This is a genomic window from Rhizobium atlanticum (genome assembly GCF_030182485.1).
In the GTDB taxonomy this organism is placed as follows: Bacteria; Pseudomonadota; Alphaproteobacteria; order Rhizobiales; family Rhizobiaceae; genus Rhizobium.
In genome coordinates, this window is sequence record NZ_JAQJCJ010000002.1 from 57,672 (window position 1) to 507,794 (window position 450,123).

General features: G+C 61.3%; 435 protein-coding genes, 5 tRNA genes, 1 other RNA gene, 16 pseudogenes and 1 riboswitch (1 of these 458 cut by a window edge). Of the genes and pseudogenes, 249 read left to right on the plus strand and 208 right to left on the minus strand.

Annotated features, from left to right (window positions below):
• Window positions 1-319: 319 nt before the first annotated feature.
• The 4 genes from PH551_RS02675 to PH551_RS02690 form a co-directional block, all read right to left on the minus strand.
• Window positions 320-607 (minus strand): IS66 family transposase, encoded by a 288-nt coding sequence (locus PH551_RS02675; RefSeq protein ID WP_350223844.1) that lies wholly within the window; start codon window positions 605-607, stop codon window positions 320-322.
• Window positions 608-804: 197 nt separating this feature from the next.
• On the minus strand, window positions 805-1,599 hold the full coding sequence (locus PH551_RS32865; RefSeq protein ID WP_350223845.1) for a YeeE/YedE thiosulfate transporter family protein: 795 nt from the start codon (window positions 1,597-1,599) through the stop codon (window positions 805-807).
• Between the two features lie 246 nt (window positions 1,600-1,845).
• Entirely contained in the window at window positions 1,846-3,069 is a 1,224-nt protein-coding gene (locus tag PH551_RS02685; RefSeq protein ID WP_285191761.1) for an NADH:flavin oxidoreductase/NADH oxidase family protein, read from the minus strand.
• A gap of 101 nt (window positions 3,070-3,170) precedes the next feature.
• A complete protein-coding gene (locus PH551_RS02690; protein WP_285191762.1) occupies window positions 3,171-3,611 on the minus strand; it encodes a VOC family protein in 441 nt (146 codons plus the stop codon).
• Window positions 3,612-3,763: 152 nt separating this feature from the next.
• On the opposite strand from PH551_RS02690, the gene PH551_RS02695 reads away from it, so the two are divergent.
• Window positions 3,764-4,228 (plus strand): MarR family winged helix-turn-helix transcriptional regulator, encoded by a 465-nt coding sequence (locus PH551_RS02695; RefSeq protein ID WP_285191763.1) that lies wholly within the window; start codon window positions 3,764-3,766, stop codon window positions 4,226-4,228.
• Window positions 4,229-4,243: 15 nt separating this feature from the next.
• Here the strand turns inward: PH551_RS02695 and PH551_RS02700 are convergent, their stop codons facing one another.
• Entirely contained in the window at window positions 4,244-5,188 is a 945-nt protein-coding gene (locus tag PH551_RS02700; protein ID WP_483315401.1) for an alpha/beta fold hydrolase, read from the minus strand.
• 238 nt (window positions 5,189-5,426) lie between these two features.
• On the opposite strand from PH551_RS02700, the pseudogene PH551_RS02705 reads away from it, so the two are divergent.
• Window positions 5,427-5,704 (plus strand): annotated as a pseudogene (locus PH551_RS02705) (cupin domain-containing protein); the annotation flags it as partial.
• Window positions 5,705-5,726: 22 nt separating this feature from the next.
• A complete protein-coding gene (locus PH551_RS02710; RefSeq protein ID WP_285191764.1) occupies window positions 5,727-7,043 on the plus strand; it encodes an epoxide hydrolase family protein in 1,317 nt (438 codons plus the stop codon).
• A gap of 341 nt (window positions 7,044-7,384) precedes the next feature.
• Here the strand turns inward: PH551_RS02710 and PH551_RS02715 are convergent, their stop codons facing one another.
• Window positions 7,385-7,894, minus strand: a complete 510-nt coding sequence (locus tag PH551_RS02715) for a DUF2867 domain-containing protein (protein ID WP_285191765.1) — start codon at window positions 7,892-7,894, stop codon at window positions 7,385-7,387.
• 395 nt (window positions 7,895-8,289) lie between these two features.
• Window positions 8,290-9,153: pseudogene (locus tag PH551_RS02720) on the minus strand (sugar phosphate isomerase/epimerase family protein); the annotation flags it as partial.
• A 367-nt stretch (window positions 9,154-9,520) separates the two neighbouring features.
• On the opposite strand from PH551_RS02720, the gene PH551_RS02725 reads away from it, so the two are divergent.
• From PH551_RS02725 to PH551_RS02735, 3 genes are all read left to right on the plus strand, one after another.
• Window positions 9,521-10,111: a DUF433 domain-containing protein gene (locus tag PH551_RS02725; RefSeq protein ID WP_285191766.1), complete on the plus strand. Its 591-nt coding sequence runs from the start codon at window positions 9,521-9,523 to the stop codon at window positions 10,109-10,111.
• Window positions 10,112-10,113: 2 nt separating this feature from the next.
• A complete protein-coding gene (locus PH551_RS02730) occupies window positions 10,114-10,551 on the plus strand; it encodes a type II toxin-antitoxin system VapC family toxin (protein WP_285191767.1) in 438 nt (145 codons plus the stop codon).
• A 387-nt stretch (window positions 10,552-10,938) separates the two neighbouring features.
• On the plus strand, window positions 10,939-11,136 hold the full coding sequence (locus tag PH551_RS02735; RefSeq protein WP_285191768.1) for a hypothetical protein: 198 nt from the start codon (window positions 10,939-10,941) through the stop codon (window positions 11,134-11,136).
• On the opposite strand, the pseudogene PH551_RS02740 reads toward PH551_RS02735, so the two are convergent.
• Both PH551_RS02740 and PH551_RS02745 read right to left on the minus strand, forming a co-directional pair.
• Window positions 11,113-11,247: pseudogene (locus PH551_RS02740) on the minus strand (IS1595 family transposase); the annotation flags it as partial. The gene PH551_RS02735 and the pseudogene PH551_RS02740 sit on opposite strands and share 24 nt — an antisense overlap.
• A gap of 57 nt (window positions 11,248-11,304) precedes the next feature.
• A pseudogene (locus PH551_RS02745) lies at window positions 11,305-11,469 on the minus strand (IS5/IS1182 family transposase); the annotation flags it as partial.
• 180 nt (window positions 11,470-11,649) lie between these two features.
• Here PH551_RS02745 and PH551_RS02750 point away from each other — a divergent pair.
• From PH551_RS02750 to PH551_RS02780, 7 genes and pseudogenes are all read left to right on the plus strand, one after another.
• Window positions 11,650-12,693 carry a porin gene (locus PH551_RS02750; protein ID WP_285191769.1) on the plus strand — a complete coding sequence of 348 codons (1,044 nt, stop codon included), beginning with the start codon at window positions 11,650-11,652 and terminating at the stop codon, window positions 12,691-12,693.
• Between the two features lie 1,226 nt (window positions 12,694-13,919).
• Window positions 13,920-15,023, plus strand: coding sequence for a nucleotidyltransferase family protein (locus PH551_RS02755; RefSeq protein WP_285191770.1), 1,104 nt, complete (start codon window positions 13,920-13,922; stop codon window positions 15,021-15,023).
• Window positions 15,024-15,083: 60 nt separating this feature from the next.
• Complete coding sequence (locus tag PH551_RS02760; RefSeq protein WP_285191771.1) at window positions 15,084-15,299, plus strand: putative quinol monooxygenase; 216 nt, start codon at window positions 15,084-15,086, stop codon at window positions 15,297-15,299.
• 273 nt (window positions 15,300-15,572) lie between these two features.
• The gene (locus PH551_RS02765; RefSeq protein WP_285191772.1) at window positions 15,573-16,742 is read left to right on the plus strand and encodes an SMP-30/gluconolactonase/LRE family protein; all 1,170 of its coding nucleotides are present in this window, start codon (window positions 15,573-15,575) and stop codon (window positions 16,740-16,742) included.
• A gap of 365 nt (window positions 16,743-17,107) precedes the next feature.
• Window positions 17,108-18,285 (plus strand): annotated as a pseudogene (locus tag PH551_RS02770) (zinc-dependent alcohol dehydrogenase).
• 12 nt (window positions 18,286-18,297) lie between these two features.
• Window positions 18,298-18,858 (plus strand): hypothetical protein, encoded by a 561-nt coding sequence (locus tag PH551_RS02775; RefSeq protein WP_285191773.1) that lies wholly within the window; start codon window positions 18,298-18,300, stop codon window positions 18,856-18,858.
• Window positions 18,859-19,037: 179 nt separating this feature from the next.
• Window positions 19,038-20,108 (plus strand): ion channel, encoded by a 1,071-nt coding sequence (locus PH551_RS02780; RefSeq protein WP_285191774.1) that lies wholly within the window; start codon window positions 19,038-19,040, stop codon window positions 20,106-20,108.
• 33 nt (window positions 20,109-20,141) lie between these two features.
• Here the strand turns inward: PH551_RS02780 and PH551_RS02785 are convergent, their stop codons facing one another.
• Window positions 20,142-20,363 (minus strand): hypothetical protein, encoded by a 222-nt coding sequence (locus PH551_RS02785; protein ID WP_285191775.1) that lies wholly within the window; start codon window positions 20,361-20,363, stop codon window positions 20,142-20,144.
• Between the two features lie 596 nt (window positions 20,364-20,959).
• Between PH551_RS02785 and PH551_RS02790 the strand changes: the two are divergent.
• From PH551_RS02790 to PH551_RS02815, 6 genes and pseudogenes are all read left to right on the plus strand, one after another.
• Window positions 20,960-21,130, plus strand: a pseudogene (locus PH551_RS02790) (PHB depolymerase family esterase); the annotation flags it as partial.
• A gap of 86 nt (window positions 21,131-21,216) precedes the next feature.
• Complete coding sequence (locus PH551_RS02795) at window positions 21,217-21,939, plus strand: TIM barrel protein (RefSeq protein WP_285191776.1); 723 nt, start codon at window positions 21,217-21,219, stop codon at window positions 21,937-21,939.
• A complete protein-coding gene (locus tag PH551_RS02800; RefSeq protein ID WP_285191777.1) occupies window positions 21,929-22,093 on the plus strand; it encodes a hypothetical protein in 165 nt (54 codons plus the stop codon). Before PH551_RS02795 ends, PH551_RS02800 begins: the two co-directional genes overlap by 11 nt.
• Window positions 22,094-22,618: 525 nt before the next feature.
• Window positions 22,619-23,050, plus strand: coding sequence for a SyrB2 regulator (locus tag PH551_RS02805; protein WP_285191778.1), 432 nt, complete (start codon window positions 22,619-22,621; stop codon window positions 23,048-23,050).
• Window positions 23,047-23,790 carry a hypothetical protein gene (locus PH551_RS02810; RefSeq protein WP_285191779.1) on the plus strand — a complete coding sequence of 248 codons (744 nt, stop codon included), beginning with the start codon at window positions 23,047-23,049 and terminating at the stop codon, window positions 23,788-23,790. The genes PH551_RS02805 and PH551_RS02810 overlap by 4 nt, the downstream gene beginning before the upstream one ends.
• 31 nt (window positions 23,791-23,821) lie before the next feature.
• The gene (locus tag PH551_RS02815) at window positions 23,822-24,403 is read left to right on the plus strand and encodes a hypothetical protein (RefSeq protein ID WP_285191780.1); all 582 of its coding nucleotides are present in this window, start codon (window positions 23,822-23,824) and stop codon (window positions 24,401-24,403) included.
• Window positions 24,404-24,708: 305 nt separating this feature from the next.
• Here PH551_RS02815 and PH551_RS02820 read toward each other — a convergent pair whose 3' ends face one another.
• A complete protein-coding gene (locus PH551_RS02820) occupies window positions 24,709-25,335 on the minus strand; it encodes a CGNR zinc finger domain-containing protein (protein ID WP_285191781.1) in 627 nt (208 codons plus the stop codon).
• A 65-nt stretch (window positions 25,336-25,400) separates the two neighbouring features.
• Here PH551_RS02820 and PH551_RS02825 point away from each other — a divergent pair, with 65 nt between their 5' ends.
• Entirely contained in the window at window positions 25,401-26,381 is a 981-nt protein-coding gene (locus PH551_RS02825; protein WP_285191782.1) for a DMT family transporter, read from the plus strand.
• A gap of 1,821 nt (window positions 26,382-28,202) precedes the next feature.
• Here PH551_RS02825 and PH551_RS02830 read toward each other — a convergent pair.
• The 3 genes from PH551_RS02830 to dinB are packed head-to-tail and all read right to left on the minus strand — an operon-like array spanning window position 28,203 to window position 30,641.
• Window positions 28,203-28,844: a 2'-5' RNA ligase family protein gene (locus tag PH551_RS02830; protein WP_350223841.1), complete on the minus strand. Its 642-nt coding sequence runs from the start codon at window positions 28,842-28,844 to the stop codon at window positions 28,203-28,205.
• Window positions 28,753-29,502 carry an exonuclease domain-containing protein gene (locus PH551_RS02835; RefSeq protein WP_285191784.1) on the minus strand — a complete coding sequence of 250 codons (750 nt, stop codon included), beginning with the start codon at window positions 29,500-29,502 and terminating at the stop codon, window positions 28,753-28,755. Before PH551_RS02835 ends, PH551_RS02830 begins: the two co-directional genes overlap by 92 nt.
• Window positions 29,503-29,540: 38 nt before the next feature.
• A complete protein-coding gene (gene dinB / locus PH551_RS02840) occupies window positions 29,541-30,641 on the minus strand; it encodes a DNA polymerase IV (protein ID WP_285191785.1) in 1,101 nt (366 codons plus the stop codon).
• 153 nt (window positions 30,642-30,794) lie between these two features.
• On the opposite strand from dinB, the gene PH551_RS02845 reads away from it, so the two are divergent.
• The 4 genes from PH551_RS02845 (at window position 30,795) to PH551_RS02860 (ending at window position 36,938) form a co-directional block, all read left to right on the plus strand.
• Window positions 30,795-31,103 (plus strand): hypothetical protein, encoded by a 309-nt coding sequence (locus tag PH551_RS02845; RefSeq protein WP_285191786.1) that lies wholly within the window; start codon window positions 30,795-30,797, stop codon window positions 31,101-31,103.
• Between the two features lie 375 nt (window positions 31,104-31,478).
• Window positions 31,479-32,240, plus strand: coding sequence for an ImuA family protein (locus PH551_RS02850; protein WP_285191787.1), 762 nt, complete (start codon window positions 31,479-31,481; stop codon window positions 32,238-32,240).
• Complete coding sequence (locus PH551_RS02855) at window positions 32,161-33,675, plus strand: Y-family DNA polymerase (RefSeq protein ID WP_285191788.1); 1,515 nt, start codon at window positions 32,161-32,163, stop codon at window positions 33,673-33,675. Before PH551_RS02850 ends, PH551_RS02855 begins: the two co-directional genes overlap by 80 nt.
• Window positions 33,675-36,938 carry an error-prone DNA polymerase gene (locus tag PH551_RS02860; RefSeq protein ID WP_285192121.1) on the plus strand — a complete coding sequence of 1,088 codons (3,264 nt, stop codon included), beginning with the start codon at window positions 33,675-33,677 and terminating at the stop codon, window positions 36,936-36,938. The genes PH551_RS02855 and PH551_RS02860 overlap by 1 nt, the downstream gene beginning before the upstream one ends.
• A 139-nt stretch (window positions 36,939-37,077) precedes the next feature.
• On the opposite strand, the gene PH551_RS33015 is transcribed toward PH551_RS02860, so the two are convergent.
• The 4 genes from PH551_RS33015 to PH551_RS02875 form a co-directional block, all read right to left on the minus strand.
• Complete coding sequence (locus PH551_RS33015) at window positions 37,078-38,385, minus strand: hypothetical protein (RefSeq protein WP_483315402.1); 1,308 nt, start codon at window positions 38,383-38,385, stop codon at window positions 37,078-37,080.
• A complete protein-coding gene (locus PH551_RS33020) occupies window positions 38,346-39,803 on the minus strand; it encodes an ATP-binding protein (protein ID WP_483315403.1) in 1,458 nt (485 codons plus the stop codon). Before PH551_RS33020 ends, PH551_RS33015 begins: the two co-directional genes overlap by 40 nt.
• A gap of 96 nt (window positions 39,804-39,899) precedes the next feature.
• The gene (locus PH551_RS02870) at window positions 39,900-40,307 is read right to left on the minus strand and encodes an Ohr family peroxiredoxin (RefSeq protein WP_285191789.1); all 408 of its coding nucleotides are present in this window, start codon (window positions 40,305-40,307) and stop codon (window positions 39,900-39,902) included.
• 53 nt (window positions 40,308-40,360) lie between these two features.
• Window positions 40,361-41,668 (minus strand): epoxide hydrolase family protein, encoded by a 1,308-nt coding sequence (locus PH551_RS02875; RefSeq protein WP_285191790.1) that lies wholly within the window; start codon window positions 41,666-41,668, stop codon window positions 40,361-40,363.
• A gap of 228 nt (window positions 41,669-41,896) precedes the next feature.
• Here PH551_RS02875 and PH551_RS02880 point away from each other — a divergent pair, with 228 nt between their 5' ends.
• From PH551_RS02880 to PH551_RS02890, 3 genes and pseudogenes are all read left to right on the plus strand, one after another.
• A complete protein-coding gene (locus PH551_RS02880) occupies window positions 41,897-42,292 on the plus strand; it encodes an Ohr family peroxiredoxin (RefSeq protein WP_285191791.1) in 396 nt (131 codons plus the stop codon).
• A 78-nt stretch (window positions 42,293-42,370) separates the two neighbouring features.
• Window positions 42,371-43,425: pseudogene (locus tag PH551_RS02885) on the plus strand (IS3 family transposase).
• The gene (locus tag PH551_RS02890) at window positions 43,418-43,990 is read left to right on the plus strand and encodes a recombinase family protein (RefSeq protein WP_285192122.1); all 573 of its coding nucleotides are present in this window, start codon (window positions 43,418-43,420) and stop codon (window positions 43,988-43,990) included. The pseudogene PH551_RS02885 and the gene PH551_RS02890 overlap by 8 nt, the downstream one beginning before the upstream one ends.
• Window positions 43,991-44,071: 81 nt before the next feature.
• On the opposite strand, the gene PH551_RS02895 is transcribed toward PH551_RS02890, so the two are convergent.
• From PH551_RS02895 to PH551_RS02925, 7 genes are all read right to left on the minus strand, one after another.
• Window positions 44,072-44,521 carry a hypothetical protein gene (locus PH551_RS02895; RefSeq protein WP_285191792.1) on the minus strand — a complete coding sequence of 150 codons (450 nt, stop codon included), beginning with the start codon at window positions 44,519-44,521 and terminating at the stop codon, window positions 44,072-44,074.
• A gap of 13 nt (window positions 44,522-44,534) precedes the next feature.
• A complete protein-coding gene (locus PH551_RS02900) occupies window positions 44,535-45,335 on the minus strand; it encodes a hypothetical protein (RefSeq protein WP_285191793.1) in 801 nt (266 codons plus the stop codon).
• A gap of 212 nt (window positions 45,336-45,547) precedes the next feature.
• Window positions 45,548-46,288, minus strand: a complete 741-nt coding sequence (locus tag PH551_RS02905; RefSeq protein ID WP_285191794.1) for a M48 family metallopeptidase — start codon at window positions 46,286-46,288, stop codon at window positions 45,548-45,550.
• The gene (locus PH551_RS02910; protein ID WP_285191795.1) at window positions 46,288-49,254 is read right to left on the minus strand and encodes a type I restriction endonuclease subunit R; all 2,967 of its coding nucleotides are present in this window, start codon (window positions 49,252-49,254) and stop codon (window positions 46,288-46,290) included. The genes PH551_RS02905 and PH551_RS02910 overlap by 1 nt, the downstream gene beginning before the upstream one ends.
• Window positions 49,251-50,558: a restriction endonuclease subunit S gene (locus PH551_RS02915; RefSeq protein ID WP_285191796.1), complete on the minus strand. Its 1,308-nt coding sequence runs from the start codon at window positions 50,556-50,558 to the stop codon at window positions 49,251-49,253. Before PH551_RS02915 ends, PH551_RS02910 begins: the two co-directional genes overlap by 4 nt.
• Complete coding sequence (locus PH551_RS02920) at window positions 50,548-52,074, minus strand: type I restriction-modification system subunit M (protein ID WP_285191797.1); 1,527 nt, start codon at window positions 52,072-52,074, stop codon at window positions 50,548-50,550. Before PH551_RS02920 ends, PH551_RS02915 begins: the two co-directional genes overlap by 11 nt.
• 11 nt (window positions 52,075-52,085) lie before the next feature.
• On the minus strand, window positions 52,086-52,694 hold the full coding sequence (locus PH551_RS02925; protein WP_285191798.1) for a restriction endonuclease subunit S: 609 nt from the start codon (window positions 52,692-52,694) through the stop codon (window positions 52,086-52,088).
• A 176-nt stretch (window positions 52,695-52,870) separates the two neighbouring features.
• On the opposite strand from PH551_RS02925, the gene PH551_RS02930 reads away from it, so the two are divergent.
• Complete coding sequence (locus tag PH551_RS02930; RefSeq protein ID WP_285192135.1) at window positions 52,871-53,125, plus strand: hypothetical protein; 255 nt, start codon at window positions 52,871-52,873, stop codon at window positions 53,123-53,125.
• Window positions 53,126-53,265: 140 nt separating this feature from the next.
• The gene (locus tag PH551_RS02935) at window positions 53,266-53,436 is read left to right on the plus strand and encodes a YegP family protein (RefSeq protein ID WP_285191799.1); all 171 of its coding nucleotides are present in this window, start codon (window positions 53,266-53,268) and stop codon (window positions 53,434-53,436) included.
• Window positions 53,437-53,509: 73 nt separating this feature from the next.
• Here the strand turns inward: PH551_RS02935 and PH551_RS02940 are convergent, their stop codons facing one another.
• From PH551_RS02940 to PH551_RS02950, 3 genes are all read right to left on the minus strand, one after another.
• On the minus strand, window positions 53,510-54,733 hold the full coding sequence (locus PH551_RS02940) for a tyrosine-type recombinase/integrase (RefSeq protein WP_285191800.1): 1,224 nt from the start codon (window positions 54,731-54,733) through the stop codon (window positions 53,510-53,512).
• Window positions 54,734-54,919: 186 nt separating this feature from the next.
• Window positions 54,920-54,993 (minus strand) — tRNA-Gly (locus PH551_RS02945).
• Between the two features lie 61 nt (window positions 54,994-55,054).
• Complete coding sequence (locus PH551_RS02950) at window positions 55,055-56,149, minus strand: 2'-deoxycytidine 5'-triphosphate deaminase (RefSeq protein ID WP_085776833.1); 1,095 nt, start codon at window positions 56,147-56,149, stop codon at window positions 55,055-55,057.
• 74 nt (window positions 56,150-56,223) lie between these two features.
• A riboswitch (SAM riboswitch) is annotated at window positions 56,224-56,302 on the plus strand.
• A 43-nt stretch (window positions 56,303-56,345) separates the two neighbouring features.
• Between PH551_RS02950 and PH551_RS02955 the strand changes: the two genes are divergently transcribed.
• The gene (locus PH551_RS02955) at window positions 56,346-57,530 is read left to right on the plus strand and encodes an O-succinylhomoserine sulfhydrylase (RefSeq protein WP_285191801.1); all 1,185 of its coding nucleotides are present in this window, start codon (window positions 56,346-56,348) and stop codon (window positions 57,528-57,530) included.
• A gap of 224 nt (window positions 57,531-57,754) precedes the next feature.
• Window positions 57,755-58,147, plus strand: coding sequence for a Co2+/Mg2+ efflux protein ApaG (apaG, locus tag PH551_RS02960; protein ID WP_010029240.1), 393 nt, complete (start codon window positions 57,755-57,757; stop codon window positions 58,145-58,147).
• Window positions 58,148-58,195: 48 nt separating this feature from the next.
• On the opposite strand, the gene PH551_RS02965 is transcribed toward apaG, so the two are convergent.
• The 4 genes from PH551_RS02965 to PH551_RS02980 all read right to left on the minus strand — a co-directional run bounded on the left by PH551_RS02965 (window position 58,196) and on the right by PH551_RS02980 (window position 62,135).
• On the minus strand, window positions 58,196-58,786 hold the full coding sequence (locus tag PH551_RS02965) for a hypothetical protein (protein ID WP_085776831.1): 591 nt from the start codon (window positions 58,784-58,786) through the stop codon (window positions 58,196-58,198).
• A gap of 111 nt (window positions 58,787-58,897) precedes the next feature.
• The gene (locus PH551_RS02970; RefSeq protein ID WP_183706001.1) at window positions 58,898-59,890 is read right to left on the minus strand and encodes an Hsp33 family molecular chaperone; all 993 of its coding nucleotides are present in this window, start codon (window positions 59,888-59,890) and stop codon (window positions 58,898-58,900) included.
• A gap of 93 nt (window positions 59,891-59,983) precedes the next feature.
• Window positions 59,984-60,898 carry an ornithine carbamoyltransferase gene (gene argF, locus PH551_RS02975; protein ID WP_085776829.1) on the minus strand — a complete coding sequence of 305 codons (915 nt, stop codon included), beginning with the start codon at window positions 60,896-60,898 and terminating at the stop codon, window positions 59,984-59,986.
• Window positions 60,899-60,935: 37 nt separating this feature from the next.
• Window positions 60,936-62,135, minus strand: coding sequence for an aspartate aminotransferase family protein (locus PH551_RS02980; protein WP_285191802.1), 1,200 nt, complete (start codon window positions 62,133-62,135; stop codon window positions 60,936-60,938).
• Between the two features lie 424 nt (window positions 62,136-62,559).
• Here PH551_RS02980 and PH551_RS02985 point away from each other — a divergent pair, with 424 nt between their 5' ends.
• Window positions 62,560-63,093, plus strand: coding sequence for a GcrA family cell cycle regulator (locus PH551_RS02985; RefSeq protein WP_097601772.1), 534 nt, complete (start codon window positions 62,560-62,562; stop codon window positions 63,091-63,093).
• Window positions 63,094-63,479: 386 nt separating this feature from the next.
• Here the strand turns inward: PH551_RS02985 and phoB are convergent, their stop codons facing one another.
• The 8 genes from phoB to phoR all read right to left on the minus strand — a co-directional run bounded on the left by phoB (window position 63,480) and on the right by phoR (window position 72,190).
• Window positions 63,480-64,163: a phosphate regulon transcriptional regulator PhoB gene (gene phoB / locus PH551_RS02990; RefSeq protein WP_004672768.1), complete on the minus strand. Its 684-nt coding sequence runs from the start codon at window positions 64,161-64,163 to the stop codon at window positions 63,480-63,482.
• Between the two features lie 125 nt (window positions 64,164-64,288).
• A complete protein-coding gene (phoU, locus tag PH551_RS02995) occupies window positions 64,289-65,002 on the minus strand; it encodes a phosphate signaling complex protein PhoU (RefSeq protein WP_004672769.1) in 714 nt (237 codons plus the stop codon).
• A gap of 44 nt (window positions 65,003-65,046) precedes the next feature.
• Entirely contained in the window at window positions 65,047-65,862 is an 816-nt protein-coding gene (gene pstB / locus PH551_RS03000) for a phosphate ABC transporter ATP-binding protein PstB (RefSeq protein WP_085776826.1), read from the minus strand.
• A 15-nt stretch (window positions 65,863-65,877) separates the two neighbouring features.
• Complete coding sequence (gene pstA, locus PH551_RS03005; RefSeq protein ID WP_285191803.1) at window positions 65,878-67,200, minus strand: phosphate ABC transporter permease PstA; 1,323 nt, start codon at window positions 67,198-67,200, stop codon at window positions 65,878-65,880.
• Window positions 67,197-68,678, minus strand: a complete 1,482-nt coding sequence (pstC, locus tag PH551_RS03010; RefSeq protein WP_285191804.1) for a phosphate ABC transporter permease subunit PstC — start codon at window positions 68,676-68,678, stop codon at window positions 67,197-67,199. Before pstC ends, pstA begins: the two co-directional genes overlap by 4 nt.
• 167 nt (window positions 68,679-68,845) lie before the next feature.
• The gene (locus PH551_RS03015) at window positions 68,846-69,880 is read right to left on the minus strand and encodes a substrate-binding domain-containing protein (RefSeq protein ID WP_183706011.1); all 1,035 of its coding nucleotides are present in this window, start codon (window positions 69,878-69,880) and stop codon (window positions 68,846-68,848) included.
• Window positions 69,881-70,362: 482 nt separating this feature from the next.
• Complete coding sequence (locus PH551_RS03020; protein WP_285192123.1) at window positions 70,363-70,764, minus strand: endonuclease domain-containing protein; 402 nt, start codon at window positions 70,762-70,764, stop codon at window positions 70,363-70,365.
• A gap of 205 nt (window positions 70,765-70,969) precedes the next feature.
• Window positions 70,970-72,190 carry a phosphate regulon sensor histidine kinase PhoR gene (gene phoR / locus PH551_RS03025; protein ID WP_285192124.1) on the minus strand — a complete coding sequence of 407 codons (1,221 nt, stop codon included), beginning with the start codon at window positions 72,188-72,190 and terminating at the stop codon, window positions 70,970-70,972.
• A gap of 240 nt (window positions 72,191-72,430) precedes the next feature.
• On the opposite strand from phoR, the gene ppk2 reads away from it, so the two are divergent.
• Entirely contained in the window at window positions 72,431-73,312 is an 882-nt protein-coding gene (ppk2, locus tag PH551_RS03030; protein ID WP_285191805.1) for a polyphosphate kinase 2, read from the plus strand.
• 24 nt (window positions 73,313-73,336) lie between these two features.
• Here ppk2 and PH551_RS03035 read toward each other — a convergent pair whose 3' ends face one another.
• Entirely contained in the window at window positions 73,337-74,533 is a 1,197-nt protein-coding gene (locus PH551_RS03035; protein WP_285191806.1) for a regulator, read from the minus strand.
• Between the two features lie 286 nt (window positions 74,534-74,819).
• On the opposite strand from PH551_RS03035, the gene PH551_RS03040 reads away from it, so the two are divergent.
• The 4 genes and pseudogenes from PH551_RS03040 (at window position 74,820) to PH551_RS03055 (ending at window position 77,820) form a co-directional block, all read left to right on the plus strand.
• A complete protein-coding gene (locus tag PH551_RS03040; RefSeq protein ID WP_285191807.1) occupies window positions 74,820-75,779 on the plus strand; it encodes an NAD(P)H-dependent flavin oxidoreductase in 960 nt (319 codons plus the stop codon).
• Window positions 75,780-75,897: 118 nt separating this feature from the next.
• Window positions 75,898-75,973, plus strand: a tRNA-Thr gene (locus PH551_RS03045).
• 128 nt (window positions 75,974-76,101) lie between these two features.
• A pseudogene (locus PH551_RS03050) lies at window positions 76,102-76,623 on the plus strand (hypothetical protein).
• Window positions 76,624-76,878: 255 nt separating this feature from the next.
• On the plus strand, window positions 76,879-77,820 hold the full coding sequence (locus PH551_RS03055) for a DUF4238 domain-containing protein (RefSeq protein ID WP_285191808.1): 942 nt from the start codon (window positions 76,879-76,881) through the stop codon (window positions 77,818-77,820).
• A 114-nt stretch (window positions 77,821-77,934) separates the two neighbouring features.
• On the opposite strand, the gene PH551_RS03060 is transcribed toward PH551_RS03055, so the two are convergent.
• Window positions 77,935-78,501, minus strand: a complete 567-nt coding sequence (locus PH551_RS03060; protein WP_285191809.1) for a hypothetical protein — start codon at window positions 78,499-78,501, stop codon at window positions 77,935-77,937.
• 173 nt (window positions 78,502-78,674) lie between these two features.
• Here PH551_RS03060 and PH551_RS03065 point away from each other — a divergent pair, with 173 nt between their 5' ends.
• Window positions 78,675-78,830, plus strand: coding sequence for a hypothetical protein (locus PH551_RS03065; protein WP_285191810.1), 156 nt, complete (start codon window positions 78,675-78,677; stop codon window positions 78,828-78,830).
• 50 nt (window positions 78,831-78,880) lie between these two features.
• Here PH551_RS03065 and PH551_RS03070 read toward each other — a convergent pair whose 3' ends face one another.
• The 3 genes from PH551_RS03070 to PH551_RS03080 all read right to left on the minus strand — a co-directional run bounded on the left by PH551_RS03070 (window position 78,881) and on the right by PH551_RS03080 (window position 82,503).
• Window positions 78,881-79,669, minus strand: a complete 789-nt coding sequence (locus PH551_RS03070; protein ID WP_285191811.1) for a hypothetical protein — start codon at window positions 79,667-79,669, stop codon at window positions 78,881-78,883.
• Window positions 79,670-79,943: 274 nt separating this feature from the next.
• Window positions 79,944-81,437, minus strand: coding sequence for an ArnT family glycosyltransferase (locus tag PH551_RS03075; RefSeq protein WP_285191812.1), 1,494 nt, complete (start codon window positions 81,435-81,437; stop codon window positions 79,944-79,946).
• Window positions 81,438-81,531: 94 nt separating this feature from the next.
• Window positions 81,532-82,503, minus strand: a complete 972-nt coding sequence (locus PH551_RS03080) for a 2OG-Fe(II) oxygenase (RefSeq protein WP_350223842.1) — start codon at window positions 82,501-82,503, stop codon at window positions 81,532-81,534.
• Window positions 82,504-83,035: 532 nt separating this feature from the next.
• On the opposite strand from PH551_RS03080, the gene PH551_RS03085 reads away from it, so the two are divergent.
• The gene (locus PH551_RS03085; RefSeq protein ID WP_285191814.1) at window positions 83,036-83,776 is read left to right on the plus strand and encodes a membrane-anchored protein; all 741 of its coding nucleotides are present in this window, start codon (window positions 83,036-83,038) and stop codon (window positions 83,774-83,776) included.
• Window positions 83,777-83,860: 84 nt separating this feature from the next.
• Here PH551_RS03085 and PH551_RS03090 read toward each other — a convergent pair whose 3' ends face one another.
• The 8 genes from PH551_RS03090 to PH551_RS03130 form a co-directional block, all read right to left on the minus strand.
• Window positions 83,861-84,550 carry a glycosyltransferase family protein gene (locus tag PH551_RS03090; protein ID WP_285191815.1) on the minus strand — a complete coding sequence of 230 codons (690 nt, stop codon included), beginning with the start codon at window positions 84,548-84,550 and terminating at the stop codon, window positions 83,861-83,863.
• Window positions 84,551-84,635: 85 nt separating this feature from the next.
• On the minus strand, window positions 84,636-85,463 hold the full coding sequence (locus tag PH551_RS03095) for a 3-deoxy-manno-octulosonate cytidylyltransferase (protein WP_285191816.1): 828 nt from the start codon (window positions 85,461-85,463) through the stop codon (window positions 84,636-84,638).
• A gap of 165 nt (window positions 85,464-85,628) precedes the next feature.
• The gene (locus tag PH551_RS03100) at window positions 85,629-85,793 is read right to left on the minus strand and encodes a hypothetical protein (protein WP_285191817.1); all 165 of its coding nucleotides are present in this window, start codon (window positions 85,791-85,793) and stop codon (window positions 85,629-85,631) included.
• A 644-nt stretch (window positions 85,794-86,437) separates the two neighbouring features.
• Entirely contained in the window at window positions 86,438-86,647 is a 210-nt protein-coding gene (locus tag PH551_RS03110; protein ID WP_285191818.1) for a hypothetical protein, read from the minus strand.
• 318 nt (window positions 86,648-86,965) lie between these two features.
• A complete protein-coding gene (locus PH551_RS03115) occupies window positions 86,966-87,475 on the minus strand; it encodes a hypothetical protein (protein WP_285191819.1) in 510 nt (169 codons plus the stop codon).
• Between the two features lie 153 nt (window positions 87,476-87,628).
• Window positions 87,629-87,802 (minus strand): hypothetical protein, encoded by a 174-nt coding sequence (locus tag PH551_RS03120; protein WP_285191820.1) that lies wholly within the window; start codon window positions 87,800-87,802, stop codon window positions 87,629-87,631.
• Window positions 87,799-88,191 carry a transposase gene (locus PH551_RS03125; protein WP_285191821.1) on the minus strand — a complete coding sequence of 131 codons (393 nt, stop codon included), beginning with the start codon at window positions 88,189-88,191 and terminating at the stop codon, window positions 87,799-87,801. The genes PH551_RS03120 and PH551_RS03125 overlap by 4 nt, the downstream gene beginning before the upstream one ends.
• Window positions 88,188-88,532 (minus strand): hypothetical protein, encoded by a 345-nt coding sequence (locus tag PH551_RS03130; protein WP_285191822.1) that lies wholly within the window; start codon window positions 88,530-88,532, stop codon window positions 88,188-88,190. Before PH551_RS03130 ends, PH551_RS03125 begins: the two co-directional genes overlap by 4 nt.
• Window positions 88,533-88,535: 3 nt before the next feature.
• Between PH551_RS03130 and PH551_RS03135 the strand changes: the two genes are divergently transcribed.
• A complete protein-coding gene (locus PH551_RS03135; RefSeq protein ID WP_285191823.1) occupies window positions 88,536-88,637 on the plus strand; it encodes a DUF2293 domain-containing protein in 102 nt (33 codons plus the stop codon).
• A 210-nt stretch (window positions 88,638-88,847) separates the two neighbouring features.
• On the opposite strand, the gene PH551_RS03140 is transcribed toward PH551_RS03135, so the two are convergent.
• Entirely contained in the window at window positions 88,848-89,078 is a 231-nt protein-coding gene (locus tag PH551_RS03140) for a hypothetical protein (protein ID WP_285191824.1), read from the minus strand.
• A 238-nt stretch (window positions 89,079-89,316) separates the two neighbouring features.
• The gene (locus PH551_RS03145) at window positions 89,317-89,670 is read right to left on the minus strand and encodes a DUF6894 family protein (RefSeq protein WP_285191825.1); all 354 of its coding nucleotides are present in this window, start codon (window positions 89,668-89,670) and stop codon (window positions 89,317-89,319) included.
• 777 nt (window positions 89,671-90,447) lie between these two features.
• Between PH551_RS03145 and PH551_RS03150 the strand changes: the two genes are divergently transcribed.
• Window positions 90,448-91,470: a PAS domain S-box protein gene (locus PH551_RS03150; RefSeq protein WP_285191826.1), complete on the plus strand. Its 1,023-nt coding sequence runs from the start codon at window positions 90,448-90,450 to the stop codon at window positions 91,468-91,470.
• A 359-nt stretch (window positions 91,471-91,829) separates the two neighbouring features.
• Here the strand turns inward: PH551_RS03150 and PH551_RS03155 are convergent, their stop codons facing one another.
• A complete protein-coding gene (locus PH551_RS03155; RefSeq protein ID WP_285191827.1) occupies window positions 91,830-92,966 on the minus strand; it encodes an acyltransferase family protein in 1,137 nt (378 codons plus the stop codon).
• Between the two features lie 230 nt (window positions 92,967-93,196).
• On the opposite strand from PH551_RS03155, the gene PH551_RS03160 reads away from it, so the two are divergent.
• Both PH551_RS03160 and PH551_RS03165 read left to right on the plus strand, forming a co-directional pair.
• Window positions 93,197-93,553, plus strand: coding sequence for a hypothetical protein (locus tag PH551_RS03160; protein WP_285191828.1), 357 nt, complete (start codon window positions 93,197-93,199; stop codon window positions 93,551-93,553).
• Between the two features lie 228 nt (window positions 93,554-93,781).
• Window positions 93,782-95,272, plus strand: coding sequence for an MDR family MFS transporter (locus PH551_RS03165; protein ID WP_285191829.1), 1,491 nt, complete (start codon window positions 93,782-93,784; stop codon window positions 95,270-95,272).
• A gap of 224 nt (window positions 95,273-95,496) precedes the next feature.
• On the opposite strand, the gene PH551_RS03170 is transcribed toward PH551_RS03165, so the two are convergent.
• Window positions 95,497-97,443 carry an ABC transporter ATP-binding protein/permease gene (locus tag PH551_RS03170; RefSeq protein WP_285191830.1) on the minus strand — a complete coding sequence of 649 codons (1,947 nt, stop codon included), beginning with the start codon at window positions 97,441-97,443 and terminating at the stop codon, window positions 95,497-95,499.
• Between the two features lie 91 nt (window positions 97,444-97,534).
• Complete coding sequence (locus tag PH551_RS03175; RefSeq protein WP_285191831.1) at window positions 97,535-98,434, minus strand: GntR family transcriptional regulator; 900 nt, start codon at window positions 98,432-98,434, stop codon at window positions 97,535-97,537.
• A 236-nt stretch (window positions 98,435-98,670) separates the two neighbouring features.
• On the opposite strand from PH551_RS03175, the gene PH551_RS03180 reads away from it, so the two are divergent.
• The 7 genes from PH551_RS03180 to PH551_RS03210 all read left to right on the plus strand — a co-directional run bounded on the left by PH551_RS03180 (window position 98,671) and on the right by PH551_RS03210 (window position 106,943).
• Window positions 98,671-100,173, plus strand: coding sequence for a UxaA family hydrolase (locus PH551_RS03180; protein WP_085776814.1), 1,503 nt, complete (start codon window positions 98,671-98,673; stop codon window positions 100,171-100,173).
• 46 nt (window positions 100,174-100,219) lie between these two features.
• Window positions 100,220-101,239: an aldo/keto reductase gene (locus PH551_RS03185; protein ID WP_285191832.1), complete on the plus strand. Its 1,020-nt coding sequence runs from the start codon at window positions 100,220-100,222 to the stop codon at window positions 101,237-101,239.
• 9 nt (window positions 101,240-101,248) lie between these two features.
• Complete coding sequence (locus PH551_RS03190) at window positions 101,249-101,695, plus strand: RbsD/FucU family protein (RefSeq protein ID WP_285191833.1); 447 nt, start codon at window positions 101,249-101,251, stop codon at window positions 101,693-101,695.
• 209 nt (window positions 101,696-101,904) lie between these two features.
• Window positions 101,905-102,894: an ABC transporter substrate-binding protein gene (locus tag PH551_RS03195; RefSeq protein ID WP_085776812.1), complete on the plus strand. Its 990-nt coding sequence runs from the start codon at window positions 101,905-101,907 to the stop codon at window positions 102,892-102,894.
• A gap of 104 nt (window positions 102,895-102,998) precedes the next feature.
• On the plus strand, window positions 102,999-104,552 hold the full coding sequence (locus tag PH551_RS03200) for a sugar ABC transporter ATP-binding protein (RefSeq protein WP_085776811.1): 1,554 nt from the start codon (window positions 102,999-103,001) through the stop codon (window positions 104,550-104,552).
• 129 nt (window positions 104,553-104,681) lie between these two features.
• Complete coding sequence (locus PH551_RS03205; RefSeq protein WP_085776810.1) at window positions 104,682-105,656, plus strand: ABC transporter permease; 975 nt, start codon at window positions 104,682-104,684, stop codon at window positions 105,654-105,656.
• A gap of 267 nt (window positions 105,657-105,923) precedes the next feature.
• Window positions 105,924-106,943: a zinc-binding alcohol dehydrogenase family protein gene (locus PH551_RS03210; RefSeq protein ID WP_285191834.1), complete on the plus strand. Its 1,020-nt coding sequence runs from the start codon at window positions 105,924-105,926 to the stop codon at window positions 106,941-106,943.
• A gap of 372 nt (window positions 106,944-107,315) precedes the next feature.
• Here PH551_RS03210 and PH551_RS03215 read toward each other — a convergent pair whose 3' ends face one another.
• Window positions 107,316-108,041: a copper homeostasis protein CutC gene (locus PH551_RS03215; RefSeq protein ID WP_285191835.1), complete on the minus strand. Its 726-nt coding sequence runs from the start codon at window positions 108,039-108,041 to the stop codon at window positions 107,316-107,318.
• On the minus strand, window positions 108,038-109,276 hold the full coding sequence (locus PH551_RS03220; protein WP_285191836.1) for a LysR family transcriptional regulator: 1,239 nt from the start codon (window positions 109,274-109,276) through the stop codon (window positions 108,038-108,040). Before PH551_RS03220 ends, PH551_RS03215 begins: the two co-directional genes overlap by 4 nt.
• Window positions 109,277-109,688: 412 nt before the next feature.
• Between PH551_RS03220 and osmF the strand changes: the two genes are divergently transcribed.
• From osmF to PH551_RS03250, 6 genes are all read left to right on the plus strand, one after another.
• Entirely contained in the window at window positions 109,689-110,597 is a 909-nt protein-coding gene (gene osmF / locus PH551_RS03225) for a glycine betaine ABC transporter substrate-binding protein OsmF (RefSeq protein WP_285191837.1), read from the plus strand.
• 67 nt (window positions 110,598-110,664) lie between these two features.
• Entirely contained in the window at window positions 110,665-111,831 is a 1,167-nt protein-coding gene (locus PH551_RS03230; protein ID WP_285191838.1) for an ABC transporter permease, read from the plus strand.
• Window positions 111,828-112,772, plus strand: coding sequence for an ABC transporter ATP-binding protein (locus tag PH551_RS03235; RefSeq protein ID WP_285191839.1), 945 nt, complete (start codon window positions 111,828-111,830; stop codon window positions 112,770-112,772). Before PH551_RS03230 ends, PH551_RS03235 begins: the two co-directional genes overlap by 4 nt.
• Complete coding sequence (locus tag PH551_RS03240) at window positions 112,769-113,518, plus strand: ABC transporter permease (protein WP_285191840.1); 750 nt, start codon at window positions 112,769-112,771, stop codon at window positions 113,516-113,518. Before PH551_RS03235 ends, PH551_RS03240 begins: the two co-directional genes overlap by 4 nt.
• Window positions 113,519-113,565: 47 nt before the next feature.
• Window positions 113,566-113,961, plus strand: coding sequence for a VOC family protein (locus PH551_RS03245; protein ID WP_285191841.1), 396 nt, complete (start codon window positions 113,566-113,568; stop codon window positions 113,959-113,961).
• A gap of 8 nt (window positions 113,962-113,969) precedes the next feature.
• Complete coding sequence (locus PH551_RS03250) at window positions 113,970-116,429, plus strand: glycoside hydrolase family 2 protein (RefSeq protein ID WP_285191842.1); 2,460 nt, start codon at window positions 113,970-113,972, stop codon at window positions 116,427-116,429.
• Between the two features lie 218 nt (window positions 116,430-116,647).
• On the opposite strand, the gene PH551_RS03255 is transcribed toward PH551_RS03250, so the two are convergent.
• Window positions 116,648-117,040, minus strand: coding sequence for a PRC-barrel domain-containing protein (locus PH551_RS03255; protein WP_085776800.1), 393 nt, complete (start codon window positions 117,038-117,040; stop codon window positions 116,648-116,650).
• Between the two features lie 259 nt (window positions 117,041-117,299).
• Between PH551_RS03255 and PH551_RS03260 the strand changes: the two genes are divergently transcribed.
• The 3 genes from PH551_RS03260 (at window position 117,300) to otsA (ending at window position 122,706) form a co-directional block, all read left to right on the plus strand.
• A complete protein-coding gene (locus PH551_RS03260; RefSeq protein ID WP_285191843.1) occupies window positions 117,300-119,000 on the plus strand; it encodes a long-chain fatty acid--CoA ligase in 1,701 nt (566 codons plus the stop codon).
• Between the two features lie 138 nt (window positions 119,001-119,138).
• Window positions 119,139-120,764 (plus strand): glucose-6-phosphate isomerase, encoded by a 1,626-nt coding sequence (gene pgi, locus PH551_RS03265; protein WP_285191844.1) that lies wholly within the window; start codon window positions 119,139-119,141, stop codon window positions 120,762-120,764.
• A 526-nt stretch (window positions 120,765-121,290) separates the two neighbouring features.
• On the plus strand, window positions 121,291-122,706 hold the full coding sequence (otsA, locus tag PH551_RS03270; protein WP_085776796.1) for an alpha,alpha-trehalose-phosphate synthase (UDP-forming): 1,416 nt from the start codon (window positions 121,291-121,293) through the stop codon (window positions 122,704-122,706).
• A 258-nt stretch (window positions 122,707-122,964) separates the two neighbouring features.
• Here the strand turns inward: otsA and PH551_RS03275 are convergent, their stop codons facing one another.
• The 3 genes from PH551_RS03275 to PH551_RS03285 all read right to left on the minus strand — a co-directional run bounded on the left by PH551_RS03275 (window position 122,965) and on the right by PH551_RS03285 (window position 125,369).
• Complete coding sequence (locus PH551_RS03275) at window positions 122,965-123,891, minus strand: carbohydrate kinase family protein (protein ID WP_221157674.1); 927 nt, start codon at window positions 123,889-123,891, stop codon at window positions 122,965-122,967.
• Between the two features lie 62 nt (window positions 123,892-123,953).
• A complete protein-coding gene (locus PH551_RS03280) occupies window positions 123,954-124,643 on the minus strand; it encodes an orotate phosphoribosyltransferase (RefSeq protein WP_221127720.1) in 690 nt (229 codons plus the stop codon).
• A 69-nt stretch (window positions 124,644-124,712) separates the two neighbouring features.
• Window positions 124,713-125,369, minus strand: coding sequence for a TetR/AcrR family transcriptional regulator (locus PH551_RS03285; RefSeq protein WP_285191845.1), 657 nt, complete (start codon window positions 125,367-125,369; stop codon window positions 124,713-124,715).
• 94 nt (window positions 125,370-125,463) lie between these two features.
• Here PH551_RS03285 and PH551_RS03290 point away from each other — a divergent pair, with 94 nt between their 5' ends.
• Window positions 125,464-125,946, plus strand: coding sequence for an anthrone oxygenase family protein (locus tag PH551_RS03290; protein WP_285191846.1), 483 nt, complete (start codon window positions 125,464-125,466; stop codon window positions 125,944-125,946).
• 240 nt (window positions 125,947-126,186) lie between these two features.
• Here PH551_RS03290 and PH551_RS03295 read toward each other — a convergent pair whose 3' ends face one another.
• The 6 genes from PH551_RS03295 to PH551_RS03320 all read right to left on the minus strand — a co-directional run bounded on the left by PH551_RS03295 (window position 126,187) and on the right by PH551_RS03320 (window position 132,408).
• Complete coding sequence (locus PH551_RS03295; RefSeq protein WP_285191847.1) at window positions 126,187-127,365, minus strand: GGDEF domain-containing protein; 1,179 nt, start codon at window positions 127,363-127,365, stop codon at window positions 126,187-126,189.
• Between the two features lie 185 nt (window positions 127,366-127,550).
• Window positions 127,551-128,591: a dihydroorotase gene (pyrC, locus tag PH551_RS03300; protein ID WP_097599387.1), complete on the minus strand. Its 1,041-nt coding sequence runs from the start codon at window positions 128,589-128,591 to the stop codon at window positions 127,551-127,553.
• A 167-nt stretch (window positions 128,592-128,758) separates the two neighbouring features.
• The gene (locus PH551_RS03305) at window positions 128,759-129,391 is read right to left on the minus strand and encodes a nucleoside triphosphate hydrolase (protein ID WP_285191848.1); all 633 of its coding nucleotides are present in this window, start codon (window positions 129,389-129,391) and stop codon (window positions 128,759-128,761) included.
• The gene (locus tag PH551_RS03310) at window positions 129,388-130,170 is read right to left on the minus strand and encodes an ATP-binding cassette domain-containing protein (RefSeq protein WP_064707825.1); all 783 of its coding nucleotides are present in this window, start codon (window positions 130,168-130,170) and stop codon (window positions 129,388-129,390) included. Before PH551_RS03310 ends, PH551_RS03305 begins: the two co-directional genes overlap by 4 nt.
• Window positions 130,171-130,172: 2 nt before the next feature.
• On the minus strand, window positions 130,173-131,237 hold the full coding sequence (locus tag PH551_RS03315) for an ABC transporter permease (protein WP_285191849.1): 1,065 nt from the start codon (window positions 131,235-131,237) through the stop codon (window positions 130,173-130,175).
• A gap of 151 nt (window positions 131,238-131,388) precedes the next feature.
• The gene (locus PH551_RS03320; RefSeq protein ID WP_085776787.1) at window positions 131,389-132,408 is read right to left on the minus strand and encodes a sugar ABC transporter substrate-binding protein; all 1,020 of its coding nucleotides are present in this window, start codon (window positions 132,406-132,408) and stop codon (window positions 131,389-131,391) included.
• Between the two features lie 313 nt (window positions 132,409-132,721).
• Here PH551_RS03320 and PH551_RS03325 point away from each other — a divergent pair, with 313 nt between their 5' ends.
• Complete coding sequence (locus tag PH551_RS03325; RefSeq protein WP_221127714.1) at window positions 132,722-133,969, plus strand: ROK family transcriptional regulator; 1,248 nt, start codon at window positions 132,722-132,724, stop codon at window positions 133,967-133,969.
• Entirely contained in the window at window positions 133,953-134,426 is a 474-nt protein-coding gene (locus tag PH551_RS03330; RefSeq protein WP_285191850.1) for an RbsD/FucU family protein, read from the plus strand. The genes PH551_RS03325 and PH551_RS03330 overlap by 17 nt, the downstream gene beginning before the upstream one ends.
• 16 nt (window positions 134,427-134,442) lie before the next feature.
• Here PH551_RS03330 and PH551_RS03335 read toward each other — a convergent pair whose 3' ends face one another.
• Together PH551_RS03335 and PH551_RS03340 are read right to left on the minus strand one after the other, a co-directional pair.
• Window positions 134,443-134,925, minus strand: coding sequence for a RidA family protein (locus PH551_RS03335; protein WP_285191851.1), 483 nt, complete (start codon window positions 134,923-134,925; stop codon window positions 134,443-134,445).
• A 92-nt stretch (window positions 134,926-135,017) separates the two neighbouring features.
• On the minus strand, window positions 135,018-135,452 hold the full coding sequence (locus PH551_RS03340; protein ID WP_285191852.1) for a cupin domain-containing protein: 435 nt from the start codon (window positions 135,450-135,452) through the stop codon (window positions 135,018-135,020).
• A gap of 116 nt (window positions 135,453-135,568) precedes the next feature.
• On the opposite strand from PH551_RS03340, the gene PH551_RS03345 reads away from it, so the two are divergent.
• From PH551_RS03345 to PH551_RS03355, 3 genes are all read left to right on the plus strand, one after another.
• A complete protein-coding gene (locus tag PH551_RS03345) occupies window positions 135,569-137,101 on the plus strand; it encodes a winged helix-turn-helix domain-containing protein (protein ID WP_285191853.1) in 1,533 nt (510 codons plus the stop codon).
• Window positions 137,102-137,189: 88 nt separating this feature from the next.
• Window positions 137,190-137,546, plus strand: a complete 357-nt coding sequence (locus tag PH551_RS03350) for a nuclear transport factor 2 family protein (protein WP_183706621.1) — start codon at window positions 137,190-137,192, stop codon at window positions 137,544-137,546.
• Between the two features lie 382 nt (window positions 137,547-137,928).
• Window positions 137,929-139,476, plus strand: a complete 1,548-nt coding sequence (locus PH551_RS03355) for a putative bifunctional diguanylate cyclase/phosphodiesterase (protein WP_285191854.1) — start codon at window positions 137,929-137,931, stop codon at window positions 139,474-139,476.
• Between the two features lie 191 nt (window positions 139,477-139,667).
• Here the strand turns inward: PH551_RS03355 and PH551_RS03360 are convergent, their stop codons facing one another.
• The 9 genes and pseudogenes from PH551_RS03360 to PH551_RS03400 all read right to left on the minus strand — a co-directional run bounded on the left by PH551_RS03360 (window position 139,668) and on the right by PH551_RS03400 (window position 148,301).
• Entirely contained in the window at window positions 139,668-140,705 is a 1,038-nt protein-coding gene (locus PH551_RS03360; RefSeq protein ID WP_285191855.1) for a 4-hydroxyproline epimerase, read from the minus strand.
• Between the two features lie 137 nt (window positions 140,706-140,842).
• Complete coding sequence (locus PH551_RS03365; protein ID WP_285191856.1) at window positions 140,843-142,093, minus strand: NAD(P)/FAD-dependent oxidoreductase; 1,251 nt, start codon at window positions 142,091-142,093, stop codon at window positions 140,843-140,845.
• Between the two features lie 186 nt (window positions 142,094-142,279).
• Complete coding sequence (locus PH551_RS03370) at window positions 142,280-143,557, minus strand: alpha/beta hydrolase (RefSeq protein ID WP_285191857.1); 1,278 nt, start codon at window positions 143,555-143,557, stop codon at window positions 142,280-142,282.
• Window positions 143,558-144,074: 517 nt separating this feature from the next.
• On the minus strand, window positions 144,075-144,956 hold the full coding sequence (locus tag PH551_RS03375) for an aldo/keto reductase (RefSeq protein ID WP_285191858.1): 882 nt from the start codon (window positions 144,954-144,956) through the stop codon (window positions 144,075-144,077).
• A 321-nt stretch (window positions 144,957-145,277) separates the two neighbouring features.
• Window positions 145,278-145,940, minus strand: coding sequence for a class I SAM-dependent methyltransferase (locus PH551_RS03380; RefSeq protein ID WP_285191859.1), 663 nt, complete (start codon window positions 145,938-145,940; stop codon window positions 145,278-145,280).
• Window positions 145,941-146,178: 238 nt separating this feature from the next.
• Window positions 146,179-146,478 carry a hypothetical protein gene (locus PH551_RS03385; protein WP_285191860.1) on the minus strand — a complete coding sequence of 100 codons (300 nt, stop codon included), beginning with the start codon at window positions 146,476-146,478 and terminating at the stop codon, window positions 146,179-146,181.
• Between the two features lie 154 nt (window positions 146,479-146,632).
• Window positions 146,633-147,003: pseudogene (locus PH551_RS03390) on the minus strand (cell surface protein).
• Between the two features lie 187 nt (window positions 147,004-147,190).
• Entirely contained in the window at window positions 147,191-147,511 is a 321-nt protein-coding gene (locus tag PH551_RS03395; protein WP_285191861.1) for a hypothetical protein, read from the minus strand.
• Window positions 147,512-147,713: 202 nt separating this feature from the next.
• Window positions 147,714-148,301: a hypothetical protein gene (locus PH551_RS03400; protein ID WP_085776772.1), complete on the minus strand. Its 588-nt coding sequence runs from the start codon at window positions 148,299-148,301 to the stop codon at window positions 147,714-147,716.
• Between the two features lie 261 nt (window positions 148,302-148,562).
• On the opposite strand from PH551_RS03400, the gene PH551_RS03405 reads away from it, so the two are divergent.
• Together PH551_RS03405 and PH551_RS03410 are read left to right on the plus strand one after the other, a co-directional pair.
• Window positions 148,563-148,988 carry a hypothetical protein gene (locus PH551_RS03405; RefSeq protein ID WP_285191862.1) on the plus strand — a complete coding sequence of 142 codons (426 nt, stop codon included), beginning with the start codon at window positions 148,563-148,565 and terminating at the stop codon, window positions 148,986-148,988.
• Between the two features lie 188 nt (window positions 148,989-149,176).
• The gene (locus PH551_RS03410) at window positions 149,177-149,422 is read left to right on the plus strand and encodes a DUF982 domain-containing protein (protein ID WP_285191863.1); all 246 of its coding nucleotides are present in this window, start codon (window positions 149,177-149,179) and stop codon (window positions 149,420-149,422) included.
• Between the two features lie 288 nt (window positions 149,423-149,710).
• Here the strand turns inward: PH551_RS03410 and PH551_RS03415 are convergent.
• From PH551_RS03415 to PH551_RS03425, 3 genes are all read right to left on the minus strand, one after another.
• A tRNA-Arg gene (locus PH551_RS03415) sits at window positions 149,711-149,787 on the minus strand.
• A gap of 122 nt (window positions 149,788-149,909) precedes the next feature.
• Window positions 149,910-151,427, minus strand: a complete 1,518-nt coding sequence (locus tag PH551_RS03420) for an ATP-binding protein (RefSeq protein ID WP_097599409.1) — start codon at window positions 151,425-151,427, stop codon at window positions 149,910-149,912.
• Between the two features lie 282 nt (window positions 151,428-151,709).
• Complete coding sequence (locus PH551_RS03425; RefSeq protein ID WP_285191864.1) at window positions 151,710-153,707, minus strand: methyl-accepting chemotaxis protein; 1,998 nt, start codon at window positions 153,705-153,707, stop codon at window positions 151,710-151,712.
• 417 nt (window positions 153,708-154,124) lie between these two features.
• Between PH551_RS03425 and rpmH the strand changes: the two genes are divergently transcribed.
• From rpmH to yihA, 4 genes are all read left to right on the plus strand, one after another.
• Window positions 154,125-154,259: a 50S ribosomal protein L34 gene (gene rpmH / locus PH551_RS03430; RefSeq protein WP_008524438.1), complete on the plus strand. Its 135-nt coding sequence runs from the start codon at window positions 154,125-154,127 to the stop codon at window positions 154,257-154,259.
• Window positions 154,260-154,280: 21 nt separating this feature from the next.
• Entirely contained in the window at window positions 154,281-154,682 is a 402-nt protein-coding gene (gene rnpA, locus PH551_RS03435) for a ribonuclease P protein component (RefSeq protein WP_285191866.1), read from the plus strand.
• Entirely contained in the window at window positions 154,682-156,475 is a 1,794-nt protein-coding gene (gene yidC, locus PH551_RS03440; RefSeq protein WP_285191867.1) for a membrane protein insertase YidC, read from the plus strand. The genes rnpA and yidC overlap by 1 nt, the downstream gene beginning before the upstream one ends.
• A gap of 140 nt (window positions 156,476-156,615) precedes the next feature.
• Entirely contained in the window at window positions 156,616-157,269 is a 654-nt protein-coding gene (yihA, locus tag PH551_RS03445; protein WP_183700472.1) for a ribosome biogenesis GTP-binding protein YihA/YsxC, read from the plus strand.
• 163 nt (window positions 157,270-157,432) lie between these two features.
• Here the strand turns inward: yihA and PH551_RS03450 are convergent, their stop codons facing one another.
• Window positions 157,433-158,152 carry an anti-sigma factor gene (locus PH551_RS03450; RefSeq protein WP_285192125.1) on the minus strand — a complete coding sequence of 240 codons (720 nt, stop codon included), beginning with the start codon at window positions 158,150-158,152 and terminating at the stop codon, window positions 157,433-157,435.
• A 324-nt stretch (window positions 158,153-158,476) separates the two neighbouring features.
• Window positions 158,477-158,887: pseudogene (locus PH551_RS32870) on the minus strand (hypothetical protein); the annotation flags it as partial.
• Between PH551_RS32870 and argB the strand changes: the two are divergent.
• Window positions 158,829-159,716 (plus strand): acetylglutamate kinase, encoded by an 888-nt coding sequence (argB, locus tag PH551_RS03465; protein WP_011423809.1) that lies wholly within the window; start codon window positions 158,829-158,831, stop codon window positions 159,714-159,716. The pseudogene PH551_RS32870 and the gene argB overlap by 59 nt on opposite strands.
• A 30-nt stretch (window positions 159,717-159,746) precedes the next feature.
• Here the strand turns inward: argB and PH551_RS03470 are convergent, their stop codons facing one another.
• Window positions 159,747-160,592 carry an oxidoreductase gene (locus PH551_RS03470; protein ID WP_285191868.1) on the minus strand — a complete coding sequence of 282 codons (846 nt, stop codon included), beginning with the start codon at window positions 160,590-160,592 and terminating at the stop codon, window positions 159,747-159,749.
• A gap of 123 nt (window positions 160,593-160,715) precedes the next feature.
• Between PH551_RS03470 and PH551_RS03475 the strand changes: the two genes are divergently transcribed.
• Together PH551_RS03475 and PH551_RS03480 are read left to right on the plus strand one after the other, a co-directional pair.
• Window positions 160,716-161,612, plus strand: coding sequence for a LysR family transcriptional regulator (locus PH551_RS03475; protein WP_097599415.1), 897 nt, complete (start codon window positions 160,716-160,718; stop codon window positions 161,610-161,612).
• Window positions 161,613-161,680: 68 nt separating this feature from the next.
• Window positions 161,681-161,784 (plus strand): annotated as a pseudogene (locus tag PH551_RS03480) (acetylglutamate kinase); the annotation flags it as partial.
• Window positions 161,785-161,906: 122 nt separating this feature from the next.
• On the opposite strand, the gene PH551_RS03485 reads toward PH551_RS03480, so the two are convergent.
• Both PH551_RS03485 and PH551_RS03490 read right to left on the minus strand, forming a co-directional pair.
• Window positions 161,907-162,272 (minus strand): metalloregulator ArsR/SmtB family transcription factor, encoded by a 366-nt coding sequence (locus PH551_RS03485; RefSeq protein WP_097599416.1) that lies wholly within the window; start codon window positions 162,270-162,272, stop codon window positions 161,907-161,909.
• A 129-nt stretch (window positions 162,273-162,401) separates the two neighbouring features.
• On the minus strand, window positions 162,402-162,539 hold the full coding sequence (locus PH551_RS03490; protein WP_285192136.1) for a hypothetical protein: 138 nt from the start codon (window positions 162,537-162,539) through the stop codon (window positions 162,402-162,404).
• Here PH551_RS03490 and PH551_RS03495 point away from each other — a divergent pair.
• The 3 genes from PH551_RS03495 (at window position 162,538) to PH551_RS03505 (ending at window position 165,435) form a co-directional block, all read left to right on the plus strand.
• Complete coding sequence (locus PH551_RS03495) at window positions 162,538-163,518, plus strand: acyl-CoA desaturase (RefSeq protein WP_350223843.1); 981 nt, start codon at window positions 162,538-162,540, stop codon at window positions 163,516-163,518. The two genes, PH551_RS03490 and PH551_RS03495, sit on opposite strands and share 2 nt — an antisense overlap.
• Before the next feature lie 288 nt (window positions 163,519-163,806).
• Complete coding sequence (locus tag PH551_RS03500; RefSeq protein ID WP_285191869.1) at window positions 163,807-164,178, plus strand: VOC family protein; 372 nt, start codon at window positions 163,807-163,809, stop codon at window positions 164,176-164,178.
• Between the two features lie 108 nt (window positions 164,179-164,286).
• Window positions 164,287-165,435 (plus strand): alpha-hydroxy acid oxidase, encoded by a 1,149-nt coding sequence (locus PH551_RS03505; RefSeq protein WP_285191870.1) that lies wholly within the window; start codon window positions 164,287-164,289, stop codon window positions 165,433-165,435.
• A gap of 64 nt (window positions 165,436-165,499) precedes the next feature.
• Here the strand turns inward: PH551_RS03505 and PH551_RS03510 are convergent, their stop codons facing one another.
• The gene (locus PH551_RS03510) at window positions 165,500-166,270 is read right to left on the minus strand and encodes an isocitrate lyase/PEP mutase family protein (protein ID WP_285191871.1); all 771 of its coding nucleotides are present in this window, start codon (window positions 166,268-166,270) and stop codon (window positions 165,500-165,502) included.
• A complete protein-coding gene (locus tag PH551_RS03515; protein ID WP_285191872.1) occupies window positions 166,267-167,340 on the minus strand; it encodes a bifunctional transcriptional activator/DNA repair enzyme AdaA in 1,074 nt (357 codons plus the stop codon). Before PH551_RS03515 ends, PH551_RS03510 begins: the two co-directional genes overlap by 4 nt.
• Window positions 167,341-167,444: 104 nt before the next feature.
• Between PH551_RS03515 and PH551_RS03520 the strand changes: the two genes are divergently transcribed.
• Window positions 167,445-168,161, plus strand: coding sequence for a pyrimidine 5'-nucleotidase (locus tag PH551_RS03520; protein ID WP_285191873.1), 717 nt, complete (start codon window positions 167,445-167,447; stop codon window positions 168,159-168,161).
• Window positions 168,162-168,268: 107 nt separating this feature from the next.
• A complete protein-coding gene (locus tag PH551_RS03525) occupies window positions 168,269-168,886 on the plus strand; it encodes an EF-hand domain-containing protein (protein ID WP_085776757.1) in 618 nt (205 codons plus the stop codon).
• A 56-nt stretch (window positions 168,887-168,942) separates the two neighbouring features.
• On the opposite strand, the gene PH551_RS03530 is transcribed toward PH551_RS03525, so the two are convergent.
• Window positions 168,943-169,824: an LOG family protein gene (locus PH551_RS03530; RefSeq protein WP_285191874.1), complete on the minus strand. Its 882-nt coding sequence runs from the start codon at window positions 169,822-169,824 to the stop codon at window positions 168,943-168,945.
• 194 nt (window positions 169,825-170,018) lie between these two features.
• Between PH551_RS03530 and dapD the strand changes: the two genes are divergently transcribed.
• From dapD to PH551_RS03545, 3 genes are all read left to right on the plus strand, one after another.
• Window positions 170,019-170,879, plus strand: a complete 861-nt coding sequence (gene dapD / locus PH551_RS03535; protein WP_285191876.1) for a 2,3,4,5-tetrahydropyridine-2,6-dicarboxylate N-succinyltransferase — start codon at window positions 170,019-170,021, stop codon at window positions 170,877-170,879.
• Window positions 170,880-170,980: 101 nt separating this feature from the next.
• Entirely contained in the window at window positions 170,981-172,174 is a 1,194-nt protein-coding gene (gene dapE / locus PH551_RS03540; RefSeq protein ID WP_285192127.1) for a succinyl-diaminopimelate desuccinylase, read from the plus strand.
• Window positions 172,161-172,757, plus strand: coding sequence for a hypothetical protein (locus tag PH551_RS03545; protein WP_285191877.1), 597 nt, complete (start codon window positions 172,161-172,163; stop codon window positions 172,755-172,757). Before dapE ends, PH551_RS03545 begins: the two co-directional genes overlap by 14 nt.
• A 21-nt stretch (window positions 172,758-172,778) precedes the next feature.
• On the opposite strand, the gene truA is transcribed toward PH551_RS03545, so the two are convergent.
• The 6 genes from truA to PH551_RS03575 all read right to left on the minus strand — a co-directional run bounded on the left by truA (window position 172,779) and on the right by PH551_RS03575 (window position 177,412).
• On the minus strand, window positions 172,779-173,579 hold the full coding sequence (gene truA, locus PH551_RS03550; RefSeq protein WP_285191878.1) for a tRNA pseudouridine(38-40) synthase TruA: 801 nt from the start codon (window positions 173,577-173,579) through the stop codon (window positions 172,779-172,781).
• Window positions 173,579-174,514 (minus strand): methionyl-tRNA formyltransferase, encoded by a 936-nt coding sequence (gene fmt / locus PH551_RS03555; RefSeq protein WP_285191879.1) that lies wholly within the window; start codon window positions 174,512-174,514, stop codon window positions 173,579-173,581. Before fmt ends, truA begins: the two co-directional genes overlap by 1 nt.
• A gap of 20 nt (window positions 174,515-174,534) precedes the next feature.
• Window positions 174,535-174,957 carry a type II toxin-antitoxin system VapC family toxin gene (locus PH551_RS03560; RefSeq protein ID WP_285191880.1) on the minus strand — a complete coding sequence of 141 codons (423 nt, stop codon included), beginning with the start codon at window positions 174,955-174,957 and terminating at the stop codon, window positions 174,535-174,537.
• Window positions 174,954-175,238, minus strand: coding sequence for a FitA-like ribbon-helix-helix domain-containing protein (locus tag PH551_RS03565; protein ID WP_285191881.1), 285 nt, complete (start codon window positions 175,236-175,238; stop codon window positions 174,954-174,956). The genes PH551_RS03560 and PH551_RS03565 overlap by 4 nt, the downstream gene beginning before the upstream one ends.
• Window positions 175,239-175,301: 63 nt before the next feature.
• Complete coding sequence (gene def, locus PH551_RS03570; RefSeq protein ID WP_285191883.1) at window positions 175,302-175,817, minus strand: peptide deformylase; 516 nt, start codon at window positions 175,815-175,817, stop codon at window positions 175,302-175,304.
• A 98-nt stretch (window positions 175,818-175,915) separates the two neighbouring features.
• Window positions 175,916-177,412: a globin-coupled sensor protein gene (locus PH551_RS03575; protein WP_285191884.1), complete on the minus strand. Its 1,497-nt coding sequence runs from the start codon at window positions 177,410-177,412 to the stop codon at window positions 175,916-175,918.
• Window positions 177,413-177,593: 181 nt separating this feature from the next.
• Between PH551_RS03575 and PH551_RS03580 the strand changes: the two genes are divergently transcribed.
• The 3 genes from PH551_RS03580 (at window position 177,594) to PH551_RS03590 (ending at window position 182,391) form a co-directional block, all read left to right on the plus strand.
• Window positions 177,594-178,817 (plus strand): DNA recombination protein RmuC, encoded by a 1,224-nt coding sequence (locus PH551_RS03580; RefSeq protein ID WP_285191886.1) that lies wholly within the window; start codon window positions 177,594-177,596, stop codon window positions 178,815-178,817.
• A 79-nt stretch (window positions 178,818-178,896) separates the two neighbouring features.
• Window positions 178,897-179,796: a ribokinase gene (locus PH551_RS03585; RefSeq protein ID WP_285191888.1), complete on the plus strand. Its 900-nt coding sequence runs from the start codon at window positions 178,897-178,899 to the stop codon at window positions 179,794-179,796.
• 240 nt (window positions 179,797-180,036) lie between these two features.
• The gene (locus PH551_RS03590; protein WP_285191890.1) at window positions 180,037-182,391 is read left to right on the plus strand and encodes a methyl-accepting chemotaxis protein; all 2,355 of its coding nucleotides are present in this window, start codon (window positions 180,037-180,039) and stop codon (window positions 182,389-182,391) included.
• 73 nt (window positions 182,392-182,464) lie between these two features.
• Here the strand turns inward: PH551_RS03590 and ptsN are convergent, their stop codons facing one another.
• From ptsN to lptC, 7 genes and pseudogenes are all read right to left on the minus strand, one after another.
• Entirely contained in the window at window positions 182,465-182,929 is a 465-nt protein-coding gene (gene ptsN, locus PH551_RS03595; RefSeq protein ID WP_011423788.1) for a PTS IIA-like nitrogen regulatory protein PtsN, read from the minus strand.
• Window positions 182,930-183,002: 73 nt separating this feature from the next.
• A complete protein-coding gene (gene hpf / locus PH551_RS03600) occupies window positions 183,003-183,578 on the minus strand; it encodes a ribosome hibernation-promoting factor, HPF/YfiA family (RefSeq protein ID WP_085776747.1) in 576 nt (191 codons plus the stop codon).
• Window positions 183,579-183,828: 250 nt separating this feature from the next.
• A pseudogene (locus PH551_RS03605) lies at window positions 183,829-184,772 on the minus strand (DMT family transporter).
• 88 nt (window positions 184,773-184,860) lie between these two features.
• Window positions 184,861-186,422, minus strand: a pseudogene (gene rpoN, locus PH551_RS03610) (RNA polymerase factor sigma-54).
• Between the two features lie 144 nt (window positions 186,423-186,566).
• Window positions 186,567-187,343 (minus strand): LPS export ABC transporter ATP-binding protein, encoded by a 777-nt coding sequence (gene lptB, locus PH551_RS03615; RefSeq protein ID WP_085776744.1) that lies wholly within the window; start codon window positions 187,341-187,343, stop codon window positions 186,567-186,569.
• Window positions 187,344-187,380: 37 nt separating this feature from the next.
• Window positions 187,381-188,013 carry an LptA/OstA family protein gene (locus PH551_RS03620; RefSeq protein WP_085776743.1) on the minus strand — a complete coding sequence of 211 codons (633 nt, stop codon included), beginning with the start codon at window positions 188,011-188,013 and terminating at the stop codon, window positions 187,381-187,383.
• Between the two features lie 15 nt (window positions 188,014-188,028).
• On the minus strand, window positions 188,029-188,694 hold the full coding sequence (gene lptC, locus PH551_RS03625) for an LPS export ABC transporter periplasmic protein LptC (protein ID WP_097599436.1): 666 nt from the start codon (window positions 188,692-188,694) through the stop codon (window positions 188,029-188,031).
• Between the two features lie 223 nt (window positions 188,695-188,917).
• Between lptC and sppA the strand changes: the two genes are divergently transcribed.
• The 3 genes from sppA to PH551_RS03640 all read left to right on the plus strand — a co-directional run bounded on the left by sppA (window position 188,918) and on the right by PH551_RS03640 (window position 190,659).
• Window positions 188,918-189,868 carry a signal peptide peptidase SppA gene (gene sppA / locus PH551_RS03630; protein ID WP_097599437.1) on the plus strand — a complete coding sequence of 317 codons (951 nt, stop codon included), beginning with the start codon at window positions 188,918-188,920 and terminating at the stop codon, window positions 189,866-189,868.
• Between the two features lie 29 nt (window positions 189,869-189,897).
• Window positions 189,898-190,197 (plus strand): integration host factor subunit beta, encoded by a 300-nt coding sequence (locus tag PH551_RS03635; RefSeq protein ID WP_003544934.1) that lies wholly within the window; start codon window positions 189,898-189,900, stop codon window positions 190,195-190,197.
• Between the two features lie 129 nt (window positions 190,198-190,326).
• Window positions 190,327-190,659 (plus strand): LapA family protein, encoded by a 333-nt coding sequence (locus tag PH551_RS03640; protein ID WP_085776740.1) that lies wholly within the window; start codon window positions 190,327-190,329, stop codon window positions 190,657-190,659.
• Window positions 190,660-190,678: 19 nt separating this feature from the next.
• Here PH551_RS03640 and PH551_RS03645 read toward each other — a convergent pair whose 3' ends face one another.
• Together PH551_RS03645 and PH551_RS03650 are read right to left on the minus strand one after the other, a co-directional pair.
• Window positions 190,679-191,113, minus strand: coding sequence for a GNAT family N-acetyltransferase (locus PH551_RS03645; protein ID WP_085779938.1), 435 nt, complete (start codon window positions 191,111-191,113; stop codon window positions 190,679-190,681).
• Between the two features lie 57 nt (window positions 191,114-191,170).
• Window positions 191,171-191,626 (minus strand): SRPBCC family protein, encoded by a 456-nt coding sequence (locus PH551_RS03650; RefSeq protein WP_285191895.1) that lies wholly within the window; start codon window positions 191,624-191,626, stop codon window positions 191,171-191,173.
• A 104-nt stretch (window positions 191,627-191,730) separates the two neighbouring features.
• On the opposite strand from PH551_RS03650, the gene PH551_RS03655 reads away from it, so the two are divergent.
• From PH551_RS03655 to olsB, 6 genes are all read left to right on the plus strand, one after another.
• Window positions 191,731-192,321: an NUDIX hydrolase gene (locus tag PH551_RS03655; protein ID WP_085776738.1), complete on the plus strand. Its 591-nt coding sequence runs from the start codon at window positions 191,731-191,733 to the stop codon at window positions 192,319-192,321.
• Window positions 192,322-192,426: 105 nt separating this feature from the next.
• Window positions 192,427-193,524, plus strand: coding sequence for a class I SAM-dependent methyltransferase (locus PH551_RS03660; RefSeq protein WP_085776737.1), 1,098 nt, complete (start codon window positions 192,427-192,429; stop codon window positions 193,522-193,524).
• Complete coding sequence (locus PH551_RS03665) at window positions 193,521-194,381, plus strand: TrmH family RNA methyltransferase (RefSeq protein ID WP_285191896.1); 861 nt, start codon at window positions 193,521-193,523, stop codon at window positions 194,379-194,381. Before PH551_RS03660 ends, PH551_RS03665 begins: the two co-directional genes overlap by 4 nt.
• A complete protein-coding gene (lspA, locus tag PH551_RS03670; protein ID WP_085776735.1) occupies window positions 194,378-194,881 on the plus strand; it encodes a signal peptidase II in 504 nt (167 codons plus the stop codon). Before PH551_RS03665 ends, lspA begins: the two co-directional genes overlap by 4 nt.
• Before the next feature lie 55 nt (window positions 194,882-194,936).
• Complete coding sequence (locus tag PH551_RS03675; protein WP_285191897.1) at window positions 194,937-197,219, plus strand: hybrid sensor histidine kinase/response regulator; 2,283 nt, start codon at window positions 194,937-194,939, stop codon at window positions 197,217-197,219.
• 110 nt (window positions 197,220-197,329) lie between these two features.
• Entirely contained in the window at window positions 197,330-198,205 is an 876-nt protein-coding gene (gene olsB, locus PH551_RS03680) for a l-ornithine N(alpha)-acyltransferase (RefSeq protein ID WP_285191898.1), read from the plus strand.
• A 225-nt stretch (window positions 198,206-198,430) separates the two neighbouring features.
• Here the strand turns inward: olsB and PH551_RS03685 are convergent, their stop codons facing one another.
• Complete coding sequence (locus PH551_RS03685; RefSeq protein WP_285191899.1) at window positions 198,431-200,713, minus strand: NADP-dependent malic enzyme; 2,283 nt, start codon at window positions 200,711-200,713, stop codon at window positions 198,431-198,433.
• A gap of 113 nt (window positions 200,714-200,826) precedes the next feature.
• Here PH551_RS03685 and mutS point away from each other — a divergent pair, with 113 nt between their 5' ends.
• The 4 genes from mutS to murJ all read left to right on the plus strand — a co-directional run bounded on the left by mutS (window position 200,827) and on the right by murJ (window position 208,466).
• Window positions 200,827-203,553, plus strand: a complete 2,727-nt coding sequence (mutS, locus tag PH551_RS03690; RefSeq protein WP_285191900.1) for a DNA mismatch repair protein MutS — start codon at window positions 200,827-200,829, stop codon at window positions 203,551-203,553.
• 11 nt (window positions 203,554-203,564) lie between these two features.
• A complete protein-coding gene (locus tag PH551_RS03695; RefSeq protein ID WP_085776730.1) occupies window positions 203,565-203,840 on the plus strand; it encodes a hypothetical protein in 276 nt (91 codons plus the stop codon).
• A 125-nt stretch (window positions 203,841-203,965) separates the two neighbouring features.
• Window positions 203,966-206,869, plus strand: a complete 2,904-nt coding sequence (locus tag PH551_RS03700) for a [protein-PII] uridylyltransferase (RefSeq protein ID WP_285191901.1) — start codon at window positions 203,966-203,968, stop codon at window positions 206,867-206,869.
• A gap of 10 nt (window positions 206,870-206,879) precedes the next feature.
• Window positions 206,880-208,466: a murein biosynthesis integral membrane protein MurJ gene (murJ, locus tag PH551_RS03705; RefSeq protein ID WP_285191902.1), complete on the plus strand. Its 1,587-nt coding sequence runs from the start codon at window positions 206,880-206,882 to the stop codon at window positions 208,464-208,466.
• A 213-nt stretch (window positions 208,467-208,679) separates the two neighbouring features.
• On the opposite strand, the gene PH551_RS03710 is transcribed toward murJ, so the two are convergent.
• Window positions 208,680-209,108 carry a YcbK family protein gene (locus PH551_RS03710; RefSeq protein ID WP_285191903.1) on the minus strand — a complete coding sequence of 143 codons (429 nt, stop codon included), beginning with the start codon at window positions 209,106-209,108 and terminating at the stop codon, window positions 208,680-208,682.
• Window positions 209,109-209,295: 187 nt separating this feature from the next.
• Here PH551_RS03710 and PH551_RS03715 point away from each other — a divergent pair, with 187 nt between their 5' ends.
• The 16 genes from PH551_RS03715 to trmB all read left to right on the plus strand — a co-directional run bounded on the left by PH551_RS03715 (window position 209,296) and on the right by trmB (window position 223,306).
• A complete protein-coding gene (locus PH551_RS03715) occupies window positions 209,296-209,703 on the plus strand; it encodes a VOC family protein (RefSeq protein ID WP_285191904.1) in 408 nt (135 codons plus the stop codon).
• Between the two features lie 87 nt (window positions 209,704-209,790).
• Complete coding sequence (gene trpS, locus PH551_RS03720) at window positions 209,791-210,855, plus strand: tryptophan--tRNA ligase (RefSeq protein WP_285191905.1); 1,065 nt, start codon at window positions 209,791-209,793, stop codon at window positions 210,853-210,855.
• Between the two features lie 101 nt (window positions 210,856-210,956).
• Complete coding sequence (locus tag PH551_RS03725) at window positions 210,957-211,448, plus strand: universal stress protein (protein WP_011423764.1); 492 nt, start codon at window positions 210,957-210,959, stop codon at window positions 211,446-211,448.
• Between the two features lie 109 nt (window positions 211,449-211,557).
• Complete coding sequence (locus tag PH551_RS03730) at window positions 211,558-212,124, plus strand: NifU family protein (protein WP_064693562.1); 567 nt, start codon at window positions 211,558-211,560, stop codon at window positions 212,122-212,124.
• An 88-nt stretch (window positions 212,125-212,212) separates the two neighbouring features.
• Window positions 212,213-212,875 carry a tRNA (adenosine(37)-N6)-threonylcarbamoyltransferase complex dimerization subunit type 1 TsaB gene (gene tsaB, locus PH551_RS03735; RefSeq protein ID WP_285191906.1) on the plus strand — a complete coding sequence of 221 codons (663 nt, stop codon included), beginning with the start codon at window positions 212,213-212,215 and terminating at the stop codon, window positions 212,873-212,875.
• Between the two features lies 1 nt (window position 212,876).
• Window positions 212,877-213,371 (plus strand): GNAT family N-acetyltransferase, encoded by a 495-nt coding sequence (locus tag PH551_RS03740; RefSeq protein WP_085776723.1) that lies wholly within the window; start codon window positions 212,877-212,879, stop codon window positions 213,369-213,371.
• Window positions 213,372-213,453: 82 nt separating this feature from the next.
• Window positions 213,454-213,882: a Fur family transcriptional regulator gene (locus PH551_RS03745; RefSeq protein ID WP_085776722.1), complete on the plus strand. Its 429-nt coding sequence runs from the start codon at window positions 213,454-213,456 to the stop codon at window positions 213,880-213,882.
• 27 nt (window positions 213,883-213,909) lie between these two features.
• The gene (gene olsA / locus PH551_RS03750; protein ID WP_221157650.1) at window positions 213,910-214,707 is read left to right on the plus strand and encodes a lyso-ornithine lipid O-acyltransferase; all 798 of its coding nucleotides are present in this window, start codon (window positions 213,910-213,912) and stop codon (window positions 214,705-214,707) included.
• Window positions 214,708-214,755: 48 nt separating this feature from the next.
• Window positions 214,756-216,165 (plus strand): tRNA (N6-isopentenyl adenosine(37)-C2)-methylthiotransferase MiaB, encoded by a 1,410-nt coding sequence (miaB, locus tag PH551_RS03755; RefSeq protein ID WP_285191907.1) that lies wholly within the window; start codon window positions 214,756-214,758, stop codon window positions 216,163-216,165.
• An 18-nt stretch (window positions 216,166-216,183) separates the two neighbouring features.
• Window positions 216,184-217,236 (plus strand): PhoH family protein, encoded by a 1,053-nt coding sequence (locus PH551_RS03760; protein ID WP_085776720.1) that lies wholly within the window; start codon window positions 216,184-216,186, stop codon window positions 217,234-217,236.
• Window positions 217,236-217,751: an rRNA maturation RNase YbeY gene (gene ybeY / locus PH551_RS03765; protein ID WP_097599452.1), complete on the plus strand. Its 516-nt coding sequence runs from the start codon at window positions 217,236-217,238 to the stop codon at window positions 217,749-217,751. The genes PH551_RS03760 and ybeY overlap by 1 nt, the downstream gene beginning before the upstream one ends.
• Window positions 217,748-218,893, plus strand: a complete 1,146-nt coding sequence (locus PH551_RS03770; RefSeq protein ID WP_285191908.1) for a hemolysin family protein — start codon at window positions 217,748-217,750, stop codon at window positions 218,891-218,893. Before ybeY ends, PH551_RS03770 begins: the two co-directional genes overlap by 4 nt.
• 111 nt (window positions 218,894-219,004) lie before the next feature.
• Window positions 219,005-220,609 (plus strand): apolipoprotein N-acyltransferase, encoded by a 1,605-nt coding sequence (gene lnt, locus PH551_RS03775; RefSeq protein ID WP_285191909.1) that lies wholly within the window; start codon window positions 219,005-219,007, stop codon window positions 220,607-220,609.
• Between the two features lie 147 nt (window positions 220,610-220,756).
• Window positions 220,757-221,176, plus strand: a complete 420-nt coding sequence (locus tag PH551_RS03780) for a helix-turn-helix domain-containing protein (RefSeq protein ID WP_064707753.1) — start codon at window positions 220,757-220,759, stop codon at window positions 221,174-221,176.
• A gap of 178 nt (window positions 221,177-221,354) precedes the next feature.
• Window positions 221,355-222,608 carry a methionine adenosyltransferase gene (gene metK / locus PH551_RS03785; RefSeq protein WP_285191910.1) on the plus strand — a complete coding sequence of 418 codons (1,254 nt, stop codon included), beginning with the start codon at window positions 221,355-221,357 and terminating at the stop codon, window positions 222,606-222,608.
• On the plus strand, window positions 222,605-223,306 hold the full coding sequence (gene trmB / locus PH551_RS03790) for a tRNA (guanine(46)-N(7))-methyltransferase TrmB (protein ID WP_085776716.1): 702 nt from the start codon (window positions 222,605-222,607) through the stop codon (window positions 223,304-223,306). The genes metK and trmB overlap by 4 nt, the downstream gene beginning before the upstream one ends.
• Window positions 223,307-223,515: 209 nt before the next feature.
• Here the strand turns inward: trmB and PH551_RS03795 are convergent, their stop codons facing one another.
• Window positions 223,516-224,394, minus strand: coding sequence for an alpha/beta fold hydrolase (locus tag PH551_RS03795; protein WP_285191911.1), 879 nt, complete (start codon window positions 224,392-224,394; stop codon window positions 223,516-223,518).
• Window positions 224,395-224,606: 212 nt separating this feature from the next.
• Between PH551_RS03795 and PH551_RS03800 the strand changes: the two genes are divergently transcribed.
• Entirely contained in the window at window positions 224,607-225,161 is a 555-nt protein-coding gene (locus PH551_RS03800) for a methyltransferase family protein (RefSeq protein WP_285191912.1), read from the plus strand.
• Window positions 225,162-225,248: 87 nt separating this feature from the next.
• Here PH551_RS03800 and PH551_RS03805 read toward each other — a convergent pair whose 3' ends face one another.
• Together PH551_RS03805 and PH551_RS03810 are read right to left on the minus strand one after the other, a co-directional pair.
• Complete coding sequence (locus tag PH551_RS03805; RefSeq protein ID WP_008524631.1) at window positions 225,249-225,506, minus strand: BQ00720 family protein; 258 nt, start codon at window positions 225,504-225,506, stop codon at window positions 225,249-225,251.
• Between the two features lie 47 nt (window positions 225,507-225,553).
• On the minus strand, window positions 225,554-225,979 hold the full coding sequence (locus PH551_RS03810; protein ID WP_010032703.1) for an Hsp20 family protein: 426 nt from the start codon (window positions 225,977-225,979) through the stop codon (window positions 225,554-225,556).
• A gap of 281 nt (window positions 225,980-226,260) precedes the next feature.
• Between PH551_RS03810 and PH551_RS03815 the strand changes: the two genes are divergently transcribed.
• Entirely contained in the window at window positions 226,261-227,205 is a 945-nt protein-coding gene (locus PH551_RS03815; protein ID WP_285191913.1) for a nucleoside hydrolase, read from the plus strand.
• A 25-nt stretch (window positions 227,206-227,230) separates the two neighbouring features.
• On the opposite strand, the gene grpE is transcribed toward PH551_RS03815, so the two are convergent.
• Both grpE and hrcA read right to left on the minus strand, forming a co-directional pair.
• Window positions 227,231-227,866, minus strand: coding sequence for a nucleotide exchange factor GrpE (gene grpE, locus PH551_RS03820; protein ID WP_085776712.1), 636 nt, complete (start codon window positions 227,864-227,866; stop codon window positions 227,231-227,233).
• 110 nt (window positions 227,867-227,976) lie between these two features.
• Window positions 227,977-229,065: a heat-inducible transcriptional repressor HrcA gene (gene hrcA / locus PH551_RS03825; protein WP_085776711.1), complete on the minus strand. Its 1,089-nt coding sequence runs from the start codon at window positions 229,063-229,065 to the stop codon at window positions 227,977-227,979.
• Window positions 229,066-229,190: 125 nt separating this feature from the next.
• Between hrcA and rph the strand changes: the two genes are divergently transcribed.
• Genes rph through hemW form a run of 4 tightly spaced genes read left to right on the plus strand, consistent with a single transcriptional unit; the run spans window position 229,191 to window position 232,189 of the window.
• Window positions 229,191-229,910, plus strand: a complete 720-nt coding sequence (rph, locus tag PH551_RS03830) for a ribonuclease PH (protein WP_085776710.1) — start codon at window positions 229,191-229,193, stop codon at window positions 229,908-229,910.
• Window positions 229,907-230,332, plus strand: coding sequence for a VOC family protein (locus PH551_RS03835; RefSeq protein ID WP_285191914.1), 426 nt, complete (start codon window positions 229,907-229,909; stop codon window positions 230,330-230,332). The genes rph and PH551_RS03835 overlap by 4 nt, the downstream gene beginning before the upstream one ends.
• Window positions 230,333-230,977, plus strand: a complete 645-nt coding sequence (rdgB, locus tag PH551_RS03840) for an RdgB/HAM1 family non-canonical purine NTP pyrophosphatase (RefSeq protein WP_085776708.1) — start codon at window positions 230,333-230,335, stop codon at window positions 230,975-230,977. It begins immediately after the preceding gene.
• 9 nt (window positions 230,978-230,986) lie between these two features.
• Complete coding sequence (gene hemW, locus PH551_RS03845) at window positions 230,987-232,189, plus strand: radical SAM family heme chaperone HemW (RefSeq protein ID WP_285191915.1); 1,203 nt, start codon at window positions 230,987-230,989, stop codon at window positions 232,187-232,189.
• A 56-nt stretch (window positions 232,190-232,245) separates the two neighbouring features.
• On the opposite strand, the gene PH551_RS03850 is transcribed toward hemW, so the two are convergent.
• The 5 genes from PH551_RS03850 to mutM all read right to left on the minus strand — a co-directional run bounded on the left by PH551_RS03850 (window position 232,246) and on the right by mutM (window position 237,998).
• Window positions 232,246-233,328, minus strand: coding sequence for a saccharopine dehydrogenase family protein (locus PH551_RS03850; protein ID WP_285191916.1), 1,083 nt, complete (start codon window positions 233,326-233,328; stop codon window positions 232,246-232,248).
• Between the two features lie 123 nt (window positions 233,329-233,451).
• On the minus strand, window positions 233,452-235,002 hold the full coding sequence (gene dnaA, locus PH551_RS03855; RefSeq protein WP_285192128.1) for a chromosomal replication initiator protein DnaA: 1,551 nt from the start codon (window positions 235,000-235,002) through the stop codon (window positions 233,452-233,454).
• 838 nt (window positions 235,003-235,840) lie between these two features.
• Window positions 235,841-236,119 carry a 30S ribosomal protein S20 gene (rpsT, locus tag PH551_RS03860; protein ID WP_064800423.1) on the minus strand — a complete coding sequence of 93 codons (279 nt, stop codon included), beginning with the start codon at window positions 236,117-236,119 and terminating at the stop codon, window positions 235,841-235,843.
• 191 nt (window positions 236,120-236,310) lie between these two features.
• A complete protein-coding gene (locus PH551_RS03865) occupies window positions 236,311-237,084 on the minus strand; it encodes an enoyl-CoA hydratase (protein WP_285191917.1) in 774 nt (257 codons plus the stop codon).
• A 23-nt stretch (window positions 237,085-237,107) separates the two neighbouring features.
• On the minus strand, window positions 237,108-237,998 hold the full coding sequence (gene mutM / locus PH551_RS03870; protein ID WP_285191918.1) for a bifunctional DNA-formamidopyrimidine glycosylase/DNA-(apurinic or apyrimidinic site) lyase: 891 nt from the start codon (window positions 237,996-237,998) through the stop codon (window positions 237,108-237,110).
• Between the two features lie 147 nt (window positions 237,999-238,145).
• Between mutM and ubiE the strand changes: the two genes are divergently transcribed.
• The 8 genes from ubiE to PH551_RS03910 all read left to right on the plus strand — a co-directional run bounded on the left by ubiE (window position 238,146) and on the right by PH551_RS03910 (window position 248,142).
• Window positions 238,146-238,922: a bifunctional demethylmenaquinone methyltransferase/2-methoxy-6-polyprenyl-1,4-benzoquinol methylase UbiE gene (gene ubiE / locus PH551_RS03875; RefSeq protein ID WP_285191919.1), complete on the plus strand. Its 777-nt coding sequence runs from the start codon at window positions 238,146-238,148 to the stop codon at window positions 238,920-238,922.
• A gap of 48 nt (window positions 238,923-238,970) precedes the next feature.
• The gene (gene ubiB, locus PH551_RS03880; RefSeq protein WP_285191920.1) at window positions 238,971-240,545 is read left to right on the plus strand and encodes a 2-polyprenylphenol 6-hydroxylase; all 1,575 of its coding nucleotides are present in this window, start codon (window positions 238,971-238,973) and stop codon (window positions 240,543-240,545) included.
• 88 nt (window positions 240,546-240,633) lie between these two features.
• Entirely contained in the window at window positions 240,634-242,208 is a 1,575-nt protein-coding gene (locus tag PH551_RS03885; RefSeq protein ID WP_285191921.1) for an aromatic amino acid lyase, read from the plus strand.
• 137 nt (window positions 242,209-242,345) lie between these two features.
• Window positions 242,346-243,725 (plus strand): dihydroorotase, encoded by a 1,380-nt coding sequence (locus PH551_RS03890; RefSeq protein WP_285191922.1) that lies wholly within the window; start codon window positions 242,346-242,348, stop codon window positions 243,723-243,725.
• Window positions 243,722-245,002, plus strand: coding sequence for a Zn-dependent hydrolase (locus PH551_RS03895; protein WP_285191923.1), 1,281 nt, complete (start codon window positions 243,722-243,724; stop codon window positions 245,000-245,002). The genes PH551_RS03890 and PH551_RS03895 overlap by 4 nt, the downstream gene beginning before the upstream one ends.
• Window positions 244,983-246,080 (plus strand): thiohydantoin desulfurase, encoded by a 1,098-nt coding sequence (locus PH551_RS03900; RefSeq protein ID WP_285191924.1) that lies wholly within the window; start codon window positions 244,983-244,985, stop codon window positions 246,078-246,080. The genes PH551_RS03895 and PH551_RS03900 overlap by 20 nt, the downstream gene beginning before the upstream one ends.
• A 3-nt stretch (window positions 246,081-246,083) precedes the next feature.
• Entirely contained in the window at window positions 246,084-246,413 is a 330-nt protein-coding gene (locus tag PH551_RS03905) for a TfoX/Sxy family protein (protein ID WP_285191925.1), read from the plus strand.
• A 67-nt stretch (window positions 246,414-246,480) separates the two neighbouring features.
• The gene (locus PH551_RS03910; RefSeq protein ID WP_285191926.1) at window positions 246,481-248,142 is read left to right on the plus strand and encodes a thiourocanate hydratase; all 1,662 of its coding nucleotides are present in this window, start codon (window positions 246,481-246,483) and stop codon (window positions 248,140-248,142) included.
• A gap of 32 nt (window positions 248,143-248,174) precedes the next feature.
• Here PH551_RS03910 and PH551_RS03915 read toward each other — a convergent pair.
• The 3 genes and pseudogenes from PH551_RS03915 to PH551_RS03925 form a co-directional block, all read right to left on the minus strand.
• Window positions 248,175-248,240: pseudogene (locus tag PH551_RS03915) on the minus strand (VOC family protein); the annotation flags it as partial.
• Window positions 248,237-249,475 (minus strand): annotated as a pseudogene (locus PH551_RS03920) (MFS transporter). The pseudogenes PH551_RS03915 and PH551_RS03920, both read right to left, overlap by 4 nt.
• A gap of 33 nt (window positions 249,476-249,508) precedes the next feature.
• The gene (locus PH551_RS03925; protein WP_285191927.1) at window positions 249,509-250,414 is read right to left on the minus strand and encodes a LysR family transcriptional regulator; all 906 of its coding nucleotides are present in this window, start codon (window positions 250,412-250,414) and stop codon (window positions 249,509-249,511) included.
• A gap of 126 nt (window positions 250,415-250,540) precedes the next feature.
• Here PH551_RS03925 and PH551_RS03930 point away from each other — a divergent pair, with 126 nt between their 5' ends.
• A complete protein-coding gene (locus PH551_RS03930) occupies window positions 250,541-251,305 on the plus strand; it encodes an SDR family oxidoreductase (RefSeq protein WP_221127659.1) in 765 nt (254 codons plus the stop codon).
• Between the two features lie 247 nt (window positions 251,306-251,552).
• Entirely contained in the window at window positions 251,553-252,761 is a 1,209-nt protein-coding gene (gene coaBC / locus PH551_RS03935) for a bifunctional phosphopantothenoylcysteine decarboxylase/phosphopantothenate--cysteine ligase CoaBC (protein WP_285191928.1), read from the plus strand.
• A gap of 35 nt (window positions 252,762-252,796) precedes the next feature.
• Here coaBC and PH551_RS03940 read toward each other — a convergent pair whose 3' ends face one another.
• A complete protein-coding gene (locus PH551_RS03940) occupies window positions 252,797-253,609 on the minus strand; it encodes a class II glutamine amidotransferase (protein ID WP_285191929.1) in 813 nt (270 codons plus the stop codon).
• A gap of 505 nt (window positions 253,610-254,114) precedes the next feature.
• On the opposite strand from PH551_RS03940, the gene PH551_RS03945 reads away from it, so the two are divergent.
• From PH551_RS03945 to PH551_RS03960, 4 genes are all read left to right on the plus strand, one after another.
• On the plus strand, window positions 254,115-254,792 hold the full coding sequence (locus tag PH551_RS03945; protein ID WP_285191930.1) for a FadR/GntR family transcriptional regulator: 678 nt from the start codon (window positions 254,115-254,117) through the stop codon (window positions 254,790-254,792).
• The gene (locus PH551_RS03950) at window positions 254,789-256,078 is read left to right on the plus strand and encodes a CynX/NimT family MFS transporter (RefSeq protein ID WP_285191931.1); all 1,290 of its coding nucleotides are present in this window, start codon (window positions 254,789-254,791) and stop codon (window positions 256,076-256,078) included. The genes PH551_RS03945 and PH551_RS03950 overlap by 4 nt, the downstream gene beginning before the upstream one ends.
• A gap of 98 nt (window positions 256,079-256,176) precedes the next feature.
• Entirely contained in the window at window positions 256,177-257,703 is a 1,527-nt protein-coding gene (locus PH551_RS03955) for a S10 family peptidase (RefSeq protein ID WP_285191932.1), read from the plus strand.
• A gap of 10 nt (window positions 257,704-257,713) precedes the next feature.
• On the plus strand, window positions 257,714-258,115 hold the full coding sequence (locus tag PH551_RS03960; RefSeq protein ID WP_285191933.1) for a GFA family protein: 402 nt from the start codon (window positions 257,714-257,716) through the stop codon (window positions 258,113-258,115).
• Window positions 258,116-258,370: 255 nt separating this feature from the next.
• Here PH551_RS03960 and PH551_RS03965 read toward each other — a convergent pair whose 3' ends face one another.
• From PH551_RS03965 to PH551_RS03975, 3 genes are all read right to left on the minus strand, one after another.
• On the minus strand, window positions 258,371-258,643 hold the full coding sequence (locus PH551_RS03965) for a BON domain-containing protein (protein WP_285192129.1): 273 nt from the start codon (window positions 258,641-258,643) through the stop codon (window positions 258,371-258,373).
• A gap of 636 nt (window positions 258,644-259,279) precedes the next feature.
• Window positions 259,280-259,567: a DUF1236 domain-containing protein gene (locus PH551_RS03970; protein WP_183700581.1), complete on the minus strand. Its 288-nt coding sequence runs from the start codon at window positions 259,565-259,567 to the stop codon at window positions 259,280-259,282.
• Window positions 259,568-259,791: 224 nt separating this feature from the next.
• Entirely contained in the window at window positions 259,792-261,375 is a 1,584-nt protein-coding gene (locus PH551_RS03975; protein WP_285191934.1) for a peptide chain release factor 3, read from the minus strand.
• A gap of 90 nt (window positions 261,376-261,465) precedes the next feature.
• Between PH551_RS03975 and dut the strand changes: the two genes are divergently transcribed.
• Window positions 261,466-261,936 carry a dUTP diphosphatase gene (gene dut / locus PH551_RS03980; protein ID WP_285191935.1) on the plus strand — a complete coding sequence of 157 codons (471 nt, stop codon included), beginning with the start codon at window positions 261,466-261,468 and terminating at the stop codon, window positions 261,934-261,936.
• Window positions 261,936-262,815 (plus strand): annotated as a pseudogene (locus PH551_RS03985) (GNAT family N-acetyltransferase). Before dut ends, PH551_RS03985 begins: the two are co-directional and overlap by 1 nt.
• Before the next feature lie 5 nt (window positions 262,816-262,820).
• Here the strand turns inward: PH551_RS03985 and PH551_RS03990 are convergent.
• On the minus strand, window positions 262,821-263,294 hold the full coding sequence (locus PH551_RS03990) for an Lrp/AsnC family transcriptional regulator (protein WP_285191936.1): 474 nt from the start codon (window positions 263,292-263,294) through the stop codon (window positions 262,821-262,823).
• Between the two features lie 112 nt (window positions 263,295-263,406).
• On the opposite strand from PH551_RS03990, the gene PH551_RS03995 reads away from it, so the two are divergent.
• From PH551_RS03995 to cysK, 3 genes are all read left to right on the plus strand, one after another.
• Window positions 263,407-264,306, plus strand: coding sequence for a DMT family transporter (locus PH551_RS03995; RefSeq protein WP_285191937.1), 900 nt, complete (start codon window positions 263,407-263,409; stop codon window positions 264,304-264,306).
• 113 nt (window positions 264,307-264,419) lie between these two features.
• A complete protein-coding gene (locus PH551_RS04000) occupies window positions 264,420-265,037 on the plus strand; it encodes a LysE family translocator (protein WP_285191938.1) in 618 nt (205 codons plus the stop codon).
• 144 nt (window positions 265,038-265,181) lie between these two features.
• Window positions 265,182-266,144: a cysteine synthase A gene (gene cysK / locus PH551_RS04005; RefSeq protein WP_285191939.1), complete on the plus strand. Its 963-nt coding sequence runs from the start codon at window positions 265,182-265,184 to the stop codon at window positions 266,142-266,144.
• 142 nt (window positions 266,145-266,286) lie between these two features.
• On the opposite strand, the gene PH551_RS04010 is transcribed toward cysK, so the two are convergent.
• The 5 genes from PH551_RS04010 to rsmI all read right to left on the minus strand — a co-directional run bounded on the left by PH551_RS04010 (window position 266,287) and on the right by rsmI (window position 270,907).
• Window positions 266,287-267,819, minus strand: coding sequence for a YifB family Mg chelatase-like AAA ATPase (locus PH551_RS04010; RefSeq protein WP_285191940.1), 1,533 nt, complete (start codon window positions 267,817-267,819; stop codon window positions 266,287-266,289).
• A 154-nt stretch (window positions 267,820-267,973) separates the two neighbouring features.
• Window positions 267,974-268,921, minus strand: coding sequence for a glutathione synthase (gshB, locus tag PH551_RS04015; protein ID WP_285191941.1), 948 nt, complete (start codon window positions 268,919-268,921; stop codon window positions 267,974-267,976).
• Between the two features lie 87 nt (window positions 268,922-269,008).
• On the minus strand, window positions 269,009-269,512 hold the full coding sequence (locus PH551_RS04020; RefSeq protein WP_285191942.1) for a cupin domain-containing protein: 504 nt from the start codon (window positions 269,510-269,512) through the stop codon (window positions 269,009-269,011).
• A 119-nt stretch (window positions 269,513-269,631) separates the two neighbouring features.
• Complete coding sequence (locus tag PH551_RS04025; protein ID WP_285191943.1) at window positions 269,632-270,000, minus strand: YraN family protein; 369 nt, start codon at window positions 269,998-270,000, stop codon at window positions 269,632-269,634.
• Window positions 269,990-270,907 (minus strand): 16S rRNA (cytidine(1402)-2'-O)-methyltransferase, encoded by a 918-nt coding sequence (gene rsmI / locus PH551_RS04030; protein WP_285191944.1) that lies wholly within the window; start codon window positions 270,905-270,907, stop codon window positions 269,990-269,992. Before rsmI ends, PH551_RS04025 begins: the two co-directional genes overlap by 11 nt.
• Window positions 270,908-271,167: 260 nt before the next feature.
• On the opposite strand from rsmI, the gene dnaN reads away from it, so the two are divergent.
• From dnaN to PH551_RS04070, 8 genes are all read left to right on the plus strand, one after another.
• The gene (gene dnaN / locus PH551_RS04035) at window positions 271,168-272,286 is read left to right on the plus strand and encodes a DNA polymerase III subunit beta (RefSeq protein WP_285191945.1); all 1,119 of its coding nucleotides are present in this window, start codon (window positions 271,168-271,170) and stop codon (window positions 272,284-272,286) included.
• 54 nt (window positions 272,287-272,340) lie between these two features.
• Entirely contained in the window at window positions 272,341-273,246 is a 906-nt protein-coding gene (locus PH551_RS04040; RefSeq protein ID WP_285191946.1) for a DUF72 domain-containing protein, read from the plus strand.
• 95 nt (window positions 273,247-273,341) lie between these two features.
• Complete coding sequence (gene pmtA / locus PH551_RS04045) at window positions 273,342-273,941, plus strand: phospholipid N-methyltransferase PmtA (protein WP_183700606.1); 600 nt, start codon at window positions 273,342-273,344, stop codon at window positions 273,939-273,941.
• A 1-nt stretch (window position 273,942) separates the two neighbouring features.
• Window positions 273,943-274,551, plus strand: a complete 609-nt coding sequence (locus PH551_RS04050; RefSeq protein ID WP_285191947.1) for a histidine phosphatase family protein — start codon at window positions 273,943-273,945, stop codon at window positions 274,549-274,551.
• Complete coding sequence (gene pyrF / locus PH551_RS04055) at window positions 274,530-275,237, plus strand: orotidine-5'-phosphate decarboxylase (RefSeq protein WP_285191948.1); 708 nt, start codon at window positions 274,530-274,532, stop codon at window positions 275,235-275,237. The genes PH551_RS04050 and pyrF overlap by 22 nt, the downstream gene beginning before the upstream one ends.
• Window positions 275,238-275,265: 28 nt before the next feature.
• Window positions 275,266-275,553 carry a DUF1330 domain-containing protein gene (locus PH551_RS04060; protein ID WP_064800384.1) on the plus strand — a complete coding sequence of 96 codons (288 nt, stop codon included), beginning with the start codon at window positions 275,266-275,268 and terminating at the stop codon, window positions 275,551-275,553.
• 108 nt (window positions 275,554-275,661) lie between these two features.
• Window positions 275,662-276,642: a complex I NDUFA9 subunit family protein gene (locus PH551_RS04065; protein WP_285191949.1), complete on the plus strand. Its 981-nt coding sequence runs from the start codon at window positions 275,662-275,664 to the stop codon at window positions 276,640-276,642.
• 314 nt (window positions 276,643-276,956) lie between these two features.
• On the plus strand, window positions 276,957-277,109 hold the full coding sequence (locus tag PH551_RS04070) for a hypothetical protein (RefSeq protein WP_041678526.1): 153 nt from the start codon (window positions 276,957-276,959) through the stop codon (window positions 277,107-277,109).
• A gap of 231 nt (window positions 277,110-277,340) precedes the next feature.
• Here the strand turns inward: PH551_RS04070 and PH551_RS04075 are convergent, their stop codons facing one another.
• Window positions 277,341-278,138 (minus strand): undecaprenyl-diphosphate phosphatase, encoded by a 798-nt coding sequence (locus PH551_RS04075; RefSeq protein ID WP_285191950.1) that lies wholly within the window; start codon window positions 278,136-278,138, stop codon window positions 277,341-277,343.
• Between the two features lie 258 nt (window positions 278,139-278,396).
• On the opposite strand from PH551_RS04075, the gene PH551_RS04080 reads away from it, so the two are divergent.
• From PH551_RS04080 to PH551_RS04120, 9 genes are all read left to right on the plus strand, one after another.
• A complete protein-coding gene (locus PH551_RS04080) occupies window positions 278,397-279,089 on the plus strand; it encodes a glutathione S-transferase family protein (protein WP_285191951.1) in 693 nt (230 codons plus the stop codon).
• A gap of 12 nt (window positions 279,090-279,101) precedes the next feature.
• Window positions 279,102-280,259: a tRNA epoxyqueuosine(34) reductase QueG gene (gene queG / locus PH551_RS04085; protein WP_285191952.1), complete on the plus strand. Its 1,158-nt coding sequence runs from the start codon at window positions 279,102-279,104 to the stop codon at window positions 280,257-280,259.
• Window positions 280,259-281,128, plus strand: a complete 870-nt coding sequence (locus tag PH551_RS04090; RefSeq protein ID WP_285191953.1) for an SDR family oxidoreductase — start codon at window positions 280,259-280,261, stop codon at window positions 281,126-281,128. Before queG ends, PH551_RS04090 begins: the two co-directional genes overlap by 1 nt.
• Window positions 281,129-281,538: 410 nt before the next feature.
• Entirely contained in the window at window positions 281,539-281,901 is a 363-nt protein-coding gene (locus tag PH551_RS04095; protein WP_085776661.1) for a septal ring lytic transglycosylase RlpA family protein, read from the plus strand.
• Window positions 281,902-282,045: 144 nt separating this feature from the next.
• Window positions 282,046-283,335: an RsmB/NOP family class I SAM-dependent RNA methyltransferase gene (locus PH551_RS04100; RefSeq protein WP_285191954.1), complete on the plus strand. Its 1,290-nt coding sequence runs from the start codon at window positions 282,046-282,048 to the stop codon at window positions 283,333-283,335.
• 195 nt (window positions 283,336-283,530) lie between these two features.
• Window positions 283,531-284,808: an imelysin family protein gene (locus PH551_RS04105; protein WP_285191955.1), complete on the plus strand. Its 1,278-nt coding sequence runs from the start codon at window positions 283,531-283,533 to the stop codon at window positions 284,806-284,808.
• A gap of 48 nt (window positions 284,809-284,856) precedes the next feature.
• Window positions 284,857-286,395, plus strand: a complete 1,539-nt coding sequence (locus tag PH551_RS04110) for a di-heme oxidoreductase family protein (protein ID WP_221127910.1) — start codon at window positions 284,857-284,859, stop codon at window positions 286,393-286,395.
• A complete protein-coding gene (locus tag PH551_RS04115; RefSeq protein WP_285191956.1) occupies window positions 286,395-287,495 on the plus strand; it encodes an imelysin family protein in 1,101 nt (366 codons plus the stop codon). The genes PH551_RS04110 and PH551_RS04115 overlap by 1 nt, the downstream gene beginning before the upstream one ends.
• Before the next feature lie 4 nt (window positions 287,496-287,499).
• Entirely contained in the window at window positions 287,500-288,597 is a 1,098-nt protein-coding gene (locus PH551_RS04120) for a DUF1513 domain-containing protein (protein WP_285191957.1), read from the plus strand.
• Here the strand turns inward: PH551_RS04120 and PH551_RS04125 are convergent.
• Window positions 288,579-289,655 carry a DUF2252 family protein gene (locus PH551_RS04125; protein WP_285191958.1) on the minus strand — a complete coding sequence of 359 codons (1,077 nt, stop codon included), beginning with the start codon at window positions 289,653-289,655 and terminating at the stop codon, window positions 288,579-288,581. The genes PH551_RS04120 and PH551_RS04125 overlap by 19 nt on opposite strands.
• A gap of 242 nt (window positions 289,656-289,897) precedes the next feature.
• On the opposite strand from PH551_RS04125, the gene PH551_RS04130 reads away from it, so the two are divergent.
• From PH551_RS04130 to PH551_RS04145, 4 genes are all read left to right on the plus strand, one after another.
• A complete protein-coding gene (locus tag PH551_RS04130) occupies window positions 289,898-290,347 on the plus strand; it encodes a PaaI family thioesterase (protein WP_085776653.1) in 450 nt (149 codons plus the stop codon).
• On the plus strand, window positions 290,344-290,982 hold the full coding sequence (locus PH551_RS04135; protein WP_285191959.1) for a 5'-methylthioadenosine/S-adenosylhomocysteine nucleosidase: 639 nt from the start codon (window positions 290,344-290,346) through the stop codon (window positions 290,980-290,982). Before PH551_RS04130 ends, PH551_RS04135 begins: the two co-directional genes overlap by 4 nt.
• Before the next feature lie 114 nt (window positions 290,983-291,096).
• A complete protein-coding gene (gene guaA, locus PH551_RS04140; RefSeq protein ID WP_285191960.1) occupies window positions 291,097-292,659 on the plus strand; it encodes a glutamine-hydrolyzing GMP synthase in 1,563 nt (520 codons plus the stop codon).
• Window positions 292,660-293,065: 406 nt separating this feature from the next.
• Window positions 293,066-293,596 carry a dihydrofolate reductase family protein gene (locus PH551_RS04145; RefSeq protein ID WP_285191961.1) on the plus strand — a complete coding sequence of 177 codons (531 nt, stop codon included), beginning with the start codon at window positions 293,066-293,068 and terminating at the stop codon, window positions 293,594-293,596.
• Between the two features lie 256 nt (window positions 293,597-293,852).
• Here the strand turns inward: PH551_RS04145 and PH551_RS04150 are convergent, their stop codons facing one another.
• The 3 genes from PH551_RS04150 to PH551_RS04160 form a co-directional block, all read right to left on the minus strand.
• Complete coding sequence (locus PH551_RS04150) at window positions 293,853-294,398, minus strand: YbhB/YbcL family Raf kinase inhibitor-like protein (RefSeq protein WP_285191962.1); 546 nt, start codon at window positions 294,396-294,398, stop codon at window positions 293,853-293,855.
• A gap of 39 nt (window positions 294,399-294,437) precedes the next feature.
• Window positions 294,438-295,292: a helix-turn-helix transcriptional regulator gene (locus tag PH551_RS04155; protein WP_285191963.1), complete on the minus strand. Its 855-nt coding sequence runs from the start codon at window positions 295,290-295,292 to the stop codon at window positions 294,438-294,440.
• Between the two features lie 143 nt (window positions 295,293-295,435).
• On the minus strand, window positions 295,436-296,332 hold the full coding sequence (locus PH551_RS04160) for a LysR family transcriptional regulator (RefSeq protein WP_285191964.1): 897 nt from the start codon (window positions 296,330-296,332) through the stop codon (window positions 295,436-295,438).
• A gap of 126 nt (window positions 296,333-296,458) precedes the next feature.
• Between PH551_RS04160 and PH551_RS04165 the strand changes: the two genes are divergently transcribed.
• From PH551_RS04165 to PH551_RS04175, 3 genes are read left to right on the plus strand one after another with little or no spacing between them, the layout of a single operon-like run.
• Window positions 296,459-296,833: an Atu4866 domain-containing protein gene (locus tag PH551_RS04165; protein WP_285191965.1), complete on the plus strand. Its 375-nt coding sequence runs from the start codon at window positions 296,459-296,461 to the stop codon at window positions 296,831-296,833.
• A gap of 49 nt (window positions 296,834-296,882) precedes the next feature.
• Entirely contained in the window at window positions 296,883-297,725 is an 843-nt protein-coding gene (locus PH551_RS04170) for an oxidoreductase (RefSeq protein WP_285191966.1), read from the plus strand.
• Window positions 297,726-297,763: 38 nt separating this feature from the next.
• Window positions 297,764-298,498 carry an SDR family oxidoreductase gene (locus tag PH551_RS04175; RefSeq protein ID WP_285191967.1) on the plus strand — a complete coding sequence of 245 codons (735 nt, stop codon included), beginning with the start codon at window positions 297,764-297,766 and terminating at the stop codon, window positions 298,496-298,498.
• Between the two features lie 16 nt (window positions 298,499-298,514).
• On the opposite strand, the gene PH551_RS04180 is transcribed toward PH551_RS04175, so the two are convergent.
• Window positions 298,515-299,078: a methylated-DNA--[protein]-cysteine S-methyltransferase gene (locus PH551_RS04180; protein WP_285191968.1), complete on the minus strand. Its 564-nt coding sequence runs from the start codon at window positions 299,076-299,078 to the stop codon at window positions 298,515-298,517.
• Between the two features lie 287 nt (window positions 299,079-299,365).
• On the opposite strand from PH551_RS04180, the gene PH551_RS04185 reads away from it, so the two are divergent.
• The 3 genes from PH551_RS04185 to ybaK all read left to right on the plus strand — a co-directional run bounded on the left by PH551_RS04185 (window position 299,366) and on the right by ybaK (window position 301,346).
• Complete coding sequence (locus PH551_RS04185; RefSeq protein WP_285191969.1) at window positions 299,366-300,427, plus strand: M14 family metallopeptidase; 1,062 nt, start codon at window positions 299,366-299,368, stop codon at window positions 300,425-300,427.
• Window positions 300,428-300,518: 91 nt separating this feature from the next.
• On the plus strand, window positions 300,519-300,869 hold the full coding sequence (locus tag PH551_RS04190; RefSeq protein ID WP_285191970.1) for an ArsC family reductase: 351 nt from the start codon (window positions 300,519-300,521) through the stop codon (window positions 300,867-300,869).
• Window positions 300,870-300,872: 3 nt separating this feature from the next.
• Window positions 300,873-301,346 (plus strand): Cys-tRNA(Pro) deacylase, encoded by a 474-nt coding sequence (gene ybaK / locus PH551_RS04195; protein ID WP_285191971.1) that lies wholly within the window; start codon window positions 300,873-300,875, stop codon window positions 301,344-301,346.
• Here ybaK and PH551_RS04200 read toward each other — a convergent pair whose 3' ends face one another.
• Window positions 301,347-301,787 carry a MarR family winged helix-turn-helix transcriptional regulator gene (locus PH551_RS04200; RefSeq protein WP_285191972.1) on the minus strand — a complete coding sequence of 147 codons (441 nt, stop codon included), beginning with the start codon at window positions 301,785-301,787 and terminating at the stop codon, window positions 301,347-301,349.
• An 85-nt stretch (window positions 301,788-301,872) separates the two neighbouring features.
• Here PH551_RS04200 and PH551_RS04205 point away from each other — a divergent pair, with 85 nt between their 5' ends.
• Together PH551_RS04205 and PH551_RS04210 are read left to right on the plus strand one after the other, a co-directional pair.
• Window positions 301,873-302,556: a glutathione S-transferase family protein gene (locus PH551_RS04205; RefSeq protein WP_285191973.1), complete on the plus strand. Its 684-nt coding sequence runs from the start codon at window positions 301,873-301,875 to the stop codon at window positions 302,554-302,556.
• A 233-nt stretch (window positions 302,557-302,789) separates the two neighbouring features.
• A complete protein-coding gene (locus PH551_RS04210) occupies window positions 302,790-304,043 on the plus strand; it encodes an aminopeptidase (protein ID WP_285191974.1) in 1,254 nt (417 codons plus the stop codon).
• Here the strand turns inward: PH551_RS04210 and PH551_RS04215 are convergent.
• Window positions 303,991-304,902: an EamA family transporter gene (locus PH551_RS04215; RefSeq protein WP_285191975.1), complete on the minus strand. Its 912-nt coding sequence runs from the start codon at window positions 304,900-304,902 to the stop codon at window positions 303,991-303,993. The two genes, PH551_RS04210 and PH551_RS04215, sit on opposite strands and share 53 nt — an antisense overlap.
• Before the next feature lie 81 nt (window positions 304,903-304,983).
• On the opposite strand from PH551_RS04215, the gene PH551_RS04220 reads away from it, so the two are divergent.
• Window positions 304,984-305,481: a MarR family winged helix-turn-helix transcriptional regulator gene (locus tag PH551_RS04220; RefSeq protein WP_285191976.1), complete on the plus strand. Its 498-nt coding sequence runs from the start codon at window positions 304,984-304,986 to the stop codon at window positions 305,479-305,481.
• Here PH551_RS04220 and PH551_RS04225 read toward each other — a convergent pair whose 3' ends face one another.
• Window positions 305,482-306,072, minus strand: coding sequence for an NAD(P)H-dependent oxidoreductase (locus tag PH551_RS04225; RefSeq protein ID WP_285191978.1), 591 nt, complete (start codon window positions 306,070-306,072; stop codon window positions 305,482-305,484). It abuts the gene before it with no gap.
• Between the two features lie 2 nt (window positions 306,073-306,074).
• Complete coding sequence (xseA, locus tag PH551_RS04230) at window positions 306,075-307,655, minus strand: exodeoxyribonuclease VII large subunit (RefSeq protein WP_285191979.1); 1,581 nt, start codon at window positions 307,653-307,655, stop codon at window positions 306,075-306,077.
• 340 nt (window positions 307,656-307,995) lie between these two features.
• Here xseA and PH551_RS04235 point away from each other — a divergent pair, with 340 nt between their 5' ends.
• Window positions 307,996-308,238 carry a hypothetical protein gene (locus PH551_RS04235; protein WP_020920162.1) on the plus strand — a complete coding sequence of 81 codons (243 nt, stop codon included), beginning with the start codon at window positions 307,996-307,998 and terminating at the stop codon, window positions 308,236-308,238.
• 28 nt (window positions 308,239-308,266) lie between these two features.
• Here the strand turns inward: PH551_RS04235 and PH551_RS04240 are convergent, their stop codons facing one another.
• Entirely contained in the window at window positions 308,267-310,114 is a 1,848-nt protein-coding gene (locus PH551_RS04240; protein ID WP_285192130.1) for a hypothetical protein, read from the minus strand.
• A 162-nt stretch (window positions 310,115-310,276) separates the two neighbouring features.
• Between PH551_RS04240 and PH551_RS04245 the strand changes: the two genes are divergently transcribed.
• Together PH551_RS04245 and PH551_RS04250 are read left to right on the plus strand one after the other, a co-directional pair.
• Complete coding sequence (locus tag PH551_RS04245) at window positions 310,277-311,284, plus strand: glycosyltransferase (RefSeq protein WP_285191980.1); 1,008 nt, start codon at window positions 310,277-310,279, stop codon at window positions 311,282-311,284.
• A complete protein-coding gene (locus PH551_RS04250; RefSeq protein ID WP_097599529.1) occupies window positions 311,281-311,658 on the plus strand; it encodes a GtrA family protein in 378 nt (125 codons plus the stop codon). The genes PH551_RS04245 and PH551_RS04250 overlap by 4 nt, the downstream gene beginning before the upstream one ends.
• Window positions 311,659-311,667: 9 nt before the next feature.
• Here the strand turns inward: PH551_RS04250 and PH551_RS04255 are convergent, their stop codons facing one another.
• Window positions 311,668-312,654, minus strand: a complete 987-nt coding sequence (locus PH551_RS04255) for a Gfo/Idh/MocA family protein (RefSeq protein ID WP_221127898.1) — start codon at window positions 312,652-312,654, stop codon at window positions 311,668-311,670.
• Between the two features lie 236 nt (window positions 312,655-312,890).
• Here PH551_RS04255 and PH551_RS04260 point away from each other — a divergent pair, with 236 nt between their 5' ends.
• Window positions 312,891-313,838 (plus strand): aldo/keto reductase, encoded by a 948-nt coding sequence (locus tag PH551_RS04260; protein WP_285191981.1) that lies wholly within the window; start codon window positions 312,891-312,893, stop codon window positions 313,836-313,838.
• Window positions 313,839-313,851: 13 nt separating this feature from the next.
• Window positions 313,852-314,295, plus strand: coding sequence for a GNAT family N-acetyltransferase (locus PH551_RS04265; protein WP_285191982.1), 444 nt, complete (start codon window positions 313,852-313,854; stop codon window positions 314,293-314,295).
• Here the strand turns inward: PH551_RS04265 and PH551_RS04270 are convergent.
• Window positions 314,285-314,902 (minus strand): hypothetical protein, encoded by a 618-nt coding sequence (locus PH551_RS04270; RefSeq protein WP_085779928.1) that lies wholly within the window; start codon window positions 314,900-314,902, stop codon window positions 314,285-314,287. The genes PH551_RS04265 and PH551_RS04270 overlap by 11 nt on opposite strands.
• Before the next feature lie 148 nt (window positions 314,903-315,050).
• Between PH551_RS04270 and PH551_RS04275 the strand changes: the two genes are divergently transcribed.
• Window positions 315,051-315,548, plus strand: a complete 498-nt coding sequence (locus PH551_RS04275) for a YciE/YciF ferroxidase family protein (RefSeq protein WP_085776628.1) — start codon at window positions 315,051-315,053, stop codon at window positions 315,546-315,548.
• A 28-nt stretch (window positions 315,549-315,576) separates the two neighbouring features.
• Here PH551_RS04275 and PH551_RS04280 read toward each other — a convergent pair whose 3' ends face one another.
• Entirely contained in the window at window positions 315,577-316,485 is a 909-nt protein-coding gene (locus PH551_RS04280) for a LysR family transcriptional regulator (RefSeq protein ID WP_183700665.1), read from the minus strand.
• Window positions 316,486-316,614: 129 nt separating this feature from the next.
• Here PH551_RS04280 and PH551_RS04285 point away from each other — a divergent pair, with 129 nt between their 5' ends.
• Both PH551_RS04285 and PH551_RS04290 read left to right on the plus strand, forming a co-directional pair.
• Complete coding sequence (locus tag PH551_RS04285; protein ID WP_285191983.1) at window positions 316,615-317,610, plus strand: aldo/keto reductase; 996 nt, start codon at window positions 316,615-316,617, stop codon at window positions 317,608-317,610.
• 91 nt (window positions 317,611-317,701) lie between these two features.
• Window positions 317,702-318,061: a nuclear transport factor 2 family protein gene (locus PH551_RS04290; protein WP_011423650.1), complete on the plus strand. Its 360-nt coding sequence runs from the start codon at window positions 317,702-317,704 to the stop codon at window positions 318,059-318,061.
• A 51-nt stretch (window positions 318,062-318,112) separates the two neighbouring features.
• Here PH551_RS04290 and pheT read toward each other — a convergent pair whose 3' ends face one another.
• The 5 genes from pheT to infC form a co-directional block, all read right to left on the minus strand.
• Window positions 318,113-320,536, minus strand: a complete 2,424-nt coding sequence (gene pheT, locus PH551_RS04295) for a phenylalanine--tRNA ligase subunit beta (RefSeq protein WP_285191984.1) — start codon at window positions 320,534-320,536, stop codon at window positions 318,113-318,115.
• Window positions 320,537-320,552: 16 nt separating this feature from the next.
• A complete protein-coding gene (gene pheS / locus PH551_RS04300) occupies window positions 320,553-321,635 on the minus strand; it encodes a phenylalanine--tRNA ligase subunit alpha (RefSeq protein WP_285191985.1) in 1,083 nt (360 codons plus the stop codon).
• Between the two features lie 153 nt (window positions 321,636-321,788).
• A complete protein-coding gene (rplT, locus tag PH551_RS04305) occupies window positions 321,789-322,193 on the minus strand; it encodes a 50S ribosomal protein L20 (protein WP_064693455.1) in 405 nt (134 codons plus the stop codon).
• 39 nt (window positions 322,194-322,232) lie between these two features.
• Window positions 322,233-322,436, minus strand: a complete 204-nt coding sequence (rpmI, locus tag PH551_RS04310) for a 50S ribosomal protein L35 (RefSeq protein ID WP_011423646.1) — start codon at window positions 322,434-322,436, stop codon at window positions 322,233-322,235.
• A 368-nt stretch (window positions 322,437-322,804) separates the two neighbouring features.
• A complete protein-coding gene (gene infC, locus PH551_RS04315; RefSeq protein WP_073990355.1) occupies window positions 322,805-323,341 on the minus strand; it encodes a translation initiation factor IF-3 in 537 nt (178 codons plus the stop codon).
• Window positions 323,342-323,520: 179 nt separating this feature from the next.
• Between infC and PH551_RS04320 the strand changes: the two genes are divergently transcribed.
• Window positions 323,521-324,345: an alpha/beta hydrolase gene (locus PH551_RS04320; protein ID WP_285191986.1), complete on the plus strand. Its 825-nt coding sequence runs from the start codon at window positions 323,521-323,523 to the stop codon at window positions 324,343-324,345.
• Between the two features lie 165 nt (window positions 324,346-324,510).
• Complete coding sequence (locus tag PH551_RS04325; protein ID WP_097599539.1) at window positions 324,511-325,110, plus strand: transglutaminase-like cysteine peptidase; 600 nt, start codon at window positions 324,511-324,513, stop codon at window positions 325,108-325,110.
• Window positions 325,111-325,374: 264 nt separating this feature from the next.
• Here the strand turns inward: PH551_RS04325 and mbfA are convergent, their stop codons facing one another.
• Window positions 325,375-326,358 (minus strand): iron exporter MbfA, encoded by a 984-nt coding sequence (gene mbfA, locus PH551_RS04330; protein WP_285191987.1) that lies wholly within the window; start codon window positions 326,356-326,358, stop codon window positions 325,375-325,377.
• Window positions 326,359-326,530: 172 nt separating this feature from the next.
• On the opposite strand from mbfA, the gene PH551_RS04335 reads away from it, so the two are divergent.
• Window positions 326,531-326,998, plus strand: coding sequence for a group III truncated hemoglobin (locus PH551_RS04335; protein ID WP_285191988.1), 468 nt, complete (start codon window positions 326,531-326,533; stop codon window positions 326,996-326,998).
• Here the strand turns inward: PH551_RS04335 and PH551_RS04340 are convergent, their stop codons facing one another.
• The 3 genes from PH551_RS04340 to PH551_RS04350 form a co-directional block, all read right to left on the minus strand.
• The gene (locus PH551_RS04340) at window positions 326,999-327,892 is read right to left on the minus strand and encodes an EamA family transporter (protein WP_285191989.1); all 894 of its coding nucleotides are present in this window, start codon (window positions 327,890-327,892) and stop codon (window positions 326,999-327,001) included.
• Between the two features lie 98 nt (window positions 327,893-327,990).
• Complete coding sequence (gene recX / locus PH551_RS04345; RefSeq protein ID WP_285192131.1) at window positions 327,991-328,542, minus strand: recombination regulator RecX; 552 nt, start codon at window positions 328,540-328,542, stop codon at window positions 327,991-327,993.
• A 9-nt stretch (window positions 328,543-328,551) separates the two neighbouring features.
• On the minus strand, window positions 328,552-329,577 hold the full coding sequence (locus PH551_RS04350; protein WP_285191990.1) for a histone deacetylase family protein: 1,026 nt from the start codon (window positions 329,575-329,577) through the stop codon (window positions 328,552-328,554).
• Between the two features lie 134 nt (window positions 329,578-329,711).
• On the opposite strand from PH551_RS04350, the gene PH551_RS04355 reads away from it, so the two are divergent.
• Window positions 329,712-330,323 carry an HAD-IA family hydrolase gene (locus tag PH551_RS04355; protein ID WP_285191991.1) on the plus strand — a complete coding sequence of 204 codons (612 nt, stop codon included), beginning with the start codon at window positions 329,712-329,714 and terminating at the stop codon, window positions 330,321-330,323.
• Between the two features lie 15 nt (window positions 330,324-330,338).
• On the opposite strand, the gene PH551_RS04360 is transcribed toward PH551_RS04355, so the two are convergent.
• Together PH551_RS04360 and PH551_RS04365 are read right to left on the minus strand one after the other, a co-directional pair.
• Window positions 330,339-330,857 carry a GNAT family N-acetyltransferase gene (locus PH551_RS04360; protein WP_285191992.1) on the minus strand — a complete coding sequence of 173 codons (519 nt, stop codon included), beginning with the start codon at window positions 330,855-330,857 and terminating at the stop codon, window positions 330,339-330,341.
• A gap of 24 nt (window positions 330,858-330,881) precedes the next feature.
• Window positions 330,882-331,451 carry a helix-turn-helix domain-containing protein gene (locus PH551_RS04365; RefSeq protein WP_285191993.1) on the minus strand — a complete coding sequence of 190 codons (570 nt, stop codon included), beginning with the start codon at window positions 331,449-331,451 and terminating at the stop codon, window positions 330,882-330,884.
• A gap of 138 nt (window positions 331,452-331,589) precedes the next feature.
• On the opposite strand from PH551_RS04365, the gene tenA reads away from it, so the two are divergent.
• From tenA to PH551_RS04385, 4 genes are all read left to right on the plus strand, one after another.
• Window positions 331,590-332,288 (plus strand): thiaminase II, encoded by a 699-nt coding sequence (gene tenA / locus PH551_RS04370; protein ID WP_285191994.1) that lies wholly within the window; start codon window positions 331,590-331,592, stop codon window positions 332,286-332,288.
• A gap of 77 nt (window positions 332,289-332,365) precedes the next feature.
• Window positions 332,366-334,198 (plus strand): translation elongation factor 4, encoded by a 1,833-nt coding sequence (gene lepA / locus PH551_RS04375; RefSeq protein ID WP_085776615.1) that lies wholly within the window; start codon window positions 332,366-332,368, stop codon window positions 334,196-334,198.
• Between the two features lie 57 nt (window positions 334,199-334,255).
• Window positions 334,256-334,486 carry a type II toxin-antitoxin system CcdA family antitoxin gene (locus tag PH551_RS04380; RefSeq protein ID WP_285191995.1) on the plus strand — a complete coding sequence of 77 codons (231 nt, stop codon included), beginning with the start codon at window positions 334,256-334,258 and terminating at the stop codon, window positions 334,484-334,486.
• The gene (locus PH551_RS04385) at window positions 334,486-334,785 is read left to right on the plus strand and encodes a CcdB family protein (RefSeq protein WP_285191996.1); all 300 of its coding nucleotides are present in this window, start codon (window positions 334,486-334,488) and stop codon (window positions 334,783-334,785) included. Before PH551_RS04380 ends, PH551_RS04385 begins: the two co-directional genes overlap by 1 nt.
• A 4-nt stretch (window positions 334,786-334,789) precedes the next feature.
• On the opposite strand, the gene PH551_RS04390 is transcribed toward PH551_RS04385, so the two are convergent.
• The 3 genes from PH551_RS04390 to PH551_RS04400 all read right to left on the minus strand — a co-directional run bounded on the left by PH551_RS04390 (window position 334,790) and on the right by PH551_RS04400 (window position 336,622).
• Entirely contained in the window at window positions 334,790-335,242 is a 453-nt protein-coding gene (locus PH551_RS04390) for a GFA family protein (RefSeq protein ID WP_285191997.1), read from the minus strand.
• Between the two features lie 73 nt (window positions 335,243-335,315).
• Window positions 335,316-335,873: a sugar O-acetyltransferase gene (locus tag PH551_RS04395; RefSeq protein ID WP_285191998.1), complete on the minus strand. Its 558-nt coding sequence runs from the start codon at window positions 335,871-335,873 to the stop codon at window positions 335,316-335,318.
• Between the two features lie 11 nt (window positions 335,874-335,884).
• A complete protein-coding gene (locus PH551_RS04400; protein ID WP_285191999.1) occupies window positions 335,885-336,622 on the minus strand; it encodes a type 1 glutamine amidotransferase in 738 nt (245 codons plus the stop codon).
• A gap of 125 nt (window positions 336,623-336,747) precedes the next feature.
• Here PH551_RS04400 and PH551_RS04405 point away from each other — a divergent pair, with 125 nt between their 5' ends.
• On the plus strand, window positions 336,748-337,041 hold the full coding sequence (locus tag PH551_RS04405; protein ID WP_285192000.1) for an Rdx family protein: 294 nt from the start codon (window positions 336,748-336,750) through the stop codon (window positions 337,039-337,041).
• Between the two features lie 10 nt (window positions 337,042-337,051).
• Here the strand turns inward: PH551_RS04405 and PH551_RS04410 are convergent, their stop codons facing one another.
• Window positions 337,052-337,468 (minus strand): BA14K family protein, encoded by a 417-nt coding sequence (locus tag PH551_RS04410; RefSeq protein WP_285192001.1) that lies wholly within the window; start codon window positions 337,466-337,468, stop codon window positions 337,052-337,054.
• 168 nt (window positions 337,469-337,636) lie between these two features.
• Between PH551_RS04410 and PH551_RS04415 the strand changes: the two genes are divergently transcribed.
• Window positions 337,637-337,721, plus strand: a tRNA-Leu gene (locus PH551_RS04415).
• Between the two features lie 131 nt (window positions 337,722-337,852).
• Here the strand turns inward: PH551_RS04415 and PH551_RS04420 are convergent.
• The 3 genes from PH551_RS04420 to PH551_RS04430 form a co-directional block, all read right to left on the minus strand.
• The gene (locus PH551_RS04420; protein ID WP_097599552.1) at window positions 337,853-338,143 is read right to left on the minus strand and encodes a DUF982 domain-containing protein; all 291 of its coding nucleotides are present in this window, start codon (window positions 338,141-338,143) and stop codon (window positions 337,853-337,855) included.
• 181 nt (window positions 338,144-338,324) lie between these two features.
• Window positions 338,325-338,657: a hypothetical protein gene (locus PH551_RS04425; RefSeq protein WP_221114642.1), complete on the minus strand. Its 333-nt coding sequence runs from the start codon at window positions 338,655-338,657 to the stop codon at window positions 338,325-338,327.
• Between the two features lie 61 nt (window positions 338,658-338,718).
• Entirely contained in the window at window positions 338,719-340,362 is a 1,644-nt protein-coding gene (locus tag PH551_RS04430) for a GumC family protein (protein ID WP_285192002.1), read from the minus strand.
• A 135-nt stretch (window positions 340,363-340,497) separates the two neighbouring features.
• Between PH551_RS04430 and PH551_RS04435 the strand changes: the two genes are divergently transcribed.
• The 11 genes from PH551_RS04435 to PH551_RS04485 all read left to right on the plus strand — a co-directional run bounded on the left by PH551_RS04435 (window position 340,498) and on the right by PH551_RS04485 (window position 355,223).
• Window positions 340,498-341,544 carry a glycoside hydrolase family 5 protein gene (locus PH551_RS04435; protein WP_285192003.1) on the plus strand — a complete coding sequence of 349 codons (1,047 nt, stop codon included), beginning with the start codon at window positions 340,498-340,500 and terminating at the stop codon, window positions 341,542-341,544.
• 2 nt (window positions 341,545-341,546) lie between these two features.
• Window positions 341,547-342,827 (plus strand): hypothetical protein, encoded by a 1,281-nt coding sequence (locus tag PH551_RS04440; protein ID WP_285192004.1) that lies wholly within the window; start codon window positions 341,547-341,549, stop codon window positions 342,825-342,827.
• Window positions 342,828-342,882: 55 nt separating this feature from the next.
• Window positions 342,883-343,899 (plus strand): acyltransferase family protein, encoded by a 1,017-nt coding sequence (locus tag PH551_RS04445; RefSeq protein WP_285192005.1) that lies wholly within the window; start codon window positions 342,883-342,885, stop codon window positions 343,897-343,899.
• Between the two features lie 308 nt (window positions 343,900-344,207).
• Window positions 344,208-345,092, plus strand: coding sequence for a formyltetrahydrofolate deformylase (purU, locus tag PH551_RS04450; protein ID WP_183700708.1), 885 nt, complete (start codon window positions 344,208-344,210; stop codon window positions 345,090-345,092).
• A 119-nt stretch (window positions 345,093-345,211) separates the two neighbouring features.
• On the plus strand, window positions 345,212-348,151 hold the full coding sequence (locus PH551_RS04455) for an aminotransferase (protein ID WP_285192006.1): 2,940 nt from the start codon (window positions 345,212-345,214) through the stop codon (window positions 348,149-348,151).
• A gap of 522 nt (window positions 348,152-348,673) precedes the next feature.
• Entirely contained in the window at window positions 348,674-348,868 is a 195-nt protein-coding gene (locus tag PH551_RS04460) for a hypothetical protein (protein WP_003544544.1), read from the plus strand.
• Window positions 348,869-348,994: 126 nt separating this feature from the next.
• A complete protein-coding gene (locus PH551_RS04465; RefSeq protein ID WP_285192010.1) occupies window positions 348,995-349,990 on the plus strand; it encodes a P1 family peptidase in 996 nt (331 codons plus the stop codon).
• 110 nt (window positions 349,991-350,100) lie between these two features.
• The gene (locus PH551_RS04470; protein WP_285192011.1) at window positions 350,101-351,630 is read left to right on the plus strand and encodes an ABC transporter substrate-binding protein; all 1,530 of its coding nucleotides are present in this window, start codon (window positions 350,101-350,103) and stop codon (window positions 351,628-351,630) included.
• Window positions 351,631-352,020: 390 nt separating this feature from the next.
• The gene (locus PH551_RS04475; RefSeq protein ID WP_285192012.1) at window positions 352,021-352,965 is read left to right on the plus strand and encodes an ABC transporter permease; all 945 of its coding nucleotides are present in this window, start codon (window positions 352,021-352,023) and stop codon (window positions 352,963-352,965) included.
• 3 nt (window positions 352,966-352,968) lie between these two features.
• Window positions 352,969-353,832 (plus strand): ABC transporter permease, encoded by an 864-nt coding sequence (locus PH551_RS04480; RefSeq protein WP_285192013.1) that lies wholly within the window; start codon window positions 352,969-352,971, stop codon window positions 353,830-353,832.
• Entirely contained in the window at window positions 353,832-355,223 is a 1,392-nt protein-coding gene (locus PH551_RS04485; protein ID WP_285192015.1) for an amidase, read from the plus strand. The genes PH551_RS04480 and PH551_RS04485 overlap by 1 nt, the downstream gene beginning before the upstream one ends.
• Here PH551_RS04485 and PH551_RS04490 read toward each other — a convergent pair.
• From PH551_RS04490 to PH551_RS04500, 3 genes are all read right to left on the minus strand, one after another.
• Complete coding sequence (locus PH551_RS04490) at window positions 355,220-356,077, minus strand: C40 family peptidase (protein ID WP_285192016.1); 858 nt, start codon at window positions 356,075-356,077, stop codon at window positions 355,220-355,222. The two genes, PH551_RS04485 and PH551_RS04490, sit on opposite strands and share 4 nt — an antisense overlap.
• 24 nt (window positions 356,078-356,101) lie before the next feature.
• Window positions 356,102-356,452, minus strand: coding sequence for a MarR family transcriptional regulator (locus PH551_RS04495; protein WP_011423607.1), 351 nt, complete (start codon window positions 356,450-356,452; stop codon window positions 356,102-356,104).
• 172 nt (window positions 356,453-356,624) lie between these two features.
• Window positions 356,625-358,016 (minus strand): leucyl aminopeptidase family protein, encoded by a 1,392-nt coding sequence (locus tag PH551_RS04500; protein ID WP_285192017.1) that lies wholly within the window; start codon window positions 358,014-358,016, stop codon window positions 356,625-356,627.
• 142 nt (window positions 358,017-358,158) lie between these two features.
• On the opposite strand from PH551_RS04500, the gene PH551_RS04505 reads away from it, so the two are divergent.
• A complete protein-coding gene (locus PH551_RS04505) occupies window positions 358,159-358,998 on the plus strand; it encodes a tetratricopeptide repeat protein (protein WP_285192018.1) in 840 nt (279 codons plus the stop codon).
• 41 nt (window positions 358,999-359,039) lie between these two features.
• On the opposite strand, the gene PH551_RS04510 is transcribed toward PH551_RS04505, so the two are convergent.
• From PH551_RS04510 to PH551_RS04555, 10 genes are all read right to left on the minus strand, one after another.
• Window positions 359,040-359,672, minus strand: a complete 633-nt coding sequence (locus PH551_RS04510; RefSeq protein WP_285192019.1) for a LysE family translocator — start codon at window positions 359,670-359,672, stop codon at window positions 359,040-359,042.
• A gap of 127 nt (window positions 359,673-359,799) precedes the next feature.
• Window positions 359,800-360,786 carry a type II secretion system F family protein gene (locus tag PH551_RS04515; protein WP_285192020.1) on the minus strand — a complete coding sequence of 329 codons (987 nt, stop codon included), beginning with the start codon at window positions 360,784-360,786 and terminating at the stop codon, window positions 359,800-359,802.
• A 14-nt stretch (window positions 360,787-360,800) separates the two neighbouring features.
• The gene (locus PH551_RS04520) at window positions 360,801-361,808 is read right to left on the minus strand and encodes a type II secretion system F family protein (RefSeq protein WP_285192021.1); all 1,008 of its coding nucleotides are present in this window, start codon (window positions 361,806-361,808) and stop codon (window positions 360,801-360,803) included.
• A gap of 4 nt (window positions 361,809-361,812) precedes the next feature.
• Window positions 361,813-363,291 carry a TadA family conjugal transfer-associated ATPase gene (locus PH551_RS04525; protein ID WP_285192022.1) on the minus strand — a complete coding sequence of 493 codons (1,479 nt, stop codon included), beginning with the start codon at window positions 363,289-363,291 and terminating at the stop codon, window positions 361,813-361,815.
• Window positions 363,292-363,321: 30 nt separating this feature from the next.
• A complete protein-coding gene (locus PH551_RS04530; RefSeq protein ID WP_285192023.1) occupies window positions 363,322-364,599 on the minus strand; it encodes a CpaE/TadZ family protein in 1,278 nt (425 codons plus the stop codon).
• Between the two features lie 14 nt (window positions 364,600-364,613).
• On the minus strand, window positions 364,614-365,366 hold the full coding sequence (locus PH551_RS04535) for a CpaD family pilus assembly protein (RefSeq protein ID WP_285192024.1): 753 nt from the start codon (window positions 365,364-365,366) through the stop codon (window positions 364,614-364,616).
• A complete protein-coding gene (locus tag PH551_RS04540; protein ID WP_285192025.1) occupies window positions 365,363-366,859 on the minus strand; it encodes a type II and III secretion system protein family protein in 1,497 nt (498 codons plus the stop codon). The genes PH551_RS04535 and PH551_RS04540 overlap by 4 nt, the downstream gene beginning before the upstream one ends.
• Window positions 366,860-366,870: 11 nt before the next feature.
• Window positions 366,871-367,686 carry a Flp pilus assembly protein CpaB gene (gene cpaB, locus PH551_RS04545; protein ID WP_285192026.1) on the minus strand — a complete coding sequence of 272 codons (816 nt, stop codon included), beginning with the start codon at window positions 367,684-367,686 and terminating at the stop codon, window positions 366,871-366,873.
• A gap of 110 nt (window positions 367,687-367,796) precedes the next feature.
• Window positions 367,797-368,309: an A24 family peptidase gene (locus PH551_RS04550; RefSeq protein ID WP_285192027.1), complete on the minus strand. Its 513-nt coding sequence runs from the start codon at window positions 368,307-368,309 to the stop codon at window positions 367,797-367,799.
• Window positions 368,310-368,431: 122 nt separating this feature from the next.
• Window positions 368,432-368,620 carry a Flp family type IVb pilin gene (locus tag PH551_RS04555; RefSeq protein WP_088390615.1) on the minus strand — a complete coding sequence of 63 codons (189 nt, stop codon included), beginning with the start codon at window positions 368,618-368,620 and terminating at the stop codon, window positions 368,432-368,434.
• 378 nt (window positions 368,621-368,998) lie between these two features.
• Between PH551_RS04555 and PH551_RS04560 the strand changes: the two genes are divergently transcribed.
• The 7 genes from PH551_RS04560 to PH551_RS04590 all read left to right on the plus strand — a co-directional run bounded on the left by PH551_RS04560 (window position 368,999) and on the right by PH551_RS04590 (window position 374,457).
• Window positions 368,999-369,409 (plus strand): pilus assembly protein N-terminal domain-containing protein, encoded by a 411-nt coding sequence (locus tag PH551_RS04560; protein WP_020920118.1) that lies wholly within the window; start codon window positions 368,999-369,001, stop codon window positions 369,407-369,409.
• Between the two features lie 113 nt (window positions 369,410-369,522).
• Complete coding sequence (locus PH551_RS04565) at window positions 369,523-370,158, plus strand: TadE/TadG family type IV pilus assembly protein (protein ID WP_285192028.1); 636 nt, start codon at window positions 369,523-369,525, stop codon at window positions 370,156-370,158.
• Window positions 370,158-370,739, plus strand: coding sequence for a TadE/TadG family type IV pilus assembly protein (locus PH551_RS04570; protein ID WP_097600395.1), 582 nt, complete (start codon window positions 370,158-370,160; stop codon window positions 370,737-370,739). Before PH551_RS04565 ends, PH551_RS04570 begins: the two co-directional genes overlap by 1 nt.
• 103 nt (window positions 370,740-370,842) lie before the next feature.
• Entirely contained in the window at window positions 370,843-372,063 is a 1,221-nt protein-coding gene (locus tag PH551_RS04575) for a phosphopentomutase (protein ID WP_285192029.1), read from the plus strand.
• Window positions 372,060-373,028, plus strand: coding sequence for an adenosine deaminase (locus tag PH551_RS04580; RefSeq protein WP_285192030.1), 969 nt, complete (start codon window positions 372,060-372,062; stop codon window positions 373,026-373,028). Before PH551_RS04575 ends, PH551_RS04580 begins: the two co-directional genes overlap by 4 nt.
• A gap of 102 nt (window positions 373,029-373,130) precedes the next feature.
• Entirely contained in the window at window positions 373,131-373,760 is a 630-nt protein-coding gene (gene upp / locus PH551_RS04585; protein ID WP_020920114.1) for a uracil phosphoribosyltransferase, read from the plus strand.
• 127 nt (window positions 373,761-373,887) lie between these two features.
• Complete coding sequence (locus tag PH551_RS04590; RefSeq protein WP_285192031.1) at window positions 373,888-374,457, plus strand: TIGR02281 family clan AA aspartic protease; 570 nt, start codon at window positions 373,888-373,890, stop codon at window positions 374,455-374,457.
• A 6-nt stretch (window positions 374,458-374,463) separates the two neighbouring features.
• On the opposite strand, the gene deoA is transcribed toward PH551_RS04590, so the two are convergent.
• The 9 genes from deoA to PH551_RS04635 form a co-directional block, all read right to left on the minus strand.
• Entirely contained in the window at window positions 374,464-375,771 is a 1,308-nt protein-coding gene (gene deoA, locus PH551_RS04595; protein ID WP_285192032.1) for a thymidine phosphorylase, read from the minus strand.
• Window position 375,772: 1 nt separating this feature from the next.
• Window positions 375,773-376,549, minus strand: a complete 777-nt coding sequence (gene deoC, locus PH551_RS04600) for a deoxyribose-phosphate aldolase (protein WP_285192033.1) — start codon at window positions 376,547-376,549, stop codon at window positions 375,773-375,775.
• Window positions 376,542-377,348: a purine-nucleoside phosphorylase gene (locus PH551_RS04605; RefSeq protein WP_221114620.1), complete on the minus strand. Its 807-nt coding sequence runs from the start codon at window positions 377,346-377,348 to the stop codon at window positions 376,542-376,544. Before PH551_RS04605 ends, deoC begins: the two co-directional genes overlap by 8 nt.
• A complete protein-coding gene (locus PH551_RS04610) occupies window positions 377,345-377,734 on the minus strand; it encodes a cytidine deaminase (RefSeq protein ID WP_064800281.1) in 390 nt (129 codons plus the stop codon). Before PH551_RS04610 ends, PH551_RS04605 begins: the two co-directional genes overlap by 4 nt.
• Before the next feature lie 2 nt (window positions 377,735-377,736).
• Complete coding sequence (locus PH551_RS04615; RefSeq protein ID WP_285192036.1) at window positions 377,737-378,708, minus strand: ABC transporter permease; 972 nt, start codon at window positions 378,706-378,708, stop codon at window positions 377,737-377,739.
• A 10-nt stretch (window positions 378,709-378,718) separates the two neighbouring features.
• A complete protein-coding gene (locus PH551_RS04620) occupies window positions 378,719-379,822 on the minus strand; it encodes an ABC transporter permease (protein WP_285192037.1) in 1,104 nt (367 codons plus the stop codon).
• 7 nt (window positions 379,823-379,829) lie between these two features.
• The gene (locus tag PH551_RS04625) at window positions 379,830-381,341 is read right to left on the minus strand and encodes an ABC transporter ATP-binding protein (protein WP_285192038.1); all 1,512 of its coding nucleotides are present in this window, start codon (window positions 381,339-381,341) and stop codon (window positions 379,830-379,832) included.
• Between the two features lie 83 nt (window positions 381,342-381,424).
• Window positions 381,425-382,417, minus strand: coding sequence for a BMP family lipoprotein (locus tag PH551_RS04630; RefSeq protein WP_085776574.1), 993 nt, complete (start codon window positions 382,415-382,417; stop codon window positions 381,425-381,427).
• Window positions 382,418-382,732: 315 nt separating this feature from the next.
• Window positions 382,733-383,050: a hypothetical protein gene (locus PH551_RS04635; protein WP_085776573.1), complete on the minus strand. Its 318-nt coding sequence runs from the start codon at window positions 383,048-383,050 to the stop codon at window positions 382,733-382,735.
• A gap of 227 nt (window positions 383,051-383,277) precedes the next feature.
• Here PH551_RS04635 and PH551_RS04640 point away from each other — a divergent pair.
• Window positions 383,278-383,367: transfer RNA gene (locus tag PH551_RS04640), tRNA-Ser, on the plus strand.
• Between the two features lie 218 nt (window positions 383,368-383,585).
• Here PH551_RS04640 and PH551_RS04645 read toward each other — a convergent pair.
• A complete protein-coding gene (locus tag PH551_RS04645; RefSeq protein ID WP_285192039.1) occupies window positions 383,586-384,347 on the minus strand; it encodes a hypothetical protein in 762 nt (253 codons plus the stop codon).
• 236 nt (window positions 384,348-384,583) lie between these two features.
• On the opposite strand from PH551_RS04645, the gene PH551_RS04650 reads away from it, so the two are divergent.
• Entirely contained in the window at window positions 384,584-384,793 is a 210-nt protein-coding gene (locus PH551_RS04650) for a KTSC domain-containing protein (RefSeq protein WP_285192040.1), read from the plus strand.
• A 357-nt stretch (window positions 384,794-385,150) separates the two neighbouring features.
• Window positions 385,151-385,390, plus strand: coding sequence for a CrpP-related protein (locus PH551_RS04655; protein WP_085779920.1), 240 nt, complete (start codon window positions 385,151-385,153; stop codon window positions 385,388-385,390).
• Here PH551_RS04655 and pncB read toward each other — a convergent pair.
• The 7 genes from pncB to PH551_RS04690 all read right to left on the minus strand — a co-directional run bounded on the left by pncB (window position 385,372) and on the right by PH551_RS04690 (window position 394,172).
• A complete protein-coding gene (gene pncB, locus PH551_RS04660) occupies window positions 385,372-386,676 on the minus strand; it encodes a nicotinate phosphoribosyltransferase (protein WP_085776571.1) in 1,305 nt (434 codons plus the stop codon). The genes PH551_RS04655 and pncB overlap by 19 nt on opposite strands.
• 168 nt (window positions 386,677-386,844) lie before the next feature.
• Complete coding sequence (locus PH551_RS04665) at window positions 386,845-387,207, minus strand: hypothetical protein (RefSeq protein ID WP_285192041.1); 363 nt, start codon at window positions 387,205-387,207, stop codon at window positions 386,845-386,847.
• Window positions 387,208-387,349: 142 nt separating this feature from the next.
• The gene (locus PH551_RS04670; protein ID WP_285192042.1) at window positions 387,350-388,309 is read right to left on the minus strand and encodes a 2-hydroxyacid dehydrogenase; all 960 of its coding nucleotides are present in this window, start codon (window positions 388,307-388,309) and stop codon (window positions 387,350-387,352) included.
• Between the two features lie 8 nt (window positions 388,310-388,317).
• Window positions 388,318-389,955 (minus strand): ABC transporter ATP-binding protein, encoded by a 1,638-nt coding sequence (locus tag PH551_RS04675; RefSeq protein ID WP_285192043.1) that lies wholly within the window; start codon window positions 389,953-389,955, stop codon window positions 388,318-388,320.
• Window positions 389,952-391,100: an ABC transporter permease gene (locus PH551_RS04680; RefSeq protein WP_285192044.1), complete on the minus strand. Its 1,149-nt coding sequence runs from the start codon at window positions 391,098-391,100 to the stop codon at window positions 389,952-389,954. Before PH551_RS04680 ends, PH551_RS04675 begins: the two co-directional genes overlap by 4 nt.
• Window positions 391,100-392,188, minus strand: a complete 1,089-nt coding sequence (locus PH551_RS04685) for a microcin C ABC transporter permease YejB (RefSeq protein WP_097600409.1) — start codon at window positions 392,186-392,188, stop codon at window positions 391,100-391,102. Before PH551_RS04685 ends, PH551_RS04680 begins: the two co-directional genes overlap by 1 nt.
• Window positions 392,189-392,339: 151 nt before the next feature.
• Window positions 392,340-394,172 carry an extracellular solute-binding protein gene (locus tag PH551_RS04690; protein WP_285192045.1) on the minus strand — a complete coding sequence of 611 codons (1,833 nt, stop codon included), beginning with the start codon at window positions 394,170-394,172 and terminating at the stop codon, window positions 392,340-392,342.
• 254 nt (window positions 394,173-394,426) lie between these two features.
• Here PH551_RS04690 and mepA point away from each other — a divergent pair, with 254 nt between their 5' ends.
• From mepA to PH551_RS04720, 6 genes are all read left to right on the plus strand, one after another.
• A complete protein-coding gene (gene mepA / locus PH551_RS04695; RefSeq protein ID WP_285192046.1) occupies window positions 394,427-395,500 on the plus strand; it encodes a penicillin-insensitive murein endopeptidase in 1,074 nt (357 codons plus the stop codon).
• Between the two features lie 86 nt (window positions 395,501-395,586).
• The gene (locus tag PH551_RS04700; protein ID WP_085776563.1) at window positions 395,587-395,967 is read left to right on the plus strand and encodes a methylglyoxal synthase; all 381 of its coding nucleotides are present in this window, start codon (window positions 395,587-395,589) and stop codon (window positions 395,965-395,967) included.
• A 17-nt stretch (window positions 395,968-395,984) separates the two neighbouring features.
• Window positions 395,985-397,010, plus strand: a complete 1,026-nt coding sequence (locus PH551_RS04705; protein ID WP_183705433.1) for a glucokinase — start codon at window positions 395,985-395,987, stop codon at window positions 397,008-397,010.
• Between the two features lie 123 nt (window positions 397,011-397,133).
• Complete coding sequence (locus PH551_RS04710) at window positions 397,134-398,921, plus strand: ABC transporter ATP-binding protein (RefSeq protein WP_183705435.1); 1,788 nt, start codon at window positions 397,134-397,136, stop codon at window positions 398,919-398,921.
• A 15-nt stretch (window positions 398,922-398,936) separates the two neighbouring features.
• Window positions 398,937-399,761: a 4-hydroxy-tetrahydrodipicolinate reductase gene (gene dapB, locus PH551_RS04715; protein WP_183705436.1), complete on the plus strand. Its 825-nt coding sequence runs from the start codon at window positions 398,937-398,939 to the stop codon at window positions 399,759-399,761.
• A 21-nt stretch (window positions 399,762-399,782) separates the two neighbouring features.
• Window positions 399,783-400,418, plus strand: a complete 636-nt coding sequence (locus PH551_RS04720) for a 2,3-bisphosphoglycerate-dependent phosphoglycerate mutase (protein ID WP_183705438.1) — start codon at window positions 399,783-399,785, stop codon at window positions 400,416-400,418.
• A 55-nt stretch (window positions 400,419-400,473) separates the two neighbouring features.
• On the opposite strand, the gene phnF is transcribed toward PH551_RS04720, so the two are convergent.
• Complete coding sequence (gene phnF, locus PH551_RS04725) at window positions 400,474-401,211, minus strand: phosphonate metabolism transcriptional regulator PhnF (protein WP_285192047.1); 738 nt, start codon at window positions 401,209-401,211, stop codon at window positions 400,474-400,476.
• A gap of 108 nt (window positions 401,212-401,319) precedes the next feature.
• Between phnF and phnG the strand changes: the two genes are divergently transcribed.
• From phnG to PH551_RS04800, 15 genes are all read left to right on the plus strand, one after another.
• Window positions 401,320-401,796 carry a phosphonate C-P lyase system protein PhnG gene (gene phnG / locus PH551_RS04730; protein WP_285192048.1) on the plus strand — a complete coding sequence of 159 codons (477 nt, stop codon included), beginning with the start codon at window positions 401,320-401,322 and terminating at the stop codon, window positions 401,794-401,796.
• Window positions 401,796-402,404 (plus strand): phosphonate C-P lyase system protein PhnH, encoded by a 609-nt coding sequence (gene phnH, locus PH551_RS04735; protein ID WP_285192049.1) that lies wholly within the window; start codon window positions 401,796-401,798, stop codon window positions 402,402-402,404. Before phnG ends, phnH begins: the two co-directional genes overlap by 1 nt.
• 4 nt (window positions 402,405-402,408) lie before the next feature.
• Window positions 402,409-403,515, plus strand: a complete 1,107-nt coding sequence (locus tag PH551_RS04740) for a carbon-phosphorus lyase complex subunit (RefSeq protein ID WP_285192050.1) — start codon at window positions 402,409-402,411, stop codon at window positions 403,513-403,515.
• Window positions 403,512-404,387 (plus strand): alpha-D-ribose 1-methylphosphonate 5-phosphate C-P-lyase PhnJ, encoded by an 876-nt coding sequence (locus PH551_RS04745; RefSeq protein WP_285192051.1) that lies wholly within the window; start codon window positions 403,512-403,514, stop codon window positions 404,385-404,387. Before PH551_RS04740 ends, PH551_RS04745 begins: the two co-directional genes overlap by 4 nt.
• Window positions 404,384-405,160, plus strand: a complete 777-nt coding sequence (gene phnK, locus PH551_RS04750) for a phosphonate C-P lyase system protein PhnK (protein WP_285192052.1) — start codon at window positions 404,384-404,386, stop codon at window positions 405,158-405,160. Before PH551_RS04745 ends, phnK begins: the two co-directional genes overlap by 4 nt.
• A gap of 24 nt (window positions 405,161-405,184) precedes the next feature.
• Window positions 405,185-405,892 carry a phosphonate C-P lyase system protein PhnL gene (gene phnL / locus PH551_RS04755; protein WP_285192132.1) on the plus strand — a complete coding sequence of 236 codons (708 nt, stop codon included), beginning with the start codon at window positions 405,185-405,187 and terminating at the stop codon, window positions 405,890-405,892.
• Window positions 405,889-406,506, plus strand: coding sequence for a DapH/DapD/GlmU-related protein (locus tag PH551_RS04760; RefSeq protein WP_285192053.1), 618 nt, complete (start codon window positions 405,889-405,891; stop codon window positions 406,504-406,506). Before phnL ends, PH551_RS04760 begins: the two co-directional genes overlap by 4 nt.
• A 118-nt stretch (window positions 406,507-406,624) precedes the next feature.
• Entirely contained in the window at window positions 406,625-407,470 is an 846-nt protein-coding gene (gene phnC / locus PH551_RS04765) for a phosphonate ABC transporter ATP-binding protein (protein ID WP_285192133.1), read from the plus strand.
• A gap of 88 nt (window positions 407,471-407,558) precedes the next feature.
• Entirely contained in the window at window positions 407,559-408,464 is a 906-nt protein-coding gene (gene phnD, locus PH551_RS04770) for a phosphonate ABC transporter substrate-binding protein (RefSeq protein ID WP_285192054.1), read from the plus strand.
• A gap of 66 nt (window positions 408,465-408,530) precedes the next feature.
• Complete coding sequence (gene phnE, locus PH551_RS04775; RefSeq protein WP_285192055.1) at window positions 408,531-409,490, plus strand: phosphonate ABC transporter, permease protein PhnE; 960 nt, start codon at window positions 408,531-408,533, stop codon at window positions 409,488-409,490.
• Between the two features lie 7 nt (window positions 409,491-409,497).
• A complete protein-coding gene (gene phnE / locus PH551_RS04780; protein ID WP_285192056.1) occupies window positions 409,498-410,841 on the plus strand; it encodes a phosphonate ABC transporter, permease protein PhnE in 1,344 nt (447 codons plus the stop codon).
• Window positions 410,842-410,981: 140 nt separating this feature from the next.
• Window positions 410,982-411,677: a DUF1045 domain-containing protein gene (locus PH551_RS04785; RefSeq protein WP_285192057.1), complete on the plus strand. Its 696-nt coding sequence runs from the start codon at window positions 410,982-410,984 to the stop codon at window positions 411,675-411,677.
• A gap of 13 nt (window positions 411,678-411,690) precedes the next feature.
• Entirely contained in the window at window positions 411,691-412,830 is a 1,140-nt protein-coding gene (locus tag PH551_RS04790; RefSeq protein WP_183705460.1) for an alpha-D-ribose 1-methylphosphonate 5-triphosphate diphosphatase, read from the plus strand.
• On the plus strand, window positions 412,827-413,432 hold the full coding sequence (gene phnN / locus PH551_RS04795) for a phosphonate metabolism protein/1,5-bisphosphokinase (PRPP-forming) PhnN (protein ID WP_285192058.1): 606 nt from the start codon (window positions 412,827-412,829) through the stop codon (window positions 413,430-413,432). Before PH551_RS04790 ends, phnN begins: the two co-directional genes overlap by 4 nt.
• A 9-nt stretch (window positions 413,433-413,441) precedes the next feature.
• Entirely contained in the window at window positions 413,442-413,948 is a 507-nt protein-coding gene (locus PH551_RS04800; RefSeq protein WP_285192059.1) for a GrpB family protein, read from the plus strand.
• Window positions 413,949-413,983: 35 nt separating this feature from the next.
• Here the strand turns inward: PH551_RS04800 and PH551_RS04805 are convergent, their stop codons facing one another.
• A complete protein-coding gene (locus PH551_RS04805) occupies window positions 413,984-416,314 on the minus strand; it encodes a DNA translocase FtsK (protein ID WP_285192060.1) in 2,331 nt (776 codons plus the stop codon).
• 168 nt (window positions 416,315-416,482) lie between these two features.
• A complete protein-coding gene (gene polA / locus PH551_RS04810; RefSeq protein WP_285192061.1) occupies window positions 416,483-419,482 on the minus strand; it encodes a DNA polymerase I in 3,000 nt (999 codons plus the stop codon).
• 410 nt (window positions 419,483-419,892) lie between these two features.
• Here polA and PH551_RS04815 point away from each other — a divergent pair, with 410 nt between their 5' ends.
• A complete protein-coding gene (locus tag PH551_RS04815; protein WP_097600434.1) occupies window positions 419,893-420,309 on the plus strand; it encodes a MarR family winged helix-turn-helix transcriptional regulator in 417 nt (138 codons plus the stop codon).
• A gap of 6 nt (window positions 420,310-420,315) precedes the next feature.
• Here PH551_RS04815 and PH551_RS04820 read toward each other — a convergent pair whose 3' ends face one another.
• A complete protein-coding gene (locus PH551_RS04820; protein WP_285192062.1) occupies window positions 420,316-422,700 on the minus strand; it encodes a bifunctional diguanylate cyclase/phosphodiesterase in 2,385 nt (794 codons plus the stop codon).
• 210 nt (window positions 422,701-422,910) lie between these two features.
• On the opposite strand from PH551_RS04820, the gene PH551_RS04825 reads away from it, so the two are divergent.
• From PH551_RS04825 to PH551_RS04850, 6 genes are all read left to right on the plus strand, one after another.
• Window positions 422,911-424,299, plus strand: a complete 1,389-nt coding sequence (locus PH551_RS04825) for a dipeptidase (protein ID WP_085776539.1) — start codon at window positions 422,911-422,913, stop codon at window positions 424,297-424,299.
• A gap of 443 nt (window positions 424,300-424,742) precedes the next feature.
• The gene (locus PH551_RS04830; protein WP_285192063.1) at window positions 424,743-425,432 is read left to right on the plus strand and encodes an SH3 domain-containing protein; all 690 of its coding nucleotides are present in this window, start codon (window positions 424,743-424,745) and stop codon (window positions 425,430-425,432) included.
• A gap of 531 nt (window positions 425,433-425,963) precedes the next feature.
• The gene (locus PH551_RS04835) at window positions 425,964-428,291 is read left to right on the plus strand and encodes a transglycosylase domain-containing protein (RefSeq protein ID WP_285192064.1); all 2,328 of its coding nucleotides are present in this window, start codon (window positions 425,964-425,966) and stop codon (window positions 428,289-428,291) included.
• 282 nt (window positions 428,292-428,573) lie between these two features.
• Window positions 428,574-430,490, plus strand: a complete 1,917-nt coding sequence (gene dnaK / locus PH551_RS04840) for a molecular chaperone DnaK (protein ID WP_085776536.1) — start codon at window positions 428,574-428,576, stop codon at window positions 430,488-430,490.
• A gap of 85 nt (window positions 430,491-430,575) precedes the next feature.
• Window positions 430,576-431,703 carry a molecular chaperone DnaJ gene (gene dnaJ / locus PH551_RS04845; protein WP_085776535.1) on the plus strand — a complete coding sequence of 376 codons (1,128 nt, stop codon included), beginning with the start codon at window positions 430,576-430,578 and terminating at the stop codon, window positions 431,701-431,703.
• Between the two features lie 340 nt (window positions 431,704-432,043).
• The gene (locus tag PH551_RS04850; RefSeq protein WP_085776534.1) at window positions 432,044-432,244 is read left to right on the plus strand and encodes a hypothetical protein; all 201 of its coding nucleotides are present in this window, start codon (window positions 432,044-432,046) and stop codon (window positions 432,242-432,244) included.
• A gap of 117 nt (window positions 432,245-432,361) precedes the next feature.
• Here the strand turns inward: PH551_RS04850 and PH551_RS04855 are convergent, their stop codons facing one another.
• The gene (locus PH551_RS04855; protein ID WP_085776533.1) at window positions 432,362-432,727 is read right to left on the minus strand and encodes a helix-turn-helix domain-containing protein; all 366 of its coding nucleotides are present in this window, start codon (window positions 432,725-432,727) and stop codon (window positions 432,362-432,364) included.
• Window positions 432,728-433,110: 383 nt separating this feature from the next.
• Here PH551_RS04855 and recF point away from each other — a divergent pair, with 383 nt between their 5' ends.
• The 3 genes from recF to PH551_RS04870 are packed head-to-tail and all read left to right on the plus strand — an operon-like array spanning window position 433,111 to window position 435,535.
• On the plus strand, window positions 433,111-434,235 hold the full coding sequence (gene recF / locus PH551_RS04860) for a DNA replication/repair protein RecF (RefSeq protein WP_285192065.1): 1,125 nt from the start codon (window positions 433,111-433,113) through the stop codon (window positions 434,233-434,235).
• Window positions 434,232-435,065: a molybdopterin-synthase adenylyltransferase MoeB gene (locus tag PH551_RS04865; RefSeq protein WP_483315404.1), complete on the plus strand. Its 834-nt coding sequence runs from the start codon at window positions 434,232-434,234 to the stop codon at window positions 435,063-435,065. Before recF ends, PH551_RS04865 begins: the two co-directional genes overlap by 4 nt.
• Complete coding sequence (locus PH551_RS04870) at window positions 435,062-435,535, plus strand: GNAT family N-acetyltransferase (protein ID WP_285192066.1); 474 nt, start codon at window positions 435,062-435,064, stop codon at window positions 435,533-435,535. Before PH551_RS04865 ends, PH551_RS04870 begins: the two co-directional genes overlap by 4 nt.
• A 30-nt stretch (window positions 435,536-435,565) precedes the next feature.
• On the opposite strand, the gene PH551_RS04875 is transcribed toward PH551_RS04870, so the two are convergent.
• Window positions 435,566-436,567 (minus strand): 2-hydroxyacid dehydrogenase, encoded by a 1,002-nt coding sequence (locus tag PH551_RS04875; RefSeq protein ID WP_285192067.1) that lies wholly within the window; start codon window positions 436,565-436,567, stop codon window positions 435,566-435,568.
• A gap of 184 nt (window positions 436,568-436,751) precedes the next feature.
• On the opposite strand from PH551_RS04875, the gene PH551_RS04880 reads away from it, so the two are divergent.
• On the plus strand, window positions 436,752-437,291 hold the full coding sequence (locus PH551_RS04880; RefSeq protein WP_011423530.1) for an SH3 domain-containing protein: 540 nt from the start codon (window positions 436,752-436,754) through the stop codon (window positions 437,289-437,291).
• Here the strand turns inward: PH551_RS04880 and PH551_RS04885 are convergent.
• Window positions 437,284-438,276: an adenosine kinase gene (locus tag PH551_RS04885; RefSeq protein ID WP_285192068.1), complete on the minus strand. Its 993-nt coding sequence runs from the start codon at window positions 438,274-438,276 to the stop codon at window positions 437,284-437,286. The two genes, PH551_RS04880 and PH551_RS04885, sit on opposite strands and share 8 nt — an antisense overlap.
• A gap of 506 nt (window positions 438,277-438,782) precedes the next feature.
• Here PH551_RS04885 and PH551_RS04890 point away from each other — a divergent pair.
• On the plus strand, window positions 438,783-439,730 hold the full coding sequence (locus tag PH551_RS04890; RefSeq protein ID WP_285192069.1) for an AEC family transporter: 948 nt from the start codon (window positions 438,783-438,785) through the stop codon (window positions 439,728-439,730).
• Window positions 439,731-439,801: 71 nt separating this feature from the next.
• Here the strand turns inward: PH551_RS04890 and PH551_RS04895 are convergent, their stop codons facing one another.
• Complete coding sequence (locus PH551_RS04895) at window positions 439,802-440,365, minus strand: c-type cytochrome (RefSeq protein WP_085776528.1); 564 nt, start codon at window positions 440,363-440,365, stop codon at window positions 439,802-439,804.
• Between the two features lie 153 nt (window positions 440,366-440,518).
• On the opposite strand from PH551_RS04895, the gene PH551_RS04900 reads away from it, so the two are divergent.
• On the plus strand, window positions 440,519-441,274 hold the full coding sequence (locus tag PH551_RS04900; protein ID WP_064800235.1) for a 3-deoxy-manno-octulosonate cytidylyltransferase: 756 nt from the start codon (window positions 440,519-440,521) through the stop codon (window positions 441,272-441,274).
• Between the two features lie 10 nt (window positions 441,275-441,284).
• On the plus strand, window positions 441,285-442,139 hold the full coding sequence (locus PH551_RS04905; RefSeq protein ID WP_097600445.1) for a prephenate dehydratase: 855 nt from the start codon (window positions 441,285-441,287) through the stop codon (window positions 442,137-442,139).
• 19 nt (window positions 442,140-442,158) lie between these two features.
• Here the strand turns inward: PH551_RS04905 and PH551_RS04910 are convergent, their stop codons facing one another.
• From PH551_RS04910 to PH551_RS04930, 5 genes are all read right to left on the minus strand, one after another.
• Window positions 442,159-442,527, minus strand: a complete 369-nt coding sequence (locus PH551_RS04910) for a VOC family protein (RefSeq protein ID WP_085776525.1) — start codon at window positions 442,525-442,527, stop codon at window positions 442,159-442,161.
• A 130-nt stretch (window positions 442,528-442,657) separates the two neighbouring features.
• Window positions 442,658-442,918: a hypothetical protein gene (locus PH551_RS04915; RefSeq protein ID WP_285192071.1), complete on the minus strand. Its 261-nt coding sequence runs from the start codon at window positions 442,916-442,918 to the stop codon at window positions 442,658-442,660.
• Between the two features lie 143 nt (window positions 442,919-443,061).
• The gene (locus tag PH551_RS04920) at window positions 443,062-443,757 is read right to left on the minus strand and encodes a helix-turn-helix transcriptional regulator (RefSeq protein WP_085776523.1); all 696 of its coding nucleotides are present in this window, start codon (window positions 443,755-443,757) and stop codon (window positions 443,062-443,064) included.
• 4 nt (window positions 443,758-443,761) lie between these two features.
• Window positions 443,762-444,721 (minus strand): NAD(+) diphosphatase, encoded by a 960-nt coding sequence (gene nudC / locus PH551_RS04925; RefSeq protein ID WP_285192072.1) that lies wholly within the window; start codon window positions 444,719-444,721, stop codon window positions 443,762-443,764.
• Complete coding sequence (locus PH551_RS04930) at window positions 444,718-445,128, minus strand: HIT domain-containing protein (RefSeq protein WP_285192073.1); 411 nt, start codon at window positions 445,126-445,128, stop codon at window positions 444,718-444,720. The genes nudC and PH551_RS04930 overlap by 4 nt, the downstream gene beginning before the upstream one ends.
• Window positions 445,129-445,217: 89 nt before the next feature.
• On the opposite strand from PH551_RS04930, the gene ffs reads away from it, so the two are divergent.
• From ffs to PH551_RS04945, 3 genes are all read left to right on the plus strand, one after another.
• Window positions 445,218-445,314, plus strand: an RNA gene (gene ffs, locus PH551_RS04935) — signal recognition particle sRNA small type.
• Window positions 445,315-445,359: 45 nt separating this feature from the next.
• Complete coding sequence (locus PH551_RS04940) at window positions 445,360-447,225, plus strand: DNA polymerase III subunit gamma/tau (RefSeq protein ID WP_285192074.1); 1,866 nt, start codon at window positions 445,360-445,362, stop codon at window positions 447,223-447,225.
• Between the two features lie 22 nt (window positions 447,226-447,247).
• Window positions 447,248-447,571: a YbaB/EbfC family nucleoid-associated protein gene (locus PH551_RS04945; RefSeq protein ID WP_004676719.1), complete on the plus strand. Its 324-nt coding sequence runs from the start codon at window positions 447,248-447,250 to the stop codon at window positions 447,569-447,571.
• 89 nt (window positions 447,572-447,660) lie between these two features.
• Here PH551_RS04945 and PH551_RS04950 read toward each other — a convergent pair whose 3' ends face one another.
• Window positions 447,661-448,311, minus strand: a complete 651-nt coding sequence (locus tag PH551_RS04950) for an MOSC domain-containing protein (RefSeq protein WP_285192075.1) — start codon at window positions 448,309-448,311, stop codon at window positions 447,661-447,663.
• 18 nt (window positions 448,312-448,329) lie between these two features.
• Between PH551_RS04950 and recR the strand changes: the two genes are divergently transcribed.
• Entirely contained in the window at window positions 448,330-448,935 is a 606-nt protein-coding gene (recR, locus tag PH551_RS04955) for a recombination mediator RecR (protein ID WP_285192076.1), read from the plus strand.
• Window positions 448,936-448,946: 11 nt separating this feature from the next.
• A protein-coding gene (locus PH551_RS04960) for a lytic murein transglycosylase (RefSeq protein ID WP_285192077.1) crosses the window boundary here: on the plus strand, window positions 448,947-450,123 show its 5' portion. 62 nt of this gene lie beyond the right edge of the window; the window shows 1,177 of its 1,239 coding nt (coding positions 1-1,177); its start codon is at window positions 448,947-448,949; its stop codon lies off the right edge, out of view.

Here is a 450,123-nt window from a genome sequence, read left to right on the forward strand (position 1 = left end):
CTTGAATACTACTTTTCCTGTTCACGACAATAGCCCGTTTATGCGGCTGCTGCGCGATAGCGCTCAAGTCCCGCTTGTAGTTCTCCATCTCGACTTGCGGGACCACACGTGATGCGAAAGGTCGCCAACCGACCGACGCTTACTGCGCCCACGATAGGCGGCATAGCCGAAACACAGGAAACGCTTGTCGTGGCGGCCGTGGCCGTCGGTCAGCAGGTGTTCGACCACGGGCGAGAACATTTTCGGTCGGCTGCGACCACAGCCGCCATGATGACTCCCAGGAAGGGCTTTGGATGAGAAGCTTGCCGCAGTGGCACCGCTAGCCGTTTGCATGCGAGACACCGGAGAAGGTCGCCAAATGCTGACTGGGATGTTGCCCCTCACGATCCGGGCTGAAGAAGTAGCAGACGGCCGGAGGTGTCGTATCACCATGGGGACGGCCGTCGCGAACGTAAGTCCACAGCCTCCCGTCCTGGTCTTTTCCTTTCCACGTTCGAGCACCAGAACAGGTGGCCATCACCGTGAACTCGGTGACCCGTGAACACATGCTCCCGAAGCTTCTCCAACAAGCGTTGGCGTTACGCTTCCTTCCGCGCGCGCGGCCCATCTCATGCTTGAAGGGCAACGTCCTAAATCAAAGGCAAGATCATGCTTCCCCGTTCAACTTATATCAGTGCGTCTGAGTATACTCGATCGTTCAAGACCATGGCCGGGCCTCCGAACCAAGCCTGCCGGTCAGCGCCGCAAGCGTCGCGACCATCATAAAATAGGCAGTGAATGCCTGCCATGCTCCCATTGGAAGACCTACGAGCAGAAGGGTGTCATTCCCCCGGGGATTAAGAGCGCTCCGAACCCCATAAGCAAGCCCCCGACTGTTCTTCGCAGCAAGCTCCTCCATGTAGGCCAGCTCAGGGAGAACCGATGGCGGCGGCTTCGGGCAGAGATGAAACTGCCGCTACTCATGAAGACGAAAATGAGTGAACTCGTCACCGGGATCCAGAGCAGCGATCCGATTGAGGTTGTGATCGAGAAATTGGATGCAAAGGAAGACAAGCTCGCCGAGGTTACACCGACGGTGGCCATCGCCACTGTCAAGCGTGGATAATTTGTCTCCGCCCTCAACGAGAACCCTAGTCTCAGGACAAGAAATGCCGCAAGGCCTAACAGCAAGCTCCCCAGAGCAAGCGGGGGTGTTCCGCTGATTGGCAAAGGATCGCTGCGTACGCTGAACAGGGTGTCGAGCGAAAGGATCGCGATCATCCCGAGGAAGGTGAGCCCGAACTCTAATTCCCCGTTTCCGAAGTGACCGACTGAACCAAATATGCATGCACCATTCACGTATACGCCCACGCCAAGTAAGATGGCTGCCATTATCATGTGCGCCAATGGAGCCCATCCGTCGTGCATGGTGGGTTGTCTTTCGAGAATGACATATGCGATCGCGGCCCATAACGCGCATTCCGCCAATGCGAGAAATCGAGCCGGCCTACGCTTCAACACCAATTCTGTCGTGGCAACGAAGGTGCAGATCGATCCATGGTTCATCGCGAACCCGAGAATGAAACTCAGGGCTCCAATGAATCCGAAATTCACCCACATCTCAAAGCGTAAGTCAGTGCCGGACAATGCGCTCACGGCACCAGTCCTCCATGCCGACAATGAAGAAGATCGCAGTGACACAATGCCATGTGTTGCCTGTCCATGAAATGGCGAACACCCCGACGGGAGTGTTCGCTTCGAACGGCCGCAGCTCAGATTAATCCTTCGGTGGAGCCTGCCCTCCAAGCGAAGCGGATGGCAAGATCGCTCATCGGGATGGAGCGGCGTGACTGCAATGTTGGTGGTTTAGCAGCTGAACCCGGCGGCATTCCGCCCAAAGTGGGCCACCCAGGTTTTGGTTCGAGCGGCGTCGCGGTCGTGGTAATCCTTGATCGCCTGTTCGAGGTCGCCGAATTCAAGTGCCTCGCTATCCGCGGCAAGACCAGTCAGACGCATCGTGTACCAGGCTGTAATCCCACCCTCCGGGCTTTCTGCAAATCGTGGGAAGATTGGCTCGGACCTCGCTCTATCCTGCCACAGGTTGGGCAGCGAGGGTTCGAGGACTAGAGCGCGCGCTAGACCTACAACGTCAATTGCACCGCTTGCCACCGCGTCTTCGGCCTGTGCGCGCGTCTTGAAACCTCCTGTAAGCATGAGAGGCTTCGTTGTCACGGCGCGGGCACGTTTTGCGAAATCGAGGAAGTAAGGTCCGCCTCCAGACCTGTCGGAGGCGGACTTCGCGCCCGGAAAGTAGGTCCCGCCACTGATGTCGACCAGGTCGATCGAGCTACGGTCCAACGCCGCCACGACCTCGAGCGCTTCCTCGTCGTCAAACCCGCCTTCAAGCTCGTCAGTGGAGTTCAGTTTCACGGCGATCGGGAAGTTGGGTCCGACAGCGTCGCGGGTTGCATCGACTACTTCCAGCAAGAGGCGCATGCGGTTGGCGATCTCGCCGCCGTATCCGTCTGTGCGCTTGTTGAACAGAGGGGAAAGAAATTGGCCGAGAAGAAAGCCATGGGCAGCATGGATTTGCACGCCACCGAAACCGGCCTCCCGGGCCAATTGGGCTGTTGCCGCATAACCGGAGGGTAGCTGATCGATCTCCTGAGATGTAAATTCCGAGCAACGCAAGCCCGGAAGGTCAAATGCACTAGGTCCTTTGGGGCTGCTGGTCGGTCCGTAGGCGAGGGCTCCCGCGTGGCCGAGTTGGAGCCACAAGCTCGTATCGTTTCCGGCGCCATGAAGGGCGAGCTGTCGAAACCGGCCGAGGTCAGACGCTTCGTTGAGCACTAGGTTCCCAGGGTTCTCCGCATAGCCTGAAGTCAGCTGCACCTCGCCGATTATGGAGACGGCAGACCCGCCGTCCGCCCAACGCTCGTACAGCCTCATTTGAGCAGCGGTCGGATGCCCGGTCCCGTCACCCAAGGAATCCGACATCGCCGACTTCGCGATGCGGTTTTTCAACTTCAAACCGCACGGCAGAAGAAGCGGCTCGAACAGTGGGCTACGAGCTAGAGATAGAGTTTCCATGATCGATTCTCCGGAATCCTACGTTCATCGACAAAAGCGGGTGGCGCTACAACGTCCAGGCTTGCTGGGACTCAGCCGTGCGCCTCCCGCCCTGTCGGCAATCAAGTTTCGTCGGGTCCTGCGCGGTAGACGAGAAACTTGTTGCCTTCAGGGTCACGGAAATAGGCGCAGTACGGGTCCGCACCATTCTCGCCTCGTGGACCCGGAGCTCCCTCATCCCGGCCACCCAATGTCACGGCCACCGCGTGAGCTTCCTTGACCTGAGCGCGGGAGCGAGCCTCGAATGCCACCATTCCGCCGTTTCCGACGGTAGCCAGTTCTCCGTCAAACGGCTTGATGACGCCGAACTCCAAAGTCTTGTGTCCATAATAGACCGCCCGACCGGGTTGAACCAGGACACGCCCGATGCCAAACATGGAAAGCAACTTGTCATAGAAGTCAGTGGCGGCTTCCAAGTTATTGGTGCCAACGGTAGTGTGACCGGGCAAACCGCGGACTTTCTCCGTTTCAGCAGATGATTTTCTGATTGCGGTGTCGTTCATTTCAGTTCTTCCTGTTTACTCTTCGTTTAAGCCGCTTCTTGTCGCGGCCGGTGGCTCCAAGGCACCGAGTTTCGTCCGAACGCCGTGCAGAGGGTTGACCGTTTGTTGCATATGCACTATGTGGGCTGCTTTTCGATTGTCGCGAGGCTTGCATGGTGTATGAGCGATTTGGCCCCGAGTTAGATATTGTCGCCGAAGTCGTATCTGGCTGCCTGATGACCAGAGCAAGACGCGTTTCCCGTGTCATCACGAACATCTATGATCAGGAAATGCGCAAGCATGGTTTGACCGCTTCCCAGTTCTCCATGCTAATCATCATTGCGAAGCTGGGGGGTGCCAGCCGATCAGAAATCGGTCGCGCCAACTTTCAGGATCGAACGACGTTGACACGGAACCTCGCGCCGCTGCTCAATGAGGGCTGGATCGAGGAGCTTCCGACGGAGGGCGGCCGCAGTCGCCCGGTTGTCATCTCGCAGGCCGGGAAAGAGTTGCTCGATACCGCTGGTCCCGCTTGGCGCGACGCCCAGCGAAAAGCGTCGCGACTTGTGGGCAAAAACGGTGCGAAAGCAATCCTGGACATAGCAATGAGCCTTCCGAGAGAAGGGGAGCCGATCTAGACAGTTCGGCGGCCCCTAGTTCGCCCCGCGAATTTCGGCGACCGTACCATGCGGTGTTTGAAGGTGTGGGTAATGGCCGACGCCAGGCAAAACGGTCAGAGGTGCCCGGATTCGTTCGGCAAGCTCCTCACCCATGGCTTTCTTGATGTAGAAGTCGTTCTCGCCCCAGACGACTTTCACAGGCGTCTTGAGGTCGGCGAGGTGTGCCTCAAGATAATCCTGGTCTCGTGTAAAGTGCGAATAGTAGTAATAGAATGCATCGGCGGACGTGATCTCGCCGTGGCTCCATCCCTCGGTCATATCCTTTAGGACATCCGCAGGAAGGTCGAACTGTTTCTCGACAGGAAGGCCGCGACGATATGTATTCGCCAGAATCTCCGTGCTGGTCTCATTCATGTACGCACGGGTCTTCGTTGCGGCGGGTTCGCTCTTCAAGTTTTGAAGAGTTTCGTACATGTACGAAGGCCGATTGAAGGGAGCGAAGTCTCCAACGATTATTTTACCTGCGATATCTGGGTCGTCGAGAGCGGCCAGAAGCGCCGGAAGCGAGCCGATATCTGTCGCGTATATCGTCAGCTTCGAACGATCGATGCGAGCAGCCTTGATATAAGCTGTGAGGATATCGGCGTAGTCCCGGGGAGAATAGGAGAATTTTGACGACGTGGGACGCGATGACAGGCCGTAGCCGGGCCAGTCTATCGCGTGAACTTCATAGTCGGCGGCCAACTCGGTGGCGATTCTTTTCCAGACAAGCACTGTCTCCGGGAATCCGTGCAGAAAGAGTATCGTGCCCTGCGGGTTCCCGCTACCGGCGACCATTCGCCTAAGCGTTATATCGGGTGTGACGTCAATGTAGCTGATTTCTGTGCGATTGGCTGCCAATGCCGCGCCGGCTCCCATGGTAGCCGGGGCGCTCAGCGCGATCGAGAAAAAGAGCGGCATGTAGTATTTCGACAACATTTCAGGTCTCCTTGTTCCTTTAAACCGAGCGGATGCTGAACCATTCGGCCGGGGTTTCATATGATGCATATGCAACATACGGTCAATCGTCGGAGAGCTTGGTTTTCCGGTCTTTTTGTATCGTATTGTATCGGGCGTGGTGGCGCTGACGATCTGTTACACTTTAGCCGGTTTGGGAAACATAAGCGATACCAAAGGCCGCGATCTTGAAGGTTAGGCATGGTGCTGGCGCACCTGCGTCCCGAACAAGGAGGTTGTTCAAGTCCGCGTCGATTTTGAGCTTGGTGCGCTCGCGGCAAATCACAAGCATCCGGGCGAGGAGGTTGCATACGTCCTCGAAGGTGCGCTTGAATACAAGCTTGAAGGCCGGGAGGCTGTTATTCTCAAGGCGGGCCAATCCCTCTTCATACCGGGTGGCGTTATTCACTCGGCGCGAAATGTCGGGAACGGCAAGGCGTCTGAGCTCGCGACTTACGTCGTCACCTCAATGAGAAAATCGTGGAACCGGTAAAGTAGTGAGCAAGAAGGAGTCCTTGTCATGACAGGACGTACGAAATCCGATGCTATCGATCTGTCTCGCCGCGCCTTGTTAACGGGAGGGGCGGCCGTCGCACTTTACGGTGTTGTTGCGCCCCCAATTACAAATGCGGCAGAGCCTGTGGGGCCGAGAGCTTCGAAAAGCGAAATTCGTCCGTTTAGAGCAGAGGTCCCGGAAGCGGCATTGACCGACTTGCGACGACGTCTTGATGCCACTCGCTGGCCGGATGGCGAAACGGTGAGCGATCGCTCCCAGGGGGTACAGCCCGCGAAACTGCGAGACCTGGTGGAACATTGGCGGTCCGAATATGATTGGCGCAGTGCCGAAAGGCGACTGAACGCCCATCCGCAGTTTCTGACCAACATCGACGGGCTCGATATCCATTTCATTCACGTCCAATCAAAGCACCCGGAAGCGTTGCCGCTGATTATGACCCATGGTTGGCCGGGTTCGGTTTTCGAGCTTCTCGAAGTGGTCGGCCCACTTACCGATCCGACCGCTCACGGGGGCAAAGCGGAGGACGCCTTCCATCTTGTGCTACCTTCCATCCCCGGTTTCGGCTTCTCAGAGAAACCAAGGACGACCGGATGGAATCCCCAGCGGATTGCCGGCGCATGGGACACGCTCATGAAGCGCCTCGGCTACGAGACCTACGTGTCTCAGGGCGGGGACTGGGGTGCCATCATCTCCGATGCTCTGGGACGGCAGGCACCTGATGGACTACTCGGCATTCATGTCAATCGAATAGAGCGAGCCACGACGTTTCCTCCCGACGCTGCCCAGGCATTGAAGAGCGGCGCTCCGGCACCTGCGAGCCTGTCTCGTGATGAGGCGAAAATTTTTGAAGAAGCCCGAGATTTCCTGACCAACGGCTTCGGCTACGCTGCAATCATGAATACTCGTCCAGAGACGATCGGTTACGGGATCGCGGACTCACCGGTAGGATTGGCGGCATGGTTGTACGACAAGATTGCCGACTGGACGTTCACCCGTGGGGAGCCTGAAAATGCTCTATCGAGGGAAACGATACTGGACAACATTACCTTTTACTGGCTGACCAATACCGGACCATCGAGCGGACGCATCTATTGGGAAAATACTGTTGCGGGCGCGAAGCTGTCCCCGATCGGAGTCCCGGTCGGCGTCACCGTGTTTCCCGGTGAGGTGTACCGCCCTCCGAGGCAGTGGCTGGCTCGAGCATATCCACAACTCGTCTACTACAATGTCGCTCACAAGGGAGGTCACTTCGCTGCGTGGGAAGAGCCGGAACTCTTCACGCAGGAGATTCGAGCGGCGTTCCAGAGCATGCGAACCTAAGACCGGGTTCTGATAAGGCGGGCGCACGGGAGAGATCGCTGGCTGACGCTCTAACGAAACGGTGGCAGCAGTTGATGGGATGACGGCGAAGAATATCTGACTGCGGTGAAGTCATGCGTCGATGCGATCAGCTGTAAGATCATCGAGTTGGCCGATTGCCCGAAGTCCGGAAGTAATTGTAAATTGATGCCACATTGGGTGGCCATGGATGCGGATTTCGGCCCGCTACGAACTTGGGAGGGAGCCACGAACATCAGGAGACGCCTCGGCGGCTCTCCGAATCCGTCAGACTGATGGAGGTGACGTATGGTTTTGGTTTCTTCAGCTGAACTACAGCTGTGTTACGCGGAGCGTGCCAGGTTGGCCCTGACCACGAGGTAGTGAAAAGGCCTGATCGCGTTGAGATAGACGAAACCCAACAGATTGTGGCTATGCACGACGGTCGTCGCGATGAGCAATGTGCCTGTTGGAGAACGGCGTCGTAGAAGAGATAGCCGGAAGTCCAAGTGTCGGTCATCCGTGCCGAGCACGATTTCGTCCTTGCCCTCCCAGTGCACCGGGAAGAAATCAACCCGTTCATGGCCGTCTGGGATCGTCCTCACCGTATCGGAGGTTTTGATGCCGAAGGGGGTAACCATGGCGTCGCGCAGCGCGATCAACGCCTTCTGCCACGCGGGCGGATTGACAAGCGTCCGAGTCGCCAACTCGCGCATGCTCGACTGTTCTGATCCACTCAAGTCAATGCTGTAGCTATCAAGTAAATTGGCGTTCTCGTACCAGTTTGCAACGACACTTTCCGACGGCGGCGTCGTTCGGCATACCTGCAGTTTGCGGTGTGAACCCATACTCATGATGACGTCACCTATTCAGGAGGGGCAACCGGGGCGCGTTGCCGTGGAAACCCATGCTCATGCAAATGTCACCTGCCCACGGGGGCCGTCAACTATGGGCGCGAAGACAAATCGCCTCAGGGAGCCGGCCTGTCCGCTTCTTTATGAAGAATTTTTTTGAAAATAGGTTTCGACTGGAGAAAATTGTCGCGATATGTTTGAGGCAAAGGACCGAGCAGATTTGAAGGATTTATCGATCGTTCTTTGTGTGCAGGCTGACGCCACGGACGTGGAGGACAGCCACCAGTCAATTCAACGACTAAATACTATCGGGATTATCAACACCGTGGACACGCAATCACAGCCCTCGCTCATCGCGACAATTCGATCGCACGCACCTAACATGACGCGAGCACTACGGCCGCACGGTCGGGCATGGCCTTGACCGATAGCTGCTCGGAGCCGGCTTCACGTCGAACCCGGTCGCCGAGATAGAGCAGCGAGCGATGCCCATCGGCGGCGATCGCACGAGGCAGCCCGCCGCGAAACTGGTCGTTGAAGATCTCCAGTGAGAAGTAGCCGTTATATCCGGTCTCGGCGATCGCCGTTGCGAAAGCCGTTACCGGAAGGTCGCCTTCGCCCGGCATGTTGCGGTAATGCCGGCTCCAATGGAGAAGATCCATGTCGATGAGCGGTGCGTCCGCCAACTGGACGATGAAGATCTTGTCCTTCGGAATCGAGCGGATCGAATTGATGTCGATCTTGCGTGAAAGACTGTGGAAGCTGTCGAGGATCAGGCCGACATTTGTGTGATCGGCCCTGCGCACGATTTCCCAGGCGTCGCGATGGTCATTGATGTGCCGCGCCCACGCGAGCGCTTCATAGCCGACCCTCAGGCCTCGCCTTGCGGCGCGCTCGCCGAGCTCGTGAAAATCCGCCGCCGCCCGATCGATACCGCCGAGCGAGGCGGACGAGACGTTCGAGCAAACCAGAATGAGGTCGGCGCCAAGTTCCTGCATGACATCGAACTTTCGTTCGGCACGGTCGAAGGTACGGCTGCGCAAGGGCTCGGGCATGCCCTCGAAATCGCGGAACGGCTGAAACAGGGTGATTTCAATCCCGCAGTCTCGCACCATCCTGCCGACATCCGCCGGCCTGCCGTCAAAGGCCAGAAAGTCGCTTTCAAAGATTTCCACGCCATCGAAGCCGGCTTTGGCAATTGCATCCAGCTTCTCGGGAAGCTCTCCGCTGATCGATACCGTCGCAATCGGAGTTCTCATCGGTCGGCTCCTGCAGTTTCTCCCAGGCGATCCATAGGAAGGCCACGGCGGGTAAGAGCAGGATGAACGCTATGGCCATACCGATACGCGCACGGTTGCGGGCCGGCCAGGACATCGCGAAGAAAATAAGCAGGTTGACAGAAGCGTCCTCGAAAAAGTCGGCGCTAGCCGAAGTCTCCGATCCGACCGGACTGGATGGGAAATTTTTTAGATCGGCAAAGGTAGGCGTGAGCCACATTGGCAAATTTATGAAAGCGCCGACAGGCACGAGTTGGCGTGTTTTGTCTCAAGAGCTCCCTAGCCTTCCGAGGCTTGCCTCTCCTCCAATTCGACCCTATATCTAGGGCTGTTTTAAGGAGACGATGTGATGGAGAACCTAACAACTGCTCAGGCTGCCTTTGTCGTTGGCGAACCGCTGGACAGTTTCAAAAAAGTTGTAGAGCGATCCCCAGTCAAGCCACTCCTTGTGAAGCGAGGTGGCCGCAAGATACGTCACTTCGGTTACGCGGAACTCGTATTCCTTCACGCGTACGATGAATTGAAACAGGCGCTGACGCCAAAAAGCCAGTCGGAACTCTATGACGCGCTCCGCGCGTCTATCAAGCGCGGCCAAGGGAAGGAGGTCGCGTTTGGCAAACAACGATATGATATCGGACCGCATTGGATTTTTGTCGAACACAGGCTGAAGGAGCTCAGCAAACTCACCGATCAGATCGATACGACCGGGAAGGAACCGGTTATCCGCAACACGAGTATCGAGGTGCACCGCCTCGCGGCTCTTCTCGACTCGGGAATGTCGGTAAAGGACATCCTTAGAGACTACCCGTCCCTCAGGGAAGAGCAGGTCATTGCAGCCAAGGCTTATGCGGAAGCTCATCCGAAAGCAGGGCGCCCCTATCCAAAACAGACCGCGAAAGCAGCTATGCGCGCGGCTGATCTCAGCTCACTGGACGACTGAGTTTGAGGTACCTGCTCGACACAAATGTTCTGAAGGAATTAAGCCGCCCAAAACCGCACCAGAACGTGGAAGTCTGGTTCGATACGGTCGATGATAACGATCTCGCTATCAGCGTGATTTCGGTCCGTGAGATTTCGAAAGGTATTGAGAAGAAGCGTCAGAGCGATGAACTGACAGCAAATACACTTGCAAAAGCGGCAGACGGTATTTTCTCCGCCTTTGCGGGCCGTATCCTCCCGGTCGATGAAACAGTCGCGCGCTGCTGGGGACGTGCACTTGGACAATCGGACAAACATGTTGATGATGCCGGATTGGCGGCAACTGCGGAGGTCCATAATCTCATTATGGTGACTCGCAATGTCTCCGATTTTGACGGCCGCGGAGTGGCGGTGCTAGACCCCTTCAAGAAATCACCAAGGCCTGTACCTCCAAAAACCTAACAGGGCGACCCGAGAAGGCTCAAAAGCGCAAATCTCCGGAAGTCATCGCCTACTTCCAGGGGAGAGAGGCTCTATAATCACAGGCATCGAGTGCGACCCGATGTCTGGAGCGGAACAAGCAAAGGCTCGAACGTTTCAGCGGCAGTGACGGGTTCCGCATTAGCATGATCGTTAGTGTTGGAGGCAGGTCCATGGAGGCGTCCCAATCCCGCTCTTGATGGATGGCTTCCTGGTCCAGCCCCGGATCTCCGTCGATCAACCCGCTGACGGGGTCGGCTAGGCTAGCTGCGGCCGCTTCGGCTGTGCCTTCGCGGTGATCGCGACCGGTTTCGGACACTGACGGGAGCCATCGAGCGGGAATGGCCCGCTCCAAAGATGGAGCCTCAGATGAACACCGATCTATCGCTTGCGCAGAGCCATGCCTTCCAGCTTTCTCGCACCCTGATGGTTTCAGTCACGCTGTTCAGGTCCGACGAAGAGTTCGGCGTTCTGCCGAGCGACGAACTCGATGACGAAGACGGAGTCAGAACAAGAGCAGTCCGAAATCGTACGCGGCCTTTATCAACCAAAGACAAGGACTACTGATTTGACGATGATCCCACCATCCGGACTTCTGCGCATTTGACGGTCGATAGCAGCGCGAAAGACTCGCAGCAATTGCTGCGCCGGCGGCACCCGTGACCAACGGGTTTTCACGCCTTGCGTTAGATCACCGAAGAGCTCTTGTCGAAACGTCGTCACTTTTATCTTGAGCCCCGTGTTTGCGCCGGAGGCGTGCTGATGAGCGCGAATGATGGTGCTGTCGACGGTCAGGTATTCGCAGTCACGATCCTTAGACACTGCTTCGACGACACGCCACCAGACACCTCTGTGGCTTCAGCGGCTGAAGCGGCGGGCGGAGGAATGGAGGGAACCAAAGCCTGTCGAGGTGATGAACGACATTCTCCAAATCGCGTGAAAATACGCAATAAATTACCTTAATAGTCTATCAAATTTGTCGATTATATGACCTGCAACATCCGTTGCTTCATTCATCGAGCAGCTGCTGAGGGTTGGCGCCGTAGGCGCTATGGCAGTGCTTCACAATTGGGGTCAATTATGCATTTAAAGACACTTCTTCTTGGCTCTGCGGCCGCTATGGCAGTCGTTTCCTGCGCTCAGGCAGCGGACGCTATCGTCGCCGCCGAGCCGGAACCGGTTGAATATGTCCGCGTCTGCGACGCTTACGGCACCGGCTATTTCTACATCCCCGGCACCGAAACCTGCCTGAAGATCAACGGCTATATCCGTTTCCAGGTTGACGTTGCTCCGAACGCAAGCTCGATCGGCGCCGGTGGCGGAGGTTCTGTTCCGAACGACTCGGACTGGGACGCTCGTACGCGCGGCCAGGTTCAGTTCACCGCCAAGAGCGATACCGAATACGGCCCGCTCACCGGCGTGATCGTTATCCAGGCCAATGCTGACAACGCTTCGAACCAGCAGACCAAGCTTGACTCCGCTTACCTCGACATCGCTGGTTTCCGCGCGGGTCTCTTCTACTCCTGGTGGGACGACGGTCTCTCCGGCGAAACGGACGATATCGGTTCGCCGGTTACCCTGCATAACTCGATCCGTTATCAATATGAAACCAGCGACTTCTACGCGGGGATCAGCGTCGACGAGCTGGAAGACAGCCCGTTCTACAACGGCGAAACCGCCAACAACTGGGGCGTTGCTGTTGGCCTCGGCGGCAAGGCTGGTATCTTCACCTACCAGATCACCGCCGGTTACGACACCGACAACGAAGAAGGCGCCGTTCGCGCTCTGGGTACCGTTGCCATCGGCCCGGGCACCCTCGGCCTCGCAGCTGTCTACGCATCCAACCCGAACGCCTACTACAACAAGGCCGAATGGGCGATCGCTGCTGAATACGCCATCAAGGCGACGGACAAGCTAAAGATCACTCCGGCTGTTCAGTACTACGATAACTACGGCATCACTGCCGGCGAGTTCAACGACGACGTCAACGCCTGGAAGGCCGGTGTGACGATCGACTACCAGATCGTTGACAACTTCTCGGCAAAGGTTTCGGTTCAGTACCTCGATCCGGACAATGCCGAGGACGTAACCTCGGGCTATTTCCGACTGCAGCGCGCGTTCTGATGCAAGCATGTCGGTGATGATAATCTTGCTGATGGATTGATCGCCTCCCCGCAGAGAGCGGGCTTGAGATACACTCCCGAGCCCGTTTCTTTTTCTGAACTTGATGCGCGCCTCCTTCTGCGGCACATCAAGCCTCTACGGTAAAGCAGCTCCGATCGGGGGAAACAGCGATCTCAAGGTCTTTGTCCGGCAGGCCGAGACGGAAGCACCGCACCTGTTTTGCCCAGGCTGGAACTGGACGCTATCGGCGAAGGCGGCGAAGCGGTGCTGGATCAGAAGCCAGGAAATCAGCTCGATCAGAGCGATGACGCCAGCAACCAGAGACCCAGTTCGCCGGTTCTTTGCCGAATCGGTACATCCCGGTCCAAACAGTTTCCTCTCGCGTCGACTTCCAGCTCTCGGCCCCGCTGCGCGGGCCATGTGATCGCTTGCTTTATCTATTTCTGGGCAACGGGTGTGATGCATGGCGCACGTTCTTGCCATGCTTCCGCCTCGTCTAGTTTGATTCGATGAAAGGTCCGAGAACGGTCGAAGCGTGACAAGCTCGGCAGGAGCGCACAATGACTGTTTTCAGCAGCCACGGCCGGCAGTGTGATCGCCGGCAAGGTTCTGCTTTCAGTAATCCACGAAGGCAATCTCCACGAGTATTACGAGGGCGCAAAGCGGCCACCACGACTTTGCTCTGAGAGTCTGCTTCGATGCAGGGTTTCGGATGCCGGCCATCCACGTCGTGGCTGGCGACGAGGCCGGCGTCCGAAGTGGGCCGTTGTTCACGGAGCCTCGTGGACGCCGTGTAGCAAGGATGTTCACGTTCTGGGCTAAAATGATCGCATAATGTATCGACAGGAACTAGCCCCGCAGGCAAACAAGAAGATAAGGGTTAGCAGGCACATAGCTGTTTGCGCAGGTGGTTTGCGGTTCGATTCCGTTCAACTGCTGGCACTGCGCTCTGTCCGTCCCCCTACCCATATCGAACGTGCTCTAGACAACGGTGCGCAGCCGGAAGAGGTTGGCGAACTTATCACGGGTCTCGAATTTCTATTCCGGCTGGCCGAACGCCATCTCCGCCGTAGAGGAGACGAAAAAGGGCGCCTCCGTCGATGAGCGCAATTTATGAGGCCTCGGCGGGGGAGAGGATGCGAGTGCCCTGGCCGCATCTCCGTTGTCCAGCTTGCGCAAATTTACTGACTATACTAGATTTGAGGAAATGTTATAGGACGCCTCAAGTGAAGCAGATTGATCTCATGTTCAGGACGATGGTCGCGGAGCTGCAGCAACGGACTTTTGATGCGCAGTGGTCGGCGGATTTTCCGCCCACCGGTCGCTTTGTCTCGGTCAAGGTCGATAACCGCTCATACTGGTATTTTGACCACCCGGACGGCAAAGGCGGGCAAAAGCGGCGCTATGTCGGTCCCGCCGATGATGACGAAATCACAACCCGGGTTGAAACCTTCAGGGGTGAAAAGGACGATTACCAGAATCGGCGAAAGATGGTGGCGGCATTGACACGCGAAGCTGGTCTTATTGCTCCGGATCGCTTCACGGGCACAGTCGTCGAGGCGTTGGCATCGGCCGGTTTGTTCCGGCTCCGTGGCGTCCTCGTCGGCACAGTCGCGTTCCAATGTTATGCGGCCCACCTCGGGACTCGGCTGCCTATGGCAGCGATCCTTACAGGTGACGCGGACCTGGCTCAAGATTACGCGATCTCAAGCGAGGTCGAGGACTCTATTCCGCCGATTGTCGCTCTCCTTCAGTCCATCGATCCGTCCTTCCGCGCCGTGCCCCATGTCTCCGGTTCTCCCCGCTCTAATGCCTTCCGCAACTCCAAAGGTTACCGGGTAGAGTTCCTGACGACAAACCGCGGATCGGAAGATTACGCGGATCAACCGGCGCAAATGCCCGCTCTTGGCGGCGCGGCTGCCGAACCTCTCCGATACATGGATTTCCTGATCCGTGATCCGGTGCGAACGATCTTGCTGCATGGCGCCGGTGTCTCGGTCGTGGTACCCGATCCAACACGGTTTGCTGTCCACAAACTGATCGTGGCTGGCCAGCGTCAAGATGATGCCGGTGGAAGGGCAAAGAAGGAAAAGGACTTGCGTCAGGCCGGAATGCTATTCGAGGCATTGCAAGAAACTGGAGCTAGCCGCGATCTGGCAGATGCTCTTGGCGAAGCATGGGGCAGAGGCCCATCTTGGAGAACCGCGATCACAGCGGGCGTTGATGCCGTCCAGAGGCAATATCAACCGGCCGTCCATCGTACGTTCGGCATTCTACCGGCCGATGAAATAGAAAAGTCCCGAGTCCAGTTACGGGACAACGATGATTAGCAAGAAGATCGATATCCTATTTAATGAAGGGAATTAATCGGATCTGGAGCATTCTACCGGGTGAATGAGCCCGGCTGTATCAATTACGATTTCCACGTCGATGCGCAAGACGACTGCACCTTCGTCTTCTACGAGAACTGGACAAGACAGGCCGATCTCGATGCCCATATGGATATGCCGCATCTGGTCCCGCTGCAGGGCCAAATTGACAGATTGCTGGCAGAGCCAATAGCGATCCGGCACTTGCGAATGATAAGTTCGCATAAGGCAGCGTGAGACAAGCATCGGTGGGGAACACGGATTGAGGACCAGACCCCAGAAGACGAGCGGTCGCGATGCTTCGGATTTGCCTGGGGTTGCCGCTATTTTTCAAGGCATTATCGTCTGGCGCTCCGGACGCGGGCGTTGTCGCTAACCAGCGCGCAACAAGCCTCTCGGCCAAGCACCGATTGCCGACCTCCACGACAGCAGCAGCGTAGAGTTTCGATTATGCGGGGAACTTTCGAATGCGGGCAAGGTTCAAGAGCGGCAACAACCCGGAGCCGAGCTATGTCCAGGATATCTCTTCGAACGGTCGCACTGTTGACCGCAGCCACTGCTGTCGTTCTGTCACCGCCGCTCTTCGCCCACGCCCAGACGTTGGAAAGGCTGACGAACGAAGCCAAGGAACTGGTGGCACCGGTCGCCGGGAGGACGGATGACCGTCTGGAGAAAGTCGCGACATTCGAGCATCAGGTCACCGGCGTTACCGTCTCCGAGGATGGCAGGATCTTCGTCAACTTTCCTCGCTGGTCGGAAGACGTTCCGATCTCCGTCGCCGAATTGATGAAGGATGGATCGATCAGGCCCTATCCCAACGATGAGTGGAATTCCTGGCGCAACGCGAAGATGTCGGAGATTTCTCCAAAGGATCACTTCGTGACGGTACAAAGCGTAGTTGCCGATGGTAGGGGCTCGCTTTGGGCTGTCGACCCGGCTGCGCCCAACAGCGAAAAGACGGTCAAGGACGGCCCGAAACTGGTTCAGGTCGACCTGAAGACCAATACCATCAAGCGCATTTACCCATTCGAAGCTGGGGTCGCCGGCCCGGCTAGCTACCTCAACGATGTCCGCATCGCTCCTGAAGGCACCTTTGCCTACTTAACAGACGCTGGATCGCCAGGAGGTCTGGTCGTTCTCAACCTGAACTCCGGCAAGGCATGGCGCGTGCTGAGTGACGACCCCTCCACCCAGTTCGAAAAAGGAGTTGTCGTTCATGTTGACGGGAAGCCGCTTCGCAGACCCGATGGCCGCCCACCACAATTCAATGCCGACAGCATCGCGCTATCCGAGGACGGTGAGACACTCTACTGGAAGGCCCTGACCGGAAATACGATGTACCGGATTTCAGCTGAAGCCTTGCAGAAAGCCTCCCAGGACCCATCTGCGGCTAGACCAGAAAAGTACGCCGACACGGAACCGACCGACGGATTGTGGATAGACGACCAGAACCGTATCTATCTCAGCACGATGCAGAACAACGGCGTCAAGATCTTGGGTCTCGATGGCAAGGTGACGCCTTTTCTGGAAGACAGTCGACTCCGTTGGCCAGATACCTTCGCACAAGGACCAGACGGAGCGATATACGTCACGGCATCGCATATCCAGGATTCGCCTTGGTTTAATCAAGGTTGGACCGACGATTCCTTCACGCTATTCAAGTTCATGCCGCCAAAGTGAGCCGTGATCACCATCAGGCGATCAAACAGAGGCGCTATGCAACTGCGCGGGAGTGTACTTAGGCGTCTTAACGAGGCGCTGACGCCTCAGTCCGCGTTGAAGAATCGTATCTTGTACGCTTTTCCGAACGGGCTGCGTCGCCCCACTCAACGCAGATGCTAATCCCGGGTTCAAAGGTAACTACCCTTTCGCCTTGGTCGCTGCACCTCCACTGATCACTCCTTCGAAAATCTCTGATCGCTCCAGGAACTATTCAAGCGGGTGGAGGTTCGCGGGGCTTATCGGTGGGCCGTCAGTTGCTCGATCTTCCGAGGTCTCGCGTACTGTTCACCCCTGCAATCGACCAGACAGATAAGGAGAGAGGCATGCGCGCGCTCGTTTGGCACGGCAAGGAAGATATCCGGTGCGACACCGTGTCGGACCCCGAGATCGAGCATCCACGTGATGCGATCATTAAAGTCACGAGCTGCGCTATCTGCGGCTCCGATCTTCATCTGTTTCATAATTTCATCCCGGCGATGATGCCCGGCGATATTATGGGGCACGAAATGATGGGCGAGGTGATCGAGACCGGTTCCGAGGTGAACGGCAGCCTCAAGAAAGGCGACCGGATCGTTGTCCCCTTCACCATCACATGCGGCGAATGCGATCAGTGCAAACGCGGCAATTTCTCCGTCTGTGAGCGGACAAACCGCAAGAAGGAGATGGCCGACAAGGCGTTTGGCCATACCACGGCAGGCCTCTTCGGCTACACACACCTAACCGGTGGCTATCCCGGCGGTCAGGCCGAATACCTTCGGGTCCCTTTCGCGGACAAGACACATATCAAGGTGCCCGACAGCTTGACGGACGAGCAGGTTCTTTTCCTTGGTGACATCTTCCCGACAGGGTGGCAGGCCGCCGCCCAGTGCGACATCGAGGCCACCGACACACCGTGGTCGTCTGGGGCTGCGGCCCCGTCGGCCAGATGACGATCCGCAGTGCCGTGCTGCTCGGAGCCAAGCAGGCGGTTGCCATCGACTGCATTCCGGAACGTCTCTCGATGGCTGAAGCAGCCGGCGCAATCACCATCAACTTCAAGGACGAGAGCGTGATAGAGCGTCTTAACGATCTGACGGACGGTAAAGGCCCCGAAAAATGCATCGACGCCGTAGGGCTGGAAAGTCACGTCTCGATCGGCCAGCCGGATACACTGTTGGATCGCGCCAAGCAGGTGGTGATGTTGGAGAACGACCGTCCGCATGTTCTGCGCGAAATGATCTATGTCTGCAGACCGGGCGGGATCATCTCCATCCCCGGCGTCTATAGCGGGCTCGTCGATAAAATCCCGATGGGCATGGCGATGAACAAGGGCCTTTCCTTCCGCATGGGACAGACGCATGTGCGTCGGTGGACCGATGATCTGTTGCGGCGCATCGAGGAGGGACAGATCGACCCCTCCTTCGTGATCACCCACACTGTCGGCCTCGAACAGGGACCGGAAATGTACAAGGTGTTTCGCGACAAGCAGGACAGCTGCATCAAGGTTGTTCTGAAACCCTAAGGAGGTTCCGAAATGGCATTCCTCACCAACATGACGCGTTCCGAAGGCGATCCGAGAATCATCAACTCGGGGCCTAGTTCGCTCAGTTCCTCTGACAGGCTGGCGCGCAATCTCGGATGGTTCAGCATCGGACTGAGGGTCATCGAGCTGTTGGCAGCCGAGAAGATTACGAGGGCGCTCGGCATGCGCGGCAGGGAAAATCTGATACGCGCCTTTGGGGTGCGGGAGATAACGTCCGGATTTATGACGCTCTCGGTCGAAAAACAGGCGGGGCTTGCCAGCCGGATCGCAGGCGACGCTCTTGATATTGCCACTTTGGCGACGGCCATGAGACCTGACAATCGCAAGCGGGACAATGCGGCACTGGCATTGTTGATGGTTGCCGGCGTTACGCTTCTCGACGTCATTGCCACGGGAACCAACACAATCCGGCATGCGCGCCACACAGGTCAGCGACGTGACTACGCTGACCGGAGCGGCTTTCCCAAAGGCGTGGAGGCATCGCGCCGTGCTGCCCGGCAACAGATCGAGCATTTGCGGGCGAGCTCAGGCAACGAAAGCCGCAGCGCCTAAAAGCCGGCCAGTGGCGGTGAGGATTGAGAGCTGGTTGCAGTAGCGCCTGTCGCGCCTATGCATCTAACCTCTGGAGCGTTGGCGCAAACCGCCTTCGGCAGAGAGGTAATGCAACATTCGCCAGCGCCGCGACCTGACCAGCTAACTCCGGCGTTGACGCGCAATAAGGAGCGGCAAACATGGGTCTCGAGCAACTTATGGGCGCTGCGCTGATGTTGATCTTCCTCGCCGACATCTTCTTCACCGTCCTTTACGCTCGCGCTGGCACAGGGCTGCTTGCACCCCTCTGGAACCGCCTCGTATGGGCTTGCATCAAGGGACCAGCGGGACTGTCCGGCCCCGCCCGTACACAAATCCTGTGCTTCGCTGGGCCGGTCATCGTCGTCACATTGATCGCATTCTGGGCTCTTGGGCTGACGATCGGCGCCGCTCTCGTCATCCATCCTGAGCTCGGGTCCGCGATCCGACCGAGCAGCGATGGCAGCCAAACCGATTTTGTGACCGCCTTACTTGTGGCCGGCAACAGCCTCTCGATCGTGGGAGGCGGAGAGTACGCGCCGCATACGTCAGGCACCCGCGTCATCTTCCTCCTTAATTCTCTCATCGGCGCGTCAGTGCTGTCGCTGGTGTTGAGCTATCTTGTGCAGGTCTATTCAGCCCTGCGTGAGCGGAACGCTCTGGCGCTAACAGTCGATCTGATGACGGGCGGCACTGGTGACGCGGCCGAGATGCTGGCTCGGCTAGGCCCTGGTGACGATTTCGCCACGGCCACCAGCGAACTCGGCAACCTCGTGCGTTCGCTCGCTGCGACGAAAGAAGCGCACCACTTTTATCCGCTGCTGTTTTATTTCCGTTTCAAAGAGCCCTATTACTCCGTGTCGCGCATGAGTTTCATATTGCTCGATCTCACCACGTTGATCGATACAGCGCTGGATCGCGAGAAGCACAAGGCTGTCATAAGCGCGGCGGCAGTCGACGCGCTTCGGCAATGTGCTCGCCTTTTGCTCGCGACGTTGGACAGGCATTTTCCGACAACCGGTGAATCCAACAAGGTTGCGCAGCAAGAGTATTTCAGGCGGAGTTATTCGCTGGCCTTGGGAGTTTTGCAGAAGGCCGGTATCGCAACGGAAGCGGACGCGGAGCGCTATGGTGATCAACGTCGTCAGTGGGAAACGCTTGTGCGCCGGGTGGGCCCGACCTTGGGCTACGAAATGGATGAGATTGATTGCCGCCGCTCGCTGGACTCGTGAGAGGGGGTGGCCGAAGGGGTGTTGCACCGGTCATCATTCGGCTGCTTCTTGATGCGCTTGCGGCATCTCCAGAGGGCCAATTATTTCGAAATCACTCGGCATGGCATGCTGATCCGTCCCCATAAGTGCAAGTGTCCAATAGTCGGGATGTGTTCCGAAAACGGTTGAGAGCTGAACTACGGTGAGGTTCCCGTCGAAAAACTTCGAAGACTTTGCCCAGTAGAAGCAGCCCGGCATCAAACTCGCTGCACTCATACGCCCACTCCCGACCACAGCAGATCTCCCTTAAATGAACATGATTCGGTTTTTCGCGGAGCCCCCACGAAGGCGTTGGTACGCTCGCGGACCCAAGCCATCCCTTCCCATGAAGCAGGTTGGGACGACGAAAGTCAGAAGTGGCCTTTTCAAAGGTCAGTCCGGCGGCGCAGCGCGATTGAGCTGGCTGTCATAATTCGTTGCTGCAGCGTTTTTGACGGAACAAAAAGAAATCAAAACCGGTTTCGGTCGGGCGCGAGTAACGGTGAGGGCGAAAGCCGACATTGCCTTGCGCCTGCAACCGGGAGCAGGTTGAGTGTTCTCCAGGATCACATCAGTGACGATCACACGGACGCAGAAGGGCGCCACTATGGGGTTGCGATTTGCGCGACGGCTGAGACAGCCTTGCGAACTGCGCTAGTTGGACTCGAGGCACTTTGAAGTTCGGCTTCACGAGAGCTACCGTCGAGGGCGTTTAAGGCGCAGAGAAAATATGCCAAGCTTTTCGGATTGCCGTCATCCGCTCGATCGCGTGCGGGCAAGGTCTTGCCAAAGCTCGAAGTGACTGCTTCGGGAGCAATCCAGGACGGCTCGTCATGAAATCTTTCGCGCCTGCCGGATTGCAGAAAAACCCGCCGCTCGTCGTCCTGCTCCACGGATGCGATCAAACTCCTGAGACGCTCGAGGCAGCGAGCGGTTTTTCAAGGCTTGCAAAGGGGAGGGGATTCGTTCTCCTCTATCCCGAGCAGACGAGGAGCAACAATGCCCCCGGTGGTCCTCCAAAAAGCTGAGCGCCGCCGACATTGGAGAGTGTCCGAGAGTTATGGATCGGTATGCCAATCGGAGATTGATCATGACCTTCAGACTGGGTGGCTATGGGATCGATTACAACAATGATCCCGAAGCGTACGCGCGAGCGCACGTCGAGTTTGGCTACAATGCTGCGTATATGCCAAATATCAGACTCGAGAACCGCGAAGAAATCGCTGCACTGGTAAAGGCATTTGCCGCAGCAAATCTTGTGGTTGCAGAAGGCGGCGCATGGAAGAACCTCATTGCTCACGACGAGGCGGTGCGAAAAGCCAATCTGGAGTACGCTGTACATCAGCTAGCCCTCGGCGACGAAATTGGGGCAGGTGCCATCGTCGCATTTCACGGTACTGCCGGACATCCGGGGGATCCCTGGCAGTTAAGCGACAACTATGATTACGGTCCGCATCCGGATAATCAAAGCGAGGCCGGATTCCAGCGCGCCGTCGACACTGCACGCTATGTCATCGACATGGTGAAGCCGAAGCGTACCAAGTTCTCCCTGGAGATGGTTCCGTGGCTGGTGACGGACACACCTGAGAACTATCTCAAACTCCTAAAGGCGATTGAACGGCCTCAATTCGGCACATATCGATGCTGCAAACATGGTCATCACACCCAGATTGTATTTCAACACGGGCAAGATGATCCGGCATTGCTTCACCCTTCTCGGTCCTTGGGTCGTCTCATGCCACGCCAAGGACCTGGTCATGAAGGGAGGACCGGGGACGATTTCCTTTCACCTGGACGAAGTGGTGCCTGGTGAAGGTAATCTGGATTACACCGCCTATGTAACGGAAATCGCCAAGCTGAAACGTGAGGTTCCCCTGATGCTGGAGCACTTTGATGTCGACGGCTACCGCCGCGGTCTTGCACATATCAAGGCGGTGGCGCGTGATGCCGGGCTTTTTGTGGGATAGGACGCATCTTTCATCCGGATGAAGAAACGTCGTCAATGCGGAATGGCCAAGCAGCCATTGCAAAATTATCAAAGCCTGCGACCGTGGTGTCCTCGGCAACACGAGAGACGACTTGCTCCTTCAGCGCGTCAAGTCCCCCGGGTGCTAGCCGGTCACGTTGTGGGACGCGGTGCGGTGGCCCAACCATTCCGGCTAAAGCGCGACGATGATATTGCAGAATGAAAGAACCTTGCTCTGCTTCTCTTCTCGTGGCTCAAGTTCGGCAGCAACTACTCACGTGTGCAGTCCACGACGCTGTCAAGCAGTTAGTGGAGCGGACGTATCCCTGATACCACACATACTGAATGCTCATTGGGGCTGCGCGGGGGACTCGGAGTGCGTCTTGGATCCTCCGCAATAGGGAAACGGGCAGCGGAGTCAGAGGCTGTCGGATTTGAAATCTGAGGCTGGCGATAGCCGCAGCGCCTTTGTTGACTCAATCTGTCACTCAGTCGAAAAGAGACTTGGCTATAGAGGAGATGTCTGATGGCTGATGAGAATAATACGAGCCCTGCTACCGGGGTCTCGGAAACGAATGCGCCGACAAAAGCGGGCGTTAAGAAGAAGCGTGCGCCGCGGCGTCAAAAGCAAGCTGCCGAACCGGCTTCTGCCGCGACAGAGGCCGTCGCCGAACCGTTGCCGGCGCCAGGTGCGGCAAAACCTGCTGGACGTGGCAGGGGAAGAAAACCGAGGTCGATCGAGACGAAACCTTCCGATGCCAAGGGCACTCTCAAGAGGAGAGGAAGAAATAAGATCGCCAAGCCAGCCGAGCAAACGGCAACGGCATTCGCACCCGTGATTGACGAGCTGGAAGATCTGATCCAGCTTGAAGAAGAGAACAAGCGCTTGCGCAAATTGCTCGCGGAAAAGCTGCGCCAGGAAAATACCGAGCTGCGCAAACGGCTCGGGCTTGATTGATCAGCAGTCCTGCAGGTAAGTCGGCCGTCAACGCGGCAGCCATCGCATCTTCAGCAGAAAAATGGTCGCCGGGCGCCTTCATCGTGCCCGGTCGACCTGCGAGAGGGGATAGGGCGCTGCGCAGCATCGCAGCCGTGCTTGAGCAAGGTGAAACGCCCATGAAAACACCGTGGAAATACCTCGTCGATTTGACGTCGCGGCGTCGGGCGGCAAAGGGGTCGGAAAGTTCCATCAGGCGTGATATCGATCCCGCGGCTCTCGATCATCAGGCGGAGCAGGCGCTGGTACCTCCTTCGACTGAAAACTCCGCCTCTGCGGATTACAATAAGGCTGTTCCGGCCGAGAGAGTTGCATCGGCATCGGACGAGAGTGAAGACAATCGTGGAACCGTGCAGGCGGCACTTCCGGTCGATGGTGGCCAGGCTTTGACACCCTCACCAAGCGAGGCGCGTCGTTCAAGCGCGGATGGGGCAGTCGAGACGAATTCGAAGTCTCTGACAAGGTCTCGGCCCAGCCGTCAACGGAGGAAGGGGGCCCCGGCAAACATAGTCGTCGCGCGGGCCGGTGTCGTCACACGAGCAGGTCAAAGCGCGCCTCGGTCGTCTGCGCGCGATGCGTTCTTCGACGATGTCGCAAGCCTTGATGAGGACATCAAAAAACTGAGAAGTGAGCTCGCCCGGAAGCTCCAGCTGCAGAACGCCCAGCTGAAGACGATGCTGAAACGGTTCGACGTTTCTTGAGCTTGGCATTAAATTTAGAGGTCTAGCATATATGAAAACACCGCAGCGAAAGTTTGTCGTCGAATTCAAGTCAGGTCGCCGGCGATTGACGACCCAGCCGCCTTCGATATGGGGAAACACCGATCTCAAGGCTCTCGTCCGTCAGGCCGAAACGGAAGCGCCGCACCTGTTCGAACCCAAGCAGGAACTGGACGCTATCGGCGAAACCGGTGAAATTGCGCGGGATCAGGGGCCAGCAAATCAGCTCGATAAGAGCGATGACGCCAGCAACCAAACCCTGCTCGTCGGTTCTTTGATTCAACCGGCGCCGATCGATCCATTCCAAAGCGATCACGATCATGTCGGCCCCGTCTCGCGATCAAGCGAACAATCAACCAAATGGCCGGCTCGAAACAGGCCGACGCCAATTGGCGAAGGGCGCTCGGGAAAACCTACCGGTCGCACAAGCGGCGAGCGCCGCAAAGGATCGTTTGCCGCTTTCGTCGAAGCACCAGCTGATGAACTGGCTACGCTCGACGCGGAAAACCGACGCCTTAAGATACTGCTGGTAAAGCATCTCCGCCAGGAGAACCTGCAGCTTCGAAAGATGCTCGATCGATTTGGCGTCGTCTGAGAGTTGACCCACCGCTAGTCTGCGAGTTCGGCAATGCGCTTCTGCCCTCATGTCGCAAAGCAGGTAGGCTCGTGCGAGTTGCGCTCGCCAGAAGTCAGATAGGAGCCTCGATGGTTCAGCTTCATCACAATCATGCCACGACGATCGTTGTTCGCGCAATGAAGCCGGCAACTGGCTTTTGATGAACTCCCAAGAGCGATCTACTCGCGAGAGGGGCTGGATACTCTGCATCGCTGACGACAAAACCAAGCAGCGGGCATCTCCGGCAAGGCGCTCAAGACCGTCTACCGAAGAACGCACTGCGATCATCCACGGTCGTCGCCGCGCGCGCGAAAACGCTTCACTCGGCTGTGTACCCCGCAACTTGCCTCCGAGCACCACTGCCGTCGGCCGTTCTTTGAACGGTCAAGGAAGAGCCAGCCGCAATTGTCGCCCTTGCACTCACGCACGCGACGGCGATCGCTCCGGCTGGTCAACAGATCAGTAGCAGCGATAGCGAATAGGTGAAAAATATCGGCCGGATCGTCAAAGGGGAATGTCCAGACGAAGTTCTGATTCGACTTTAGGAGGGTCTGTCTTGCGCGGCCAACTCTGGCGATTTCTGCCACTGTGCTCAATGCTCGGTGGGGATAAGGTGTATCGGTATCCTCGGCAAGGAACAGGGAGTATATGGCTTCTCGCAGCTCTATCAAACGCGCCAGGGCGTCTTCTGCCTTGCCGGGATCGACCGCCGCGCGTTCCCTCAAACTTGCCAATCCGCTTGCATCGATGAGCTGAAGCCTTTCAGCGAACGCCAAGACGTCATCGAACGATCGCAGGAGATCGGGCCCCCAACGGCCACGGCGGCTGTCGAGGGTGTTTACCAGGTCAAGAGCCGGATGCCCGCCGCTTAGACGCATGTCGAAGATCGATGAGGCCATGGTGCGGAACAAAAAGCAGGTCGCCAGGTTGTAACGGGGTAAATAATGTTTACTCGTTACAGAGCAAGGGCCCTTCTATGTCTCCTCGCAAGAACGTGATCAAGTTCCTCATTCTTTGCCTCGTTTGGGGTCTGACGTGGATTGCCGTCAAGACCGGGATCGAAACCGTGCCGCCGATGATGTTCGCGGCGACCAGGTTTCTTTGCGCCGGCCTGCTGCTCTTAGGGTGGTCGCTGCGCTCCCGCCGAATTTCATTTGCGGCCAATAGAGATTTCGGCCGGCTTGTGATCGCGAGCCTGCTGATGATCACACTCTGCTACGGTCCGCTGTTTTGGGGTATGCAGTTCGTTGCATCCGGGACAGCCGCCGTGATCGAAATGTCGCTGACGCCCCTGGCTCTTCTCGGTTTCGGAATATTGCTCGGCGAGGAACGCTGGAGTGGCGCCCGCGCTCTTGCCATGATCATCGGTATGATCGGCCTCTCATTCCTGTTTTCGCCGTCAATCGAAATGACCAGCCTCTCAGGCTCCGCCGCGATCGTCGGACTTCTTGCGATTAGCTGGAGTGCAGTATCGTCGGCATGGGGATCGGTCCTGGCCAAGCCGCTTATCACCCGCTACGGCAGCACCCTCGTGTCCGGCTGCACGACACTCATCGGAGGTGCAGGCCTGTTTTTGAGTTCACTGGCCTTCGAGCCGGAAGCAGCCGCAAGTCTGGTGACACCGTGGAATTGGCAGGCAGTCGCGGGTTGGCTGTTCCTCGTCCTCTTTGGATCGCTGATCGGTTACAGCATCTATCTGCAGCTTATTCGCGATATCGGGCCTGCCCGGGCGGGCAGCTTTGCATTCGTCTCACCCATCGTTGCTGTCGCCGTCGGCGTTATGATGGCTGGCGAGGCTTTGACCGCGGCGGGGATGTTCGGGATGATCCTGATGCTGCTGGCCGCTGCAATGTGTCTCTACGGGCATCAAGGTTCCTCGAAGGGCTCCCGATCCGACGATGTAGCGGCGGCCGACGGGTTCGCCCTTAGAAATCGCTGTCGAACTTCGATGCGATAGGCGGCAAAAAGAAGCGGGCCGCCCCACTAATAGCAAAGCGTGCGCAGCATTCCTTCATAATTCGGTTTGTTCCTGCAGTTTGGTTCGGCGGATGAATGCTGTCTCGGCTGATGGCTTGTCGGCATTGGGGCTTTCGAGCCCTCGGGCTCCTGGTTCGCGCACGCAGAAGAGATGACCGCGACAACTAGCGCAATAAAACGAAGCGGCTTCATCCTCGGTTCCTTCCCATTGGCCGGCGCCAAATCTCTCAAGCGACGCGTTCGCGCGGCAAGCCAAAAGCGAACGTGCCTTCAACTCTCGTTCAAATGTGCGCTTGCACAACGCCAATGTCGATAAGGCTAGGCTCGGCACAGTTCGTCCGCAAGCGTAACGCATCTTCTGTCTTCCGACGACGTTGATCGGCGAATAGCGAAGATGAAAATCATGCCTGACCAAACAGGGTCGAACCCCGAACTAGAAGGGGGCGTCCGTTCAGAGCGTTTACAGTGCCTGCAGCAAATCGACGACACGCGCCGATGGACGAGCTGCGCTTGAGCAACCGTCATCAATCCGACGTGTCGGCTAGCGTCAAACGCCCAAGTCGCAATTCGGCATGAACTCACAATTCAAATACTTAGAGGTAGTCAAAGCAGTGGCCCGCGCGGCTGGGCCTGATGACATTCATCGTGGAAACGCTGCGCAATTCCGACCGGCAAAAATACCGGCAAAATGATTGCTTAATTCGCTACCTAACGCTATGTTCCGAAAGACAAATCTAACGGCATTAAAAGCGGCAATCTATGGTCACCTTGGCGAGCATGGGACCAATGCTTCCTGAAAGCAGCAGAGAGCTGGAAGACGTCGCGATCGAACTGACCTCGGCGGCTAATCGCTTCGCCTCGCGGCTGCATCCCCTCATGCGGGCCTCAGTTGGTGATCTCGTCCGCTCGATGAACTTAGCCTTGCCGAGCTGGCCTCTGAGGTCTCGCGGCAGTCAGGCGAGACCGTCGTTTACAACGATCGTTCCGAGGCCGCTTATCGCGATTTGCTGACGGGCGCCGGGCTACCACTCGATCTAGCGGGCCTTCTCGCGGACGCCGACGTTGCGGCGTCACGCGGTGGACTTTTTGACGCGGAGGCGCGCTCGGCCGGCTGATTGGACGTCCGACCACGCTCTTGCATTGCATGGTCGGCGCAGCCTTGCGAGGCTGAGCCAGCGCCGGGACGACGTTAGCTTGCTGCGAGGCGCAGATAAAAAGGACTCGGTCGACTTCGCCGGATTGATCGCGCGGTCCGAGACGCGTAGACGGGCGGCGCCGAGCGGAACGTTCGTAAGGTGACGTCGCGGCCGAGTGAAGCGATCAGCCGCATGGCGCCTTCTTAGTCACCTCATTCACAAGTAGAGGATTATTCCGGAAAAATCGCGTGCCTATGCCGATTAGCATAAGAAGTGCCTCAGGAGACCAAGGCATTATGTCCTCGTGTGAAGCCACGGGTATGCACTCGCCGCATTGCTGTTCTGCACTGCAGGATCTGGCGCTCCTCCAAAGCGGCCGATACTGATGCTGTCAACGAAGCGATGCACCTCCTCCCGCTGAGCTTCGGGTTTCAGATGCTCCATTCCTCCTCCCAAGGGGCATCTGAGGGAACAGCGGCACTCCTCCTCCCAGTCGCTGTTCGGTTATTTTCGAAAAAGCCTGTCGCACCTCCTCCCGCGGCAGGCTTTTTCGTTTTGGCCTTTGGAGGAGTGACGGAAGGCAAAGCAAATCCGGACTTGTTACCAGCCGAAGATCTTGTCGGTTCGGTCCGAGGCGCCTCAAGCGTCCCGACAGTCATAATGAGCTAATCGACAAGCGGCACGGTGGCTTCGCTTGCCCAAGGGCCGTCGAGATATCTCCACAAATCGAGCCCCACGATGGTGATGTCATGGGCATGGAAAGTGCCAGAGAGTTCGCGATGAAGCCTGTTCGCTTCGGTGACGGAGGCTTTGTTTTGAATTGTGATGTGCGGCCGCCACGTCTGCATGTCCTGCGAGCCCAACCAGTGGACGAAATTGCCGCGCAGGATATGGCGGATCGCGTTCAGGTCGGGACTGCCAATCACGAAAGCAACGCCGGCTCCCAAATGGCGGATGCCGCTGACGCGGGCTGAGATCGCACGCGTCTCCTTCGCAACGGATTGAAGGCTTTCGACGATCCTATCAACATATTCGCCCGGCAGCCGGTGAAACATTGTCAGATGCGCCCGTAGGAAATTCCGCTCTGGCGGAAAATGTTTCTGGCGAAGCAGATCGAATGGAACGAGGTCATGCTCCGCAATTCGGGCCGTGAGTATCATCGGATGGCGTGTCTTCAAATTGGCGGTCCAGGCTGGCCAAGTAAAGTCAAATCGGTCACAGAAGTGTCTGCTGTGCAGGAGTGTCCGATCGGCGCGTTTCCGTTTCCCCTCGCCGCCGCAGCTCCGTCTCGGCGCTGAAGCGGACATCCGTATCGCGGTCGCTCAGGAAAGCAATGAGCGCCTCTGTGCTAAGACGATCCCAGCTCTTGCCCCGGTCCGGACCGGCCGGCACTCGTGGCAGCAGGCCGGGCTGAGAACTCCAAAGCAGAAGTTCATCCAGGGAAGCGGCATTTAGCTCGTCGCGCAGATGGTGGGCGGTGACATAGGCATCGGGCATGGCTCGATGGGCGGGAAGGCCGATCTCGTGGATCAAACCTTCCGGCCTTCGCAGATAACGGAGCATCTGGTTCGAAAACCTTGGCAGCTCCGGCCAGACACGCAATGCGCATTTCCAAGTACAGATCCATGGAGTACCAGCGGCCAGTCTCGGCGTGCAATAGCGTTGCTCGAACGCGGCGCGGTGGGCGGCAAGGGCGACGATTGGGTGCGGTGGCCGCAAGATGCTTGGCGCTGCTTCTTTCCAGAGTGGCGCCCCAGTAACCTCCCAATCCTGGATATGATGTATTGCCATCGTGTCGGGCGAAATCGGCTTTCCAGGATTGACCAGAAGCGCGCCGCGCTCCCCAGAAACTTCCCACCCGCCATCCTCGCCTTGAACGACGTCCTGCCACCCGATCTCGCAGACATCGCTCGGCCCGCTGCCAGCGGTTTCCAGGTCGATAACTCGAATACAGGATGGGAACATTGCGGCTTTGACCCTTGATCTGCTCCAGCTTCCTCTAATCAAAAACCCAAGCCGAGCTGCGGTTGTTCCTCGCTTTCGGCCGCCTTCTTGTCATTGGTGAGCGACGACAGTGTCACGCCAAGGAGCCGGACCGGGAGCTTGAACGGATAGACACCCGCCAGCAGGGCATTGGCGGCAGCGAGAATATCGCCGACACCTGCATAAGGGAGGGCAGTTCTCCTGCTCCGCGTCGCTTGGGTGAAATCGGAGTACTTTATCTTCACAGTCACCGTCTTGCCGCTGAAGCCCTTGGCCTGGCAGTAGGACCAGACCTTTTCCGCAAGTGGCCGGAGTTCGTTTGTCGCAAGGTCAAGGTCGCTGATATCGACCGCAAATGTGTCCTCGGCGCCGACCGACTTCCGCACTCGGTCCGGCTGGACCTGCCGCTCATCGATGCCCCGTGCAATGCCATAGAAGTACGGCCCAGACTTCCCGAAATGCTCGACGAGAAACTGTAGGGACTTTGCCCTCAGATCCGCACCGGTCTCGATACCCAGGCGGAGCATCTTCTCCGCTGTGGCCGGGCCGACGCCATGGAATTTCTTGACCGCCAGCTGCTCGACGAAAGCTGGCCCGTTCTTCGGCGTGATGACTGCTTGGCCATTGGGCTTGTTGAGGTCGGACGCCATCTTGGCGAGGAACTTGTTGTAAGAGATACCGGCGGAAGCATTCAGTCCGGTGACCGCCTTGATCTTGGCACGGATTTCCAGCGCGATCTCGGTGGCGATCGACATGCCCTTGAGGTTTTCGGTGACGTCGAGATAGGCCTCGTCGAGCGACAAAGGTTCGATCAGCGGCGTGTATTCCGCAAAGATATCGCGGATCTGCTGGGAGACGGCGCGATAGACCTCGAACCTCGGGTTCACGAAAATCAGGTCAGGACACTTTCGAGCTGCCGTGACCGAGGACATGGCTGAGCGCACACCAAACTCGCGGGCTTCGTAGCTTGCTGCTGCAACGACGCCCCGGGCGGCCGCTCCGCCAACAGCCAAGGGTTTGCCACGCAGTTCCGGATTGTCGCGCTGCTCGACAGACGCGTAGAAGGCATCCATGTCCACATGAATGATTTTTCTGACGGTTGAGACGGCGGTGAGATCCATGGCATTTGGTGTCACTGGCGAAAACGAAACAGGAACATAGCAGCTGCCGACGACGCATCCAAGTCCTCACCCGCATCTCCTGCATCTGCCGAGGGAAACTCCTCGCTTCTTCAGGCGTTTGATCGATAACCCTAGCGAAGTGGAGATTGACCTATGGCCGAAGACAGCACCACGACCATCACAGCAGTTTTCGAAACGCGTGTGACTGCCGACCTTGCGGTGGAACATCTCGTCCAGCAGCATGGCATTGCCCGACCGGACATCTTCGTCCAGTCGGCCTCCGCGAAGAATACCGCCGGCTCTGCTCCCTCCGGCGGGGACGCCTCTCATGATGGTAGTGCGCGCAGCGATGCTCCGCTTGAAGGAGAGATCGAAGTTTCCGTCGATATCAATTCCAGCATGATCCCCGCGGTTCAGCGGACGTTCGGTGACGTTGGCGCGATCCGGGTTTCCGGACGCTGATCTCTAGCGTTTTGAGCCGTCACCATCCGTTCCCCCCGGCCCTGCATCGGTCGCATTCTGTCGACGCCACGTTCGCGGTCGATCCAGCGCATGACGGGTGTGACCGCAATTCCATGGGCGACGACGGAGATGGCTTGTCATGAAGACCGGCGCCCACAGGCTTTCAACCTGGATCCAGCCGGCGAGCTCCTGTCGCGTCATGCGAAAAAATTCCCATTCCTGCCATCAAATTGAATCCCTTCGCGGATTTCTTCGATGGCCACTCTCGCGCAACTTCCACGCGCCACATGCGCATTGACTCATTTCCGCTTTGAGAACAAATAAAGAACGCAGTTCACCATCTCAAGCCGAAAACGGGTTGCCGTAAAGGAGATCATGACCATAGCCGTCGCCACTTCGAACGTCGTTCTCGACGAGTTGCGCGAGAAAATCGCCAGCCTGGAAGGGAGCGGTCTGCGCAATCGCACAGTCCTGCCGTTCGGCGTCGGCGAGATTGATGCGCAGCTGCCGGGCGGTGGCCTCACTTCTGGGGCATTGCATGAGGTGGCTGGCGGCGGCAATGGCGCGATTGACGGGGCTGCTGCTGCCCTCTTCATCGGCGGCATCGCTGCCCGCACCACCGGCAAGGTTGTCTGGTGCCTGACGCGCTTTGATCTCTTCTTTCCCGCACTCGCCCAGGTGGGGCTTCATCCGGACCGCGTTATATTCGTTGAGTGCGACAAGGAAGAGACGGTGCTCGCAAGCTTCGAGGAGGCGCTGCGCTATGGCGGGCTTGGCGCGGTCGTTGCCGAACTGGTGCGCCTGCCGATGACAGCCTCACGCCGGCTGCAGTTGGCGGCTGAAAAGTCTGGCACGCTGGGCCTGGTGATCCGGCGCTGGCGGCGCCAGACGGAAGCTTCTGACTTCGGCATGCCGACGGCGGCCGCAACGCGCTGGCGGATCTCGGTACTGCCCTCCGAGCCGCTGCCGGTTTCAGGCGTCGGTCGGGCCCGCTGGTTGGCGGAACTGATGCGGGTGAGAGCAGGAGAGGGAGGCGAATTCGTTATCGGAGCATGTGATGGCCAGGGTCGTATCTGTCTTTCTTCCGACACTGCCAACCGACCGGATCAGACGAGCCGATCCTTCGCTATCGGTTGAAACACCGCTGGTGATCGTCGCCAGAAGCGGTTCGAAGCGCTGGATTGCGGCGGCCGACCAGGCAGCAATCAAGCTCGGCCTTCGTGTCGGCATGCCGGCCGCCAAGGCGCGGGCCCTGATCCACGGACTGATGATGATCGATGCCGATCCGGCGGCGGATTTGGCCACCCTCGAACGGCTGGCGCTCTGGGCCTTGTCGCAATATTCTCCTGTGGTCGCCATGGATCCTCCTGACGGTATCGTCATGGATACGGAAGGCGCCGACCATCTGCAGGGTGGCGAGGAGCTGATGCTCTCCGGTCTCGTCAACCGCTTCCGCGGGAGGGGTCTTTCAGCGCGAGCGGCGATCGCCGACACCTGGGGTGCGGCGCATGCGCTCGCTCGGTCCACCGGTCGAGAGACTGTTATCGTCCCGCGCGGAGCGACCCCCAAGGCTGTGAATCGTTTGCCGCTGTCGTCGCTGCGGCTGCCGGCCGAAATCGTTGCAAGTCTCAGCACTCTCGGCTTTGCCACTGTCGGCGATCTCGCCGCCACGCCGAGGGCGCCGCTGACGCTACGCTTCGGCCCGGAGGTGGGACGGCGACTCGACCAGATGTTCGGCCGCCTCGCCGAGCCGATCGATCCAATCCGCCCGGCTGATATCGTTGAGGTCCAAAAATCCTTTGCCGAACCGATCGGCGCACCGGAGACGATTGAGAAATACATCAACCGCCTGGTGCGGCAGCTCTGTCAGGCGCTCGAGAAGCGGGGACTTGGTGTGCGGCGCGTCGACCTCATCGTCCAGCGCGTCGACAATACGCTTCAGTCGCTCCGGGCAGGTACGGCCAAACCTGTCCGCGATATCGCCTGGCTCACGAAACTCTTCCGCGATCGCATCGAGAGGATCGAGCCCGGCTTCGGCATCGAGAAGCTGAGCCTGGCGGCCGTCATCGCCGAGCCGCTCGTCGAAGTGCAGTCGGCCTCCTCGCTGATCGAAGAGCAGGTGACCGACGTGACGCCGCTGATCGATGTGCTTGGCAACCGCGGCGGCCAGCGGATTTTCCGAGTCGCACCGGTGGCAAGCGACGTCCCGGAGCGCAGTGTCCAGCGGATCGCGCCGACGGCTGACGAAATCGGCACCACCTGGCCGCTCCACTGGCCGCGGCCGGCGCGGCTTCTGGCCCATCCTGAATTGATCGAGGTGATCGCGCTTCTGCCCGATCATCCGCCGGTCTCCTTTACGTGGCGCGGCAAGCGGCGCCGGGTGAAGCGCGCAGACGGGCCGGAGCGGATTTTTGGCGAATGGTGGCAGCGCAGCTCCGAGTGGATCGCCGTTCGCGATTACTTCGTCATCGAGGATGATACCGGCGAACGCTTCTGGATCTTTCGTTCCGGCGATGGCGTCGACGAGGACACCGGATCGCACAAATGGTTCCTGCATGGGGTGTTTGCCTGATGCGCTACGCCGAACTCCAGGTGACAACGCATTTTTCCTTCCTCCGCGGCGCGAGCTCGGCAGACGAGCTGTTCGCCACCGCCAAGCTCATGGGCATTGAAGCGCTGGGCATTGTCGATCGTAACAGCCTGGCCGGCATCGTCCGGGCGCTGGAGGCGTCGCGCGCCACCGGCCTCCGGCTCGTTGTCGGCTGCCGGCTCGACCTGGCCGACGGCATGTCGATCCTGGTTTATCCCACCGATCGCGCCGCCTATTCGCGGCTGACGCGGTTGCTGACGTTGGGCAAGAGCCGCGGCGGGAAGGCCAATTGCATCCTGCATCTCGATGATGTCGCGCTCTATGCCGAAGGGCTGATCGGCATCCTCGTGCCTGGGATGCCGGACGACACCTCTGCCGTGCAGCTCAGGAGGATGGCCGAGGTTTTTGGCGACCGCGCCTATGTCTCCCTCTGTCTCCGTCGGCGCCCGAACGATCAGCTGCGGCTGCATGCGCTGTCGAACCTGGCCGTCAAGCACCGGGTGAAGACCGTCGTCACCAATGACGTGCTGTTTCATGAGCCCGGCCGGCGGCAGCTGCAGGATACAGTCACCTGCATTCGGAACGGCACCACCATCGATGACGTCGGTTTCGAGCGCGAGCGGCATGCCGACCGATATCTGAAGCCGCCGGAAGAAATGGCGCGTCTGTTTCCCCGATACCCGGAAGCCCTGGCGCGCACGATGGAAATCGTCGAGCGCTGCAGATTCTCGCTCGAGGAGCTGGTCTATCAATATCCGGAGGAAGCGCTGATCCCGGGCCTGACGGCCCAGCAGTCACTGGAGCATTATACCTGGGAAGGCGTCAGGACGCGCTATCCCGAAGGTCTGCCGACGCATGTCGAAAAGGCCATCCGCCACGAGCTCGCTCTCATCGAGACGATGGAATACGCCCCCTATTTTTTGACGGTGTTCTCGATCGTCCGTTATGCCCGGTCGCAGGGCATTCTCTGCCAGGGCAGGGGATCGGCCGCCAATTCCGCCGTCTGCTATGTGCTCGGCATCACCTCGATCGATCCCGAGACCAACGATCTCCTCTTCGAGCGCTTTGTCAGCCAAGAACGCGACGAGCCGCCCGATATCGATGTCGACTTCGAACACGAACGGCGGGAGGAGGTCATTCAGTGGATCTACAAGACCTACGGCCACGACAAGGCGGCGCTTTGCTCCACTGTCACGCGCTATCGCGCCAAGGGCGCTATCCGCGATGTCGGCAAGGCGCTGGGCCTGCCCGAGGACCTGATCAAAGCTCTCTCCTCCGGCATCTGGTCGTGGTCGGAGGCGGTCGGAGAGCGGCAGGTACGCGATCTCGGCCTCAATCCGGAGGACCGACGTCTCGCTCTGACCCTCAGGCTTGCCCAGCAGCTGATGGGCGCACCACGGCATCTCGGTCAGCATCCGGGCGGGTTCGTCCTCACCCATGACAGGCTCGATCATCTCGTACCGATCGAACCGGCGGCGATGGTCGACCGCCAGGTGATTGAGTGGGACAAGGATGACGTCGAAGCGCTCAAAATGATGAAGGTCGACGTGCTCGCACTCGGCATGCTGACATGCATGGCAAAGGCTTTCGCCCTGATCCATGAGCACAAGCACCAGGATCTCGACCTTGCCACCATTCCGCAGGAGGATTCGGGGACCTATGCGATGATCCGCAAGGCGGACACGCTTGGGACGTTTCAGATCGAATCCCGAGCTCAGATGTCCATGCTGCCGCGCATGAAGCCGCGGACCTTCTACGATCTCGTCATCCAGGTGGCAATCGTCCGCCCCGGGCCGATTCAGGGGGACATGGTGCACCCCTATCTCCGCCGGCGGGAAGGCAAGGAGAAGGTCGAATATCCGACACCTGAACTGGAGGCGGTCCTTCATAAAACCCTCGGCGTGCCGCTGTTTCAGGAGTCTGCGATGAAGGTAGCGATGGTCTGTGCTGGGTTCACCGGTGGCGAGGCCGACCAGCTCAGGAAATCCATGGCGACCTTCAAGTTCACGGGTGGTGTCTCACGCTTCAAGGACAAGCTGGTCACGGGGATGATCCGGAACGGCTACACGCCTGAATTCGCCGAGAAGACATTCAGCCAACTTGAAGGCTTCGGCTCCTACGGTTTCCCGGAAAGCCATGCCGCATCCTTCGCACTCATCGCTTATGCCTCCAATTATGTGAAATGCCATTTCCCTGATGTCTTCTGTGCGGCGCTTCTGAACTCGCAGCCGATGGGTTTCTATGCCCCGGCCCAGATCGTCCGCGATGCCCGCGAGCATGGGGTCGACGTCCGTCCCGTCTGCGTTAACCGCTCGCGCTGGGACTGCACGTTGGAGCCGATCAAGGGCAGCGACCGCCATGCGGTGCGGCTCGGCATGCGGCTGGTGCGCGGGTTGGCAACAGCCGATGCGGCGCGCATCGTCGCTGCCCGCGCCGATGAACCCTTCGCCTCGGTCGATGACGTGTGGCGGCGATCCGGCGTGCCGGTCGCCTCGCTGGTCGAGCTCGCCGAAGCCGATGCCCTTTTGCCGTCACTGTGCCTCGAGCGCCGTGATGCGCTTTGGGCGATCAAGGCACTGCGCGACCAACCGCTGCCGCTGTTCACCGCCGCGGCGGAACGGGACGCGCGGGCGGTTGCCGAGCAGCAGGAGCCGGAAGTCCAACTGCGGCAGATGACCGACGGCCACAACGTCGTCGAGGACTACAGCCATACCGGCCTGACGCTCCGGCCGCATCCGTTGAGATTCCTGCGGGCCGACCTGGCCAAACGCCGGATCGTCACCTGTGCGCAGGCGATGACGGCGCGCGACGGACAATGGCTGATGGCTGCCGGCCTGGTGCTGGTGCGCCAGCGGCCAGGTTCGGCCAAGGGCGTGATGTTCATCACCATCGAGGACGAAACCGGCATTGCCAATGTCGTCGTCTGGCCAAAGCTCTTCGAGCGGTCGCGACGGGTGGTGCTCGGCGCCAGCATGATGGCGATCAACGGCAAGATACAGCGGGAAGGGGAGGTGGTTCACCTCGTCGCCCAGCAGCTCTTCGATCTCTCGGCCGACCTGTCGGGGCTTGCCGGGCGTGACGGATCGTTTCATCCGCCGACCGGCCGCGGCGACGAGTTCGCTCATGGTTCGCCCGGCAGCCCGGATTCGCGTGAAAAGGCGCCGCCCGGCGTCCGGGCGAGGGATATGTTCGTGCCAGATCTTCATATCGATACGCTGAAGATCAAGAGCCGGAATTTTCAGTGATGCTGAGGCTGGACGACTAGTTCTGCGGTTGCAATCTGTTCAAGGCGAAGGATGGGAACGAGCGTCTTAATTGGGCCGAAAGCAGCCGTTAGCTGTTAGCTGCCACACCGGAGTTCCAACGGAAGAGGGTGATGGATGGCTATTGAAGCGAGGCTCGGGCCAGTAGCTCTTCGGCCACCTTTAGGTCGATGGTATTGCGGCCTTCGGTAAACTTGTTGATGACGGGCTGAAGGATCGCAACGGCTTCCACCTTATTTCCGTATTCCATCTCAAGTGCGGCGAGATCGCACGAAGCTCGCAATTCCCATCCGCGCGCACCCATCTTTCGACTTGCATGAATGGCTCCTGCGATGGAGGTGCGCGCCTCATCCGAAGAGGGATTATTTCGCAGAAGGGTACCCTTCATGCGCAGAAGCTCTGGGCTATAACAGAAGTCTCCATTGGTTTGGACCGATTGGATGGCCTTGTCGACGCGCTCCAAGCCTTCCTCGACCTTGCCCAACGCAGCTAATCCCTTGATCAGCGAGAGTTCTAACATAGTGGTAAAGACTTCATATGTTGACCCATGGAGCCTTTCGATACAGCGACGGATGATATCGACGCCACCGTCGGGATCGCCCCGGCGGATCGCGACTTCTCCTTCGAATCCTCTAGCGACCGACACGTACGGCGACAGGGAATGCAGCCCAGCCCGGGAAATTAGCCAATCTATGTACTCCTGCGCGCTCGCCAGGTCGCCCCGCCAGAGGAATACCGCGATACCCCCGAGTAGCGCGATACAGAGGGTTAGCGAATGGTCCGCGGCTGCAGCCTCCTTTATTGTCTGCCGCGCCATGGATTCGGCTCGGTCAGGAAGGCCCTGCAGCCAAAGGTTTCTCGCTAGGATGCCGCCTGCTAGCCCGCGACCCCGGAAGCCGACATAGCTCCCGGGTGCCCGGCTTGGGAGTGGATCGACCGACAACGAGGCCTCCAGCTCCAGCTTTGCTTTACCGATTTCACCGCTGAAATGCAGCGAGTTGCCGAGAAAGAAGTGCCCAAGTGAAATGGCCGAAGGCTCGTCGGTTGCCTCAGCGACAGATGAACAGCGATAGGCACACTGTAGCGCCGATTTAAAATCTCCCGTTCGGAGGTAAAACATGTTCAATGGTCCAAGAACCTTTAGCTGATCGACCGCATCTCCGCGTCTTTCGGCTATTTCGAGGCTCCTGGTGAGGGGAGGAAGCGTGTCACGACCGCCGCGAAGATACATGCGGGAGATGCCGCGGCCAGCCTGAAGATGCATCTCCTCACGGGTTTCCTCATGGTTGTCGCCCATTGCAGAAAGGGCGCGCTCGGACCAGCGCTCGCATTCGGGAAAGAGCGACATCGCCTGAAATACGGGAACTGCCGCAGCGGCGAGACTGATGCCTATGTCGGCGTTGCCGTTGTCGCCGAACGCCCATTCCAAGGCTGCCCGGACGTTGTTGATGCCGAGGAAATACGGCAGTCGCTCGGGCCCGTTCGAGAGCGTTGGCCAATCCGGACCGAACTGCTCCAACCAACGCCGGTAGTATGCCGCGTGACTCGCCGCCAGCTCGGCGCGATGAGTGCAGGTCGATCAAGGGAAGGTGTGGCGATCACCTCCCACGCGGCATCGAGCGTGAAATCGCCAACGAAGATTGACAGTCTTCGTAGAACGGTGCGTTCGAGTTCCGACAGCAGCCCGAAGCTCCAGTCGAGGGTTGCCTGCAACGTTTTCTGACGAGGCGGCGCGTTGCGTGAACCGACCCACGCTAAGGCAAGATGCTGATCAAGCAGGGCCGCCGTCTGGGAAAGTCCGTATGTCTCGACCCGCCTTGCGGCCAGCTCCAGCGCAAGTGCCATGCCGTCAAGCTTACGGCAGATTGCTGCAATGATAAGGGCGTCCTCGTTACTTGCTGCGAAGGCAGCCCCGCTCGCGGCGATGCGTTCGACGAACAGTTGGGAGGCGGGGTAGGAGAGGATGGCTTCGGCAGTGATGCCCGGCTCGTCTGGAGCGCAGGCCAATGTTTCAAGTTTGTAGATGCTTTCGCCTTCGATCCTAAGCGCTTCGCGGCTCGTGACGAGGATGCGTACCTGTGGCGCGGCGTCGATTATACTCGCCGCGAGGTCTGCCACGGTATCGACCACGTGTTCGCAGGTATCGAACACGAGAAGGATGCGCTTGTCACGAAGATAGGCCAGCAGGCTGGGACGCACGTCGTCGGAGCCGACCGGTATTCCGAGCATCGACGCGAGGGCCGGCGAAACGAGGTTTGGATCGCTTAACGTTCCAAAATCGGCAAGTACCGCGGCTCCATCGAACGCCGCCGCCAGATGATTGGCCAATGCAATCGCGACCGTGGTTTTGCCGACGCCTCCGCCTCCGACGATGGAAACCACCGGATACCTCGACAGCCGGTCCGAGAGGTCAAGAATATCACCGTCGCGCCCGACCATGCGTTCCAAACGGTGGGGAAGATTGGCATGCCTGAATTTTACGGCGTCATGACCGGGGGCCTGTGCAGGGGCCGAGCCTTTGATCGGTGCAACGAAGCAGTAGCCGCGGCCGGGGATCGTGGTGATGTAACGGGCCCCATCCTGCCCGTCGCCGAGCGCCTTGCGCAACCCGGTCATGTGGAAGCGCAGGTTGCCTTCCTCGACAACAACGTCCGGCCAAATCCGGGACATCAGCTCATGCTTGCTCAAAAGGGTGTTGGGAGCGCTCACAAGTGCGATCAAAAGGTCCAGCGCACGTGCACCAAGATCGACAGGAACTCCTTCTTTCGCAAGAAGGCGCTGATCCACATTCAGACAAAAGGGGCCGAAGGACAGCTCACCTGCCGCATCGCCTGTCGCCGGCGTCATTTCATCCCCTCTAATCACCCCACCGCGCCTCTTTATACTCCAACGCCTTCTTCGCTGCCATTGCGGCCCAACATTCGGTTTACCCACCCCGTGCACTCAGACGAGATTGTAAAAGGCATTGATGTTCCCGCGCGTCGCTCGGCAGTATGGACACTCAAGTCGAGCCGCTTCAATCAAACGCGATGCGATGTCGCGATCCAGTCCCGGGAGGTAGATATCGAGGCGGACACCGACGACATATCCCTGATCGTCCGACGATAAATCCACATCGGCATATATCCTGACGTCGGAATGGAGCATAACTCGCCTGAGGTCGGCGACATGTTTCAGCGAACTTGCGAAACTCGCGGACCAGGCAATCGCGACAAGCTGCTCCGGGTTCGTGCCCAGCCGATTGCCGGCAGGATTTGAAAGTCTAATGTCGAGAGCGCCGTCCGAGCTGCGCGCGAAGCCGTTCTCTCGGCTGCCAATTGTCTCTGTCCTGGCAGTATGCACATGTTGCATGATCGTACCCCGGTGAAGGAGGGAGGCGCGCGCATATGCACGCGCCGAACAGGTCAGCTAGCTTTGCGCAGGCTTCGCAACCCGGTCCGAACCTCGTCTGTGAAGAGCCTCGGCTGTTCCCAAGCTGCGAAATGCCCGCCCTTTGCCACCTTGTTGTAGTGGATGAGATTGGGGTAAGCGGCCTCAGCCCAGGTTCGGGGCGTTACGAACAACTCCTCCGGGAAGACACTCAACGCGACTGGTACTTTGATGCCCTTGGGCGAAAAGAAAGGAATCTTGTTCTCCCAATAGAGACGAGCGGCCGAAACACCCGTGTTCGTCAGCCAGAACAGCGTCACGTTGTCGAGCACGTCGTCGGGCGACAAACCCTCAGGTTGGCCATCAAAGGAGCGGGAGATCATCTCCAGGCTCCGTGCGTCGTGGTCGAGCATGAAGGTTGCAAGACCCATGGGCGAATCCGTCAATGCCACTAGGGTTTGTGGCCGTGTGCCCATTTCGAAGGCGTAGTAGACGTGCTTGTAGAAGAATGCGAGCTGTTCGTAGGTCGCCTTCTCCTCGTCAGACAGGCCTGCAGGAACTGGACGGCCGGCGAAAGCCGCCTGGTCGATCTCCGGAGGAACCGTCTCAGGGAAGTTCGTATGGATCCCGAGCAATTCCGGCGGAGCCTGCACGGCGATCTGATTGGTTACAATTCCACCCCAATCGCCTCCCTGTGCGGCAAACCGATCATAGCCGAGCCGCCGCATCAAGGTGATCCATGCGCTCGCAATACGCTCCGGACCCCAGCCGGTCGCTTCCGGCTTCCCGGAGAACCCGAAACCGGGCATCGACGGAATGACGACGTGGAAGGCGTCAGAGGCATCACCACCATAGGCAGTCGGGTCGGTCAGCGGCTCGATGATCTTCAGTTGCTCGACGATCGATCCAGGCCAGCCATGAGTGATGATGATCGGCATGGCATCCTGGTGCTTCGAGCGGACATGGATGAAATGAATATCCAGCCCATCGATTTCGGTGAGGAAGTTCGGATAGCTGTTGATCCGCGCCTCCACCTTCCGCCAGTCATACTTCGTCTGCCAATGCTGGAGGACCTGCTTGATCGTCTTGAGCGGCACGCCCTGCGAGAAGTCGTCGACCGTTTCCTTTTCAGGCAGCCGGGTGTGTACAAGCCGATAACGCAGATCATCAAGATCAGCTTCTGGAATGTCGACCCGGAACGGACGGATTGCTTCGGGATCGGTCGATGCAATTGAACGCTTAGGAAACGCGTTTGCGATAGCGAGTGCGGCGATGCCGGTCGCGGTGGCACCCAAAAGTCGGCGTCGATCCAGGTCGATAACTTCGGTTCTGGTGGTGGTCATGGTCTCTCTCCTCGAGAATTGCGGTTGAGAGTCTGCACCGTTGTGCTGCCCTAAAAACTACGCCGAGCCGCCCCGATGCTCACGTTAGGCGTTGTTAATCCTTGTTTGTTGGAGAGTGGCGGCAATCAACGTCTAACAACGACTAACGTGCGATTCTGGACGTGCGGCAGTACCTCTGTTGGCAGCACAACGGGTGCAGACACTCAACCAACACAGAGGAGTTTCGCCATGACACACAAGGTCCTTTTCACCGGTAAGACCCACAACACGAATGGTCACGAAGGCGGCGCGCGCAGTAGCGATGGTCACCTCGACATCAAGATGAAGCAGCCGCATCCAGCAGCAGAAAATCTGTTCGGTGCGGCTTGGTCGGCCTGCTACATGGGCGCTATCGAATATGCTGCATCGCAGAAGCACATCAAGCTTCCGGAAGGTCTCGCGGTTGACGCCGAGATCGACCTGAATCTCGAGGATGGTTCGTTCTTCCTCCGTGCCCGCCTCAACGTAAGTGTTCCCGGCGTCGATCCTGCGGTCGCAACGGCGCTGCTGGATGACGCCCACAACATCTGCCCGTACTCCAAAGCGACGCACGGCAACGTAGATGTTGTGACGACCCTCATCTGAACCGAAGCCCGGCTTGACCTTGCCCCGTTGAAATAATCCATTTTGAAGTAAGCTCTGGCCCATTGAGAGGACCAGGGAATGAAGCGCAAACGTTTCACAGACGAACAGATTATCGGCATTCTGAAGGAGCACGAGGCCGGCACGCCAGTCTCGGAGCTTTGCCGCAAGCACGGCGTCAGCGATGCCAGCATTTATAAATGGAAAGCCAAATTCGGTGGCATGGACGTATCCGAAGCCAAGCGTCTGAAGACGCTGGAGGACGAAAACACGAAGCTGAAACGGCTCCTGGCAGATGCGATGCTGGACAATGCGGTTACGAAACCAGGCGCAGTGATGACCATGACCTTCGCGAGCGAGTGAAGGCGCTGGCGCATGAACGCCGCCGCTTTGGATATCGACGCCTTCATGTGCTGCTCAGGCGTGAGGGTCACCTTGTGAACCACAAGCGGCTCTTCCGGCTCTATCGGGAAGAGAAGCTGACGGTGCGCAAGCGCGGCGGTCGGAAACGAGCGATAGGCACACGAGCACCGATGCTGATCCCGCTTGCCGCCAATGATCGCTGGTCACTGGACTTCGTATCGGATCAGCTCACCGATGGTCGCAGGTTCCGGGTGCTTACGGTCGTCGACGATTGCACCAGGGAATGCCTGGGCCTCGTCGCCGATACGTCCCTTTCCGGCCTGCGGGTTGCCCGTGAGCTGGACCGGATCATCGAGGGACGAGGCAAGCCGAAGATGATCGTCAGCGACAATGGCAGCGAGTTCACCAGCAACGCGATCCTGCAATGGACGGATCGGACCAAGGTGGAATGGCACTACATCGCACCGGGCAAACCGATTCAGAATGCCTTCATCGAAAGCTTCAATGGGCGGCTGCGAGATGAGTTCCTGAATGAAACTCTATTCTCGTCACTGTTCCATGCTCGATCAGCGCTTTCAAACTGGCGCAGCGATTACAACGATCATCGACCACACTCTGGACTCGGCTGGATGACACCTGCCGAGTTCGCTCAGACAATCAACCCGCGACGTGATGCGGTGCTGCGCAGCCGGAATGGCTCCGCACCGCAACCCGCCGCTACCGCCCCGAATACAGCAACCCAAAACCGCTGGAGCAACCTCAAAACTGGATAAAACTTGGGGGCAAGGTCAGAAGATCGGCTACGCGCGGGTCAGTACAACTGACCAGGATTTCGAAATTCAGCGGCAACGCCTGCATGCCGAGGGCTGCGTGATCGTGCGAGCAGAAAAGGTTTCGGGGGGCAGCCGGGAGGGACGAACAGAACTCGAAACAATTATCGAGTTCCTCCGCGAAGGTGACGAGCTGGTCGTGACGCGATTGGACCGTCTCGGTCGCGACACGCGGGATGTGCTCAACATCGTACATGAGTGCGAGCAACGCGGAGCTTTCGTAACGATACTCGATCCGCATGTCTCGACGCGTGGTGAGATGGGGCACGTCATTCTAACTGTGCTCGGCATGGTCGCTCAGATGGAGCGTCGTTTCATCAAGGAGCGACAACGGGAAGGAATCGAAAGGGCAAAGTCAGCAGGAAAATACAAGGGCGGTGCGGTTAGGGTTGACCACCAAAGGATCCGAGACCTATCTGCTTCCGGAGTCGGCGCGACGGCAATCGCCAAAGCGATTGGTTGTTCGCGAATGCAAGTATATCGCGTCTTGAATGCCAATGAGTCATGAGGCGGTCGTTTTATCGCCAGATGCTCGATGATAGTTCGAACGATCTTCCTAGGGCAGCGTCCATTGCCGCGAGGGCAAAACTCACTTCCAGCATTCGGAGCCTAGATGGCAATACATCTGGCCTGCCGGTTGGCCGTCTGCATCATAGGTCAGTTCACCTGCCTCATTGAATGTAAACATTGCACCCCAAACGTTCACTTTATTCTGTGCGGGATCTCCACCCGTGCGGTATTCGGTTTTGTCTCGTTTCGTATTCCGGACTTTACCCCAAGCGACCCAGCTTTGATTTCCTTGGTAGCCGGCGGTATAACATGTCCCTCCTTCGATATCCCCGATGTGTCTAGAAAAGTGAATCGAGAATGCGGCGTCTCGGTCGCCGTACTTCAGGCTAAGGTAATTCGCCCAAGTGTGCTCTAGATTGTACCATGGGCAATTTTTTCTGCCGTCAACGACATATGAATTAGTTATGGAGGGCGTGGCCAAGACCGACACGGCGCAAATCATCCACAGCGCACTCTTAGCAATCTTCATAATAGCCTCTGTTTCATAGCGGTTTATTCTCGACCTTGGGCTGGGGCGGCGGTGCCGGCTGTGCCGCGGGTGGTGGCTTCACTGGAACGCTCGGGAACTGCTCGATTGTTGTGTTTATCGTCTTCGCGGGCGGAGCCTGGATCTGTTGATCGCTCTCCGAGGGATCTGTGCGAAATAGCCCAGGGCTACGGTCGATATTTTTTAGGATCACTTCACTTTGGTGCCTGGCAGCCGCCTCTCCCGCTGCTCGGCTAGCCCCCATTTGCTGCCGTTTCAGCTTGATGCGCTCTGCTTCAGCCATTGCTCCGATGATCTGAAGAGGAACTGCTGCCGCAGCCTTCGCGCTCAGAACGGCGGCGCTAGCTTTCTTTACTTTCGCTTCCTGCTTTACAAGATCGTCGCCGATCGAGTCTTGCCGATCAGCCTCATCGATCACTTTCGTTTCGGCATCGATTGTTTTTTTGAATTGCTCAAACGGGCCCTTTGCGTCCTTCGACGCGTCAAGCGCTTTCTTTGGATCGCTTATAGGGCCATTGGATGCTCGCTTAGCAGCTACTTTCCCTGCGTCGACGGCCAGTTTTTTTGCCTCGACTCCGAGCTCATCGAACCGCTTATCAGGGTCGAGGACATCGCGCTCGCGATAAAGCTCCCTGAGTTTTGCAGTTTCTTCGGCAAGAACCTTCTCTCGCTGCGCAAGGTCATTCAGGATCGCGGCTTTGACATCGGCTGCAGTCTCCTGTGCGTGAACGTTTGGGCAGCCAGCGATCGCTAGCAAGAAGGCGAAGATCCGGGCTGGCCTGCAAAGCACCGTCATGTCGGCTCGCCTCCTACTGGTGAAATGATACGCGACCGCAACCGGTGTAGAAATTCATCAATTGGAATTAGTCCAGCGGCGCGCCAGCGCTTTGAGGTTCTCGACAATCTTAGGGCGCTCGATCAGTTCATCCAATGCCGGTCCTAACAAAAACAATGAGGTTGGGCACACTCGACTTTGACACTCTTCCTGCTGAAGGTGCGCCAAAACCATCACCAGACGTACAAATGCCCCAGTCGATCAAGTTGTCTTAGGCGATCTTCGTAGTCCGGCATGATCGTTTCCAAAGAGCGCCAAAATCGCCGCGAATGATTATGCTCAAGGACGTGGCAGGCCTCGTGCGCAACAACGTAGTCGATCAACGGCATAGGCGCCATGACCAAGCGCCAGTTCAAGCGAATCCGTCCCCGAGGATCGCAACTCCCCCAGCGTTTGGACTGGTCAACGACTTTGATGATCGGTGGCGATATGCCAAGCGTCTCTGCGATCATTCGCGCGCGGACAGGAAAGTGCTGAACCGCGTGCGCTCGGTACCAGTGCCTGATGCCGCTTCGGACAGCGGCACGCTGAACGGACGCATGGCCGTTTGGCAGTACCGGCGCGACAAGGGTTGAACCTCTCGCGGCAATCCGGGTCGTGACTGCTGTTTCGTCGGGGATGAGCTTTAAGCGATACTGGCGGCCGAGATAGTAAAAGGTCTCCCCGCTGACAAATTCCCTTGCAATCGGCTGCCCGCCAAGTTCGTTATACGCCGCCATTTTGCGAAGCAACCAAGCGCCTTTCTTGCGGACGATGCTAAGGACGCGATCATCATCCAGGTCTGAGGGCGCGAGGACGCGCACCCCGTCGAAGCCAACCGATATCGCCACGGTTTTCCGCCGCGCTGTCCTCTCAATGAGAAATTCGAACGTTTCACCGCCAAAGACGATGCAGTGACGAGTTGCATCCGTCATCAAACATACCTCGCGCGTGCGACATCCATGATCTTAGCCGTGGTCGCTTCGACCTTGTGCGCGTCTAGTCCCAAGCTGCGCAACTGCTCCTTGATGGATCGCCGCATCTGCCGCTGCACGTCCTCCTTGTGGTGCCAATCGACAACCTCTGCATACGCCTCAAGTGACGTGGTGATACTGGCAGCGCTCCGCGAGCGCTCGGCGTCGGGTAGATCAGCGTCAATGAAGGGCAGGATGGCGGCAGCGGTTCCGGTGAGGCCGTCGCTCCTGCGCATCACGCCCAAGCGAATATCTGCGGCTTGCCCCACCATTGCTTCAAGTTGCCTCAAAGCGCTGGCAGCAGACACGCGAGCCTCCCGCCTGTCGTTGACGATCCGCTCCAGCTGTTCCCAGAGAGAAGCGTAGGCCATGGGATTTTCGTCCCGGTGGACGTGGATCTCTTGGCGGATGGCGTGCTCGATCTCCGCCGCCTTCGCATCGTTCGACCGCAGGCTTTCCAAGTGGGGACGGAAGGCGGGGTCGAGAATGTCAAATTTCACCAGCAACTGCTCGACGCCAGTCACCGAGAGGTGGTTGGTGATGATTTCGCCAACCTTTGCACCGTAATCCTTAGGATCAAACGGCTCTTCGTGATAGGCGCGGCGGGCGAGAACGCGAATGCGTGACAGCCACTTCAGGTCGGATGGATAAGGTTCTTCCAATGCCTTGGGGTCAGGCAAGACCATATCCATGGCTTCCGCAAAACGTAGGAAGTCGAGTTCGAATTTGGCGCGGGTATCGTCCGGACGCAGGAGATCAACGCATGTAGCGTCATCCTGACGGCTCATTCCCTCGAAGAGCCGAATGGCTGCTCGATGCCGACTTTCCAGAAGCTGAATTTTCTCGGACAGCGGGCGGAGCGCACTCGCAATCCCGTCCTCGTCGGAGAACATATCCAGGGCAGCGGCAATGCGCCGGTTATCACCCCAGTAGTCAACAACCAGCCCATAGGTTTTGCCATCAGCGGTCCGATTCACGCGGGCAATCGCCTGCAACAGCGTGTGCTCCCGCAGAGGCGCATCGAGATACAAAACCTGCTCTACCGGCGCGTCAAAGCCGGTCAGCAGCATGTCGCATACGACCAAGATTTTCAGCGGATCATCGCGCCTTTTGAAGCGGCCAATCAAGATATCGCGGTCCCGCTTGGAAAAGTGGTGGGCTTGCAGCCGAGCACTATCATTGTTGGATGCGGACATGATCAGCGCGCACTCAGGCGCGCCAAGCTGCCGTAAGGTTTCGACATAGGTCACGGCGACGTCTCGACTGACCGCGACGATCTGCGCTTTGAAGCCATTTGGCTCAACTGTACTGCGGTAATGTTCCAGTATGTCTCTGGCAATGGCCTGAACACGAACCGGCGCTCCGGCCAACTTATCCTGAAGGCGCATGCTGCGCTTCAGCCTCTCAATCTCTTCGTCTGAAAGGTCTGGAAAGGAAGAGCGAATATCCCGCTCAAGATCGCGTCCGTCGATCCGGAGTTGGGCATCGCGCATCTCATAATAGATCGGCACGGTCGCCCCATCCTTCACGGCCTGATCAATCAGGTAGCGGTGGAGGTAGTCGCCGAACGCCTCGCGGGTGCTGCGATCCTTCTTGTCTATAGGCGTACCCGTAAAAGCGATCATGCAGGCGTTGGGCAGCCCTGCGCGCATGCGGGCGGCAAGCGCGCCATATTGCGTCCGGTGCGCTTCGTCGACCATGACGAAGACGTTCCGGGCCCCAGAAATGACAGAAGAACGTTTCGGCACGGCGCTGTGAAACTTATGAACGGTCGTCAGCACCGTGGTTCCAGCACCCCCGGACAGAGCCTTGCGGAGCGCTTCGCCACTTTCAGCCTGGACGGGGTTGGCAAAACCTGAGCGCTTGAATTGTCCGGTGATCTGGTCATCAAGGTCAGTTCGATCCGTGACGATCACGATGGTTGGGTTTTCAGCCTCGGGCAATCGTCTGAGCTTAGTCGCCAGAAAGACCATCGTGAGCGATTTACCAGAGCCTTGGGTATGGTGGATGACGCCACCACGGCGTTGAGGATTGAATGCGCTCCGGATGCGCTCTATTGCCTTGCCCACGGCAACGAACTGCTGATAACGTGCCAACTTCTTGATCCGCCGGCCGTCGATGATCTCAAACATCACGAAATTGCGGATGAGGTCGAGCAAATTGGCGGGCGCGAGGAGACCCGCGAGCAAGATGTCCTGCCCCGTTGGTGTTCGACCCAGTTGTGCCGAGAGCGCATCGAGCGTGAGCGGATAAGGGTCTTTCCATTCGGCCCATTGGCGAGCGGGGGTCAGCGTCGTGCCGTACTTGGCCACGTCGCGCGCAAGCGCGATGGAAATTTGCGCCGTCTCGAACAGGCGGGGAGCGCCAAGTCCAACGAATTCATCACGGCTTTCATAGCGTCTGAATTGGCGGATCGCCTCACCCATCGGATCGGCCAGAGAAGGCGATTTGCATTCGATAACCGCAAGCGGGAGGCCGTTCACGTAAACGACGATATCGGGGACAATGTCCTGACGCGGGCCCTTTATAGCGACTTGCCGGGCGAACTCAAAGGTGTTGGCGGATGGATCAACGAAATCGAAGAACTGCACATTGCGGTCTTGTCGTCTGCCACCTTCAGTGTGAGGGGCGGTCACGCCATAGGTAAGAGCCGTATAGGCGCTCTCGTTGGCTTCCATCAGATCGACGGCGGTAACGCGCGTAACAGCGGCAACAGCGCGGCGAACCCCGTCCTCGCCAAGCCAAGGGTTGAGGCGTTTGAGGCATTCTGCAAGGCGAACCGTCAAAATCGGCTCAGTTGCCAGCCCATCGCGTAACCGCCGCACGTCGTCTGGAGCCAACGGCTTATAATCGAACAGCACGCGCAACAAATCCGTCGCCGGCACCTCCACCCATTCGCGCTCAAGCTGCTCACTGGTTCCGCTCATGCAGCTTTCCCAGTTTTATGACGGTGCCGCGCGACGTTGCTGTCTGGAAGGCGAACGCGACCTGATAGGAGTTCTTGCGCGAGAGCGGTGCGATTCTCCCGGAGGACGGCTAAAGCGCGGCGCTCCTCTTCAATTCGCAGATCAAACGCCACGCCAATCTCACCGATCTTCTTCTGCTCCGCTAAGGGCGGGAGAAGAATTTGCAATCCCTTGAAGGTGCCCATGTAAATGTCCGGCAAGACGCTACCAGCAACGAGGCGCTGCCACTCGCGCGACATGTGCCGAAAAACCTGTTGAAGGTAGTAGGGATCGAGCCTGTCTCCGCAAATCCAATTCGCAAAATGCTGGCTAGTACACATCTCACGACCCATGATCGACGCAAGACCGACGTTCGCGGTTCGCTGCAAGACGACAGTTTCCGCGGGAAGCATGCGCGCGGACGAATTAGCCAAACCCAGAGGCCCAATGGTCTCAGCCGTTTCTGAAATGGTCACTTTGTCTAGCGCATCAGCGTCTTGGAGCGATATCCAAGGAATGTCCCCCTCCCAATAGGTTGGCTTCTTGCGATCAGGTGTGTGGCCACTTTCCAGTTTGGCGACCTTCGTCAGCCTCACGAGTTCCCAATCCGATGGGATATGGGTGACGCCCTCGGCCACTCGCCCGAGCACCCAGCGGGTGCGCATCTTCTTCATGGGTGCCTTCTCGCGCCGAATGCCGAGGGTCAACAGTTCGCGCATGGTTGCGTACTTGGCGCACGACAGTTTTTCGATTAGCGCGGTCGTCGCGGCGATAGTTTCTTCAACCGCATCCATCACTTCTGCGATTGCGTGCTGCTCGGGAAGCGGCGGGACGGCGATTTGGCAACGGAAGAAATCTTCGGCTGGCAAATTTAGGAGGCCGTCGTTTCGAACGCCGGAGTTAATGGCTCGTGCTAATTCTCTGTTCAAAACGCCATTCTGAAATGCATGGGCGGCATATCTGGGGTCGATCTCTTGAGCAAGAGAAAAGCAATAATACACGAAAGGAATTACAGCACTTTCATCTTCTAGTCTAAATATACAACCCTGTGGTGCCGCTTGAGAATTGCCCTTATTGTAGGCAAACTCTCCTCTTCTCAATAGAATGTACCGTTCGGCGCTTTGTCCAGCCATATCCCGACTATATTTGTCGGACTGAAGCATGAAGCCGCGCTTGGCGGAGATAGTCATCACAGGATGACCCGCGCCGTCATTCTTGCGTGTTATGCGTGTTGTGATATCCGAGAGACGCCGCACCTCCCAGTCAGAAGGGCGGTTATCCCACATAGCCCATCTCCTTGAGGAGATTGTTCATACGAGCTGCGGCCTCGTCCCGAGTTCTCTCGGCTTCCCAGAGCTTGGCTAGTTCAGCTTGCACATCGATCGGCTTTTCCGGCTCGAGCGTATCGATGTACCGGGAGATATTCAGGTTGAAATCGTTCTCTTCGATCTCCTTTAAATCGACGATGCGACTGAACCGCTCCTCATCCGACCAAGCGAGGAAGGAGCTAAGAATGCGCGTAATATTCTTTTCGCCTAGGACATTCTTCTTGGGCTGAGATCTAAATTCTTTCGCGCCGTTGATGAACAGAACCTTGCCTTTGCGGTCAGGCGCTTTCGCCTTATTGAGGATCAAAACGGTCGCCGGGATACCTGTGCCAGCGAACAGATTTTCGGGAAGGCCAATGATCGCCTCAAACAGGTCAGCTTTCAGCATCGCCTCGCGAATACGACCGTCGCCTGAACCGCGAAACAGCACGCCATGCGGCATCACTACGCCGCATACACCCGTGGCGTTGAGCGTTGCCACCATGTGCTGAACGAAAGCCAGATCGCCCATGTTTTTGGGTGGGATGCCGTAAATGAAGCGGTTGTGGCCCTTCGTCTCGGTATCTCCTGAAACGTCCTCCGCGCCCCAGCTATCCAGTGAGAAGGGGGGGTTGGCAATCACCCGATCATAAAGGAAGAGGTTGCCGTCTTGGTCGAGCAGGCGCGGATTGCGGATCGTATCGCCCTTTTCAATCCGCGCATCGCGAAGCCCGTGCAGCAGCAGGTTCATCTTGGCGATCGCCCACGTGCCTAGGTTCTTCTCCTGCCCATGAAGCGTAATGTTGAGCGCTTCGCCTAATCGCTTGCCTTCAAGTTTCGCCACATGCTCCGCAACCTGGACCAGCATGCCGCCCGAGCCGCAGGTAGGGTCGCTTATGCGCATACCCGGCTTCGGGTCCAACAGCTCGACGATCAACCGCACGACATGATACGGCGTGTAGAACTCGCCGCCCTTCTTGCCTGCGTCGTCCGCGAACTTGTCGATCAGATATTCATAGGCGCGACCAAGCATGTCCGGCTCGGACAGCGAGCCATTCGACAAATCAATGCGCGAGAAATGGTCGATGAGGCGCGACAGAACCCCTTCGCGGTTCTTTGCATCGCCAAGGCGTGATTCGGAGTTGAAGTCAATGTTTGCCAGCACGCCTTCGATTGAGGGGTTGGCATCCTCAATCGCGGCGCATGCTTTGTTGAGATGATCGCCAATGGCCGTTGTCAGCTTTTTGATCGACGACCAGCGTGCACGTTCAATTAGAAAGAATTCATGCTCGTCGGGATCGTTGTAGGCGACATCCTGCGGCAGGCCCTGACGAATAGCCTCCTTGGCCTCTTCCTCGAAACGATCCGAAAGGCGCTTCAGAAACAGAAAGCCGAAAATGTAGATCTTGTAATCGGAACTATCGATGGAGCCGCGCAAAATGTCGGCGGATTTCCAGAGATGGTTCTCTAGTTCGGCAAGTGTGAGTTTGGCCATATTCAATCTCTCTATTTAGTTCCAAAAAGACGTGAGTTTATAACGCCACGCGCCAATGCGCGACGAGCTGTCGCTGCATGAATCGCAGCTGAATATGTGGCGAGTGACGCACGTACGAATTCAGAGATCAGGTCCTGTTCCTCAATCGGCGGCAAACTGATTTCGAGTTTTGAAAGATCTCTTGGCGATAACGACAAGAGGGAGGTCGCCCCCCGTTGCAGGACCTCGATCTTCGGACGGAAACCCTCACTAGAGAGAATTGCAAACAATACCTCGCCACGAACGGGCGGCATGGGACGCACAATTATTATGTTGCCACTGGCGATCGCCCCAGCCGTCTCAAAGCCAACCAGACCAAATTTTAGCACGGTGCCGCGACCCGTGATCAAAACATCCCCCTCGCGGAGCTGATAAGGGAGGGCACGGGCGTCCGATGGGAAGAGCATTGAATCGAGTTCGGACGTAGCCGTTACGAGGCCATCATCCAAGTGGCGAACGCCTACCACCGGGAAGAGAACACCTTCCTCATGCTCACCCCGAGAGATGCTAGCGCCGGCAAATAGCTTAGCTACTTCACCAAGGCGAACGTTCTGATGTTGTCTATCTTTTTCACTGGCCATGGGTGCATCTATTTGCCGTATTCGGCTACGAAGTCAAGAAAATAAACCAAATCCGCTCAGCCGTATTCGAATACGACAAAAAAAATTATGAAAATCGGCTGTTGACATGCCGGGAATCTCTGGCATTCTGGCTCAGTCGGATCTAGAGTCCGAAGGTGGAAAAGACGGAGAAATATATGAAGACAAGAGCAGGGCCGAGCGGCCTCTCAATTTCAGAACGTGATGCATCCCTCATCAAGGGAATGATTGATCGTGGTGATCGCCACCACGATATTGCAGCTTTCTTTGGACTCAATCAGGGCAGGATTGCTGAGATTAAGGACGGCACAAGGTTTCCAAATGTCGCCGCTGCAAGCCCAGATGAATTGCCGCCTAAGGGGCCGTATCTGACTCCAAAGGCATCGTGGATGGAAAATCGACTGGCCTCGTAAACCAGCCGATCTCCGAATTCCCGGGGCCGAAGCCCGCTAGGACGTCCTAAGCAAACGAACCGTAGCGGTCCCCTCCTTAAAAATCAATAACCCGGACGCTTCGGCCGGGTTAGATTCTCGCCCCAAGGAGGGCAAACAGTATGTTCGAGATTCTCCGCGCAAGCTCCGGTGGCTACTTCTGGCGCTTGAAGGGAGGCAATGGCGAGACGCTTTGCCATTCGGAGGTTTATTCCTCCAAGCAGTCGGCGCAGAACGGCGTTGATGCGGCGAAGCGGCTAGCGCCTATCGCACAGGTTTTCGACAAGTCGTAAGGGTAACTCAAAGAGTGCCCCAAGTCAGCTTTGGGGCACTCACTCGCCAAGCTTTTCGACTTGATAGTGAATATTAAGGGCGGCGCGTCATAGAGACCTTATCAAACGACGGCCTCAGCCGCTCTTCGTCAAGCATATCCGCCCACCACTGCATCATCCGCGTACGCTCTTCCCAATAAGTAGCGCGGTTATAAATTCTGCGTACCTTCGAGGCGTCTAAATGAGCGAGCTGGGCTTCGATCACATCGGCTCCGAACCCTCCCGACTCGTTCAAAATGCTGCTTGCTGATGATCGAAAGCCATGCGCTGTGTGCTCCTCATCCCCTACTCCCATCCGGCGCAGAGCCGAGTTCATTGAGTTTTCCGAAAGCAACGCCTTGCCGGAGATCATCGACGGAAAAACATTTGGCTTATCTCCGAACAGATCCTGCATATGTCTGATGACCTCGATGGCTTGGCGAGAGAGTGGAACATGATGCTCCCGGCGCATTTTTGTCTTTGCGGCGGGTATCGTCCATATCGCGCTTTCGAGGTCGATTTCTGACCATTCCATCGAGCGGGTTTCCCCCGGCCGAGCAAAGCAGAGAGCTTGAATTTTCAATGCTGCGACAAGGGACGGCCAGCCATTATAGCCATAAATTGCCCTCATCAGACCGCCAAGCTCCTTGCGATTGGTGAGCGCCGGGTGACTTACCGGAACATGGCGCTGGAGGGCGCCTCGCAATGCCGAGGTGGGATCGTTCTCTGCTCTTGCTGTTGCGATTGCGAACCGGAAGACCCGCCCTATGGCTGAACGTGTGGCGAGGGCACTCTCGACGCGCCCGCTTTTTTCGATGACGGTCAGGACGTCCAAGACGTCTTTTGCTGAGATCTGCGTGATTGGATATGGAGATAGCTTTTTCGCGAGGACCTTTAACATCCACGTGTTCTTATCGATGGTCGGCTCAGCCCGCTTGTCGCGACGCAGCTTCTCGATGAATTCATCCGCGATCAGCCCGAAGGTGTTTCCGGCCGCCGCCTTGGCTGCCAATTGCTCGCGCTTCTTCGCCAGCGAGGGATCCAAGCCTTCTGACAGCTTTTTCTTTGCTTCATCTCGCCGGCTACGGGCTTCGGCCAGCCCAATCGCGGGATAGGCGCCTAGCGTCAGCGTCTTTCTCTTCCCAAAATACGCATAGTCAAGCCGCCAGGACTTACCGCCGGCCGTCGAAACATACAGATAGAGTCCCTTACCATCTGGCAGCTTGTAAGGTTTTTCGGATTTTTTGGCATTTCGAAGTTGAACGTCTGTGAGCGCCATTTACGGTATCGGCCTTGTATGCTGCAGCTTGTACCGTAGTTTTGTACCGAAAATTTTGCTGGATGTCACTGCACCCCGTTGTCCCTCGTTACGCGCGCGCGAGGCCGTAGCTTATCCTATGTAGCTGATTTTCATTGCAATATTGAACGTCGCTGGACGAACATTAGCGAAACGGTTGTGGGGCTGTGGAGCGGGTGAAGGGAATCGAACCCTCGTATTCAGCTTGGGAAGCTGCTGCTCTACCATTGAGCTACACCCGCGATGACCTGAGATTTCCAACAGATGGGGGCCGCTGTCAAGTCGCGGCCCGTCAGGCCGGCGTCAGATGCGGAAATGTTTGGAAAGCTTGAGGCCCTGGGCCTGATAGTTGGAGCCGAGGCCGGAGCCGTAGAGACTGGCCGGTTTTTCCTGCATGTGCTCGTAGACCAGGCGGCCGACGATCTGGCCGTCTTCGAGGATGAAGGGCACTTCGTGGCTGCGCACTTCGAGCACGGCGCGGCTGCCGCGCCCGCCGGCCGGCGCATGGCCGAAGCCGGGATCGAAGAAGCCGGCATAGTGGACGCGGAATTCGCCGACCAGCGGATCGAAGGGGGTCATCTCGGCGGCATAGTCCGGCGGCACATGCACGGCTTCACGCGAGACAAGGATATAGAACTCGTCGGGATCGAGGATCAGCTCGTTGCGGCCGCGGCTGTAGAGCGGCTCCCAGAAATCGAAAATATCGTGCTGGTCCTTTTCATCGACGTCGACGACGGCGGTATGGTGTTTGCCGCGATAGCCGATCAGGCCGTCCTTGTCGCCGGTGAGATCGATCGACAGCGCAATGCCGCCGCCCGAGACGTTCGGCTGCTTGCTGGCAACGAGCGTTTCGCTTTCATGCAGCCTCAGAAGTTCCGGCTCGCCGAGCACGGACTGGCCGACGCGGAAGCGGATCTGCGACAGGCGCGAGCCGCGGCGAACGACGATCGGGAAGGTGCGCGGGCTGATTTCGAGATAGAGCGGGCCGGAATAGCCCGGCGGGATCTTGTCGAATTCCTGGGCGTAGTCGGTGATGACGCGGGTGAAGATATCGAGCCTGCCGGTCGAGCTCTTCGGATTGGCCGAAGCCGACATGTCGGCAGGCAGCGCCAGGCTCTCCATCAGCGGCACGATATAGACGCAGCCGGTTTCGAGCACCGCGCCCTGGGACAGGTCGATCACGTGCAGGCTCAGCCGATCGAGCTTGTCGGAGACCAGATGCGAGGGGCCGGGCATGAAGGAAGCGCGCACACGAAAGGCCTTGCTTCCTAAGCGCAGATCGAGGCTCGCCGGCTGGATCTGATCGCGGTCGAGCTCCCGCTCGGAGTTCAGACGCCCCGTTTCGAACAGTGCCGCAATCGCGCGGTCCGCCAGAATTCCAGTTTCGCGAGCCATCATGCCCCATCCATCATTTTGCCGCCGACAAAACCAAAATCGGGGAATTGACGCAAGCAGCTAACAGCAGTATTGCAAAATTATCCCGTGGTGATTTGGCCGGTCGGCTTGCAGCCACGTTAAACAAGTGGCTAAAAAGACCGGGTTATGAAACCGGTCTGCTTTTGCGGCCGGTTTTTTGTTATGTGAAGGTGATGGCATGAGCAAGACCTGGCGCCCGGCAACCCAACTCGTCCATGGCGGCACGCTGCGTTCGCAATATGGCGAAACATCAGAGGCAATCTATCTCACCCAGGGTTTCGTCTATGACACGTCGGAAGCGGCCGAAGCCCGCTTCAAGGGCGAAACGGACGGCTTCATCTATGCCCGCTACGGCAGCCCGACCAACGACATGTTCGAAAAGCGCATGTGCGCATTGGAAGGCGCTGAAGATGCCCGCGCCACTGCCTCCGGCATGGCGGCCGTCGCCGCCGCCGTCCTCTGCCAGGTTAAGGCAGGCGACCACATCGTCGCCGCCCGCGCGCTGTTCGGCTCCTGCCGCTGGGTCGTGGAAACGCTGGCGCCGAAATACGGCATCGAGTGCACGCTGGTCGACGGCCGGGATCTCGCCAACTGGGAAAAGGCGGTCCGCCCGAATACCAAAGTATTCTTCCTGGAGAGCCCGACCAACCCGACGCTCGAAGTGATCGATATTGCAGGCGTCGCCAGCCTCGCCAACCAGGTCGGCGCCAAGCTGATCGTCGACAACGTCTTCGCGACGCCGCTCTTTCAGAAGCCGCTCGAACTCGGCGCCCATATCGTTGTCTATTCCGCCACCAAGCATATCGACGGCCAGGGCCGGTGCCTCGGCGGCGTGGTGCTCGCCGACAAGGCATGGATCGACGAGAACCTGCACGACTATTTCCGCCATACCGGCCCGGCCATGTCGCCGTTCAATGCCTGGACGCTTCTGAAGGGCATCGAAACGCTGCCGCTGCGCGTCAAGCAGCAGACTGAGAATGCGGCGAAGATCGCCGATTTCCTAGCAGAGCAGGGCAAGGTCGCCAAGGTGATCTATCCCGGCCGCAAGGATCACCCGCAGGCTGACATCATCGCCAAGCAGATGACCGGCGGCTCGACGCTCGTCTGCTTCGAGCTGAAGGGCGGCAAGGAGGCGGCCTTCGCGCTGCAGAACGCGCTTGAGATCATCAAGATCTCCAACAATCTCGGCGACAGCAAAAGCCTGATCACCCATCCGGCAACGACGACGCACAAGAACCTGACGGAAGAGGCGCGTGCCGAACTCGGCATTTCTCCGGGTACGGTGCGGCTTTCGGCCGGCATCGAGGATACGAACGACCTGATCGAGGATTTCGCGCAGGCGCTTTCCAAGGTTTCGGCCTGATCGACTGGAATAGCGGCCGGACTTCAATGAGGAGCCGGCCGCCGATCTGCGGGAACAAGTAACCCCGCGCCGGCGTTGCGAAGTAAAATTAACGCTGACGATTAGGCTTAACGATCGAAAACCATACGATGATCACCATTTGACCGCTGATCAACGTTCCGTTTCTTGACGGACGGGGCCTCTTTATAAGATACGGGTAACATATCTTGACTATGGTGCAAGGCATGTATCGCGCCCTCACAAGAGATATCGAAGTCGTGGTCGAACCGTTCTATCTGGAGGAGCAATCCGATCCGGAAGACGATCGCTATGTCTGGGGTTACCGGATCGTCATCAGCAACAATTCCGGCGTCGCCGTACGCCTCATCAATCGCTACTGGAACATCACCGACCAGAACGGGGTGGTGGACGAGGTGACCGGCCCCGGCGTCGTCGGCGAACAGCCGCGGCTCAGCCCCGGCGACACCTACGAATATTCCTCCGGCTGCCCACTCGACACGCCCTCAGGCCTGATGTTCGGCCATTACCAGATGGAAACGGATGAAGGCGAGCTATTCGACGTCGACATCCCCGCCTTCTCGCTGGATTCACCGGGGCTACTGCGCGTGCTGAACTGAGCGCAGGCCCCAAAGTCGATATGCTCGATTCACCCCAGATGACATGCATCAGAGATCAAAAGGATCCGAGGCCGTCCGGGTGTCCGGCTTTGCTTCGAACGGATCCTTTGATTGGGGCGTGGCTGGCCGCTGAGCGACTGCAGCGTTTACCGCCTTTTGGCAGGTGAGCATCTCATCCGTTGCCCTGACCGAATTTTTTAAACTCAGCGCAACAATCTGCTTTCCGTTGAAGGTGGCGCGAAAACCCAGTTTACGAGCGAACTCGGCAATGAGACTGGAATCCTTAAAATCGATCCATAATCCCTTGAAGCCATCAAGATCGAGAGCGCTCGCATTCGCCGTCCATTGAGAACGATCTAACGACAACTCGATGGGATATTGCTTTCCCACTTCCAAGGATTTCCAGTTCGGATTTGCGATCACAATGTAAAAAGGGCTCTCCTTTTTTGTAAAATTAAAGCCCAGACGAAAAACGGTGCCGTCATCAAATGAAGTGAGAACAAAACAGCCGTTGCCCAAGGTCGGGTCGACAGCCACGGTCCAGCCGCCAACCTCTTTCCATTTGATTGTTTCGTCATCAGCCAGGACAATCCGTGGCATCGCAGCAATGAATGCGAATACAAAATACAAAAGCCGCATTGACGTCCCGCCCCCAGAACCAGTTGGGATAATAGGTGCACAGTGACTACTAAAAGTCGAGTCACTGTGCCGCTGCAATGCGCATCTTTTTCGCGCCAAGCGCGACTAATGTTATTCCGCCGGCTGAAGCTCGGCTGCTTCGAAGCGGTAGGTGGTCGAGCAGAATTCACAGGTGACGGATATCTCGCCGTTTTCCTGGCTGGCCTCGATCTCCTCGGCGGTGAACCCCTTCAGCACGTTGCCTATTTTTTCCCGCGAGCAGCTGCAGCGGTCGAAGACGGCGCGGGGCTCGAAGACGCGCACGCCGCGCTCGTGGAACAGGCGGAACAAGAGACGTTCGGTGCCGACCTGCGGATCGGTCAGCTCGTCGGCATCGATGGTCTCGACCAGCGAGCGCGCTTCGGTCCAGGCGTCATCCTCGCCATGCGGACGGTCGCCGTTATCGCCGTCGCCGCCGTGGAGATCAGGCTGGCGCATGCGCTCCGGTGCCTCCGGCAGGAACTGGGCGACGAGGCCGCCTGCCCGCCAACGATGGCGCGGCTTGCCGGTATCGTCACGATCGAAGAGTTCCGCCGCAGCCAGGCGCACACGCGTCGGGATCTGCTCCGACTGGCGGAAATAGACGCCGGCGATCTCCTCGAGCGACGTGCCGTCGAGGGCGACAATGCCCTGATAGGGCTGGGCGAACTTGCCCTGATCGATGGTGAAGGCGAGCACGCCCTTGCCGAGCAGTTGCTCCGGCTCGGTCTCGCCTGAGGCAATCGCCTGGTCGAGCAGCGCCCGGTCGAAACGGGCATAGGCACGCACGTTCTCCGGCGTCGAGAAATCGGCGACGAGCAGATCGACCGGGCCGTCGCCCTTGGTCTGCACGGTGAACTTGCCGTCGAACTTCAGCGAGGTGCCGAGCAGCACCGTCAGTACGACGACTTCGGCGAGCAGCCGGGCGACGGGCGCGGGATAATGATGGCGCTCGAGGATCGCATCGAGCATGGGGCCGAGCTGGACGGCGCGGCCGCGCACATCCAGACCCTCCACCTGAAAGGGGACGACATGATCATCGCCGGCGAAATCGAACTGGCCGAGGGCGGCTGCAGCTTCTGCCATGGCTTTACTCCTAGTTTCTGGAGCGGCGGCCAAAGTGTCCGGCGCTCGCGCAGTCGGGCCGCAAGCTTATGACTCGCAACATCCGATTATGGTTCAGATCGCGCCCAGGCACCAAGCAAGAATCGACTTCTGCGCATGAAGACGGTTTTCCGCTTCATCGAAGACCACGGATTGCGGGCCGTCGATCACCTCGTCCGTCACTTCCTCACCGCGATGAGCAGGCAGGCAATGCATGAACAATGCATCGCTGCCGGCCTTGGCCATCAAGGCAGCATTGACCTGATAAGGCTGGAAGACGTTGTGACCCCGGGCCCGATGTTCCTGATTCATGGAGACCCAGGTATCGGTCACCACGCAATCGGCGCCTTCGACCGCACGGTCGGCATCATGGCAGAGCATGACTTCGGCGCCCTCATTGCGGGCCCAGTTCAGATAGTGATCTTTGGGCTCGGAACCAAGAGGCACGGCCATGTTCATGCGGTAGCCGAAGCGCGCAGCCCCTTCCACCAGCGAATGCAGCACATTGTTGCCGTCGCCGGTCCATGCGATCGTCTTGCCCTTAATCGGGCCGCGATGCTCCTCGAAGGTCATGATATCGGCCATGATCTGGCAGGGGTGGGTGTCGTCCGTCAGCGCATTGATCACAGGCACGGTCGCGTGCTCGGCGAGCTCCAAAAGCCTGGAATGCTCGGTGGTGCGGATCATGATCGCATCGACATAACGCGACAGCACCTTGGCGGTGTCGCCGATCGTCTCGGCGCGGCCGAGCTGCATTTCAGTGCCCGACAGGAACAGCGTTTCGCCGCCGAGCTGGCGCATGCCGACGTCGAAGGAAACGCGGGTGCGTGTCGACGGCTTTTCGAAGATCATCGCCAGCATCTTGCCAGCGAGCGGCTTGTCGCCCTTGCCTGATTTGAAGGCCTGCTTGCGGGCGAGCGCGTCGTTCATGATAGTTCTGAGGTCGGCCGAGGTGACGGCCGAAAGATCGAGGAAATGTTTAGGAGCCATGTTCTTACCTGTCGTGCGCCCGAAGGCGGCGATCCCTTCAAGCCGTCTTCTTGATCTTGGCGGCGCGGATGCTCTCGGCAGCGCGCTCGAGGCGCACGAGCCCCTCGCGGGCTTCTTCGGCAGTGACCACCAGCGGCGGAAGAAGGCGGATGACGTTGTCGCCGGCCGGCACGCCGAGCAGATGCGCGGCGCGGATCGCCTGCAGCAATTCGGCCGAGGGAACCGCAGCCTTGACGCCGAGCAGAAGCCCCTCGCCTCGGATATCCTCGATCACATCGGGATACCGATCCTTGAGCGAGGCCAGCCCCTGGCGGAAGACGAGCGCGACGTCGCGCACATGCTCAAGGAAGCCATCGGCGAGGATGACGTCGAGTACGGCACTGCCGACCGCCATGGCCAGCGGATTGCCGCCATAGGTCGAACCATGCGTGCCGGCCTTCATGCCGGAGGCAGCCTCGGCCGTGGCAAGGCAGGCGCCGAGCGGGAAACCGCCGCCGATGCCCTTGGCAACGGCCATGATATCGGGCGTGATGCCGGACCATTCATGGGCGAAGAGCTTGCCGGTGCGGCCGACGCCGGTCTGGACCTCGTCGAGGATCAGCAGCAGGCCGTTTTCGTCGCAGATCCGGCGAAGCGCCTTCATGAATTCGCCGGTGGCGGGACGCACGCCGCCCTCGCCTTGCACCGGCTCGATCAGGATTGCGGCCGTCGCATCGGTAATGGCGGCGCGGACGGCCTCGATGTCGCCGAACGGCACCTGATCGAAACCCGGCGCCTTGGGGCCGAAACCTTCGAGATATTTCTCCTGACCGCCGGCAGCAATCGTCGCGAGCGTGCGCCCATGGAAGGCACCCTCGAAGGTGATGATATGGAAGCGCTCGGGATGGCCCTTGGAAAACTGGTAGCGGCGCGCGGTCTTGATGGCGCATTCGAGCGCCTCGGCGCCCGAATTGGTGAAGAACACCTTATCGGCGAAGGTAGCGTCCGTCAGCCGCTTGGCGAGGCGCTCCTGGCCGGGGATCTCATAGATGTTTGAGAGGTGCCAGACCTTGTCGGCCTGCTCCTTCAGCGCCGCGACCACATGCGAGTTGCCATGGCCGACGGAGGTGACGGCGACGCCGGCGCCGAAATCGAGATAACGCTCGCCGCTCTCGGTGATCAGCCATACGCCCTCGCCTCGCTCGAACCGCAGCGGGGCGCGAGAATAGGTGTCATAAAGCGGCGCGGCTTCAGCCATGGCGCGGGTCTCCCGTTCAATGTTGTCTTGCACGGACTCCGGCTAACAAAACCAGGTCCAAAAAATCAAAAATGCCGCCTTTCGGCGGCGAGCGGTACTATTTCCTTTTCGCGCTGCAATGTCAACAAAACTGGCGCCTTAGCCTATGCAGCAAGGTTGTGCAGCGGCACTTTCGGCCTTCAACAGGCATTATTGCAGAAATGCCACGCAGAGGCAGCAAGTTGGGGAAAACTTGAAATTCGATTCATCCGGATTCCCGCGACTCTTGTCACGGAGTCAGCCTCACACTAGGTTAAAGTTCAATTACTAGACTGCATGCGGCGGAACTAGTCACCAAAATTGATCAAGCGTTTCTTGTTTCGGAGGCTTCCGGGACAACGGTGAGGGATTCTGCCATCACCAACGCAAAAGGTGGAGACAGGGCATGAACTGGACAGACGAGCGGGTCGAGAAACTCAAGAAGCTTTGGGCCGAAGGACTGAGCGCCAGCCAGATTGCTGCGCAGCTTGGCGGCGTCAGCCGAAACGCCGTTATCGGCAAGGTGCACAGGCTCAGCCTTCCCGGCCGCGCCAAGGCCGGCGGCACGGCCACCGCGGCGCGCACGCCGAAGCGCCAGACATCCGCGCCGCGCGCGCCGAACTACGCCTCCCGGATCACCACCCGCACCGTGACCCGTCAACAGGGCGCAACGATGCTGAAGGAAGAGATCGAGGTCGATGCCGTCGAGGAAATGGAGTATGTGCCGGCCGGCAATGTGGTCGTGCCGATTTCTCGCCGCCTCGGCCTGACGGAGCTCACCGAACGCACCTGCAAATGGCCGGTCGGCGACCCGCTCAAGGAAGATTTCCATTTCTGCGGCTGCGAGTCCCCCGACAATTCGCCCTATTGCAGCTATCATCAGAAGCTTGCCTATCAGCCGATCAACGAAAGGCGCCGGGCGGCGGCACGGGTCAGCTGAGCGGGGGCTGTATCGCTGAGCATGTGAAACGGGCCGAGTGGCCCGTTTTTTTATTCGATTGGGGAGGTGACCTTTGCGTATAGCAACCAAGCCAACCCCACACTCCGTCATCCCAGGGCTTGACCCTGGGAGCCACAGCCAAGCACTCGGCTTCAATTGTTTCCCAGCAGTTGGATGCCATCAGCTCTTCACGCCGTGCCAGCCGCATGGATCCCAGGGTCAAGCCCTGGGATGACGGAGGAGAGGTTGGTGCCGAGACGCATAAGCCTCGCCGGCGCAATGACGCTGGCGACGAAGCGGCTGCGATCGACGACGGCAAGGGGGGCCTCACAAGCCGTACTGCCGTGCGTTTGGCGGGAACGCCCACCCCACACACTCCCTCAGCCTCAGGCTTCCATCGAATAACCCGCGCCACGGACGGTGCGGATGACGTCCTGCATGTTGGAGAAGTTCAGCGCCTTGCGCAGGCGGCCGACATGGACGTCGACGGTTCGTTCGTCGACATAGATGTCGTGGCCCCAGACGCCGTCGAGCAGCTGCGAGCGGGAAAAGACCCGGCCCGGCGACGACATCAGGAATTCCAGCAGGCGGAATTCGGTCGGGCCGAGGCGGACTTCGCGGCTCTTGCGGTGGACGCGATGGGTTTCGCGGTCGAGCTCGATATCGCCGCATTTCAGCACCGAGGACAGCACCTCGGGGCGGGCACGGCGCAGCATCGCCTTGACGCGGGCGACGAGTTCGGGGGTCGAGAAGGGCTTGACGACATAATCGTCGGCGCCGGTGGACAGTCCGCGCACACGCTCGCTCTCCTCGCCGCGCGCCGTCAGCATGATGATCGGCAGTCGCTCGGTTTCCGGCCGCATGCGCAGGCGCCGGCAGAGTTCGATGCCGGAGACGCCGGGCAGCATCCAGTCGAGGATGAGCAGGTCGGGCGTGCGCTCCTGAAGCCTAATTTCGGCCTCGTCGCCGCGCAGGATGGTATCGACCTCGAAGCCTTCGGCTTCGAGATTATAGCGAAGGAGCACGCTGAGGGCTTCCTCGTCTTCAACAACTGCGACTCTCGGGATCATGCGTGTCCGTCTCCTCGCGCACAAGCCTTAAACTGGGGGTTTAAGCAGGCGTCCTGCGCAAATTCAGAAATTGGCTGCGACCTCTTTGCGCGCCCCGAACGGGCGCGCACGCAATCTTGGAAGGATTATTCCGTCGCGGCGCCGACGGTGTTGGCGCTGTCATCCTTTGGGCGATCGCCTTCCGGCTGGGCGCCTGTTGCCATGTAGTAGATCGTCTCGGCGATGTTGGTGGCATGGTCGCCGATGCGCTCGATGTTCTTGGCGCAGAAGAGCAGATGCGTGCAGCTCGTGATGTTGCGCGGATCTTCCATCATGTAGGTCAAGAGCTCGCGGAACAGCGAGGTGTACATGGCGTCGATCTCGTTGTCGCGTTCGCGGATGGCGGTCGCCTTGTCGGCAGCGCGTGTCGTATAGACGTCGAGCACTTCCTTGAGCTGGACAAGCGCCAGCTCGGAGAGATGCTCGAGACCGCGGGCGAGCTTGCGGGGCACGCCGGTGCTCTGCACGGCGATGACGCGCTTGGCGGTGTTCTTGCCAAGGTCGCCGACGCGTTCGAGATCGGCGGCGATGCGGATCGAACCCATGATTTCGCGCAGGTCCGCCGCCATCGGCTGACGGCGGGCGATGGTGACGATCGCCTTGTCGCCGATTTCGCGCTCGGTGTGATCGAGGATCACGTCGTCTGAGATGACCTTCTGCGCCAGCGCGGTATCGCCGTTGACCAGCGCCCGGACGGATTCGGCGACCATCTGTTCGGCCAGGCCGCCCATTTCGGAAATCCGCCTGGAAAGGAACTTCAGATCATCATCATAGGCAGAATAAATATGTGTCGATGCCATGGGGCTTTGTCCTCGAATAAGGGGAAGGCTTCGGATGGCCGTGATCAGCCGAAGCGACCCATGATGTAGTCCTGGGTACGGGGATCGTCCGGATTGGTGAACATCTTGTCGGTGTCGTTCTCCTCGACAAGATTGCCGAGGTGGAACATGGCGGTGCGCTGCGAGACGCGCGCGGCCTGCTGCATGGAGTGGGTGACGATGACGATCGTATAGTTTTCGCGCAGTTCGTGGATCAGCTCCTCGACCTTGGCGGTGGCGATCGGGTCAAGGGCCGAGCAGGGCTCGTCCATCAGGATGACTTCCGGGCTGACGGCAACGGCGCGGGCAATGCACAGGCGCTGCTGCTGACCGCCGGAGAGGCCCGTGCCGGATTCGTGCACGCGGTCCTTGACCTCGTTCCAGAGCCCGGCGCGCTGCAGGCTGCTCTCGACGATCTGGTCGAGATCGGCCTTCGACTTGGCGAGACCGTGGATGCGGGGGCCGTAGGAGACGTTTTCATAGATCGACTTCGGGAACGGGTTCGGCTTCTGGAAAACCATGCCGACGCGGGCGCGAAGTTCGACGACGTCGATATCCGGATCATAGATATCGTCGCTGTCGAGCGTGATCTTGCCGGTGACGCGGCACCCCTCGATCGTGTCGTTCATGCGGTTCAGGCTTCGCAGGAAGGTCGACTTGCCGCAGCCCGAGGGGCCGATCAGGGCGGTTACGGTGTTTTCACGGATGTTCAGGTTCACGTCGAAAAGCGCGCGCTTCTCGCCGTAGTATACGGAGACATCCTGTCCGATCATTTTATACGGGACGTTGCTCATCTTCTGATCCAGCGCCTTTTCAACTGCAGCTTCCGTCAGCATGTTCATGATGTTTGACTCCGTTTACCAGCGGCGCTCGAAGCGACGACGCAAGAGGATGGCGCCCATGTTCATGACGACCAGGAACAGGAGCAGGACGATGATGGCACCCGAAGTACGCTCCACGAAGGCACGTTCGGCCTCGTTCGCCCACATATAGACCTGCACGGGCAAGGCCGTCGAGGGCTCGAGCGGTGTCGCGGGCGCATTGGCGACGAAGGCGACCATGCCGATCAAGAGCAGCGGCGCGGTTTCGCCGAGCGCGTGCGCCAGGCCGATGATGGTGCCGGTGAGAATGCCGGGCATGGCAAGCGGCAGGACATGGTGGAACACCATCTGCATCTTCGAGGCGCCGAGGCCCAAGGCGGCGGCGCGGATCGAGGGCGGCACGGCGCGCAGGGCCGCGCGGGTCGCGATGATGATCGTCGGCAGCGTCATCAGCGTCAGCACCAGGCCGCCGACCAGCGACGCCGAGCGCGGCAGACCGATGAAGTTGATGAAGACGGAAAGGCCGAGCAGACCATAGACGATCGACGGGACGGCGGCGAGGTTGTTGATGTTGACCTCGATCAGGTCGGTCAGCCTGTTCTTCGGCGCGAACTCTTCGAGATAGATCGACGCCGCCACACCGATCGGCAGCGACAGCACGAGCACGATCAGCATCAGGTAGAGCGAGCCGATGAGGGCGACGCCGAGGCCGGCGGCTTCGGGACGGCTGGAATTGCCGTTGACGAAGAGGCCGCTGTTGAACTGCTTCTGAAGCGCGCCGTCCGCCTTTAGCTGGTTCATCCAGGCCACCTGCTTGTCGTTGACCTTGCGGTTCTTCTCATCGACGGAAAGATCGATCTGGCCCTTGTTGGCGCTATCGATATTGGCATCGGCGAGCAAGGTGACGTTGACGGTCTTGCCGATGATCGAGGGATCGGCGACGACCAGATCGCGCAGCTGGATCGGCGCGCTCTTGGAGAGCATCGCGGTTGCGTCGCGCACGTCGGGACGGCTTGAGGCGTTGATGTTCAGCTGCTTGACGATCGCTTCGCGCAGCAGAACCGGATAATTGGCCGCGACCAGCACGGAAGGATCGGTCGCGCGCTTGTTGTCCGGGTCGATCGTCTTCTCCGTGAATTCGATCGGCAGGGTGATCGTCGTCTGCTGGAAGGCGGTGTAGCCTTTGCCGATCACCGTCCACAGCAGGACGAAGAGGAAGATAAGGCCGAAGGCGATGGCGGCGATACCGTAGGCCTGGAACCGGCGCTCGGCGGCATAGCGGCGCTTGATGCCGATATCACGGCGGGCCGGCGCTTTGGAAACGGTGGCACCGATGGCGGGAGAAACAATATTCGTCATTCGTACTGCTCCCGGTATTTGCGCACGATGTAGAGCGCATAGATGTTGAGGCAAAGCGTGATGCAGAACAGCGTGATGCCAAGCGCGAAGGCAACCAGCGTCTGCGGCGAGGTGAACTCAAGGTCGCCCGTCAGCTGGTTGACGATCTTGACGGTCACCGTGGTCATCGGCTCGAAAGGGTTGATCTGAATGCGGGCGGCGACACCCGCGGCCAACACGACGATCATGGTCTCGCCGATGGCGCGCGACGCGGTCATCAGCAGCGCGCCGACGATGCCGGGAAGCGCGGCCGGCAGGACCACCTTCTTGATGGTTTCGGAGCGTGTGGCGCCGAGACCGAGCGATCCATCGCGCAGTGCCCGCGGCACGGCGGTGATGATGTCGTCCGACAGCGAGGAGACGTAGGGGATCAACATGATGCCCATGACGATACCAGCCGTCAGAACGCTCTGCGCCTGAATGAAATTGGTGTAGCTGCCGGAGAGCAGGCCGCTGATCTGGGCGGAGAAATCGCGCAGGAACGGACCGACGGTGACGAGCGCGAAGAAGCCGTAGACGATCGTCGGGATGCCGGCCAGGACTTCGAGAAGAGGCTTGGAGACGGAACGCAGCTTCGGCGAGGCGTATTCGGCCATATAGATGGCGGCGAAGAGGCCGACCGGAACCGCGACCAGCATGGCGACGAGGCCGATATAGAGCGTGCCGAGCAGGAGCGGGATCAGGCCGAACTGGCCGAAGGAGGAGCTGCCGGCGCCGGCAAAGCGCGGATCCCAGACGGTGCCGAAGAAGAATTCGCCGGCGGGAACGACGGCAAAGAAGCGGGCGGCTTCCGACAGCATGGACAACACGATGCCGACCGTCGTCAGGATGGCGATCGAGGAGGCGAGCAGCAGGCCCCAGAGCATGACGCGCTCGACGCGGTTGCGGGCGCGGAAGCGCGGCGCGATGGCGCGCAGCGCATAAAGGGCGCCGGCAACGGCCAGAATGAAGACGATCGCCGTCATGGCGAGGCGGCTCGTCATGCTCATGGAATTCAGCGTCTTGGCGGCCTCGACCATGTAAGGCTGCGGCTGGCCGGCGAGCGGCACGCCCTTTTCGCTGAGCTTGGCCTGCAGGGCGGCCGGATCGTTTGCCACCGCGGCGGCTTCGTCCGATGTCAGCATCGTCAGCCCGCGCGCGACCGTCGCCACCATCGAATAGCTCAGATCCTGTTCGACTGCGGCCTGAGCCTTGACGTCAGCAGGGAAAGCTCCCCGAACCCAGGACTGGATGATGCCGGGGCTGACGGAGAGCCAGACGCAGAGGACGATGAGGGCGGGAAGAACCGTCCAGATCGCGGCATAGGCGCCGTAATAGGCCGGCCGGGAATGCAGTGCGGAGGACCTGCCTCCGGCAAGGGCCGTGGCACGGTTGCGCGCGACCAGATAGGCGGCGGCACCGATCACCACAAGGCACAGAAGTATGACGGATGTGCTCATTCGTTACGTCCCCAGGCCCGTGGCCCCCAAAAAGCGCGGCGGCTTCATCAGCCTGCCTTCGGCTTCCAATCTTGGAGAAGGAATTCAACCCTGCAGCGGAAAGACCGCCACGCAGGGACATTAACGATGCCGGCGCGGGCTTTGAAGCACCGCGCCGGCAAAGTCATTTACATGGACTTACCGGCTTCGACGTCCTTGCGGATCGCATCACGCTCGGCATCCGGAGCGGCAACGAGGCCGTATTCAGCCAGCGGGCCGTCGGGGCCGATCATCTGGTCGGATACGAAGAAGTTGACATATTCCTTCAGGCCCGGAACGGCGCCGAGATGTGCCTTCTTGACATAGAAGAACAGCGGGCGGGAAACCGGATAGGTGCCGTTGGCGATCGTTTCGGTGGACGGAACGATACCGTTCACGCTGGCGACCTTGAGCTTGTCGGCGTTGTTTTCATAGAAGGAAAGGCCGAATACGCCGACGCCGGTCTTGTTGGCGGCGATGCGTGCGAGGGTTTCCGGATAGTCGCCGTCGATGTCGACTGCAGCGCCGTCCTTGCGGACTGCGACGCAGGCCTTGGTCTGGGCAGCCTTGTCGGTGATTTCCTTGGCGATAACGTCGAGAGCGCCCGAAGCCTTGCAGCCGGCGGCAAGAACGTTCTGTTCGAAGACTTCGCGCGTGCCGTGCTTTTCGCCCGGGATATAGGCGGCGATATCAACGGCCGGGAGCTTCGGGTTGACTTCCGACCACTTCTTGTAGGGGTTGGCGACGAGCTTGCCGTCGACGACGACCTGGGCAGCGAGGGCCTTGTAGATGTCGGCCGGAACATAAGCGACATCCGGGTTGGACGAGTCGGTTGCGAAGACGATGCCGTCATAACCGATCTTGACTTCCTGGATGTCGGTTACGCCGGCGGCCTTGCAGGCTTCGGCTTCATTCTTGTTGATCGGACGCGAAGCGTTGGCGATGTCGATGGTGTCTTCACCAACGCCCTTGCAGAATTCCTTCAGACCAGCGCCCGTGCCGCCGGATTCGACGACCGGCGTCTTGAAGTTGGTGAAGGTCTCGCCGAAGGACTCGGCAACGATCTTGGCGTAAGGCAGGACGGTGGACGAACCAGCGATCTGGATCTGGTCGCGAGCGACGGCTGCGCCAGCGAAAGCGGCAGTTGCAGCGAGCGCGGCAACGGTGAGCTTGAAGGTGTTCATTAGAAATCTCCCGCATTGGGCTTGTGTGAGTGCGGCCTATAGAGAGGCCCTCGCATGCCTTTTTTCATCGGCGGGACTCTCTTAACGCTGTAAGCACCGTCCTTTTATGTCAAATCCGTGAAACATTTGTGACGGGTTAAGCGTCTGTTTTATAACAACAAATTTTATGGATGCCGCCCGAAAGTGTCGACGGTCGGGAAAGTTTGGATCGGCGCTCGACCTTGCATTGCAAGTTTATCACACGTGTCCGGTGGTTGCGGAAAGGCCCCCTGGCCCTTCCCGCCTGCATTCTTTCATGCAGGTCCGCCCGTGGGATCTGCCCCTCATCCGCCTGCCGGCACCTTCTCCCCGTTTTGACGGGGAGAAGGGGATATGCCGCGACCTGTCCGTCCCACCCAAAAACTCTCGACAGGGCACGTCCCCTCTCCCCGTCAATACGGGGAGAGGGTTAGGGTGAGGGGCAATCGCACGGCACGCCATCGTTATTCACGCATGGCTGGAAAGAACCGCAAATCCATTGCCTCGACGCCTTCGACCAGCAGCCCGTCGCAGATCGCAACGATCGTCTCCAGCACGGATGGCAGCGCGCTCAGTACGTCTACATTCCAGAAACGAACCACCGACCAGCCATTGCCGGTCATGAAGGCATCTCGAATGCCGTCCCGTCGGCTTTCCGCATGCTGGCTGCCATCGACTTCGACCACGAGCCGCAGTTCCCGGCAGGCAAAATCTGCAAAATAGGGACCGATCGGAAATTGCCGCACGAACTTGTTTCCGTTGAGGCGGCGGTCGCGCAGTTCCTTCCACAATTTGTCCTCTGCGTCGTTATCCGACTGGCGCAGGGAACGTGCTCGGGCGATGGTTTTGGGTTTGGAACCTCTCATTGACGTTTTTCCTTGTGACTTGCCCCTCATCCGGCTGCCGCCACCTTCTCCCCGTAAACGGGGCGAAGGGGATATGCCGCAACCTCTCGGCTCCCCGCGAGCCTCTCGCATGGCACGTCCCCTCGCCCCCATTTACGGGGAGAGGGTTAGGGTCAGGGGCAGCGTCCGCGGTACGCATCGCTTATCGCTCGCGTCGCGTACCACGCTAGAACCGCACCGTAAAATCGGTGCCCTTGCCTACCTCGGACTTGACGATCAGCCGGGCGCGGTGGCGGGTGAGGATATGTTTGACGATGGCAAGGCCGAGGCCGGTGCCTTTCTTCGAGCGGCTGTCCTCGATGCTGACGCGGTAGAAGCGCTCCGTCAGACGCGGCACGTGCTCGGCCGGAATGCCCGGACCCTTGTCGATGATGCTGACCTCCACCGGGGCGCCGGCGCCGTTCTTCAGCCAGACGTCGACGATCCTGCCTTCCTGGCCATATTTGCAGGCATTCTCGATCAGGTTCTCGAAGACCTGGACAAGCTCGTCGCGATCCCCCAGCACCTCCACCTTGCCGTCGGGCAGATGCAGGTTGATGTCGACGCCGACGTCCCTGGCGAGCGGCACCAGCGAGTCGCGGACATGGCCGAGCAGCGGCACAAGGTCAACCTTCTCGTCCGGCGCGATGTGCGATTTCAACTCCAGGCGGGAGAGCGACAACAGATCATCGACCAGCCTGCTCATGCGCGTCGCTTGATCGAGCATGATGCCCAGAAACTGCGCCTGCGCCTTCTGATCGTTCTTCGCCGGCCCCTGGATGGTTTCGATGAAGCCGCGCAATGAAGCAAGCGGCGTGCGCAGCTCGTGGCTGGCATTGGCGACGAAATCCGAACGCATGCGGTCGATGCGGCGGACCTCCGATATATCGCGGAAGGACAGGATGAAAAACCGCTCCGGCTCTCCGTCCGCCGGGAATTCGACGGGCGCGCTGCGGACGATATAGACGCGCTCGGACGGCAGCCGCTCGGCATGCTCGATCTGGTTCGGCGCATTAGTGGCGATAGTTTCGCGTACCATGTCGAGCACGCCGGGCGAGCGCAGCCGGGCCGATATATGGGCGCCGAGCGCCACCTCGCCGAAGGCCTTTTCGGCGGCAGGGTTCTGGAACAGCACCGACGCGTCGTCCGACAGCACCATGGCGGGAATATCGAGCCCGGCAAGCGTGGCGGAAACGTCAGGCAGGCGGCTTGGCGGTGCTTGCGGCTCCGCTGCCGCCGGCTCGACCGGTTCCGCCTTGACGACAGGCGCCTCCTTGAACAGCGCGGTCAAGATCATGACGAGCAGGAGAACGAGCACCACCCACTTGTTCATCCCGGCGGCAAGGGCGGCAAGCGCGCTGAGGATGGCCGCAAGCAGCACCGGACGTTCGCGCCGGATGCGCGCCAGCAGGCTTTTTCTCCAGGGGATTTCGTCTTGCAAGTGGGCCTCGAGGCGTCGATTCGTTTTCTCTATATTGAACTCTGCCTGATAGCGGCAATTCATGACAGAAGTTTTCGGCTGGCGCCGGTCAAGCGAAAGACTTCAGCGCAGGCTCGGGAAAAATCACCGGCCAAAAGCGAAAGATTTGATTTTCAACGGCAAGTATGTTCGCCTACGGCAAGAGGACCACCAGCGCAGGAGGAGCATATGGGCGAGACTGTCGAAAGCAGGGCGGTGGAGCTCGACATCCGCGGCAAGAAACGCATCTTCGACGTCGATGATCCGGTCCTGCCGGACTGGGTGGAGGAAAACGCCCTCGAGTCCGGCGGGTTTCCCTACAAGAAGAAGCTCAATGAGGAGGACTATCTGGAGCAGCTGGAAAAACTGCAGGTGGAACTCGTCAAGGTGCAGTTCTGGCTGCAGGCTGCCGGCAAGCGGGTGATGGCGCTATTCGAGGGGCGCGACGCGGCCGGCAAGGGCGGCGCCATTTCGGCCTCGTCGGCTCACATGAACCCGCGCCTTGCGCGCGTCGTCGCGCTCGCCAAGCCGACCGAGCGCGAGCAGGGGCAATGGTATTTCCAGCGTTATGTCGCGCAATTCCCGACCGCAGGCGAATTCGTGCTGTTCGACCGCTCCTGGTACAACCGCGCTGGCGTCGAACCGGTCATGGGCTTCTGCACGCCGCAGCAATATGAAGGTTTCCTCAAGCAGGCGCCGCAGCTCGAAAAGATCATTGCCCATGAGGGTATCTTCTTCTTCAAGTTTTATCTCGATATCGGCCGGGAGATGCAGCTCAAGCGTTTCCATGATCGCAGGCACGATCCGCTGAAAGTCTGGAAGCTGTCATCGATGGATGTCGCGGCGCTGACGAAATGGGGCGATTACAGCGAAAAGCGCGACCGCATGCTCAAGGAAACCCATACTGATTTCGCGCCATGGACCGTCATCCGCGCCAATGACAAGCGGCGTGCGCGTCTGCAGCTCATTCGTCACATGCTCGACAGGATGGACTATGACGGCAAGGACAAAGCGGCACTCGGCGAGATCGACGAGGAGATCATCGGCTCCGGTCCCGGATTCCTGAAATAGGCCGCAGGCCGCTGGAAAGAGACGTCACTGCCCCGGCAGGATGCGGATCGCGAACAGGTTGATGCCGCGCGCCTTGCCGTCGAGATCGCTGTTGATGACAAGCGTACCGGGCGAATTCGGCGCCAGCGAGCGGTCGAAGCTCACCTGCAGCAGCGCATCCGACTTTTCGCGGGTGACGCTGAAGCGATGGCGGGCGCAATTGCCGAGCGACTGGAAATTGCATTCGACCGTCACCTGGGTCGGCTCATCGGTGGTCGATTGCAGCGTCAGCGCGATGGTTGAGGATTTGCCGGCGAGCTGCTGCAGTACAGAGGCGGGAACACTGACCGAAATATTGCCGTCAGCCGCACCGCTTTCGGAAATCAGGCGCACGGCCGGCCCGTCATTCTCAGTGATCTTTTCGGTGCGCGCCCGCGGGCCGCTTTTGATCTTGTCGACCTCGTCCGGCTTGAACACCGGGATCCAATCGGCCGAAAAACTATTCTGCGGATCGATGGTCACCGGCTGATCGGTGTGGGCGGCCGCATTATCGGCGCTGTCGTCATTGCCGGTGAAATCCTCCGGCTGGGTGCTGGCCGGCGGATTGGCGACGCTGGTGTCGCGCTCGGCCGCCGTCAGGAGCAGGCCCGACGTATAGGCCCACCAGGCGCCGATGCCGATGAAGGCGAGCAGGACGCACCAGACGAGAAGCCTCGAGAAGAACTTGCGCGGCTTGCGGCGGCCGGCCGCCCGCTCCGGACGGAAATCCATGTTGGCGGCGCGCTGGCCGCGCGCGAGCCGCTCGTCGCCGACCGGGGCGGCTGCGAGATGATCGGCATTGCTCGCATGCACGTCGTCGAGGCGCGACTCGTCGCTGCTGCGGTGCATGATGACTTCGGGCGCGCGGGTCTCGCCTGCCGCCACCGGGCTGTCGATCAGGCTGTCGATATCGGCCACATCGCCACGGCGAGCCGGCGGCATTTCGACGACGGGCGGCACCGGCACTTCAGGCGGTCTCTGGCGCGGGTGAAGCCGGTCGCGCTCCTCGCTTTCGATGGCGTGGATGGTGGTTTCCAGGCGATGGCGGTGATGGGCGACGGCATCGGCATCGGTGATATCCTGCTTGCGCAGGCCGGCTTCCAGCGCCTGGCGGGCCGATTGGTAGATCCTCGCTCGAACCTCCGGATTGTCGCGATCGGCATTTTCGAGCGCTGTTCTGATGGCCGTTTCTAATCCGCTCACGTCAAGTCCTTCACTTCGAACCCGGCATCGGACTGCCGTCCCCGCCGTTCTCCATCAAAATTCGGTAGCGGCAAGCGCGGCAAACCGCAAGCCTTGCAGTCCCGCCCGCCGCTGATCGGCGGCGATAATCGCCAGCTTTCGCGGCTCCCGGGGCATACCTTGCCCGCCATCTCCGCCTGATATATCGGCGTGAAACCGACGAAGACGTGGCGGCTGCTCTTTTATCGGCATTTCTTCTCTGTTATGAGTTTGACGTTTTCGTAAACGTCAATGCGAGCGGTAAACCATGGCCCTGCCCCCGATCCTCAAGGACAAACTCAGATTGCCGGTGATCGGCTCGCCGCTGTTCATCATCTCGCATCCGGCACTGACCCTGGCGCAATGCAAGGCGGGCGTCGTCGGCGCCTTTCCGGCACTGAACGCCCGGCCGGAAAGCCAGCTCGACGAATGGCTGGCGGAGATCACCGAGGAGCTCGCCCGCCACGATGCCGCCCATCCGCAACGGCCGGCCGCACCCTTTGCCGTCAACCAGATCGTCCACATGTCGAACAAGCGGCTGGAGCACGACCTCTCGCTCTGCGTCAAATACAAGGTGCCGATCGTCATCTCCTCGCTCGGCGCCGTGCCCGAGGTCAACGCCGCCGTGCATTCCTATGGCGGCATCGTGCTGCACGACATTATCAACAACCGCCACGCCCATTCGGCGATCCGCAAGGGCGCGGACGGGCTGATCGCGGTGGCTTCAGGCGCCGGCGGCCATGCCGGCACGCTGTCGCCCTTCGCGCTCGTCCAGGAAATCCGCGAATGGTTCGACGGGCCACTGCTGCTTGCCGGCGCAATCGCGACCGGCGGCGCGATTCTGGCGGCAGAAGCGATGGGCGCCGACATGGCCTATATCGGCTCGCCCTTCATCGCAACTGAAGAGGCGCGCGCCGCGCCCGCCTACAAGCAGGCGATCGTCGACGGCGCAGCCAGCGACATCGTCTACTCCAACTATTTCACCGGCGTGCACGGCAACTATCTCAAGCCCTCGATCATCGCCGCCGGCATGGACCCGGACAACCTGCCCGCCGCCGACCCCTCGAAGATGGATTTCGAGCAGGCCACCGGCGGCGCCAAGGCCTGGAAGGACATATGGGGCAGCGGCCAGGGCATCGGCGCCGTCAAGGCGGTGGAGCCTGTGGCCAATCTCGTCGACCGGCTGGAGGCCGAATACAGGGCCGCCCGCGCCCGCCTCTCGCTCTGAGGGCCTTCCACACCCCGCCCTCTTTTTTGCCAAAGGCGTGACAGGGTGCTTGAAATCTTCAGACAATGCTTGTATCAGCGCCATGCAAATCGCAGGCCGCACTCTTCGGCCGCCAAATGCCGCTTTAGCTCAGTCGGTAGAGCACATCATTCGTAATGATGGGGTCACGTGTTCGAGTCACGTAAGCGGCACCAAAAACCTCAACAAATTGAATGAGATATCGTTTCAGGTACGGAACGTTTCGCTTCCCGCGCTGCTTAGGGGAAAATCTGGGGGAAAATCGGCCTCCCGTTTTCCTCGGCCTCGTGGCATCCTTCCCCCCATGCCTGCTCCGTCGAAAAGAACGCCGTCATCCGATCCGCATCGCTCCCTGCGGGCAGTGACAGTCCCAAATCCGTACTACAGCCCGGCGCATAACGGGGAGCAACCCCCGAACTATTCCGGCGACGTCAACATCCGGGAAAGTGCCATTACGATGCTGGCCTCGCGCGGCCGGGATCGACGCCGCTCAGCTCGCCGCCGCGACGAGGTTCCGCGCTTTGTGGGAGGCGATGTGCCGGAGCACACGGCCATCGATTACAGTCGTGAGCCGGTAGATGGCGGCGGTCGTGCGGACCCGATCGGTCACCGGCAGATGCATGCGGCCGAGCAGCTACGGCGGATTCGGCCTCTGCTGGGCGAGAGGGGTTACTGGCTGGTGTCCCGCATTTGTGGCGAAGGGTATTCCCTTGGTGAGATCGTCGGCCCAGGCGCCAGCAAGCGGGCAAAGCTGAAGGCCGCCCGCGACCTCCGCGAATTCCTCGATCTGCTCTGTGAATACTGGAACCTGTCCACCCGGCGCTGATGCTCCGCCTTGCCTCTCACGGGGCCGCCAGCGCGCGCCGTCGATCCGGCCGGGGGATTTGCTCCGTACCGCTGACATCCGGACCCGCCCGCCGGCGCGTCGGCGGACGCCTTCGCCGGGAGATACATCAGGCGACCATTCTCCGAATATCCTGTGTAGCACTGCGTCAACATGGAGACTTATCCGACCCGTCCCCTTTGCGTTGGCTTAGCCGAATGGCAGTTTTGATTGAGAGATTCGACGTTATGAGCGGGCATGGCAAAAGGGCGACTGAAGAAAAAACAGCACTACGTACCTCGCGCCTACCTAAGCGCATGGGCTGACCCGGCAACGCCGCCCGGCCAAACGCCATACATATGGATTTTCGACAAAGAAGGCGGCGCCCGGAAACGCAAGAGTCCTCAGAAGACATTCACGGAAACCGATATCTACACGATCCCGATGCCCGATGGGTCGCGTGATCTTCGCTTGGAGGACGGACTGCAACATCTGGAGCAGGGCATCGGCACGCTTCGCCGAGACTTCCTGGAGGAAAGAAAGCAGCTACCGGCCGTACGGCACATCAAACTGATGGCCTTTCTCTCCGCAATGCAGGCACGCACGCCGGCCTTCCGCGAACATCATCGGGGTCAGTATCAGAAGCTTCTGAAGATGGGCGATGACCTGATGGCGCAGATGGCGGCCAAGACGCCAGAAGAGCGACGTCGTATAGGCGCTCTTTCGACCTTCTCGAATGGAGGACGACGTATGACGATGGACCAAGTCCGTGAGATTGCGGAGCGCCCGATCCAGGCACTGCTGCCCGGCTTTCTACGTGTTGAGGTGCCGATCCTTGCCCAGATGCAGTCCACGATTCTTTGTGCGACAGGCGACGCCGAGTTCATCACTTCCGATGCCCCTGTATCAAGATATGATCCAGAAGCGCATAAGCGACCCTTTCAGTTTCGGGGCGCCGGCCTGGCTTTCTCCACCGTCGAGATCGTCATGCCATTGAGTGCTGGAATGGCTCTCCTCGTACATCACCCTCAGCCGATGTCACGGGGTATCAAACCGATTGTCTATTGCGATGTTGAGGAAGAGTTTGTTGACGAGGTCAATCGGCGCACCCGTGCGTTTGCGCATGAGCATGTTGTCTCTTCACGCGATCGATTCAAATCCGAATGGCTCGGATGGGAGCGAGTAGATCATGAGGATTGATAACGGTGATCAGCCACGCGGCGGCGGTAGGTATGGCGACCACCCGGACCGTGCTCGGAGGAAGAAAGTGATCGCCTTCAACGCAACGGCGCCCTTACCGTTAGCAATGCAGAATTAGATGCGCCGCGACCGCTGCAGCACGCGCACGGCGCGTAGGCTACGGCGATCAACAAGATATTCATCCTCGCCGTAGCGTTTCGGCATTTTCATCAGGATTGCTTCGGGCGGGGCCAATGTTTCTAGAAGCACCGAGCCGTCTTCATACATGCGGGAGGTACCTTCCGCAAATCTCTCGGCGACAGACCGGTTTGCTGACCATGACAAGCCGTAGCAGCGCCGCCGCCGGTTATCTGCGCCTTCGCCGCGATAGAGCAACACCGCCGGACCGCGATAGGAAGGCAGAAGCACCCGATATGCGTCGACAAGAATGCGATCACCTAACTCCTGCCGGAGATGATCACCGTCGTGGTAATGAAGCTCGCGAAAGTATTTTTTTGTACTCCACGGCACGTCGGGCAATCGAGCGGCGGCACGCATGCAGGCCGGGCCAAGGCCGAAAACAAGATCGAATTGGCACACGATATCGGAAAGCGCTTTGATGTCTCCGGCTTGCGCCGCCATGACGAAGGTGCGGACACTTTCGCGGACTATGCGACTTTCGGCAGCATGGCGTTCACGCAAATCACTTATCGTCATTTGACCCCTTCCGCATATAGCCGGAGCATTGAACGTCAGAACTCAAAGAATTGTTAACGCGGCGGCGGGGCGTAGCGCGACCAGCCGAATCGGCTTCGAAGCAAGAAGATGATCGCCCGGAGCGCCACGTCGTCAGTACCGGCGGCAAGGCGGAGCAGATGGCCGACAAGAGCGGCTTGAAGCCTCGCGGCGCCGACGTCCAGCTCCCGGCGAAAGCGTGCCTCACGGTTTTTAGGATCGATCTCCCGCGCGGCCGAAGAAGCGACCCGACGCTCGACGCCATCATCGGGTCACCGGCTAAAAACAACGCCTGAGTGTCGGGCGGCGCATCGCTTTGGGCGGAGACGGGGAAACTTCAAGCGGGTCAATGGACCGTGATTGGACTCGGAGAGGTGAGATCAATGCAGATAGCTGGCGGATTCCCAAGATCAACGGTCCAGCAGGGTGGGACTATTGGCTTCATTGCATGGGCTCTGTCATAATCCATAATTTCGACAGCCATTGGAAATGGCAGATCTCCTGCACCCTGATCGTAGCGCCTGATTGTCTTGATGAATTTCCCAGAGGTCTTCGATATCCAGATTTCTATCGCCGCACTCCATTTGTCGCGGTGCCAGTACGCGGAATAGTGAAAATCAAGGGCCTCTTCGGTTTGCGAGTCGTCGAACTCTTTACAAGAGGTGAAGACTGGCAGTCCCGAATTTGCATCGAGTGGGGTAAGAATTGGCCGCCTACCTTCACCCCAACCGCCATTTTCGATTCTGTCATAGATGAGATTGTCTATCGCGCGCGCCTCCATGTAAGGCCTGAGATGACCATCTTCTTGCAACTCCGATAAGGTATAACTGTAGCGTCCGCTATTACGCGTATTTTCGTATGCGCGGTTGACGGCATAGCACGATTTATCCTCCCCATTGAACGCCAGATGAGAAGAGCGACTATCTTCCGCGCCGTAAACGGTTGCGACTTTGGTCAGAAATAAACAAAAAGCGGCTGCAGCAATAACACGCATGAAAACCTGCGAATGAAATGACCGGTAGAGTCTGAAGATTTCACTTATACGGCGCATTGATGTCCGCGCAATTTCTTGCTCGGCGATTTCCGCGACCGTCCGCGAAAGCCGCGAATCTTTCAGAAATGAACGCCGCTGCAAGGGCCTTTCGAGTTAGGCCATCTTCGCTCATTACCATTCAATTTCCGCCAACCTGCCCATAGCCACTGCGTATTCACTGGTATGGCGTAGCCGAAGTGCGATCGACCTTCCCTATATTGGGTCGCTCGATTCAGTTCTCGACCTGCTGCTCGGCGACGAGCGCTCGCCACCTCGTCAGCACCGTTCGGATAGGTCGGCAGGTCGAGGGTCACGAGTCCGCCCGTTGCCAGCGGGCAACGCCGGTTTCTCCGCAATCGGCTGACCTGCCGTAACGCTATTTCGCGCCGCCTTCGACCCAGGAGTAACCAATGGAGAAGCTGCGTTTGCCGCCGCTAAAGAGATAGGGCATGGTCAGCGTGTTCAACTCCTGCAGGTGAATGCCCGATCTCACGAGTCCGTTCGCGAAATCCGGGGAAATTGTTGGGTCATCGGCGGTCTCGCCGCGCCAGATTACGAGCACCGGCCCCTTGGCAGCCGCATATTCGGGAACTCCGGAACCTCGAAAGAAGGGGATCACGACGGGAACGTCAGGGAATTCCAGCCTCATGTTGCCGGCCACGAACTTGGTTTCTGCGACGATGAGAACCGGCTTGCGTGTCGCGGTGAGTTCGTCGACGTAGTTCGCGAACGGCACGTTCGTTCTCGTATAGGTGCCGATATATTGAATGGCGACGATCCGTAGCAGAAGGATCGCCAGGATGACGATCATGAAGACCGGCACCACGGGCCGGAAGCGCGCAAGGCCGGCGGAAAGATCGAAGCCTGCGGTTTCCAGTTTCAGGAACAGGTAGATCAGCAGCACGAGCAGGCATGGATCGAGCCAGCGTTCGTGGATGTCGCTCGCGCCTGCGAAGACAACAATAGCGGCGAAGGCGATCAGGCTGACGACCATCATCCGCTCGACCACCCGGATCATCGGACTGGTCGAGGCAAGTGCGCGAAAGAAATCCCGTCCGAAAGCTGCCGCGATAAGAACGATCGGCAATGAGACGAAGCCGAGCACGGCGATCACCAGCGACAACAGCCCCTGTCCGATACGGGGAAGGCCAGCGGCGGCCTCGTGCTCGGCGGTCATCCGCTTCAGGGTCGGCAGCGAAGCGCGGTCTAGGTTATCGGGCAGCCAGAGCGCATGCGGCAGCACGATCAGAATGGCAATTACGACCGCCGGCAGCAGACGCCAGTCGAACAGGCGGCTGCGCCACTTCCTGTCCGGCAGGACGGCGATGAAGGCGGCAAATGGCAGGATGGCGAAATTATACTTCGAGATCAGGCCGATGCCGGTGGCGATGCCAATGATGAGATAGCTTGCGATCGTCGGCTGGCGCAGCGTGCGGAAAAAACCGAAGAGAAAGAGCGAGGTCGCAAACAGCAGCGCGACAGTATGGGTCAGTTCGCGCTGCGCCATCAGCCCGACCTGTGGCAGGGTAATCAGGCTCAGCATTGCGATGGGTGGGAGCAGACGGTCCTTCAGCACCTCGCGCGCAGCCAGGCCATAGAAAAGATAGCAGCCGAAGAGAATGATGTTCTTGGGTACCGAAAGCGCCCACATCGATAAGCCGGTCACCGAAACGATGGCATATTGTATCCAGTTGTAGAAGGGCGGTTGCGGGCCGTAGCCGGCCAAAAGATATTGCGAGTAGAATGCTTGCTCCGCCTCGTCGAGATCGAGCGTATGGGGCAAGGCGATGCGAAGCGCGATATTCAGCAGGAAATAGACTGCCAGAAAAATGCTCGCGGTGGTAAGACTTTTGGTAATCCGTTCCAACATCGATCTCCAAGTCAGGCCAGCAAGGTGCCGTCATCTACCGGTCGCCGCGGGGATTGCCGGCTGTCGGCACCGACGTGAAGTCCCGGGCGAAGCATCACTTCGATCTCGGAGGTGCAGATGTCTGATTATCAGCAGTATAGCTAACAACGCCTTCAGCAAGGAAGGCGTTGTTGGCCTCACGTATCTTTGCGGCCGCATCATCGTACAGAAACGGTAGGAACGCATAGCGGCGTCCTCGCGTGACCATTGAAACGGCATGAAGCAAAGAGCACGAGAAGATCACTGCCCCTCCGGCCGGGGCCTTGAAGCTCCTACTGCCGTACTCGGGAAAACTTACTTCTCCGCCATCGAAATCATCGTTCAGGTTCACTGAGACGGCAAACCGGCGGTGTGCAGTCCCTTTAGTCGTGTTATCCCGATGGGGGCGGAAATGCGCTTTGTCCTCGGCCGCATAGCAGGCGACAATATATCGCTCCATCCGGGTGACCGTGAACTGATGGACCTTCTGGATTTCCGGCACGATTCTACGGATGAACCTGCCCTGCGTTTCGGCGATGATGTCCCTTTCCTGGATGTCGTAGTCCTTACGGCGTTTGTAGCCGTGATCTTTGACCTCGACGGTTTTGCCGTCCACCTCGCGCATAAAACCTGATTCCTCTCCGCCGTTCCGCTCGTAGAGACCTATCAGTCTCGTGCAAAGTTCGGGTTCAAATACGTTTGGAAGCATGATGATGGGGGCGTGGAGTTCGATACCGGAAATCCGGTTGATCGGAGGCAAAGCAGACACAAGCGACAATACTGCCTCGATATCGCTTCCGTCCTCCGCAAACGGAAGCACCTTCAGGACACGCATGGTCGGGTCGATCACTATCCAGATCTGGCGTACCGGCACCCCGCGGTCTCCGGGCTTGGCATCGATCGGAATCGCGCCATAGAGGCGGCTGATTGTGCCGTCGAAGTCCAGGAAGAATCGGTAGCCCGGATACCGGTCGCCAACGCGTTGCTCAGTTTCATCGGTCGAATCGATCGTGACACCGAAAAACGATGCCTTTACATCATCAAACACGTCCGATCTTCGAAATGCTGCCGCTATTGCGGCTTTGCTCCCTGCATGCGAGGCCGATCCGAAGAGGCAAAGGACGAGGTATCGTCCCCGCAGCGGTGTCGAACGCATAACGGGGCGTGGCCATTGATCGCTGGTGAAACCAGGGGGCCGGATCGCCAGGCAGGATGTTCGCGTAAGCGTCCATGAACTCTCCATGAATAGTCTGACGGCAACGCCAATGACAGCAAATCCCGTTTTTTATAGTGTTGCCCGCGGATAGGCCAATTTTGCGAACTAAACAAGATTTCGCGGGAAGCGATGCCAACATTCTGACCTTCCACGCCGCCGCATGAATGCCGGAAGCCGAGCGCTTTGAAAGACTCTGGCCAGCGCCATCTTGGAGAGCGTTGCCTGCAATATGCGCGCCTTTCGCATGTAAGGGCCGGTCACGGACAGGCCCCCTTCTGTGTCCGGTCTTGTTCGCAGGCGATCGCCTTGCGTCCCTACATGGCGTTATGTTACATCGCCCTAATCTCTAAAGTGGTATTGCCCGATGTTGATGACATTTGCGGCGGCGAAAAAATTCATCTCCCGCCGGATCAAATATCTGTTGCGGAACCCCACGCCGCCGACCACCATAGCGCCTTTTGCTGGGCCGGTCGTTGTTCTGGGGTCGGCGCCGACATCTCACAAACCGCTAGGTCTCGACTCAACTTATCGCATCATCTCGGTCAACGCCTCACAACTCGCGCTTCAATCCTGGGGCATCGATGCGCCGGACATCACGTTGATGGGGTATAACGAAATCGAAGGCACGAATAAAAGTGCCGTAGAAACAAGACGCGTTCTCGGCGGGAAGCGCACCGGCTCCCTTTATGTGCTGGCCTGGCGGCATGGCCGCGAGCGATTGCAAGCAGGTCTCGAAGAATTCGGCTACCGCTGCACAGAGGCCCACATCATCGATCGTTATCAGCGGATCGCTCTATTGCACCAGGTCAGCGGGCAACTAAATCTTGAGCTCGACGCCGATACCAAGTGTTCAAACGGCGTCATCGCAGTGCTTTTTGCGCTCTACAACGGCGCGACGGCGGTGATACTTTCAGGGATAAATCCGAACTCCACCGGACATGTCTACAATAGCGCCAACCTGGAGCGTAAACATGTCCGAATGGACAGCGAAATGTTGGCGAGGCTCGTCCGGCTCGGTTACCCCATCTACACCGCCGATCCTCAGGTCGCCGAGAACGTCAGCCTGCCGCTCTGGCAGGGCAATGGGCAAGTAAAGCTTGGTTGATGGAAGGATATCCGACCGCCGCTAGATTACCCGGAGAATTCTCTCGGGGTGGTGTAACAGCGGTTTGGCGGCCTTCAGGCGTCCCTATGAGCGCTGCTGTACAAATAGCATGCGTTCCCGAGCGGCGAACCACTCTTCAGCGTAATCGTCGTTCTTGTATTCCTCGAAATACGGCCCGCCATCGGTGAAATGGACGTTCTTCGCGTCTTCGCGGTAGTCGTATTCATTGACCAGGTAATTCCACGTCACCGGCAATTCGCCGATGAGATCTTCATTCTCCAGCCATTTGAACTGATGGAGTTGCAGCCCGGTCGCGGTATTGACGTAGTCGGGCGTCAGCGCGCGGCATTCGTCATTGTTGAAGAGGATGAGGCTCGACCAGTTCTTCTTTTCGTACTTGGTCTGTGCCTGGCCGAGGAACTTGGTGTCGATCTTCGGCTGGTAGTCGTGCTTGACGCACATCACGGCGTAACGCTCGTCGCGCAACGCCCAAAGCTCGGCGATATCGGCACGCATCAGCATGTCGCAATCCATGAAAATGCTCCAGCCCTGGTAGCCGCTGAGATAGGGCGTGAGGAAGCGCGAGAAAGAGAATTCAGTCGATTGCAGCGCATTGCGCTCACGAGTGAAAATCCCGCCAAGATTCGAAAGCGCGATGGGCGAGAACTCGACCGGGATAGACGACTTCTCGATGATGCTCTGCACGAGAACGTGGTAGGCGACCACTTCTTTGGAGTCGGAGCCCACGAAGATCCGGACCGACTGTTGTTTCATTTTCCACCTCGAGCATTGTAAACAGTGAATTGAACTTAGAAGCGGCTTTCTCGACAGCCCACGCCGTCAGCGAGGCTTGCGACATTCATTCCTTCGACTTTTCGAGAAAGCGCTGCTTGCGGGTTTTCGGTTTGAACCGACGGAAGAAATTGTCAATGGCGCGGATGAATTTGGTGACGGATATCAGCCTGTCGATCTGGCTGTTCGTATTGTCGAGCCGCTCCGACAAGACCTCAGCCGCAGTCATCGCGATCTCGATCGGCGGCACCTCACGAAACCGTTTAGCGAGTGCCGAATAGGGGCTGGCATCGACGCCGCCCATCATCGAGATCGACCCCCTGCGCGCAAAGAGACGCAGGAAGATCTGCTCGAATGTCCAATCGTGCACGTCGAACACCTTCCACTTCTCGCTCCGTTTCGCCGAAAAGCCGGCCAGCAGGATCTTGCCCGGCAGTTTCAGATCGGCGAGCCAGAGCGCCATCGCAAAGCCGCTCGTCGCGATCTTGCCGATCGGATAGAGATCGGCGAGCATTTGTGTCAGATCAAGGTGATGGGCTCGGGCACCGTTGAAGCGGCTCTCCTCGCTGAAGCTTTCCTCTGCGGAGACGCGAATGTTAACGACGCCGAGGAAGTCGTCACCGGCAAAGAAGCGCAAGACATCCGCCGCCTCGCGCCGGTGGACGATATTGGCGCCCATCACGCCGCTGCGGGCAACCAGCATGGAATGGCCGACGAAGGGTTCGTCGAGCACCTTATAGACCTTGTTGAAGAAGACGTAGAGCGCCGTCGCCGGCAATTCGCTCCGCAGCCGCTCGAAATCGACCGCCTCGCTGTTTGCTACCAGCACAATATGAGAATAGCCCGACAGCAGCGCCTTCCAGGCGTCCGGAGTCAAGACATTGAAAACCTTCATTCGCCTTCACCGCAGCTAGTTGCACTTTTCAAGTATGCGATCGGAGCAATCGGCCACCGCCCAATCCAGTATTTTCGAGGTCTTCCAACCTTCTTCTTCGTAAGCGGGTAGCCACTCGCCGCCCACTCGCTTCGCACTGCGGACGAGGACGTGGATAGAAGACAGTCAGCCGCCTGCATGTCCGCGCGCATCCATGTTGGCATTCGCAATCATCGAAAATTCGCGGATCATGTAGAGCCGAGTTGGCTTGCGGTTATTCCCCAGAAGCAGCAAGTCCTGCGGCGGAACCACAGGTTCGCGCATCGTATTGACATCAGAATAGAATCTCACGGCCCTCTGCTTCAAAAATTCCCACCTGCGAAGCAACACTATACTTCGTCAAGTTTCTAGTTGGTTTGAGAACGCGCTGCAATTGCAAATTACCAGGCAAATCAACCACCCAGCCAGTGGGCGTCCGAGGTGAAATGGAATGGCTATCGCCTGGCCGTTCATATCGAGCCGAAGGGCATCAGAATCATCCCCTTCCTGCCTTCAGTCGGACGGTCGTGGCACAAATTCCGACCATCCGAAGCGTGACTGCAATGCGAACCGAATTGCCTTGAAGGCTACGGCGCCCTTACCCTCGGCGAGGCGCAGCAGATGGCCGATAAGAGCGGCTTCGAGCCGAGCCGACGTCAAGCTCCCGCCGATAGCGAAGCCGCAGCGTTTTTGGGCTGATGCCGACGATGCGGCAAACTTCGGCCTGCGAAATCCCCTCGCTCGTGAGCATTGTGACGAGTCGGCAGACATAGAGGTGGGGACATGAGGCGGTCGGCCGGGAGCGCGTTTTTGGTTTTCCATCATAGGCGGGAAAAACCTCCCTGACGTTGTTTTGCCGGCGAGAAAAAAGTCCCTGCATGACGGGCGCGCGGGTCCGGTGGCGCTTTGCCTTTTGAGCTTCAACCCGCCCCCTGCAGTCAGCAACTTGGCGGAAGCTAAATTCCGCGCATGATCGGCTTCCAATATGCGCTGAGGAAATCAGCGCACGTCATATCTGCCAGCTCAACCGACTTCACCGCGTCCGGATCAGCGCCCATGGAATTAATGATGTCCCGCTCAATCACCTTCTTGTTAGGCGCTGAAATCCCGAGGCTCGTGCCGAAAATTGATCGCTCTCCCGCCTGGTCGACGGAGAGCAGTTCCATGTTCATGTCGCCGTACGAAAATCCGAGGTAGACAACAACCTCAGCCTCGCTAATTAGACTTCTCGTCCGGGTAAGCATATCTCCGTCTTCGATCCGTTCGGTAAAAGTTCTGATTTGTGTGGCAATCTCTGGAAGCGCGTGACTATGGAAGTCCTTGCCAAAGGCAGTTGAACCTCTAGGCTTCTGCCAAGGCAGGCAACCCACTTGTCAGTAAGGGTGCTCGATGCTTAATTGATGGACCAGAGCCTGCGCCTCTTGATGGTCAATGCGGAAGTAGTTCGCCAATGCGTGCATCAAATAATGCTCGATGCATCGGTCTTAGTTGAACGTGATGAAAGCCACGTTGTCGAAGATGTTTTCAAGATCAGTTCTCTGGATGCCTTCCGTCAGCATTTGGAAGAATGGTGTATACCAGCTGTTTGATACGGCGCTCAGATCGATGGTTTCGCGATCGCGATGCGGCGCCAGCTTACTCTGCTGCTCGGCCTCCAAAATGCTTGCAGCAATGCCTAGCTTGTCCACCCATGTGCTGATCTCATCCTCTGCGTGAGCGTGCAGATAATTGTCGATTGAAATTGCTTGGGCCATCCCTGACGCAATGTCTCTTCCTGCGAGGAAGTATGGGTTTCCATCGCGCTCACCCTTCTGATTCAAGTGGTGTCGGATGGCACCCTGGATCCGGTTGTCGCCTGATTTGGGCTCCCATCCGTTGCTAAAGGCGAGACTAACCTTATTGGCTATGATACCGGTGAGTTCAGCGCCCATCGGAAAGTTAATTTCGCGACTGGCACCCGCACCAACGATGAAAACTGTGCGTCGTTCGAACATCGATCCCCGACCTTTAACGTTGCCCGATTAAGTTCCAATTCGCTGTATATCCAATACAGAGAGCGGCTTGATCGAACATAGGTCAAGCGAGCGCCGTTTGATGGCGGCGTTGATTCTGCTTTGTTCATTCCTGCTGCGTGAGCATCTTCCATCCTAGCTCAACCCACGCCGGCAGCATGTCGTCAAAACGGCTTCCTCGATCCTCATCGGCAAGCGGACCGACCAGAAGAACGTCTCGTCGTCGTCCGATGTATGCCCATAAAAGCAAACCGAGCAGCCGTCCTCGCATAGCACCTCATCGACCTGCACGATGTCGGCGAACGTCATTGTCGTTGCTCCCTCGTCCCCTTCGGCCGGGCCGCCTTAGCCGAGAGTTGCCATGCATCACCGGGCCTTTCGCCTTCGCTGGTGTCTCGGAGCGCTACCCACATGGCGCCGTTGCTCGTGACGACCGCACCTCGCTGGTAGCCTATGGCCCTTTGCCAAATCCCAGCGTAGCGGATGCCGCCATTTTCGAGCTGTTCAACGCGGGCACCCAAGACCCTCAGCTTCGCCGCAGTGGTAGCGGTTGTGGCCGCGATGAGCGCGTGAACCATGCGCCTGCTCAATGGCCGTTGGTTCTGCTCGTCGCTAAAGTTGGTGTCGAGGCCGGTTCTGATCTCCTCGGCGCGCGCCGCGATCATGGCGAGTTCCTCGTCGTCTCCCTTGCCTATCATTGCCCAATGCTCCCCATGATTTCGGCCACCTCGGCGCCTAACAAGCTGCGGCGTTGATCCAGGACCACGGCCAGTTTTTCTATCTTTTCGCGATTATCGAGCACGAACTGCCCTGCGGCGGCAAAGAGTGCGCGGCTCATCTCTTGAAGTGGGTCGGCCCAGGAACCGAGGAAAAGCGCATGCCGGAACAGTAATAGATCTGACTCCGACAGATCGGTTTCCGGCGCCGCAGCTTGGCCCGCTAAAGCCACAATCCCGTATGCCGCAGCCACCGCACCAATGTCCGCGCTCCAGGCATCGGCAAAGCCGTTGGCATCACCATGCAGAACGTCCTTCGGCACTGGATGACTGACTATGATCAGTTACTGCTTGAAGGCGTAGAGCGCGAGGAAGCTCGCCGACGTGTACAGCCAAGGATCAATGCGATGATCGCGGCTTGGCGTTAGAGTCGCCGAGTCCCGTCGCTGTTGTAGCCGTCGTCCCACATCCGCTGTATGCGCGCGTTATGCTCCTCGTGTCGCTGCATCCAATGCCTGAATAGCGTCAGACCAAGCACCCCGCAAAAGGCACCGGCAAAGAAGGTTCCGAACATGCAAGCTTGCTCCCGCTTCGATGGGCCCCGTTCAAACCTGCTTCTCGACAATGTGGCTGCCGTTCTATCCGAGCACGCCATTGCAATGGCCGAAAACATCGCCGACATGGAAGATGACGCAGTGTGAGACCGACGGTGGTGCATCTTGCCGCCAAGGCGGGGAACTCAAAATGAGAAAAGGGGTTGCGCCAAGCGCCTTTGAGGACAGGAGTATTTCTGAGATTTCGCCAAAGGTGAATAAAGCAAAGACGGTAAGCAACAAAGCAACGACAATGAGGATTTCAGTTTTTGTCATTGTTAATCATGTAGCCATCTGGTGACCGGCGACAATCGGACTTAGGTCTGGAAACGCACCCCGTCGTCGACGATTGCTCAACCCAGTTCTGCATCATTCCAAGGCATAAACCGCCACCTCATCAGCAACATCCCTCAGCCCCTTATATGAGGGTGCCGCGGCAAGAAACTGCTCCGCGAGGGTTTGCCGGGACATGGACGCCAAAGCGATCGAACGATTGGTGCGATTAGTAAGATCATCAGTCCGGGATAACAGACGCGAAGGGAACCAACGCGACGGTCGCGCCGTCTTCCAATGCAATTTCGAAGCAGTCGGCGTCAATTGGTCGCTTTGCCAAGATGCCTTCGGGAAGCATCTCTCGAGCCGCCTCGACTGCGTGGTCGTAGGTTTCCGCAGCACTGGCGAACTCCAGGCCTTCTGTATCCAGATCCAGCTCCTCCCCTCGCCTTAAATGGAGTAGAACTTTTGCATGAGCCGCTCCTCGAAGCAGCCAAACGACGCTGTCTCTCCGCGGGTTCCCACCGGGGTTCACAATGCCGTCAAAGCCCGGCGCGCGATTTCGAATCGAATTGATGTCGTTCGGCGCTAACATTATCAGCGCTCCTGAGAGATGTAGCCAGCGCAAAGGAGATGCATTGCCGAGGGTTACTGGGACGCCGTCTGTGTTAAAGTGATCCGACGTGTTTTCGATTTCGATTTGATCGGAGGTCTAAACCCGGCGCATTGAGCGTAGCAGGCGTCGGACCGTACTTTGCACCCGTCGCCGCCATAGAGGCAGTTGTCTCGCAGTTTGGCGTCTTGAAGGATAACGCATTGGTTGACGCAAGATTGGTTCAGGTTTTGACAGCTGGTTAATTCGTCAAGCGTGCAGCCCAACGTGTAACTAGTCGAGCAAATGCTTAGAATTCCAAGTAGCAAGAGACGCATCATACTAAGCCAGTGGAATATTATATTCATCTAATTATACAAATTATTCACATGCCAACAATAACAACTTATTATTAGTGTTTTAGCTGATCTTATAGACAGAAGGTTATATTTGACGCGGGATGGAGAGCGGAGTTCCAAGCGGCGGTGAGCGATACGCCCAGACCTATGCTGACGGGCAGGCAATGCGGTTTGGTGTGACCCGGAATTCGCAACGATCGACTTGCAAACAAATTGGCAGAGATAGAATTGTCAGCTTCTTCTCCGGCTTCGATCGCTTCTTCGGTTCCGCACATTGCCTGTGTACGCTTCCGCTCTACATATTCGTCATGACGCCGCGAATGCTAGGCTCAGGCACCTGAGAGGCTGCTGTCTCCCGCCGGAACGGAGGAGACGTATTGCTCTCGTCAGTGGCTCTATTGAACATCAGACTGGGGCGTAGATGAGTTTGGGTGATCGAGAAAAACGGGCTACTGCCCAGCTGGTACCGCCCGCTTATGATGCCGCAGCCTTTCTCGCGGCCATTATTGAATCGTCAGACGATGCCATTGTCAGCAAGAGCTTGTCCGGCATTGTCATGACATGGAACAAAGGTGCCGAGAGAATTTTCGGATATGCCGCAGACGAGGCAATAGGAAAGCCCATCACCCTTGTTATACCGGAGAATCGCCTCGATGAAGAGCCCGCCATACTTAGCAGAATCCAAGCCGGTGAACGTGTCGATCACTTTGAAACGGTAAGACGCCGCAAAGACGGCAAACTCATCGACATTTCTTTGACAATCTCCCCGATCAGAGACGGCAGTGGCGAAATCATCGGAGCATCGAAGATTGCCCGCGACATCTCGGAGCGGAAACGGGCAGCCGAGCACCGAGAACTGCTCCTCCGGGAAATGCATCACCGCGTAAAAAACCTGTTCGCGATCATCAGCAGCATTATCACGCTGGGTGCCCGGACCGCAGCAACGCCCGGCGATCTCGCCGCCAGGACCAACGAGAGGGTAATGGCTTTGGCCCGAGCGCACGAGATAACGCTGCCAAGTTTAACAGAACAGCCCGTCGAGGTTCGGCCAGCCACGCTGTCTCAGCTTCTGTCGAATATCCTTGCACCTTACGACAACCGACAATGGGCGCTCCATGGCGAGGACGTCGAGGTAGGTCTAGAGAAGATCAGCACCCTGGCGCTGTTGTTTCACGAGCTCGCCACGAATGCGGCTAAGTACGGAGCGCTCTCTGTCAACGAAGGTACCCTCGAGATCGCAACTGCAATCTCGCCGGACACAATCGAATTGGTCTGGGTTGAAGCGAACGGACCGCCGACTACGGAGCCAAATCAAGCTCCTTCTGGCTTTGGAAGAATCCTGGAGCAAAGAATAGCACGGAGCCTTGGCATTGATATCCAGCGATCCTGGATGCCAGGGGGATTGTCCATTCGGCTTTTGCTTCCGCGCCTCGCGATCATGTAACGTCTGGCCGGACGGAAATTCATGTGGAATTAAGCTGGCCGCTCAGCGCACAGGAGACGCATTGCCGGGGTTTGGCAAATCGCCGAGCAGCCTATTCAAACAGGACCAAACATTTCCTTCGTGCTCTAAAAACAGGTCAGCTCATTGGATCGCGGGATGGTTATCGTGAAGTGCCCCTCCACCCCACAGTTGGGCCGTGCGGAGGCAGTTTCCAATTCTCTGCGCGCGGTCCGACGCTTGATAAGATCGACGGTCGATGCTGTCCGAAACAATGTCCCGAGATCCCGTCGGATCGAGCCATCCTATTCGCGCCCTTCCGCCGGAGGCGCAACACCATCCATCGAAGATTGCGGGCGCCTCTAGATCGCCACCTGCCTCTGCTGTGTCAGGCGTCTCCCGACCGTCTGACCGGGCAACTCGATGAACTTGTAGCCTACAAAGGACAAGACATAGACGATCGGAATGGTCACGATCAGCGTCAGCAGCCAGCGTGCGGAGTTGCTGAGATCGGTATTGCCGATCAGCCAGGCGATCACCGGCTGCATGATAAGCAGGTGAATCAGATAGGCTCCGAACGAAAGTTCGCCGAGATTTCGAAAGAACGTGTTGCCGAGAACCGAATTGACCGAGCGGGAATAGCTGCCGCCGGAACCCGGAACCCGATCGGCGTGCACCAGGACAAAGAATAGCGCCACGATCCCGAGGCGCACACTTTCGTGCAGCACGGTCACATCGCCACCGACGGGGATGAGAACCAACAGAGCCGAGATTGCAAAAGCCAGGTATGCCCTGCCGTGCGACATCCACAGTGCACCGGCGAGCAGCATGCCGGCGGCGAAGATGTGCATTTTCATCGGAAGAAACGACGGCATCGGGAAGCGAAAACCGAGGTGATGGACCACCCAGGCGGCAGTGACGGCCAAGCCCACGGTGACCAGCGTGCCCTTCAGCCAACCCAGCCGACCGAGGACGATCATGATGAAGGGCAAAGCTGCATAGAATTGCATTTCCAGGCCAATGCTCCAATCGGGGAGCGCCGTGCGGAAAGCATGAGCCGGGGACAAGCCGAACAGGAAGGAGAGATGCATCAGGTAGTTGGTCAGGCTATCGTCCAAATAGCGGGATGCGGCTTGCGGCGGATTGCCGTTGAAAGCGTCAATGATCATCCTTGCCTGATAGATCTCGGACCCGGCGATGAGAGCAATTACCAGCATGACGTAATAGAGCGGTGCGATGCGGAAGAAGCGACGAGCCCAGAACACCGCCCATGTTTGCGGGCTCTCCCATGGCTCTCTGGCCTTGCGTCGCTGATAGTGGAACACCATCAGGAAGCCAGAGAGCATGATGAACAGGTCGACCCCCAGCTCGGGATCTCCGATAACAGGCACCTTGAAGCCCGTCAGGATGTGCGCATGGCCGATCAGCACCCATAGCGCTGCCAAACCACGCAAGCCATCCAGACATTCAATGCGTCTCCCGCCCTTCATCGCGTCCATGAGATACTCCTGTCCATTCGTATCCGCGGGCAGGGTTAGCATCTTCGACGGCAACCGGATAGTGTTGAGTGAATTTTTATGGGCCTCGGCACAACTTGCGCGGGTTGACAGTCAATGAAGGGCTGGTGGCGTCAGGCTGCCCGCTGCGTCTATTCGACTGCGAAATATCAGAAGGAACATGCCGCTGCCGAACAGGTTCTCCCCTTGAGACAACAAGGATGGAGAACCTCATGTCCTGCAAACTCATCGCGATATCCCTCCTTTCGATCGGTCTTGCCGGCTCGGCTCTGGCCCAGACGGCGGGTGGGGCGAATTCTAGCGGGCGGCTTTCGGTGGCGCCTGTCATCGGCGGGTCGGGCAATACAGGCGCGGGTTCGGCCGGTACCGGCTCCGTCGGTGCGGGCTCGGCGGGCACGGGGTCCGTCGGCACCGATCCCGGCATGACCGGCAGCACCTCCGGCACTGGCGGCCTCGATCTCAACAGCGGCCCCAGCACGATCAATCCGGGCGGCGTCAATCCGGATCTCCGGCAGACGCCGGGCTGCACCGATGGCAGTGGCTCGCTCAACGAGGCATGTCAGCGGTGAGAATGGCGAGCGCCAGCCTGCCGCAGAATAAGGCCCCGCAATGGCGCCGGGCCGTCATTTCAACTGCCGCCGTTGACGTCGCGCAAAATGACGGCCGCCTAAGAGAATTGCTTTACCGGCCGCCATTCCGGTCGTACAAGAACAGCATCTCTCCGCAAATGGCGATCGCCACACCCAGCCAGCCTGCCGATATCTTCGGCGTCCGCGGAGCACCCGAAGAGGATCGTCATGTCGAATGCAGCGCATCGCTCGAACCGCGTGCTTGTCGTCGCGACCATCATGGTGGCGACATTCATGGTTGCCATCGAGGCGACGATCGTGGCGACGGCAATGCCGCGCATCGTCGGCCAGCTCGGCGGCTTTTCCTATTACAGCTGGGTATTTTCGGCCTTCCTGCTGGCGCAGTCGACGACGACGGTCATCTACGGCAAGCTTTCCGATATTTTCGGACGCAAGCCGGTTTTGATCGGCGGCATCCTGATCTTCCTCGCCGGCTCTCTGCTCTGCGGCTTTGCCTGGTCGATGATGTCGCTGGTGCTGTTCCGGCTGCTGCAGGGGCTCGGCGCCGGAGCGATCCAGCCGGTGACGATGACCATCATCGGCGACCTCTTCAAGCTTGAGGAACGCGGCCGCGTGCAGGGCGCGATGGCGACGGTCTGGGCGACGTCGGCCGTTGTCGGGCCGCTTGCCGGCGGCATCATCGTCGATACCTTCTCCTGGGCCTGGATCTTCTGGATCAACCTGCCGATCGGCATCGTCTCGATCATCGCCTTCATGATCTTCCTGAAGGAGGACGTCGCGCACAAGCAGGCGAGGATCGATTATCTCGGATCGGTGCTGTTTTCGATTTCGATCGTCGCCCTGCTCGTCATGCTGACGGAAACCGAAGCGAGCGCTTGGATCCTGCTGTCGCTCTTCGCCGTCTTCGTCGTCGCGGGGCTCTTCTTCGTCGCCCAGGAGAGGCGGGCGCCGGAGCCGATCATTTCGATCGCCCTCTGGAGCCGCCGGCTGATCGCGACCAGCAATGCTGCCACGCTGCTTGCCGGCATGGCGCTGATCGGCCTTTCCACCATCCTGCCGATCTATGTGCAGGGCGTACTCGGCCGTTCGCCTGTTGTCGCCGGCTTCACGCTCACCATGCTCATCGTCGGCTGGCCGCTGGCGGTAATGCTCTCCAGCCGCTTCTACAGGACCTTCGGCATTCGCCGCACACTGCGCGTCGGCAGCCTGCTGTTTCCGTTCGGCGCCTGCTTCCTGTTGTTCCTGACGCCCGAAAGCTCGCCGGTTCTTGCCGGCGCCGGCTCCTTCTTGATGGGCTTCGGCATGGGCCTGATCAGCCTGACGAGCATCGTGCTGGTGCAGGACAGCGTCGAATGGTCGATGCGCGGCAGCGCCACGGCTTCGATCATCTTCGCCCGCAGCCTCGGTAATACGCTCGGAGCCACGGTACTCGGCGCCATTCTCAATGCCGGCATCAGCCATTATGCGAGCGGCGAAACGGCTTCCGCCCTTCATAAAGCGCTGAACCAGCCGACCGGACTTTCGGCGCTCGCCGCCGATCCGGCGATCCGCAGCGTCTTCAACGCAGCCCTGCACTGGAGCTTCTGGGGCGTCGTCGTTGTCGCGGTGCTGACCTTCTTCACCACCTGGCTGATCCCCGTCGGCCACCGCCAGACGCGCGAAGAGCCGGCGGTGGCAGGCGAGGCAGCCTCGCATTGACACGGTTGCTCCTGACGGGGAGCGCCTGGCAAATTGCTGACAACGTTTCCTCCGTCATGCCCGGCCTTGTGCCGAACATCTAGCACCGCAGTTATCTAAGAGAAAACGATTTAATTTTCAGACACTTATTCGACGTGCGCAGATCCTCGATACAAGGCCGAACATGACGTCGCGCGTTTCCCCGCAAGTGCGGAAAACCGCTTCGCAGTTTTCCTGGAATTACCTTATCGGCGGTTCTCCAAAACGCGCAGGATCAAGTTTCGTCTTCCCTTGCGCTGGGCGAGATCGATATCGCTGACGAGCTTGGCGCCGCCCTCGCGCCGCTCCAAGGTGATCTTGCGGCTGTGGAAGGCTTCCAATTCGGCGCGATGCGCCACGCTGATGATGGTCGCTGTCGGCAATTCGTCGATTATCGTCTCCATCATCCTGTCCTGGCTCTTCTCATCGAGTGCCGAGGTCGCTTCGTCGAGAACGATGATATCGGGGGCGTGCAGCAGTAGCCGCGCGAAGGCGAGCCGTTGCTTTTCGCCGCCCGACAGGGTCTGATCCCATGGCGCGTCTTCCTCGAGCTTTTCGCTCAGATAATCCAGGCCCACTTTGGCAAGGGCGGTCTTGATTTCCTCCGGCGTCCAGCTGTCGGCGGCGCGGGGATAGGCCACTGCGCGGCGAAGCGTTCCGGACGGGATATAGGGCCGCTGGGGCAACATGAACAAGCGTCGGTCGCCGTGGAAATCGACGCTGCCGTGACCCCAGGGCCAAAGGCCGGAGATGGCGCGCACCAGCGTGCTTTTGCCGGAGCCCGATTCGCCTGCTACGAGCACCCGCTCGCCTGGTGCGATCTCCACCTGGGTTTCCTTGACCACCGCGGTACCGTCGTCGAGAGTCACCGAGAGATCGTTCAAATTCAGGATTGCATTGCCCTCTGTTTCACCGTGCTTGATGCGTCCCAAGGCATCGCTTTGTTCGGCCCGCTCAAGGCCGTCGAGCGACATCATCAGCGAGGCGACGCGTCGCGCACAGGCGTTCCAGTCGGCGAGACGCGGGTAGTTGTCGACCAGCCAACCGAAGGCCGTCTGAACGATGGCGAAGGCGGAGGCAGCCTGCATGACCTCGCCAAGCGTCATGCCGCCCGCGAGAAATTTCGGCGCGCAGAGCAGGAGCGGCACCACCGGGGCAATCAGCATCGATCCGTGCGAGACGAAGGTCGTGCGCATGTGCTGGCGGGCTAGCAGCGCCCATTGCCTGAGCACATTGGAAAATGTCTTGTCTAGGTCGCTACGCTCCTCTTCCTCGCCACCGAGCAAGGCGATGCTCTCGCCGTTTTCGCGCACACGGGTCAAGGTGTATCGAAGCTCGGCCTCCACCTGGTTCTTGACCTCCGAGACCTGGACGAAATGGCGGCCGATGACCGCTATCACGGTTGAGGTGATCACGGCGTAGAGCACCGCAGTGACGACGAGAAAACCGGGGATGGTGATGGTCGACCCGGCGAGCGGCAGCGTGAGCGCTCCACCGATCGTCCACAGCACGACGATGAAGGTCGAGGCCGATAGAAAGGCTGATATGACGCCGGCGATGAAATCGACCGGCGCTTCGGTGGCAATCCGCAAATCTTCCGAGATGCGCGCCTCAGGATTCTTGTGGTCGCCGCCGATGAGGTTCAGCTGATAATAACGACCGTTGGCCAGCCAGCGCGTGATCACCGTCTTCGTCAGCCAGGAGCGCCAGCGGCGCTGGATCATCATGCGAACATAGACTTGTGCCGTCACGAGAGCGACGCTTCCGAGCACGAGCGGCACGAAGACGGCACTGAGATAATAGACGGTGCCGGCGTCGTGCCGCTCTATCGCGTCGAAGATTCCGCGGTTCCAGCGGTTGATCCCATATTGGAAGCCGACATTGATGCAGATCATCGTCAACAGACCGATCGAGCATGGCCAGGCGAGCCTGTCGCCACCGCGGCCCCAGTAACGGCGGGCGCTGATCCAGAAACGCCTGAGCAAATATCGCTTGCGCGCCTGCTCTGCCTCCTCGGGCGTGAGCTGCGGACTGGGTTCGATGACATCCGGCGGCGCGATCTCGACAGTCGATGCCTTCTGCTGGCGCGACTTCTCGGCACCGTCCTGCTCGGTGCCGTCGACCGATTTCGGGTTGAGTGTAACGTCGGTCATAAGCACGATAACGGCTTACAAATCAGAAGGTTTCATGGCGCCGCGCCGACGTGGCGCTCGCATCAAGCTGACGTCTGCCGGGAGAGGCCCCTCAGGCGTGGTCGCTCATAGTCTGCGGCAGAGATTGCAGCAGGGTCTGACGGGCGGAGCGCAGGTGGACGCGGCAGGCTTTTCCGATCGCTGCCTGGTCGCCGGATTCCAGTGCGGCGATATAGTCCAGATGTTCGTGGATGGCGCGCTCGTTGCGCTCGCGGGCGGCGGTCTTGTTCCACTGGTAGTGATAGTGGAAGATGATGGCGATCGCATCGTAGAAATCGGCGATGAAGCGGTTCTTCGAGGCGCGGTGGATCAACAAGTGGAAGCGCTCGTCGAGGACGGAGAAATCCTTGAAACGCTGGTTGATGTCGGCAAGCATGGCGAGATGCTCCTCGCGCATGGCGGCAAGATCGATCCACGCTTGATTGTCTTTGGGAAGTCGGCCGAACTCGGCAGCCGAATGCAACTCGAACATTTCGCGGACATCGGCAAGTTCGAGCGCGAATTCGCGGGTGAAGCCCTTCAGCGTCCAATGACTGTTCGGCCGCTTTTCGATCAGGCCGAAGCGGGAGAAGCGGATCAGGAATTCGCGCACGCTCGTCGTGCCGGTGCCGATCTCGCGGGCAAGCTCCAGTTCGTTGATCTGCATTCCGGGCGCGGCATCGTCGGCAAGGATGCGCCGCATGAAACTACGCTCGATGATGTCATGCAGCGAATCCGTCTCTTCGGAGGGAAAAAGGTCACGGTCGGTGGGCTCGCGCAGCACGATCTTCTGGCGCTTGTTCCAGCGGATGATGCCTTCATCGCTGAGGCGGGTGAGGATGGCACGCGCGGTGGAGCGGCTGACGCCGAGCTGGGCGGCGATCTCCGGCTCCGACGGCAGCGCCGTATCCGTGCGCAGAGCCGCGGCATACCTGTTGTATGCTTCCTTGAAGACCGTGTTCTGCCTTGCCATCAGATCCCCCGCTTTCCGCCCGCGTGCCGGGATTTCCTTCCCGCTTCAAAAAGCGAAAAGGCGACCGACCGGAGCTTGTTCAAAATCCATTAGCGTATTTCCGATCGTCTGCGGCGCATTGCCTCCCTCGTCCACAGGATCAATATTCCCGTTGACTTGAAAATGTTTATTGTAGATAAAAAACAAAATCAATCGCATTCGCCGATGCAGCGAGCGTTTCCTTCAGGGAGAAGAGATTGGACAAACAGCCTTGGATCATCCTGTCGGCCGGCGACAATGTCGCGGTCGCAACGTCCGCCATCGCTGAGGGCTCGACGGTTGCCGGCGTCGAGGCCCGCCAGAAGATCGAGCCGGGCCACAAGGTGGCGATTGCCGATATTCCGCTCGGTTCGGCCGTGGTGAAATACGGACAGGCGATCGGCCGCACCACCGCCGAGGTCAAGGCCGGCGACCATGTGCACAGCCATAATCTGCATTTCGAAAACGACCGGCTCGCCGTCACCGCCAATTCGGCACCGGAAGAAGCAACCGCCGAGGACAAGGCGCGCACCTTCATGGGCTACCGCCGCGCCGATGGACGGGCGGCGACGCGCAATTATATCGGCATCATCGCCAGCGTGAACTGTTCCACCACCGTCTGCCGGGCGATCGCGGACGAGGCGAACCGGACGATCCTGCCGCATTATGACGGCATCGACGGTTTCGTGCCGATCGTGCATGACCAGGGCTGCGGCATGAGCTCGACCGGCGACGGCATGAATGTGCTGCACCGGACGCTTGCCGGCTATACCAGGCATGTCAATTTCGGCGGCGTGCTGATGATCGGCCTCGGCTGCGAGGTCAACCAGCTGACGCTTTACGGACAGAGCGGCGCTGGCGCCTCCAAGCGCCATTTCAACATTCAGGATGCCGGCGGTTCTCGCCGTGCGGTCGAACGCGCCATGGGCGTGCTCCGCGAGATCGCCGCCGATGTCGGCAAGGAGAAGCGGGTTCCGATCTCGATCGGCGAGATCATCATTGGCCTGCAATGCGGCGGCTCGGACGGCTTTTCCGGCATCACCGCCAATCCGGCGCTCGGCGTCGCCGCCGATCTGCTGGCGGCGGCCGGCGGCACGGCGATCCTGTCGGAGACCTCGGAGATTTACGGCGCCGAACATCTGCTGCGCAGCCGCGCCGTCAGCGACGAGGTGGCGAGAAAGCTCGACGAGAAAATCGCCTGGTGGGAAGACTATGTCGCTCTGCATGGCGCCTCGCTCGACAACAACCCGTCGCCCGGCAACAAGCGCGGCGGTCTCACAACCATCCTGGAAAAGTCGCTCGGTGCGGTAGCCAAGGGTGGCCGCTCGCCGCTGACGGCGGTCTATGGTTATGCCGAGCGAGTGACAGCCCCCGGCCTCGTCTTCATGGACACGCCCGGCTACGACCCGGTTTCGGCAACCGGCCAGGTGGCCGGCGGGGCGAACATGATTGCGTTCACCACAGGCCGCGGCAGCTGCTTCGGCTGTCGGCCGGCGCCGTCGTTGAAGCTGTCGAGCAATTCGGCGCTCTATGCCTCCATGGAAGAGGACATGGACATCGATTGCGGCACCATCGCAACCGGTGACGCGACGATCAGCGGCAAGGGGCGCGAGATCTTCGACCTGATCGTCGATACGGCCTCCGGCAAGAAGACCAAGAGCGAGATCTTCGGTTACGGCGATAACGAATTCGTGCCTTGGCATCTCGGCGCAACGCTCTAGATGCGATGCTAAGCTTTTGTTTTTATAGAATTCCCGAGGGGGCGTGATGAAGACGAGACGGATCGGCAAGACCGGCCTTGAGGTGACGGAGATCAGCTACGGCGCAGCGCCGCTCGGCGGTCTCTACCGCGCCTGCCCGCGTGAGCAGGCGATGGAAACGCTACAAGCGGCCTGGGACAGCGGCATCCGCTATTTCGACGTCGCCCCCTGGTATGGCCTCGGCCTTGCAGAACGGCGCGTCGGCGATTTCCTGCGTGACCATGCGGACGGTGCCTACGTGCTTTCCACCAAGGTCGGGCGACTGCTTCGGCCGGTGGCGACGGGAACGGTGCCGGATTACAGCTATGTCGATCCGCTGTCCTTCGATGCCGATTACGACTATTCCTATGACGGAATCATGCGCTCGGTCGAGTTCAGCTATGCGCGTCTCGGCCTCAATCGCATCGACATTCTCTACGTGCACGATATCGGCGTCTATACGCATGGCGCGGCGAAGAACGCGGTCTATCAGAAGCAGCTGCTCGATTCCGGCGTGAAGGCGCTGGAAGAGCTGAAGTCTTCCGGCGCGATTTCCGCCTTCGGCCTCGGCGTCAACGAAGTGCCCGTCTGCCTCGACGTCATGCGCCATGCCGATCTCGACTGCATCCTGCTGGCCGGCCGCTATACGCTGCTCGACCGTTCGGCGGTTGACGAACTCCTGCCACTCTGCCGGGAGAAGGGCACGTCGCTCGTCGTCGGCGGCGTCTTCAACTCCGGCATTCTCGCCACCGGCCCGGTGCCCGGCTCGCATTTCGATTATATGCCGGCAGACGAGGAGGTGCTCGCCAAGGTCGGCGCGATGGAGGCGATCGCCAAGAGCCACGGCGTGCCGCTCGCGGCCGCCGCCATGCAGTTTCCGCTGCGCGATCCGATCGTCGCCTCGGTGCTGATCGGCACGGCCAAGCCCTCGAGCCTGACGCGTAACATGGAAACGGTCGCGACGCCGCTTGCCGACGGCATCTTTGCCGAATTCGAACCCTATACGCTCACTGCGCCGCCGCTCGGCACCGAAGCCGTCCGAGTCTGAGGAGATATTATGCTTAGAGGTATTCATCCGCTGCTCGGGCCCGACCTGCTCCATGCGCTGAAGACGATGGGACATGGCGACGACATCGTCATCGCAGACGCCAATTTTCCCGCCGGCTCGATGGGCCCGCCGGTCATCCGCGCCGATGGCGTCAGCGCCACCGACATGGCCGCAGCAATCCTGGCGCATATGCCGCTCGACACTTTCGTGCCGGAAACCGCATGGAGGATGGAGGTCGTCGGCGACCCCAGCGCCGTGCCCGAAGTGTGCGCGGAGTTCCAGCAGATCGTCTCGAAGCGCGCCGGCGATTTTGCCATCGTGCCGGTGGAGCGCTTCGCCTTCTACGCGATGGCCCGCAAGGCCGCCTATATCGTCGCGACAACGGAGTTCCGGCTATACGGCAACTTGATTTTGAAAAAGGGCGTCGTGCACCCGCACGAGATCGATCTGACCTGATAGCTATTTTAGGCTATCGTAGTAATGAAATAAAATCAGGTGCTTGGAGGGAGTCTTCCGGAGTAAAAAAGCGCATTCGACGCCCTTGCAATTTGAATGCGCCTCGGCTAGCTTCTGCCTGCAAATGTTTTTTATCGATAAAAACCTTCCGCCAGCGTTCAGCGGTCCGGTTTATTTGGAGGAGAACGCATCCTGAGAGGAGAACCTTTATGAGCATCGTGAAATCCCTTCTGTCCCGCCGCGCCTTTACCGCGCTGGCAGGTGCAGCCGTCATCGCCACGGCAATGCCGGTCACGTCCTTTGCCGCCGATGTGACGATCCCGATCATCGTCAAGGACACGACGTCTTTCTACTGGCAGATCGTTCTGGCCGGCGCCCGCAAGGCCGGCAAGGATCTCGGCGTCAACGTGCCGGAACTCGGCGCACAGGCCGAATCCGACATCAACGGCCAGATCAGCATTCTGGAAAACGCCGTCGCCGGCAAACCGGCCGCTATTGTCATCTCGCCGACCGAGTTCAAGGCGCTCGGTAAGCCGATCGACGAAGCCGCCAAGTCGGTTCCGATCATCGGCATCGACTCCGGTGCCGACTCCAAGGCATTCAAGTCGTTCCTGACGACCGACAACGTCCAGGGCGGCCGCATCGCCGCCGACGGTCTTGCCGCCGCGATCAAGGAGATGACAGGCAAGGAAGAAGGCGACATCGTCATCCTCACCAATCTTCCCGGCGTCGGCTCGCTCGAACAGCGCCGCGAAGGCTTCCTCGATCAGATCAAGACCAAGCATCCCGGTCTCAAGGTCATTGCCGACAAGTACGGCGACGGCCAGGCAACCACCGGCCTCAACATGATGACCGACCTGATCACGGCAAACCCGAAACTCGTCGGCGTCTTCGCCTCGAACCTGATCCTGGCGCAGGGCGTCGGCCAGGCGATCGCCGAAAACAAGCTCGGCGACAAAATCAAGGTCATCGGCTTCGACAGCGACGACAAGACGGTCGGCTTCCTCAAGGACGGCGCCATTGCCGGCCTCGTCGTTCAGGACCCCTATCGCATGGGTTATGACGGCATCAAGACCGCGCTTGCCGTCTCCAAGGGCGAGAAGGTTCCGGAAAATGTCGACACCGGCGCCAACCTCGTCACCAAGGCGAATATGTCCGACCCGAAGATCGACGCGCTCTTGAACCCGAAGATCAAGTAAGACGACAGACGGCCGCGCCGGCTTCCAAAAACCGGCGCGGCCTTTTCCATCCATGGTATGGTTCACCAGGGTTGGAGCAGACGCGACAAGAGGAGGAGAGGTCCATGATCGGACTGGAAGAGGTCAGTCATCGCCACGATGACAGCGCCACGCTGAAAGAAGCCAATCGCATCGCCGCCGGATCGCCCATCCTCGAACTCAAAGGCCTGCAGAAGAATTACGGTCACGTGCAGGCGCTGAAGCCCGCGACGCTGACCTTCCTGGCCGGCGAAATCCACGCCATCGTCGGCGAAAACGGCGCCGGCAAATCAACCCTGATCAAATTGCTCACCGGCGTCATCACCCGCACGGCCGGCGAGGTGCTGTGGTGCGGCCATCCGGTGGGATTATCGACGCCGAACGAGGCGATCGCCCGCGGCATCAACGCCGTCCACCAGGAAGTGGTGCTCTGCCGGCACCTGACGGTCGCCGCCAATCTCTTCCTCGGCGACGAGGTCAACCGCTACGGCCTGATGCGCAAGAAGCAGATGGAGAAGATGGCGCAGGCCGTGCTCGACGATCTCGGCTTCGGCCTGCCGGCCGGCGCGCTTTTGAGTTCGCTGACGATCGGTCAGCAGCAACTGGTGGCGACGGCACGCGCGGCGATGCGCGGCACGCAGTTCCTGATCTTCGACGAACCGACCGCCTATCTCACCCGGCAGGAATCGGCGCAGCTGTTCAAGCTGATCCGCCGCCTGCAGGGCGAAGGCGTCACCATCGTCTATATCAGCCACCGCATGGAGGAAGTCTTTGAGCTCGCCGACCGTGTCTCGGTGTTGCGCGACGGCACGCATGTCGGCACCCGCCTGATCGGCGAGACCAACGATGCCGAGCTGATCGCGTTGATGATCAATCGCTCGATCGAACAGATCTACCACAAGGAAGAGATTGCCATCGGCGAGACGATCGTCGAGGTCCGCGGCCTCTCCGGTCCCGGATTCGAGGACGTGTCGCTCAGCGTCAAAGCCGGGCAGATCGTCGGACTCTACGGTCTGATCGGTGCCGGACGCAGCGAATTTGCGCTCGGCCTCTACGGGCGCCAGCCGATCAGCGCCGGTGACATCCAGTGGATGGGCAAGCCTGTTGATATCCGCAATGAACGCACGGCGATGGAGCTCGGCATTGCGCTGGCGCCCGAAAGCCGGCGTGACCAGGGGCTCTGCCTCAACCTGCCGATCGGCCTCAACATCAACCTGCCGGTGTTCGGGCGGTTGAGCCACGGGCCTGTGATCAATCACGCACGCGAATCGGCCAATGCCGACAAGCAGATCCGCGATCTCAGCATCAAGACGCCGAGCCGGCGGGTTCCCGCTTCCAGCATGTCGGGCGGCAACCAGCAGAAGATCGTCATCGGCAAGTGGCTGAGCCATGGCGCGCGGCTGTTCATCTTTGACGAGCCGACCGTCGGCGTCGACGTCGGCACCAAGGCTGAGATCTACCGGCTGTTCGCCAAGCTTCTGAAGGAAGGAGCGGGCATCATCCTGATCTCCTCCTATCTGCCGGAGGTCTACGAGCTGGCCGACCGGCTGCACGTCTTCCGCGGCGGCAGGCTGGTCGCGAGCCATGATTTTCACGCGGCGACGCATGAACAAGTGCTCAGCGAAGCGATCGGCGTCTGAGCCAGCAGACTGGAGCAATTCCAGCAAAAGTGTGAAGCGGTTTTGCGTCCGGAATTGCGTAAAAACACATTTGATAGAGCATTTCTGCGGTTCGGAGAAAACGGAAATGCTCTAAGAGGGAGAAAATTCATGACTGTCACCCCCACCGAAATCGTCGCGCCGCCGCCGCGCCGGAAAATGAACATCCTGTTCGGCCTCACACTGATCGGCCTGCTTGTCTTCCTCTGGATCGTGCTCGGCTTCGTCACCGCCAGCTTCTGGACGCCGCTCAATATCTCCAACCTGCTGCGCCAAGGCGCAATGACGGCGATCCTGGCGCTCGGCCAAACCTTCGTCATCATCACCGCCGGCATCGACCTGTCGGTTGGCGCAATCGTCGGCTTCTGCACCGTCATCATCGCCTGGCTGCTGCAGGCGGGTGTGCCGCTCTGGGGAGCGATCGCTCTGACGCTCGCAATCGGTGTTGCGATCGGCGCCTTCCACGGCTTCGGCATCGTGCATATGGGCCTGCCGCCCTTCATCATCACGCTGGCGACGCTGACCTCGCTGCGCGGCATCGGCCTCCTGATCACCAACGGTTCGACGATCAGCATCACCGACGAGAGCTTCAGCAATTTCGCCCGCGCCGATTTCCTCGGCATCCCTAGCCTGTTCTGGATGGTCATCCTGGTGGCGGTGCCCTCCTTCGTCTTCCTGCATCTGAGCCGCTGGGGCCGCTATCTCTTCGCGGTCGGTTCGAATGCGGAAGCCGCGCGGCTTTCCGGCGTCAACGTCAAGGGCATGATCTATCTCGCCTATATCCTCTCGGCCGGCTTTGCCGCCTTCGTCGGCGTGCTGCTCGCCTCGCGCATCGCGATCGGCAATGCGACACAGGCCGACGGCTGGGAACTGCAGGCAATCGCCTCGTCGGTCATCGGCGGCACCAGCCTGTTCGGCGCCGTCGGTTCCGTGCACGGCCCGCTGATCGGCGCCTTCATTCTCGCCACCATCAACAACGGCGCGAACCTTCTGAACGTCAATTCCTTCTGGCAGCGCATCATCACCGGTCTGCTGATCATCGTGATCGTGTTCTTCGACCAGCTACGCCGCCGCAAGAGCAGTTGAGCGGCGGGCAGGAAATCGCCGCCTGCCGCCCCTCATCCGCCTGCCAGCACCTTCTCCCCGTAAACGGGGCGAAGGGGATAGCCGAAACCTCTCGGTCCCGGCAACGCCTCGTTTGGCACGTCCCCTCGCCCCGTTTACGGGGGTCCGCAGGACGGGTCGAGACGAGTGGCTCGACCCCGATAAGGTGGGGGTGAGGGGCAAGTTTTCCGCACGAACCGAACAGCAGTGGCCGACACAGAGTAAAGAACGAAGAATGCGAGACCTGTCATGAAAGCAGTTGTTTGCCGGGAACCCGGCGTGCTCGACATCATCGACCGCCCATCACCCGCCGCGCCGGCGCCCGGCTGGGTGCGGCTGGCCGTCAGCCATGTCGGCATCTGCGGCACCGATTATCATATCTTCGAGGGCAAGCACCCTTTCCTCGAATATCCCCGGGTCATGGGGCACGAGATCTCGGCAACGGTGATCGAGGCGGGCGACGGTGTCGCGCTTGCGGCCGGCACATCGGTCATCGTCAACCCCTATCTCTCCTGCGGCCAATGTGTCGCCTGCATCAAGGGCAAGCCGAATTGCTGCACCAACATCAAGGTGCTCGGCGTTCATACCGACGGCGCCTTCTGCGAGGAGATCTCCGTTCCCGCCGATAATCTCTATCCCGCCAAGGGCCTGAGCCTCGAGGCGGCGGCGACGACGGAGTTTCTGGCGATCGGCGCTCATGCGGTACGCCGATCGCTCGCCGGCGCCGGGGCGCGCTCGCTCGTCATCGGCGCCGGGCCGATCGGGCTCGGCGCTGCGATCTTCTCGCGCATCGCCGGCCATGAGGTAACGCTGCTCGATACCAGCGCCGAGCGGCTGCAGATGGCCGCCGAGCGCTTCGGCTTCACCTCCGGCATCGTCGCCGATGAAGGAACCGCGAATGCCGTGCGGGAAAAGACCAATGGCGACGGTTTCGATGTGGTCTTCGACGCGACGGGTTATGGTCCGTCGATGGAGAAAGCCTTCTCCTTCGTCGCCCATGGCGGCGCACTGGTGCTGGTCAGCGTCGTCAAGGACGATATCCGCTTCTCCGACCCCGAATTTCACAAGCGCGAAATGATGTTGATCGGCAGCCGCAACGCCACGCGTGCCGACTTCGAGCATGTGGCGGATTCGATTGCCAAGGGGCTTGTGCCGGTGGACAAGCTGATCACCCACCGCACGACGCTCGATAATGCGCCGCGCGATCTCGCCCGCTGGGCGCATGAGAAGAGCGGGCTGATCAAGGCGGTGATCCGGGTTGCGGGGTAGGTAGGCCTATATCATGCCCGCCGAGTGCTGCGCGTGGATACTCGGGTCAAGCCCGAGTATGACGGAGAGTGGGGAAGCCGGTGCGGCAAGAGGCGGGACGTTCGGGATTGCTCAAAGCAAAGCGGATCTGCGCTCCCGCAAAGAGCTCCAAGCTTTTGTTGTTAGGCAATTTCGGACGGAAAACCGTTTCACACTTTTCCTGGAATTGATGAATTCAACCGCGACAACTGCAAAAACCGCTGCGCTTGCGGTACTGCGTCACAGGCTCCCCCACTCTCCGTCGTCCACGGGCTTGACCCGAGGACCCATGGCCGCAAGCGCTCCATTCGAGTTCCAAAACCGCGACCGGCTTCCGGTAAGAGCACAGAACGCCTAACCCATCGCTTCGATCGCCCTGCGCATCTCCCTGACCACTTCAACGTCCGTCTTGTTCGCACTCTTCGCCTCGAAACCAAACGCCACCGCGCGCGGATCGGCGCTTTCGACCAGCGAGCTGCAGGATCCATGCACCTCCCGGGCGCCGGTCGCACGGAGAATTTCGCCGACATTGGCGGGGCGGATGCCGCTGCCGGGCATGATCGAGATGCGGCCGGCCGCTTTTTCTGAAAGACGCTTCAGCGTGTCGATCCCATCGGCCGCCTTCACCGCGCAGCCGGAGGTGAGGATGCGTTCGCAGCCGAGTTCGATTGCCTGTTCCAGCGCCTGATCGGCGTCCGGCACCAGGTCGAAAGCGCGGTGCAGCGTCGAACCGAGGCCGACGGCATGCGCTTTCAGCCGGCGGATCAGCGGCAGGTCGAGCGTGCCGTCCGGGCGGTTGGCGCCGATGACGACGCCGGCGAGGCCGGCGGCGCGCACCGCCTCGATGTCGAGCATCATCGCCTCCTCATCGACGCTGTCGAAAATGAAGGGGCCGGCATGCGGGCGGATCATGGCATAGATCGGAACGGGCGCCCGGGCAGCGATCCGCATCAGGCTCGGCAGTGGCGTCAGGCCGCCGAGCTCCAGCGCCGAGCAGAGCTCGATGCGGCCGGCGCCGCCTTCGATCGCGGCAGCGAGACCCGCGGCGCTGTCGACGCATATTTCGAGCAAAATCGTCATGCAGTCTCCCTGGCTCCGTCGACCTGTCTTGTGATGTGCGCGGCCGTTTCCGACGTCATCCTGGCAGCCGCAGCGATGATCATCTCGCAGGCATCGGCAGCGGCTTTTCGATGGTTGAAGGCGACGTGATAGGACATCGGCAGACGCTCGTCGAGATCGACGATGCGCACCTTGTCGGCGATCGGCATGGCGCTGACGCGGCCGAGGAAGGAGACGTAGCCGTGATTGGCGACGAGGTCGACGATGACAGGCAGCGAATCCGCCGCGGTGATATCCCGGCTGCGCAAGCGCCGGTCGGGTGCGCGCTCGTCGCTGAAGGCCGTGGCCGCGTGGCCGAGGCCGGTGCGCGGGCTCGGCGTGCAGATCGCATGCGCGGCGACGAGTTCGGCGACCGAGGTTTGCGTGCTTTGCGGCGGTGCGATCACCACCATGTCGGTCTGCAGCAGTTCGCGATGCCGGAAGTGCTCGAGGCCGAAGACCGAATCCAGGATGGCGACATCGATGCGGCCGCTCTTCAGCGCCTCGCGCAGGTCGTCGGCGGTCATCGAGACCAGCGAGATCGCATTATTGCTGCGGTGCGCATTCCACTCGGAAACGAGCAAGCCCAGGCAGCGCGCCACCCAGCTTTCCGATCCGGTCGGGATGATCGAGCCGATGCGCAGCGATCGGGCGGTGCGCCGGTAGCGCTCGTCTGCAGCCGATTTCAGATCGTTCCACGCCTGGCTGATCGCCATGAAGATCTGGTAGGCGTGCCGGCCCTCCTCCGTCAGCACCGAACCCTGCGCCTGCCGCTCGAACAGGCGGCTACCAAGGAACTTCTCGAGATTGGCAAGCTGCAGCGAAAGCTGCGGTTGCCCCAAGCGAAGGCGGCGGGCGGCGCGGTTGATGCTGCCCTGGTCAGCCACCTCGAGAAAACGCTCGATCGCGACGACCTTGACGGGAATACGCGACGCCCAGGCTTCGTAAGCCCCGGCGGTCGCGCTCTCGTGGCCCACGAGTTGACGAAGCTGCCCGATCGCAGCAGTGATCGGCTCCAGCCCTTCCTGCACCCTGTCGCCGAGCAGCGTCGCCAGCTCGCCCGACGAACGTTCCGTCAACTTCATCGCCAATTCGGTTTCAAGCTGGCGGATCGCAGTCGAGGCGGTGGAGGGCGACAGTTGGAAGCGGCGCGCGGTCTCGCGGACCGAGCCGGAACTCAGGACATGGCTGGCAATGAAAAGGGCACCCAGATGCAAAGAACTCGCTCCGAAAGCGCTGGAAAAACCGGACGATATGATGTGTTCGGCAAAAAAGATATCCCCGCCTGAGGATCGGCGTTCTATCGTCTGCGGCATAAAAATCCGGGCGGCGATGTTTTCGCAAGAAGAGCACCGGACCATCGCGGAAACACGCAAGGGGACAAAAACAAATCGCGCCGGCCCTGGAAAAGGGAATGCGTTTCCGCGCAGGGAGATGCGTTCGCCGCCATAATTGTCAGCGCGACCGCAAATACTGGAGGGGGCTTGCATCGATTTTTCGGGTGGGCACGCTATTTCCATGACGCACGCAATTCGGATGATGGCGGCCTCACCGCCCTCGCCGGCGGATTTCCTGCGCGCAAGCTCCCGGGCTTGAGCCTTATCAACGGTGTTTAAAAGGGGATATTCCATGCTGAAGAAACTCGCACTTGCCGTTTCACTCTCCGCCTTCGCGGCGGGTGCGGTTCAGGCCGCAGACGTCGTCGTCTCGTCGAAGATCGATACCGAGGGCACGCTGCTCGGCAATGTCATCGCGCTGGCACTCGAAGCGAACGGCATCAAGACGCAGGACCGTATCGCGCTTGGCGCCACACCCGTGGTGCGCAAGGCGATCACCGCAGGTGAAATCGATATCTATCCCGAATATACCGGCAATGCCGGCTTCTTCTTCAACAAAGCCGACGACGCCGCCTGGAAGAACAACGAGCAGGGTTACGAGCTGGCGAAGAAGCTCGATTACGAAGCCAACAAGATCGTCTGGCTGACGCCGTCGCCGGCCAATAACACCTGGGCGCTTGCCGTGCGCAACGACGTCGCCGAGCCGAACAAGCTGAAGACCATGTCGGACTTCGGCAAATGGGTCGCCGGCGGCGGCGCCGTCAAACTTGCGGCTTCGGCCGAGTTCGTCAATTCCGCCGGCGCGCTGCCCGCCTTCCAGACGACCTACGGCTTCCAGCTGAAGCCCGACCAGACGGTCGTGCTCTCGGGCGGCGATACCGCGGCGACGATCAAGGCGGCCGCAGACCAGACGAACGGCGTCAACACCGCCATGGTCTATGGCACCGACGGCGCGATCGAGGCGGCCGAGCTCACCGTTCTCGAAGACGACAAGGGCGTGCAGCAGGTCTATGCGCCGACTCCGATCATCCGCGAGGAGGTGCTGAAGGCCAATCCGAAGATCGAGGAAATCCTCTCGCCGATCTTCAAGAGCCTGAGCGCCGACGAATTGCGCAAGCTGAACGCCAAGATCCAGGTCGACGGCGAGCCGGCAAAATCAGTCGCTGAAGCCTATCTCAAGGAAAAAGGCTTCCTGAAGTAATTGCCCCTCGCTCCGCCCCTCGCGGGCGGAGCCTCCCTTTGCCGACAGGCCAGACAGGGTTGGATTGATGGAAGAAACCTCAGCGGTCCGCAGGCTGGACCGGCTTGGCGTGGTTCTGGTGGCCGGCGGCATTGCGGCGACGGCGCTGATGCCCTTCATCTATGTCAAGGCGAACCGCATCGCCGCCGGCAAGCCGATGCTGCTGACGCAGCTTTTTCCCCAGCCCTCCGTAATTGTCCTTATCGCCCTCCTCGTCCTGACCGCCTTCGCCACCTTGTTCCTCGCCAATGCAGTGGCGCGGCTTATGGTCGCCACATTTTGCCTGGCGGCGCTGGTCGCGGCGATCGGCCTCGTCTCGACCGCGGCGACGCCGCTCGGCAGCACGGTGGCGCGCATGACGCCCGGCGGCGGTTTCTGGCTGCTGTTTGCGGTGATCGGGCTGATCATCTCGGACGCGCTGGTCAAAATCCGGCTGGCGCCCTGGATGCGGGTGGCAGCGCTGGCAGCTTACACGGCGCTGCTCTTTACCTTCCTCGCCTCCGGCCTGCTCGACAGCCTGTCGATCATGAAGGAATTTTCCACGAGGGCGGCGCAGTTCCGGACGGAGGCATTTTCGCATCTGCTGCTGGCGCTGGGCTCGCTCGTTATCGCCATCGTTCTCGGCCTGCCGCTCGGGATCCTCTGCTTCTGGGTGCCGAAGCTCAGGGCCGTCGTGCTGCAGGGCCTGAGCCTCATCCAGACGATCCCCAGCCTCGCGCTCTTCGGCCTGCTGATGCTGCCGCTCGGCTATCTCGCCACCCATGTGCCGCTGGCGGCCGCTGTCGGCATCCGCGGCATCGGTACGGCGCCGGCGTTGATCGCGCTGGTGCTCTATTCGCTGCTGCCGATCGTCGCCAATACCGTCGTCGGCCTGCAGGGCGTCGATCCCTCCGTGCGCGATGCGGCGGCCGGCATGGGGCTGACCCGCCGGCAGATCCTTACCGGCATCGACATGCCGCTCGCCTTTCCGGTCATCCTCACCGGCATCCGCATCGTGCTGGTGCAGGCGATCGGCATGGTGACGATCGCCGCGCTGATCGGCGGCGGCGGCTTCGGCATCTTCATCTTCCAGGGGCTCGGCCAGACCGCGATGGACCTCGTCTTGCTTGGCGCCGTGCCGACCGTCTTCTTCGCCTTCTCATCGGCCGTCATCCTCGATGCGGTCATCGACAGCATCCGGGGGCCCTCCGCATGAGCATGATCGAGATCAGGAACGTTACCAAGCGCTACGGTGCGGCCACTGTCGTCGACAGGGTCTCGATGCGTGTCGAGAAGGGCGAGATCACCGTCATCGTCGGCACATCGGGCTCCGGCAAATCGACGCTGATGCGGATGATCAACCGGCTGGTGCCGATCAGCGAAGGCGAGATTTTCGTCGGCGGGCAGAATGTGATGGACGTCGAGGTCACCGAACTTCGCCGCAAAATCGGCTATGCCATCCAAGGCCACGGCCTGTTTCCGCATCGGACCGTGGCGCAGAATATCGCCACCGTGCCGCAGCTGCTCGAATGGGATTCCAAACGCATCGCCGCCCGCGTCGAGGAGCTGCTCGGGCTTTTCAACCTCGATCCGGCTGAGTTCGCCGACAAATATCCGCATCAGCTTTCCGGCGGCCAGCAGCAGCGCGTCGGCGTCGCGCGGGCGCTGGCCGCCGAACCGGAACTGCTGTTGATGGACGAGCCCTTCGGCGCGCTCGATCCCGTGATCCGCGGCAAGGCGCAGGACGACCTGCTGGCGATCCAGAAGCAGTTCGGCACAACCATCATCCTCGTCACCCACGATATGGACGAGGCCTTCCATCTCGGCAACCAGATCGCGGTGATGAGCAAGGGCCGATTGCTGCAATGCTCGACGCCGGAAAAGATCCTCACCGAACCCGCCGATCCCTTCGTGCAGCAGCTGACCGGCACCTCCGACCGGGCGCTGAAGCTGATGTCGCTGCTGCCGCTGAAGGAGAGCATGGCGCCGGCCAAGGGCGGTCTTTCCTATGCCTTGCCGCAGTCGCTCAGCCTGCGCGATGCGCTGGCCGAAATGATCTGGCAAGGAGTCGACGAGGCGGCCGTGCAGGACGGCGAAAAGGGGCCCGTGGGATCAATCTCGATGGCGCGGCTGCTCGAACTGGGCCGCAAGGCATGAAACTCGTCGCCGCCAATTTTTTCCGCGTGACCGCGCTTGCCCTGCTGCTCATCCTGCTGTTCAGGACGGATTGGCTCTCCTTCCTGTTTGTGCCGCTGACGAACAACAATGCACCCGCCGTCTATACGCAGAACAGCCTTGCCTCGCTCGCGCTCGGACATCTGCAGCTCGTCGTCGGCTCGATCGCCTGCAGTGCCGTGCTTGCCGTTCTCGGCGGCATCTTCGTGACGCGGCAAAGCGGCGCCGATTTCCTGCCGCTGTCGCGCGCCATCGCCAATGCCGGGCAGACCTTCCCCCCTGTCGCGGTGCTGGCGCTGGCCGTGCCCGCCACCGGCTTCGGCGCCATGCCGACGCTGATTGCGCTCTTCCTCTACGGCCTGCTGCCGATCTTCGAAAACACCGTTGCCGGCCTGAAACAGGTGTCGCCGCAGGTGCTCGACGCCGCCGACGGCATGGGCATGAACGGCACGCAACGTCTTTTCCGCGTCGAGCTGCCGCTTGCCCTGCCGCTGATCCTCGAAGGGCTGAAGGTGGCGACGGTGATCAATATCGGCACGGCAACGATCGGCTCGACGGTTGCGGCCAAGGGCCTCGGCGAGGTGATCATCGCCGGGCTGATATCGGACAATACCGCCTTCATCCTGCAGGGCGGGCTGATCGTCGGTCTGATGGCAGTGTTGATCTATGACGCCATGGGCCTCGTCGAAAGCGCGATCACGCGAAGAATCGGCTTGCGCGCGGCTTAAGATGACCGCTACCAAGGCTGCCGTGATCGACGCAATGGGAGGCAGAATTGGCGAAGATGATCCACTCCATGATCCGTGTTCTCGACGAGGCGCGCTCGGTCGAGTTCTACGTCAAGGCGTTCGGTCTTACGATCGCCGACCGCGTCGACTTCGACACCTTCACGCTGATCTATCTGAGCAATGCCGAGACCGGATTCGAGCTGGAGCTGACCGTCAACAAGGGCCGCACCGAACCCTATGATCTCGGCAAAGGCTATGGCCATCTCGCCGTCTCGGTCGAAGAAGTCGCCATTGAGCGCGAGCGCATGGTGAAACTGGGGCTCAAACCCGGCGAGCTGGTGGAGCTCAACCGCGACGGCAAGTTGTTCGGCCTGTTCTTCTTCGTCAGCGATCCCGACGGCTACAAGATCGAGGTGCTGCAGCGCCACGGGCGGTTTCTCTAGGAGATAAGATGATTGCGAAAACTGCGCTCGATTCCGGCTGGACGCTTCACTGCAACGATACAGGAAGGCCGGGACTGCCGGATGCGATACCGGCGACGGTGCCGGGCTGCGTCCATACCGACCTTCTCGCCAACCGGCTGATCGCCGATCCCTATATCGACGTCAACGAGATCACCAATGACTGGATCGGCAAGACCGACTGGACCTATCGCTGCCGGTTCGAGGCCGCGCCGGATGAGGGCAGAGTGCAGGAGCTCGTCTTCGACGGGCTTGATACGATCGCCGTCATCCGCCTCAACGGCGAAGAGATCGGCCGCACTTTCAACATGCACCGCACCTACCGTTTCGATGTTTCCGGGCTGCTGAAGGCCGGCGTCAACGAACTCTCCGTCACCTTCCGCTCCGCCTATGCCTATGGCGCAGAGATGGAGAAACATTACGGCTACCGCCCCAACAACTATCCAGGCCCGGGCAATCTGATGCGCAAGATGGCCTGCAATTTTGGCTGGGACTGGGGGCCAACGCTGGTGACGGCGGGCGTCTGGAAGCCGGTGCGTCTGGAAAGCTGGGATCGGGGGCGGCTTGCCGAGACGCGGGTGTCTGCAAGCCTTGTCGGCGGCGACGGACTGGTGATGGTACATGCGAGACTGGCGCGGCATGGCGATCACGGGCCGTGCAGGCTGGCCGCCGAAATCGGCGGCGTGACCAAGACAGTAGCAATTGGCCCCGGCGAAGACGCGGTTTCCTTCGAACTCCGCCTCCCCTCGCCGCAGCTCTGGTGGCCGCACCATCTCGGTGCGCAGCCGCTCTATCCGCTGATGCTCACGCTGATCGACGAGGCCAGCGGCGATCTGCTCGACAGCTTCGAGCGCGAGCTCGGCTTCCGTTCGCTCAGGCTCGATACCTCGGCCGACGAGCGCGGCTCGGCCTTTACCTTCGTCATCAACGACGTGCCGCTGTTCATCGCCGGTGCCAACTGGATTCCCGACGATTGTTTCCCCTCGCGGGTGACGGCCGACCGTTACGCCGACCGGATTGAGGAGGCGAAGGCCGCCAATATCCATATGCTACGCGTCTGGGGCGGCGGCATCTTCGAGCGTGATGCGTTCTACGCTGCCTGCGACCGGGCCGGCATGCTGGTCTGGCAGGATTTCCTCTTTGCCTGCGCCGCCTATCCGGAGGAGGAGCCGCTTCGAAGCGAGGTCGAGGCGGAGGTGCGCGACAATGTCGCGCGGCTGATGCCGCATGCCTCATTGATCCTCTGGAACGGCAACAACGAGAATATCTGGGGCTTCGACGAATGGGGCTGGCGGCCGGTCATCAAGGCCGGCGAGAGCTGGGGGCTCGGCTATTATCTCGACCTGCTGCCGAAGCTCTGCCGCGAGCTCGATCCCGACCGGCCCTATTATCCCGGCAGCCCCTATTCCGGCTCGATGGAGATCGAACCCAATGCCGACGGACATGGCTGCAAACATATCTGGGACGTGTGGAACGATGTCGGCTACGAGATCTACCGCAATTATATCCCGCGCTTCTGCTCCGAATTCGGCTGGCAGGCGCCAGCAAATTGGGCGACGATCGAACAGAGCGTGCACGATCAGCCGCTGACGCCGCAGTCGAACGGCGTCTTCCACCATCAGAAGGCGACGCAGGGCAATGACAAGCTGATCCGCGGCCTCGCCGGCCATCTGCCGGAGCCAAAGACGATGGAGGACTGGCACTTCGCCACCCAGCTCAACCAGGCGCGCGCCATCCGTTTCGGCATCGAGCACATGCGCTCGCATCGGGCTATCTGCAAGGGTGCGGTGGTCTGGCAGTTCAACGACTGCTGGCCGGTGACCTCCTGGGCCGCGCTTGACTCGGCCGGACGCCGCAAGCCGCTCTGGTATGCGCTGAAATCAGCCTATGATCCGCGCCTGCTGACGATCCAGCCACGCGAGGGCGGACTGGCTGCGGTCGCCGTCAACGAGAGAACGCTGTTCTGGCGGGCGAAGATTGCCGGCAAGCGTTTGACGCTCGATGGAACCGTGCTCGCCGAATTCGAATTCTGGCGGCTGCTCTGCGACCGTTTCGAAGCGAAAGAGTTTCCGCTGCCGAGCAATATCGTCACTCCGAACTTACCGAAGGACGAAGTCGTTGTCGTCGAGATGCTGGACCGGCGGGCGTTTCACTATTTCGTCGAGGATATCGACCTCGCCCTGCCAGCGCCGCGGCTGAGCGTCGATGCCACCGGGATCGACGGAGGCTTCGCCATCAGGGTGACGGCGGAGAATTTTCTCAAGGACCTCTGCCTGATGGCGGATCGGCTGGATCCGGAGGCGGTTGTGGATTCGATGCTGGTGACGTTGTTGCCGGGCGAGAGCCATGTGTTTGCGGTGAAGACGGTAAAGGCGATCAGGGCAGAAGATATCGCCGTCGGCACCGTGCTGCGATCGGCCAATGATCTTGTTGCCGGTTCGCGCCAGTGACTGCCCCTCACCCTATCCCTCTCCCCGCTTGCGGGGAGAGGGGACGTGCCCTGCGAGAGTTTGGTGGGAACGGAGAGCTTGCGGCATGTTCCCTTCGCCCCGTTTTACGGGGAGAAAGTGGCGGCAGCCGGTTGAGGGGCCGCCAAGCTCACGACATCACCAACACCAAAAGGCCCCGCTGCTAACGGGGCCCTTCCGGCTCGGTCCATCGGACGAGATTACATCCAGTAGGGCGGCACGCCGTAATAATCATACACCCGGCGGCCATTATCGTTGTACCAGGTGTCGTCATCGTCCGAATAGCTGGGTGCGCCTTCGATCTGCTCCTTGGTCAGGTCGATTCGATAACCGTCCAGCTGGGTGTCGTAGTTCAGCTTTTCCCAGGGCAGCGGATAGTGGTCGTGACCGATGCCCAGGAAGCCGCCGAAGCTCAGCACGGCATAGGCGACGCGTCCATCACGCTTGCCGATGATCAGGCGTTCGATCGAGCCGATATGCCGGCCATCAGGGCCATAGACTCGGGTGCCTTCGACGCGGTCGCTGGCGATCAGCGAATGCGTTTCCTTGGTGTTCGGGTCACGGCGGCTGGCGTCGGTGTCCTGATTCAACATTTGAACCTCCTTTGGGTGTTTCCTCATGGTTGGTATGAAGGGTCAACGCCATTGCGGACTCAAAGTTCCCACCCTTTCGACGACCGCGATGGGCTATTGTTGACGTTTACGTCAAGGTTAGTATAGCTTCATACGGCTTGAACCATACAGGCAATGGCATAAGCTGCGGGACTGGAAGATGGAGGATGCTTCCGGTCAATTGCGGACCGGTCGACCACGATTCGATCGGCGCGGCGGCCGCAAGGGAGAGAGAGACACGATGAGCAGCATTTCCGTCCATCCGAACGGAGCAAAAGCGGACAAGCCCTGGCTTGCCACCTATCCCGATATGGTTCCGGCCGAACTGCCGCCGCTGGAACATGCCTCGCTCGCCGAACTTCTGGAAAAATCCTGCGCCCGTTACGCCGACCGGACGGTTTTTTCCAGCATGGGCAAGGCGATGAGCTATCGCGAGCTCGAAAGCCAGACGCGCAAGGTCGCCGCCTGGCTGCAGAGCATCGGCCTCGAGAAAGGCGACCGCGTCGCGGTGATGATGCCGAATGTGCTGCAGAACCCCGTCGCCACCTATGCGATCCTGCGGGCCGGCCTGGTGGTCGTCAATGTCAATCCGCTCTATACCCCGCGCGAACTCGAACACCAGTTGCGGGATTCCGGCGCCAAGGCGATCTTCGTGCTGGAGAATTTCGCCCGCACCGTCGAGCAGGTCCTCAACAAGACCGACCTGCGCCATGTCGTCGTCACCTCGCTCGGCGAAATGCTGGGGCCGAAGGGGCTGATGGTCAATTTCGTCGTGCGCAAGGTCAAAAAGCTCGTTCCCTCCTGGTCGATCACGCAGCATAAGAGCTTCAGTCAGGTGCTCAGCGAAGGCGCAAGGAAAAGTCTCCAGCCGGTCGCGCTGACGGGTGGAGACATCGCCTTCCTGCAATATACCGGCGGCACAACGGGCGTTGCCAAGGGCGCGGTGCTGACACATCAGAACCTGCTCGCCAACAAGCTGCAACTGTCGCTGTGGCTGCGGTCGGCTTTCCAGCGCAAGAAGCAGCCGGAGGTGCTGAATTTCCTCTGCGCGCTGCCGCTCTACCACATCTTCGCGCTGACGGTGAATTCGCTTATGGGCATGTCGCTCGGCGCCCACAATATCCTGATCGCCAATCCGCGCGACATTCCCGGCCTCGTCAAGGAGTTCGGAAAGTCCAACATTCACATCTTCCCCGGCCTCAACACGCTGTTCAACGCGCTGATGAACAATGCCGAATTCGCCAAGCTCGATTTCTCATCGCTCGTCATGTCGCTTGGCGGCGGCATGGCTGTCCAGCGCCCGGTCGCCGAGCGCTGGCTTGCTATGACCGGCACTTCGATAACGGAAGGCTACGGCCTTTCCGAGACATCGCCTGTCGCCACCGCCAACCGCTTCGATTCGGTCGAGTTCACCGGCTCGATCGGCCTGCCGCTGCCCTCCACCGAACTCGACATTCGCGACGAGGACGGCCGTTCGCTGCCAGCAGGGGAAATCGGCGAGATCTGCATCCGCGGGCCGCAGGTGATGGCCGGCTACTGGCAGAAGCCGGAGGAAACGGCGCGGGTGATGACATCAGACGGCTATTTCCGCTCGGGAGACATGGGCTTCATGGACGAGCGCGGTTACACCAAGATCGTCGACCGCAAGAAGGACATGATCCTCGTCTCCGGCTTCAACGTCTATCCGAACGAGATCGAGGAAGTCGCCGCCATGCATGCCGGCATCCTCGAAGCCGCGGCGATCGGCGTGCCGGACGGGCACTCCGGCGAGGCGGTCAAGCTCTTCGTGGTCAGAAAGGATCCGAACCTGACGGAAGCGGAGGTAAAGGCCCATTGCATCGCCAACCTCACCAATTACAAGCGCCCGCGTTTCATCGAATTCCGCACCGAACTGCCGAAATCGCCTGTCGGCAAGATCCTGCGCAAGGACTTGCGCGGCTGAATTTGACAAGCGGGTGAAATTAGCAGCCATCCGCTTCCCGCGGGTGGCTTTTTTCATATTGAAGCGACGGCTGAACTTGATTTGCGCCTGAGAAAGCGAATAGTTTCCGCAACCTTTCCGCCTCAAAAGGAGCCTCCCATGAACGCCATCGTCGAACAGCTGAAGAGCACTGCTGATGCCACCAAGGCGACCGATCTCCGCGCCGCCTTCGCCGCCGATCCGCAGCGCTTTTCGCGCTTTTCCGTCTCGCTCGACGATCTGCTGATGGATTATTCCAAGACGGCGGTGAATGACGAGATCCTCAAGCTCTTGGTCAGGCTCGCCGAAGAGGGCGGCGTCGAAAAGAAGCGCGAGGAGATGTTCTCCGGCAAGGCCATCAACTTCACCGAGGACCGCGCCGTCCTGCATACCGCGCTGCGCAACCGGTCCAACACGCCTGTCCTCGTCGACGGCAAGGACGTCATGCCTGACGTCAATGCCGTGCTTGCCGCCATGGGCAAGTTTGCCGACGACATCCGCTCCGGCACGCTGAAGGGTGCCACCGGCAAGGCGATCACCGACGTCATCAATATCGGCATCGGCGGCTCGGATCTCGGCCCCGTTATGGCGACTCTGGCGCTTGCCCCCTTCCATGACGGCCCGCGCGCCCATTTCGTCTCCAATATCGACGGCGCTCATATCGCCGATATCCTGAAGCTGGTGCAGCCGGAGACGACGCTCTTCATCGTCGCCTCTAAGACATTCACGACAGTCGAGACGATGACCAATGCGCAGACGGCGCGCAATTTTATTGCCAAGGCGCTCGGCGAAGCAGCCGTGCAGCACCATTTCGCCGCCGTCTCGACGGCGCTCGACAAGGTCGCCGCCTTCGGCATCGACAGCGCCCGCGTCTTCGGTTTCTGGGACTGGGTCGGCGGCCGCTATTCGATCTGGTCGGCGATCGGTTTGCCGCTGATGATCGCCATCGGCCCGGAGAATTTCGGCAAGTTTCTCGACGGCGCGCACGCGGTCGACAATCATTTCCGTAAGGCGCCGGTTACCGAGAACCTGCCGATGCTGCTCGGCCTGATCGGATTCTACCACCGCAATGTGCTCGGCTACCCGACCCGCGCCATCCTGCCCTACGACCAGCGCCTGTCGCGTTTCCCGGCCTATCTGCAACAGCTCGACATGGAATCCAACGGCAAGGGCGTCACCGTCGACGGTACGCCGGTCGAGGGCAATTCCGGCCCGGTCGTCTGGGGCGAACCCGGTACCAATGGCCAGCACGCCTTCTATCAGCTCATTCACCAGGGCACGAGCATCATTCCGGCCGAGTTCATGATCGCCGCCAATGCCTTCGAGCCGGAACTGCGCCACCAGCACCAGCTCTTGATCTCCAACGTGCTTGCCCAGTCCGAGGCGCTGATGAAGGGTCGCACCTTCGCGGAAGCCAAGAAGCAGCTGACCGACAAAGGCATGGACGACAAGAAGGCCGATTTCATCGCACCGCACCGCGTCTTTGCCGGCAACCGGCCGTCGATCACCTTCGTCTACGACAAGCTGACCCCTTACGCCCTCGGCCGCCTGATCGCGCTCTACGAACATCGCGTCTTCGTGGAAGGCGTGCTCTTCCGCATCAACTCCTTCGACCAGTGGGGTGTCGAGCTCGGCAAGGAACTGGCGACCGGCCTGCTGCCCGTCGTCGAGGGCAAGCAGAGCGCGGCAAGCCATGATTCCTCCACCCAGGGCCTGGTCGCGGCGCTGGCGAAGCTTGCGAAGTAAACATGGAGAGGTTTTTGCCCTGTCGCCCCTCACCCTAACCCTCTCCCAACGGGGCGAGGGGACGTGCCCTGTGAAAACTGGGTGGGGGACGGAGAGGTCGCGGCATGTTCCCTTCTCCCCGCGGGCGGGGAGAAGGTGCCGGCAGGCGGATGAGGGGCGGCCGCCAGATCGTCATAATGGCCGCAAATGATTAGATTGATTTCGGCGGGCTTGGCGCCGCTGCCCTGCAAAAATCGGATTGATGTTCTACTAATAGAAAATTGTAGAAAGAATTCTTTCAATTCGCCGCCATCGCCCTAGATTCAAGCAAAATCTGTGCGCATGGTACTTCCGACGACATGACCTATCAAACCGGGGACGATACCCCGTTCCACTGTTTCCACTGGTCTATACCCCGGGCAATTCGCATCCGGATCTGCTCTTTTGATGGCGGCGCCTGCCCTGCATTACCCTTGCCCCGCCCCGGAGGCTCCCCGGAACCCTGGCACAGAGCGTTTTCCCGATCCATCTTCGCGAAAGGAAGCTCATGAGCCGTCTTATCGTCGTTTCCAATCGTGTTCCCATGCCGGCCAAGGATGGGAGTGCTGCGGCCGGTGGCCTCGCCGTCGCGCTGCAGGCAGCCCTGCAGGCGCGCGGCGGCATCTGGATGGGATGGTCGGGAGAGTCGAGCGGAGACAGGGAGCCCAGCGCGCTGTCGCTGCTGCAGAAGGGCAACATCACCTATGCGCTGACCGATCTCACCGACACCGATGTCGAGGAATATTATCGCGGCTTTGCAAACCGCGTTCTCTGGCCGATCTGTCATTACCGCCTCGATCTCGCCGAATACGGCCGAAAGGAAATGGCCGGCTATTTCCGCGTCAACCGCTTTTTCGCGCGTCGGCTGGCGCCGATGATCCAGCCGGACGACATCATCTGGGTTCATGATTACCACCTGATCCCGCTGGCGGCCGAACTGCGGCAAATGGGGCTGAAGAACCGGATCGGCTTCTTCCTGCACATTCCCTGGCCGCCCGCCGATATTCTCGTCACCATGCCGGTCCATGAAGAAATCATGCGCGGCCTTTCCCATTACGACCTCGTCGGCTTCCAGACCGACTACGACCTGCAGAACTTCGCCGGCTACCTGAGACGGGAGGGCATCGGCGACGACCTCGGAAACGGATTGTTCGATTCTCACGGGCGGATCTTCAAGGCCGGCGCCTATCCGATCGGCATCGAGACCGCAGCCTTCGCCGAATTCGCAGAGCGAGCCGCAGACAATGTCATGGTGCAGAAGACCCGGCGCAGCATCGAAGGCCGCGACATGATCATCGGGGTCGATCGCCTCGATTATTCGAAGGGCATCATTCAGCGTCTAGAAGCGTACGAACGCTTCCTCACCAGCAATCCGGCCTATCAGAACAAGGTCACCTATCTGCAGGTCACGCCGAAATCGCGATCGGAAGTCCCCGAATACGAGCATATGCAGAAGATGGTCGCCGAACAGGCGGGCCGCGTGAACGGCGCCATCGGAACGGTCGACTGGGTGCCGATCCGCTATGTCAACCGATCGATCAGCCGCACCGTGCTCGCCGGTCTCTACCGCCTGGCGACGATCGGGCTCGTCACGCCGTTGCGCGACGGCATGAACCTCGTCGCCAAGGAATATGTCGCCGCCCAGGATCCGGATCGCCCGGGCGTCCTGGTGTTATCGCGCTTTGCCGGCGCGGCACGGGAGCTGAAGGGGGCGCTGCTGGTCAATCCCTACGATGTCGAGGGCACAGCCAATGCGCTTGCCAGGGGCCTTGCCATGTCGCTCGAGGAGCGCCGCGACCGCTGGAGCATGATGATGGAACATCTGCTCTCTCACGACGTCTCTCTGTGGTGCGAAACCTTCCTGCGGGACCTGGTGACTGCTCCAGAGCTCGGCCGTAGCGTGGCTCCCCAGGCAGCCTCCTGATCGATCCGCATCCGCATGAAGGCCTCGACGCAAGGGCTGGCTGCGGCGCTGGTGAAGCGTTAAAAATGCCCCTCACCCTAACCCTCTCCCCGTAAACGGGGCGAGGGGACGTGCCACACGCAATGTCGGCGGCGGAACGGAGAGGTCGCGACTATCCCCCTTCGCCCCGCAAGCGGGGGTCCGAAGGACGGTCGAGACCCGTGGCTCGACCTCGGTCGGTGCCGGCAGGCGGATGAGGGGCTGATGCTCGCTTAAGCCTTAAAGCCCGATCTCGTGCGCCCAGGGCGGATTGGCGCCGGCGCGGGAAACGGTGACGGCGGCGGCCTTGGCGCCGAGCGTCAGGGCGTTGCGCACCGCCTGTTCATCGAGCGAGGCGACCTGCTCTTTGGTCAGCAGATTATCCCTCTTCAGCGAGGCAAGCACGCCGGCGTCGAAGGTATCACCGGCGCCGACCGTGTCGACAACGGCAACGCGCTCGCTCGGCACCGTCACCTTGCGATCCCTGGTGTAACCCGAGGCGCCTTCCGCGCCCTTGGTGATGACGACGAGCTTGGCGCCCTCAGCCAGCCAGTGGGCGGCGAGCGCGTCATGGTCGCCTGAAAGGCCGAACCAGTCGAGATCCTCGTCGGAGAACTTGACGATGTCGGATTTTGCCGCCATGCGCCGGATGCGGGCCATATGAGCCTGCTTGTCCTTGATGAAGCCCGGGCGGATGTTGGGATCGAGCGAAATGACGCGGCGGGCCGCTTCCCGGTCGAGCAGTGCTTCGTAGGTTTCGCCGCAGGGGCTCGGGATCAGGCTGATCGCGCCGAAATGCAAGGCTTCGCAATCATCGCCGAGAACAGGCAGGTCGGCCTCGGTGATCATCCGGCCGGCTGTGCCCTCATCGTAGAAGGCATAGGTCGCCTGGCCGCTGACGAGCTTGACGAATGCGATCGTCGAAGGGCGCGGGGTGATGGCGCATGGGCTGTAATCGACATTGCTCGCCTTCAGCGTCGCCAGCAGGATTTCTCCCATCATGTCGTCGGCAATGCCGGTGAAGAAGGCGGTGGGAATGCCGAGGCGGCCGAGCGCGATGGCGGTATTGAAGATCGCGCCGCCGGCATAGGGCGCAAAGCCCTTCTCACCAAGGGTGGTGTCCCTCGGCAGCATGTCGATCAGGGCTTCGCCGCAGCACAAAATCATCGGATTCCTCCCAACAGCACGGATATGTTCATCAACCGATTAAGCGAGCTTTTGTCAACTAGCTAGAGCGAAAGCTCACTGACTCCACCATTCCTCGCCGACCAAGCCAATGGCGCATCCAGGAAGGCCTCGACCTCTGCAAGCGTCTTGTCGTCGAAAAGCCTCTCCGCCCTGGCAACCGCAAGGACACTGCGCCAGGTGGCGATGTGATGCAGCCTGACCTTGCCATCTGCAAAACGCTGATCGCCGAAAATGCCGTAAAAGAACAGCGCGATGCCGTGATCGACAATGCCGCCGGCGGCGCGGATGGCGTCGATGAACTTGAACATGCTGCCGCCGGCCGTCGTCAGGTCCTCGATGACGAGCACGCGCGAACCTTCGGGCATATTGCCTTCGATCTGGGCGTTGCGGCCGTGGCCCTTCGGCTGCTTGCGGACGTAGATCATCGGCAGGCCGAGGCGATCTGCGAGCAGGGCAGCGAAGGGAATGCCGGCGGTCTCGCCTCCGGCGATGCAATCGAACTGCTCGAAACCGGCATCGCGCAGCAGAGTGCTGGCGGCAAAATCCATCACCGTCGAACGGATGCGCGGATAGGACAGGAGCTTACGGCAATCGATATAGACCGGGCTCGCCATGCCGGAGGAGAGCTTGTAAGGCTGAGCCGCATTGAAATGCACCGCTTTGATCTCCCAGAGCATCTTGGCCACCAATTCGGCCATCAGGGCGCGGTCGGGAAATGCGGTCTGGATCATCGGGCTCTCCTTCGGTTTTGCGTCTCCGGCAATAGCAGCAAGCGCCCACCGTTTCCAGACGCAGGCGATCTATTCCAGCAAGAGACGGCCGATATCGGGTCCCTGCATCTTCTTGAACAAGGCAATCGTCCGATCGCCCTCCTCTGCATCCAGCGAGACGGCATAACGCACGGCGGCGGCAAGCAGCTGCATCGTCAGCCGGGCGATCGCGTGAAGTTCGCTGCGGTCCCGATCCGGCCAGAGGCGCACAAGCGCGGCGAGAAATGCCTGGGTATGGAATTCCATGTCTTCGGCATCGACCTGCTGCAGCTGCTTGTCGGTGTGGGTCGCATGCCAGATATCGCGCATCACGGGCTCGCGGCGGAAGAACGCATAATATTCGTCGACGATGTTGGCGAGCGCCCCCGGCAGGGCGGCGGCGTCAACGACCTTCGCCAGTGCCGCCTCGACACAGCGCCTGCCCTCTTCGTTGAAGCGCTCGGCCAACGTCCGGATGATCGCGCTCTTGTCGGGGAAATACTGGTAGAGGGCGCCGAAGGAAAGGCCAGCCTTTTCAACGATCTCGCTCATCTTCAGGCCGTCGCTGCCATGGCTTTCGATCAGTTCGGCGGCGACGGCGAGGATTTTTTCGAAACGCTCGCGGCCGCGCTGCTGGCGCGGGATGCGGCGCGGCTGGCCGCCACGGTCCTGCTGGCGTCCGCGCGTTGCGCGTCTCTGCTCCGACATCGGCTCTCCTTCACGTTGACAATTAGAATAAGAGAGTTTATCTGGTTTTACAAATAAGAGAGTTTCTCTTATTTATCCCGCAAGGAGTTTCGGCATGCAGATCGTCCTCATGCTTTCCCTAGTCGCAGCCGCCATCGGCAGCGGCCTCGTCGCCGGCATCTTCTTCGCCTTCTCGACCTTCATCATGAGCGCCTTCTCACGCATCCCGGCCGAACAGGGCATTGCGGCGATGAACTCGATCAATGTGACGATCGTCCGCTCGCCCTTCATGGGCCTCTTCGTGCCGACGGCGATCCTCTGCCTCGTCATCGCCGTCCTCGCGGTGATCGACTGGCGCGGCGGCGCGTCCGCGCTGATGCTGGCGGGTGCAGCCATTTATGTGTTTGCCTCCTTCCTCTCGACGATCATCTTCAACGTGCCGATGAACGACGCGCTGGAAAAGGTCAGCGGCAGCGGGGCGGAGGCGGTGGCGCTCTGGACCTCCTATGTCAGGGATTGGACGTGGTGGAATCATGTGCGAACCGTGGCCTCGCTGCTCGCCTCGGCCGCTTTCGTGCGGGCGCTGATGATTGTTTGAGCAGCAGGCGCCCACACCAACGGCAACGTACAAGGATGAGGAGCGTTGGAGGATGCCGCGGCTTGGAATGAGGGCCGCGGGAGAGTGTTGTGGCTCGGGTTCCGTCTCCAACTTCCGCCTTGATCCGCGTCGTTCCGGCGCCTTGAGCGACAAGAGCAACGTCCAAGAGAGCCCCTGAGGTGCCCCGCAGGGGCCTCGAAGGACGAGGCGGCATGCCGGCGTCTGCTGAGCAGTCGAGAATCAAGACGCGGTGCGCGACACCTCGGCCGGAACTGCAGTGAGATAGCCGGCAAGCTCGACCCGGTTGCGGCCGCCGCGCTTCGCGGCGTAGAGCGCCTTGTCGGCGGCGCTCAGCATGGCGTCGAAATCGAGCGGCGTCGACCGGCCGGGCGCAACGCCGACGCTCACTGTGCATCTCAACACCTCACCGTCGATTGGAATCTCTCGCGCCTCGAAGGCCCTGCGGATCCGCTCAGCCGTCAGTTCTGCCCGGCCGGGCATGATCTCCTTCAGCACTAGCGCGAATTCCTCACCGCCGAGCCTCGCGGCGGTATCGCCTGGGCGGCAATGGGCGGTCAGTTCCTCGGCGAAGACGGTGATCACGCGGTCGCCGCTCGCATGGCCATAGCGGTCGTTGACCGATTTGAAATGATCGATATCGAAGACGATGACGGCGGCGGTGGTGCCCATCGGGCGCGTGCCATACTGATCGAAGACGGCGCGCCGGTTGAGCAGGCCCGTCAGCGGATCGGTGATCGCCTCGAGACGATGGCGGGCGGCGAGCCGCCATTGATGCAGCGCCAGCGACAGCGCGCCGATCCCGGTCATGCCGGCGATGCAGACGGCGAGGCTCAGATCCTCCGCCCAGTTGCTCGGCGCCTTGCCGAGCACCAGCTTTCCATCGGCAATCAACACCGCGGCGCAGAGAACGAAGGAGATTGCCGTCAGCGTATACAGTGCCGCAATTCCGAGGAGCGGCGCCGGCGCTTCGACGCGGGCGAGCCAATATTGCCGAGCAGTGGCAAACAGCAGCAGGGCGATGGCGAGATTGTCGGCGATGAAGGCGAGGCCGTCATAGCCGGCAACCATCGGGACGATCGAGAAGGCCATCGCCGCCAGCGCCCGGCTGGCGATGGCAAGGATCGACAGGCGACCTGACAGGAACTGTTTGCCCGCGCCCCAGATGGTGGCAAAGCCGGCATGGAACAGCACGAAACTGCCAATGGCGAAGCCTATATCAGGCCTGCTCACATAGGCGCTGTAGACAAAAATGCCGCTGACAACGAGGACGAGACCGATGGTGGCGGTGAGCAGCACGGTTTCGGCCCGGCGCACCAGCCAACTGCCCATCAGGGTTACGGCCAGGCAGGCCGCGGAGACGCCGAGCGCCAACAGAAGGGAGTTGTAGTCAAGCATCATGCTTCTTCAGTCTCCGCAGCGGTGTCGCGCCGAACGATCGGCAGCTATGGGGTCCGCGAAGAGGAATGTCTTATGCATCCATTAACAAATGATGCACCGCACAATGAAAATGTTACGCGCCTAACGTCACCGCAGCACTTAAAATGAATATTCTATTTAAAATAGAAAACGCAGCAGGCGAGTCCCTAGACCAACACCTGCCAATGAAGGGGAAACATAGGATCGAAAACCGTCACCGGACCGGCGCCGGTTTCTATCTTAGCGGGAAAGAGAACCGGCTCTGCCTGCTTGGAAAGCGTGATGCGTTCCTCGTTCGGCGACAGCCCATACCAGGCCGGTCCGTTCAGCGAGGCGAAAGCTTCAAGCCTGTCGAGAGCACCTTCCTCCTCGAAGACATGCGCAAGGCAGCTCATCGTATTGATCGAGGTGTAGATGCCGGCGCAGCCGCAGGCGCATTCCTTCAGCGGATCGACATGCGGGGCAGAATCGGTGCCGAGGAAGAAGCGGGCGTCGCCGCTTACGGCGGCTGCGCGCAGCGCCAGCCGATGGTTCTCGCGCTTGGCGACCGGCAGGCAGTAATAATGCGGGCGGATGCCGCCGACGAGGATGGCGTTGCGGTTGATGATCAGGTGGTGGGTGGTGATTGAGCCGGCGAGATTTGATTTGGCGGCCTTGATGTAATCGATGCCGTCTGACGTCGTCACATGCTCCATCGTCACCTTCAGCTCCGGCAGGCGCCGGCGCAGCGGATCGAGCACGGTGTCGATGAAGACGGCCTCGCGATCGAAAATATCGACGTCGGGCTTCGTCACCTCGCCATGGACGCAGAGCGGCAGACCGATCTCGGCCATGCGTTCGAGCACCGGCATCGCCTTTTCCATGTCACGCACACCGCCATGCGAATTGGTCGTGGCGCCGGCGGGATAAAGCTTGACGGCGGTGATGAGGCCGCTCTTTGCACCCTCCGCCACATCGTCGGGGCTGGTATGTTCGGTGAGATAAAGCGTCATCAGCGGCTGGAAGCGGTGGCCGTCCGGCAGCGCCTTGAGGATGCGCTCGCGATATGCCTTCGCATCCGCTGACGTGACGACCGGCGGCACCAGATTGGGCATGATGATGGCGCGGGCGAAGGTGCGGCTCGTATCGGCGATCACGCCTTCCAGCATGGCGCCGTCGCGCAGATGCAGGTGCCAGTCGTCGGGACGGCGGATGGTGATCGATTGCATGGCGGGCCTCCGAAGCGATGCGTCTGCCGCCTCGATAGCACTAAAGCGCGGCGGGTCAAACCGGCTTCATGCGACGCCGTTTCGCCCTTTATGCAAATCTGATCCCGGAGCCGTTCAATACGTCCGGGTGGCATGCATCATACATCAAATGAACAATCGCGTCGGCGTCACGCCAGCGCAATCTCCAGCGTCACGTCGGCTGGGCGACGGTTTTCGAGGATCAGCCGGCCGTTCGGCAGGTCGTTGCCGTAGACTTTGGCGCTGGCGGCTTCTTCGCTGAGATTGTAACCGCGCCAGCGCGCCCAGAGCCGCTCTTCGAGAACCTCGATCGGCGGCGCCAGCATTATCGAAAAATCGAAGATGCCGTCGAGTTCGGCCCATTTACCCTGTGTGAAGAGCAGATAATTGCCCTCGACGATGATGAAGCGGTCCTCGGGATCGATTGGTCTGGCGGAAGCGATGGCGAGTTCGCGGGAGCGGTCGAAGACCGGCGCCAGAACCTCCTGGTCGGCCCGGCGGACGGCGCGGATGATATCGAGGAAGCCTCTGACATCGAAAGTTTCCGGAATGCCCTTGCGCGCCAAAAGGCCGCGTTCGATGAGGATGGCATTGTCCATGTGGAAGCCGTCCATCGGCAGGACTGCGGCGCTTTCGCCTCTGGCTTTCAGCGCCGCCGCCAGATTGTCGGCCATGGTTGACTTGCCCGCCCCCGGCGGCCCGGCGACGGCAATCAGGAAACGTTTGGCATCGCCGGCGCGGGAAAGCACCTCGCCGGCGATGTCGTCGATGCGCAGGCTCATGCCGCAACGGGCTCCGTCGGCACCGCCTTGGCGCCGGTCATGAAGGCGACGGCGTCGGACATGGTGTATTCCTTCGGATTGATCACCGTCAGCCGCCGGCCGAGACGGTGGATATGGATCCGGTCGGCGACCTCGAAGACATGCGGCATGTTGTGCGAGATCAGCACGATCGGCAGGCCGCGGGCGCGCACGTCGAGGATCAGTTCCAGCACGCGCCGGCTTTCCTTGACGCCGAGGGCGGCCGTCGGTTCGTCCATGATGATGACCTTCGAGCCGAAGGCTGCGGCGCGGGCGACGGCGACACCCTGGCGCTGGCCGCCGGACAGCGTTTCCACCGCCTGGTTGATGTTCTGGATGGTCATCAGCCCGAGTTCCGACAGCTTGTTGCGCGCCAGCTTTTCCATGGCCGGACGGTCGAGCATGCGGAACAGCGAGCCGAGCGGGCCCTTTTTGCGGATCTCGCGGCCGAGGAACATGTTGTCGGCAATCGATAGCGCCGGCGACAGAGCAAGGTTCTGGTAGACGGTTTCGATGCCGGCTTCGCGCGCCTCCATCGGCGAGCGGAAGTGCACCTGCCGGCCTTCGAGCGTGATCACGCCCTCGTCAGGGGTGACCGCGCCTGAAATCGCCTTGATCAGCGACGACTTGCCGGCGCCGTTATCGCCGATGACGGCAAGGATTTCACCCGGGTAGAGGTCGAAATCGGCATTGTCGAGCGCGGTCACGCGTCCATAACGCTTGACGAGGCCGCGGGCGGTGAGAATGGGTTCGACAGCCATGGTCATACCGAAACCTTTCTGATCCACTGATCGATGGCGACGGCGGCAATGATCAGCACGCCGGTCAGGAGGACTTTCCATTGCGGATCGGCGCCGAGCATGTTCAGGCCCATCGATACGACGCCGACGATCATGGCCCCGAACAGCGTGCCGAGAATGGAACCGCGGCCGCCGAAGAGCGAGATGCCGCCGATCACGGTCGCGGTGATCGCCTGGAGGTTATAGTCGGTCACCGCCGAGGACGGAGAGATTGAGCCGTTGCGGCCGATCGACACCCAGGCGGCGAAGGCGGCGATGACGCCCGACAGCGTATAGACGGTGAGCAGCACCCTCTTCGTCTGGATACCGGAGAGCTTCGCCGCTTCCGGATCGTCGCCGACCGCATAGACATGCCGGCCCCAGGCGGTGTGATTGAGGATGTACCAGAACAGGAGGACGAGCAGCACCATGGCGATGACGCCGAGGGTGAGCACGGCGCTGCCGACCTTGAAGCTCGCGGCGAAAAGATGCAGCAGCGGCGCCCGTTCGTCGACATCGGTGTCGCGGATCGTCTCATTGGCGGAATAGATGAAATTCGTCGCCATGACGATATTCCAGGTGCCGAGCGTGACGATAAAGGGCGGCAGCTTCATGAAGGCGACGAGGAAGCCGTTCAGCAGTCCGCACAGGCCGCCGACCAGCAGGCCTCCAATCACCGCGATCGGCGTCGGGATGCCGTAGGTGATGGCCACATTGCCCATGATGACGGCCGAGATCACCATGATGACGCCGATCGACAGATCGATGCCGGCGGTCAGGATGACCAGCGTCTGGGCGGCGCCGAGAATGCCGACGATGGCGATCTGCTGCAGGATCAGCGTCAATGTGTATGACGAGAAGAAACGCCCGCCGAGCGCTATTCCGAAGATGATGATCGCCAGTACGAGTACGATCAGCGGCACGGCGGCCGGTGTCGAGTGCAGAAAGTGCTGGGCGCGCTTGATCAGCGGGACGCCCTGGTGCTCGAAGGAGGCGACGTTCTTGTCGCTGCCGTCGAGGACGCGTTCGAATTCCTGTGCTCCGGTCATGGTTCCTCCTCCGCATCCGCGCGCCGAACCCGCGCGGAGGCCGTCACCCCTGTTGATCCGTTCGTTGCTTAGCCGGTGGGCGACGGCACATCGTCCGTCTAAAACGGCCGGGGATCAAGCCCCGGCCGGTGCGCTTTCAAACAAGCGGGGCTCAGCCCCAGCACTTGTCCGTGCCTTCTTTGGTGTCGATCGACTTGAGGCCGGGAACCGGCTTGTCGGTGACGAGCGAGACGCCGGTATCGAAGAAGGACTTGCCTTCGGTCGGCTTCGGCTTTTCACCCGAGTCGGCGAACTTCTTGATCGCCTCGATGCCGAGCGACGCCATCAGCAGCGGATATTGCTGCGAGGTGGCGCCGATGACGCCTTCCTTGACCGACTTGACGCCCGGGCAGCCGCCGTCGACCGAGACGATCAGCACGTTCTTTTCCATGCCGACGGCCTTCAGCGCCTGATAAGCGCCGACAGCGGCCGGCTCGTTGATCGTGTGGATGACGTTGATGCTCGGATCCTTCTGCAGAAGGTTTTCCATGGCCTTGCGGCCGCCTTCTTCATTGCCGTTCGTCACGTCATGGCCGACAATGCGCTTGTCGTCTTCGTCGCCGATCTTGTCCGGGTTCTTCGGGTCGATGCCGAAGCCCATCATGAAGCCCTGGTCGCGTAGAACGTCGACCGTCGGCTGCGACGGCGTCAGGTCGAGGAAGCCGACCTTGGCGTCCTTGGCCTTATCGCCGAGGGTTTCCTTGGCCCACTGACCGATCAGTTTGCCGGCGAGCAGGTTGTCGGTGGCGAAGGTGGCGTCGGCGGCATCGGCTGGCTCGAGCGGCGTGTCGAGCGCGATCACCAGCAGGCCGGCGTCGCGGGCCTTCTTGACAGCCGGCACGATGCCCTTTGTGTCGGAGGCCGTCAGCAGAATACCCTTTGCGCCGTCGGCGATGCAGCTTTCAATCGCTGCGACCTGGCTTTCGCTGTCACCATCGATCTTGCCGGCATAGGACTTCAGCGAAACGCCGAGTTCCTTGGCCTTGGCCGTCGCACCTTCCTTCATCTTGACGAAGAAGGGATTGGTGTCGGTCTTGGTGATGAGGCAGGCGGAAACGTCAGCCGCCATCGCCGGAGCAGAAAAAGCGACACCGAGCGCGAGCGCGCCAAAAGCGAGAACTGATTTCTTCATGAACTCCTCCCAGAGTTTGCCGGCGCCGCCCCTGCGGGCCGGAATTTTCAAAATATGACACTTCGCTCAGTCGCTGTCGCTCCAAAGCCGTCGGTGTCCTTGACGATGGCAATTAAGAGCGAAAGAAATCCGCTTGTCAATAAATAAATCCAATTGAATTATTAATTCGATGTGGCATGCTCGATGGAATTAGGGTGTCCAGCGCCGTGTCTCCGGCGCGCAGGGGACGCCCTACCGCTTTGAGCCGCTGCAGGTTTCTTAAATCGTCTCTGATGGGGAAAATGCAGGAGGCGAACGCTCGGGAGGAGCGGCCATGTCGTCTTTGGAAGGACCGGAACACACGCCGGTCCCGCCGCCGATTCTAAATCCGGCCGGCGGTGCGAACCAGGTCAGGGTGCGAGCCTATAACGAGCGGCTCGTGCTGTCGCTGGTGCGCCTCTACGGCGCGCTGTCGAAGGCCGATATCGCGCGCCGCAGCGGGCTTTCGGCCCAGACCGTCTCGGTCATCATGCGGGTGCTGGAAAAGGAAGGGCTGCTGTCGCGCGGCGCGCCTGTGCGCGGCCGGGTGGGCCAGCCATCGATCCCGATGCATCTCAATCCCGACGCCGTCTATTCCTTCGGCCTGAAGATCGGCCGGCGCAGCGCCGATTTGGTGCTGATGGATTTCGTCGGCCGCATCCGGATGCAGCTGCACCGGACCTATGCCTATCCGCTGCCGCATGAAATCCTCGCCTTCGTCACCTCGGGCATCCGCGAGATCGAAGACAAGCTCGACGAAAAGCAGCGCGGCCGCGTCGCCGGCCTTGGCATCGCCGCGCCTTTCGAACTCTGGAACTGGGCCGATGAGGTGGGAGCGCCGCCGGGCGCCATGGAAGTCTGGCGCGATGTCGACCTGCAGGCCGATATCGCCGCGCGCGTCTCCCATCCCGTTTTCCTGCAGAACGATGCGACCAGCGCCTGCGGCGCGGAACTCGTCTTCGGCGTCGGCCCCTCTTATCCCGACTTCGTCTATTTCTTCATCGGCTCCTTCATCGGCGGCGGCATCGTCCTGAATTCGGCGATCTTTTCCGGCCGTACCGGCACGGCGGGCGCGATCGGGCCGCTGCCCGTGCGCGACAGGAACGGCGAAACCAAGCAGCTGCTCGAAATCGCCTCGATCTTCGTCTTGGAAAATATGCTGCGCGAGCGCGGTATCGATCCCGAACCGCTGTGGTATTCCGCCGACGACTGGGTGGATTTCGGCGAGCCGATGGAGGCGTGGATCCAGGACAGCGCCAAGGCGCTCGCCCAGGCGATCGTCGCCGCCGCCTCGATCGTCGATTTCAGCGCAGCCGTCATCGACGGCGGCTTTCCCCATTGGGTGCGCAGCCGCATCGTGCAGGCGACGATCGACGAAGCCGCCAAGCTCGACCTGCAGGGCGTTGTCATGCCCGAAATCATCGAGGGCGCGGTCGGCGCGCAGGCACGCGCCATCGGCGGCGCCAGCCTGCCGATCTTTGCGCGCTATCTCACCGACCAGAACGTACTCTTCAAGGAGGTAGACCATGCTGAAGGGACTTGATCCGCTCTTGAGCCCGGAATTGCTCGCAATACTTCGGGCCATGGGCCATGGCGACGAAATCGCCATCGTCGACGGCAATTATCCCGGCGTCGAACATGCGCGCCGGCTGATCCGGCTCGACGGCCACCATCTCATCCCTGTGCTCAATGCCGTGCTCAGCGTGCTGCCGATCGACGATTTCGTGCCGGAAGCGATCTTCCGCTCGACCGTCAAGGCCGAGCGCGACAAGCTCGATCCGGTGCATGAGGAGATGATCGACTGCTGCGCCCGTCACGAACCGCACCGTCAGGTGGTGCCGCTGGTCGGCCAGGATTTCTACGGTCGGGTGCGGGCCGCCCATGCGCTGATCCAGACCAGCGAGCCCAGGCTCTATGCCAACATCATCCTGCGCAAGGGCGTCATCTATCCGAAGGAGGCGGGTGCGCAGCCGGCCGACGTCGATCCGTTTGTCTACTGACGGGGGTACGCTTCGGTCACCCGTCGATTTCGACTTCCGCTTCGCAGTTTACCGGCGCATTCAAGGGGATGGCCATGCCGATGGACGAGCGGGCGTGGGCGCCGACGTCAGGCCCGTACAGCTCGAGGATCAGATCGGAATAGCCGTTGGTGACCAGCGGCGTCTCGTTGAAGCCAGGAGCGACGTTCACCATGGCGAAGACGCGAAGCCATGCCGTGACCCGATCGAGGTCCCCGACGGCCCGCTTGAGACTGGCGAGATGGGCGAGCGCAACGAGCCGCGCCGACGCGTAACCCTCCTCCGGCGAAACCTCGGCGCCAACCTTGCCAAGCGGATTTGCCAATGTTCCGTCGCGGTTGCATGCGACGTGGCCCGAGATATAAGCGCGGGTGCCGCGCAGGCGAACCCAGGTGAAGGGCAAGCGCAGTCCGTCGCGAACCTTCAAAGGCTCGGGCAACTCCAGCCCCACTCCGGCCAGCCGTTGTTCGATAATGGCCATAATGCACCTCCCGGTGTGATTGGAGCATGCCGCGCCAAAGCCTGAGGCGGCTTTGCGCCGGGAACCGCCGGACAGTTCCGAAGCGACATGCATCACGGTACGATCTCGTCGAGCTCCGGCATCAGAACGACGCTTTCATTCGCGGCTGCGTCGTTGCGGGCGCCGAGGAATTCGGCGTCTTCGCTGCAGCGATTGACGGCGACATGCGGAACGCCGGCCGGAATAAACAGGTAATCGCCGGGGCGGACCGTTTCGCACCGTTCAAGTGCTGCCCCCGACCAAATCTCGATCTCCAGACCTGCGATCATCAAGAGAGCCGTCTCGTGTCCCTCATGGCGATGGGCGCCGGTTCGCCGCCCCGCGGGCAGCGAAATAGTCCCGAGCCACAGCATGGTTGACCCAGCGCTTTCAGCTGAGACGCCGGAGCAATAGACCGATCCCTGCCTGGCGACATGACTGCCGCCGGCGCGGACGACCTTGGCGAGGAATGCTTCAGATTCTTTCGGTTGCGTTGCTTCCTTGATCATCGCTCTCACCACTTCGACCACTGCGATGGAGCCACTCTGCGCGCTCAGCCGCCGCAAGTCCTGAAGCGAGGCCGAAAAATTCCGAAAAGCTGCGAAATCGGCGTATCATTCCCGCCATGAAACCCCCGCACCTTGTATTCGGCCGCTTCGAATTCATTGCCGAGAACGGATGCCTGCTCCGCGACAACATGCCCGTCGCCATCGGCGCCCGCGGCGCCAACCTGCTTGGCGTTCTGCTGTCGGCAAAGGGGGATGTGGTCTCGAAGCCGGAATTGATGGATGCGGTCTGGCCGGGATTGGCCGTCGAGGAAAGCAATCTTTCCGTTCAGATTGCTGCCCTTCGCAAGCTCCTCGGACCTACATTGGACGGAAGCGAATGGATCGTCACGGTTCCACGGGTGGGGTACAGATTTTCGGGTCCGGTGGAGACGCGGAGCGAGACAGCCGAGAGCGGCTGGCACGCACAAACCGGGTCGGTGCCCGCGATCGCCGTCCTGCCGTTCGAAAATCTCGGCGGCGATGTGGAGAGACAGTATCTGGCCGAAGGCATTGCCGACGACCTGATCATGGCGCTCGCCCGGCTCAGATGGTTCCGCGTCGCCTCACGCGGGGCAAGCTTCGCCAGGAGGAATGGTTCCGGGGACTCGAGGTCTGTCGCGCTGGAACTCGGGGTCGATTTTCTGGTGGAGGGAGCCATCCGGCATACCGGCGATCGGATCCGGATATCGGTGCACCTCGCGGACGCCCCCAAGGGCGCCACCGTCTGGTCCGAGCATTACGATCTTCAACTGGCCGAGCTATTTGCCGTGCAGGACGCCATTGCCGAGCGGATCGCAGCAGCGATCGAGCCCGAACTGCTGTTGCGCCACGGGCTTCCGATCGCTCCGCACACCGGCAACATCACTGCCTGGGATCTCGTGCGGCAAGGCATGTTCCAGTTTCACAAGGTGACGCAACCCACCCACCTTCTCGCACGGCGCTTCTTCCGCGAGGCCGCCGAGCTCGATCCCATGCTTCCGGAGGCGCAGATCTGGCGGGCGCGGGTCAATGCCGGCCTCATCGCCTACGGCTGGACGGAAAACCCCGCCGCAGACGGGAAGGAAGGACTGGATGCGGCGCTGCGGGCGATCTATCTCGATGCGCGCAACCCCTATTCGCACTACGGGCTGGCGATCGTCTCGGCCTATACGGGCAAGGCCGAGCAGGCGATCCTGGCGGCGGAACGATCCATCGAACTCGGTTCGAGCTTCGCCCTGGGGCATCTCGTCCTCGGCATGGCTCGGCTTTTTTCGGGCGACGCTGCCGGGGCGCGCAAGCCATTGGCGCACGGCCTCGAGCTCAATCCGCACGATCCGCAGAACGGCGTCTGGTTCAGCCTGCTGATGCTGGCATTGCTCTTTTCCGGCGACGTCGAGGGCGCGCTCGATACCGGACGCCGGGCACTGAAAGCGCGGCCCGACTGGCCGGCGCTGCTGCGCATCCAGGCATGCTGCCACGCGGCCGCGGGACACCGCCAGCAGGCTCACCGCCTTGCTGCCGCGGCACGCGATCTTCGCGAAGCTGCCGGCGATGCACTTGCTCCGTTCAGAGACAGCAACACGGAATGGACGGCCCGCCTGAACGCGCTGCTGCGGCAGGCAGAGCTTTGAAACTCGTTGACCGCCCGGAGCAATGACCGAAATGGTTCGTCGCGAAGCGGGGCTCGATCGCAACCCGCACCTCAGCAAGGAGAAAGCAATGGACGACGATATCAAAATTCTCCAACACATCTACGAGCGCTTCAACGAACGCGACATAGATGCCGTGCTGGCAGCGCTGGCCGAGGATGTCGTCTGGGCCAATGGCATGGATGGCGGCCACGTCCATGGGCGCGAGGCGGTGCGGGAATATTGGACGCGTCAGTGGTCGATGATCGATCCCCACGTCCAGCCGGTCGGTTTTCACCGGACAGCGGACGGCGCAATCATTGCCGACGTCCGGCAGTCGGTCCGTGACCTGCAAGGCCAACCGCTCGAAGGAGAGAAGACGATCGGGCACGTGTTCCGATTTCGGGACGGCAAGGTGGTCCGCTTCGACATTCGGGATGCCGCCTGAATTCGGCGAGCCGGGTCACCTCTTCTTCCCGGCGGCCTTTGAGGGTCAAGATGCAGCACGTCGATCTCGGCGTCGAGCGCACTGAGGTGAATCCAATTTGCGACGAAGATATCCGCTGCGCGCAGCGAAACGCACAAACCTTCGCCGCGGAAACGCGCCATTAATCTTCGAAGACCACACTGAAATCCGGATTTACGAATGCCCGCAGTCTGGCCAGTGATCGAATTGCCGATGCCCTTGGCTCCACCCTATGAGTCGTGGCAGTCTTCGGCGCCGTCGATGCCGGCATTCGGCGACAGGTCGTCGATCGGAATAAGGTCGGGGACGATGCGGTCTTCCGAGCTGGCCATGATGGCTCTTCACACACCAGGAGCCTGTTCTTATGCCTCGCGTCCGACTCACCAGACCGCAGATGGAGATCCTGGCCTGGCTCTCGTGCTTCCTGCTTCTCTTCTGCCTGTCCTGGCGCTTCCAATGGCATGAGGGGCTGGATGAGTTCATCGAAAAGCATCATGACTTTCCACTGGACCACGCGCTGCTTGCCCTCAATATGTCCGGCTTTCTCGGGCTGATCTACTCGGCGCTGAGAATCCGGGATCTCTCGATAGAGGTTGACCGCAGGCTGCAGGCCGAAAAGAACGTGGACTGGATTGCCTGTCACGACACGCTAACCGAACTACCTAACCGCAGATTTCTGGAATCCGTCTGCGCGCAGTCGATGATCGATCAAAGGGCGCAGGAAAGCTATGCCGTGTTCAGCATCGATCTCGACGGCTTCAAGAAGATCAACGACCTCCTCGGGCACGATCACGGCGATGCGGTGTTGAAGGCCGTCGCTCAGCGGCTTTCTTCCCTCTTTCCGCGTGATCACATTTTCCGCCTTGGCGGCGACGAATTCGTCGTTCTGGCGCGGCGCACCAGAAATGCCGATCTCGTCGCTTTGGGAAACCGCATCGTGAGCGCGATCAGCAAGCCCTTCACATTCAATGGCGTCGCCGTCGATCTTGGCGCCAGTGTCGGCCTCGCGCTCCACCCTGAAAATGGCGACGATCTAAGCCAGGTCATTCGCCATTCGGACTGTGCGATGTATGTGGCGAAAAAGCAGGGGCGCAATCTGGTGAAGTCCTTTGTCCCTTCGATGCAGGAGGAGCTGGCGAAGCGGATCCGGGTGGAAGCGGATCTGCGAGCCGCCATCAAGAATGCTGAGATCGTCCCGTATTACCAACCTCTCGTCGACCTGAAGACGAAGGAGATTATCGGTTTCGAAGCGCTGGCGCGCTGGAAGACGGCATCCGGCGAATTCATCCCGCCGAACGAGTTCATCCCCGTGGCGGAAGAGGCCGGTCTGATCGTCGACCTGACGGACCAACTGCTGCGCCACGCCTGTGGCGATGCGCTTTCCTGGCCAAATCATCTGGTCCTGTCGTTCAACCTGTCTCCGATCCAGCTGAGCGACCGATTGCTGGGCCTCAGGATTCTGAAGATATTGGGCGATGTCGGTCTGCCTGCGCATAGGATCGAGCTGGAGGTGACGGAGAGCGCCATCATCCAGGATGCCGTCACCGCACGGATCGTCCTCGACGATCTGGTGAACGCCGGCGTCCGGATTGCTCTCGACGACTTCGGTACGGGCTATTCCAGCCTCTCGCAGCTCTCCAACTACCGGTTCGACAAGATCAAGATCGACAGGAGTTTCGTCGCTTCGTTCGAAACCAACGACAAGCAGGACAAGGTGATCAAGGCCATTATCGCGCTCGGCGCGGGCCTCGGGGTGACGATTACGGCCGAAGGCATCGAAGAGGAAAGCCAACTTCAACGGCTCCAGGATCTCGGCTGCGACATCGGCCAAGGCTACCTGCTTGGCAGGCCGGCGCCGGCCGAGAGTCTTGCCGCAGACCAGATCAGCGCCAGGATAGCCCAACGTCGCTGATGGGCGGCAAAGAGGGTTCTCTTCCGGAGGCAAGTTGAGACAAGAAGTTCTCGCTTGCCAACGGCTCCTTCGGGACGTGGGTGATGAAGGGTGGCATGCTGCTCCGCCAGACCCGCTCCGTATCGCTGGTACGGGCTAGACCCTGGCGCAAACCGTCTGGAGCCACCGCACATTCGGCACCGCTAGAACGGTCAAATCTCCCCTGCCGACGGCCCCCAGACGTCCGTCAAAGCGAAGCCACCGGGATGGGGGTCGAAGGGATCGAGCGCGACCTGGGTGAGACCGAAGGTGAAGCCGCGGCCGGTGATGGTGGGGATGACCGCCGGGCGGCCGGCGACTTCGGTGACTGCCTGCAGGCCGACCTCGAATTCCGAGCCGATGATCGACTTCGAGGTGAAGGTGTCGCCGACCTTGGCCTTGCCGCGGGCATGAAGGGTGGCGAGATTGGCGGAATTGCCGGTACCGCAGGGCGAGCGGTCGGCGCGGCCCGGCCACATGGTGGTGCAGGTGCGCACCGTGCCATCGGCCTCGGTGTCGCGGAACATCACATAGGCGACGCCCGAGATTGCCGGAATTTCGGGGTGGACGACCTTGATGTCGCGATTGATCAGCTCTTTCAGGATCATGCCGGCCTGAACGAGGCCGGCCGCATTGGCCTTCTCGATCGTAAGATTGATCTGGCCGACATCGACGAGGGCATAGAAGATGCCGCCATAGCAGAGATCAGCCTTGATCTTCCCCCAATGCGGCGTGTCGATCTCGACGTCGAGCTCATGCACGAAGGAGGGCACCATGGTGAGCCTGACCTTTTCGCAGCGCCCGTCATGGCAGGTCGCCACCGCCTTCACGAGGCCGGCAGCGGTTTCCAGCGTCACGATCGTCTCAGGCTCCTTCATCTCGACGATGCCGGATTCGAGAAGCGCCGTCGTCACGCAGATCGAATTCGAACCGGAGCTGGCATGTGCCTGATCGGGCTGCAGGATGATGAAGGCGGCGTCGGCGTCGGGGTGCCTTGCAGGCAGCAGCAGGTTGACCGAGCCGATCGGGGCACCGCGCGGCTCCAGGCAGAGAAAGCGGCGGAGCTCGTCGCCTTTCGGATCGGTGTTCAGCCAGTGCAGCTGCGCAGCGATGGTTTCGCCGGGAATCTTCGGAACGCCGCCGATCGCGACGCGGCCGATCTCGCCCTCGGCATGAACGTCCAGCAGCTGTATCGTGCGCTTCCATCTCATCTCGAAACTCCAGTTCGGACGTCACGGCTGACGCCGCCGACGCGGTTTCAACTTTTGTTTTAACGCAATTCCCGGCAAAATCGCGTCGCGCTTTGCCTGGGAAAACCGCTTCACACTTTTCCTGGAATTGCTCTCAATCAGTATCGGTCTATGCGGAACGGGGTCATATCGACCGACGGTTTTGCTCGGCTCACCATATCGCCGATCAACCGCGCTGTCGTTGCGGCATATGTCAAGCCGAGATGGCCATGACCGGTCGCATAGAAAACCCCCGGCATTTTCGAGGACGGCGAAATGATTGGGATCGTATCGGGCAAGGCCGGGCGATGGCCCATCCACTCCGTCGCCTCCTCGACCTTCAGACCCGGCAGCGCCCGCTGGGCGTGCCGCACCAGCACGCGCGGACGGCGGAAATCGGGCGCGGCGTCGAGGCCGGCGAGTTCGACATTGCCGCCGACGCGGATGCCGCCGGCCGTCGGGGTCACCATGAAGGCGCGATGAGGCCAGATCACTGAATAGCGCATTGAAATGCCCGGTTTCATGATCTGCGTGTGATAGCCGCGCTCGGTCTCGAGCGGAATCGGTTCGCCGAGTTTTGCGGCGAGGAAACGGGTGTGGACGCCGGCGGCGAGCACCACGAAAGCGGCCTCGATCCGACGTCCGTCATCGAGGACGACGACGACCGTGCCATCGCCCTTGCGCTCGATGTTGCTCACAGCGCCGGAGGCGAAGGCTGCGCCCGCGGCGATGGCTGCGTCAGTCAGCCTGACGACCAGCCTATAGGGATCGCGGATGGACTTGTTGTCCGGCAGCAGCACGGCCTTGGCGATGACAGGCGAAAGGGCCGGCTCATGATATTGGATGGCGCCATTGCTCAAGACCTCGAATTCGAGGCCGTAGCGCTGCATCATGACAAGGTGGCCACGGTCTGCGGCAAATTCCGCCTCGGTCTCGTAAATGGCGAGACAGCCCTCCTCCGTCATCAGCTCGGACGCGCCGATCGCCTGCAGCATTTCCCTGAAATCGCCGAGCGCCCGCAGCGACAGGCTCATGCCGGCATCCTCGATTTCCCGGAGCCGCGAAGGCCGGCCGGCCGCGAGGAAGCGCAGGAACCACGGCAGCATCCGCGCGGCATAGGACGGCCGCAGCCAGACCGGGCCTTCGGGATCGAGCAGCCAGCCAGGGATCTTCTTCCAGGTCGAAGGACCGGAGCCGGCGGCGAAATCGAGCGCGATGCTCGCCATATTGCCGAAAGAGGTGCCGCGCCCGGGCTCACCCTTGTCGATCAGCGTGACCTGAAATCCGCGCCGCTGCAAATCGAAAGCGATCGAGGCGCCGATCACGCCTGCGCCCACGACGACCACCTTCTTCTTCGTCTCATCCGTCATGCGATCAACCCACCTGCACGGCAGACAGCATTGCCGTTCGTCAACCTGATATATCAGATCGGCGGTGCTGCCTAGAGCGGTTCAGCTTTTCACGGAAAACGCGGAACCGCTCTAAGCTTTTGGATTTACGCAATTCCGAAACGCAAAACCGCCGTGCACTTTTGCTGGAATTGCTCCGCGGAATTTTTACTGGCTTTCGGGCAGGCCGGCGCCGACGCTGTCGCCGACCGAACCGACGGTATTGTCCATCGACTGGCCGAGCCGCTTCAACTGCGCATCGTAATTGCGCCGGGTGCGCGGATCGAAGATCGCGATCGGCGTGCTGACGGCGACGCTGACGGCACTTCCGGCGGTCTGGGCAGCCCCCATGGCCACCGCGCCGACCGCCTCGCCCAGACCGACATTGGAATCGGTGATCGTCTGGCCGGCGATCAGCCGGTCGCCGATCAGCTTCACCACCTCGGGGCTTTCGGCGAATTTGCCGTGGTTCAGCCTGTCGCCGCCCTTGAGCTTGGTGAGGTCGAGCACGGTGATACCGGCCGCCTCAAGCTTGCTACGATAGGGCTCGGCGGAGGGATCGATCTGGCCGAGGCGATCGACATTGCCGGAGATGCGCCGCGACAGCGCCAGCGCCCGATCATCCCTGGAGACGAAGATGGTGAAATGCGGCTTGTCCTTGCCGAGGCTCATGAACTGACGGCCGAAGACGTCGACATCGAGATCCGGCGAGGCAAGGATGACATTGTTGATCTTCGACGCGACCTGACCGTTGCGAATCGCCATCTGCCGGAGTGCTTCGACGGTCAGCCAGGTGCCCATCGAATGAGCCATGACGGTGACGTCGCCGACGGCCGGATTGGCGGCGGTACGGGTCAGCAGCTCCTCCAGCGCATCGCGGGAATAGTTGGTGCTTTCCTTGTCGTAATTGTAGTCGAAGATGCTGGCGCGGGACGGCCAGGTGAAGACGACGGGGGCGACGTCGGCACGCGAATCGTGGACGATCTGCGCGAAGCGATAGACCGCGTCTTCGTAACGGTTGTTGAAGCCGTGCACGAAGACGAGCACGCGGCGGCTCTTCGGCATATGGCTCTTCAGCCAGCTCTCGCCTGCCCGCTCGCCCTCGAACGGATCGACGGAAACGGTGACGAAGTCACGGAGCGGATCGGCCGGCAGCCGCTTCGGCCATTGCACCTGGCCGACCTTGCGATTGGCTTCCGGCGGGATCGAGACATCGACGGCGTTGACGGCAAGCCCCGTGCCGCGTTCGCCGGAGAAAAGCACGGCCGGATTGTCATCGGCAGCGCGCGTCGTCGCCACCAGGAGATCGACTTTCGACGTGCCCGGCGGCACGGTGCCGGCCGCCTGCATCACCCCGACCGGCCTGCCGCCGCAGCCGGCGAGCATTATCGTTGCAACCAGAAGCCCTGCCAGAGCCGCACGCGTGCCGCGCCATTTGCCGATCATGACCAAACTCCAACCGGTTCACGCGCCGGACGGAAGGCACATGTTCAAATAGTCCGGCGAAGCCTGTCGAGTCAAACTGCACGCGGAAAGCAGGCCCGTGCGAAATGGTATTGGGGAAAAAGAAAAGAGCCTGGCGCGGGAGGAGGTGCGCCAGGCTCTTGATCCTGACCGACAACTGGGAGGAGGAGTGCTGTCGGTCCGATGTAAGAGCGCTTGGGAGGAGGAGTGCGCTGCTTACGAAGATAGTGATACCCCATTCATTTGATCGGGGATAGCGAAATTACCGCAATGCAGCAATGCATTAAGTGCAATGCTTGCCCAGAAAATGACAGGTCGACGCCTCATTTTGCAGCATGTTTGACCGGCTGGTCAAAATTTGCTGAAAGATGTGGCAGCGGCGGTAGCCCCTCATCCGCCTGCCGGCCCGCTCCCTGCTGGGGAGAAGAGACTCGCGGCGACGTCTCGGTTTCCCCTTCTCCCCGAGGGGAGAAGGGACATGCGGCACCGTTCCCGCCCCTCAAGCGGCCTTGAAGACCTTCCTGCCTTCGGCGTCGAGCGCCGTGAACTCCTCATCCGACAGCGTGATCTCCACCGCCGCGACGTTTTCTTCCAGGTGTTTGACCTTTGACGTGCCGGGGATCGGCAGCATCACCGGGCTGCGCTTCAGCACCCAGGCGAGCGCGATTTGGCTGGGGGCGGCATTGTGCTTCCTGGCGATCGTATCGAGCAGCGAGCCTGATTGGGCGAGGTCGCCGGCGGCGAGCGGATACCACGGGATGAAGCCGATATTGTGCTTGGCGCAATAATTGAGCACGTCTTCGCTGGTGCGATCGACCAGGTTGTAGCGGTTCTGGACGGTGGCGACCTTGAAGTGCTTCGAGGCCGCCTCGATCTCGGCGACGGAGACTTCGCTCAGACCCGCATGGCGGATGAGGCCGGCATCGAGCAGCGATTTGATCGCGTCGAACTGCTCCTTGGCCGACACCTTCGGATCGATGCGGTGAAGCTGCCACAGATCGATCTGCTCGACGCCGAGATTGCGCAGGCTCTTATGCGCCTGCTGGATCAGATATTCCGGACGGCCGACCGGCAGCCAGATGTCGGGACCGTGGCGGGTCAGGCCGCCCTTGGTGGCGATGACGGATCCGGCGCCATAGGGATGCAGCGCCTCCTTGATCAGCCATTCGGAGACATCGGGGCCGTAGGAATCAGCCGTATCGATGAAATTGACCCCAAGCTCCGGCAGGCGCTTCAGCGTCCGGATGGACTCGGCATGGTCGTCGGGCTCACCCCAGATTCCCTTGCCGGTAACGCGCATGGCGCCGAAACCGAGACGATTGACCTCGATCTCGCCGCCGATCCTGAAGGTGCCTGACTTGGCTGCGTTGTGACTGGACATGATCTTTCCTCTCTTGGTCAATAAAATCATTGAATGTCGATGAAATGGCCGAAGCCCTTCGCTTCGCCAGCGCTGGGATGCCGGGCTGGCGAGGATGGCTCCGGTTCTGAATGTCTGCCGTGTCTGGTGATGCCCGGCATGGTGATGACCCGGCCGCCGCGGCGATATCGGACATGTGGCCGCTGCGACGCTTGCACATATAGGACGAGCCCGCGGGGATGACAGGGAGGGGCCGAAAACATCGTCATTCGACCGCCCACAGCGGTGCATCGGGTATACCTCGCGCTGAAGGCTGTCGCTTCCGCTCAGCCGTTGCCCGGTTCAGCCGGCCGATTCGCCGGAAAAGGCGGCGACTTCGATGTCCGCCTCACGGTATCTCAGGCGCTCGCGCGAGAGTTCCAGCGGCTTGCGGCGTGAGATCCGGTAGACGGAGGCCGGCGGCAGGTTGCGAACCGTGCCGCCGATGCGCACCGCTTTCAGGCCGAGGCGATCGAGGATCGGCCGCGGCACCGGGCAGCGCGGACCATAGGTAAATTGATAGACCGCCCCGCCCGGGCGCATATAGGTGAAGACGCCGGCAAGAATCGAGGCGATCTTGCGCGGCGACATCGACAGAAGCGGCAGGCCGCTGATGACGGCTCCGACCGGTTCGCCCTCGAAAATATCGGCCTGGGCGAGGTGGGCCGCGTCCATCTGCAATATGCGCGCCGCCGGGAACCGCGCCTGCAGCGCATCGATGAATTCCGGGCCGTATTCAATCAGCGTCAGATCCGCCTCGCTGATGCCGCGGGCAAGCAACGCCCGGGTGAAGACGCCCGTGCCCGGGCCGAGCTCGATGATCGGCCCATCGAGCTCGGCAATTTCGCTGGTCATGATCCTGGCAAGTGAATCGCCCGACGGCGCGATGGCGGCCACCCGAAGCGGATTGCTGATCCAGGAGCGGAAAAAATGCAGGAAATCCGAGCATGCAGCCTTTGCGGTCATGACTGTCCCACCTGTCTGAAATTCAATTGATTATGAATGCGACCATCGCGGCCAGCATGGCAATTCCAAGGCAGAGACGTCAATCTCCCTTGTGAGCCGGCATTTCCCACCGGCGTCCGGCATTTTTGCATCTATGGCGGCTCTGACATAGCGAGCGCCGTCATCTGCGGCGAAAAAGGGCGGCCGGGAAGCCGCCCCTCACCGCGGCGGCCTGGTCGCCACCGCCCAAAGCGCCCGGTTAATAGTTGCAGCCGGAGCTGCTCGTCGGGTTGAAGCCGAGCTTGCAATCCATGTTCAGCGGCTTCTTCGGGTTCATCATGTAGGGCGAGGCCATGCCCTTCGGGCTGCCTTCACCAATCGAACCGGTCGTGCTCCTGTCGTGCTGCACGCGGGTCTCATCCTGGACAACCTGCTGCTTGGCCGAGCCCTGCTGCGTCGCGCTCGACTGGAGAGGAGCCGCTTGCGCCGCCACGCAGGAAAGGCCGAGCATCGCACCGAGGGCTGCGGCCGCCAGGCCGCTCTTGAACGTCGTGATCATTGTCATCTCATTGGGAGGATCAGCTGAATTTGCGCCGAGGAGGTAGGAAGCGGATCTGTCACAATCTACCGCAACGCAATAGAGGTCACGAACATGTAAGCGGCGCCCGAAACAGGAAAAAGGCGGCTCGCGCTGCCCCTTTTCATTTGCCGGCTCAATAGCCGTTATCGCAAGGCATGCTGCCGGGACCGATCGATCCTGAAAACGTAGGGTTGCACATCGTCGGAGCCGCTAGTCTGTTCACCGGCTGGCGGATGATGGAGCCGGTGGCGCCGGCCTCGACACCGAAAGCGGCAAGCGGATACCAGTAGCCATCGGAGTGACGGCGGGTGCCGGGGCGCTCCGTTCGGAAGCCGCGATAGCCATGCCAAAGACCAGGATGCGGCTTATACTGCACGCTTTTTACGTAGAAATATCGGGCGGCCGCACCGTTTGAACGGGAGCGGCTTCAGCTTGGCCGATCGGCGCGAGGACGAGAGGCACGCTGAGCGCGACGGCGGAACGGACAAGATTGCACATCTTCATGATAAACCCTCCTTCGTGGATTTATCCCGGGAAAATGCCTGTCCGAAGTGCGCAGTTCCGCGCGCACGCAGTTTCCAAAACTCGTGATTGCAGGCGATCCCGCGTGAGTTTTTCGCGAGAAAACGTGAAAGTCGCGACAGCAAGAATGGCGCGAGGGGCGTTGGCTAAGAATGCGAATTCTCTGTTCTCAATTCGCGTACAAAGCCCTGTAACCCTGGGCGGACAGGCAGGCGACATATTGGCGATGGGCAGCGGCGCGCGCCGTCGTTTCCTCTTCCAGCGCATCGGCCTCGGCATAGCCGGTCAGTTGGGCGCGCAGATGATACTGCTTCTTCGCCTCGTCATACATCGCATTGCCGTCGGTCACGCAGATGCCTTGGGCGACGGCAGGCGGATTGACCGGCACGCCGATGGGCAAAAGCACCGGCGCGTTCGCTTGGTCGACGCAGCCGGCAAGGGCGGCCATCGTCGCGAGAACCGCCAGAGCCCGAAAAATTCCCACCGTCATGCGTTCCTCCGAGATCATCAGGCCTGCGGATACATCAGGAAGGTTGCGCGAAGCTAGGCATGCGGGAAAACCAATGCCGCTTCCGACCGAGGACGGTCATCACACACCATGCCGGGAACCCCACCAAAATCTATATAGCACTTCGGAATCCCGAAATAGGCTGCGGCATTGAAATCATTGCGTTTCCACTCAGCCGAAAAGCTCACGAAGCGCGGCGAATTTCGGAATCCCGAAGCGGGCGGATTTCGGGATCCCGAAGCGAGGTTTTTTTCTTCCGGCCGAGGCGACCGCGTTTTTCGGCAGCGATCTTGCGGTCGGTCTCGGACCATTTCCGACCTCGTTCCGCCGTGCACCGCTTCCACTCGTCGGTCGGCGGCGCACCCTCATGGTCGCCGACAAAGGTGAGCGTGAACAGGTTGGGATGCGCGACCCCGCTTCCCGCCCGACCGCGGCGGACCTTAACCAGCCCCTTATATTCCAGCTCGTCGAGCGCATCGGCCACATATTCACCGGTGACGCCGTAGGAGACGAACTGGGGATGCGTCACGACAAGCCTGCCATTTTGCAACCCGGCATGCGAGACGTGCTCGATGACGATGCGGAAGAAGGCGCGGCAGGCATTCGCACTCAAGGTGGTAAAGGCCGCCGATTCCAGGAGCTGGATCGTCAACCATTGCCACCGCAGGCTGCCGTCATCGCTGGCGCTCGGCGGCGCGGTGTGCTTGCGCACCAGCGCTCGCGTCTTGCCGGAACTGGTGCGGCTCTTGTCACGAGAGTTGAATTCCGCCATCAGCCCCTCGCCTCAGCTCCGAGCACGTCCTTCAGGCGACGAACAGAAGAACTCGTTTTTTCCCGCATGCAGAGGGAAACACTGGGCCAAGCGCCCACAGCGCCAATCGCTACAAAATTCTTTGGCATTCAACATTCCATGGTTGCAACGGAGTGCAATCTAGCGTAAGAACGTTTCGAGAACTAGGAAAATAATCTTAGGATTTGGATTAGACCTGATCCCCGTCACGGTGACAGGCAATTACTGGGCGTGGAGGACAGGATGCGAATGATCTGCATGGGGGAAAAGAGCATGGTGGGTTATAGCAAGCGATTGCTGGCATTGATTTCGCTCTCGCTGGGAAGCGCCGTCCAGGCTTTTCCCTGCGATCAACCAATCACGATATCGAATTGGTCGTTCTGTGCGACCGGCAATGTGAGCGCTGAAGGCGGCGCCGCTGATTGGAAAGTCGTTCCTGTATGGACTCGCGAGAAAGCCATAAGCGCGTATTTCGGAAACGATCCGCGGCTTCTGGCAAACCACGGGCTTTGCAATGCCAAATTCCATCGCGTCGTCCTCTGCCAGCCCGGATGGCAAACGGGCAACCCGGATGAGTGCTCATATCTGGTTTGCAGCGGCTTTTACTCCGCCGTGTTCGGGAAGGAAGAAAGGGAAGCCTATGAGAGAGAGCATCCGAACGCTCAATAGCTTTTGCCTTGCTGCCTTGCGGCAAAGACGGCAGCGGCCGACGAGAAGCGGCGGCCGGAAATAAATATGCCGGCGTTTCAGTAGCTCACTGCTCCAGAAAACGTCTCCTTCAGATGGCATCTCGACACGCCGGAACAATTGCCTTAGGCGAGCAGGTGGCTGAGAAGACGCAGCGGAGATCCTGCATTATGCAAACCCTATGGAAGAAGCCGGTGACGCTGGCCCTTGAAGGCCCGGATCAGTGGGTGGTCATCCAGACGACCCAAGCCGCCACATGGGCGCTGATCGAAGACTGGCCGACAGAAGAGGGCCCTGCGCTCGACAGAGCGTGTGCGGTTTGCGCCGATGTCATATCTGGGAAACGGAACCGGGAAGAGGCGCGGCAGGCGTTCATCGAAGCTGCGATCGAAGCCGGGATCCCTATCAAGGAATGAGGCGACGCGCCCCGGTCTAGTATCCCGCGGCCAACCCTTCCCGCCGCGTCGGCGCATTCCCGTAAAAGCCGCCGAAGCGCCCGCGCGACAGATGGTCAATATCCATTAGCTGCAGCGCGCCGATGAACTGCGACGGGATCAGGCCAGCAGAGCAATTCCTCGGCTTGGCCGAGTCGTGAAAAGCTCGCGGGTGCGATAGGCTGGAAATGATTTAGGCCTGCCTGAGGCGGGCCTTTGATATTCGGAACCGATTTTCCAAAACAGGAGGTATCAAATGAAGTGAAAGAATGGCGCACCCGAAGAGATTCGAACTCCTGACCCCCAGATTCGTAGTCTGGTGCTCTATCCAGCTGAGCTACGGGTGCGTGGCAGAAGCGGCGGCGCCGCTTGCGTGGGCGATCCTCTAAAGGGTCCTTTCGGACATTGCAAGAGCATTTCTGAAAAAATCGCTCTTTGTCTGCAACGGCCACGCTCCGGCGAAATGCCGTCACTTCTCACCCTGGGTCCGATTGCGGTAATCATCCAGTGAAACCGGGCGATCGGGGATCTCGATGCGGAACTGGGTGCCGACCGTCGGCTTTTCCACCAGCGCGATCGTGCCGCCATGGGCGAGCACCAATTCGCGGGCGATGGTCAGGCCGAGGCCGGTGCCGCCGGAACGGGCCGAGCCGCGAAAAGCGGCAAACAGGTTCTGGCGCGCCTTCAGCGGCATGCCGGGGCCGGTATCGTCCACCGTGATGCTGACGACGCTGCCGACACGCTGGGCGGAAACGGTGATGCGCCTGATGGCGCCGGGGCCGCCCTCGCCCGGCGAAGTCAGCGCCTGCAGGGCGTTGCGGCAGAGATTGTGAATGACCCGGAACAGTTGCTCGCCGTCGGCATCGACCTCGAGATCGGCAGCGAACTGTTCGACAAACTCGATGCCGCTTTGCGGATCGATCGCCAGCATATCCTTGACGTCCTGTGTCAGTCCCAGCAGCCGAACATGGCGGCGGCGCGGCGCCGATTCGCTCGCCTTGCCGTAGGACAGCACCTCCGTCGTATAACCGACCGCGCGGTCGATGGTGCGCAGCAGCTTGGGCGCGAAGCTCTTGACCATCGGATCATCGACATCGACGAGCCGGTCCGACATCAGCTGCGCGGAAGCCAGAATATTGCGCATATCGTGATTGATCTTTGAAACGGCGAGGCCAAGAGCGGCAAGGTTCTTCTGCTGCTTCAGCGTCTTCTGCAGCTCCATCTGCATCGAGGTGAGATTGCGGCCGGCCACCGCCAGCTCGTCCCGGCCGCCGTCGCCGATATAGATATGGGCCGGATTCTCGGGATCGGAGGAGAATTGCTGCATGCTGCCGGTCAGCCGGCGAATCGGGCCGATCAGAATGCGGTTGATCGCAAAGAAGATCAGCGTCGCGGTGAAAAGCGAGATCAGCACCGACAGCAGCAGCACGTTGCGAGAATAGGCGAACATCGCCGTGCGCAGCGGCCGATCCTTCATGACAACCTCGACGCCGATCTTGTTTTCACCAACCGGGCCATAGACGCGGATCATCCTGCTGCCGCCGAAAACCAGGGTGTCGAGCGCGTCGCGGATCGCCGTCAGCGGCGGCACGTCGGTGAGGTCGTAGGATTCGTCGACGGAGGTCGGCATGTCAGTCGTTGCCAGCAGCCGCGAAGTGCCTTCCTTGCGCAGTACGATCGCCTTGGTGCCGGTCGCCTCCAGCGTTTCCTTCTGCAGAGCGCGCGGCAGCTCGATCGGCTGCAGCCCATCGATGACGATGGCGGCGGCGGCGGCCGTGTTCAGCCTGTCCTGCAGCCAGCGCATCCGCATGCTGGCGACCGAAGGGAAGAAGATCAGGATCTCGGCGAGCATGATGAAGACGACGGTGAGCCAGAGCAGCTTGCCCGAAAGCCCGCCGAAGAAGCCGGACGGGCACCGCCCCTTGGCAGCCTCGGTGGCTGCTGGGGGTTCTGCCGAAGGATTGTCGCCCTGGTTTCGCACCGGCATTCTTGTCTCGCCCGATCGGCAGCGCTTTGGCCACCCTTACCGTTGGAGCTTTATATTAGACCAATAGGTTCCGCTTTCAAATCTTTGCGAGCAGCGTCACGTCGCCACAAAGAAATGCTGCCGGAGGCGGCGTCGTGATTCGTTATGTTGGTGCAATTGCTCTCTGGTTGGTGCGACGGGCGGCCCCTCATCCGCCTGCCGGCACCTTCTCCCCGTAAACGGGGCGAAGGGACATGCCGCGCCGGCCTCCTCCATCTCAACGTCGCACCTGTTGGAAAAGTCTCAGAACTCTTCCCAGCTCTGCTCGGCTGCAGCCGCACTGCCGCCGAAGGCGCGGGCGACTTTGGCGATCGCGCGGCGGGCGGGTGAGGCGACCGGCTGCCTGTGCGGCTCGTTGCGCACAAGCGCCACGGGCGCCACCGCATCCGAAAGCTTGAAGCGGGCAATGAGGTGCACCAGCCCGTTGGCTTCGGCTGAAAGCCGGTGCGTGGCGGCAGAGGTTTCTTCCACCATTGCAGCATTCTGCTGGGTCACCTGATCCATCTGGTTGACGGCGGTATTGACCTCCTTGAGACCGGTCGACTGTTCGACCGCGGCCGTGGCGATCGAATGGATATGGTCGTTGATGGCGATGACGCGGGCGCCGATTTCCGACAGTGCCTCACCGGTCGCCTGGACGAGTTTGACGCCGACCTGCACCTCATCACCCGATTTGGTGATCAGTGCCTTGATGTCCTTGGCAGCGGTCGCCGAACGCTGGGCGAGTTCACGCACTTCCTGCGCGACCACCGCGAAGCCCTTGCCGGCCTCGCCGGCGCGGGCGGCCTCGACCCCGGCGTTCAGCGCCAGGAGGTTGGTCTGGAAGGCGATCTCATCGATAACGTTGATAATCTGGCTGATTTCGCGCGAGGCCTGCTCGATGCGGCCCATGGCCTCGACGGCGTTGCGGACGACGACGCCGGAGCGGCCGGCATTTTCTTTGGCTTCTGAGACCATGACGGTCGCTTCATGCGCCCGCTCGGTGGAGTTCTGGACGACGGCTGTGATCTCGTCGAGCGCCGCGGAGGTCTGTTCGAGGGCCGCCGCCTGCTGCTCAGTGCGCTTCGACAGGTCGTCGCTGGCATTGCGCAGCTCGGATGTGTTGCCGTTCATCGCTTCGGTCGTCTCGCGCACTTCGCGCATCGTCGCCTGCAGCGTTACGAAGCTGTTGTTGACGTTCTGCTGCAGCTCGGCGAATGCTCCCTGGAAATTGCCGTTCATCGTCTGGGTCAGATCGCCTTCGGCAAGGCTTGCGATGACGCGGCGGGTCTCGCCGATCCCGGCATCGACGCTCGACAGCAGCGTGTTGATATTGCCGGCGAACCGGTTGAGGTTCTCGTCCTGATAGTCCTTGTCGATGCGATGGCTGAAATCGCCGGCCGCAGCCGCGGCCACGACGACCGACATGCTCGACTGCAGATCGTCGCTCTTGGCGCGCATCGCCGCCTCCTGAGCGTTCAGGCGCTTGACGGCAAGGCCGTTCTCCTTGAAGACCGCGACAGCGGCGGCCATCTCGCCGATTTCGTCCTTGCGGCCGGCAAAGGGAACCTCGGCGTCGAAGTTGCCGTTGGCGACCTCCTTGATCGCGTGGGTGACACGCTTGATCGGGCGGCTCAGATGGCTGGTGCCGATATAAAAGCCCATGCCGATGCCGACCGCGATGCCGATGCCGGTAATGCTGAGCACGAGCATCAGGACCCAGGAGCGGAAACTTTCGATATCGGCGTTGACGGCGTCGAGAGCTGCCTTGTCGGTAGCGACGACCGCGTCGATTTCAGCCTGGAAGGCCTTGCGATTGGCGCGATTGGCCTCGTTGTTGCCCTGCTGGCTGGCGGCCTCGGGCCCGACTTCGGTGCCGAGGCGGGCCGTTTCCGTGCGGAAGGTGCGGAATTCGGCGGCGCGAGAGACGAGCTTGGCGAAGTTGGCCTTCTCGCCTTCGGGAACGAGCGGCGCCCAGCCGGCGATGACCTTGTCGATCTCATCGAGAGCGGCCGTGATGCCCTTGGCGAAGTTCGGCGTATCCTTGATCGTCTTCGCCGCATAGATGCCGCGCGACTCCATGACGACAGCGGTGACGAAACGGTTGAGGCGCTCGCCGGCATAGGCGCGGGCGGCGGCCTGCTCGTAAGCAGTGAGGTTGCGGCTGTATTCGCGCATGGCGGACAATGCCGTTGCGCCGATCAGAAGGGCGACGGCGCCCATTACGCAAACCAGCAGATTAATCTTGCCGCGGATCTTCAATGCAATGCCTCCTAGCTCCCATCACTGCCTGGAAAGCCAGTTCCCGGCTGATGGTGCGAATATCCGCGAAATTCCTTAAAGTTACATTTCTAATGTTTACGATTATGGCCCCTGAATATTAGCCATGCCGGCGTCCGCCCCGGGCGCAAGTCGCTGAAAAGCATAACTTTCCGTCGCGGCGGCGATCAAGCACAACCTTCTGGAGCAGAGAAAACTTATTAACACTTACATGCGAAAACCACGCGCAGGCCAGCATTAGCGGTGAAATGATCTGTTATAATTGACTTTGGCAGGCTTCATCCGTATAAGCCGCCGCACGTCCGGTCACCTAGGCCTTCATGGCTCGCCCGTTCGAAAAACAACGCTCCTTGCATCATGCAAATTCAAGAAGGGCCGCACTCCGCGGTGTTTAAATAAATGAAGCGTACTTACCAACCATCCAAGCTTGTTCGCAAGCGTCGCCACGGCTTCCGTGCGCGCATGTCCACGAAGGGTGGCCGCAAGGTCATCGCTGCCCGCCGCGCGCAGGGCCGCAAGCGTCTCTCGGCCTAAGGCCGGGTTGCCCGATAAGAGATGGCGGGCGAATTGACGACCAGTGAGAAGAAACACGCTGTCGGGCGGCTGAAGAGCCGCCCGCAGTTTCTTGCCGTGCGCGAGGGCGAAAAACGCCGGGGAGGACTCTTCCTTCTCGAAGTGCTCGACCGGAAGGAACCCGACAGCCAGGCGCGTGTCGGTTTTACAGTCACCAAAAAACATGGCAATGCCGTAGAGCGAAACCGCATGCGCCGCCGCCTGAAAGAGGCGGTGCGGCTTCATGCGGGGTTTGCAATGAAGCCCGGACACGACTATGTGGTTGTCGCGCGCAGGGACGTGCTCAACGCGTCCTTCCAGGAATTGGCCGCGGAATTGAAATCCCGCGTGGAAACCAGGCCGAAACACCGGCGCCCCGGAGACGGACGCCCCAGGAACCTATGATGGAAAACAACCGCAATTATTTCATTGCGATCGCTCTCTCGGTGCTGATCGTCCTCGGCTGGCAGTTTCTCTATATGAATCCCCGCATCGAGGCCCAGCGCAAGGCGCAGGAAGCGCAGAAGGCGCAGCAGCAGACCGAGCAGACGCAGCAGCCTGCTGCTGCCGGCGGCGCACCGGCGCAGACGACCGGCGCGGCTCCGTCCGGCCAGGCGGCCGCGACGGCGACGCGCGAGCAGGCGCTCGAAAAGACCCCGCGCATCGCCATCGACACCCCTGCCCTTTCCGGCTCGATCAACCTTGCCGGCGCCCGGCTCGACGATCTGAAGCTCAAGGGCTATCACGAGACCGTCGACGACTCGAGCCCGACCATCACGCTGTTCAGCCCGGCCGAAACCAAGGATGGTTACTTCACTGAGCTCGGCTATATCGGCAGCGACGCAACGGGTGCGGTCCCCGGTCCCTCGACGCTGTGGACGGCGCCGGAGGGCGCCAAGCTCACCGAGAAGACACCGGTGACGCTCTCCTATACCAATGACAAGGGCCTGACCTTCACTCGCACGATTTCCGTCGACGACCGCTACATGTTCACCGTCGCCGACAAGGTTCAGAATTCGAGCCAGGCTCCTGCCTCGCTTTCCTCCTACGGACGCGTGACGCGTTACAACAAGCCGACGACCCCCTCCGTCTACGTGCTGCACGAAGGGTTTATCGGCGTCATCGGCGACGACGGCCTGATCGAAAGCAAATATAGCGCGGTGGAGAAGGAAGCCGTGGCCCCGGCGAAATCCACCGGCGGCTGGCTCGGCATTACCGACAAATACTGGGCGGCGACGATCGTACCGCCGCAGACGTCAGCCTATGAGGCACACTTCTCGTATTTTTCCGACGGTCAGCCGCGCTATCAGGCAGACTATAAGGACGATGCCTTCACCGTTGCGCCGGGCCAGTCGGTTGAGCTCAAGAACCTCGTCTTTGCCGGCGCCAAGGAAGTGCCCGTCATCGACGGCTACGAGGCCTCCTATTCGATCCCGAAGTTCGACCGGCTGATCGACTGGGGCTGGTTCTATTTCATCACCAAGCCGATGTTCAAGCTGATGGACTTCTTCTATCGCTTCTTCGGCAATTTCGGCGTGGCGATCCTCTGCACGACGATCGTCGTCAAGGCGCTGTTCTTTCCGCTCGCCAGCAAGCAGTACGCCTCCATGGCGAACATGAAGCGCATGCAGCCGAAGATGGAGGAGCTGAAGGCGAAATTCGGCGACGACCGCATGGCGCTGCAGCAGGCGACGATGCAGCTCTACAAGGACGAGAAGATCAACCCGATCGCCGGCTGCTGGCCGGTGGCGCTGCAGATCCCGATCTTCTTCTCGCTCTACAAGGTGATCTACATCACCATCGAGATGCGGCACGCGCCGTTCTTCGGCTGGATCAAGGACCTTTCGGCGCCCGATCCGACGACGATCGTCAACCTGTTCGGCCTGCTGCCCTTTGAAGCGCCGACCTTCCTGCATCTCGGCGTCTGGCCGCTGATCATGGGCGTCACCATGTTCCTGCAGATGCGCATGAACCCGACGCCACCCGATCCGACGCAGGCGATGATCTTCAACTGGATGCCGCTGGTGTTCATGTTCATGCTGGCAAGCTTCCCGGCCGGCCTCGTCATCTACTGGGCCTGGAACAACACGCTCTCGGTGATCCAGCAGTCGGTGATCATGAAGCGCCACGGCGTCAAGGTCGAACTCTTCGACAATCTGAAGGGCCTGTTCCGACGAAAGACGGCACCGTCGAAATGATGCTTTCAAGCCCCGCTTCGGCGGGGCTTTTCATTTCCGGCCAGCTTGTGAAGCAAGACGCTGGCCGCCTGAAAGCTTGACATCCGCCGCCAAAACCACGAAGCCGACAGAAGACTGAACCCGGAGATTGCCGAGCCCGCATGCCCGAAAACGAAAAGCCACTCTTCGGCCACCCATGGATTTTTATCCGCGGCGTCCCGTCGCTCAACTTCCTGCCGCCGGAAGGACCGCCGGAAGTGGCCTTCGCCGGGCGTTCGAACGTCGGAAAATCGTCCCTCATCAATGCGCTGGTCGGTCAGAAAGGTCTGGCGCGCACCTCGAACACACCGGGGCGCACGCAGGAACTCAACTACTTTGTACCGGACGGATATTCCGGCGAAGCGGGCGACCTGCCGCCGACGGCGATCGTCGACATGCCGGGTTATGGCTATGCGCAGGCGCCGAAGGAACAGGTCGACAAGTGGACGAAGCTCGTCTTCGATTACCTGCGCGGCCGCGCGACGCTGAAGCGCGTCTACGTGCTGATCGACAGCCGCCATGGCATCAAGAAGAACGACGAGGAGGTTCTGACCCTGCTCGACAAGGCGGCCGTCTCGTACCAGGTGGTGCTGACCAAGACCGACAAGATCAAGGCGCCGGCCGTGCCGAAGCTTCTGGCCGACACGGCGGAAAAGATCCGCAAGCGCCCGGCCGCCTATCCCTACGTGCTGTCCACCTCGTCCGAAAAAGGCGACGGGCTCGATGACCTGCGCCAGGCGATCGCCGAAACCGTCGGCATTGCAGGTTGGAAATAAAAGCGGCGCTGCGCAGAGCCCCCGATGCCTCTGCCATACGGATAGTTTTACATCGTCGGCAACAGCACCTTATCGACGACGTGGACGACGCCCTCGTCCTTGCCCTTCCTTGTCCTTGATTATCTTGGCGACGGTCCTGGCCATCGCATCGCGCGAGGCATCGTTATGGCCGGTGCACCTTGCCGCTCGCAATGACCGGACCGGTCACCTGTCCGCTCGGGGAGCCGCCGAAAGGCTCTAGGCTGACGGCAAGGGTTGCGCCATCGGCGACATTATTGCGCAGATCGGCGGGAATGACGAGTTCGCCGCTTTCGCCGGGCTGGAAGATGCCGAGCGATTTCGGCGCGCCGCTGCCCGGCACCAGCCAGAGTTCGAGCGATTTCTCCTCCGGCTTGCCGGCGGCGACAGGCACGATCTTCAGCCGGCCGCTCTGGATCTCATAGGAGGCGCGGAGATTGATCGCGTTGTTTTGGCCCGAAAGTTCGGCTGCCAGCGGTGCCGGCCCCTGCGGCTGCGGCACAAGGCCGGAGGCGAAGATGACGGCACTGACGGCAACGACGATGCAGGCGAACGCCAATGAGCGCCAGAAGATCGCCGAATTCCACAGCCCCTGCGAAAAGGATGCGGGTTTTCCGGCCTCGCCGAACAGCCGGGACTCGATCTGCTTGAAGGTTTCCCGGCTCGGCGCGACGCCGTCATATTCGTCGTTGAAGGCGGAAAGGTTGGTTTCCCAACGGCTGACGATCGCCGCAAATATCCGATCGCGGCGCATGCGCTCTTCCACCACCCGGCGATCCTGCTGCGATAGGACGCCCAAGACATATTCACCGGCGAGGACCTCGTCGCGGGAGCGGTTTCCCTTGCTTTTGTCGGGCGATGTCATCGTTCCATGCACTCTCTCAGTTTCAAGAGGCTGCGCCTGAGCCAGGTCCGCATCGTGTTCAGCGGAACGCCGAAGTGATCCGCCAGTTCCTGATAGCTCCAGCCCTTCGACATAAGCCCGTTTCATGGCGACCGCACGATCAGCTTCCAACTCTTCCATGCAGGTGTCAATCCGCCTTCCTCCATCCTTCGTCACCGTCTGTCTTTCCGGGTCGGGTTCGGAAGCGGCAAGGTCGTAAACGCTCTCGAGTTCGTCGGTGACGGGCTTGCGCGCACGCCGCAGATCGATCGACCGGTTGCGGGCAATTGCGGCCAGCCACGCCGAGGACGATCGCGGCTGCCTGGAAGCTTCGAGCGCGTTGCCAGATGCTGATATAGACTTCCTGCAGGCATCCTCGGCCTCCGTGCGGTCCTTCAAGATGCGCAGGCAGATTGCGAAAAGTTTCGGTGCAGTCTGGTTGTGGAGGGCAGCGAATGCCAGGCGATCGAGCGCGACGCGGCCGATCAGGTCCTCGATCTCATCGCCTTGCATGAGTTCCCCATATCGTGCCTCGCTCAGCCGGCGGGTCCAACTCCTTTGGCTCCGTGCCACATACGAAAAACTATTGCGGTCTGGATTATTCCCTCTGTCAGAAACTTGCGATAAAAGGCCCGCGATCAACTCCTGCGGGGTCCCCATGAACGAGTCCGAAAGCGAAATCCAGGCACGTCTTCTCGCCCAGGCGCTGCCTTTCATGCAGCGTTATGAAAACAAGACGATCGTGGTGAAGTACGGCGGCCATGCGATGGGCAATCCCGAGCTCGGCAAAGCCTTTGCCAGCGATATCGCGCTTCTGAAGCAGTCGGGCGTCAACCCGATCGTCGTCCACGGCGGCGGCCCGCAGATCGGCGCGATGCTGACCAAGATGGGCATCGAATCGAAATTCGAAGGCGGGCTTCGCGTCACCGACCAGAAGACGGTCGAGATCGTCGAGATGGTGCTCGCCGGCTCGATCAACAAGGAGATCGTCGCTCTGATCAATCAGACCGGCGAATGGGCGATCGGCCTTTGCGGCAAGGACGGCAACATGGTGTTCGCCGAAAAGGCGCGCAAGACCATCAAGGACCCGGATTCCAACATCGAGCGGGTGCTCGATCTCGGCTTCGTCGGCGAAGTGGTCGAAGTCGACCGCACGCTGCTCGATCTGCTCGCCCGCTCCGAGATGATCCCGGTCATCGCGCCGGTGGCGCCGGGCCGTGACGGCGCGACCTACAATATCAACGCCGACACTTTCGCCGGCGCCATAGCCGGCGCGCTCAACGCCACCCGCCTGCTGTTTTTGACCGACGTCCCCGGCGTGCTCGACAAGAAGGGTCAGCTCATCAAGGAACTTTCCGTCGCCGAAGCGCATGCGCTGATCGCCGACGGCACGATCTCGGGCGGCATGATCCCCAAGGTCGAGACTTGCATCGATGCGATCAAGGCCGGCGTGCAGGGCGTCGTCATCCTGAACGGCAAGACCGCCCACTCCGTCCTGCTCGAGATCTTCACCGAGCACGGCATCGGAACGCTGATCGTGCCCTAATCGAACAGGGCGCCTGCAGGCGCCCCTTTCTCATGCTTCGGCAAAATCCGTCGAAAGCGTGAGGTTTTCCCAGGCGTCGATTTCCGCGCTCAAGCTTTTCAGCTTGTCGCGGATGAGCGAAAGGGCATCGGCTCCAAGCACCAAATGGACAGGTGGTTTTTCTGCCTCGACCAGCGCCATCACGGCTGCGGCTGCCTTACGAGGATCGCCCGGCTGTTTGCCGTTCTTTTCCTCACGTGTCCTGCGGATCGGATCGAATAGCGCATCGTAATCGGCAATGTTCCTGCCGCTGCGCACCATGGAGCGGCCCGCCCAATCGGTTCGGAACGAGCCAGGAGCCACCGCTGTAACCGAGATGCCGAAGTCTTTCATTTCTTTTGCAAGAACCTCGCTCACGCCTTCCAGCGCAAATTTGCTGCCGCAATAATATGCGATGCCCGGCATGGTGATGAAACCGCCCATGGAGGTGATGTTGATGATATGGCCTGCCCGTCGCCGGCGCATAAACGGCAGGACGGCCTTCATCATTCCGACAGCCCCGAAGACATTGACTTCGAATTGCCGGCGCATTTCTTCGATCGGCGATTCCTCCAGTGTTCCCTCATGTCCGTAGCCGGCATTGTTGACGAGAACGTCCACGGGACCGACTGATTTCTCGATATTCGCAACAACCGGTTCAATCGCCCCGACATCGGCGACGTCGAGCTGAACGGCGATGGCGCGACCGGGCGCCAGATTCTCAAACCGGATTGCGGCTTCGTCGTTGCGCACCGTGCCAACGACTCTGTACCCCTTTGCGAGTGCGGCTTCCGCGAAGGCTCGGCCAAGGCCCGAGCTGACACCGGTAATCAGCAACTGCTTTCCAATTGCACGCATGTTGAACTCCTGAATCGCTATAATCGCGCACCGGCAGGGCGAGTGCGCTGCGGTTATGTGGACAGGCGAAAGGAGTATTTCCAATATATTGCACAGGCGATGTTGATATCTTAAAGGTATGACATGGAGCTGCGTCACCTTCGTTATTTCATTGCCGTCGCTGAAGAACTGAACTTTACGCGGGCGGCGCGCAGGGTTGGCATCGGACAGCCCCCACTGAGCAACCAGATTCGCGATCTTGAAAATGAGGTTGGCACGTCGCTTTTCCGGCGCCTTCCGAGCGGCGCCGAACTGACCGAGGCGGGTAAGGCTTTTCTGCCTGAAGTTCGAGCCATCCTGTTGCAGGCGGAACAAGCAAAGCAAAGCGCTCTGCGGGCAGCGCACGGCCAGCAGGGTCGGCTGCGGGTGGGGTTTACCAGTTCAGCGGTTTTCAATCCGATCGTGCCTGCCGCGATCAACGTCTTTCGCGAGAAATATGCAGCGGTCGGGTTCAGTCTGGAGGAAGCGCCCACTGCGCGATTGCTGGAACGGCTGAATGCGGCCGAACTCGACGCCGTCTTCATCCGTCCGGGCAGTGGCGACCCGGCGCAAGCCCGGTCTCAGCTTCTGGCCGAAGAGCCGATGGTCATCGCCCTGCCGTCCGGACATGCCAAGTCAAAAGCGCAGGCATTGCGGCTCGACGAACTTGCGGAAGAAAGCTTCGTCCTCTTTCCGCGCGAGGCAGGCGCCGGTTTTTTCGACGACATTCTCGCCGCCTGCCGACGAGCGGGATTTGAACCGGTTCTTGGCCAGCCGGCGCCGCAAATCACGGCGATTCCCAGCTTGATCGCCGTCGGCCTCGGCATCTCGATCGTACCGGCGGAGATGACCAAGATCAATGTCCCCGGCGTTCGTTACATTGCGATCGCCGGCGACGCGCCAAAGGCACGATTGGCCCTCTCGACCCGGCGTGACGAGCGCTCGCCCGTCGTTCGAAATTTCGTCGCACAAGCCATCAGCATGCAGCGGAGCTTCGCCTAGCAAAAGCCAGCTGCGGCGCAAGTTCGCCGCCGTCAACGACCTCAGGCCGCACGATCCGAAGGTCAGTCAAGGCCGGCGTGCAGGGCGTCTTCATCCTGAACGGCAGACCGCCCATTCCGTCCTGCTCGAGATCTTCACCGTTCACGGCTTCGGGACGCTGATGGTTCCCTGATCGAGGCTGCGCCCCTTGCCGCACGAGAGGCGCATCTTTCTACACGGGCGCAGCGCCTGCCCAGCTGGTCCCTCCTGTCGCGCTTTTATCCGGCGATCAGACCGGCATGGGATCCCCGCCTATCAAGGCGACTCTTTCGCGCGGGCGAGCGCCTGGCTTTCCTTTTTAATCGGCCGACCGACCGGGCAGACCTCCTGAACGAAGCCGTTGAGCGTATTGACCAGATTGGTCTCGATCAGGGAATAATGAACGAACTGGCCCTGTTTCTGCCGTCGGATCAGCCCCGCAGTTTCTAGAACGGAAAGATGCTGCGAAACGGCTGGCTTGGACATGCTGAAGCGGTCGGCGATCTCGCCAGCGGTCAGCCCGGAGGCCGAGAGATAGGCAAGAATCTTTCGCCGTGGCGCGCTGGAAAGCGCGTGAAATACCCGTTGCGCGGCGCCGAGAGAGCTGCCTTCTGTAATATCATCGCCAGTCTCGTCTTCCAAATCCGGTCTCCGTCGCAGCGGCATCATTGCATGAAACGTACAAATTAAGCGATTAAGGTATTGCTTAATTATCTTTCTTGACGCAAGGTAATTAGGTATTTCCTTAATTAATGAACGGGCGGGCGATGTTCAAGTGAAGAATGCGCCCGATCGGAAGGAGTTTGCCATGAGCAGTATTTCCACCGGTCGCATGATCGACAACAGCAGCGATCCGGCGAGGGGCAGAGTCGTCTGGGTGCCGGCAAAGTCGATCTGGATCACCGCCATGAGCCTGATCGCCATCATTAGCGGGCCGGCGACCTTCACCTGGAGCGCCTTTGCCGTCTTTATCCTTTCGACCGCCATCACGATCTGCCTCGGTCATTCAGTCGGGATGCACCGGCTGCTGATCCACCGCTCCTTCCGCACCCCTCTCTGGATCGAGTATTTTCTCGTCTATCTCGGTACGCTGGTCGGCATGGCCGGCCCCTTCGGCATGATTTACGCGCATGACATTCGCGACTGGGCGCAACGGCAACGAAACTGCCATGACCTCTATGCCCACCGGCGGTCTTTCCTGGTCGACTCCTTCTGGCAGATGCACTGCGTCGTGAGGCTCGCCCGACCGCCGTGTTTCGAGATTGAAGAGCGCGTGCGACACGACCGCTTCTATCGCTTCCTAGAGGCGACATGGATGGCGCAGCAGTTCCCTCTGGCGCTCGCTTTTTTCGCTCTCGGCGGGCTGCCGTGGCTGGTCTGGGGGATTGCGATGCGAATATCGGTATCGCTGACCGGGCACTGGCTGGTCGGCCATTTCGCCCATCGTGGCGGCCATCAAGGCTGGAGCGTCGATCATGTCGCAGCGCAGGGCTACAACCTGCCGCGATTCGGATTGGTGACCTTCGGCGAGAGCTTCCATGGCAATCACCACGCCTTTCCCGAATCGGCCCGGCTCGGCATCGAGCCGGGCCAGTTGGACCTCGGCTGGCATTTCATCCGGCTGCTGGAAAGGCTCGGCCTGGCATCGGCAATCAAGCTCCCGCACATGATCAAGCCGCGGGAAGGGGTGCGGCGTGTCGGATTGTCCGCAGATGCAGGTGCCCCGTTGTCCTGTGGGACAGCGTTGGGCGGCCTCGGGATGAGCACAGGGAGTAGCGCTGCGGCGTGTCCTTCGAGGCTTCGCCCTGTGGGCTGCGCGCCTCAGCAGGATGAGGGACGTCGGTGGATGCCGCGCCGAAGCATAGAGGAGCGCGGTGGCACAGCATGAGCCGCGTCAAAGGATAAGCGCAAAACCCCAAGAGAGCCTCACCCTCAGGTGCCCCGCAGGGGCCTCGAAGGGCGGGGCGGGTGCGCTGCCAATCGATGAATGCAGGAGCAGCGCTGGCGCATGTCCTTCGAGGGCTCCGGCCTTCGGCACTGCGCGCCTCAGAGGACCGTTGAAGGATGCCCGCGCCGAAGCAAAGAGGTGTTTAAGGATCGCATCCCATGCAATAACCGGAATTGAAGCGGCAAGGCTGAGCCAATGCGGGTGCGCCCTCAGCAGAGGATATGGATCATGCGCCTCAATCAGGTGACCGTTACGATGCCTGACCTCGATGCGGGCTGGCATTTCTACTGCGTCCTCGGTCTTCGCCCCGTTGTCGATGCGCGTCCCCGGTATGCGCGTTTCGTCTGCCCCGATGGGGACAGCACTTTTTCGCTTCACCAGGGCGAGAAAGGCGGCGGCGGGACGACGGTCTATTTCGAGTGCGAGGATCTGGACGAAACGGTCGCCAAGCTTAGCGCAGCCGGACTTCGGTTCGCAAGCGGGCCGGAGGACAAGAGCTGGCTGTGGCGTGAGGCGGAGCTGTTCGATCCCGGCGGCAACCGCGTCGTTCTCTATTTCGCCGGATCCAACCGCGTCGATCCGCCATGGCGGGTGGGATGAGCGGCCAATCTTCGCGCCGAGAGGTCGCAAATCGTACAATGAAGCCTTGGCAAGATTTCGAATCGTGCTTTAGGTTGCGCCCCGAAAATCAACGGCTCGAGCAAAAAGATGCGCCTTACAGACTGCTATAATTTCCACGATTTCCGGCGCATGGCCAAGCGGCGTCTTCCAGGGCCGATCTTCGACTATATCGACGGCGCCGCCGATGACGAGGTGACGTATCGGCGCAATACCGCAGCCTTCGACAATTGTGATCTGGTGCCCGATGTTCTCAAAGGGGTGGCCGAGGTCGATATGTCGGTGACGGTCATGGGGCAGAAGCTCGCCATGCCGGTCTATTGCTCGCCGACGGCGTTGCAGCGGCTGTTTCACCACCAGGGGGAACGGGCGGTCGCGGCGGCAGCGGCGAAATACGGCACGATGTTCGGCGTCTCCTCACTCGGCACGATCAGCCTGGAGGAGGCCAGGCTGATCAGCGACGGACCTCAGGTCTATCAGTTCTATTTCCATAAGGACCGCGGGCTGAACCACGAAATGATGGCGCGGGCGAAAACGGCGGGCGTGCAGGCGATGATGCTGACGGTCGACAGCATCACCGGCGGCAACCGCGAGCGCGACAAGCGCACCGGTTTTTCCATTCCCTTCAAGCTCAATCTCGCCGGCATGATGCAGTTTGCGATCAAGCCCTCCTGGGCGATCGGCTGGATGACGCATGAGGGTTTCCGGCTGCCGCAGCTCGAAAACCACGTCAAGATGGACGGCGGCGCGCTGTCGATCAGCCGATACTTCACCGAAATGCTCGATCCCTCCATGTCGTGGAACGACGTGGCCGACATGGTGCAGGCCTGGGGCGGGCAATTCTGCCTGAAGGGCATTATGTCAGTCGAAGACGCCAAACGCGCGGTCGAGATCGGCTGCACCGGCATCGTGCTGTCCAATCATGGCGGCCGCCAGCTCGATGGCTCGCGCAGCGCTTTCGACCAGCTGGCCGAGATCGTCGACGCGGTCGGCGACCGGATCGACGTCATGATGGATGGCGGCGTGCAGCGGGGAACCCACGTTCTGAAGGCGCTGTCGCTAGGGGCGAAAGCGGTCGGGCTCGGCCGTTACTACCTCTTCCCGCTTGCTGCCGCCGGCCAGCCGGGCGTGGAGCGGGCGCTGGAGACGATGCGCACCGAGCTCGAGCGTGACATGAAGCTGATGGGCTGCACCTCGGTCGACCAGCTGACGCGGCGCAATCTGCGCTTCCGTTCCTGAGCGGCGCAGCATGTGATTACGGGCCGCAGCCTTTCATGCGGATGCGGCCCCCGCAGCAGCCCGCTCAGAGTAGGCTGTAGATCGCCGCGGCCTCCTGCTTCAGCTTTTCCATCATCGACCGGTATGGTCCCGGGCCGTAGCTGATGCGGCCGACGCCGAGCTTTGCCAATGTTTTCACGTCAGGCGCGCCCGTCCGCATCATGATGTTGACCGGCAGCGACGAGGCTGCGCAGATCTTTTCGATCAAGGCGGAATCGATCAGGCCCGGAACGAAGAAGCCGCTGCCGCCGGCCGCGGCGTAGGCCCTGCCCCGCTCGATAGCCTCATCCACCAGGCCGGTATGTTTGGAGAGGTCGCTCTCGGCCAGGAAGAGGTCGGTACGGGCATTGATGAAGAAAGGCATGTCTTTGCTGTCGGCCATGGCGCGAATGGCGCGGATGCGGGCCGCCTGGTTTTCGACCGGATAGAGCCCCTCGCCCGCAACCACCCGATCCTCGAAATTGATGCCGATGACGCCGACCTCCATCAGCTTGGCGACATTGGCGGCCGCACCCTGAGGGTCTGCCGAATAAGCCCCTTCGAAATCGACCGAAAGCGGCAGATCGACGGCATCGGTGATGGATTTCGCCGTCTCTACAAGCACCGACATCGGCAGTTTCTCGCCGTCGGCAAAGCCATGAGCTGCGGCAACCGACCAGCTTCCGGTGGCAAGCGCCTTGGCGCCGGCATCGGCGACGGCCTTCGCCGTCCCCGCATCCCAGATATTGTAGAGGACGATCGGGTCGCCCTTCTTATGAAGCGCGCCGAATGCCTTGGCCTTTTCAGTCCAGTTCATGCTGTCTCCTCCATCCTTGTCTCCATGCTGATCTTCTCTTCGTGGCGCAGCAGCCATTGCTTGCGCCAGAGGCCGCCGCCATAACCGGTCAGAGAACCATCGGCGCCGAGGATGCGATGACAGGGCACGATGATGGCAAGCTGGTTGGCGCCATTGGCGCGGCCGACCGCACGCACGACCTCCGGCCTTTCCATCTCCCTGGCGAGATCGCCATAGGCGCGCGTCTGCCCGACCGGGATCTCCATCAGCTTTCCCCAGACATGCTTTTCGAAGGGCGTGCCACCGAGCGCCAGAGGGGTCCTGAAGACGGTCAGCCGGCCTTCGAAATAATCGCGGATTTCCGCCTCGATCTGATCTATCGCGGGGGTGCGGCCGATTGCGACGGAGGAGCGAACGCGCTTCTGCAGCGCTTCGAGTTCGCTCAGCAGCGCCTTGCGATCGTGAAATTCGAGAAGATGCAGATGCGTCTTGTCGGCGACCGCGATCATCGGCCCGAGCGGCGTATCGAACCAGTCGGCAAAAAGCAGTTCGCGATTCTGCGAGAGTGCCGGCGCCTTGCCGACGAGCCGCTGGAACGCCGCCCGGAAACCGCTCGGAGATTCGTAACCCGCGTCGAGCTGGGCATCGATGACGCGCGCCCCGTCGGCGAGCTGCCGGGCCGCTTCTCCGAGCCTGATATAACGGACGATGTCATGGAAGGTCATGCCGAGCGCCCGCTTGAAGGCGCGCCGCACGGTCGAGGGATCATGGCCGCGGCGCACGAGCTCATCCTCGCTCCAGCGAACCTCCGGCTCGTCGTCGAGCGCGGCAAGCAACAGATCGACGACCGGCTCCCTGCCCGGCTGCTCCAGCGGCCTGCAGCGCCGGCAGGGGCGGAAGCCGGAATGCATGCAGGCGGCGATCGTCTCGAAGAACAGCGTATTTTCCCGCTTCGGCTTGCGCGCCGGACAGGTCAGACGGCAGAAGATGCCTGTCGTCTTGACGCAGACATAGGCCTGGCCCTCATACTCGGCGCTGCGCGCGATCAGGGCATCATAGAGCGTGTCATCGTCGGGGCGTTCGAAAAGCATGACCGCTTTCTAACATCCCAGGCCTGCCGCGTCCGCCGAAAATCGGGCGTCTATTTTTTCTCTGTCGATTTCCTTGGGCGACCAGCCGTGCCATAAGGGCGGCCATGACCAAGATCGACCGTACGCCTGAAAAAGCCGATTTCGAACACGTGACAGACTGGGTGTTCGATCTCGACAACACGCTCTATCCCCATCACATCAATCTTTTCGCGCAGATCGACAAAAACATGACCGCCTATGTCGCGGCGCTGTTGCAGATGGAGCGGGAAGAAGCGCGCAAGCTGCAGAAGCAGTATTATCTCGACCACGGCACGACGCTGCAGGGCCTGATGATCCATCACGGCATCGATCCGAACGATTTCCTCGAAAAGGCGCATGCGATCGACTATTCGGCGCTGACGCCGCAGCCGGAACTCGGCGAAGCGATCAAGGCGCTGCCGGGGCGCAAGTTCATCTTCACCAACGGCAGCGTCAAACATGCCGAAATGACTGCCGGGGCGCTCGGCATCCTCGAACATTTCGACGATATTTTCGACATCGTCGCCGCCGAGTACGTGCCGAAGCCGGCGCAGGCGACCTATGACAAGTTTGCGGCGCTGAAGCGGGTCGAAACGAACAAGGCGGCGATGTTCGAGGATCTGCCGCGCAATCTGACGGTACCGAAGGCGCTCGGTATGCAAACCGTGCTGCTTGTGCCGCGCAACCTGGAAGAGACCGTCGTCGAATGGTGGGAAAAGACCAGCGGCGACGAGGATCACATCGATTTCGTCACCGACGACCTCGTCGCGTTTCTCGGCAAGGTGACCAGATCCGGCAGCTAAAGCCACGTTACCAAAGTTTCACCCAGCTTACCGATGTTTAACTGGGTCTTTCAGGCCCGCTGCCATAGCTTCTTTCGTGAGGGGACACCTTACGAAAGGGAAACACGATGTACCGCAACAAGCTGATACTGGCAGCGCTCTCCTCCGTCCTAATCTTCGGCGCTGCAGCCGGGGCAAGCTTTGCCGCGCCGGGCGACGGGCCGCGCCCGCATCATACCGGCATGGACCGCCCGGGCCGCGACGCCTTCCTCGAAATCACCTATGTCCGCATGCTCAAGCAGTTCGACGCAAACAAGGATGGAAAGGTCTCCAAGGAGGAGGCGACGAGCGGCCTCGACAAGATTTTCGCGGCGATCGACACCAACAATGACGGGTCGCTGACGCCCGGCGAAATCCGGCAGTACCGGCAGACGCAGCTGCAGGCGATGAGAGATCAGCACAAACAGGACGCCGGCGACGAGAAGGACGCGAATGCCGCGCCCGACATGCCGGACAGCGACTCCGGGCAGCCGCCGCGCGACGGCCATGACGGTCATCGCTGGATGCGCCATGGCGGCAACATCATGCGCGCTTCGATGATCATGCATCGGATCGACACCGACGAGAACGGGCAGATTTCCAAACAGGAGGCCGTGGCCGCGTTCGACAAGCTGTTCACGCGCATGGACCGCAACAAGGATGGCGTCATCTCGATCGACGACATGCCGGATCGGCCGCTGCTGTAAGCGCGGACTTACCGTTGCCCCTGCTCTTTCCCCGTCCGACGGGGAAAGAGCATATCTCAGAGACTCTGGCCCGGTTCGCGGTGTTCGTAGAAATCCTGGACGATCTTCCACGCGGCGTCGGCCGTGTCGACGAAGCTGATCAGCTTGACGTCATCCGGCGCGATCGTGCCGAATTCCGCCAGGGCGTCGAAATTGATGATGCGGCGCCAGAAGGCCTCGCCGAAAAGGATCAGCGGCAGACGCTCCATGCGGCCGGTCTGGATCAGCGTCAGACATTCGAAGAATTCATCGAGCGTTCCGAAGCCGCCGGGGAAGACCGCGATCGCCTTGGCGCGCACCATGAAATGCATCTTGCGAATGGCGAAATAGTGAAAATTGAAGCTGAGTTCGGGCGTGACATAGACGTTCGGAGCCTGCTCGTGCGGCAGCACGATGTTGAGACCGATTGACGGCGCGCCTTCGTCGGCCGCGCCGCGATTGCCGGCCTCCATGACGCCGGGGCCGCCGCCGGTCACGATGACATATTCCTGAAAGTCGAAGCCCGCCGAATATTTCGAGCAGAGACGGGCAAATTTGCGCGCCTCGTCATAATAGACGGAGGCCGCCTCCAGATTGGCGCGCTGGATCTCGTTGCGCGCCGCCCAGGCACTCTGGCCGGGGGCGGGAATGCGGGCGCCGCCGAACATGACGACGGTCGACCGGATGCCGCGCTCGGTCAGCATCATCTCCGTCTTCAGCAGTTCGAGTTGCAGCCGGATCGGCCGCAACTCCTCACGGCAGAGGAAATCCTCGTCGACATAGGCTAGGCGATAGGCCGGCGACAGCGTCTGCGGCGTCTTCGGCACGGCCTCGGCGCGCTGCCTGTCGGTCGAGCTGCTCTTCAACGGGTCCCATACGCCGTCCTTGCGCCTAGAACCGCCGTTTCGTCCCTTCGCCATGTCGAAATGCCTTTCAGTATTGCCGGCCGTGAAACCGGATATGTCGCTATAACGCCTTGAATCCAGGTATGATCTTGTTCGAAAAATCATTCCGTTCTACGCGTGCATGCTGTAGAGCAGGACAAACCCACGCCGATCGCATGTCCGGAGACTCCGCCGTCTCCACGATAAAGATCGAAGTTTAAGGAATTCTCATGAGCGCCACCGACCTCGCATCCCTGGAAAAGACCATCGAAGCCGCCTTCGACAATCGCGATAATGTGAACGTGTCGACGAAGGGCGAGGTCCGTGATGCGGTCGAAGCGGGGCTCGATCTGCTCGATTCCGGCAAGGCCCGCGTGGCGACCCGCGGCGCCGACGGCGCCTGGACGGTCAATCAGTGGCTGAAGAAGGCGGTGCTCTTGTCCTTCCGCCTCAACGACATGGAAGTGGTCAAGGGCGGCTCGGGCAATTCCACCTGGTGGGACAAGGTCCCCTCGAAGTTCGAGAACTGGGGCGAAAATCAGTTTCGCGCCGCGGGCTTCCGCGCCGTTCCGAACTGCGTCGTGCGCCGCTCGGCTTATATCGCCCCGAATGCGATCCTGATGCCCTCCTTCGTCAATCTCGGCGCCTATGTCGGCGAAGGCACGATGGTCGACACCTGGGCAACAGTCGGCTCCTGCGCGCAGATCGGCAAACATGTGCATCTGTCCGGCGGCGTCGGCATCGGCGGCGTGCTCGAACCGATGCAGGCCGGCCCGACCATCATCGAAGACAATTGCTTCATCGGCGCCCGTTCCGAAGTGGTCGAAGGCTGCATCATCCGCGAAGGCTCGGTGCTCGGCATGGGCGTCTATATCGGCAAGTCGACCAAAATTGTCGACCGCGCCACCGGCGAGGTGATGTACGGCGAAGTGCCGCCCTATTCCGTCGTCGTCGCCGGCTCGATGGCCTCGGCCAATGCGACGATGGCAAACGGCCAGCCGGCGCCGCATCTTTACTGCGCCGTCATCGTCAAGCGCGTCGACGAACAGACCCGCTCCAAGACTGGTATCAACGAGCTGCTTCGCGATTGATGACATTGGGAGATTGATCCGGTAAACAGACGGCGTCTTTTTGCGCGAGGCGGCCCCGCCTTGCCATGTCTTTGCCATTGCCGCTGGATAATTCGACCGCCATGACCGTTACCGATCCCGTCGCCAATCTGCAGACGCTGATTCGCTGCCCCTCCGTCACACCAGCCGAAGGCGGCGCGCTGACGGCCCTCGCGGCGATGCTTGCGCCGCTTGGCTTCAAAGTCGACAAAGTGAGAGCGAGCGAAGAGGGAACGCCCGATATCGAGAACCTTTATGCCCGCCTCGGCAGCAACGGCCCGCACTTGATGTTTGCCGGCCATACCGATGTCGTGCCCGTTGGCGATGAAGCCGCCTGGACGCACCCGCCTTTTGCCGCGGAGATATCAAAGGGCGAACTCTTCGGCCGCGGCGCCGTCGACATGAAGGGCGGCATCGCCTGTTTCGTCGCCGCCGTTGCCCGCCACATCGAAAAGAACGGGCCGCCTGCCGGCTCACTCTCTTTCCTGATTACCGGCGACGAAGAGGGCCCGGCGATCAACGGCACGATCAAACTGCTGCAATGGGCGGCGGAGCGCGGCGAACGCTGGGACGCCTGCCTTGTCGGAGAACCGACCAATCCGGACCGGCTCGGTGACATGATCAAGATCGGCCGGCGCGGCTCGCTATCGGGCAGGATCATCGTACATGGCGTTCAGGGCCATGCCGCTTACCCGCACCTCGCCGACAATCCGGTGCGCGGTATACTGCAGCTGACGCAGGCGCTGATGGATCCGCCTTTCGATGGCGGCACCGACGATTTCCAGCCGTCGAACCTCGAAGTGACGACGGTCGATGTCGGCAATCCTGCGACGAACGTCATTCCGGCAAAGGCATCGGCAAGCTTCAATATCCGCTTCAACGACAGCTGGACCGTCGAGACGCTGCGCGCCGAAATCCTGCGCCGGCTCGAAGCCGCCGCCGGCCATGGCCAGCTGCGTCCGGGCCGCGAGCCAGTCAAATACGATATCGTCTGGGCGGACCGGCCGAGCCATGTCTTCCTGACCCGCAACAACGCCCTGATTGCTTCGCTGTCGTCTGCCGTCGAAAGCGTGGCCGGCCGGTCACCGGCGCTTTCGACCACCGGCGGCACGTCGGATGCGCGCTTCATCAAGGATTATTGCCCGGTCGTCGAGTTCGGCCTGGTCGGCCAGACGATGCACATGGTCGACGAGCGCGTCACTGTTGCCGATCTGGAGACGCTGACGGCGATCTACGAGACCTTCATCGACCGCTGGTTCGCCCATGCCGGGTCTTAGAGAAGTTCAGTACTACCTGGCCGGCCTCTGGCTGCTGATCCGGATGGATCCGCGCGGCTTCCGCTTCCTCGATCTGTCGGAGCGCGGCGTCAACCGGTCGTTCTGGGCGATGGCCTGGTGCCTGCCGCCGACGGGTATTTCCTGGCTCTGGTGGCGACAGGCCTTCCTGCGGTCGATGCCGCCGGAGGCCGATGTCGATCTTGCCTTCTACATCAGGCTCGGCCTTGTCGAGGTCGCCAACTGGTTCGTGCCGCTGGTCTTTGCCGGGCTGCTGCTGCTTGCCTTCCGCATGGGCGAGCGCTTCGCCCCCGTCGTCGTCAGCGTCAACTGGCTCGGCGTGCCGCTCTCCTATATCAACGGTCTGCTGCTGGCGCTGGTGTTCTTCCTGCCCGGCACGGTCGGCCTCGTCTCGCTGCTGCTGCTCGCCTTCATGCTGGCGCAGGTCTTCGCTTTGGCGCGCATTCTCAGAATGATCTGCCACGATCACGCGCTGATGGTCGGGGCGCTGACGCTGGTGCTGCTGGTGCCGTCGATGATCCTTTCGGAATATCTGCAGCACTTTCTCGGCATTTACCCCGCCTGATCAGGCTCGGCGGCGGAGGCTTTAAGACAGATCCTCGTCATTTTCGTCGATCGGCTTTCGCCGGTCAGTGATCACCTCGGGATAATCCACCTGCATGAAATAGAGGCCTTCGGGCGGCGCCACCGGACCGCAGGCCTTGCGGTCCTTTGCCTCCAGCGCTGCCTGGACATCTTCAGGCGTCCATTTGCCTTCACCGGCGAGCTTCAGCGTGCCGGCGAAGGAACGGATCTGGTTGTGCAGGAAGCTCTGCGCCGTGGCGCGGATCTCGATCAATTCGCCGGTACGTGTCACGTCAAGCCGGTCGAGCGTGCGCACCGGGCTGTTTGCCTGGCAATGGGCGGAGCGGAAGGTGGAGAAATCGTGCCGGCCGACCAGCCGCTGGGCGGCGGCGTGCATGACCTCGTGATCGAGCGTCTTCGGCACCCACCAGGCCTTGCCAGCTTCGAGCGCCAGCGGCGCCCGGCGGCTGACGATGCGGTAGAGATAATGGCGCCGCAGTGCCGAAAAGCGGGCATCGAAGAAGTCGGGAACGGCCTCGACGTCGAGAATGGACACACGCTCGCCGGCAAGCCGCAGATGGGCGTTCAAGGCATTTTGCAGCTTGTAGGGCGACCAGCTCTTGGAAAGATCGGCATGGATCACCTGTCCCATGGCGTGGACGCCGGAATCGGTGCGGCCGGCGCCGCGGATCGACACGGTCTCGCCGGTCAGCGACAATACCGCCGCCTCGATCGCGCCCTGCACCGATGGTCCGTTCTCCTGCCGCTGCCAGCCGACATATGGGCCGCCGTCATATTCGACGGTCATGCGGAAGCGCGGCATCAGGAAAGCCTCGTGCCGGCACCGAGCGGCGTGCCTCGGAGGAAATCGGCCGCGGCCAGCGGCTTGCCGCCGGCCTTCTGCAGCCGTGTCAGCCGTAGCGCACCTGAAGCGCAGGCAATCACGAGATCATCCGTCAGCAGCTCTCCGGCATCGCCCTGCCCTGGTGCTAGCTCCGAGCCCAGCACCTTGACCCGTTCCTGCTTGCCGCCGATCTCAAGCTCGAACCAGGCGCCCGGGAATGGCGCCAGGCCACGGATATGATTGTGCACATCCCGGGCGTTTCTTGCAAAATCGATGCGCGTCTCAGCCTTGTCGATCTTGGCGGCGTACAGCACGCCCTCCTCCCGCTGCGGCGTCAGCGGCAGGTCGTTCATCTCCAGCTTCACCATGGCTTCCGCTATAGCCTTGGCGCCAACGAGCATCAGCCGGTCGTGCAATTCGCCCGCCGTCATGTCCGGACCAATCTCGACTTCGCGGGTCATTGCGACCGCGCCGGTGTCGAGCCCCTTGTCCATCTTCATCACCATCATGCCGGTCTTGTCGTCGCCGGCCATGATCGCCCGCTGGATCGGCGCAGCACCGCGCCAGCGCGGCAGCAGCGAAGCATGACCGTTGTAACAGCCCTCGCGGGTGCCGTTCAAAACGGCCTCCGGCAACAGCAGTCCGTAGGCGACGACGACGCCGACATCGGCCTTGAAGGCGGCAAACCGCTCGCGCTCCTCGGCATCTTTGAAATTGACCGGCGTGAAGACGGGAAGACCGAGCAGTTCGGCCGCCTGATGCACCGGCGATTTCTGCAGATCGAGCCCGCGGCGTCCGCCCGGCCGCGGCGGCTGTGTGTAGACGGCGACGATTTTGTGGCCGGCGTCGACGAGCAAGCGCAAGGTCGGAACCGAGAACTCAGGCGTTCCCATAAAGATGATGCGAAGAGACATTTTATCTCGCCAGTTGAGGATCAGCCGTCTTCAAACGGGTTTACGAGCTTGAGATCAAGCCCCTCGAAATCTCTGGTGTTACGGGTGGCAAGCGTCGCACCGTTTACAAGGCAAATGGCGGCAATCATGGCATCCTGAACCGAAATTGGCCGTCCCACGCTTTCGCGTCTTGCGCGCAGACGGCCCGTTGCCATTGCCGCTTCCAAATCCCAACCGACGATACGGTCACGAAATTGGCCCTTCACCAAATTCTCTATGGCACGGAAGAAGCGGTCCGATCCTGTCTTCAACAGAACCCTTTCAGCGCCATAAATCTGCTCCATCAACCCGACGGCGCAAAGCCAGATCCGCGAACCATCCTGCCGCTGCAACCAGGTCTTCGCTTTTTCATCTGGCAGTAACTTTGCGAATTCTGATACTACATTCGTATCCAGAACGATCATTCGATATCCTCGAACGGCCGACCGAAATCCTTTTTCCGCGCGGCCTCGATTTCTTTCATGACTGCGACAAATTCGTCGTCCACCGCGTTTTCGCTTACGAACGCGGCGCGTATCGCTTCATATGCCGACATAGGCTCAGGCTTGGCCTCGGCTTTTCTTTGAAGCGCTTCCCGCAAAAGCTCCTTCGCCTCATCAGAAAGGCTGTTCCCACTCCGTTGGGCCGCTTCCGCGATGTCTCGCTTCATTGCGTCGGAAATATTTCGGATCAGAAGGTCGCCCACTCAAAGCCTCCATTATGATATCAATGATATCATAATGCCGTTGAAGCCCATTTTCAATCGTCGTCAGAGGGCCTTGGACTTTGCCGCCTTGGTGAACTTCTTGATCACCATCTCCCGCTTCAGCCGCGAGATATGGTCGATGAAGAGCACGCCGTTCAAGTGATCGATCTCGTGCTGCAGGCAGGTGGCGAGCAACCCATCGGCTTCCACCATCTGTTCCCTGCCCTCGCGATCGAGATACTTGACCGAGACGACAGCCGGGCGCTCGACCTCGGCATAATAGTCCGGAATCGACAAGCAGCCTTCCTCGTAGACCGAGCGCTCGTCGGACGATTTGACGATCTCCGGATTGATGAAGACCTGCGGCTGCTTTTCCTCGCCCTCGCGGGAGACGTCAATGACCAGCATGCGGCGCGGCACGCCGATCTGGATTGCGGCGAGGCCGATGCCCGGCGCGTCGTACATGGTTTCCAGCATGTCGTCGGCAAGGCGCTGCAGGTCGGCATCCACACGCTCGATCGGCTTGGAGAGCTGACGGAGAATGGGGTCGGGAAGAATGATGAGTGGCTTGATGGTCATGGGCGTTCCCATAACCCATCTTTTCCCGCTATGGAATTATCCGGCGGGCGGGGAAGACGCTTTTTTGCATACCCGCCCGGAATTTCGCCATATTTGAATCAGGCCGCCCGGCGGGCACCGACGACGGCGTGGCCTTCCGAACGGACGCGGAAGCGGCGCAACAGCTCGATCAGCTGGTCCACCTCGTCCTTGAGGCGGCGGGTTTCCGCCGACGTGCGCTCGACCATGCCGGAATTCTGCTGGGTGATTTCGCCCATGCTGCGGATCGCCACGCTGACCTCGTTGACGCCGATCGCTTGATCGCGGGCGGCGGCGGCGATATCGGCGACGAAGCGGTTGATGATATCGATGCGGCTGATCATATCGTTCAGCGCCTCGCCGGTGCTCGAGACGATGCCGACACCCTCGTTAACCTGACTCGAACTCTGCGAGATCAGGTTCTTGATCTCCTTGGCAGCATCGGCCGTGCGCTGGGCGAGCTGACGGACTTCCTGCGCGACGACCGCAAAACCCTTGCCGGCATCACCGGCGCGCGCCGCCTCAACGCCGGCGTTCAGCGCCAGAAGATTGGTCTGGAAGGCGATTTCGTCGATGACGCCGATAATTTTGGAAATCTCCGTCGAGGATTTCTCGATACCGGCCATCGCCGACACGGCGCTGGTGACGAGTTCGCCCGAATTCTTCGCCTTCTGCTGCGTCTCGCGTACGGCGTCCGAAGCCTTCTCGGCATTGGCGGCGGTCTGGCCGACGCTGACGGAAAGCTGCTGCAGGGCAGCCGAACTCTCCTCGACGCCGGCCGCCTGCTGGGCAGTGCGCAATGCGAGATCGTTGGTCGCATTGGAGATGACGTCGGCGCCATTCATGATATGGCCCGACGTGTCGCGCACCGATGCGAAGGAATGGCGCAGCGCCTTGACGGCACGGTTGTAATCCTCGGCCATCTGCCGAAAATTACCGGGCAGGCCGGATGGCAGAGTGGCCTCGAGATCGCCGCTCGACAGCGCCTCCAGACCGCGGCGCAGCTGCTCCAGCGCCATCGCCTGATCGGCCTCGGCCTGGGCACGCTGCTCTTCCAGAGCCTGGCGCTTGGCTTCAAGCGTCTCGAGGTAGACCGAGATCGAATAATCCATGTCGAGCATGCCGGCCTTGATGACCGCCGACAGCCTTTCGGCGAGCAATTTGCCCTGCTGGCGCGCAAAGACCGACGGCCACTGCTTCTCCATGATGCCCTTGACGAGCTCGGACAGAACCAGGGCATAGCCGCCGACATACCAGCGCGGCTCCAGCCCGATGCGGGCGTGCGTGCGCCCGACCGCGGTCACGCCGTCGACGTAGGTTTCGTCGAAGGCGCCGCCTGCAAGCTTGCCCCAATGATCCTGCTGCCGCTTCTTGGCATGAGCGACATGGTTCTTGTCGGCGAAAAAGCCTGAGACGGCGGGGGTCTTGGCGATCTTGGCATAGAACTTGTCGAGGGCACCGCCGATTAGCTCTGATATGACGGGGCTGAGATCCCGTATCGACCGGCGCGCCGCCTCGTCCAGTTCGATGAAATCGAGGCGCTGCCTGAGTGCACTGTCGGTCTGCTGGGATGTCATGGAAATCTCTGTACTTGGCGCAACGGCGCTGGAGGGAATTCTGCGGCACAGATTTTGGCGAATATGGTTGAGCAATGGTTAAATCGGGGGCGATTTTCTGCATCGGTGAGGAAAAAGGCGACAGAGGATTTCGTTCACGTTTTGATCTATGTATTGCCGCAGCTTCTGTTATGGTTGCGGCATGACCGTTCATTCCGAATCGCTCGCCCTCTCCAACGCCTCGCTGAGTCCGGCCATGCTGGCGCTTGCCGGCGGCGTTTTTGTCGCCTTCGTGCTTCTGGTGATCATCCTTCTCTTGCGCAGCGCCAGCCTCCGCCGCGAGCAGGCGGAGGAGGCGAGCCTGCGGGCTGGCGAAAGCGAGGCGCGCATGGCCGAGCTTTTGAAGATCCAGGCGGAGATGCAGGGCCGCATCACGGCCATGGCCGAGGTTTTTGGCGCGCGTCAGAGCGAGCTCAACCAGGCAATCAGCCAGCGTCTCGACGGCATGTCGCAGCGCGTCAGCTCGACGATCACCGAGCAGACGAAATCGACGCATGAGAACCTGCAGCGCCTGCAGGAGCGGCTGGCGGTCATCGATGCCGCGCAGAACAATATCCAGACGCTCGCCAAGGACGTGGTCGGACTGCAGGCGATTCTCTCGAACAAGCAGACGCGCGGCGCCTTCGGCCAGTCACGGATGGAGACGATCGTCTCGGACGGCCTGCCGATGGGCGCCTATGCATTCCAGCAGACGCTCTCGAACGGTTCGCGGCCGGACTGCACGATCCGCATGCCAAACGGCGCGCCGCCGCTCGTCATCGATGCAAAGTTCCCGCTCGAAGCCTGGAACGCCATCCGCGACGCAGCCAGCCCCGAGGCCGGCAAGATCGCCAGCCAGCAGTTCCGCCGCGACATGGAGATTCATATCCGGGATATTTCAGAGAAATATCTGATTCAGGGGGAAACCCAGGAGACGGCTTTTCTCTTCGTGCCGTCGGAATCGATCTTCGCGGAGATCCATGAGAACTTCGAGGCCCTGGTGCAGAAGGCACACCGCGCGCGCATCGTTATCGTCTCGCCATCGCTGCTGATGCTGTCGATCCAGGTCATCCAGGCGGTGCTGAAAGACCAGCGCATGCGGGCGCAGGCGCATCTGATCCAGGGCGAGGTGGCGCTCCTGATGGACGATCTCGGCCGCCTCGACGAGCGGGTGCGCAAGCTGCAGGGCCATTTCGCTATGGCGCAGAAAGATATCGACATGGTGGTCACGTCAGCCGACAAGCTCACCAAACGCGGCGCCAAGATCGGGGCGCTGGAATTCGAGGCAGGCGGCGACGCAAAGCCTGCCCGCGACGGCGAGGTCCCGGCCAAATCCGTGGAAAGCCGTACCGGCCTTCTCAAGCTTCGGGTGGTTGACGAGGAGTGACCGCTTCGGGCAGTGTCTCGACCCATGAAATAGCAGGAGCATGATGTCATTGGCATGCTCCAAAAGACGGGACAGCCTGATGATCACAGTTTTCGGATCCATCAACATGGATCTCATCGCCACGACCGAGCGACTGCCGAAGCCCGGCGAAACGGTGGCCGGCAACGGTTTTGCCACGGCCGCCGGCGGCAAGGGCGCCAACCAGGCGCTGGCAGCCCGCCGCGCCGGCCGCTATGTGCATATGGCCGGCGCCGTCGGCAAGGACGGCTTCGCCGCCGATGCGCTCGCCCTGCTCGATGAAGCGGGAACCGATCTCTCCCTCGTCAAGCATATCGACGGTCCCACAGGAACGGCGCTGATCCTGGTCGGCGGCGACGGCGAGAACATGATTGCCGTGGTGCCGGGCGCCAACGGCCTGGTCGCGCCCGCCGATGCGGAAACCGCGATCGGCCGCATGCACGAAGGCGACATACTGATGTTGCAGCTTGAGGTGCCGGTCGCGGCCGTCGAACGCGCGCTCTCGGCCGCACGCGCCAAGGGCATCACCAGCATCCTCAACCTCGCCCCACTGATTCCCGATGCGCCGCGTCTCGGACGCCTCGCCGATATCGTCATTGCCAATGAGACTGAGTTCGAGCGACTTGCCGGACAGGACGGCATGGACGCAGGAGCGCGCGAGGCAGCGCTTGTCCGCCTGCATCATGAAACCGGCCAGACCCTGATCGTGACGCTCGGCGGCGATGGCGTCATCGCCATTCGTGACGGGGTCCTCTCAAGAGCGCAGGGGCTGGCGATCGATCCTGTCGACACGGTCGGAGCGGGAGACACCTTCTGCGGCTATTTCGCCGCCAGCCTCGATGACGGGCTTGATTTTCCGACAGCGCTGCGCCGCGCGGCCGTCGCCGGTTCGCTCGCATGCCTCAAATCAGGCGCGCAACCGTCGATTCCTTTGAGTGGGGAAGTCGCAGACAGAATATAGCCTGGCCTGCCTGCGAAACGTCGGCAGATGTCCTTCAATTTTAAAGGAGATTTCTGCGGTTTTGCTCATATAACCACTTAAGTTTCATTTAAATTTAACAGGTCTCCGGCGATCCTCCCAGCGATCGCCGGATCGTCGCATGTGCGGATCCGCGGCTGATGCGGCTGCTCCATGACGGTGCCATGCCTTCGCTCCTGCGCCGAAGAATGCCCGTTCGGCGCATCCTTGCCTGAGGAACCCATGTTCATTTTTCGCATGAAATCGCTTGCGGCGAAACTTATCGCCATCACCGGCATTGCCATCGCGCTTGTTCTCATCGCTTCGAACTTTTTCCTCATCGGCCAGACCAGGGATCGCGTTCAGATGCTGACCATGGATCAAGCCAATCTCGAGGCAAAGTCGATCGCCAATGAGATCGCCGCCAATGTCGGCGAACTCGCCAGCGCTGCCCGCAGCATGTCAGGCGTCATCGGCCGAGCCCACGATGGAAAGTCGCTCGATCGCAAGGGCATGATCAACGTGCTGAAAGCCAATCTGGAACAGAATGCCTTCGCCTTCGGCAGCTGGTTCTGCGAGCAGCTTGGTGCGCTGGACGGAAAGACGACCCAGATTGCCAACAACAATGACGAAGGCACCAACAAGAACGGCGCCTTCACGCCCTATTGGTCGAAAACCAAGGATGGCGGCATCCAGTATTCGACCTTCGACAATGATTATACCGCTGAGTGGTGGAAGCTTGCTGCCGACAGCGGCAAGGGCGCGATCACCACGCCTTACATGGCCGAGGGAACCGACGTACCGACGCTGCTGACTTCCATTGCCTATCCTGTCATGTCGGGCGGCAAGATGATCGGCGTCGGCGGCGTCGACATCTCGCTGAAGTCGCTGACCGATAAGCTTCAGGCGCTGCACCCCTTCGGCTCCGGCCGCGTGACGCTGCTCTCGCAGGCCGGCAACTGGATCGTCGCGCCGGTCCCCGACCTGATGACCAAGCAATATGACGGCGAAGGCGCCGACGTCGTCAAGGCGGCGCTGTCGAACAAGCAGCCCGGCCTCGTCCGAAACCTCACCTATGACGGCCTCGATCCTTTCGACCGCGTCGTCTATCCATTCAAAGTCCCCGGTGTCAACGCCACCTGGGTCGTGCTTGTCGACGTCCCGCACACCGCGATTAACGCGCCGGTGCAGGATCAGACCTACATGATGATCGCCACCGGCCTGATCGTGCTCGGCGCGGTGATGCTGGCGCTCTATTTCGCCGTCCGCTCGCTCGTGCAGAGGCCGCTCGGCAGCCTTGTCGCCAGCGTCAAAACGCTCAGCGACGGCGAATATGCCGAACCCGTCGCGGCCCAGGACCGTACCGACGAAGTCGGTTCGGTCGCAAAGGCACTCGAAGGGTTCCGCTTCAAGCTCGCCGACTCCAGGCGCCTCGAAGACGAGGCCACCCACCAGCGACAGGCCGCAGAGGCCGAGCGCGGCCGTTCGGAATCGGAACGGCAGCAATCGGTGTCGCTGCAGCGTCGCATCGTCTCGGTCGTCGGCGCCGGCCTCTCGGAATTGTCTCAGGGCAATCTGGGTTACCGCATCACCGAAGATTTCCCCGGCGAATACGGCAAACTGAAGCAGGATTTCAATGCCGCGCTTGCAAGCCTCGAAGAGACCATCAACACGATGAATCTCAGCGTCGTCAATATCGGCGCCGGCACCGGCGAGATCAGCAACAGCGCTTCCGATCTCGCCAAACGTACCGAGCAGCAGGCAGCAAGCCTGGAAGAGACGGCGGCAGCGCTCAACGAGCTCACCGCCCAGGTCGATTCCAGTGCCGAGAATGCCCGCACGGCTGCCGACAACGTCAATCTCGCCTGCCAGGATGCCGAGAAATCAGGCGAAGTGGTGCAGAAGGCCATCGCCTCCATGCAAGGGATCGAGCAGTCTTCGACGGAGGTATCGCGGATCATCGGCGTCATCGATGAGATCGCCTTCCAGACGAACCTGCTGGCGCTGAACGCCGGCGTCGAAGCGGCTCGCGCCGGCGAAGCCGGCAAGGGTTTTGCCGTCGTCGCCCAGGAAGTGCGTGAACTCGCGCAGCGTTCGGCCACTGCCGCCAAGGAGATCAAGACGCTGATCAACACCTCGGCCGTCCAGGTCAAGGAAGGCGTCGATCTCGTCGGGCGCGCCGGCGGGACGCTGCACAAGATCGCAGAACAGGTGATGGGCATCAACAGCCTCATCCGGCAGATCTCGGCATCGGCCAGCGAACAGGCGGTGGGGCTGAAGGAAATCAACCAGGCCATGAACCAGATGGATCAGGTGACGCAGCAAAATGCGGCGATGGTGGAGGAAGCGACCGCCGCCAGCGTGGCGCTCAACGATGAGGCGCAGACGCTGAAGACGCTCGCCACGCGCTTCAGGGTGTCCGGTTCCGCCAACGCGACCGCGCTCGCCTCCGTGGCGAGGCAGATGCGTGCGCCGGCTGCGGCCCCCTCGCACTTGGCAACCGCTCCTGTGGTCCGCCACGCGCCGGCGACCCGCCGCACCACACCTCAATCGCATGGCTCGGCCGCCGTGGCTCGGGATAACTGGGAAGAGTTCTGACCGTTCAGCCCTGGGTAAATAAAAAATGCGCCTGCGAAATCAGGCGCCTTTTTTCATTTAGGGATTATGCAGCTCAAGCAGCGTTCGACGTCTGCTCTTCGTTGAGGAAGGCGTAGATCGCCGAGGCGGAATCGGTGGCCCGCAGCTTTGCAACCAGGTCTTGATCGCGCAGGACGCGGGCGATGCGCGACAGGGCTTTGAGATGGTCGGCGCCGGCGCCCTCCGGCGCAAGCAGCAGGAAAACGAGGTCGACGGGCTGGTCGTCCAGCGCTTCAAAATCGACAGGCTGCTCCAGCCGGGCAAAGATGCCGACGATGGAATGAATGTTCACCAGCTTGCCGTGGGGAATGGCGATACCGTTGCCGACGCCGGTCGAACCCAGGCGTTCGCGCTGCAGGATGACGTCGAAGATCTCCCGTTCGGAGAGCCCGGTGATCCTCGCGGCTCTTGCCGCCAATTCCTGAAGCAACTGTTTCTTGGAATTTACTCTGAGGGCGGGAATGATCGCATCCTGATGGAGCAAATCTGCCAATGCCATTTCTTTTTCCTTCTGTCGCCGGGATCAGTTGATGCGAGGAGCGGCGGCGATACCGCCGCTCACCACTCTGATCTCAGCCTTTGATATTGGCCGAATCGATCCAGCCAATATTTCCGTCGTGCCGACGATAAACGATGTTCAGATGTTCCTTGCCGGGACTGCGGAACAGGAGAAGCGGCTCGTCGGTCATGTCGAGCGCCATCACGGCGGTGGCGACGGACATGGTCTTCAACTGCTTCGTGCTTTCAGCGACGATTGCCGGGGCGAAATCGTCGGGAATTTCATCCTCGTGATCAGGAACGGAGTCCATGACCGTATAGGAGACTTCTGCAAAGCCATTCAGGTGGTTTCCGGCATGGTGGTCCTTCAGCTTGCGCTTGTAGCGACGCAGGCGTTTCTCGATGCGTTCGGAAGCGGCGTCGAAAGCAAGCTGCGGATCCGTCGCTTCGCCGGCGGCATGAAGCACCACCCCGCTGTCGAGATGAAGCTTGCAGTCTGCCGAGAAACGAGAACTCGCCTTTTCGACGGTCACCTGGCCGGAATACCCCCCATCGAAGTATTTCGTGATGGCCGTTCCAATTTGGTCCTCGATCTTTTGGCGGAAGGATTCACCAATTTCCATATGTTTCCCGGATACACGCACACTCATGGAGTTTCCCTTCTTATGGTCGTTTGCGGGTATCAGTTTACGCCAAGCCTCGGGTTCATCCAAGCACTTCGCGCAATCTCAAGCAAGATCGGCGTAGGCCTGCGGTCCTCGGTGCCCTTGGGATGATGGGGATAACTTCAAACGCCGTTCACGGCGACGATTGCGGCGGGCTTCTAGCCAGAGGTTGCCGGAAAGTCAATAGGGCGCCGAATCAGCTCCGGGCGTGCTCGCAGAAGGTGTAGCAAATCTCCTACGGAAGGAGCCTTCCGGCGACTTTCCCTTCATCAGCTCCCGCGCTTCGTGCCTGCGTTGCGCGCGGCATCGTCATGGCGATGACACCGAGAATGACGCAGACCAGTCCGATCCACGCCGTCGGGCTCAGCCTCTCGCCGAGAAAGACGATACCGATCGCCACACCGATCGGCACACCGAGATAGGCTTGCGACGTGGTTCCGACCGAACCCAGCGTCTGAACGAGGCGGAAATAGATCGTAAAGGCAAGTGCCGTCGAAAAGGCAGAAAGGGCAAGCAGCGCCAGCACCGATGCGGCCGAGGGATCGAGCCCCCAGGGCCGGTCGACGAGCAGGCTTACAGGCATCAGAATGACCGCGCCCGAGATCAGCGAACCGGCCGCCGGCACGGCAGGATGGAGGCCTCTAAAGTTCTTGCTGAAAATCGCGGCCCCTGCGTAACAGATGGTTGCCAGGATGATGGCGAGTTGCGCCATCAGGCTTTCGCCTAGACCGCCGAGCGCTTCGACGCCGATGACGAGGCAGATGCCGGCAAGCCCGGAGACGACGCCGAAAAGCTTTCGCGCCGTCGCCGGCTCATGGCGGGTTATCGACACGGTCAGCAGGAAGGTGAAAATCGGCGTCGCCGAATTCAGGATCACCGCCAGTCCGGCATCGACGGACTGCTCCGCCCAGGCGATCAGCGTGAAAGGAAAGACGCTGTTCAGGCAGGCCTGAACGACGAACAGGCGCCATGTCGCGCGATCGCGCGGCAGGCGGACATGCCGATGGCGAAGCACGGCCAGCAGAATGGCGCCGGCGATCAGTGTGCGCACCGCGATCAAGGTCACCGGCGGGATCGTTTCGACCCCGATCTTGATAAAGGTGTAGGAAGAACCCAGAGGGTCGCAAGCACCAAAAGCAGGACAAGTTCTCTGGTAAGGTTCGGCTTTTGCGGCGTCATAGGCACATCGATCTTCGTTCAAGACGCGGGAGAAATAGGCCAATTTGGAAGGTGGATGCTTCGATCCAGATCGAAGCGTGCTGCTGCGTCAGAAGCCCGCGACTTTGGCGAGCGCCCGCTTCTCGCGGCGGCGCTGCACCGAGGAAGCGATGTTCATCGCTTCCCGGTATTTCGCGACCGTGCGGCGGGCGAGATCGACACCGCCCTTCTTCAGCATGTCGACGATATCGTCATCGGAGAGCACCGCGTCGGGACTCTCCTGCATAATCAGCGCGCGGATTTTGTGACGCACGGCCTCGGCCGAATGGCTGTCGCCGCCCTCGACCGCGCCGATCGACACGGTGAAGAAATATTTGAGTTCGAAGAGGCCGCGCGGCGTCAGCATATATTTGTTCGAGGTGACGCGGCTGACGGTGGATTCATGCATCTTGATCGCCTCGGCCACCGTCTTCAGGTTCAGCGGCCGCAAGTGGTCGACACCGTGCAGCAGGAAGGCATCCTGCTGGCGAACGATCTCGCTTGCCACCTTCATGATGGTCTTTGCCCGCTGGTCGAGGCTGCGGGTCAGCCAGTTGGCGCTCTGCAGGCACTCGGAAAGGAAGGCATGATCTTCGCCGTTCCGGGTCACGCGGGAAAAATAGGACTGATTGACGAGCACGCGCGGCAGCGTATCCGGGTTGAGCTCGACCAGCCATCCACCCTCAGCGGAGGGCCTGACGACGACATCGGGCATGATCGCTTCGGAAACGCCCGTCTCGAAACCGCTGCCGGGTTTCGGATTGAGCTGGCGGATCTCGCCGAGCATGTCGAGAAGATCTTCCTCATCGACGCCGCAGAGCCGCTTCAGCGTGGCGAAGTCGCGCCGCGCCAGGAGTTCGAGATTTTCAACCAGCGCCTGCATGGCAGGGTCGTAACGGTCTTTATGCCGGAGCTGGATCGCCAGGCATTCGGCGAGGCTGCGGGCGAAAACACCCGGAGGATCGAGCGTCTGTAGGGCGGCGAGCACGTGTTCGACCTGCGTGAGGTTCGTGCCGAGCCGCTCGCCGGTTTCGACGAGATCGACCTGAATGTAACCGGCATCGTCGAGTTGATCGATGAAATTCTGCGCGATCAGCCGATCGCTCATATCAGGCAGGACGAAGGGGATCTGCTGCGCGAGATGATCGCGCAGGGACACCTGACCGGCGACAAAATCGTCAAGATCGTAATCGGCGGCGTCGGCGCTGCCCGGCATCGACTTCCACTGACCGACGAGTTCCGGTGCGTCGAGGCGCTGCGGACCACCATCATCGGGAAAGACATTGGTGTAATTGGCGTCGAGCTCGTCGTTCAGCCGGCCGGTGCTTTCGCTGCCGCCGTTGTCGTACCAGTCACTGGAAAGCGCCTCGGCGCGATTGTCGGCGCCGTCGTCCGCGCCGGCGTCCTCCGGCGAATGAGCGAACTGCTCGTCCTCGCCTGCCGCCCGTTCGTCGCCCGCCTCGCCATCATTCGACGGAAATTCGAGCAGCGGGTTCTTCTCCACTTCCTGAGCGATGAACTGGGCGAGCTCAAAATGGGGGTCATCTGCAGCAACTGGATGGATTGCATCAGTTGCGGCGTCATGACCAGGGACTGGCTCTGGCGCAGAAATAGATTGGCGGACAGTGCCATGACGGACGCGAAACTCCCTCGACTCCTCCGGGAAACCACGGCCGATCCACGCTTCAGGCCACGGAAATCCGAGTTGGCCCAAAAATTGCTTTTTTATCTCATTTGGTCAAGCGGAACTACGCGGCAAGGTGAATCAGCGTGGGATCAAAGGCTGAAATTGTCGCCGAGATAGAGCCGGCGTACTTCCGGATTGTTGACAATGTCATTCGCACGGCCGTGGGTCAGCACTTCGCCGGCATGGATGATATAGGCGCGGTCGATGAGGCCGAGCGTCTCACGCACATTGTGGTCGGTAATGAGAACGCCGATGCCGCGGGCCGTCAGATGGTGGACGAGGTTCTGGATGTCGGCGACCGAAATCGGGTCGACACCGGCGAAGGGCTCGTCGAGCAGCATGAAGGTCGGGTCGGTTGCAAGCGCTCGGGCGATTTCGAGACGGCGGCGTTCGCCGCCGGAAAGGGCAACGGCGGCACTCTTACGCAGCTTCTGGATATGAAATTCCTCCAGCAGCTCGTTCAGCTTCTGCTCGCGCTCGGCCTTGTCCTTCACATGCACTTCGAGGACGGCACGGATATTTTCTTCCACCGTCAGTCCGCGAAAGATCGAGGCTTCCTGCGGCAGGTAACCGACGCCGAGGCGCGAGCGGCGGTACATCGGCATGGTGGTGACATCGTTTCCATCGATCTCGATCGTGCCTTCATCGACCGGCACCAGACCGGTGATCATGTAAAAGCAGGTCGTCTTGCCGGCGCCGTTCGGGCCGAGCAAGCCGACGGCTTCGCCGCGACGCACCACAAGGGAGACGCCGTTGACGACACGCCGCGTCGCATAGGTCTTCGTCAGACCGCGGGCGATCAGCGTTCCCTGATAGCGGCTCTTGTCGGCGGCACCTGCAGCTTGCGGCTCAGGCCGGCCGAACATGGTGGATAGCGATGATAATTTCACAGGGGAGGCCGGTTCAGTTCTGCTTCTGCGCGTTCGGCTGCGATTTCGGATCGAGCTGAATCTGGACACGACCGCCGCAGCTTTCAAGCTCCGCCTGGCCGGTTTGCATGTGAACGGTCAGCTTGCAGCCGGTGAAGACGTTCGGTCCGTCCGACAGAATGACCTTGTTTCCCTGATCCGCGGTCAGGATGAATGTCTGCGAGGCCATGTCGAAATTGCCGTCGTCGGCAGTCGCCGTCTGCGTGCCTGAAACCAGGTAGACCTTGTCCGTCACCAGGATCTTGTCGATATCCGCACTTCCCGATGCCAGCGAGGCCGACTGCTCGGGCTTCGCCTCCGGTTGAGCCGGCGCGCCGGCGCCCGGCTTTGCCGCCTTGTCCTTGTAATAGACGGTCATCTTGCCGGACTGCATCGTCGTCGTGCCCTGGACCACCTTGACGTTGCCGGTGAAGAGCGCCGTGTGCTCCTGATCATGGATCTCCAGCTTGTCGCTTTCGATCTGGATCGGCTGATCGTTGGAAAGCTTCATGCCCGACATGGTGGTCGACTGCGCCCCCGCGCCCGAGACCGTCAGAATAAGGGCAAATGCGCCGGCAACGAATGCGATGCCTGTCTTGCAAGCTGAAATGCGACAATCTTTTGTCATGAGTGACCCGGCTGGTTAAGTGCCCTGTTTATGAATGGTGGATGGATCGACATTCATGCGAACATTCCCCTCGAATGTGATCACGCGCCCCTTATCGGTTATCTCCAGCGTCTTCGCAACAATGGAAGCATTGTCCTTTGTGATGGTGACGGGATCGTCGCTGCGCATGTTGCCGCCCTTGATGTCGAGCCGGGCGGACTGGAATTGCGCGTTGAGGCCGCTGCTCAGCACCAGGGTGAAGGGAGCCGTCATATGCAGGTTGTCGGTGGCGCGATTATAATCCGCAGTCGAAGCGATGACGCGGGCAATCAGCCCGTCATTCATCGGCACGGCGGCCTTGATGGTCTCGAGGGTGATGAGATCAGGATTGCGGATATCCTGCAGCGCCCTTTCCGCAAGCATGGAATAATTGACGCCGTCGGAGTTGCGTCCGGCAATTGCCGGCTTTTCCATCACGACCTTGCCGTTCTCGATCTTGGCGCCTTCCATCTTGATATTCTCGGGCAGATATATCTTGACCAGCGCAACCGCCGTGAGGCCGGCCGCGATGACGAGGGCGGCCAACGGCAGCAAGATCTTCAGCCGCCGCACGCGGGCGGAATGGAACAACGCATCGCCATAGGGGCTCCGACCGGAGCCCGCATAAGCGGCATTTCCGTTGTTCTTCAGGGTATCGAGCATAGGTCTCGTTCCATGTGCGATGATTGCCCCGCCTGCGTAACAAAGCGGCCGGCAATCACAGTTCGTTTCGCATTATTACATTGGCTTGCCAATATGGAATTTTTTCTGCAACAAGCAACAAAACGGAAAAACATACAAAAGTGGCATTCGTACGCGCCGCTGCGATCAATTTCACCGGACCCATCGGCGCCGTGCCGACCCCGGGCCAGTGCTGGAGGTTTCTATGGACAGTTCGATCATCGCGGATCGCCGGCGGCTGCGCCGCAAACTCGGCTTCTGGCGCATCGTCGCGGTCGCCCTCATCGTGGCGCTTGGTTTTGCCTTTTACCGCTTCGCCCTCGGCGGAGCCGGCACGGCAAGCCCGCATATCGCCCATGTGACGATATCGGGGCTGATCGTCGATGACGACGAGCTGCTGGAGCGGCTGAAGAAGGTCGAGACCAGCGATCAGGTGAAGGCCGCGGTGATTTCGATCTCCTCGCCCGGCGGCACGACCTATGGCGGCGAAAAAATCTTCAATGCGATCCGGGCGATATCAGCCAAGAAGCCTGTTGTCTCGGACGTGCGCACGCTGGCCGCCTCCGCGGGCTATATGATCGCCACCGCGGGCGACACGATCATTGCCGGCGACAGCTCGATCACCGGCTCGATTGGCGTCATCTTCCAGTATCCGCAGATCCAGCCGCTGCTCGACAAGATCGGCGTATCGCTGCAGGAGATCAAATCCTCGCCCCTGAAGGCCGAGCCCTCGCCCTTCCACGAGGCGAGCGAGGAAGCCAAGGCGATGATCCGCAACATGGTGGTCGACAGCTATAACTGGTTCGTCGACCTGGTCGCCGACCGACGCAAGCTGCCGCGCGATGAGGTACTGAAACTCGCCGACGGCACGATCTATACCGGCCGGCAGGCGCTGAAGGCGAAGCTCGTCGATACGATCGGCGGCGAGGCGGAAATCCGCGCCTATCTCAAGTCGCGCGGCGTCGACACCGATCTGCCGATGGTGGATTGGGACAAGAAGAGCAACACGCCTTTTCTGCTCGCAGGAGCTGTTTCGCGGCTGGTTACTATCTTGGGTTATGATGATCTGGTCAAAGGCCAGGATATTAATGGAATCCTGCCCCCAAAGTTGCTTCTTGACGGGCTGCTTTCAGTTTGGCAGGTTGGCCGGGATTGATAAGAAATCAATAATTTAAGGGGGCGACTGTGATCAAGTCCGAATTGGTGCAGATTGTTGCGGCACGCAACCCGCATCTCTATCATCGCGACGTCGAAAATATCGTCAACGCGGTTCTCGACGAGATCACCGATGCACTGGCTGCGGGCAACCGCGTCGAATTGCGCGGCTTCGGCGCGTTTTCGGTCAAGAACCGCCCTTCCCGCTCCGGCCGTAACCCGCGCACCGGCGATACCGTCTTCGTCGAGGAGAAGTGGGTTCCCTTCTTCAAGACGGGCAAGGAACTGCGCGAGCGGCTCAATCCCGGCCAGGCCGACGAAGAGGATTGAGCGGCGCGAGCCGCCTGCGGCGAAACCGCACTTGAACTTGAACACCGTTTTCCTATTCTGCTAGAGCATCGGCCCGAAAGTCGGAATCGATTTTCGGGCCGATGCATATAAGACGGATGGAGAGCTCAAATGGCCAAGAAGATCGTCAACCTGTTGATTCTGCTGCCGCTCGGAGTCATCCTCATCGTCTTCTGCGTCGCCAACCGGCAGAGCGTCACGCTGGCCTTCAATCCCTTCAGGCCCGAAGACCAGGTGCTTGCGGTTTCCGCACCTTTCTTCGTCTTCCTGTTCATCGCATTGATAGCAGGCATGCTGATCGGATCGGCCGCCACCTGGTTCAGCCAGGGCAAACACCGCAAGCGCGCCCGCACCGAGGCCAAGGAAGCCATTCGCTGGCAGGGCGAGGCCGATCGTCACAGGTCCCGCGCGGAGGAGATCGCCGGCCAGCTGCCGTCGCGATAAGATCGGCTCTCGCCCCGAGTCAAACCGGAGAAAAGCTCAGCTCCTCGTAGTCGCCTTCCGGCGACGCGCCGTTGCCGGTCACCGCGAAACCGTGGGAAAGGTAGAAGGCCTTCGCCCGCCGGTTGTTCACCAGGCATTTCAGCCGGTACTTATGTCGCGGCCATTCCGGTAGCGCCCTGAGCAGCGCCGTGCCGGCGCCGAGCCCCTGGAACTCAGGCCTTATATAAAGCATGTGAATGAAATCGTCCTCCGGCCAGAGCGACAGGAAGCCGGCGACGCTCCGGTCGGCATGCTCGCAGACGAAGATGGTCTCGCCATTGGTATGGGCGGAGAAATCCTCGCGGTGAAACTTGCCGGGATCGACCCAGACGAATGTCTGGCGGCGCACGGAAAGATAGATGTCCGCAAGTAATTCCTGGTCTTCCGCCCGTGGCGGCCTGATGGTCCATGTCATCATGTCGCAATAGCTCAGGCGCAGGTCCGCGCCAAGCCGCAGCGAAAGCTTCGGCGCTCAATCCGCAGTCATTTTTGCAACGATCGCAGCATTGAAATCCGAGAAGAAACCTTCGGCCAGCCGCTGCGAGGTCGAATCGAGCAGGCGTGCGCCGAGCTGGGCGAGCCTGCCGCCGAGTTCGGCTCTCGCCCGGTAGTGCAGGATCGTCTCCTCGCCCGTCGCCTCGAGCACGACATCGGCGCTGCCCCTGGCGAAGCCGGCAAGGCCGCCCTTGCCTTCGGCCGATAGCGTATAGCTTCTCGGCGCATCGACATTGGAAAGCGTCAGCAACCCATGGAAGGTGGCGGAGAACAGGCTGAACTTCACCTTGATCGTCGCCTCGAAAGCGCTTGGCGACAGCCGCTCGATGTTCTGACACCCCGGAATGCAGCCGCGCATGATCTCCGGATCGTTGAGCGCTGCCCAGACCATGTCCCGCGGCGCGGCGATGCGTTCTTCGCCGGTGAAATCCATTCGACAGCCCCATCTGCGATTCGCCCCATCTTATCCCAGCAGCAAAGCCCTTTGCCACGGCGGATGGGAATGTTATCTGGTGGCTTCTATCGGAAAGAATTACGATGAGCGACGAATTGAAACCCTGGAGCGTGACGGCGAGCCGGATCACCTACGAGGATCGCTGGATCCGGCTTCGCAGCGACGATTGCGTTACCGCCGAGGGGATCGTCGTCGCTCCGTTCCATGTGCTCGATTATCCCGATTGGATCAACGTCATCCCGCTGATGCCCGACGGACGCGTGCTGTTGACGCGGGAGTACCGGCATGGCCGGGCCGAAATCGTCCTCGGTCTAGTCGCCGGCGGCGTCGAACCCGCTGACATCGAAGCCGGCGATGCGGCGATGGCGGCAGCGCGGCGCGAACTGCGGGAAGAGACCGGCTATGACGCCTCGACCTTCGTCAAGCTGCTCACCTCCTATCCGAATGCCGCCAACCACAGCAATATAGTCACGAGCTGGCTGGCGTTTGGCTTGAACAGATCGGGCGAACCCTCTTTCGACCCTGGTGAGAAAGTCGACATGTTGTTTGCAGATCTTGGCGATATCCTTGCCGACCTGCGGTCCGGCGCCGTTATCATGCAATCGATGCATGTCGCGGCCCTCTATGCGGCGGAAAGCTGGCTTCGCACGCACGCATCCGAGGGCTTGAAATGAACGCCGCCACAAGAGAACCTGTCCAGGCGTGGTCGGCGCCCAGTTGATCCGCTGCAGTCTTCTAGGCTAGAGGACGAAAAAACCGACAGAGACGCGGAAGAGCACGTGAAACAAAGAGAACGTCGGCCGGGCCAGAAGAAGACATCAGGTCCCGCCGGTGAAAGCCGCAGGGACGATCGGGCCGGCCGAGCACCAAAGCCCGTGGCACGTCCCGCGGCCACACGCGATACGGTTCGCGAGAGTGCGACGCCGGCTGCGGTTTTGCGCCCGCTCATGACGCGCAGCGGCGATCGGCCGGCGGAGCGCGTGCCGGTCATTCTCGAATCGCTCGGCGCCGGCGATTTCCACCTGATCGACAGCGGCGATGGCCAGAAGCTGGAGCAATATGGCCCCTACCGCATCATCCGCCCGGAAGCTCAGGCGCTGTGGCGGCCTTCGCTGGCGCCGCAGATCTGGGAGAAGGTGGATGCCGTGTTCACCGGCGATACCGACGAGGAAGGCACCGGCCGCTGGCGCTTCCCGAGGGAGGCGCTCGGCGAGACCTGGCCGCTCAACCTGCTCGGCGTCGATTTCCTCGGCCGCTTCACCTCGTTCCGTCACGTCGGTGTCTTTCCCGAGCAGATCGTCCATTGGAGCTGGATGAAGGAGGCTGTCGAAAAGGCCGGCCGACCGCTGAAAGTGCTGAACCTCTTCGGTTATACCGGTGTCGCGTCGCTGGTCGCCGCCGCTGCCGGCGCCGAGGTCACCCATGTCGACGCGTCGAAGAAGGCGATCGGCTGGGCGCGCGAGAACCAGGCGCTCGGGCGCATGGAGAAGCTGCCGATCCGCTGGATCTGCGAGGATGCGATGAAATTCATCCTGCGCGAAGAACGCCGCGGCAGCCAATACGACATCATCCTCACCGATCCGCCGAAATTCGGCCGCGGCCCCAACGGCGAAATCTGGCATCTCTTCGAGCATCTGCCGCTGATGCTCGATGTCTGCCGCGAAATCCTCTCCCCGAGGGCAGTCGGCCTGGTGCTGACGGCTTATTCGATCCGCGCCAGCTTCTATTCGATCCACGAGTTGATGCGCGAGACGATGCGCGGCGCCGGCGGTGCGGTCGAATCCGGCGAACTGGTCATTCGCGAGGCCGGCACGGATGGCCGGACTGCGGGCCGGGCGCTTTCCACCTCCCTCTTTTCGCGCTGGGTGCCGCAATGAGCAAGGACTTCCACGATCACGGGCCACGCAGGGTCGGGCAGGTGAAGGAAGTCACCTCGCTCGCCAATCCGATCATCAAGGACATCAAGGCGCTGACCAACAAGAAGTCGCGGGAGGAAAGCGGGACTTTCCTCGCCGAAGGGCTGAAGCTCGTCATCGATGCAATCGAGCTCGGCTGGACGATCCGCACGCTGGTCTATGCCAAGGCCGCCAAGGGTAAGCCGCTGGTCGAGCAGATGGCGGCAAGGACCGTCGCCTCGGGCGGGCTGGTGCTCGAAGTCAGCGAAAAGGTGATTGCCGCGATCACCCGACGCGACAACCCGCAAATGGTCGTCGGCATCTTCGAGCAGCGCTGGACGCCGCTCAAGGGCATCCGGCCGCAGGAGGGTGAGACGTGGGTGGCGCTCGACCGCGTGCGCGATCCGGGCAATCTCGGCACCATCATCCGGACGGCCGATGCGGCCGGCGCGGCCGGCATCATTCTCATCGGCGAGACGACCGATCCCTTCTCGCTGGAGACCGTGCGGGCAACCATGGGCTCGGTCTTCGCCGTTCCAGTCGCGCGGGCGACGCCGGAGGAGTTCCTGGCCTGGCGGAAATCGGCCGACGTTTCCATCGTCGCGACCCATCTGGCCGGCGCGGTCGACTATCGCACGATCGACTACCGCAAGAAGCCCACGGTCCTCCTGATGGGCAACGAACAATCCGGCCTGCCGGACCAGCTCGCCAGGGAGGCCGATGCGCTCGCGCGGATCCCGCAGCAGGGCCGCGCCGACTCCCTGAACCTCGCCGTCGCCACTGCCGTCATGCTTTTCGAGGCGCGCCGCCATCTCCTTTCACTTGCCGAGGGCAAATGACCGAACCGACGCATGCACGCCCCGCGCTGTTTTCGCGCCCGGCGCCGATCCTGATTTTCATCCTTCTCGCCGTTCTCATCGACCAGGTCGTCAAGATCGCCGTCGATCATACCCTGCCGCTGCAGGAAGCCGTTCCCGTCATCCCGATGCTGGCGCTCTACCGCACCTATAATCTCGGCGTCGCCTTTTCGATGCTGGAGGGCATGGACGGCTGGATCATCGTCGGCATGCGGCTCGTCATCGTCGCCTTCGTCATCTGGCTGTGGTACCGCACGGCAAAAGACCGCTGGCTCGCGCATCTCGGCTATGCGCTGATCATTGCCGGTGCGATCGGCAATCTTGTCGATCGCTTCGCCTACGGACATGTGATCGACTACATCCTCTTCTACACCGAAAGCTGGTCTTTCGCCGTGTTCAATCTCGCCGACAGTTTCATCACCATCGGCGCCGGCTGCGTCATCCTCGAGGAGCTGCTGCTGCCGAAAAAGGCCGGCCGCTAAAATCTTATCGAATTCCTGAAGGCATTCGGAATAAGCCTCATGTTATCCAGATACCATGCAGAGTCTGGGACAGTTGCAGGAAAGATTGTCCGCCGCCTTCGGCGGAACCGCCGTCAAGCCGCATCAGGAGCGGACGGAGGAAACCTCTCCGCGTCCCGGAGCATCGACAGCGCGCACGGGGGCTGCTTCCCTATCAGGGCCTGCAGCGACGCGGCGCCTGCTGTTCTACTGGCTGAGCGGCGCCGGCTTTCTGGCCGCAATGGTCCTGACGCTGCTCGCCCATGCCGGCGAGCCGTTGCTGCTTTCGGGCGGTCTCGTCGCTCTCGGCCTTGCCGTCATCGCCTGTTACGCCGTGCTGATGGTACGCCGGCAGAGAAGCAGGCAGCCCGCCGGTCGATCCGCTCCGAACGGCGATGATGGCGCGAAGCTCTTCGCCGAGGTGCATGACGTGCTCGGCGACATCACCCTCACCCGCGCCATGGACCGTCGCATCATCTCGGCCAACGACACCTTTCGCCGTCTGACCGGCCGGCTGCGCCCGGAAGGGCGGACCTGCGAAGAGATCGGGATTGCCTTCCGTCCCGGCCCGATCCCGCACTGCTACGACGTCGAGATATCGACGCCGGAAGGCCAGCGTATTTTCCTGTGGCGCGACGTGGTCACCCGCGATCCGGGCAGCGGCCACCTGCTGCTGCAGAGTGTTGCCCGTGATGTGACGGAGGAGCGGCTCGTCGCGCAGAGCCGCGAGTCGGCCCGCCAGAAAGCCGAGTATAACAGCGCCGCGAAATCCCGACTGCTTGCAACCGTCAGCCACGAAGTGCGCACGCCGCTTTCCGGCATTCTCGGCATGACGCACCTGCTCGCGGAAACGCGGCTGACGCAGGAACAGCAGAATTATCTCGCCAACATCCGCCAATCCGGCCACGCCTTGACCCAGCTTGTCGAGGATCTGCTCGATTTTTCCACCATCGAAGTCGGCCGTTTCGAGCTTCACCCGCGCTCGGAATCGCTGCGGAAGCTTCTGGAAAGCGTCGTCGAAATGCTCGCCCACCGGGCGCATGAAAAGGGGATCGAGATCGGCGCCACCGTGTCGTCAGACGTTCCGGAGAAAATGAGCTTCGATGCGGCGCGGCTGCGCCAGGTTCTGTTCAACGTCATCGGCAATGCTGTCAAATTCACCCAGGCCGGCGGCGTTTTCATCCGCGTATCGCTCGATGCCGGCAACCTGCTGATTACCGTCACCGACACGGGTCCGGGCATGACGGCGGAGGAGCTGGCGCGCGTCTTCGGCGAGTTCGAACAAGGTGGAAACGTTGCCGACAAGAGCGGCGGCACCGGGCTCGGCCTTGCCATCTCCGCCCGCATCATGCGCGAATTCGACGGCGCCTTGACGGTCACCAGCGAAAAGGGCAAAGGCAGCACATTCACCATACGCTTCCCCATTGAACTCGACAGCGAGCGCTCCGAACGGCGAAACACGCTGCTTGCCGGCAACAGCGTCGTGCTGCTGGCGCCGGCAGGGGCTGCCCGCTCCGCCATTGCCGAAACGATCACCGCGCTCGGCGGCACCTGCCATCTTGTCGACAGCGGCGAGGCCGCGCGCGCGAAGCTGCTCGGAATGGCAAGCGGCAGCCGCCGGCCGACCGATATTATCGTCGATCATCGCATGTCGGCGGAATTTTCAGCGCATCTCGCCGATCGCGCCGAAATCGCTGCCCTTGGCCTGCGCAAGGTCCTGCTCGTCAATCCCGAAGAGCGCAGCGCCCATCCGCTCGACCTGTTCGATGCCTGGCTCATCCGGCCTCTGCGCGAACAGTCGCTGATCGATGTGCTGCGCGGGCGCATGCGCGGAATGGAGAAGCGCGACGCGCTGAACGACAACCAGCCGGGTTTCGGACCGCCGATCGCCGAAACCATGGTGGCCGCACACGGCCTGCACATCCTGCTCGGCGAGGACGATCCGATCAATGCGATGCTGGTGCGCGTCGTCCTGGAAAAGGGCGGACACAAGGTGCACCATGTCGAGGATTTCGACACACTCCTCGATTGCGCGCTCGGCGAGGCGAGCGCGCGGCCAGACATCATCATCAGCGATCTGTCGATGCCCGGCGGCAACGGCATCGACATGCTGGGGCGGCTGCGCGGCCACGAAAGGCGGCTCGATCTTGACCCGGTGCCGGTGATCGTGCTCACCGCCGACAAGAGCGACGAGTCGCGCCGCCAGGTCTTGCTCAATGGCGCCAACCGCGTCATGGTAAAGCCGGTCGATCCGGTGCGGCTGCTGACGGAAGTTCAGGCGGTCGCCGCCCTTTCCGCCCGAAGGGCAGAAGCGCGGTAGGTCGCTGAATTGACTGCGCAGGCTGCTTGCGCCGGGAAATTCAATATGTCACTTTCCTGTCGCACAGAAGTGTTTTATGGCGTCGATAAGCCGGCAACGGGAGAATCGCCATGTCCTCCATCGACATCCTGAATTGTGACGTTACCGCGGAGGCTGCACGGCCGTCGACGGCTGCGCAGCAAGACGGCGACATCCTCGGCCGGATCGGCAATCTCGAAACCCGCCTTGCCCGCACGGCACGCGAGATCGATGCGGCCCAGGCCGTGCGCTACCGCGTCTTCGTCAAAGAAATGAAGGCGCAGCTGCCGCCGGAGGCCATGCGGCGCGAACGCGATTTCGATGCCTATGACGCTGTCTGCGACCATCTTCTCGTTCTCGACCGCTCGCTCGAAGGTGATCCGGAAGATCAGATCGTCGGCACCTACCGGCTGCTGCGCCAGGATGTCGCGATCGCCAATGGCGGTTTTTATTCGGCTTCCGAATTCGAAATCGAGAGCCTCCTCGCCAGGCACCCGGACAAGCGCTTCATGGAGCTCGGGCGTTCCTGCGTGCTGCCGGAATACCGCACCAAACGCACCGTTGAGCTTCTCTGGCAGGGCAACTGGGCTTATGCATTGAAGCACGGCATGAGCGCCATGTTCGGCTGCGCCTCGTTCCCCGGCGTCTATCTCGAAAGCCACGCACTGGCGCTGTCCTTCCTCTACCACAATGTGCTGGCGAAAGACGAATGGGCCATCGGCGCACTGCCGCATCTCGCCCGCAACATGGATCTGATGCCGGCCGAGGCCGTCAACCCGAAGCGGGCGCTGATGGCCCTGCCGCCGCTGATCAAGGGCTACCTCAGACTCGGCGCAATGGTCGGCTCCAGCGCCGTCATCGATCATGCCTTCAACACGACAGACGTGCTGATCGTGCTGCCGATCTCCAGCATTTCCGACCGTTACCTGAACTACTACGGCGCCGACGCCGGTCGCTTCGCAAGCTGATTGCAGTCAGGCGAAGCAGAGATTGCCAGTGCTGCCCCTCACCCTAACCCTCTCCCCGTTCTGACGGGGAGAGGGGACTTGCCGCACGAGCCGTGGATGGGGCGGAGAGATCGCGGCATATCCCCTTCGCCCCGCAGGCGGGGAGAAGGTCCCGGCAGGCGGATGAGGGGCTAATCTCGCCGATCTCCCTGGTCACTGAATATCTCGCTGTGCGGGCAGATGGCCTTATGACCCGCCATAGGCGGCGATCGCCGCCATGTTGACGATATCGCTGTCCTTGGCGCCCATCGAGGTGATCTGCACCGGCTTGTCGAGGCCGACGAGGATCGGGCCGATGACGGTGGAGCCGCCGAGTTCCTGCAGCATCTTGGTCGAGATAGAGGCCGAGTGGAAGGCCGGCATGACGAGGACGTTGGCGGGGCCGGAGAGCCGGCAGAAGGGATATTGCTCCATCACCTTGCGGTTCAGCGCCACATCGGCAGCCATCTCGCCGTCATATTCGAAATCGACGCGGCGCCGGTCGAGGATCTTGACCGCTTCGCGCACCCGCTCGGAGCGTTCGCCGGAGGGATGGCCGAAGGTGGAATAGGCAAGCAAGGCGACGCGCGGCTGATACCCCATGCGCCGTGCGAGACCGGCAGCCTCTTCGGCGATATCGGCAAGCTCTTCGGCGGTCGGCATGTCATGCACCGCCGTGTCGGCGACAAAGACCGTGCGGCCGCGGCAGAGCGCCAGCGACACGCCGATGACGCGGTGGCCGGGCTTCTCGTCGATGCAGCGGCGCACATCCTCGAGCGCGGTGGAGTAGTTGCGGGTGATGCCGGTGACCATGCCATCGGCGTCGCCGAGCGCCACCATGGTGGCAGCGAAGTGGTTGCGGTCGTTGTGGATCAGGCGCTGGGCATCGCGGTGGAGGTAACCGCGCCGCTGCAGCCGGGCATAGAGGTAATCGATATAGGCTTCGACCCGGGTGGAGATGCGGGCATTGACGATTTCGAAGCCGGGGCGGTTGAGGTCGATGCCGGCGCGCTCCGCCGTCGCCCGGATCAGATCCTCGCGGCCGAGCAGGATGGCGGTGCCGAGCTGCTGGTTGGCGTAGGACATGGCGGCGCGCAGCACCTGTTCTTCCTCGGCCTCGGCAAAGACGATCCGCTTCGGGCGGCGGCGGACACGTTCGTAGAGGCTGGCAAGCGTCGAGGCGATCGGATCGCGGCGCGCCGAAAGCTCCCGAGCGTAACCCGCCATGTCGGTGATGACCTTGCGGGCGACGCCGCTTTCGATCGCGGCCTCCGCGACCGCCACCGGAATTGCCGAGATCAGCCGCGGATCGAAGGGAACGGGAATAATATATTGGGGCCCGAAACGCGGCCGGTTGCCCTGGTAGGCGGCGACCACGTCATCCGGCACGTCCTCACGGGCAAGGTTTGCCAGCGCCTTGACAGCGGCGATCTTCATCGCGTCGTTGATGGTGGAGGCGCGCACATCGAGGGCGCCGCGGAAGATATAGGGAAAGCCGAGAACGTTGTTGACCTGGTTGGGGTAGTCCGAGCGGCCCGTTGCCATGATGGCGTCGTCGCGGATGCGGGCGACTTCCTCGGGGGTTATCTCGGGATCGGGATTGGCCATGGCGAAGATGATCGGCCGATCGGCCATCGAGCGGATCATCTCGGCCGAGAAGGCGCCTTTCTGCGACAGGCCGAAAATGACATCGGCGCCGTTCATCGCCTCTTCGAGCGTGCGCGCGTCGGTTTTTGCCGCATGCGCGGATTTCCACTGATTCATGCCCTCGGTGCGGCCCTGGTAGATGACGCCCTTGGTATCGCAGAGGATGATGTTTTCGGGCGCAAAGCCCATCGCCTTGATGAGTTCGACGCAGGCGATCGCCGCAGCGCCGGCGCCATTGCAGACGAGCTTCGTCGTCTTCAGGTCGCGGCCGGTCAGTTCCAGCGCGTTGATCAGGCCGGCGGCGGCGATGATCGCCGTGCCGTGCTGGTCGTCATGGAAGACGGGAATGTCCATCAGCTCGCGTAGCCGGCTCTCGATCACAAAGCAGTCCGGCGCCTTGATATCTTCGAGATTGATGCCTCCGAAGGAGGGGCCGAGGAAGCGGACGCAGTTGATGAACTCGTCGACATTTTCAGTATCGATTTCGAGGTCGATGGAATCGACGTCGGCAAACCGTTTGAAGAGCACCGACTTGCCTTCCATGACCGGCTTGGAGGCAAGCGCACCGAGATTGCCTAGACCGAGAATGGCAGTGCCGTTTGATATGACGGCGACCATGTTGCCGCGCGCCGTATAGTCATAGGCAGTCTGCGGATCGGCGGCGATCGCCTTGACCGGAACGGCGACACCCGGGGAATAGGCAAGCGAGAGGTCGCGCTGGGTCGCCATCGGCTTGGTCGGGTTGATCTCCAGCTTGCCGGGGCGGCCCATGGCGTGAAAATCGAGCGCCTCCTGATCGGTCACCGAGGTCACCGGCCGGTCCTTCTTATCAATATCGGGCATAAATCCTCCAACGTCCTGTGGGCGACGCTTCGCTCTTCCTCAAATGCAGTTGTCATCTATAGCGGCGCGCGGATAGGGTTGGCACCTGTTTTTTTGGGAAAAACTGCGCCTCCGTGAACGCACGAATAGACATTGGGAATGAAGCCTTTTCGGCTGCCGAGCTCGCCACGGCGGAAAGCCGCGCCTCCGCGACGCCGATGATGGAGCAATATATCGAGATCAAGGCGAACAATCCGGGTTCGCTGCTGTTCTATCGCATGGGCGACTTCTACGAGCTCTTCTTCGAGGATGCGCTGGAAGCCTCCCGCGCGCTCGGCATCACGCTGACGAAGCGCGGCCAGCACATGGGCCAGGATATCCCGATGTGCGGCGTGCCCGTGCATGCGGCCGACGACTATCTGCAGAAGCTGATTTCGCTCGGATTCCGGGTGGCCGTCTGCGAACAGATCGAGGATCCGGCCGAAGCGAAAAAACGCGGTGGCAAATCGGTCGTCAAGCGTAACGTGATCCGCCTCGTCACGCCCGGCACGATCACCGAGGAGAAGCTGCTTTCACCCTCGGAATCCAACTATCTGATGGCGCTTGCCCGCATCCGCGGCGGCGCCGAGCCGCAGCTGGCGCTCGCCTGGATCGATATTTCCACCGGCGTCTTCCGGCTTGCCGAGACGGAAGCCTCGCGGCTGCTTGCCGATATCCTGCGCATTGATCCGCGCGAATTGATTCTGCCCGACACGATCTTCCACGATGCCGAGCTCAAGCCGGTCTTCGACGTGCTTGGCCGCACGGCGGTGCCACAGCCTTCCGTGCTCTTCGACAGCGCCAGCGCCGAAGGCCGGATCGCACGCTATTTCGGCGTCTCGACGCTTGACGGCTTCGGCAGCTTCTCGCGCGCCGAGCTGGCGGCGGCCGCAGCCGCCGTCGCCTATGTCGAGAAGACGCAGATCGCCGAGCGGCCCCCGCTTGGCAAGCCGGAGCGGGAAAGCGCCGCTTCAACGCTGTTCATCGACCCGGCCACCCGCGCCAATCTGGAGCTTGCCCGAACTCTGTCGGGAGATCGCAACGGTTCGCTCCTGAAGGCGATCGACCGCACCGTCACCGGCGGCGGCGCACGGCTTCTGGCCGAGCGGCTGATGTCGCCGCTCACCGATCCTGCCCGCATCAATGCGCGACTCGATTCGATCGGCTTCCTGATCGAGGAGCCCTCGCTCTGCGGCAGGCTGCGCGACACGCTGAAACATGTGCCCGATATGCCGCGCGCGCTCTCCCGCCTGGCGCTCGACCGCGGCGGGCCACGCGATCTCGCTGCGATTCGCCAGGGGCTGCAAGCCGCCAAGGGTGTTGCGGAGATGCTCGCGACCGCCATGCTGCCTGATGAGCTCGGCGAGGCGCTGTCCGGCCTGAAAGCGCTTCCCGCGCCGCTGTACGAACTGCTCGCCGAGACGCTCGCCGATGAATTGCCGCTGTTGAAACGAGACGGCGGTTTCCTGCGCGATGGCGCGAGCGCCGAACTTGACGAGGTTCGGGCGCTGCGCGACCAGTCACGCCGCGTCATCGCCGGACTGCAACTGCAATATGCCGAGGAAACCGGCATCCGGTCGCTGAAGATCAAGCACAACAATATCCTCGGCTATTTCATCGAGGTGACCGCCGGCAATGCCGCCCCGATGACGGAGACGGCGGAGGCGAAGGCCCGCTTCATCCATCGCCAGACGATGGCGAGCGCCATGCGCTTCACCACCACCGAGCTTGCCGATCTCGAAAGCCGTATCGCCAACGCCGCAGACCGGGCGCTGACGATCGAACTCGACGCCTTCGACAGGATGACTGCCGCCGTAGTGGCGGAAGCCGAGGCGATCAAGGCGGGTGCGCGGGCGCTTGCCGTGATCGACGTCGCCGCAGGCCTGGCGCTGCTTGCCGAAGAGCAGGCCTATTGCCGACCGCAGGTCGACGGCTCGAAAATGTTTGCGATCGAAGGCGGGCGCCATCCGGTCGTCGAGCAGGCGCTGCGCCGCCAGGCGGGCGGCCCCTTCGTCGCCAACAATTGCGATCTGTCGCCGAAGACCGGCGACAAGGATGGGGCGATCTGGCTGCTGACCGGCCCGAACATGGGCGGCAAATCGACCTTCCTGCGCCAGAACGCCTTGATCGCGATCCTGGCGCAGATGGGCTCCTTCGTGCCGGCGACATCGGCCCATATCGGCGTCGTCGACCGTCTGTTCTCGCGCGTCGGCGCCTCCGACGATCTGGCGCGCGGACGCTCCACCTTCATGGTCGAGATGGTGGAAACGGCTGCCATTCTCAACCAGGCGAGCGACCGCTCCCTCGTCATCCTCGACGAAATCGGCCGCGGCACCGCCACCTTCGACGGTCTGTCGATCGCCTGGGCCGCCGTCGAGCACCTGCATGAGGCCAATCGCTGCCGCGGCCTCTTCGCCACGCATTTCCACGAGCTGACCGTGCTGTCGGAAAAGCTTGGCCGGCTATCGAACGCCACGATGCGCGTCAAGGAATGGGACGGCGATGTCATCTTTCTCCACGAGGTCGGGCCGGGTGCGGCCGACCGTTCCTACGGCATCCAGGTCGCCCGCCTCGCCGGGCTTCCGGCCTCGGTCGTGGCGCGGGCCCGCGAAGTGCTCACCCGCCTCGAAGATGCCGACCGCAAGAACCCGGCGAGCCAGCTGATCGACGATCTGCCGCTCTTCCAGGTGGCGGTGAGGCGAGAAGACACTTCTCGCGGCCCATCGAAGGTCGAGGAGGCGCTGAAGGCGATGAGCCTCGACGACATGACGCCGCGCGAGGCGCTGGATGCGCTTTACGATCTCAAGAAAAAGCTGAAATAGGAGCGCAGTCCATGTTCATGGAGAAGCTGGTTCGCGAAACCGAGCGCCTCTCGCTCATCTGCTCCATGCTCGACACGATGCGGCGCGCCGACAAAGATCGCAACGCCCGCGGCTGGACATCGCCGATCGGCCTGCTGAAAATCACCCGCTCCTGCGCTATGATATCCGAACTCGGAACGTCGATTGCCAAGGCGGGCTACCGCGAGTGCGACAGGGCGACGCTCGAGGAGATCCAGCGCGAGACCCGGCAGGTGCTGTATTCGCTGCATGCGCAGGCCGCTGACTGAGACTTTACGGAAGGTTTGCGGCAGAGCGTCCCGCATCGCGGCATTGGCAACACCATTTCGCCAAATTTAAAGGTTCTTGCAGTATGAAGGCCCGTGTCAATCGCCGGGCAAAGAGGTTATAGCGCATGCAGACGAAACGTGAGGCGAGCCCCAATCAGGCAGCCCGGCATGAACAGGAAACAGCCCCTGTGAGCGCGACGCGCAACCTCGATTTCTCGGAGATCCTCGACGCCGAACTCCTGCAGAAGCAGTGTGAAGCCGTTGCCGAGGCCAATCGAAACCGGCCCGACATCATGCGCGCCGATCTTCTCGCGGCGCTGAAAAGGGCGAGCACGGACGGCCGGCAGAAGGCGCGCGCGGCCCTTGCCGCCGACGGAAGCGGTCTCAATTGCGCCTATCGGATTTCCTGGCTGCAGGACCAGATCATCACCGTCCTCTATAATTTCGCCACCACCCATATCTTCCCGCTGCAGAAGGACAAATTCGCGGTCACCGCCGTCGGCGGCTATGGCCGCGACACGCTGGCGCCGGGCTCCGATATCGACCTGCTCTTCCTCTTCCCGCCGCGGCAGGCGGAGGAGACGCACAAGGCGGTCGAATTCATGCTCTACGTGCTCTGGGACATGGGCTTCAAGGTTGGCCACGCCACCCGCACGGTGGAGGAATGCATCGCGCTTTCCAGGTCGGACATGACGATCCGTACCGCGATCCTCGAGATGCGTTATATTTGCGGCCTGCAGCGGCTGGAAACCGAGCTCGAAGCCCGTTTCGACAAGGAGATCGTCACTGGAACCGGGCCTGAATTCATCGCCGCCAAACTAGCAGAACGCGACGAGCGCCACCGCAAGGCGGGTGACACGCGGTACCTCGTCGAGCCGAACGTCAAGGAAGGCAAGGGCGGGCTCCGCGACCTGCACACGCTGTTCTGGATCTCGAAATATTACTACCACGTGCGCGACCAGGCGGAGCTGATCAAGCTCGGCGTTCTGTCGAAACACGAATATCGCCTTCTGCAGAAGGCGGATGATTTTCTCTGGGCCGTGCGCTGCCATATGCACTTCCTGACGGGCAAGGCCGAGGAACGTCTGTCCTTCGACATCCAGCGCGAGATCGCCGAGGCATTCGGCTATCACACCCGCCCCGGCCTTTCGGCGGTCGAGCGCTTCATGAAACACTATTTCCTCGTGGCCAAGGATGTCGGCGATCTCACGCGCATTCTGTGCGCCGCACTCGAAGACCAGCAGGCGAAGTCGATCCCGGGTCTCACCGGCGTCATCAGTCGCTTTACCCATCGCACCCGCAAGATTGCCGGCAGCGTAGAATTCGTCGAAGACCGCGGCCGCATCGCTCTTGCCGACGCCGATGTCTTCAAGCGCGATCCGGTCAGCATCCTCAGGCTCTTCCACGTCGCCGACATCACCGGGCTGGAATTCCATCCGGATGCGCTGAAACGCGTCACCCGCTCACTCGCCCTGATCGACAACAGCTTAAGGGAAAACGACGAGGCGAACCGCCTCTTCATGTCGATCCTGACGTCGAAACGTGACCCGGCGCTGATCCTGCGCCGGATGAACGAGGCCGGCGTGCTTGGCCGTTTCATCCCCGATTTCGGCAAGATCGTCGCGATGATGCAGTTCAACATGTATCATCATTATACGGTCGATGAGCATCTGATCCGCACCGTCGAAGTTCTCTCGGAGATCGACAATTCACGAGCGGAGGAACTGCATCCGCTCGCCAACAAGCTGATCTCGGGAATCGAGGACCGCGAGGCGCTCTATCTCGCCGTTCTCCTCCATGACATCGCTAAGGGCCGCCAGGAGGATCATTCGATTGCCGGCGCCCGCGTCGCCCGCAAGCTCTGCGCCCGCTTCGGCCTCTCGCAGAAGCAGACGGAACTCGTGGTCTGGCTGATCGAGGAACATCTGACGATGTCGATGGTGGCGCAGACCCGCGACCTCACCGATCGCAAGACCATTATCGATTTTGCCGACCGCGTACAGTCGCTCGACCGGCTGAAGATGCTTCTGATCCTGACGATCTGCGACATTCGCGCCGTGGGCCCGGGCGTCTGGAACGGCTGGAAGGGCCAGCTTCTGCGCACGCTCTATTACGAGACCGAGCTGCTGCTGGCCGGCGGCTTTTCGGAGGTGTCCCGCAAGGAGCGGGCCCATGCCGCCGCCGAGGCGTTGCGCGGCGCCCTATCCGACTGGAGCCAGAAGGACCGCAACACCTATACCAAGCTGCATTACCAGCCATACCTGCTCTCGGTGCCGTTGGAAGACCAGCTCCGCCACGCCGATTTCATCCGCCATGCCGACAAGGCGGGCCAGGCGCTAGCCACAATGGTGCGCACCGACAGTTTCCACGCCATCACTGAGATCACCGTGCTGTCGCCTGACCACCCCCGGCTGCTCGCCGTCATTGCCGGCGCCTGTGCTGCGGCCGGCGCCAACATCGTCGACGCGCAGATCTTCACGACCTCGGACGGACGGGCGCTCGATACGATCCATGTCAGCCGCGAATTTGCCGATGATGCCGACGAACTGCGCCGCGCCGGCACGATCGGGCGGATGATCGAGAACGTGCTGTCCGGCCGCAAGCGCCTGCCCGAGGTTATCGCCACGCGCACGCGTAACCGCAAGAAAAGCAAGGCTTTCGACATTCCGCCTTCGGTCAACATTACCAACAGCCTGTCGAACAAGTTCACGGTCATCGAGGTCGAATGCCTCGACCGGCCGGGCCTGCTGTCGGAGATCACTGCCGTGCTCTCCGATCTGTCGCTCGATATCCAGTCGGCGCGCATCACCACCTTCGGCGAGAAGGTAATCGACACCTTCTACGTCACCGACCTCGTGGGTCAGAAGATATCGGGCGACAGCAAGCGCGCCAATATCACCGCCCGCATGAAGGCCGTGATGGCCGAGGAGCAGGACGAGCTGCGCGAGCGCATGCCCTCCGGCATCATCGCGCCCGCCGCCACCCGAACATCGCCCGCAGCCGAAAAGAAAGCCGATTCCCCCGCATGAGCCCCAAAGCATGAGCCTCGTCAAGAAATTCGCGACCGTCGGCGGCGCCACTCTCGGCAGCCGCATCTTCGGCTTCGCCCGTGAAACGCTGATGGCAGCGGCGCTCGGCACCGGGCCGATGGCCGACGTCTTCTACGCCGCCTTCCGTTTTCCGAACCTCTTCCGCCGGCTGTTTGCCGAAGGCGCCTTCAACGCCGCCTTCGTGCCGCTGTTTGCCAAGGAGATCGAGGCGAACGGCACGGATGGCGCCAAGCGCTTTTCGGAAGAAGTCTTCGGCGTGTTGTTTTCGGTGCTGCTCCTCATCACCATCGTAATGGAGCTTGCCATGCCGCTCTTGGTGCGCTTCATCATCGCGCCGGGCTTTGCCGACGATGCCGAGAAATTCTCGATCACGATCCGCATGGCGGCCGTGATGTTTCCCTATCTGATGTGCATGTCGCTGACGGCGATGATGAGCGGCATGCTGAATTCGCTGCATCATTTCTTCGCCGCCGCCATCGCCCCCGTCTTCCTCAACGTGGTGATGATCGGAGCGCTGTTTTATTCGCTCTATACCGGCGCCGATCCGCTCGCGACGGCCTGGTATCTCTCCTGGGGCGTTCTTGCCGCCGGCGTGCTGCAACTCGCCGTCGTCTATGTCGGCGTGCTGGCAGCCGGCATGAGCATCGGCCTGCGCTTCCCGAAGATGACTGCGAATGTCAAGCGGCTGCTGATCCTTGCGGTGCCCGCCGCCGTGACAGGCGGCATCACTCAGATCAACCAGCTGATCGGCCAGGCGATCGCCTCCTCCCGCGACGGCGCGATTGCGGCGCTACAGTATGCCGACCGCATCTATCAGCTGCCGCTCGGCGTCGTCGGCGTCGCCGTCGGCGTGGTGCTGCTGCCGGAGCTTGCCCGGGCGCTGAAGGGCGGAGCGCTGCGCGAAGCGGCAAACCTGCAGAACCGCTCGATCGAATTCGTGCTGTTCCTGACCATCCCCGCCGCTTTCGCGCTCTGGATCCTCTCCGACGAAATCATCCGCGTGCTCTACGAACGTGGCGCCTTTCATCAGGAAAACACCGCCGTCGTCGGCTCGATCCTGGCGATCTACGGCATCGGCCTGCCCGCGTTTGTGTTGATCAAGGCGCTGCAGCCGGGCTTTTATGCCCGCGAGGACACCAAGACGCCGATGCGCTTCTCGGCGATCGCAGTGGGGACCAACTGCGCAACGGCGCTGACCCTCTTCCCCTTTATGGGCGCGCCCGGCATCGCCGTCGCCGAAGCCACCGCCGGCTGGATCAGCACGCTTTTGCTGTTCACCACGCTTTTGCGCCGCGGCCATCTGACCTGGGAATGGGCGCTGGCAAAACGCGCCGCCCTGCTGATCGTCGCCTCGGCCGTCATGGGCGCGGCAATCGTCTTCCTCAAGCAATATTGGGCGCCGTGGCTCGCCTCCGGCGCGCCGCTTTTGACCAAGGTCGGTACGCTGGGGCTGCTGATCGCAATCGCAATGCTCATCTATTTTGCCGCCGCCTTCCTGATCGGCGGAGCCGACCTCGGCATGATTCGGCGCAATCTGAACCGCAAGCCGGTGCCGGCGAAGGATGCACAAAGCTAGTTGTTTGCCGAGAAAGCCCCTCATCCGGCTGCCGCCACCTTCGCCCCGTTCTGACGGGGAGAAGGGACTTGCCGCGCCGCCGCGCCTCTCTCAGGCCTCTCGTAGGCACGTCCCCTTGCCCCGTTTAGGGGGAGAGGGCTACGGTGAGGGGCAAAAGTAGCCGGCGCAAACCTGACCGCCGTGGCACACCCCTCGCAAACCTTGCTCTCTCGCTTAGCAATCGACCCATCGCCGTTGCGGGCCGACATCGACATGAATGATGCCGTTGCAATAGCTGCCGATGCCGCCGATGCCTGGAGCTGTCTTGGCGGCAGCAATGATGGTTCGTTCCGAGAGGCCCGGCACCCGGATATCGGCCGCCAGGCATTTTCCATGCAGGGAGCCATGACGGCGGGGATGTGGCCGGAGGCCGGAGGTAACGATCGGGCGGCGTCCGGTCTTTGCGGCGATATGCGAGAGGATCGCTCGCAGGCGCTGTGGAAAACAGCCGGCGCGCACGCTGACGGTCTGAACCGCATAGGCGAGTCGCGTCTCATGCTTGGGAAGATGAACGGCCGGTCTCTTGCTGTCTTGACCGACGCCGTCGGTTGCGGATTGTAGGGCGAAAAGGCCTGCCATGACGAGCAAACGGGTGTTCTGCATGGTCCCCTCCGGGCGGTTGGCCTGGCGACTGACGGGCCGCCAGTGTGCGGAGAGGATTTTCAGTTCAATAAAAGCTTTTCTGTGAAATTTTATACTCAATTTGAACTAAGGACGCTGATCAATTCGGCTTAAAAGTGAGCATCCTTCGCGTTCTAGATGGAATAAACATCCAAACATGGGAGATCACATGACCGTCCAGTCTCTTTTTCTCGTCACGCTCGTCGTCGACGATTACGACCGCGCCAAAGGCTTCTATTGCGGCACCCTCGGTTTCGATTGCCTTCAGGACGAGCCCCAGCCGGAGGGCAAACGCTGGGTGGTCGTGAAGCCGAAAGGCGGGGATGGCGCAGCCTTTCTGCTGGCGCAGGCGGCAAACCAGACGCAGTGCGCGGCGATCGGCAACCAGACGGGTGGCCGCGTCGGCTTCTTCCTGAAGACCGACGATTTCGCCCGCGATTATGCCGCGATGCTCGGCGCCGGTGTGCGCTTTCTGGAGGAGCCCAGGCATGAGGTCTACGGCACGGTCGCCGTCTTTACGGATCCTTACGGCAACACCTTCGACCTGATCCAGCATGCCGCAGCCCGAACCACTTGATTGCGACGGGTTGCCCGTGCATAAGCCGCGGCGTTAGCAACATGGGCGAACAGCCCTGGGGCCCTCCACCAGCCTATTGAGGACGACATGAGCGAATTCCAGAAACTCGTATTCTCCGGCGTGCAGCCGACCGGCAATCTGCATCTCGGCAACTATCTCGGTGCGATCCGCCGCTTCGTGGCGCTGCAGGAAGGCAATGACTGCATCTACTGCGTCGTCGATATGCATGCACTCACCGCCCAGCTGGTGCACGAGGACATGCCGAGCCAGACGCGCTCGATCGCCGCTGCCTTCATCGCCGCCGGCATCGATCCGGAAAAGCACATCGTCTTCAATCAGTCGGCCGTGCCGCAGCATGCGGAACTTGCCTGGATCTTCAACTGTGTCGCGCGCATCGGCTGGATGAACCGCATGACGCAGTTCAAGGACAAGGCCGGCAAGGACCGCGAGCAGGCTTCGCTCGGCCTCTACGCCTATCCAAGCCTGATGGCCGCCGACATTCTCGTCTACCGCGCCACCCATGTGCCAGTCGGCGAGGACCAGAAGCAGCATCTGGAGCTTGCCCGCGACATCGCGATGAAGTTCAACCTCGATTATGCCGAGCATATTCGCAAGAGCGGCTACGGCATCAACATCACCGTCGGCGACGAGCCGGTGCATGCCTATTTTCCGATGGTCGAACCCTTGATCGGCGGACCGGCGCCGCGCGTCATGTCGCTTCGCGACGGCACCAAGAAAATGTCGAAATCCGATCCTTCCGACCTCTCGCGCATCAATCTGATGGACGACGAAGAGGCGATCTCGAAGAAGATCCGCAAGGCCAAGACCGATCCGGACGGTTTGCCGAGCGAGGTCGACGGGCTCCAGGGCCGTCCGGAAGCCGACAATCTGGTGGCGATCTATGCCGCGCTCGCCGACAAATCGAAGGCCGAGGTGCTTACCGAATTCGGCGGCCAGCAATTCTCCGTCTTCAAGCCGGCGCTGGTCGATCTCGCCATCCATGTGCTGGCGCCGATCACCGGCGAGATGCGCCGGCTGATGGACGATACCAGCCATATCGACGCGATCCTGCGCAAGGGCGGCGAACGCGCCAGGGAGCGCGCCGAAGTGACGATGAAGCAGGTGCGCGACGTCATCGGCTTCCTGTACTGAGACAACGCCCCTGTCCTTCGGGGAACAAGGGAATCCCCAGAGGCAGAGGTGCCAAAAACTGCGCTTGCAATTTTTCCGCTTCGGGTGTCAGAGTCCGCCCCATGGTATCGAAGCGACTCTCACGGCTCGAAGGCCACCGCCGAAAATTCATGGCGGTGATCGACGGGACACCCGAATGCCAGCGCGCCGTTCATTATGCCGGCCGGCGCGCGAAGAATTCCAATGGCGGCCTGGTGCTGCTCTATGTGATCCCCAACGGCGATTTCCAGCAATGGCTCGGCGTCGAGGAGATCATGCGGGCCGAGGCGCGCGAGGAAGCCGAGGCAACGGTTGCCAAGATCGCCCAGATCGTGCGCGAGACGATCGGCATCGAGCCTGAGGTCGTCATCCGGGAAGGCAGTGCCGCCGAGCAGATCAACGCCGTGATCGAAGAAGACCGCGATGTGGCGATCCTCGTTCTTGCCGCCGGCTCGGCAAAGGAAGGTCCCGGACCACTGGTTTCGTCGGTCGCCGGACGCGCGGCGGCGTTTCCGATCCCGGTCACTGTCCTGCCGGATACGCTGACCAATGAGGAAATCGACGCCCTCTGCTGAGCCTATTTCTTGAGTACAAGTCTCTTGATTAGGTCGGGCAATGGGCTTATCTTCTTTGGAAGAATTCTAAAGACGGCCGAGGTCTCGAGCCTGTCACATGGAGAGCCAGATGTTCATTCAGACCGAAGCCACGCCGAACCCCGCCACACAGAAGTTCCTCCCGGGCAAGGTTGTCATGGAAAACGGCACCGCCGAATTCCGCAGCGCCGAAGAGGCTGAAGCCTCGCCGCTCGCCGCCCGCCTGTTCGAAATTCCTGGCGTCACGGGAGTCTATTTCGGCTATGATTTCATTTCCGTCTCCAAGGACAACGCCGAATGGCAGCATCTAAAGCCGGCTATCCTTGGCTCGATCATGGAGCATTTCATGTCCGGCAAGCCGGTCATGGGTGATGCTTCCATCCTTTCCGAAGATGCCGATGCCGGGGACGAGTTCTTTGATGAAGGCGACGAGTCGATCGTGCTGACCATCAAGGAGCTTTTGGAGACCCGCGTGCGTCCGGCCGTCGCGCAGGACGGCGGCGACATCACCTTCCGCGGCTTTAAGGACGGCAAGGTCTATCTGAACATGAAAGGCTCCTGCTCCGGCTGCCCGTCTTCGACGGCGACGCTGAAGCACGGCGTCCAGAACCTGCTGCGCCATTTCGTTCCCGAAGTGCAGGAAGTGATTGCCGCTTAAGAATTTCGAATTCGCTCCGGCCGTTCATCTCAGGTTCGGCCGGGGGGTCTATGGTTAGGCGACAAACAGTTTATCGGAAATTGATGGCATGATCGTTCTGGCGCTCGACACGGCAGGTGTGGATTGCGCTGCCGCCGTTTATGACAGCGGCAGGAATACGGTGCTGGGGGAGGCATCGGACATGATCGGCAAGGGGCATGCTGAACATCTGATCGGGATCGTCGATCGCGCGCTGGATCAGGCGGGTGTCACACTTTCTGACGTCGACCGCCTTGCCGTCACCATCGGCCCCGGCTCGTTTACCGGCATCCGCGTCGGCGTTGCCGCAGCCCGGGGTTTTGCGCTTTCCCTCAATGTGCCCGTCGTCGGCGTCACCACGCTCGAGGTGATGGCATCAGCCCAGCGTGCGAGGACGCCCGGCCGTGCCGTGCTGGCGGCGATGGACGCCAAGCGGGACGAAATCTATCTCCAGTCCTTCGCCGCCGATGGTTCCCCGCTGGATCAACCGCGGGCGGCAAGCGTTGCCGAGGCCCAGGCTTTCGCCGCCGGCTTCGATGGTGAAATCACCGGTTCGGCAACGCCGCTCCTGAGGGCCGGCGCCGGTGGCGACCACCCCAACGTCTTTCCGATTTCGATTGTCGCGCGTCTCGGGGCTGCGGCCCCTGCCGACGCCGGAAAGCCCAAGCCCCTTTATCTGCGCGGACCGGATGCCAAGCCGCAGGCCGGATATGCGATTGCGCGACGAGTGTGACATGCTGGAAGCCTATCTGACGCTGAAGCCGGAATTCGAAATCATCGCCATGGAGCGCGAGGATTGCCGCGACGTCGCCGTCCTGCATGGCGAGCGTTTCGCCCAGCCCTGGGGCGACGGCGAATTCCACAGCCTGCTGTCGCAGGAGACTGTTTTCGGCTTCGTCGCGCGCCAGACCAACGCCATCCTGAAAAAGCCGCTTCCCGGCTTTATCCTTGCCCGCCAAGTCGCCGGCGAAGCCGAGATCCTGACGATTGCCGTGCAGGCGAAAGCCGCCCGTGCCGGACTGGGCTGGCGGCTGATGCAGGCGGCGATGCGCGAGGCGCGGGCGCGTGGCGGCGAGAGCATGTTTCTTGAGGTCGACAGCGGCAATACGGCAGCACTCGGCCTCTACCGCAAGCTCGGTTTTGAAAAGGTCGGCGAGCGCCAGGGCTACTACAAGCAGGAAAACGGCGCCCCTTCCACGGCGCTTGTCATGAAGCGCGTTCTTCGATAGTTCCCTGACAGAGCAGGACATGCGGACCGGCGCAAACGCCGTGCAGGCATTGTGGAAACGCGATTACTTTTGAAGGCGGGCCATGACCGACGTAGCCAAGACCCTCGAGGAGCTTTGCGCCGAACGCGGCATGCGCATGACCGAGCAGCGCCGCGTGATCGCGCGCATCCTCGAAGAATCCGAAGACCATCCCGACGTCGAAGAGCTTTACCGCCGCTCTGTGAAGGTCGACGCGAAAATCTCGATCTCCACGGTCTATCGCACCGTCAAGCTGTTCGAGGATGCCGGCATCATCGCCCGCCACGATTTCCGCGACGGGCGCTCGCGCTACGAAACGGTGCCGGAAGAGCATCATGACCATCTCATCGACCTGAAGACCGGCACGGTTATCGAATTCCGTTCACCTGAGATCGAGGCGCTGCAGGAGCGCATCGCCCGCGAGCACGGCTTCCAGCTGGTCGACCACCGCCTGGAGCTCTACGGCATTCCGTTGAAGAAGGAAGATCTCTGAAGCGATGGCCGCCCGGGAGTGCCGCATTTGATCGCCTGGCTGCGCATTGCCTTCGCTGCGGTCGTCATCCTTGCCGTCAGCATCGTGCTCATGCCGCTGCAGCTGTTGGCCCTGCGTTTCGACTGGCGGCTGCGCCGCAGACTTCCGCGCGTCTGGCACCGTATCATCTGTTATTGTCTCGGCATCCGCGTCCGGGTGACGGGCAGGCTGGAAGACCGCCGACCGCTGATGCTCTGCTCCAACCATTCGTCCTGGCTTGACATCATGGTCATGTCGGCCGTCGCCGACGTCGCCTTCATCGCCAAGATCGAGGTCAGAGACTGGCCGATCTTCGGCACGCTCGCCAAGCTGCAGAAGAGCGTGTTCGTCGTGCGCGAGGAAAGGCGCAAGACCGGCCATCAGGCAAATGAAATCGCCGGGCGCATGGCCGATGGGGAAATCGTCGTGCTTTTTCCAGAGGGCACGACCTCGGACGGCAACCGGTTGCTTGAGGTCAAGTCGTCGCTGTTCGGCGCTGCCGCGATGGCGGTGCCTTATTCGCCGACGGGAACCGTCGTGGTGCAGCCGGTGGCCGTTGCCTATACCAGGGTGCATGGCATTCCGATGGGGCGCTACCACCGGCCGCTCGCAGCCTGGCCGGGGGATATCGAGCTCCTGCCGCATCTGATCGACATCCTCAGATGCGGCGCCATCGACGCGGAAGTTTCCTTCGGCGAGGCGGTGGAATACCGCGCCGATAGCAATCGCAAAGAGGTGAGCGCGACGATCGCCTCGCGCATCCGCAGCCTTCTCAACACAAGCCTGCGCGGGCACAACGTCGGGTGAGCCGAGAGTCTCTTTTCTCGGACGGCAAAAACCACTAAATAGCGCGCCATGACACAGGATAACGCCCTTCTTCAGGCCCCGGAGGTTTCTCTCCGTGACGGCAGCAACAGCCGCAAGGTCTTCATCAAGACCTATGGCTGCCAGATGAACGTCTATGACTCCATGCGCATGAGCGATGCGCTTGCCCGCGACGGCTACGAACCGACCGAAGACATGGAACAGGCGGATCTCGTTCTGCTCAACACCTGTCATATCAGGGAGAAGGCGGCCGAGAAGGTCTATTCGGCGCTCGGCCGGCTGCGCGAGATGAAAAAGAAGAAGGCAGTCGACGGCCGGGAGATGATGATCGGCGTAACCGGCTGCGTCGCCCAGGCCGAAGGTGAGGAGATCCTGCGCCGGGCGCCGGCTGTCGACGTCGTCATCGGGCCGCAGACTTATCACCGCCTGCCGGAGGCGCTGCGCCGGGCCAAAGAGGGCCAGCGCGTCGTCGATACGGAATATGCGATCGAGGACAAGTTCGAGCATCTGCCGATTGCCGAGAGCCGCAAGATCCGCGCCCGCGGCGTCACCGCCTTCCTGACGGTGCAGGAGGGCTGCGACAAGTTCTGCACATTCTGCGTCGTGCCTTATACGCGCGGCTCGGAAGTATCGCGGCCGGTCTCGCAGATTGTCGAGGAGGCCGAAAAGCTCGTCGAAGCCGGAGTGCGCGAAATCATCCTGCTCGGCCAGAACGTCAATGCCTGGCATGGCGCCGGACCGCGCGGCGAGGCATGGAGCCTCGGCGACCTGCTCTACCGGCTTGCCGAGATCCCCGGCCTGGCGCGGCTGCGTTATACCACAAGCCATCCCCGCGACATGGACGACCGGCTGATAGAGGCGCATCGCGACCTCCGGGCGCTGATGCCCTACCTGCACCTGCCGGTGCAATCGGGCTCCGACCGGATCCTGAAGGCGATGAACCGGCGTCATACGGCGGCCGAATATCTCAGTCTGATCGAGCGCATCCGCGCCATGCGCCCGGACATCGCGCTATCGGGCGATTTCATCACCGGTTTTCCGGGGGAGACAGACAAGGATTTTGAGGATACACTCAGACTTGTGGAGGAGGTGCGCTATGCGCAGGCCTTCTCGTTCAAATACTCGACTCGGCCGGGCACGCCCGGCGCGGAACTGAAGGACCAGGTGCCGGAAGAGATCAAGGCAGAACGGCTGGAACGCCTGCAAGTGCTTCTTTTGAAGCAGCAGCAGGAATTTGCCGAATCCTGCATCGGCAAGGAGATCGATCTGCTGCTCGAAAAGCCCGGCCGCATGCCGGGTCAGCTGATCGGACGTTCTCCCTGGCTTCAATCCGTGAATGTTGATGCAAAAGCATCGCAAATCGGTGACATTATCAAAGTGCGAATCACCGGAACCGGAACGAACAGCCTGTTTGCCGAACGCGCAGAGGCTACGGTCTAACCCAAGGAGCCCGACCGCTTGAACGGACAAGAATTGGTTTCTTCTTCACCGCGCCACCCCCGCACGCCGAGCGACACCAATCACTTCGTCCTGACGTTCGAGAACAATCGGTTCGCCAGCGAACTCTTCGGCCAGTTCGACCAGCATCTAAAGCTGCTCGAGGAGCGGCTGAATATCGATGCGCGGGCACGCGGCAATTCCGTCGTCATATCGGGCGATGTCGTGACCACCAATCAGGCGCGGCGCACGCTCGATTATCTCTATGAAAAGCTTCAGAAAGGCGGCAGCGTGGAACGATCCGACGTCGAGGGCGCAATCCGCATGGCGGTCGCCGCCGACGATCAGCTCAGCCTTCCCACCATGGAGCGCAAGGCCAAGCTGACGATGGCGCAGATTTCGACGCGCAAGAAAACGATCATCGCCCGCACGCCGACTCAGGACGCCTATATCAGGGCGCTGGAGCGCGCCGAGCTCGTCTTCGGCGTCGGCCCGGCCGGCACCGGCAAGACCTATCTCGCCGTCGCCCATGCCGCCCAGATGCTGGAGCGCGGCGCCGTCGAAAAGATCATCCTGTCGCGCCCGGCCGTCGAGGCCGGCGAACGCCTCGGCTTCCTGCCCGGCGACATGAAGGAAAAGGTCGACCCCTATCTTCGCCCGCTCTATGACGCGCTCTACGACATGATCCCGGCCGACAAGGTCGATCGGGCGATCACCGCCGGCGTCATTGAAATTGCGCCGCTCGCCTTCATGCGCGGCCGCACGCTCGCCAACGCCGCCATCATCCTTGACGAAGCGCAGAACACGACGTCGATGCAGATGAAGATGTTCCTGACGCGTCTTGGCGAAAATGCCCGCATGATCGTCACCGGCGACCCGAGCCAGATCGACCTGCCGCGGGGCGTCAAATCCGGCCTCGTCGAGGCCCTGGAGCTGCTGAACGGCGTTGAGGGCATCTCGATCGTGCGCTTCAAGGACACCGACGTCGTGCGCCATCCGCTGGTCGGGCGCATCGTCAGAGCCTATGACGCCACCTATCTTGTCGAAGCCGAAGACGTCGGCCGGCAGGACTGATGGCTGAACTCGATATCCAGATCAGCATCGAGAATATCGGCTGGCCCGGCGAGGAAACGCTGCTGGTTTTTTGCGAGCGTGTGCTCGGGGCCGCCGCGGTCTATCTTCGCGACAATGAGAAGCAGCCCTTCCCGAAAATGCCGCCCGAAGTTTCGCTGGTCTTTACCGACGATGCCTCAATCCAGGACATCAATGCCGAATGGCGCGGCAAGGACAAGCCGACCAATGTCCTTTCCTTCCCGGCCTTTCCGGTTGAGCGCGGCAAGCTGCCCGGGCCGATGCTTGGCGACATCATCATCGCCCGGGAGACGGTGGAGCGGGAAGCCCAGGAACTCGAGAAGAGTTTTGACGACCACCTGACCCATCTTCTGGTGCACGGTTTCTTGCATCTTCTCGGCTACGACCATATGAATAATGCCGAAGCCGAAATTATGGAGGGGCTGGAGACTCGCATTTTGGCGCAGCTCGGCCTATCTGATCCCTACGAGGGTCAAGACCTTAAAATGGAACCATGAGCGACTTTACGACGAAGCCGGCGGCAGACGCCAAGGACTCCGAGCCATCCTCTTCTTCGGATGAGGTCGGCAGTAGTAGTCGGCCATCCGGCCGATCCCAATCCTTCTGGTCGCGCGCCGCCCGCATTCTCCGCCCGCAGCAGGGCTCGCGACTGCGCGAGGATCTTGCCGATGCGCTGATGACCGATGCGGCCGGCGACGACGCCTTTTCGCCCGACGAACGGGCGATGCTGCACAATATCCTGCGCTTTCGCGAGGTGCGCGTCGCCGACGTGATGGTGCCGCGCGCCGATATCGAGGCGGTGGACCAAAATATCACCATCGGCGAGCTGATGATCCTTTTCGAGGCATCCGGCCGCTCGCGCATGCCTGTTTATGCCGATACGCTCGATGACCCACGCGGCATGGTGCATATCCGCGACCTGCTCTCCTATGTCGCCAAGCAGGCGCGCAACAAGCGCCGCGGCCCGGCAAAGCCGGCCGCTGCAGCCCCGCCGATCGAAGTCGCGCCGGAGAACATCCAGAAGCCGCCGCGCTCGAGCAAGCCGAATTTCGATCTTGCCCGGGTCGACCTGCAGAAGACGCTGGCTGAGGCCGGCATCATCCGCAAGATCCTGTTCGTGCCGCCGTCGATGCTGGCCTCCGACCTCTTGCGCAGAATGCAGGTGAACCGTACGCAGATGGCGCTCGTCATCGACGAGTATGGCGGCACCGACGGTCTCGCCTCGCACGAGGACATCGTCGAAATGGTGGTCGGCGATATCGACGACGAACATGACGACGAAGAGGTGATGTTCAAGCGCGTCGCCGAAGACGTCTTCGTCGCCGACGCCCGTGTCGAGCTGGAAGAGATCGCTGAAGCGATCGGACCGGATTTCGACATCAGCGAACAGGTCGACGAGGTTGACACGCTGGGCGGGCTAATCTTCTCCGCGCTCGGCCGCATCCCCGTCCGCGGCGAAGTCGTCCAGGCCCTGCCGAACTTCGAATTCCATATTCTCGACGCAGATCCGCGCCGCATCAAGCGGCTGCGCATCACCCGCAAGCGCCACGCGATCCGCCGCCGCGCCAAGGAGGCTGGCGACATCACTCTCGGATCCGAGACCGGCGACGACCGGCCGGCCGAATCGACCACGAACTAGGCATCAGTACGAAAATCGGGTCGCCTTTCAGGGCCGATGCGGAAACAGGACAAAGAGCCGCTTTTTTGAAAGACTGCGCATGGGTTGATTCGCGGTTTGATGGGAGTGCGCATGGAGCGGCTTGCGGACAGGGTTATCCTCGTCTGGGGGTTAAAACGGTCGTTGCTGGCCGTCGCCGCTGGAGCATTCGCCGCTCTGGCGCTGCCGCCTTTCGGTTTTTTCGCGGCGATGTTTCTCTCCTTCACGCTGCTCGTCTGGCTGCTCGACGGGGCGGCGGCTTCTCCTGAAAGCGGCCTGATCGGCAGGCTATGGCCGGCCTTTGCCGTCGGCTGGCTGTTCGGCTTCGGCTATTTCGTCGCCGGCCTCTGGTGGATCGGCCATGCCTTGCTGGTCGATTCGGAGGAATTTGCCTGGGCACTGCCCCTGGCAGTCCTCGGACTGCCGGCCGGCCTTGCGGTCTTCTACGGGCTGGCGACTGCACTTGCCCGGCTCGTCTGGTCGGACGGCCTGGGACGGATCGCCGCACTTGCGGCCGGTTTCGGCCTGATGGAATGGCTTCGAAGCGTGATTCTCACCGGCTTTCCCTGGAATGCCATCGGTTACGGCCTTATGCCCGTTCCGCTGATGATGCAGTCGGCGCATGTGATCGGCGTGACGGGGGTGACGACACTTGCCGTCTTCGTCTTTTCCACCCCGGCGCTCATCGGGACGCGACAGGGCGCGAAGCCTGGAATTGCGCTCGCCGCCCTGCTGTTTACCGCACATCTCGGTTACGGCGCCTATGCCCTCCATCTGGCGCCGCGACCGCAGCCCTTGCCCGAGGACAAGCGACCCGTGGTGCGGCTGGTGCAGCCGGCCATCGATCAGGCGGCGAAGATGGACAACGACGCCGACCGCAATGCGATCTTCGAGACCCATCTGAAGCTTTCGGCCGAAGCGCCGAGGAATGGCGGACGCAAACCCAACATCATCGTCTGGCCGGAAACCTCGATCCCCTTCATCCTCACCGACAACCAGGATGCGCTGACGCGGATCGCCGATACGCTCGACGACGACCAGATCCTGATCGCCGGCGCAGTGCGCGCCGAGGAGCTGGGGCCTGGCACACCGGTGCGCTACTACAATTCCATCTATGTGATCGACGGCCGCGGCCAGATCATCGCCGCCTCCGACAAGGTGCATCTCGTGCCTTTCGGCGAATATCTGCCCTTCGAGGACATCCTCACCGAACTCGGCATCCAGAACGTCGTCGAGATACCGGGCGGCTTTTCGGCCGCCGCAAGCCGGCACCTGCTGGCGCTGCCCGGCGGCCTCAATCTCTACCCGCTGATCTGCTATGAGATCATCTTTCCGGGCGAAATGACCGGCGACATCGTGGATGCCAACGCGCTCCTCAACCTCACCAACGATGCCTGGTTCGGCATCACGCCCGGACCCTACCAGCATTTTCAGCAGGCGCGGGTGCGGGCAATCGAGACCGGCCTGCCGCTGATTCGCGACGCCAACAACGGCATATCGGCACTCGTGAACGCGCATGGGGAAATCATCGCAGGCCTCGGTCTTGGTGAGACCGGCTTTATTGATGCAACTGTTGATGGGTTCGGCAATGGGTTCGGAACCACATACCCCCTTCAGACATACTTCTGGTTGACCGAAGCACTGTTGATATTGATTGGGCTAATTTCACGCAGAGGTTTTATTTTAGGGTTGAATTGACCAAAAACCCCTAAAATTGCATAGTGGTGTCAATCGGCGTTCTTAACGTATGTTAATCGGCGGGTTCCCGCCGCTTACAACGTGGCGTTTTGGGATGGATCAGGGGCATGCCGGTTGGAAACAGAAATTCGTAGCTAGGGCACGACCATGATTGAAAATAAGAAGAAGCCGAATCCGATCGACATCCATGTGGGCAGCCGCATTCGCCTTCGCCGGACGATGTTGGGCATGAGCCAGGAAAAGCTTGGCGAAAGCCTCGGCATCACCTTCCAGCAGATCCAGAAATATGAGAAGGGCACCAACCGTGTCGGCGCGAGCCGTCTGCAGAACATCTCGAGCATTCTCAATGTTCCGGTCTCCTTCTTCTTCGAAGATGCGCCCGGCGAACATGCCGGCGCCGTCGGCGGCATGGCCGAAGCCTCCAGCTCGAATTACGTCGTAGATTTCCTCTCCTCCTCGGAGGGGCTGCAGCTCAACCGTGCCTTCGTCAAGATTTCCGATCCCAAGGTCCGCCGCAAGGTCGTGGAACTGGTCAAGGCGCTCGCTGCCGAAGCCGACGCTGACTGATCCAGCTCTCATCGCAAAATAGGAAAGGCGGTCGAAAGGCCGCTTTTTTGCGTTTTTCGGGCAAAATTTGTCACATCGCCGCAGATATAAAGATATATTTATGTCCTTGTGCGCTTGTCATCAGCGCTCGAACTGAGTACCTACTAGCTGGCTTTTATTCTTTGAGGGGAATCCCGGAATGCGCGCGAATTATCTCTTTACCAGCGAATCTGTTGCCGAAGGTCATCCGGACAAAGTGTGTGACCGCATCTCCGACGAGATCGTCGATCTGGTCTACCGCGAAGCGGCCAAGACCGGCGTCAATCCGTGGGGCGTGCGCATTGCCTGCGAAACGCTGGCGACGACCAACCGTGTCGTCATCGCCGGCGAGGTCCGCCTGCCGCCGAGCCTGATGAAGAAGGACAAGGACGGCAAGGACGTCATCAATCCCTCGAAGTTCAAGGCCGCCGCCCGCCGCGCCATCAAGGATATCGGCTACGAACAGGACGGCTTCCACTGGAAGAAGGCAAAGATCGACGTGCTGCTGCACTCGCAGTCGGCCGATATCGCCCAAGGCGTCGATAGCGCCGCCGACCAGCAGGGCGACGAGGGCGCCGGCGACCAGGGCATCATGTTCGGTTACGCCTGCAAGGAAACGCCGGACCTGATGCCGGCTCCGATCTATTATTCCCACAGGATTCTGCAGCTGCTTGCAGCCGCCCGCAAGAAGGGCGACGGTGAAGTCGCCAAGCTCGGCCCCGATGCCAAGAGCCAGGTGACCGTGCGTTACGTCGACGGCAAGCCGTCGGAAGTGACCTCGATCGTGCTTTCGACCCAGCATCTCGACGAGAGCTGGGATTCCAAGAAGGTCCGCGCCGTCGTCGAGCCCTATATTCGCGAGGCGCTCGGCGAACTGAAGATTGCCGAGGATTGCAAGTGGTACATCAATCCGACCGGCAAGTTCGTCATCGGCGGACCGGACGGCGATGCGGGCCTGACCGGCCGCAAGATCATCGTCGACACCTATGGCGGTGCGGCTCCACATGGCGGCGGCGCATTTTCCGGCAAGGACACGACCAAGGTCGACCGTTCGGCTGCCTATGCCGCCCGCTACCTCGCCAAGAACGTCGTCGCCTCCGGCCTCGCCGACCGCTGCACGATTCAGCTCTCCTACGCCATCGGCGTCGCTCAGCCGCTGTCGATCTATGTCGACCTGCACGGCACCGGCAAGGGTGTGTCGGAAGACCAGGTTGAAGCGGCGATCCGCCAGAATATGGACCTGTCGCCGTCGGGCATCCGCCGTCACCTCGACCTCAACAAGCCGATCTACGCCAAGACCTCGGCCTATGGTCATTTCGGCCGCAAGGCTGGCCGCGATGGCTCGTTCTCCTGGGAGCGCACCGACCTTGTCAAGGCGCTCAAGGAAGCCGTCAAGACCAAGGTCGCTGCATGACGGATATGGAGCGCCGGGGACGGGCGACCGAAGCCTTTTTCGGTCGCCGCAAGGGAAAGGCCCTGCGCGAACAGCAGGCGGAAACGCTGAATAGCCTGCTCCCGGCATTCCTCATCGATCTCTCGGCGGCTCCCCCGGAGCCGCTGACCTCCCTCTTCCCGGTTCCGGTCAAGACATTGCGGCTGGAAATCGGTTTCGGCGGCGGCGAGCATCTGATGCATCGCGCGCTGGAGACCCCGTCCACCGGCTTCATCGGCGTCGAGCCCTTCGTCAATTCGATGCAGAAGCTTTTGTCACGCGTCGGCCAGACGGGCGCGCAGAACATTCGCGTCTATAATGACGATGCGACGCAACTGCTCGACTGGCTGCCGGACGCTTCGCTCGACCACATCGATCTGCTCTATCCCGATCCCTGGCCGAAGCGGAAGCACTGGAAACGCCGCTTCGTCTCGAAGACCAATCTCGACCGCTTTCACCGGGTGCTGAAGCCCGGCGGCCTGTTCTGCTTCGCCTCCGACATCGACACCTATGTGAACTGGACGCTGATCAAATGCCGCGACCATGGCGGCTTCGACTGGCTGGCCGACAATGCGGCGGATTGGCTGACCCCCTATGAGGGCTGGCCGAGCACGCGCTACGAGGCGAAGGCACGCCGCGAGGGCCGCTCCTCGGCCTATCTGACCTTCAGGAAGATCTGAGGCTGTCGGCAATTTCCGGCATCCGGCTCTAAAACCGACGACGACAACAAACCGGACCGAACGCGCTAGGCTCTCACTTGTGGCGCGTAGACTTCCGCCGTGGAACGGTTGCAATAGCCGCTGACGCGACTATTTCCGTGCTGGCCACCCTCCTCTCAAATGGAAGGGAGAAAATGACCGGGAGCATGTCATTTGCCGAAATGATGATCCTATATCTGGCTTGCACTGCGGCGACAGTGTTGATTTTTCAGATCGGTATTGGCTTCATGAGCGGCGACTGTGTTCAGGAACCGGTCGAGCATCGAGTTGAAGCTCTCCGGCTTTTCCCAGAAGGGCGCGTGTCCAGCCCCTTCTATTACATGCGCTTTGCCTTCGAAGAGCAACTGGATGTTCAGGCCCGAAAAATAGCTGAGTTTGACAAAGGGGTCATAAGACCCATTCACAAAAGCAATGGGTATATCAGCCTGTTCGACGGTGCGGCGCTGATCCACCCCCTGCCCCCGCAACATTGCGCGAGAAAAAACGCTCCTTAGTCTCCCGTCCGCGCGCGCTATGTCATCGCGAAAGGAGGGGTTGCTCGTGTCTCCAAAGCAAAGAGACTGAAACCGCTCCACATCACGCGATGTAAAGTTCTCTTTTGATGCCAGAAGAATATCAAATGATGGATGGAATCCCCGCAGCATTCCGAGGAGACCGCTGTGGATCGGTGGCGTGCCGCACAACATCAGGCCCGAAATGCCGTTGCTGCTGCCCGCCATCTCAATCGCGACATGACCGCCAAGCGACCATCCCAGCACGGGAAAGCGATGGAGCCCCATGCGGGCTGCCACCTCTCCTATGCAGTCGGCAAGACCGGTGACGGTGTAAGTTGACTGCGGATCTCGAGCGTCGCTCGATTCGCCATGTCCCGGAAGATCGAGCGCAATCAGACGCCAATTCCGGGACAAATGGCTGTGTAATTGCTGTGAAAAGACCGTCCGTGAGCTGCCCGAACCGTGTATCATAACCAGTGGTGCAGCGCCATCAATAGTGTCACTGATGCGCACAGCGCCGTGGCTGGTGTCGATTGTACAGTGAAATATGTCCATAACTGCGACCCCTAACGCGCAGCCAAAGTCTTGCACGAAAATATCTATGGCAGGTGCATGATCATCGTAAACCAGATCTGAACCAGGTCGTGCAATCACGACACGTTTCGGGGCGGTTACGCGTCAATACACAATCATTTGCCTTGGCGTTGTATACGGGTTAGGTCTGTCGCAGCAGCAATTGCAACCAACCTTTCACGGTGAGCATCACGATGCAATTTCTTCTGGACATTGTTATTTCGATCACCAGCCTGAGTGTCGTCGGGTTCTACGCGTGGTCGTTGCGAGGCCACTTCAACTCGCCGAAGATGGAAGCCGGAGCAAAGCTGATCACCGCCGTCGTCATCGCGACGACGGCGTTTTTCCTGTACCTGGTTTGGTCCGGGACGCAGATGCTATGGGTACAGGTCGTCGGACTGGGATTTGAAATCGGGTCGGCGGGCTTGTTCTGGTGGGCGGTGTCGGCGTCGCGAGAGGCCAGGTTGCGCTTTGTGTTCACCCTCGATCACCCAGATAGTCTTGTCACCGACGGTCCCTATCGCTACCTGCGGCACCCTTTTTACACGTCCTACCTGCTCTTCTGGTCGGGGTGGGCGCTCGCATCTTGGTCGATATGGTCGATCCTGCCGGTCTTATTTTTTACGGTTGTCTACGTGATTGCAGCCCGCAGCGAGGAGAGGAAATTCGCCCTATCACCGCTGGCATCCGAATACGAAGCCTATCGGCGCAAGACGGGCTTGCTGACGCCGTGGTTCGATTGGCGATAATGTCGCGACATCCGTCCCTACGGCAGCGAAATCGAATAGAGCGACCGTGCACCGCAAGCAGTGAAACGTAGCAGACGGTGTTGACGGTCAGTGCAGGCTGACCGTCTTCAATTCGTCCTCGGCCGCTTTGAAGAAGGTGCTGGAACGGTTGTCCGTCAGCAGAATCGGCGTGCCGTCGGCGCCGAAGAGCGCCCAGAGATCGACATTCGGATCGATATCCGGCGCCTCTGGAAAACACTTGGCGACCTCTTCGGTGCGCATCTTTCTGATGTAGGCGACCTCGCCGTTGCCGATGTGGGCAAGCTCGGATTTGGTCAAGTGAGACGTGGCTTCTTTCATCAACATTCCTGTTCCTCCGGAAGAAGGGACCAACGGTTCGACAAACCGTTGTGCTACTGTGAAACCGAAATGTTAATTTTCTTGACCATGCGGGCGGGTTCGGGTCGAATTAGATCGACGGAGAGCAGACCGTTCTTTAGGCCGGCGCCTAAGACCTGCATGCCGTCGGCCAGCACGAAGGTGCGCTGGAACTGGCGGGCGGCGATGCCGCGATAGAGATAATCCCGCTCGCCCTGCTCCACCTGACGGCCGCGGATGACAAGCTGGTTCTCCTCGGTGGAGACATCAAGCTCCTCCTCGCTGAAACCGGCAACGGCAAGGGTGATGCGCAGACGCTCGGGCGCGCCGCTGTCGGCGGCGATACGTTCGATATTGTAAGGCGGGTATCCGTCGCTCGCCTTGGAAATGCGCTCCAGCGTCTTTTCCATGGCGTCAAAGCCCAGAAGTAGCGGGCTGGCGAAAGGGGTAATGCGGCTCATCTCTTTTCAAGTCCTTGATGCAAGCGACCATCCCGGACCTAAAAGTGCAGCATCCGGATGCCGCTAATATGGGGGCATGACCACGGCGCTGCAAGGCGCTCGCGCCCTCCCCGATTTAAACATCTGTCACTTTTCGAATGGCAGCGTCTGCCTCCTTGCTTGACAAAGGACCTGCTGCCTCGCATCAAAACATGCCCGCGCGGAATGTGCCGATTTGTGACGGGAAATGAAGAAATGGTGCCCGCCGGGATAAGCGGCGTGGCGAGAACGGGACGATTGGAATGGCAAGCGCGAGAAAGATCATCATCGACACCGATCCCGGCCAGGACGACGCGGCCGCCATCATGCTGGCTTTCGGCAGCCCGGGTGAGCTCGAGGTGCTGGGGATCACGACGGTCGCCGGCAACGTGCCGCTGTCTCTCACCAGCCGCAACGCGCGCATCGTCTGCGAACTCTGCGGCCGCACGGATGTGAAGGTTTTCGCTGGCGCCGACAAGCCGATCGCCCGCAAGCTGGTGACGGCAGAACATGTGCACGGCAAGACCGGCCTCGACGGACCTGTTCTGCCCGAACCGACGATGGCGCTGCAACTCGGCCATTCCGTCGATTTCATCATCGAGACGCTGCGCCGCGAGCCGGAAGGCACGGTGACGCTATGCACCCTCGGGCCGCTCACCAATATCGGCATGGCCTTCCAGAAGGCGCCCGACATCGTTGCTCGCATTCGCGAGCTGGTGATGATGGGCGGCGGCTTCTTCGAGGGCGGCAATATTACGCCGGCCGCCGAATTCAACATCTATGTCGATCCCGAGGCGGCCGATATCGTTTTCCGCTCCGGCGTTCCGATCGTGATGATGCCGCTCGACGTGACGCACCAGCTGCTGACCCGCAAGGACCGGGTCAAACGCATGGCTGAGATCGGCACGGCGCCTGTTAAGGCCATGGTCGAAATGCTGGAATTCTTCGAACGCTTCGATATCGAGAAATACGGCTCCGACGGCGGGCCGTTGCACGACCCGACGGTTGTCGCCTATCTGCTGAAACCGGAACTTTTCCAGGGCCGGGACTGCAATGTCGAGATCGAGGTCCGGTCCGAACTTACCGCCGGCATGACCGTCGTCGACTGGTGGCATGTGACCGACCGCAAGCGCAACGCCAAGGTGATGCGTTACGTCGATGCGGACGGTTTCTTCGATCTCCTGATCGAGCGCTTCGCCCGCATCTGATTATTCTTTCCTTCTCCGAACGACCTCAGGCGTCTTTCTCGTCGAAGACGGAATTGGCTTCGGCCTCAACCGGTTTCGGGCCGCCCTTGGCGACGCCGACCATGGCCGGGCGCAGGACGCGCTCGCCGATGGTGAAGCCGGCCTGCACGACCTGGACGACGGTGTTGTTCGGCACTTCGGAGTTCGGCACCTCGAACATGGCCTGATGGAAATTCGGATCGAATTTCTGGCCGACCGGCTCCAGCTTGCGAACGCCGTGTCGCTCCAACGCCGAGAGCATCGAGCGCTCGGTCATTTCCACACCTTCGATCAGCGTGGTGAGGCCGGCGTCGGCCGTGGCTTTGGCCTCGGGAGAGATGGCGTCCAGCGCCCGGCGCAAATTGTCCGAGACGGCGAGCATGTCGCGAGCGAAACCGGCGACGGAATAGGATTTTGCATCCTTCACCTCGCGCTCGGTGCGACGGCGCAGATTATCCATCTCGGCGGCAAGTCGCAGATAGCGGTCACGCAGCTCGGCATTCTCGGCCTTCAGAAGCTCGAGCGGATCCGGCTGCTTGGCCTCCTCCTGCTCGACAGTGGCAGTCTCGACGTTGACGGCAGCGTCGGCTGCGGCATCGGCCGCAGTTGCGTCAGGTCCGTTTTTCGTCGTTTCATCGGTCATGACGGTCTCCGGTTGGTATTTTCAGATGCGCCCGATATCGAGGTTTGGCCGGAAAAAATCAAGTCTGCGTGACGAAGAAGCGAAAATTCCGCGCTTCCTCAGTGATGATGTCAAAGCGGATTGCGCGACAGGCGGGAGACCAGCTGAGCGGTGTAATCCACCATCGGCACGATGCGGGAATAATTGAGCCGCGTCGGGCCGATGACGCCGACAGCGCCGACGATCCGGTCATCATCGTCGCGATAGGGCGCGACGATGAGCGACGAGCCGGACAGCGAGAAGAGCTTGTTTTCCGAACCGATGAAGATGCGCACGCCCGAACCGCTTTCGGCCAGGTTGAGAAGCTCGATCAGGCTGTCCTTTTTTTCGAGATCGTCGAACAGCATGCGAAGCCGGTCGAGATCTTCGGCGCCGGCAAGGCCCTCGAGCAGGTTGGCGCGGCCGCGGATGATCAGCTGGGCGGGCTTTCCCTCCTCCGGGCTGCCGGCCCAGACGGCGATGCCGCGCTCGACAAGATCGCGCGAGAGCGCATCGAGCTCGTGGCGGACATCATCCTTCAAACGGCTTAATTGTTTGCGCAGCTCCGGCAGCGTCTGGCCGGACATGTGCGCGTTGAGGAAATTCGCCGCCTCCGTCAACTGCGAGGAGGTGATGCCGGCAGGCAGTTCGATGATGCGGTTTTCCACCTGGTCGTGATCGCCGACGAGCACGGCGAGCGCCTTTGTCGGTTCAAGCCGGATGAACTCGACATGTTTCAGCACCGGATCGCTTTTCGAGGTGATGACGAGGCCGGCCCCGCGCGAGATGCCGGAAAGCATGCGGCTCGCCTCGTTCATCATCGATTCCACCGGATTGCCGCCGCTTTCGGCCCGCACTTGGCGGTCGATACTGGCGCGGTCCTCGGCGGAGAGATCGCCGATCTGCATGAAGGCATCGACGAAGAAGCGCAGCCCGATCTGGGTCGGCAGCCGGCCGGCGCTGACATGGGGGGAATAGATGAGACCGAGTTCCTCGAGATCGCTCATGACATTTCGCACCGACGCCGGCGAGAGTGACATCGGCAACAGGCGCGACAGATTGCGCGAGCCGAGCGGCTCGCCGCTTTCGAGATAACCCTCGACGATGCGGCGAAAAATTTCTCTGGAGCGCTCGTCCAGCGCAGCAACGGCATCCGAAACCGACGTCGACCTGATGCCCATGAACCTCTCGAACCCACGCTGATGATGCTCCCGAAAATATAGTCAAACTCGCACGCGTGGCAAAAGGGAATTTGCAAATGAGCGCCGCCAATCGTAGAAGCGGTCAGCAACTCCAGGAGATAAGAATGCGGCCTTCAGGCAGAAAAACCGACCAGATGCGCAAGGTCTCGTTCGAGCGCAATTTTTCCAAGCATGCGGAAGGCTCCTGCCTGGTGAAATTCGGCGATACGCATGTGCTTTGCACCGCAAGCCTCGAGGAAAAGACGCCGCCATGGCTGCGCAACACCGGCAAGGGCTGGGTCACGGCCGAATACGGCATGCTGCCGCGGGCGACCGGCGAGCGCATGAAACGCGAGGCCGCCGCCGGCAAGCAGGGCGGCCGCACGCAGGAAATCCAACGGCTGATCGGCCGGTCGCTGCGCGCCGTCGTCGATCTGCAGGCGCTCGGCGAAAAGCAGATCACGCTCGATTGCGACGTCATCCAGGCCGATGGCGGCACACGGACCGCCTCGATCACCGGCGGCTGGATCGCGCTTTACGATTGCCTGAAATGGATGGAAAGCCGCAACATGATCAAGGTCGACCGGGTCCTGAAGGATCATGTCGCCGCCATCTCCTGCGGCGTTTTCGCCAACCAGCCGGTGATCGACCTCGATTATCTCGAGGATTCCTCTGCCGAGACCGATGCGAACTTCGTCATGACCGGCGCCGGCGGCATCGTCGAAATCCAGGGCACGGCCGAAGGCACGCCGTTCAGCGAAGAGGAATTCAGCTCTCTGATGCGGCTTGCCAAGAACGGCATCAGCGAACTCGTCACCCTGCAGAAAGAGGCGATTGCGGGATGAATGCCATGCTGGAAGGCATGTTGGAAACGGCGCTTTATGCGCGCGATCTCGATCAGGCCGAGACGTTCTACGAGGGCGTTCTCGGGCTTGAAAAGATCTCCCGCGCCGGCAGCCGGCATGTCTTCTTCCGCTGTGGGCCAGGCGTTCTCCTCATCTTCAACCCCGAGGAAACGATAAAGCCGCCGGCAGCCGACGCGCTGCAGGTGCCGCCGCATGGCGCGACCGGCCAGGGCCATGCCTGTTTTCGTGTGTCCGGCCGCAATATCGATGCCATGGCCGAACGGCTGAAGGCGGCTGATGTCGCGATCGAATCCGAGGTGCACTGGCCAAATGGCGGCCGCTCGATCTATTTCCGCGACCCTGCCGGCAACAGCCTGGAATGCGCGGAGGCAAAAATCTGGGGCCTCGAACAGGATATCTGAATGCGCAAGCTCGAAACCAAAACAATCGTCGTCGCCAGCCACAATGCCGGCAAGATCCGCGAGATCCAGGAATTGATCGGGCCGCTTGGCTTCACCGCCAAATCCGCGGCCGAACTGAATTTCGTCGAACCTGACGAGACCGGCACGAGCTTCGAGGAGAATGCGACGATCAAGGCGGTGGCCTCGGCCAATGCCGCCGGCATGCCGGCGCTTTCGGATGATTCCGGGCTGGTGGTCGACGCGCTCGGTGGCGATCCCGGCGTCTACACCGCCAACTGGGCGGAGACCGCAGACGGCACGCGCGATTTCGACATGGCGATGGCCAAGGTGGAAAAGGCGCTGCAGGATGCCGGCGCAACGACGCCTGAACAGCGCGGGGCGCGTTTCGTCAGCGTGCTCTGCCTTGCCTGGCCGGACGGGCATACCGAGCTTTTCCGCGGCGAGGTCGAAGGCCATGTCGTCTGGCCGCCGCGCGGCACGCAAGGCTTCGGCTACGATCCGGTCTTTCAGCCCGAGGGTTATGACGTCACCTTCGGCGAAATGAGCGGCGAGGAGAAACACGGCTGGAACCTCGGCAAGCCGCAGGCGCTGTCGCATCGGGCCCGTGCCTTCAAACTTTTTGTCGAAACCTGCCTGGAGGCATAAGGTCTGTTCGTGGGCAATTTCGATACGCCAAGCCTCTCGCGCGACGCCGCGCTGCTGCCCGATACCGGCGAGCCCGGCTTCGGCGTCTATGTGCATTGGCCCTTCTGCGCGGCGAAGTGTCCCTATTGCGACTTCAACAGCCATGTACGCCATCAGCCGGTGGACCAGGAGCGCTTTGCATCGGCCTTTCTGAAGGAGATGGCGGCAGTCCGGGCAATGAGCGGGTCGAAGACGGTGACGAGCATCTTCCTCGGCGGCGGCACGCCGTCGCTGATGAAGCCGGAGACGGTCGATGCCATTCTCGACGGCATCGCGCGGCACTGGCATGTGCCCGCCGGCATCGAAATCACCATGGAAGCCAATCCGTCGAGCGTCGAGGCCGAACGGTTCCGCGGCTACCGCGCGGTCGGCGTCAACCGTGTCTCGCTCGGCGTACAGGCGCTGAACGACCGCGATCTGAAATTCCTCGGCCGGCTGCATGACGTCGCCGACGCGCTGAAGGCGATCCGGCTGGCGCGCGAGATCTTCCCGCGTATGTCCTTCGACCTCATCTATGCCCGGCCGGACCAGACGGTCGAGGAATGGGAGAAGGAACTGAAGGAAGCAATCTCCTATGCGGTCGACCATCTGTCGCTCTATCAGTTGACCATCGAGGAAGGCACGCCCTTCTTCGGTCTGCACAAATCAGGCAAGCTGATCGTGCCGGACGGCGAGCAATCGGCCCTACTCTACGAGGCGACGCAGGAGATCACGACGCGTGAGGGCATGCCCGCCTACGAGGTTTCCAATCATGCCCGGCCGGGTGCCGAAAGCCGCCATAACCTGACCTACTGGCGGTACGGCGACTATGCCGGCATCGGTCCGGGCGCGCACGGCCGGCTGACGCGTGGGCATGAGAAGCTCGCGACGGCGACCGAGCGCAAGCCGGAAGCCTGGCTCGAGATGGTCGAGCGCGACGGCCACGGCATTCTCGATGAGGAGCGGCTCGGTTTCGAGGAACAGTCGGACGAACTGCTGCTGATGGGACTGCGGCTCCGGGAAGGCGTCGATCTCGCCCGCTGGCAGCAGCTTTCGGGCCGTGAGCTCGACCCGAAACGCGAGGAATTCCTGCTCGAACACAAATTCGTCGAGCGGATCGGCAATTCGCGGCTGCGCTGCACGCCATCGGGCATGCTGATCCTCGATTCCGTCGTCGCCGATCTCGCCTGCTGACACCCATAAGAGTTCCGGCGCGGTAACGATATCGCTGCCCGCGCCGAAAAATCTTCTCAGCCGTGGCTGGTGGCGCCTGCGTTGAAGAGGCTGCCGGTCGGCGTCTTCAGGAACATCTCCAGCGGAATGTGTTCCTGGTGCAGGAAACCGGACGCCGGCAAGAGACCATCGCGGACCATCTCGATGACGGCGACGACCGAGGCCGACGTCGTCCAGGCGATCGCTGTGCGGCGGGCGCCGGCGATCTCGATCGGGTAATAAGCGCGCACGAATTCCTTGCGACGCAGGCTGCCGTTCTCCGTGCCTTCCGCGGCCACGTGCACGTAGACGACATCGTCTTCGACAGGCGGCTTGGCATTGGTCAGGATCTCGCCGGCGAGCTTGCGCTTGTCGCGCATCAAGAGCTCATGGAAGAAGAAGTTCATCAGCTCCATATGGCCGGGATAACGCATGGTCTTGTAGTCGAGATTGTCAACCGTGCCGAGCATGGTGTCGCACATGGTGCCGAGGCCGCCCGATGTCGTGAAGGCTTCGAGCTTGACACCACCGACATAGATGGTCTCGTGCCACTCCATCGGCGAGACGAGCTTGCGCACGCCGGCTTCGATGACCTCGCAATCGTTCAGATATTCGTTCACGACGCCTTCCGGCGACCAGTTGAAGGCATAGCCGAGAAGACCCGTGGGATGCTGCGGCAGGGCGCCGACGCGCATGCGGATCGATCGGCAGCGATCGAAGCCGTCGGCCAGGCTTGCGCCGACGATGCCGACGAAACCGGGCGCCAGGCCGCATTGCGGCGCCATAAGTCCGCGGGCGGTCTTCGACAGTTCGATGATGAAATTGGTGGTTGGGACGTCTTCCGTCAGATCGAAGTAATGAATGCCGGCAAGATGGGCAGCGCGAGCCAGCTCGATGTTCAGGTGATAGGGCAGGCAAGACAGCACCGCCTCAACGTTCGAGAGCAGTTCGCCGATCACCTGCGGATCGGATATGTCGCCTGCGCGGCATGTAAAGGGCAGCTCGCCCAGGGGCAGTTGCGCATCGACACCAATGACCTTGAAGCCGCCTTCATGCAACAGCGTTGCCGCCAGCCGCCCGACCTTGCCGAGGCCGAGAACGGCGATCTTTTCGAAACTCATTCATTCCCTCCCATGCGCCGTTCGGCGCTCTTCTTGGACGCGGGGAGGTATAGAATAAAAAGCTTATAAAGGAAAACGGCTGGAATCGCTTCCAGCCGTCAAATTTCCCGACAGGTCCGCTGATTACTCGTTGATCAGCCGCTTCAGCAGCTCGATTTCGTGCGAAAGCTTGGTGTCACCTGATATCAGCTCCTCGATCTTGCGCACGGCATGCAGCACGGTCGTGTGATCGCGCCCGCCGAAGCGGCGGCCGATTTCCGGAAAGGAGCGCGGCGTCAGCGTCTTCGACAGATACATGGCGATCTGGCGCGGCTTGACGATCACGCGGGTGCGCCGATTGGAGACCAGTTCCTGGCGCGAGACGTTGTAATGCCTGGCGACGATGCGCTGGATATCCTCGATGCGTACACGGCGCGGTTCGCCCGAACCGACGAGATGGGCGAGCAATTCGTCGACGCGCTCGATCGACAGGTTCGGCTCGAAGGAGCGGCGGAAGATCAGCTGGTTGAAGGCGCCTTCGAGTTCCCGGCCGCTGGCCGTGATATTGCGGGCGACATGCTGCAGGAGGTCTGCGGGAATTTCGAGAGAGGGGTCCTCGAGCCGGGCCGCGGCCAGGCGCCGCTTGAGGATTTCGAGGCGCATTTCATAATCCGGCGCGTCGAGTTCGATGGCAACACCGCCCTGCAGGCGCGAGCGGACGCGCGGATCGAGCGACTCCAGCTCCCATGGCGCGCGGTCGGCGGCGACGACGACCTGCTTGGCGCTGTCGAGCAGCATATTCAGGAGATGGCAGAATTCATGCTGGATCATCTTGCCCTGCAGGAACTGCATGTCATCGATGATCAAGAGGTCGATGTTGCGCAACGAGTCTTTCAGCGTCAGCGCGTCGTTGTCGCGGATCGCCGTGGCGAAGCGCCACATGAAATATTCGGCCGTCAGATAGACGACACGCAGGGCCCGCGGGTTCTGGACCGCCGCATTGGCGATCGCCTGCAAGAGATGAGTCTTGCCGAGCCCGACCGTCGAATGGACAAACAGCGGATTGAACCGTACGGCGCCGGAGCCGACTTCCGCGATCGTTTTGGCAGCCGCAAGCGCGACGCGGTTCGAGCTGCCTTCCACGAAGGTATCGAAGGTGAAACGGCTGTCGAGCGGCGAGCCGAACAGCGGGGTACCGAGGCTTGCGGGCCTTGCGGCGGCAACGGCCGAAACTGCCTGCTGGACGGCCTGACCGGCCGGCTGGGCGCTCGGCGGACGGCGCATCTGCGCGGGAGCAGCCGGCTCGGGCTGGACCACCTCGTCGACGGCCTTCATGCCGCTGCGCGTTGCGGTGCGCACCAGGATTTCGATTTTCAGGATTTCCGGGTCTTCGGCCTGGAACAGACCGGTGATGAGATCGAGATAACGATTGTTGATCCACGACTTCAGGAAGGTCGTGGGAACAGAAAGGCGAACGACGCTCTTCGAGACCGAATGCAGCTTCAACCTGGCAAACCAGCTGGCATAGACGTCAGGACCGACCTGGGCCTTCAAGCGCGCGCTGACGCGCTCAAACAAAATGCTCTGCTTCATTTCCGCCTTAGCTTCCCCCACTTCCTGGCGCATGGAGCCGAACGCTTGCGGTGCCGCATCCCCATTGTCGAGCCCGCCTGCCATCATCGTATTCATCTGCATAATGCCGCCTTTCAATTCCACCGGGCGGCCTCCGCTAAAACAGCCGCCCGATCATTCCCCGCTTTGACGGGCTGGCGGCATCCTCATGAAGCCACTCGCCTGCCGGTTCACTCAAACACGACACAGAAGTCCATTGCAGGTACCGCATTCATGCGGCGCCTTCATCGGCTTTCCGTGCCAGGCTGTCGGTCAATCCTCGTTTTCGGCCGACCAGCCCGAACGCAATATTACTATCCCTATCCGGCAGCCTCACGTTAAACGTGTGGTTGCCATAGGCACAAAACATCCCTGTCCCGTAACAGCCACGTTACGGCCCAAATCCGTCAAGTGCTTGAAAAAACGGAAGCGCAAGGCTCCGTAACAGATGGCACAAATTCATCGCCCTGCCGACGTGGCAGTTAAGACCGAACTCTGCAGGTGATGTCCGCGCCCTCTGTTGGACGCCATTTAGGCAGGATCAAATGGCAAGATCAACGATGAATTTTACGCAAAATTAAGATGCGGCCATTGACTCCGGCCGCCCTTTTCGGGCGTCACACCAGCGTCAAAAAAGAATCGCAGTTGAATCAAAGAGATTCCCCATTCGGGCTATTTTGACACGCAAAGAAAGAAAAAAAATAAAAATCTTCTTGACTCGCCCGTGATCCGCAAAGGTTCGGCCAGAGTCGCGCAACGGGAAAGCATCCTTGCGCAAGCACTTGTTTTTAAAGTCTTTTTCATGTCATGGCACTGACACGAAACAGTCGTGAGATTTACCATGCAGAGGTTGTTCGGCGGAATCGAAAAAGCCCGGTAAAATTACCGGGCTAATCATAACGAGGAGGTCGTTAATGGATTATTACGCGGTCGTGGAGACCGACAGAGCCTTCACACGAGCGGCCAGGCGAGAGACCTTGCGCGATGCCGTGTTGGAGTGCAGCACACCCTTGCTGGCGGCGCGGGCGAGTTCCGGCTGAGCGGCCAGGAAAGCTGCCTTCGCCTTGTCGGCGTCACCGGATGCGATGGCCTCTTCGACCTGGCGAACGAAAGTACGCACGCGCGAGCGACGAGCCTTATTGACGTCGGTACGGCGGGCGATCTTGCGGGTCGCTTTTTTCGCCGAAGTTGTATTGGCCATGGATGCCTCTCTCAAGAATTCGAACAAACTCCGCCATTACCGCGGGCCCTGCGGCCACCAAATCCAGCAATACGGGAGCAATCGCGGAAAACCAGAGCGGCTTTCCGAACCGTGGGCGGGCATATAACCCTAAAGCCGGCCCGCGTCAACGCGGATTTTCAAGCTTTCCGGCAGCAAGCGCCGAAAAGGATTCAACGGTGCTTGAAGGCAGGTTTGCGCTTCTCGATGAAGGCGGCCATGCCTTCTTTCTGATCGTCCGTGGCAAAGAGACTATGAAACAGGCGGCGTTCGAACCGCAACCCTTCCTCCAGCGTCGTCTCGAAGGCGCGGCTGACCGCCTCCTTGGCCATCATGACCGAGGGCTGTGAAAGCGAGGCGATCTTTTCGGCCGCGGCCAAAGCCTCGTCGATGAGACGCTCGGGCGCCACCACACGCGAAACGAGTCCGGATCGTTCCGCCTCGGCCGCATCCATCACGCGGCCGGTCAGGATCAGGTCCATGGCCTTCGCCTTGCCGACGGCGCGCGTCAGCCGCTGCGAGCCGCCCATGCCGGGAATGACGCCAAGGGTGATCTCCGGCTGGCCGAACTTCGCGGTCTCCGAGGCGATAATGAAATCGCACATCATGGCAAGTTCGCAGCCACCGCCGAGGGCAAAGCCACTGACGGCAGCGATGACAGGCTTGCGCGCCTTGGCGACGTCATCCCAGCCGCTGATGAAATCACTCTTATAGATATCGGCGAACTGAAGCGACTGCATCTCCTTGATGTCGGCACCGGCGGCAAAAGCGCGTTCGGAGCCGGTGAGCACGATCGCACCGACGGTATCGTCTTCATGGAAAGCGGCATAGGCCTGCTTCAGTTCCCTCAGCACAGTGGAGTTCAGCGCGTTCAGCGCCTGCGGGCGGTTCAGCGTGACGAGGCCGACAGTGCCTCGGGTTTCCACGATCAAGGTCTCGTAAGCCATGCTGCTCTCCCGGTTTCTCACTGTTACTTCTGACAGGCGGCGCAATAGAAGGTGGAGCGGCCCGCCTGCACGATGCGACCGACCGTACTGCCGCAGCCGGGCGTGCCGCAAGCCTCACCTTCGCGATCATAGACGGAGAAGGAATGCTGGAAATAGCCGAGCGATCCGTCGGCCTGGATATGGTCTCGCAGCGACGAGCCGCCGGCGGCGATCGCATCGGCGATGACGTCGCGGATCGAGGCGACCAGCAGGTCGAGCTGCTGCTTCGGCCGGCCGCCGGGCGTCACCAGCGTGCCGGCGGCACGCAGCGGCGACAAATGCGCGCGCCACAGCGCCTCGCATACATATATATTGCCGAGACCGGCAATGTTCTTCTGGTCGAGTAGCGCGCTCTTCAGCGGCTGCGCCTTGTCCCGGAAGCGTTCGGCCAGATAGGCGGCGCCGAGTTCGTTTCCCGTCGGCTCCGGGCCGAGATCGCGGAAGAAGGGATGGGCGGCAAGATCGGCGCGTCCGACCATATCCATGAAGCCGAAGCGGCGCGGGTCGTTGTAGATGACGCGGCGAACGCCGTCCGGACCCTGCAGATGAAAAACGACATGATCGTGTTTCTCGTCCTTCGAGCGTGCGTGGTGGAATTGCCCCGGCGTTGCGGAGGCGGCGCCCTCTTCGATGCGAAAGGAACCGGACATACCGAGATGGGAAATCAGCGTGTTGCCGTCGTCGAGATCGATCAGCAAATATTTTGCGCGGCGGCCGAGACCGACGATGGTGCGTCCGGAAACCCTGTCCGCCAAGGCATCGGGAAAGGGGAAGCGCAAATCCTTGCGCCGCAGTTCCAGCCTGGCAACCAGAGCGCCTTCCATCGCCGGCGCCAGGCCGCGTTTGACGGTTTCGACTTCTGGCAATTCCGGCATCTTAACCCATCTCTATCGAACGTGTTTCAACCGAGGACGATGTGCGCTATAGCGCCATGTGCCGCGGAGAGCGCGGTCCAGTGATAACGTCGCGCGCGGTCTTTCGCTACGGTCGCCGCGCCGATCTTCAAGGAACGGAGCAGCCTGATGTCAGAAAGCCGCACTTCCGCCGATGGCGGCATGGAGACCTCTTACGGCTTCCGCAAGGTGCCGGGCGGCGAGAAACAGGGGCTGGTCAACCAGGTATTCCACAAGGTCGCCAAGCGCTACGACATCATGAACGACGTCATGTCGATGGGCATGCACCGGGTCTGGAAAGATGCGATGATCTCGGCGCTCAACCCGCGCAAGGAGCCAGGCTACAAGGTGCTCGACGTTGCCGGCGGCACCGGCGACATCGCCTTTCGCATCATCGAGGCCTCTGGTCGGCAGGCACATGCGACGGTGCTCGATATCAACGGCTCGATGCTTGGCGTCGGCGCCGAACGGGCGGCAAAGAAGAAGCTTTCCGACAATCTCACCTTCATTGAGGCGAATGCCGAGGAACTGCCGTTTGAGGCCGCCAGCTTCGATGCCTATACGATCGCCTTCGGCATCCGCAACGTGCCGAGGATCGACAAGGCGCTGTCCGAGGCCTATCGCGTGTTGAAACGCGGCGGTCGGCTGCTGGTCCTGGAGTTTTCGGAAGTCGACATGCCGCTTCTCGACAAGATTTATGACGCCTGGTCGTTCAACGCCATTCCGCAATTCGGCAAGGCGATTACCGGCGATGCCGAACCCTACCAGTATCTCGTTGAATCGATCCGCAAGTTTCCGAACCAGGAGAATTTCGCGGCGATGATCCGACAGGCTGGTTTTTCGCGCGTCACCTATACCAATTATACCGGCGGCATCGCCGCGCTCCATTCCGGCTGGAAGCTCTGAGGGAATGAAGGAAAAGAAGACGAACCTCCCTCGGCGAGGCACTTCAGCATGAGCACTTTCGGAGCCTATTTTCGCCTTTGGCGCGTCGGCTGGGTGCTCGTGCGCGAAGGCGTCGTGTCGGCCCTGCCGTCCGAAGGCCTGCCGCCTTCGGTCGCACTTGCCAAATCCTTCGTCACGATTTTCGAGCGCGGCAGGGCGCGGTATCAGAAGCGCAGCGATCGGCTGGCACAGGCCGTCGAGCGGCTCGGCCCCTCCTATGTCAAGATCGGTCAGTTCCTGGCCACGCGGCCTGACGTCGTCGGCGTCGAATTCGCCAACGACCTGTCTCAGTTACAGGACCGGATGGCCTTCTTTCCCTCGGCGGCCGCAAAGGCGAATATCGAAGGATCGCTCGGGCGGCCGGTCGATGAACTCTATGCGAGCTTCGGCGAGCCGATCGCCGCCGCCTCGATCGCGCAGGTGCACCCCGCCGAAGTCGGAACGACAGAAGGCCGAAGGAAGGTCGCCGTCAAAGTCGTCCGACCGGGCGTGCGCCAGCGTTTTGTCCATGACATCGAGGCAATGTACCTGGTCGCTCATATGCAGGAGCGCTTCATGCCCTCCAGCCGGCGGCTGCGGCCGGTCGAGGTGACGAAGACGCTGGAACAGACGACGAAGGTGGAGATGGATCTTCGCCTTGAGGCCGCAGCGCTTTCGGAGATTGCCGAAAACACCGACAGCGATCCCGGCTTTCGCGTGCCGAAGGTCGACTGGGAGCGCACGGGCCGCGACGTCATCACCATGGAATGGATCGACGGCACGAGAATGTCCGACGTCGAGGGGCTGCGCGCGGCCGGCCATGACCTCAACCTGCTCGCCGACACGCTGATCCAGTCTTTCCTGCGCCACACGCTGCGCGACGGTTTCTTCCATGCGGACATGCATCCCGGCAATCTCTTCGTCGATGCCGGCGGCATGATCGTCGCGGTCGACATGGGTATTGTCGGGCGGCTCGGCAAGAAGGAGCGGCGGTTCCTCGCCGAAATCCTCTATGGCTTCATCACCCGCGATTACATCCGTGTCGCAGAGGTGCATTTCGAGGCCGGCTACGTGCCCGGCCACCACAATGTCGAAAGCTTCGCCCAGGCGATCCGGGCGATCGGCGAGCCGATCCACGGTCAGCCGGCCGAAACGATCTCGATGGGCAAGCTGCTGACGCTGCTGTTCGAAGTGACCGAACTCTTCGACATGGCGACACGGCCGGAGCTGGTGATGCTGCAGAAGACCATGGTCGTGGTCGAGGGCGTGTCGCGCATGCTCAACCCGCGTTTCAATATGTGGAAGGCCTCCGAGCCCGTCGTCGGCGACTGGATCCGCACCAATCTCGGCCCGAAACGGATCGTCACCGATCTCAAGGATGGGCTGAAGGCGGCGGTCAAGCTCGCCGAAGCTGCGCCCGAAATCGCAGCAAAAACCGAGAAATTCCACCATCAGCTGCTGCATATGAGCGAACACGGCCTGCGTTTCGACGATCAGACGGCCGAGGCGATCGGCAAGGCCGAGGCGCGGCACAACCGCTCGGGCAGGATCGCGCTCTGGGTGATCGCATTGACGCTCCTCTATATTGCCTGGATGTTGAGCTGACCGCTCCGACAACATGCTGTGTTCGGCATTTAGGATATCCCATGTGACGGAGGGCTGGCTTAGTCTCGCAGTTTAGGAGATACGGCACATGCACGAACGCCTTGGCATCGAACTTTCCGGACGGCCGCTCGGTTTTGCCGAGATGGTGACGATTGGTGCCGGCAAGGCGAGGATTTCGGCTTCACCAACCGGCATGGCCCGCATCGCGATTGCCCGCGAAATCGTCGAGGACGCGATTGCCGCCGGCACGCCCGTTTACGGATCGACGACGGGCGTGGGCGCCATGAAGGATGTGGAGTGGTCGGCCGACGAACTCGACACCTTCAATCTCGGCCTGGTGCGCGCCCATCATTTCGGCACCGGCACGCCCTTTTCCTGCAATGTCGTGCGCAACGCCATGGCGATCCGCGTCAACACGGCGCTGACCGGCCAGGTCGGCTGCACGCCGGAGCTGATCGACGCCTATATCAGGATGCTCGAGGCCGATCTCATCCCGGTCGTGCGCCGCACCGGCTCGATCGGCTGCGCCGATATCGGCCTGATGGGGCAGATCGGCGCAGTGCTGACCGGCGTCGGCGAAGCGGTCTATCGCGGCAACCGGATGCAGGCGGCCGAGGCTTTCCGGGCAGCGGGGCTCGAACCGGTGCGGATGGCGCCGCGAGACAGCCTCGCTTCGCTCAGCGTCAATGCAGTGAGCTTTGCGGCGGCGGCGGAAACGACGCGCAATGCCGCGGCCTCGATCCGCATTCTGCTCGCCACCGGGATGATGGCATCGGGTGCGCTCGGCGCCTCCCGTGATCCCTGGAAGGCGGTCCGCCATGTCGGCACTGCGCGTGAGGCACTGATCGGCGCCTGGCTCTGCAACGCGTCGGACGAATGGGACTGGCCTGTTGCAACGCATGTGCAGGATCCGCTCAGCCTGCGCATGATCGCCCAGGTATTCGGCGCCGTCATCGAAAATCTGCTTTCGACCGGTCACAAGATTCTCGCCGCCACCGGACGCTCGGACGACAATCCCGTCGTCGTCGAGGGGCGGGTGATGACATCAGGCGGTTCGCTTCCGCTCGATGTGACGATCCTGCTCGAATCGGCCGCACTCTGCATGGCGCATGCGGCGCGCAACGCCTTCAACCGCTGTGTCATTCTCGGCAATGGACAACGGCGCGACCTGCCGGTCAACCTCGTGCCGTCGGGACGGATTGCCACCGGCTTCGGGCCGATCATCAAGCTTGCCGGCGAAATCTTCTCACGCGTCCTGTCGATGTCCGGCCCCGTTTCGGCGCAGTCGCTGGTGGTTGCAGCCGGCCTGGAGGATGAGGCCGCCTTCTTGCCGCTGGTCATCGAGCGCTTCGAGCGGCAGATGCAGGCACTGAAGCGTCTCGCGGCGCTCGAGGCGCTGCTGTCTGCCCAGGCGATCGACATTCTCGGCGATGAGCCGAAGGGCGTGGCCGGCATGCTCTACGACGTCGTTCGCAAACATGCGGCCTTTTATACCGTCGACCGGCCGCTATCGGCCGAAGTGGAGGCGATCGAGGAAGAGCTCGGATCGGACGACTTTCTCGCGAAACTGACCGAGCAGGTTCCGATCGCCTCCTTCGACGATTTCTTCGCACTCGGCTCGCCGGAGCCCATCGAAGAGCGCTTGGCAAGCCGAGCAGGATGATTGCGGGCCGAGGCCCAAAATCTCAATCCTGCTCTACATTAACCCATCGATGCGTGATGCCGTCCGAAAGACGTTTCAAACTTTGGCATCACATTTCGGCCGACAGCGGTTCCGACGTCAGTCTAGGAGGAAGCGGCATGGACTTCGATCTCGTTCTGCAGGGCACGGTCGTGCTGCCGGACCGCATCGTCGAAGCGGGTTATGTCGCCGTGCACGCCGGCAAGATCGCCGAAGTCGGCCTCGGCGTCCCGCCTGCGGCGCGCGAACGGCATCTGCTCGGAAGAGCGTTGATCCTGCCCGGCGCCATCGACGCGCAGGTGCATTCGCTTTCCCAGAAGGATCAGGAGGATTTCGTGTGGTCGACGCGGTCGGCAGCGGCCGGCGGCGTGACTACGATCGTCGACATGCCTTATGACGAGGGCAACCTCGTCTGCTCGGCGGCGGCCGTCAAGCGGAAGATCGACCATGCCGCCCCGCAGGCGCGCGTCGATTTTGCCCTTTACGGCACCATCGATCCGCAAGAAGGCCCAGCGCGAATCCCGGAGATGGTTGAGGCCGGCGTCGCCGCCTTCAAGTTTTCGACCTTCGGCACCGATCCCAAACGTTTTCCGCGCATTCCCCCCGCCCTGCTCGACGCCTGCTTTGCCGCAATCGCGCCGACCGGGCTGACGGCAGGCGTGCATAATGAGGATGACGAGGCGGTGCACAGCTATATGGAGCAGGTGAAGGCAAGCGGCATCACCGACTGGCGGGCGCATGGTCTGTCACGGCCGCCAATCACAGAGCTCCTCGCGATGCACACGATCTTCGAGACCGGCGCCAATACCGGCTGCCCCGCGCATGTAGTGCATTGCTCGCTCGGGCGCGGCTACGATATCGCCCGCGCCTATCGCCGCGATGGTTTTGCCGCGACAGTCGAATGCTGCATCCATTACCTGACGCTCGACGAGGAAAACGATGTGAGGCGCCTCGGCGGCAAGTCGAAGATCAACCCGCCGGTGCGGCCGCGCGCCGAGGTGGAGAGGCTCTGGCGGAAGGTGGCCGAAGGCGATGTCTGGTTGGTCTCGACCGATCACGTCAGCTGGTCGGAGAACCGCAAGACCGATCCCGACATGCTCGCCAACGCATCCGGCGTTCCCGGTCTCGAGGTGATGGTGCCGCTTTTCGTCAAAGGCGCTCTCGAGCGCGGCATTCCCCTGACCTGGGCCGCGCGGCTGATGGCCGAGAACCCGGCGAAACATTTCCGGCTCGACCATATCAAAGGGGCGCTGGCCCCAGGCAAGGACGCCGACATCACCGTGCTGGAGCCGCGCGGAAGCGTCTACGATGCGTCTGCGAGCGGCAACAATGTCGTTGGCTGGAGCCCCTATAACGGCATCCGCCTGCCCTGGACCGTTTCCGCCACCTATCTCCGCGGCGAAAAGATCGCCGAGGGCGGTAAGGTAATGGCCGAGCCCGGCACTGGCCGGTTCATCCGGCCGCCGCCGCGCCAGGTCATTTCGGGAGCCGCCGCATGAGCCGCAATCTTCCCGTCAATGCCGACCGGATCGCTGCAGATATCCAGGCGCTTGCCGATATCACCGAGCCGGGGCGCTCCTGGACACGTCGGGCTTTCACGCCGCTCTTTCTGGAAGGCCGGGCCTGTATCGAGACACGAATGAAGGCGGCAGGGCTGGAAACACGGATCGATGCCGCCGGCAATCTGATCGGCCGGCGCACCGGCAGGAAGCCCTGGCTCGGCACGATCATGATCGGCTCGCACTCCGACACGGTGCCGGAGGGTGGCCGCTTCGACGGCATTGCCGGCGTGGTTGCGGCGCTCGAGGTGGCGCGGGCGCTGCATGACCACGGCCTGGAACTCGACCATGATCTTGAGATCGTCGATTTCCTTGCCGAAGAGGTCAGCATCTTCGGCGTCTCCTGCATCGGCAGCCGCGGCATGACCGGACAGTTGCCGGAGGCCTGGCTGTCGCGGGCAAGCGGCGGGCTCGATCTTGCCGGCGGCATCGCCCAAGTGGGCGGCGAGCCGGGCGTGCTGGGACAGCAGAAGCGACCCGATCTGGCAGGCTTCCTGGAGCTCCATATCGAACAGGGGCCAGTGCTCGAAGCCGAAAGGGAGGATATCGGCATCGTCACGGCAATCTCCGGCATTACCCGCATCGAGATCACCGTCGAGGGGCGGGCCGACCATGCCGGCACGACGCCGATGGACAGGCGGGCAGATGCTCTGGTGGCGGCCTCGCAGCTAGTGCTCGACATCCGCAACGCCGCCGCCGAGCTTGCCAAGACGCCGGGGCATTTTGCGGCGACGGTCGGCGAGTTCAGGATCGAGCCGAATGCCGCCAATGTCGTGCCCTCGAAGGTCGTGCTGCTGATTGACGGGCGCGCGGAAATCCGCGCCGACATGGAGGCCTTCTGCCGCTGGCTCGAGGGCCATGTCGAAAAGCTGGCAACCGCCTATGGCGTTACGATCGAGCCGCCGAATCGGGTTTCCGACAATCTGCCGACGCCAAGCGATGCCGCGCTGCTTTCGACGCTGGAGACCGCCTGCGACCGCGTCGGCGCAAAATACCGGCGCATGGCCTCCGGCGCAGGGCACGATACCGCCTGGATCGCCAAGGTGGCGCCGGCGGCAATGATCTTCGTGCCCTGCCGGGAAGGCCGCAGCCATTGCCCCGACGAATGGGCCGACAATGACGATATCGCGCTCGGCACCGCCGTGCTTTTCCAAGCGGTGCGCGAGATGGACAAGGATTCGAAGCGGGAGAAGGCCGATGGGACGCATACTGGTTGAGAAGGACGTGGAAGCCGCCGTCAAAGGCGGCTCCGTCTATGCCGCCGGCGGTGGCGGCTGGGCTGAGCACGGGCGGATGCTCGGGCATGCGGCCGTCACCATCGGCAAACCGGAGCTGGTCTCGATCGACGAGTTGAAGGATGACGACTGGGTCGCCACGGCTGCCGCGATCGGTGCGCCGGCCTCCACCACGCCCTGGGAAATGCAAGGCGTCGATTACGTCAAGGCGGTGCAATTGCTGCAGGAGGCGCTCGGCGAAAAACTCTCGGGTCTGATCATCGGCCAGAACGGCAAATCGTCGACGCTGAACGGCTGGCTGCCGTCGGCGATTCTCGGCACCAAGGTGGTCGATGCCGTCGGCGATATCCGCGCCCATCCCACAGGCGACATGGGCTCGATCGGCATGGCCGCCTCACCCGAGCCGATGATCCAGACCGCCGTCGGCGGCAACAGGGCCGAGAACCGTTACATCGAGCTGGTGGTGAAGGGCGCGACGGCGAAGATCTCGCCGGTGCTGCGCGCCGCCGCCGATCAGTCCGGCGGTTTCATCGCCAGCTGCCGCAATCCGCTCCGGGCTTCCTATGTCCGGGCGCATGCGGCCCTCGGCGGCATCTCGATGGCGCTTGCGCTCGGCGAAGCGATCATCGCGGCGGAGAAGCGCGGCGGGCCAGCGGTCATCGATGCGATCTGCAAAACGACGGGCGGGCATATCCTTGCCGAAGGCGTCATCACCCGGAAGGACGTCGTCTATACCAAGGAGGCCTTCGATATCGGCACCATCGTCGTCGGCTCGGGCGACAAATCGGTGACGCTGCACGTGATGAACGAATATATGGCCGTGGACGATGCGGATGGCGGGCGGCTTGCCACCTTCCCGGCCGTGATCACTACGCTGTCGCCGGAGGGCGAGCCGCTGAGCGTCGGGCAGTTGCAGGAAGGTATGCATGTCTTCATCCTGCATGTGCCGATGGACATCATTCCGCTCTCGGCCAGCGTGCTCGATCCGACAGTTTATCCCGTCGTCGAAAAGGCGATGGGTATCGAGATCGCGCGTTATGCGCTGGCGGCGAAGGCCTGAGCCATGGCACGCGATCCCGGCCTTGAAGAACTGCTGCGCGAGGAACTCGACGATCGTCCTGGCCTCAGCGAAAAATCCATGTTCGGCGGCCGCGCCTTCCTGCTGAACGGCAATCTTCTCTGCGGCGCGCGCAGTGACGGCATGCTGATCCGTCTCGGCAAGGGCAATGATGATTGGGCGCTGGCGCTGCCGGGCGTAACCCGGATGCTGATGGGCGAGCGAGTCATGCACGGCTGGCTGCGCGCCTCCGCCGAGGCTTACGGCGACGATGCTCTGAGACGGCGTCTGCTCGATGCGGCGCTTACCTATGTGGAATCGCTGCCGGGCAAGTGACCAACTAGCTTTCGCCCTTCTCTCCAGCGGGGAGAAGGGAAAAGCAGAGAAAAACGAGGAACCCACGATGCCGAAGGCCAATCCACGCCATCCGAAATTTCCCATTCCCGGCGGACCGGAGTTGCGCGCCAAGGGCTGGCGGCAGGAGGCGCTGCTGCGGCTGCTCGAAAACGTGCTGGCCGTCGGCGAGGATCCCGACAATCTGATCGTCTATGCCGCGCTCGGCAAGGCCGCACGCAACTGGGCGGCGCATAAGGGCATCGTCAAGGCGCTGACTGAGATGGATGAGGACCAGACGCTGCTCATCCAGTCCGGCAAGCCGATCGGGCTCGTAAAGACCCATGCCAGGGCGCCCCTCGTCATCATGGCGAACTGCAACATCGTCGGGCAATGGGCAAAGGCCGAAGTGTTCTACGAGCTGCAGCGCAAAGGGCTGATCTGCTGGGGTGGGCTGACGGCTGGGGCTTGGCAATATATCGGCAGCCAGGGCGTCATCCAGGGCACCTATGAAATCTTCATGCGTATCGCCGAGCGGCGTTTCGGCGGCGATCTCCACGGCCGTTTCGTGCTGACGGCCGGACTCGGCGGCATGGGCGGGGCCCAGCCGCTCGCCGGCCGCATGGCGGGCGCGGCGATCCTCTGCGTCGACATCGATCCGGAGCGAGCGCGCAAACGCCAGCAGATCGGCTATCTCCAGGAGATCGCGCCGGATCTCGATACCGCCCTTGAGATGATCGATGCAGCTGTAAAGGCGAAGAGGGCGCTGTCCGTCGGCCTCGTCGGCAATGCGGCGGAGGTCTATCCGGAGATTGCCCGGCGCGGCATCGTGCCAGATATCGTCACCGATCAGACCTCGGCGCATGACCTCGTCTATGGCTATGTGCCGAAAGGCATGAGCCTCAATCAGGTCAGAGGCCTGCGCGATGATGGCCAGGGGCAATTGATGGCGGCAAGCCGCGCCTCGATCGTCGAGCATGTGACGGCGATGCTGGAGTTCCAGAAGAAGGGCGCCGAGGTCTTCGATAACGGCAATCTCATCCGCACGCAGGCTCGCGAGGGCGGCCTTGCCAATGCCTTCGATATTCCGATCTTCACCGAAGCCTATCTCAGGCCGCTGTTTGCCCGGGCGATAGGCCCGTTCCGCTGGATGGCCCTGTCGGGCGAGGAGAGCGATATCGCGCGGATTGACGATCTGCTGCTCGAGATGTTTCCCGACAACAAGATTATCACCAACTGGATCCGGCTGGCGCGCGAACATGTGCCCTTCGAAGGCCTGCCGGCGCGCATCGCCTGGCTCGGCCACGGCGAACGCACGATGCTCGCCCGACGCGTCAATGCGCTGGTTGCGAGCGGCGAGCTCAAGGGGCCGGTCGCCTTCTCCCGCGACCATCTCGATGCCGGCGCCATGGCGCATCCGAATATTATGACCGAGCGGATGAAGGACGGCTCCGATGCGATCGCCGACTGGCCGATGATCGATGCGATGATGCTCTGCTCCTCGATGGCCGATCTCGTCGTCGTCCATTCCGGCGGCGGCGGCTATGCCGGCTACATGACAAGCTGCGGCGTCACCGTGATCGCCGACGGCACCGATGCCGCCTACGAACGGCTCGACCATGCGCTGACCAACGACACGGCGCTCGGCGTGATGCGATATGCCGACGCCGGATATGACGAGGCGCTTGATGAGGTGGTGAAGAAGGACGTTCCCTATCTCAGACTCGATTGATTGAAGAAGGGAGCGTTGCCTGAGGGAATAGAATCGCAGGTCGCTGCGATATCGGCGACGGTCAGCACGAGATGGTCGAGACGGTCGATGCGGATCATGCCTTTCTCCTCGCAAGGCGCCGGGCTGCACAGGCTGACATAAAGGCCAGGGCCAGCATGGCAAGGGTGAAGACAACGACAGGTGCCCAGCCTTCGACCGCGAAGAACCAGCCACCGGCCGAGCCCATCAGGCTGGAGCCGACGTAATAGGCCAGCATGTAGATGGAAGAAGCGTGCCCCTTGTTGCCAAAGGCCAGCTTGCCGACAAGGCCGCTGGCGATGGAATGGCTCATGAAGAAGCCGGCGGTCAGCACGATGATACCGAGGATGATCGACGGCAGCGCGGCTAAGAGCGTCAATGCGCTACCGGTAGCCGTCAGCGCGAGGCCGAAGAGCAGCACGGGAAAGTGACCGATCCGGTCTCCCAGCAGCCCTCCGATCGAGGCGGCGCCGATGCCGAAGACATAGACGGTGAAGATCAAGCCGAGTTCGGTCTAATTGAGCCCATAAGGCGGCGCCACGAGGCGGTAACCGGCGTAATTGTAGATTGTCACGAAGGAGCCCATCGCCAGGAAGGCGATGGCGAAGAGGAAGGGTAGCGCCGGATTTCTAAGATGGCTAAGCCAGGCTTTCGCGTGGAAACGCGGATCGAAACCCGGCCGGCGAACGAAATTCCTTGAGGGCGGCAGAAGGGCCATGAAGCCGATCGCCGCGGCAAGACCGATGGCGCCGACGAGGAAGAGCGCCGGGCGCCAGCCAAAATATTCGGCTAAGATGCCGGTGAGCACGCGGCCCGACATGCCGCCGAAGGCCGTACCGCCGACATAAAGGCCCATGGTGGCGCCAAGGCCGCGCGGATCGATTTCTTCGGCAAGATAGGCCATGGCGACGGCCGGCACGCCGCCGAGGACGAGGCCCTGCAGGGCGCGGATGACGAGCAGCAGGTGCCAATTCGAGGCGAAAGCCGTGGCAATTGTCAGTACTGCCGCGCCAACCAGCGATATCGACATCAGGCTGCGGCGGCCCAGCCCCTCCGCAACGGCGGCGGCACAGACAATGGCAAGCGCGAGAAAGCCGGTGGAAAGCGACAGCGACAGCGAGCTTTCGGCCGGGCTGACGGAAAACTCCTGCGAGAAGACCGGCAGCAGCGGCTGCACACAGTAGAGCAGCGAGAAGGTGGAAAAACCGGAGAGAAAGAGCGCCAGGCTGGCGCGGCGATAAGCGCCTGTGCCGCGCGTCAGGTAATGCTTTTCTCGTGCGATCACGGTCTTCACGCTTTCCGCTGCCGGCGGCATATCTTCATCCTGGCGGGTCTTCGAACTCACGTGTTAAACCGCCGGATCCCAATAGGGCGGATCGCCGAAGCTCTTCCTCAAGTGATCGGCGATGGCGCGAAGCTTGGCGGATGGATTTCGACCTTCCGGATGGGCCATAAAGATGAATTCGGCCTCCGGCCTGTGACCGACATCGATTTCGGCAAGCCGGCCCTCGCGGATGGCCGGGCCGGCGATGAAGGCCGGCAGCAGCGCGATGCCGAGACCGGCAATCGCGGCATCGCGCATCATGTCGCCATTGTTGATGCCGAGCGCCAGTTTGGCGCGGACGGCGACCGCCCCCTCCGGCGTCTGGAAGCGCCAATCGGCGACGCCGCGGTTGGTGTAGAAGACGCCGCGATGGCGGTTCAGGTCGGCGAGCGACGATGGCGTTCCCTCGCGGGCGAGATAATTCGGCGAAGCGCAGAGAAGACGCCGGCTGCGGGTGAGCTTCCAGGCGATCAGCCTGCTATCGGCGATCGGGCCATTGCGGATGATGGCGTCGTAGCCGTCCGAGGCCGCATCGACGCGGCGGTCATCGATGTCGAGCGTCAACTCGATATCGGGATGATCGGCAAGAAAGGGGTAGAGCGCCGGGCCGAGATGCATGCGGCCGAACGTGACCGGGGCGGCGATGCGGATCGGGCCGGACAGCGTGCCGCGCCGCTCGGCCATATCGGCGGCGGCCTCGTCAATTTCACGCACGATGCGCGCGGCGCGCCGCAGAAATGCAGCTCCGTCCTCCGTCAAGGTGAGCTTGCGTGTCGTTCGGTGCAGCAGGACGCCGCCCAAGGACTTCTCCAATTCCGCCAATCTTTCGCTGACGACGGATTTGGAGAGCCGCAGCCGCCTGGCCGCCTCGCTGACCGAGCCTGCCTCCGTCACGGCGACGAAAGCCGCGATGCCTTCTATCCTGATCATCGTTCGGTATTTCCGAATTCCAGTTCCTCAATCTGGAGACTAATCCGAACGAAAAGAAAATGCCATCTTCTGATCAACGAAACGGACGGCAAGGGCCGCCTCGGATCAACCACAGGAGATGCAACCATGAACCGCTTGAATAACAAGGTCGCAATCGTTACCGGCGCAAGCTCCGGCATCGGCCGCGTCACGGCAAAGCTCTTTGCCGCCGAAGGTGCCAAGGTCGTCGTCGGCGCGCGCCGCGAGCGCGAACTCGACAGCCTCGTCGCAGAGATCGAGGCCGAGGGCGGCAAGGCTATTGCCGTTGCCGGCGACGTCCGCTCGGAAGATTATCATAAAGCGCTGGTGGCCGCCGCGATGACGAATTACGGCAAGCTCGACATCGCCTTCAACAACGCGGGCATCATCGGCGAAGCCGGTCCGAGCACCGGTGTCTCGGAAGCAGGCTTCAGCGAGGCGCTGGCCGTCAATCTCACAGCATCCTTTCTCGCTGCCAAACATCAGATCGGCGCGATGGCAGAAAATGGCGGCGGCTCGGTGATCTTCACCTCAACCTTCGTCGGCTACAGCTTCGCCTTTCCCGGCGTTGCCGCCTATGCCGCCAGCAAATCCGGCCTGATCGGGCTGACGCAGGCTCTCGCCGCCGAGTTCGGACCGCAGGGCGTGCGCGTCAACGCCATTCTGCCGGGCGCCGTCGATACCGACATGTACCGCGATGTGAACGATACAGCAGACAAGCAGGCTGCCATCACCGCTATGCATGCGCTGAAGCGCGTCGCGACACCTGATGAAGTCGCACGCTCGGTTCTCTACCTCGCCTCCGATGATGCGAGCTTCGTCACCGGCACGGCCTCACTGGTCGACGGCGGCATTTCGATCACTCGCACCTGAGATGGTGGGGCGATTATTCGCTGCGGGTTGGGGCGAAATGGATCGGCCAAGATGAGAGGGAACGCCGTGTAGCCCCTCATCGCCTGCCGGCACCTTCTCCCCCGAGGGGAGAAGAGATTTGCGGCAACCTCTCCGTTTCCCCGCGACTCCCACAGGGCCTGTCACCTCGCTCGCCCGCGCGATTGCATGTTCTGCGCCAAAGGCTTAGGGTCAAGATCAATCAGAAAAAGGCGACGGGTAGAAGGCCATGGCTCTCAGCGGCAAACGCATCCTCCTCATCATCTCGGGCGGCATCGCCGCCTATAAGAGCCTGGATCTGATCCGCCGGCTGCGGGAGCGCGGCGCAAGCGTGCGTCCGGTCATGACCAAAGGCGCGCAGGAATTCGTCACGCCGCTGGCCGTCGGGGCACTTGCGTCCGACCATGTCTTTGTCGATCTGTTTTCGCGTCAGGACGAACAGGATGTCGGCCATATCAGGCTGGCGCGCGACTGCGATCTCGTGCTGATTGCTCCTGCCAGCGCCGATCTGATGGCGAAAATGGCGAACGGGCTTGCCGACGATCTCGCCTCGACCGTGCTTCTGGCGACGGACAGGCCGGTGCTGGCCGCGCCGGCGATGAACCCTCGCATGTGGGCGCATCCCGCGACGCGTCGCAATGCGGCGACGCTGAGAGCCGACGGCGTGCGTTTCATCGGGCCAATGGCCGGCGAGATGGCGGAGAGCCGCGAGGCCGGGCTCGGCCGGATGGCGGAGCCGCTGGAGATCGTCGCGGCCGCCGAAACCCTGCTCGACGACGGAGAAAAGCCGCTGAAAGGACACAAGGCGATCGTCACATCAGGACCGACCCATGAGCCGATCGACCCGGTGCGCTACATCGCCAACCGCTCCTCCGGCCGGCAGGGACACTCGATCGCCGCAGCGCTGGCGAGGCTCGGGGCCGACGTGACGCTCGTCTCCGGGCCGGTGACGATCGCCGATCCGGTCGGTGTCAATGTCGTCCATGTCGAGCGTGCAGAGGAAATGCGCGATGCCGTGCTGGCGGCGCTGCCGGCCGATATCGCCGTGATGGTGGCGGCGGTGGCGGACTGGCGCGTGGCGTCCGCCGCCGACCAGAAACTGAAGAAACATCCGGGCGAATCCATTCCGACGCTGGCGCTGACCGAGAACCCCGACATATTAAAAACGCTGGGACATCACACGATGCGGCCGAGGCTGGTGATCGGCTTTGCCGCCGAGACCCAGGACGTGGAAAGCAATGCCAAGGCGAAGCTCGAGCGAAAGGGCGCCGACCTGATTGTCGCCAATGACGTTTCTCCTGCGACCGGCATCATGGGCGGCAGCCGCAACAGGGTCAAACTCATTCGCCACGACGGCGTCGAGCAATGGCCAGACCTGACGAAGGAAGAGGTCGCCGAAAGGCTGGCGGCGCTGATCGCCCAACGCTTCCACGCATAGTCCCCTCGAAAATCGATCCCGTTTTTCGGAAGGGATTATGCCGAGATAGCCATGCGTTGCGATTTGGTTTTGCTCGGCTTTTCCGGCCGAAATTCCGCGACATCAATGCCGTCTCTGCCGACGATGACGGCGCTGCCGTCGGGAATCTCCGCCCAGGCGTCGACGTCGTCGTTCAAGGGTTCCGAGACGAGGCAGTAGCCGGCACCGACGGGCGAGGCGTAGAGCGTCGGCGCCTTGCGATCCGTGGCATAGCGGATCGCATAGAGCGACTTGCCGTCGGAGAAGGCGGCGGTAAAGCGCAGCAGGATCGAGCCGGTGATGCTTTCGGCGAGATCTTCGACGAAGCCGATCATATCAGCCATCGCGGCGACCGGTGCCTCGCGCAGGCCGAACTGCAGCGCCAGCAGGAACATCAGCTCGGAATCGGTCGTGCCGCTGCGGGCATTGAACAGCTCGTCGTCAAGCATCGCCTCCATCGGCCGACGCAGACGCTCGAAGCCCGATATCTGGCCGTTGTGCATGAATGACCAGGTCTCATGCGTGAAGGGATGGCAATTGTCGCGGCGGGTGCCGCCGCCGGTGGCGGCACGGACATGGGCGAGGAAGAGCGGCGAGCGGATCTGCCGCGCCAGGCTCTTCAGATTGCAATCCGACCAAGCCGGCAGGATGTCGCGGTAGCGCCCGGGCTCCGGCCTGTCGCCATACCAGGCGATGCCAAAGCCGTCGCCATTGGTCGCGGTCTTGGCACGAGTGGCGCAATGGGACTGCTCGATCAGCGAATGGGCCGGCGAGGATACCAGCTCCTCGAGGTAGAGAGGGTCTCCGCGATAGGCTGCCCAGCGACACATGGCTCTTTTGCTCCGGAACCCGCGGCATCGGCGGGCATGCTCTAAATTGTCGAACGCCACGGCTAATAACAGCTTAACGCGCGACTGATTTGCAGGCCGATCATGACGGTTTGGTGACCGAGGGGAACTTCAAATTCGGCGAAAGCCTGTGTTCTTTTGTGAACGCGGGTCCGCCCCGAGTGGATGTCTCGAGTGCAATTTCTTCTTGCATCTGGCGCGAATCGTCCTACCTTTTCCCTATCAGCAACAGAAAGAAAGGAAGGTGATCCAATGTCTAATGAGATTTCGGACCTCGTATCGGGCATGGAAGAGGTGATGAAAGCGAGGCAGCCCTCGCTCTAAGACCCGCCTTCCTGGGGCTGCTTTGACAGTCCAGGCCAGTTCGAGGCCAAACTCATGGAAAGGGTCGCCGAGGCGGCCCTTTTTTATTGCCCGCCTCCCAACATTGACAGAAGACGGAAATGCTTCTACTCATAAAGTCATCTGATGACTTTATGAGTACAAAATGCAGGCGCTCAGCAAGACAAATCTCGCCGATGGAGCGATTGAGGCAATTCGCAACGACATTCTCGGCAAGCGCTGGGCGGTCGGCGACAAGCTGCCGAACGAGGCCTCGCTGTCGGCCACGCTCTCCGTCAGCCGCGGCACGGTGCGCGAGGCGGTGCGGGTGCTTGTCTCCCAAGGTTATCTCGAAACGCGGCAGGGATCAGGCACCTATGTGCGCTCGACCAGCGACGCCGGCCGGCCGCTGACCATGGCGCGGCGCGCCAGCCTGCGCGATCAGTTCGAAGCGCGTTGCGCCCTCGATGTCGAGGCGGCACGACTGACGGCGATGCGCAAGACGCCGGAGGTGATAGCCGAGCTGCGCCGGCTGCTGAACGAACGCGGCAGTTACGCCGGCGGCGATGAAACCGCCTTCATCGAACGGGACCTCGCCTTTCACAAGGCGGTCATCGCTGCTTCCGGCAATCGGGCGATGATCGAAATCTACGATTTCTTCTCGGCCTCGATCGCCGACACCATTGCGGCGACGCTCGGCAAGGATATTCCCGAACCCGACATGCAGGCGCATGTCGATATTGTCGATGCGATCGAAACCGCCGATCCCGATCAGGCGGATGCGGCGGTGCGCCGCTTCATGGCCCCCGTTCTTGCCGCACTCGATCGAATGATCCTGTCATGAGCACGCCTGCTAACAATGCCGCCGTCCCGCTTGACGTGGTCGACGAATTGCTGATCGATACCGAGGCCGCCAGCCTTCCCGCCCTAGAGGCGACGCCGGTGCGGGATAGAGCAGCCAGTTTGCTGCTCGGCGCGAGCCTCGTGCTCATCGCTTTCAACCTGCGCCCGGTCTTTTCGAGCGCCTCGGCACTCCTGCCTGAGATCCGTACCGAGCTCGGTTTGAGCGCGCTCTGCGCCAGCCTGCTGACGACGCTGCCGGTCGTCTGCCTCGGCGTCTTCTCGCCGCTTGCGCCGCGTCTTGCCCAGCGCATCGGTTCGGAGCGCACCCTGCTCGGCGTTCTCCTATTGCTCGCCCTCGGCACCGCCTTGCGTGGGCTTTCCTCCGTGCCGCTGCTCTTCATCGGCACGGCCGTTGCCGGTGCCTGCATCGCCGTCGGCAATGTACTGCTGCCGGGACTGGTGAAGCGGGACTTCCCCGGACGCGCCGCGCTGATGACCGGCTTTTATACGATGGCGCTCTGCGCAGGTGCTGCCAGTGCGGCCGGGCTGACGCTACCGATCGAGCATGCGCTCGGCGGCTCTCTGAACGGCGCGCTCGCTGCCTGGGCGCTGCCGGCGCTCGCCGTCGGTCTCATCTGGCTGCCGCAGGTCCTTCGCGGCGGCGCCGGAGCAAGGCGAAACGGCTTTCGCGTCAAAGGCCTCTGGCGGGACCGGCTCGCCTGGCAGGTCACGCTGTTCATGGGGCTGCAATCGGCTCTGGCCTATTGCGTTTTTGGCTGGCTGGTTCCGATCTTGCGCGAACGCGGCCTCGACGGCGTCACGGCCGGGGCGGTCGTTTCGCTCTCGGTGATGGTGCAAGCGGCGTCCTGCCTTGTCGTGCCGCATATCGCCGTGCGCGGCCGGGATCAGCGATGGATCAATGCCGCCCTCTGCGGCGTCGCCGTCACCGCTCTGCTCGGGCTGCTCTTTGCGCCGCTTTCGAGCGTCTGGCTGTGGGCGGTGCTGCAAGGCATCGGCCAGGGCGGGCTGATCGCGGCCGCCATGACGACAATCGTGTTGCGCTCGCGCGATCCCGATGTTGCCGCCCATCTCGCCGGCATGGCGCAATGCGTCGGCTATCTGCTCGCCGCAATCGGGCCTCTGATCGTCGGCCTGATCCGCAGCTGGACCGGCAGCTTTTCCTGGTGTGCGGCTCTTTTCATCGCACTCGGGCTCGGGGCCGCGATCAACGGCTGGAAGGCCGGCCGGGCGCTGGAAGTGAATGTGCACGCCGTCGAGAAACTCTGAGCGGCCCTGCACCTCACCGGCCCATCACCATCTCTTGATGCCGGTCGTCAGACGCGGATGCTACGCTATGTCAGCCTGCATTCGCCGGAGGACAAATCGTGCGCATACGAACCCTGTTTCTGCTCACCGCGTTAATGGCATCGCTAGGGCCTGCCCTTTCCCCGGCGCAGGAAAGCGGCGGGCGCCAGGCCAATGTCGAGCGGAGCGCGCGCGACGGCGTGCTGAAGCTGCTGTCGGCCGACTCCGTCACCGAGCACGAGCTGACGGTCGACGGCCGGAAGATCGACTATACGGCGACCGCCGGCACGCTCGATCTGTTCGGTCAGGATGGAGCACAGACCGGCGCGATCTTCTACACCGCCTATGTCGCCAAGGGTGGCGGGCCGGATCGGCCGCTGACTTTTGTCTTCAACGGCGGGCCGGGCGCGGCCTCCGCCTTTCTGCATCTCGGGCTGGTCGGGCCCAAAGTGCTCGATTTCGGGCCTCAGGCACGCGACGGCGCCCATGCGAAACTCGTCGACAACGAGCATAGCTGGCTCGGTTTTACCGATCTCGTGCTGATCGACCCGATCGGCACCGGTTGGAGCCGGACGGCGAAGGCGGACGACGCCTCCAATTATTACAACGTCAACTCGGATGCCCAGAGCATCGCCAAGGCGATCGCGCTCTATGTCGCCCATAACAACCGTTCCAACTCGCCGAAATACCTGCTCGGCGAAAGCTACGGCGGTTTCCGTGCCGCCAAGGTTGCCTCCACCCTGCAGGAAAGCCAGGGCATTGTCGTTGCCGGCGCCGTGATGCTCTCGCCGCTGCTGGAAGGGCAGCTGATGTTCGATGCCGACCAGTTCGCGCTCGGCGCGGCACTCGAGCTGCCGTCGTTGGCTGCAGCCGAACTCGACCGGCAAAATGGCTTTACCGAGGAGAAGCAGAGGGAAGCGGAGCGTTTCGCGCTGGGCGACTATTTGACGACGCTCGCCGGCCCGCCGCCGACGGGCGCCGATGCTGCAGCCTTCTATGGCAGGATCGCTGGGCTAACCGGCATTCCGCAGGATATCGTCGCCCGCAACCGCGGCTTCCCAGGCAATTCCTTCGTCAAGCATTCGGACGGAGGCGGTCAGGTGACAAGCCCCTACGATGCGTCCTTCGCGGCGCCCGATCCCTATCCGGAATCCGATTACGACCGCGGCGACGACGCCATCCTTGACGGCTTCACCCGCGCCTATGGCGGCGCCTTCGCCGATTATGCCCGCAACGAGCTCGGCTTCAAAACCGAAATGACCTATTCGCTGCTCGACAGCGACATCAGCCGCCGCTGGGAATGGGGCGGCGGCCGCGGCGGATCACGCTTCCAGGCAAGCGCCACCGACGACATCAGGCAACTGCTCGCCTCGAACGCGGCCTTCCATCTGCTGATCGCGCATGGCTACAGCGATCTGGTGACACCGTACAGCGTCAGCCGCTATGTGGTTGACCACCTGCCGCCGTCGCTCGCCGATGGCCGCGTCGGGCTGAAGCTCTATCATGGCGGCCATATGTTCTACACGCAAGCCGATCAACGGGCCGCCTTCACGGCCGATGCCAAGGCCTTCTATGCCGCACGCCCGGCCGCACAGCCGGCGGATTGAGGAGTTGCCGATGCATATAACGGGAGGATGTCATTGCGGGGCGATCCGCTACCAGGCGGAAATCGATCCGGACCGCATCTCGATCTGCCACTGCACCGATTGCCAGCGATTGACGGGCTCGGCCTATCGCGTCACCGCGCCGGTGCAACCCGAAAGCTTCACGCTCATTTCCGGCGAGCCGCACATGTATACGAAACATGGCGACAGCGGCGCCCTCAGCCGGCAATTCTTCTGTCCGAATTGCGGATCGCCACTCTACCGCACGGATGGCGAAGGCCGCGCGATCGGCATCCGAGTCGGCAGCATCGACCAGCGGCGGGACCTGACGCCAAAGAAACAGATATGGTGCCGGTCGGCTCTGCCGTGGGTGGAGAATATCGAGCCGCTGCCGCGGTTCGATGGCGAGGACTAGTTGATCTCAGCGGGAGACAAGTTTCGCAATGAGGTTAGTCAGTTGGAGCTAATTGACCATCCTTAGAACCATGTCATCCTATTCTACGTTGTCGAGTCCCTCCGGCTGGCGGCACGGGTAGTGCAAATGCCCCGCAATTTGCGGGGCATTTTGCTTGTTGGCCGGCTGCCTCGACATGGGGCGAGGCAAGATGTTGATCGGCAAATGCCCGCCGGGACCGCTATCAGACTTTAGCCCCAGCCCTCAAGCCGTCCACTACTGCGTCGGGAAACGGCTAAGCATCCGATCGTGGAGATTCTCCTCACCGACGATCATCGCCGCAAGTGCGATGGCTCTGTCGCGGTCGGCGGGCGTTGTTATATAGCCTTCGAGCAGCACGACAGGACCGAGCATCCTGACCTCGATGGCGCTGCTGTCGATGTCGGGATCAGCGGAAAGGGCTGCTTCGATTGTTGCGATCGTCGATGCTGAACTGTGGCCTTGCGAGCAGCGCTCTTCGTGGTTGTAGTTGTCGGGGCCGAACTTCATATTCTCCTCCTGTTCCGCCCCTCCACGGACCTTCATGTTACCTCTCCCTAATATGATCTGCGACCCTGAAGCCGGCCAGTCCGACTTAGGTCCGTCTTTCCGCCCGCAGTGTCCGGGTTAAATTTTCCTTATCCTTGTCGAAAGGACATCAGGGAGGTTCGGTCGTCGTAGCTGGTCCAGTCAGAACCTCCCTGATGAAGCTACACCGAGGAAGCCGGATTTCCCGTGATTGCCTTCGTTCACTGACGCAATGCCAGGCATATTTCGAAAAAGACCTTGGCGAACGAGCCCTTCATGCGCTTGCTCGGCGAGGGCAAGATTCTTGGCCTCTCGGCGTCTATGCGTTTTTCATCACTAGCGGCTTCCTCCTCACGCAGAGCGCGCAGTTCGGCAGCGCGGGCGGTTTTCTCTGACGGCGGGCGCTGCGAATTTGTCCGGCGTTTGTCGTCTGGACGCGGCTCAGCTTCTATGTCCTGGGCGCCTTAGGCTTATGTTTCGGCGTCACCTGACGGCTGACTGCCGTGGATGCCAAGTTGAGTTCAACTCTTACGCTCCGAGCGAACAGGACCTGATGCGTGGAAAGGGGGAATGATAAAGGATTGCGAGCCTTGGAAGCAGGCTCGCAATCCTTTGACGTTATTGGACTACCTCGATCACCGCGCGGGTTTTCGGATTGACGAGCACGCGCTTTTTGTTGACGACCACATAGCCATAATCAGGTTGGTCAGGAATTGTGTGGATTTCGACTGTGTCAGGGAGCGTCGTACCGACAGCAACGTCACCTTCAAACGTAACGGATGGCGTTTCCTGTTTCATGACATAGGTCTTGACCTCGCCGGGAACGACCACTGCCGTAGTCTGCGCGACCGCAGCGCCGCCGAGCGACAGAAACAGCGATACGGCAGAGATGACCAGTACTTTCATGTTATCCTCCCAGGATCTTGAGTGTCCCGGCAAAACGCTACCGATAAGATATTGTTCCTCCGCTACACGGAATGCCTGCGGGCATGTCGCTCCCGGACAGCAGGCGCGGGTCGGGTTTCCGGCCTTTGTCCGCCATAACCTGCCGCCGCTCGACAGCGTTGTGGAAATCGTATCGGCTGACAGGATGATGGGAGCGCCAGCCCCCACTCTTCCAAGACTCCCGATTACGCCGCCTTGGCGGCGTGATATTCCTTGATAGCGACCATCTTGATCGCCGGGTAGCGCTCCGCCTCGTAACGCAGCGAGAAGGCGTCCTGAGCGAGGAAAACCGGATCGCCGTCGAGATCGCGGGCGATATCGCCGCGCTTGACGGTGAGGAACTTTTCCAGATCGGCCGGCTGGTCGGCCGAGATCCAGCGGCAGACGGAGAAACGCGACATTTCGAAGGAGACCGGCAGGCCGTATTCCGCCATCAGCCGCTCTTTCAGGACGTCGAGCTGCAGGGCGCCGACAACGCCAACGATCGCCGGTGAACCGTCTTCCGGCGAGAACAGCTGCACGACGCCTTCCTCAGCCATCTGCTGCAGCGCTTCCTTCAGCTTCTTCGCCTTCATTGCGTCTTCGAGACGAACGCGGCGCAGAATTTCAGGCGAGAAGTTCGAAACGCCCTGAAAGACCAGCGCTTCGCCTTCCGTCAGGGTATCGCCGATGCGCAGCGTGCCGTGGTTGGGGATGCCGACGACGTCGCCGGCATAGGCGGTGTCGGCGAGCTGGCGTTGCGAGGCGAAGAAGAATTGCGGCGCGGTCAGGCCGAGCTGCTTGCCGGTGCGGGCAAGCCTCGCCTTCATGCCGCGCTCGAGCTTGCCCGAGCAGATGCGGGCAAAGGCGATACGGTCGCGGTGGTTCGGGTCCATGTTCGCCTGAATCTTGAATACGAAGGCCGTCATCTTGTCGTCGGTCGCGTGCACGGTCCTGGTGTCGGCGACCTGGTCACGCGGCGGGGGCGCGAATTCGCCGAGCGCGTTGATGAGGTCGCGAACGCCGTAATTGCGCAGTGCCGAGCCGAAGAAGACAGGCGTCATATGGCCCTCGAGGAAGGATTGCCGGTCGAAGGGACGGCAGGCCTCGATGGCAAGCTCCGTCTCGTCGATGAAGGCCTTGCGTTCGTTTTCCGGCAGCCTGTCGGCAACGGCCTGCGGGCCGTTGACTGGCGTGGTCTCGACTTCGGTGTCTGAGCCGCGGGCGGTGCTGTTGGCGAGATGATAGGAGCCGCAGAAGGTCTTCGAACGGCCGATTGGCCAGGTAATCGGCGCCGTATCCAGCGCCAGCTTCTCTTCGACCTCATCGAGGATCTCGAAGGGATCGCGGCTTTCCCTGTCCATCTTATTGATGAAGGTGATGATCGGGATATCGCGCATGCGGCAGACTTCGAAGAGCTTCAGCGTGCGCGGCTCGATGCCCTTGGCGGCATCGATGACCATGACGGCGGCGTCGACGGCCGTCAGCGTGCGATAGGTGTCATCGGCGAAATCCTCGTGGCCGGGTGTATCGAGGATGTTGAAGACATTGTCGTTATATTCGAAGGTCATCACCGAGGTGACGACCGAGATGCCGCGCTCGCGCTCGATCTTCATCCAGTCGGAGCGCGTCTGCATGCGATCCTTCTTCGCCTTGACTTCGCCGGCAAGCTGGATGGCGCCACCGAACAGCAGCAGCTTTTCGGTGAGCGTCGTCTTACCCGCATCCGGGTGGGCGATAATAGCGAATGTGCGGCGGCGGGAGACCGCCTCGGAGAGGCTTTCGGCCATGATGTGAATCCTGTGGAATTGCGGCTTAACTAGCGATTATAGGCCGAGATTGCAATTGACCCCGGCCGCTCACGCGCAAAGTAATGGGCCATGACCATTCATCACGATCTCAGCCCGACGCTGAACCTCATCCGCCTGGCCAACGGCGAAGGCCTCGATCTGCCCTCCTATGAAAGCAAGGGGGCGGCCGGCATGGACCTGCGCGCCGCCGTTGCCGACGGCGAACCGCTGACGCTGCTGCCGGGCAAGCGAGCGCTGGTGCCGACCGGCTTCATCTTTGAAATTCCGGAAGGCTTCGAGGGGCAGGTGCGGCCGCGCTCCGGCCTAGCCTTCAAACACGGCATCACCTGCCTGAATTCGCCCGGCACCGTCGACAGCGACTATCGCGGTGAGGTGAAAGTGCTGCTCGCCAATCTCGGCGAAGAAGCCTTCGTCATCGAACGCGGCATGCGCATCGCCCAGATGGTGATCGCGCCGGTGACCCAGGCGCGGGTGACGGAACTGTCAGTGGCGAGCGAAACGGCGCGCGGCGCAGGCGGCTTCGGCTCCACCGGCGTTTGATGGCAAAGCGCCTCGACAGCACGGGCTTAACCTTCCGACAAGATTATTTCGGCGACCCCGCTGGTTGGGCAGCGCTGGTGCGCCTGCTTCAGGATATTTTCGGCATTGACATCGGCCCGCTGCAGCATCTCGGCGGACCCGACCCTACCAGCATGCCCTTCGGCTGGTTCGATGCCACAGGCGAGCTTGCTGCCAATATCTCCGCCTTTGCGCTGCCCTTCGTCATCAATGGCAGGGTCGTTCATGCCGCCGGCCTTCAATCCGGCGCGGTGCGGCCGCAGTGGCGCGGTCGCGGGCTCTATCGCGACCTGACGGTGAAAGCGCTCGACTGGTGCGAGCAGCAGGGTTTAGAGGCTGTCATCCTCTATACCGACAAGCCATCGCTCTACGAACCCTACGGTTTCCGCTCGATACCGCTGCACCGCTATGAAGGGGCGGCCCCCGCTCCGTCGACACCCACAGCACCGGCCCTGCCGCTTTCGCCGACGAATGCGGACGATCTTGCCCTGCTGCAAGCGCTGCTGAAAACGCGCAGCCCCGTTTCGACGACGCTCTCGGTGACTACAAATGCGGCGATGTTTCTCATCAATACGCAGATCGATCCCGAGATCCGTGTCAGCTTCCTCCGCCTGGAAAATGGATGCGGCGGGTCGCTTCAGCCTTCTCGACGTCGTCGCGAGCGAGATCCCATCACTTTCCGCTATCCTCGGCGGACTCGACATCGCCTCCGCCGCCATTGACGTGTTTTTCCGTCCGGAGAAACTGGACTGGGTGGGCACTCCACAGCCTTTGGAAAGCACCACAACACTGATGCTGCTTGGGCTCGGCGATGTCACCCCGCATTTTCCGGCCATGCTCTCGCCACTGGCGGATTTCTGACCGTTTCAGCGATCCTGTTTCCCGCGTGAGAGCGGCGGCAGGCGACGTTTGACAGGCGACGATTTGATCATCGAGGTGTTGGTTTCCGCCCGTTCGGCGACCTTGTCCAGAATGCCGTCGAGCTCTGCCATCGAGCGCACCACGAGGCGAGCGATAAAACAATCCTCGCCCGTCACCTTGTCGCATTCGACGATTTCGGGAATGTCCTGGATGATGCGCTCGACAATGTGCAGCTGTCCCGGCAGCGGCCGCACCCGCACGATCGCCTGCAGGGGATAGCCGACGGCGGCTGGGTCGAGATCGATGGTGAAGGCCTTGATGACGCCGCGCTCCTCCAGCCGGCGCAGGCGCTCGGCGGCACTCGGCGAAGACAGCCCGACCTCCTGCGCCAGCTCCTTCAGCGAGATCCGCGCATTGCCGGCCAGCGCCTCCAGAATGGCCTGATCGATTTCGTCGAGCGGCTGCATCTCATTAGCCATATCAGTCACATTCCCTATTATTATTAGGCACGATAGCCAATGATCCTTACACTTCTTATATAAAATGGCGGGACCGCGCAATATCCTGATACCATCATAAACGGAGGCGATCATGGGCAGCGACATCAAGCGAGGTTCGGCGGAAATGACGGCAGCGATGCTGATCTCGGGGACGATCGGCTGGTTCGTCGTCATGTCGGGCCAGCCCGTCAGCGGTGTGGTTTTCTGGCGCTGTCTGTTCGGCGCACTGACCCTGCTCGTCATCTGCGGCGGCCTCGGGCTGCTGCGGCCCGGCATCATCACGCTGCGCGCCTTCGCCATCGCCGTCATCGGCGGCATTGCCATCGTCGTCAACTGGCTGCTGCTCTTCGCTTCCTATTCGCATGCGACGATCTCGATCGCCACGACGGTCTACAACACCCAGCCCTTCATGCTGCTGGTGCTCGGGGCGCTGTTCCTCGGCGAGAAGATCACCGCCGCGAAACTGTTCTGGCTGACGCTCGCCTTTGCAGGCATGGCGGCGATCGTCGAGGCAAAGCCTGAAGCCGGCGGAGGAACGGATGGCTACGGCCTCGGCATCCTGATGGCGCTCGGCGCGGCCTTCTTCTACGCGCTGGCAGCTCTTGCCGCGAAATGGCTGAAAGGCACGCCGCCGCATCTGATCGCGCTGATCCAGGTCACAACCGGCATGCTGATGCTGGCGCCGATGACGGAGTTTTCGCAGCTGCCCGACGATGCCGGCGGCTGGGCTATCCTGGTGACCATCGGCGTCGTCCATACCGGGCTGATGTATGTACTGCTCTACGGTGCGATCCAGCGGCTGCCGACCCATCTGACGGGGGCGCTGTCCTTCCTCTATCCAATCGCCGCGATCCTCGTCGACCGGCTGGCCTTCGGCCACGCGCTGCAGCCGATGCAGATCGCAGGCGCCGCAATCATCCTGCTGGCCGCCGCCGGCATGAATCTCGGCTGGAGCCCAAGATGGCTGCGGCCGAGGGTGCTTCAGAGCTGAGGGAGCGGCAGGCACGCGGCGGCAGGCATTCCTTCTGGTGATGCATCCATCAGCGCCGGCGGATTGATGGCAAGGCCCTGCAGATATAAAACGCAGGGGAAGAGGAGATACACATGAGCCTTGCCGCCTTGCTTACCTATGCCGGAGCGTTGTTCATCGCCGCGGCCATCCCCGGCCCGGGCATCACCGCCATCGTCGCCCGTGCGCTCGGCTCGAATTTCCGCGAGACCTTCTTCATGGGTCTCGGCCTGGTGCTCGGCGATATGACCTATCTCACCGCGGTCATTCTGGGCTTGGCTTTCGTGGCGCAGACTTTCACCGAAGTCTTCCTCATCATCAAGATCGCCGGCGCCCTTTATCTCGGCTACATCGCCTGGAGACTGTGGACGGCAGGGCTGCTGCCGCAGGATATTGCCGCGAAAAAATCCGGCAATGTCGGCCTGTCCTTCCTCTCTGGCCTGCTGGTGACGCTCGGCAATCCGAAGACGATGCTGTTTTATGTCGCGCTGGCGCCGACGCTGATCGATATCGGCAATATCACCCTGCGTGATTATGCGCTGCTGCTCGCCGTCACCTTCGTGGTGCTGATCACCGTGCTGGTGCCCTATATGCTGCTTGCCTCGCGCGCCCGCACCATGTTGAAACAGCCGCGCGCCCTGCAGGCGCTGAACCGGGTTGCGGCCGGCATTCTCGCGGGCACGGCAGCCTTCATCGCCACCCGGGCTGCGTGAAATAAACATCCGTCAAGGAACGGTTTTCAAAGCTTATTTTCTCTCCGCCACCCCAGCCCGGGACGAACGGGCTCTGGTCTCATTCCGTCTTTGACCCTATTCTCCTCCTCGATTTCAGGGACCGAAGTCCAAAGGGAGAGCACCATGTCGCACAAACCCGGCCGCGGCCGCATTTATTCCTCGATCACCGAGACCATCGGCGACACGCCGCTGGTGCGCTTCGACAAGCTGGCGCGGGAAAAGGGCGTGGTGGCAAACCTGATCGGCAAGCTCGAATTCTTCAATCCGATCGCCTCGGTCAAGGACCGCATCGGTGTGGCAATGGTCGAAAGCCTGGAATCGCAGGGCAAGATCACATCCGGCAAGACGGTGCTGATCGAGCCAACCTCGGGCAACACAGGCATCGCACTCGCCTTTGCCGCCGCCGCCAAGGGGTATCGGCTGATCCTCACCATGCCGGAAACGATGTCGGTCGAACGGCGCAAGATGCTGGCGCTGCTCGGCGCCGAGCTGGTGCTGACCGAAGGCGCGAAAGGCATGAAGGGCGCCATCGCTAAGGCGGAGGAGCTGGCAGCGTCGCTTCCCGACGCCATCATTCCGCAGCAGTTCGAAAACCCGGCCAACCCCGAGATCCACCGCAAGACGACGGCCGAGGAAATCTGGAACGATACCGAGGGCAAGGTCGACATCGTCGTCTCGGGCATCGGCACCGGCGGCACGATCACCGGCGTCGGCCAGGTGCTGAAAAGCCATAAGCCGGAGATCCAGATCATTGCCGTCGAGCCCGCCGATTCGCCGGTGCTCTCAGGCGGCAATCCCGGCCCGCACAAGATCCAGGGCATCGGCGCAGGCTTCGCGCCGAAGATCCTCGATACCGGCATCTATGACGAGGTCGTCACCGTCACCAACGACGAGGCCTTCGAACAGGCCCGCCTCATCGCCCGGCTCGAAGGCGTGCCGGTCGGCATCTCCTCAGGCGCGGCGCTGACGGCCGCGATCAAGGTCGGCAGCCGGCCGGAAAATGCCGGCAAAAACATCGTCATCATCATTCCGTCTTTTGCGGAGCGGTATCTCTCGACGGCGCTGTTTGAGGGGTTGGGGAGCTGAATAGCGAATAGCGAATAGCGAATAGCGAATAGCGAATAGCGAATAGCGAATAGCGAATAGCGAATAGGATGTGGGACGGATTGGCGTGAGGCAAGCAATTAGCTAGCTATTCGCTATTCGCCACTCCCTATTCGCTTCTACCTCACGCCGCCGCCGTCAACCTCTCACCAGCGATGCGGTAAGAAATCGCTTCGGCGAGATGCAGACGCCCGACGGTCGGTTTGTCATCGAGATCGGCCAATGTGCGGGCAACCTTGAGGACGCGGTGGTAGCCGCGGGCGGAGAATTTCATTTTTTCGGCGGCATCGCGCAGGAGCTGCAGGCCGCTGGCATCGGGTTCGGCGAGCTTTTCGATCATCGCGGTGGAGCAGCGGGCGTTGGTGCCGATATCCCTGGCGCCGGCGCTTTCGAAGCGCTCCTGCTGGATTTCGCGGGCGCGGGCGACGCGGCGGGCGACGTCGGCGCTTGCTTCGGCCGCCATCGGCCGGATCAGATCGGCGGCGGAGACGGCGGGCACGTCGATGCGGATATCGATGCGGTCCATCAGCGGCCCGGAGATGCGAGCTTGGTAATCGCTCATGCAGCGCGGACCACGGGCGCAGGTGTGACCGGGCTCACCGGCCATGCCGCACCGGCAGGGGTTCATCGCCGCAATTAGCTGGAATTTCGCCGGATAGGAGACGCGGTGATTGGCGCGGGCGATGATGCATTCGCCGCCTTCGAGCGGCTGGCGCAGCGCATCGAGCGCCTGCGGCGTGAACTCGGGAAACTCGTCGAGGAAAAGCACGCCGTGATGGGCAAGCGATGCTTCGCCCGGACGGGCGCGCAGCCCGCCGCCGACAAGGGCGGCCATGGTGGCGGAATGATGCGGGGTACGGAAGGGCCGGCGGTCGGACAGCTTGCCGCCGGTGAGCTGGCCGGCGATCGAATGAACCATCGACACTTCAAGCAGTTCGGCCGGCGAAAGCGGCGGCAGGATCGACGGCAGGCGCGACGCCAGCATCGACTTGCCGGAGCCGGGAGGCCCGACCATCAGGAGATTGTGGCCGCCGGCAGCGGCCACCTCGAGCGCGCGTTTAGCGCTTTCCTGACCCTTGATCTCGGCAAGGTCAGGCAGGTTCGCGGCATTGGCGCGGATCGACGGTTCCGGCCTGGACAGTACCTGCGTGCCGCGGAAATGGTTGGCAAGGGCAATCAGGCTGCGCGGTGCGAGAATATCGACCTCGGCGCCGGCCCAGGCGGCTTCCGCGCCGCTTTCGGCCGGGCAGATCAGCCCCTTGCCGAGCGCATTGGCGCCGATCGCGGCCGGCAGCGCGCCAGCGATCGCGGCGATTGTTCCGTCGAGGTTGAGTTCGCCGACGACGACAAAATCCGACAGCGCATCGGCGGGAATGGCGCCGAGGGCGGCCATTAGCGCGAGTGCGATCGGCAGATCAAAATGCGAGCCTTCCTTCGGCAGATCGGCTGGCGCCAGGTTGACGGTCACCCGTTTGCCCGGCAGCGCCAGGCCGGAGGCATGAAGGGCGGCCTGCACGCGCTCGCGGCTTTCGGCCACCGCCTTGTCGGGCAGGCCGACGATCTGCATGCCGACCTTGCCGGGCGCGATCATGACCTGAACCTCGACCGGAACGCCTTCGATGCCCTGGAATGCTACCGTACTGACACGCGCGACCATATGCCCACCCTTGTCCCGCAAACTCTTAGAGACCGCCCCTTTGGCCGTGAAAGCCAGCGGTTGCAATCTGGCACGGAAGCAGGACTAAAACAAGAACAATAAAAGAACGCAGGCAGATAATCAGTGGCGGGCGCGGTTGTACCCGATCGCAGCCTCAGCCGCGCTTGCGCTCGATCGCGTCCCAGAGCAAGCTTGCTATATCGGCGCCGCCAAACTTCCTGACCTCGCGGATGCCTGTCGGCGAGGTGACGTTGATCTCGGTCATGTAATCGCCGATGACGTCGATGCCGACGAGCAGGAAGCCGCGCTCCCTCAGCGCCGGGCCGATGCGGGCGCAGATTTCCTGCTCGCGCGCCGTCAGTTCGGTCGCCTCGGCGCGGCCGCCGACATGCATGTTGGAGCGGCTGTCATGTTCGGCCGGCACGCGGTTGATCGCGCCGGCGAACTCGCCGTCGACGAGGATGATGCGCTTGTCGCCCTTGCGCACGTCGGGCAGATATTGCTGGGCGATGAAAGGCTCGCGGAAAAGCTGGCCGAACATTTCCAAGAGCGAGGAGAGATTGCGGTCGTCGCGGGTGGAATGGAAGACGCCGGCGCCGCCATTTCCGTAGAGCGGCTTCAGGATGATGTCGCCCATCTCATCGCGGAAGCGGCGGATTTCGGCCGGATCCTTGGTGATCAGCGTCTTCGGCATCAGGTCGGAGAATTCGGTGACGAAGATCTTCTCCGGCGAATTGCGCACCCAGGCCGGATCGTTGACGACGAGCGTCTTCGGGTGGATGCGCTCGAGGAGATGCGTCGAGGTGATATAGGCCATGTCGAAGGGCGGATCCTGGCGCAGCAGCACTACGTCCATGGTCGAGAGATCGACGCGCTCGGGCGCGCCAAGCTCGAAGTGATCGCCCTTGACGTCGCGCAGCACCATCGGCTCGACGCTCGCAAAGAGCTTGCCGTCGCGGAAGCTCAGGCGCTCGGGGGTGTAATGGAAGAGCCTGTAGCCGCGCGCCTGCGCTTCCAGGCTCATGGCGAAGGTGGAGTCACCTGCAATATTGATGCCGGCGACATGATCCATCTGGACCGCTACATTGGTGATCTTGGCCATTTCCGTCCCTCGCTGAATGCCGGACAGATGTAGGTCGGCCCGGCATTAAACGCAACGGTCATCAAGGGCTTCGGGCGTTCGCAACTTTCAGGCGGCAATGCCCTGGCTACCGCCGTTGCGCAGCATGTTGCGCAGACGGTAGGCGATCGCCAAAGGCTTCGGGAAAGGCTTGCGCAGGAAGGCGACCTTGCGGACGTAGGTGTCGACCCGCCAGCTCGCCCAGGTTCCACCGGCGAAAAAGGCGACGTCGCCGGTGCGCAGGGTCCGTTCCGTGCCATCCTCGGCGGTGATATGGACCTCGCCTTCGAGGATCATCACGGTCTCGTCCCAGCCGAAATACCAGCGGAATTCGCCCGCCGTGCAGTCCCAGATCGCCGTCAGCGACGCCTCGTCATGTCCGCGCGAATGTTCGGCGGTGCGGGCTTCAGGATTGCCGCTGATGATCCAGTCGGGATTGATCGGCGTCGATTTCAGCGGCAGGTGGTCGCTCGCATGCGCGACGAAGGATTTTCCGGCCGGCTTCAGCGCGATATAAGGCACCGAGCGCGCCGCCATGGCGACCGCGCTTGCAAACATCATCTTCCAGGCCACGCAACAACCCCCAATTCTTAATCCCTACCGCGATCGTGGGTAGCAGAGAGAGGTAAGGAGCTCGTTCAGCCCGGGACTAAAATTTTAACAATCAGGAAACTCGACCGGGCTGAAAGCGCTCAGAAGGCGTCGGGAAAGTGCCGTGGCAGCCGGCCGGGCATGACCGCGACGATATCGTAGCGCTGGGAAAGGCGGGCCTGATCCGCCTGGCGGGCGAGCCAGAGATCGCTTGCCGCCCGGATCCGCTTCTGGGCGGCGACAGAGACGGCGTCGATCGCCGCAGCCTCGCCATGGCGGGCCTTGACCTCGACGAAGACGGCGAGATCGCCCTTGCGGGCGACGATATCGATCTCGCCGAGCCTGGTGCGGTGGCGCAGCGCCAGGATGCGGTACCCCTTCAGCATCAGGAAGGCGGCGGCGACATATTCCGACATGCGGCCGCGGCGCAGCGCCTTCCGTTTGATGGCGGTAAGCTCCTTATTGCCCATTGCCGCCCTTCATCTCCAGCAGGCGCTGGTAGAGCACCTTGCGCGGCAGGCCGGTGAGACGGGCGGCCTCGGCCGCAGCCTTTGCCGTCGGCATCGACATCGAGAGGTCGGCGAGCACGGCTTCGACATCGGCCTCGGATGTTTCGGCTGGCTGCGGCGGACCGACGACGAGGACGATCTCGCCCCTGACGTTTTCCACCTGCTGGTAATGGGCGGCGAGTTCGGCCAGCGTGCCGCGGCGGAATTCTTCATAGGTCTTGGTCAACTCACGGCAGACGCAGGCCGGCCGGCCCGGGCCGAGCACATCGGCGGCGGCAAGAAGCGTGGCAGCGATGCGATGGGGCGATTCAAAAAAGATCAGCGTCGCCGGAGCTGCGGCAAATTCACCGAGACGATCGCGGCGGGCCTTGTCCTTGGCCGGCAGAAAGCCGGCAAAGAGAAAGGCGTCGTTCGGCAGGCCGGAACCAACAAGGGCGGCGAGCGGCGCCGAGGCGCCTGGAATGGGAATGACGCGGTAACCGGCGGCAATCGCCTGCCGGGCCAGCCGGTAGCCGGGATCGGAGACGAGCGGCGTGCCGGCATCGGAGACGAGCGCCACCGAGCGCCCGGCTTCGAGCGCCTGGATGAGCCGCGGGCCGGCTTCGTCGGCATTGTGCTCATGATACGCGAAGGGGCGGTTCTGGATGCCGTAGCGGTCGAGCAGAACGCGGGTGACACGCGTATCCTCGCAGGCGAGCACGTCGGCGCCGGCCAGCGTTTCCAATGCGCGCAGCGTGATGTCGCCAAGATTGCCGATCGGAGTGGCGACCAGATAGAGCGCCGGCTCCAGCGGCCGCGCCGGCACCGCCATGTTGTGCAGGCGGAAGCTTCGCCTCGTGGCGTCCTCGCCTGTGGTTTGCTCGTTCATGCCCTTTGCCTTCGTGCCGCCGGCGCCTTGCCGGTTCATCGGCCTTTATGGGCGAGCGCTGCGGCTTCGGCAAGGGTTGGGGATTTCTGTGAGCATTGCTCCGGAAAACCTGAAATGCGAGGGCTCAGCCGTCCATGCCTCTTGCCATCCAATGCTGAAGTCTGCCATTTTGCCCGTCCACTCCCCCGACCTAAATCGGGAAAGCATTCTTCGGGCCTTCGATGCGCCCGGGCAGTCACGGTCGAAAGCGGTAGCATCCCATGCGTATTACTATTGAGCGGTCAAACCTTCTGAAATCGCTGAACCACGTCCACCGTGTGGTCGAACGTCGCAACACGATCCCGATCCTGTCCAACGTACTGCTCAAGGCCGACGGCCAGAACCTCGACATGAAAGCGACCGACCTCGACCTGGAAATCACCGAGGCGACGCCGGCAAGCGTCGAACAGGCCGGCGCTACCACCGTTCCGGCCCATCTTCTTTACGATATCGTGCGCAAGCTTCCCGATGGCGCCGAAGTGCTGCTGGCCACCAGCACCGACGGCGGCTCGATGACCGTCCAGTCCGGCCGCTCGAAGTTCTCGCTGCAGTGCCTGCCGGAATCCGATTTCCCGGATCTGACCGCCGGCACCTTCACGCATTCCTTCAAGCTGAAGGCGACCGATCTGAAGATGCTGATCGACCGCACGCAGTTCGCGATCTCGACGGAAGAAACACGTTATTATCTGAACGGCATCTTCTTCCACACGATCGAGAGCAATGGTGAGCTGAAGCTCAGGGCGGTCGCGACCGATGGCCACCGGCTGGCCCGCGCCGATGTCGATGCACCTTCGGGCTCCGAGGGCATGCCCGGCATCATTATTCCGCGCAAGACGGTCGGGGAACTGCAGAAGCTGGTCGACAATCCGGAAGCGGTCGTCACCGTCGAGGTTTCCGACGCCAAGATCCGCATGACGATCGGCTCGATCGTCCTGACCTCGAAATTGATCGACGGCACATTCCCGGATTACCAGCGCGTCATCCCCACCGGCAACGACAAGGAAATGCGCGTCGATTGCACCACCTTCGCCCAGGCCGTCGACCGCGTTTCAACGATCTCCTCCGAGCGTGGGCGCGCGGTGAAGCTCGCGCTGTCCGAGGGCCAGCTGATGCTGACCGTCAACAATCCGGATTCCGGCAGCGCAACGGAAGAAGTCGCCGTCGGCTACGACACGGATGCGATGGAAATCGGATTCAACGCCAAATATTTGCTCGACATCACCGCCCAGCTTTCCGGCGAGGAAGCGATCTTCCTGCTGGCCGATGCCGGCTCGCCGACGCTGATCCGCGACACCGCCGGTGACGACGCGCTCTACGTCTTGATGCCGATGCGCGTCTGACGGAACGAAGGCGGCCGCTTTCGGTTTTCCTCCTGTCGAACAGGAGGTCCCAGGATGAAAAAGACGGGAGCGGTGCGCATCGGCATTTCGGGCTGGACCTATGCGCCCTGGCGCGGGCAATTCTATCCGGAGGGACTGCCGCAGAAGCAGGAGCTTTCCTACGCCGCCCGTCACTTCCGTTCGATCGAGATCAACGGCACCTTCTACGGATTGCAGAAGCCCGAAAGCTTCGGCCGCTGGCGGGACGAAACGCCTGATGATTTCGTCTTTGCGGTCAAGGGGCCGCGCTTCCTCACCCATGTGCGGCGACTGAAGGAGATCGAGGCGCCGCTTGCCAATTTCTTCGCCTCGGGTCTGCTGAGGCTTGGCCCCAAGCTCGGGCCGATCCTCTGGCAATTCCCGGCCAACATGGCCTTCGATCCCGATCGTTTCGAAAATTTCCTGTCGCTGCTGCCGCATGATCACGATGCGGCGATAACGCTTGCCAAGCGGCATGACGAGCGCCTCAAACAAGCCTGGCTCACAAGCGACGGACACCAGCCGATCCGCCATGCGTTCGAAATCCGTAACGACAGCTTCCGCTCAGTTGAGTTCATCGAGATGCTCCGGCGACACAAGGCCGCGCTGGTCTGCGCCGATACGGTGAAATGGCCGTTGCTGATGGATATCACCGCCGACTTCATCTATTGCCGTCTGCATGGGTCCGAACAGCTCTATGTCAGCGGCTATGAAGACGAAGCGCTCGATCTATGGGCGGAACGCATCCGCGCCTGGACAAGCGGCCGAGAGCCTGACGATGCGACGCGCGTTCTGGAACCTTTGCCGGCACGCGCCAGGGGCCGCGACGTCTATCTTTATTTCGACAATACCGACAAGAAGCTGCGCGCGCCCATCGACGCCCAACACCTGGCCGAGCGGCTTGCCGATCTGATGCCTGATTCCCACCGAAAGGCCGCATGAGCTGTTGATGCCGATGTTCTTGTTGCGAAAATCCTTGTCCAAGCAGCGACAAGCGGCATATTAAGACAGTCGATCAACATGCGGATGGGTGGAGAATGCGCTTACGGGTCAAGGTGAAGGAACACCTCGGGAAGAGATTTGATGAGGAAATCCGTTTCTTCCGGGGCATGATGCAGGGGCCGAAGACGGTGGGCTCGATCGTGCCGACCTCTTCGATTACCGCCAAGCGCATGGCCAGCGTCATCGATATGCATTCGGGGCTGCCAGTGCTGGAACTCGGCCCGGGCACTGGTGCCATCACCAAGGCCATCCTCGGCCGGGGCGTGAAACCGGAAAATCTGGTCGCAATCGAATATTCGACGGACTTCCACCAGCATCTGCTGCGGACTTATCCCGGCGTGCATTTCATCAACGGCGATGCCTTCGATCTCAAGACCACGCTTGGCGCATTCGGCGAGCAGACGTTCGATTGCGTCATCTCCTGCATTCCGCTCTTGAATTTTCCGATGGCGATGCGCGTCTCTCTGCTGGAAAGCCTGCTCGACCGCCTGCCGGCCGGCCGGCCTGTGGTGCAAATCTCCTATGGCGCGATTTCGCCGATCGCCGCCAATCCCGATCGTTACCACATTCAGCACTTCGACTTCGTCATGCGCAACATCCCTCCGGCGCAGCTCTGGATCTACCGCCGCGGCTGAGATGTTCGGACTTTATATCACCCACCCGCAAATCAAGATCGATGCGAATGTTCCCGTGCCCAAATGGGGCCTTTCCGATGTCGGGGCTGCGCGCGCCCGCAAAGCTGCCGAGAGCGGCTGGGCCAAACGGCTGACCCGCATCGTCTCCAGCGACGAGACGAAGGCGATCGAGACGGCCGAAATTCTGGCGGCCGCCTCCGGTATCAGCATCGAGATCGTGCATGGCATGCACGAGAACGACCGGTCGGCGACCGGCTTCCTGCCGCCGCCGCAATTCGAAGAGGCGGCCAACTGGTTCTTTGCCCATCCGGAAAAAAGCTTCCAAGGCTGGGAGCGCGCCGTCGACGCGCAGGCCCGCATCGTGGCGGCGGTCAAGGCCGTTCTCGCCACGCATGATCCGGCCGCACCGATCGCCGTCGTCGGTCATGGCGGCGTCGGCACGCTGCTCAAATGCCATCTGGCGGGGCGGCCGATTGCCCGCGACCGCGACCAGCCGGGGGGCGGCGGCAATCTCTATGCTTTCGGCCTTGCGGATCTCGGCCTAACATGCGACTGGACGCCCATCGAAGACTGGCGGGGTGACTTCACATGGATGCACGCGAGCGGTTGATCGTCGGCCTGGATGTTCCAACGATCGGCGAGGCGGAAAGACTGGTTTCCGGGCTCGGCGACGACATTCTCTTTTATAAGATCGGCTATCAGCTGGTCTTTGCCGGCGGCCTCGAATTCGCCCGCGACCTCGCTGCCAGCGGCAAGAAGATCTTTCTCGACATGAAGCTGCTCGACATCGACAACACGGTCGCGTCGGGCGTCGAGAATATTGCCAAGATGGGCATGTCGATGCTGACGCTGCATGCCTATCCGAAGGCGATGAGGGCGGCGGTGGAGGCCGCGGCCGGCTCCGGCCTCTGCCTGCTCGGCGTCACCGTGCTGACCTCGATGGATGCCGAGGATCTTGCCGAGGCCGGTTATAACCAAGACCCGCACAGCCTGGTGCTCAGCCGCGCCGGCCAGGCGCGCGCCGCCGGCATGGGCGGCATCGTCTGCTCGGCGGCGGAGGCGGCCGAGGTGCGGGAGGTCGTCGGTCCCGACATGGCGATCGTCACCCCCGGCATTCGCCCGGCCGGCAGCGACAAGGGCGACCAAAAGCGGGTGATGACGCCTTTCGACGCGCTGAAAGCGGGATCAACCCATCTCGTCGTCGGCCGGCCGATCGTCAAGGCACCTGACCCGAGAGAGGCGGCCCGCGCCGTCCTCAACGAGATGGTGACGGCGCTCTGGCCTGCAAACCGCTGAATTCAAAAAAGGCAAAAGGGAGACGATCATGGCCAAGGCATACTGGATCGCTCGCGTCGATGTTCGCGATGCCGAGCGCTACAAGGATTACGTGGCGGCGGCCAAACCGGCTTTCGAAAAATATGGCGCAAATTTCCTGGCGCGCGGCGGCGCCATCACCGAACTCGAAGGCAAGGCGCGCGCCCGCAACGTGGTGATCGAATTCCCTTCGATGCAGCATGCGGTGGATTGCTACAATTCGCCGGAGTACCAGATCGCCGCCAAGATCCGCCAGGAAGTGGCGGATGCGGAAATGGTCGTCGTCGAAGGCGTCTAAGCTGCGCGCATAGCCAAAAACTGACGGCGCGATAGGCCTTCCCGTCGCCTCGGGATTGGGCTAATACGGTGCCGACAAAGCATCCCCAAGCCTTTCGAGGAACCTGCCATGACCCTTGCCAACCTGCCGCCGCTCGTCACCGTGTTCGGAGGCTCCGGCTTCGTGGGCAGGCACGTGGTGCGGGCGCTCGCTAAGCGCGGCTATCGCATCCGGGTCGCTGTGCGCCGGCCCGATCTCGCCGGCTTCCTGCAGCCGCTCGGCAATGTCGGCCAGATTTCCTTCGTACAGGCGAACCTGCGCTATCGCAACTCGATCGACCGTGCCGTCGAGGGCGCCAGCCACGTCGTCAACTGCGTCGGTATTCTGCATGAGACCGGCCGCAACACTTTCGACGCGGTGCAGGAATTCGGCGGCCGCGCGGTTGCCGAAGCGGCCCGCAGTGCCGGCGCGACCCTCACCCATATTTCGGCCATCGGCGCCAATGCCAACTCCGACTCGGATTACGGCCGCACCAAAGGCCGCGCGGAAGCGGCCATCCTCTCCATCAAGCCGGAGGCGGTGATCTTCCGTCCATCGATCGTCTTCGGGCCGGAGGACAGCTTTTTCAACAAGTTTGCCGACATGGCGCGCATGTCGCCCGTCCTGCCGCTGGTCGGCGGCGGCAAGACGAAATTCCAGCCTGTTTATGTCGAGGACGTCGCCGAGGCGGTTGCCCGCGCCGTCGATGGCAAGGTTGCCGGCGGCAAGATCTATGAGCTCGGAGGACCCGAGGTGCTGAGCTTCCGCGAATGTCTCGAGACGGTGCTGAAGGTGACGTGCCGCAAGAATCCGCTGGTGTCCCTGCCCTTCGGCTTGGCTTCGCTGATCGGCAGCATCGCCTCGCTGATCCCCTTCGTGACGCCGCCGATCACGCCCGACCAGGTGCGCCTGCTCAAGCGCGACAACGTCGTTTCCCCAGAAGCCGAGGCGGAAGGCCGCACGCTGAAGGGACTCGGCATCACACCCACAATGCCGGCATCGGTGCTCGGCTCCTATCTCGTGCAGTACCGTCCGCACGGCCAGTATACCGGCTCCGGTAAGGCCGCCTGACCATCTTTGCCGAGAAACGATAACGCCGTCGCCGGTCCCGCGGGCGGCGTTTGCTTTGCCGCAGCATGGCGTTCTTTGCGCGTCCTGAACAGCGTGCGGCTCTGCCATGCCGGCGCAAACTCGGCATGTTTTCCTGCCGGATATATCGAGCAGCGTTGCATAAAAGGCGCAGCGGAAATTTTGTGGAATTAACGTCAAATTTAGCAGGAACGTTTATTGCTATTTGTCATTCCACTGACTACCAAACCCCGCGCCTCCCAACGGACTCAACGTCTGCGAAGGCGTGCGACAATCACTGTGAAAGGCATTTCTCGATGGGCAAGTCAATCGCGCTCCTTTTTGCGTGTGCGGCGCTGATTATCATGGCAGGTTCCTTCGTTGCGCCCGGTTCGGTCGCGGCGGTCAAGGGCGACTGCTCGCCGGCTTACGGCGTCGATCCTTGCTCGACGGCTTCGATCAGCCATTGACGAAAAGGCCGGCGCCTTGCGCCGGCATCCAAAAGACAATCCGTCGGGAACGCCGAACAAGGCGTTTCGCAATGACGGCTCGACATTGCCTGCTTCAAAGCGGCGACGAGCGTCCTTCCTCTCAAGTTGTTCTGAAAACTCGACGCTTGCCGGCGAGCGGGTATCGTGCGCCAAATTCCGACAGCGCAATGCATTCGCGCCGGGAGTTGCGCGAATGCAGTTGCAGGTTGCTCAGGCGATGAAGCCGGTTGTGGCCATACCGAGCAGCAAGACACCGAGAATGATGCGGTAGATGGCAAACAGCGTGAAGCGGTTGCTCCTTATATAGGCGAGCAGCCATTTGACGGCGATGAAAGCGACGATCGTGGAGACCACGAAGGCGATGGCGAGCGCCGTCCAGTCTTCACCTGCCGCGCCGCCGTCCTTGAAGGTCTTCAGCAGTTCATAGCCGCTTGCGGCATACATTGTGGGAATGCCGACGAGAAAGGCAAATTCGGTCGCCGCGGCGCGATTGCCGGTGCCGGCCAGCAAGGCGACGAAAATGGTGGCGCCGGAGCGTGACGTGCCCGGAAAGACGCCGGCAACGATCTGGGCGATGCCGACCAGGATGGCGACGAGCCAGGTGATCTTTTTATGCGGCGGCCGGCGCGCGGCGGCCCATTCGGCAAAGATCATCCAGATGCCGCCGATGATGAGCGCCCAGGCGATCGGCGTCGCGGTCTCGGGAAGTTCGAAGCCGAGCTTCTTGACGACGAGGCCGAGAATTGCGGTGATGAGAAATGCGACGATCAGCTTGGCGGCATAGTCCCGATTCTCAGGCTCGCGCCAGCCGAGCACCAGATCCAGCAGACGGCGCCAGTAGATGATGGTGACGGCGAGGATGGCGCCCGCCTGAATGACGATATTGAACATGTCCGACCGATGGCCGAGCCATTGCTCTGCAATGATGAGATGGCCGGTGCTCGAGATCGGCAGGAACTCGGTGATCCCTTCTATGACACCGAGAATGGCGGCATTGATATAGTCCATAAATTATCTCCGGTTTAAAGGTCGTTCGGATCGATCATTTCCTGCTGGAAATTCTCTGAGCTGCGTCTGAGCCGATCAGGCAGCCGTTATCCTCGTAGGCAACACGTGTGTTTTGTCCCTTGTCAGATGGCGTGAAAGCCGATTCGCTTGTATTGGCCGGGCCAAGCTCCTATAGCTTCAACCAATGAGTCATGACTAAGGCGCTATAAACGAGCTGCCACACAGTCCTGTAACAGCAATCATAAAGCCCGAGTATCGATGCCCACGCTTTATCATCATCCCATGTCCTCCGCATCTCGCTTCGTCCGGCTGATCCTGGCGGAATACGGCTATCAGGCGGATCTGATCGAGGAGCAGACATGGGAGAAGCGCCGCGATTTCCTGGCGCTCAACCCGGCCGGTACGCTGCCGGTCTATGTCGACGACAGCATGCGCGCGCTCTCTGGCGCCAGCGTCATTTCCGAATATCTCGACGAGACGCACGGGGTCTTGAAGCGCGACCGGCGGCTGCTCGCCGAGGATCCATTCCAGCGGGCGGAAATCCGCCGGCTGACCGAATGGTTCATGCAGAAGATGGAAAACGACGTGACAAAGCCGCTCGCACGTGAGCGTGTCTACAAGTTGCAGATGACCGCCGATCAGGGCGGCGGAGCGCCGGATTCGAAGATTTTGCGCACGGCCCGCGCGAATATCCGCCAGCATATGCGTTATCTCACCTGGCTTGCCGGCTCGCGCCAATGGCTGGCGGGAGAGCGGATGAGCTATGCCGATCTTGCCGCCGCCGCCTCGATCTCGATCCTCGATTATCTCGGCGAGATCGAGTGGGCCGAAGCCCCCGTCGTCAAGGAGTGGTATCAGCGGCTGAAATCACGTCCCTCCTTCCGGCCGATGCTGACCGAGCGCGTGCGCGGCCTGACCCCCGTTTCACACTATGCCGATCTGGATTTCTGACGAGGGCTCTTCATGCCCGAAGCTTATAGAGACAACAAAGAGCGGCGGCGCCGCGACAATTTGACCGACTTCGTTCGGGCGGAATCGGTCGCCAAGGGCTTCGATCTCTGCCGCATCACGCGCCCTGACGCGATCCCCGAGGCCAAACGGCGTCTCGGTGAGTTCATCGATGCCGGGCGGCACGGCACGATGGAGTGGATGGCGGAGACGCGCGAGCGGCGCGGCGATCCGCTGACCCTCTGGAGCGAGGTGCGCTCCGTCGTCGTCTTCGGCCTCAACTACGCCCCGGAAGAAGATCCGCGCGGCATCCTCGACAAGCCCGACAAAGCGGCGATCTCCGTCTATGCCCGCAACCGCGATTATCACGACCTCATCAAAGGCCGGTTGAAGGAGATCGCCACCCGCTTTGCGGCGCGGGCCGGCGCCGATGTGAAGGTGTTCGTCGATACCGCGCCGGTCATGGAAAAGCCGTTGGCGGCGGCGGCCGGTATCGGCTGGCAGGGCAAACACACCAATCTCGTCAGCCGCACGCATGGTTCGTGGCTGTTTCTCGGCACGATGTTCACCACCGCCGATCTTGCCGTCGATGCGCCGGAAATCGATCATTGCGGCTCCTGCCGCGCCTGTCTCGACATCTGTCCGACCGCCGCCTTTCCGGCGCCTTACCAGATCGACGCGCGGCGCTGCATCTCCTATCTCACCATCGAACACAAGGGGCCAATCGACCCCGAGCTGCGGGTGCTGATCGGCAACCGCATCTATGGCTGCGACGACTGTCTCGCCGCCTGCCCCTGGAACAAATTCGCAAGCTCCGCCTCCGAAATTAAGCTGCAGGCGCGCGAAGAGCTGAAGGAGCCGTCGATCGCCTTTCTGCTGACGCTCGACGACGCCGCCTTCCGCTCCTTTTTCAGCGGCTCGCCGGTCAAGCGGATCGGCCGCGACCGTTTCATCCGCAACGTGCTGATCGCTGCCGGCAATTCCCGCGAGAGGGCGCTCATCCCGCAATGCCGCCTACTCGCCGACGACGCCTCGCCGGTGGTGCGGGGGATGGCGGTCTGGGCGCTTTCAAGGCTGATGAAGGCTGACGAATTCTCGGCCTTTGCCGGGCAAAGGGTTGATGAAAGCGATGACGAGGTACGCAACGAATGGCGCCTGGCGGGAGTGAACTGATGCATGTGATGATCTTCGGCTGCGGCTTTTCCGGTACGGCGATCGCCAAGGCCTTCGCCGGCGACGGCGTGCGCGTGTCCGGAACGACCCGTTCGGCAGAGAAGATGGAAGCGCTCCGCCGCGCCGGCATCGAGGCATTCCTGTTCGATGGCGAAACCTTGGAAGAGCAGCTCGTCCAGGCTTTGGCCGATGTCACCCATCTCGTGCAGTCGATCGCGCCTGGAAAGGCCGATCCACTGCTGCGACTGCTCGATAAGGACGGCGCGAGCCTGCTGCCGAGGCTCGAATGGATCGGCTATCTCTCCACCGTCGGCGTCTATGGCGATCACAAGGGCGCATGGGTCGACGAGGAAACACCATGCGTGCCTGTCTCCGGACGGTCGAAGGAGCGGCTCGAGGCAGAAGAGGGCTGGCTGGCAATGGGCGCGAGGCGCGGCGTGCCGGCGGCCGTGCTGCGGCTTTCCGGGATTTACGGGCCGGGCCGCAATGCCTTCTGCAACCTGGAAAAAGGCACGGCGCGGCGGCTGATCAAGAAGGACCAGGTCTTCAACCGCATCCGCGTCGAGGATATAGGCGCGGCGGCGCGCTTCCTGTCGGAGCGCGGGCTCGGCGGCATCTATAATGTCACCGACGACCAGCCTGGGCCGCCGCAGGATGTGATCGTCGAGGCGGCACGGCTGATGGGCGTCGAGCCGCCTCCGGAACAGGCTTTCGAAACCGCCGAACTGACGCCGATGGCGCGTTCTTTCTACGGCGAGAACAAGCGGGTTTCCAATGCGAAACTGAAGGCGGCCGGTTTCCGATTTTCCTTCCCGAACTATCCGATGTCGCTCGCTCAATTGTGGCAGGACGGGCGCTGGCGCGGGTAAATCCGGGCCGCTTGAGGTGACCGGGGGTTATCACCCAAATTGAGTAGGAAATTCCTACTTTGCACAGTTGGCAGAACAATTCTCGCCGCATATCATGGTTAACAGCCTTTGAATTTGCGCAAATGTGGCGGGAAATATGGCGAAGTCAGAAAAAATATTCCGTGATTTTTGTGAGGGCCGCGAAGTTTAAGGCCTCTTCGGAAAAATCATTTGAATTTTAGCTGATTTCATTGCGTTTTTTCCTCATCCTGCCATACGCGGCAAATTCTCATATTTTATCAATGGCCTGGGAAATATTACAGAATGTAATATTCCGTGATCGCATGCGGCACTTTTCTGCCATTTTTCTACGGATTTAAGCCCCGCCGCCTGCAAGGGCGTCGAGTTCAATAGTTGAGGGATACACCGTTTTGAAGAAAATCAGCCGTTCTATTATCGCTGCCGCAACTATTGCAGCCTGCTCTTCCATGCTTCCGGCGGAAGGTTTTGCTGCTAATGGCTGTGGCGGTGCTTCGTGGTACGCTCTTCACTCCAAAACTGCTTCCGGAGAACGTATGAACCCCGCCGTCTTGACTGCCGCGCATCGTTCGCTTGCATTCGGCACCAAGGTCAAGGTCACCAACCGCAACAATGGCCGCACCGTCGTCGTCCGCATCAATGATCGCGGCCCGTTCATCCGCGGCCGTGTGCTCGATCTGTCGCGCGCCGCCGCACAGAATATCGGCATGGTGAGCTCCGGCACGGCGAAGGTCTGCTACCAAGTGATCAGCTAAGTCCGGAGCTTGCAACCGGCTGCACCGTCAGCGGCGCTTGCTCTTGCCGCCAATCGCGGTTACCACGCGATCGAAACCTGTAAACAATCCGCCCGACCTCTGGGTGCGGATCGTTCGCACGGTACGGCAACAGGAGATATGTAAATGCGTCTGGGCGGCCGCCTCGAAGGGGCGATTTCTGTGCTCGCGGACATCGATGCCCGCAAGCGACCCGTCGCCGACGCCCTCAAGGACTGGGGCCTTGCCCATCGCTTCGCCGGTTCCGGCGATCGTGCCGCGATCGGCAACATCGTCTACGACGCCCTGCGCATGCGGCTTTCGCATGCCTGGCTGATGGATGACGACAGCGCTGTGGCCATTGCCCACGGCGTCATGTTCCGTCAATGGCGTTTCACGCCCGAAAGCCTTGCCGCCGAGCTGGCCGACGACAAATTCGCGCCGGCGCCACTTTCACCCGAAGCCCTTGCCGCCTTTAGCAGCCGCTCGCTCGAAGACGCGCCGCCGCATATCCGCGGCGATATTCCCGAATGGGTTCAACCCTCCTTCGAACAGGCCTTCGGCACCGACTGGCTCGCCGAGGCACAGGCGCTCGCCGCCCGCCCGACGCTCGATCTGCGCGCCAACATCCTCAAAGCCTCGCGCGACAAGGCCGTCAAAGCGCTCGAAAGAGCCGGCGCCCATGCCGCGAAGATCGCCCGCTACGGCATACGGATTGCCGCAGGCGAAGGCGCCTCGCGCCTTCCTAACGTGACGGCCGAGCTTTCGTTCCAGAAAGGCTGGTTCGAGGTCCAGGACGAGGGTTCGCAGATCGTCGCCGATCTGGTGCTGGCGCGCGATGGCGAACAGATCCTCGATTATTGCGCCGGCGGCGGCGGCAAGACGCTCGCCATGGCCGCCGCCATGCAAAACAAGGGCCAGGTTCACGCCTATGACGCCGATCGCAAACGGCTGGCGCCGATCATCGAGCGGCTGAAGCGGGCGGGCACGCGCAATGTCCAGGTGCATGACGACGCCAGAGGGCTCTCGGGCCTTGCCGGGCGCTGTGACAAGGTGCTGGTCGACGCGCCCTGCACCGGCACCGGCACATGGCGCCGACGCCCCGATACGAAATGGCGGCTGACGGCGAAGAACCTCGACGAACGCACCGCCCAGCAGCAGGACGCGCTGGCGCAGGCGAGCGGCTTTGTCAAACCGGGGGGTGAGCTGATCTATGTCACCTGCTCGGTGCTGCCTCAGGAAAATGAGGAACAGGTGCGCCGCTTTACGGCCGGGAATGCTGATTTTGAGATCGTCAGCGCCCTGCCCGCCTGGGATGCGCTCTTCGGCAAGGCCGCGCCGCGTCCGCATTCCTCCGATGGCCTGACGGTGACGCTGACACCGGCTTCCACCGATACGGACGGCTTCTTCTTCTGCCGCATGCAGCGCAAGGGCTGACACCCCACGACAGCCGCAGACTGGGCTGCCATTTCGGTAAAGTGACGGTGCTGTCTTCTGGCCGAATGCAGCCGGATGAGCGGGTTTTCCCGGTCGCGCCGTGCTTAAAATCATTCCAAACTAGAGCGTTTGACACCAGTTTACTTTTGCGCGAAGAGACAGAGCCCGACGGAAGATCCGTCACAGGAGAGGATTATGAAGCTCAACAGCAAATTCCGCGCAGCCGTGCTGGCGATTGCTCCCGCCGCTCTGCTCGCCCTTCCCGCGCAGGCCGAGATCGATGCTAGCGCCGTGGTGAAACATTATGCCGAAGTGGCGCATGCCAAATACGAGGACTCGCTGACGACGGCCAAGGCGCTCGACGCCGCCATCGACGCCTTCCTGAAGGCGCCGACCGATGAGACGCTGAAGGCCGCCAGGGATGCCTGGGTCAGGGCGCGCGTGCCCTACCAGCAGACGGAAGTCTATCGCTTCGGCAATCCGATCGTCGACGACTGGGAAGGCAAGGTCAATGCGTGGCCTCTCGACGAGGGCCTGATCGATTATGTCGATGCCGCCTACGGGACCGAGAGCGACGAAAACTCGCTCTATGTGGCCAATGTCATCGCCAACAAGACGATCAAGATCGACGGCAAGGATGTCGACGCCTCGAAGCTGACGCCTGATTTCCTCTCCGGCACGCTCGCCGAAGCCGGCGGCATCGAAGCCAATGTGGCGACCGGTTACCACGCCATCGAATTCCTTCTCTGGGGCCAGGATCTGAACGGCACCGGTCCGGGCGCCGGCAACCGCCCGGCCACTGATTACGACCTCAAGAACTGCACGCACGACAATTGCGACCGGCGCGCCGAATATCTGAAGTCCGCCTCCACCCTGCTTGTTTCCGACCTGCAGGAAATGACCGACAACTGGAAGCCGGACGGGGTGGCGACGAAGAACGTCGAGGCCGATCCGAAGGCCGGTCTCGTCACCATCCTGACCGGCATGGGCTCGCTCTCCTACGGCGAACTTGCCGGCGAGCGCATGAAACTCGGCCTGCTGCTGCACGACCCGGAAGAAGAGCATGATTGCTTCTCCGACAATACCTACAATTCGCATCTCAACGACGCGATCGGCATCGCCGCCGCCTATACCGGCAACTATACCCGCGTCGACGGCACCAAGCTCAGTGGCCCGTCGCTGCACGACCTCGTCGCCGCCAAGGACAAGGCGCTCGATGCCGAGCTGGAAGGCAAGCTCAACAAGACGCTCGATGCGATGAACGCCATGGCCAAGCGTGGCGAGACGGTCGAGAAGTATGACCAGATGATCGCCCAGGGCAACAAGGAAGGCAATGCCGTCGTCCAGGCCGCCATCGACGGGCTGATCGACCAGACGAAGTCGATTCAGCGCGTTATTGCCGCACTCGATCTCGGCACGGTTCAGCTTGAAGGTTCCGACAGCTTGGATAATCCTAACGCCGTCTTCAAATAAGCAAAAAGGCGGGCCGCCTCGACAGCCGGAGCGGCCCGGACTCTTGAAATGTCGCATGCCCCGGCCCGCCGATTGATCGCCAGCGCAGCGCTCTGCGCCATGTTTGCCGGATTTTCCGCAGCCATCGCCGGCGGTTTCGACCTGCCAACCAAACGCACCGACCTCTCCGAGACCGATCTCAAACGCGTCGCCGACATCACGCGGCCGACGGCGGATTTTTCCAAGGCCGAGCAATATGAAGCGATGCAGGCGGGGGCCGCGACCTCGATCGATCCCGTCACTGAAGACAGCTTCTCGCATATTTCCGCCAACATCCCCTTCGAGGAAGAGCAGAATTTCAAGCTCGGCAATGCGCTCTTTCGCAAGCTCTGGGTTTCCGCTCCTTCCTCGACGCAGGCCTCCGACGGCCTCGGGCCGCTCTTCAACGCCCGCTCCTGCATGAGCTGCCATGTCAATGACGGCCGGGGCAGACCGCCGGAGGGGGCCACAAGCGCCACCTCGATGTTCCTGCGTCTGGCACGCGCGGCGACCACGCCGGAGGAAGAAAAGGCGATCGCCAATGCCGACGTCGTGAACTTTCCCGATCCGGTCTATGGCCATCAACTGCAGGACCTTGCCGTCCCCGGCATTGCCGCAGAAGGCCGGATGGCAATCACTTATGATGTGGAGACGGTGACGCTCGGCGACGGTGAAAAAGTATCGCTTCGCCGGCCGCATTATACGGCGACGAACCTCGCTTACGGGCCGCTCGACACGGCGACGACCATTTCGGCGCGCGTGGCGCCGGCGATGATCGGCCTTGGGCTGATCGAAGCCATTCCGGAAGCGGACATTCTTGCCCATGCCGATCCTGATGATGCAGACGGCGACGGCATTTCGGGCAAGGCGGCGATCGTGCGCGACCATCGCAGCGGCAAGATCGCACTCGGTCGTTTCGGCTGGAAGGCGCAAAACGCCACCGTGCGCGATCAGAGCGCCGATGCCTTCGCCAACGATATCGGCATCTCGACGCCCGACCAGCCGGATGCACATGGCGATTGCACCAAGCCGGAAGAAAAATGCCTTGAGATGCCGACAGGGGTGCAGAAACGGCTGGGTGCAGAAGAAGCCCCAGGCCCCGTTCTCGACCTCGTGACCTTCTATTCCGAAAATCTCGCCGTGCCGGCGCGGCGCAAGGCGAGCTTTCCCGAGACACTGCGGGGCAAGCGGATTTTTTACGAAACCGGCTGCATTTCCTGCCATGTGCCGAAATTCGTCACCCGCCGGGATGCAGCCGAAAAGGCGCAATCCTTCCAGCTGATCTGGCCCTATTCCGACTTTCTCCTGCACGACATGGGCGAGGGTCTGGCCGATGGGCAACAGGTCGGGCTTGCAAGCGGACGTGAATGGCGCACGCCGCCGCTATGGGGTATAGGACTGACCCGGACTATCAGCGGACACAGCTTTTTCCTGCATGACGGCCGTGCGCGAAATGTCACCGAGGCGATTCTCTGGCATGGCGGCGAAGCTGAAAAGGCCCGCAACGCTTTCTCCTTCCTGTCGAAAGACGACCGGGCGGCCCTGATTACATTCCTGGAGTCACTTTGATGCGCCTTTGGCACCCCCTGCTCTGCCTCACTCTGATCGGCCTCGCCACATCGGCGGCCGCTGAGACCGCCGCTCCTCCGGCAGGGCTGAATGAGGATGCCGTTCCCGCCGTCATGCAGCGCGCCGTCGATGAGGTGATCCGCCCCGGCTATCGCAACATGCAGCAATCGGCCGCCCGGCTGACGACGGCGATGAAGGATCTCTGTGACGGCGGCACGCAACAGACGCTCGACAAGGCGAAATCCGCCTTCGACGACACGATCCGCTACTGGTCGATCATCGAGATCGTCCAGACAGGGCCCGTCATCCAGGACAATCTCTTCGAGCACATCCTGTTCTATCCCGACCGCAAGGGTGTCGGCCTGAAGCAGGTGCAAGCGCTGATCGCCAAGGCGGATCCTAAGGACGCGACCGTCGATGCGATCGCCGGCAAGAGTGTGGCGCTGCAGGGCCTGACGGCGCTGGAATATGTGCTCTATGGCAACGGCTCCGACGATCTCCTCGAGCAGAAGGGCGGATTCCGCTGCCTTTACGGTGCCGCGGTCGCCGGCAATATCCAACGTGAGGCAGGCGAAGTCGTCGCGGCCTGGGAAAAACCTGATGGCGTGCAGGCGAGCTGGAAACATCCGGGCCCGCAAAGCAATGATTTCATGGACAACAAGGAAGCCGTGACTGCGCTGCTCGGCATTCTCGTCCACGGCGCAGAGAATGTCCGCGACCAGCGGCTGGAGCAGTTCTACAAGGGCAAGGACACCACGCCGCGCCCGCGCATGGCCATCTACTGGCGTTCGAAGAACACCTGGAAATCGATGGCTGCCAATCTGGAAGGCCTGCGCACGCTCTGGCAGAAGGCCGGCATGGCCGAGCTTCTGCCGACGGACAAGCGGTCGGTCGCCGCCTCGATCGACGCGGATTTCAAATCGCTGCTCGACAGCGTGCCGAAGCTCAATCCCGACATTGACGTCGCCGTGAGCGATGCCGAGAAGGCCAAACTCGAAGCGTTGCTCGCCGACAGCCGCCAGCTGATTACCAGAATCAACGACGAATATGGCTCGGCCATCGGCCTTTCGGCCGGCTTTTCCTTTTCGGACGGAGACTGAAGCGATGATACGAAGCACCACGATCGATCGACGCAGCTTCGTCAAGGCGGCAGGGATTGGCTTCCTTGCGGCCTTGACGCCAAGATCGCTGATGGCGTTGGAGCGGTCGGACGCCGTTTATGCCTCGGGCATTCGCGCAGCCGACGGCTCCTTTGCCATCGCGACGGTGACGGAGCGCGGCGAGATCGTCGATCAGGTGGCGCTTCCCGCCCGAGCTCACGGCATGGCCTTCAGCGCCGCCACCGGCAAGACCGTCGCCTTTGCGCGCCGGCCCGGCACCTATGCGATGATCTTCGATCCACGGAATAAGGGGCAGCCGATCGTCATCAGCTCCCGGGAAGACCGGCATTTCTACGGCCACGGCGTGTTCTCGCCCGATGGCCGCATTCTCTACGCCAGCGAGAACGATTTCGACGGCAATCGCGGCATGATCGGCATCTACGATGCGACCGCCCGCTTCACCCGCATCGGCGAATTCGAGACCTATGGCATCGGCCCGCACGACATGACCGTGTCCGATGACGGACGCCTTCTCATTGTCGCCAATGGCGGCATCGAGACCCACCCCGACTTCGGCCGCACCAAGCTCAATCTCCGGGCGATGCAGCCGTCGCTGGTCCTGATCGATGCGGCGACGGGCGCGTTGATCGAAAAACATGTGCTGCCGGCCGAATGGTCGCAGCTGTCGACCCGCCACGTCGACCTTGACGGCGAGGGCCGCATCTGGTTCGCCTGCCAGTACGAGGGCCACCGCAAGGATCTGCCGCCGCTCGTCGGCCATTTCGCCAAGGGCGAGGATCTTTCCTTCGTCGATCTGCCGGAGGAGACGACGCGCAGGCTTGCCAATTACATCGGGGCGATCGCCGTCAATCGCAGCGAAGGCCTCGTCGGCATCACCTCCCCGAAAGGCGGCGCCTCGGTGACGATCGACGCGAGGACGGGCAAGGTGCTGGCCGAGACGGCAATTGCGGATGCCGCGGGCATCGCGCCGGCAAAAGAGGGCTTTGCCGTCTCCTCCTATGATGGCGACTTCCTGTCGACCCGCAGCGACGTCGCCTGGGATCAGCACATCGTTCGGATCTCTCAGCCGACGCGCGCATAGGCCTTCTGCTCGGCACTGATCGCCGACGCCGCAGCCCTTGCCGCTTGATGCAGCCATTCGCTCCCGCGCACCCGTAGGTCCTCCAGGATCGCCGTGGCCGCCGCCGGATCGTCGGAATGGCAGTTGGCGATCTCGAAGCCCATCAGCTCGAGCATCGTCGGCGCAAGCAGGATTTCCGGGTGCTTGTCGATCTCGATCTTGCGGCTATTCGGCGAGAGCCGGCGCACGAGGATACGCCCGGAGACTTGATAGTGGGGATCGGCCGAGCGCATCCGCCCTCCGGCAATCTTGCCTGCATTGATCGTCCCATGCTGCAGCCCGTGGCAAAGCGACCAGGCCGAGGGCACCAGCGCCTTCGCCTCGCGCAGAACCGGCCCGCCTTGCCATTCGCTATAGGCGATAAAACGCGGCCGACCGAGACTGCCGGTGCCGGCGCGATGCGGCTTGGCCACGAAGCGACCTGTGCCGGATGGCAATGCACCGGTAAGCGCCTCGATATAGGCGGGAGGCGCCGGTTTCTTGCCGGGACGCAGCGTCTCGTATTTCTCCCAGAATTCTTGGCGGTCGGCATTCGGCAGCACCAATGCCTTGCGCAGCCATTTGTAGTCGCGTTCGAGGATGACGGGCAGCGGATTTTCAAGGCCCCGGCGATAGCCGGTGAGGATCAGTTCGCCGATCCTGCGGACGGACGGACCATTGTCGCCACGCGCCAAGATGGCGCTTGCCGCCAGACGAACGAGGTCGAGCGCATAAGGCATGAGCGCCGCGTCGTCGAAATCATTGACGCCCCAGACGAGCCGGCCCTCGACATCGCGCCAGGTGCCGAAATTTTCCAGATGCGTGTCGCCGATCGCCAGCACTTCAGGTGCGCCTGCAAGTTCCTGGCAGATGCCGAGGATGGTTTCGCACCAGCGCCAATACGTGGCGCGCAGGAAGACGAACGCGTTGCTGCGCATCTTCTTATGTTTCTCCCTGAGATCCTTCTTGACGAGATCGTCGCCGAGTTCGCCGCTCAGCCAGTTCTCGAAATTCCGGACAGATTGCGATATCGTCGTCATGCCGCTGATGCATCCATCCTTTCGAGTGTGGATGCGAGAATACGCGCTCCGCGCGAAGCTGCAATCGCCATTGCACGAGGCTGGCGGCGCTGACGAAGCGGGTTCGTGCAACGACGTATGGCGAAAGGTTGCCCCGGCGACACGGTTTGCGGTTTCCGGTGTCGGCCGGGCGGATTTCGGCAAGGTCCAGCTTGTCGAATCCGGCCCGCCATGCCACTTTCCCGGCTTCGAGAGGGGTAGCCATGAGCGAGACTGACAGGGGCGATTTCCGCGCGCGAATCCGCCGCAATTTTGCGCGCCAGGCGGCGATGCAGACGATCGGCGCAGAGCTGACGCGCGTCGAGCACGGCGTCGTCGAGATCGAGCTTCCCTTCGACGTCAAACTGACACAGCAGCACGGCATCCTACATGCGGGCATCATTTCGGCGGCGCTGGATTCGGCCTGCGGCTTTGCCGCCTACAGCGTCATCGACCCTGAAGCCTCGATCCTGACAATCGAGTTCAAGGTCAATCTCATGTCGCCGGGGCGTGGCGAGCGCTTCCTGTTTCGCGGGGAAATCACCAAACCCGGCTCCACCATTATCGTCGCCGACGGGCGAGGCTACGCGATCAGCGACGGGCCGGCGAAACTCATCGCCTCCATGACCGGAACAATGATGGTCATCCGCGGGAGAGAAGGAATTACAGGATGAAGTTCGAGCTGAAGTCGGTCGCAGGCAAATCCATGCTTTTCGTCATGGCGGCGGAGGCCGAATACGGCTCCTTCCTGCGTTCGCGCATCGAGCCCTTGATGACAGGCGTCGGCCCGGTCGAGGCGGCAGTCGCGCTGACCAAAACCCTGGCACGGCTGGATGCGGCCGACGACCTGCCGGATCTCGTGGTTTCGCTCGGGTCGGCCGGTTCGGCGAAACTGGAGCAGACAGAAGTCTATCAGGTGAGCTCGGTCTCCTATCGCGATATGGACGCCTCGCCGCTCGGTTTCGAAAAGGGTAGGACGCCGTTTCTCGACCTGCCCGCTGCGCTCGAGCTGCCGCTGCGCATCCCCGGCATTCCCGAGGCAAGCCTTTCCACCGGCGGCAACGTCATCTCGGGTACCGCCTATAGCGACATCGACGCCGACATGGTCGACATGGAGACCTACGCGGTGCTGCGCGCCTGCCAGGGCTACAAGCTGCCGCTGATCGGCCTGCGCGGCATTTCCGACGGCGCGGTCGAACTGCAGCATATCTCCGGCTGGACGGAATATCTGCACATCGTCGACCGCAAGCTCTCCTACGGCGTCGACAGCCTGTTCACGGCGCTGGAGGACGGGGTTTTCTGGTTCTAGCCGTCGAATATACTGCGCGTCTTTCAAAGGCGTGGGGACAATCGGAACAATAAAAACCCGATGCTGCCGATTTCCCGGATTGCCAGGCGAAGCGCTTTTCTTTAAAGCCTCGCCATGACCCAGACAGCACATCCCGACTCCGTTCTCATCGTCGATTTCGGCAGCCAGGTGACGCAGCTCATCGCACGGCGCGTGCGCGAGGCCGGCGTCTATTGCGAGATCGTTCCGTTTCAATCCGCCGAAGAAGGCTTCAAGCGCCTGCAGCCGAAGGCGGTGATCCTCTCCGGCAGCCCTGCTTCGACGGTCGACGAGGGATCGCCGCGAGCGCCTGAGATCATCTTCGACAGCGGCCTGCCGGTCTTTGGCATCTGCTACGGCCAGCAGACGATGTGCATGCAGCTCGGTGGCAAGGTCGAAAGCGGCCATCACCGTGAATTCGGTCGCGCCTTTCTCGATGTCGACAAGGATTGCCAGCTGTTCGAAGGCCTCTGGTCCTCCGGCTCGCGCCATCAGGTATGGATGAGCCATGGCGACCGCGTCACGGCGCTGCCGGATGGTTTCGAGGTGGTCGCCACCTCTTCCAACGCGCCCTTCGCCTTCATAGCCGACGAGAAGCGCAAATATTACGGTGTACAGTTCCACCCCGAGGTCGTGCATACGCCCGACGGCGCCAAGCTGATCGGCAACTTCATCCACAATGTCGCCGGCATCAAGGGCGACTGGTCGATGTCGGCCTATCGCCAAAGAGCGGTCGACGAGATCCGCAAGCAGGTCGGTGACAAGCGCGTCATCTGCGCGCTTTCAGGTGGCGTCGACAGCTCCGTCGCGGCACTCCTGATCCACGAGGCGGTCGGCGACCAGCTGACCTGCATCCTCGTCGACCACGGACTGATGCGCAAGGACGAGGCGGCCAATGTCGTCGCCATGTTCCGCGAGCACTACAATCTGCATCTGCTGCACGTCGATGCCTCCGACCGTTTCATCGGCGAACTCGAAGGCGTCAGCGACCCGGAGACCAAGCGCAAGATCATTGGCCGGCTCTTCATCGAAACCTTCGAGGAAGAGGCGAAGAAACTCGGCGGCGCCGATTTCCTCGGCCAGGGCACGCTCTATCCCGACGTTATCGAGAGCGTTTCCTTCACCGGCGGCCCGTCGGTGACGATCAAGTCGCACCACAATGTCGGCGGCCTGCCGGAGCGGATGAACATGCAGCTCGTCGAGCCGCTGCGCGAACTGTTCAAGGACGAGGTGCGCGCGCTCGGCCGCGAGCTCGGCCTGCCCGACAGCTTCATCGGCCGCCACCCCTTCCCCGGCCCTGGCCTCGCGATCCGCTGCCCCGGCGGCATCACACGCGAGAAGCTCGAGATCCTGCGCGAAGCCGATGCGATCTATCTCGACGAAATCCGCAAGGCCGGCCTCTACGACGCGATCTGGCAGGCCTTCGCCGTGCTGCTTCCCGTCCAGACTGTCGGTGTGATGGGCGACGGGCGCACGTATGAATTCGTCTGTGCGCTGCGCGCCGTCACCTCGGTCGACGGCATGACGGCGGATTTCTACCACTACGACATGGAATTCCTCGGCCGCGCCGCCACCCGTATCATCAACGAGGTGCGCGGCATCAACCGGGTTGTCTACGACGTCACGTCGAAGCCGCCCGGCACGATCGAGTGGGAGTGAGGGCAGAAGCCGCCCTCCGAGGTAGCTAATTGAGCGGCAGAAGCACCTCCGCCAGCGCCTCATGCTGCGGCACTTCAAAGAAGCTAAGCCGCTGGCAAATATTTGGAAGTCGCGCGTCGCCGCGCAGCATCCGCCAGCGACTCGCCGGCCTTAATAGCTTCGCCATTTGCCTCGATCGATCGGTCGACCAACACAAGGTCGCCAAAGGCGAGACGAAGTGGGGCTGAGACTGCCGGTGCATCGCTGATCTAAGGCATCAATGCTCGATGAAGCGCCTGCCCCGGTCAGTTCGGACGCGTTCGAGTTCAGCCAGAAACCAATTGCAATGTAAAATCAGTTGGCCTAACCTACTCCCGTCGCTACGCAGCCGAATTCACGCACATACCCGTTCAAGAAGGAAGTTGGCATGGCTAAGCTCGTCTTCGGGATGAACCAGTCGCTGGACGGTTACGTCGACCACACGGCCTTCGGGCCAAGTCCCACACTCTTCCGCCACTTCGTCGAGCAGGCGCAGAGGCAGGCGGGCAGCGTCTACGGCCGCCGGATGTACGAGGTCATGCGTTATTGGGATGAGGATCATCCCGAATGGGATACCGAGCAACGAGCCTTCGCAGCGGCGTGGCGGAAGCAGCCGAAATGGGTGGTCTCGCGCTCGTTGACGTCGGTCGGCCCCAACGCCAGGCTTGTTGGGAATGATCTCGAGGGCGTGATGCGCGCGCTAAAGGCCGAGCGTGACGGGGAAATCGAAGTTGCCGGGCCAGAATTGGCGCAAAGCCTTACCGGACTCGGGCTGATCGATGAATATCACATCTACCTGCATCCTGTCGTGCTTGGCCACGGCAAACCCTATTTCGCCGGGCCCCGGCCGCCGCTTCGTCTTGTGAGCCATGATCTGATCGACGAGAATGTGATCAAGCTGACCTATGTTCCTGCCTAATCCAAGGAGCCGCAGTAAACTTGTCCGATCGTGGGCGGCGCGCACCTCTCGCGCCTGCAGTTATGAGCGCGGCCTCCTCCAGCCTCCCTCATGCTGAGGTGCGAAGCCCATAGGCGTAGCCTCGAAGCACGCCGCAACATTGCTTCTTGCATCCCTCTGATGCCGCCTGGGCTTGCCTCAGCGCACAGGCCGGCCGAGGTTTAGTCACCACGGCCGGTCTTTGGTATGCAAGGATGTTGCAGCTCCAGAGCCGGCTTCAGCGGCCGTAAGTGACCTCGATCGAGGCCTTGTCGAGCGTGTTGGCCCTGACATAGAAGCCGACCATGGCGCCCGGCGCCGTCTCGGGAAGCGGAAGCTTGTCCACCTTGAGCGCGTAGACGGTGAACTGGTAGCGGTGCGGCTTATCGCCGGCCGGTGGGCATGCGCCGCCATATCCGGAGGTGCCGAAATCTGTGTGGCCTTCCACGGCGCCTGCGGGAAGCTTCTTGTCACCGCTCGCGCCAGCGGCAATCTCCGAAGTCTTTGCCGGGATGTTGAACACCGACCAATGCCACCAGCCGGAACCCGTGGGCGCATCCGGATCGTACGCCATGACGGCGAAGCTCTTGGTTCCCTCGGGTGCGCCCGACCAGGCCAGTTCCGGCGAGATGTTCTTGCCCGAGCAACCGAAGCCGTTGAAGACCTGCGCATCGGCCATGGCCTTGCCGGCGGTCAGATCCTTCGAAGTGAGCCTCATTTCGGCATGGGCGGCCGTGGCGCCGAAGACGGAGGCGGCCATAAGTGCTGCTGTGATCAATCGCATTGCTATTCTCCTGTGGTTGACGATGCCGGGAAACTATCGTCACCGCGCCAGCGCATCTGCCCCGCTCTGCTCAATTTCTGCCCCGATCCGCTCAAATTGTTCGGGTCCGCTGCGTACATGGCGTGGGCTGACGCCAAACCGCTCCTTGAAGCGCGCGGAAAATTGCGAAGGCGAATCGTAACCGACCTCCAGCGCAACCTGCGCCATCGGCAATGTCGTGGTCTGAATGAGCGCCAGAGCACGGTTCATCCGGGTATCGCTCAAGATCTCGCTGAAGGCTGTATTCTCGGCGGAGAGCCTGCGCCGCAGCGTCGCCTCGCTCATGTTGAACAAGCCCGCAGCATGCGCCAGCGTCCAGGCGCCGGCCGGATCAGCTTCGATCATCTGCCTCAGCCGGTCCTCAAGCCGGGGGCTTTCGCATCGGCCGAGCACCGCCCCGCAGAGCGCGAACCAGGTGACGAGTTCCATCAGACGGGCCTTGGCGATGGGACCCGGAAGCCGCGCCAGATTGCCCGGCTGACTGCAATATTCGAACAATGCAGCAGCTTCCTCCGGCAGCCTCGAGGTGCTGGCCGGAAGAGGCCGTGATGGCACGGCGACCGATCCCATCCTATCATAAGCGTCCTCGAAAAGCTGTCGCGGAATTGGAAGCGCCAGGGTCTGATATTTCTGCAGCGCCTTGGGAATGTTCTCCATCGTCAACGGCCGGTAGTCGGGCAACAGACCGTAATCGCCCGCCTCGAGGCGCAAAGGCTTGTCATCCGACATGACGATCTTCGTTCCAGACTGGACCTGGATCAGCAGCGGGCTGGTAGTGACGAGGCGATGGAAGCAGGCTCGACCACCCTGGCGGATCACTGCCCTGGTCGGAATGGGAAAGACGTCGTCGAGCATATGTTCTCCGCCAGCGGGATGGTCAGAACGGCGACCGGAGCAGCCAGCATGACGTCGCCCGCTTCACCATCCAACTGAAGGCTCGAAATACCAAAACCACATGCTCGCAGCAACCATGCCGGCGGCACGGCACTTGAGTAGGTCTAGCGACCGGCCGACCGGCGCACATAGTCGACCAGCGCGCGCAGTTTCACTGGCTGCCTCTGGCGCCTGGGATAGTAGAGGTAGAAACCAGGAAAGGGCGGGCAGAAATCCTCCAGCAGCGGGATGAGCTCGCCGCGATCGACATAGGGCGCGAAGGTTTCCACCATGCCGAAGGTGATCCCGGCCCCGGCGCAGGCCATGCGGATCATTATTCCCATGTCATTGGTCGTGACCACGGGATCGACGGCGACATCGAAGTCGCGGTCATTTTCGGTGAATTCCCAGCGATAGGGCGCGGTATCCGGGCGCGGCCGCCATCCGATGCAGGCGTGGTTCTGCAGGTCGCGGGGATGGTGAGGCGAACCGTGACGCTCGAGATAGCTTGGCGATGCGGCGGCGCATTGTCTCTGTTGAGACGAGACCGGTACCGCGATCATGTCCTGCTCGATCACCTCGCCCAGTCTCACACCAGCATCGAAGCCGGCTTCGACGATGTCGAATTCGTCATCGGTGATGGTGATATCGAGTTTGATGCCGGGGCAGGCCTGCATGAAGCCGGCGAGCAAAGTCCCGGATAGGAAGCGCTCGGCGATGGAGGAAACAGTGACCCGCAGCAGGCCGCTCGGGCGCGCTTGCATGTCGCGCACCGTCTGCATCGCATCGCTGACCTGGCGCATCGAGGGACGAACCGCCTCAAGGAAGACTTCGCCGGCCTCGGTCAGGCTGACGCTGCGCGTCGTGCGCTGAACCAGGGGCGCACCAAGGCGGTCCTCAAGGCGCTGCAAGGCTTGGCTGACGGCGGAACGGGTCACGCCGAGGCGCTCGCCGGCGAGCCGGAAATTCCGCGCCTCCGCTATGGCGAGAAAGACTGAAATGCCTTCGAGATCATTGGCCATTGGTTAGCAATGCTAACCAAGCCATTCGGCATTGGCAACTTAATCGCGCGGCTCGCCAAGACTATGTTCTGTCGAGGGCTAGGCATGAGCTAGCCCCGAGTGCTGCCCGCGTCGAAAGGAAGAGCGATGCCAAAGTTTTACCGCAGCCCAGTTCTGCATCTCTTCACCGCAATCATTCTAACTGGCACGGCGCTCCCCACGTGGCCCGCTGACGCCTCGAACGAGCGAAAATCCAAGTTCCAACAGCCAAGCGAGAACACCATGCAGCAGCATCCCTATGTCGGAATGTGGGTCACCGACGACGGCCGCGTCCGACACGAACTCCTGCCCGACAATCGTTACGACGAGGCCCGCGGACGCCGGGAGAGCGCCTATCGCGGACGCTACGAAGTCACCGGAACACATATCGAGTATTGGGACGATACCGGCTTCACCGCCGATGGCGATTTCGTCGACGACAACACGCTCCATCATGGCGGCATGGTGCTTCGCCGCAAATGACCCCCGCACAGCGAAAAGGCCGCATAGGACGGCCGGAAAGGATGACGACATGTCTTCCACCACACCCATCTGGTTCATTACCGGCGCATCATCCGGCCTCGGCCGGGCACTCGCCGAAGCGGTTCTGGCGCGCGGCTGGCGCGCTGCCATTACGGCGCGCAAACCCGATACACTCGGCGACCTCACGGCAGCACATGGCGAGCGGGCGTTGACCCTCGCCCTCGACGTAACCGACGGCCGCTCTATCGCTCCTGCGGTCCGTGAAGCCGAGGCGCAGTTCGGCGCCATCGATGTCCTCGTCAACAATGCCGGCTATGGCTATCTCTCGGCAATCGAAGAGGGCGAGGATGCCGAGATCCGCGCCCAATTCGAGACCAATGTCTTCGGCTTGATCGCCGTGACCAAACAAGTTCTGCCTGGCATGCGCTCGCGCCGGCGGGGGCATATCTTCAACGTCTCCTCGCTCGGCGGGCTCGTCGCCTTCGCTGCAACCGGCTACTACCATGCTACCAAGTTTGCGGTGGAAGCCCTGTCGGAGTCGCTGGCCCATGAGGTCGGTCCGCTTGGCATCCGTGTGACGATCCTGGAGCCCGGCGGCTTCCGCACCGATTGGGCCGGCCGCTCGATGGTCGAATCCAGCACGATCCTCGAAGACTATGCCGAGACCGCGGGCAAGCGGCGCCAGGCCACCCGCTCGGTTTCCGGCAAGCAGCCGGGCGATCCCGCACGCGCGGCAAGCGCAATCATATCGGCCTTCGAGGCGGGCGAGCCGCCGCTGCGGCTGCTGCTCGGGGCAGCTTCCCTGAAGATCGCCCGCGAACGGCTCGACACGCTGCGCGCCAATTTCGATGCCTGGGCTGACACGACGCTCAGCGCCGATTTCCCCAACTGATCGCCACAACAACCCTCAACCTGCACATGGAGTGTGAAATGTCTGACATCGAAGGAAAGGTCATCGCCATCACCGGAGCCAGCAGCGGCATTGGAGAGGCCACGGCAAAAGTGCTGGCCGCGGCGGGCGCCCGGATCGTGATCGGCGCACGCCGCAGCGACCGACTGGAGGCGCTCGCCGGCAAAATCGAAGCTGGAGGTGGAACGGTGCGTCTGCGCAAGCTCGACGTCACCGACCGTGCCCAGGTGGAAGCCTTTGCCGGCTTCGCCAAGTCCGAATTCGGCCGCCTCGATGTCGTCGTCAACAATGCCGGCATCATGCCGCTCTCGCCGCTCGACGCACTCAAGGTCGACGAGTGGGACCGAATGGTCGACGTCAATATTAAGGGCATTCTCTACGGCATAGCGGCCGCTCTTCCGATCATGAAGGCACAGGGATCGGGGCAGATCATCAACCTGTCCTCGATCGGCGGCCACAGCGTCTCGCCGACTGCCGCCGTCTATTGCGCGACGAAATACGCGGTGCGGGCAATCTCGGATGGATTGCGTCAGGAGACAGATCGTATCCGCGTCACCGTCGTCTCTCCCGGAACCACGACATCGGAACTCGCCGACACGATCACCGACCCGACGGCTCGTGACGCCATGCGGGCCTTCAGGGCCGTCACGATTAATCCCGAGGCGGTCGCCAATTCAATCCTCTATGCCATCAGCCAGCCCGATGACGTCGATGTCAGCGAGATCGTCATCCGGCCGACGGCCAGCCCGCATTGAGCTGCCGGCATTTCGCCTAAAAACCCAGCGATTGCCGGGCGGGCGGCGGCGGGGCGAGGCTAACGCCTTCAAGCTCCAGCATGCGGGCCTTTGATGTTGAGCCGCCGGGCGCGGAGAAGCCGCCGATCTTGCCGCCGGCGGCCAGCACCCGATGGCAGGGAATGATCAGGGCGACTGGGTTTTTCGCCATCGCCTGACCAACATCGCGGGCCGCTTCCGGCCCGACGCCAAGCTCCTTCGCCAGCGCGCCATAGGTGGTCGTGCGGCCCCAGCCGACACGCCGTGCCGCCGCATAAATATCCCGGAAGAAGTCGTTCTGGCCGGCAAGATCGAGTTGGACGCAGGAGAAATCGGTTTCCTCCCCTTGGAAATAGCGTTTCACCGCTGCGACGGTCTCGAGCACCTGAGGCGTCGGCGCGCCGGGCGCACCATCGGGCAGTCGGCGCAGAAGCAGCCGCTCGGTAGCCTCCGCGGTTTTCGTCGGCAGCTGGAAACGGACGATGCCGGCTTCGCTCCAGGCGATGCCGCAGAAGCCGCCCGCGGTTTCGAAGATGAGATAGTGGTGCCTTGTCTCAGCCATGACACAGCCTCCGCGTTTTCGATGTCCCAAAGGATCGTATGGAGCTGTCGCTGTTTCAACCCGTTTCTTGCCTAGATCGTTCTTTTTTTGTTCCTGGAGGCCTGAAAGCCGATTAAGCAGGCACTTTTCATGTTTCGTGCATCATCTCGACGGCGAGGCAAGATCAATCATAGCGGCAACCTGCTTTTCTTCGGGCCTTGGTGAGGCAAGGGTGGCGGTGAGGCTTGCGCTCGCCGGTTTTCAGCGCATAAAGCTGGTCGGGCTGGTGAATGCGGAGCAAGGACAGCATGGACGTTTCGGAGATCATCATCCCAGGCGATACGCCGGGAACGGCGTGGCGGCTGCCGGTGCTGCGTTTTGCTGGCCGTGATCCGAAGGCGCCGAAGGCCTACATTCAGGCGGCGCTTCACGCCGGTGAGCTGCCGGGAACGGCGCTCCTGCATTTCCTCTCGGAGCGGCTGCGTCGGGCGGAAAGCGAAGGCGCGGTCGCAGGCGACATCACCATCGTACCGCAGGCCAACCCCATCGGCGCGGCGCAATCGCATTTCGGCGAATTGCAGGGTCGCTTCGATCTCGGTTCCCGCACCAATTTCAACCGGGATTTTCCGCTGATAAGCGTCAGCGATCGGGCAATGCTGACGGAAGATTTCAATGATTATCCGGCTACCGACCAGCTGAAGCGGCGGCTTCTGCACATGGCGCTCGGGGCCGACCTCGTCCTCGATCTGCACTGCGACGACGAATCACTGCAATATGCCTATATCGATGAGGCCTTCTGGCCGGAGGCGGCCGACCTTGCCGCCGCGCTCGACATGGAGGCCGTGCTGCTTTCGGATGGCGAAAGCTCGGCCTTCGAGGAGGCCGTCGGTTTTGCATGGAAATATGCGGTTCCCGGCGAACGACAATCCCGACTGCCGGGCAAGCTTTCGGTCACCGTCGAGCTGCGCGGCAAGCGCGACGTCGATCCGCTGCTGGCGAAGCGGGATGCGGACGGGCTCTGGCGTTTTCTCGCCGCACGGGGGATCGTGAGCGACGACAGAATGGCGCCGGCCATGTTTGTCGGTCCTGCCGTGCCGCTCGACAATGTGGAGATCATCCGCGCTCCCGAAGGCGGCGCCGTGCTCTTCCATCGCATGATCGGTGACAGGATTGCAGAGGGCGAACTTCTGGCGACGATCGTCACCCGGCCGGGTCAGCCTGACGGCAGCATCGACCTGCATGCGCCGCAGGATGGGCTGGTCCTGACCCGAACCTCGGATCGGCTGGTGCGCCGGCGCGGCGACCTGATGAAGATCGTCTGCGCCAGGCCGAGCAAGGCCACACGCAAGGCCGGCACGCTGGAGAGTTGAGCAGGCGCTGCCCGGGACAAATGCCCGGGCGGCATTTGCGCCGGCTGTCGCGCATGCTATCCCGTTGCCATCACAGGGAGATCGATCGGGCATGGCCGTCACCATCTATGGCATCAAGAATTGCGACACGATGAAGAAAGCCCGTAGTTGGCTGGAAGAACACGGCGTCGCTTATGTGTTTCACGACTACAAGGCACTCGGCATCGACCGCGCCCATCTCGAAGCCTGGATCGACGAAGCCGGCCTCGATACGGTGCTCAACCGCGCCGGCACCACCTTTCGAAAACTGCTCGATGCCGAGCGCGAGAACCTGAGCCGGGAGAAGGCGATCGCGCTGATGCTCGACCAGCCGTCGATGATCAAGCGGCCGGTGCTGGAGACGGAAGGCAAGCTCTTGATCGGCTTCAGGCCGGAGAATTATTCGGATCTGTTCGGGCGCTGAGCAATGTCCAAGACCACGCGCGCGACACAGATTCTCTCCCAGGCGGGTGTCGCCTTTACCATTCACACCTATGATTATGATCCGGACGCAGAGCGCGTCGGGCTGCAGGCGGCGGAAGCCTTAGGCGAGGCGCCGCAGCGCGTGCTGAAAACGCTGATGGCGGAGGTGGACGGCAAGCCCGTCTGCGTTGTCGTGCCGTCGGATCGCGAAGTCAGCATGAAAAAACTCGCCAGCGCCTTTCGCGGTAAATCCGCCAATATGATGAAGCCTGCCGATGCCGAACGGCTGACGGGCTACCATGTCGGCGGCATCAGCCCCTTCGGCCAGAGGAAGACCGTGCCGACGGCAATCGAGGAGATCGCTCTCGCCGAGCCGCTCGTCTATATCAATGGCGGACAGCGCGGACTGCAGGTGCGGCTTGATCCGAAGGATGCACTGAAGGTGGTAAAAGCCGTCGGCGCGCCATTGGTCGCCTGATCAGAGGAAACGAGCGAGCAGACCGGAAATCGCCTTCGCCTCGTCTTCGGCAAGCTTGCTGCCGACATGGCTCTCGATCGCTGCGGCATAGACAGTCCACATCCGCGTGCGAAGCGTTCGGCCGGCATCGGTGATCAGAACCCAGCGCCCGCGGCAGTCCTCGGCGAAGACCTCACGCCGGACCAAGCCCCCTCTTTCCAGCCGGTCGATCAGCCGGGAAAGATTATACTGGGCCAGCAATGTCCGCTCCTCTATCTCGTAGGGCCGCAGCTTGCCGTCGTTCGCGCGCGCCAGTTCCCACAGCACGTCATACCAGGCAAGCGGCGGCATGCCGGCCGCTTTCAGATCGGCTTCGATCGCGGCGAGCAGCCGTTCGCGAGCGCGCATGATGCTGGTCCAGGCAGAGGTGGCGGTTTCGCTCGGCTTCGGTATCTTTTCCATGATAGATGCAGATACATTTATCTTGCGCAAAGCCGCAAGCATTATTATATGCAAATGCATCTATTAAAACTGCGAGGAGACGTTCATGAGCAGGCTTACCCTCATCAGCCACCATCTCTGCCCCTATGTGCAACGCGCCGCCATCGCGCTTCACGAAAAGGGTGTTCCCTTCGAGCGCGTCAACATCGACCTTGCCAACAAGCCGGACTGGTTCCTGCAGATCTCGCCGCTCGGAAAGGTGCCGCTGCTGAGGATCGAGGAAGAGGATGGCAGCGAGGCCGTCCTCTTCGAAAGCAGCGTCATCTGCGAATATCTGGAGGAGACGCAGGCGGGACCTGCCCTGCATCCTGCCGATCCGCTTGCCCGCGCCCGCCATCGCGGCTGGATGGAGTTCGGCTCGTCCGTGCTTTCCGATCTCTGGGGCTATGAAACGGCCACGGAGGTGGAACAGCTGGAGGCCAAGCGCAAGGCGCTGATCGCCAAGTTCACGACGCTCGAAGGAGCGCTCGCGGATGGACCTTATTTTTCCGGCAGCAGCTTCAGCCTCGTCGATGCCGTCTTCGCGCCGATCTTTCGGTATTTCGATGTTTTCGACAGGCTGGGGGATAGCGGCATCTTCGAGGGGCTCGAGCGGGTGACGCGCTGGCGGAGCTCGCTCGGCGAACGGCGGAGCGTGAAAGACGCCGTCGGCGAGGATTATCCGCAGCGGCTGTTGGAATTCCTGGAAAAGCACAAGTCGATCCTGCTCAGGCTGCCCATCGCGGCCTGAGGCGTGATGCTGAAACCGGTCGGGCATGGCGCCGGCCGGTTTCAAATCGGCTGCGGCGCGCTTCATTTTCGCCGCAAACGGGTCTAAGTCTTTCAGCCTCCTGGAGCGGTTCAGCTTTTCACGGAAGCGCAGAACCGCTCCAATCTTTTGGATCTACGCAATTCCGGACGGAAAACCGCTTCGCACTTTTCCTGGAATTGCTCTAGCGTCGATGACAGAAGGCAGGTTGAACCATGACTTTCATGCCCCAGAGCCAGAACACCGTTGATCCCGTCAAGCTGGAGAAACTCGCGGAAGTCGCGGTCAAGGTCGGGCTGCAGCTGCAGAAGGGCCAGGATCTGGTGATCACCGCGCCTGTTGTGGCGCTCCCGCTCGTTCGCCTCATCACCAAACACGCGTATCAGGCCGGCGCCGGTCTGGTAAGCGCCTTCTACTCCGACGAGGAAACGACGCTGGCGCGTTATCAGTACGGCAGCGACGAGAGCTTCGACCGCGCCTCCGACTGGCTCTACGAGGGCATGGCCAAGGCCTATGCCAACGGGGCGGCCCGCCTGGCGGTCGCCGGCGACAATCCAATGCTGCTTTCCGAGCAGGATGCCGGCAAGGTCGGCCGCGCCAATCGCGCCACATCAACCGCCTATAAGCCGGCCTTGGAAAAGATCTCGAATTTCGACATCAACTGGAACATCGTCTCCTATCCCAACCCCTCCTGGGCCAAGGTGGTCTTCCCCGACGACCCGGAACCGATCGCAATCGCCAAGCTCGCCAAGGCGATCTTTGCCGCCTCGCGCGTCGATGTCAGCGACCCTGTCGCCGCCTGGGCGGAGCACAATACCAATCTCGCCAAGAGCTCAGCCTGGCTGAACGGCGAGCGTTTTGCCTCCCTGCATTTCAAGGGGCCGGGCACCGATCTGACGGTCGGTCTTGCCGACGGGCATGAGTGGCATGGCGGCGCCTCCACCGCCAAGAACGGCATTACCTGCAATCCGAATATTCCGACTGAAGAGGTGTTCACGACGCCGCATGCTTTGCGGGTCGAAGGCCATGTCTCGAGCACCAAACCGCTCTCGCACCAGGGCACGCTGATCGACAATATCCAGGTGCGCTTCGAGGGTGGGCGGATCGTCGAAGCCAAGGCGTCACGCGGCGAAGAAGTGTTGAATAAGGTGCTTGATACCGACGAGGGCGCGCGCCGGCTCGGCGAAGTGGCGCTCGTGCCGCATTCCTCGCCGATCTCAGCGAGCGGCATTCTGTTCTACAACACCCTGTTCGACGAAAACGCCTCCTGCCACATCGCGCTCGGCCAGTGCTATTCCAAGTGCTTCCTCGATGGCGCTTCACTGAGCCAGGAGCAGATCAAGGCGCAGGGCGGCAATTCCAGCCTGATCCACATCGACTGGATGATCGGCTCCGACAAGGTCGATATCGACGGCATCACACCGGACGGTGGGCGGGTTCCGGTGATGCGGCAGGGCGAGTGGGCCTGAGCGGCATCACCGTGCGCTGGCTGAGCCAGACGCTGGCAAGGACCATGGCGAAGCCGGCAAGCTGCGCCGGCGTCAGGCTCTCGCCGAGCGCCAGCCAGCCGAGAAGAGTGGCAACGACGGGGCTCAGGAAGCCGAGCGACGCCGCAGCCGAGGGCTCGATGCGGGACAGACCGCGAAACCACAGCAGATAGGTAAAGGCCGCTCCGATCAGGCCAAGCCAGGCGATTCCGAGAATATTGGCGGCCGTCGGCACCGGTAGCGCCGGCTCAAGCAGCAAGGCGACGGGCACGAGCAGGATACCGCCCGCGGTCAATTGCCATGACGTAAAGGTAAGGCTGGAAACAGGCGGCTGCCAGTGACGGGTCAGCACGGTGCCGAAGGCCATGGAGACGGCGCCGGCAAGGCCAGCCGCAACGCCCAGAGGATCGAGCGCTGCATTCGGCGTCAGCACCAGCAGCGCGACGCCTGCCATACCGATCAGGCCGGCGACGACGGCAAGGAAGCGGATCGGCTTGCCGAGGAATAGGCGCGACAAGGCGATGACAATCAGCGGCTGAACGGCGCCGACCGTGGCCGCGACGCCGCCCGGCAGGCGATAGGCCGAAACAAAGAGCATTGTCCAGAAGAACGAGAAGTTCAGCGCGCCGAGAATGAAGGCGCGGCCCCACCAGACCCCCGTCGGCAGCTTCCGGACAATGAGCAGGAGAAGCAGGCCGGCCGGCAAAGCACGCAGCATGGCGACAGACAGCGGATACCCCTGGGGCAGGAAGGACGTCGTGACGAAATAGGTGCTGCCCCAGATGGCGGGGGCGATAGCGGTCGTCAACACGTCGGCGATATGGCGGGAATTTGTCTTCATATCAAGAATCTCTATATCAAGATAAATTCAGCATAGTCCATTTTATCTTGACGTCAAGATATCCACTGCTATCGATGTGACATGAGTGAAGAGAAGCAAGATCACGTCGACCGAGTCCTGGCGCAATGGAGGCGCGAGCGGCCCGACCTCGACGTCGAACCGATGGGCATCCTCGGGCGCCTGAAGCGCCTCGGCACCCATCTCGGCCGCGAGGTCGAAGCCGTGCTCATGAAGCACGGGCTTTCCACCCCGGCCTTCGACGTCCTAGCCACACTTCGCCGTTCAGGCGCGCCGCACCGGCTTTCGCCGGGCGAGCTTCTGGAGATGACGATGGTGAGCTCCGGCACGATGACGAACCGGATCGACCAGTTGGAGAAAGCGGGATTCGTCGAGCGCATCGTCAATCCGCAGGATAGGCGCAGCGTGCTGATTGCGCTGACCGACAAGGGACTTGCGACCGTCGAAGAGGCGGTCGGCGCCCATGTCGCCAATCAGCAGCGGCTGACGTGCAATCTGACACCCGATGAAAGGGCCACGTTCGACCGGTTGCTCAAGAAGTTCCTGTCGGACTTCGAATAGTCAGACTGCGGCGAGCAACTTACGGACGCGCTCCAAATGCGCCTTGCGCCTGGCATCAGTCGCGCGGTCCATGTCGTGCAGGCTCAGCATTCGGAAGACGAGCTTCTTCGCGCAGAATGCGGCAATGCCGCGCTTCAGCAGGCGGCGGACGGGATCGCCCATATAAAGATGCACCAGCCACCAGGGCGAGCCCGTCGTCGTCAACGCATAGAGCAGCCGGATATTGGTAAGCTCGGGCACGATGCGGCCGCCGGCGGCATCGTGCGTGAAGGCCACGCCGGGCGCGAAGATGCGATCGAAGAACCCTTTCAGCACGGCTGGAAAATTGAACCACCATTGCGGAAAGACGAGGACGAGACCTTCAGCCGCCTTCAGGCGGCCAACGATGCCGGCAACGGCCGAAGTGTCGTAGGGCATATCGAAGTAACCGCGGCGCTCGGCTTCGGAAAGGCGCGGATCAAAATCCTCAGCGTAGAGATCGATGAGATCGACAACATGCCCGGATGCTTCCAGTGCCTCGCGCGCCGTGCGCGCCACCGAGGCGGCGAAACTTTCCGGCAGCGGATGGGCAAGCACCAGCAGGATCCGCATCGTCAGAACAAGCTTCCTTGCTTCGGCGTCTCGGCAGGTTTCGCGCCCCGCTTCTTCGCCCCGGCGGGCGGTACGCCGCCTTCTGTGGTCATGGCGCCGACCCGGCCGTCGGCAAATTCGATGGCGATGCCCATGCCGGGGGAGAGTGCCGCCGCCTGCGAAACCGGCCTGTTGTCCTCATCGCGAATGACGGCGTAGCCGCGCTTCAGCACATTCTTGTAGGAGAGCGACTGCAGCACGCGGTCCTGAGCGGAAAGTTCGGCGCGGGCGCGCGTCAGCTGATGGCGGATCGCCGTATCGGCATGGCGCGAAAGGTTGCCGAGCCGCTCACGACTGCGGTCTGTCTGGGTCTTCAGCCGCGCCGGCAGCGAAGCGAGGATGGCCTCGGCGCGGTCAATGCGGGATTTCGAGCGATCGAGCAGACGCTCGATTGTGCGCTCGGCCCGCGCCATGCGCTCGCTCAGAAGCTGGCGTCGCTCGGCGATGCGATTGGAGAGCACATCGGGGCGCAGATGCGAGGCCATACGCTCGAAGCCGCGACGCTTGTTGATGGTGTTGAGTTCCAGCCCGCGACCAAGACCGACGGCCGATTCATCGAAACGGCGGCGCGGCAAGGCGAGAAGCTGATCGAGCGAGGGCAATGCCCGCATCAGACTACGGACGGACTGGCGGCGCTGATCCATCTGCCGGTTCATGCAGCCCTGCAGGCGGGCGGCAAGCGCCGCAGCCTGCGCCTCGAGCTCCGCCTTGACGGGCACGGCCATTTCCGCGGCCCCCGTCGGGGTCGGAGCGCGGACATCGGCGGCATAGTCGATCAGCGTCCAGTCGGTCTCGTGGCCGACGGCCGAGATCAGCGGTATGCGGCTTTCGGCAGCGGCGCGCACGACGATCTCGTCGTTGAAACTCCAGAGATCTTCCAGGCTGCCGCCGCCGCGCGCGACGATCAGCACATCCGGGCGGGGGATGGCGCCGGCGGGCCCCAGCGCGTTGAAGCCGCGGATGGCGTTCGCCACCTCCTCGCCGGATCCCTCCCCCTGGACCTTCACCGGCCAGACGAGGACATGCACGGGAAACCGATCGGAGATGCGGTGAAGGATATCGCGGATGACGGCGCCGGTCGGCGAAGTGACGACGCCGATCACATGTGGCATGAAGGGCAGCCGCTTCTTGCGGGCGGCGTCGAACAAACCCTCGGCGCCGAGCCTGCGCTTGCGCTCCTCGATCAGCGCCATCAGCGCGCCGGCGCCTGCCGGCTCCAGCGTCTCGATGACGATCTGATATTTTGAGGAGCCCGGAAAAGTGGTGACCTTGCCGGCGGCGATCACCTCCATGCCTTCCTCCGGGCGGAACTTCAGCCGCGAGAACGTGCCCTTCCAGATCACGGCGTCGATGCGGGCGCGATCATCCTTCAGTGCGAAATAAGCGTGGCCGGAGGAGTGCGGACCGCGATAACCGGATATTTCCCCGCGCACGCGAACCTGATCGAAGGCGGTTTCGACGGTGCGCTTGATCGAGCCGGAAAGCTCCGAAACCGAATATTCGGCAAGGTTGGTCGGCGAATCGCTGTCGAAGAGGTTGCTCATCCCTCCTTTCTATTTCCATTGGCGGGAAACAGGAAGGTCCACGACCGCCGGAGAGACCCGTTTTCCCGGCGGCTGAACCGTTAGCGTGGCAGAGTCGACGCCGTTCTATCAAGACTCATGCTATGGGCATTGCGTGCATGCGGTCGTTGCAGCAGAAAAAAATGACAAGAAAAACGGGAAAATCCCCTTCGCCGCGGAACGCATAGATAAAAAGCGCGTTTTACCCGAAAGGGATTGCTAACCACCGCAATACAAAGGATTTTCAGCCGAGAGAGCCGGTAAATCTTTGTTAGTTGGCGCTTCCTATTCTTCCCCTCGTTCTCTCTGGGAAGGTGCTGAAATGATTATTCTCACAGCAGCAGCATTGGGCATCAGCGCCGGGTTAATGCGCTCGGCCGCCGGGATCGCGTTGGTGGCCGCGTTGATCGGAATGAGCTTCACCCTGGCGGCGATAACCTCGCCGGGGCCAGTGTCACTTCTGGCGCTTGTTTATGCCATTCTCGGCTATAATGGCGGTCTTATCCTCTTTGTGCTCGGGCTTTATGCCAGCGACCGTCTGCGGGCCGTCCGCACGTCTCACTGACGTCAGCGCAACATAAAGGCTGCCGGCGTCAATTCGCCGTCGGCCGGTAGCGGAAGAACTGGACGCCCGTATCCGGCACTTTTGCAAGTGGTTCCAGATAGGGCGGAATATTCCCCTTGCCGAGTTCGGCATAGAGCCCATCCGGCTTCATTTTGGCAAGTTCGCGCGTCTGCAGGTCCTTCGGGCAGAAAGCAAGCGCCGTCACACCGGCTCCCTTCAAAAAGGCTTCCGCCTCCTGCGGCTTTGCCAGGCCGATATGCATTTCCGTCAGCATGCCGCCCTGATCTCGGTGATAGGGGGCGGCGAGAACCCGATTTTGAGTGAATCGGAGGATCGGCACACCCATTTCCGATGGCGCGGAGACCAGGCCGGGCGGTAGTTCGCCAAGCGGTGCCAGCGCCTCTTTCGATGTGCAGGAAAGCGCTTTTGCCGGCTCCGCCGCTTTGTTCTGCGCATCGTTCTCCATCTGCATTGAAACAAGCCCGCCGCCGACGGCCCAGACCGCCGGAACGCTTGCGAGAACACTCGTCACATAGACAAGGGCGGCAGCGACATTCTCGCTGTCGCTGTTGGAGATGCGCCTGACATCGATAATCAGCAGGGCGAGCGGCAGGATCGAAAGCAGGTTCGAGAAGGAAGAGCCGCGCACCTGGACCAGCGCGATCGCCCAGCTCGTGGCAAGCAGGAAGAGCAGGATAAGGTGGATCTGCACGCGATCGCTCTGAATGAGGCGAAAGATGCAGACGGCAATGCCGAGCAGACCTGCCGCATAGAAGGCTCCGACCAAGGTGGGATCGGTGCGCGCCAGCGCCAGGAGCGACTGGGCTTCTGAAATATGGCGCAGCCAGAGTTCGACCAGCATCGGATCGAGACTGCCCAACGGATCGCTCAGGCATTGCGGTGCGATGACGATCGCCGCACCAAAAACGCCGGCGCCGACAAAGGCGAGCGCGATAAAGCGCAAGGGTCGACGCAAGCCGCTCGCAAAAATGGCCGAAAACAACAGGAGGCCGCTGCCGATCGCCGCCAGACTGTAGTAGCCGAGCGAGAGATTATCGCAGGTAACCATCGAATAGAGCCGGGGCGGAACCGTTGCGAAGAAAAGAATGTTGATCGCAATCGTCAGCGACAGCCCGAAGGCCCGGGCCGCAGCGCAAAAATTCTCGCCTTCCCATGCCCAGAGCAGCGCGACCGTGAGGCAGACGGCAGCGACGAAAGGAGTGGTCTCGGCGCCGATGGCGATGGCGACAGCCGCCGCAACGCCGGCGACCGCGTAGCTCCAACCGCGACGCGCGGGATCCATGAGCATGGCCACCATCGTCGCGACCAGCGCCAGCTGCGCATTGTGATGATCGATGGCGCCAGGGGCGAAGCGGTTTCCGATGTAGATCGCCGGTGCAGTGAGACCGAGGGCGATATGCATACCCGCAATGCCGCCGATCCGCCGGCCGGCAACGCCCATGGCGAGCATGGCAGGAAAGATGAGCGATACGGGCCAGACGGCCAACGCCAGCGCCTCGGCGGTTTCACGCGGCGCAAACAGGTCGAAGAACCAGATCAGCGAAGCGATCGGCAGATCGATTAAACGCGACCAATGCATCAGCGTACCGCCGGCGAGGCCGAGACGATATTGCATCAGATCGAACCAGCCCTGACCGGCAAGAAAATCGCGAACCTCGACGAGACGCATGCCATCGTCATTGTCGGGACCGACATAATCCGTGGCGCCGGAGAGCTTGGTAACAAGGATGACGGCGGCGAGGATGACACTATAGGCGATGACGGCGGGCCAGAGACGCGTCAGCAGCGCCCCGAGCCGGCTCCTGCGGGCGGCGGTCACGGTCGACGCATTGGCGATCGGCTGCACGGCATTCATCGTGGTTAGCAACTCGTTTCCAGATCGCCGAACCTTAGCGGGCGCCGATCAAGAAAGTGTAAAGCCGTTTGCGCAGGCAGCCGATTTTGCCTCGGTCATAGGGTCTTATTAACGCTGCATGATTTAAGCTGTTGGCGGCTTTTCAGTGTAACGAGTAGAGTCATGGCCCGAACGCGTTCCCATCACCCGGACATTGCCGTCCTGCTTCCCTGCTATAATGAAGCTGCGACGATCGGCTCCGTGGTGCAGGGCTTCCGGGCGACGCTGCCGGATGCCGCAATCCACGTCTACGACAATAATTCCACCGACGGCACCGCGCTGCAGGCGATGCTGGCCGGAGCGCATGTCGTGCGCGAGCGGCGGCAAGGCAAGGGACATGTCGTGCGCCGCATGTTCGCCGACATCGAGGCCGACATCTACATCATCGCCGACGGCGACGGAACCTATGCACCCGGCGATGCCGAGGAGCTGGTGCGGACGCTTCTGACCGAACGCGCCGACATGGTTGTGGGAACCCGGCGCGGCGTGCATGCTGACGCCGGCCGCCAGGGCCATGCGCTTGGCAACCGGCTTTTCAACCTGCTCTACCGGACGATCTTCGGCCCCGACTTCACCGATATTTTTTCGGGCTACCGCGCTTTCTCGCGCCGCTTCGTCAAGAGCTTCCCGGCAGTATCCGGCGGCTTCGAGATCGAAACCGAGATGTCGGTGCATGCCTCCCGGCTGAAACTTCCGGTCAGCGAGCTGGAGCTCGATTATGGCCGCCGCCCGGAAGGTTCGCACTCCAAGCTTTCGACGTTCCGCGACGGCGGAAAAATCCTCTGGATGTTCGCGATGCTGATGAAGGAAACGCGACCCTTCGCCTTCTTCAGCGCGATCAGCGCCGCCTTCATGCTGACGAGCCTCGGCTTCATGACGCCGGTCCTGGCGGAATATTTCGACACGGGCCTCGTCAGCCGCATGCCGACCTGGGTGCTGTCGATGGCGCTGATGATGATCTCCTTCATGCTTTTTACCGCCGGCGTCATCCTGGATTCCGTGGCCCGGGCCCGGGCCGAGCAGCTTCGCATCCATTATATGAGCCTGGAGACCGCCAGCGCGGCCAAGGCGCCGCTCGCCGACGCAAAACCGGCATCGCGTGAACGTCCCGGAAAGGCGGATGCGGCATGAGAAAGCTCGTCCGCTTCGCGATCGGCGGCGGCATCGGCTTCCTTGTCGATGCCGGCATGCTGGCGGCGCTGCTCCATCTGACGCCGCTCGGCCCATTTCTGGCGCGGCTCGTCGCCATCGGGGTGGCAATGGCGACCACCTGGGCCTTCAATCGCAGCTTCACCTTCGATCGTTCCGGGCGGTCGCTTGCTGCCGAGGGTTTCCGCTACGGCTCGGTCGGCGTGACGGCGGCGCTTGTCAATTACGGGCTTTACTCTGCGCTGCTGCTTTCGCTGCCCACGCTCCAGCCGCTGGCGGCCATGGTGATCGCCAGCGTCGCCTCGATGGTCTTCAGCTTCTTCGGCTATTCGCGCTTCGTCTTCCGTCCGGAATGAGCGGAATGATCAGACTGGCTCCCAGCCGTCCTTCTCGCTGGCGCGGTAGATCGCATCGATCACCTTCTGGTTCAGCTTCGAGTTTTCGAGCGTGACGATCTCTTCCTTGCCGTTCTTTACCGCCCGAGCGAAGGCCTCGACCTCGCGCCTGTATTGGCGGCTGTCCTGATAGCGGAAGATGCGCGATTCATTGTGGCTGCGATCGGCCAGTTCGATCTCTTCCGGTCCCCAGCGATTGGCGTTGAAGGGCGACTTGACCTCGATGTAACCTTCGGTGCCATGGAAGACCATGACCTGGCGGTTGGCCATCTGCGTAGAGACATAGAAACTCAGCTCGAAATCGCCAAAATCAGCCTTGACGCTCGAATAGATGTCCGTGCCGAAATCCGCATCGCGCTCGGTGATCGCCTGGATCCGGAGCGGCTCCTTGCCGGTGGAAAAGCGGGTGCTCATGACGGGGTAGACGCCGATATCGGGAAGGCCGCCGCCGCCGAGTTCAGGAATATTGCGCATGTTGGCGGGGTCGCGGTTGAAATAGGTGAAGGCGCCCTGAACATGCCGGAGCGAACCGATCGCACCCTCCGCGATCAGCGAACGCACCTTCTGCCAGACGGGGGCATAGGTGACCATATAGGCTTCGGTCACCACCACCCGATTCCGGTCGCGGGCGGCGATCACCTCGTCGATATCGGCTGCTTTCAATGCCAGCGGCTTCTCACAGAGCACATGCTTGCCGGCATCGGCCGCCTTGATCGCCCATTCGATGTGCTGCGAGGTCGGCAGCGGAATGTAGACAGCGTCGATGACGTCGGAGGCGAGCATCTCCTCGTAGGAGCCGAAGGCATGCGGCACGGAAAAGCGGTCGGCCATCTCTCTCGCGCGCGCGAGATCGCGGCTTGCGATTGCGGTGACGACGCAGTTTTCCGCGTCCTGAATTGCTGGAACGACGTTGTCGCGGCCGATCTTCGCCGTTGATATGATACCGAAACGCAACATGATTCAATCTCCCAAAGCTGATTTTCCGCGAACCATATGCAGGCCTCTGCTGCGGCGCAATGGCACAAGCTGAAATCACGGAAACTTGGCTTCCCTCCCGCCCGGATCGCGCTAGGTTAGGCGAAACAACAAGCATGATGACTCCGAAAATCGTTCGCACTTTTCGGCATCATGCTCCGGGCCGGCGCCCTGCCGTATCCGCGGTTTCAATCAAATTATTCATTTTGGAGAGCGTCATGAACATGCGCCGGCTTGGGAAAACAGGTCTTTCGGTGTCGCCGATCGTCTTCGGCGGCAATGTCTTCGGCTGGACGGCTGACGAGAAAACATCTTTCGCCATTCTCGACGCTTTCTTCGACGCGGGGCTCAACACCATCGACACGGCGGATGTCTATTCCGCGTGGGTTCCCGGCAACAAGGGCGGCGATTCCGAGGAGATCATCGGGCGGTGGCTGAAGCAGGCGCGAATTTCCCGCGACAAGGCCGTTATCATTACCAAAGTCGGCTCGGACATGGGACAGGGAAAGACCCTCAAGGAGGCATACATCCTGAAGGCGGTGGAGGATTCGCTGCGCCGGCTGCAGACGGACTATATCGATCTCTATCTCGCGCACTGGCCGGATGCCGATACGCCGCACGAGGAAACGCTCGGCGCCTTCGCCAAGCTGAAGCAGCAGGGCAAGGTCCGCGCCATCGGCTGCTCGAACTATGATGCGAATCTGCTGCAGGCGTCGTTCGACGCAGCCGAGAAGGCCGGCCTGCCGCGATACGACGTGCTGCAGCCGGAATATAATCTTTACGAGCGCGCGAGCTTCGAGGGGCCACTGGCCGAACTCTGCATCAAGCAAGACATCGGCGTCATCACCTATTTCAGCCTCGCGGCCGGCTTCCTCACCGGCAAATACCGCACTAAGGCCGATACGGAAGGCCGCGCTCGGGAAGGCCGGGTTTCGCAATATCTCGATGCCAAGGGCCTGCGCATCCTCGCCGCGCTTGATCAGGTTTCGGCCGAGACCGGCGCCAAACCCGCGGAAATCTCGCTCGCCTGGCTGTTGCGCAAGAAGGGCGTGACGGCACCGATCGCGAGCGCAACCAGTCTATCGCAGCTTGAAAGCTTGGTGAAATCAGCGACACTTGCACTTTCTGAAGAAGCAATGGCGCTGCTCGACGAAGCCGGTGCCTGAAACAGGAAAGCCCATGACCGTAACGATACGCGATGCCAGCCCCGAGGACGAAGCCCGTTGGCGTGAACTCTGGGCGGCCTATCTGGCTTTTTACGAAGTGACGGTCGATGCCGACATCACCGATCACACGTGGCGCCGGGTCTTCGATCCCGCCTCGGCGATCGCGATGCGCGTCGCCGAAGTCGATGGCCGGGTGATCGGATTTGCGCTCTATCTCACCCATGAAGGCACGTGGATCCGCGGTAGAGACTGCTACCTCGAAGACCTGTTCGTCGACTCCGACGCACGGGGAAAAGGCGTCGGGCGGGCGCTGATGGACGATCTCGTCGCGCTCGGCAAGGCCAAGGGCTGGTCGCGGCTTTACTGGCATACGAGCGAAGGAAACAGGGCCGCTCGAGCGCTCTACGACAGCTATGTCGAAAGCGACGGTCATATCCGCTACCGTATCAGTTTCTGAGTGCGGGAAATCCCTCATACCATCCGGAATGGTCGCCTTCCCAGTTCGCCATGCCCTGCTTGGTGAGGATGCCGCGCGGCCTGATATAACTCTGGATCACCCGCTTCGGCCGTTCGTGCCACTGGATGTTGAAGGCCCAGAGCTTGGGGAAAAAACAAAGCGAGGCATAAGGGAGGTGATCGTGGATCCACCAGGCAAGTCGCTGCCAATCTCTTTCGTCGCGGTAATGATCAATCATCCACGGCACGACGATGCAGGCGGTCGCGCCCATGCAGCCATCGAAATCGAGCATGTCCCAGATATGATCCGCTGATGTGGCGGCATTGGTCGAACAGTTGAGATTGTTCTCGTTGCCGAACTTGTTCACCTCAGGCGAACGATAGCCGGAGCGGATGTGCAGGCGTCCGAACGTCGTCTGCAGCGGCTCCAGCAAATCGTCGCAAAGTCTTCTGCCGGCCTCGATCGCAAGGTCGGGATTCTCAGGAATATTGGGAATGCGGTAGAAATCGGCGATTTCGGAATGGAGGAAATCGCGGAAGAAGAAGTTTTGCGACAGCCGTACGCGGCCGAGATCCTCCAGACCTTTCATCGAACCCGGCTTTCGCATGAGCTTTTCTTCCTCCACATCGGCGGCAGGATGATTGCCCGGTGCGGTTTTCCAGTCCACCCGAAATCGGTCGGGAACAAATTGCGCGATCTTTGCTTCTTAGTGTGTCGCCGCGTTCGCGGCCTTTCCCAAAACAAGGATCGAGAAAATGGCCAAGGAAAAGACGTTGGAAGATCTCTTCTACGACACGCTCAAGGACATCTATTTTGCCGAGCGGCAGATATTGCGCGCCCTGCCGAAGATGGCGCGCGCCGCCCAGTCCTCCGAACTGAAGGCCGGTTTCCAGAAGCATCTCGAGGAAACCGAAGCCCAGGTCGAGCGCCTGCAGCAGGTTTTTGAAAAGATCGGCAAGCGCGCCCAGGGCAAGACCTGCGAGGCGATCCAGGGCATTATCGCCGAGGGCGAAGAGATCATGGAAGAATTCAAGGGCACACCGGCGCTGGATGCCGGGCTGATCTCGGCCGCCCAGGCGGTCGAGCACTATGAAATCGCCCGTTACGGCACACTGAAGACCTGGGCCGCAACGATCGGCCTGAAGGATGTCGTCGCCCTGCTCGACCAGACGCTGCAGGAGGAAACGGCCACCGACAAGATCCTTACCAAGCTCGCCACGACGGCGGCAAACCAGAAGGCAAAAGCCGCCTGACGAAACGAGGCAAACCGAGCGGCGGCCCTCACCGGCCGCCCGCATCCCTCTCCACATACCTGAAGAAATCGATAAAGGCGCGCAGCGCCGGCCGCATCTGCCGCCGGCTCGGATAATAGACAAACGGCCCGGGATAGGGCGCACACCAATCCTCCAGCACCCGCACCAGCCTGCCGGCCGACAGTTCAGTATGCACCCGCATATCGAAGAGATAGGCAAGACCGGCGCCGTTCAGCGCCGCAAGAAGGGCCAGCCGGTCCTCGCTGACGACAAGCGGCCCGTCGACCGCGACGATCAGTTCCTGCCCGTCCTTTTCGAATTCCCAACGATAGATGGAGCCGTTGGTGAAGCGTCGCTTGATGCAGCGATGATGGACAAGATCGCGCGGGTGCTGCGGCTTCGGATAGCGTTCGAAATATTCGGGCGAGGCCGCAATCACTGTCGTCAGATTGGGCGAGATTCTGACGGCGATCATATCGGCCTCCAGGCTCTCCTCCAGCCGGATGCCCGCGTCGAAACCCTCCTTGACGATATCGGTGAAGCCGTCCTCATTGGCGATCTCCAGCGTGATATCGGGATAGAGATTGAGGAAATCGCCAAGGCGCGGGGCGAGCAGAATATCGGAGGCGAAGCGCGGCGCTGTGATGCGCAGGTTTCCGGCCGGTTTGCCGCGCGTATCGTTGACCGCCTCCAATGCGATACCGATTTCCTCGAGCGCCGGACGCAACCTTTCGAGAAGCAGCCGGCCTTCCTCCGTTGGCGCGACACTGCGGGTCGTGCGCGCCAGGAGCCTGACGCCGAGACTTTCCTCCAGGCTAGATATGGCGTGGCTGACCGCCGACGGCGCGACGAGCAGTTCCTTGGCCGCGGCTCGGAAACTGCGATGTTCCGAGACGGCGGCGAGAACGGCGAGTTGAGAGAGTTGCCTTCTGTTCATTGATCTAAATTATAGAACAGGTTGTTAGAAACTGCATGCATTTTTTGATTGATACGGCGCCGATATAGTCTGGCCGTACCGCAATGATCTCCCAACCGGTTCGACGTCAGCTCAGAAAAGGAGCGCATCATGAAAACCAGAAAACTCGGAAACGATCTCACGGTCTCTGCCGTCGGCCTCGGCTGCATGGGCATGAGCTTTGCCTATGGCGCCAGCGACGAAGCGGAATCGGTCAAGACGCTGCACCGCGCCGTCGATCTCGGCGTCACCTTCTTCGACACGGCCGAAGTCTATGGTCCCTTCACCAACGAGGTTCTTCTCGGAAGAGCGCTGAAGCCCTTCCGCGAGCGCGTGGTGATCGCCACCAAATTCGGCTTCAAGATCGATACCAGCCAGGCCGGCGCTGCCGCCATCGCCGGTGTCGACAGCCGTCCTGAACATGTGCGTGCGGTTGCCGAAGCCTCACTGAAGCGTTTGGGCATCGAGACCATCGATCTCTTCTACCAGCACCGGGTCGACCCCAACGTGCCGATCGAGGAGACGGTCGGCGCCATGGCCGCGCTTGTGAAGGAAGGGAAAGTCCGCGCCCTCGGCCTCTCGGAAGCCGGCAGCGCCACGATCCGCCGCGCGCATGCGGTCCATCCGATCGCAGCGCTTCAGAGCGAATATTCGCTGTGGACGCGCGATCCCGAAGAGGATGTGCTTGCCACCTGCCGCGAACTCGGCATCGGCTTCGTGCCCTACAGCCCGCTCGGGCGCGGTTTCCTGACAGGAGCGATCCGCAAGGCCGACGACCTTGCCGACGACGATTTCCGCCGGCAGGTACCGCGTTTCCAAGCGGAGAATTTCGACGCCAATGCCGCGCTTGTCGCAACGCTCGAAAAGCTTGCCGCCGCAAAAGGCGTGACCACGGCGCAGCTGGCACTGGCCTGGGTGCTGAACCAGGGCGACGACATCGTGCCGATCCCCGGCGCGCGCAAGCTTCACCACCTCGAACAAAACGTCGCCGCTGCCGATATCACGCTCAGCGCGGAGGAGCTCGATCAACTCGGCGAGGCGATCCCAGCGGCACAGGTGGCGGGCAAGCGCTATTCGGATGCCTCGCTTGCCATGACGAATATTTGAGAACGGACAAGCCCGGCCGGTCGCACAGGTCGGGCTTGCCTTCGCGGCCGGCGAAACTATCTAACGCCATCTTGGAGAACGGGATGGAAACATGTCGGACAGACAGGCAGTCGAGCAGACGGTTCACCTCTATGTCGAAGGCATGGCTTTCGCCAATGCGGCAGCCTTGAAGAAGGCTTTCCACCCGAAAAGCTCGATCATCGGCTATTACCAGAATGCCGTCGAATGGCTGACGCGGGACGAATTCATCGCCGCAATCCTGGCCGAGGAGCCGGCCCCTCCCGGCACGCAGCCTTTCATGGACATCCAGAACGTTGATGTCGAGGGTGACGCGGCAAGCGTGAAGGTCACCGACGATTTCGCCGGAATGCGCTTCACCGACTATCTATCGCTGCTGAAGATCGAAGGCCGATGGGTGATCGTAAGCAAACTCTATCATTTGCACACATGAAAAGACCGGCCGCTCGCGCGACCGGTCCAACCTATCTTCTGCAGATGAAGCTCAGCTTCTGAGGACGCCGCCGGTGAATTTCGTGACGCTGGCCACGATCTTCTGCGTCAGCGCCTCGAAATCCTCGTCCGTCAGCGTGCGATCGACCGGCTGGATCTGGACCTCGATCGCTACCGACTTCTTGCCCTCGCCGACCGATGCGCCCTCGAAGATGTCGAAGACGGTGACGCCGGTGACGAGCTTACGGTCGGCGCCGGTCGCAGCCTTGACGATCGCGCCTGATTCCACCGTCTTGTCGACGACGAAGGCGAAGTCGCGCTTGACGGCCTGGAAAGGCGACAGATCGAGCGCCGGCTTGGTGCGGGTCGCCTTCTTTTTCGGCTCCGCCATGGCATTGAGATAGACTTCGAAGCCGCAGAGAGCGCCGGAGACATCGAGGGCTTCCAGCGTCAGCGGATGGAATTCACCGAAATAGCCGAGCACGATCTTCGGCCCCATCTTGATCGTGCCGGAGCGGCCGGGATGGTACCATTCGGGGCCGCCCTGCTCGATCTGGATATTGCCCATCGGCAGGCCGCAGGCTTCGATGACGGCGAGCGCATCGGCCTTGGCGTCGAAGACGTCGACCGGCTTGCCACCGCCCTTGGCTGTATTGGACCACATGCGGCCGGCGCCGGCGAGCGATGCCGTGCCGCGGCGGATGCCGCCGGCGACGCGGCGCTGGCCTTCCGGCCGGTCGTTTTCATAGGTGCCGGAGACTTCGAACATGGCGACGTCGGCGTAACCCTTATCGGCATTGCGCTGAGCCGCCGTCAGCAGACCCGGCAGCAAAGACGGGCGCATGTCCGACATTTCAGCGGCGATCGGATTGGCAAGCTTGAGGGCCAGCGAACCGCCGCCGAACAGCTTTGCCTGATCCTCTGGAATGAAGGACCAGGTCACGGCCTCCAGCATTCCGCGTGCGGCGAGCGCCCGCTTCGCCGTGCGGGTGCGGATCTGCAGCGTCGTCAGGATCTTGCCGTTGACGGCGGCATGGCTTTCGAGGGGCGCCGGCTTGATATTGTCGACGCCGTGGATGCGCATGACCTCCTCGACGAGATCGGCCTTGCCGTCGACATCCGGGCGCCAGGAGGGAACGGCGACGGAGACCCTCTCGCCGGAGCCTGAGACCGTGAAGCCGAGACGCGTCAGGATCGTGTTGCTTTCCTCATTCGAGACTTCGAGGCCTGTCAGGCGCTTGACCTCCGAATAGGGGAAATCGACAACCTTCGGTTCGTAGCCGTGATAGCCGACAATCTCGGCCTTGGTAGCGGTGCCGCCGCAGAGTTCCAGCACCAGTTCGGTCGTGCGTTCGAGACCGGGAACCATATATTCCGGATCGACGCCGCGTTCGAATCGGTAGCGTGCGTCCGTGATGATGCCGAGGCTGCGGCCCGACTTGGCAATGTTCATCGGGTCCCAGAGAGCGGATTCGATCAGCACGTCGACGGTGTTGTCGTCGCAGCCGGAATGTTCGCCGCCCATGATGCCGCCGATCGATTCGATGCCGTCCTCGTCTGATATGACGACGTTGTTCGGGCCGAGCATGTATTCGCGCTGGTCGAGCGCCAGTACGGTCTCCCCTTCCCTGGCGCGGCGGACAGTGAGATTGCCCTTGATCTTGGCGGCATCGAAGACATGAATCGGCCGGCCCTGATCGAAAGTCATGTAATTGGTGATATCGACCAGCGCATTGATCGGACGCAGGCCGATGGCTGTGAGCCGTTGCTGCATCCAGCGCGGGCTAGGGCCGTTCTTGACGCCGCGCACAAGCCGTAACGCGAAACCGGGGCAGAGCCTGGGATCATCGAGATCGAGGGTCAGCTTGACCGGCGTCTCGCCTTCGACGGCAAAGGACGGCGCGGGGCGCATCTTCAGCCTGCCGAGACCAGAGGCGGCAAGATCGCGGGCAATGCCGTGGATGGAGGTGCAATCCGGCCGGTTCGGCGTCAGATTGATCTCGATGACCGGATCGTCGAGATTGATATAGGCGGCGTAACTCTGGCCGACCGGCGCATCCTCGGGCAGTTCGATGATGCCGTCATGACTGTCGGAGATCTGCAGCTCCTTTTCGGAGCACATCATGCCGCGGCTTTCGACGCCGCGAATATTGCCGACGGCAAGCGTGACGTCGATGCCGGGAACGTAGGTTCCGGGTGCGGCGAAGGCACCGACGAGGCCGGCGCGCGCATTCGGGGCGCCGCAGACGACCTGTACCGGCGCGCCGGATCCGGTATCGACCATCAGCACCTTCAGGCGATCGGCCTGGGGATGTTTTTCCGCCGAGAGGACCTTGGCGATAACGAAGGGCTTGAACGCCGCCTTGTCGTCGACATCTTCAACTTCCAACCCGATTTCGGTGAGGCGGGCGCAGATTTCATCCAGCGTGGCATCCGTTTCGAGATGCTCTTTCAGCCAGGAGAGCGTGAATTTCATCGTCCCAAATCTCCGTTCAAGCGCTCAGACCGCCGAACAGCGTCGGCATGTCGAGCGGGCGGAAGCCGTAATGCGTCATCCAGCGGACGTCGGCATTGAAGAAGTCGCGCAGGTCGGGCATGCCGTATTTCAGCATGGCGATGCGATCGAGACCCATGCCCCAGGCAAAACCCTGATATTCGTCCGGATCGAGCCCGCCATAACGCAGCACGTTCGGGTGGACCATGCCGCAGCCGAGGATCTCCATCCAGTCGGTGCCTTCGCCGAACTTGACGATCGGGCCGGAGCGGTCGCACTGGATATCGACCTCGAAGGAGGGCTCGGTGAAGGGGAAGAAGGACGGGCGGAAACGCATCGTCACGCTTTCGACCTCGAAGAAGGTCTTGCAGAATTCTTCCAGCACCCAGCGGATGTTGGCGACATTGGCCTTCTTGTCGATGACGAGGCCTTCGACCTGATGGAACATCGGCGAATGGGTGGCGTCGCTATCCTGGCGATAAGTCTTGCCGGGAATGATGATGCGGATCGGCGGCTGCTGCGCTTCCATGGTGCGCACCTGCACCGGCGAGGTATGGGTGCGCAGCACTTTGCGCTCGCCGTTCTCATCCGGATTGAAGAAGAAGGTGTCGTGCATCTCGCGGGCCGGATGGCCTTCGGGAAAATTCAGCGCGGTGAAATTGTAGTAGTCGGTCTCGATATCGGGACCTTCGGCGATCGAGAAACCCATATCGGCGAAGATCGCGGTGATCTCGTCGACGATCTGGCTGATCGGATGGATGCGGCCGCGCTCGGCGGGCGAGGAGCGCACCGGCAGGCTGACATCGACCGTCTCAGCCTTAAGACGGGCATTGACCGCCGCCATTTTCAGCACCGACTTCCGCTCGGCAATGGCGTCCGTCACCGCATTCTTCAGGGCGTTGATCGCAGCCCCCCGCGTCTGGCGCTCCTCCGGCGTCATGGCGCCGAGCGTCTTCAGGAGTTCGGAGACAGAGCCCTTTTTGCCGAGGGCGGACACGCGCACGGCCTCGAGCGCGGGCTCATCACCGGCGGCGGAAATTTCGGCAAGCAAGGTGGATTTGAGCTGGTCGATATCTGACATTGTCACTTCTTTCCGTCCAGTATCAGGCGGGGGATCGGGAGGCAGGCAGCGCCGACGGGGCGCAAGGAGTATAGAGAAAGAAAAACCCGCGCTAGCCCAAACCAGCGCGGGTTTCCCAAAATTCAATAGAGCATAGAGCCTGGGAAGCGCTGGTTACCGAACCGCGCCTTCAAACTCGTTCGCTGTGCCGGTTTCCTTGAGATATTCAAGGGCCTTCTTGGCGGCAGCAACCAGGGCGCCGAATGCTTCCGGCTCGTGGATTGCCATGTCGGAGAGAACCTTACGGTCGACTTCGATGCCGGCCTTGTTCAGGCCGTCGATGAAGCGGCCATAGGTCAGGCCGAATTCGCGGACGGCAGCGTTGATACGCTGAATCCAGAGGGCGCGGAAGTTGCGCTTGTTGACCTTGCGGTCGCGATAGGCGTACTGCTTGGCGCGATCGACGGCGGCCTTGGCGGTACGGATGGTGTTCTTGCGGCGGCCGTAGAAGCCCTTCGCCTGCTTCAGAACCTTCTTATGCTTGGCGTGGGCTGCGACGCCTCTCTTTACACGTGCCATTTCATGATCTCCTTAATCTAACGCGTTACCGGAATAGTCTCAGAGACCGTTCGGCAGATAGTTCTTCACGACCTTGCGGCCATCGGGTTCTGCGAGAACCATCGTGCCGCGTGCATCGCGAATGAACTTGTTCGTGCGCTTGATCATGCCATGGCGCTTGCCGGCGGCAGCCGCCTTGACCTTGCCGGATGCGGTGATCTTGAACCGCTTCTTGGCAGCGGACTTCGTCTTCATCTTGGGCATTTTGCTACTCCTTCTGTCCTCCCTGCGCGCTTCATCAAAAAGCCCTCCTCGCGAAGTCCGGTTCTCCGGCCGTCGCAACAAGGTGCGGGAGCGTTTGTTGTTGATCTGCGGCATCGGCGACGAACCGTTCCGCAAGCATTCGAAACTGCCACGGCATGCCCTGCCGGTCAGTTCGGACGCGCGCTTATAACCGCAGCGTCACGAAAGTGCAACGGGGCCGCGGAGGAATCTTCGGCTATGCATGTCGCGCGGAAGTGTGCGGCGGTTCCGGGATAACGACATGCATAAAACAAAGGGGCCGAAGACAGGGTGGCCGAACGCACAAAAGCCGCCCTTGCGGACGGCCTTGGGCAAAAAGTGACTGGCGCTTACTTCGGCGCCAGCACCATCATCATCTGGCGGCCTTCGAGCTTGGGCTCGGCTTCCACCTTGGCGATCTCGGTCGTATCCGCCTTGACCTGCTGCAGAAGCTTCATGCCGAGTTCCTGGTGAGCCATTTCGCGGCCGCGGAATTTCAGCGTCACCTTGACCTTGTCGCCCTCGTCGAAGAAGCGGCCCATCGCCTTCATCTTCACCTCATAATCATGGGTGTCGATGTTCGGGCGCATCTTGATCTCTTTGACTTCGACGATCTTCTGCTTCTTGCGCGCCTCGGCAGCCTTCTTCTGGTTGGCATATTTCAGCTTGCCCAGATCGAGGATCTTACACACCGGCGGTTCGGCATTGGGGGAAATTTCGACAAGATCGAGGCCGGCTTCTTCCGCCATTCTCAAGGCCTGGTCGGTGGGCACGACGCCCATATTCTGTCCGTCAGCCGCGATCAGCTGAACTTTGGGAATGCGGATTTCACGATTCGAGCGCGGTCCGTCCTTCACGGGCGCATCGGTCTTAAAAGGTCTGCGAATGGTCGTATTCTCCTCGCGTTGTTTCGGAACGTTGCAGCCGCGCGCTCCCGATCATCAGGGGCGCAAACCTATCTCGTTATCGCTGCAACGGAGTCAATATCATCCTATAGCGGAAAAATCACCCGCTGTCAGCCTGCCAAGAATCTGTTTTATAGACCAAAACAACAGGAGTTTCGCTGATGTCCGATCCGATGGCCAATACCCAACCCCAGTTCATGAAGGTCGGTGAAGGCGAGGCGGCGCGTGAAATCGCCATGCTCGTCCGCCCCGCCCAAGCCGGCAATACCGTCCCGTCTCTCGTTTGGCTATCCGGCTACCGTTCGGACATGAGCGGCACCAAAGCCCTGGAGCTCGACGGGCTGGCGGGCGAACTCGGGGCCGCCTGCATCCGCTTCGACTATTCAGGCCACGGTCTTTCCGGCGGCAGCTTCCGCGACGGCACGATCTCGCGCTGGCTGGAGGAAGCGCTTGCCGTCATTCGTCATCTTGCGCCAGACAGGATCATTCTGGTCGGTTCCTCGATGGGAGCCTGGATCGCGCTCCGGCTGGCGCAGGAACTCGCCCGACAGGGTGGTCCGAAGCTCGCCGGTATGGTGCTGATCGCGCCGGCGCCCGATTTCACGTCGGAACTGATCGAGCCGAACCTTAAGGCCAAGGAGCGCAAGTCGCTGGCGGAGCGCGGCTATTTCGAAGAGCGCTCGCAATACAGCCCCGAACCGAACATCTATACGCAGGCACTGATCGAGGACGGGCGCAAGAACCGGGTGCTCGACGGCATGATCGAGACGGGCTGCCCGGTGCATATCCTTCAGGGCATGAAAGATCCCGATGTGCCGCATGCGCACGCAATGAAGCTTCTGGAGCACCTTCCCGCCGACGACGTGGTGCTGACCTTCATCCGCGATGGCGACCACCGCCTTTCCCGCCCGGGCGATATCGCCCTTCAGCTCAGCGCCGTCAAAGGCATCATTCGTTCATCAACAAATATGCAGATGCCCATTTGAACAGCACCGACCGAGAAATTCCCCTAACGCAAGCCGCCAACCCGTTGCATTTTAACCATGTTGGCGCGTCGCAACACTCTCCCAAGAAGTAACGATTGACTCTTCTCGGCCCTCTCCATTAACAATTTGTTAATAATTTAAGGGGCGATCGAGGAAAGGGCGGGCGTGCGATTCAAGGGTATCTTTGTGGCCATGACGGCCGTGTTTGCGATGGCGACTGCCGCCATCCCAGCTCCAAGCAGAAATGCTTCCATGGTAACAGGCAACGCCACCTCTCAGCCGATCGGCCATTATGATTTCTGTCAGACCCACAGCAGTGAGTGCGGCGCGAACCGCAATGCGGGTCCGGTCGAGATGACGCCTGCGAAGTGGTCGCTCGTCCGCTCGGTCAACGCTACGGTCAACAGCACGATCAAACCGATGACCGACAAGGAAATCTACGGCAAGGACGAGGTCTGGGCCTATCCGACGACCGCCGGCGACTGCGAGGATTTCGCGCTCTTGAAGCGCCGCATGCTGATCCAGCGCGGCTTTTCGGCCGCCGACCTGCTGATGACCGTCGTGCGCAAGCCTGACGGTGAAGGCCATGCCGTCCTGACGCTGCGCGCAGCCGACGGCGACTTCGTGCTCGATAATCTCGCAGCCGACGTGAAGCCCTGGTTTGCGACGCCCTACACCTTCGTCAAGCGCCAGTCGAGCTACAATGCCGGCCGTTGGGTCACCATCGAGAACGGCCGCGACCTTCTGGTCGGCGCTCTTCGCTAAGAATTTTCAAGGGGGATGCGGGGGGAAAAGGCCGGCGAAAGCCGGCCTTTTGCTTTTTGGAGATTGGAGACGCGTCGTCGTTAGCTTTCGCAGTCCTCGTCCTTCGAGGTTCGTGCTGTGCACCTCATTGAGGGCTGATCGTCTGCGTGCCGCCGGAGATGAGGTGTTGATATGCCGCACCGTCTCCCGGCCCCTCGCTTTGGCTCAGGGCGTTCGTCGCTGCAATCGATTCACTGGATCGATTGCTCGGCTTCCGACCGCTCCTCACCCATTCCCGATCAAAATACCGGCGGCGAGAACCAGGCCGCCGCCGAGCACGACCTGAAAGGCGGCGCGCAGGAAGGGGGTTTCCATGTAGCGGTTCTGGATGAAGGCGATTGCCCAGAGCTCGAAGAAGACGATGATGGCGGCGGTGATCGTTGCCGTCCAGAAATGCGGGATCAGATAGGGCAGCGCATGGCCAAGGCCGCCGAGCGCCGTCATGATGCCGCAGGCAAGGCCACGCTTGACCGGCGAGCCCCGGCCGGAGATTTTCCCGTCGTCATGGGCGGCTTCGGTGAAGCCCATTGAGATGCCGGCGCCGACGGAGGCGGAAAGACCGACGAGGAAGGTCTGCCATGTGTCTTGGGTAGCGAAGGCTGCGGCAAAGATCGGCGCCAGCGTCGAGACCGAGCCGTCCATCAAGCCGGCAAGGCCCGGCTGCACATAGGTCAGCACGAATTGCCGGTGCGCCGTCTCGTCCTCGTCGCGCCTGATATCCTCAGGCGTATATTTGTCGCCAAGCATGCGGGCGATGTCTTCGTGCCCCTGTTCGGCGAGTGCGAGGTCGCCGAGCAGCTCACGCGTCGAGGCGTCGGTGGTGCGCTTTGCCGCCTCGACATAAAATCGATAGGCCTGCTCCTCCATCGCCTCGGTCTCCTGCCGCATCGCATCGAGCGACAGGTTGGCTCGCAGCCAGTCCGGCTTGCGTTCGTAAAAGCCCTGCACATGCTCGCGCCGAATCAGCGGGATGCGCTCGCCGAAACGTTGACGATGGATTTCGAACAGCGATTTGCGGTGCGTATCCTCGACCTCGGCCATATCTTCAAAGACCTTGGCCGAAGCCGGAAATTCAGGGCGCAGCTTGTCGGCATAGGCGAGATAGATGCGGGCGTCATCTTCCTCGGAGGCAATCGCAAGGGCGAGAATCTCCTGCTCGGAGAGCGAATCAAAGGATCGTTTCGGCGACCTGAAAAAACGCGCCAGCATAAACTTCTCCAAAAAATTTAGAATAATTCTAAACCTAAGCAAGGAAGCGATGGTGGTCAAGTGGCCGAGGCGGACCGGCTGACAGATTGCCGCAATCCGCACGAGCGGCTTTGGTTCGCTGAGGTAAAGACTTATATGAGAGACGCCGCATCATGCGGCGCCGGGGTTTATGATGAACAATGACTTTCAGGGCCGCCCTGCCCATGTCGCGGCGATCCGCGAAAAGGCGGAGGCCGAGATGCGGACGATAGGGGTCGACGAGGCCTTTATCGGCAGGCTGGTCGAGACTTTCTACGGGCGCGTGCTGAAACATCCCGATCTCGGCCCGGTATTCGATGCGCGGCTTTCCGGCCGCTGGCCGGAGCACATAGAGAAGATGAAGAGCTTCTGGTCGGCCGTTGCCTTCCGCAGCGGCGCCTATGGCGGCAAGCCGGTGCAGGCGCATACCGGCGTTCAGAACCTGACGCCCGATCTTTTTCCGAAGTGGCTGTCGCTGTTCGCCGCCACGCTTGACGATATCGCCCCCTCGTCGGAAGCCAAGGTCTGGTTCATGGCGACCGCCGAGCGGATTGCCAAAAGCCTGACGCTGTCGCTGTTCTACAATCCCGCTCTCGACGATCCGGCGAAAAAGGCGGGCTGATCACTGCCGAGCGGAAAAGGTCGCGCCGGCACTTGCGGCGACCACCAAGGCGGTTCCGGCCATCTGCAGCAGCGTCATCGGCTGGGCCAGAATGACGAAACCGGCGAGTGCCGCGATGGCCGGCTCGAGGCTCATGAGAATGCCGAAAGATGCCGTCGGCATGCGCCGCAAGGCGATCAGCTCCAGCGTGTAGGGAAGCAGCGGCACAAGAATGGCAAGGCCGACCATTTCAACAAGGCCGTAAGCATCGAGCTTCGGGATGGCGCCGGCGATGCCGAAGGGTGTCGCGACAAGAGCGGCGGCCATCAGCGATATGGAAAGCCCCTCCAGCCCCTTGAAGCTCGCGCCGATCTTTTTTGTCAGGACGATATAGATCGCCCATCCGGTTCCGGCGCCGAGTGCAAAAAGAATGCCCTCGATATTGCCGACCCAGCCTTCACCGTCATGAGCAAGCGCCAGAACGCCAAATGCTGCAATGAGAGGCCAGAGGAGACGCCGGCTGAGTCCATAGCCGATGGTCGCAACGGAGAGCGGGCCGAGAAAATCGATCGCTACGGCAAGACCGAGGGGAATGCGCTCGATCGCCGCGAAGAAGCTCATGGTCATCAGCGCTGTGGCCGCGCCGAGGACCAGAGCGCTCGTCCATTGCGCCCTGGTGTAGCTGGCGATGCGCGGCCGCACGACAAGGGCGAGAATGATGGCCGCAAAAGCCAGGCGCAGCCAAGAGGCGCCGGCCGGCCCATAGGTTGAGATGGCTGAGGATGAGAGTGCGGCGCCGAACTGGATCGACGACATGGATAGGAGGCACATTAGCCCGCCAGTCGCCACCCCGCCAAATGCTGTTGACGCCTCTGCGGTCAGCGTGCCCGCGCCGACATTTGCTCTTTCTTCCATACCCGCCCCCTCGCCGATTGTGCGCTGTTCTTACGAAGACGGTCTGCGAGCGACAAATTCAAACTTCTGATCCGGCCAGTAAAAGGCCTTATGCAAGATCAGAGACGGCAGGCCAGGATGACCTCTTCGGCATCCTCCAAACTCATGTCGAACACCTTCCTGCCGATGTCGAAGCTGAAGCCGTTGCGGGCGAAGGCTGAAAGCTCTTTGGCCTTTCGCTTTTCGTCAAGCTCGACGCGGCGGAAGGGGCCGAAGGCGCGTTTGCGGGCAAATATCGCAGCAGCATAGAGATCGTCAGCGTCCTTAAGGGCGGCCTCTACCTTATCACCAGCGACGCCCTTGGCCGCAAGTTTCCGGGCGATGGCGCGCTTCGATTTGCCGCCGCGTAGCTGGTAACGCGTGCTGATCTCGGCATAGGCGCCATCATCGAGCGCCTTGTTGTCATAGGCGAACCTGACGGCGAAATCGGCAAGGGCCTTGAGTTGCGCCGCACCGATATCCTCGAACTTCTCTTTCGCCTTGCGGGTGATCGCGTCAAACAGCTGCTTTTCGGTCATCATCCGCCGCTCCAAGCGATAGATGGCGGAGTTGCGGGCCCAGCTCAGCATGCGAGGCGTCGGAATGTCGGATGGAACGATCTCGTCGGTCATATCAAGCAATCAGGCTTCCAGGCCCTTGAGGACATTGGCGACGTTGAGGCCAATTTCCGGCACGCCGTAACCGCCCTCCATGCAGGTGACGACGGGCAGGCCGGCGGCGGAGATCATCTCTCCCATGCGAATGAAGTCTTCCGACTTCAGCTGGAAAAAGGAGATCGGGTCGCGCTCGAAGGTATCGACGCCGAGCGCCACAACGATCGCCTCGGCGCCGAAAGCCTTGATGCGGGCGAGCGCATCGGCAAGGGCCGAAGACCAGACCTGCCAGGGCGTGCGCGGCGGCATCGGATAGTTGCGGTTGCTGCCCGTACCCTGCCCTTCTCCTTCCTCGTCGGCATGGCCGAGGAAATAGGGAAAGGCAAACATCGGATCGCCATGCAGCGAGGCGGTGAAGACATCACCTCTGTGATAGAAGAGGTCCTGCGTGCCGTTGCCGTGATGGAAATCGACATCGAGCACGGCGACCTTCTTCGCGCCGTGATCGATGAGCCGCTGGGCCGCGACGCCCGCATTGTTGATGAAGCAATAGCCGCCGAAGAGATCGATGCCGGCATGATGGCCGGGCGGACGGCAAAGCGCAAAGGCGAACCGGTTGCCGGCATTCAGCCAATCCGCTCCGGTGATGGCGCAACGCATGGAGGCGATCGCCGCTTCATAAGAGCCCTTGGTGATGGAGGTGTCGGCGGCATTGGCATAATGGCCGATCGCTCCGACGATATTGTCGGGGACGCGATGGCTGGTGCGACGAACCGGGAAGGCATTGGCGATCGCTTCGCCTTCGAAACCGGCCGCCACCCAGCGATCCCAGACGGTGGCGAGAAAATCGAGATAGGCGGGGTCATGCACCTTTCGGGCCGCTTCCAGCCCATGCGCGTCCGGCGCTGCGACATCGGCAAAACCCGCTTCCTTGACCGCCGCCAGGATCCACTCGGCCCGAAACGGCGCCTCGAAGGGCGTCACCAGCTGGCCGGCATAGAGCTCGGTCCTGGCGTCACGCAGCTTATGGTCTTCGGAATAGATGACGCGCATTTCGGATCCGTCCTTGATTGGAATTCGAGATTTACATGGGTCGGCCGCGACAAAAAAGCCGGCGCGGCGCCCTTGATCGCCAAAGTGAATGACTTCACCCTTCGCGATGTTTTGAGTCCGAAGGAAACTGCCGCATGAAAGTGCTGATGGTCGATGTCGACGGCGTGCTCATCCATGGCCGCCCGGCCGACGGGCTGCCCCACTTCACCTATCTCGAGCGCGATCTCGGCCTGCGACCCGATCTGCTGCAGCAGGAGTTTTTCCAGGTTCACTGGGGCGCCATCATCATCGGCCGCGAAGCACTGGAGCCAACGCTCGCCGGCGTGCTCGCAAAGATCGCGCCCCATCTCAGCGCCGCGGCGCTGATCGACTACTGGTTCGAAAACGATTCCCGGCTCGACCGCAATCTGCTGGCGGATCTCGCCGCTCTCAGGCGAAGCGGTATCACTCTCTTCCTGGCGACCAACCAGGAGCACAGGCGGGCGCATTATCTGATGGAAGAGCTGGGCCTTTGCGCCCACTTCGACGACATCATCTATTCGGCAGCACTCGGACACAGCAAGCCTTCGCCCGACTTCTTCCGAATGGCGACCGAACGTGCCGGCGTCCTGGCCGCGGAGATCGCCTTCATTGACGATATGGCGGCGAATGTCGAAACGGCGCGGCAGTTCGGCTGGAACGCGGCGCAATGGACGGCGGGGGCGACGTTGGCCGGGGTGCTTCCCATGTTTGCAAGGTGGGCATGAGCAGCACTGGTGCAATCAGGCGAGCCGCTTGTAGAACAAGGTGGTGTCGCAAAAGCCGCCTTCCGGCCACAGAGCATAATCGGGGATGACGCCGACGCGCTGCCAGCCGAGGCGGGGATAGATCGCCTCGGCATCGCTGCCGGTTGCCGTATCGAGCACGAGCAGGGTCTTACCGCGGGCGGCCGCTTCGCGTTCGGCAGCTTCCATCAACAGGCGTGCGAGACCCTTGCCGCGAGCGGAGCGATGCACCAGGAGCTTTTTCAGGTCGCCGCGATGCGGCTGGTTCGGCATCTGCGCGGCACCCACCTGCACCGTGCCGACGATCCGGCCATCGAGTTTGGCGACCAGCAGTAGACTGCTGCCGGCGGCGACTGCATCTGCAACGTCCAGCCAATAGGGCTCGGCATCTTCCGGTCCATAGGGCTGCATGAAGCCGACGGAAGCGCCGCCCGTGACGCAATCGGCCAGTACCTCCGAGAGGGCCGGAATTGCAGCGCGGGCCTCCGCGGCAGAAAGGATGCGAATGTCAGGCATGGTCTTCTCCTGAAATGAAGGTCGTCATCGGCCGCCGCGATCGAGCACGACGCAATAGCGCGCCGGGGCATTGCCGGGATTATGGAAGGAATGGCCCTCGCCGACGGGCATGAACAGGCAGTCGCCTGGACGCAGCCGGTAGACCGTCTCACCCGCAGTCATCTCCAGCTCGCCATCGAAGAGCCAGACATGCTGCGTCATGTCATGGGATGCCGCATGCGGTGGGAAGCTGACGTGGGCGCCGGGTGGAAATTCGACTTCGACGATATCGACGGCGGAGCCGGTGCCGGGCGCCGATACCGCGCGCCTGAGATAACCGGTTTCCGGATCGCGCCAGACCTGCTGCTCCTGCCGCCGCGCCAGCGGCGAGGCTTGCTGCCCCTCCTCTGCAAAGAAGGCTGAGAGCGACAGGCCGAGCGCGGCGCAGACCCTTGCCAACAGCGAGGCGGTCGGGCTCGCCTCCGCCCGCTCTATGCGCGAAATCATCGCGCGGCTGACGCCAGACGCCTCGGAAAGCTCATCCAGCGTCAGGCCCTTTTCCAGCCGCAAGGTGCGAATGCGGCTGCCGATCGCCTGTTCGAGTTCCTGTTCCATCGCCGATCCAAGATTCTACTATAAGAGAAATACCTTATCTCATCATGGAATCAAGCGTCTTTTTGATGCGTCGTCGCGCTTGCCTTCACCGCCGTGCCGCCGATATATGGCAGCGGCGCTTGGAGAGCGGAGGACATCATGGACGGCAGCTTGCAGAACATCGAAATCACAGGAAACTTCACGGCCGCCGCCTGGGACCGGATCAAGCCTCTCATGGCCGAGATCGAGCGATTGCCGCTCCTGGAACGGCTTTCGGGCGGCACGCTGCCGCCGGAGGTTTTCCGTCACTACATCCTGCAGGACGCAATCTATCTGAAGCATTATGCCCGGTGCCTCGCCATCGTCGCGGCAAAGGCGCCCGAAAATGCGCAGGTGCTGCGCTTCCTCGGTTCGGCGCAGAAGGCGATCACCGTCGAGCAGGGCCTGCATGCAGGCTTCCTCTCGCAATTCGGCATTTCGAGCGCAGATGTGACGGCCGCAGAGCCCTCGCCTTCCTGCTTCGCCTATACGAATTTCCTTCTGGCGACCGCCTATCATAGGTCCTATGCTGTTGCGCTTTCGGCCATCCTGCCCTGCTTCTGGATCTACATGCATGTCGGCGAAGGCATCAAAGGCAGACCCGCGATCGAAGGCAATGTTTATCAGGCCTGGATCAACACCTATGGCGATCCGCAATTCGCCGCCGGCGCCCGCGAAGTGATCGCACTGACCGATATCGCCGCCCGCGCCGCATCGGAGACGGAGCGCGCCGAAATGATGGACGTTTTCGTGCGCGCCTCGCAATATGAATGGATGTTCTGGGATTCGGCCTGGCGGCTGGAGAGCTGGCCGGTCTGACGCACGCCGGGCAGACCCGCAAAATAGCGTAAACTCCCGATTAATTACCGCTTTGCGGCAGGGGGCGGCGCTGCTATATGGCGCGCATGAGCACCAATTCGACCACTCCGCTGTCCCATATCCGCAACTTCTCGATCGTGGCCCATATCGACCACGGCAAATCGACGCTGGCCGACCGCCTGATCCAGACGACGGGCGGACTTGCCGAGCGCGAAATGTCCGAGCAGGTGCTCGACAATATGGAGATCGAGCGCGAACGCGGCATCACCATCAAGGCCCAGACCGTGCGCCTGCACTATCAGGCAAACAATGGCGAGAAATACATTCTCAACCTGATCGACACGCCCGGCCACGTCGATTTCGCCTATGAAGTCTCGCGGTCGCTGTCGGCCTGTGAGGGCTCGCTGCTGGTCGTCGACGCCAGCCAGGGCGTGGAAGCGCAGACGCTCGCCAATGTCTACCAGGCGATCGACAACAACCACGAGCTCGTCACCGTGCTCAACAAGATCGACCTGCCGGCCGCAGAGCCCGACCGTATCAAGGAACAGATCGAGGAAGTGATCGGCATCGACGCTTCCGAGGCCGTGTTGATTTCGGCCAAGACCGGCCTCGGCATTCCCGACGTGCTGGAAGCGATCGTCCACAAGCTGCCGGCGCCGAAGAGCCCGGGCGGCGAGAAGGCGCCGCTGAAGGCGCTGCTGGTCGACAGCTGGTACGACACCTACCTCGGCGTCATGGTTCTCGTGCGCGTCATCGACGGCGTGCTGACCAAGGGCCAGACGATCCGCATGATGGGCACCGACGCGAAATACCAGGTTGAACGGGTCGGCGTGCTGACGCCGAAGATGGTCAATGTCGACAGCCTCGGCCCCGGCGAGATCGGCTTCATCACCGCCTCGATCAAGGAAGTGGCCGATACACGCGTCGGCGATACGATTACCGAAGACAAGCGCCCGACCGCCGAAGCCCTGCCGGGCTTCAAGCCGGCGCAGCCGGTCGTCTTCTGCGGCCTCTTCCCTGTCGATGCCGCCGATTTCGAAGACTTGCGCGCCGCCATGGGCAAGCTTCGCCTCAACGACGCGTCCTTCTCCTTCGAAATGGAATCGTCGGCAGCCCTCGGCTTCGGCTTCCGCTGCGGCTTCCTCGGTCTGCTGCATCTCGAAATTATCCAGGAGCGCCTGGAGCGCGAGTTCGACCTCGACCTCATCGCAACAGCGCCTTCCGTCGTCTATCAGCTGACGATGACCGACGGCAGCGAGCGCGAACTGCACAATCCGGCCGACATGCCCGATGTCGTCAAGATTGCCGAAATCCGCGAGCCGTGGATCAAGGCGACAATCATGACGCCGGACGATTATCTCGGCGGCATCCTGAAACTCTGCCAGGACCGTCGCGGCATCCAGACCGAGCTGACCTATGTCGGCACCCGGGCGATGGTGACCTATGAACTGCCGCTGAACGAAGTCGTCTTCGACTTCTACGACCGGCTGAAATCGATCTCCAAGGGCTATGCATCCTTCGATTATCACCTCGAAGGCTACCGCGCAGGCAACCTCGTGAAGATGTCGATCCTCGTCAATGGCGAGCCGGTCGATGCACTCTCGATGCTTGTGCATCGCATGGCAGCTGAAAAGCGCGGCCGCGACATGTGCGAGCGGCTGAAGGAGCTTATTCCGAAGCACATGTTCAAGATCCCGATCCAGGCGGCGATCGGCGGCAACGTGATTGCCCGCGAAACCATCTCGGCGCTGCGCAAGGACGTGACGGCCAAGTGCTATGGCGGCGACGCCACTCGCAAGCGCAAACTGCTCGACAAGCAGAAGGAAGGCAAGAAGCGCATGCGCCAGTTCGGCAAGGTGGAGATTCCGCAGGAAGCCTTCATCGCCGCGCTGAAGATGGGCGACGAATAACGCTTCTCAATGACGTCTTATGCGCATATGATTTGCGCATAAGACGAGGAGATCGTTATGGGTCATCAGGCGAGAAAAGCAGCGAACCTTTCACTCGATGAAGGCCTCGTTTCCCAGGCCCGCGAGCTCAAGATCAACATATCCAGGGCGGCGGAAGACGGTATCGCGAAAGCGATAAAGACGGAACGCGAGCGGTTGTGGCGAATCGAGAACGCCGAGGCTATCGCCGCTTCCAATGCTTATGTCGAGAAGCACGGCCTGCCGTTTCAGAAATATCGACAGTTCTGATGGCTCGGTTTCATGTCTACAATCTGATCCATAGCGATGCGCTCGCCCTCGATCTGCAGTCAGACCTACACGGCGAGCTGACGACGCGAATCATGGCACCGATGCTTCCGCTGGAAGCTCTTCCCAAGATCATGCGTCAGCTCAATCGGCAATTCGTCATCAATGACGTGCCATATGTGATGGCGACCCAGTTTATCGGTGCGGTTTCCATGAAAGAGATCGGCGTCGCAGCCGCGGATCTCACCTCCGACAGCGATCGCATCGTCGCTGCCGTCGATTTTCTTTTCCAAGGCTTCTAAGTCCTCACCCCCTGCTCATATACTCCTTCACCAACCCCTCATAGGCGTCCATCTCGGGTAGCGCTTCGTAACTATACACCGCGCCGGTTTCAGCAAACGACAGCTTCTCGCTCGTCCATGTCTCGATGAACGGCGTGAACCAGCTCGGGTCGTCGAGCATGGTGACGCGCAGATTGACGAACCAGTCCATGCCTTCTGGCCGGGTGAACATCCAGCTCATGCAGTGCGGACAGAAAAAATGCTTGGTGGCGCCGTGCAGGCCGCCGATAACAGGCTCGCCCTTGGTAACCTCGAAACCTTCGCTGGGGATGGCGGCACTCAGCGAATAGGCGCTCGCCGTCATCCTCTGGCAGCCTGTGCAATGGCAGGCCATGGCCAGCAGCGGCGGAGCGCCGATCTTCAAGCGCACCCAGCCGCAGCGGCAGCCGCCTTGCATGGGAAAATTCGGTGATGTCATGATATCTCTCCCCTTCCGTCCTCTGATCTAGAGGAGGCGGCGTCATTGTCGAGGGAGCGCACCGGTGCAAATCTCAAAAGCGGTTTATCGAACGCGCGGGATTGCCGATCACCGTTGCGCCCGCCGGCACATCCTTGGTGACGACGGCGCCCGCACCCACGATCGCACCATCGCCGATCGTCACGCCGCCGAGGATGATGGCGCCACCACCGACCCAGACATCGCTGCCGATTGCGACCGGCCGGGCGATCTCGATTCCCCTACTGCGAAGCGCCGAATCCTTGTGATGCTCGGCGCAATAAATCTGCACGCCCGGTCCGACCATGGTGCGATCGCCGATCGTCACGCTGCCGGAATCGAGGATGGCGCAGCCGGAGTTGATATAGACGCGCTCGCCGAGGGTGATGTTGATGCCGTAGGAACAATGAAACGGCGCTTCGATAAAGATATCGGGGGCGGCCCGTGCAAAAAGCACCCTGAGGGCGGGGGCTGCGGCGCCGCGCTCGTCCGGCGGCAGCGTATTGTGGGCGTGGACGGCGAGCCGCGCCTGCCGGCGAAGGTGATCGAGTTCGTCGTCAAGGCAGCAATACCACTCACCCGCCGCCATCTTCTCGCGTTCGCTTGCCGTCATCGCATCGCTCTTCAAGCCGGGACCTGCGACGGCATCTCGACCTCTTGCCGTTCGATCTGCCCGACCCAGGCGCGGGCGATGGCAAGGCCGGCGGCATCGGCAGCACCAGCATGCCGCGCAGCCAGTTCGGCATAGCTTTCCAGCCAACCAGGCGCGATGCGTTCTATCGTGTCAGGGAATTCCGCCTTCCATTGCTCAACCACCCTTCTATCAGCCTCGAAATGAAACTGCGTGCCGTATACGGCGCGGCCGATGCGGAAAGCCTGATTTTCGGCGACAGGGCTGGTCGCGAGACGAACGGCGCCTATCGGCAGGGAAAAGGTGTCGGCATGCCATTCGAAGATGGTGAATTCGCCGCCAAGCGCCGAGAGCAGCGGATCGGAGCGGCCTTCATCAGTGACGCCGATGCTGTGCCAGCCGAATTCGCGGGCGGCTCCGAGATGGTTGTCGGCGCCATAGGCGCGGGCAAGAATCTGGCTGCCGAGGCAGATGCCAAGCACGGCCTTGCCGGCATCGCCGAAGCGGCGCGCGAGCCGGGCGAGCTCCGGCAGATAGGGATGCGTCTCGTCATCCAGCGCGCTCTGCTCGCCGCCGAGAACGACCAGCGCGTCATGACCAGATATGTCCGGCGGCAGGATGCCATCCCGCCAGACCCGGAACCACTCGATCTCAGCACCCGCCTCGTCGAGCGCCGTGGCAAGCGCGCCGAGGCCGGTGTTGCGCATATTTTCGACGACTGCGACTCGCATAGGTTCTCCCCGGTGGTCGGCAGTTAGAAACCATGTCGAAGAACGGCGCGCAAGATGCTTGCGCGTGCGCGATTGCGTCTGCACGCCGCAAGCGCTTAAATCACGCCAAACGAAAGGAAAATGCCATGACCGAAAAAGCCCGCGTCTCGATCCTCTACTGCACCCAGTGCAACTGGCTGCTGCGCGCCGCCTGGATGGCGCAGGAGCTGCTCAGCACCTTTTCCGACAGTCTCGGCGAGGTGACGTTGATCCCCGGCACCGGCGGTAATTTCGAAATCCGCGTCAATGGGGATCTCATCTGGGAGCGTAAGCGCGACGGCGGCTTTCCCGGGCCGAAGGAGCTGAAGCAACGCGTCCGCGACATCATCGAGCCCGACCGCGATCTCGGCCATGTCGACCGCGTCTCGCACGAAAGCTGATGAAGCCCGCTCAGCGATAGGGCGAGCGGCAGACCCTGTAGACGCCTTCATAGGTGAGGAAGTGATCCGTCCGCGGATTATAGGAACGGTATTCATTGGTGCACCAGGCGATGTGCTTGTTCATATCCCGTGCCGGCTGCACCTGGCGCACCGGCGGCGGGTCATAGGTCAGCTGCGGCCCTCCCGCCGCGCCCGGCAGGTAATAGGTCGGCCCCGCGCCGCGCGGACGGTAATTCGGCTGGACATAAGCCGGGCGATGCCATTGCTGCGGCCCAAAACCGAAACAGCCGCGAAAATCGCAGAGCGTCGATCCCGTGTTGACCGGCCCAAGCCCAGGCTTGCCCACCTTGAGCGAATCGGCTGACGCGATCGCGGGGGAAAGAATGGCTAGAAATCCGGCAAGCAGGATGGCGCGAGGAGCAGACATGACGCATCTCCTTTGGGTGTACTTACTATATAGGACGTGCCTGCCACAGCGCCATGCCCGTCCGACAGTGCTCCTTCCGAGGTGACGCCGAGTTTTTTGCCAACTGTCAGGAAAACTTCAAAAACCCAGTTGACAGTCACGAGCCACCCCCTTACATCGCTCTCCGTCGCCCAGATGGCGGAATTGGTAGACGCGCAGGTTTCAGGTACCTGTGCCGCGAGGCGTGGAGGTTCGAGTCCTCTTCTGGGCACCATTTCCTTTTGATCGCTGCCAAGATCAAACATTCAAATCTTTCCAAAACTGCGCACTTGGCCCTGTTGACAGAGGCCATCGACCTGCTTGTCTGGATACCGGTTCCAAGAGTTGGCGCAGGTTGAAGGCCTGTCACGCCGCCATGTGGGATGTCGTCTTGCCGCTACCCGATACGACTGACAAAGCGGTAATGCCGGCTTCCCTAGCGGCGCGAAGAAGCAATTCCCTCAATTCCTCCATCCCGGCCTCTCCCGCGACGGCATCATCGCAAGCCTTCACGGCCGCGACATATTCCTCTCCATCGTCGAATGGCCAATCGATTATCAGCACTTCGGCTGCGTCTCGGAGCGTCTTGACGACCCTACGCTGACCGCCAAGAAAGAGGACAAGAGGTGCAAAATTTGGTGATGCGTTCCATTGCATGACACTTTCTCCCCAAAGGTTAGAATATTAGTAATGAAGCAAGAAGCATGCCGGGGAGCGGAAGGCGCGTTCGTTGCCCGATAGAGCAGCGCTTCATGAATGATTTGGGCAAGAAATGAAATTTTTCGGGGCTCGGGGCCAAGACGGCCGAGCTGCATGTCTCCGAGAAAGGAGATTGGCCTTACCGCACCGGCTGGTAATGGCCGCGGAGCGGAACCTTTTCGCCCATGGTGACGAAGCCGTCGCGGTCGCAGACATACATCAGCGTCGGCATGCCGCCGGAGCGGAAGATTTCGTCATAGCGGCGGCGGATCTGGACGGTCTCGGTGCGGCAATTATAGGATTCCTCTTCCTTCTTGTCCGGCTGCGCCTTGACGCCGGGAAGGCCCTTGTAGGGATAGAGGGGTTGAACAGTAGAATCCACGGATTTCGTCCAGTCGACAGCGAAGGCTGACGCCGGGGCGAGGCCGGACAGGACGCCGAGCGATATCAGAAGCATCATCAACAGCCGCATGGGAATTCTCCTGCCGGCGACAAACCGCTTCTTCCGCATGTAGGAAAATCGACGGCCCGCATCAAGCCGCTGCGGCGGGCGATTTCCTGAAATAGCCTCTGATGATGGGGTGACCGAAAAGACCGGCGAGGATGGCAAAGGCAGCGCCCAGGAAGAACCCGGCGAGGAAGCCGCCGATGATGCCGGCGACCATCAGGATCTTCTTTCCCGGGCCATCGGCCTTGACCGGTGGGTCGGCCGGAGAAATGACGCGGATGTTGCTCTGGCTGAGGTTCTGCTCCTCGCTCGTCTGGCTCGAGCGCTTGAGCACCGTTTCGTAGATATCGCGCGCGGCCGTTGCCTTGCGCTGCAATTCGTTCAGCTCCACCTGCTTGTCCGAGGTCGTCGCCTGCAGCGCCTTCTGAACGGCGAGCTCCTTGGCGACGCTGTCCTCGGCGGCCTTGGCCTGCTCGTATTCGCCCTTTGCCGAGGTGGCGAGGCGCTGCAATTCGCCCCTGATTTCGCCTGCTATGCTCTGCAGCGAGGAGCGCGCCGCCTGCAGGCGCGGATGACGCGTGCCCATCTGGCTTTCAAGGCTGCCGACGGCGGCGGCCTGGGCGGCATATTGCTGACGCAAGCTGACGAGCGGCGAGGTGACGCCGCCTTCCGCCTGGTTGCCGGCAACAATGTCTTCGACGCGCAGATTGGCGACGGCATCGGCGCGGGCCTTCGCCTGGATGGTCTTTTCCTGCGCCGTTACCAAGAGCGTGTTCAGCGAGACGAGGCGCTGGTCGGAGATCAGGTTGCCTTCGGTCGCGGCCATGTCGTTGTCGGCCCGGAAAGTTTCGACCGCCTGCTCGGCCTCCAGCACCTTCTGGCGCAGATCGGCAAGGCGTCCGTCCAGCGTCGAGGAGGTGTTTTCGTAGAGGCCGTTCGAGGCGCTGTTTTCCTCCTCGGTAAATGAGGTGACCACCTGGTTGGCAAGCTTCGCGGATTTCTCGGGGTCGTTCGTCGTCGCGGCGAGCGAAACGACATAGGTGCCGGTCTGGCGGGTGATGACAAGCGCCTTCTGCAGGGCGCCGATCACGGCCGCGCCATCCGTCCTGCCGCCGTTGAATTCCGGATCCTGGTCGAGCTTCATCGCCTCGGCGACGCGGCGCAGCACATTGCCCGAGGTCAGGATCTGCACCTGGCTGTCGATCAGCGCCGAGATCATCTCCGGCGATGGACCCGAAGATTGCGCGCCGGCCTCGGCCAGCCCGATCTGGCGCGGATCGAAATAAAGGCTGCTGACGGCGGTGAATTTCTGGCCGATCAACGGCGCCACCACGCCGCCCCCGACGGCTCCAAAGAGGGCCAACACAAACACCACCAGCCGGCGGCTCCAGATCGCCGCGATGCTGGAGCGGAGGTCGAGAAGCGCGGCGGCGGGCGCGGATGTGTTCTGCAGCGGCACATTGGCCACAGCCGGTTCTGGGGCCGCAGGCGGTTCTAGGGCCGCAGGCGGTACGGCGGCAGCGACGGGTGGCGGCTCGGATCGACGGATGTCTGCACGTGCCGACGGCGGCACGAAAGGCGGTGGGGCTGGCTTGGGCTCGGGACGGGCGAAATCATCCGGACGAATAACGGGACTGCGCGTGCGCACGCCTTCCGACGCAGTCGGAGACGGCTCGTAACTACGCCAGCCGGGCAGCCGGCTTACCCTGTTCCTGTCATGTTGACTCATACGCGCACTCGTGTCCCGCCCAGCGTGAAAGACTGAAGCCGAGGTGCTGCGACTTTAGAAATTCTTAGCTAACGGACCGTTAAGATAGGCGCAGCAACGTCGATGTTGCGATTTGCCGTGATTGCGAGGATAGCCATGAGGACGACACGACATCTGGCGCTGCTGCTTGCGGCCGCCCTTATGCCGTCGCCGGCCTTTGCGGCCGGCGCGCCGTGTTATCGCGGCGTCAATCTTTCCGGCGGCGAATATGGCGAGCGCGGCGCCATCTACGGTACGAACTACATCTATCCGAGCGAGCAGACGATCCGTTATTTCGCCGAAAAGGGCATGACGATCGTTCGGCTGCCCTTCCGCTGGGAGCGGCTGCAGCCGGCGCTCGGCGGGCGGCTGGACGAGGACGAACTCAAGCGGATCAAGGATACGGTCGGCCTGATCCGAAAGCGGGCCATGGCCGTTCTGCTCGACCCACATAATTTCGGCTATTACGATAAGGCGCAGATCGGCACCGCGCCGGCGACGGACGCTGCTTTCGCCGACTTCTGGGCAAGGCTCGCGGTCGAATTCGCCAATCAGGACGGCATTCTCTTCGGCCTGATGAACGAGCCGCACGACATCAAGGCCACCGACTGGCTCGATGCCGCCAACGCGGCGATCCGCGCTATCCGCGCCGTCGGCGCTCGCAACCTTGTCCTGGTGCCAGGCACCGCCTGGAGCGGCGCTCACAGCTGGGAAGAGGATGTGATCGGCGGTGCCAACGGTACTGTCATGCTCGGCGTGCGCGACCCGATCGATTTCTACGCTTATGAGGTCCATCAATATCTCGACGTCGATTCGTCGGGAACCCATGCCACCTGCGAAGGCGCCGCCACCGCGGTCGAGGCCATCACCGGCGTCACCGCCTGGCTGAAGCGGAACCATAAACGCGGTTTTCTTGGCGAATTCGGCGGTTCCGCCGACAAGGACTGCATGAGCGGCCTGACCAAGATCTACGCGACCATGTCCGGCAATAGCGATGTCTGGCTCGGCTGGTCCTATTGGGCGGCGGGCGAATGGTGGCCGGCGGACGAACCTTTCAACGTTCAGCCGGGCAAGGGCCCTGAGCGACCGCAGATGCGGCTTCTCGCCGCGTCGGCGAAAGCGGACGCCGGCGCCTGCACCGCCGTCAAGCCTGCGGGGAATTGAACTTGGCGACAGTCGATCAGAAGGCAGCGACTTTCACGGTGTCGGGCAACCGCCTCGACGCGGCCGGGGGGGCGTCTCGCGTCGATCATGCGGTGCTCTGGCTTGGCCTGCTTTCGATGCTCTATAACGGCATTCTTGCCTTCATCAACCACAACATCATGCCGCTGTCGATGACGCATGTCGCCGCCAGCGAAGGCCTGATTCTGGCAAGCGCGATCATCTACATCCTTCATAAGGGGATCTACGAGACGGATCTGCCGGGCTTCCTGTTCCTGCTGTTCACGCTTGTCGTGACCATCTATGTCAGCGTGCTCAACCGCATGCCGTTCGTCGATCATTTCCGCAACGTGCTGATCATCTTCTGCTTTACCGGCCTCGGCGGCTGGAGCAACGAGAGAACGATGAAGCTGGCCTTCCGCTGGGCAAGCCTTGCGGTGCTGATCTTCCTGATCTTCGAGATCATCAGTGTGCCCTTCTATGTCAGCATCGTGCATCCGTCCGATTATTTTGCCAATACGCGCGGGCTGCTGCCGCTGAGCTACAACACGACAGGCCTGTTCCAGAACGCTCTCGGCTTTCCCGAGCGCTTTTCCTTCGGCATTATCGACCATCGCTCGTCGTCAATTTTTCTCGAACAAGTGTCGCTTGCCAATTTTTGCGGCGTGATCGCGATCTACCTGATTTCCATGTGGGAAAGACTGGGGCGCTGGGACCGGCTGCTCTTCATCAGCACGGCGGTGCTGATCCTGGTGACGAACGATACGCGCACAATGCTGATCTTCTGTTTTGCCTGTATCGTCGGCTATTTCGTCTTTCCGAAGATCCCGAGGAATTTCAATCTGGCGCTGATGCCGCTGATCGTCGCCGCGGGGTTTGTCGTCTGTACCCTCAAACCCAATGCGACGGGCGACAATTTCACCGGCCGCATCAACCTGACGATGAAGAAGATCATGGAGCTCGATCCTCTCGCCGTACTCGGGCTTTCGGTCGACAGGGTCGCCGAGTTCGCCGACAGCGGTTATGTCTATCTGATCTACGCGGCGACGATCTTCGGCGTCGTCGCGCTCTGGCTATTCGTCTGCCTCTTCCCAGCCGGCCGTACGGCGGCGCAGCGGCGATGCGCCCATTCACTTTCTCTTTTCATTTTTCTGAATATGATGATCGGGGGGACCGCCGTTTTCTCGATGAAGATTGCCGGCCTCTTGTGGTTCGTCGTCGGATATATGCGCTTCCACGACAGCCCGCGCATCCGGCAGGGTCGTGCGGCAGATGTACTGAGTTGACCGTAGTGGCACGGTGGAAACCGGCGTCCGCGAGCCCGAGGAGCAAGACGCTTCGATGCTTGTCCAGCTTCAATATCTGCGCGCTGTTGCGGCGCTGATGGTCGTTTATTTCCATGCGATATTGCAGCTTGCCAAGGTCAATCCCGCCGTCGACGCCACGGCTTTTCTTTATGGCGAAACGGGCGTCGACATCTTCTTCGTGCTGAGCGGTTTCGTCATGTGGCTGACGACGAGCGGGCGCGCGATCAGCCCCAGCGATTTCGCCCGCCGCCGCATCAGGAGGATCGTCCCGCTCTATTGGCTGGCAACCTTGTTTTCGGCGGCCGTGGCGCTGGTGGCGCCTTCACTGCTGAAATCCACGGTGTTCGACCTTCCGCATCTCATCGCCTCGCTGATGTTCCTGCCATGGGCCAATGCCGCCGATCCAAGCACGATCACCCCTGTCGTCGTGCCGGGCTGGACGCTGAATTACGAAATGTTCTTCTATTTTGTGTTTGCGTTGCTGCTGCCGCTGTCGGAAGCCCGCCGGATTCCAGCGATGTTCGCCGTCTTTGCCGTGATCCTGATTGCCTGCCGGCTGCTGCCGGAAACGACGGCCACCCGGTTCTACGGTCAGCCGATCATGTTGGAGTTCCTCGCGGGCGTCGCGCTCGGCTGGCTTTACGGGCAGAAGGTGCTTCTGCCGAACCGCTGGGCATGGGCGGCACTGGCCACGGGTTTTGTGTTCCTCTTCGTCAACGAAGCGCTGATGCCGCCGGAGAGCCGGTTCTACGCCTGGGGAATCCCGGCGATCTTCATCATCTACGGGGCAGTTTCCATCGACTTTTCCCGGTTGCCGGTTCTGGCATGGCTGAACTATCTCGGCGACTGCTCCTACAGCATCTACATCACCCACGCCTTCACACTCGCTTTCCTGAGGGTGGCTTCGGACCGCCTGCCGATCGGCATCCTGCAGCAGCCGCTGCTCTTCGTGGTCCTGGCGCTGGTGCTTTCGTCGGTCGGCGGCGCAATCGTCCACGAAATCACCACGCCGCGCCGGAAAGTGGCGGCCGTGAGCCGTCCGCCGGCCTAACCCATCGGATTCACTTCCCGTCCTTCACATCCTTGGTTTCCCGCCTCTCGATGTCGCAAATTGCTCATCAGCTTTCAGCGACATGCTTTAGTTTCATTCACTGAAGGCGAGAATACACATCCGTGCGGCGCTGGCGGCACAGCGTTTTGAGCAACTTCTCCTAAGCTGATGTCGCCATGAGAGAACTTGCAGGAACGTGATGGTTTATCTTGCAATTTGTCGCATAAATGAAAGTGCGCCGGCCTATTCGCGGCACGGGCTTTGATCTAAGCACGGGCTGCGGCCTCCAAGAGGGAAGAGGGAGAGACATGAAAAGCTATGTATTGACGGTATCCTGCAAGTCGACGCGCGGCATCGTCGCAGCGATTTCGAGCTATCTGGCCGAGAAGGGTTGCAACATCATCGACTCCAGCCAGTTCGACGATCTCGATACCGGCAGGTTCTTCATGCGCGTCAGCTTCATTTCCGAGGAAGGACTTTCCGGCTCGGCGATCAGCGCCGATTTTGCCGCCGTCGCCGCGCCGTTCGAGATGGAATACGACTTCCACGACAGCGAGAGCCGCATGAAGGTGCTGTTGATGGTGTCGCGCTTCGGCCATTGTCTCAACGACCTGCTCTACCGCTGGAAGATCGGCGCCCTGCCGATCGACATCGTCGGCGTCGTCTCCAACCATTTCGACTACCAGAAGGTTGTGGTCAATCACGACATCCCCTTCCACCACATCAAGGTGACCAAGGAGAACAAGCCGCAGGCCGAAGCCCAGCTCGTCGACCTCGTCGAGCAGACCGGCACCGAGCTGATCGTGCTTGCCCGCTACATGCAGGTCCTCTCCGACCAGCTCTGCAAGCAGATGTCGGGCAAGATCATCAACATCCACCACTCCTTCCTGCCGAGCTTCAAGGGCGCCAACCCCTACAAGCAGGCCTATCAGCGCGGCGTCAAGCTGATCGGCGCGACCGCCCATTACGTCACCGCCGATCTCGACGAAGGCCCGATCATCGAGCAGGACACCGCCCGCATCACCCATGCGCAGTCGCCCGACGACTATGTCTCGATCGGCCGCGACGTCGAAAGCCAGGTGCTGGCGCGCGCCATCCACGCCCATATCCATCACCGCACCTTCATCAACGGCAATCGCACAGTCGTCTTCCCGGCCAGCCCCGGAAGCTACGCCTCAGAACGCATGGGGTGAGTCGGCCGAGGCCGCGCATCTCTTTTGCTGGCGGACAACAATCTCCCGTTGCCTGCCAGCGGCAAGTATTTGATTATCGCGCCTAAGGGGTAATCGAATCATGCTGCGGGAGGGGTGTCATGACCGACGAGGCGCTTGTTGATCGCATGACGCTGCCGCGTCCCGACGTTACCGTTGCTGACGCAGAAGAAATCCTTCTTGCCCATTATAGCCTATCCGGCATTCTCTCCGAACTCGGCAGCCAGCAGGATCGGAACTACCGCCTCGACAGTGATCGCGGTCGATACGTCCTGAAGATCTGCCACGCCGCCTACGAGGCCCGCGAGCTTGAGGCGCAGAATGCCGCGCTCCATCATCTCAAGAGCCGGCAGGACGCGCCACGTGTTCCGAAGGTGATCGCCACGAATGACGGGCGGGAAATTGTCGTCCTTACGGTGCGCGGGCGGGACTATCAGGTCCGGCTGCTGGAATATCTGGAAGGCCAGGGACTGACGGAGATGAGATATCTGGCGCCGGCGTCCGTCGCGGCGCTTGGCGCGCTCTGCGCGAGACTGGCGCAGGCGCTTGCCGATTTCGACCATCCCGGCCTCGACCGTAGCCTGCAGTGGGATTTGCGACGCGCCGGCCCTGTCGCCGTACAGCTGCTATCCGCCATCACCGACAGCGCCGCCCGCGACCGGATCGCGAAAACCATGGTGGTGGCCGTTCGCCGGATCCAGCCCTTGGCGCCGTCGCTTCGGCTTCAGGCCGTCCATCACGACGTCACCGGCGACAACGTCGTCGGCCATCGCGACGCCCGTGGCCACACGATCCCTGATGGCGTGATCGATTTCGGCGACATCATCCGCGGCTGGCTGGTCGGCGATCTTGCCGTCACCTGCGCTTCGCTGCTGCATCAGGCGAATGGCGATCCCTTTCATATCCTGCCCGCCGTCACCGCCTATCAGGCGATCTATCCGCTGACCGACGAAGAACTGAAAGCACTGTGGCCGTTGATCGTCGCACGCGCGGCCATCCTCGTCGCCAGCAGCGAACAGCAGATGTCGATCGATCCCGATAACGATTATGTCCGCAGCAATCTCGACCTCGAGCGGGCGATCTTCGATACGGCAATGTCGGTTCCTTTCGAACTCATGGAAGCTGCGATCCTCAGGGCCGCAGGCGCTGATGTCGCCGCCCCGTCGGCATCAGAATGGCTTCCCTTGCTGCCCGATATCGACCCCACCACGATCGCCTATGTCGACCTTGGCGTAGGAAGTGCGCATTTTTCCGCAGGCAACTGGCTGGACGCCGACATGGACTGGCGGCTGCTTGCCCGGGCTGCAACCGAAAACGGGACGGCGGCGACGCGCTATGGTGAATATCGGCTTTCCCGCGCTGCCCTCGGAAACACGAGGGCACAGGCGACCTTCGCCCTGCATGTCGACATCTGCCTTGCGGCAGGAAGCGCGGTCGCGGCGCCCTTTGCCGGCCGCATCGGCTGGAAGGACCACCATCTGACACTGACGGACGACAGCATGACCTTGCACCTCGATGGGCTCGACCCCTTTATCGAGGGTGGGGTCGAGGATGGCGCCGTGCTTGCCGCCGGCGATCCGCTCGGTTCGGTTTTCGGAGAGACTTCGTCGCTCGGTGGCCTGCGCCTCCAGCTCTGCAGCGTCGTGGGCCTCGAACCGCCGCTCTTTTCCACGCCGCGCGAGGCAGCCGCCTGGTCGGTGCTCTGCCCTTCGCCTTCATCCCTTCTCAGCCCGGGAGCGGATGCGCCGCAACCGGAGACCGCCGAACTGCTCGTCAGGCGGCAGGCCCATCTTGCCGGCGCCCAGAAGAACTATTATGCCGCGCCGCCGCAGATCGAGCGCGGCTGGAGGGAACATCTGTTCGATGTCGAGGGCCGCGCCTACCTCGACATGGTCAACAATGTCACGATTGTCGGCCACGGCCATCGCAGACTGGCGGCGGCAATCAACGCCCAATGGCTGCGGCTCAATACGAATTCGCGCTTCCACTATGCGGCGATTGCGGAGTTTTCCGAGCGTCTCGCGGCGCTCGCGCCTGATGGCCTCGACGCGGTCTTCCTCGTCAACAGCGGCTCCGAGGCGAACGATCTGGCGATTCAACTGGCACAGGCCCATAGCGGCGCCCGCAACATGCTCTGCCTGCTCGAAGCCTATCATGGCTGGTCGGCGGCGAGCGACGCCGTCTCCACTTCGATCGCCGACAATCCGCTGGCGCTGACCACCCGACCGGATTGGGTGCATGCGGCCGTTTCGCCGAATACCTATCGCGGTGCGTTTCGCGGACCCGACACGGCGGCGAGCTACCTGGCCGCCGTCAAGCGGATGCTCGAGACGATCGACGCCGGCGGCCAGGGCCTCGCCGGCTTCATATGCGAATCGATTTACGGCAATGCCGGCGGCATTCCGTTGCCGGAAGGGTACCTGAAGGAGATCTACGCCGAGGTGCGCGCCCGCGGCGGGCTCTGCATCGCCGACGAGGTGCAGGTCGGTTACGGCAGGCTCGGCCATTATTTCTGGGGCTTCGAACAGCAAGGGGTCGTGCCCGATATCATCACTATCGCCAAGGGCATGGGCAATGGCCATCCGCTCGGCGCCGTCATCACCAGACGGGAGATTGCGCAGTCGCTGGAGAAGCAAGGGCCTTTCTTCTCCTCCACCGGCGGCAGCCCGGTCAGCTGCGTCGCCGGCATGACGGTGCTCGATATCATGGCTGAGGAGAAGCTGCAGGAAAATGTCCGCACGGTCGGCGATCATCTGAAGGCTCGGCTTGCCGCGCTGATCGATCGGCACGCGATCGCCGGCGCCGTCCACGGCATGGGTCTCTATCTCGGCCTGGAATTCGTCCGCGACAGAACGACGCTTGAGCCGGCGACGGAAGAGACGGCGGCGATCTGCGACCGGCTTCTCGAGCTCGGTATCGTCATGCAGCCGACCGGCGATCACCAAAATGTGCTGAAGATCAAGCCGCCGCTCTGCCTCAGTATCGAAAGCGCGGATTTCTTCGCAGACATGCTGGAAAAGGTGCTCCAGGAAGGCTGGTGATCCATGCTTTCGGACGTTAACCAAATCGGTCATTTCGAGGCATCTCGATTTTTAACGATGAGGCCCATTGCCGGAATCAGACAGACTTCCTATTTCTGCTGCGGCGATCGAAAGAGTTTCGATTCTGTCATGCGAATTTTACGAAGAGCTGATATGTTTCCTTCTGTAAGTTCGTGCCAGGATGGAATAAATTTTTTCGGATCGTCGATATTTTGACACGTTTCGGAATATGTTTCCGACAGGCTGTCGAGTAATCTCTACTAAGTTAGTAGATATTGAAGACAGCAATCACCGGCCCCGGGGCTCTTCCGGGACCATCGAGCGCAACGCCAACGAAAGGAACGAGACATGATAGACATCGAAATTCTCGCCACTCTCCTTGGGCGATCTGTGCTTGGCAATGACCGTCCGGGCGCCCTCTCCCGCCCGAACTGTCGAATGTGACGTTCGTCCTCCTTTCAACGGTACCAGACAAGTCAATTCGCCATGGCTGCGCATGCCCGCGCGGCAGGAGTTCTATCTATGAAGAAGCAAGTTATCGAATATGCAGGCGTTCCCGTCGGCATCGTTATCCCCGACGAAGATCGGCTGAAGTTCATCGCCGTGAAATTCCATGTCCACGACCTCGATGAGCAGCGGTTCGGTTCGCCCGACGAGGTGCGGCTGGCCATCCACGACCTGATGACCCGCCGTCATCCGAAGCCGCTTCATGCCTGACGGCATGCGGCCGCTACCGGCCTTCGCGGCTTTTCCGATGTGACCGGTCCTGCCAGAAGGGCCGGTCTTGTTTTTTGAGGGCAATTGCAGTCCTATCGGCCGTATCAGCGCCACCAGGACCAGCCCTTGCCCGATCTTATCAATCTGCTCACCGACATCGAAGGCGTTTCCGTCGGCCATGCGACCGACCTCGTGCTGGGATCCGGCGTCACGGTCATCGTCTTCGACGAGCCGGCGGTTGCCTCCGGCGCAGTGCTCGGCGGCGCGCCGGGCGGACGTGACACCGGCCTGCTCGACCCGTCGATGACCGTCAGTGCCGTCGATGCCTTCGTGCTCTCGGGCGGCTCGGCCTTCGGGCTCGATGCGGCCGGCGGCGTGCAGGCCGGCTTGCGCGAAGCCGGCCGCGGCTTTGCAGTCGGGCCAGTGAGGATTCCGATCGTGCCGCAAGCGATCCTGATGGACCTGCTGAACGGGGGCGACAAGGATTGGGGCCTTCACTCCCCCTATCGTGAGATGGGTTATGCGGCATTGAAGGCCGCGACCAAGGGTGAATTTGCGCTCGGCACCGCCGGCGCCGGCACAGGGGCGACGACGGCCACTTTCAAGGGTGGGCTCGGCTCGGCCAGTGCCGTCAGCAGCGCCGGTCACCGCATCGGTGCGATCGTCGCCGTCAATGCGCTCGGTTCGGCAACGATTGCCGACGGGCCGCATTTCTGGGCGGCACCCTTCGAGAAAGACGGCGAGTTCGGCGGGCTCGGCATGCCTGCGACGACCGATCACCGGATGCGGCTCAAGGGAATGAGCACGCCGGCAACGACGATCGGCGCTGTCGTGACCGACGCGCAGCTGACGAAGGCGGAAGCGCATCGGCTTTCACTTGCCGGTCATGACGGCCTTGCCCGGGCGCTGCTGCCGGCACATCTGCCGCTCGACGGCGATACCGTCTTTGCCGCTTCGACCGCCAAACATTTGAGAAACGACATGGCAAGCCTCATGGAACTTTGCCACCTTGCCGCTATTGTCATGGCGCGGGCAATCGCGCGCGGCGTCTATATGGCAAGCGCCCTTCCGGCCGAAGGCGGACAAACAGCATGGCGAGACCGCTATGCTGAACGCCATTGATTGAATAGGGTCGCAACCTGATAGAATGGCGGAGACACGTGAATGCAGATCCTGGCGCTGATGTATTTTCGACGAGCTGGTGAGAACCGAATCATGTGCCGGGGGATATGATGAACAAGGTTTCGTTTGCGTCTTCGGGGCGCTTCATCAAGCGGCTTTCCCTCGGTGCTGCGTTGTCGGCCGGTCTCGTAGTGACGGCAATGACACCGGCAGAAGCGGCCAAGACCGCCCTCAATCTCGGCATGAGCGTCGAACCAACCGGCCTCGACCCGACGATCGCCGCACCGGTCGCGATCGGCCAGGTCACCTGGCAGAATGTGTTCGAGGGGCTGGTGACGATTGATCAGACCGGCAAGGTCCAGCCGCAGCTGGCGAAAAGCTGGGAAATCTCGGCCGATGGCTTGATCTATACCTTCAAGCTGCGGACCGGCGTCAAATTTCATGACGGCGAAGCATTCGATGCCGCTGCCGCCAAGTTTTCGCTGGACCGCGCCCGCGGGGCGGATTCGGTAAACCCGCAGAAGCGCTTCTTCGCCTCGATCGCCTCGATAGACACGCCAGACGCCGAAACGCTGGTGCTGCATCTCTCGGCGCCGACCGGCAGCCTGATCTACTGGCTCGGCTGGCCGGCATCCGTCATGGTCGCCCCGAAGACGGCCGATAACGACAAAGTGACGCCGATCGGCACCGGTCCCTTCAAATTTGCCAGCTGGACGAAGGGCGACAGGGTCGAACTCGTCAGGAATGGCGACTACTGGAACAAGGATGCGGTTGCCAAGCTCGAGAAGGTGACCTTCCGCTTCATCGCCGATCCGCAGGCGCAGGCAGCCGCGCTGAAATCCGGCGATCTCGACGCCTTTCCGGAATTTGCCGCACCCGAGCTGATGAGTTCCTTCGACGGCGACACCAGACTCATCACCAAGGTCGGCAATACCGAACTCAAGGTCGTCGCCGGCATGAACAATGAGAAGAAGCCCTTCGACGACAAGCGCGTCCGCCAGGCGCTGATGATGGCGATCGACCGCCAGACGGTGATTGAGGGGGCGTGGTCCGGCCTCGGCACGCCGATCGGCAGCCACTACACGCCGAACGATCCGGGCTACAAGGACATGACCGGCGTGCTGCCCTATGATGTCGAAAAGGCAAAGGCGCTGCTTACTGAGGCCGGCTACCCCAATGGCTTCACCTTCACGATCAAATCGCCGCAGATGGCCTATGCGCCGCGCAGCGCCCAGGTGATGCAGGCGATGTTTGCCGAGATCGGCGTGACAATGAACATCGAGCCGACGGAATTCCCGGCGAAATGGGTTCAGGACGTTATGAAGGATCGCAATTTCGACATGACGATCGTCGCCCATGCCGAACCGCTCGACATCGACATCTATGCGCGCGATCCTTATTATTTCAATTACAGGAACCCGGCCTTCGACGCGCTGATGAAGAAGGTCCAGGAGACCGCCGATCCTGCCGCGCAGAATGCAATCTATGGCGAGGCGCAGAAGATTCTGGCCGAAGACGTGCCGGCGCTCTACCTTTTCGTCATGCCGAAACTCGGTGTCTGGGACAGGAAGTTGAAGGGGCTATGGGAGAACGAGCCGATTCCCTCCAATGTGCTTTCCGGTGTTTCCTGGGACGAGTGAGCGGTAGGCTCGGTAGGGGTGTGATGAGGTGATGGCCTTGGAGAGATCCGATATACATTTGGCCGATATGGCACGCAGCCCTCACCCTCCCTCACCAGGCCAGTTCAGTCCGGGCCGGCATTGTTTGGTTTTGTTGACGTATGGTATTCCTGGCATGGGCATCTGCGCGCTGATTGCCTCCTCCCGCCAGCCCAACGCTCCGTCATGCTCGGGCTTGACCCGAGCATCCACACCACATCCATCAACAGCAGTGGCATGGATCCCAGGCTCAAGGTCTGGGACGGAAAGTGAGGTTGGCGTTCTCGCCAAACTCGCCGCCGGCGCGTCGGGTGCTCCGAGTGAGGGCAAAAGGGGCGTGCCGCGTCCCGCCGCAGCCGTTCTCGACCCCATATGATCACCCGCCTCGCCCGCCGCTTCGCCGGCCTGTTCATCACACTTCTCATCGTCTCGCTGCTGATCTTCGCCCTCATGGATCTTCTGCCCGGCGACCCCGCCTCGATCATGCTCGGCACCTCGGCAAGCCCGGAGACGCTGGCGGCGTTGCGTGACGAGCTCGGCCTCGACCAGCCGCTCATCCTGCGTTACGGCCAATGGCTCGCCGGCGTGCTGTCGGGCAATCTCGGCCAATCCTACACCTACGGCGTCCCGGTCGCCGGATTGATCGTCGAGCGGCTGGCGGTGACGCTGCCGCTGGCGCTGATGGCAATCGTGCTGTCGGTGGCGATTGCCCTGCCGCTCGGCGCACTGGCCGCTTCGCGCCGCGGCGTCTTCGCCATCATCGCAACGCTCTTTTCGCAGATCAGCATCGCCGTGCCCGCCTTCTGGGTGGCGCTGCTCATGATCATCCTGTTTTCGACGCTGCTCGGACTGATGCCGGCGGGCGGCTTTCCTGGCTGGCACGAGGGGTTTCTGCCGGCATTGCAGGCGCTCGTCATGCCGACCGTCGCGCTGGCGATGCCGCAGGCGGGGGTGTTGACGCGCGTCGCACGTTCGGCGGTGCTCGAGGCGATGCATGAGGATTTTGCCCGCACCGCGGTGGCCAAGGGGCTGTCGAGCAGTGCGGTGCTTTGGCGGCATATCGTGCCGAATGCGCTGATCCCGATTCTGACGATGATCGGGTTGCAATTCACCTTTCTGGTCGCCGGCGCGGTACTGGTGGAAAACGTCTTCAACCTGCCGGGGCTCGGGCGGCTTGCGCTTCAGGCACTCTCCCAGCGCGACGTCATCGTCATGCAGGATGTCGTGCTGTTCTTCGCAGGCTTGGTCATCGTGGTGAATTTCGTCGTCGATCTCTCCTATCTGGCGATCGACCCCAGGATGAGAAAGGCGGTCTGAAAGATGGCCCAGATCGTATCCCCCGCCATCGCCTGCCGCCGAAGAACTGCCAGACTTAGCCGGCGAATGAACCTCATCGCGGGCACTGTCATCATTGGCTTGCTGGTCGCCGTTGCGCTGCTATCGCTCGTCTGGACGCCGCTGCCGCCGGCGAAGATGCAGATCATCCATAAACTGCAGCCGCCGCTTGCTTTCGGCTTGCTCGGCACGGATCAGTTCGGCCGCGACGTGGCATCGATGCTGATGGCCGGATGCTGGAACTCCCTGTCGATCGCCATCACTGCGGTTGCGATCGGCGGGACGCTCGGCTCGATATCAGGCATTTCCGCAGCGGCTATCCGCGGTCCAGCCGAAGCGCTGCTGATGCGCATCTGCGACGTCATCTTCGCCTTGCCGCCGATCCTGTCGGCCATGGTGCTCGGCGCCTTTCTCGGGCCGGGGCGGTTCACCGCAATCACGGCGATCGCCGTTTTCATGATTCCGGTCTTTGCACGGGTGACGCTGGCAACCTCGCTGCAGGCCTGGAGCCGCGATTATGTGACGGCGGCACGCGCGATCGGCAATACGCGCCTGACCATTTCGCTGCGCCATGTGCTGCCGAACATCATCAGCCAGATCATCGTGCATGGGACAATCCAGCTCGGACTGGCGATCCTGACCGAGGCCGGCCTCAGCTTTCTCGGGCTCGGCATGGCGCCGCCGGCGCCGACATGGGGCCGAATGCTTGCGGATGCGCAAACCTATCTGGCATTGGCCCCCTGGCTGGCAGTCCTGCCCGGCCTTGCCATCGCGCTCACCGTGCTCGGCTTCAACATGCTCGGCGACGGCTTGCGCGATCTTCTCGATCCACGCGAGGCGAGCCGCTGATGGCCGAAACCGACCTTACCATCCGTGAACTCAGGCTACGCTTCGCCGATAAGAGCCTCTCGCCGCTCGAATACTGGCTTTCCCTCGAAGACCATATCGCCGCCTGGGAGCCGTCGATCTCAGCACTCTACCTCTACGACCCGGAGGCGGCGCGCGTGCAGGCGAAAGCTTCGACGGAGCGCTGGGCGAAGGGACGAACGCTCGGCACGCTCGACGGCATCCCGGCAACGCTGAAAGAACTGATCGCGACGAAGGGCCAGCCGGTGCCCCTCGGCACCAAGGCGATGGAACTGAAGCCGGCGGAGGCCGACGCGCCGGCTGCCGCGCGGTTGCGCGAGGATGGCGCGGTGATCTTCGCCAAAACCACCTGCCCGGATTACGGCATGCTCTCCTCCGGCCTGTCGAGCTTCCACCCTCTCAGTCGCAATCCCTGGGACGTGACGCAGAATCCCGGCGGATCGAGCGCCGGCGCCGCGGCCGCGGCGGCGGCCGGTTACGGGCCGCTGCACATCGGCACGGATATCGGCGGTTCGGTGCGGCTTCCTGCCGGTTGGACCGGCATCTTCGGCTTCAAGCCGAGCCACGGGCGCATTCCGGCCGATCCCTATTATGTCGGGCGCTGTCTCGGCCCGATGACGCGCACTGTCGAGGACGCCGCCTTTTCCATGGCGACATTGTCACGGCCCGACTGGCGCGACGGGACCAGCCTGCCGCCCAATGATTTCGACTGGATGGATTTCGTTGTCGACATGTCAGGCATGAAAATCGGCCTGATGCTCGATGCCGGCTGCGGGTTTGCTGTCGATGATGAGATCAGGGTCGCGGTCGAATCGGCAGCGAAACGTTTCGAGAAAGGCGGCGCGACCATTATCTCCGTTCAACCGGTGCTAACGCGCGCGATGCTTGACGGGCTCGACATGTTCTGGCGCGCCCGCCTGTGGAGCGATATCGCAGGGCTCAACGAAGAGCGGCGCGATAGCATCCTGCCCTATATCAGAGATTGGGCGAAGGCCGGCGCCGATATCAGCGGCGTCGATGCAGTCAGAGGCTTCAATCAGACGATCGAAATGCGCAGGAGTTGCGGACGGCTGTTCACCACGGTCGACGCCCTGCTTTCGCCGACCAACCCCGTCATCTCCTATCCGGCCGAGTGGGCATCGCCGACCAATGATCCGACGAGACCGTTCGAACATATCGCCTTCACCGTACCGTGGAACATGTCGGAGCAGCCGGCCGCGTCGATCAATTGCGGCTTCTCCCGGTCGGGCATGCCGATCGGGCTGCAGATCGTCGGACCGCGTTTCGACGACATGCGGGTGCTGAGACTGTCGAAAGCTTTCGAGGATTGGACCGGCGGCGTGAGCATCTGGCCGCAGCGGCCGATCACTTAGCCAAACGGGCGGCGATAGCCCGTCGGCCGTTGGTACAGCGAGCCGATGCGCTCGACGGCCGCCTCGAAATTCTCACGCGCCACCGTCATGCTATGGCCGTTGGCGTGGAGAATGGTTTGGGGATCTTCGAATATCGCGACATGTCCTTTCCAGAACACCAGGTCGCCGCGGCGGATCTCCGAGCGGTCGATCGGTTCGCCGAGTCCGGCCGCCTGCATGTCGGTGTCACGCGGCGCCAGTCTGCCCACCATCAGCATCGCCAGCTGGATGAGGCCGGAGCAATCGATGCCAAGGCCGGATCGGCCGCCCCAGAGATAGGGCGTCTCGAGGAAACGGGCGGCGATCGCGACATAATCGGCACCGTCGAGAGCGCCGATCGGCTGCACGTGCCTGGCGAAGATTGCCGTGCCGCCCGGCAGCACGACGTAGCGGTTGCCGCGCACTTCTGCCTCGCCGGTGATGTGAACGCGGCTTCCCATTGACAGAATGGCCTGGTGCGGCTTGCGCAGCTCCGGCTCCGGATAGAGGAAGGTGCGCTGGACGGTGACGATGTGGGTTGGCGCCGGCCCGGTTTGCGAGAGCGCCTCTGCCTGGAGATAACCGACATAGCCGTCGGAGGCAGCTTTTACCCAGCACCAACCGTCGGCGCGATCGAAAACGGTCACCTCCTCGCCAAGGAGCAGTTCCGTATCGATGCCGCGGGCAAGTTCCGGCTCTGGGCGCAGGGCAACGACGGGAACGGCAACACGCGCTGCGGCGCCTTCCACGAAGCGCGATGCCTCCACCTTGCCCTTGAGCCCCGCTTCCGCGAGATCCGGCCGATAGGCATGCAGGCGGCGGTCGAGCATCATCATTTATGTCCCTTTCAGATCGCCCTTTTAGATCGGTAGCCGCCGGCCCTGATCCCGGACGAGATCACCGAGCTTTTCCAGGTAAAGCGCACCGCCGACGGTACGTTTGATGATCACATTACGACGGTCGGCATCGTCGCGCACGCGATCAACCAGGCCCATCTCACCCATCGTATCCAAGGCGCGGGTAATGACCGGCTTGGTGACGTTGAGCGTGGCGGCAAGCCCGCGCACCGTGTGGGGCGGCGGCACGAGGTAAATATGCAGGAGGATCGCCATCTGGCGCAATGTCAAATCGCGGTCGTCATGACGAACCTGGTCGAGCGCCACGCCATGCCAGAGCCCCAGCGCCTGCGAGGCGGTCAGTTCGATCGGCACGGCCCCTCCGGAAATCGTTACGCTAGCGTTTCATTTTCCGGCAGTTGCCGTGGACATGCAAGTGGTGGCGGGAACTGCCGTCCGGCAGGGTGAATAAAATTTTAACGATCGGCCGCCAGGCGCAGTGCGCAACAGAGTCGTGCAAATGCGCCTTAGCATTATCCAGGAGGCGTCAGCGCAGACTGGTGCGGATATGCCGAAAGAGCGCGCGGATCGCCTGTGCCTCGCCGCCGCCTGGCGAATGTGGCCGTTCGGACGGAGCCCAACCGTAAATATCGAAATGCGCCCAGCTCTTGGTCTTGCTGACGAAGCGCTTGAGGAAAAGCGCGGCGGTGATCGACCCCGCCATGCCGCCGGCCGGGGCATTGGTCAGGTCGGCGAATTTGGCGCGGACATCTTTTTCGTAGCCGGCATAGAGCGGCAGGCGCCAGATCGGATCATCCGTCTCCAGGCTTGCTTCGGTCAGGTCATGGGCCAGATTGGCATCGTCGGTGAAGAAGGGCGGAAGATCCGGACCGAGGGCAACGCGGGCAGCCCCTGTCAGCGTCGCCATGTCGATCAAAAGTTCGGGCTCTTCCTCGTCGGCATAGGCAAGCGCATCGGCTAGGATCAACCGGCCTTCGGCGTCGGTATTGTCGATCTGGACGGTCAGGCCCTTTCGGCTGCGGTAAATGTCACCTGGGCGGAAGGCATTGGAGGAGATGGCGTTTTCGACGACCGGTACGATGACGCGCAGATCGACCTTCAGCTTGGCGTCCATGATCATCAGGGCGAGCCCCATGACATTTGCCGCGCCGCCCATATCCTTCTTCATCAGCAGCATCGAGGCGGCAGGCTTGATATCCAGACCACCGGTATCGAAGCAGACGCCCTTGCCGACGAGCGTCACCTTGCGATGGCCCTTCTTGCCCCAGCGCAGCTCAAGAAGACGCGGCGCGTCAGCGCTGGCGCGGCCGACGGTGTGGACGAGCGGGAAATTCTGCTCGAGCAGTTCATCGCCCGTGATGACCGACAGTTCCGCTTTGTAATGTGCAGCCAGGGCGCGGAAAGCGGCCTCGAGCTGATCCGGCCCCATATCGTTTGTCGGCGTATTGATGAGGTCGCGGGCAAGAAAGACGCCGGCGAGCTGGCGCTTGATGTCGGCGCCGTCCGCATCTCGGGGGATCATCAAGGTCGCTGCCGGCGACTTTTCCGATTTGTAGCGATCGAAACGGTAGCTGCCGAGCCCGAAGCCGAGGGCGAGGCGATTTGCCGTCAGCGGCGCGGTCTCGATGTGCCAGTCGCCGGCGGGCAACGCACGGGCCAGCCTGCCGGTGATGTAGGGCTGTTCCGACGGGTTGGTGCCGAGGCCGAAAAGCGCGCCGCCGAGATGGCCGTCGGCCGTCGGGATCAGCAAGAGCGAGCCGCTTTCGGCCTTGTAGCCTGCCTTACGCGCCCAATCGAGCGCAATCGGATCGATCGTGCCGGTCTCGATATGGGCAGGGGTGACGGCAAAGATCGGCAGCGTCGAGCCGCCCTTCGTGTTGAAGGGAGTCGGTCTTTCGATGAACTGATAGGGGGCCATGATTGTCCTTCGGCGGTCGTCAGGAATCGCTCCTTAACGGTCTGTTAGGGTTAACAGACTATTGCTGGAGCGAAGATTGCGTCAAACCTTTCCCTGTTTCCGCTTCGAGGTCAGGCGCCGATTTCGGAATCAGGAACGCAACATGCCTACCTCCCGCATCACCATATCCATCAACGACATTCTGCGCGGCGCAGCAGCATCGCTGATCATCCTCGCGCTTGCCGGCTGCTCGACGACGGCCAAGGACCGGATGACGACAGGCTCGGTGCCGAAGCTTACCAAGCCGGTCGAAGAGATGGATGCGACCGAGCTGCGCTCGGCGACGGACCGGATCGGCCAGGCCTATGAAAAGAACCCGCGCGATCCCGTCAATGGCGTCAACTATGCCAACCTGCTGCGCATGAGCGGCCGCGACGCGCAGGCGCTCGCCGTCATGCAGCAGGTGGCGATCGCCAATCCGGGGGACCGCAATGTGCTGGCCGCCTACGGCAAGGCGCAGGCGGCGGCCGGGCAGTTCCAGCAGGCGCTCGACACGATCGGCCGCGCCCAGACACCCGATCGTCCCGACTGGAGGCTGATCTCGGCCGAAGGCGCAATCCTCGACCAGATGGGCCGGGCGAGCGAGGCCCGGCAGCGCTACCGCGACGCGCTCGACATTCAGCCGAACGAACCTTCCATCCTTTCCAACCTCGGCATGTCCTATGTGCTGACCGGCGATCTGCGCACGGCCGAAACCTATCTGCGCTCCGCCGCCGGGCAGCCGACCGCCGACAGCCGCGTCCGGCAGAATCTTGCCCTCGTCGTCGGCCTGCAAGGGCGTTTTGCAGAAGCCGAACAGATCGCGCGGCGGGAGCTTTCGCCGCAGCAGGCCGATGCCAACGTGGCCTATCTCAAGGGTATGCTCTCGCAGCAGAATTCCTGGCAGAAGCTCGCTGCCAAGGACAAGGCGCCGGCCGCCGCCGGTGACAGCAACACCAACTGACCTCGTCATTTTGCCGGAGGACCAGCCCTTCTCCGCCCGAGTTACCTGACGCTGAGGCCCGAAAAAATGAGCCGCAGACCAAGACCGCCCATCACCGCACTGGCGGCCCGGTCGATCCAGCCCTTGGCATGGAGATAGAGCCGCCGCGGGTGGCGGGCCGAAAAGGCGAGCGCCACGATCGAATACCACCCCGCCTCCACCGCGAAGACGCCGACCGGCAGCGCGACGAGAAGATCGAGCGGCACCGTCCGCGGCAGAAGCGCCGCAAAAAGGCTGGCGTAGACGATGATGGTCTTCGGGTTGCTGAGCTGCGTCAGCAATGCGGTCATGAAGCTGCGCACGGGCGCACGATGGCCATTGACGGCATCGGAAAGCTCGATCGGCTTTGCGGCGCCTCGCCAGCTATTGACGGCGATGTAGAGGAGATAAGCCCCGCCCGCCACCTTGAGCAGCACATAGAGCCATTCGAATTGCGACAGCAATGCCGTCAGACCGGCGAGCGCCAGACCGGCGAAAACAACGCCGCCGGCGCCCATGCCGAATGCGGCCGCAAGTCCATCCAGCCGCGAACGGGAGATGGCGATCCTGGAGACGACGACGAAGCTCGGGCCGGGGCTCATCGCGCCGACGGCCAAGGCCGCCATGATGCTGATGAAAATGCCTGCGGAAGACATCGGAACCTCTCCTTCGGAATCGGATAGCGCTGGGGAAAACGGCGGTCACTTCCGTGCTGCCGACCGCCCCATCCCGTTTACCAGCTATGCCAGCGCCGGTCACGCGGGTCGAAGTGGCCCCTGCGGTTCAGAACCTGTCCGCCACCTGGATGCCGGCCGGGCCGAGGATAACCGCGATCAGCACCGGCAGGAAGAACAGGATCATCGGCACCGTCAGTTTCGGCGGCAGGGCGGCCGCCTTCTTTTCCGCCTCGTTCATCCGCTCGTCACGTCCTTCCTGGGCCAGAACGCGCAGGGCCTGCGCAACCGGCGTGCCGTAGCGGTCCGCCTGGATCAGCGCCTGGGTCACCGAGCGCACCAGCTCGAGCTGCGTGCGCGCGGCGAGATTATCGAGCGCCACGCGGCGATCCGGCAGGAAGGAGAGTTCGGCGGTGGTCAACACCATCTCTTCGGCAAGCGGCGGCGACTGCTCGCCGAGCTCCTCCGACACGCGACGCATCGCCGCCTCCATCGAGATGCCGGATTCGACGCAGATCAGCATCAGGTCCAGCGCATCCGGCCAGGCGCGCTTGATCGAGTGCTGACGCTTGCTCATGCGGTTGGAGATATAGATATTCGGCGCATAAAAGCCGAGATAGCCGATGCCGATGACGGCGAGCATACGCATGGGCATGCCGCGCTCAGCAAGGCCGCCGAGACCGAAGACCCAGAAGGCGGCGAGCGCGAGGAAGAGAAATGGCAGCAGGAAGCGCGCGACGAGAAAGGTATTCAGCGCATTTTCCGAGCGAAAACCGGCGGCGCGCAGCTTGTTGACCGTGTTTTCGTCGACAAGCGCCTTGCGCAGGTTGAAGCGTTCGACGATCTGGCGGACCGAGCGATTGTTCTGATTCCTGAGCGAAGCCTTGCCGGCGCCCGGTTCCGTGTTCATGCGGGCGCGTTCGCGGGCGCGGATCTGCTCGCGCTCGGTCGAGACAGCTTTCATGCGCTTGCTGAGATCGCCGCGCTCGAAGAAGGGGATGGCGATCGTGTAGAAAGTCGCGAAGACGGCGATCGCGACGAAAATAGCGATCAGCATGCTCGGATTGGTCAGCGTTGCGGCAAGATCCTGCGACATGGTGCTTCTCCCCGCTAGATGTCGAAATTGACCATGTTGCGCATGACGAGGATGCCGATCGACATCCAGATCGCCGAGGCGCCCATGATGAAATGGCCGCGCGGATCGGTGAAAAGGACGATCATGTAGTTCGGCGAGGTGAGGTAAACGAGGGTCGCGACGATAAAGGGCAGAGCACCGATGATGACCGCGGACGCCTTGGCTTCCATCGACAGTGCCGAGACCTTGGCCTTCATCTTCCTGCGCTCGCGCAGCACCTTTGACAGGTTGCCGATCGCCTCGGAGAGATTGCCGCCGGCCTGCGACTGGATAGCGATGACGATCGCGAAGAAGTTGACTTCCTGGAGCGGCATCTGGAGCGTCATGCGGGCGCAGGCGTCGGGAATGCTGAGGCCAACTTGCTGGGCTTCGATCACCCGGCGGAATTCGCTCTTCACCGGCTCAGTGCCTTCGGTCGCGATAAGGCGGATCGCATCGTTGAGCGGCAATCCCGATTTGATCGAGCGGGTGATGACATCGAGCGCATTGGGGAACTCGTTGAGGAACTTGTTCTGGCGGCGCTTGATCAGGAAACCAATGACCCAACGCGGCAGGCCGAGTCCGGCCACGAAAGCGATACCGATCATGACCATCCACGACGCGCCGATGATGAAAGCCATGAACAGCAGCACCGAAGCGAAAATGGCGCTGAAGAGATAGAACTGCGTCAGCGTGATCGTCAGGCCGGCCTGCACCAGCCGCGATTTCATCGACAGCGTCTTCTTGGTCTTTTCGTTCTGGCGCTTTTCTAGATCCTTCAGGTTGTCCTGCACCGATTTGCGCCGCTTCGACATCTCCTGCACCCGGTCGCGGGCAGCCTTGACCTTGGCGCGGTCGACCTCAGCCGATTTGACACGGTTGATGCGGCTTGCCGATTTCTTGTCGGCCTCGATCCGGGAAAACAACAGGGCATAGGCGACCGCCGCAGCGGATACAGCGGCGAGGACGACGATTGCCAGGACTAGCGGATCGAATCCGAACATTACCCTATTCCTTCGATTTCGCTTCCATCGCGTCGAGGGCAGCTGCCAGGCGCTTTTCCTCGTTGAAGTAACGAGCCCGATCCCAGAAATGCGGTTTGCCGACGCCGGTCGACATGTGCCGGCCGATCAGTCGGCCGCCCGCATCCTCGCCCTCGATCTCGTAGCGCATCAGATCCTGGGTAATGATGACGTCGCCTTCCATGCCGATCACCTCGGTAATCTGTGTGATGCGACGCGAACCGTCGCGAAGGCGTGCCGCCTGGATGATGACGTCGACGGAGGTGGAGATGATCTCGCGGACCGTCTTTGCCGGCAGCGTGAAGCCGCCCATCGCGATCATCGATTCGATACGGCTCAGGCATTCGCGCGGCGTGTTGGCGTGGATCGTGCCCATCGAGCCGTCATGACCGGTGTTCATCGCCTGCAAGAGGTCGAAGACTTCAGGTCCGCGCACTTCGCCGACGATGATGCGTTCGGGACGCATTCGCAGGCAGTTCTTGACGAGATCGCGCATGGTGATCTCGCCCTCGCCTTCGATATTCGGCGGACGCGTTTCCAAACGCACGACATGCGGCTGCTGCAGCTGCAGTTCGGCCGTGTCCTCGCAGGTGATGACGCGCTCATCCCGGTCGATATAGTTGGTAAGGCAGTTCAGGAGGGTCGTTTTACCGGAGCCCGTGCCGCCCGAGATGATGACGTTGCAGCGCACGCGCCCGATGATCTGCAGCACGGTCGCGCCTTCCGGCGTGATCGCGCCGAAACGGACGAGCTGATCGAGCGTCAGCTTGTCCTTCTTGAACTTGCGGATGGTGAGCGCCGGCCCGTCGATCGACAGCGGCGGCGCGATGACGTTGACGCGCGAGCCATCGGGCAGGCGCGCGTCGCAGATCGGGCTCGATTCATCGACGCGACGGCCGACCTGGCTGACAATGCGCTGGCAGATGGACAGAAGCTGCGCATTATCGCGGAAGCGGATTTCCGATTCGATCGTCTTGCCGCCAACTTCGATGAAGGTCTGGCCGGCGCCGTTGACCATGATGTCGGCGATGTCGTCGCGCGCCAGCAAGGGCTCCAGCGGACCGTAGCCCAGAACGTCATTGCAGATATCCTCGAGCAGTTCTTCCTGCTCGGAGATCGACATCGCAAAATTCTTGATGGTGATGATGTCGTTGACGATGTCGCGGATTTCCTCGCGCGCGCTTTCGCCATCGAGCTTGGAAAGCTGCGAGAGATCGATTGTGTCGATCAGCGCGGAAAATACCTGCTGTTTGGTATCATAATATTCGTCGGTGCGAACGGGCCGCTTGCGCTGCGGCGCCTGCATCGGCGGCGGCATCACCTGCTGGCGCAAGGGTTCGCGCTGGGGTTCGACGAGGACGGCAGGAGAAGAAGCCACGGGGGCGGCGGCCGGGGCCGGCGGCGGCGGAGGAGCTATTGCGCCTCCGGCCTTTCCGAAACCTTCGTTTCCGCGTTTTCCAAACATGCCGCTTAACCCGATCTCTTCATTCTACATCTACTTCCGCTTCAGGAGGCCGAGCAGGCCGCCCTTCTTCGCCTTCTTGATGGCGACCCGGCCGGTGACGATGTGCGATATCTGCGAAAAGGTTTCGGCCGTCGGCGACTTCGGATCGACTTCCGAGATCATCCGGCCGCTGTTGGCGGCGTTGCCGAAGAGGTTGATGTCAAAGGGAATGATCGCGATCGGATCGATCTCCAGCGGCTCACAGAAATCCGACGGCGATATCTCCGGACGTTTCGGCATGCCGACCTGATTGAGGATCAGATGCGGCGGCTTGTCATTCGGCCGCATCTTGCGCAGCGCGTCCAGCATGTTTTTGGTGTTGCGCAGGTTGGCAAGGTCGGGAACCGCGGTGATGACCACCTCGTCGACACTCGCCAAAACCGTGCGCGTCCACTCCGACCACGCGTGCGGAACGTCGAGCACGGTGACGGGCGCGCTGCGCTGCAGGACATCGAGCACCGGCTGGAAAGCCTGGCCATCGAAATCATAGGCGCGGTCGAGCAGCGAGGGTGCGGCAAGCAGGGAAAGGTGTTCTGAGCATTTCGTCAGCAGGCGGTCGAGGAAGACCTCGTCGAGCCGATCGGGCGCAAAGACCGCTTCGGCGATGCCCTGTGCCGGATCCTGATCGAAGTCGATATTGGCCGTGCCATAGGGCAGATCGAGATCGGCGAGGATCGTCTCGGTGGAGAAAAGATTGGAAATACCAAAGGCGCAATTATGCGCAATGGTCGAGGCGCCGGTGCCGCCTTTCGAGCCGATGAAGGCTATGCTGCGGCCGAGCGGCTCGGCTTCCGGATCGACGAAGATCGAGGCCATTGCCGCCAGAATGTCGGGCATGGCAACCGGCTGAACCATATATTCGGAAATGCCGTTGCGGATGAGTTCGCGATAGAGCCCAATATCATTGTAGTAGCCGACGATCACGACCTTGGTCGTCGGATCGCAGACGGCGGCGAGCGGCGCAAGTTCGCCCAGCAGGCTTCCGGAATTGGCTTTGGTCTCGAGGATGATCAGGTTCGGCGTCGGAGCGCCGGCAAACATGTTGGCGGCAGCGGCAATGCCGCCGCTGGTGATGCGCATGCTCACCTTCGCCATGCGCCGATCATTGGCGCAGCGTTCCATGACATGCTGCAGGGCCTCGCTTTCGCAAAAAGCGTGAACCGAGATGCGCGGCAACGGCCGCATATTTTCCAGATCCGCCATCCGCACCGCCTCTTCGGCGTGGCGAAGTTCGCTGGGGTTCCTGATTTCGTATTCGATTGCGCTCATCGTCCCGTTCCGCCTCAGAATCCGCTATCGCTGGCATCTTCGATCGTCGTCGACGTCGTCCGGTATTCCTGGATGGCGTTGTTGCGCCGCTGTGCATCGATCGGCGTCATGCCGCGGGGCGCCACCAGGTCCTCCGGATTGGCGATCTGGGCGGCAAGGTTGTTCTGAGAGGCGCAGCCGAAGTTATAGTAGTTCTGGTTGGCGAAATCGTTGGAGATATCCTTCGGCCATTGGCCGCATTGCGTCGTGACCGCGGTCGTGCCGGTAAAGCTCAACCGGATCGGCGCCGCATCGCCGGCACCGGCAGCGGCATAGGACGTATTGATGATTTTCGAGCTTGCGATCCCTCTCGCCGCCAGCTCGGCGCGGACCTGGTTGCGCAGTTGATAGGCTGCTGCGGAATTCGGCGAACCTTCCGGCGACAGGACGTAAACCGGGCCCGAGGCGCGTGATATGTAGTTTGCAGCAAAGCCACGGATGAGGTCGCGCTGGGCGACGGTCAGGCGGCGGTCGGTCGAGGCGACGGGTATATCCACCGTCTGCTCGGCCTCGGTGACGATGATCGGATGGCGGGCGCGGTAGTCGTCAGGAATCCCGCCTGTCGTCAGCTGGTCATGCGGACCGGCGCATCCGGACAGGATCGCCACCGACATGACGGCCGCGGTAAAAAGCGCCCTGGAGTAACCGAGGCGGTGTGTCGTCGCATTGATATGGGCCATCGCCTGATCTCTGTTCTGTGCCATTGCTGCCGACCGTGCCCCGCTCATTTGTAGATGAACCCGATCGAGCCGTGGAACTGCGCGTCGGCGACGGGCGCCTCGCGGCGGCCATAGACCTTGTTCACACGGTTGAGGAAGAAAGTTGCACCGTCATTCTCAGGGCTGAAATTGTCATCCGGCCGATTGAGCTGATTGCGCGCCACCGGACGCACCAGGTAGGGTGTCGCGATGATCACAAGTTCGGTTTCCTGACGTTCGAAACCTTTCTGGCGGAACAGCGTGCCGAGAAGCGGGATCTTGGAGACGCCGGGCGTGCCGCCCATCGTCTGGGAAACATTGTCGCGGATGAGGCCGGCCAGGGCGATCGAGCCGCCCGAGGGCAGTTCCACCGAAGTCTCCGCCGAACGGCGCTGATAGGTGGCGTTGCCGCTGCCAGCCACCGGCTCGGAGACGTTGGTCTTGATCTCCAGGCTGATGCGCCCGGACGACAGCACGACCGGTTTGAAGGCAAGATTGATACCGTAGTTGAAGGGAACGACAGTGACGTTGCCGTCGTTGTCGGTCGTCGAATACAGCTGCTGGCCGCCGGAATTGAAGGTCGCCGCCTGGCCGGATATCGCCGTCAACGTAGGCTCTGCGAGCGTTCTGACGACCTTGGCCTGCTCCAGGGCGTTAAGATAAGTCGAAATGTCGTATTTGCCGATCGAGCTTTTGAAGAGCGCCGCCAGGCCGCCGCCGACGGTGGCTGTGGCGCTGTCGGCGCTCGGAGCGCCAAGCTGAGCGACCGTCATGCCGGAGGAATTGGAGACGAGGTTGTCGAAGCCGAGCTGCTTCAGCACCTCGCGGCGAACCTCGGCGATCGTCACCTTGAGGGTGACCTGGTCCTCACCCTGGATCTGCAGCAGGTTGACGACCTGCGACGTCTGGCGCCCTTCGGCGAAGAGCGCCACCGAGCTGTCGCCGCCGGTGCCGGATGCCGTCTCGGTTCTCGTCGTCGCTTCGCCGCCCTTCAGGAAGACCTGCGCCAGATCGGCCGCCTGCGTCGCGTCCTGCGGCGTGCGAACGGTGCCGGTCAGCACGATGTTGTCGGAGACGATTTCGACCTTGATGTTGGAGTCGGGAATGAAACGGCGCAGATTGGTTTCAAGGCCCGAGACATCGCGCTCGATCTCGATATCGAGGTTGACGATCTCCTGCCCGCCGGCGCCGAAGACAAAGATATTCGTCTGGCCGACCTTCTTGCCGAACAGGTAGATGCGCCGCGAAGTGCGGGTCACGGCATCGGCCATGGTCGGGTCGGAGACGAGGATATCATGGGCATCCTCCGGCAGATCGACGACGACGGCCTTGTTGAGCCCGAGCTTCAGCCGGCGATGGGCGTCGGGGCCGGTCTGCGAGATGCGGACAAGGCTTTCCGCGGCACGCGCCTCACTGACAGCAAGAAGGGGCCCGAAAGAGGCCGGCGCCATGCCGGTCGCGCCGACTGCAAGCGAAAGGCAGCCTGTCAGGAGAAGCTTGGCGCGCCGCATTGAATTACCCATTTGCACGTCTTTTACTCCGCCTTCGGCGCTGCGCCGGCATCCGTCACGATGGAGCCCGACTTGATGACCTGAATGATCGCGCTGCCGTTGTCGCCGCTCAGCAGATAGTCCGCCGCACTGGTATCCTGCTCCTGCGCATCGGCGACGGAGCGCAGAGCGAGCGAAAGCCGGTCAGCCATCTGCTGGGCAACGGCGAGAACTTTCGTCTGGTCTGGGGTCAGTTCCAGCGTTGCGGTCGTGCCGACCACGGCCTTGGAGCCGTCGTCCTTTTCCTGGATCTGCTGGTCGATGGCGAGAACGCGTACATTGCTCAGCACGGTTTCGGTGATGAGCTTGTTGGCCTCGGTGCCCTTGCGGACCATGATGACATCGACGCGATCGTTCGGCAGGATGAAACCACCGGCGCCCGTTGCTACAGATATCTCGGTCGCGACGGCGCGTTTGCCGGCCGGCAACAGCGAGGACAGGATGCGGCTGCTGGAATCGGCGACTTTTTCGGGCCGAATCGGCTCGCCTTCGAAGATCGGCAGACGCACGACGGCGCCCTGCAGGTCCTTGATAGCATCCGGCTTGTCGGCTTCGGTGATGAAGCCTTGAACGACGCCTTCTTTCGGCCAGGCCATCCAATGCACCGTGTCGTCGCCCAGTCTGGCTCCGACCGGCAGATTTTTGCTCGAAACGAGGATGTTGACGGTGGGTTCTTTTTCGATGACCGACTGCACCTGCGTGACGACGCCACCGCTGCCGGCCATGCGCATTGCCAGGAGCCCGGCTAGGCCGGCTGCCACCAAGGCGACAGCTAGAATTATAAGGCGGGCCGGTTTCATCGATCATTCCTCAAGGCACGATATGTTCGCCCTGCAGAATGCTCAGGAATTGGTATAATTATGGTTAATGCAATGCTTACATTTTAAGTTAATGGGCATTTAAAATGCCGTTACTTCAAGCTTTCCAGCGCAGCGATGAAGAGCGGCGAGGACGGGAAGGCCATGAAGCCGCCGATCGCGATGGCGATGCCGTAGGGGATCTTCTTGGCGAGCAGCAAAGAGTTGGGCACCGGCAGGCCGATCGCAAGGATGGTATTCGACTGCGCCCTCACCAGCAGGATGAGCAGGGTGATGAGCCCGCCGATAATGGCAACATCGGTCATCAGGAAAAGCAGGGACTCGTTCACGCCGAACCAGAGGGCGGTGGCGCTCAACAGCTTTGCGTCTCCACCGCCCATCACATTGAAGGCAAACAGAGCGAAGCATGCCATAAAGACGATAGCGCAGGCGGCAAGATGCATGCCGATTGCCTGCAGGCCGAGACCGGAAAGTGGTGCGAGAAAGAAGAAAGAGGCGATGAGGATCAGGGAAACACGGTTCGGGATCGTCATGGTGAACAGATCCGAAAAAGCCGCGAAAGCGAGGCAGAGCGGCAATATCACAAAGACTGCGGCTGTGATCATGCTTAAACCCGATCCTGACATGATGCGAAAAGGCTCACGGCCGTTCAGCCTGTGAGCCCGCTCGATGTATCAACCAACCAAAAGGCCGTTATTATGCGGGTGCCGTTGGGCGGCACTCGGTCTCAGCCGCCGCTCGCAGTTTCGGCATTGGTCATCTTGGTGCTCAAGCCGTTGAACGTGTTGCCGATCTTCTGGCCGAGGGTCGTCGCGCCGGCGATGAGTGCTACGGAAATGAGGGCTGCGATCAGGCCGTATTCGATTGCGGTCGCGCCGGATTCGTCCTTCAGAAAACGGCTAAAAAGCTTGGTCATGGGTACTCCTAACTCCAGTTGATGTTCAGCACGTCCGCCAACTGTTGCCGTTGATCGGATGACAGCAATCTAATGAATGGGCGTTTCCATCGGCTTAAGAAAAAGAGTTAACAGCATGTGAAAGCCGCCGGAGGCTCTTGTATGGTAAGCTTTACGCTATTCATTTCGCTCAACATTTAATGATTTTCAGAGGTTAACGAGGGGATTCATCCAGCAATAGCACAGGCGCCGTATCGAGCCGCAATGACGCCGGCCGGATCTCGTGCCAAATCAGATCATCCCGTCTCACCGCGAAACAGCGTGGTGGGTTTAAAGCTTCATTCACCATTTTTTCCCATTCTATGCGCCTGTTGCGCTGTGATCGTGAAAGAGGACCCAATGTCATCGAGCGGCAAAACCATTTTCTTTGCCGGCATGATCGCCGTTTCCGGTATTTCGGGAGTTTCCTCGGCCGCAGATGATGACATGCTGCGCGTCTATATGGATCATGCGCGCGTCTTGAAGCTCGACCGCCCCGTCAGCAAGGTCATCGTCGGCAATGCCCAGGTCGCAGACGCGACCGTGGCCGATGCCAAGACCATCGTGCTGACAGGACGCAGCTTCGGCACCACCAATCTGGTTCTTCTGGATGCCGACGGTAACGCGATCCTGGACGAGCGCATCCTTGTGTCGATAGACGAGGGCAACACGGTGCGCGTCTACCGGCAGACCGAGCGCTCCGTGCTGTCCTGCACACCCAATTGCGAGCAGCATGCGCAGCAAGCGGCCGCCGGCGCCACATCACCCTGATCGGCCCGGCTGGGATCTTCTGCCATTCGTTAAAATCGTCGTATCGGCCTGAAACGGAAAATCAACGAACGGACCCTAGTGTGGCAGGCAGAGATGTCGCTCGGGTCCAGGCAATGACGGTAGTTGATCAGAAGACGGATAGGGAGCGCGCCTTCGCGCCGTACCGTTTCTCCATGTTTCGCTCTGTCGCCCGCTCGCGCGATGGCGCAGCGGCGATCGAATTTGCCTTGCTTGCCATCCCATACTTCCTGGTGATCTTCGCGATCCTTGAAACCTTCATCGCCTTCGCCGCCGAAGAACTCGTCTCCAACGCCGTCGATACGATGAGCCGCCGGATGCGGACCGGTCAGATCACTTACAATCTCGGCCGTACGACCGATATGAGCCAGACGCAATTCCGCCAGGCGTTCTGCAACGAGATCTCGATCCTGATCAGCTGCTCGACCAGCGAAGCCGCCACGCCGAGCAAGCTTTACGTGGATGTGCAGACGTTCAGCTCCTTCTCGGCCATTCCGACGACGATCCCCAAAGTTTCCAGTGATCGATATGCCGACATCAACACCGCGGCCTTCAAATATACGCCTGGCGGTGCCGGCACAATCAACATGCTGCGCGCCTACTATCGATGGGAAATCATCACGGATCTGGTCCGGCCCTATATCACGACGATCCGTCCGTCCGACGGTTCGATGCCGACGCAATATCTGATTATCGCCACCTCGGTCTTCCAGAACGAGCAGTATCCATAATGGCGTTGCGCAACCCGTTCTCCAGACTGGTACAGCAGGCGCGTCGGCTGGCGCGAGAGCGCAAGGGCGCCGGAGCGATCGAATTCGCAATCCTCTTTCCCGTGCTCATCATGCTCTACATCGGCGCTTTCGAGATCACGATCGGCCTCAGCGTCAGCAAGCGCGCGACACGAGCCGCTGGTGCGATCGCCGACCTCGTCACCCAGCAGCAATCCGTCACGAAGAGCGCGCTTGCGCAAATGCCATCGGTGGCAACCGGGATGTTCGTACCTTACAACACGACATCGCTGACACTGAAAATCACCGGAATTTCAATCGACGCCAGTGCCAATGCGAAAGTGCTCTGGTCCTGGGCCCAGGATGGCACGACGCCTTATGCCAAGAATGTGACGGTGAGCGACGTGCCGGCCGACATGAAGACGGCAAATAGCTTCCTCGTTCGGACCGAACTCAGCATCCCCTATAGGATGTTCCTTTTCGCGCCGAACTTCATGCCGGATGGGATGCGCACGATCACCATCAGCCGCAGTTTCTTCTACCGCCAGCGGCAAGGCGACTCGATACCCTGCGGCGACTGCTGACCCCTTCCCCATCTCGAATTTGCCAAGCCAGACGCGGCGCTATATGCGTGGGCTTCAGCCTCCGACGGTCCGGAGGCCGGCGATCGGTCCTTTCGGGGGTAAAATGGCGCGCGCCTTTCTTTTCGTTCTCGATTCCTTCGGCGTCGGTGGGGCGCCTGATGCGGCAGCCTATGGCGACGAGGGCGCCGACACACTCGGCCATATCGCCGAATTCTGCGCGGCCGGTGCCGGAGACCGCGCCGGGCTGCGCAGCGGGCCGCTTTCCCTGCCGAACATGTCGGAACTCGGGCTTCTGCACATCGCCCGGGCGGCCTCCGGCCAATTTCCGGCCGGCATGCCCCTGCCGGAAAAGGTCTACGGCATTTATGGCGCGGCCAGCGAAATCTCCCGCGGCAAGGACACGCCATCGGGCCATTGGGAGATCGCGGGGACACCTGTCAGTTTCGATTGGGGATATTTTCCGACGGAAGGCGATGCCTTTCCCCCGGAGCTGATCGAGGCATTATGCCGGGAGGGCGACATTCCCGGCATTCTCGGTAATTGCCACGCCTCGGGAACGGAAATCATCTCCAGGCTCGGCGAAGAACATATCCGCACCGGCAAGCCGATCTGCTATACGTCCTCGGATTCGGTCTTTCAGGTCGCGGCGCACGAAGCGCATTTCGGCCTGGACCGGCTGCTTGCCTTCTGCCGCACGGCTCGCGCCCTTCTTGATTCCTACAATATCGGCCGCGTCATCGCCCGGCCCTTCATCGGCCAATCCGCCTCCACCTTCCAGCGCACCGGAAACCGGCGCGACTTTTCCGTTCTGCCGCCGGAGCCGACGCTGCTCGACCGGCTGGTCGAGCACAACAGGCACGTACATGCCGTGGGAAAGATCGGCGACATCTTCGCCCATCAAGGCATTTCCAGGGTCATTAAGGCCACCGGCAACGAGGCGCTGATGGATGCGTCGCTCTCGGCAATCGACGCGGCCGAGGACGGCGATCTCGTCTTCACCAATTTTGTCGATTTCGACATGATCTACGGCCATCGTCGCGACGTGCCCGGTTATGCGGCAGCGCTCGAAGCCTTCGATGCTCGTCTGCCTGAGGTCCACAAAAAGTTGAAACCCGGCGACCTAGTCGTGCTGACCGCCGACCATGGCTGCGACCCCACCTGGCGCGGCACGGATCATACGCGCGAGCGCGTGCCGATCATTGCCTACGGCCCCGGCATGCGGTCGCGTTCCATCGGCGTTCGTCGTACCTATGCCGATATCGGCGAAAGCATTGCGCGCCACCTCGGCATCCCCGGCGGAGCGCATGGAAGGAGTTTTCTGTGACATCGCATTTGAAGAAGGTCGAGCTGCACTGCCATCTGGAGGGTGCGGCACCTCCTGTGTTGACAGAGGCGCAGGCGCGGAAATACGGCGTCGACATCAGCGGCGAGCTTCGCGACGGCGCCTATGTCTGGCACGATTTCGCAAGTTTTCTCGAGTGTTACGACAAGGTTTCCGAGGTCTACAGGACGGAGGAGGATTATGCGCTTCTGACGGAAACCTATCTCGACGAACTTGCAGGCATCAATACCATCTACAGCGAACTCATCGTGTCGCCCGACCACGGCAAGCGCATCGGGCTCGGCGCAGACGCCTATATATCAGGCGTCTGTGAAGGCATCCGGCGGGCCAAGGCCAAAAGCGGCATCGAGGCTCGGCTGATCGTCACCGGGGAACGGCACTTCGGTCCCGAAAGCGTGATCGGTGCGGCGGAATATGCGGCAAAAGCTGGCAACCCTTTGATATCAGGCTTCAATCTCGCCGGCGAGGAGCGCATGGGCCGTGTGGCCGATTATATCAGAGCTTTCGACATCGCCCGCGATGCCGGCCTGGGATTGACCATCCATGCCGGCGAAGTCTGCGGCGCCTTCAGCGTTGCCGACGCGCTCGATGCCGTGCGGCCCGCGCGCATCGGCCATGGCGTGCGCGCCATAGAGGATACCGATCTGGTGAAGCGGCTTGCCGATCTCGGTACCGTGCTTGAAGTCTGCCCGGGGTCCAACATCGCACTCAGGGTCTTTCCCGACTTCACTTCGCATCCGCTGCGGCGCTTGAAGGAAGCGGGTGTGCGGGTGACGATCAGCTCCGACGACCCGCCGTTTTTCCATACATCGCTGAAGCGGGAATACGAGCTTGCCGCTGAAGCCTTCGGCTTCGACGATACGGAGATCGACGCCATGACTCGCACGGCGATCGAAGCGGCCTTCGTCGACGAGGAGACGCGCAAGGTCCTGCTTGCCCGCCTTTAAGGCGAGAGGCTGGGGAAGACCGACGCAAATTCGGCTCCACTCTTGCGGTCGAGCCGATTTCCGTGAAAGAAACATTCGATAGAAAGAATGAAAGGCTTCCCCATGGACGGCGTCACGGTCATCGATCACCCGCTTGTGCAGCACAAGCTCACCATCATGCGGCGCAAGGAGACATCGACGGGAAGTTTCCGGCGCCTGCTGCGCGAAATCTCCACGCTGCTCTGTTACGAGGTCACCCGCGATCTCGAATTGACGATGGCGACAATCGAGACGCCGCTGCAGACGATGGACTCGCCGATCCTCGAGGGCAAGAAGCTGGTCTTCGCCTCGATCCTGCGCGCCGGCAACGGACTGCTCGAAGGCATGCTCGACCTCGTGCCATCCGCGCGCGTCTCGCATATCGGCGTCTACCGCGATCACGAGACGCTGCAGCCGGTCGAATATTATTTCAAGGCGCCGGAAGACGTGGCCGAGCGCCTGATCATCGTCGTCGACCCGATGCTGGCGACCGGCAATTCGTCGATTGCGGCAATCGACAAGCTCAAGGAACGCGGCGCCCACAATATCCGCTTCCTCTGCCTGCTTGCCGCTCCGGAAGGCATCCGCAACTTCCGCGCCGCGCATCCCGATGTTCCGGTCTTCACCGCAGCGATCGACAGCCATCTCAACGAGAAGGGTTACATCATGCCCGGCCTCGGCGATGCCGGCGACCGCATGTACGGCACCAAATAATTTCAGCCTTCCTTTACCAAATCGAAAGGCTTTATGGCCCGGACGGTTCGCTCCGGGCCTTTTTGTTATCCATATTAGCAACTTATCAGGATTTGAGGCTTAGCAAGCTGGAAGCATGAGGCGCTGCATGAAGCGGGGTTTATACAGGAAGGATTTCTGTTTCATGCTCGTGCGTACCGTCATATTCGCCAGCATCGCCGCGGTGCTGGCCACACAGGTACCTTCTTTCGTTGGAAGCGTCAGCCAGCAACCTGCCGACGTTCTCTCCGCCAATTACGTATCTGCCGACGCCCGCCAGTCCGCGGCACCGGCGCCCGCTTCCGGCAATAGTACGATCCGCCTGCAGGCGGATGCGCAGGGCCACTATACCGGCAGCTTCAAGATCAACGGCAAGCCTGTGCTAGGGCTGATCGATACCGGCGCCACCTACGTCGCCCTCAACGAGACACTCGCCCGCCGGCTCGGCTATACCGCAAACCAGCTCGACTTTCGCTATGGTGTCAACACGGCAAACGGCCAGACGAAGGCCGCGCATTTGACCCTCGATCGGGTCGAAATCGGCGGCATCCGCGTCCGGAATGTCGAGGCCTTCGTGCTCAGGGACGACGCGCTCACGACCACCCTGGTCGGCATGAGCTTTCTGCAGAAACTCGCCTCCTATTCCGTCGCCGACGGCTCGCTCAGCCTCAAACAATAAACCGCATCAGACCCGGCCTGCAATGACGGGGGCCAGTTCCGGCCTGTCGTCAGCAATCCGATAATGCACGGCAAGGGCCGCAGCAGCTTTTCCCGCCGCGGCTTCGTCGGCAGCGTGAACGATAGCGATCGGATCGCCCGCATTGACTCGGGTGCCAAGCGGCAGGAGGCCGGAGAAGCCGACGCGGTGATCGATTCGATCTGCCGGGTGCCGGCGGCCGCCGCCGAGATCGATGACGCTGATGCCGATACCGCGCGCGTTGCAGGCGGCAAGCCAGCCCGATCGGGCGGCCGGGACTTCTTTTTCGACCGGCGCCCTGGCCAGGTATCTTTCCGAATTCTCGACGAGATCGGCCGGTCCGCCGAGCATGGATACCATACGCCCGAAGCTTTCGGCCGCCTCGCCCGATGACAGCGCTCGGCGCGCCATCCCATTGGCTTCTTCAGAGGAGGCGGAAATGCCCGATTTCACCAGCATCTCGGCGGCGAAGGCAAAAACCACGGTCTCAAGCCGCGTGCCGCTCTTCCTGCCCGCCAGGAAGTCCAAACAGTTGCGCATCTCCACCGCATTGCCGGCGCAATCAGCGAGCGGCTCGTTCATGTCAGTGATCAGGGCGGAGGTCTTCACGCCGGCTCCTTTGGCCACCTCGACCAGGGAACGCGCCAGCATCTCCGCCTGGCGGCGGTCAGCCATGAAGGCGCCGTTGCCGAGCTTGACATCGAGCACCAGCGTCTCAAGCCCGGCCGCGAGCTTCTTCGACAGGATGGAGGCAGTGATGAGCGGAATGGAATCGACGGTGGCGGTCACATCGCGCACGGCATAGAGCCTGCCGTCGGCAGGCGCCAAGGTTCCGGTCTGGCCTATGATGGCGCATCCCGCCTCCTTCACCACCTTGCCGAAGAGCTCCGCATCAGGGGTAATCGCATAGCCGGGAATGGATTCGAGCTTATCCAGCGTGCCGCCGGTATGGCCGAGGCCGCGTCCTGAAATCATCGGGACGGCGAGGCCGCAGGCAGCGGCGATCGGCGCTAGCATGAGCGAGATATTGTCACCGACGCCACCGGTCGAATGTTTGTCGGCGATCGGACGGTCGATGCCAGCCCATTGCAGCCTGTCGCCGGAATTGGCCATCGCCAGCGTCAGCGCCACGATTTCCTCGCGTGACATGCCTTTGAACCAGACGGCCATGGCGAAGGCGCCGATCTGGCCTTCGGACAGCTGCCCGGCGGCGAGTGCCGCGATGAAGGAGCTGATATCGGCGGCGTCGAGTTCCTCGCCATCGCGTTTACGCCGGATGATCTCCTGCGGAATCATCTCAATAGCTCGACGCCGCAGCCGCTGCCGGCTGCGCTCCGCTCAGAACCGCGAGGATGTCGTCGAGCAGGCCGGAAGCGCCGAAGCGGAAGGTCGAGGGCATAGCCCAGTCCGGCGCCATAATGGTTTCAGCAAGGCTGAGATAGAGCGCCGCATCCGCCACCGAGCCGATGCCGCCAGCCGGCTTGAAGCCGACCTTGCGTCCGCTCTCACGAATGGCCCGGATCATGATGTCGGCGGCTTCGAGCGTCGCGTTGACGGCGACCTTGCCGGTCGAGGTCTTGATGAAATCAGCGCCGGCTTCAATAGCCAGTTCGGAGGCACGGCGGATCAAGGCCGCATCCTTCAACTCGCCGGTCTCGATGATCACCTTCAGCAGGACGGGGCCGGCGCATTCGGCGCGCACCGCCTTGACCATGTCAGTCACCGCCTTCTCATTGCCTGATATGAACTTGCGGTAGGGGATGACCAAATCGATCTCATCTGCGCCATCGGCAATCGCCTCACGGGTTTCGGCGGCGACATCGGCCACTTCCATATCGCCTGCTGGGAAATTGACGACCGTTGCGATCCGCACGGCATGGCCGGCGCCGAGGATGTTGCGGGCATGGGCGACGAAACGCGGCCAGATGCAGATCGCGGCGCTGTTACCGTAGGGCGTCTGCGCGCGGGCGCAGAGCGTATCGATCTGCGCCTCGGTGCAATCGTCCTTCAGATTGGTGAGGTCGAGAAGGGAAAGGGCGACCGCCGCCGTTTCCCGGATTGAATGGCTATTCATTTTCGCTTTCTCCCGCAATCATCTCTTTCAATATGGCGGCGAGACGGGCGCCGCCGACGGGCGCCATGTCCTTGGTTTCTTCATGGCTGAGCTCATTGCCGGTCATGCCTGCTCCATAGTTGGTGATAACGGAAGCGGCCGCAACCCTCAGGCCCAGCATTCTTGCGATGATCACCTCCGGCACCGTCGACATGCCGACGGCATCGGCGCCGAGGATGCGCGCCATGCGGATTTCGGCCGGCGTTTCGAAGCTCGGACCGGAAAACCACATATAGACGCCCTGCCCCAGCTCGATCTTGAGTTTTGCCGCCGCCTTCCGCATCGCCGCGGCGAGGCCGGCGTCATAGGCATTGGTCATGCCGACGAAGCGATGGTCGCTTTCCTCGCCGATCAGCGGGTTCATGCCGGAATAGTTGATGTGATCGGTAATCTGCATCACCGAACCAGGCGGCATGTCGTCGCGCAGCGATCCGGCCGAATTGGTCAGGATCAGCGCCTCGACGCCGAGCGCCTTCAAGACCTCGATCGGCAGGCGCATGGCGTTGGCATCGCCCTTCTCATAATAATGCACGCGGCCGGAAAGCATGATGACCGGCTTTCCACCGAGGCGGCCGGCGACGACTTCGCCGGCGTGGCCGGAGACGGCGCTGACGGGAAAGCCCGGCAGATCGCGATAGGGAATGCGGACGGCGCCTTCCAACTGGCCAACGAGGGAGCCGAGACCAGAACCGAGCACGATGCCATGGCGCGGCTTGATCGCGCCGAGCAATGCGGCGAGCAGGTCGACCGTCGTCCTCATCCGAGTTCCGTCTCGAAGCTGAAGGGAAGAAGCTCTTCCATTGTCATGGTCTTCTTCACGCCCGCCTCATCGCAGAGATAGATCTTCGTGTCCTTGGCGGCGAATTCGGAGATCTTCTGGCGGCAGCCGCCGCAGGGCGGGCAGAGTGGCAGCTTCTCGGCGATCACGGCCATTTCGACGATCTTCCTGGCGCCACCCATGATCATGGCGCTGATCGCGGTCGGCTCGGCGCACCATCCTTGCGGGAAGGAGAGGTTTTCGATGTTGGCGCCGGTATAGACCTTGCCGTCCTCGGCGCGGATCGCCGCACCGACCGGGAATTTCGAATAGGGCGCATGAGCAAAGGCCATGGCGCCGCGAGCGGCCTCGAACAGGTCGTGGGACATGATCAACGCTCCTTCGTATAGGGCACGCCGCCGGCCTTCGGCGGGATTGCGACGCCGATGAAGCCGGCAAGGAGGATGCAGGTCAGGATATAGGGCAGCGCCTGGAAAACCTGGACCGGCACTTCACCGACCAATGGTACCTGCTTGCCCTGCATGAAGTTCGCCAAAGCATCGAGGAAGCCGAAGAGCAGGCAGGCGAACATCACAGGCACCGGCTTCCACTTGGCGAAGACCAGCGCCGCCAGCGCGATATACCCCTTGCCGGCCGACATGTCCTTGATGAAGGCGGCGGACTGGGCGATCGCGAGATAGGTGCCGGAAAAGCCGCAGAGGATGCCGGCGCACATGACGGCGCGGTAGCGCAGCCAGGCAACCGAAATGCCTGCCGTATCGACTGCGCCCGGATTTTCGCCGACGGCGCGCAGCCTGAGGCCGAAACGCGTGCGGTAAAGGACCCACCAGGAGAAAGGCACGGCGAGGAAGGCAAGATAGGTGAGGATATTGTTGCCCGATATCACGCTTGCATAGAGCGGACCGATGATCGGTATGTCGTGGACGGCATTGGCGCCCGGCAGGATGATCGGCGCGAAGCGGGCCTCAGGCGCCAGCTGCGGCGTGCGGCCGCCCTGGCCGAACCAGGCTTGGCCGAGCACGATGGTAATGCCGGCGATGAAGAAGTTGATCGCCACACCCGAGACGATCTGGTTGCCGCGATTGGTGATCGAGGCGAAGCCATGCACCAGACTGAGCGCCACCGAGCAGACGATACCGGCGCCGAGCCCGAGCCAGGCCGAGTCGGTGATATAGGCAATACAGGCGGCGGCGAAAGCCGAGCCCAGCATCTTGCCCTCGAGGCCGATATCGAAAATGCCAGCGCGTTCCGAAAACAGACCGGCAAGGGCGGTGAAGATCAGCGGGATCGACAGTCGGATCGTGGAGGCCAGAATGCTGATGAAAATGTCATAATAATCCATCGTCCGCTCCTCAGGCTCGCGCAAACTGTTGATAGAGGCGCACGATCGCCGGCCGGAACATGTGTTCCAGGGCACCGGCGAACAGGATCACCAAGCCTTGGATGACCAGGATCATTTCGCGGGTGATATTCGGCATTTCGAAGGAGATCCAGTCGCCGCCCTGATAGAGAACGCCGAAAAGGATTGCAGCAAAGATGATGCCAAGCGGATGATTGCGGCCCATCAGCGAGACGGCGATACCGACGAAGCCGGCACCGCTGACAAACCCCACCTGTAGCCGGGCGGAGGCGCCCATGACAGGATTCAGCGCCATCATGCCGGCGAGCGCGCCGGAAAGCATCATGGCGATCATCACGATCCGTACATAGGGCATACCGGCATAGGAAGCGGCCGTGGGGCTGACGCCGAGCGTGCGCATCTCAAAGCCAAGCTTGGTGCGCCAGATAAGAAGCCAGACGAGATAACACATGACTAGCGCAATGATGAATGAGACGTTCAACGGGGCAGCACCGAGCTTTGTCCCGAATATCTCCATCAGCCATGTCAGCTTCGGCAACTGCCCACCTTCAAGGAATGTGCGCGTTTCCGGCGCCATTTTGCCGGGCACGATCAGTACGTGCACCAACAGGTAGTTCATCAGCGAGGCAATGATGTAATTGAACATGATCGTCGTGATGACGATATGGCTGCCGCGTTTCGCCTGAAGCCATGCCGGAATGAAGGCGGCAACCGCACCGAAGAGGGCAGCTCCAACGACGGCCACCGGCATTGTCACATACCATGGCACGTAATTGTCGAGCGAAAGCGCCACCAAAGCGCAGCCGAGGCCACCAAGATAGGCTTGGCCCTCAGAGCCGATATTGAAGAGGCCGGCATGGATTGCCACCGCAACGGAAAGGCCGGTGAAGATAAAGCTCGTCGCGTAGAACAGCGTGAAGCCGATGAATTCGCCAGTACCGAGCGAACCCTCGAGCAGCAGCGACAATGCATCCAGCGGGCTTTCGCCGATCAGCCAGACGACAAAGCCCGAGATCAGGAAAGCGACGACAAGATTCAAAAGCGGGATCAGGCCGTAACTGATCCAGTTTGGTAGCGGTACAGAAGCAGTGCTCATAAAGGCCTCACGCGGCAATGCCGGCCATCATCAGGCCGAGGGTCTGTTCACCGGCATCGGGCGTCTTCTCACCGACGACATGGCCGGCGAACATGACAAGGATACGGTCGGAAAGGGCGCGGATCTCATCGAGCTCGACGGAGACGAGCAGGATCGCCTTGCCCGCGTCGCGCATCTCGATGATCCGGCGGTGAATGAATTCGATGGCGCCGATATCGACGCCGCGCGTCGGCTGGCCGATGATCAGCATCTTCGGATCGCGTTCGATCTCGCGGGCGACGACGATCTTCTGCTGGTTGCCGCCGGAGAAATTGGCCGTCTTCAGCCGCGGATTCGGCGGGCGGATGTCGTATTTTTCGATCTTCTCCATCGCGTCCTGGCGGATAGCGTCGAGATCGAGCAGCGGCCCTTTGCTGTAGCCCGGACGGCGGTGATAGCCGAGGACGGAGTTTTCATATTCCTCGAATTTCAGCACCAGTCCCATATGGTGCCGGTCCTCGGGAATATGGGCAAGCCCGAGGTCGCGCAGGCGGGCGGGATCGGCCTTGTCGATCGTCTGGCCGTCGAGAAGGATTTCGCCGGAGACAGGCTTCCGGATACCGGCAATCGCCTCCAGCAATTCGGACTGGCCGTTGCCGGCGACACCGGCGATGCCGACGATCTCGCCGGCACGCACCTCGAAGGAGACATTATCGACCATGGTGACGCCGCGATTGTCCTTGACCGTCAGGTTGCGGACAGAGAGCACGGCGGCGCCCGGATTGGCTTCGCCCTTCTGCACGCGCAGCAGCACGCGACGGCCGACCATCAACTCGGCAAGCTCCTCCACCGTCGTTTCCGCAGTATTGCGGGTGGCGACCATCTCGCCGCGGCGCATGACGGAGACCGTATCGGTGATCGCCATGATCTCGCGCAGCTTATGGGTGATGAGGATGATCGTCTTGCCCTGGTCGCGCAGCACCTTGAGGATGCGGAAGAGGTGGTCGGCTTCAGCCGGCGTCAGCACGCCTGTAGGTTCGTCGAGGATCAGGATCTCGGCGCCGCGATACATGGCTTTCAGGATTTCGACGCGCTGCTGCAGGCCGACCGGGAGCTCTTCGATCAGTGCGTCCGGATCGACCTCGAGGCCGTATTCGGTTTCCAGTCGCTTGAGCTCGGTGCGGGCCGATGCGACGCCTCTCGCCAGCAGCGATCCGCCTTCGGCGCCGAGCATGACATTCTCGAGCACCGTGAAATTATCGACCAGCATGAAATGCTGGTGCACCATGCCGATGCCTGCGGCGATCGCCGCCTGGCTGTCACGGATGGTGACCGGATTGCCGTTGACGCGGATCTCGCCGCTGTCGGCGTGGTAGAAACCATAGATGATCGACATCAACGTCGATTTGCCGGCGCCGTTTTCACCGATGATGCCGTGGATCGTTCCCTTGGCAACGGTGAGATTGATGTCCTTGTTGGCATGGACGGCACCGAATTTCTTATCGATGCCGACAAGCTCGATAGCGGGCTTATCTGTCACTGCAGGCTCCAAATAAGAAAAGGGCGTATGGCGAAAATCCCCTCCGCCATACGCCCGATCTCGATATTACATCAGGGCGCTGATCACTTCGGGCAAGCGTTGTCCGAGGTGTAATCGTGAACCTTGACGGTTCCGGCGATGATATCGGCCTTGGCCTTGTCGACCGCGGCCTGCATTTCCGGCGTGATCAGCGACTTGTTGTTGTCGTCGATCGCGGCGCCAACACCATCTTCCTTGACGCCGAGGGCCTGAACGCCCGCGGTGAACTTGTCATTCTTGGTATCGGTGTAGGCGTTGTAGACGGCGAGGTCGACGCGCTTGACCATCGAGGTCAGGACCGAGCCCGGATGAAGATGGTTCTGGTTGGAGTCGACGCCGATCGACAGCTTCTTGTTGTCGGCGGCGGTCTGCAGAACACCAAGGCCGGTGGCGCCGGCTGCCGCGTAAATAACATCCGCGCCCTGGTCGATCTGGTTCTTGGTGAGCTCACCGCCACGAACCGGATCGTTCCAGGCAGCACCGGTGGTGCCGGTCATGTTCTGGAACACCTCGATATCGGCCTTGGCGGCGCGCGCGCCTTGCTCATAGCCGCATTCGAATTTGCGGATCAGCGGAATGTCCATGCCGCCGACGAAGCCGACCTTGCCGGTTTTGGAGGCCATGCCGGCGAGAATGCCGACGAGGTAGGAGCCTTCTTCTTCCTTGTAGACGACCGAGCGGACGTTCGGCTTGTCGACGACTGAGTCGACGATGATGAATTTGGTATCCGGGAATTCGGCTGCGACCTTCTCGATGGCCGAAGTCCAGGCGAAGGAAACGGCGACCACCGGGTTGAAACCGCGGCTTGCGAAGTTACGGATGGCCTGTTCGCCCTGCGTGTCGCCGGTCGGCTCGAAATCGCGATAGGCGATGCCGGTCTCGGCCTTGAACTTCTCGGCGCCGTTATAGGCCGCTTCGTTGAAAGACTTATCGAACTTCCCGCCGGTGCCGTAAACCAGCGCCGGCTTGACATCGGCGGCAAGCGCCGTCGTCGACATGGCAGCCACGGCAAGGAGAGTGAGAAGGGATTTTTTCATTGTGCAGCCCTGTTGTTGCTATTCATTAGGGGTCCTCCCGCAAGGCCTTTTGGGCGAGTCTGCGGAACCACCGACCTCCCCCCGGAGGCCTGGCTGCGCGCATCCTTGCATGGCTCACAGAAAAATTCACCAGAAATTTTTCAGGCGGTAAAGATTTGCAGCGATTGCTGAAAATCAGTTCTCCCGGGCTGATTTTTGGACATTTCCGCTGCCGGGATGCAAAATTTCCCGGCAATCCGACAGCCATGTCGGGGTCACGGAAAGACCGGCGGCGACCGAATCTTCGGCCGAGCCGCAGCGGCAAGACCAGCTTGCCTATGCCGTGAAACGGCCGGCCACCGGCGGCTTCTTGTAGCCGACCATCCAAAGAAGCAGCGCGATCACCAGAAAAACCGCAAAGGCCGGCTGGAGCATCAGCCACTGAAAGATGAAGGCATAGAAGCGCGGGTGGATATAGTAGGAAAGCGCGGATTGCAGCGACGTCAGTGTATCCGGGCTCACATCCTGCCAGGCATCCGACATCGGCGTCATGATCACGGCGGAGGCGGCAACCGATTGGATCGAATCGATGGTCCCGGCAATAACGGCTGCCGCAAGCGCGACAAGACTCGCCAGACGCAACAGGAAACGCATCAATCCCTCCGACGCTTCGATATGCCGGACAATTCCGGCGAGCCCGCGCCATCCTCCACCTTGAGAATTACATAGTCATCGCTGAGGTGAAGCACAATGGGATGGGCCGAGCGGAGTTTTATCGGAAGAAGTCAAAAAACTGTTAGATTTGGGTTGATCGACAAAAATTCATCGGTATATATCGCGCCGTTCCGACGATTTGCTCCTATCCGGGCGCGAACGCCAAAGGACAGGTGGCCGAGTGGTTTAAGGCGCACGCCTGGAACGCGTGTGTACGTGAAAGCGTACCGAGGGTTCGAATCCCTCTCTGTCCGCCATTTTTCGTTAATAACCGTTGCTTCATTTGCTCAGGCGCACTGATCCACGATCCGATTGCTGCGTATCCGAAATGTATTCGGACGGACGACCGCAAATTTGGAATGCCCAGATTCAGCGTGGTCGCGGCGAGAACGGTTCAACTTTTTATGGAGCGCAGAACCGCTCTAACCTTTTGTGTCAACACAACCCCGGGCGGGAAACCCAATTGATCTAAGCCCTATTCGAATATTTCCGAGACGCTCCTCGCTCTCGCCGCATCCCCCCGAGGCCCTTCTATGGTATACCGTGAAGCCTCCGACATCTGGAGTTTTCGAGCCAGAACGATCGAAACGTAGCATATGCCGAATGTGGATACGCATTGGCAAACAACGAGCACCGCAAGAGCGATAAAATTCAGTTTTCCATCCGAGAAGATGCTTTCGGCTTCGTATGACATCGATGCCGCTGCCGCCAGCAACAGCAAAGCACCGATGAAAGGTAGAATAAGCCCCGCAAACATGCGCAAAAAGGTAGGAAGTAGACCCCGTTTTCCCCTGCTGAAGGCATCTGAAAGCCCGCTTTTCGCACCCGCGATCCCGGCAATGGGCCAAGTTCCGACAAGGGCGAGGAGCAGCGGAAGGATGATTGCGATCACCGCAAGGCACAGGAGTAGAAATACGTTCCTGGAAAAAGAAGCGGCGCCAAAGGCGACGGGGACACCAACCCCGATTCCGATGACGACGAGCATAATAAGCAAGTTCTTCCAGATGTAGGCACCAAACCCGCGCATGCCGCTGGTCAAATTCGATATTCTTCCGTCTCCGTTCAACATTGCATTCTGAATGCAGAACCCAAAATACAGCGCAACGAAATATTGCGTTGAATTGCTGCTGCTGCGGCCGCTGTAGTCATCAAAAGCAACCATCGCGCAGTTAATTGCAACCACAGCGCATACGAGAGACAGATTACGTCTTACAAAAGAAATCGCTTCACCTAACATTGCACCCTGCCATCACTCACCTGTGGATGGAAGATTCGTCATAATTGCAACGCTGTCAAATATCGACCTTTCCTTTCAGCCATGAATTCGGCCGCGTCGAGATGAGCGGCGGAACCAATGCCCTGTTAACATCTTCCAACGTCCGCAAAGATTCCTGAATTTTTACCACGCTGCTTCACCGCGTCTTTGCACGTTTTGGTTTAGGCTTCTGCCAAACCAAAACAGAGGTAAAACAGGTGGAAGAACTTTCGGTGAAGTCGAAGATCATCAAATCCGTCTATTTCAGCCAGGAAGACGGGCGGCTGAGGATTTGCTTCAAGAACGGCGAGGAGCGTCTGTTCGAAGGCGTGCCCTCTTCGGAAGCCCGTGCGATGACGGCGGCGTCGTCTCCCGGACATTATTATCTCGACCGGATCAGGACGCGGTTTCGCAGACTGGCTGCCTGAAACCGTCGGCCCGGCCGGGATTGCGTCGGATTGAGACAGTGCCGGTGGATATTAATCCCCGGTTAACTCTCGCCTTCATCACAGTTGGATCAGCCCGAGCAGAAAGCGGCACTCTATCAGTGCTGCCGCTTTCAAAGATTCGGTCAGCCGGGAGGCTTGGTGGCGGACCCCAGCCAGGAAGCCGAGCCTCCCCGTCACCCCATCCGTTCGCCGGATCGATCCGAGGTCGGGTTGTAATCGCCTCGAAATAGCCAATTGGGGCTAATCCTGTGAAAAACCGGAATGCTCACATCCGGACTCGACAATGCTTCATTAGCATGATTGCATAAACCCATGGAACGGGAGGCCGGCGTCATGATGTTCGAGAATCTGCTTGAGATGCAGGAGCGCGGCGTGCGCGACCGTGCTCGTGGCCGCAGCCTGGCCGACAATCCGATGTCGAAGCCGGATGTGCTGCCGATCACCGATTTTCAGGAATGGTATTCGATGTTCGACGCCTGGCGCTTCGGCTGGTCGATCGAGGATGCGATGGCGGGGCACATCGAGGTACCCCGTGATGGCCGCGCTTCACCTCGAGCCTATACCAGGACGGTCTGATCGACCCTATCTTCGGCGCCGAAGAATTTCAGGTAGCGTTCGACTTCGGCCGGCTCGCCCGTCGCCTTCTGCGGGTTGTCGGAGAGTTTTACCGCCGGGCGGCCGTTGGCGTCGCTGACCTTGCAGACGATCGAGATCGGATTGAGGCCTGAGATTTCCGTCGGCGCACAGCCGGCAAAATCATTCGTCAGGTTGGTGCCCCAGCCGAAGCTCATGCGCACGCGGCCTTCGAAATGCCGGTAGGTATCGATGATGGCGTCGACATCGAGGCCGTCGGAAAAGATCAACAGCTTCTGGCGCGGATCGCGGCCCATCTTCTTCCACCAGTCGATGATCTTTTCACCGCCTTCGATCGGCGGCGCGCTGTCCGGACGGAAGCCGGTCCAGTCGGCGACCCATTCGGGGGCGTCGCGCAGGAAGGCCGCGGTGCCGAAGGCGTCCGGCAGGACGATCAGCAGGTTGCCGCCATAGAGCTTGTTCCAGTCGCGCAGGATTTTGTAAGGGGCGTTGCGCAGCTGCTCATCGGTCTGCGCCAGGGCGGCTGCCACCATCGGCAGCTCGTGGGCATTGGTGCCGACCGCCTCGAGATCGGAATCCATCGCCAGCAAGACATTGCTGGTGCCGGTGAAGGCCGGACCGATACCTTCCTTCAGCGCCTCGACGCACCAGCGCTGCCAGAGAAAACTGTGACGCCGGCGAGTGCCGAAATCGGAGATGCGCAGGCCCGGCAATTCCTTCAGCCGTTCTACCTTCGACCACATCTTTGCCTTGGCACGCGCATAGAGCACATCGAGGGTAAAGGGACCGAGCGCCCTCATCGCGGAGCGCGAACGCAGCTCGTTGACGATGGCAAGCGCCGGGATCTCCCACATGGTGGTTTCCTTCCAGGACCCATGGAAGTCCAGCACATATTGCCCCTCCTTCTTCGACAGCTCGTATTCGGGAAGTTGGAAGTTGGACAGCCAGGCAAGGAATTCCGGCTCGAAGATCTGCGCGCGGCCGTAGAAACTGTTACCCGCCAGCCATATCATCTCCTTCTTGGAGAGCCGCAGCGTGCGCGCATGATCGAGCTGCTCCCGCAATTCGCCCTCGTCGATCTCTTCGGCGAGATGCACGCGCTTGGTGCGGTTGATGAGGGTGAAGGAGGCATTCACATCCGGATAGAGCTTCCAGATCATCTGGAGCATCAGCAGCTTGTAGAAGTCGGTATCGATCAGGCTGCGGATGATCGGGTCGAGTTTCCAGGCGTGATTGTAGACACGTCTTGCGATATCGGTCTTGGCCATGAGATTCCTGCCCTGTCCACTCCGGTCAGGTGCTGCCAAGTTCCGGGCCGGCGCACGAAACCGGCTCGTGCGCCTTCTTATCGAAAAATCGGCGGCGAAAGTCCAGACAAAACATAAACATCCCGCCGCAGGGTGGCGGCGGGATGCGGGAGATCGTCTGCCAAAGGCCTATTGGGCCGGTGCCGCAGGCTGGGTCGGTGCCGCAGGCGCGCTGTTAGGGGCAGGCGCCTTTGCCGGCGTCTCGGTCGGGACCGCATTGCCATTCTGCATCGTCGGCGCGGGTGCTGCGTCGGATTGCTGCTGCTGGAGCTGTTGGCCGGGCTGCTGCGGCGCCACCTCCTTCGCCTCGCGCCGGCCCCAGATCTCGACTGGAATCCAGACCACGAAGGCAAGGATCAGCGCCACGAGCAGCACGGTCAGGATACGGTAACCCATACGCCCCTGCTTTGCCTTGACCGGCGGGATTTGCTGTTCCTTGTGAAGCTTTCCGTCGGATTTTTCCCAGCGTGTTTCGGTCTGATGCGCCATCATCGTCTCCTTCCGCTGCCTTGGCGGCCGATCTGGCCGCAAAGAACTTCGCAAGGAAAACGGGTGGCCGTCTGGAAGGTTCCGGGCTCAAACGTGCCGCGGTCTTGGAATGGCCAAGTCGCCGCAGCTTTGGCGCGAGATGCCGCTAATAACCGGCGGCGCGATCGATCACGAACTGCAGCGGCTCGCCGCGCTCAAAACGGGCGATCTGCATCTCGACATGGCGGAACAGCGCGTTCTCTTCGGAGACCGCCGCGTCATGCGGGGTGATGAACACATTCTCCAATTCCCACAACGGGCTGTCGGCGGCGAGCGGCTCCACTTCGAAAACGTCGAGAGAAGCGCCGCCGAGGGTCCCTTCCCTGATGGCCGAGACGATGTCGGTCTCGATCTGGCTCTTGCCTCGGCCGGCATTGATGAAGACCGGCTGTCCGAGCGCACCGTCGCGGCGGAGCTTCTTAAATAGCCCGCTATTATAGAAGCCGGTCGTCTCAGGCGTCAGCGGCAGCAGGCCGACCAGAATGTCGGTTTTGGCAAGAAACCGGTCCAGTTCGCGCGCGTCGAAGGTCTCGACGCCCTCGATTGTTTTGCGGGTGCGCGACCAGCCTATGACGTTGAAACCCATCACTTTCAGCTTGGCGACCGCATCCAGGCCCAGAATGCCGAGCCCCATGACGCCGATGGTCACCTCCGCCGCTTCCGGCGCAATCAATTTGGCCCATTCGCGCCGCCGCTGCTTGACGTCATGGGCATATTGGCCGCGCAGATGCATCAGGCACTGCATGACGACCCATTCGCTCATGCGGGTGGTCAGGCTGCGGTCGACGAAACGGACAATCGGAACGTCAGGCAAGCCGGCCATACCGATGATGTGATCGACGCCGGCACCACCCGAGAAGATCACCTTGAGGTTCGGCGCGCGTCGAAAGAGATCGGCATCCGGCTTCCAGAGAAGCGCGTATTCCGTTTCGCTGAAATCACGCTCGCGATTGGCGGGATCGGCGAGATTAATGCTGCCGCGGTCGGCAAAGGCCGTTTTCAGGACGCGGGCGACACCTTCGGGGTTGAACTTGATATCGACGAGGACAGGAGGACGAACTGACATGATCTTCTTTACTGCTGCACGGCGGGCGTCGGCACCGCCTCAATGTTGAAGGCGGCCGCCATGAGTGCCTTGGTGTAATCGTCCTTCGGCGCGCGGAAGATTTCCGCGGACGGTCCCTGCTCCACCACCTTGCCGAAACGCATGACGATGACGTCGTTGGCGAGCGCCTTCACCACCTTCAGGTCGTGGCTGATGAAGAGATAGGCGAGGTCGTGCTTCCTCTGCAGATCGCGCAGCAGGTCGACCACCTGCGCCTGCACGCTCATGTCGAGCGCGGATGTCGGCTCGTCGAGCATGACGAAACGGGGCTTCAGCACCATGGCGCGAGCTATGGCGATGCGCTGGCGCTGGCCGCCTGAAAATTCATGAGGATAGCGCCAGCGGGTCAGCGGATCGAGGCCTACCTCCTCCAGCGCCCAGCAGACACGCTGGTCGCGCTCCTCGGCGCTCAAGGCGCGCTCATGCACCTTCAGCCCTTCGGCAATGATATCGCCGACCGACATGCGCGGGCTGAGCGAACCGTAGGGGTCCTGGAAGACGATCTGCAGCTGGTTGCGTAACGGCCGCATTTCGCTGAAAGAATAACCGGCTATATCCTTGCCGACAAAGGCAATCCGTCCCTGCGACGAGATCAGACGGGTGAGGGCGAGCCCGAGCGTGGTCTTGCCCGAACCGGATTCGCCGACGACTCCGAGCGTCTGTCCGGCGCGCAGCGAAAGATCGATGCCGTCGACCGCCTTCACATGATCGACGACGCGGCGCATCAGCCCCGCCTTGATCGGGAACCAGACGCGGATATCCGAGCCTTCCATCACCACCGGCTTCGACGGATCGGCAAGCGGCGGCTCGCCGCGCGGCTCCGAGGCGAGAAGATGGCGGGTGTAGTCGTGCTTCGGATTGGCGAAGACCTCTTCGACGGTTCCGGTCTCGACGATCCTGCCCTTGGTCATCACGCAGACGCGATCGGCGAATTTGCGGACGATGCCGAGATCATGGGTGATGAACAGCAGCGACATGCCGTGTGCCGCCTTCAATTGCCGGAGAAGCTCGAGGATCTGCGCCTGCACCGTGACATCGAGCGCTGTTGTCGGTTCGTCGGCGATCAGCAGTTCCGGCCGGTTGGCGAGCGCCATGGCGATCATGACGCGCTGGCGCTGACCGCCGGAGAGTTCGTGCGGATAGGCCTTCAACCGCTTCTCAGGCTCGCGAATGCCGACCTGGTTCAACAGTTCCAGCACGCGCATCCGCGCCGCCTGGCCGGTGAGCCCCTGGTGCAGGGCGAGGATCTCGGCAATCTGCTTCTCGATCGTATGAAGCGGATTGAGCGAGGTCATCGGCTCCTGGAAGATCATGGTGATGTCGTTGCCGCGCACCTCGCGCAGCGTCCGCTCGGATGCCCTCAACAGGTCCTGGCCCTTGAACAGGATTTGGCCGGAGGGATGACTTGCCGAGGGATAGGGCAAAAGCCGCAGGATCGAATTGGCCGAGACCGACTTGCCGGAGCCGGATTCGCCGACGAGCGCCACGACCTCGCCCTTGGCAATATCGAAGGAGATGCGATCGACGGCAAGCGAGGCTTCGCCGCCCTGGTGGAAGGCAACCGAGAGATCGCGGACGGAGAGGAGCGGTTCTATCATGTCACTCATTGAAACGTCTTCCTCGGATCGAAGGCGTCGCGCACGGCTTCGCCGATGAAGATCAAAAGAGAAAGCATGATCGACATGGTGAAGAAGGCCGTCAGCCCGAGCCAAGGCGCCTGCAGGTTGGTCTTGCCCTGGGCGATCATTTCGCCGAGCGAAGGGGAGCCGGGCGGCATGCCGAAGCCGAGGAAATCAAGCGAGGTCAGCGTCGTGATCGAGCCTGAGAGAATGAAGGGCAGAAAGGTGAGCGTCGCCACCATGGCGTTCGGCAGTAGGTGGCGCCACATGATGGTGCGGTTGTTGACGCCGAGAGCACGGGCGGCGCGGACATATTCGAAATTGCGGGCGCGCAGGAACTCTGCGCGCACGACGCCGACAAAGCTGACCCAGGAGAAGAGCAGCATGATTCCGAGCAGCACGAAAAAGCCGGGCGGCAGGATCGCGGCGATAATGAGCAGGATATAAAGCACAGGCATCGACGACCATATTTCGATGAAGCGCTGCAGCAAGAGATCGGTCAGGCCGCCGAAATAGCCCTGCACCGCCCCTGCCGTGACGCCGATGATCGCCGAGCAGATGGTCAAAGCCAGGCCGAACAGCACCGATATGCGGAAGCCGTAGATAACGCGCGCCAGCACGTCACGCGCTTGGTCATCGGTGCCGAGCCAGTTGAGATTGCCGAGCGTGCAGCCGGGATCGTTCGCGCCTTGCGGATAACCTGAGCAGCGCTCCTCCTTGGTCATCAGCCAGAAGGGGGGAGTCGGAGCCGAATGCGGAATGTTCGAGTTGACCGAGCGGTAGGAATAATGGATCGGCGGCCAGATCATCCAGCCATTGGCATTGATCTCATCTGCTATCACCGAGGAGCGGTAGTCGGTTTCGGCGAGGAAGCCGCCGAATTTCTCCTCGGGATAGTCGATCAACACCGGAAACAGGATCTCGCCCTTATAGGAGGCGATGATCGGCCGGTCGTTGGCGAGGAATTCCGCGAAAAGGCTGAGCACGAACAGCAGCAGGAAAAGCCACAGCGACCAGTAGCCGCGGCCGTTCGCCCGGAAATTCTTCCACCGACGGATATTGGTCGGCGACAGCAGCCCCTTGCGCGGCGGATTGACCGGGGTCGCGGTGGCAGGGTTTGCCGCGGCGTCCATCAGACATCCCTCCGCTCGAAATCGATGCGCGGATCGATCCAGGTATAGATCAGGTCTGAGATCAGGCTGACGAAAAGACCGAGCAGCGAGAAGATATAGAGTGTCGCGAAGACGATCGGATAATCCCGGTTGACCACCGAGAGATAGCCGAGGCGGCCGAGGCCATCGAGCGAAAAGATGTTCTCGATCAGCAGCGAGCCGGTGAAGAAGGCGGAGATGAAGGCGCCGGGAAAACCTGCGATGATGATCAGCATGGCATTGCGGAAAACATGGCCGTAAAGCACCTGCCGCTCGTTGAGGCCCTTGGCGCGGGCTGTGACGACATATTGCTTCTTGATCTCCTCGATGAAGGAATTTTTGGTCAGAAGCGTCGTGGTGGCGAAGGCGGCGAGCGAAAGCGAGATCAGCGGCAGGGTGAGGTGCCAGAAATAGTCGAGCGGCTTCTGCCACCAGGCGAGCTCACCGAAATTGTCGGAAACGAGGCCGCGCAGCGGGAACCAGTCGTAAAAGGAGCCGCCGGCGAAAAGCACGATGAGCAGGATGCCGAAGAGGAAGCTCGGAACGGCATAACCGACGACGATGACACCCGAGGTCCAGACGTCGAAGGTCGACCCGTCCCTGACCGCTTTGCGAATGCCGAGCGGGATGGAAATCGCATAAGAGAAGATCAGGATCCAGATGCCGAGCGAGATCGACACCGGCAGTTTCTCCTTGATGAGGTCGAGCACGGAGGTATTGCGGAAGAAGCTCTCGCCGAAATCGAAGCGGATGTAATTCCACATCATCTCGCCAAAGCGGGTCAGCGGCGGCTTGTCGAAGCCGAACTGTTTTTCGAGCTTGGCGATCAGCTCCGGATCGAGCCCCTGGGCGCCGCGATATTTCGAGCCTTCGTCGCTGCCGCCGCCACCGAGCAGATCTCCGCCGCCGGACAGGCGCTGATCGGCGCTGTCGGCCTGGCCGGTCAGCTGGGCAATCACCTGCTCGACCGGGCCGCCGGGTGCAAATTGCACGACGATGAAGGAAATTGCCATGATGCCGACGATTGTCGGTATCATCAAAAGCAGGCGGCGAATGACATAGGCGCCCATCAGCCTTCAGCCTCCGGAAATCTTCTTATTGTCTGCCTGCCGTCCAGTCCAATGCCGCTCAATCCGCCAGCCTTCCCTTGCCGGCCCTGCCGGCTTCTCCGTGATTCGCTAGTGCCATTTGGAGCCCAGAGCCCCAGCATTGCAAGCCCGCTCATTTGGCCGAGGTCGACCACCAGGCATCGGGGAAGCCAAGACTGTAGGCCGGGAACTCGGCAGGATGCGTGACTGTGTTCCAATAGGCGATATTAACGGTATCGCGGTAGAACAGGGGGATGACGTAATGGTTTGCGAGCAAGACTCGGTCCATTGCCTTGATCGCAGCGACCTGTTCATCGCGGTTCGGCGCGAAGATAATCATGCGGATGAGCTCATCGACGGCTGGATTGGCGATGCCGGCGTAGTTGCGAGAACCCTGCTGGTTGACAGAGCCGGATCCCCAATAGTCGGCTTGCTCGTTGCCCGGATTCATTGTCTCCGCCCAGACATTCCAGATCATATCGAAGTCAAAGCTGCGTTCGCGGTTGACAGCTTGCGAAGCGTCGACTGTCCGAACTCGCGCATCTATGCCGATTTTCTTGAGATTGCTGGCATAAGGCACTGCCCAGCGCTCCAACATGGGGCTCGACAATAATATCTCGAAACTCATTGGCTGGCCGGTCTTGGTATTGACCATGCGATTGCCCTTCAGCTCCCAGCCGGCTTCTTTCAGAAGAGCAATCGCCTTTCGGAGGTTGTCGCGGCTTTTCTGCGGATCACCGCCGACGGGATTGGTATAGGGTGTCGTGAAAACCTCCGGCGGAACCTTGTCCTTCATGCTCTGCAGTATTTCCAGTTCACGACCCTGGGGCAGGCCGGAGGAGGCGAGCTCGGTGTTCCAGAAATAACTGTCGATGCGCTTGTAGCTGTTGAAGGCAACCGTGCGGTTCAGCTCCTCGAAATCGAAACCGTAATTCAGTGCCTCGCGGACGCGCTCGTCCTTAAAGAGGTCACGCCGCATATTGGGTACCAGAGCCTGCAGAATGCCGGTGGAGCGCAGCGGATTTGCAACCTCTTCCTTCTTGAGGCGACCTTCCTTGACGGCGGGAAAATCATATCCCGTCGCCCAGCGGGCAGCCGTCGTCTCCTGCCAAAAGTCGCTGTTGCCGGCGCGAAAGGCTTCGAATTCGACGTCCCGATCACCGAAATAGGTGTAGATGACGTTGCGGAAATTGTTCTGGCCGACATTCACATTGAGATCCTTGCCCCAATAGTCGTCACGCAGTTCATAGCGGATCGTCGCTCCGGGCGAGAAGGACGCGATCTTGGAGGGCCCTGAACCCATCACTGGTTCGAGCGTCGTCTTTGAGATGTCGCGCGGCTTGCCGTCCGGTCCCTGCCCCTCCCACCAATGTTTCGGCACAACGACCAACTGGCCGAGAATATTCGGAAGCTCGCGGTTGTTCTTCTCGTCGAAAGTGAAGGTGACGTCGCGATCGCCGGTCTTTTCGGCCTTTACCACGTGGCGATAGTAGTTTGCGGTGGCGGGATTGTGCTCCTTGGTCTTATCCAGGCTGAAAATGACATCTTCGGGCGTCACCGGCTGCCCATCCGCCCATTTCGCCTCTTTGCGCAGGCGAAAGGTCGCACTCGAAACGTCTGCGGGAAAGGACAGTCCTTCGGCGAGCAGGCCATAGGACACAAGCAGCTCGTCATCGGCGGGCTTCATCAACGTGTCGAATACGAGCGTCAGGCCTACCGCCGTCTGACCTTTTGCAAGGAGCGGATTAAAGGTGTCGAAGGCGCCGCTCGCGGAAAGGCGCAGATCTCCGCCCTTTGGGGCATTTGGATTGACGTAGTCGAAATGAGCAAAGCCCGGCTTGTATTTCATTTCGCTGATGACCGAGCTTCCGATCTGAAACGGCTGCTCTTCACCCATTGCCGTCAAAGGCGTCAAAGCACCCGCAAGCGATAGAAACAGAGCGATTTTCGACCACAAAGTCGCCATTCACGCATTCCCCTGAATATTGATGGAATAGACAATACGAGAAATAGGGGCGAAAAACAGGAGAGAGTTTGGTTTTTGGCCGGCTCGCGAAATTTTGAGCCGCCAGTTCCCGTCAGGAACGCCAGTGCTTGGGCGCCGCGGCGATCCGTCACCGGCTCGTGCTGCGTCCGTCCGCCAAATCATCGATTCACCAAAATCGCTTTTCACGATAGATTCGAACGCAAATCACTTCAGCAGCGGCTCAAGGGAACAGCATGGCATTCGGCTTCGCTCAAGCTTTCAGGACACTCGGCAAACTGGCAATTGCCGGCGCGATCGGTGCCGGCCTTGCGGCCGGCGACGTCGGCGCCGAGCAGAAGACGCCAAGCCCAGGCAGCGCCAAGGCGCTGTTCGCAGGCGTCAGCCTGCCGACGCAGGGGCCAGCGCAGCCGATCGGCTTTTATGCCAAGGGCTGCATGACCGGCGCGGTGGCGCTGCCGACCGACGGGCCGACCTGGCAGGCGATGCGGCTTTCGCGCAATCGCCGCTGGGGCAACCCGGCGATGATTGCGCTCCTGGAACGGTTTTCGCAGGATGCGGTCAAATATGCCGGCTGGCCGGGCATCCTCGTCGGCGATGTCGCCCAGCCGCGCGGCGGGCCGATGCTCAACGGTCATTCCTCGCACCAGATCGGCCTCGATGCCGATATCTGGTTCACCCCGATGCCGGCGCGCCGCATGACGGCTGAGGAGCGCGAGGACCTGCCCTTCACAAGCATGCTGCAGAAGGACAAGTTCCTCACCGTCAACCCGAAGGTATGGACGGAATCGCGGGCGCGGCTCCTGATGCTGGCGGCGAGCTATCCCGAAGTGGAGCGCATCTTCGTCAATCCGGCGATCAAGAAGAAGATGTGTGACACCTGGACTGGCGACCGCACCAACCTTGGTAAGCTCCGGCCGATCTACGGCCACGACTCACATTTCCACATCCGCATCAAATGCCCGCCCGGTGCTGCCGGATGTACGCCGCAAGCCCCGGTGCCCGCCGGAGACGGCTGCGACAAGTCGCTCGCCTATTGGTTCACACCGGCGCCTTGGACGCCACCGAAACCGCCCAAACCCGGCGCCAAGCCGCCGAAGCCGCCGCGTGAGATGATGGTGTCCGATCTGCCGAAGGCCTGCGCCGCTGTGCTCGATGCCGCTTCCGTCGCTTCGATGCAAGCCGCCACCTATGGCGGGCCTTCCGCTGCAAGCGCGCTCGCCGCCGTTCCGGCAGCCGCGCCGGCTGATGACGACGAGGGGTTGCCGGATGTCGGCCCGGTCCCGAACGGCAAGCCGGCGGTCCAATGAAGGGGCAGAGGCGCTGTCTTTCAAATCGTAAACACTTGGTATAAAGCGATCAAATCGATTGAATTGTTGGGGCGGAGATTCACTTCATGGCCGGCAGCAAATGCCTTGCGCTGATCGCGCATGACCAGAAGAAGGACGACATGGCGGCTTTCGCCCGCGCCAATCAGGACCTTCTTTCACACTGGAAGATCGTCGCGACGGGTACCACCGGCGGTCGGGTGCTCGATGCTGCTCCCGATCTCGACGTCATCAGGCTGAAAAGCGGGCCGCTCGGCGGCGACCAGCAGATCGGCGCGCTGATCTCGACCGGCGAAGTCGACGCGCTGATTTTCTTCGTCGACCCGCTGACGCCGATGCCGCATGATGTCGACGTGAAGGCGCTGATGCGGCTCGCCATCGTCTACGACATTCCGATGGCGCTCAACCTCGCGACCGCTATAAAGCTCCTACCCACCCTCGAAGCCTGATCAGCACGGAACCGGCCATGCCCAAACCGAACCACAGCACCGCTCCGCTTCCCTTCCCGATCCTGATCGGCGATATCGGCGGCACCAATGCCCGCTTCTCCATCCTCAGCGATGCCTATGCCGAGCCGAAACAGTTTCCGAACGTGCGCACGGCGGATTTCGCCACGATCGACGAAGCGATCCAGAAAGGCGTGCTCGACAAGACGGCGGTGCAGCCGCGCTCGGCGATCCTCGCTGTCGCCGGCCCGATCAACGACGATGAGATCCCCCTGACCAATTGCGACTGGGTGGTGCGGCCGAAGACGATGATCGAGGGCCTCGGCATCGAGGATGTGCTCGTCGTCAACGATTTCGAGGCGCAGGCGCTGGCGATTGCCGCCCTATCGGATGAAAACCGCGAACGCATCGGCAGCGCCACCGGCGATATGGTCGCCTCGCGAGTTGTGCTCGGTCCCGGTACCGGCCTCGGCGTCGGCGGGCTTGTGCATGCCCAGCATACTTGGATCCCGGTTCCCGGCGAAGGCGGCCATATCGATCTCGGGCCGCGCAGCAAGCGCGATTATGAGATCTTTCCGCATGTCGAGACCATCGAAGGTCGTGTTTCGGCCGAACAGATCCTCTGCGGACGCGGCCTCGTCAATCTCTACAACGCCATCTGCGTGGCCGACGGCATCCAGCCGACGATGAAGGATCCGGCCGAGATCACCTCGCACGCGCTGGCGGTTAGCGACAAGGCGGCCGTTGAGACCGTTTCGCTGTTTGCCACCTATCTCGGCCGCGTGGCAGGCGACATGGCGATGGTGTTCATGGCGCGCGGCGGCGTCTACCTCTCCGGCGGTATCTCGCAAAAGATCCTCCCGGCGCTGAAGAAACCGGAATTCCGCCAGGCTTTCGAGGACAAGGCGCCGCATAGCGCGCTGCTTCGCACCATCCCGACTTATGTGGTGACGCATCCGCTGGCGGCGCTCGCCGGGCTTTCCTCCTATGCGCGCATGCCGGCCAATTTCGGCGTATCGACCGAAGGCCGCCGGTGGCGGCGCTGAGCCAGCGCACGTCCCTCCGGGCCGCGCCGCGGTCTAGCCAAACCAGTCCCAACTCTTTATAGAGCCGGCCAAAGTGCGCGCCACGTTCAGGACGCGCTCCGTCTCGGACAGGAAGCTTGATATTTGGAAGCCGTGGAAAGCAGAAAGCAGAGCGTCAGCAGCGATACCGTAACCGGCATACTGAAGCGCATCATCGCTGAAAACGGCCGCGACCATCTCTGGGGTTATGTCTTCGCGATCGCCTGCCTCGTGGTCGTGGCGCTTTCGACGGCATTCACCGCCTGGATCATGCGGGCGATCATCGACGAAGCCTTCGCCAACCGCCGCGCCGATGTCGTCTGGATCATCTGTCTTTCGATCTTCGTCGCCTTCGTGCTGCGCGGCTTTGCCAGCTATGGCCAGGCCGTGGCGCTTTCCAAGGTCGGCAACAATATCGTCGCCCGCTATCAGCGCCGCCTCTATGCGCATCTGATGACGCTTTCCGTCGGCTTTTTCAGCGAGGCACGCTCGGCTCACATCGCAGCGCAGGTGAGCCAGAACGTCAGCGGCATCCGTGACGTGCTCAACCTGACGATCACCTCGACGGTGCGCGACCTCCTGACTTTCGTTTCACTGATCGGCGTGATGGTCCTGCAGGACCCGCTGCTCAGCCTCGCCGTGTTCGTCATGGCGCCGCCGCTGCTCTATGCACTGCGTTATGTTTCCAAACGTCTTCGCTCGGCGACCCGTGAGGCCGTGCATCTGAACAGCCACGTGCTGGGGGCCATGCAGGAGACGATCCAAGGTATTGCCATCGTCAAAGCCTTTACGATGGAAGAGGAACTGGAGAACAAGGTCAACAAGCTCATCACGGCCGCCGAAAACCGGGCGAACCGGATTGCCCGGCTTTCCGAGCGAACCTCGCCGCTGACGGAGAGCTTCGCAGGCTTTGCCGTCGCCAGCGTGCTTGCCTATGCCGCCTATCGCTCGATCTATTACAATGTGGCGCCGGGCGCCTTCTTCTCCTTCGTGACGGCGCTGCTGCTTGCCTATGATCCCGCCCGCCGCCTTGCCCGCCTGCAGGTGCAGATGGAACGCGCCGTCGTCAATGCGCGGATGATCTACGAATTGCTCGACATGGAGCCGCGCCAGCGCGACTTGCCGGATGCCCGGCCGTTGACGGTGACGCAGGCGAGAATCGAATTCCGCAATGTGTCCTTCGCCTACGGCAATGAAAGCGTGCTGAACAGCGTCAGCTTCGTCGCCGAGGGCGGGGCGACCACGGCGCTCGTCGGCCCGTCGGGAGCTGGTAAATCCACCGTCATCAGCCTCATTCCGCGCTTCTACGATCCGCGCGAAGGCGAAATCCTGATCGACGGGCAGGATATTGCCCATGTCACCAAGAAGTCGCTGCGCCACCAGCTCGCCTATGTCTCGCAGCAGCCCTACCTGTTCGAGGGCACGATCCGCGACAATATCCGCTACGGCCGGCCGGAAGCGACCGATGCTGAGGTGGAAGGGGCGGCCCGGCTGGCCTATGCGCATGACTTCATCTCAGCGCAGCCGCAGGGCTACGATACCCCTGTCGGCGAAAACGGCGTGACGCTTTCGGGCGGCCAACGCCAGCGGCTTTCGATCGCCCGCGCTTTGGTGCGCAACGCGCCGATCCTGCTGCTCGACGAAGCGACCTCCGCCCTCGACACCGAATCCGAGGCCGCCGTGCAGAAGGCGCTCGACGAGGCGATGACCGGCCGCACCGTCGTTGTCATTGCCCATCGACTTTCGACCGTGGTGCGCGCCGACAAGATCGTCGTCATGCAGCAGGGCCGGGTCGTCGAGGAGGGCAATCATGAGACGCTTGCGAAGGTCAGCGACGGTCTTTACGCTCGCCTCAACAACCTGCAGAGGCCCTCGGCCTCGGATTCATACTAACATGGCGAGACTGACATGAGCGATGCTGCGATGAAACTGGTGGTGGTCGGCGCAGCTGGACGCATGGGGCAGACGCTGATCCGGCTCATTCATTCCATCGAAGGCGTGACGCTGCATGCCGCGATCGAGCGCGCCGGCTCCCCATTCGTCGGCAAGGATGCCGGTGAGATTGCCGGACTCGGGCCGACCGGCGTCATCATCGGCGACGACCCGCTCCAGGCCTTCCTGCATGCCGAAGGCGTGGTCGACTTCACCGCGCCTGCCGCCACTGTGGAGTTTTCCGGTCTCGCCGCTCAGGCCCGCATTGTTCATGTTGTCGGTACGACGGGCTGCTCGAGCGAGGACAACGCGAAGATCGCCGCCGCGGCCCGCCATGCCCGCATCGTCAAGTCGGGCAATATGAGCCTCGGCGTCAATCTGCTCAGCGTGCTGGCAGAGCAGGCCGCGCGGGCGCTCGATCCCGCAGATTGGGACATCGAAATCCTGGAAATGCACCACAAACACAAGGTAGATGCCCCTTCCGGCACCGCCCTTCTTCTCGGCGAAGCCGCTGCCAAGGGCCGCAATATCGACCTCGCCTCGAAATCGGTCAGGGTCCGCGACGGCCATACCGGCGCCCGCGAGGCGGGCACGATCGGTTTTGCGACGCTGCGGGGCGGCTCGGTCATAGGTGAGCATTCTGTGCTTTTCGCCGGAGAAGGCGAAATCGTCACCCTGTCGCACAGCGCGGCCGACCGTTCTATCTTCGCGCGCGGCGCCATCAAGGCCGCGCTCTGGGCGCGCGACAAGAAGCCGGGACTCTATTCCATGCTCGACGTGCTCGGGCTTTCTTCCCAATAAGGATACTACGGAGGCATATTCATGAGCGGTACCCTCGTCCTCGTTCGCCACGGCCAAAGCGACTGGAACCTGAAGAATCTCTTCACCGGCTGGAAGGACCCGGATCTGACGGAACTCGGCATTCAGGAAGCCAAAGCCGGCGGCGCTGCGCTTGCCGAATACGGGATCAAATTCGACGTCGCCTATACCTCGGCGCTGGTGCGCGCGCAGCACACGCTGAAGCTCATCCTCGACAAGGTCGGCCAGCCTGATCTCGAGACCATCCGCGACCAGGCGCTGAACGAGCGCGACTACGGCGATCTCTCCGGCCTCAACAAGGACGATGCGCGCGCCAAATGGGGCGAGGAACAGGTGCATATCTGGCGCCGTTCCTACGACGTGCCGCCGCCCGGCGGTGAAAGCCTGCGCGATACCGGCGCCCGCGTCTGGCCCTACTACCTCACCGAGATCCTGCCGCGCGTGCTGCGCGGCGAAAAGGTGCTGGTGGCCGCACACGGCAATTCGCTGCGTTCGCTGGTCATGGTGCTCGACAAGCTGACCAAAGAAGGCGTGCTCGCCCTCAACCTCGCGACCGGCGTTCCCATGGTCTACAAGCTGAACGCGGATTCCACCGTCGCCTCCAAGGAAGTGCTGGGCGATATGTCCGGCGCACACTGAATTCTGTGAGGCGTGCCACCGAACGGGTCGGCACGCCTTGTCTCAATTCCTGGCCTCAGTTCTCGATCGTGAACTGAACCCGGTCGGCGGCGAAACGGCTGATCGAATATTGTACTGGTACGCCGTCGAGATCGGTGTTCATCGCCTTGGCAATCAGCAGGATCGCGCCGGGAGTGAGTTCCAGATCTGCAAGGTCGGCTGTCGTAGCATGGGCCGCTGTTATCTCGGTCGTCGCCCGGACGTAGTCCCCGAGGCCGAGCTCGGCGAAAGCCTTGGTGATCGATTCGTGCTTGCGGTAGGCCTGGCCGATCCCGGCGAAACGTTCGGCGGGAAACCAGCTCGTCGCCTTTGAAACCGGCCGCCTGTCGGCATGGCGCAATGTTTCCAGCCTGATCACTTGCTCACCCTGTTTCAGGCCCAGCCAACGGGCAACGTCGGCGCTCGCCTCCTCCTGCGCCTCATCGAGCAGAAGGCCGCGCATCTCGCGCGCCTGATCGCCGATGCCGGCGGTGAAGCGCGTGCGCCGGGTGATGGGGAAATTCAGCCGCTCCTTGCGCTCGATCAGCGTGCCGCGGCCTTGCACCGCTCGCACGATTCCCTCCTGCGCCAGCGCAGCCAGCGCACTGCGCACTGTATGCCTGTTAACGCCGAATTGCAGCGCCAGCACCATTTCCGGCGGCACCATTCCCGTTTCGTCATAGGCGCCGTTGCCGATCGCCTCGCGAATCCGATCGGCGATCTGACGCCAGAGCGCCACACCCGTCTGCCTCTGCACCTGCTTCAGTCCTGCCATTCCGCCTCTACTTTGCCTCACGATGTCACACGCTTGTCACGACACCGATTTAAGGCTAGGTATAGCTTGTATGGTTGTCTATATCAATAGACATTTGAGGAAGCAGCGATGATATCAGCGGACAAGACAGACGCCGCGTCACAGACGGTCTTGGAGCGCAAACGCGCCGCCGATCTGCTGGCGCGTGCGGAACGGAGCGAACTCCAGGCGGCCTGGGACGCGTTGCCGCAAAAGCCCGTGGCTTATCCGGTGCGCGGACCGGAGACGGGACTGGTGATGGTGCGCGGCCGCATCGGCGGCGGCGGAGCTCCCTTTAATCTCGGCGAGGTGACGATGACACGCTCAACAGTGCGGCTCGAGTCCGGCTCCATCGGTCATGCGCAGGCGCTCGGCACCGACCGGGAGAAGGCCCGTCTTGCGTCGATCTTCGACGCGCTCTGGCGGGAGGAGGCGACCAGGGATTTCGTCGAACAGGCGCTGCTTTTGCCGATCGCGGAAAGGATCGCCACCACCGAACGTCGCAAGGCGGATGAGACGGCGGCAACCCGCGTCGACTTCTTCACCATGGTGCGGGGGGACAACTGATGGGTCTGACGACAGAAGTCTTTACCGGTGGCTTTACCGATCCGGTTTTCCATGCGCAGAGCGTCTTCAAGATGCTAATGGACGGCATGGCCCGCCCCGGCACCATCCAGACCGTTGAGCCCGAGATCGACCCGCCGGCGCCGCTCGGTATTGCCGCCGGCACGATCGCGCTCACTCTTTGCGACCACGACACAACCGTCTGGCTGACCGCGGGACTGGCGAAATCCGCTGTGCCGGACTGGCTCGGCTTCCACACCGGCGCCCCGCTGACCGCCGAAAAGGCGGATGCGCGCTTTGCCTTCATCGAGGCGGGCACTGCGCTTTGCTCCTTCGGCCTGTTTGCGTCAGGCACGCAGGAATATCCCGACCGCTCGACGACTGCCGTCATCGAGCTTCCCGACCTGGAAGGCGGACGCAGGTTGGCGCTGATGGGTCCGGGGATCCAGAGCGTCGTGGAGATCGCGCCGGCCGGCCTGCCGGAGACGTTCCTCAGGCTCTGGGCCGAAAACCGCGCGCTTTTTCCGCGCGGCATCGACATCGTGCTGACATCGGGCAAGCGCTTCGTCTGCCTGCCGCGCACCACCAAGATCACAGCAACGGAGATCTGAGCTCATGTATGTTGCCGTCAAGGGTGGCGAGGCCGCCATTGCCAATGCCCACCGTCTGCTCGCCGACCGTCGCCGCGGTGACCGGTCGCTGCCGGCGATCGGCATCGACCAGATCGTCGAACAACTTGCCCTCGCCGTCGACCGCGTCATGGCCGAGGCCTCGCTTTTCGACCGGACTCTCGCAGCGCTGGCCGTCCGTCAATCGCGCGGCGACATGATCGAGGCGATCTTCCTGCTGCGCGCTTACCGCACGACGCTGCCGCGCTTCGGTTATTCCAGACCGCTCGACACGGCTGGCATGGCGATCGAACGCCGTATCTCGGCGACCTACAAGGATCTGCCGGGCGGCCAGCTGCTCGGCCCCACCTTCGACTATACCCATCGGCTGCTCGATCCCTCGCTGCTCGAGGACGAAGCGGTCGAGGCGCCGGCCCAGCGTCCGGCCGAGACCGGCCGCGTCATGCGCGTCTCCGAAATCCTCGGCGAGGAGGGCCTGATCGAGGCCGACGGCGACATGCCGGAAGATCACGAGATCGGCGACCTGACTCGCGAGCCGATGGAATTCCCGATGACCCGCGATCTGCGCCTGCAGGCGCTTGCCCGCGGCGACGAAGGCTTTCTGCTGGCGCTCGGTTATTCCACCCAGCGCGGCTATGGCCGCACTCACCCCTTCACCGGTGAGATCCGCATCGGCGAAGTCGAGGTGGAATTCGACGTGCCTGAGCTCGGCTTCGCGGTCTCGCTCGGCACGATCCAGATCACCGAGTGCCAGATGGTCAACCAGTTCAAAGGCTCGGCAAAGGTGCCGCCGCAATTCACCCGCGGCTACGGCTTGGTCTTCGGCCAGAGCGATCGCAAGGCGATGGCGATGTCGCTTGTTGATCGGGCGCTTCGCGCCGAAGAGCTCGGCGAGGACATCACCGCGCCGGCACAGGACGAGGAATTCGTCATTTCACACTCCGACAACGTTCAGGCAACGGGTTTCGTCGAGCACCTGAAGCTGCCGCATTATGTGGATTTCCAGGCCGAACTCGATCTCGTCCGCCGCATGCGTCGCGAATTCGAAGCCGCCCGCAACAGCGGCGAAGAGATGAAGGAAGCCGCCGAATGAGCGATCTCGCCAGCTACAACTTCGCCTATCTCGACGAACAGACCAAGCGGATGATCCGCCGCGCCATCCTGAAGGCCATCGCCATTCCCGGCTACCAGGTACCCTTTGCCAGCAGAGAAATGCCGATGCCTTACGGGTGGGGCACCGGCGGCGTGCAGGTGACCGCTTCGATCGTCGGGCCGGATGACGTTCTGAAAGTCATCGACCAGGGCGCCGATGACACGACCAACGCTGTCTCCATCCGCGCCTTTTTCCAGAAGGTCGCCAATGTCGCGGTGACGACGCGCACCAGCGATGCGACGATCATCCAGACGCGCCACCGCATCCCGGAAGAGAAGCTCGGGCCCGGCCAGGTGCTCGTCTATCAGGTGCCGATCCCCGAGCCGCTGCGCTTCCTTGAGCCGCGCGAGACCGAGACGCGCAAGATGCATGCGCTCGAGGAATACGGCCTCATGCATGTGAAGCTCTACGAGGATATCGCCCGCAACGGCCGCATCGCCACGACCTATGCCTATCCGGTCAAGGTGCATGGCCGCTATGTCATGGACCCTTCGCCGACGCCGAAATTCGATAATCCGAAGATGCACAGGTCGGAAGCGCTGCAGCTTTTCGGCGCCGGCCGCGAAAAGCGAATCTATGCCGTGCCGCCCTATACCGATGTCGTCAGCCTGGATTTCGAAGACCATCCCTTCGAGATCCAGCGCTTCGACAGGCCCTGCGCGCTCTGCGGCGCAGAGGATGTCTACCTCGACGAGGTCATTCTCGACGACAAGGGCGGGCGCATGTTCGTCTGCTCCGATACCGACCATTGCGAAGACCGCCGCGCCCAGGGGCATACGGGCGAAATGCTGGCCCGGGAGGCTGCAGAATGACGGATATACCGCTTCTCAAGGTCAACGACCTCTCGAAGTTCTACGGCAAACGCATCGGCTGCCGGAACGTCTCCTTCGAGCTCTGGCCCGGTGAGGTTCTCGCCATCGTCGGCGAATCCGGTTCGGGCAAGACGACGCTGCTCAACTGCATCTCCACCCGGTTGATGCCGACGACCGGCAGCGTCGAATACCACATGCGCGATGGCAACTACCGCGACCTCTACCGCATGAACGAAGCGGAGCGCCGATTCCTGATGCGCACGGACTGGGGTTTCGTGCACCAGAACCCGGCCGATGGATTGCGCATGACCGTATCGGCGGGTGCCAATGTCGGTGAACGGCTGATGGCGATCGGCGACCGGCACTACGGCAAGATCCGCGCTTCGGCGATCGACTGGCTGGAACGAGTCGAGATCGACGCCGAGCGCATCGACGACCAGCCGCGCGCCTTCTCCGGCGGCATGCGCCAGCGGTTGCAGATCGCCCGCAACCTCGTCACCGGCCCGCGCCTTGTCTTCATGGATGAACCCACAGGCGGCCTCGACGTCTCGGTGCAGGCGCGGCTGCTCGATCTCGTGCGCGGTCTCGTCAACGATCTCGGCCTCTCGGCCATCATCGTCACGCACGATCTCGCCGTCGCCCGGCTGCTGTCGCACCGGATGATGGTGATGAAGGACGGCTACGTCATCGAACATGGGCTGACCGACCGGGTGCTCGACGATCCGAGAGAGCCTTACACGCAGCTGCTCGTCTCCTCGATCCTGCAGGTCTGAGTTAGAAACCAGGAAACCCAAATGATGCCGACGCCCCTCGTCGTCTCCGAAGTCTCGAAGAGCTTCACCATGCACCTGCGCGACGGCATCAGGCTGCCTGTCGTCTCGGATGTCGCCTTCTCGGTATCTGCGGGTGAATGCGTCGTGCTCGGCGGCCCCTCGGGCATCGGCAAGAGCTCGCTGCTCAAGATGATCTACGGCAATTATGCCGTCGACACCGGTCAGATACTCATTCGCCACCACGGACGGATCGTCGATCTCGCCTCCGCCGATCCACGCACCGTGCTCACCGTTCGCCGCAATACGCTCGGCTATGTCAGCCAATTCCTGCGCACTGTGCCGCGCGTGGCGACAATCGACGTGGTGGCCGAGCCGCTCGTGGCGCGCGGCGAAGATGTCGTCGTTGCACGGGAAAAGGCAGGCGCCCTGCTCGTAAGGCTCAACTTGCCGGAAGCGCTGTGGCAGCTGCCGCCCGCCACCTTCTCCGGTGGCGAGCAGCAGCGCGTCAACATCGCCCGAGGCTTCATCACCGAGCATACGATCCTGCTCCTCGATGAACCCACAGCCTCGCTCGATGCGAAAAACCGCGCCGTTGTCGTCGGCATGATCGCGGAGAAGAAGAAGGCGGGCGTCGCCCTTCTCGGGATCTTCCACGACGAGGAAGTGCGCGAGGCCGTCGCCGACCGCATCCTCGACGTCCAGCAGTTCTCTCCTCGGAAGATTGCCGCATGAGCCGCCAGTTGGGTACCGAGCCCTATATCCACGAAACGGCTGATGTCAGCGACTCTATCTTTGGGCGCTACACCGAGGTCTCAGAACGCTGCCGCATTAGCGAAGCCACCTTCGGCGACTATTCCTACATCATGCAGGACGGGGCCGTCTGGTGCGCGACGATCGGCAAGTTCGTCAATATCGCCGCCGCCGTGCGCATCAACGCCACCAACCATCCGACCTGGCGCGCGACCCTGCATCATTTCACCTATCGCGCCGCCGACTACTGGCCCGACGCCGACATGGAGACGGACTTCTTCGCCTGGCGGCGCGCAAACCGGGTGACGATCGGCCACGACGTTTGGATCGGCCATGGTGCGACCATCTTGCCCGGCGTCAAAGTCGGCAACGGCGCCGTCATCGGTGCCGGCGCCGTCGTATCGAAGGACGTTGCGCCATACACGATCGTCGGCGGTGTGCCGGCCAAGCTCATCCGCGAACGTTTCCCGAAAGAGATCGGCGAACGCATGGACAGACTTTCCTGGTGGGATTGGCAACACGACCGGTTGCGCCTGGCTTTGCAAGATTTCCGCAACTTAAGCGCGGAAGATTTTCTGGCCCGCTACGAGGGCTAGACACCGCCTCCGCAGCGCGGAGATTTGTGACACTTCTTACACAAATCTGACATTTGAGGTTCATCAAGCGGGACTAATGCGGTGCTGACCAAGGCCTGAAGTGCAAGGGACCAGCATGATGTTCGAGCTGAAGGATGTCACCCGTCGTTTCGGAAAAAGGCTCGCCGTCGATACCGTGACCCTCACCATTCCCCAGGGTCAGATGGTCGGCATCATCGGCCGCTCCGGCGCCGGCAAGTCGACGCTGCTGCGCATGATCAACCGCCTGCAGGAGCCGAGCTCCGGCTCCATTCATTTCGCCGGCGTCGAGGTCTCCGGGCTTCGCGGCCAGGCATTGCGCAACTGGCAGCGCGATTGTGCGATGATCTTCCAGCAGTTCAACCTGGTGCCGCGCCTCGATGTCCTGACCAATGTCATGCTGGGCCGCCTCAATCACCGCCCGACGCTTCTGAGCCTCCTCAACATCTTCACCCGCGAGGAGCGCGTGCATGCGATTGCGGCACTCGAACGCCTCGGCATCGAGCAGACGGCGCTGCAGCCGGCCGGCACGCTTTCCGGCGGCCAGCAGCAGCGCGTGGCGATCGCCCGCGCGCTGATGCAGAACCCGAAGATGGTGCTCGCCGACGAACCGATCGCCTCGCTCGATCCGCTGAACGCCAAGATCGTCATGGATGCGCTGCGCGACATCAACGAGCGTGAGGGCATCACCGTCATCACCAATCTGCATACGCTCGACACCGCCCGCAACTATTGTGAGCGCATCGTCGGCATGGCCGGCGGCCGCGTCGTCTTCGACGGCAAGCCCTCGGAGCTGACGGCCGAAGCAGTGAAGGAAATCTACGGCACGGACAAGGACGGCGCCGGCATCGACGAAACGATGACCTCGACCTCCATCAATATCGCTCCCGAGGGCGCCAACAATCAATCCGCCGGCGTCCAGCCGCTGGCGTTGGCTGGTCTCTGACAGAGGCGGCCGCGATCGAACGCCCGCGTTAAGGGCACACTTCTTCGTAACGGGAAGGCCGGAGATACCGGTCGATAGGAGAGAACGCATGTTGAAGAAAGCACTCTTTGCGGCAACGGCGCTGTTTGCGCTCGCCGGCGCCGCCAATGCCGCAGACCTCAAGGAATTCCGCATCGGCATCCTTGGCGGCGAAAATGAAACTGACCGCCTGCGCAACTATGCCTGCCTCGCCGACCACCTGAAGCAGGAATTCGGCTTCGAGAAGGTCTCGCTCTTCCCGGCCGCCGACTATGACGGCGTTATCCAGGGCCTGCTCGGCGGCACGCTCGACTTCGCCGAACTCGGCGCTTCCGGTTACGCCTCCGTCTACCTGAAGGATCCGAAGGCTGTTACGCCGATCCTGACGACGCAGCAGAAAGACGGTTCGACGGGTTATTACTCGATCGGCCTGGCGCTGAAGTCTTCCGGCATCAAGACCATCAAGGACGCCAAGGGCAAGAAGCTCGGCTACGCCGATCCGGACTCCACCTCCGGTTACCTCGTGCCGCTAACTCAGATCCCGAAGGACACCGGCATTCCGAACGACAAGTTCTTTGCCTCGACCCAATTCAACGGCGGTCACGAAAACAACCTGCTTGCCGCCTATGACGGCAAGGTCGATGTCGCCGTCGACGACTCGTCGGGCATCGGCGACTTCAAGGATGGCTACACTTCCGGCACGTTCCGCAAGGAAGTCGACAAGGGCGCCGTCGATCCGAACAAGCTCGTTGAAGTCTGGCGTTCGCCGCTGATCCCGAACGGCCCGCTGGTCGTGCGCAACGCCCTCGGCCAGGAGTGGCAGACGAAGCTCGCAGCCTTCTTCACGGCCCTGCCGGAAAAGGATCACAAGTGTTTCTCGGCTGTCGAAGGCGGCGACTACAAGGGCTACGCTCCCGTCAAGCACGACTTCTACAAGGCCGTCGTCGAAGTTCGCAAGGCGGCCATCGGCGGCTGATCGCCTTTTGAATACGGGGGCGGCTGACAACGGCCGCCCCTTTGTTTGTTACCGCGGGGAGCGTCCATGACCATTGCCGACACACAGCCGCACATGCAGAGCACGCAGGAGATCGGCACCGCCTGGGACCGGATGGTCGCCAAGCGCCGCTTCTACACCGTGCTCGGCCTGGTTATCCTTATCGCGGCTTTCGTGAGCTCCGTCCGCTTTGCCGATGAGAGCAATGCCGGCCATTTCTTCGAACGCCTGCCGCACCTATTCGACTTCCTGAGCTGGCTCATCCCCAAGGATTGGAACGACGTCTGGCGCGCGCTCTTCGACATAGCGAGCGTCAACGACAAAGGCGGCGAGGAATTCAACTTCATCAAAGGCCGCGTCTATATCTGGGGAGACTTCTACATCCCGGAATATTTCGAGCTGATGATCATCACGATCAACGTGGCGCTGATTTCGACTATCATCGCCTTCGTCTTTGCGGTGCCCTTGAGCTTCTTTGCGGCGCGCAACCTGACGAGTTCGTGGCCGCTGCGCGTCTTCACCAAGCGGCTGATGGAATTCCTGCGCGCCTTCCCGGAAATCGTCATCGCCGGCCTGTTTTCAGCGATCCTGTCGATCGGGCCGGTCGCCGCCATCATCGCCATCACCCTGCACACGATCGGCGCGCTCGGCAAACTCTTCTACGAAGTCGCCGAAAATATCGACATGAAGCCGCATGAGGGGATGAAGGCCGTTGGCGCCAACTGGTGGGAGCGCGTGCGCTTCGCCGCCCTGCCGCAGGTGCTGCCGAATTTCGCCTCCTATGCGCTGCTGCGTCTGGAGATCAACGTGCGCGCCTCGACCATCATCGGCGCCGTCGGCGGCGGCGGCATCGGCGAAGAGCTGAAGCTTTCGATCTCGCGCGGCTTCGGCGCAAAGACCGTTGCCCTCGTACTCCTGTTGTTCGTGACGATCATCGCCGTCGACCAGTTCTCCGCCTGGCTGCGCCGCCGTCTCGTCGGCGAACACGCCTTCCTTCTGCAGCATTGAGGCCGCCATGACGGTGATCGACGCAAACCGCATGCATGAGATTGAAGCGCGCTATCCGGACTATTTCCACCGGTCGTTCCGCCAGCGTTTCGGCGGGCTAATGATCCTCATTGCGACCCTCCTCTACGGCCTCTACGCCGTCTGGTTCTTTGACCTGCCCAAGCTTCTTGCCGAAGCCCACTGGGAGCGCGTTGGCATATATCTCAGCCAATGGGTGAGTTATGATGTGCAGCCGGACTTCCGCATCCAGGATGACGGCTCGATCGAGGTGCGTTATCCCCGCTTCTCGCCGCTCGGCGACAATCCGCATCCGGACTGGGTGGTCAACAATCCCGATGGCAGCATCACCGTTTCCGTCAGCGGCACCAGCCGCAGCATCACCGTTTCGAAGAGCGAAACGATCGTGACCGCGCACGGCGTCAGCGTCCCGGTCAACGTTTCGAGCGGCGCGCCCCAGGTGGTCGGCCCGGTGCCGAGCTGGATGACGGTCTATGACGACAACGTGCTCGCTGATCTCGGCTTTGCCGGCGACGTCAGCATTTCCGTCGATCGCGTGAAAGTTCGCAAGCGTTTCCTCGGCTGGGCGAATTTCCTCTTCGACACGCAATCGTCATTCTTCGACAAGCCGGTCGGCGACGTCCTTGGCCTCATTGTCTCCGGCCCGCGCATCAAGCCCGACCAGTCCAACCTGTCGCTCGCTTTCGATGACATCTGGAACAACAGCGAATGGCAGCACGGCGACGTCTGGACCAAGCTTTTCCAGACGATCGTCATGGCCTTTCTCGGAACGCTGCTCGGCGCACTTGCCGCCTTCCCGCTCGCCTTCCTGGCGGCACGCAACATCACTCCGAACCGCCTCTTGAACCAGATTCTCAAGCGCTTCTTCGATTTCCTGCGCTCTGTCGACATGCTGATCTGGGCGCTTTTCCTGACACGCGCCTTCGGCCCAGGGCCGCTTGCCGGCAGCGGCGCGATCTTCCTCACCGAGACCGGCACGCTCGGCAAGCTTTATTCCGAGGGGCTCGAGAACATCGACAACAAGCCGCGGGAAGGCATCAAAGCGACCGGCGCCCAGACCGTGCTCGTCCATCGTTACGGCATCATGCCGCAGATCGTGCCCGTCATCGTCAGCCAGACGCTCTACCAGTGGGAATCGAACGTGCGCGGCGCCACGATCATCGGCGCTGTCGGCGCAGGCGGCATCGGCCTCAAACTCTGGGAGGCAATGCGCACCAACGCCAACTGGGAAAACGTCGCCTATATGGTCATTCTGATCCTGATCGTCGTCCTCCTGTTCGACGCCGCATCGAACTCGCTCCGCCATCGGCTGATGGGTACGAATTCGCACTGAGCACTCGATGAAGGCCGGTGGCGGCGCGGCCGTCATCATCATTCTGTCACGGAAATCTTTTAGCCGGGAGCCTGCTTGCGGTTCGCCGCCAAATCACTGCACATTGCGCTCCCCTTTCGACGATCCCCAGGACAAAATCCTTGCGCTACGCTCTCTATTTTTCGCCGCCAAAGGATGACCCTCTGACCGGCGCGGCTTCGCTCTGGCTCGGCCGCGATGCGTTCAGCGGCAAAACCTATCCTGCACCCGCACATGAGACGCTGAGTGCGCCAGAGCAGTTCGAGCTGACTGCCGACCCGCGACGCTATGGCTTTCATGCGACGATCAAGGCGCCGTTTTCGCTTGCCGCTTCTGTCACCGAAAAGGATCTCATGGCCTTTGCCGAGGAGTTTGCCGCGCGCACCCCGGCTTTCGAGATCCCCGAACTGGTGCTTGGCCAGCTCGGCCGCTTCTTCGCCCTTGTTCCCGGCTCTCTTCATCAACCTCTTCAGGATTTCGCCGCGAAGGTGGTAAAGTCATTCGAGCCGTTCCGCGCAACGCTGTCCGAGGCCGATATCGCGCGCCGCAATCCGGAAAGGCTCAGCGACAGCCAACGCGCCAATCTGCAGCGCTGGGGCTATCCTTACGTCATGGAGGATTTCGGTTTCCACATGACGCTGAGCGGCCAGGTGCCTGCAGAGCGCGCCGAGGTGATGAGAGCAATTCTGGCGGAACGTTTTGCCGGTTTCACCGGCCGGCCGCTTTCGATCTCCGGCCTTGCCGTCTTCATCGAGGAGACGCGCGGCGCCCCGTTCAGAGTTCGTTCCTGGCTGCCCCTTGCCGGCGCTAAAAACTGAAAGACCTGACAATATGAGCAAAGAGACCGTCTTTTCCAACGCCCGCATCGTTCTCGAGGACGACATCCTTTCAGGATCGATCCTCATCCGCGACGGCAAGATCGCCGATATCTCTGAAGGCAATTCGGTAACCGGCGAAGATTTCGAGGGGGATTACGTCATTCCCGGCCTTGTCGAACTGCATACCGACCATCTCGAAGGCCATTATCAGCCGCGTCCGGGCATTCGCTGGCACAAGACGGCTGCCGTCCAGGCGCATGACGCCCAGATTGTCACATCGGGCATCACGACGGTCTTCGACTGCCTGCGCATGGGCGCGGACGAGGACGGCGGGTTCGAACATGGCGAGATGCGAGAGATGGCCGACGCCATCCAATCGGCGGAGAAGGAAGGCAGGCTGCGCGCCGAACACCTCATCCACCTGCGCTGCGAGGTATCGGCCGACAATGTGCTTGAACATTTCGCCGATTTCGAAAATGATCCGCATGTGCGGCTCGTCTCGCTGATGGATCACGCGCCCGGCCAGCGGCAGTTCCAGACGATGGATCAATATATCTTCTACTACCAAAAGAAGCGTGGTCTGAGCGATGAGGCCTTTGCCCGTTTCGTCGCCAAGCGCCAGGCGGAATCGGCGCGCAATTCGACGCCACATCGAAACGCCATCGCCAAGGTCTGCGCCGAGCGCGGCATCACGGTCGCAAGCCATGACGACGCCACACTCTCCCATGTCGACGAGGCGATCGACAATGGCGTGCGCCTTGCCGAGTTTCCGACCAGCTTCGATGCCGCCCGGGCATCGCACGAGCACGGCATGAGCGTGCTGATGGGGGCGCCGAACATCGTGCGCGGCAAATCCCATTCCGGCAACATCGCCGCCCGCGATCTCGCCGAAATGGGCGTGCTCGACGTTCTGTCCTCCGATTACGTACCGCTCAGCCTGCTGCATGCACCCTTCATCCTTGCCGACGAGGTGGAAAGCATCACCCTTCCGAAAGCGATCGCGATGGTGACGTCGACGCCTGCCCGCACCGTCAGCCTCAATGATCGCGGCCGGATCGCGCCCGGGCTGCGCGCCGATCTCGTCCGTGTCCACCGCTCGCACGGCGTGCCGGTAACACGCTCCGTCTGGCGCCAGGGACGCCGTGTCGCATGACGCCGCACGAACCCCATGCGGCTGCTGGAGCCGAACGCGGTATCATGGTCGTCGTCGTCGGGCCGAGCGGCGCCGGCAAGGACACGCTGATGAACCTCGCTGCGCGGCGTTTTTCCGGCCGCGACAATGTGCATTTCGCCCGCCGCGTCATCACCCGCCACCGCGATGCCGGCGGCGAGGATCATCTTTCCGTCTCCCTTCAAGGCTTTGCCGCCATGGAACAGTCAGGCTCCTTCGCCGTGTGGTGGGAGGCGCATGGCCTGAAATACGGCATTCCGGCCGAAGTCTCGGTGGCGCTGTCGAGAGGCCATATCGTCGTGGCCAACGGCTCGCGCTCGGCGCTTCACCGCTTCCAGGCCGCTTTCCCGCGGCTGAAGGTCATCAATGTCACGGCCCGCCCGGAAGTGCTCGCCAGCCGGCTGGAAGGGCGCGGCCGGGAGTCACATGAGGACATCATGGCCAGGCTTGCCCGCGGCCCGCTGACCGTGCGCGGCGACTATGACGTGACGGAACTCGACAATAGCGGTTCGCTGGAAGAGGCCGAACTGAAGATGATCGCGATTCTGGACGAATTGCTGGCCGAAGTGCAGCGACCACAGTAGGGAGGCAGGATGCGTGCCATCAAAGTCGTCGATTACGACACTTCCTGGCCACTGCTCTTTGCCGCAATCAGCGCCGAGGTCTCCGTCCTGCTCGGTGATCTCGTGCAGTCCATCGACCACATCGGCAGCACATCTGTGCCTGGACTTGCAGCCAAGCCGAAAATCGACCTCGATGTCGTCGTGGTATCTGACGACACCTTACCGGCAGTGATAGAATTGGTACGCGCTGCCGACTTCACCTTTCACGGCGACCCTCACGGAGACGGCCGCTGGGTCTTTACCCGTAACCGCGAGGCTTGCGGGTACAGGCTCTATGTTTGCCCGCTCGATAATCCCGTGCATCGGCAGCGCATCCTGTTTCGCAACCATCTCCGAGACCATCCCGCAAAGGCCAAGGCCTATGCCGACCTCAAACGCCGCCTGTCCGCGGAGGCGGACGGCGATTGGGATTTCTATACCGGCGGCAAGACCGAGTTCGTCGAGGAAACGATAAGATCGGCTACGTCGAAAACATGAAACCGGAATGCGCCGCGCACTCCGGCCATCGTCGATCAATCGCCCTCGCCGCGTCCGGATACGATCTCGCGCTTGCCGACATGGTTTGCCGGGCCGACGAGACCTTCCTTTTCCATCCGCTCCACCAGGGAGGCGGCTCTGTTGTAGCCGATGCCGAGGCGGCGCTGGATGTAGGAGGTTGAGCACTTCTTGTCCCGCATGACGACCTTGACGGCCTGCTGGTAGAGCTCGTCACCGTCCTCGGCGCCCATAGCACTCTTGTCGAAGACGGCGCCGTTTTCTTCATTCTCGACGTCTTCCTCCTCGTCGGCCGTGACCGTATCCAGATATTCAGGACGGCCCTGCGTCTTCAGATGCGCGACGACTTTTTCGACCTCGGCATCGGAGACGAAGGGGCCATGGACACGGGCGATGCGGCCGCCACCCTGCATATGCAGCATGTCACCCTGTCCGAGCAGTTGCTCTGCGCCCTGCTCGCCGAGGATGGTGCGGCTGTCGATCTTCGAGGTGACCTGGAAGGAAATGCGGGTCGGGAAATTCGCCTTGATCGTGCCGGTGATGACATCGACCGACGGACGCTGGGTCGCCATGATCAGGTGAATACCGGCGGCACGCGCCATCTGCGCCAGACGCTGGATCGCACCTTCAATCTCTTTGCCGGCGACCATCATCAGATCGGCCATCTCGTCGACGATGACGACGATGTAAGGCATCGGCGCAAGATCCAGCTCCTGGCTTTCTTCGATCGGCGCACCGGTTCCCCTGTCGAAGCCGGTCTGAACCATGATATGGATGGTCTCGCCCTTTTCGCGCGCCTGGGAGACGCGGCCGTTATAGCCGTCGATGTTGCGCACGCCGAGGCGCGACATCTTGCGATAACGCTCCTCCATCTCGCGCACCGCCCATTTCAGCGCCATGACAGCCTTTTTCGGATCGGTGACGACGGGCGTCAGCAGATGCGGAATACCGTCATAGACGGAGAGTTCGAGCATCTTCGGGTCGACCATGATCAGCCGGCATTGCTCCGGCGTCATGCGGTAGAGCAGCGACAGGATCATCGTATTGATGGCGACCGATTTGCCCGAACCGGTGGTGCCGGCGACGAGCAGATGCGGCATCTTTGCGAGCTCGGCGATCACAGGCTCACCGCCGATGGTCTTGCCGAGGCCGAGCGCCAGCTTATAGCCGCTCTTGTCGAAATCCTGGCTCTCGATCATCTCCCGGAAATAGACGGTTTCACGGGTGACATTCGGCAGCTCGATGCCGATGACGTTGCGGCCCGGGACCACTGCGACGCGGGCCGAAAGCGCCGACATCGAGCGGGCGATATCATCGGCCAGGCCGATGACGCGCGACGACTTCACGCCGGGCGCCGGCTCGAATTCATAAAGGGTGACGACGGGGCCGGGGCGAACATGAATGATCTCGCCCTTGATGCCGAAATCCTCAAGCACGCTTTCCAGAAGACCGGCATTCTGCTCCAGCGTCTCCTGCGACATGATCTCGCCGAGACGTTCGGGCGGCTCCTGCAAAAGAGCGCGCGGCGGGAATTCATAACCTGATGCATCGATCTTTTCAGGCCTTGCCGCAAGGCGCGGCGACGGCAGGACTGCGGCGACCGGGGGCGTAGGCCGAGGCACAGAGGCGGCCTGAGGCACCGGCGTGACCTGAGGCATCGGCGCAGTCTGGGGCGCGACCTGCGGCGCAGGTGCAATCGCCGCCTCGCGGGTCCGCACGGGCCTTTCCAAGGAAATCGCCGCCGGCGGGCGCAGAGCCGCCGGCGCGGGCGCTGCAGCCGGCGGCTGGACCGGTCGGGATGCCGCCTGAGCGGGCTTCAGCGTGCCCGGACGCCATTCCATGACGCGAAACAGCGAGGTGATCGATTCGGGCGCGGTCTCGATCTTCGGAAGAATGATCGAGGGCGCGCGCACCGGTTCGCCCTCCTCGAACGCCATGACTTCCCAGAAGGCAAAATCGGAAATCGAAGACAGTTCGGAAGCGACGCGCAGGGTAGGAGCCTCCACCGCGGCGGCCGGCGGCTGCAGCGTCTCGATCTCAGCCTGCACTGCGGCAGGTTCAGCGGGCTCCGGCAGGTAGATATCGAAGGGCACGTCGACCGCGACCGGTTCTATCCCTATCGCCTGCTGTTCCGCTTCCGGTTCACTGCGAACGGGCTCGTTCGACGGGCGGCGGCGGCTGATCAGCGTTTCGGGCGTGCGGGTGAAGCGAACATTCGGCGCGAGCGAGAAGTTGCTCTGCCAGATCGGTGCCGGCGGCCTCTCGCCTGGATTTTCCTCCGGAAGCTCCGTTTCAATGCCGCTGGAAAAATCTGCGGCATCCGTCAAATTGGTTCTGGGAAAACGCATGCGTCCGCTACTCACTCATGCCTAACAAATTACGACCCTACCGGGATAGAAAAGGAAGGTTAATAAGTTCCTTCCAGCCGTATCGTTCCGGTACGGCCCGGGGAGGTACATGGCCGTGATTTCAATGAGTTAGGAGAATCGGAAAAATCTTTTTCGTTGGGGAGGCGGTTAATGCGCCTCGTCCCAATTGGTGGCGGCGCGGGCATCGACCTTGAGCGGCACGCGCATTTCGAGCGCCGGCATCGTGGCGTTTTCCATGACCGAGACAATGACCGGCATCGCCTTTTCGACATCCTCGTCCTCGACCTCGAAAATCAACTCGTCATGCACCTGCAGCAACATGCGCACACGCTCGGCAAGACCCGCTTCGGCGAGCGCCGGCTCCATCTTGATCATCGCCCGGCGAATGACGTCGGCCGCAGAGCCCTGGATCGGCGCGTTGATTGCCGCCCGTTCGTTGAAGGCGCGCACCGAAGGGTTGGAAGAGCGGATTTCGGGATAGTTGATGCGGCGGCCGAAGATCGTTTCGACATAACCCTTGTCGCGGGCCATTGCCTTGCGGCTTTCCATATAGTCGCGGATGCCGGGGAAGCGCTCGAAATATTTTTTGATGTAGTCGCCGGCCTCCGAGCGTTCGATCGAAAGCTGGTTGGCGAGGCCGAAGGCGGAGATGCCGTAGATGATGCCGAAATTGATCGCCTTGGCACGGCGGCGCACTTCACCTGGCATGCCTTCGACCGGCACGCCGAACATTTCCGAAGCGGTCATGGCGTGAATGTCGACGCCGTCCTCGAAGGCCTTGGTCAGCTGCGGGATCTCGGCCACATGGGCAAGTACGCGCAGTTCGATCTGACTGTAATCGGCGGAAATCAGCTTGTGACCCGGCGTCGAGATAAAGGCGGTGCGGATTTTGCGGCCTTCTGCGGTGCGCACGGGAATGTTCTGCAGATTCGGCTCGGACGAGGACAGGCGCCCCGTGGTCGTCGAAGCCAGCGAATAGGAGGTGTGGACCCGCCTGGTCTCCGGATGGACATAGCCCGGAAGCGCGTCGGTATAGGTGGATTTCAGCTTGGTGAGCTGGCGCCAATCGACGATCTTGCGCGGCAGCTCGAAACCGGCGGCGGCGAGATCCTCGAGCACCGAAGCGGAGGTCGACCATTGTCCGGTCTTCGTCTTGCTGCCGCCGGCAAGGCCCATCTTGCCGAACAGGATGTCGCCCAGCTGCTTCGGCGAACCGATATTGAACCGCTCGCCGGCGAGCTGGTAGATCTCGTCTTCCAGGCGCGCCGCACCCTGAGCCAGTTCGCCGGACAGCCGCGACAGGATCTGCCGATCGACCGTAATGCCACGCGCTTCCATGCGCGCCAGCACCGGCAGCAGCGGCCGCTCCAGCCGCTCGTAAACACTGGTCAGCCCCGCCGCCGTCAGCCGCGGCTTCAGCACCAGCCAGAGGCGCAGCGTCACGTCGGCGTCCTCGGCGGCATAATGGGTGGCGCGGTCGATATCGACCAGGTCGAAGGTGACGTTCGCCTTGCCGCTGCCCGCCACATCCTTGTAGGGGATCGGCGTATGGCCGAGGAATTTTTCCGAGAGCGGATCCATGCCGTGAGCGCCGGTGCCGGCGTCGAGCACATAGGAGATCAGCATCGTGTCGTCGAAACTCTTCGTCTCGATGCCATAGCGCTTCATCAAGAGGTAGTCGTATTTCAGGTTCTGGGCGACCTTGAGGACTGATTCGTCCTCCAGCAATGCCTTCAGCCGCGGCAAGGCGTCACCCATGGAAATCTGGTTTTCGGCCAGGCCGCCGCCGAGCAGATCGCCGACGCCATTCTTGTGGGCGAGCGGCACATAGGCGGCGCGAATCTTCGTGCCGGTGGGATCGCTGACATTGTCGGCGATCGCCATCGCAAAGCCGACAAGCTCGGCCTGCATCGCATCCAGCGACGTGGTCTCCGTATCGAAAGCCATGAGGCCGGTGTCGCGCGCATCGGCGATCCATCGGTCGAGCGTCGCGAGATCGCGGATCGTCGCATAGTTTGAATGATCGAAGGGCAGCGCCGCAAAAGCCTCGGCCCGCGCCTTGGCGAGATCGGCCGGCGAAAAAGCGCCTTCGACACCGGCCTTTGCCTTCGCGCGAGGCGGCACGGGCACCGATTCGCCCGAAACGTCCGGTATGCCGCCGGCAACAGGCTCCGGCTCGGCCGCATCGAGATCAGGGCCATGGGCCGCCTTGCCCCACTCGATCGGGACCACCGCCGGTTCGATGGCGCTCGCATCGCAATCGCAGACTTCGGCGACGCGTCGGGTCAGCGACGTGAATTCCATCGTCTTCAGGAAGCCGATCAGCTTCGGGCCGTTTTGCGGTTCCAGTACCAGCGCGTCGAGATCGAGATCGAGCGGCACATCGGTGCGCAGGCGGACGAGTTCGCGCGAAAGCCTCGCCATCTCGATATTGGCAAGGATCATCTCACGCCGCTTGACCTGCTTGATCTCGGTGGCGCGCTCGAGCAGCGTATCGAGATCGCCATATTCCTCGAGGAGCTGGGCGGCGGTTTTCGGGCCGATTCCCGGAATGCCGGGAACATTGTCCACGGAATCGCCGGTCATCGCCTGCAGGTCGATCATCTTTTCCGGCGGCACGCCCCATTTCTCGATGACGTCGGGAATGCCGATCTGCTTGTCCTTCATGCTGTCATACATGTGGACGTTCGGGGTGACGAGCTGCATCAGATCCTTGTCGGAGGAAACGATGGTGACGTCGGCGCCTGATGCTTCGGCCTGGCGGGCGTAGGTGGCGATGATGTCGTCGGCCTCGAAGCCTTCGGTCTCGATGCAGGGCAGATTGAAGGCGCGAGTCGCCTCTCTTATGAGGCCGAACTGCGGGATAAGCTCTTCCGGTGGGGCCGAACGGTTTGCCTTGTAGGCGTCGTAGAGATCCTTGCGGAATGTCTTAGCGGAATAGTCGAAAATGACGGCAAGATGGGTCGGCGTTACCCCTACATCGGTGTTGCGCGCATCCCTCAAGAGCTTCCACAGCATGTTGCAGAAACCGGAGACGGCGCCGACCGGCAGACCGTCGGTCTTGCGCGTCAGCGGCGGTAGTGCGTGAAAGGCCCGAAAGATGAAGCCGGAACCGTCGACTAGGAAGAGATGATCGCCTTTTTTCATGCGTGCATGGATAGCGCGGGCAGGAAACGAGGTCCATATAAAGTTCGGTGCGCCACGAGCGGAAAGAATTTCCGCTCACCAAACTGTTACCGATTTGTAACGTACCGTGACCCTTGAAAAACCACATTCGTAGCTACAAATGCATGTCACCGGCGCTTGATCGCGTCGCGGGTCTGATTACCGGCTTGTCCCCCGCCGCATCAGGCTTGGACAAAGGCCTTATCCCCCTCTCCGGGCCTTTGTCCCCATTTTAGAGTCGCCATGGCCAACCTCCAGGTCATGGCGACTTTTGTTTTTCAGGTTCGCGCAGTTCTGATCGCAGCTTGCATTTTTTGCAGCATCCTCTGCGATTTGCTGCATTGTCTCCGGCACGGTTTTGAGCCTAACTTGCGATCATGGCATTTAACCGCATGGATTCGGGAGCTTACCTTGCCAGCCAGCTGGCGAAGGGTTTTGCCCGCTCGCTGCACCAGCGTGCGATAGGGCTTGGTTTCTCCCCCGGCCAGTTTCCCATCCTGCTGGAACTCTGGGCCGAGGACGGGCTGACCCAGAAACAGCTTCTCGACCGAGTCGCTATCGAGCAGGCGACCATGGCCAATACGCTTTCGCGCATGGTCCGCGACGGGCTGATCGAGCGCCGGCCGCATCCCTCCGACAAGCGGGCGCAGCTGATTTTCCTGACGCCGAAGGCGCGTGCAATGGAGGCTGAGGCGATCGAGACCGCGCGTGAGGCGGACCTCGCGCTGTTCAAAGGCTTTCGCGGATTCGAACGCGAGCTGACGCTCGAATATATCCGCCGGCTGCTGGAAAACGCCAAGACGCTCTGATCGAGATTATTCACCGGCAAGACGCGTAGATCCCCGCCACGGAGGCGGCGACGCGTCAGCGTCGGCCGTCGAGCACAGAAGGCTTTTGGCGGCGAGCTTGATGCTCGGCTCGATATCCGGCTTGCCGAGCAAAAAGCCCTGCACCTGCGAGCAGCCTTCTTCGAGGACGATCTGGCGCTGCGTCTCGGTTTCGACGCCCTCCGTCACGACAGGCATGCCGAGGCTGTGGCCGAGACCAATGATGGCGCGCACGATCGAACGTGACGCCGCGTCATGTTCCAGCATGCCGGTGAAGCTGCGGTCGACCTTGATCTTGTCGAAGGGGAAGGTTCGCAGGTTGGAAAGCGAGGAAAAACCGGTGCCGAAGTCGTCCATGACGATGTGAACACCGAGGCTGCGCAGGCGCAGCAGCGTGGCCATCACCCGATCGCGGTCACGGATGAGAGCGGCCTCGGTGATTTCGATTTCCAACCGGTCGGGCGCGAGCCCCGTTTCCTCGAGGATTGCCTCGATCCGCTCGCAAAGGTTCGGCAGCATGAACTGCACCGGCGAGACATTGACGGCGATCGTCAGCGGATGCGGCCAGCGCGCAGCTTCTGCGCAGGCCTCGCGCAGCACCCATTCGCCGAGCTGGACAATCGATCCGCTTTCCTCGGCGATCGGAATAAAGACATCCGGCTCGCTGATGCCGTGCCCCGGCCGGTTCCAGCGCATCAGGGCCTCATAACCGCTGACCTCGCCGCTTAGTGCGCCGTAAATCGGCTGATAGCTGACATGGATCTGATTGCGGGTGATGGCGTGGCGCAGTTCGCTTTCGATCTGGCGGCGCGCGCGCGTGGCTTCGTCCATTTCCGCGTCGAAGAAACAGGCCTTGCCGCGACCGCCGTGCTTGACCCGATAGAGTGCGATATCGGCATTGTTGCAGATCTCGTCCACATCACGTCCGTCGGCCGGATAAAGGGCGATGCCGAGGCTGACGCCGACGGCTGTTGGGTCGCGTGCCGTATCCATTTCGGCGGCGAATTCGTCGAGGATCGCCGCTGCGAGCTTCTGCGCGGCCGCCGGTTGCTGTCCGGCGGGCTGGATGATGGCAAATTCATCGCCACCGAGACGGGCGATCGTATCGCTTTCATCGGCGACGCGCCGGAGGATCGACGCAACCTTGCGGAGAATTCGGTCGCCCTCGGCATGGCCGAAAATATCATTGACGCTCTTGAACCGATCGAGATCGATATAGAAAAGGGCCACCTTGCTGCTCTTTCGTTCGGCCATCTGCAGCGCCTGACGGATGCGCGTATCGAACAACGACCGGTTCGGAAGATCGGTGAGAACATCGTGGTGGGCGAGATGTTCGATCATCTCCTCGGCCTGCCTGCGCTCCGTTAGATCGCGCACCGCCAGCACGTCACAATTGTGCCCGCGATAGACGATCCTGCTCGTATTGACTTCGACGGCGATCTCCTTGCCGCTGCTGGTGCTGAGCAAGGTCTCGCCGGGCCTATTCTGCCCCTGTATGGCGGTCAAAGCAGCGGACGGCGCCTTGCCGACAAGATCGGCAAGCTTCCAGCCGGAAAGTGCCTGGAACCGTTCATTGGCATCGATGACTCTGCCTTCGCGCAGGATCAGCAGCCCTTCCTGCGAGGCATTGGCGAGCCCTCTCAGATCCGTCAGATGGCTGTCGATAAAGACCACCGCGATAGCGATCAGAATGAGAGCCGTCGCCGCTACCACCACGATCGCTGCCAGCAGGCTGGTATCGAGCACCATCGCCGGGACCTCTTTGCCGGGATCCGGCACAAGCGTGATGCTTGCCATCGAAATGAAGTGGAGAGCGCAGATTGCAAGGACAAAGATGACGGACGAGGTGAGGAGCCGCCTCAGGCCGCTCCACTGGAAGAAGGCGTAGAAGGCAGCGCTCGACAGCAGCGCCCCCGCGAGAACCGCACTCAGCGTCATGTAGGGATCGTACACGATCACCGCCTGTGTCTCGATCGCCTGCATACCGGTCAGGTGCATCGAGGCGATGCCGAGCGCCATCAGGACGCCGCCGCGGATGCGCGAAAACCTGCCGCGGCTCTCCGAAGCGACGACGATCGCCGCCCACGAACCGGCAACCGACAGGAGAAAGGAAAGCGCCGTCAGCCCCAGTTGGTAGCTGATCGGCATGCCGCCGTCATAGGCCAGCATCGCGATGAAGTGCGTTGCCCATACGCCGGTGCCGAAGGCGAAAGCCGAGGCGCCTATCCAGAGCTTGCGGCGCCCGGCATCGCATCCTTGAGCGCGTGAAAGCGGCAGCATCGCTGCCATCGCGCCGATCAGACAAACCGCCGCGGCCGCGAGCACCAGCCGCCAATCATGATCGTCGCGAATACATGTAATGACCGAAAACATCCGCTCCCCCGAACAGCTGAATACGGCCAAGTTATTTGGGTTCTACTAAATAACTGTAAATTGAATTAGAAGGTTCTTCTATATCGCCGAAGTAATCTTCTTGCACCCGATCCGGACGCGGCCGCTTTCGCGCCGCCCATTTGCTTTTCCGCCTCGCCTGCTCTCCTCGTTTGGTCTATCGTCCGGCCAAATTTCAAAAAGGAGTCGAAAATGACGGATCTACAACAAGTGCTTGCGCGCGCGGATCAGAACCTTTCCTCAAGCCTCGAAAAGCTGTTCGAGCTTCTGCGCATTCAGTCGATTTCCACCGATCCCGTCTACAAGGCCGAATGCCGGAAGGCAGCCGAATGGCTGGTCGCCTATCTCGAAGGCCTCGGCTTTACCGCCTCGGTGCGGGACACACCCGGCCATCCGATGGTCGTCGCCCACCATGGCGGCGCTTCCGCCGACGCGCCGCATGTGCTTTTCTACGGCCATTACGACGTGCAGCCGGTCGACCCGATCGAGCTCTGGGAAAACGATCCCTTCGAGCCATCGATCAAGGATGTCGGCGATGGCCGCAAGATCCTGACCGGGCGCGGCACCTCCGACGACAAGGGCCAGCTGATGACCTTCGTCGAAGCCTGCCGCGCCTATAAGGAGATCAACGGCGCACTTCCCTGCCGCATCACCATTCTGTTCGAGGGCGAGGAGGAATCGGGCTCACCGTCCCTGAAGCCTTTCCTCGAAGCCAACGCCGCCGAACTCAAGGCCGATTATGCGCTTGTCTGCGATACCGGCATGTGGGACCGCGATACGCCGGCAATCGCCGCGGCACTGCGCGGCCTCGTCGGCGAAGAAGTGGTCGTGACGGCCGCCGACCGCGACCTGCATTCCGGCCTCTTCGGCGGCGCTGCGGCCAATCCGATCCATATTCTCGTCGAGGCGCTTGCCGGCCTGCATGACGAGACCGGCCGCATCACGCTTGATGGCTTTTACGACGGCGTCGAGGAAACGCCCGACAACATCAAGGCGTCATGGGAGACGCTCGGCAAGACGGCCGAGAGCTTTCTCGGTGAAGTCGGCCTTTCCATTCCCTCCGGCGAAAAGGGCCGGTCGGTGCTGGAACTCACCTGGGCGCGGCCGACGGCCGAAATCAACGGCATCTGGGGCGGATATACCGGCGAAGGCTTCAAGACGGTCATCGCCGCCAAGGCCTCGGCCAAGGTTTCGTTTCGGCTCGTCGGCACGCAGGATCCGGCTGCAATCCGCGAGGCTTTCCGCAGCTACGTCAGGTCGAAAATTCCGGCCGACTGCTCGGTCGAATTCCATCCGCATGGCGGCTCGCCGGCGATTCATCTCTCCTATGATTCGCCTGTTCTGACCAAGGCGAAGACGGCGCTTTCCGACGAGTGGCCGAAACCTGCCATCGTCATCGGCATGGGCGGCTCGATCCCGATCGTCGGAGATTTCCAGAAGATGCTCGGCATGGAATCGCTGCTCGTCGGCTTCGGCCTCGCCGATGACCGTATCCATTCGCCGAACGAGAAATACGAGCTTGTCTCCTACCACAAGGGCATCCGCTCCTGGGTGCGCATCCTTCAGGCGCTCGCCGGCTGAAGGGCAATTGCGCGCAGTGTCGGCGCGCCAAAATCAAAAATACAAAAAGGCCGGTCGCCCGGCCTTTCGTCATCCGCTCGGCTCGGTGCCAGTTCATCCGTGGTCAAGGAACAAGCGGGTATTGATGTTAGACTGCCGCCGAAAGGTTAACAAAAGGTTAACCTTTCGGTCGGGACCAGACCTCAATTGCCGAACAGCCTGACGTGCCGGAGACGCTCCGCGCTCCTGTCGGTTCATGTGCCCTGTAGCAGCGCATGAGAGCACAAATCTCCCCCCGTTCAAGCTACGTTCATCGCGCTCGGCCTATAAAGTATTGAAAGACAAAGCGAATGATGACGCCATAACAAATTCCGGCGATCGCTCTATCTTTCGTTCCAAATGGCATATGCCAAGGAAAGGCAGTCGAGCGCTGCCAGAAAACACGCCAACGAGGAGTGAGAAGCGTGAAAAAACTCATCGTCAAAATAGCCGCCGCCACACTGCTTGTGCTGGCTCCGGCAATAGTGCAGGCCGCCGAGGGTTACTCGACGGCAAACGTCAACATGCGCGCAGGGCCAAGCACCCGGTATCCCGCAGTCGCCGTCATACCCGCCGGTTCGTCCGTCGAAATCCGTGGATGCCTTTCCAACGTCAACTGGTGCGACGTCGAATTCTACGGCGGCCGCGGCTGGGTTTCGGGCCAGTACGTGCAGGCAGTCTACGAGCAACGCCGCGTCTATGTTGGCCCGGAATATTACCGTCCGCTGGGCATTCCGCTGGTCACCTTCAGCGTCGGCAATTATTGGGACCGTTACTACCGCCATCGCGATTTCTATCGCGAGCGTGACCGCTGGAGCCGCGGCCCGGACTATTACCGCAACCGCGACTATCGCAATCGGGATTACCTGGATCGGGACTACCGGGTCCGCGAGTATCGTCGGGATCGCGACCGGGACCGGGACTGGCGCGATGAGGATCGACGGGACGACCGCAGAGATGAAGCTCGCAGGCGGGAGCGTCGGGACAGGGATACCAGGAGCTCGGATTTCCGTGACCTGCCGCAGTTCAGAGGCGGCAAAGCCGACACCTACAATCATCCGGACCCCAGGGCCTCGCCCTTCGTCTGCCGTCCGGGCGATCCCAAGTGCGACTGAAAGAGCAGGGCGGCAGCGATGCCGCCCTTTTCTCAACAGCACTCATCGTGAACGGAGTCGAGAAAAAGCCCGGCGCTCCTTGGGGGGATGCACCGGGCCTGATGTCGATCGGCGCGCGTTGAGGGGAGACGGCCGATCATTCGCGGGACGTGAGGGGCTGTCCCGCTTCTCCATAAACAGCCGTCGAGCCTATTGGTTCCAGTCGGTGCATAATTCTTAAATCAGCAATTCCATTTTATTGTTACACCGCCTCCCCGGTCTGTGGTCATGACCCGCGCGCCTCGACAGCGCGACCACTCACTCTTTGTCCTTTAACACCCCGTTAAATCGCCGCAATTACAGTTCACTCGGATGATCGCGTCGCCCGCTGTATGGTTCCTTAAATCGAAATCAGTTTAAGGACAAAATTATGCAGCACTTCAAAGTGCTACAGCGTCCTTCTCGCGTCTAATAGAGACGCCTGACGCTGTAACTGGGCGCCGTTATGCGAAGTGGGCTTCGCGATCGAACAGGGGATGCGACCGGTCCGCGATGGCAGGCAGAGGCAAATCAGGCGACAGAATCGAACCGTCCTTCAGCGGCCGCCCGGCCCGCGAAGATGATGAATTTTCGCTCGACGCCAATGACCGCGTCATCGGAAGCATATCCGCGCGTCGCGGCGGCTCCAAGCCCCCGCCGCAGCGTGCCGCCCGCCAGCGGCGGCGCGAGCCGCGGGAGCGTGAAGGCGGCGGCCTTTTCGGTTTCCTGCGCGGCGTGGTCTACTGGTGCGTCGTGCTTTTCATCTGGGCCAGCATCGGCGTTGCCGGGCTCGTTCTCTATTACGGCTCGCGCATGCCGAGCGCCAGCACATGGGCGATCCCCGAGCGTCCGCCGAACGTCAAGATCACCGCCGTCGACGGCAGCGTCATTGCCAATCGCGGCGCCACCGGCGGCGAGGCGCTGTCGCTCGAAAACATGTCGCCCTATATTCCCGAAGCCGTCATCGCCATCGAAGATCGGCGTTTTTATTCGCATTTTGGCGTCGATCCGCTCGGCCTTGGGCGGGCGATCGTCACCAATTTCACGGCCGGCCACATGGTGCAGGGCGGTTCGACCCTGACGCAACAGCTTGCCAAGAATCTCTTCCTCTCTCCCGAGAGAACGCTGGAACGCAAGGTGCAGGAGGTGCTGCTCGCGCTCTGGCTGGAGCAGAAATACACCAAGGACCAGATTCTTGCGATGTATCTCAACCGGGTGTTCTTCGGATCAAACGCCTATGGCGTCGAGGCGGCCTCTCGCCGCTACTTCAACAAATCGGCGCGGGATGTGAACCTCGGCGAGGCAGCGGTGCTGGCGGGCCTGCTCAAGGCGCCGTCGCGGCTTTCGCCGGCCCGCGACGCGGAAGCGGCGAATGCGCGCGCCCAGCTCGTGCTGGCGGCGATGCGCGAGCAGGGGTTCATCACCGATTCCGAGGTCAAGACAGCGATGTCGCAGACCCCGGCTTCGGCCAAGAGCTACTGGTCGGGCGCCGGGCATTATGTCGCCGATATGGTCATGGACGAATTGCCGGGACTGATCGGCGACGTCAAGGAAGACATCATCGTCGATACGACGATCGACAAATCGCTGGAGAAGAAGGCTGAGCAGTCGCTGGTCGACGTGCTCGACAAGGAGGGCGGCAAACTCGATGCCTCGCAGGCGGCCCTGGTCTCGATCGATGGCACCGGGGCGATCCGCGCGCTCGTCGGCGGCAGAGACTATGCGACGAGCCAGTTCAACCGCGCCGTCAAGGCCAAGCGCCAGCCGGGATCTTCGTTCAAGCCCTTCGTCTATACGGCAGCGCTGGAAAAAGGGCTGACGCCATTTTCGGTGTTTAACGACGCGCCGATTCGCATCGGCGACTGGACACCGGAGAATTACGAGAAGAAATACAATGGCGAAGTGACGCTGGCGACCGCGCTCGCGAAGTCGCTGAACACGGTGGCCGCGCAGCTGGTCATGTATGACGGGCCGGATCAGGTGATCAAGCTCGCCCACCGGCTCGGGATCGAAAGCGAGCTGCAGCCGAACGCCTCGATCGCACTCGGGACGTCCGAAGTGTCGCTGATGGAACTGACCGCCTCCTATGCCGCATTCATGAACGGCGGCTACAAGGCGACGCCGCACGTCATCCGCCGAGTGACGACCGCCGAGGGGAAGGTTCTCTACGAAAATACCTATGACAGTCCGCCGCGCGTGCTTTCCGAGCAGATCGCCGCGCAGATGGATGCGATGATGATGGGCGTCATCGAAAACGGCACCGGCAAGAGTGCCAAGATTCCCGGCTGGCAGGCGGCGGGCAAGACCGGCACGACGCAGAATTCGCGCGACGCGCTGTTCGTCGGCTTTACCAGCAACCTCACGACAGGCGTCTGGTTCGGCAATGACGACGGCAAGCCGATGAAGAAGGTGACCGGCGGCGGTCTTCCAGCCAAAGCCTGGAAGGAATTCATGGTCGCCGCCCACAAGGGTCTTTCGCCGGCGCCGCTCTTCGGCAACGGCCAGCTCATCGACGATCCGAACAGCGGCCAGCCGATGGCGCAGGCAGCGCCCGACGGCGGGCAGCCGGTCACGGCCGAAGTGCCGCCACAGACGACGATCGGCGGCATCATTTCCGGCGTCTTCGGCGGCGGCGAGAATGCAGAACGGTATCCACAGGCGCCTGTCCGTCAACAGCGGGCAAGCCCCCGCAACGGCCCGGTTCCTCCTGCAGACGTAGCCGACGGCGGCAGTTCAGGCTACGACGGCATCGTGCCGCCCGGCGATGTCGGTGGGTCGCAGACGACCTCTTCGGTGCAGCCTCGGCGCACGACCCTGCTTGACCTGATCATGGGTCAATGAGATTCCGTGCTGCATTCCCGGCGCAAGCTATCTATCCTAGAAATAGTACGCTTTCCGCGGATCGGGCGGCCTCTTTCCCGGCTGCTGCGAAAATTGAAGGCAACACATTCGTTTTGCCGGATTCGGGGCCATTTCCCGCCTTGCAGTCGAGAAAACCGCTCCTTATATACGCCGCATCACCGCAATCACGATTGCGTAATCGCAAGTAGACCCATCCCGTAAGGGGCTGTCAGGGAAATGCCTTCTGGGGGTTCCGACAGCTTGCTTCAAGGAGAGAATGACATGGCAAAAGTAATTGGTATCGACCTTGGAACGACGAATTCCTGCGTCGCAGTCATGGACGGCAAGGACGCAAAGGTCATCGAGAACGCGGAAGGTGCGCGCACGACCCCTTCCATGGTGGCCTTTTCCGATGATGGCGAGCGCCTCGTCGGCCAGCCGGCCAAGCGCCAGGCGGTCACCAACCCGACGAACACGCTTTTTGCGGTGAAGCGTCTGATCGGCCGCCGCTACGAAGACCCGACCGTTGAGAAGGACAAGCATCTCGTTCCCTTCAGCATCGTCAAGGGCGACAATGGCGACGCCTGGGTCGAAGCCAATGGCAAGGGCTACTCGCCCGCACAGATTTCCGCGATGATCCTTCAGAAGATGAAGGAAACCGCCGAATCCTATCTCGGCGAAAAGGTCGAGAAAGCCGTCATTACCGTTCCGGCGTACTTCAACGACGCGCAGCGCCAGGCAACCAAGGATGCCGGCAAGATCGCCGGTCTTGAAGTCCTGCGCATCATCAACGAGCCGACCGCTGCCGCTCTCGCCTACGGTCTCGACAAGAAGGACGGCAAGACGATCGCCGTCTACGACCTTGGCGGCGGCACCTTCGATATTTCGATCCTCGAGATCGGTGACGGCGTCTTCGAGGTGAAGTCCACCAACGGCGACACCTTCCTCGGCGGTGAAGACTTCGACATGCGCCTCGTCGAATATCTCGTTGCCGAATTCAAGAAGGACAACGGCATCGACCTGAAGAACGACAAGCTTGCCCTGCAGCGCCTCAAGGAAGCCGCGGAAAAGGCCAAGATCGAACTGTCGTCGTCGCAGCAGACCGAAATCAACCTGCCGTTCATCACGGCTGACGCCTCCGGCCCGAAGCACCTGACGCTGAAGCTGACCCGCGCCAAGCTCGAGAGCCTGGTCGACGATCTGGTCCAGCGTACGATCGCGCCCTGCAAGGCAGCCCTCAAGGACGCCGGTGTCACCGCTGCCGAAATCGACGAAGTGGTCCTGGTCGGCGGCATGAGCCGCATGCCGAAGGTGCAGGAAGTCGTCAAGCAGCTGTTCGGCAAGGAGCCGCACAAGGGCGTCAACCCGGATGAAGTGGTTGCGCTCGGCGCCGCCATCCAGGCCGGCGTCCTGCAGGGCGACGTCAAGGACGTTCTGCTGCTCGACGTCACCCCGTTGTCGCTCGGCATCGAAACGCTCGGCGGCGTCTTCACCCGTCTGATCGAACGCAACACGACGATCCCAACCAAGAAGAGCCAGACCTTCTCGACCGCGGAAGACAACCAGCAGGCCGTCACCATCCGCGTTTCGCAGGGCGAGCGCGAAATGGCTGCCGACAACAAGCTGCTCGGCCAGTTCGACCTCGTCGGCCTGCCGCCGTCGCCGCGCGGCGTGCCGCAGATCGAAGTCACCTTCGACATCGACGCCAACGGCATCGTGCAAGTTTCGGCCAAGGACAAGGGCACCGGCAAGGAACAGCAGATCCGCATCCAAGCTTCCGGCGGCCTCTCCGACGCCGACATCGAAAAGATGGTCAAGGACGCCGAATCCCACGCTGCCGAAGACAAGAAGCGTCGCGAGACCGTCGAAGCCAAGAACCAGGCCGAAAGCCTGATCCACTCCACGGAAAAGTCGCTGAAGGATTACGGCGACAAGGTCTCCGAAGCCGACCGCACCGCGATCTCGGATGCGATCGCCGCGCTGAAGTCCTCGACGGAGGCAACCGAAGCCGACGCCGAAGACATCAAGGCCAAGACCCAGACGCTCATGGAAGTTTCCATGAAGCTCGGCCAGGCGATCTATGAAGCACAGCAGGCCGAAGGCGGCGCTGCTGCCGATTCCTCCGCGGAAGGCGGCGACAACGTCGTCGACGCCGACTATGAGGAAATCAAGGACGACGACCGCAAGAAGTCCGCGTAATCCGCGGCGGCGTGATAGTGCTTCAACACCTGATCCGGCTGCTCACCATGGCAGCCGGAAATCCATTTCCGGGGTTTAATCCTTAATGGCAAAAGCGGACTTTTACGAAACTCTGGGTGTAGCCAAATCGGCGGACGAGAAAGAGCTGAAGAGCGCCTTCCGAAAGCTTGCAATGAAATATCATCCGGACAAGAACCCGGATGACAAGGAAGCCGAACGGAAGTTCAAGGAAATCAACGAAGCCTACGAGATGCTCAAGGATCCGCAGAAGCGGGCAGCCTATGATCGTTATGGCCATGCGGCCTTCGAACATGGCGGCATGGGCGGCGGTGGCGGTGGCTTTGCCGGTGGCGGCTTCTCCGACATCTTCGAGGATATTTTCGGCGAGATGATGGGCGGCGGCCGGGCGCGTCAGCGCTCTGCCGGAGGCCGGGAGCGCGGCGCCGATCTCCGTTACAACATGGAAATAACGCTGGAAGAGGCTTTCTCGGGAAAGACGGCGCAAATCCGCGTTCCCACCTCCATCACTTGCGACGTCTGTTCAGGTTCGGGCGCCAAGCCCGGCACCCAGCCGAAGAACTGCGGCACCTGCCAGGGCTCGGGGCGCGTGCGCGCAGCCCAGGGCTTCTTCTCGATCGAGAGGACCTGCCCGACCTGCCACGGCCGCGGCCAGATCATTCCCGATCCGTGCCCGAAGTGCCACGGCCAGGGCCGGGTGACGGAAGAACGTTCGCTCTCGGTCAATATTCCCGCCGGCATCGAGGATGGCACGCGCATCCGCCTGCAGGGCGAGGGCGAGGCCGGGGCTCGCGGCGGACCGGCCGGCGATCTCTATATCTTCCTGTCGGTGAAGCCGCACGAATTCTACCAGCGCGATGGAGCCGATCTCTATTGTGCGGTGCCTATCTCCATGACGACGGCGGCTCTTGGCGGAACCTTCGATGTCGCGACGCTCGACGGCACCAAATCGCGCGTCAGCGTGCCTGAGGGCACGCAGGCCGGCAAACAGTTCCGTCTCAAGGGCAAGGGCATGCCGGTGCTGCGTTCGGCGCAGACGGGCGACCTTTATATCCAGATCCAGATCGAGACACCACAAAAGCTCACCAAGCGTCAGCGCGAATTGCTGCAGGAATTCGAGCAGATTTCCTCCAAGGAGAACAATCCCGAGTCGACCGGCTTCTTTGCCAGGATGAAGGAATTCTTCGAAGGCTGAGCGGTCGATCGATACGCAATCGCGAGAGCCGGGGATGAAACGTCTCCGGCTTTTTTTTGCTAGCGCAAATCCCGATTTGAGACATGGGTAGTTCATGCCGGGCGATCTGTTCCAGAACGACACGGCGCCGGATCGGAACAGGAACTTGCGTTAACGCAGCCAGATGATGCCGCTTGCAAGTTTTTAAAATGACTCCAATCTCTGCCGTCAGCGCATGACCCAGGATCTCGGCATCGATGTCAGGAGGGTGATGCGCAGTTTCAGAGCGACAGAGCGTTTCCGGCGCGTCCCATTTGGATGCAGACGCTCTAACGGGGACCACGAAGCAAGAGTATCCATCATGGCGCCAGCCTTTTCCTCTCAGTCCGAAGATGTCGACGTTCTCGCCGGCGCAATCTACACATGGTGTGCCGAGCGCAATATCAAGCTTCGCAGCCAGCAGGGCCTTTCCATCGCCAGTATCGCGATCGACCTCTACCACGCCGGCCACCAGACGCAGGACGACCTGCTGACGGCGTTGCATGGGTGCGAGATTCACTGATTCACCAGCGCGTCGCGAAATGCGTCTACTGCTACGGACAAGCCCGACATGATTCGATGATCGTCCCTGTCTGAAGAAGTGTTGCTTTTCCGCGATCATCTGACCGCTTCGGCTGAGTCAGGCGGCGCTCTCGACCACGTCGCCGCTCATGAGTGTAAGGATGGTCTTGACCGCTTCCTTGCCCGCAGCCGAGTTCAGCTTGTCGTAGCTCAGCGCAAGGGCATAGGCATCAGGGCTGAGTTCGATACGGCCGCCGAATTCCGATATATCCGTCCCCTCGAAGAGGGCGGAGATCTCGACGCCGAGAAAAACCGCGATCTGATGCAGCTTGCTGGCTGAAACGCGGTTCGTCCCCTTTTCATATTTCTGGATCTGCTGAAAAGTCAGTCCGAGTGCTTCACCAAGCTCGAGCTGGGAAACACGACGAATGGCGCGAAGCTGTCTGATGTTGCGACCAACAATGATATCGACCGGATCTGGCACTTCACCACTCTCTTATACATGAACCTTTTGTTCACCATATCGTTTTCCCGGGATAACGCAACCCGGCAGTTGCAAAATTCAACCGACTTTTTCTGGGCATTACGTTACGTCAGCAGCCATCGAGGAAAGTCGCAGAAGCCCTGCTATACAGGCTATCCGAGAACCCCGACGGTGACCGTCGTCGGTGAGGACTCCCAATGTCGGAGGCCTCTGATGCGGTTGTATTTTTCCAGAATTCGGGAAAAACGGTACCGAAAAGTTCCGGAATCGATCGTGTTTGCGATGCTTCTGGTAAAGTGCGCGCGATCCGCGGCGCGAAGCGGCGCGCTTGCCAACTGCGCCGCTTCGGCTTAGCTGTCACGCTTCACGAACCCGGATACGCAATGCCGCATAAGGTTTCTCTTTCCCGTCTGAAGCTGACAGACTTCCGCAATTATGCCGCCGCGAGCCTTAGTCTCGATGGTCGGCATGCCGTGCTGACCGGAGACAATGGCGCCGGCAAGACCAATCTCATGGAGGCGGTCTCGCTGCTTTCGCCCGGCCGCGGTCTGCGCCGAGCCGCCTATCGCGACATTACCCGCGTCGGCGCGGCCGGCGGCTTTTCGATCTTCGCGGCGCTTGACGGCATGGAGGGCGAAGTCGAGATCGGAACCGGCATAGAAACGGGCGAGGACACCACAGCCCGCCGGCTTCGGATCAATGGCACCCCGGCTAAGACCGCCGACGAGCTGACCGATCATCTGCGTCTTCTCTGGCTGACACCGGCGATGGACGGGCTCTTCACCGGCGCCTCCGCCGACCGCCGACGCTTTCTCGACCGCCTGGTGCTGTCGCTCGATCCCGCCCACGGCCGCCGCGCGAGCGATTTCGAGCACGCCATGCGCAGCCGCAACAAGCTGCTGGACGAAGGTCGCTTCGACCCTTCCTGGCTTGCCGGTATCGAAGAACAGATGGCTAGCCTCGGCATCGCCATGGCGCTCGCCCGCCAGGAGATGCTCGGCCTCTTGACCCGGCTGACCGAGGAAACACTGGAGAGTTCGCCTTTCCCGTCAGCCTCGCTGCACCTCTCAGGCTTCATGGACGGCCAGTTCTCGCGGCCATCGGTCGACCTCGAGGACGACTACGCGGCGATGCTCGCCGAGAGCCGTTACCGCGATGCCGGCGCAGGGCGCACGCTGGAGGGGCCGCACCGGACCGACCTCATCGTACACCACCGCGAAAAGGCGATGGAGGCGGAGCGGTGTTCCACCGGCGAGCAGAAAGCGCTGCTTGTCGGCTTGGTGCTTGCCCATGCGCGACTCGTCGGCAATCTCACCGGTCATGCGCCGATCCTGCTGCTCGACGAGATCGCTGCGCATCTCGACGAGAACAGACGCGCCGCGCTGTTCGACCTTATCGACGGACTGGGAGGTCAGGCCTTCATGACCGGAACGGATCGGGGAATGTTCTCGGCCCTCGGCGACAGGGCGCAGTTCTTTACGGTTGCGGACGGAAGGGTGTTCGGATGAGGGAAACAGCTTTTCCCGATGTCGCTTTTGCCGATGTCGGCGGCCATGCTACGATCGCCGCCATGGAACCTCTCAGCCCCGATGAAATCGCCCGGTATCAACGCCATATCCTGCTCCCCGAAATCGGCGGCGCAGGCCAGCAGAAACTCAAAGCCGCCCGTGTGCTGGTGATCGGCGCCGGGGGGCTCGGTGCGCCGATCCTGCAATATCTCGCCGCCGCCGGTATCGGCACGCTCGGCATCGTCGACGACGACCGGGTGTCGCTGTCCAATCTGCAGCGCCAAGTGATTCATGATTCCGGCACGATCGGCGAGCTGAAAACCGAAAGCGCCGCCTTGGCAATTGCCAGGCTCAACCCGCATGTCCGGCTCGTCCGCTTCGAGGAACGCTTTTCTCGCGAGACTGCCCGGCGTCAATTATCCGGCTTCGATTTCCTGATCGACGGCTCCGACAATTTCGATACGCGTTATGCCGCGGCCGATGCGGCGGAGGAAGCACGTATCCCGCTCGTCACCGGCGCCGTCGGTCGTTTCGACGGTTCACTAACCGTGCTAAAACCTTATGAGACGGCCGAGGATGGAGCGCCCAACCCAGGCTATCGCGACCTTTTTCCCGAGGCGCCTCCGGCGGGTCTGATTCCCAGCTGCGCTGAAGCCGGCATTATCGGCGCGCTCACTGGCGTCATCGGCACGATGATGGCGATGGAGGCGATCAAGCTCATCACCGGCGCCGGCGAGCCGCTGATCGGGCGGCTGCTGCTTTACGACGCACTCTCGGCCCGGTTCGAAAGCGTGCGCTATAGGCGCCGCCGCGCCAGGCAGGCCGGATGAGGATTATCCGCCTCGATCAGAACTTCGCGCGCTGGGACGAACTGCTCGCCCTCATCCTCGCGGCCTTCGCTTCGATGAACGGCAAGATCGATCCGCCGTCCTCGGCGCTCAATCTCACGGCGGAGGCGCTGGCAGCAAAGGCCGAGGCCGAGATCGGCCATGTCGTCATCGACGATGGCAAACTGACCGGCTGCCTGTTTCTGCGGCCGGAGGCCGATTGTCTCTATGTCGGCAAGCTCGCCGTTCTGCCGGAAGCGCAAGGCAAGGGCCTCGGGAGGCGTCTGCTGGCAGTTGCCGAGGAGACGGCTGCAGAACTGGGCTTGGCTGCTTTGCGGCTGGAAACACGCATCGAGCTTACCGAAAATCACGCCGTCTTTGCCGCCTGGGGATTTTCCAGAACCGCCGAGAAGGCCCATCCTGGATTCACCAGGACGACCTTCATCGAGATGCGGAAGATACTCGCTCGCTGACGCGCATCGAACAATTCGCCCCCGAATTCCTCAACGACCCGGAAGCACCCGATTCGGCGGCCTGTGGCCATCGATGAAGGTGCGGATATTGATGATGACCTTGTCGCCCATGTCGATGCGGCCTTCGATCGTCGCCGAGCTCATATGCGGCAGCAGCACGACCTTGCCCTCATTGGCGAGCTTGACGAGCTTCGGATTGACGGCAGGCTCGTTCTCGAAGACGTCGAGGCCGGCGCCGGCGATCCTGCCCTCCCTCAGGCATTTTATCAGCTGGGTTTCATCGACGACGTCGCCACGCGCCGTATTGACGAGATAGGCCGTCGGCTGCAGCAGCGCCAGGCGGCGCGCCGAAATCAGGTGAAAGGTCGCCGGTGTCGAGGGGCAGTTGATCGAGACGATGTCGACGCGGGCCAGCATCTGGTCAAGACTTTCCCAATAGGTTGCCTCCAACTCGTCCTCGACGGCCGGATTGACGCGCTTGCGGTTGTGGTAGTGAATCGAAAGACCAAAAGACTTGGCGCGGCGGGCCACCGCCGTGCCGATTCGCCCCATGCCGACGATGCCGATCCGCTTGCCGTGAATGCGCCGGCCGAGCATCCAGGTGGGAGACCAGCCGGCCCACTCGCCCGGCTTGTCGGTCAGGACCCGCGCCCCTTCGCCGAGCCGCCTCGGAACCGCGAGAATCAGTGCCATCGTCATATCGGCAGTGTCCTCGGTCAGGACGTTCGGCGTGTTGGTGACGGTGATGCCCTTGCGCGCCGCCGCCTCGACGTCGATGTGGTCGGTGCCGTTGGAGAAGCTGGCAATCAGCTTCATCTGCGGTCCCGCCTCATCGATCAGCGCCGCATCGATGCGATCGGTGACCGTCGGCACCAGCACGTCGGCATTCCGCACAGCGGCAATGAGCTCGGGAACGGAGCGCGGCGTGTCATCGATGTTCAGCTCGGCATCGAAGAGCTCCCGCATTCGGGTTTCGACGGCATCCGGCAGCTTGCGGGTGATGTAGACCTTCGGTTTTTTCTTCGCTGTCATGGCTGCCTGCGGTGCCTTGTTCAGAGGTCTTTAACCAAGAGGGGTGATAATTTTCCCGTTCCGGGCAATTTCTACCAGACCCGCACGCGAAGACAAACAAAACTCGTGGTGCAGCCGTGGAATGTAAAAGCCCGGACCGCGCGCAGGCCGTGCCTGGCGCGAATTCGAGCAAACGGAAGCCTCCATGCGCAGCAAAGTCCTGAAGTCCTGCCTCGCCCTTGCGATTGCTCTGGCCGCATCCATGGGAACCTTAGAATTTGCTCATGCGCAGGCGGCCAAGGGGCCGAGCGGCCTGCCATTGCCGCGCTTCGTCACATTGAAATCGAAGCGCGTCAATTTGCGCATCGGCCCGGGAACGGACTTCGCCGTATCGTGGATGTATCTGAAATCCGGCCTTCCGGTGGAAATCATCCAGGAATACGACAATTGGCGCCGCATCCGCGATGCCGATGGTACTGAAGGCTGGGTCAATCAGTCGCTGCTATCAGGTCAGCGCGCAGCGATCGCCGCGCCCTGGATGAAGACGAAGGGCAAGGGCGTCTATGTCAATCTGCGCCGTGAGGCGCAGCCCTCCGCCTCGATCGTCGCCAAGCTGGAACCCGGCGTGATGCTGACGATCGGCGAATGCAACGGCGATTGGTGCCACGCAGAAACCGACGGCGCCGCGGGCTGGGTGGCGCAGTCGGAAATCTGGGGCGCCTATCCCGGCGAAGCCTTCAAATAAGCCCCGCCTGTTTGGCGGCCTCGGAAAGCGAGGTCATCGGGCGCGGGCCGATCTGCTGGATGACAATGCCGGCGGCGAGACAACCGAGCTTGCCGCAATCCTCGAGGGACCGTCCCTGCGTGTAGCCATAGAGGAAGCCGGAGGCAAACAGGTCGCCGGCACCCGTCGTATCCACAACCTCCCGGATCCTGATCGCATCGACATAATAACGCTCCCGGCCCTTCAGGATGACGGCGCCGTTCTCGCTCATCGTCACGGCGGCGATCTTGCAGTCCGCGGCGATGCTGTTCAGCGCCTCTTCGAAATCGTCGGTCTCGTAAAGCGACAGCGCCTCCTGGCGATTGGCAAAGACGATATCGACCTTGCCGGAGCGCATCAGATCGAGGAACTCGCCGCGGTACCGATCGACGCAGAAACTGTCGGACAGCGTCATCGACATTTCCCGGCCGTTTTCATGGGCGATGCGGGCGCAGTCGAGAATCGCCTCCTTGGCGCGCGGCGGATCCCAGAGATAACCTTCGAAATAGGTGACCTTGGCATCGGCAACGACATCGGCCTCGACATCCTCAGGACCGAGTTCGACGCAGGCGCCGAGATAGGTATTCATCGAACGCTCGCCATCCTCGGTGACGAAGATCATCGAACGCGCGGTAGGCGGGAAGGTGCCTTTCGGCTTCGTCTGGTAGTGAACGCCCTGGGCGCGAATATCGTGGGTGAAGATGTCGCCGAGCTGATCCGCAGCGACATTGCCGAAATAGGCCGCCCTGCCGCCGAGGTTGGCAACGCCCGCCGCCGTGTTGCCGGCGCTGCCGCCGGAGGCTTCGAGAGCCGGCCCCATGCGTGAATACAAGAGTTCGGCGCGTTCGGCGTCGATGAGGTTCATCGCCGCCTTCGTGATCTGGTTGTCAATGAGGAACTGGTCGTTGCAACGGGCGATGATATCCACGATTGCGTTGCCGACCGTCAGAACATCGAATCTTGTCATAAAATGGGGGGTCCCGGATTTGTGATAGCCGGGGTTCGGTCTTAGCGAAATTTCCGCGGTTTGGAAGGACAAATGGTGAATGGCGCATCTATTTCTTCGCAAAAGTGCCGCTCATTCGTCACGCCCCTGTCATCTTCGAAACCTAGAAATATTCGCAGGAAGACCGGCATGAGCAGCTTTCAGTTGCAGCCGGGCGCCCGAGGGATGATCCCTTCGATCTTACCGGCGCGATGCTGACCACGGATGAACTGGCAGCTTCGTGATCCCTCCGGCAAGGCCGGAGCGGAAAGCGGGCTTTGCCCGCTTTTTTTGCTTTGCGGAGAGCTCCGCGGCCGGATCGGGCGGCGCTTGCCTTTTGCTGATCGAGCGCCGTGCGTCCGTTCGGGCGCACAAAGGACGCTCTCACTCTTTAAATCTGCGCATCGGGCTTACCGAAAATCCATTCCGATTTTCGGGCCGATGCTGTAGAGGTCGGATATTCCCCTCCCCGCAGAGCATCCCGCCTCATGTCAGCCATCATTCTCGACGTCCTTCCTATCTTCATCCTGATCCTCATCGGCTGGGTGATCGTTCGCAGCGGCCTGATGGCATCGAATGTCGGCGACGCGCTCAGCGAATTCGTCTTCAAGATCGCCGTGCCGCTTCTGCTCTTCCGTACCATCGCCGAAGCGGATTTCCACGGCGCCTCCCCTTTCCGGCTCTGGATCGTCTATTTCTCCGGTGTCGCCATCACCTGGACGGCCGGGCATATCGCCGCCACACGGCTTTTCGGCCGCGACGAACGGATCGGCGTACTTGCCGGGGTGTCCTCAGCCTTCGCCAACAACGTCTTCATCGGGCTGCCGCTCGTTCAGCGAACCATCGGCGACGAAGGGCTGGTGGCGTTGTCGATCCTGCTTGCCGTGCATCTGCCTGTCATGATGGTCGCCGGCACAGTGCTGATGGAGCACGCGGAGCGCAAGATCGCCGGCAAAAGCGACCGCAGCATGGTGTTCGTGCTTCGCCAGATCGCCATCAATCTCATACGCAATCCGTTGGTGATCGGGCTTGCGGCCGGCATGGCCATACACCTTTCCGGCCTTACCATGACAGCGACGCTGGCGACGGTCGTCAATCAGATCGCCGGCATTGCCGGTCCGGCGGCGCTGATCTCGCTCGGCATGGCGCTGGAGAGATACGGCGTCTCCGGCAATTTCGGCATTGCCAGCGTCACCTCGAGCTTAAAGCTGCTGCTGCTGCCCGGTTGCGTCTGGGCGGCGAGCCATCTCCTCGGTCTCAGCCCTGCATGGACGGCAGCGATCGTGCTGACCTCGTCGGTGCCGACCGGCGTCAACGCCTGGCTGATCGCCAACCGGTTCGGCGTCGGTCACAGCCTCGCCGCCTCGACGATCACGGTGACAACGGCGCTCGGCGCCATCACGGTCTCGCTCTGGGCTTATTTCCTGGGCGCCTGAGCGGGTCTCGGCAAATAAGAAAAGCCCGGCTTGCGAGCCGGGCTTTTCCATGAATGCGATCATCGTGCCGTTCACTGCGTGGCCGTTTTCGGATCCGGAAGCGGCACCGGCGAATCAGCGAGCGTGTGCAGGTAGAGGATGACGTTGGCGCGATCCTGATCCTTCGCCAGACCGGCGAAGCCCATCGCGGTGCCTGGAACGTCCTTCTTCGGCGCCAGCAGGAACTTGTTGAGGTTCTCGAAAGTCCACTTCTCGCTGCCGCCCTTGGAGAAATCCTTCATCGCAGCGGAATAGGCAAAGCCCTCATGCGAGGCGATCGGGCGATCTACGACACCAAAGAGGTTCGGACCGACCTTGTTCGGTCCGCCTTTGGTGCCGTCATGACAGGCCTGACACTTCTTGAAGATCGCTTCACCGGCCTTGGCATCTGCAGAAGCGAGCAACTGGGCGATCGGAACGGCAGCAGCCGGCGCAGCTTCACCGCCGGCGGCAGGCGCCTCTTCGGCAACAATCGCGAAACCTTCCTTCTCCGGCGCTTCGGAATGGAAGATCCCCTCGGACGCGATGGAGACCGACATCAGAACGAAAATCGTTCCGAGCAGTGCCCCCACGGCCGTATTGACGTATGAATTCATCTGCAATGCTCCCCTTGCAGCCGGCAGACCAGAACCGGACCATCTTGAAATCGCGCGGAACCTATGTCTTTTGACTGTTCGTTGCAACTGTCTAAATGGTCTTATGCGTGAGACTTTTTGACACTTTTCAGCCCGGAATAGAAGGCCCGAACCATGCGTGATTCAAATTTCGACGACGTGCTCGTATTGATCCCGGCACGGATGGCCTCCACCCGGCTTCCGGGCAAGCCGCTCGCGGATATTTGCGGACTGCCGATGATCGTGCAGGTGGCCATGCGCGCAAAAGAAGCCGAAATCGGCCGCGTCGTCGTCGCCGTCGACGATCCGCAAGTGTTCGATACGGTGGCCGCCGCCGGTTTCGAAGTCGTCATGACCAGCAAGGATCATCAATCCGGCTCGGACCGCATCTTCGAGGCGTTGAAGAAGGTTGATCCGGACGGCAAGGCGAAGTTCATCGTCAACGTCCAGGGCGACCTGCCGACGATCGAGCCGGAAACGGTGCGGGCGGCCTTGCGCCCCCTCGAGAACGAAGCGGTCGATATCGGCACGCTCACCATCGAAATCGACAACGAGGAGGACAAGACTGCGCCGCACATCGTCAAGGTCATTGGCTCGCCGATTTCTGACACCCGCCTGCGCGGCCTCTACTTCACGCGCGCGACGGCGCCCTACGGCAAGGGGCCGCTGTACCATCATATCGGTCTCTATGCCTATCGGCGCGCGGCGCTCGAACGGTTCGTGTCGCTCGGCCCGTCGACGCTTGAAAAGCGCGAATCGCTGGAGCAGTTGCGGGCACTGGAGGCCGGCATGCGCATAGATGCCGAGATCGTTGACACGGTTCCGCTCGGTGTCGATACTCCGGCCGACCTCGAAAAAGCGCGACGCATCCTCTCTGCACGGCAGAACTGACGGGACTATCATGAACATCAAGACCAACAGGATCGCCTTCCAGGGCGAATTCGGCGCCAATTCCGACATGGCCTGCCGCGACATGTTTCCGACAATGGAGCCGCTGCCCTGCCAGACTTTCGAGGATGCCTTCACGGCGGTCGACAATGGCGACGCCGATATCGCAATGATCCCGATCGAGAATACCATTGCCGGACGCGTCGCCGACATCCATCATCTGCTGCCGGAATCGCGGCTGCATATCATCGGCGAATATTTCATGCCGATCCGCTTTCAGCTGATGGTTCTGCCCGGGGTCACCAAGGATGAGATTCGCACCGTCCACAGCCATATCCACGCCCTCGGACAGTGCCGCAAGATTGTGCGCGCTCACGGCTGGAAGCCTGTCATCGCCGGCGATACGGCAGGCGCTGCAAAACTCGTGAAGGAAACCGGCGATCGCTCGATGGCGGCGCTTGCTCCGCGCCTTGCCGCTGATCTCTACGGGCTGGAGATCGTCGCCGAGAATGTCGAGGATACGGAAAACAACGTCACCCGTTTCGTGATCCTGTCGCGCGATGAGGAATGGGCGCAACGCACTTCGGCTGAGGAAAAGGTCGTCACCACCTTCGTCTTCAACGTTCGCAACATTCCGGCTGCGCTCTACAAGGCGCTCGGCGGGTTTGCGACGAACAACATCAACATGACGAAGCTCGAAAGCTATCAGCTCGGCGGAAAATTCGTGGCGACGCAATTCTACGCCGATATCGAGGGCCATCCGAACGATCCGAACGTTCGCCGAGCATTGGAGGAGCTGCGTTTCTTCTCCGAAAAGGTGCGCATCCTCGGGGTCTACAAGGGGCATGTGATGCGAGGCCTGCTTTAACAGGCCTCGCGCTCTCTCATTATTTATCCGGCTCGCATACGCGGAGCCGATGCCCGTCCGGGTCGAGCACGACGAAGGTCGGGCCGAAATCGAGTTCAGTCAGTTCCTGGGCAATCGGCAGGCCACGCTGACGCCAGTCATCATATTGCCTGGCCACGGCATTTTCTCCGGCCAGCATGAAGGCCACTTCGCCTCGATTGCCGATGGCCGAGGGCTGCGGCTCGACCTTGCTGCGCCGCCAGAGACCAAGGGTGAAGCCGCCATCGAGCGGGAAGGCCACGAAATTCGGCGCTTCGACGGCCGGCTCGCGGTTCAGGAGGTTCCGATAGAAGCTCGCGCTCTCTGCCGGATCCTTGACATAGAGAATTATCAGATTGGGGCTGGTCATTTCGGTTCTCCCGTTGCTGTAAGTTGGGTCCGCGAGATCTCCTGCTGCCAATTTATGGCAGGAGGAAATAAAGGGCGCTGCGAAGGCAACGCCCGTTCTCGGCAAGTGGATGAGTTGGACAATCAGATGTTTAAAGCGGGAACCGGTCCTGGAGGCGCGGGTTGCGCCCATCCATGAAACCGAGGTCGCGCTTGCGGGAATCCGGTATGGCTTCGATATCGAGTTTCGAGCGGTTGCTCTCGGAGAACCGGAAAAAGCTCATAGCCAGGCGCAGGAGGCCGGAGCGTGCCGACTGCCGGACGTCGGCAAAAGTCTCGGCGGAAATGATGTCGGCAAAGCTATCGGAGGCGAAGCGATCACCGGCCTGTTGAATGACTGGAGGCGTTACCATGATCAGTACTCCTTCCCAAGCGCATCGGCACGATGCGCTAAACCTGGATGTCACAGCGTCCTTGCGCGTCCGAAGACGCGCGGCGCTGTAGTGAAGTGAGACTGATAATAACTCTCCCTGCTGACAGTTTATGGCAGCAGCGTTCAAGTCTCCAGCGGCACGTCCTGCGTCTCGCGCCATTCCTTTAGGAGCGCTGTGCGGCGACGGGGATAACGCATCTCATGGACCGCCATATCAATGATGCGATCGGTGCGGAAATGGCGGAAATCCTGGCGCAGTTCGCACCAGGCCATGATGATGCGCACATGCTCGAAATAGCCGAGCGCGAAGGGCCAGACACGGCGACGGGAGATACGGCCCTGCTCGTCGCCGTAATGCAGTTCGAGCACGCGCTCCAGACGGATCGCTTTGCGGATAGCCGAAACATCGGCCCTGTCCTCGTCCTGGCGCTTGCGGCCGACGAAGAGTGTCGCCGAATCGACCATGTCACGCATGTCGGCCGGCAGCACGGCGACGATCTTGGCGAGCGCATCGGCGCCGGCGCCGGCAAGGCGCGGCTCGGCCGCACGGGCCACCCAGCGCGAACCGAGCACCAAGGCTTCCAGCTCTTCTTCGGAAAACATCATCGGCGGCAGCATGAAGCCGGGCTTCAGCACATAGCCGATGCCCGCTTCGCCTTCGATCATCGCGCCCTGGGCCTGCAGGCTGGCAATATCGCGATAGAGCGTGCGAAGGCTGACGCCGGTTTCCTGGGCAAGAACAGTTCCGGTCACCGGCCGCCGATAACGCCGAAGCGTCTGCAGCAGCGTCAGCAGCCGTTCCGAGCGGGCGACCGGCATGGTGTTACCGCTTCCACTCCGCCCAGTCGCGCATCAGGCGGTGGGCGATCGCCCCTTTCGGCGGAGAGGCCTTGCCCGTCGCACTCGGGCGTTCCAGCATCTCAATTGTTTCCTCGCGGGTGAACCAGCGGCAATCCTCGAGTTCCGTCTCGTCGCGCGTAATTTCGGTCGATTTGGCCTCAGCGTAACAGCCGATCATCAGCGAATGCGGCATCGGCCAGGGCTGCGAGGCATGATAGCGGATACGGCCGGTGCGGATGCCCGATTCCTCCAGCGTTTCGCGGCGCACGGCATTCTCGATCGTCTCGCCGGGTTCGACGAAACCGGCAAGGCAGGAATACATGCCAGGCGCGAAATGCGGGCTGCGCCCGAGCAGGCAGAGGTCGCGCGTCTCGTCGACCGTCAGCATGATGACCACGGGGTCGGTTCGAGGGAAGATCATGTGTTCGCAGGCGGTGCAGACGCGTTTGTAGCCGCCGATATGAATCTCCATCGCCGCGCCGCAACGGCCGCAAAAGCGGTTGTCGCCATTCCAGCGGATGAGGCTTGCGGCCTGAGCGAATTCGCCGAGCAAGACTTCGTCGATCAGCATCTCGCGAAAGAGCGTGCGGCCGTCGGCCGGCTTGTATTGGCTGGCGAGATCTTCGACGTCGATGCCGACGGGAACGGCAAGGCGCGGCTCGCCTGATTTGCGGTAGCCGAGCAGCACCGTCTCGTCCCAATCCGGCTGTAATTCCTGCAATTCGTAACGGGCAAACAGCGGATCGAGCACCTGGCCGTCATGTTTCAGCACCAGCTTGTCCCGGGCGAAGGCAAAGATATGGGTGCCGTCCTTGGCCAGCGCCCTTTCGACGGAATGTTCGTCACGATGTTCGGAATCGCGATTGAGGTCGTTGGCGGCAAAGGCAGTGAGATTGCTGGGTTCCGGATGGGGCACATCCGAATCGAAAAGCGAATGGTTCATGATGAAAGGGCTTCCCGCAGCTTTGCTGTGAATTCGTCTCTCCTTGCGTCCTCGTAAAGCTCAGCGCGCCCGAAACCCCAAACGGGACCCGGCCAGTTGGCGTCGCCTTCGAAGCGGGCAATGACATGAACATGAAGCTGGCGGACGATATTGCCAAGAGCCCCGATATTGATTTTTGTCGCGCCGGTGATGTCTTTCAAGGCCTTGGCGACAAGCTCCGTCTCGAAGGCGAGCAGCACCTGATCGAGCGGCGTCAACTCGAAGATTTCGGTAATTCCAGCCCGGCGCGGGACCAGAATGAGCCACGGCCAGCGGGCATCCTTGGATAATCTAAGATCACAGAGACCGGTGACCATGATGCTGACGCTGTCGTTTTCCAGCCGGGGGTCGAGCACAAAACCGTCCAAGGGACATTCCTCCTGTCTTTTCCTAGGACTAGCAGTTTTTTTGGATGTTGGCTTGCTTTTGATGACGATATTGCCGATATGTGCATCCGGGAGGTTGGTGGTGGACGAGCCACTCGCCAACCGGGTCAGGTCCGGAAGGAAGCAGCCCTAACGAGCCCGGCACGGGTCATCGTGCCAGCCTCCCACCTTCTCTCCACGAAATGCTCGACGATTCGGGCGACAAGCAGGGCGATGAGCGATACCGAGCGACAATCAAAAGATGCCGCCTCGACGGGCACCGGATACCGGGTGCTGGCTCGCAAATACCGCCCCAAGGATTTCACGGACCTGATGGTCGGCCAGGAGCCGATGGTCCGCACGCTCACGAACGCCTTCGAGACCGGCCGCATTGCCCAGGCTTATATGCTGACTGGCGTGCGCGGCGTCGGCAAGACGACGACGGCGCGCATCCTGGCGCGCGCGCTGAATTATAAGACGGCTGATATCGACAAGCCGACGATCGACCTGCGCGTGCCTGGCGAACATTGCCAGGCAATCATGGAAGGCCGGCATGTTGACGTGATCGAAATGGATGCCGCCTCCCATACCGGCATCGACGATATAAGAGAAATCATCGAGCAGGTGCGCTACCGGCCGGTTTCGGCGCGCTACAAGGTCTATATCATCGACGAAGTGCACATGCTGTCGACCCAGGCCTTCAACGGCCTGCTGAAAACGCTGGAAGAGCCGCCGGAGCATGTGAAGTTTATCTTCGCCACCACCGAGATCCGCAAGGTGCCGATCACCGTGCTGTCGCGCTGCCAGCGCTTCGACCTGCGCCGCATCAGCGCGTCGGATCTCGTCGGGCTGTTTTCGACAATCGCGGCCAAGGAGGGCATCGAGGCGGAACCGGACGCGCTGGCGATGATCGCGCGCGCCGCCGAAGGCTCTGCCCGCGACGGCCTGTCGCTGCTCGACCAGGCGATCGCCCATGGCGCAGGCGCCGTGCAGGCGGAAGCGGTGCGCGGCATGCTCGGCCTTGCCGACCGCGCCCGGATCGTCGATCTCTTTCAGCAAATCGTCAAAGGCGATGTGGCCGGTGCACTCGGCGAGTTCCAGAGCCAGTACGAGGCCGGCGCCAATCCGGTGGTCGTGCTGACCGATCTTGCCGATTTCACCCATCTGGTGACGCGACTGAAATATGTGCCGGATGCGGCAAACGACCCTTCTCTGAGCGAGATCGAGCGCACCAAGGCGGCGGAATTCGCTAGGGGTGTTGCGGTGACGACGCTGTCGCGCATCTGGCAGATGCTGCTGAAGGGCATTCCCGAAGCGGAAGGCTCGTCGCGCACGGCGGGGGCGGCCGAAATGGTGCTGATCCGGCTCGCGCACGCCGCGCATCTGCCGGCGCCCGAGGATGCGGCGCGGCGGCTTGCGGAGTTTTCCGGCGATAATGCCGGCCAGCGCCCCTCCTCACCCTCCGGCAATGGCGGCGGCAACGGAACGCGGGTTCCCTATCAGAGCAGCGTTGCCGCACGGGCGACGGAGCCGACACCACGGCCGCAGCCCTCGGGGCCGACCGCGATGCTGCGCGCCGTGCCTAATCCGGAGCCGCAGAATATCGGTCGTACCGAGGCAAAGCCCGCAGAGGCTCCGAAGCCGCTCGTGCGTGTCAATTCCATCGCCGATATCGTCGAGCTTGCGGCCGAGAAGCGCGACGTCAAATTAAAGGCGCTGGTGCGCAACTTCGTGCGCCCGGTCCGTCTGGAGCCCGGCCGGCTTGATGTGAACCTCACCGAAGGCGCGCCGAATACGCTGCTCAACGAGCTCGCCGTCAAACTCAAGGAATGGACCGGAATCCATTGGATCGTCAGCACCAGCCGCGAAGAAGGCGGGCCGACGATGGTGGAGGCAGAGGCCAAGGCGCAGGAACAGCGCGTCAGCGATGCGCGTCAGGATCCCGATGTCGCGGCAATCCTGGCGCATTTCCCCGGCGCCAAGATCATCGACGTGCGCGTGCGGGCGCCTGAACCGGAGGAGGAAGGCGAGTTGAAGCCGCCGGCCGCCGCCGAATCCGAGGAAGGTGACATCCTACCCGGCGACGACATAGAATTTTGACGTTTCAACAAGGAGCGAGACGATGCGCGACATCATGGGCATGATGGGCAAAGTCAAGGAAATGCAGGCGAAGATGGAGCAGATGCAGGCGGAGATCGCCGAGCTCACCGCCGAAGGCAAGGCGGGCGGCGGCCTCGTCACCGTCGTCATCTCGGGCAAGGGCGAGCTGAAAAGCCTGAAAATCGACCCATCGCTGTTCAAGGAAGACGATGTCGAGATCCTCGAGGACCTGATCGTCGCCGCCCACAAAGACGCCAAGGACAAAGCCGAGGCGCTCGCCGCCGAAAAGACCAAGGCGCTCACGGCCGGCCTGCCGATCCCGCCCGGCTTCAAACTGCCGTTTTGATAGCAGGCATTGGTCTTCCTTTTGACTGCAGTTCCGATAGCCGATGCTGCTATCGGGCCGGCGATCCCCACAGAACGCCGTTCTTAACGCTACGCTTCTAGCGTCGCCCGTAGCTTATGGTGAATGGGAGCGGCGAGATATCGCGACCGGTCTGCCTCCGAAAGCCGTTGGCCGAATGTTTTCATAAGCTCCGGCATCGTCACCCTCTCTCCGGAAAAGGGATGATACTCGACCGTCACTCCGGCCTCGACCAAGCCGCCTCTGACGACGCGGCAGTAAATGCCGGGGCGGGCGGCCACCGTATAGCGCCTGACGAATTTCGGATCGGCCATCCTGGCCGCAAAGGTGGCGCAGGGAATGCGGCAGGCGGTGGCCTCAAGAATAAGATCGCCTGCTATGAATCGGTCGCCGACGGCGACGCCGCGGTTGTCGAGGCCTGAGATCACCATGTTTTCGCCGAAGGTGCCGGGTTCATGCGGCCCGCCAAGCTTCCTGCTCCACCAGTCGAGCGTCAGCGATCCCTCGACATAAACCGCCTGATCGACACCGCCATGATGCTTGCGGTTGCAGATGGCATCGCCGACCAGCCCTTCGGCATCGATCATCACGGCGCCGTTGACGGCATGTTTGAAGATACCAGTCTTGTAGCTCTTGCCGGCCAGCTTTTCCGCATTGCCGATGCACAGCGCCAGGATTTTCATGGGACGGCCGCTCCTTCCGCGATTCCGTTTTCGTTGCATATCAGTTAAGAACGGCGCATGGCAAAACGAGTCACCGGCCCCGAAATCGAAAAACTCATCCAGCTTCTGGCGAAAGTGCCGGGCCTCGGGCCGCGCTCGGCGCGCCGGGCGGCACTGCATCTGATCAAGAAGAAGGACCAGTTGCTCGGCCCGCTGTCAAACGCCATGGGCGAAGCCTACGACAAGGTGAAGATCTGCTCGCGCTGCGGCAACGTCGATACAACAGACCCCTGCACCGTCTGCACCGATACGCAGCGAGATCAATCCGTCATCATCGTCGTCGAGGACGTGTCGGACCTCTGGGCGCTGGAGCGGGCGCGCGCGATGAACGCCGCCTATCACGTGCTCGGCGGCACACTGTCGCCGCTCGACGGGATCGGGCCCGACGATCTCAATATCCGCGGACTGATCGACCGGATCGGCGAAGGCGGCATCCGCGAGCTGATCATCGCGGTCAATGCGACCGTCGAGGGGCAGACGACGGCGCATTACATTACTGACCAGTTGCAGGGGCTCGACGTGAAGATTACGCGATTGGCGCATGGCGTGCCTGTGGGCGGCGAGCTCGACTATCTCGATGAGGGCACGCTCGCGGCCGCGCTGCGGGCACGGACGGTGATATGAGGGGATTGTTTATGCTGCGAATATTCGCGCTGGCCATAACGGCCGCGCTCCTCCCCCTCACCTCCCACGCAGCCCCTTCCAAAGCCGATGTCGAGGCACAATTCCAAAAATGGGTGCAGAGCGACCTCTGGCCCGAAGCAAAAGCGGGCGGTGTTTCCGAGAAGACCTTCAAGGCCGCTTTCTCAGGCATCACGCTGAACTGGAACCTCCCGGATCTTGCTCCGCCTGGTTTCCCGCCGCCGAGGGAGCAGAAGCAGACGCAGGCGGAATTTTCCTCGCCCGGCCCCTATTTCAACGAGGACCGGCTGAAGAAGCTCGCCGCGACAGGGCGCGGCTTTGCCGCACAATATGGCTCGACGCTGAAGAGGATCGAGAAGACCTATGGCGTGCCGGGCTCGATCGTGCTTGCCATCTGGGGCCGCGAGACGGGGTTCGGGGCCGCGAAGATCCCGGAATCGGCGATCGAAGTGCTGGCGACCAAGGCCTTCATGTCGACTCGCAAGGAGATGTTCCGCACCGAGCTGGTGGCGGCACTGCATATTCTCGACGGCGGCGACGTCACGCCTGCCGACTTCAAGGGCTCGTGGGCCGGGGCGCTCGGACAGCCGCAATTCATGCCGACTAGTTATCTGAAATATGCCGTGGATTTCGACGGCGACGGCCACCGCAACATCTGGACCTCGGTGCCGGATACGCTCGCCTCGATCGCCAACTATCTGGTCAAGAAGGGCTGGCAGCGCGATCGCGACTGGGGCTTCGAGGTGTCGATACCCGAAGCGGTCTCCTGCGCGCAGGAGGGGCCTGATCTGGCAAAGCCGCTTTCGCACTGGGCCTCGCTCGGCATCGAGCGCATCTCCGGCAAAGCCTTTCCCTCAGGTGAGATGAAGGCTCAAGGAATGATGCTGGTGCCGGCCGGCCGCGACGGCCCGGAATTCATTGTCACGCCGAATTTCTATATCATCAAGGAGTATAACAACTCCGACCTCTACGCGCTTTATATCGGCAATCTCGCCGACCGGATCGCCTCGAACGGCGGCGCCTTCGAGGGCCAATGGGGCGATGTCGGCAAGATGCTGCGTTCGGATGTCGCCGCCATGCAGAAGGCGCTGGAGCGGCAGGGTTATGACGTCGGCGGCACCGACGGACTGCCGGGCTACAAGACGCGGCGCTCGATCGGCCAGTGGCAGG

Excerpts from the sequence above, each read along its gene's own strand:
- PH551_RS04645 (WP_285192039.1), bottom strand. The coding sequence starts at position 384,347 with ATGTTAGGTGAAGCGATTTCTTTTGTAAGACGTAATCTGTCTCTCGTA.
- PH551_RS03230 (WP_285191838.1), top strand. The coding sequence starts at position 110,665 with ATGGAAGAAACCTCAGCGGTCCGCAGGCTGGACCGGCTTGGCGTGGTT.
- ybaK (WP_285191971.1), top strand. The coding sequence starts at position 300,873 with ATGTCCAAGACCACGCGCGCGACACAGATTCTCTCCCAGGCGGGTGTC.
- pgi (WP_285191844.1), top strand. The coding sequence starts at position 119,139 with ATGAACGCCATCGTCGAACAGCTGAAGAGCACTGCTGATGCCACCAAG.
- PH551_RS04365 (WP_285191993.1), bottom strand. The coding sequence starts at position 331,451 with ATGGAACAGGAACTCGAACAGGCGATCGGCAGCCGCATTCGCACCTTG.
- PH551_RS04475 (WP_285192012.1), top strand. The coding sequence starts at position 352,021 with ATGATCACCCGCCTCGCCCGCCGCTTCGCCGGCCTGTTCATCACACTT.
- PH551_RS04555 (WP_088390615.1), bottom strand. The coding sequence starts at position 368,620 with ATGACCAAGCTTTTTAGCCGTTTTCTGAAGGACGAATCCGGCGCGACC.
- PH551_RS02955 (WP_285191801.1), top strand. The coding sequence starts at position 56,346 with ATGAGCAAGACCTGGCGCCCGGCAACCCAACTCGTCCATGGCGGCACG.
- dapD (WP_285191876.1), top strand. The coding sequence starts at position 170,019 with ATGAGCGCCACCGACCTCGCATCCCTGGAAAAGACCATCGAAGCCGCC.
- PH551_RS04895 (WP_085776528.1), bottom strand. The coding sequence starts at position 440,365 with ATGAATTCATACGTCAATACGGCCGTGGGGGCACTGCTCGGAACGATT.
- PH551_RS02795 (WP_285191776.1), top strand. The coding sequence starts at position 21,217 with ATGACCTTCAGACTGGGTGGCTATGGGATCGATTACAACAATGATCCC.
- phnF (WP_285192047.1), bottom strand. The coding sequence starts at position 401,211 with ATGGCAGGACTGAAGCAGGTGCAGAGGCAGACGGGTGTGGCGCTCTGG.
- PH551_RS03475 (WP_097599415.1), top strand. The coding sequence starts at position 160,716 with ATGGAGCTGCGTCACCTTCGTTATTTCATTGCCGTCGCTGAAGAACTG.
- PH551_RS04940 (WP_285192074.1), top strand. The coding sequence starts at position 445,360 with ATGAGCGATACCGAGCGACAATCAAAAGATGCCGCCTCGACGGGCACC.
- PH551_RS03150 (WP_285191826.1), top strand. The coding sequence starts at position 90,448 with ATGAGTTTGGGTGATCGAGAAAAACGGGCTACTGCCCAGCTGGTACCG.
- PH551_RS04385 (WP_285191996.1), top strand. The coding sequence starts at position 334,486 with ATGGCTCGGTTTCATGTCTACAATCTGATCCATAGCGATGCGCTCGCC.
- PH551_RS03510 (WP_285191871.1), bottom strand. The coding sequence starts at position 166,270 with ATGAACTGGACTGAAAAGGCCAAGGCATTCGGCGCGCTTCATAAGAAG.
- lptB (WP_085776744.1), bottom strand. The coding sequence starts at position 187,343 with ATGTTCGGCCGGCCTGAGCCGCAAGCTGCAGGTGCCGCCGACAAGAGC.
- PH551_RS03405 (WP_285191862.1), top strand. The coding sequence starts at position 148,563 with ATGCGAATGATCTGCATGGGGGAAAAGAGCATGGTGGGTTATAGCAAG.
- PH551_RS02870 (WP_285191789.1), bottom strand. The coding sequence starts at position 40,307 with ATGCAACATGTGCATACTGCCAGGACAGAGACAATTGGCAGCCGAGAG.
- PH551_RS03135 (WP_285191823.1), top strand. The coding sequence starts at position 88,536 with ATGACTGACTATGATCAGTTACTGCTTGAAGGCGTAGAGCGCGAGGAA.
- phnL (WP_285192132.1), top strand. The coding sequence starts at position 405,185 with ATGCCGACGCCCCTCGTCGTCTCCGAAGTCTCGAAGAGCTTCACCATG.
- PH551_RS03890 (WP_285191922.1), top strand. The coding sequence starts at position 242,346 with ATGGACTTCGATCTCGTTCTGCAGGGCACGGTCGTGCTGCCGGACCGC.
- PH551_RS02910 (WP_285191795.1), bottom strand. The coding sequence starts at position 49,254 with ATGAGCGGAACCAGTGAGCAGCTTGAGCGCGAATGGGTGGAGGTGCCG.
- PH551_RS02905 (WP_285191794.1), bottom strand. The coding sequence starts at position 46,288 with ATGACGGATGCAACTCGTCACTGCATCGTCTTTGGCGGTGAAACGTTC.
- PH551_RS04500 (WP_285192017.1), bottom strand. The coding sequence starts at position 358,016 with ATGGCCCCCTATCAGTTCATCGAAAGACCGACTCCCTTCAACACGAAG.
- PH551_RS04915 (WP_285192071.1), bottom strand. The coding sequence starts at position 442,918 with ATGGTAACGCCTCCAGTCATTCAACAGGCCGGTGATCGCTTCGCCTCC.
- PH551_RS04720 (WP_183705438.1), top strand. The coding sequence starts at position 399,783 with ATGAGCGGTACCCTCGTCCTCGTTCGCCACGGCCAAAGCGACTGGAAC.
- phnD (WP_285192054.1), top strand. The coding sequence starts at position 407,559 with ATGTTGAAGAAAGCACTCTTTGCGGCAACGGCGCTGTTTGCGCTCGCC.
- PH551_RS03575 (WP_285191884.1), bottom strand. The coding sequence starts at position 177,412 with ATGACATCCCAGCAGACCGACAGTGCACTCAGGCAGCGCCTCGATTTC.
- rdgB (WP_085776708.1), top strand. The coding sequence starts at position 230,333 with ATGCGCAAGCTCGAAACCAAAACAATCGTCGTCGCCAGCCACAATGCC.
- PH551_RS04865 (WP_483315404.1), top strand. The coding sequence starts at position 434,232 with ATGAGGGAAACAGCTTTTCCCGATGTCGCTTTTGCCGATGTCGGCGGC.
- PH551_RS03235 (WP_285191839.1), top strand. The coding sequence starts at position 111,828 with ATGAGCATGATCGAGATCAGGAACGTTACCAAGCGCTACGGTGCGGCC.
- PH551_RS04360 (WP_285191992.1), bottom strand. The coding sequence starts at position 330,857 with ATGCCTGACATTCGCATCCTTTCTGCCGCGGAGGCCCGCGCTGCAATT.
- purU (WP_183700708.1), top strand. The coding sequence starts at position 344,208 with ATGAAAAGCTATGTATTGACGGTATCCTGCAAGTCGACGCGCGGCATC.
- PH551_RS04025 (WP_285191943.1), bottom strand. The coding sequence starts at position 270,000 with ATGGGCAATAAGGAGCTTACCGCCATCAAACGGAAGGCGCTGCGCCGC.
- PH551_RS04490 (WP_285192016.1), bottom strand. The coding sequence starts at position 356,077 with ATGATGATGCTCGACCGCCGCCTGCATGCCTATCGGCCGGATCTCGCG.
- PH551_RS04570 (WP_097600395.1), top strand. The coding sequence starts at position 370,158 with ATGGCGTTGCGCAACCCGTTCTCCAGACTGGTACAGCAGGCGCGTCGG.
- PH551_RS02780 (WP_285191774.1), top strand. The coding sequence starts at position 19,038 with ATGGGTCTCGAGCAACTTATGGGCGCTGCGCTGATGTTGATCTTCCTC.
- PH551_RS03675 (WP_285191897.1), top strand. The coding sequence starts at position 194,937 with ATGCAGAGTCTGGGACAGTTGCAGGAAAGATTGTCCGCCGCCTTCGGC.
- fmt (WP_285191879.1), bottom strand. The coding sequence starts at position 174,514 with ATGTCTCTTCGCATCATCTTTATGGGAACGCCTGAGTTCTCGGTTCCG.
- dut (WP_285191935.1), top strand. The coding sequence starts at position 261,466 with ATGACCATTCATCACGATCTCAGCCCGACGCTGAACCTCATCCGCCTG.
- hrcA (WP_085776711.1), bottom strand. The coding sequence starts at position 229,065 with ATGGGCATCAGGTCGACGTCGGTTTCGGATGCCGTTGCTGCGCTGGAC.
- PH551_RS03085 (WP_285191814.1), top strand. The coding sequence starts at position 83,036 with ATGTTGATGACATTTGCGGCGGCGAAAAAATTCATCTCCCGCCGGATC.
- phnG (WP_285192048.1), top strand. The coding sequence starts at position 401,320 with ATGATATCAGCGGACAAGACAGACGCCGCGTCACAGACGGTCTTGGAG.
- PH551_RS04605 (WP_221114620.1), bottom strand. The coding sequence starts at position 377,348 with ATGAGGACGACGGTCGACCTGCTCGCCGCATTGCTCGGCGCGATCAAG.
- PH551_RS04120 (WP_285191957.1), top strand. The coding sequence starts at position 287,500 with ATGATACGAAGCACCACGATCGATCGACGCAGCTTCGTCAAGGCGGCA.
- PH551_RS04135 (WP_285191959.1), top strand. The coding sequence starts at position 290,344 with ATGAAGTTCGAGCTGAAGTCGGTCGCAGGCAAATCCATGCTTTTCGTC.
- PH551_RS04420 (WP_097599552.1), bottom strand. The coding sequence starts at position 338,143 with ATGCAATGGAACGCATCACCAAATTTTGCACCTCTTGTCCTCTTTCTT.
- PH551_RS04515 (WP_285192020.1), bottom strand. The coding sequence starts at position 360,786 with ATGTCGCAGGATCTTGCCGCAACGCTGACCAATCCGAGCATGCTGATC.
- PH551_RS03370 (WP_285191857.1), bottom strand. The coding sequence starts at position 143,557 with ATGATCGGCAAATGGCGCGGCACGCGTGCGGCTCTGGCAGGGCTTCTG.
- deoC (WP_285192033.1), bottom strand. The coding sequence starts at position 376,549 with ATGAATAGCCATTCAATCCGGGAAACGGCGGCGGTCGCCCTTTCCCTT.
- PH551_RS04620 (WP_285192037.1), bottom strand. The coding sequence starts at position 379,822 with ATGAGCACTGCTTCTGTACCGCTACCAAACTGGATCAGTTACGGCCTG.
- PH551_RS04265 (WP_285191982.1), top strand. The coding sequence starts at position 313,852 with ATGACCGTAACGATACGCGATGCCAGCCCCGAGGACGAAGCCCGTTGG.
- PH551_RS04470 (WP_285192011.1), top strand. The coding sequence starts at position 350,101 with ATGAACAAGGTTTCGTTTGCGTCTTCGGGGCGCTTCATCAAGCGGCTT.
- PH551_RS02695 (WP_285191763.1), top strand. The coding sequence starts at position 3,764 with ATGGTGTATGAGCGATTTGGCCCCGAGTTAGATATTGTCGCCGAAGTC.
- PH551_RS03995 (WP_285191937.1), top strand. The coding sequence starts at position 263,407 with ATGGGCAGCGACATCAAGCGAGGTTCGGCGGAAATGACGGCAGCGATG.
- PH551_RS04550 (WP_285192027.1), bottom strand. The coding sequence starts at position 368,309 with ATGATCACAGCCGCAGTCTTTGTGATATTGCCGCTCTGCCTCGCTTTC.
- PH551_RS02860 (WP_285192121.1), top strand. The coding sequence starts at position 33,675 with ATGCGCTACGCCGAACTCCAGGTGACAACGCATTTTTCCTTCCTCCGC.
- PH551_RS04900 (WP_064800235.1), top strand. The coding sequence starts at position 440,519 with ATGCGTGATTCAAATTTCGACGACGTGCTCGTATTGATCCCGGCACGG.
- PH551_RS04165 (WP_285191965.1), top strand. The coding sequence starts at position 296,459 with ATGCCAAAGTTTTACCGCAGCCCAGTTCTGCATCTCTTCACCGCAATC.
- PH551_RS04530 (WP_285192023.1), bottom strand. The coding sequence starts at position 364,599 with ATGAGCGCAATCGAATACGAAATCAGGAACCCCAGCGAACTTCGCCAC.
- PH551_RS03195 (WP_085776812.1), top strand. The coding sequence starts at position 101,905 with ATGAGCATCGTGAAATCCCTTCTGTCCCGCCGCGCCTTTACCGCGCTG.
- PH551_RS02900 (WP_285191793.1), bottom strand. The coding sequence starts at position 45,335 with ATGACGGTGCTTTGCAGGCCAGCCCGGATCTTCGCCTTCTTGCTAGCG.
- PH551_RS03545 (WP_285191877.1), top strand. The coding sequence starts at position 172,161 with ATGCCGGGTCTTAGAGAAGTTCAGTACTACCTGGCCGGCCTCTGGCTG.
- PH551_RS03160 (WP_285191828.1), top strand. The coding sequence starts at position 93,197 with ATGTCCTGCAAACTCATCGCGATATCCCTCCTTTCGATCGGTCTTGCC.
- recX (WP_285192131.1), bottom strand. The coding sequence starts at position 328,542 with ATGACCGACGAGATCGTTCCATCCGACATTCCGACGCCTCGCATGCTG.
- PH551_RS03120 (WP_285191820.1), bottom strand. The coding sequence starts at position 87,802 with ATGACGTTCGCCGACATCGTGCAGGTCGATGAGGTGCTATGCGAGGAC.
- PH551_RS03520 (WP_285191873.1), top strand. The coding sequence starts at position 167,445 with ATGACCAAGATCGACCGTACGCCTGAAAAAGCCGATTTCGAACACGTG.
- PH551_RS04505 (WP_285192018.1), top strand. The coding sequence starts at position 358,159 with ATGCCTACCTCCCGCATCACCATATCCATCAACGACATTCTGCGCGGC.
- PH551_RS04220 (WP_285191976.1), top strand. The coding sequence starts at position 304,984 with ATGAGTGAAGAGAAGCAAGATCACGTCGACCGAGTCCTGGCGCAATGG.
- PH551_RS04060 (WP_064800384.1), top strand. The coding sequence starts at position 275,266 with ATGGCCAAGGCATACTGGATCGCTCGCGTCGATGTTCGCGATGCCGAG.
- lptC (WP_097599436.1), bottom strand. The coding sequence starts at position 188,694 with ATGCTCGATACCCTGAAGAACAACGGAAATGCCGCTTATGCGGGCTCC.
- rpsT (WP_064800423.1), bottom strand. The coding sequence starts at position 236,119 with ATGGCCAATACAACTTCGGCGAAAAAAGCGACCCGCAAGATCGCCCGC.
- PH551_RS04485 (WP_285192015.1), top strand. The coding sequence starts at position 353,832 with ATGGCCGAAACCGACCTTACCATCCGTGAACTCAGGCTACGCTTCGCC.
- gshB (WP_285191941.1), bottom strand. The coding sequence starts at position 268,921 with ATGGCCAAGATCACCAATGTAGCGGTCCAGATGGATCATGTCGCCGGC.
- PH551_RS03585 (WP_285191888.1), top strand. The coding sequence starts at position 178,897 with ATGATCACAGTTTTCGGATCCATCAACATGGATCTCATCGCCACGACC.
- PH551_RS03960 (WP_285191933.1), top strand. The coding sequence starts at position 257,714 with ATGCATATAACGGGAGGATGTCATTGCGGGGCGATCCGCTACCAGGCG.
- miaB (WP_285191907.1), top strand. The coding sequence starts at position 214,756 with ATGACACAGGATAACGCCCTTCTTCAGGCCCCGGAGGTTTCTCTCCGT.
- phnH (WP_285192049.1), top strand. The coding sequence starts at position 401,796 with ATGGGTCTGACGACAGAAGTCTTTACCGGTGGCTTTACCGATCCGGTT.
- PH551_RS03495 (WP_350223843.1), top strand. The coding sequence starts at position 162,538 with ATGAGCCTGATCGCCATCATTAGCGGGCCGGCGACCTTCACCTGGAGC.
- PH551_RS02880 (WP_285191791.1), top strand. The coding sequence starts at position 41,897 with ATGACACACAAGGTCCTTTTCACCGGTAAGACCCACAACACGAATGGT.
- PH551_RS04100 (WP_285191954.1), top strand. The coding sequence starts at position 282,046 with ATGCGTCTGGGCGGCCGCCTCGAAGGGGCGATTTCTGTGCTCGCGGAC.
- PH551_RS03945 (WP_285191930.1), top strand. The coding sequence starts at position 254,115 with ATGCAGGCGCTCAGCAAGACAAATCTCGCCGATGGAGCGATTGAGGCA.
- nudC (WP_285192072.1), bottom strand. The coding sequence starts at position 444,721 with ATGAACCATTCGCTTTTCGATTCGGATGTGCCCCATCCGGAACCCAGC.
- murJ (WP_285191902.1), top strand. The coding sequence starts at position 206,880 with ATGAGCCTCGTCAAGAAATTCGCGACCGTCGGCGGCGCCACTCTCGGC.
- PH551_RS03650 (WP_285191895.1), bottom strand. The coding sequence starts at position 191,626 with ATGGATTTCACCGGCGAAGAACGCATCGCCGCGCCGCGGGACATGGTC.
- PH551_RS04180 (WP_285191968.1), bottom strand. The coding sequence starts at position 299,078 with ATGGCTGAGACAAGGCACCACTATCTCATCTTCGAAACCGCGGGCGGC.
- pyrF (WP_285191948.1), top strand. The coding sequence starts at position 274,530 with ATGGATGCACGCGAGCGGTTGATCGTCGGCCTGGATGTTCCAACGATC.
- PH551_RS04040 (WP_285191946.1), top strand. The coding sequence starts at position 272,341 with ATGAAAAAGACGGGAGCGGTGCGCATCGGCATTTCGGGCTGGACCTAT.
- PH551_RS03810 (WP_010032703.1), bottom strand. The coding sequence starts at position 225,979 with ATGAGCCGCATTACCCCTTTCGCCAGCCCGCTACTTCTGGGCTTTGAC.
- PH551_RS04705 (WP_183705433.1), top strand. The coding sequence starts at position 395,985 with ATGCCCAAACCGAACCACAGCACCGCTCCGCTTCCCTTCCCGATCCTG.
- PH551_RS03310 (WP_064707825.1), bottom strand. The coding sequence starts at position 130,170 with ATGGCTGTCGAACCCATTCTCACCGCCCGCGGCCTCGTCAAGCGTTAT.
- PH551_RS04105 (WP_285191955.1), top strand. The coding sequence starts at position 283,531 with ATGAAGCTCAACAGCAAATTCCGCGCAGCCGTGCTGGCGATTGCTCCC.
- PH551_RS04225 (WP_285191978.1), bottom strand. The coding sequence starts at position 306,072 with ATGCGGATCCTGCTGGTGCTTGCCCATCCGCTGCCGGAAAGTTTCGCC.
- PH551_RS04275 (WP_085776628.1), top strand. The coding sequence starts at position 315,051 with ATGGCCAAGGAAAAGACGTTGGAAGATCTCTTCTACGACACGCTCAAG.
- argB (WP_011423809.1), top strand. The coding sequence starts at position 158,829 with ATGAACGAGTCCGAAAGCGAAATCCAGGCACGTCTTCTCGCCCAGGCG.
- PH551_RS04240 (WP_285192130.1), bottom strand. The coding sequence starts at position 310,114 with ATGAATGCCGTGCAGCCGATCGCCAATGCGTCGACCGTGACCGCCGCC.
- PH551_RS03380 (WP_285191859.1), bottom strand. The coding sequence starts at position 145,940 with ATGACCGCAAAGGCTGCATGCTCGGATTTCCTGCATTTTTTCCGCTCC.
- phnN (WP_285192058.1), top strand. The coding sequence starts at position 412,827 with ATGACGCCGCACGAACCCCATGCGGCTGCTGGAGCCGAACGCGGTATC.
- PH551_RS03930 (WP_221127659.1), top strand. The coding sequence starts at position 250,541 with ATGAACCGCTTGAATAACAAGGTCGCAATCGTTACCGGCGCAAGCTCC.
- PH551_RS04910 (WP_085776525.1), bottom strand. The coding sequence starts at position 442,527 with ATGACCAGCCCCAATCTGATAATTCTCTATGTCAAGGATCCGGCAGAG.
- PH551_RS04560 (WP_020920118.1), top strand. The coding sequence starts at position 368,999 with ATGTCATCGAGCGGCAAAACCATTTTCTTTGCCGGCATGATCGCCGTT.
- pncB (WP_085776571.1), bottom strand. The coding sequence starts at position 386,676 with ATGGCCAAGACCGATATCGCAAGACGTGTCTACAATCACGCCTGGAAA.
- dnaA (WP_285192128.1), bottom strand. The coding sequence starts at position 235,002 with ATGCAGATGAATACGATGATGGCAGGCGGGCTCGACAATGGGGATGCG.
- PH551_RS02915 (WP_285191796.1), bottom strand. The coding sequence starts at position 50,558 with ATGTGGGATAACCGCCCTTCTGACTGGGAGGTGCGGCGTCTCTCGGAT.
- osmF (WP_285191837.1), top strand. The coding sequence starts at position 109,689 with ATGCTGAAGAAACTCGCACTTGCCGTTTCACTCTCCGCCTTCGCGGCG.
- PH551_RS02835 (WP_285191784.1), bottom strand. The coding sequence starts at position 29,502 with ATGTTCCCATCCTGTATTCGAGTTATCGACCTGGAAACCGCTGGCAGC.
- PH551_RS03795 (WP_285191911.1), bottom strand. The coding sequence starts at position 224,394 with ATGGACATATTTCACTGTACAATCGACACCAGCCACGGCGCTGTGCGC.
- dapB (WP_183705436.1), top strand. The coding sequence starts at position 398,937 with ATGAGCGATGCTGCGATGAAACTGGTGGTGGTCGGCGCAGCTGGACGC.
- PH551_RS02805 (WP_285191778.1), top strand. The coding sequence starts at position 22,619 with ATGGCTGATGAGAATAATACGAGCCCTGCTACCGGGGTCTCGGAAACG.
- PH551_RS02850 (WP_285191787.1), top strand. The coding sequence starts at position 31,479 with ATGACCATAGCCGTCGCCACTTCGAACGTCGTTCTCGACGAGTTGCGC.
- PH551_RS03305 (WP_285191848.1), bottom strand. The coding sequence starts at position 129,391 with ATGAGCCTGCGCATCGACGACATCGCCGGCGAGGTGCTTTCCCGCGCC.
- PH551_RS04255 (WP_221127898.1), bottom strand. The coding sequence starts at position 312,654 with ATGTTGCGTTTCGGTATCATATCAACGGCGAAGATCGGCCGCGACAAC.
- PH551_RS02685 (WP_285191761.1), bottom strand. The coding sequence starts at position 3,069 with ATGGAAACTCTATCTCTAGCTCGTAGCCCACTGTTCGAGCCGCTTCTT.
- PH551_RS04790 (WP_183705460.1), top strand. The coding sequence starts at position 411,691 with ATGAGCAAAGAGACCGTCTTTTCCAACGCCCGCATCGTTCTCGAGGAC.
- PH551_RS03065 (WP_285191810.1), top strand. The coding sequence starts at position 78,675 with ATGGCCGACAAGAGCGGCTTGAAGCCTCGCGGCGCCGACGTCCAGCTC.
- PH551_RS04380 (WP_285191995.1), top strand. The coding sequence starts at position 334,256 with ATGGGTCATCAGGCGAGAAAAGCAGCGAACCTTTCACTCGATGAAGGC.
- PH551_RS04920 (WP_085776523.1), bottom strand. The coding sequence starts at position 443,757 with ATGCCGGTCGCCCGCTCGGAACGGCTGCTGACGCTGCTGCAGACGCTT.
- PH551_RS04155 (WP_285191963.1), bottom strand. The coding sequence starts at position 295,292 with ATGCTCGACGACGTCTTTCCCATTCCGACCAGGGCAGTGATCCGCCAG.
- PH551_RS03990 (WP_285191936.1), bottom strand. The coding sequence starts at position 263,294 with ATGGCTAATGAGATGCAGCCGCTCGACGAAATCGATCAGGCCATTCTG.
- PH551_RS02690 (WP_285191762.1), bottom strand. The coding sequence starts at position 3,611 with ATGAACGACACCGCAATCAGAAAATCATCTGCTGAAACGGAGAAAGTC.
- PH551_RS03385 (WP_285191860.1), bottom strand. The coding sequence starts at position 146,478 with ATGATCACGACGTTCAAGAGCGGCCTGGCGGCCGCAGCCCTCGGTGCG.
- PH551_RS04410 (WP_285192001.1), bottom strand. The coding sequence starts at position 337,468 with ATGTCTGCTCCTCGCGCCATCCTGCTTGCCGGATTTCTAGCCATTCTT.
- argF (WP_085776829.1), bottom strand. The coding sequence starts at position 60,898 with ATGGCTCCTAAACATTTCCTCGATCTTTCGGCCGTCACCTCGGCCGAC.
- PH551_RS03590 (WP_285191890.1), top strand. The coding sequence starts at position 180,037 with ATGTTCATTTTTCGCATGAAATCGCTTGCGGCGAAACTTATCGCCATC.
- PH551_RS03640 (WP_085776740.1), top strand. The coding sequence starts at position 190,327 with ATGGCCAAGAAGATCGTCAACCTGTTGATTCTGCTGCCGCTCGGAGTC.
- rsmI (WP_285191944.1), bottom strand. The coding sequence starts at position 270,907 with ATGAACGAGCAAACCACAGGCGAGGACGCCACGAGGCGAAGCTTCCGC.
- PH551_RS04405 (WP_285192000.1), top strand. The coding sequence starts at position 336,748 with ATGACCGAAAAAGCCCGCGTCTCGATCCTCTACTGCACCCAGTGCAAC.
- rpmI (WP_011423646.1), bottom strand. The coding sequence starts at position 322,436 with ATGCCCAAGATGAAGACGAAGTCCGCTGCCAAGAAGCGGTTCAAGATC.
- PH551_RS04800 (WP_285192059.1), top strand. The coding sequence starts at position 413,442 with ATGCGTGCCATCAAAGTCGTCGATTACGACACTTCCTGGCCACTGCTC.
- grpE (WP_085776712.1), bottom strand. The coding sequence starts at position 227,866 with ATGACCGATGAAACGACGAAAAACGGACCTGACGCAACTGCGGCCGAT.
- PH551_RS04745 (WP_285192051.1), top strand. The coding sequence starts at position 403,512 with ATGAGCGATCTCGCCAGCTACAACTTCGCCTATCTCGACGAACAGACC.
- PH551_RS04260 (WP_285191981.1), top strand. The coding sequence starts at position 312,891 with ATGAACATGCGCCGGCTTGGGAAAACAGGTCTTTCGGTGTCGCCGATC.
- PH551_RS04700 (WP_085776563.1), top strand. The coding sequence starts at position 395,587 with ATGGCCGGCAGCAAATGCCTTGCGCTGATCGCGCATGACCAGAAGAAG.
- otsA (WP_085776796.1), top strand. The coding sequence starts at position 121,291 with ATGAGCCGTCTTATCGTCGTTTCCAATCGTGTTCCCATGCCGGCCAAG.
- PH551_RS04320 (WP_285191986.1), top strand. The coding sequence starts at position 323,521 with ATGTCCGATCCGATGGCCAATACCCAACCCCAGTTCATGAAGGTCGGT.
- PH551_RS04835 (WP_285192064.1), top strand. The coding sequence starts at position 425,964 with ATGGCAGGCAGAGGCAAATCAGGCGACAGAATCGAACCGTCCTTCAGC.
- hpf (WP_085776747.1), bottom strand. The coding sequence starts at position 183,578 with ATGAGTGTGCGTGTATCCGGGAAACATATGGAAATTGGTGAATCCTTC.
- PH551_RS04655 (WP_085779920.1), top strand. The coding sequence starts at position 385,151 with ATGTTCGAGAATCTGCTTGAGATGCAGGAGCGCGGCGTGCGCGACCGT.
- PH551_RS03770 (WP_285191908.1), top strand. The coding sequence starts at position 217,748 with ATGAGCGACTTTACGACGAAGCCGGCGGCAGACGCCAAGGACTCCGAG.
- PH551_RS04170 (WP_285191966.1), top strand. The coding sequence starts at position 296,883 with ATGTCTTCCACCACACCCATCTGGTTCATTACCGGCGCATCATCCGGC.
- pmtA (WP_183700606.1), top strand. The coding sequence starts at position 273,342 with ATGCGCTTACGGGTCAAGGTGAAGGAACACCTCGGGAAGAGATTTGAT.
- PH551_RS03725 (WP_011423764.1), top strand. The coding sequence starts at position 210,957 with ATGGTATCGAAGCGACTCTCACGGCTCGAAGGCCACCGCCGAAAATTC.
- PH551_RS03185 (WP_285191832.1), top strand. The coding sequence starts at position 100,220 with ATGAAGACGAGACGGATCGGCAAGACCGGCCTTGAGGTGACGGAGATC.
- cpaB (WP_285192026.1), bottom strand. The coding sequence starts at position 367,686 with ATGAAACCGGCCCGCCTTATAATTCTAGCTGTCGCCTTGGTGGCAGCC.
- recF (WP_285192065.1), top strand. The coding sequence starts at position 433,111 with ATGCCGCATAAGGTTTCTCTTTCCCGTCTGAAGCTGACAGACTTCCGC.
- PH551_RS03655 (WP_085776738.1), top strand. The coding sequence starts at position 191,731 with ATGAGCGACGAATTGAAACCCTGGAGCGTGACGGCGAGCCGGATCACC.
- PH551_RS04270 (WP_085779928.1), bottom strand. The coding sequence starts at position 314,902 with ATGCGAAAGCCGGGTTCGATGAAAGGTCTGGAGGATCTCGGCCGCGTA.
- lepA (WP_085776615.1), top strand. The coding sequence starts at position 332,366 with ATGGCGCGCATGAGCACCAATTCGACCACTCCGCTGTCCCATATCCGC.
- PH551_RS02980 (WP_285191802.1), bottom strand. The coding sequence starts at position 62,135 with ATGGCTGAAGCCGCGCCGCTTTATGACACCTATTCTCGCGCCCCGCTG.
- PH551_RS03055 (WP_285191808.1), top strand. The coding sequence starts at position 76,879 with ATGGCAAAAGGGCGACTGAAGAAAAAACAGCACTACGTACCTCGCGCC.
- PH551_RS04050 (WP_285191947.1), top strand. The coding sequence starts at position 273,943 with ATGTTCGGACTTTATATCACCCACCCGCAAATCAAGATCGATGCGAAT.
- PH551_RS03530 (WP_285191874.1), bottom strand. The coding sequence starts at position 169,824 with ATGGCGAAGGGACGAAACGGCGGTTCTAGGCGCAAGGACGGCGTATGG.
- PH551_RS03525 (WP_085776757.1), top strand. The coding sequence starts at position 168,269 with ATGTACCGCAACAAGCTGATACTGGCAGCGCTCTCCTCCGTCCTAATC.
- PH551_RS04090 (WP_285191953.1), top strand. The coding sequence starts at position 280,259 with ATGCATGTGATGATCTTCGGCTGCGGCTTTTCCGGTACGGCGATCGCC.
- pstB (WP_085776826.1), bottom strand. The coding sequence starts at position 65,862 with ATGAACATGCTGACGGAAGCTGCAGTTGAAAAGGCGCTGGATCAGAAG.
- phnK (WP_285192052.1), top strand. The coding sequence starts at position 404,384 with ATGACGGATATACCGCTTCTCAAGGTCAACGACCTCTCGAAGTTCTAC.
- rnpA (WP_285191866.1), top strand. The coding sequence starts at position 154,281 with ATGGCGGGCGAATTGACGACCAGTGAGAAGAAACACGCTGTCGGGCGG.
- PH551_RS04145 (WP_285191961.1), top strand. The coding sequence starts at position 293,066 with ATGGCTAAGCTCGTCTTCGGGATGAACCAGTCGCTGGACGGTTACGTC.
- PH551_RS04825 (WP_085776539.1), top strand. The coding sequence starts at position 422,911 with ATGACGGATCTACAACAAGTGCTTGCGCGCGCGGATCAGAACCTTTCC.
- PH551_RS04395 (WP_285191998.1), bottom strand. The coding sequence starts at position 335,873 with ATGACGGCAAGCGAACGCGAGAAGATGGCGGCGGGTGAGTGGTATTGC.
- polA (WP_285192061.1), bottom strand. The coding sequence starts at position 419,482 with ATGAAAAAAGGCGATCATCTCTTCCTAGTCGACGGTTCCGGCTTCATC.
- PH551_RS03940 (WP_285191929.1), bottom strand. The coding sequence starts at position 253,609 with ATGTGTCGCTGGGCAGCCTATCGCGGAGACCCTCTCTACCTCGAGGAG.
- PH551_RS04130 (WP_085776653.1), top strand. The coding sequence starts at position 289,898 with ATGAGCGAGACTGACAGGGGCGATTTCCGCGCGCGAATCCGCCGCAAT.
- dinB (WP_285191785.1), bottom strand. The coding sequence starts at position 30,641 with ATGGATCTCACCGCCGTCTCAACCGTCAGAAAAATCATTCATGTGGAC.
- PH551_RS04200 (WP_285191972.1), bottom strand. The coding sequence starts at position 301,787 with ATGGAAAAGATACCGAAGCCGAGCGAAACCGCCACCTCTGCCTGGACC.
- PH551_RS03335 (WP_285191851.1), bottom strand. The coding sequence starts at position 134,925 with ATGGCCATTATCGAACAACGGCTGGCCGGAGTGGGGCTGGAGTTGCCC.
- PH551_RS03665 (WP_285191896.1), top strand. The coding sequence starts at position 193,521 with ATGAGCAAGGACTTCCACGATCACGGGCCACGCAGGGTCGGGCAGGTG.
- PH551_RS03320 (WP_085776787.1), bottom strand. The coding sequence starts at position 132,408 with ATGAAGAAATCAGTTCTCGCTTTTGGCGCGCTCGCGCTCGGTGTCGCT.
- PH551_RS03090 (WP_285191815.1), bottom strand. The coding sequence starts at position 84,550 with ATGAAACAACAGTCGGTCCGGATCTTCGTGGGCTCCGACTCCAAAGAA.
- PH551_RS03325 (WP_221127714.1), top strand. The coding sequence starts at position 132,722 with ATGTCGTCTTTGGAAGGACCGGAACACACGCCGGTCCCGCCGCCGATT.
- PH551_RS04390 (WP_285191997.1), bottom strand. The coding sequence starts at position 335,242 with ATGACATCACCGAATTTTCCCATGCAAGGCGGCTGCCGCTGCGGCTGG.
- PH551_RS04160 (WP_285191964.1), bottom strand. The coding sequence starts at position 296,332 with ATGGCCAATGATCTCGAAGGCATTTCAGTCTTTCTCGCCATAGCGGAG.
- PH551_RS03360 (WP_285191855.1), bottom strand. The coding sequence starts at position 140,705 with ATGAGATGGAAGCGCACGATACAGCTGCTGGACGTTCATGCCGAGGGC.
- PH551_RS03975 (WP_285191934.1), bottom strand. The coding sequence starts at position 261,375 with ATGGCCGAAAGCCTCTCCGAGGCGGTCTCCCGCCGCCGCACATTCGCT.
- recR (WP_285192076.1), top strand. The coding sequence starts at position 448,330 with ATGGCAAAACGAGTCACCGGCCCCGAAATCGAAAAACTCATCCAGCTT.
- PH551_RS04125 (WP_285191958.1), bottom strand. The coding sequence starts at position 289,655 with ATGACGACGATATCGCAATCTGTCCGGAATTTCGAGAACTGGCTGAGC.
- PH551_RS02825 (WP_285191782.1), top strand. The coding sequence starts at position 25,401 with ATGTCTCCTCGCAAGAACGTGATCAAGTTCCTCATTCTTTGCCTCGTT.
- PH551_RS03285 (WP_285191845.1), bottom strand. The coding sequence starts at position 125,369 with ATGTCGGAGCAGAGACGCGCAACGCGCGGACGCCAGCAGGACCGTGGC.
- PH551_RS03315 (WP_285191849.1), bottom strand. The coding sequence starts at position 131,237 with ATGACCGGAGCACAGGAATTCGAACGCGTCCTCGACGGCAGCGACAAG.
- PH551_RS04110 (WP_221127910.1), top strand. The coding sequence starts at position 284,857 with ATGTCGCATGCCCCGGCCCGCCGATTGATCGCCAGCGCAGCGCTCTGC.
- PH551_RS04850 (WP_085776534.1), top strand. The coding sequence starts at position 432,044 with ATGGCGCCAGCCTTTTCCTCTCAGTCCGAAGATGTCGACGTTCTCGCC.
- PH551_RS04590 (WP_285192031.1), top strand. The coding sequence starts at position 373,888 with ATGAAGCGGGGTTTATACAGGAAGGATTTCTGTTTCATGCTCGTGCGT.
- PH551_RS04455 (WP_285192006.1), top strand. The coding sequence starts at position 345,212 with ATGACCGACGAGGCGCTTGTTGATCGCATGACGCTGCCGCGTCCCGAC.
- PH551_RS03740 (WP_085776723.1), top strand. The coding sequence starts at position 212,877 with ATGCTGGAAGCCTATCTGACGCTGAAGCCGGAATTCGAAATCATCGCC.
- dapE (WP_285192127.1), top strand. The coding sequence starts at position 170,981 with ATGACCGTTACCGATCCCGTCGCCAATCTGCAGACGCTGATTCGCTGC.
- PH551_RS04335 (WP_285191988.1), top strand. The coding sequence starts at position 326,531 with ATGAACAATGACTTTCAGGGCCGCCCTGCCCATGTCGCGGCGATCCGC.
- PH551_RS03885 (WP_285191921.1), top strand. The coding sequence starts at position 240,634 with ATGCACGAACGCCTTGGCATCGAACTTTCCGGACGGCCGCTCGGTTTT.
- pheS (WP_285191985.1), bottom strand. The coding sequence starts at position 321,635 with ATGTCAGATATCGACCAGCTCAAATCCACCTTGCTTGCCGAAATTTCC.
- tsaB (WP_285191906.1), top strand. The coding sequence starts at position 212,213 with ATGATCGTTCTGGCGCTCGACACGGCAGGTGTGGATTGCGCTGCCGCC.
- ybeY (WP_097599452.1), top strand. The coding sequence starts at position 217,236 with ATGGCTGAACTCGATATCCAGATCAGCATCGAGAATATCGGCTGGCCC.
- mepA (WP_285192046.1), top strand. The coding sequence starts at position 394,427 with ATGGCATTCGGCTTCGCTCAAGCTTTCAGGACACTCGGCAAACTGGCA.
- PH551_RS04805 (WP_285192060.1), bottom strand. The coding sequence starts at position 416,314 with ATGCGTTTTCCCAGAACCAATTTGACGGATGCCGCAGATTTTTCCAGC.
- PH551_RS04610 (WP_064800281.1), bottom strand. The coding sequence starts at position 377,734 with ATGTCCCACGACCTGTTCGAGGCCGCTCGCGGCGCCATGGCCTTTGCT.
- PH551_RS03165 (WP_285191829.1), top strand. The coding sequence starts at position 93,782 with ATGTCGAATGCAGCGCATCGCTCGAACCGCGTGCTTGTCGTCGCGACC.
- PH551_RS03020 (WP_285192123.1), bottom strand. The coding sequence starts at position 70,764 with ATGAGAGGTTCCAAACCCAAAACCATCGCCCGAGCACGTTCCCTGCGC.
- phnE (WP_285192055.1), top strand. The coding sequence starts at position 408,531 with ATGACCATTGCCGACACACAGCCGCACATGCAGAGCACGCAGGAGATC.
- PH551_RS03155 (WP_285191827.1), bottom strand. The coding sequence starts at position 92,966 with ATGGACGCGATGAAGGGCGGGAGACGCATTGAATGTCTGGATGGCTTG.
- pstC (WP_285191804.1), bottom strand. The coding sequence starts at position 68,678 with ATGAGCACATCCGTCATACTTCTGTGCCTTGTGGTGATCGGTGCCGCC.
- PH551_RS03620 (WP_085776743.1), bottom strand. The coding sequence starts at position 188,013 with ATGACAAAAGATTGTCGCATTTCAGCTTGCAAGACAGGCATCGCATTC.
- deoA (WP_285192032.1), bottom strand. The coding sequence starts at position 375,771 with ATGATTCCGCAGGAGATCATCCGGCGTAAACGCGATGGCGAGGAACTC.
- ubiE (WP_285191919.1), top strand. The coding sequence starts at position 238,146 with ATGTCAGAAAGCCGCACTTCCGCCGATGGCGGCATGGAGACCTCTTAC.
- PH551_RS04905 (WP_097600445.1), top strand. The coding sequence starts at position 441,285 with ATGAACATCAAGACCAACAGGATCGCCTTCCAGGGCGAATTCGGCGCC.
- PH551_RS03970 (WP_183700581.1), bottom strand. The coding sequence starts at position 259,567 with ATGAAAGTACTGGTCATCTCTGCCGTATCGCTGTTTCTGTCGCTCGGC.
- PH551_RS03905 (WP_285191925.1), top strand. The coding sequence starts at position 246,084 with ATGGCACGCGATCCCGGCCTTGAAGAACTGCTGCGCGAGGAACTCGAC.
- PH551_RS04430 (WP_285192002.1), bottom strand. The coding sequence starts at position 340,362 with ATGAGTCAACATGACAGGAACAGGGTAAGCCGGCTGCCCGGCTGGCGT.
- PH551_RS04425 (WP_221114642.1), bottom strand. The coding sequence starts at position 338,657 with ATGCGGCTGTTGATGATGCTTCTGATATCGCTCGGCGTCCTGTCCGGC.
- PH551_RS04150 (WP_285191962.1), bottom strand. The coding sequence starts at position 294,398 with ATGCGATTGATCACAGCAGCACTTATGGCCGCCTCCGTCTTCGGCGCC.
- PH551_RS03075 (WP_285191812.1), bottom strand. The coding sequence starts at position 81,437 with ATGTTGGAACGGATTACCAAAAGTCTTACCACCGCGAGCATTTTTCTG.
- PH551_RS03910 (WP_285191926.1), top strand. The coding sequence starts at position 246,481 with ATGCCGAAGGCCAATCCACGCCATCCGAAATTTCCCATTCCCGGCGGA.
- PH551_RS03200 (WP_085776811.1), top strand. The coding sequence starts at position 102,999 with ATGATCGGACTGGAAGAGGTCAGTCATCGCCACGATGACAGCGCCACG.
- ptsN (WP_011423788.1), bottom strand. The coding sequence starts at position 182,929 with ATGGCATTGGCAGATTTGCTCCATCAGGATGCGATCATTCCCGCCCTC.
- PH551_RS03835 (WP_285191914.1), top strand. The coding sequence starts at position 229,907 with ATGAATGCCATGCTGGAAGGCATGTTGGAAACGGCGCTTTATGCGCGC.
- PH551_RS03685 (WP_285191899.1), bottom strand. The coding sequence starts at position 200,713 with ATGCCCGATATTGATAAGAAGGACCGGCCGGTGACCTCGGTGACCGAT.
- PH551_RS04460 (WP_003544544.1), top strand. The coding sequence starts at position 348,674 with ATGAAGAAGCAAGTTATCGAATATGCAGGCGTTCCCGTCGGCATCGTT.
- PH551_RS03695 (WP_085776730.1), top strand. The coding sequence starts at position 203,565 with ATGTTCATGGAGAAGCTGGTTCGCGAAACCGAGCGCCTCTCGCTCATC.
- PH551_RS04820 (WP_285192062.1), bottom strand. The coding sequence starts at position 422,700 with ATGTTTTCGGTCATTACATGTATTCGCGACGATCATGATTGGCGGCTG.
- dnaJ (WP_085776535.1), top strand. The coding sequence starts at position 430,576 with ATGGCAAAAGCGGACTTTTACGAAACTCTGGGTGTAGCCAAATCGGCG.
- PH551_RS04665 (WP_285192041.1), bottom strand. The coding sequence starts at position 387,207 with ATGATGGCGCATCAGACCGAAACACGCTGGGAAAAATCCGACGGAAAG.
- PH551_RS04340 (WP_285191989.1), bottom strand. The coding sequence starts at position 327,892 with ATGGAAGAAAGAGCAAATGTCGGCGCGGGCACGCTGACCGCAGAGGCG.
- PH551_RS03560 (WP_285191880.1), bottom strand. The coding sequence starts at position 174,957 with ATGATCGTTCTGGATACGAATGTAGTATCAGAATTCGCAAAGTTACTG.
- PH551_RS04950 (WP_285192075.1), bottom strand. The coding sequence starts at position 448,311 with ATGCAACGAAAACGGAATCGCGGAAGGAGCGGCCGTCCCATGAAAATC.
- PH551_RS04890 (WP_285192069.1), top strand. The coding sequence starts at position 438,783 with ATGTCAGCCATCATTCTCGACGTCCTTCCTATCTTCATCCTGATCCTC.
- PH551_RS04480 (WP_285192013.1), top strand. The coding sequence starts at position 352,969 with ATGGCCCAGATCGTATCCCCCGCCATCGCCTGCCGCCGAAGAACTGCC.
- PH551_RS04185 (WP_285191969.1), top strand. The coding sequence starts at position 299,366 with ATGGACGTTTCGGAGATCATCATCCCAGGCGATACGCCGGGAACGGCG.
- rplT (WP_064693455.1), bottom strand. The coding sequence starts at position 322,193 with ATGGCACGTGTAAAGAGAGGCGTCGCAGCCCACGCCAAGCATAAGAAG.
- PH551_RS04080 (WP_285191951.1), top strand. The coding sequence starts at position 278,397 with ATGCCCACGCTTTATCATCATCCCATGTCCTCCGCATCTCGCTTCGTC.
- PH551_RS04880 (WP_011423530.1), top strand. The coding sequence starts at position 436,752 with ATGCGCAGCAAAGTCCTGAAGTCCTGCCTCGCCCTTGCGATTGCTCTG.
- PH551_RS03040 (WP_285191807.1), top strand. The coding sequence starts at position 74,820 with ATGGCCCTGCCCCCGATCCTCAAGGACAAACTCAGATTGCCGGTGATC.
- PH551_RS04205 (WP_285191973.1), top strand. The coding sequence starts at position 301,873 with ATGAGCAGGCTTACCCTCATCAGCCACCATCTCTGCCCCTATGTGCAA.
- PH551_RS04115 (WP_285191956.1), top strand. The coding sequence starts at position 286,395 with ATGCGCCTTTGGCACCCCCTGCTCTGCCTCACTCTGATCGGCCTCGCC.
- PH551_RS02750 (WP_285191769.1), top strand. The coding sequence starts at position 11,650 with ATGCATTTAAAGACACTTCTTCTTGGCTCTGCGGCCGCTATGGCAGTC.
- PH551_RS03170 (WP_285191830.1), bottom strand. The coding sequence starts at position 97,443 with ATGACCGACGTTACACTCAACCCGAAATCGGTCGACGGCACCGAGCAG.
- PH551_RS03500 (WP_285191869.1), top strand. The coding sequence starts at position 163,807 with ATGCGCCTCAATCAGGTGACCGTTACGATGCCTGACCTCGATGCGGGC.
- PH551_RS33020 (WP_483315403.1), bottom strand. The coding sequence starts at position 39,803 with ATGACGCCGGCGACAGGCGATGCGGCAGGTGAGCTGTCCTTCGGCCCC.
- PH551_RS03345 (WP_285191853.1), top strand. The coding sequence starts at position 135,569 with ATGAAACCCCCGCACCTTGTATTCGGCCGCTTCGAATTCATTGCCGAG.
- rph (WP_085776710.1), top strand. The coding sequence starts at position 229,191 with ATGCGGCCTTCAGGCAGAAAAACCGACCAGATGCGCAAGGTCTCGTTC.
- PH551_RS03110 (WP_285191818.1), bottom strand. The coding sequence starts at position 86,647 with ATGGAACTGCTCTCCGTCGACCAGGCGGGAGAGCGATCAATTTTCGGC.
- PH551_RS02830 (WP_350223841.1), bottom strand. The coding sequence starts at position 28,844 with ATGTCCGCTTCAGCGCCGAGACGGAGCTGCGGCGGCGAGGGGAAACGG.
- PH551_RS03290 (WP_285191846.1), top strand. The coding sequence starts at position 125,464 with ATGCAGATCGTCCTCATGCTTTCCCTAGTCGCAGCCGCCATCGGCAGC.
- PH551_RS04615 (WP_285192036.1), bottom strand. The coding sequence starts at position 378,708 with ATGGATTATTATGACATTTTCATCAGCATTCTGGCCTCCACGATCCGA.
- PH551_RS04520 (WP_285192021.1), bottom strand. The coding sequence starts at position 361,808 with ATGTTCGGATTCGATCCGCTAGTCCTGGCAATCGTCGTCCTCGCCGCT.
- PH551_RS03800 (WP_285191912.1), top strand. The coding sequence starts at position 224,607 with ATGCAATTTCTTCTGGACATTGTTATTTCGATCACCAGCCTGAGTGTC.
- PH551_RS02940 (WP_285191800.1), bottom strand. The coding sequence starts at position 54,733 with ATGGCGCTCACAGACGTTCAACTTCGAAATGCCAAAAAATCCGAAAAA.
- PH551_RS02855 (WP_285191788.1), top strand. The coding sequence starts at position 32,161 with ATGGCCAGGGTCGTATCTGTCTTTCTTCCGACACTGCCAACCGACCGG.
- PH551_RS04350 (WP_285191990.1), bottom strand. The coding sequence starts at position 329,577 with ATGCGCGTCATCTATTCCGAAGACCATAAGCTGCGTGACGCCAGGACC.
- PH551_RS02875 (WP_285191790.1), bottom strand. The coding sequence starts at position 41,668 with ATGACCACCACCAGAACCGAAGTTATCGACCTGGATCGACGCCGACTT.
- PH551_RS03420 (WP_097599409.1), bottom strand. The coding sequence starts at position 151,427 with ATGCCGGTGCGAAACCAGGGCGACAATCCTTCGGCAGAACCCCCAGCA.
- PH551_RS02675 (WP_350223844.1), bottom strand. The coding sequence starts at position 607 with ATGGGCCGCGCGCGCGGAAGGAAGCGTAACGCCAACGCTTGTTGGAGA.
- PH551_RS03780 (WP_064707753.1), top strand. The coding sequence starts at position 220,757 with ATGATTGAAAATAAGAAGAAGCCGAATCCGATCGACATCCATGTGGGC.
- PH551_RS04680 (WP_285192044.1), bottom strand. The coding sequence starts at position 391,100 with ATGGACGCCGCGGCAAACCCTGCCACCGCGACCCCGGTCAATCCGCCG.
- PH551_RS04670 (WP_285192042.1), bottom strand. The coding sequence starts at position 388,309 with ATGTCAGTTCGTCCTCCTGTCCTCGTCGATATCAAGTTCAACCCCGAA.
- PH551_RS03815 (WP_285191913.1), top strand. The coding sequence starts at position 226,261 with ATGGCAAGCGCGAGAAAGATCATCATCGACACCGATCCCGGCCAGGAC.
- PH551_RS04675 (WP_285192043.1), bottom strand. The coding sequence starts at position 389,955 with ATGAGTGACATGATAGAACCGCTCCTCTCCGTCCGCGATCTCTCGGTT.
- PH551_RS03260 (WP_285191843.1), top strand. The coding sequence starts at position 117,300 with ATGAGCAGCATTTCCGTCCATCCGAACGGAGCAAAAGCGGACAAGCCC.
- guaA (WP_285191960.1), top strand. The coding sequence starts at position 291,097 with ATGACCCAGACAGCACATCCCGACTCCGTTCTCATCGTCGATTTCGGC.
- PH551_RS02815 (WP_285191780.1), top strand. The coding sequence starts at position 23,822 with ATGAAAACACCGCAGCGAAAGTTTGTCGTCGAATTCAAGTCAGGTCGC.
- PH551_RS03450 (WP_285192125.1), bottom strand. The coding sequence starts at position 158,152 with ATGACATCGCCCGACAAAAGCAAGGGAAACCGCTCCCGCGACGAGGTC.
- PH551_RS04575 (WP_285192029.1), top strand. The coding sequence starts at position 370,843 with ATGGCGCGCGCCTTTCTTTTCGTTCTCGATTCCTTCGGCGTCGGTGGG.
- PH551_RS04280 (WP_183700665.1), bottom strand. The coding sequence starts at position 316,485 with ATGAACAGAAGGCAACTCTCTCAACTCGCCGTTCTCGCCGCCGTCTCG.
- yidC (WP_285191867.1), top strand. The coding sequence starts at position 154,682 with ATGGAAAACAACCGCAATTATTTCATTGCGATCGCTCTCTCGGTGCTG.
- PH551_RS02930 (WP_285192135.1), top strand. The coding sequence starts at position 52,871 with ATGAAGACAAGAGCAGGGCCGAGCGGCCTCTCAATTTCAGAACGTGAT.
- truA (WP_285191878.1), bottom strand. The coding sequence starts at position 173,579 with ATGCCGCGCTTCCGCATGACCGTCGAATATGACGGCGGCCCATATGTC.
- PH551_RS04000 (WP_285191938.1), top strand. The coding sequence starts at position 264,420 with ATGAGCCTTGCCGCCTTGCTTACCTATGCCGGAGCGTTGTTCATCGCC.
- PH551_RS02715 (WP_285191765.1), bottom strand. The coding sequence starts at position 7,894 with ATGAGTATGGGTTCACACCGCAAACTGCAGGTATGCCGAACGACGCCG.
- PH551_RS02935 (WP_285191799.1), top strand. The coding sequence starts at position 53,266 with ATGTTCGAGATTCTCCGCGCAAGCTCCGGTGGCTACTTCTGGCGCTTG.
- pyrC (WP_097599387.1), bottom strand. The coding sequence starts at position 128,591 with ATGCAATCGATCACCATCCGCCGTCCCGACGACTGGCACCTGCATCTG.
- trmB (WP_085776716.1), top strand. The coding sequence starts at position 222,605 with ATGACGGATATGGAGCGCCGGGGACGGGCGACCGAAGCCTTTTTCGGT.
- dnaK (WP_085776536.1), top strand. The coding sequence starts at position 428,574 with ATGGCAAAAGTAATTGGTATCGACCTTGGAACGACGAATTCCTGCGTC.
- PH551_RS03125 (WP_285191821.1), bottom strand. The coding sequence starts at position 88,191 with ATGATAGGCAAGGGAGACGACGAGGAACTCGCCATGATCGCGGCGCGC.
- PH551_RS04815 (WP_097600434.1), top strand. The coding sequence starts at position 419,893 with ATGGATTCGGGAGCTTACCTTGCCAGCCAGCTGGCGAAGGGTTTTGCC.
- PH551_RS03015 (WP_183706011.1), bottom strand. The coding sequence starts at position 69,880 with ATGAACACCTTCAAGCTCACCGTTGCCGCGCTCGCTGCAACTGCCGCT.
- PH551_RS03580 (WP_285191886.1), top strand. The coding sequence starts at position 177,594 with ATGACCGTTCATTCCGAATCGCTCGCCCTCTCCAACGCCTCGCTGAGT.
- PH551_RS04685 (WP_097600409.1), bottom strand. The coding sequence starts at position 392,188 with ATGGGCGCCTATGTCATTCGCCGCCTGCTTTTGATGATACCGACAATC.
- PH551_RS04245 (WP_285191980.1), top strand. The coding sequence starts at position 310,277 with ATGGCCCGAACGCGTTCCCATCACCCGGACATTGCCGTCCTGCTTCCC.
- PH551_RS03275 (WP_221157674.1), bottom strand. The coding sequence starts at position 123,891 with ATGATTTTGTGCTGCGGCGAAGCCCTGATCGACATGCTGCCGAGGGAC.
- PH551_RS04740 (WP_285192050.1), top strand. The coding sequence starts at position 402,409 with ATGTATGTTGCCGTCAAGGGTGGCGAGGCCGCCATTGCCAATGCCCAC.
- phoB (WP_004672768.1), bottom strand. The coding sequence starts at position 64,163 with ATGATCCCGAGAGTCGCAGTTGTTGAAGACGAGGAAGCCCTCAGCGTG.
- PH551_RS02920 (WP_285191797.1), bottom strand. The coding sequence starts at position 52,074 with ATGGCCAAACTCACACTTGCCGAACTAGAGAACCATCTCTGGAAATCC.
- PH551_RS04635 (WP_085776573.1), bottom strand. The coding sequence starts at position 383,050 with ATGCGTTTCCTGTTGCGTCTGGCGAGTCTTGTCGCGCTTGCGGCAGCC.
- PH551_RS03250 (WP_285191842.1), top strand. The coding sequence starts at position 113,970 with ATGATTGCGAAAACTGCGCTCGATTCCGGCTGGACGCTTCACTGCAAC.
- PH551_RS03850 (WP_285191916.1), bottom strand. The coding sequence starts at position 233,328 with ATGAGTTTCGAAAAGATCGCCGTTCTCGGCCTCGGCAAGGTCGGGCGG.
- PH551_RS04190 (WP_285191970.1), top strand. The coding sequence starts at position 300,519 with ATGGCCGTCACCATCTATGGCATCAAGAATTGCGACACGATGAAGAAA.
- PH551_RS02725 (WP_285191766.1), top strand. The coding sequence starts at position 9,521 with ATGGAGAACCTAACAACTGCTCAGGCTGCCTTTGTCGTTGGCGAACCG.
- olsB (WP_285191898.1), top strand. The coding sequence starts at position 197,330 with ATGTCCTCCATCGACATCCTGAATTGTGACGTTACCGCGGAGGCTGCA.
- PH551_RS02970 (WP_183706001.1), bottom strand. The coding sequence starts at position 59,890 with ATGGCAGAAGCTGCAGCCGCCCTCGGCCAGTTCGATTTCGCCGGCGAT.
- PH551_RS04535 (WP_285192024.1), bottom strand. The coding sequence starts at position 365,366 with ATGAGCGGGGCACGGTCGGCAGCAATGGCACAGAACAGAGATCAGGCG.
- PH551_RS04010 (WP_285191940.1), bottom strand. The coding sequence starts at position 267,819 with ATGGTCGCGCGTGTCAGTACGGTAGCATTCCAGGGCATCGAAGGCGTT.
- PH551_RS03715 (WP_285191904.1), top strand. The coding sequence starts at position 209,296 with ATGACCGTCCAGTCTCTTTTTCTCGTCACGCTCGTCGTCGACGATTAC.
- PH551_RS04285 (WP_285191983.1), top strand. The coding sequence starts at position 316,615 with ATGAAAACCAGAAAACTCGGAAACGATCTCACGGTCTCTGCCGTCGGC.
- PH551_RS02710 (WP_285191764.1), top strand. The coding sequence starts at position 5,727 with ATGACAGGACGTACGAAATCCGATGCTATCGATCTGTCTCGCCGCGCC.
- cysK (WP_285191939.1), top strand. The coding sequence starts at position 265,182 with ATGTCGCACAAACCCGGCCGCGGCCGCATTTATTCCTCGATCACCGAG.
- tenA (WP_285191994.1), top strand. The coding sequence starts at position 331,590 with ATGGACGGCAGCTTGCAGAACATCGAAATCACAGGAAACTTCACGGCC.
- PH551_RS03240 (WP_285191840.1), top strand. The coding sequence starts at position 112,769 with ATGAAACTCGTCGCCGCCAATTTTTTCCGCGTGACCGCGCTTGCCCTG.
- PH551_RS03395 (WP_285191861.1), bottom strand. The coding sequence starts at position 147,511 with ATGACGGTGGGAATTTTTCGGGCTCTGGCGGTTCTCGCGACGATGGCC.
- PH551_RS02895 (WP_285191792.1), bottom strand. The coding sequence starts at position 44,521 with ATGAAGATTGCTAAGAGTGCGCTGTGGATGATTTGCGCCGTGTCGGTC.
- pstA (WP_285191803.1), bottom strand. The coding sequence starts at position 67,200 with ATGACGAATATTGTTTCTCCCGCCATCGGTGCCACCGTTTCCAAAGCG.
- PH551_RS03950 (WP_285191931.1), top strand. The coding sequence starts at position 254,789 with ATGAGCACGCCTGCTAACAATGCCGCCGTCCCGCTTGACGTGGTCGAC.
- def (WP_285191883.1), bottom strand. The coding sequence starts at position 175,817 with ATGACCATCAAGCCACTCATCATTCTTCCCGACCCCATTCTCCGTCAG.
- PH551_RS04690 (WP_285192045.1), bottom strand. The coding sequence starts at position 394,172 with ATGGCGACTTTGTGGTCGAAAATCGCTCTGTTTCTATCGCTTGCGGGT.
- PH551_RS03410 (WP_285191863.1), top strand. The coding sequence starts at position 149,177 with ATGCAAACCCTATGGAAGAAGCCGGTGACGCTGGCCCTTGAAGGCCCG.
- PH551_RS04070 (WP_041678526.1), top strand. The coding sequence starts at position 276,957 with ATGGGCAAGTCAATCGCGCTCCTTTTTGCGTGTGCGGCGCTGATTATC.
- PH551_RS03215 (WP_285191835.1), bottom strand. The coding sequence starts at position 108,041 with ATGACGATTTTGCTCGAAATATGCGTCGACAGCGCCGCGGGTCTCGCT.
- lnt (WP_285191909.1), top strand. The coding sequence starts at position 219,005 with ATGGAGCGGCTTGCGGACAGGGTTATCCTCGTCTGGGGGTTAAAACGG.
- PH551_RS03330 (WP_285191850.1), top strand. The coding sequence starts at position 133,953 with ATGCTGAAGGGACTTGATCCGCTCTTGAGCCCGGAATTGCTCGCAATA.
- phnE (WP_285192056.1), top strand. The coding sequence starts at position 409,498 with ATGACGGTGATCGACGCAAACCGCATGCATGAGATTGAAGCGCGCTAT.
- PH551_RS03365 (WP_285191856.1), bottom strand. The coding sequence starts at position 142,093 with ATGACGGATGAGACGAAGAAGAAGGTGGTCGTCGTGGGCGCAGGCGTG.
- PH551_RS03145 (WP_285191825.1), bottom strand. The coding sequence starts at position 89,670 with ATGTTAGCGCCGAACGACATCAATTCGATTCGAAATCGCGCGCCGGGC.
- PH551_RS02965 (WP_085776831.1), bottom strand. The coding sequence starts at position 58,786 with ATGCGGCTTTTGTATTTTGTATTCGCATTCATTGCTGCGATGCCACGG.
- upp (WP_020920114.1), top strand. The coding sequence starts at position 373,131 with ATGGACGGCGTCACGGTCATCGATCACCCGCTTGTGCAGCACAAGCTC.
- PH551_RS04525 (WP_285192022.1), bottom strand. The coding sequence starts at position 363,291 with ATGTTTGGAAAACGCGGAAACGAAGGTTTCGGAAAGGCCGGAGGCGCA.
- PH551_RS04875 (WP_285192067.1), bottom strand. The coding sequence starts at position 436,567 with ATGACAGCGAAGAAAAAACCGAAGGTCTACATCACCCGCAAGCTGCCG.
- PH551_RS03210 (WP_285191834.1), top strand. The coding sequence starts at position 105,924 with ATGAAAGCAGTTGTTTGCCGGGAACCCGGCGTGCTCGACATCATCGAC.
- PH551_RS04400 (WP_285191999.1), bottom strand. The coding sequence starts at position 336,622 with ATGCGAGTCGCAGTCGTCGAAAATATGCGCAACACCGGCCTCGGCGCG.
- PH551_RS04565 (WP_285192028.1), top strand. The coding sequence starts at position 369,523 with ATGACGGTAGTTGATCAGAAGACGGATAGGGAGCGCGCCTTCGCGCCG.
- PH551_RS04175 (WP_285191967.1), top strand. The coding sequence starts at position 297,764 with ATGTCTGACATCGAAGGAAAGGTCATCGCCATCACCGGAGCCAGCAGC.
- PH551_RS04065 (WP_285191949.1), top strand. The coding sequence starts at position 275,662 with ATGACCCTTGCCAACCTGCCGCCGCTCGTCACCGTGTTCGGAGGCTCC.
- PH551_RS03900 (WP_285191924.1), top strand. The coding sequence starts at position 244,983 with ATGGGACGCATACTGGTTGAGAAGGACGTGGAAGCCGCCGTCAAAGGC.
- PH551_RS04760 (WP_285192053.1), top strand. The coding sequence starts at position 405,889 with ATGAGCCGCCAGTTGGGTACCGAGCCCTATATCCACGAAACGGCTGAT.
- PH551_RS03190 (WP_285191833.1), top strand. The coding sequence starts at position 101,249 with ATGCTTAGAGGTATTCATCCGCTGCTCGGGCCCGACCTGCTCCATGCG.
- PH551_RS02925 (WP_285191798.1), bottom strand. The coding sequence starts at position 52,694 with ATGGCCAGTGAAAAAGATAGACAACATCAGAACGTTCGCCTTGGTGAA.
- PH551_RS04540 (WP_285192025.1), bottom strand. The coding sequence starts at position 366,859 with ATGGGTAATTCAATGCGGCGCGCCAAGCTTCTCCTGACAGGCTGCCTT.
- PH551_RS03355 (WP_285191854.1), top strand. The coding sequence starts at position 137,929 with ATGCCTCGCGTCCGACTCACCAGACCGCAGATGGAGATCCTGGCCTGG.
- PH551_RS02985 (WP_097601772.1), top strand. The coding sequence starts at position 62,560 with ATGAACTGGACAGACGAGCGGGTCGAGAAACTCAAGAAGCTTTGGGCC.
- queG (WP_285191952.1), top strand. The coding sequence starts at position 279,102 with ATGCCCGAAGCTTATAGAGACAACAAAGAGCGGCGGCGCCGCGACAAT.
- phoU (WP_004672769.1), bottom strand. The coding sequence starts at position 65,002 with ATGGCATCGACACATATTTATTCTGCCTATGATGATGATCTGAAGTTC.
- PH551_RS03205 (WP_085776810.1), top strand. The coding sequence starts at position 104,682 with ATGACTGTCACCCCCACCGAAATCGTCGCGCCGCCGCCGCGCCGGAAA.
- PH551_RS03115 (WP_285191819.1), bottom strand. The coding sequence starts at position 87,475 with ATGTTCGAACGACGCACAGTTTTCATCGTTGGTGCGGGTGCCAGTCGC.
- sppA (WP_097599437.1), top strand. The coding sequence starts at position 188,918 with ATGGACAGTTCGATCATCGCGGATCGCCGGCGGCTGCGCCGCAAACTC.
- PH551_RS04075 (WP_285191950.1), bottom strand. The coding sequence starts at position 278,138 with ATGGACTATATCAATGCCGCCATTCTCGGTGTCATAGAAGGGATCACC.
- PH551_RS03095 (WP_285191816.1), bottom strand. The coding sequence starts at position 85,463 with ATGAAGGTTTTCAATGTCTTGACTCCGGACGCCTGGAAGGCGCTGCTG.
- PH551_RS02775 (WP_285191773.1), top strand. The coding sequence starts at position 18,298 with ATGGCATTCCTCACCAACATGACGCGTTCCGAAGGCGATCCGAGAATC.
- PH551_RS03140 (WP_285191824.1), bottom strand. The coding sequence starts at position 89,078 with ATGACAAAAACTGAAATCCTCATTGTCGTTGCTTTGTTGCTTACCGTC.
- pheT (WP_285191984.1), bottom strand. The coding sequence starts at position 320,536 with ATGAAATTCACGCTCTCCTGGCTGAAAGAGCATCTCGAAACGGATGCC.
- PH551_RS03505 (WP_285191870.1), top strand. The coding sequence starts at position 164,287 with ATGCGCCTTACAGACTGCTATAATTTCCACGATTTCCGGCGCATGGCC.
- PH551_RS03700 (WP_285191901.1), top strand. The coding sequence starts at position 203,966 with ATGCAGACGAAACGTGAGGCGAGCCCCAATCAGGCAGCCCGGCATGAA.
- lspA (WP_085776735.1), top strand. The coding sequence starts at position 194,378 with ATGACCGAACCGACGCATGCACGCCCCGCGCTGTTTTCGCGCCCGGCG.
- PH551_RS04215 (WP_285191975.1), bottom strand. The coding sequence starts at position 304,902 with ATGAAGACAAATTCCCGCCATATCGCCGACGTGTTGACGACCGCTATC.
- PH551_RS03490 (WP_285192136.1), bottom strand. The coding sequence starts at position 162,539 with ATGGCGGTGATCCAGATCGACTTTGCCGGCACCCAGACGACTCTGCCC.
- PH551_RS03865 (WP_285191917.1), bottom strand. The coding sequence starts at position 237,084 with ATGGCTTACGAGACCTTGATCGTGGAAACCCGAGGCACTGTCGGCCTC.
- PH551_RS03340 (WP_285191852.1), bottom strand. The coding sequence starts at position 135,452 with ATGATCAAGGAAGCAACGCAACCGAAAGAATCTGAAGCATTCCTCGCC.
- rpmH (WP_008524438.1), top strand. The coding sequence starts at position 154,125 with ATGAAGCGTACTTACCAACCATCCAAGCTTGTTCGCAAGCGTCGCCAC.
- metK (WP_285191910.1), top strand. The coding sequence starts at position 221,355 with ATGCGCGCGAATTATCTCTTTACCAGCGAATCTGTTGCCGAAGGTCAT.
- ubiB (WP_285191920.1), top strand. The coding sequence starts at position 238,971 with ATGAGCACTTTCGGAGCCTATTTTCGCCTTTGGCGCGTCGGCTGGGTG.
- mbfA (WP_285191987.1), bottom strand. The coding sequence starts at position 326,358 with ATGCTGGCGCGTTTTTTCAGGTCGCCGAAACGATCCTTTGATTCGCTC.
- PH551_RS32865 (WP_350223845.1), bottom strand. The coding sequence starts at position 1,599 with ATGTGGGTGAATTTCGGATTCATTGGAGCCCTGAGTTTCATTCTCGGG.
- trpS (WP_285191905.1), top strand. The coding sequence starts at position 209,791 with ATGAGCGAATTCCAGAAACTCGTATTCTCCGGCGTGCAGCCGACCGGC.
- dnaN (WP_285191945.1), top strand. The coding sequence starts at position 271,168 with ATGCGTATTACTATTGAGCGGTCAAACCTTCTGAAATCGCTGAACCAC.
- PH551_RS02700 (WP_483315401.1), bottom strand. The coding sequence starts at position 5,188 with ATGTTGTCGAAATACTACATGCCGCTCTTTTTCTCGATCGCGCTGAGC.
- PH551_RS03295 (WP_285191847.1), bottom strand. The coding sequence starts at position 127,365 with ATGATGCTTGACTACAACTCCCTTCTGTTGGCGCTCGGCGTCTCCGCG.
- PH551_RS03470 (WP_285191868.1), bottom strand. The coding sequence starts at position 160,592 with ATGCGTGCAATTGGAAAGCAGTTGCTGATTACCGGTGTCAGCTCGGGC.
- PH551_RS03400 (WP_085776772.1), bottom strand. The coding sequence starts at position 148,301 with ATGGCGGAATTCAACTCTCGTGACAAGAGCCGCACCAGTTCCGGCAAG.
- PH551_RS03175 (WP_285191831.1), bottom strand. The coding sequence starts at position 98,434 with ATGGCAAGGCAGAACACGGTCTTCAAGGAAGCATACAACAGGTATGCC.
- PH551_RS04945 (WP_004676719.1), top strand. The coding sequence starts at position 447,248 with ATGCGCGACATCATGGGCATGATGGGCAAAGTCAAGGAAATGCAGGCG.
- PH551_RS04235 (WP_020920162.1), top strand. The coding sequence starts at position 307,996 with ATGATTATTCTCACAGCAGCAGCATTGGGCATCAGCGCCGGGTTAATG.
- mutM (WP_285191918.1), bottom strand. The coding sequence starts at position 237,998 with ATGCCGGAATTGCCAGAAGTCGAAACCGTCAAACGCGGCCTGGCGCCG.
- PH551_RS04290 (WP_011423650.1), top strand. The coding sequence starts at position 317,702 with ATGTCGGACAGACAGGCAGTCGAGCAGACGGTTCACCTCTATGTCGAA.
- PH551_RS02735 (WP_285191768.1), top strand. The coding sequence starts at position 10,939 with ATGAACACCGATCTATCGCTTGCGCAGAGCCATGCCTTCCAGCTTTCT.
- PH551_RS02845 (WP_285191786.1), top strand. The coding sequence starts at position 30,795 with ATGGCCGAAGACAGCACCACGACCATCACAGCAGTTTTCGAAACGCGT.
- phnC (WP_285192133.1), top strand. The coding sequence starts at position 406,625 with ATGTTCGAGCTGAAGGATGTCACCCGTCGTTTCGGAAAAAGGCTCGCC.
- PH551_RS03280 (WP_221127720.1), bottom strand. The coding sequence starts at position 124,643 with ATGATCCAGACCGCATTTCCCGACCGCGCCCTGATGGCCGAATTGGTG.
- PH551_RS04210 (WP_285191974.1), top strand. The coding sequence starts at position 302,790 with ATGACTTTCATGCCCCAGAGCCAGAACACCGTTGATCCCGTCAAGCTG.
- PH551_RS04355 (WP_285191991.1), top strand. The coding sequence starts at position 329,712 with ATGAAAGTGCTGATGGTCGATGTCGACGGCGTGCTCATCCATGGCCGC.
- PH551_RS03730 (WP_064693562.1), top strand. The coding sequence starts at position 211,558 with ATGTTCATTCAGACCGAAGCCACGCCGAACCCCGCCACACAGAAGTTC.
- PH551_RS03350 (WP_183706621.1), top strand. The coding sequence starts at position 137,190 with ATGGACGACGATATCAAAATTCTCCAACACATCTACGAGCGCTTCAAC.
- PH551_RS03965 (WP_285192129.1), bottom strand. The coding sequence starts at position 258,643 with ATGAAGTTCGGCCCCGACAACTACAACCACGAAGAGCGCTGCTCGCAA.
- PH551_RS03375 (WP_285191858.1), bottom strand. The coding sequence starts at position 144,956 with ATGTCCAGTCACAACGCAGCCAAGTCAGGCACCTTCAGGATCGGCGGC.
- PH551_RS04885 (WP_285192068.1), bottom strand. The coding sequence starts at position 438,276 with ATGACAAGATTCGATGTTCTGACGGTCGGCAACGCAATCGTGGATATC.
- PH551_RS04510 (WP_285192019.1), bottom strand. The coding sequence starts at position 359,672 with ATGTCTTCCGCAGGCATTTTCATCAGCATCATGGCGGCCTTGGCCGTC.
- PH551_RS03925 (WP_285191927.1), bottom strand. The coding sequence starts at position 250,414 with ATGATCAGGATAGAAGGCATCGCGGCTTTCGTCGCCGTGACGGAGGCA.
- PH551_RS03745 (WP_085776722.1), top strand. The coding sequence starts at position 213,454 with ATGACCGACGTAGCCAAGACCCTCGAGGAGCTTTGCGCCGAACGCGGC.
- PH551_RS03895 (WP_285191923.1), top strand. The coding sequence starts at position 243,722 with ATGAGCCGCAATCTTCCCGTCAATGCCGACCGGATCGCTGCAGATATC.
- PH551_RS03515 (WP_285191872.1), bottom strand. The coding sequence starts at position 167,340 with ATGCTTTTCGAACGCCCCGACGATGACACGCTCTATGATGCCCTGATC.
- coaBC (WP_285191928.1), top strand. The coding sequence starts at position 251,553 with ATGGCTCTCAGCGGCAAACGCATCCTCCTCATCATCTCGGGCGGCATC.
- PH551_RS03255 (WP_085776800.1), bottom strand. The coding sequence starts at position 117,040 with ATGTTGAATCAGGACACCGACGCCAGCCGCCGTGACCCGAACACCAAG.
- PH551_RS03645 (WP_085779938.1), bottom strand. The coding sequence starts at position 191,113 with ATGACATGGACCATCAGGCCGCCACGGGCGGAAGACCAGGAATTACTT.
- ppk2 (WP_285191805.1), top strand. The coding sequence starts at position 72,431 with ATGGGCGAGACTGTCGAAAGCAGGGCGGTGGAGCTCGACATCCGCGGC.
- PH551_RS03805 (WP_008524631.1), bottom strand. The coding sequence starts at position 225,506 with ATGTTGATGAAAGAAGCCACGTCTCACTTGACCAAATCCGAGCTTGCC.
- PH551_RS03710 (WP_285191903.1), bottom strand. The coding sequence starts at position 209,108 with ATGCAGAACACCCGTTTGCTCGTCATGGCAGGCCTTTTCGCCCTACAA.
- xseA (WP_285191979.1), bottom strand. The coding sequence starts at position 307,655 with ATGAGCAACCTCTTCGACAGCGATTCGCCGACCAACCTTGCCGAATAT.
- PH551_RS02950 (WP_085776833.1), bottom strand. The coding sequence starts at position 56,149 with ATGATGGCTCGCGAAACTGGAATTCTGGCGGACCGCGCGATTGCGGCA.
- PH551_RS04445 (WP_285192005.1), top strand. The coding sequence starts at position 342,883 with ATGCTTGTCCAGCTTCAATATCTGCGCGCTGTTGCGGCGCTGATGGTC.
- PH551_RS02765 (WP_285191772.1), top strand. The coding sequence starts at position 15,573 with ATGTCCAGGATATCTCTTCGAACGGTCGCACTGTTGACCGCAGCCACT.
- PH551_RS04630 (WP_085776574.1), bottom strand. The coding sequence starts at position 382,417 with ATGAAAAAATCCCTTCTCACTCTCCTTGCCGTGGCTGCCATGTCGACG.
- PH551_RS04870 (WP_285192066.1), top strand. The coding sequence starts at position 435,062 with ATGAGGATTATCCGCCTCGATCAGAACTTCGCGCGCTGGGACGAACTG.
- PH551_RS04250 (WP_097599529.1), top strand. The coding sequence starts at position 311,281 with ATGAGAAAGCTCGTCCGCTTCGCGATCGGCGGCGGCATCGGCTTCCTT.
- PH551_RS02785 (WP_285191775.1), bottom strand. The coding sequence starts at position 20,363 with ATGAGTGCAGCGAGTTTGATGCCGGGCTGCTTCTACTGGGCAAAGTCT.
- apaG (WP_010029240.1), top strand. The coding sequence starts at position 57,755 with ATGTATCGCGCCCTCACAAGAGATATCGAAGTCGTGGTCGAACCGTTC.
- PH551_RS04435 (WP_285192003.1), top strand. The coding sequence starts at position 340,498 with ATGAGGACGACACGACATCTGGCGCTGCTGCTTGCGGCCGCCCTTATG.
- yihA (WP_183700472.1), top strand. The coding sequence starts at position 156,616 with ATGCCCGAAAACGAAAAGCCACTCTTCGGCCACCCATGGATTTTTATC.